412 protein-coding genes, 5 tRNA genes and 1 riboswitch (2 of these 418 only partly in view) are annotated in these 461,373 nt (G+C 43.6%); of the genes, 217 read left to right on the top strand and 200 right to left on the bottom strand.

The features are described from left to right. Positions 1 to 1,152, top strand: partial view of an efflux transporter outer membrane subunit gene (locus FTD44_RS11470; RefSeq protein ID WP_222166565.1) — the 3' portion only. The gene continues 264 nt to the left of window position 1, outside the view; only the last 1,152 of its 1,416 coding nucleotides appear in the window; its start codon lies beyond the left edge, outside the window; it ends in the stop codon at positions 1,150 to 1,152. Between the two features lie 451 nt (positions 1,153 to 1,603). Here FTD44_RS11470 and FTD44_RS16235 read toward each other — a convergent pair whose 3' ends face one another. Then, positions 1,604 to 1,747 carry a hypothetical protein gene (locus tag FTD44_RS16235; protein WP_394369737.1) on the bottom strand — a complete coding sequence of 48 codons (144 nt, stop codon included), beginning with the start codon at positions 1,745 to 1,747 and terminating at the stop codon, positions 1,604 to 1,606. 29 nt (positions 1,748 to 1,776) lie between these two features. Between FTD44_RS16235 and FTD44_RS11460 the strand changes: the two genes are divergently transcribed. From FTD44_RS11460 to FTD44_RS11445, 4 genes are all read left to right on the top strand, one after another. After that, positions 1,777 to 6,132, top strand: coding sequence for a CusA/CzcA family heavy metal efflux RND transporter (locus tag FTD44_RS11460; RefSeq protein WP_222166563.1), 4,356 nt, complete (start codon positions 1,777 to 1,779; stop codon positions 6,130 to 6,132). Positions 6,133 to 6,142: 10 nt separating this feature from the next. Beyond that, on the top strand, positions 6,143 to 7,279 hold the full coding sequence (locus FTD44_RS11455) for an efflux RND transporter periplasmic adaptor subunit (RefSeq protein WP_222166562.1): 1,137 nt from the start codon (positions 6,143 to 6,145) through the stop codon (positions 7,277 to 7,279). A 203-nt stretch (positions 7,280 to 7,482) separates the two neighbouring features. After that, a complete protein-coding gene (locus tag FTD44_RS11450; protein ID WP_222166561.1) occupies positions 7,483 to 9,015 on the top strand; it encodes a tyrosinase family protein in 1,533 nt (510 codons plus the stop codon). A 44-nt stretch (positions 9,016 to 9,059) separates the two neighbouring features. After that, positions 9,060 to 9,533, top strand: coding sequence for a hypothetical protein (locus FTD44_RS11445; RefSeq protein ID WP_222166560.1), 474 nt, complete (start codon positions 9,060 to 9,062; stop codon positions 9,531 to 9,533). Between the two features lie 390 nt (positions 9,534 to 9,923). On the opposite strand, the gene dinB is transcribed toward FTD44_RS11445, so the two are convergent. Beyond that, positions 9,924 to 11,006, bottom strand: coding sequence for a DNA polymerase IV (gene dinB / locus FTD44_RS11440; protein ID WP_222166559.1), 1,083 nt, complete (start codon positions 11,004 to 11,006; stop codon positions 9,924 to 9,926). A 171-nt stretch (positions 11,007 to 11,177) separates the two neighbouring features. Here dinB and FTD44_RS11435 point away from each other — a divergent pair, with 171 nt between their 5' ends. Genes FTD44_RS11435 through FTD44_RS11425 form a run of 3 tightly spaced genes read left to right on the top strand, consistent with a single transcriptional unit; the run spans position 11,178 to position 13,088 of the window. After that, a complete protein-coding gene (locus tag FTD44_RS11435; RefSeq protein WP_222166558.1) occupies positions 11,178 to 11,798 on the top strand; it encodes a dihydrofolate reductase family protein in 621 nt (206 codons plus the stop codon). A 28-nt stretch (positions 11,799 to 11,826) separates the two neighbouring features. Then, a complete protein-coding gene (locus FTD44_RS11430) occupies positions 11,827 to 12,372 on the top strand; it encodes a DUF6705 family protein (protein ID WP_222166557.1) in 546 nt (181 codons plus the stop codon). A gap of 11 nt (positions 12,373 to 12,383) precedes the next feature. Further along, a complete protein-coding gene (locus FTD44_RS11425) occupies positions 12,384 to 13,088 on the top strand; it encodes a hypothetical protein (protein ID WP_222166556.1) in 705 nt (234 codons plus the stop codon). An 82-nt stretch (positions 13,089 to 13,170) separates the two neighbouring features. Here the strand turns inward: FTD44_RS11425 and FTD44_RS11420 are convergent. Next, positions 13,171 to 13,244: transfer RNA gene (locus FTD44_RS11420), tRNA-Pro, on the bottom strand. Between the two features lie 101 nt (positions 13,245 to 13,345). Between FTD44_RS11420 and FTD44_RS11415 the strand changes: the two genes are divergently transcribed. Genes FTD44_RS11415 through FTD44_RS16085 form a run of 4 tightly spaced genes read left to right on the top strand, consistent with a single transcriptional unit; the run spans position 13,346 to position 16,164 of the window. Then, entirely contained in the window at positions 13,346 to 14,554 is a 1,209-nt protein-coding gene (locus FTD44_RS11415) for a DUF2062 domain-containing protein (RefSeq protein ID WP_246625415.1), read from the top strand. 56 nt (positions 14,555 to 14,610) lie between these two features. Beyond that, the gene (locus FTD44_RS11410) at positions 14,611 to 15,225 is read left to right on the top strand and encodes a GNAT family N-acetyltransferase (protein ID WP_222166555.1); all 615 of its coding nucleotides are present in this window, start codon (positions 14,611 to 14,613) and stop codon (positions 15,223 to 15,225) included. 11 nt (positions 15,226 to 15,236) lie between these two features. Further along, on the top strand, positions 15,237 to 15,626 hold the full coding sequence (locus tag FTD44_RS11405; RefSeq protein ID WP_222166554.1) for a hypothetical protein: 390 nt from the start codon (positions 15,237 to 15,239) through the stop codon (positions 15,624 to 15,626). 19 nt (positions 15,627 to 15,645) lie between these two features. Further along, positions 15,646 to 16,164 (top strand): VOC family protein, encoded by a 519-nt coding sequence (locus FTD44_RS16085; protein WP_246625414.1) that lies wholly within the window; start codon positions 15,646 to 15,648, stop codon positions 16,162 to 16,164. A gap of 118 nt (positions 16,165 to 16,282) precedes the next feature. Here FTD44_RS16085 and surE read toward each other — a convergent pair whose 3' ends face one another. Beyond that, the gene (gene surE, locus FTD44_RS11395) at positions 16,283 to 17,077 is read right to left on the bottom strand and encodes a 5'/3'-nucleotidase SurE (RefSeq protein WP_222166553.1); all 795 of its coding nucleotides are present in this window, start codon (positions 17,075 to 17,077) and stop codon (positions 16,283 to 16,285) included. Positions 17,078 to 17,212: 135 nt separating this feature from the next. Between surE and FTD44_RS11390 the strand changes: the two genes are divergently transcribed. The 5 genes from FTD44_RS11390 to FTD44_RS11370 are packed head-to-tail and all read left to right on the top strand — an operon-like array spanning position 17,213 to position 21,980. Continuing rightward, positions 17,213 to 18,736, top strand: a complete 1,524-nt coding sequence (locus FTD44_RS11390) for a lipopolysaccharide biosynthesis protein (RefSeq protein WP_246625413.1) — start codon at positions 17,213 to 17,215, stop codon at positions 18,734 to 18,736. A gap of 21 nt (positions 18,737 to 18,757) precedes the next feature. After that, a complete protein-coding gene (locus FTD44_RS11385) occupies positions 18,758 to 19,717 on the top strand; it encodes a M28 family peptidase (RefSeq protein WP_222166552.1) in 960 nt (319 codons plus the stop codon). A gap of 24 nt (positions 19,718 to 19,741) precedes the next feature. Then, complete coding sequence (locus tag FTD44_RS11380; RefSeq protein WP_222166551.1) at positions 19,742 to 20,350, top strand: GNAT family N-acetyltransferase; 609 nt, start codon at positions 19,742 to 19,744, stop codon at positions 20,348 to 20,350. A gap of 17 nt (positions 20,351 to 20,367) precedes the next feature. After that, positions 20,368 to 21,429 carry an ABC transporter permease gene (locus FTD44_RS11375; protein ID WP_222166550.1) on the top strand — a complete coding sequence of 354 codons (1,062 nt, stop codon included), beginning with the start codon at positions 20,368 to 20,370 and terminating at the stop codon, positions 21,427 to 21,429. Continuing rightward, a complete protein-coding gene (locus tag FTD44_RS11370; protein WP_222166549.1) occupies positions 21,429 to 21,980 on the top strand; it encodes a dual specificity protein phosphatase family protein in 552 nt (183 codons plus the stop codon). Before FTD44_RS11375 ends, FTD44_RS11370 begins: the two co-directional genes overlap by 1 nt. On the opposite strand, the gene polA is transcribed toward FTD44_RS11370, so the two are convergent. Further along, on the bottom strand, positions 21,977 to 24,784 hold the full coding sequence (gene polA / locus FTD44_RS11365) for a DNA polymerase I (protein WP_222166548.1): 2,808 nt from the start codon (positions 24,782 to 24,784) through the stop codon (positions 21,977 to 21,979). The genes FTD44_RS11370 and polA overlap by 4 nt on opposite strands. Positions 24,785 to 25,201: 417 nt before the next feature. Between polA and FTD44_RS11360 the strand changes: the two genes are divergently transcribed. Next, entirely contained in the window at positions 25,202 to 26,548 is a 1,347-nt protein-coding gene (locus tag FTD44_RS11360; protein WP_246625412.1) for a porin, read from the top strand. Positions 26,549 to 26,602: 54 nt separating this feature from the next. On the opposite strand, the gene FTD44_RS11355 is transcribed toward FTD44_RS11360, so the two are convergent. Then, entirely contained in the window at positions 26,603 to 27,964 is a 1,362-nt protein-coding gene (locus FTD44_RS11355) for a DUF58 domain-containing protein (RefSeq protein ID WP_222166547.1), read from the bottom strand. A 10-nt stretch (positions 27,965 to 27,974) separates the two neighbouring features. Continuing rightward, a complete protein-coding gene (locus tag FTD44_RS11350) occupies positions 27,975 to 28,520 on the bottom strand; it encodes an RNA methyltransferase (RefSeq protein WP_246625411.1) in 546 nt (181 codons plus the stop codon). 87 nt (positions 28,521 to 28,607) lie between these two features. On the opposite strand from FTD44_RS11350, the gene FTD44_RS11345 reads away from it, so the two are divergent. Then, the gene (locus tag FTD44_RS11345) at positions 28,608 to 28,925 is read left to right on the top strand and encodes an ATP-dependent Clp protease adaptor ClpS (protein WP_246625410.1); all 318 of its coding nucleotides are present in this window, start codon (positions 28,608 to 28,610) and stop codon (positions 28,923 to 28,925) included. Here the strand turns inward: FTD44_RS11345 and FTD44_RS11340 are convergent. Then, the gene (locus tag FTD44_RS11340; RefSeq protein ID WP_129021349.1) at positions 28,922 to 29,365 is read right to left on the bottom strand and encodes a PaaI family thioesterase; all 444 of its coding nucleotides are present in this window, start codon (positions 29,363 to 29,365) and stop codon (positions 28,922 to 28,924) included. The two genes, FTD44_RS11345 and FTD44_RS11340, sit on opposite strands and share 4 nt — an antisense overlap. A 93-nt stretch (positions 29,366 to 29,458) precedes the next feature. Between FTD44_RS11340 and FTD44_RS11335 the strand changes: the two genes are divergently transcribed. After that, positions 29,459 to 30,415 (top strand): hydrogen peroxide-inducible genes activator, encoded by a 957-nt coding sequence (locus FTD44_RS11335; protein ID WP_222166546.1) that lies wholly within the window; start codon positions 29,459 to 29,461, stop codon positions 30,413 to 30,415. 72 nt (positions 30,416 to 30,487) lie between these two features. On the opposite strand, the gene FTD44_RS11330 is transcribed toward FTD44_RS11335, so the two are convergent. The 5 genes from FTD44_RS11330 to FTD44_RS11310 form a co-directional block, all read right to left on the bottom strand. Further along, on the bottom strand, positions 30,488 to 30,973 hold the full coding sequence (locus FTD44_RS11330) for a DUF6799 domain-containing protein (protein WP_222166545.1): 486 nt from the start codon (positions 30,971 to 30,973) through the stop codon (positions 30,488 to 30,490). Positions 30,974 to 31,086: 113 nt separating this feature from the next. After that, positions 31,087 to 31,476, bottom strand: a complete 390-nt coding sequence (locus tag FTD44_RS11325; protein WP_129021352.1) for an SRPBCC domain-containing protein — start codon at positions 31,474 to 31,476, stop codon at positions 31,087 to 31,089. 114 nt (positions 31,477 to 31,590) lie between these two features. After that, positions 31,591 to 32,451: a twin-arginine translocase subunit TatC gene (gene tatC, locus FTD44_RS11320; RefSeq protein WP_246625409.1), complete on the bottom strand. Its 861-nt coding sequence runs from the start codon at positions 32,449 to 32,451 to the stop codon at positions 31,591 to 31,593. A gap of 19 nt (positions 32,452 to 32,470) precedes the next feature. Continuing rightward, on the bottom strand, positions 32,471 to 32,923 hold the full coding sequence (rpiB, locus tag FTD44_RS11315) for a ribose 5-phosphate isomerase B (RefSeq protein WP_129021353.1): 453 nt from the start codon (positions 32,921 to 32,923) through the stop codon (positions 32,471 to 32,473). Positions 32,924 to 33,012: 89 nt separating this feature from the next. Then, a complete protein-coding gene (locus FTD44_RS11310; RefSeq protein ID WP_222166544.1) occupies positions 33,013 to 33,996 on the bottom strand; it encodes a pyruvate dehydrogenase complex E1 component subunit beta in 984 nt (327 codons plus the stop codon). A gap of 194 nt (positions 33,997 to 34,190) precedes the next feature. Between FTD44_RS11310 and rpsP the strand changes: the two genes are divergently transcribed. From rpsP to FTD44_RS11275, 7 genes are all read left to right on the top strand, one after another. Then, the gene (gene rpsP, locus FTD44_RS16210; protein ID WP_222166543.1) at positions 34,191 to 34,730 is read left to right on the top strand and encodes a 30S ribosomal protein S16; all 540 of its coding nucleotides are present in this window, start codon (positions 34,191 to 34,193) and stop codon (positions 34,728 to 34,730) included. Between the two features lie 83 nt (positions 34,731 to 34,813). Further along, positions 34,814 to 35,341 (top strand): ribosome maturation factor RimM, encoded by a 528-nt coding sequence (gene rimM, locus FTD44_RS11300; RefSeq protein ID WP_129021356.1) that lies wholly within the window; start codon positions 34,814 to 34,816, stop codon positions 35,339 to 35,341. A gap of 47 nt (positions 35,342 to 35,388) precedes the next feature. Continuing rightward, positions 35,389 to 38,115, top strand: coding sequence for an FtsK/SpoIIIE family DNA translocase (locus FTD44_RS11295; RefSeq protein WP_222166542.1), 2,727 nt, complete (start codon positions 35,389 to 35,391; stop codon positions 38,113 to 38,115). 184 nt (positions 38,116 to 38,299) lie between these two features. Then, positions 38,300 to 39,934 carry a T9SS type A sorting domain-containing protein gene (locus FTD44_RS11290; RefSeq protein ID WP_222166541.1) on the top strand — a complete coding sequence of 545 codons (1,635 nt, stop codon included), beginning with the start codon at positions 38,300 to 38,302 and terminating at the stop codon, positions 39,932 to 39,934. A gap of 79 nt (positions 39,935 to 40,013) precedes the next feature. Then, positions 40,014 to 41,609, top strand: coding sequence for a T9SS type A sorting domain-containing protein (locus FTD44_RS11285; protein ID WP_222166540.1), 1,596 nt, complete (start codon positions 40,014 to 40,016; stop codon positions 41,607 to 41,609). A gap of 66 nt (positions 41,610 to 41,675) precedes the next feature. Beyond that, complete coding sequence (locus tag FTD44_RS11280; protein ID WP_222166539.1) at positions 41,676 to 43,307, top strand: T9SS type A sorting domain-containing protein; 1,632 nt, start codon at positions 41,676 to 41,678, stop codon at positions 43,305 to 43,307. A gap of 84 nt (positions 43,308 to 43,391) precedes the next feature. Then, positions 43,392 to 44,981, top strand: coding sequence for a T9SS type A sorting domain-containing protein (locus FTD44_RS11275; RefSeq protein WP_222166538.1), 1,590 nt, complete (start codon positions 43,392 to 43,394; stop codon positions 44,979 to 44,981). A gap of 60 nt (positions 44,982 to 45,041) precedes the next feature. On the opposite strand, the gene lptC is transcribed toward FTD44_RS11275, so the two are convergent. Genes lptC through FTD44_RS11260 form a run of 3 tightly spaced genes read right to left on the bottom strand, consistent with a single transcriptional unit; the run spans position 45,042 to position 47,691 of the window. Next, positions 45,042 to 45,584 (bottom strand): LPS export ABC transporter periplasmic protein LptC, encoded by a 543-nt coding sequence (gene lptC, locus FTD44_RS11270; protein WP_222166537.1) that lies wholly within the window; start codon positions 45,582 to 45,584, stop codon positions 45,042 to 45,044. Positions 45,585 to 45,635: 51 nt separating this feature from the next. Beyond that, positions 45,636 to 46,973, bottom strand: coding sequence for a hypothetical protein (locus FTD44_RS11265; RefSeq protein ID WP_222166536.1), 1,338 nt, complete (start codon positions 46,971 to 46,973; stop codon positions 45,636 to 45,638). After that, complete coding sequence (locus FTD44_RS11260; RefSeq protein WP_222166535.1) at positions 46,966 to 47,691, bottom strand: type III pantothenate kinase; 726 nt, start codon at positions 47,689 to 47,691, stop codon at positions 46,966 to 46,968. The genes FTD44_RS11265 and FTD44_RS11260 overlap by 8 nt, the downstream gene beginning before the upstream one ends. A 95-nt stretch (positions 47,692 to 47,786) precedes the next feature. Between FTD44_RS11260 and priA the strand changes: the two genes are divergently transcribed. After that, complete coding sequence (gene priA, locus FTD44_RS11255) at positions 47,787 to 50,231, top strand: replication restart helicase PriA (RefSeq protein ID WP_222166534.1); 2,445 nt, start codon at positions 47,787 to 47,789, stop codon at positions 50,229 to 50,231. Between the two features lie 479 nt (positions 50,232 to 50,710). On the opposite strand, the gene pfkA is transcribed toward priA, so the two are convergent. Genes pfkA through FTD44_RS11240 form a run of 3 tightly spaced genes read right to left on the bottom strand, consistent with a single transcriptional unit; the run spans position 50,711 to position 52,920 of the window. Then, positions 50,711 to 51,682: a 6-phosphofructokinase gene (gene pfkA / locus FTD44_RS11250; protein WP_222166533.1), complete on the bottom strand. Its 972-nt coding sequence runs from the start codon at positions 51,680 to 51,682 to the stop codon at positions 50,711 to 50,713. Between the two features lie 16 nt (positions 51,683 to 51,698). Continuing rightward, positions 51,699 to 52,133: a dUTP diphosphatase gene (gene dut, locus FTD44_RS11245; RefSeq protein WP_222166532.1), complete on the bottom strand. Its 435-nt coding sequence runs from the start codon at positions 52,131 to 52,133 to the stop codon at positions 51,699 to 51,701. Positions 52,134 to 52,155: 22 nt separating this feature from the next. Further along, positions 52,156 to 52,920, bottom strand: coding sequence for an inositol monophosphatase family protein (locus FTD44_RS11240; RefSeq protein ID WP_222166531.1), 765 nt, complete (start codon positions 52,918 to 52,920; stop codon positions 52,156 to 52,158). Positions 52,921 to 53,068: 148 nt separating this feature from the next. On the opposite strand from FTD44_RS11240, the gene FTD44_RS11235 reads away from it, so the two are divergent. Next, a complete protein-coding gene (locus tag FTD44_RS11235) occupies positions 53,069 to 54,925 on the top strand; it encodes a tail fiber domain-containing protein (RefSeq protein ID WP_222166530.1) in 1,857 nt (618 codons plus the stop codon). A 75-nt stretch (positions 54,926 to 55,000) separates the two neighbouring features. On the opposite strand, the gene accC is transcribed toward FTD44_RS11235, so the two are convergent. Together accC and FTD44_RS11225 are read right to left on the bottom strand one after the other, a co-directional pair. Further along, positions 55,001 to 56,476, bottom strand: a complete 1,476-nt coding sequence (accC, locus tag FTD44_RS11230; protein WP_222166529.1) for an acetyl-CoA carboxylase biotin carboxylase subunit — start codon at positions 56,474 to 56,476, stop codon at positions 55,001 to 55,003. A 118-nt stretch (positions 56,477 to 56,594) separates the two neighbouring features. Then, a complete protein-coding gene (locus tag FTD44_RS11225) occupies positions 56,595 to 57,008 on the bottom strand; it encodes a BrxA/BrxB family bacilliredoxin (protein WP_129021368.1) in 414 nt (137 codons plus the stop codon). Positions 57,009 to 57,139: 131 nt separating this feature from the next. On the opposite strand from FTD44_RS11225, the gene FTD44_RS11220 reads away from it, so the two are divergent. From FTD44_RS11220 to FTD44_RS11175, 10 genes are all read left to right on the top strand, one after another. Continuing rightward, positions 57,140 to 58,177: a formimidoylglutamase gene (locus FTD44_RS11220; protein ID WP_222166528.1), complete on the top strand. Its 1,038-nt coding sequence runs from the start codon at positions 57,140 to 57,142 to the stop codon at positions 58,175 to 58,177. A 63-nt stretch (positions 58,178 to 58,240) separates the two neighbouring features. Continuing rightward, the gene (locus FTD44_RS11215; RefSeq protein WP_222166527.1) at positions 58,241 to 59,038 is read left to right on the top strand and encodes a DUF3822 family protein; all 798 of its coding nucleotides are present in this window, start codon (positions 58,241 to 58,243) and stop codon (positions 59,036 to 59,038) included. Next, on the top strand, positions 59,029 to 59,577 hold the full coding sequence (locus FTD44_RS11210) for an RsmD family RNA methyltransferase (RefSeq protein ID WP_129021371.1): 549 nt from the start codon (positions 59,029 to 59,031) through the stop codon (positions 59,575 to 59,577). Before FTD44_RS11215 ends, FTD44_RS11210 begins: the two co-directional genes overlap by 10 nt. 19 nt (positions 59,578 to 59,596) lie before the next feature. Continuing rightward, positions 59,597 to 60,184, top strand: a complete 588-nt coding sequence (locus tag FTD44_RS11205; protein ID WP_222166526.1) for a hypothetical protein — start codon at positions 59,597 to 59,599, stop codon at positions 60,182 to 60,184. Positions 60,185 to 60,205: 21 nt separating this feature from the next. Then, entirely contained in the window at positions 60,206 to 61,021 is an 816-nt protein-coding gene (locus FTD44_RS11200; protein WP_222166525.1) for a purine-nucleoside phosphorylase, read from the top strand. Positions 61,022 to 61,024: 3 nt separating this feature from the next. Next, complete coding sequence (locus tag FTD44_RS11195) at positions 61,025 to 61,309, top strand: YHS domain-containing protein (RefSeq protein WP_222166524.1); 285 nt, start codon at positions 61,025 to 61,027, stop codon at positions 61,307 to 61,309. A 92-nt stretch (positions 61,310 to 61,401) separates the two neighbouring features. Beyond that, on the top strand, positions 61,402 to 62,454 hold the full coding sequence (gene ribD / locus FTD44_RS11190; protein ID WP_222166523.1) for a bifunctional diaminohydroxyphosphoribosylaminopyrimidine deaminase/5-amino-6-(5-phosphoribosylamino)uracil reductase RibD: 1,053 nt from the start codon (positions 61,402 to 61,404) through the stop codon (positions 62,452 to 62,454). Beyond that, on the top strand, positions 62,441 to 63,037 hold the full coding sequence (locus tag FTD44_RS11185; RefSeq protein WP_222166522.1) for an IMPACT family protein: 597 nt from the start codon (positions 62,441 to 62,443) through the stop codon (positions 63,035 to 63,037). The genes ribD and FTD44_RS11185 overlap by 14 nt, the downstream gene beginning before the upstream one ends. Before the next feature lie 69 nt (positions 63,038 to 63,106). Further along, on the top strand, positions 63,107 to 63,952 hold the full coding sequence (locus tag FTD44_RS11180) for a hydroxymethylglutaryl-CoA lyase (RefSeq protein ID WP_222166521.1): 846 nt from the start codon (positions 63,107 to 63,109) through the stop codon (positions 63,950 to 63,952). An 88-nt stretch (positions 63,953 to 64,040) separates the two neighbouring features. Next, complete coding sequence (locus FTD44_RS11175; protein ID WP_222166520.1) at positions 64,041 to 64,793, top strand: hypothetical protein; 753 nt, start codon at positions 64,041 to 64,043, stop codon at positions 64,791 to 64,793. A 177-nt stretch (positions 64,794 to 64,970) separates the two neighbouring features. Here FTD44_RS11175 and FTD44_RS11170 read toward each other — a convergent pair whose 3' ends face one another. Next, complete coding sequence (locus FTD44_RS11170; protein ID WP_222166519.1) at positions 64,971 to 65,501, bottom strand: TlpA family protein disulfide reductase; 531 nt, start codon at positions 65,499 to 65,501, stop codon at positions 64,971 to 64,973. Between the two features lie 38 nt (positions 65,502 to 65,539). Here FTD44_RS11170 and FTD44_RS11165 point away from each other — a divergent pair, with 38 nt between their 5' ends. Beyond that, positions 65,540 to 66,814: a replication-associated recombination protein A gene (locus FTD44_RS11165; protein WP_222166518.1), complete on the top strand. Its 1,275-nt coding sequence runs from the start codon at positions 65,540 to 65,542 to the stop codon at positions 66,812 to 66,814. Between the two features lie 11 nt (positions 66,815 to 66,825). On the opposite strand, the gene FTD44_RS11160 is transcribed toward FTD44_RS11165, so the two are convergent. After that, positions 66,826 to 67,350 (bottom strand): DinB family protein, encoded by a 525-nt coding sequence (locus FTD44_RS11160; RefSeq protein WP_222166517.1) that lies wholly within the window; start codon positions 67,348 to 67,350, stop codon positions 66,826 to 66,828. A 79-nt stretch (positions 67,351 to 67,429) separates the two neighbouring features. Between FTD44_RS11160 and FTD44_RS11155 the strand changes: the two genes are divergently transcribed. The 3 genes from FTD44_RS11155 (at position 67,430) to FTD44_RS11145 (ending at position 71,587) form a co-directional block, all read left to right on the top strand. Then, on the top strand, positions 67,430 to 68,080 hold the full coding sequence (locus tag FTD44_RS11155; protein WP_222166516.1) for a SanA/YdcF family protein: 651 nt from the start codon (positions 67,430 to 67,432) through the stop codon (positions 68,078 to 68,080). 72 nt (positions 68,081 to 68,152) lie between these two features. Continuing rightward, positions 68,153 to 70,018, top strand: coding sequence for an Nramp family divalent metal transporter (locus FTD44_RS11150; protein WP_222166515.1), 1,866 nt, complete (start codon positions 68,153 to 68,155; stop codon positions 70,016 to 70,018). Between the two features lie 63 nt (positions 70,019 to 70,081). Next, positions 70,082 to 71,587: a phytoene desaturase family protein gene (locus FTD44_RS11145; RefSeq protein ID WP_222166514.1), complete on the top strand. Its 1,506-nt coding sequence runs from the start codon at positions 70,082 to 70,084 to the stop codon at positions 71,585 to 71,587. Here FTD44_RS11145 and FTD44_RS11140 read toward each other — a convergent pair. Next, entirely contained in the window at positions 71,584 to 72,378 is a 795-nt protein-coding gene (locus tag FTD44_RS11140; protein ID WP_222166513.1) for a hypothetical protein, read from the bottom strand. The two genes, FTD44_RS11145 and FTD44_RS11140, sit on opposite strands and share 4 nt — an antisense overlap. 434 nt (positions 72,379 to 72,812) lie before the next feature. Here FTD44_RS11140 and pnp point away from each other — a divergent pair, with 434 nt between their 5' ends. The 14 genes from pnp (at position 72,813) to argH (ending at position 90,578) form a co-directional block, all read left to right on the top strand. Then, positions 72,813 to 75,143, top strand: a complete 2,331-nt coding sequence (gene pnp / locus FTD44_RS11135) for a polyribonucleotide nucleotidyltransferase (RefSeq protein ID WP_222166512.1) — start codon at positions 72,813 to 72,815, stop codon at positions 75,141 to 75,143. Positions 75,144 to 75,254: 111 nt separating this feature from the next. After that, positions 75,255 to 77,294: a M13 family metallopeptidase gene (locus FTD44_RS11130; RefSeq protein ID WP_222166511.1), complete on the top strand. Its 2,040-nt coding sequence runs from the start codon at positions 75,255 to 75,257 to the stop codon at positions 77,292 to 77,294. A 161-nt stretch (positions 77,295 to 77,455) separates the two neighbouring features. Continuing rightward, a complete protein-coding gene (locus tag FTD44_RS11125; RefSeq protein WP_222166510.1) occupies positions 77,456 to 77,938 on the top strand; it encodes an RNA polymerase sigma factor in 483 nt (160 codons plus the stop codon). Next, the gene (locus FTD44_RS11120) at positions 77,938 to 78,750 is read left to right on the top strand and encodes a hypothetical protein (RefSeq protein WP_222166509.1); all 813 of its coding nucleotides are present in this window, start codon (positions 77,938 to 77,940) and stop codon (positions 78,748 to 78,750) included. Before FTD44_RS11125 ends, FTD44_RS11120 begins: the two co-directional genes overlap by 1 nt. A gap of 6 nt (positions 78,751 to 78,756) precedes the next feature. Continuing rightward, the gene (locus FTD44_RS11115) at positions 78,757 to 79,656 is read left to right on the top strand and encodes a porin family protein (RefSeq protein WP_129021389.1); all 900 of its coding nucleotides are present in this window, start codon (positions 78,757 to 78,759) and stop codon (positions 79,654 to 79,656) included. A gap of 207 nt (positions 79,657 to 79,863) precedes the next feature. Then, on the top strand, positions 79,864 to 81,816 hold the full coding sequence (locus FTD44_RS11110) for a tetratricopeptide repeat-containing sensor histidine kinase (protein WP_222166508.1): 1,953 nt from the start codon (positions 79,864 to 79,866) through the stop codon (positions 81,814 to 81,816). A 541-nt stretch (positions 81,817 to 82,357) separates the two neighbouring features. Beyond that, on the top strand, positions 82,358 to 83,083 hold the full coding sequence (locus FTD44_RS11105; RefSeq protein ID WP_222166507.1) for a GNAT family N-acetyltransferase: 726 nt from the start codon (positions 82,358 to 82,360) through the stop codon (positions 83,081 to 83,083). After that, positions 83,076 to 84,293 (top strand): argininosuccinate synthase, encoded by a 1,218-nt coding sequence (locus FTD44_RS11100; RefSeq protein ID WP_222166506.1) that lies wholly within the window; start codon positions 83,076 to 83,078, stop codon positions 84,291 to 84,293. The genes FTD44_RS11105 and FTD44_RS11100 overlap by 8 nt, the downstream gene beginning before the upstream one ends. Beyond that, entirely contained in the window at positions 84,280 to 85,263 is a 984-nt protein-coding gene (gene argC, locus FTD44_RS11095; protein ID WP_222166505.1) for an N-acetyl-gamma-glutamyl-phosphate reductase, read from the top strand. The genes FTD44_RS11100 and argC overlap by 14 nt, the downstream gene beginning before the upstream one ends. A gap of 15 nt (positions 85,264 to 85,278) precedes the next feature. Then, positions 85,279 to 86,424 carry an aspartate aminotransferase family protein gene (locus tag FTD44_RS11090; protein ID WP_222166504.1) on the top strand — a complete coding sequence of 382 codons (1,146 nt, stop codon included), beginning with the start codon at positions 85,279 to 85,281 and terminating at the stop codon, positions 86,422 to 86,424. Positions 86,425 to 86,437: 13 nt separating this feature from the next. Continuing rightward, the gene (locus FTD44_RS11085) at positions 86,438 to 87,415 is read left to right on the top strand and encodes a Rossmann-fold NAD(P)-binding domain-containing protein (protein WP_222166503.1); all 978 of its coding nucleotides are present in this window, start codon (positions 86,438 to 86,440) and stop codon (positions 87,413 to 87,415) included. Further along, positions 87,408 to 88,187: an acetylglutamate kinase gene (argB, locus tag FTD44_RS11080; RefSeq protein ID WP_222166502.1), complete on the top strand. Its 780-nt coding sequence runs from the start codon at positions 87,408 to 87,410 to the stop codon at positions 88,185 to 88,187. Before FTD44_RS11085 ends, argB begins: the two co-directional genes overlap by 8 nt. Next, positions 88,184 to 89,287, top strand: coding sequence for a M20/M25/M40 family metallo-hydrolase (locus tag FTD44_RS11075; RefSeq protein WP_222166501.1), 1,104 nt, complete (start codon positions 88,184 to 88,186; stop codon positions 89,285 to 89,287). The genes argB and FTD44_RS11075 overlap by 4 nt, the downstream gene beginning before the upstream one ends. Continuing rightward, positions 89,280 to 90,578: an argininosuccinate lyase gene (argH, locus tag FTD44_RS11070; RefSeq protein WP_222166500.1), complete on the top strand. Its 1,299-nt coding sequence runs from the start codon at positions 89,280 to 89,282 to the stop codon at positions 90,576 to 90,578. Before FTD44_RS11075 ends, argH begins: the two co-directional genes overlap by 8 nt. Before the next feature lie 48 nt (positions 90,579 to 90,626). Here argH and FTD44_RS11065 read toward each other — a convergent pair whose 3' ends face one another. From FTD44_RS11065 to FTD44_RS11035, 7 genes are all read right to left on the bottom strand, one after another. Beyond that, positions 90,627 to 91,874: a DEAD/DEAH box helicase gene (locus FTD44_RS11065; protein WP_246625408.1), complete on the bottom strand. Its 1,248-nt coding sequence runs from the start codon at positions 91,872 to 91,874 to the stop codon at positions 90,627 to 90,629. A 198-nt stretch (positions 91,875 to 92,072) separates the two neighbouring features. Next, positions 92,073 to 93,368, bottom strand: coding sequence for an MDR family MFS transporter (locus tag FTD44_RS11060; protein ID WP_222166498.1), 1,296 nt, complete (start codon positions 93,366 to 93,368; stop codon positions 92,073 to 92,075). Positions 93,369 to 93,445: 77 nt separating this feature from the next. Continuing rightward, positions 93,446 to 93,829, bottom strand: a complete 384-nt coding sequence (locus tag FTD44_RS11055; protein WP_246625407.1) for a DUF1573 domain-containing protein — start codon at positions 93,827 to 93,829, stop codon at positions 93,446 to 93,448. A 32-nt stretch (positions 93,830 to 93,861) separates the two neighbouring features. Beyond that, the gene (locus tag FTD44_RS11050) at positions 93,862 to 94,332 is read right to left on the bottom strand and encodes a DUF1573 domain-containing protein (RefSeq protein ID WP_129021402.1); all 471 of its coding nucleotides are present in this window, start codon (positions 94,330 to 94,332) and stop codon (positions 93,862 to 93,864) included. Between the two features lie 384 nt (positions 94,333 to 94,716). Continuing rightward, positions 94,717 to 95,373 carry a CoA transferase subunit B gene (locus tag FTD44_RS11045; protein ID WP_129021403.1) on the bottom strand — a complete coding sequence of 219 codons (657 nt, stop codon included), beginning with the start codon at positions 95,371 to 95,373 and terminating at the stop codon, positions 94,717 to 94,719. Positions 95,374 to 95,436: 63 nt separating this feature from the next. Further along, positions 95,437 to 96,372, bottom strand: a complete 936-nt coding sequence (locus FTD44_RS11040; RefSeq protein WP_222166496.1) for a hypothetical protein — start codon at positions 96,370 to 96,372, stop codon at positions 95,437 to 95,439. After that, complete coding sequence (locus FTD44_RS11035; RefSeq protein WP_222166495.1) at positions 96,359 to 97,054, bottom strand: 2-C-methyl-D-erythritol 4-phosphate cytidylyltransferase; 696 nt, start codon at positions 97,052 to 97,054, stop codon at positions 96,359 to 96,361. The genes FTD44_RS11040 and FTD44_RS11035 overlap by 14 nt, the downstream gene beginning before the upstream one ends. A 117-nt stretch (positions 97,055 to 97,171) precedes the next feature. Here FTD44_RS11035 and FTD44_RS11030 point away from each other — a divergent pair, with 117 nt between their 5' ends. The 7 genes from FTD44_RS11030 to FTD44_RS11000 all read left to right on the top strand — a co-directional run bounded on the left by FTD44_RS11030 (position 97,172) and on the right by FTD44_RS11000 (position 104,962). After that, positions 97,172 to 98,455, top strand: coding sequence for a hypothetical protein (locus tag FTD44_RS11030; protein WP_222166494.1), 1,284 nt, complete (start codon positions 97,172 to 97,174; stop codon positions 98,453 to 98,455). 53 nt (positions 98,456 to 98,508) lie between these two features. After that, a complete protein-coding gene (locus FTD44_RS11025) occupies positions 98,509 to 99,051 on the top strand; it encodes a glutathione peroxidase (protein ID WP_222166493.1) in 543 nt (180 codons plus the stop codon). A 14-nt stretch (positions 99,052 to 99,065) separates the two neighbouring features. Further along, positions 99,066 to 100,145 (top strand): YncE family protein, encoded by a 1,080-nt coding sequence (locus FTD44_RS11020; RefSeq protein WP_222166492.1) that lies wholly within the window; start codon positions 99,066 to 99,068, stop codon positions 100,143 to 100,145. Then, on the top strand, positions 100,142 to 101,917 hold the full coding sequence (locus FTD44_RS11015; RefSeq protein WP_222166491.1) for a BamA/TamA family outer membrane protein: 1,776 nt from the start codon (positions 100,142 to 100,144) through the stop codon (positions 101,915 to 101,917). Before FTD44_RS11020 ends, FTD44_RS11015 begins: the two co-directional genes overlap by 4 nt. A 65-nt stretch (positions 101,918 to 101,982) precedes the next feature. Beyond that, complete coding sequence (locus tag FTD44_RS11010; RefSeq protein ID WP_222166490.1) at positions 101,983 to 103,236, top strand: DUF1015 domain-containing protein; 1,254 nt, start codon at positions 101,983 to 101,985, stop codon at positions 103,234 to 103,236. Between the two features lie 2 nt (positions 103,237 to 103,238). After that, entirely contained in the window at positions 103,239 to 103,790 is a 552-nt protein-coding gene (locus FTD44_RS11005; protein WP_222166489.1) for a DUF1599 domain-containing protein, read from the top strand. A gap of 8 nt (positions 103,791 to 103,798) precedes the next feature. Then, positions 103,799 to 104,962: a BT_3928 family protein gene (locus FTD44_RS11000; protein WP_222166488.1), complete on the top strand. Its 1,164-nt coding sequence runs from the start codon at positions 103,799 to 103,801 to the stop codon at positions 104,960 to 104,962. Positions 104,963 to 105,048: 86 nt separating this feature from the next. On the opposite strand, the gene FTD44_RS10995 is transcribed toward FTD44_RS11000, so the two are convergent. Continuing rightward, positions 105,049 to 107,286: a Tex family protein gene (locus FTD44_RS10995; protein WP_222166487.1), complete on the bottom strand. Its 2,238-nt coding sequence runs from the start codon at positions 107,284 to 107,286 to the stop codon at positions 105,049 to 105,051. Positions 107,287 to 107,475: 189 nt separating this feature from the next. Here FTD44_RS10995 and FTD44_RS10990 point away from each other — a divergent pair, with 189 nt between their 5' ends. The 4 genes from FTD44_RS10990 to ruvX all read left to right on the top strand — a co-directional run bounded on the left by FTD44_RS10990 (position 107,476) and on the right by ruvX (position 111,429). Then, complete coding sequence (locus tag FTD44_RS10990) at positions 107,476 to 109,425, top strand: peptidylprolyl isomerase (protein ID WP_222166486.1); 1,950 nt, start codon at positions 107,476 to 107,478, stop codon at positions 109,423 to 109,425. Positions 109,426 to 109,557: 132 nt separating this feature from the next. After that, positions 109,558 to 110,334, top strand: coding sequence for a carboxypeptidase-like regulatory domain-containing protein (locus tag FTD44_RS10985; protein ID WP_222166485.1), 777 nt, complete (start codon positions 109,558 to 109,560; stop codon positions 110,332 to 110,334). Beyond that, positions 110,309 to 111,013 (top strand): DUF5683 domain-containing protein, encoded by a 705-nt coding sequence (locus FTD44_RS10980; RefSeq protein WP_222166484.1) that lies wholly within the window; start codon positions 110,309 to 110,311, stop codon positions 111,011 to 111,013. The genes FTD44_RS10985 and FTD44_RS10980 overlap by 26 nt, the downstream gene beginning before the upstream one ends. Positions 111,014 to 111,018: 5 nt before the next feature. Further along, on the top strand, positions 111,019 to 111,429 hold the full coding sequence (gene ruvX / locus FTD44_RS10975; RefSeq protein ID WP_222166483.1) for a Holliday junction resolvase RuvX: 411 nt from the start codon (positions 111,019 to 111,021) through the stop codon (positions 111,427 to 111,429). An 8-nt stretch (positions 111,430 to 111,437) separates the two neighbouring features. Here the strand turns inward: ruvX and FTD44_RS10970 are convergent, their stop codons facing one another. Beyond that, positions 111,438 to 112,052, bottom strand: coding sequence for a hypothetical protein (locus FTD44_RS10970; protein WP_222166482.1), 615 nt, complete (start codon positions 112,050 to 112,052; stop codon positions 111,438 to 111,440). 236 nt (positions 112,053 to 112,288) lie between these two features. Between FTD44_RS10970 and FTD44_RS10965 the strand changes: the two genes are divergently transcribed. Further along, entirely contained in the window at positions 112,289 to 114,298 is a 2,010-nt protein-coding gene (locus tag FTD44_RS10965) for a T9SS type A sorting domain-containing protein (RefSeq protein ID WP_222166481.1), read from the top strand. 862 nt (positions 114,299 to 115,160) lie between these two features. Here the strand turns inward: FTD44_RS10965 and ychF are convergent. Then, positions 115,161 to 116,258, bottom strand: a complete 1,098-nt coding sequence (ychF, locus tag FTD44_RS10960) for a redox-regulated ATPase YchF (protein WP_129021419.1) — start codon at positions 116,256 to 116,258, stop codon at positions 115,161 to 115,163. 142 nt (positions 116,259 to 116,400) lie between these two features. Between ychF and FTD44_RS10955 the strand changes: the two genes are divergently transcribed. The 7 genes from FTD44_RS10955 to FTD44_RS10925 all read left to right on the top strand — a co-directional run bounded on the left by FTD44_RS10955 (position 116,401) and on the right by FTD44_RS10925 (position 123,728). After that, positions 116,401 to 117,168: an alpha/beta fold hydrolase gene (locus FTD44_RS10955; RefSeq protein ID WP_222166480.1), complete on the top strand. Its 768-nt coding sequence runs from the start codon at positions 116,401 to 116,403 to the stop codon at positions 117,166 to 117,168. A gap of 10 nt (positions 117,169 to 117,178) precedes the next feature. Next, on the top strand, positions 117,179 to 118,333 hold the full coding sequence (locus tag FTD44_RS10950; protein WP_222166479.1) for a glycosyltransferase: 1,155 nt from the start codon (positions 117,179 to 117,181) through the stop codon (positions 118,331 to 118,333). A 28-nt stretch (positions 118,334 to 118,361) separates the two neighbouring features. Further along, positions 118,362 to 118,802: a hypothetical protein gene (locus FTD44_RS10945; RefSeq protein ID WP_222166478.1), complete on the top strand. Its 441-nt coding sequence runs from the start codon at positions 118,362 to 118,364 to the stop codon at positions 118,800 to 118,802. Between the two features lie 100 nt (positions 118,803 to 118,902). Then, positions 118,903 to 119,466 carry a phosphatase PAP2 family protein gene (locus FTD44_RS10940; protein ID WP_222166477.1) on the top strand — a complete coding sequence of 188 codons (564 nt, stop codon included), beginning with the start codon at positions 118,903 to 118,905 and terminating at the stop codon, positions 119,464 to 119,466. Positions 119,467 to 119,476: 10 nt separating this feature from the next. After that, entirely contained in the window at positions 119,477 to 122,374 is a 2,898-nt protein-coding gene (locus FTD44_RS10935) for a DUF5686 family protein (RefSeq protein ID WP_222166476.1), read from the top strand. An 88-nt stretch (positions 122,375 to 122,462) separates the two neighbouring features. Further along, complete coding sequence (locus tag FTD44_RS10930) at positions 122,463 to 122,933, top strand: hypothetical protein (protein WP_222166475.1); 471 nt, start codon at positions 122,463 to 122,465, stop codon at positions 122,931 to 122,933. Positions 122,934 to 123,008: 75 nt separating this feature from the next. Next, positions 123,009 to 123,728, top strand: coding sequence for a lysophospholipid acyltransferase family protein (locus FTD44_RS10925; RefSeq protein ID WP_222166474.1), 720 nt, complete (start codon positions 123,009 to 123,011; stop codon positions 123,726 to 123,728). A 209-nt stretch (positions 123,729 to 123,937) separates the two neighbouring features. Here the strand turns inward: FTD44_RS10925 and FTD44_RS10920 are convergent, their stop codons facing one another. Beyond that, entirely contained in the window at positions 123,938 to 124,549 is a 612-nt protein-coding gene (locus FTD44_RS10920) for a hypothetical protein (protein WP_222166473.1), read from the bottom strand. A 242-nt stretch (positions 124,550 to 124,791) separates the two neighbouring features. Between FTD44_RS10920 and FTD44_RS10915 the strand changes: the two genes are divergently transcribed. Next, complete coding sequence (locus tag FTD44_RS10915; protein WP_246625406.1) at positions 124,792 to 126,516, top strand: amidophosphoribosyltransferase; 1,725 nt, start codon at positions 124,792 to 124,794, stop codon at positions 126,514 to 126,516. 277 nt (positions 126,517 to 126,793) lie between these two features. Further along, entirely contained in the window at positions 126,794 to 127,861 is a 1,068-nt protein-coding gene (locus tag FTD44_RS10910; protein WP_222166471.1) for a 3-oxoacyl-ACP synthase III family protein, read from the top strand. 89 nt (positions 127,862 to 127,950) lie between these two features. Here FTD44_RS10910 and FTD44_RS10905 read toward each other — a convergent pair whose 3' ends face one another. The 6 genes from FTD44_RS10905 to FTD44_RS10880 form a co-directional block, all read right to left on the bottom strand. After that, a complete protein-coding gene (locus FTD44_RS10905) occupies positions 127,951 to 128,460 on the bottom strand; it encodes a hypothetical protein (protein ID WP_222166470.1) in 510 nt (169 codons plus the stop codon). 10 nt (positions 128,461 to 128,470) lie between these two features. Next, positions 128,471 to 128,830 (bottom strand): arsenate reductase family protein, encoded by a 360-nt coding sequence (locus FTD44_RS10900; protein WP_129021431.1) that lies wholly within the window; start codon positions 128,828 to 128,830, stop codon positions 128,471 to 128,473. Positions 128,831 to 128,834: 4 nt separating this feature from the next. Continuing rightward, positions 128,835 to 130,664, bottom strand: coding sequence for a UbiD family decarboxylase (locus tag FTD44_RS10895; RefSeq protein ID WP_222166469.1), 1,830 nt, complete (start codon positions 130,662 to 130,664; stop codon positions 128,835 to 128,837). 112 nt (positions 130,665 to 130,776) lie between these two features. Further along, positions 130,777 to 134,100 carry a TonB-dependent receptor gene (locus tag FTD44_RS10890; RefSeq protein ID WP_222166468.1) on the bottom strand — a complete coding sequence of 1,108 codons (3,324 nt, stop codon included), beginning with the start codon at positions 134,098 to 134,100 and terminating at the stop codon, positions 130,777 to 130,779. Positions 134,101 to 134,242: 142 nt separating this feature from the next. Further along, positions 134,243 to 135,772, bottom strand: coding sequence for a GH3 family domain-containing protein (locus FTD44_RS10885; RefSeq protein ID WP_222166467.1), 1,530 nt, complete (start codon positions 135,770 to 135,772; stop codon positions 134,243 to 134,245). A 147-nt stretch (positions 135,773 to 135,919) separates the two neighbouring features. Continuing rightward, positions 135,920 to 136,552: an HAD hydrolase-like protein gene (locus FTD44_RS10880; RefSeq protein WP_222166466.1), complete on the bottom strand. Its 633-nt coding sequence runs from the start codon at positions 136,550 to 136,552 to the stop codon at positions 135,920 to 135,922. Positions 136,553 to 136,708: 156 nt separating this feature from the next. Between FTD44_RS10880 and FTD44_RS10875 the strand changes: the two genes are divergently transcribed. The 3 genes from FTD44_RS10875 to FTD44_RS10865 all read left to right on the top strand — a co-directional run bounded on the left by FTD44_RS10875 (position 136,709) and on the right by FTD44_RS10865 (position 138,525). Next, entirely contained in the window at positions 136,709 to 136,975 is a 267-nt protein-coding gene (locus FTD44_RS10875) for a hypothetical protein (RefSeq protein WP_222166465.1), read from the top strand. Between the two features lie 66 nt (positions 136,976 to 137,041). After that, positions 137,042 to 138,166 carry a glycosyltransferase family 4 protein gene (locus FTD44_RS10870; RefSeq protein WP_222166464.1) on the top strand — a complete coding sequence of 375 codons (1,125 nt, stop codon included), beginning with the start codon at positions 137,042 to 137,044 and terminating at the stop codon, positions 138,164 to 138,166. 11 nt (positions 138,167 to 138,177) lie between these two features. Then, positions 138,178 to 138,525 carry a YraN family protein gene (locus FTD44_RS10865; RefSeq protein ID WP_222166463.1) on the top strand — a complete coding sequence of 116 codons (348 nt, stop codon included), beginning with the start codon at positions 138,178 to 138,180 and terminating at the stop codon, positions 138,523 to 138,525. Between the two features lie 6 nt (positions 138,526 to 138,531). Here FTD44_RS10865 and FTD44_RS10860 read toward each other — a convergent pair whose 3' ends face one another. After that, complete coding sequence (locus FTD44_RS10860; protein WP_222166462.1) at positions 138,532 to 139,185, bottom strand: murein L,D-transpeptidase catalytic domain-containing protein; 654 nt, start codon at positions 139,183 to 139,185, stop codon at positions 138,532 to 138,534. Positions 139,186 to 139,278: 93 nt separating this feature from the next. On the opposite strand from FTD44_RS10860, the gene abc-f reads away from it, so the two are divergent. Then, positions 139,279 to 141,228: a ribosomal protection-like ABC-F family protein gene (gene abc-f, locus FTD44_RS10855; RefSeq protein WP_222166461.1), complete on the top strand. Its 1,950-nt coding sequence runs from the start codon at positions 139,279 to 139,281 to the stop codon at positions 141,226 to 141,228. A gap of 39 nt (positions 141,229 to 141,267) precedes the next feature. Here abc-f and FTD44_RS10850 read toward each other — a convergent pair whose 3' ends face one another. Both FTD44_RS10850 and FTD44_RS10845 read right to left on the bottom strand, forming a co-directional pair. After that, entirely contained in the window at positions 141,268 to 142,035 is a 768-nt protein-coding gene (locus tag FTD44_RS10850) for a class I SAM-dependent methyltransferase (RefSeq protein WP_222166460.1), read from the bottom strand. A gap of 57 nt (positions 142,036 to 142,092) precedes the next feature. Beyond that, positions 142,093 to 142,584, bottom strand: coding sequence for a YajQ family cyclic di-GMP-binding protein (locus FTD44_RS10845; protein ID WP_222166459.1), 492 nt, complete (start codon positions 142,582 to 142,584; stop codon positions 142,093 to 142,095). A 178-nt stretch (positions 142,585 to 142,762) separates the two neighbouring features. Here FTD44_RS10845 and FTD44_RS10840 point away from each other — a divergent pair, with 178 nt between their 5' ends. Then, positions 142,763 to 143,215, top strand: coding sequence for an META domain-containing protein (locus FTD44_RS10840; protein WP_222166458.1), 453 nt, complete (start codon positions 142,763 to 142,765; stop codon positions 143,213 to 143,215). Here the strand turns inward: FTD44_RS10840 and FTD44_RS10835 are convergent, their stop codons facing one another. After that, complete coding sequence (locus FTD44_RS10835) at positions 143,216 to 144,397, bottom strand: class I SAM-dependent methyltransferase (RefSeq protein WP_222166457.1); 1,182 nt, start codon at positions 144,395 to 144,397, stop codon at positions 143,216 to 143,218. A gap of 84 nt (positions 144,398 to 144,481) precedes the next feature. Further along, complete coding sequence (purH, locus tag FTD44_RS10830) at positions 144,482 to 145,996, bottom strand: bifunctional phosphoribosylaminoimidazolecarboxamide formyltransferase/IMP cyclohydrolase (protein ID WP_222166456.1); 1,515 nt, start codon at positions 145,994 to 145,996, stop codon at positions 144,482 to 144,484. Between the two features lie 438 nt (positions 145,997 to 146,434). Here purH and FTD44_RS10825 point away from each other — a divergent pair, with 438 nt between their 5' ends. From FTD44_RS10825 to FTD44_RS10770, 12 genes are all read left to right on the top strand, one after another. Next, positions 146,435 to 147,820 (top strand): radical SAM/SPASM domain-containing protein, encoded by a 1,386-nt coding sequence (locus tag FTD44_RS10825; RefSeq protein WP_222166455.1) that lies wholly within the window; start codon positions 146,435 to 146,437, stop codon positions 147,818 to 147,820. Positions 147,821 to 147,877: 57 nt separating this feature from the next. Continuing rightward, positions 147,878 to 148,051 carry a hypothetical protein gene (locus FTD44_RS10820; protein WP_161971310.1) on the top strand — a complete coding sequence of 58 codons (174 nt, stop codon included), beginning with the start codon at positions 147,878 to 147,880 and terminating at the stop codon, positions 148,049 to 148,051. A gap of 32 nt (positions 148,052 to 148,083) precedes the next feature. Next, positions 148,084 to 148,260, top strand: coding sequence for a hypothetical protein (locus FTD44_RS10815; RefSeq protein ID WP_161971311.1), 177 nt, complete (start codon positions 148,084 to 148,086; stop codon positions 148,258 to 148,260). 30 nt (positions 148,261 to 148,290) lie between these two features. Further along, positions 148,291 to 148,476: a hypothetical protein gene (locus tag FTD44_RS10810; RefSeq protein ID WP_129021445.1), complete on the top strand. Its 186-nt coding sequence runs from the start codon at positions 148,291 to 148,293 to the stop codon at positions 148,474 to 148,476. 300 nt (positions 148,477 to 148,776) lie between these two features. Continuing rightward, the gene (locus FTD44_RS10805) at positions 148,777 to 149,760 is read left to right on the top strand and encodes a lysophospholipid acyltransferase family protein (RefSeq protein ID WP_222166454.1); all 984 of its coding nucleotides are present in this window, start codon (positions 148,777 to 148,779) and stop codon (positions 149,758 to 149,760) included. Beyond that, positions 149,754 to 150,824 carry a zinc metalloprotease gene (locus FTD44_RS10800; RefSeq protein WP_222166453.1) on the top strand — a complete coding sequence of 357 codons (1,071 nt, stop codon included), beginning with the start codon at positions 149,754 to 149,756 and terminating at the stop codon, positions 150,822 to 150,824. Before FTD44_RS10805 ends, FTD44_RS10800 begins: the two co-directional genes overlap by 7 nt. A gap of 1 nt (position 150,825) precedes the next feature. Further along, complete coding sequence (locus FTD44_RS10795) at positions 150,826 to 151,464, top strand: GIN domain-containing protein (RefSeq protein WP_222166452.1); 639 nt, start codon at positions 150,826 to 150,828, stop codon at positions 151,462 to 151,464. 8 nt (positions 151,465 to 151,472) lie between these two features. Further along, complete coding sequence (locus FTD44_RS10790; protein ID WP_222166451.1) at positions 151,473 to 153,611, top strand: TonB-dependent receptor domain-containing protein; 2,139 nt, start codon at positions 151,473 to 151,475, stop codon at positions 153,609 to 153,611. A 217-nt stretch (positions 153,612 to 153,828) separates the two neighbouring features. Beyond that, positions 153,829 to 155,151 (top strand): DUF5689 domain-containing protein, encoded by a 1,323-nt coding sequence (locus FTD44_RS10785; protein WP_222166450.1) that lies wholly within the window; start codon positions 153,829 to 153,831, stop codon positions 155,149 to 155,151. A gap of 99 nt (positions 155,152 to 155,250) precedes the next feature. Continuing rightward, the gene (gene bshA, locus FTD44_RS10780; protein WP_222166449.1) at positions 155,251 to 156,396 is read left to right on the top strand and encodes an N-acetyl-alpha-D-glucosaminyl L-malate synthase BshA; all 1,146 of its coding nucleotides are present in this window, start codon (positions 155,251 to 155,253) and stop codon (positions 156,394 to 156,396) included. Positions 156,397 to 156,404: 8 nt separating this feature from the next. After that, positions 156,405 to 157,520, top strand: a complete 1,116-nt coding sequence (locus tag FTD44_RS10775; protein WP_222166448.1) for an ABC transporter permease — start codon at positions 156,405 to 156,407, stop codon at positions 157,518 to 157,520. Between the two features lie 22 nt (positions 157,521 to 157,542). Further along, entirely contained in the window at positions 157,543 to 158,799 is a 1,257-nt protein-coding gene (locus tag FTD44_RS10770) for a M16 family metallopeptidase (protein ID WP_222166447.1), read from the top strand. A 205-nt stretch (positions 158,800 to 159,004) separates the two neighbouring features. On the opposite strand, the gene FTD44_RS10765 is transcribed toward FTD44_RS10770, so the two are convergent. The 4 genes from FTD44_RS10765 to FTD44_RS10750 form a co-directional block, all read right to left on the bottom strand. Beyond that, positions 159,005 to 161,179: a TonB-dependent receptor gene (locus tag FTD44_RS10765; protein WP_222166446.1), complete on the bottom strand. Its 2,175-nt coding sequence runs from the start codon at positions 161,177 to 161,179 to the stop codon at positions 159,005 to 159,007. Between the two features lie 294 nt (positions 161,180 to 161,473). Continuing rightward, the gene (locus FTD44_RS10760) at positions 161,474 to 161,839 is read right to left on the bottom strand and encodes a hypothetical protein (RefSeq protein ID WP_129021455.1); all 366 of its coding nucleotides are present in this window, start codon (positions 161,837 to 161,839) and stop codon (positions 161,474 to 161,476) included. A gap of 370 nt (positions 161,840 to 162,209) precedes the next feature. Then, positions 162,210 to 165,899 (bottom strand): S8 family peptidase, encoded by a 3,690-nt coding sequence (locus FTD44_RS10755; RefSeq protein WP_222166445.1) that lies wholly within the window; start codon positions 165,897 to 165,899, stop codon positions 162,210 to 162,212. 485 nt (positions 165,900 to 166,384) lie between these two features. Continuing rightward, positions 166,385 to 167,545, bottom strand: a complete 1,161-nt coding sequence (locus FTD44_RS10750) for a pepsin/retropepsin-like aspartic protease family protein (RefSeq protein WP_222166444.1) — start codon at positions 167,543 to 167,545, stop codon at positions 166,385 to 166,387. Between the two features lie 715 nt (positions 167,546 to 168,260). On the opposite strand from FTD44_RS10750, the gene FTD44_RS10745 reads away from it, so the two are divergent. Continuing rightward, entirely contained in the window at positions 168,261 to 168,824 is a 564-nt protein-coding gene (locus tag FTD44_RS10745; protein WP_222166443.1) for a hypothetical protein, read from the top strand. 174 nt (positions 168,825 to 168,998) lie between these two features. Here FTD44_RS10745 and FTD44_RS10740 read toward each other — a convergent pair whose 3' ends face one another. Continuing rightward, entirely contained in the window at positions 168,999 to 169,358 is a 360-nt protein-coding gene (locus tag FTD44_RS10740) for a DUF2200 domain-containing protein (RefSeq protein WP_222166442.1), read from the bottom strand. 538 nt (positions 169,359 to 169,896) lie between these two features. Between FTD44_RS10740 and FTD44_RS10735 the strand changes: the two genes are divergently transcribed. Both FTD44_RS10735 and FTD44_RS10730 read left to right on the top strand, forming a co-directional pair. Further along, positions 169,897 to 173,151: a LodA/GoxA family CTQ-dependent oxidase gene (locus FTD44_RS10735; protein WP_222166441.1), complete on the top strand. Its 3,255-nt coding sequence runs from the start codon at positions 169,897 to 169,899 to the stop codon at positions 173,149 to 173,151. Further along, positions 173,151 to 174,299 (top strand): NAD(P)/FAD-dependent oxidoreductase, encoded by a 1,149-nt coding sequence (locus FTD44_RS10730; RefSeq protein ID WP_222166440.1) that lies wholly within the window; start codon positions 173,151 to 173,153, stop codon positions 174,297 to 174,299. Before FTD44_RS10735 ends, FTD44_RS10730 begins: the two co-directional genes overlap by 1 nt. Before the next feature lie 158 nt (positions 174,300 to 174,457). Here FTD44_RS10730 and FTD44_RS10725 read toward each other — a convergent pair whose 3' ends face one another. The 4 genes from FTD44_RS10725 to FTD44_RS10710 are packed head-to-tail and all read right to left on the bottom strand — an operon-like array spanning position 174,458 to position 179,673. Continuing rightward, a complete protein-coding gene (locus FTD44_RS10725) occupies positions 174,458 to 175,837 on the bottom strand; it encodes a hypothetical protein (protein ID WP_222166439.1) in 1,380 nt (459 codons plus the stop codon). A gap of 11 nt (positions 175,838 to 175,848) precedes the next feature. Continuing rightward, positions 175,849 to 178,008 carry an ATP-binding protein gene (locus FTD44_RS10720; protein WP_222166438.1) on the bottom strand — a complete coding sequence of 720 codons (2,160 nt, stop codon included), beginning with the start codon at positions 178,006 to 178,008 and terminating at the stop codon, positions 175,849 to 175,851. Then, positions 178,005 to 179,255: a DNA cytosine methyltransferase gene (locus FTD44_RS10715; RefSeq protein ID WP_222166437.1), complete on the bottom strand. Its 1,251-nt coding sequence runs from the start codon at positions 179,253 to 179,255 to the stop codon at positions 178,005 to 178,007. The genes FTD44_RS10720 and FTD44_RS10715 overlap by 4 nt, the downstream gene beginning before the upstream one ends. Beyond that, a complete protein-coding gene (locus tag FTD44_RS10710; protein ID WP_222166436.1) occupies positions 179,245 to 179,673 on the bottom strand; it encodes a very short patch repair endonuclease in 429 nt (142 codons plus the stop codon). Before FTD44_RS10710 ends, FTD44_RS10715 begins: the two co-directional genes overlap by 11 nt. Positions 179,674 to 180,210: 537 nt before the next feature. Here FTD44_RS10710 and FTD44_RS10705 point away from each other — a divergent pair. Further along, positions 180,211 to 180,600 carry a hypothetical protein gene (locus FTD44_RS10705; RefSeq protein WP_222166435.1) on the top strand — a complete coding sequence of 130 codons (390 nt, stop codon included), beginning with the start codon at positions 180,211 to 180,213 and terminating at the stop codon, positions 180,598 to 180,600. A gap of 356 nt (positions 180,601 to 180,956) precedes the next feature. On the opposite strand, the gene FTD44_RS10700 is transcribed toward FTD44_RS10705, so the two are convergent. The 7 genes from FTD44_RS10700 to FTD44_RS10670 form a co-directional block, all read right to left on the bottom strand. Continuing rightward, a complete protein-coding gene (locus FTD44_RS10700) occupies positions 180,957 to 181,484 on the bottom strand; it encodes a 3-hydroxyanthranilate 3,4-dioxygenase (protein ID WP_202616051.1) in 528 nt (175 codons plus the stop codon). A 65-nt stretch (positions 181,485 to 181,549) separates the two neighbouring features. Continuing rightward, entirely contained in the window at positions 181,550 to 182,842 is a 1,293-nt protein-coding gene (locus FTD44_RS10695; protein WP_129021466.1) for an ABC transporter permease, read from the bottom strand. A gap of 24 nt (positions 182,843 to 182,866) precedes the next feature. Then, on the bottom strand, positions 182,867 to 183,802 hold the full coding sequence (locus FTD44_RS10690) for an ABC transporter ATP-binding protein (RefSeq protein WP_222166434.1): 936 nt from the start codon (positions 183,800 to 183,802) through the stop codon (positions 182,867 to 182,869). A gap of 597 nt (positions 183,803 to 184,399) precedes the next feature. Then, positions 184,400 to 188,446: a gliding motility-associated C-terminal domain-containing protein gene (locus FTD44_RS10685; RefSeq protein ID WP_222166433.1), complete on the bottom strand. Its 4,047-nt coding sequence runs from the start codon at positions 188,444 to 188,446 to the stop codon at positions 184,400 to 184,402. Positions 188,447 to 189,095: 649 nt separating this feature from the next. Next, entirely contained in the window at positions 189,096 to 195,506 is a 6,411-nt protein-coding gene (locus FTD44_RS10680; RefSeq protein ID WP_222166432.1) for a gliding motility-associated C-terminal domain-containing protein, read from the bottom strand. A gap of 172 nt (positions 195,507 to 195,678) precedes the next feature. Then, positions 195,679 to 196,821: a hypothetical protein gene (locus tag FTD44_RS10675; protein WP_222166431.1), complete on the bottom strand. Its 1,143-nt coding sequence runs from the start codon at positions 196,819 to 196,821 to the stop codon at positions 195,679 to 195,681. Between the two features lie 10 nt (positions 196,822 to 196,831). Continuing rightward, entirely contained in the window at positions 196,832 to 197,902 is a 1,071-nt protein-coding gene (locus FTD44_RS10670; protein ID WP_222166430.1) for an RluA family pseudouridine synthase, read from the bottom strand. Between the two features lie 108 nt (positions 197,903 to 198,010). On the opposite strand from FTD44_RS10670, the gene FTD44_RS10665 reads away from it, so the two are divergent. The 6 genes from FTD44_RS10665 (at position 198,011) to FTD44_RS10640 (ending at position 204,022) form a co-directional block, all read left to right on the top strand. Then, the gene (locus tag FTD44_RS10665; protein ID WP_222166429.1) at positions 198,011 to 198,445 is read left to right on the top strand and encodes an HYC_CC_PP family protein; all 435 of its coding nucleotides are present in this window, start codon (positions 198,011 to 198,013) and stop codon (positions 198,443 to 198,445) included. Between the two features lie 67 nt (positions 198,446 to 198,512). Then, the gene (locus FTD44_RS10660; RefSeq protein WP_222166428.1) at positions 198,513 to 198,875 is read left to right on the top strand and encodes a heavy-metal-associated domain-containing protein; all 363 of its coding nucleotides are present in this window, start codon (positions 198,513 to 198,515) and stop codon (positions 198,873 to 198,875) included. After that, positions 198,875 to 201,181: a TonB-dependent receptor gene (locus FTD44_RS10655; RefSeq protein WP_222166427.1), complete on the top strand. Its 2,307-nt coding sequence runs from the start codon at positions 198,875 to 198,877 to the stop codon at positions 201,179 to 201,181. Before FTD44_RS10660 ends, FTD44_RS10655 begins: the two co-directional genes overlap by 1 nt. Positions 201,182 to 201,594: 413 nt before the next feature. Continuing rightward, the gene (locus FTD44_RS10650) at positions 201,595 to 202,653 is read left to right on the top strand and encodes a tetratricopeptide repeat protein (protein WP_222166426.1); all 1,059 of its coding nucleotides are present in this window, start codon (positions 201,595 to 201,597) and stop codon (positions 202,651 to 202,653) included. A gap of 65 nt (positions 202,654 to 202,718) precedes the next feature. Next, complete coding sequence (locus FTD44_RS10645) at positions 202,719 to 203,255, top strand: inorganic diphosphatase (protein WP_222166425.1); 537 nt, start codon at positions 202,719 to 202,721, stop codon at positions 203,253 to 203,255. A 113-nt stretch (positions 203,256 to 203,368) separates the two neighbouring features. Further along, on the top strand, positions 203,369 to 204,022 hold the full coding sequence (locus tag FTD44_RS10640; protein ID WP_222166424.1) for a DUF4240 domain-containing protein: 654 nt from the start codon (positions 203,369 to 203,371) through the stop codon (positions 204,020 to 204,022). Positions 204,023 to 204,088: 66 nt separating this feature from the next. Here FTD44_RS10640 and FTD44_RS10635 read toward each other — a convergent pair whose 3' ends face one another. From FTD44_RS10635 to queG, 8 genes are all read right to left on the bottom strand, one after another. Beyond that, positions 204,089 to 204,685 (bottom strand): acyltransferase, encoded by a 597-nt coding sequence (locus tag FTD44_RS10635; protein ID WP_222166423.1) that lies wholly within the window; start codon positions 204,683 to 204,685, stop codon positions 204,089 to 204,091. 17 nt (positions 204,686 to 204,702) lie between these two features. Next, on the bottom strand, positions 204,703 to 205,188 hold the full coding sequence (gene paaD / locus FTD44_RS10630) for a 1,2-phenylacetyl-CoA epoxidase subunit PaaD (RefSeq protein ID WP_222166422.1): 486 nt from the start codon (positions 205,186 to 205,188) through the stop codon (positions 204,703 to 204,705). 1 nt (position 205,189) lies between these two features. Next, on the bottom strand, positions 205,190 to 206,359 hold the full coding sequence (locus FTD44_RS10625) for a class I SAM-dependent rRNA methyltransferase (RefSeq protein ID WP_129021482.1): 1,170 nt from the start codon (positions 206,357 to 206,359) through the stop codon (positions 205,190 to 205,192). A 70-nt stretch (positions 206,360 to 206,429) separates the two neighbouring features. Further along, positions 206,430 to 207,134 (bottom strand): hypothetical protein, encoded by a 705-nt coding sequence (locus FTD44_RS10620; RefSeq protein ID WP_222166421.1) that lies wholly within the window; start codon positions 207,132 to 207,134, stop codon positions 206,430 to 206,432. Positions 207,135 to 207,240: 106 nt separating this feature from the next. Then, on the bottom strand, positions 207,241 to 208,623 hold the full coding sequence (locus FTD44_RS10615) for a thioredoxin family protein (RefSeq protein WP_222166420.1): 1,383 nt from the start codon (positions 208,621 to 208,623) through the stop codon (positions 207,241 to 207,243). Between the two features lie 51 nt (positions 208,624 to 208,674). Further along, positions 208,675 to 210,075: a chloride channel protein gene (locus FTD44_RS10610; RefSeq protein ID WP_222166419.1), complete on the bottom strand. Its 1,401-nt coding sequence runs from the start codon at positions 210,073 to 210,075 to the stop codon at positions 208,675 to 208,677. Between the two features lie 78 nt (positions 210,076 to 210,153). After that, positions 210,154 to 211,281, bottom strand: a complete 1,128-nt coding sequence (locus FTD44_RS10605; RefSeq protein WP_222166418.1) for a cysteine desulfurase family protein — start codon at positions 211,279 to 211,281, stop codon at positions 210,154 to 210,156. A 73-nt stretch (positions 211,282 to 211,354) separates the two neighbouring features. Continuing rightward, positions 211,355 to 212,293, bottom strand: a complete 939-nt coding sequence (queG, locus tag FTD44_RS10600; RefSeq protein ID WP_222166417.1) for a tRNA epoxyqueuosine(34) reductase QueG — start codon at positions 212,291 to 212,293, stop codon at positions 211,355 to 211,357. Between the two features lie 109 nt (positions 212,294 to 212,402). Here queG and FTD44_RS10595 point away from each other — a divergent pair, with 109 nt between their 5' ends. Then, complete coding sequence (locus tag FTD44_RS10595) at positions 212,403 to 213,683, top strand: MFS transporter (protein ID WP_317196835.1); 1,281 nt, start codon at positions 212,403 to 212,405, stop codon at positions 213,681 to 213,683. A 47-nt stretch (positions 213,684 to 213,730) separates the two neighbouring features. Here FTD44_RS10595 and FTD44_RS10590 read toward each other — a convergent pair whose 3' ends face one another. Genes FTD44_RS10590 through FTD44_RS10580 form a run of 3 tightly spaced genes read right to left on the bottom strand, consistent with a single transcriptional unit; the run spans position 213,731 to position 216,358 of the window. Then, positions 213,731 to 214,849: a hypothetical protein gene (locus FTD44_RS10590; protein WP_222166416.1), complete on the bottom strand. Its 1,119-nt coding sequence runs from the start codon at positions 214,847 to 214,849 to the stop codon at positions 213,731 to 213,733. Positions 214,850 to 214,895: 46 nt separating this feature from the next. After that, the gene (locus FTD44_RS10585; RefSeq protein ID WP_222166415.1) at positions 214,896 to 215,816 is read right to left on the bottom strand and encodes a DUF4974 domain-containing protein; all 921 of its coding nucleotides are present in this window, start codon (positions 215,814 to 215,816) and stop codon (positions 214,896 to 214,898) included. After that, the gene (locus tag FTD44_RS10580) at positions 215,804 to 216,358 is read right to left on the bottom strand and encodes an RNA polymerase sigma-70 factor (RefSeq protein WP_222166414.1); all 555 of its coding nucleotides are present in this window, start codon (positions 216,356 to 216,358) and stop codon (positions 215,804 to 215,806) included. Before FTD44_RS10580 ends, FTD44_RS10585 begins: the two co-directional genes overlap by 13 nt. 162 nt (positions 216,359 to 216,520) lie before the next feature. Here FTD44_RS10580 and FTD44_RS10575 point away from each other — a divergent pair, with 162 nt between their 5' ends. Genes FTD44_RS10575 through FTD44_RS10565 form a run of 3 tightly spaced genes read left to right on the top strand, consistent with a single transcriptional unit; the run spans position 216,521 to position 217,776 of the window. Next, complete coding sequence (locus FTD44_RS10575; RefSeq protein WP_222166413.1) at positions 216,521 to 216,940, top strand: MarR family winged helix-turn-helix transcriptional regulator; 420 nt, start codon at positions 216,521 to 216,523, stop codon at positions 216,938 to 216,940. 30 nt (positions 216,941 to 216,970) lie between these two features. After that, on the top strand, positions 216,971 to 217,393 hold the full coding sequence (locus tag FTD44_RS10570) for an organic hydroperoxide resistance protein (protein ID WP_129021490.1): 423 nt from the start codon (positions 216,971 to 216,973) through the stop codon (positions 217,391 to 217,393). Positions 217,394 to 217,404: 11 nt separating this feature from the next. Continuing rightward, positions 217,405 to 217,776, top strand: a complete 372-nt coding sequence (locus FTD44_RS10565) for a DUF1304 domain-containing protein (protein WP_246625404.1) — start codon at positions 217,405 to 217,407, stop codon at positions 217,774 to 217,776. A 74-nt stretch (positions 217,777 to 217,850) separates the two neighbouring features. On the opposite strand, the gene FTD44_RS10560 is transcribed toward FTD44_RS10565, so the two are convergent. Next, positions 217,851 to 218,753: a metallophosphoesterase gene (locus FTD44_RS10560; protein WP_246625403.1), complete on the bottom strand. Its 903-nt coding sequence runs from the start codon at positions 218,751 to 218,753 to the stop codon at positions 217,851 to 217,853. 140 nt (positions 218,754 to 218,893) lie between these two features. Between FTD44_RS10560 and FTD44_RS10555 the strand changes: the two genes are divergently transcribed. The 7 genes from FTD44_RS10555 (at position 218,894) to FTD44_RS10525 (ending at position 229,813) form a co-directional block, all read left to right on the top strand. Continuing rightward, the gene (locus tag FTD44_RS10555; protein WP_222166412.1) at positions 218,894 to 219,655 is read left to right on the top strand and encodes a class I SAM-dependent methyltransferase; all 762 of its coding nucleotides are present in this window, start codon (positions 218,894 to 218,896) and stop codon (positions 219,653 to 219,655) included. A 1,388-nt stretch (positions 219,656 to 221,043) separates the two neighbouring features. Then, positions 221,044 to 221,388 (top strand): hypothetical protein, encoded by a 345-nt coding sequence (locus FTD44_RS10550; RefSeq protein ID WP_222166411.1) that lies wholly within the window; start codon positions 221,044 to 221,046, stop codon positions 221,386 to 221,388. 630 nt (positions 221,389 to 222,018) lie between these two features. After that, a complete protein-coding gene (locus tag FTD44_RS10545; protein WP_222166410.1) occupies positions 222,019 to 223,377 on the top strand; it encodes a sigma-54-dependent transcriptional regulator in 1,359 nt (452 codons plus the stop codon). 26 nt (positions 223,378 to 223,403) lie between these two features. Next, a complete protein-coding gene (locus tag FTD44_RS10540) occupies positions 223,404 to 224,543 on the top strand; it encodes an FIST signal transduction protein (RefSeq protein WP_222166409.1) in 1,140 nt (379 codons plus the stop codon). Continuing rightward, positions 224,530 to 227,568, top strand: coding sequence for a PAS domain-containing hybrid sensor histidine kinase/response regulator (locus FTD44_RS10535; RefSeq protein WP_222166408.1), 3,039 nt, complete (start codon positions 224,530 to 224,532; stop codon positions 227,566 to 227,568). The genes FTD44_RS10540 and FTD44_RS10535 overlap by 14 nt, the downstream gene beginning before the upstream one ends. Positions 227,569 to 227,710: 142 nt before the next feature. Continuing rightward, a complete protein-coding gene (amaB, locus tag FTD44_RS10530; protein WP_222166407.1) occupies positions 227,711 to 229,243 on the top strand; it encodes an L-piperidine-6-carboxylate dehydrogenase in 1,533 nt (510 codons plus the stop codon). A gap of 24 nt (positions 229,244 to 229,267) precedes the next feature. After that, on the top strand, positions 229,268 to 229,813 hold the full coding sequence (locus FTD44_RS10525) for a DUF7935 family protein (protein ID WP_129021496.1): 546 nt from the start codon (positions 229,268 to 229,270) through the stop codon (positions 229,811 to 229,813). 325 nt (positions 229,814 to 230,138) lie between these two features. Here FTD44_RS10525 and FTD44_RS10520 read toward each other — a convergent pair whose 3' ends face one another. The 4 genes from FTD44_RS10520 to FTD44_RS10505 all read right to left on the bottom strand — a co-directional run bounded on the left by FTD44_RS10520 (position 230,139) and on the right by FTD44_RS10505 (position 236,442). Beyond that, on the bottom strand, positions 230,139 to 231,002 hold the full coding sequence (locus FTD44_RS10520) for a type IX secretion system membrane protein PorP/SprF (RefSeq protein WP_222166406.1): 864 nt from the start codon (positions 231,000 to 231,002) through the stop codon (positions 230,139 to 230,141). 6 nt (positions 231,003 to 231,008) lie between these two features. Next, positions 231,009 to 232,208 carry an alpha/beta hydrolase family protein gene (locus FTD44_RS10515; protein ID WP_222166405.1) on the bottom strand — a complete coding sequence of 400 codons (1,200 nt, stop codon included), beginning with the start codon at positions 232,206 to 232,208 and terminating at the stop codon, positions 231,009 to 231,011. 303 nt (positions 232,209 to 232,511) lie between these two features. Continuing rightward, positions 232,512 to 234,059 (bottom strand): T9SS type A sorting domain-containing protein, encoded by a 1,548-nt coding sequence (locus FTD44_RS10510; protein ID WP_222166404.1) that lies wholly within the window; start codon positions 234,057 to 234,059, stop codon positions 232,512 to 232,514. 256 nt (positions 234,060 to 234,315) lie between these two features. Next, complete coding sequence (locus FTD44_RS10505; RefSeq protein ID WP_222166403.1) at positions 234,316 to 236,442, bottom strand: kelch repeat-containing protein; 2,127 nt, start codon at positions 236,440 to 236,442, stop codon at positions 234,316 to 234,318. 137 nt (positions 236,443 to 236,579) lie between these two features. On the opposite strand from FTD44_RS10505, the gene FTD44_RS10500 reads away from it, so the two are divergent. The 3 genes from FTD44_RS10500 to FTD44_RS10490 all read left to right on the top strand — a co-directional run bounded on the left by FTD44_RS10500 (position 236,580) and on the right by FTD44_RS10490 (position 239,883). Next, positions 236,580 to 237,248, top strand: coding sequence for a response regulator (locus tag FTD44_RS10500; protein ID WP_222166402.1), 669 nt, complete (start codon positions 236,580 to 236,582; stop codon positions 237,246 to 237,248). A gap of 62 nt (positions 237,249 to 237,310) precedes the next feature. Further along, the gene (locus tag FTD44_RS10495; RefSeq protein ID WP_222166401.1) at positions 237,311 to 239,242 is read left to right on the top strand and encodes a sensor histidine kinase; all 1,932 of its coding nucleotides are present in this window, start codon (positions 237,311 to 237,313) and stop codon (positions 239,240 to 239,242) included. A gap of 71 nt (positions 239,243 to 239,313) precedes the next feature. Next, complete coding sequence (locus FTD44_RS10490) at positions 239,314 to 239,883, top strand: YdeI/OmpD-associated family protein (protein WP_222166400.1); 570 nt, start codon at positions 239,314 to 239,316, stop codon at positions 239,881 to 239,883. 47 nt (positions 239,884 to 239,930) lie between these two features. On the opposite strand, the gene FTD44_RS10485 is transcribed toward FTD44_RS10490, so the two are convergent. From FTD44_RS10485 to FTD44_RS10465, 5 genes are all read right to left on the bottom strand, one after another. Next, positions 239,931 to 242,381, bottom strand: a complete 2,451-nt coding sequence (locus FTD44_RS10485) for an outer membrane beta-barrel protein (protein ID WP_222166399.1) — start codon at positions 242,379 to 242,381, stop codon at positions 239,931 to 239,933. 40 nt (positions 242,382 to 242,421) lie between these two features. After that, positions 242,422 to 243,870, bottom strand: a complete 1,449-nt coding sequence (locus FTD44_RS10480) for a M56 family metallopeptidase (protein WP_222166398.1) — start codon at positions 243,868 to 243,870, stop codon at positions 242,422 to 242,424. Positions 243,871 to 243,895: 25 nt separating this feature from the next. After that, entirely contained in the window at positions 243,896 to 244,294 is a 399-nt protein-coding gene (locus tag FTD44_RS10475; RefSeq protein WP_129021500.1) for a BlaI/MecI/CopY family transcriptional regulator, read from the bottom strand. Between the two features lie 116 nt (positions 244,295 to 244,410). Then, entirely contained in the window at positions 244,411 to 245,202 is a 792-nt protein-coding gene (locus FTD44_RS10470; protein WP_222166397.1) for a patatin-like phospholipase family protein, read from the bottom strand. Positions 245,203 to 245,499: 297 nt separating this feature from the next. Continuing rightward, the gene (locus tag FTD44_RS10465) at positions 245,500 to 245,886 is read right to left on the bottom strand and encodes a Fur family transcriptional regulator (protein WP_222166396.1); all 387 of its coding nucleotides are present in this window, start codon (positions 245,884 to 245,886) and stop codon (positions 245,500 to 245,502) included. 122 nt (positions 245,887 to 246,008) lie between these two features. Between FTD44_RS10465 and FTD44_RS10460 the strand changes: the two genes are divergently transcribed. Continuing rightward, the gene (locus FTD44_RS10460; RefSeq protein WP_222166395.1) at positions 246,009 to 246,959 is read left to right on the top strand and encodes an NAD(P)/FAD-dependent oxidoreductase; all 951 of its coding nucleotides are present in this window, start codon (positions 246,009 to 246,011) and stop codon (positions 246,957 to 246,959) included. 227 nt (positions 246,960 to 247,186) lie between these two features. Here FTD44_RS10460 and FTD44_RS10455 read toward each other — a convergent pair whose 3' ends face one another. The 5 genes from FTD44_RS10455 to FTD44_RS10435 all read right to left on the bottom strand — a co-directional run bounded on the left by FTD44_RS10455 (position 247,187) and on the right by FTD44_RS10435 (position 252,506). Further along, entirely contained in the window at positions 247,187 to 247,615 is a 429-nt protein-coding gene (locus tag FTD44_RS10455; protein ID WP_222166394.1) for a GNAT family N-acetyltransferase, read from the bottom strand. 230 nt (positions 247,616 to 247,845) lie between these two features. Beyond that, positions 247,846 to 248,532 (bottom strand): TetR/AcrR family transcriptional regulator, encoded by a 687-nt coding sequence (locus FTD44_RS10450; protein WP_129021505.1) that lies wholly within the window; start codon positions 248,530 to 248,532, stop codon positions 247,846 to 247,848. A gap of 38 nt (positions 248,533 to 248,570) precedes the next feature. Continuing rightward, positions 248,571 to 249,833: an aminotransferase class I/II-fold pyridoxal phosphate-dependent enzyme gene (locus FTD44_RS10445; protein WP_129021506.1), complete on the bottom strand. Its 1,263-nt coding sequence runs from the start codon at positions 249,831 to 249,833 to the stop codon at positions 248,571 to 248,573. 191 nt (positions 249,834 to 250,024) lie between these two features. Beyond that, positions 250,025 to 250,648: a Crp/Fnr family transcriptional regulator gene (locus FTD44_RS10440; RefSeq protein WP_129021507.1), complete on the bottom strand. Its 624-nt coding sequence runs from the start codon at positions 250,646 to 250,648 to the stop codon at positions 250,025 to 250,027. Positions 250,649 to 251,054: 406 nt separating this feature from the next. Beyond that, the gene (locus tag FTD44_RS10435; RefSeq protein WP_222166393.1) at positions 251,055 to 252,506 is read right to left on the bottom strand and encodes an acyl-CoA dehydrogenase family protein; all 1,452 of its coding nucleotides are present in this window, start codon (positions 252,504 to 252,506) and stop codon (positions 251,055 to 251,057) included. Positions 252,507 to 252,759: 253 nt separating this feature from the next. Between FTD44_RS10435 and FTD44_RS10430 the strand changes: the two genes are divergently transcribed. Next, the gene (locus FTD44_RS10430) at positions 252,760 to 254,766 is read left to right on the top strand and encodes a putative porin (protein WP_222166392.1); all 2,007 of its coding nucleotides are present in this window, start codon (positions 252,760 to 252,762) and stop codon (positions 254,764 to 254,766) included. Between the two features lie 76 nt (positions 254,767 to 254,842). On the opposite strand, the gene rnhA is transcribed toward FTD44_RS10430, so the two are convergent. Further along, positions 254,843 to 255,307: a ribonuclease HI gene (gene rnhA / locus FTD44_RS10425; RefSeq protein ID WP_222166391.1), complete on the bottom strand. Its 465-nt coding sequence runs from the start codon at positions 255,305 to 255,307 to the stop codon at positions 254,843 to 254,845. A gap of 55 nt (positions 255,308 to 255,362) precedes the next feature. Between rnhA and FTD44_RS10420 the strand changes: the two genes are divergently transcribed. After that, a complete protein-coding gene (locus FTD44_RS10420; RefSeq protein WP_222166390.1) occupies positions 255,363 to 256,109 on the top strand; it encodes a menaquinone biosynthetic enzyme MqnA/MqnD family protein in 747 nt (248 codons plus the stop codon). Here the strand turns inward: FTD44_RS10420 and FTD44_RS10415 are convergent. The 7 genes from FTD44_RS10415 to FTD44_RS10385 all read right to left on the bottom strand — a co-directional run bounded on the left by FTD44_RS10415 (position 256,106) and on the right by FTD44_RS10385 (position 265,354). Beyond that, positions 256,106 to 257,404: a hypothetical protein gene (locus FTD44_RS10415; protein ID WP_222166389.1), complete on the bottom strand. Its 1,299-nt coding sequence runs from the start codon at positions 257,402 to 257,404 to the stop codon at positions 256,106 to 256,108. The two genes, FTD44_RS10420 and FTD44_RS10415, sit on opposite strands and share 4 nt — an antisense overlap. Then, positions 257,398 to 259,527, bottom strand: coding sequence for a hypothetical protein (locus FTD44_RS10410; RefSeq protein WP_222166388.1), 2,130 nt, complete (start codon positions 259,525 to 259,527; stop codon positions 257,398 to 257,400). The genes FTD44_RS10415 and FTD44_RS10410 overlap by 7 nt, the downstream gene beginning before the upstream one ends. A gap of 9 nt (positions 259,528 to 259,536) precedes the next feature. Then, on the bottom strand, positions 259,537 to 260,208 hold the full coding sequence (locus FTD44_RS10405; protein WP_222166387.1) for a hypothetical protein: 672 nt from the start codon (positions 260,206 to 260,208) through the stop codon (positions 259,537 to 259,539). 85 nt (positions 260,209 to 260,293) lie between these two features. Continuing rightward, complete coding sequence (locus FTD44_RS10400) at positions 260,294 to 260,542, bottom strand: type B 50S ribosomal protein L31 (protein WP_222166386.1); 249 nt, start codon at positions 260,540 to 260,542, stop codon at positions 260,294 to 260,296. A 94-nt stretch (positions 260,543 to 260,636) separates the two neighbouring features. Continuing rightward, the gene (locus tag FTD44_RS10395; protein WP_222166385.1) at positions 260,637 to 262,688 is read right to left on the bottom strand and encodes an alpha-ketoacid dehydrogenase subunit alpha/beta; all 2,052 of its coding nucleotides are present in this window, start codon (positions 262,686 to 262,688) and stop codon (positions 260,637 to 260,639) included. Positions 262,689 to 262,769: 81 nt separating this feature from the next. Further along, positions 262,770 to 264,026, bottom strand: coding sequence for a CinA family nicotinamide mononucleotide deamidase-related protein (locus FTD44_RS10390; protein ID WP_222166384.1), 1,257 nt, complete (start codon positions 264,024 to 264,026; stop codon positions 262,770 to 262,772). 92 nt (positions 264,027 to 264,118) lie between these two features. After that, positions 264,119 to 265,354 (bottom strand): DUF4465 domain-containing protein, encoded by a 1,236-nt coding sequence (locus FTD44_RS10385; protein ID WP_222166383.1) that lies wholly within the window; start codon positions 265,352 to 265,354, stop codon positions 264,119 to 264,121. A 53-nt stretch (positions 265,355 to 265,407) separates the two neighbouring features. Then, positions 265,408 to 265,612: riboswitch (cobalamin riboswitch) on the bottom strand. A 145-nt stretch (positions 265,613 to 265,757) separates the two neighbouring features. Here FTD44_RS10385 and FTD44_RS10380 point away from each other — a divergent pair. Then, positions 265,758 to 266,831, top strand: a complete 1,074-nt coding sequence (locus FTD44_RS10380) for an anhydro-N-acetylmuramic acid kinase (RefSeq protein ID WP_222166382.1) — start codon at positions 265,758 to 265,760, stop codon at positions 266,829 to 266,831. Between the two features lie 198 nt (positions 266,832 to 267,029). Further along, positions 267,030 to 267,650, top strand: a complete 621-nt coding sequence (locus tag FTD44_RS10375) for a porin family protein (RefSeq protein ID WP_222166381.1) — start codon at positions 267,030 to 267,032, stop codon at positions 267,648 to 267,650. A gap of 69 nt (positions 267,651 to 267,719) precedes the next feature. On the opposite strand, the gene FTD44_RS10370 is transcribed toward FTD44_RS10375, so the two are convergent. From FTD44_RS10370 to FTD44_RS10355, 4 genes are all read right to left on the bottom strand, one after another. Beyond that, the gene (locus FTD44_RS10370; protein ID WP_222166380.1) at positions 267,720 to 268,283 is read right to left on the bottom strand and encodes a GNAT family N-acetyltransferase; all 564 of its coding nucleotides are present in this window, start codon (positions 268,281 to 268,283) and stop codon (positions 267,720 to 267,722) included. 12 nt (positions 268,284 to 268,295) lie between these two features. Continuing rightward, positions 268,296 to 268,586: an NIL domain-containing protein gene (locus FTD44_RS10365; protein WP_222166379.1), complete on the bottom strand. Its 291-nt coding sequence runs from the start codon at positions 268,584 to 268,586 to the stop codon at positions 268,296 to 268,298. 35 nt (positions 268,587 to 268,621) lie between these two features. Beyond that, positions 268,622 to 269,095: a DUF4395 domain-containing protein gene (locus FTD44_RS10360; protein WP_222166378.1), complete on the bottom strand. Its 474-nt coding sequence runs from the start codon at positions 269,093 to 269,095 to the stop codon at positions 268,622 to 268,624. 30 nt (positions 269,096 to 269,125) lie between these two features. Next, a tRNA-Cys gene (locus FTD44_RS10355) sits at positions 269,126 to 269,197 on the bottom strand. A 579-nt stretch (positions 269,198 to 269,776) separates the two neighbouring features. Between FTD44_RS10355 and FTD44_RS10350 the strand changes: the two genes are divergently transcribed. The 3 genes from FTD44_RS10350 (at position 269,777) to leuS (ending at position 273,995) form a co-directional block, all read left to right on the top strand. Continuing rightward, positions 269,777 to 270,220 carry a GNAT family N-acetyltransferase gene (locus FTD44_RS10350; RefSeq protein WP_222166377.1) on the top strand — a complete coding sequence of 148 codons (444 nt, stop codon included), beginning with the start codon at positions 269,777 to 269,779 and terminating at the stop codon, positions 270,218 to 270,220. Between the two features lie 115 nt (positions 270,221 to 270,335). Continuing rightward, a complete protein-coding gene (locus FTD44_RS10345) occupies positions 270,336 to 271,034 on the top strand; it encodes an outer membrane beta-barrel protein (protein WP_222166376.1) in 699 nt (232 codons plus the stop codon). A gap of 159 nt (positions 271,035 to 271,193) precedes the next feature. Next, positions 271,194 to 273,995, top strand: a complete 2,802-nt coding sequence (gene leuS, locus FTD44_RS10340; RefSeq protein ID WP_222166375.1) for a leucine--tRNA ligase — start codon at positions 271,194 to 271,196, stop codon at positions 273,993 to 273,995. 79 nt (positions 273,996 to 274,074) lie between these two features. Here leuS and FTD44_RS10335 read toward each other — a convergent pair whose 3' ends face one another. From FTD44_RS10335 to FTD44_RS10310, 6 genes are all read right to left on the bottom strand, one after another. After that, entirely contained in the window at positions 274,075 to 274,695 is a 621-nt protein-coding gene (locus FTD44_RS10335; protein WP_222166374.1) for a class I SAM-dependent methyltransferase, read from the bottom strand. Positions 274,696 to 274,858: 163 nt separating this feature from the next. Continuing rightward, positions 274,859 to 275,188, bottom strand: a complete 330-nt coding sequence (locus FTD44_RS10330) for an ArsR/SmtB family transcription factor (protein ID WP_222166373.1) — start codon at positions 275,186 to 275,188, stop codon at positions 274,859 to 274,861. 50 nt (positions 275,189 to 275,238) lie between these two features. Continuing rightward, the gene (locus FTD44_RS10325; protein WP_222166372.1) at positions 275,239 to 280,017 is read right to left on the bottom strand and encodes a translocation/assembly module TamB domain-containing protein; all 4,779 of its coding nucleotides are present in this window, start codon (positions 280,015 to 280,017) and stop codon (positions 275,239 to 275,241) included. An 89-nt stretch (positions 280,018 to 280,106) separates the two neighbouring features. After that, on the bottom strand, positions 280,107 to 280,604 hold the full coding sequence (locus FTD44_RS10320; protein ID WP_222166371.1) for a hypothetical protein: 498 nt from the start codon (positions 280,602 to 280,604) through the stop codon (positions 280,107 to 280,109). 87 nt (positions 280,605 to 280,691) lie between these two features. Beyond that, complete coding sequence (gene eno, locus FTD44_RS10315) at positions 280,692 to 281,981, bottom strand: phosphopyruvate hydratase (RefSeq protein WP_222166370.1); 1,290 nt, start codon at positions 281,979 to 281,981, stop codon at positions 280,692 to 280,694. Between the two features lie 94 nt (positions 281,982 to 282,075). Next, entirely contained in the window at positions 282,076 to 283,038 is a 963-nt protein-coding gene (locus FTD44_RS10310) for a beta-1,6-N-acetylglucosaminyltransferase (RefSeq protein ID WP_222166369.1), read from the bottom strand. A 162-nt stretch (positions 283,039 to 283,200) separates the two neighbouring features. Between FTD44_RS10310 and FTD44_RS10305 the strand changes: the two genes are divergently transcribed. From FTD44_RS10305 to FTD44_RS10285, 5 genes are all read left to right on the top strand, one after another. Then, positions 283,201 to 283,929 carry an NYN domain-containing protein gene (locus FTD44_RS10305; protein WP_246625402.1) on the top strand — a complete coding sequence of 243 codons (729 nt, stop codon included), beginning with the start codon at positions 283,201 to 283,203 and terminating at the stop codon, positions 283,927 to 283,929. Positions 283,930 to 284,088: 159 nt separating this feature from the next. Then, the gene (locus FTD44_RS10300; protein WP_222166367.1) at positions 284,089 to 284,667 is read left to right on the top strand and encodes a nitroreductase family protein; all 579 of its coding nucleotides are present in this window, start codon (positions 284,089 to 284,091) and stop codon (positions 284,665 to 284,667) included. A gap of 47 nt (positions 284,668 to 284,714) precedes the next feature. Next, positions 284,715 to 286,076 (top strand): dipeptidase, encoded by a 1,362-nt coding sequence (locus FTD44_RS10295; protein ID WP_222166366.1) that lies wholly within the window; start codon positions 284,715 to 284,717, stop codon positions 286,074 to 286,076. A gap of 191 nt (positions 286,077 to 286,267) precedes the next feature. Continuing rightward, positions 286,268 to 286,441: a lmo0937 family membrane protein gene (locus FTD44_RS10290; protein ID WP_129021536.1), complete on the top strand. Its 174-nt coding sequence runs from the start codon at positions 286,268 to 286,270 to the stop codon at positions 286,439 to 286,441. A 55-nt stretch (positions 286,442 to 286,496) separates the two neighbouring features. Further along, on the top strand, positions 286,497 to 286,697 hold the full coding sequence (locus tag FTD44_RS10285; RefSeq protein WP_222166365.1) for a CsbD family protein: 201 nt from the start codon (positions 286,497 to 286,499) through the stop codon (positions 286,695 to 286,697). A gap of 172 nt (positions 286,698 to 286,869) precedes the next feature. Here FTD44_RS10285 and FTD44_RS10280 read toward each other — a convergent pair whose 3' ends face one another. Then, a complete protein-coding gene (locus tag FTD44_RS10280) occupies positions 286,870 to 287,166 on the bottom strand; it encodes a YciI family protein (protein WP_222166364.1) in 297 nt (98 codons plus the stop codon). A 48-nt stretch (positions 287,167 to 287,214) separates the two neighbouring features. Continuing rightward, positions 287,215 to 287,868: a DsbA family protein gene (locus tag FTD44_RS10275; protein WP_222166363.1), complete on the bottom strand. Its 654-nt coding sequence runs from the start codon at positions 287,866 to 287,868 to the stop codon at positions 287,215 to 287,217. Between the two features lie 59 nt (positions 287,869 to 287,927). On the opposite strand from FTD44_RS10275, the gene FTD44_RS10270 reads away from it, so the two are divergent. From FTD44_RS10270 to FTD44_RS10250, 5 genes are all read left to right on the top strand, one after another. Further along, positions 287,928 to 288,164, top strand: a complete 237-nt coding sequence (locus FTD44_RS10270) for a DUF3820 family protein (protein ID WP_222166362.1) — start codon at positions 287,928 to 287,930, stop codon at positions 288,162 to 288,164. 41 nt (positions 288,165 to 288,205) lie between these two features. Continuing rightward, a complete protein-coding gene (locus FTD44_RS10265; RefSeq protein WP_222166361.1) occupies positions 288,206 to 288,913 on the top strand; it encodes a hypothetical protein in 708 nt (235 codons plus the stop codon). A gap of 6 nt (positions 288,914 to 288,919) precedes the next feature. Next, the gene (locus FTD44_RS10260) at positions 288,920 to 289,417 is read left to right on the top strand and encodes a hypothetical protein (RefSeq protein ID WP_222166360.1); all 498 of its coding nucleotides are present in this window, start codon (positions 288,920 to 288,922) and stop codon (positions 289,415 to 289,417) included. Positions 289,418 to 289,493: 76 nt separating this feature from the next. After that, positions 289,494 to 290,747, top strand: coding sequence for a methionine adenosyltransferase (gene metK / locus FTD44_RS10255; protein ID WP_222166359.1), 1,254 nt, complete (start codon positions 289,494 to 289,496; stop codon positions 290,745 to 290,747). 53 nt (positions 290,748 to 290,800) lie between these two features. Further along, positions 290,801 to 291,241 (top strand): hypothetical protein, encoded by a 441-nt coding sequence (locus tag FTD44_RS10250; RefSeq protein WP_222166358.1) that lies wholly within the window; start codon positions 290,801 to 290,803, stop codon positions 291,239 to 291,241. Positions 291,242 to 291,335: 94 nt separating this feature from the next. Here FTD44_RS10250 and FTD44_RS10245 read toward each other — a convergent pair whose 3' ends face one another. From FTD44_RS10245 to FTD44_RS10225, 5 genes are all read right to left on the bottom strand, one after another. Continuing rightward, a complete protein-coding gene (locus FTD44_RS10245) occupies positions 291,336 to 293,300 on the bottom strand; it encodes a transglutaminase domain-containing protein (RefSeq protein WP_222166357.1) in 1,965 nt (654 codons plus the stop codon). A gap of 134 nt (positions 293,301 to 293,434) precedes the next feature. Further along, entirely contained in the window at positions 293,435 to 294,244 is an 810-nt protein-coding gene (locus tag FTD44_RS10240; RefSeq protein ID WP_222166356.1) for a class I SAM-dependent methyltransferase, read from the bottom strand. Further along, positions 294,241 to 294,750, bottom strand: coding sequence for a GNAT family N-acetyltransferase (locus FTD44_RS10235; RefSeq protein ID WP_222166355.1), 510 nt, complete (start codon positions 294,748 to 294,750; stop codon positions 294,241 to 294,243). Before FTD44_RS10235 ends, FTD44_RS10240 begins: the two co-directional genes overlap by 4 nt. A gap of 548 nt (positions 294,751 to 295,298) precedes the next feature. After that, positions 295,299 to 296,960, bottom strand: a complete 1,662-nt coding sequence (locus tag FTD44_RS10230; RefSeq protein WP_222166354.1) for a helix-turn-helix transcriptional regulator — start codon at positions 296,958 to 296,960, stop codon at positions 295,299 to 295,301. 445 nt (positions 296,961 to 297,405) lie between these two features. Next, positions 297,406 to 297,828, bottom strand: a complete 423-nt coding sequence (locus FTD44_RS10225; RefSeq protein WP_222166353.1) for a type II 3-dehydroquinate dehydratase — start codon at positions 297,826 to 297,828, stop codon at positions 297,406 to 297,408. 115 nt (positions 297,829 to 297,943) lie between these two features. Between FTD44_RS10225 and FTD44_RS10220 the strand changes: the two genes are divergently transcribed. Then, positions 297,944 to 300,001: a M13 family metallopeptidase gene (locus tag FTD44_RS10220; protein ID WP_222166352.1), complete on the top strand. Its 2,058-nt coding sequence runs from the start codon at positions 297,944 to 297,946 to the stop codon at positions 299,999 to 300,001. Between the two features lie 86 nt (positions 300,002 to 300,087). Here the strand turns inward: FTD44_RS10220 and lipA are convergent, their stop codons facing one another. Genes lipA through FTD44_RS10205 form a run of 3 tightly spaced genes read right to left on the bottom strand, consistent with a single transcriptional unit; the run spans position 300,088 to position 302,451 of the window. Beyond that, positions 300,088 to 301,053, bottom strand: a complete 966-nt coding sequence (lipA, locus tag FTD44_RS10215) for a lipoyl synthase (protein WP_222166351.1) — start codon at positions 301,051 to 301,053, stop codon at positions 300,088 to 300,090. Between the two features lie 39 nt (positions 301,054 to 301,092). Further along, positions 301,093 to 301,563, bottom strand: a complete 471-nt coding sequence (locus FTD44_RS10210; protein ID WP_222166350.1) for a hypothetical protein — start codon at positions 301,561 to 301,563, stop codon at positions 301,093 to 301,095. 24 nt (positions 301,564 to 301,587) lie between these two features. Then, the gene (locus tag FTD44_RS10205) at positions 301,588 to 302,451 is read right to left on the bottom strand and encodes a hypothetical protein (RefSeq protein ID WP_222166349.1); all 864 of its coding nucleotides are present in this window, start codon (positions 302,449 to 302,451) and stop codon (positions 301,588 to 301,590) included. A gap of 41 nt (positions 302,452 to 302,492) precedes the next feature. Between FTD44_RS10205 and FTD44_RS10200 the strand changes: the two genes are divergently transcribed. After that, entirely contained in the window at positions 302,493 to 302,915 is a 423-nt protein-coding gene (locus tag FTD44_RS10200; protein WP_222166348.1) for an OsmC family protein, read from the top strand. A gap of 19 nt (positions 302,916 to 302,934) precedes the next feature. After that, positions 302,935 to 305,076, top strand: a complete 2,142-nt coding sequence (locus tag FTD44_RS10195; RefSeq protein WP_222166347.1) for an FUSC family protein — start codon at positions 302,935 to 302,937, stop codon at positions 305,074 to 305,076. 6 nt (positions 305,077 to 305,082) lie between these two features. On the opposite strand, the gene FTD44_RS10190 is transcribed toward FTD44_RS10195, so the two are convergent. Then, positions 305,083 to 305,355, bottom strand: a complete 273-nt coding sequence (locus FTD44_RS10190; protein WP_222166346.1) for a YtxH domain-containing protein — start codon at positions 305,353 to 305,355, stop codon at positions 305,083 to 305,085. 158 nt (positions 305,356 to 305,513) lie between these two features. Here FTD44_RS10190 and FTD44_RS10185 point away from each other — a divergent pair, with 158 nt between their 5' ends. The 4 genes from FTD44_RS10185 (at position 305,514) to FTD44_RS10170 (ending at position 307,692) form a co-directional block, all read left to right on the top strand. Beyond that, a complete protein-coding gene (locus tag FTD44_RS10185; protein WP_222166345.1) occupies positions 305,514 to 305,831 on the top strand; it encodes a rhodanese-like domain-containing protein in 318 nt (105 codons plus the stop codon). A 1-nt stretch (position 305,832) separates the two neighbouring features. Beyond that, complete coding sequence (locus FTD44_RS10180; protein WP_222166344.1) at positions 305,833 to 306,396, top strand: hypothetical protein; 564 nt, start codon at positions 305,833 to 305,835, stop codon at positions 306,394 to 306,396. Beyond that, positions 306,397 to 307,131, top strand: coding sequence for a (Fe-S)-binding protein (locus FTD44_RS10175; RefSeq protein ID WP_246625401.1), 735 nt, complete (start codon positions 306,397 to 306,399; stop codon positions 307,129 to 307,131). It abuts the gene before it with no gap. Positions 307,132 to 307,254: 123 nt separating this feature from the next. Beyond that, complete coding sequence (locus tag FTD44_RS10170; RefSeq protein ID WP_222166343.1) at positions 307,255 to 307,692, top strand: peroxiredoxin family protein; 438 nt, start codon at positions 307,255 to 307,257, stop codon at positions 307,690 to 307,692. 86 nt (positions 307,693 to 307,778) lie between these two features. Here the strand turns inward: FTD44_RS10170 and FTD44_RS10165 are convergent, their stop codons facing one another. From FTD44_RS10165 to FTD44_RS10155, 3 genes are all read right to left on the bottom strand, one after another. Beyond that, positions 307,779 to 308,813, bottom strand: a complete 1,035-nt coding sequence (locus tag FTD44_RS10165) for an LLM class flavin-dependent oxidoreductase (protein ID WP_222166342.1) — start codon at positions 308,811 to 308,813, stop codon at positions 307,779 to 307,781. A 196-nt stretch (positions 308,814 to 309,009) separates the two neighbouring features. Continuing rightward, positions 309,010 to 310,623: a bacillithiol biosynthesis cysteine-adding enzyme BshC gene (bshC, locus tag FTD44_RS10160; RefSeq protein ID WP_222166341.1), complete on the bottom strand. Its 1,614-nt coding sequence runs from the start codon at positions 310,621 to 310,623 to the stop codon at positions 309,010 to 309,012. Between the two features lie 123 nt (positions 310,624 to 310,746). Continuing rightward, positions 310,747 to 311,622: an NmrA family NAD(P)-binding protein gene (locus FTD44_RS10155; protein ID WP_222166340.1), complete on the bottom strand. Its 876-nt coding sequence runs from the start codon at positions 311,620 to 311,622 to the stop codon at positions 310,747 to 310,749. Between the two features lie 87 nt (positions 311,623 to 311,709). Here FTD44_RS10155 and FTD44_RS10150 point away from each other — a divergent pair, with 87 nt between their 5' ends. Next, on the top strand, positions 311,710 to 312,057 hold the full coding sequence (locus FTD44_RS10150; protein ID WP_222166339.1) for a winged helix-turn-helix transcriptional regulator: 348 nt from the start codon (positions 311,710 to 311,712) through the stop codon (positions 312,055 to 312,057). 4 nt (positions 312,058 to 312,061) lie between these two features. On the opposite strand, the gene FTD44_RS10145 is transcribed toward FTD44_RS10150, so the two are convergent. Then, complete coding sequence (locus FTD44_RS10145) at positions 312,062 to 312,937, bottom strand: AraC family transcriptional regulator (protein ID WP_246625424.1); 876 nt, start codon at positions 312,935 to 312,937, stop codon at positions 312,062 to 312,064. Positions 312,938 to 313,197: 260 nt separating this feature from the next. On the opposite strand from FTD44_RS10145, the gene FTD44_RS10140 reads away from it, so the two are divergent. Next, positions 313,198 to 314,244: an NAD(P)-dependent alcohol dehydrogenase gene (locus FTD44_RS10140; protein WP_222166337.1), complete on the top strand. Its 1,047-nt coding sequence runs from the start codon at positions 313,198 to 313,200 to the stop codon at positions 314,242 to 314,244. A 64-nt stretch (positions 314,245 to 314,308) separates the two neighbouring features. On the opposite strand, the gene FTD44_RS10135 is transcribed toward FTD44_RS10140, so the two are convergent. The 7 genes from FTD44_RS10135 to FTD44_RS10105 all read right to left on the bottom strand — a co-directional run bounded on the left by FTD44_RS10135 (position 314,309) and on the right by FTD44_RS10105 (position 324,689). Continuing rightward, positions 314,309 to 315,526 (bottom strand): MFS transporter, encoded by a 1,218-nt coding sequence (locus FTD44_RS10135; RefSeq protein WP_222166336.1) that lies wholly within the window; start codon positions 315,524 to 315,526, stop codon positions 314,309 to 314,311. Positions 315,527 to 315,576: 50 nt separating this feature from the next. Continuing rightward, the gene (locus FTD44_RS10130) at positions 315,577 to 316,230 is read right to left on the bottom strand and encodes a FadR/GntR family transcriptional regulator (RefSeq protein WP_222166335.1); all 654 of its coding nucleotides are present in this window, start codon (positions 316,228 to 316,230) and stop codon (positions 315,577 to 315,579) included. A gap of 116 nt (positions 316,231 to 316,346) precedes the next feature. Next, positions 316,347 to 317,669 carry a citrate (Si)-synthase, eukaryotic gene (locus FTD44_RS10125; RefSeq protein WP_222166334.1) on the bottom strand — a complete coding sequence of 441 codons (1,323 nt, stop codon included), beginning with the start codon at positions 317,667 to 317,669 and terminating at the stop codon, positions 316,347 to 316,349. Between the two features lie 257 nt (positions 317,670 to 317,926). Then, positions 317,927 to 319,714: an Ig-like domain-containing protein gene (locus FTD44_RS10120; RefSeq protein ID WP_222166333.1), complete on the bottom strand. Its 1,788-nt coding sequence runs from the start codon at positions 319,712 to 319,714 to the stop codon at positions 317,927 to 317,929. Further along, positions 319,711 to 321,234: an apolipoprotein N-acyltransferase gene (lnt, locus tag FTD44_RS10115; protein ID WP_222166332.1), complete on the bottom strand. Its 1,524-nt coding sequence runs from the start codon at positions 321,232 to 321,234 to the stop codon at positions 319,711 to 319,713. The genes FTD44_RS10120 and lnt overlap by 4 nt, the downstream gene beginning before the upstream one ends. 378 nt (positions 321,235 to 321,612) lie before the next feature. Then, positions 321,613 to 323,502: a tetratricopeptide repeat protein gene (locus FTD44_RS10110; protein ID WP_222166331.1), complete on the bottom strand. Its 1,890-nt coding sequence runs from the start codon at positions 323,500 to 323,502 to the stop codon at positions 321,613 to 321,615. 20 nt (positions 323,503 to 323,522) lie between these two features. Next, complete coding sequence (locus FTD44_RS10105; RefSeq protein ID WP_222166330.1) at positions 323,523 to 324,689, bottom strand: proline dehydrogenase family protein; 1,167 nt, start codon at positions 324,687 to 324,689, stop codon at positions 323,523 to 323,525. A 150-nt stretch (positions 324,690 to 324,839) separates the two neighbouring features. Between FTD44_RS10105 and FTD44_RS10100 the strand changes: the two genes are divergently transcribed. From FTD44_RS10100 to FTD44_RS10085, 4 genes are read left to right on the top strand one after another with little or no spacing between them, the layout of a single operon-like run. Beyond that, a complete protein-coding gene (locus tag FTD44_RS10100) occupies positions 324,840 to 325,583 on the top strand; it encodes a lysophospholipid acyltransferase family protein (protein WP_222166329.1) in 744 nt (247 codons plus the stop codon). A 2-nt stretch (positions 325,584 to 325,585) separates the two neighbouring features. Beyond that, positions 325,586 to 326,356, top strand: a complete 771-nt coding sequence (locus FTD44_RS10095) for a Rossmann-like and DUF2520 domain-containing protein (protein WP_222166328.1) — start codon at positions 325,586 to 325,588, stop codon at positions 326,354 to 326,356. Next, on the top strand, positions 326,356 to 327,120 hold the full coding sequence (locus FTD44_RS10090) for a HEAT repeat domain-containing protein (protein WP_222166327.1): 765 nt from the start codon (positions 326,356 to 326,358) through the stop codon (positions 327,118 to 327,120). The genes FTD44_RS10095 and FTD44_RS10090 overlap by 1 nt, the downstream gene beginning before the upstream one ends. Before the next feature lie 9 nt (positions 327,121 to 327,129). After that, on the top strand, positions 327,130 to 327,627 hold the full coding sequence (locus FTD44_RS10085) for a KdsC family phosphatase (RefSeq protein ID WP_222166326.1): 498 nt from the start codon (positions 327,130 to 327,132) through the stop codon (positions 327,625 to 327,627). A 29-nt stretch (positions 327,628 to 327,656) separates the two neighbouring features. Here FTD44_RS10085 and FTD44_RS10080 read toward each other — a convergent pair whose 3' ends face one another. After that, positions 327,657 to 328,118, bottom strand: coding sequence for a DUF4268 domain-containing protein (locus FTD44_RS10080; RefSeq protein ID WP_202616055.1), 462 nt, complete (start codon positions 328,116 to 328,118; stop codon positions 327,657 to 327,659). A 215-nt stretch (positions 328,119 to 328,333) separates the two neighbouring features. On the opposite strand from FTD44_RS10080, the gene FTD44_RS10075 reads away from it, so the two are divergent. Then, on the top strand, positions 328,334 to 328,762 hold the full coding sequence (locus FTD44_RS10075; RefSeq protein WP_222166325.1) for a hypothetical protein: 429 nt from the start codon (positions 328,334 to 328,336) through the stop codon (positions 328,760 to 328,762). A 401-nt stretch (positions 328,763 to 329,163) separates the two neighbouring features. Then, positions 329,164 to 331,299: a T9SS type B sorting domain-containing protein gene (locus FTD44_RS10070; protein ID WP_222166324.1), complete on the top strand. Its 2,136-nt coding sequence runs from the start codon at positions 329,164 to 329,166 to the stop codon at positions 331,297 to 331,299. Positions 331,300 to 331,856: 557 nt separating this feature from the next. Here FTD44_RS10070 and FTD44_RS10065 read toward each other — a convergent pair. Continuing rightward, entirely contained in the window at positions 331,857 to 332,225 is a 369-nt protein-coding gene (locus FTD44_RS10065; RefSeq protein WP_222166323.1) for a hypothetical protein, read from the bottom strand. Positions 332,226 to 332,376: 151 nt separating this feature from the next. Here FTD44_RS10065 and FTD44_RS10060 point away from each other — a divergent pair, with 151 nt between their 5' ends. After that, positions 332,377 to 333,231 (top strand): hypothetical protein, encoded by an 855-nt coding sequence (locus FTD44_RS10060; RefSeq protein WP_222166322.1) that lies wholly within the window; start codon positions 332,377 to 332,379, stop codon positions 333,229 to 333,231. A 74-nt stretch (positions 333,232 to 333,305) separates the two neighbouring features. On the opposite strand, the gene FTD44_RS10055 is transcribed toward FTD44_RS10060, so the two are convergent. Continuing rightward, positions 333,306 to 333,379, bottom strand: a tRNA-Ile gene (locus tag FTD44_RS10055). 39 nt (positions 333,380 to 333,418) lie between these two features. Between FTD44_RS10055 and FTD44_RS10050 the strand changes: the two genes are divergently transcribed. From FTD44_RS10050 to FTD44_RS10030, 5 genes are all read left to right on the top strand, one after another. Continuing rightward, positions 333,419 to 333,835: a DUF3467 domain-containing protein gene (locus FTD44_RS10050; protein WP_237559523.1), complete on the top strand. Its 417-nt coding sequence runs from the start codon at positions 333,419 to 333,421 to the stop codon at positions 333,833 to 333,835. 144 nt (positions 333,836 to 333,979) lie between these two features. After that, a complete protein-coding gene (gene guaA, locus FTD44_RS10045; protein WP_222166321.1) occupies positions 333,980 to 335,512 on the top strand; it encodes a glutamine-hydrolyzing GMP synthase in 1,533 nt (510 codons plus the stop codon). Between the two features lie 65 nt (positions 335,513 to 335,577). Continuing rightward, positions 335,578 to 336,762 (top strand): glycosyltransferase, encoded by a 1,185-nt coding sequence (locus FTD44_RS10040; RefSeq protein WP_222166320.1) that lies wholly within the window; start codon positions 335,578 to 335,580, stop codon positions 336,760 to 336,762. A gap of 44 nt (positions 336,763 to 336,806) precedes the next feature. Beyond that, a complete protein-coding gene (locus FTD44_RS10035; protein WP_222166319.1) occupies positions 336,807 to 337,313 on the top strand; it encodes a hypothetical protein in 507 nt (168 codons plus the stop codon). Between the two features lie 132 nt (positions 337,314 to 337,445). Next, the gene (locus tag FTD44_RS10030) at positions 337,446 to 337,949 is read left to right on the top strand and encodes a hypothetical protein (RefSeq protein ID WP_222166318.1); all 504 of its coding nucleotides are present in this window, start codon (positions 337,446 to 337,448) and stop codon (positions 337,947 to 337,949) included. 59 nt (positions 337,950 to 338,008) lie between these two features. On the opposite strand, the gene FTD44_RS10025 is transcribed toward FTD44_RS10030, so the two are convergent. Then, entirely contained in the window at positions 338,009 to 338,599 is a 591-nt protein-coding gene (locus tag FTD44_RS10025; protein ID WP_222166317.1) for a YceI family protein, read from the bottom strand. A gap of 128 nt (positions 338,600 to 338,727) precedes the next feature. Here FTD44_RS10025 and FTD44_RS10020 point away from each other — a divergent pair, with 128 nt between their 5' ends. Next, the gene (locus FTD44_RS10020; RefSeq protein ID WP_222166316.1) at positions 338,728 to 339,306 is read left to right on the top strand and encodes a Crp/Fnr family transcriptional regulator; all 579 of its coding nucleotides are present in this window, start codon (positions 338,728 to 338,730) and stop codon (positions 339,304 to 339,306) included. Positions 339,307 to 339,357: 51 nt separating this feature from the next. Here FTD44_RS10020 and FTD44_RS10015 read toward each other — a convergent pair whose 3' ends face one another. After that, positions 339,358 to 340,329 (bottom strand): sterol desaturase family protein, encoded by a 972-nt coding sequence (locus tag FTD44_RS10015; protein ID WP_246625400.1) that lies wholly within the window; start codon positions 340,327 to 340,329, stop codon positions 339,358 to 339,360. Positions 340,330 to 340,443: 114 nt separating this feature from the next. Between FTD44_RS10015 and FTD44_RS10010 the strand changes: the two genes are divergently transcribed. The 5 genes from FTD44_RS10010 (at position 340,444) to FTD44_RS09990 (ending at position 344,980) form a co-directional block, all read left to right on the top strand. Further along, entirely contained in the window at positions 340,444 to 341,211 is a 768-nt protein-coding gene (locus FTD44_RS10010; RefSeq protein WP_222166315.1) for an energy transducer TonB, read from the top strand. Between the two features lie 63 nt (positions 341,212 to 341,274). Continuing rightward, positions 341,275 to 341,679, top strand: a complete 405-nt coding sequence (locus FTD44_RS10005) for an energy transducer TonB (protein ID WP_222166314.1) — start codon at positions 341,275 to 341,277, stop codon at positions 341,677 to 341,679. Between the two features lies 1 nt (position 341,680). Then, complete coding sequence (locus FTD44_RS10000) at positions 341,681 to 342,085, top strand: energy transducer TonB (protein WP_222166313.1); 405 nt, start codon at positions 341,681 to 341,683, stop codon at positions 342,083 to 342,085. A 175-nt stretch (positions 342,086 to 342,260) separates the two neighbouring features. Next, a complete protein-coding gene (locus FTD44_RS09995) occupies positions 342,261 to 343,919 on the top strand; it encodes a T9SS type A sorting domain-containing protein (protein WP_222166312.1) in 1,659 nt (552 codons plus the stop codon). Between the two features lie 134 nt (positions 343,920 to 344,053). Beyond that, positions 344,054 to 344,980 carry a phosphoribosylaminoimidazolesuccinocarboxamide synthase gene (locus FTD44_RS09990; protein ID WP_222166311.1) on the top strand — a complete coding sequence of 309 codons (927 nt, stop codon included), beginning with the start codon at positions 344,054 to 344,056 and terminating at the stop codon, positions 344,978 to 344,980. A gap of 53 nt (positions 344,981 to 345,033) precedes the next feature. Here FTD44_RS09990 and FTD44_RS09985 read toward each other — a convergent pair whose 3' ends face one another. Next, the gene (locus FTD44_RS09985) at positions 345,034 to 346,125 is read right to left on the bottom strand and encodes a YihY/virulence factor BrkB family protein (RefSeq protein WP_222166310.1); all 1,092 of its coding nucleotides are present in this window, start codon (positions 346,123 to 346,125) and stop codon (positions 345,034 to 345,036) included. 141 nt (positions 346,126 to 346,266) lie between these two features. Between FTD44_RS09985 and thrS the strand changes: the two genes are divergently transcribed. Continuing rightward, a complete protein-coding gene (thrS, locus tag FTD44_RS09980; protein WP_222166309.1) occupies positions 346,267 to 348,201 on the top strand; it encodes a threonine--tRNA ligase in 1,935 nt (644 codons plus the stop codon). 123 nt (positions 348,202 to 348,324) lie between these two features. Further along, positions 348,325 to 349,770 (top strand): T9SS type A sorting domain-containing protein, encoded by a 1,446-nt coding sequence (locus FTD44_RS09975; protein ID WP_222166308.1) that lies wholly within the window; start codon positions 348,325 to 348,327, stop codon positions 349,768 to 349,770. A gap of 41 nt (positions 349,771 to 349,811) precedes the next feature. Here the strand turns inward: FTD44_RS09975 and FTD44_RS09970 are convergent, their stop codons facing one another. The 5 genes from FTD44_RS09970 to FTD44_RS09950 form a co-directional block, all read right to left on the bottom strand. Then, a complete protein-coding gene (locus FTD44_RS09970; protein WP_222166307.1) occupies positions 349,812 to 351,305 on the bottom strand; it encodes an ArnT family glycosyltransferase in 1,494 nt (497 codons plus the stop codon). Between the two features lie 76 nt (positions 351,306 to 351,381). Continuing rightward, positions 351,382 to 352,245: a UbiA-like polyprenyltransferase gene (locus tag FTD44_RS09965; RefSeq protein ID WP_222166673.1), complete on the bottom strand. Its 864-nt coding sequence runs from the start codon at positions 352,243 to 352,245 to the stop codon at positions 351,382 to 351,384. Between the two features lie 5 nt (positions 352,246 to 352,250). Next, a complete protein-coding gene (locus FTD44_RS09960) occupies positions 352,251 to 352,751 on the bottom strand; it encodes a DUF1573 domain-containing protein (protein WP_222166306.1) in 501 nt (166 codons plus the stop codon). An 85-nt stretch (positions 352,752 to 352,836) separates the two neighbouring features. Further along, on the bottom strand, positions 352,837 to 353,667 hold the full coding sequence (locus FTD44_RS09955) for a TPM domain-containing protein (RefSeq protein ID WP_129021611.1): 831 nt from the start codon (positions 353,665 to 353,667) through the stop codon (positions 352,837 to 352,839). 19 nt (positions 353,668 to 353,686) lie between these two features. Beyond that, the gene (locus FTD44_RS09950; RefSeq protein WP_129021613.1) at positions 353,687 to 354,148 is read right to left on the bottom strand and encodes a TPM domain-containing protein; all 462 of its coding nucleotides are present in this window, start codon (positions 354,146 to 354,148) and stop codon (positions 353,687 to 353,689) included. 160 nt (positions 354,149 to 354,308) lie between these two features. Between FTD44_RS09950 and FTD44_RS09945 the strand changes: the two genes are divergently transcribed. The 6 genes from FTD44_RS09945 (at position 354,309) to rpsB (ending at position 360,756) form a co-directional block, all read left to right on the top strand. Beyond that, positions 354,309 to 355,766, top strand: a complete 1,458-nt coding sequence (locus FTD44_RS09945) for an arginine deiminase family protein (protein ID WP_222166305.1) — start codon at positions 354,309 to 354,311, stop codon at positions 355,764 to 355,766. An 18-nt stretch (positions 355,767 to 355,784) separates the two neighbouring features. Further along, on the top strand, positions 355,785 to 356,690 hold the full coding sequence (gene ctlX, locus FTD44_RS09940) for a citrulline utilization hydrolase CtlX (RefSeq protein ID WP_246625398.1): 906 nt from the start codon (positions 355,785 to 355,787) through the stop codon (positions 356,688 to 356,690). A 14-nt stretch (positions 356,691 to 356,704) separates the two neighbouring features. Next, positions 356,705 to 358,366 (top strand): DNA repair protein RecN, encoded by a 1,662-nt coding sequence (recN, locus tag FTD44_RS09935; protein WP_222166304.1) that lies wholly within the window; start codon positions 356,705 to 356,707, stop codon positions 358,364 to 358,366. A 552-nt stretch (positions 358,367 to 358,918) separates the two neighbouring features. Beyond that, entirely contained in the window at positions 358,919 to 359,368 is a 450-nt protein-coding gene (rplM, locus tag FTD44_RS09930; RefSeq protein WP_222166303.1) for a 50S ribosomal protein L13, read from the top strand. Between the two features lie 38 nt (positions 359,369 to 359,406). Beyond that, entirely contained in the window at positions 359,407 to 359,796 is a 390-nt protein-coding gene (gene rpsI, locus FTD44_RS09925) for a 30S ribosomal protein S9 (protein ID WP_129021619.1), read from the top strand. Positions 359,797 to 359,874: 78 nt separating this feature from the next. Beyond that, positions 359,875 to 360,756 (top strand): 30S ribosomal protein S2, encoded by an 882-nt coding sequence (gene rpsB, locus FTD44_RS09920; RefSeq protein ID WP_129021621.1) that lies wholly within the window; start codon positions 359,875 to 359,877, stop codon positions 360,754 to 360,756. Between the two features lie 335 nt (positions 360,757 to 361,091). Here rpsB and dnaB read toward each other — a convergent pair whose 3' ends face one another. Then, positions 361,092 to 362,732 (bottom strand): replicative DNA helicase, encoded by a 1,641-nt coding sequence (dnaB, locus tag FTD44_RS09915; RefSeq protein ID WP_222166302.1) that lies wholly within the window; start codon positions 362,730 to 362,732, stop codon positions 361,092 to 361,094. Positions 362,733 to 363,076: 344 nt separating this feature from the next. On the opposite strand from dnaB, the gene rpe reads away from it, so the two are divergent. Continuing rightward, positions 363,077 to 363,724 carry a ribulose-phosphate 3-epimerase gene (gene rpe / locus FTD44_RS09910; protein ID WP_222166301.1) on the top strand — a complete coding sequence of 216 codons (648 nt, stop codon included), beginning with the start codon at positions 363,077 to 363,079 and terminating at the stop codon, positions 363,722 to 363,724. Positions 363,725 to 363,793: 69 nt separating this feature from the next. Here rpe and FTD44_RS09905 read toward each other — a convergent pair whose 3' ends face one another. Beyond that, entirely contained in the window at positions 363,794 to 365,125 is a 1,332-nt protein-coding gene (locus FTD44_RS09905; protein ID WP_222166300.1) for a saccharopine dehydrogenase C-terminal domain-containing protein, read from the bottom strand. A gap of 136 nt (positions 365,126 to 365,261) precedes the next feature. On the opposite strand from FTD44_RS09905, the gene FTD44_RS09900 reads away from it, so the two are divergent. Then, entirely contained in the window at positions 365,262 to 365,693 is a 432-nt protein-coding gene (locus FTD44_RS09900; RefSeq protein ID WP_222166299.1) for a hotdog fold thioesterase, read from the top strand. A 402-nt stretch (positions 365,694 to 366,095) separates the two neighbouring features. On the opposite strand, the gene FTD44_RS09895 is transcribed toward FTD44_RS09900, so the two are convergent. After that, positions 366,096 to 367,322 (bottom strand): 4-hydroxy-3-methylbut-2-enyl diphosphate reductase, encoded by a 1,227-nt coding sequence (locus FTD44_RS09895; RefSeq protein WP_222166298.1) that lies wholly within the window; start codon positions 367,320 to 367,322, stop codon positions 366,096 to 366,098. A gap of 201 nt (positions 367,323 to 367,523) precedes the next feature. On the opposite strand from FTD44_RS09895, the gene FTD44_RS09890 reads away from it, so the two are divergent. From FTD44_RS09890 to FTD44_RS09860, 7 genes are all read left to right on the top strand, one after another. Continuing rightward, positions 367,524 to 367,808: an HU family DNA-binding protein gene (locus tag FTD44_RS09890; RefSeq protein ID WP_129021627.1), complete on the top strand. Its 285-nt coding sequence runs from the start codon at positions 367,524 to 367,526 to the stop codon at positions 367,806 to 367,808. A gap of 170 nt (positions 367,809 to 367,978) precedes the next feature. Next, positions 367,979 to 368,086, top strand: coding sequence for a 30S ribosomal protein THX (locus tag FTD44_RS09885; protein ID WP_129021628.1), 108 nt, complete (start codon positions 367,979 to 367,981; stop codon positions 368,084 to 368,086). A 70-nt stretch (positions 368,087 to 368,156) separates the two neighbouring features. Then, positions 368,157 to 368,387 carry a PspC domain-containing protein gene (locus FTD44_RS09880; protein ID WP_246625397.1) on the top strand — a complete coding sequence of 77 codons (231 nt, stop codon included), beginning with the start codon at positions 368,157 to 368,159 and terminating at the stop codon, positions 368,385 to 368,387. Between the two features lie 82 nt (positions 368,388 to 368,469). Next, the gene (locus tag FTD44_RS09875) at positions 368,470 to 369,147 is read left to right on the top strand and encodes a DedA family protein (RefSeq protein WP_222166297.1); all 678 of its coding nucleotides are present in this window, start codon (positions 368,470 to 368,472) and stop codon (positions 369,145 to 369,147) included. Further along, complete coding sequence (locus FTD44_RS09870; RefSeq protein ID WP_222166296.1) at positions 369,131 to 371,089, top strand: TonB-dependent receptor plug domain-containing protein; 1,959 nt, start codon at positions 369,131 to 369,133, stop codon at positions 371,087 to 371,089. Before FTD44_RS09875 ends, FTD44_RS09870 begins: the two co-directional genes overlap by 17 nt. A gap of 10 nt (positions 371,090 to 371,099) precedes the next feature. Next, complete coding sequence (gene mnmE, locus FTD44_RS09865; protein ID WP_317196834.1) at positions 371,100 to 372,461, top strand: tRNA uridine-5-carboxymethylaminomethyl(34) synthesis GTPase MnmE; 1,362 nt, start codon at positions 371,100 to 371,102, stop codon at positions 372,459 to 372,461. A gap of 1,023 nt (positions 372,462 to 373,484) precedes the next feature. Beyond that, positions 373,485 to 374,444 carry an IS1595 family transposase gene (locus FTD44_RS09860; RefSeq protein WP_222166295.1) on the top strand — a complete coding sequence of 320 codons (960 nt, stop codon included), beginning with the start codon at positions 373,485 to 373,487 and terminating at the stop codon, positions 374,442 to 374,444. 78 nt (positions 374,445 to 374,522) lie between these two features. On the opposite strand, the gene FTD44_RS09855 is transcribed toward FTD44_RS09860, so the two are convergent. From FTD44_RS09855 to FTD44_RS09840, 4 genes are read right to left on the bottom strand one after another with little or no spacing between them, the layout of a single operon-like run. Next, on the bottom strand, positions 374,523 to 374,930 hold the full coding sequence (locus tag FTD44_RS09855) for a pepsin/retropepsin-like aspartic protease family protein (RefSeq protein ID WP_222166294.1): 408 nt from the start codon (positions 374,928 to 374,930) through the stop codon (positions 374,523 to 374,525). Between the two features lie 29 nt (positions 374,931 to 374,959). Then, complete coding sequence (locus FTD44_RS09850) at positions 374,960 to 375,133, bottom strand: hypothetical protein (protein ID WP_222166293.1); 174 nt, start codon at positions 375,131 to 375,133, stop codon at positions 374,960 to 374,962. 55 nt (positions 375,134 to 375,188) lie between these two features. Next, entirely contained in the window at positions 375,189 to 375,761 is a 573-nt protein-coding gene (locus FTD44_RS09845; RefSeq protein WP_222166292.1) for a hypothetical protein, read from the bottom strand. Between the two features lies 1 nt (position 375,762). Then, entirely contained in the window at positions 375,763 to 376,686 is a 924-nt protein-coding gene (locus FTD44_RS09840) for a toll/interleukin-1 receptor domain-containing protein (protein WP_222166291.1), read from the bottom strand. A gap of 140 nt (positions 376,687 to 376,826) precedes the next feature. Between FTD44_RS09840 and FTD44_RS09835 the strand changes: the two genes are divergently transcribed. Then, positions 376,827 to 377,042, top strand: a complete 216-nt coding sequence (locus FTD44_RS09835) for a hypothetical protein (RefSeq protein WP_222166290.1) — start codon at positions 376,827 to 376,829, stop codon at positions 377,040 to 377,042. A 30-nt stretch (positions 377,043 to 377,072) separates the two neighbouring features. Here the strand turns inward: FTD44_RS09835 and FTD44_RS09830 are convergent, their stop codons facing one another. Both FTD44_RS09830 and FTD44_RS09825 read right to left on the bottom strand, forming a co-directional pair. Beyond that, entirely contained in the window at positions 377,073 to 377,228 is a 156-nt protein-coding gene (locus tag FTD44_RS09830) for a hypothetical protein (RefSeq protein WP_222166289.1), read from the bottom strand. A gap of 131 nt (positions 377,229 to 377,359) precedes the next feature. Further along, complete coding sequence (locus tag FTD44_RS09825; RefSeq protein WP_222166288.1) at positions 377,360 to 378,004, bottom strand: hypothetical protein; 645 nt, start codon at positions 378,002 to 378,004, stop codon at positions 377,360 to 377,362. A 652-nt stretch (positions 378,005 to 378,656) separates the two neighbouring features. On the opposite strand from FTD44_RS09825, the gene FTD44_RS09820 reads away from it, so the two are divergent. Further along, positions 378,657 to 379,025, top strand: a complete 369-nt coding sequence (locus tag FTD44_RS09820; RefSeq protein WP_222166287.1) for a hypothetical protein — start codon at positions 378,657 to 378,659, stop codon at positions 379,023 to 379,025. Here FTD44_RS09820 and FTD44_RS09815 read toward each other — a convergent pair. Further along, the gene (locus FTD44_RS09815; RefSeq protein ID WP_222166286.1) at positions 379,022 to 379,258 is read right to left on the bottom strand and encodes a hypothetical protein; all 237 of its coding nucleotides are present in this window, start codon (positions 379,256 to 379,258) and stop codon (positions 379,022 to 379,024) included. The genes FTD44_RS09820 and FTD44_RS09815 overlap by 4 nt on opposite strands. Positions 379,259 to 379,791: 533 nt before the next feature. Next, positions 379,792 to 380,610, bottom strand: a complete 819-nt coding sequence (locus FTD44_RS09810) for a hypothetical protein (RefSeq protein ID WP_222166285.1) — start codon at positions 380,608 to 380,610, stop codon at positions 379,792 to 379,794. Between the two features lie 433 nt (positions 380,611 to 381,043). On the opposite strand from FTD44_RS09810, the gene FTD44_RS16205 reads away from it, so the two are divergent. Beyond that, entirely contained in the window at positions 381,044 to 381,583 is a 540-nt protein-coding gene (locus FTD44_RS16205; RefSeq protein WP_317196836.1) for a response regulator transcription factor, read from the top strand. Positions 381,584 to 381,810: 227 nt separating this feature from the next. Here the strand turns inward: FTD44_RS16205 and FTD44_RS09800 are convergent, their stop codons facing one another. Beyond that, positions 381,811 to 384,711 carry a T9SS type A sorting domain-containing protein gene (locus FTD44_RS09800; protein ID WP_222166283.1) on the bottom strand — a complete coding sequence of 967 codons (2,901 nt, stop codon included), beginning with the start codon at positions 384,709 to 384,711 and terminating at the stop codon, positions 381,811 to 381,813. A gap of 623 nt (positions 384,712 to 385,334) precedes the next feature. On the opposite strand from FTD44_RS09800, the gene FTD44_RS09795 reads away from it, so the two are divergent. After that, positions 385,335 to 385,556 (top strand): hypothetical protein, encoded by a 222-nt coding sequence (locus FTD44_RS09795; protein WP_222166282.1) that lies wholly within the window; start codon positions 385,335 to 385,337, stop codon positions 385,554 to 385,556. 54 nt (positions 385,557 to 385,610) lie between these two features. Here the strand turns inward: FTD44_RS09795 and FTD44_RS09790 are convergent, their stop codons facing one another. From FTD44_RS09790 to FTD44_RS09780, 3 genes are read right to left on the bottom strand one after another with little or no spacing between them, the layout of a single operon-like run. Next, entirely contained in the window at positions 385,611 to 385,790 is a 180-nt protein-coding gene (locus tag FTD44_RS09790; RefSeq protein WP_222166281.1) for a hypothetical protein, read from the bottom strand. Between the two features lie 32 nt (positions 385,791 to 385,822). Beyond that, a complete protein-coding gene (locus FTD44_RS09785; RefSeq protein WP_222166280.1) occupies positions 385,823 to 386,557 on the bottom strand; it encodes a hypothetical protein in 735 nt (244 codons plus the stop codon). Further along, the gene (locus FTD44_RS09780; protein WP_222166279.1) at positions 386,547 to 387,266 is read right to left on the bottom strand and encodes a YpbF family protein; all 720 of its coding nucleotides are present in this window, start codon (positions 387,264 to 387,266) and stop codon (positions 386,547 to 386,549) included. Before FTD44_RS09780 ends, FTD44_RS09785 begins: the two co-directional genes overlap by 11 nt. Before the next feature lie 140 nt (positions 387,267 to 387,406). On the opposite strand from FTD44_RS09780, the gene FTD44_RS09775 reads away from it, so the two are divergent. Further along, positions 387,407 to 387,643, top strand: a complete 237-nt coding sequence (locus FTD44_RS09775) for a hypothetical protein (protein ID WP_222166278.1) — start codon at positions 387,407 to 387,409, stop codon at positions 387,641 to 387,643. A gap of 58 nt (positions 387,644 to 387,701) precedes the next feature. Here the strand turns inward: FTD44_RS09775 and FTD44_RS09770 are convergent, their stop codons facing one another. Both FTD44_RS09770 and FTD44_RS09765 read right to left on the bottom strand, forming a co-directional pair. After that, positions 387,702 to 387,881 (bottom strand): hypothetical protein, encoded by a 180-nt coding sequence (locus FTD44_RS09770; RefSeq protein WP_222166277.1) that lies wholly within the window; start codon positions 387,879 to 387,881, stop codon positions 387,702 to 387,704. Positions 387,882 to 388,094: 213 nt separating this feature from the next. After that, positions 388,095 to 388,856: a methyltransferase domain-containing protein gene (locus tag FTD44_RS09765; RefSeq protein WP_222166276.1), complete on the bottom strand. Its 762-nt coding sequence runs from the start codon at positions 388,854 to 388,856 to the stop codon at positions 388,095 to 388,097. A 557-nt stretch (positions 388,857 to 389,413) separates the two neighbouring features. Between FTD44_RS09765 and FTD44_RS09760 the strand changes: the two genes are divergently transcribed. Then, the gene (locus FTD44_RS09760) at positions 389,414 to 391,960 is read left to right on the top strand and encodes a LamG-like jellyroll fold domain-containing protein (RefSeq protein ID WP_222166275.1); all 2,547 of its coding nucleotides are present in this window, start codon (positions 389,414 to 389,416) and stop codon (positions 391,958 to 391,960) included. Positions 391,961 to 392,020: 60 nt separating this feature from the next. Here FTD44_RS09760 and FTD44_RS09755 read toward each other — a convergent pair whose 3' ends face one another. Both FTD44_RS09755 and FTD44_RS09750 read right to left on the bottom strand, forming a co-directional pair. Then, positions 392,021 to 393,082 (bottom strand): saccharopine dehydrogenase family protein, encoded by a 1,062-nt coding sequence (locus FTD44_RS09755; RefSeq protein ID WP_222166274.1) that lies wholly within the window; start codon positions 393,080 to 393,082, stop codon positions 392,021 to 392,023. 404 nt (positions 393,083 to 393,486) lie between these two features. Further along, on the bottom strand, positions 393,487 to 393,699 hold the full coding sequence (locus FTD44_RS09750) for a hypothetical protein (RefSeq protein WP_222166273.1): 213 nt from the start codon (positions 393,697 to 393,699) through the stop codon (positions 393,487 to 393,489). Between the two features lie 115 nt (positions 393,700 to 393,814). On the opposite strand from FTD44_RS09750, the gene FTD44_RS09745 reads away from it, so the two are divergent. Next, on the top strand, positions 393,815 to 394,258 hold the full coding sequence (locus FTD44_RS09745) for a hypothetical protein (RefSeq protein WP_222166272.1): 444 nt from the start codon (positions 393,815 to 393,817) through the stop codon (positions 394,256 to 394,258). A 126-nt stretch (positions 394,259 to 394,384) separates the two neighbouring features. Here the strand turns inward: FTD44_RS09745 and FTD44_RS09740 are convergent, their stop codons facing one another. From FTD44_RS09740 to FTD44_RS09725, 4 genes are all read right to left on the bottom strand, one after another. Continuing rightward, complete coding sequence (locus tag FTD44_RS09740; RefSeq protein ID WP_222166271.1) at positions 394,385 to 394,741, bottom strand: type II toxin-antitoxin system PemK/MazF family toxin; 357 nt, start codon at positions 394,739 to 394,741, stop codon at positions 394,385 to 394,387. Next, positions 394,738 to 395,232, bottom strand: a complete 495-nt coding sequence (locus tag FTD44_RS09735) for a hypothetical protein (RefSeq protein WP_222166270.1) — start codon at positions 395,230 to 395,232, stop codon at positions 394,738 to 394,740. The genes FTD44_RS09740 and FTD44_RS09735 overlap by 4 nt, the downstream gene beginning before the upstream one ends. Positions 395,233 to 395,386: 154 nt before the next feature. Then, positions 395,387 to 395,800 (bottom strand): hypothetical protein, encoded by a 414-nt coding sequence (locus FTD44_RS09730; RefSeq protein WP_222166269.1) that lies wholly within the window; start codon positions 395,798 to 395,800, stop codon positions 395,387 to 395,389. A 303-nt stretch (positions 395,801 to 396,103) separates the two neighbouring features. Then, on the bottom strand, positions 396,104 to 396,880 hold the full coding sequence (locus tag FTD44_RS09725; RefSeq protein ID WP_222166268.1) for a hypothetical protein: 777 nt from the start codon (positions 396,878 to 396,880) through the stop codon (positions 396,104 to 396,106). A gap of 145 nt (positions 396,881 to 397,025) precedes the next feature. Here FTD44_RS09725 and FTD44_RS09720 point away from each other — a divergent pair, with 145 nt between their 5' ends. Further along, positions 397,026 to 397,442, top strand: coding sequence for a helix-turn-helix transcriptional regulator (locus FTD44_RS09720; protein WP_222166267.1), 417 nt, complete (start codon positions 397,026 to 397,028; stop codon positions 397,440 to 397,442). 60 nt (positions 397,443 to 397,502) lie between these two features. Here the strand turns inward: FTD44_RS09720 and FTD44_RS09715 are convergent, their stop codons facing one another. The 4 genes from FTD44_RS09715 to FTD44_RS09700 all read right to left on the bottom strand — a co-directional run bounded on the left by FTD44_RS09715 (position 397,503) and on the right by FTD44_RS09700 (position 401,559). Further along, complete coding sequence (locus FTD44_RS09715; RefSeq protein WP_222166266.1) at positions 397,503 to 398,462, bottom strand: hypothetical protein; 960 nt, start codon at positions 398,460 to 398,462, stop codon at positions 397,503 to 397,505. Then, a complete protein-coding gene (locus FTD44_RS09710; protein WP_222166265.1) occupies positions 398,431 to 398,616 on the bottom strand; it encodes a hypothetical protein in 186 nt (61 codons plus the stop codon). The genes FTD44_RS09715 and FTD44_RS09710 overlap by 32 nt, the downstream gene beginning before the upstream one ends. Further along, positions 398,613 to 399,443: a hypothetical protein gene (locus tag FTD44_RS09705; protein WP_222166264.1), complete on the bottom strand. Its 831-nt coding sequence runs from the start codon at positions 399,441 to 399,443 to the stop codon at positions 398,613 to 398,615. Before FTD44_RS09705 ends, FTD44_RS09710 begins: the two co-directional genes overlap by 4 nt. A 223-nt stretch (positions 399,444 to 399,666) precedes the next feature. Beyond that, complete coding sequence (locus FTD44_RS09700; RefSeq protein ID WP_222166263.1) at positions 399,667 to 401,559, bottom strand: PIN domain-containing protein; 1,893 nt, start codon at positions 401,557 to 401,559, stop codon at positions 399,667 to 399,669. 57 nt (positions 401,560 to 401,616) lie between these two features. Here FTD44_RS09700 and FTD44_RS09695 point away from each other — a divergent pair, with 57 nt between their 5' ends. Next, the gene (locus FTD44_RS09695) at positions 401,617 to 401,754 is read left to right on the top strand and encodes a hypothetical protein (protein ID WP_222166262.1); all 138 of its coding nucleotides are present in this window, start codon (positions 401,617 to 401,619) and stop codon (positions 401,752 to 401,754) included. Here the strand turns inward: FTD44_RS09695 and FTD44_RS09690 are convergent. Next, the gene (locus tag FTD44_RS09690) at positions 401,747 to 401,938 is read right to left on the bottom strand and encodes a hypothetical protein (protein ID WP_222166261.1); all 192 of its coding nucleotides are present in this window, start codon (positions 401,936 to 401,938) and stop codon (positions 401,747 to 401,749) included. The genes FTD44_RS09695 and FTD44_RS09690 overlap by 8 nt on opposite strands. Positions 401,939 to 402,033: 95 nt before the next feature. Next, positions 402,034 to 403,002, bottom strand: coding sequence for an IS1595 family transposase (locus FTD44_RS09685; RefSeq protein ID WP_222166260.1), 969 nt, complete (start codon positions 403,000 to 403,002; stop codon positions 402,034 to 402,036). 335 nt (positions 403,003 to 403,337) lie between these two features. On the opposite strand from FTD44_RS09685, the gene FTD44_RS09680 reads away from it, so the two are divergent. After that, the gene (locus tag FTD44_RS09680) at positions 403,338 to 403,712 is read left to right on the top strand and encodes a restriction endonuclease (protein ID WP_222166259.1); all 375 of its coding nucleotides are present in this window, start codon (positions 403,338 to 403,340) and stop codon (positions 403,710 to 403,712) included. Continuing rightward, positions 403,712 to 404,170: a restriction endonuclease gene (locus FTD44_RS09675; protein ID WP_222166669.1), complete on the top strand. Its 459-nt coding sequence runs from the start codon at positions 403,712 to 403,714 to the stop codon at positions 404,168 to 404,170. Before FTD44_RS09680 ends, FTD44_RS09675 begins: the two co-directional genes overlap by 1 nt. Positions 404,171 to 404,212: 42 nt before the next feature. Here FTD44_RS09675 and FTD44_RS09670 read toward each other — a convergent pair whose 3' ends face one another. From FTD44_RS09670 to FTD44_RS09655, 4 genes are all read right to left on the bottom strand, one after another. Beyond that, positions 404,213 to 404,512 (bottom strand): hypothetical protein, encoded by a 300-nt coding sequence (locus FTD44_RS09670; protein WP_222166258.1) that lies wholly within the window; start codon positions 404,510 to 404,512, stop codon positions 404,213 to 404,215. A 240-nt stretch (positions 404,513 to 404,752) separates the two neighbouring features. Next, positions 404,753 to 405,139, bottom strand: coding sequence for a hypothetical protein (locus tag FTD44_RS09665; protein ID WP_246625395.1), 387 nt, complete (start codon positions 405,137 to 405,139; stop codon positions 404,753 to 404,755). Positions 405,140 to 405,412: 273 nt separating this feature from the next. Further along, entirely contained in the window at positions 405,413 to 406,573 is a 1,161-nt protein-coding gene (dnaJ, locus tag FTD44_RS09660; protein WP_222166257.1) for a molecular chaperone DnaJ, read from the bottom strand. 53 nt (positions 406,574 to 406,626) lie between these two features. Then, a complete protein-coding gene (locus FTD44_RS09655) occupies positions 406,627 to 407,187 on the bottom strand; it encodes a nucleotide exchange factor GrpE (protein ID WP_222166256.1) in 561 nt (186 codons plus the stop codon). A 125-nt stretch (positions 407,188 to 407,312) separates the two neighbouring features. On the opposite strand from FTD44_RS09655, the gene FTD44_RS09650 reads away from it, so the two are divergent. From FTD44_RS09650 to FTD44_RS09640, 3 genes are all read left to right on the top strand, one after another. After that, positions 407,313 to 408,719, top strand: coding sequence for a BamA/TamA family outer membrane protein (locus FTD44_RS09650; protein ID WP_222166255.1), 1,407 nt, complete (start codon positions 407,313 to 407,315; stop codon positions 408,717 to 408,719). Between the two features lie 8 nt (positions 408,720 to 408,727). After that, positions 408,728 to 409,606, top strand: coding sequence for an NAD kinase (locus FTD44_RS09645; RefSeq protein WP_129021639.1), 879 nt, complete (start codon positions 408,728 to 408,730; stop codon positions 409,604 to 409,606). A 70-nt stretch (positions 409,607 to 409,676) separates the two neighbouring features. Next, positions 409,677 to 410,258 (top strand): LemA family protein, encoded by a 582-nt coding sequence (locus FTD44_RS09640; RefSeq protein ID WP_129021640.1) that lies wholly within the window; start codon positions 409,677 to 409,679, stop codon positions 410,256 to 410,258. A gap of 217 nt (positions 410,259 to 410,475) precedes the next feature. Here FTD44_RS09640 and FTD44_RS09635 read toward each other — a convergent pair whose 3' ends face one another. Then, positions 410,476 to 411,006, bottom strand: a complete 531-nt coding sequence (locus tag FTD44_RS09635; protein WP_222166254.1) for an SRPBCC family protein — start codon at positions 411,004 to 411,006, stop codon at positions 410,476 to 410,478. Between the two features lie 69 nt (positions 411,007 to 411,075). Here FTD44_RS09635 and dtd point away from each other — a divergent pair, with 69 nt between their 5' ends. Continuing rightward, a complete protein-coding gene (dtd, locus tag FTD44_RS09630) occupies positions 411,076 to 411,525 on the top strand; it encodes a D-aminoacyl-tRNA deacylase (RefSeq protein WP_222166253.1) in 450 nt (149 codons plus the stop codon). Here the strand turns inward: dtd and FTD44_RS09625 are convergent. Continuing rightward, positions 411,522 to 412,535 (bottom strand): XAC2610-related protein, encoded by a 1,014-nt coding sequence (locus tag FTD44_RS09625; RefSeq protein ID WP_222166252.1) that lies wholly within the window; start codon positions 412,533 to 412,535, stop codon positions 411,522 to 411,524. The genes dtd and FTD44_RS09625 overlap by 4 nt on opposite strands. An 85-nt stretch (positions 412,536 to 412,620) precedes the next feature. Between FTD44_RS09625 and FTD44_RS09620 the strand changes: the two genes are divergently transcribed. Further along, the gene (locus tag FTD44_RS09620) at positions 412,621 to 413,088 is read left to right on the top strand and encodes an OsmC family protein (RefSeq protein ID WP_222166251.1); all 468 of its coding nucleotides are present in this window, start codon (positions 412,621 to 412,623) and stop codon (positions 413,086 to 413,088) included. A 35-nt stretch (positions 413,089 to 413,123) separates the two neighbouring features. Beyond that, a complete protein-coding gene (locus tag FTD44_RS09615; RefSeq protein ID WP_222166250.1) occupies positions 413,124 to 413,921 on the top strand; it encodes a hypothetical protein in 798 nt (265 codons plus the stop codon). 51 nt (positions 413,922 to 413,972) lie between these two features. Here the strand turns inward: FTD44_RS09615 and FTD44_RS09610 are convergent, their stop codons facing one another. The 3 genes from FTD44_RS09610 to FTD44_RS09600 form a co-directional block, all read right to left on the bottom strand. Then, positions 413,973 to 414,326 (bottom strand): hypothetical protein, encoded by a 354-nt coding sequence (locus FTD44_RS09610; RefSeq protein ID WP_222166249.1) that lies wholly within the window; start codon positions 414,324 to 414,326, stop codon positions 413,973 to 413,975. 171 nt (positions 414,327 to 414,497) lie between these two features. Continuing rightward, complete coding sequence (locus FTD44_RS09605) at positions 414,498 to 414,956, bottom strand: hypothetical protein (RefSeq protein ID WP_222166248.1); 459 nt, start codon at positions 414,954 to 414,956, stop codon at positions 414,498 to 414,500. Between the two features lie 133 nt (positions 414,957 to 415,089). After that, entirely contained in the window at positions 415,090 to 415,548 is a 459-nt protein-coding gene (locus FTD44_RS09600; protein ID WP_222166247.1) for a hypothetical protein, read from the bottom strand. Between the two features lie 386 nt (positions 415,549 to 415,934). Between FTD44_RS09600 and FTD44_RS09595 the strand changes: the two genes are divergently transcribed. Both FTD44_RS09595 and FTD44_RS09590 read left to right on the top strand, forming a co-directional pair. Continuing rightward, positions 415,935 to 417,149 (top strand): MalY/PatB family protein, encoded by a 1,215-nt coding sequence (locus tag FTD44_RS09595; RefSeq protein ID WP_222166246.1) that lies wholly within the window; start codon positions 415,935 to 415,937, stop codon positions 417,147 to 417,149. A gap of 103 nt (positions 417,150 to 417,252) precedes the next feature. Continuing rightward, positions 417,253 to 417,324, top strand: a tRNA-Met gene (locus FTD44_RS09590). A gap of 143 nt (positions 417,325 to 417,467) precedes the next feature. On the opposite strand, the gene FTD44_RS09585 is transcribed toward FTD44_RS09590, so the two are convergent. The 3 genes from FTD44_RS09585 to FTD44_RS09575 form a co-directional block, all read right to left on the bottom strand. Continuing rightward, positions 417,468 to 418,778 carry an efflux RND transporter periplasmic adaptor subunit gene (locus FTD44_RS09585; protein ID WP_246625394.1) on the bottom strand — a complete coding sequence of 437 codons (1,311 nt, stop codon included), beginning with the start codon at positions 418,776 to 418,778 and terminating at the stop codon, positions 417,468 to 417,470. Between the two features lie 6 nt (positions 418,779 to 418,784). Continuing rightward, positions 418,785 to 423,092 (bottom strand): CusA/CzcA family heavy metal efflux RND transporter, encoded by a 4,308-nt coding sequence (locus FTD44_RS09580; RefSeq protein ID WP_222166245.1) that lies wholly within the window; start codon positions 423,090 to 423,092, stop codon positions 418,785 to 418,787. Between the two features lie 138 nt (positions 423,093 to 423,230). Beyond that, complete coding sequence (locus FTD44_RS09575) at positions 423,231 to 423,566, bottom strand: DUF6660 family protein (RefSeq protein WP_222166244.1); 336 nt, start codon at positions 423,564 to 423,566, stop codon at positions 423,231 to 423,233. A gap of 224 nt (positions 423,567 to 423,790) precedes the next feature. On the opposite strand from FTD44_RS09575, the gene FTD44_RS09570 reads away from it, so the two are divergent. After that, positions 423,791 to 425,284, top strand: a complete 1,494-nt coding sequence (locus FTD44_RS09570; protein ID WP_222166243.1) for a serine hydrolase — start codon at positions 423,791 to 423,793, stop codon at positions 425,282 to 425,284. Positions 425,285 to 425,889: 605 nt separating this feature from the next. Here the strand turns inward: FTD44_RS09570 and FTD44_RS09565 are convergent. The 6 genes from FTD44_RS09565 to FTD44_RS09540 form a co-directional block, all read right to left on the bottom strand. After that, a complete protein-coding gene (locus tag FTD44_RS09565; protein ID WP_222166242.1) occupies positions 425,890 to 427,497 on the bottom strand; it encodes a T9SS type A sorting domain-containing protein in 1,608 nt (535 codons plus the stop codon). Between the two features lie 461 nt (positions 427,498 to 427,958). Then, the gene (locus FTD44_RS09560; protein WP_222166241.1) at positions 427,959 to 429,032 is read right to left on the bottom strand and encodes a radical SAM protein; all 1,074 of its coding nucleotides are present in this window, start codon (positions 429,030 to 429,032) and stop codon (positions 427,959 to 427,961) included. Positions 429,033 to 429,587: 555 nt separating this feature from the next. Continuing rightward, the gene (locus tag FTD44_RS09555; RefSeq protein ID WP_222166240.1) at positions 429,588 to 430,385 is read right to left on the bottom strand and encodes an SDR family NAD(P)-dependent oxidoreductase; all 798 of its coding nucleotides are present in this window, start codon (positions 430,383 to 430,385) and stop codon (positions 429,588 to 429,590) included. A gap of 19 nt (positions 430,386 to 430,404) precedes the next feature. Further along, positions 430,405 to 431,235 (bottom strand): AraC family transcriptional regulator, encoded by an 831-nt coding sequence (locus FTD44_RS09550; RefSeq protein ID WP_222166239.1) that lies wholly within the window; start codon positions 431,233 to 431,235, stop codon positions 430,405 to 430,407. A 5-nt stretch (positions 431,236 to 431,240) separates the two neighbouring features. Beyond that, positions 431,241 to 432,656 carry an aldehyde dehydrogenase family protein gene (locus FTD44_RS09545; RefSeq protein ID WP_222166238.1) on the bottom strand — a complete coding sequence of 472 codons (1,416 nt, stop codon included), beginning with the start codon at positions 432,654 to 432,656 and terminating at the stop codon, positions 431,241 to 431,243. A gap of 229 nt (positions 432,657 to 432,885) precedes the next feature. Next, positions 432,886 to 433,497 (bottom strand): hypothetical protein, encoded by a 612-nt coding sequence (locus FTD44_RS09540; protein WP_222166237.1) that lies wholly within the window; start codon positions 433,495 to 433,497, stop codon positions 432,886 to 432,888. Positions 433,498 to 433,668: 171 nt separating this feature from the next. Between FTD44_RS09540 and FTD44_RS09535 the strand changes: the two genes are divergently transcribed. The 4 genes from FTD44_RS09535 to FTD44_RS09520 all read left to right on the top strand — a co-directional run bounded on the left by FTD44_RS09535 (position 433,669) and on the right by FTD44_RS09520 (position 436,728). Continuing rightward, positions 433,669 to 434,232 (top strand): TetR/AcrR family transcriptional regulator, encoded by a 564-nt coding sequence (locus FTD44_RS09535; protein WP_222166236.1) that lies wholly within the window; start codon positions 433,669 to 433,671, stop codon positions 434,230 to 434,232. Continuing rightward, complete coding sequence (locus tag FTD44_RS09530) at positions 434,232 to 435,668, top strand: MFS transporter (RefSeq protein ID WP_222166235.1); 1,437 nt, start codon at positions 434,232 to 434,234, stop codon at positions 435,666 to 435,668. The genes FTD44_RS09535 and FTD44_RS09530 overlap by 1 nt, the downstream gene beginning before the upstream one ends. Next, positions 435,640 to 436,152, top strand: coding sequence for a methylated-DNA--[protein]-cysteine S-methyltransferase (locus FTD44_RS09525; protein ID WP_222166234.1), 513 nt, complete (start codon positions 435,640 to 435,642; stop codon positions 436,150 to 436,152). The genes FTD44_RS09530 and FTD44_RS09525 overlap by 29 nt, the downstream gene beginning before the upstream one ends. A gap of 120 nt (positions 436,153 to 436,272) precedes the next feature. Then, complete coding sequence (locus FTD44_RS09520) at positions 436,273 to 436,728, top strand: DUF1801 domain-containing protein (protein ID WP_246625393.1); 456 nt, start codon at positions 436,273 to 436,275, stop codon at positions 436,726 to 436,728. Positions 436,729 to 437,380: 652 nt separating this feature from the next. Here the strand turns inward: FTD44_RS09520 and FTD44_RS09515 are convergent. Beyond that, positions 437,381 to 437,848 (bottom strand): DoxX family protein, encoded by a 468-nt coding sequence (locus tag FTD44_RS09515; protein WP_222166233.1) that lies wholly within the window; start codon positions 437,846 to 437,848, stop codon positions 437,381 to 437,383. A 135-nt stretch (positions 437,849 to 437,983) separates the two neighbouring features. Continuing rightward, positions 437,984 to 438,055 (bottom strand) — tRNA-Met (locus FTD44_RS09510). A gap of 97 nt (positions 438,056 to 438,152) precedes the next feature. Here FTD44_RS09510 and era point away from each other — a divergent pair. The 4 genes from era to FTD44_RS09490 all read left to right on the top strand — a co-directional run bounded on the left by era (position 438,153) and on the right by FTD44_RS09490 (position 441,133). Next, a complete protein-coding gene (gene era, locus FTD44_RS09505; protein WP_129021671.1) occupies positions 438,153 to 439,034 on the top strand; it encodes a GTPase Era in 882 nt (293 codons plus the stop codon). Further along, positions 439,024 to 439,914: a 1-aminocyclopropane-1-carboxylate deaminase/D-cysteine desulfhydrase gene (locus FTD44_RS09500; protein ID WP_222166232.1), complete on the top strand. Its 891-nt coding sequence runs from the start codon at positions 439,024 to 439,026 to the stop codon at positions 439,912 to 439,914. The genes era and FTD44_RS09500 overlap by 11 nt, the downstream gene beginning before the upstream one ends. Before the next feature lie 62 nt (positions 439,915 to 439,976). Next, positions 439,977 to 440,735: a hypothetical protein gene (locus tag FTD44_RS09495; protein WP_222166231.1), complete on the top strand. Its 759-nt coding sequence runs from the start codon at positions 439,977 to 439,979 to the stop codon at positions 440,733 to 440,735. A 65-nt stretch (positions 440,736 to 440,800) separates the two neighbouring features. Beyond that, entirely contained in the window at positions 440,801 to 441,133 is a 333-nt protein-coding gene (locus FTD44_RS09490; protein WP_129021674.1) for a dihydroneopterin aldolase, read from the top strand. Here FTD44_RS09490 and FTD44_RS09485 read toward each other — a convergent pair. From FTD44_RS09485 to FTD44_RS09450, 8 genes are all read right to left on the bottom strand, one after another. Next, positions 441,130 to 442,140: a vWA domain-containing protein gene (locus FTD44_RS09485; RefSeq protein WP_222166230.1), complete on the bottom strand. Its 1,011-nt coding sequence runs from the start codon at positions 442,138 to 442,140 to the stop codon at positions 441,130 to 441,132. The genes FTD44_RS09490 and FTD44_RS09485 overlap by 4 nt on opposite strands. Then, complete coding sequence (locus FTD44_RS09480) at positions 442,137 to 443,090, bottom strand: BatD family protein (RefSeq protein WP_222166229.1); 954 nt, start codon at positions 443,088 to 443,090, stop codon at positions 442,137 to 442,139. Before FTD44_RS09480 ends, FTD44_RS09485 begins: the two co-directional genes overlap by 4 nt. 9 nt (positions 443,091 to 443,099) lie before the next feature. After that, the gene (locus tag FTD44_RS09475; RefSeq protein WP_222166228.1) at positions 443,100 to 443,969 is read right to left on the bottom strand and encodes a DUF58 domain-containing protein; all 870 of its coding nucleotides are present in this window, start codon (positions 443,967 to 443,969) and stop codon (positions 443,100 to 443,102) included. Between the two features lie 70 nt (positions 443,970 to 444,039). Further along, on the bottom strand, positions 444,040 to 445,053 hold the full coding sequence (locus FTD44_RS09470; protein WP_222166227.1) for an AAA family ATPase: 1,014 nt from the start codon (positions 445,051 to 445,053) through the stop codon (positions 444,040 to 444,042). Between the two features lie 674 nt (positions 445,054 to 445,727). Continuing rightward, positions 445,728 to 447,044, bottom strand: coding sequence for a tetratricopeptide repeat protein (locus tag FTD44_RS09465; RefSeq protein WP_222166226.1), 1,317 nt, complete (start codon positions 447,042 to 447,044; stop codon positions 445,728 to 445,730). A gap of 46 nt (positions 447,045 to 447,090) precedes the next feature. Next, the gene (gene folE, locus FTD44_RS09460) at positions 447,091 to 447,687 is read right to left on the bottom strand and encodes a GTP cyclohydrolase I FolE (protein WP_222166225.1); all 597 of its coding nucleotides are present in this window, start codon (positions 447,685 to 447,687) and stop codon (positions 447,091 to 447,093) included. 13 nt (positions 447,688 to 447,700) lie between these two features. Beyond that, positions 447,701 to 448,111: a 6-pyruvoyl trahydropterin synthase family protein gene (locus FTD44_RS09455; protein WP_222166224.1), complete on the bottom strand. Its 411-nt coding sequence runs from the start codon at positions 448,109 to 448,111 to the stop codon at positions 447,701 to 447,703. 137 nt (positions 448,112 to 448,248) lie between these two features. Then, positions 448,249 to 449,226 (bottom strand): T9SS type A sorting domain-containing protein, encoded by a 978-nt coding sequence (locus tag FTD44_RS09450; RefSeq protein ID WP_222166223.1) that lies wholly within the window; start codon positions 449,224 to 449,226, stop codon positions 448,249 to 448,251. Between the two features lie 110 nt (positions 449,227 to 449,336). Here FTD44_RS09450 and mqnB point away from each other — a divergent pair, with 110 nt between their 5' ends. The 7 genes from mqnB to FTD44_RS09415 all read left to right on the top strand — a co-directional run bounded on the left by mqnB (position 449,337) and on the right by FTD44_RS09415 (position 456,509). Then, positions 449,337 to 450,017, top strand: coding sequence for a futalosine hydrolase (mqnB, locus tag FTD44_RS09445; protein ID WP_222166222.1), 681 nt, complete (start codon positions 449,337 to 449,339; stop codon positions 450,015 to 450,017). Positions 450,018 to 450,047: 30 nt separating this feature from the next. After that, positions 450,048 to 450,473, top strand: a complete 426-nt coding sequence (locus FTD44_RS09440; RefSeq protein ID WP_222166221.1) for a DUF2007 domain-containing protein — start codon at positions 450,048 to 450,050, stop codon at positions 450,471 to 450,473. Positions 450,474 to 450,482: 9 nt separating this feature from the next. Continuing rightward, positions 450,483 to 452,414 carry a DNA primase gene (dnaG, locus tag FTD44_RS09435; RefSeq protein WP_222166220.1) on the top strand — a complete coding sequence of 644 codons (1,932 nt, stop codon included), beginning with the start codon at positions 450,483 to 450,485 and terminating at the stop codon, positions 452,412 to 452,414. Positions 452,415 to 452,459: 45 nt separating this feature from the next. Then, positions 452,460 to 453,242 carry a sensor histidine kinase gene (locus tag FTD44_RS09430; protein ID WP_222166219.1) on the top strand — a complete coding sequence of 261 codons (783 nt, stop codon included), beginning with the start codon at positions 452,460 to 452,462 and terminating at the stop codon, positions 453,240 to 453,242. Continuing rightward, on the top strand, positions 453,211 to 453,924 hold the full coding sequence (locus FTD44_RS09425; RefSeq protein ID WP_222166218.1) for a LytR/AlgR family response regulator transcription factor: 714 nt from the start codon (positions 453,211 to 453,213) through the stop codon (positions 453,922 to 453,924). The genes FTD44_RS09430 and FTD44_RS09425 overlap by 32 nt, the downstream gene beginning before the upstream one ends. Before the next feature lie 84 nt (positions 453,925 to 454,008). Further along, a complete protein-coding gene (locus tag FTD44_RS09420; protein WP_222166217.1) occupies positions 454,009 to 456,276 on the top strand; it encodes a cation:proton antiporter in 2,268 nt (755 codons plus the stop codon). Between the two features lie 32 nt (positions 456,277 to 456,308). Continuing rightward, positions 456,309 to 456,509 carry a DUF3606 domain-containing protein gene (locus FTD44_RS09415; RefSeq protein WP_222166216.1) on the top strand — a complete coding sequence of 67 codons (201 nt, stop codon included), beginning with the start codon at positions 456,309 to 456,311 and terminating at the stop codon, positions 456,507 to 456,509. 276 nt (positions 456,510 to 456,785) lie between these two features. Here FTD44_RS09415 and FTD44_RS09410 read toward each other — a convergent pair whose 3' ends face one another. After that, entirely contained in the window at positions 456,786 to 457,976 is a 1,191-nt protein-coding gene (locus FTD44_RS09410; protein WP_246625392.1) for an MFS transporter, read from the bottom strand. Between the two features lie 184 nt (positions 457,977 to 458,160). Here FTD44_RS09410 and FTD44_RS09405 point away from each other — a divergent pair, with 184 nt between their 5' ends. Further along, on the top strand, positions 458,161 to 459,333 hold the full coding sequence (locus tag FTD44_RS09405; protein ID WP_222166215.1) for a T9SS type A sorting domain-containing protein: 1,173 nt from the start codon (positions 458,161 to 458,163) through the stop codon (positions 459,331 to 459,333). A 119-nt stretch (positions 459,334 to 459,452) separates the two neighbouring features. Here FTD44_RS09405 and FTD44_RS09400 read toward each other — a convergent pair whose 3' ends face one another. The 3 genes from FTD44_RS09400 to map form a co-directional block, all read right to left on the bottom strand. After that, positions 459,453 to 460,556 (bottom strand): lipase family protein, encoded by a 1,104-nt coding sequence (locus FTD44_RS09400; protein ID WP_222166214.1) that lies wholly within the window; start codon positions 460,554 to 460,556, stop codon positions 459,453 to 459,455. A 120-nt stretch (positions 460,557 to 460,676) separates the two neighbouring features. After that, positions 460,677 to 461,177, bottom strand: coding sequence for a YkgJ family cysteine cluster protein (locus tag FTD44_RS09395; RefSeq protein ID WP_222166213.1), 501 nt, complete (start codon positions 461,175 to 461,177; stop codon positions 460,677 to 460,679). Between the two features lie 10 nt (positions 461,178 to 461,187). After that, positions 461,188 to 461,373 carry the 3' portion of a type I methionyl aminopeptidase gene (gene map / locus FTD44_RS09390; RefSeq protein WP_222166212.1) on the bottom strand. The gene runs 618 nt beyond the window's last position, so only the last 186 of its 804 coding nucleotides appear in the window; the start codon falls outside the window, past its right edge; it ends in the stop codon at positions 461,188 to 461,190.

Raw genomic sequence — 461,373 nt, 5'->3', positions numbered from 1 at the left:
GCATATCGTCAGGCAAAGCAATCCTTATTACCTACACTGGACCTGAATGCCGGTGCCAACAGAACCTGGCCATCCAAGAACAGTCTGAACGGCTCACTGACTGAGCAGTTTATCGGTACACCCTATATGGACGATTACAGCGCTATGCTGCGCCTGTCCTGGGAGATCGACATCTGGGGTAAAGCCAAAATGCAGAAGACAGAAGCAAAGGCCAATTATTTTGCCCAGAAAGAAAACCTTAGTGCATTGAGAACACGCATCATCACACAGGTGGCACAGGCCTATTACAGCCTGATGAGCCTTGATGAACAATTGCGGATTGCGCAGCAGAACATTGCCCTGAGTGATAGTACACTCACCATGATGCGCCTGCAATTCAATGCTGGGCAGATCAATTCCCTGGCTGTGGAACAGGCCGCCGCACAGCAGAAGACTGCAGAGCTGTTGGTGCCCCTGGCAGTGCAGAATATCCGTATACAGGAGAATGCCTTAAGCATTTTATGCGGCAGCTATCCGGACAGTATCAGCAGGGCGGCCAATATGCTGGAAGCCATACCGGAAGATCATTTTGCCTATGGCGTTCCTGCTGCATTGTTAAGCCGCAGACCAGATGTAAAGGCAGCAGAACTGGCGGTTATCTCTGCCAATGCCCGCACCGGTCTGGCCAATGCGGCAAGGTATCCGAGCTTCAGCCTTAGTCCGCAGGTTGGGGTCAATTCTTATAAGTTCAACACCTGGTTTGACCTTCCCGGCTCTATAACCAAGACCCTGGCGGTAAACCTGACACAGCCTTTGTTTAATAAACGAGCCTTAAGGACAGCGTATGAGACCGCAGTACTCGAACAGGAGAAAGCAACAATCCAGTTTCGGCAATCCGTGATGACTGCGGTAGGAGAGGTGTCCGATGCACTGGCCCGTTCTAAAGGGGCAACAGACCGTAATGTACTGGTGCAGCAGAAAAGTGCCTCATTGAACAAAGCCATCTCTGATGCCATAAAATTATACCGTGCAGGTATGGCTACATACCTGGAGGTGATTACGGCACAGAATAATAAACTACAGAACGATCTTGAGGCCATCAGCATCAGACTCGAAAAGCTGCATGCAATGACCGAATTATACCGCGCACTGGGTGGCGGTAGTGAAGAGTAATATTGCCCAAAGTATTGTTGTAACAGGCTTCCGTTATGAACGGAAGCCTGTTTTATATTATCGTTATCAGGGTAAAGGATATTTTCAATTCTGGCACTTTAGCCCTACCTTTGCCTGCCTCAGGCATATTGCATTACCCCACAGGTTTGAAAAGATTACTCTTACATATCATTATTGTTTTGTTCATACTGGATACAACTTCATTGTACCAGGTGTTCAAGGTGCCTTCTCTCATCAGCCATTATACCGATCATAAAACCCGCAATCCCGCTATAGGATTCATGGATTTTTTATCAATGCATTACTGGGGAGAGGACATCAATGATAATGATGATGAAAAAGATATGCAGCTTCCGTTTAAGAAGATTGACATACAACAAACCTGCTTCCTGTTCATTCCGCAAAAAAACATTGCCACCATTGATGCTGTCACCTGGCCAGAAGGCCGGAATTACGGCTTAATGCGCTCCCAGACACACTTTAATACCGTACTCGGTACACTCTTCCGGCCTCCGCAGGCATAAATACATGTGTTTATACTACAGGACAATCCTCCTGTAATGGGTATACCATGCAGCAATATTTTGCTTCGCATGGATCATATATATGTATTTATTCCAGATCATGCTTAATAAAATCATTCAGTTTTCTGTTAAAAACAAACTGGCTGTCGGCATCTTCATACTGGTATGGATCGCTTTCGGCGCCTACCAGCTCAGCCGCCTGCCTATCGATGCTGTACCGGATATTACCAATAACCAGGTACAGGTCATTACTACCGCACCGGCATTGGGTGCAGAAGATGTAGAAAGGTTTATCACTTTTCCTATAGAACAAGCCCTCAGCAATATACCTGGCCTGAAAGAAAGCCGTAGTATGTCTCGCTTCGGTCTGTCCCTGATCACCGTTGTCTTTGAAGACGGATCAGATATATACTGGGCGCGCCAGCAAGTAACCGAAAGGCTTGCCCAGGCAGAGATCAGTGCCAATGCCAGTACACCACAGATGGCACCGGTTACTACCGGACTGGGGGAGATATACCAGTATGTATTAAAACCGGAAAACGGCTACGAGCATAAATATTCACTGGCCGACCTGCGTACGATCCAGGATTGGGTGGTGAAGCGACAACTGCTGGGTACGCCTGGTGTAGCCGATGTATCTACTTTCGGCGGCGAACTGAAACAATACGAAGTGGCTGTTCAGCCCGCACAGCTCAAGGCTTTTAACCTGAGCATCAGCGATGTCTTTACCGCATTGCATCAGAATAACCAGAATACGGGCGGGGCTTATATAGAAAAAGGACCATCTGTATTATATATCCGCAGTGTAGGCCTTGCCGGTAACCTCGACGATATCCGCAATATCGTGATCAAGACCAGTACTGATGGCACTCCCGTACTGGTGCGACATGTGGCTGATGTGCGCCTTGGCGCCGCTATACGCTATGGCGCCCTTACCATGGCGGGCAAAGGCGAACTAACCGGCGGTATTGTGATGATGCTGAAAGATGCCAACTCTTCCGAAGCCATAAAACAAGTGAAAAAGCGCGTTGCGGAGATCCAAAAAACCTTGCCGGAAGGCCTCACTATAGAGCCATTCCTGGACCGGACCAAAATGGTAAATAATGCTATCGGTACGGTAGAAAAGAATCTGCTGGAAGGCGCACTGATCGTGGTTTTGGTACTGGTTATCTTCCTGGGCAACTTAAGAGCAGGGCTTATCGTAGCCTCCGTAATTCCACTGTCCATGCTATTTGCCGTTTCGATGATGAACCTCTTCGGAGTGAGTGGTAACCTGATGAGTCTGGGTGCACTGGACTTCGGATTGATTGTAGATGGTGCCGTAATTATAGTTGAAGCCATCCTGCATCATATCCATTTTTCTAAAAAATATACAGGCATTAACCAGCTGTCCCATGAAGAAATGAATGCAGAAGTCAGCGGTTCGGCTTCACGCATGATGAATGCTGCAGTATTCGGACAGATCATTATCCTGATCGTATACCTCCCGATCCTGTCCCTGTCCGGTATTGAGGGCAAAATGTTCAAACCAATGGCCCAGACGGTAGCCTTTGCTATTATGGGTGCTTTTATATTATCCCTGACCTATGTGCCCATGATCAGTGCTCTGTTCATCAGCCGGAAGATCAGCCATAAACCCAACTGGTCGGATCGTGTAATGACCAGGCTGGAACAGTTGTACAGCAAGGCTTTACAAAAAGCATTGAACATCCGGAAAACGATGGTGATTACCGCCTTTGTCTTATTCGGACTGGCTTTGCTGGTATTCAGCCGTATGGGTGGTGAGTTTATTCCGCAACTGGAAGAAGGCGATTTTGCCACCGAAACCCGTCTGCTCGTCGGCACCAACCTATCCACTACTATTGATGCCTTCAATCGCATTTCGGACCGCTTGAAAAAAGATTATCCTGAGGTGGAAAAGATTGTATCCCGTATCGGTAGTGCAGAAATCCCTACCGATCCTATGCCGATAGAAGGTGGTGATATGATCATCGTATTAAAAGATAAATCAGAATGGACCAGCGCCCGTTCCTTCCCGGAACTGGCCGAGAAAATGGCAGCAACGGCGCAGGAAGTCGTTCCGGGTGTGACCACCGGATTTCAATACCCGGTGCAGATGCGCTTTAATGAACTGATGACGGGAGCCAAGCAGGATGTGGTCTGCAAGATTTATGGAGAGGACCTGGATAAGCTGACTGCATATGCAGAACAGCTGGGCGATATTTCCCGCAGCGTGAACGGTACTGCCGACTGGTATATTGAAAAAGTAACCGGTATGCCACAGGTAGTTATTGATTTTAATCGTAGTGAAATAGCCAAATACGGACTGAACATAGATGAGCTGAACCGCACGATCAACGCAGCTTTTGCCGGTGCAGCAGCCGGACAGGTCTATGAGGGCGAGAAGCGTTTTGACCTTGTAGTCAGGGTAGGAAGTGAAGGCAGAAAGAGTATTGAAGACATACGCAACCTTTCCGTGTCAACCCCAACCGGCATACAGTTGCCTTTATACCAGGTTGCCAAGATTGAAGAAGTAGAAGGTCCTAACCAGATACAAAGAGAGAATGCGCGTCGCAGGATTATCGTCGGCTTTAATGTAAGGGGCAGGGATGTGGAATCGATTGTAAAAGAACTCAAAGATAAAGTGGCCGCGAAAATGAAGCTGGAACCAGGTTATACTATGACTTACGGCGGAGCATTTGAAAACCTGCAACAGGCCAAGTCGAGACTGACCATCGCCGTGCCGGTCGCATTACTGCTCATTTTCATCATGCTCTACTTCGCGTTCTCTTCTGTCAAAGACGGATTACTGATCTATACTGCCATTCCATTATCCGCCATAGGCGGGGTCTTTGCCCTTGCACTCAGGGGCATGCCCTTCAGCATATCGGCTGGTGTAGGATTTATTGCCCTGTTTGGTGTAGCAGTATTGAACGGCATTGTATTGCTTTCAGAATTCAACCGGATTAAAAAAGAAGGCGTTATAACAGATCCACTGCAATTGGTCATGACCGGCACCCGAAATCGTTTGCGTCCGGTACTGATGACTGCTGCGGTAGCCTCTCTGGGTTTCCTTCCTATGGCCCTTAGTAACGGAGCCGGTGCAGAGGTACAGCGTCCGCTGGCTACAGTTGTGATCGGCGGTCTGATCACCGCTACATTCCTGACCCTTTTTGTATTACCGGCATTATACCTGTTGTTTCAGCGTAAAACGAAGATAAATGGCAAAGTCTCGGTAGTATTGCTTTTACTGCTCTTACCTGCCACAATGCAGGCACAGCAACAGCAGGACATAACATTGGATGAGGCTTTGATCCTGGTCAAGAAAACCAATCCACGCATGAAGCTGGCGCAACTGCAGGCACAGGCCAGAAGGCAGGAAATACCTGCAGCGTTCAATCTGCCCAAAACCAGTATAGATGCCGATTACGGACAGGTAAGCAGTATCAGTCATGATACACGCTTTGGCATTAATCAATCTTTCAGTTTACCGGCTGTATACCAGTCACAGCGTAAAGTACTGGAAGCAGCCTATACGGCAACCCTGATCAATGTAAAACTTACAGAACAGGAACTGGTGGCGGCATTGCGCCATAGCTTTTACCAGTATGTGCAACTCGGGGCCAGACAGCAATTACTGCAGTATGCTGACAGTATTTACAGCTTATTTGAAAGCCGCTCTGAGCTTCGCTTTGAGAAAGGTGCGGCCAATATACTGGAGCAGACAACCGCAAGGGCACACCGACAGGAGATCAGTAATCAATTACAATTGGTGCAGGAAGATATGGCCCTGGTTTGTAAGCAATTCAACTTCCTGTTACAAGACAATACTCAGTATGTACCTAAGGCTGCAGCCAAGATCAACTGGCAAGCGGAAAACCTTGATACAACAGCTGCTGTCGCACAGCTGCCCCTGGCAGCACTGGCAGCACAGAAGGCAGAACTAGCCCATTATCAATGGAAGGCAGAACAGGCGCAAAAGCTACCAGAACTCAGCATTGGGTACAATAACCAGAGCCTTATCGGAGTGCAGCTGGTAGCTGGTGTGGAACAATATTTCGGTGCCGGTAAGCGGTTCAGCTATATTACAGCTGGTGTAAGTATACCTATATTCTCCCGTTCTATTGCCGCCAAAGCTGCGGCGGCAAAAACAGACTGGCAGCGCAGCAGAGCCGAAGCAGACTATACCCTAAGCCAGTTGCAAACAGCCGTCAGCCAGGCTTTTGATCAGGTACGAAAATATACTACAGGATTGCAGTATTACGAGCACAAAGGATTGCAGTACGCTGAGCAAATCATCAACACGGCAGATGAAGAGTTTAAAGCCGGTGAGATTGATTACCTCCAATGGGTTATACTCGTCGACCAGGCCATCAGCATCCGTACGGCACATTTAACTATGCAGGAGCAGTATAATACAGCAGTCATTGAATTATTAAAATTAAACAATCAGTAAACGCATTCAGATGAATAAATATATTGTTTTAATAGGCATGATCCTGTTATCGGCCTGTGGACAGAGCCCGCAACAGGATAAAGAAAGGGAAGCACCAACAACCAACAGTAATACACCGGAGACGGTAAGTTTCAGTCCGGCACAACTGGCCTCTGCGGGTATTGAAGTGGGTAATCCGACTATGCAAAGCATTAATAATATGCTGGTGCTGCAAGGTAAAATTGATGTTCCGCCACAAAGTATCATCAGCCTGAGTTTCCCGCTGGGCGGATACCTGAAATCGACAAGGCTCCTGCCTGGCGCCCCTGTACGCAAAGGACAGGTACTGGCCGAGCTGGAAGACATGCAGTTTATACAACTGCAACAGGACTATCTTGTAGCCAAAGAACGACTTGTACTGGCACAGGCAGAATATAACCGGCAAAGGGATCTGAATGCCAGCAAAGCCAGCAGTGATAAAGTGATGCAGCAGGCTAAGGCTGAAATGGAAACACAACGCATTCTGGTAAAGTCACTGGCCCAGAAGTTGCAGGTCATCGGTATTAGTCCCTCAAATCTGAGCCCCGATCATATCAGCAGAACAGTGAGTATTACCTCACCGATCAATGGTTATGTATCTAAGGTAAATGTAACTATTGGTAAATATACCTCGCCGGCAGATGTGTTGTTTGAGCTCATCGACCCACGGGATATACACCTGATGCTGCATGTATTTGAGCAGGACCTGCAATCGATCTCGATAGGGCAGGAGGTTATGGCTTATACCAATAATAACCCGGATGAAAAGATACCTGCTGAGGTTATTCTAATAGGGAAAAGCCTGGATGATAACCGCATTGCAGAAGTGCATTGCCATTTCAAGCAATACAAACCAGAGTTGGTACCGGGCATGTTTATGAATGGAGCGGTTGCTATCACAGAACAAAATGCATTGACGGTGCCTGAAGCAGCGATCGTGCGCTGGGAAAATAAGTTTTATGTATTCAAAGAAATGGGGCAGGGCAGGTTTCAAATGCTTCCGGTCCTCCCGGGTATCAGCAAAGACGGCTTACAGCAGTTTACAGCAAGTGGTATTGATACCAGTACACGTCTGGTATTGAAAAATGCTTATTCTGTGCTGATGAAAATGAAGAATACGGAAGAGTAAAAAGCGCATTCCTATATTCAAAAAAATGCAATGCAAATGTCCGGGTACGATGGTACCCGGACATTTGCATTTAGGGCATATAACACTATTGTATTTGTTATTTCCCCACACTGAGAAAAGGGTATTTTACCCGCTGTTTGCGCTATTGGCTTTTAATACCTTCATTGAATCAAACATTTACACTCACCTTCAACAAAACTGCAATGACAACTTTACAACAATTAAACCAGGCCCCGACATGGCATGGTGCGATTAAAAACTACTTTACACCCGCCGATATCGCTTGCATGAGATCAGTGCGCGGCTTCGATCTGGGTAACTATTCTTTCGTTGTAAGTCACGCACCGGATATCTACCAGCGTGTATCGCTTCCTCCCGACGCTCCTGGCCGTATGCCGGAAGACAGCGATCCTTGGACCAGCGACATGATCAGCAGCTTTCTTGCGTGGATGGAAGCAGGGTACCCTGAGGGCCAGCCGGAACCGGTTATGATGCGCAAAATGGCAGGCGCACCTGTTGCCGGTCGTTTAAGAAAAAGCCTTACATCTCTTTCTACAGAAGAGGTTGCCTTATTAAAAACAGCCTTTGCCGGTATCATGGCGCTGGGCACGGAAGACCTGAACGGATATTTTCAGAATGCCGCTATACATGGTTTACCCCTGGCTTATTGCCAGCACCACGATCCGGGATTCCAACCCTGGCACCGGGTACAGATGTGGGCATTTGAAAACTGTCTGCGCACCATCAAAGGTTGCGAGGAAGTAACCTTACCGTACTGGGATTTTAATGAACTGCTGCCATCCTGGATGTATGAAGCCCCATTTGACTCCTATACCTTACCGGTTGATATTTCGGCAGGCAGTACCAGCCCATATTATAAAAAAGGCTATCAGACACAGCGTTACAGTCCGCAGCAGATCATGACTAATTTCAACAATGATGTGGTTAAATCATTTGCGAATGCACAGACAGAGCAGTGGTGGGATAACTTTAACGGCCTGCTGGACAATACGCCTAATCTCGATTTTATACAGGGACATGATTCCGGACATGATAGTACGGGTGATACGATGAGCAGACAAAATGTATCTGCTTTTGATCCGATATTCTGGTTCTATCACTGTAACCTTGACCGTATGTGGTGGATATGGCAGGCCAATCACGGCGCACAGGATTATGAGGGTTTCATGAAGACGATCAAAAATAAAAACAGCTCCAGCTATACAGTATTTACCAATAATGTAGTCGGCAAAATGAATCCCTGGGCACTGAACCTTAAGCGTGATGATCTTACGGCCGCCTATACCATCGACCTGAACAATTTCGATGTGGCCTATGAGTCTATGGTGCTATCCCTGCCTCAACCTCTTTCCAATAAACAGGTAAGTCTGGGTATGGCCCGTGTCTTCGAAACGGATACACAGGAGGTGAATGTGCGCGTAGATAACCTGAACAGAACCCGTATTCCGGGCACCTTTAAAGTGCATTTACTGAAAGATGGGGTTATCCTGGATAGCTCCGTATTTTTCCAACCGGATGAGGTACAGAAATGTGAGAACTGTATGAAAAATCCGGTGGTGCATTTTGACTTCAGACTACCACTGCAGGCCGTTGAAGGCGGACTGTTAAGTATACAGGTAGAGCCTAATGAAAAAGAAATGTATGGAGATACAGTACCATTAAAAGTACTGGGTAATCCTGAAATCAGTGTGGCCTTACTGATGAAAGCACCATAATACACATTTGTATAAGCCTGTATTAACCTTAAAACTTATGGTATATGGCCCAGGAATTATCGTCACCCTGTTGTGGTGGCCAGCATAGGCATCCTATACAGAAACCGGCAGGAATAAAGGTCAAAAAGACTCTGCGATCCGTACCCGGTGCATTGCTCAGTGCAGGTATTGTACTGTTTCCGAAATGCCCGATGTGCTGGGCAGCCTATATGAGTATGTTTGGCAGTGTAGGACTATCAAACATCCCCTATATGAAATGGTTATTGCCGGTACTGATTTGCTTTCTGCTGATCAACCTCTATTTCATTTTCCGGAAGGTGAGGAGCAGGGGATATGGTCCTTTTATTTGCAGCCTTATCGGAGCAGTCATCATTATTGCCTGTAAGGTATTATTCCCCGAGATGAAGTACCTGCTGATGCTGGGTATAGCACTTGTATTTTCTGGCTCGCTCTGGAACAGCTTTGCCCGCCAGAAAGACCCGTTGCAATGCAGCGCTGATAGCAATATTACAGTATAAACAATAAACCCTGTACAATCCATTTGTATGGGGTTTATTGTTTATGTAATTAAATGGAGCATCCGCTTAAAGGAAACAAAGTCTAACATTATGTTTTAGGTATGCTAATTATATCTGTTGCTACCTTTTGCCTTGATGCAAAAGGTACCGCCAAAAAATCAAGGCTGTATAAATCCCTGGCTAAAAATCAATGTGTCGGTCGGTCGTAAACCAGACTCGCTACGCTCAGACAGTGGTTTCCGACGCTATCGACCGAGCCAATGATTTTCTTGACGCCGGATTTATAAGGCCATCCTAAGCGATCTGTTCTGTACGGATCACTTGCTTGTTTTCATCATAGCAAAGCAATTTTTGTCATTTCGATGTCCTTTAGTGATTTTATCAGTACACTTAAAACAACCTTAGCTGTTTCTCATCTGTATGCTGCTGATCAAAGTTGGATAAGCCTACTCCTAAAAGGCGTACCCGTTTATCTTCAAGAGCGGCCTTTTCCAGGATTATTTTTACCGCATCCAGAATAGATTCATGATCGTTGATCCATTCTGATAAAGACAGGCTGCGGGTCATGAGGGTAAAGTCGTGAAATTTGAATTTAACCGTTACCGTTCTGCCTTTAAGTCCATAACGCTCCAGGCGCTTGGAGAGCCGTCCAGAAAGTGTTTCCAGTTCGGGCAGCATCGTTTCCTTTGTAATCAGATCATCCTGGTAGGTATCTTCTACACTAACCGATTTGGTTTCGCGGTGTGGTTGCACTGCACGGTTATCAATACCCCTTACAATCTGGTAATAGAATTTACCGGGTTTACCGAAATGCCGGATCATTTCTGCTTCTGACAATTGCTTGAGATCGGCACCCGTATGCAGTCCCATGGCTTTCATTTTAGCAGCCGTAACCTTACCCACACCAAAGAACTTCTCTACCACCAGTGCTTCCATAAAGGCTTCCAGTCTTGATGGGCCGATGAAGGTGAGCCCATCGGGTTTATTCATATCAGAGGCGATCTTGGCTACAAACTTATTGATGGAAACACCTGCTGAGGCGGTCAGCTGTAATTCTGTCCTGATCGCATCTTTGATCTGTGTAGCGATCTCTATGGCCGAACCGATGCCTTGTTTATCCATGGTTACATCAAGGTAGGCCTCATCGAGCGATAAGGGTTCTATGATATCAGTATATCGTCTGAAAATCTCCCTGATATGATTGGATACGGCTTTATAGGCATCAAAACGGGGGAATACAAATATAGCTTCGGGACATAGTCTCTGTGCGGTTTTGGAAGACATGGCCGAACGGATACCGAACTTTCTGGCCTCATAACTGGCCGTAGCTACCACACCACCGCGCCCCTCCGGAGAACCACCTACAACCAGTGGCTTGCCACGATACTCGGGAAAGTCCCGCTGCTCTACAGACGCATAGAATGCATCCATATCGATATGGATTATCTTCCGGTGCGCGCCCTCTGTAGTCATCTGGATTAGGTTATGATCAATATGTTAGCCTCAAAATTAAGAAAAGGCCTGAGAATAATGATCTATGAAGCAGAACGATAGTCCACAATGTCATATGATGATTTTGTGAATCAGATATTTGCAGCTAATTTTAGCGTACCAGTTTCATCTTTTATATAAAGAATCCAAAACATGAGTAAGATAATTTTTGACAGTGCCATATCACTCGACGGTTTTTTCGCAGGGAATAACAGAAGTCCTCAGAATCCGATGGGCGGTATTTCCGAACAAATTCATTCCTGGATGTTTAATCAGAAAGCATTCTGGGACTATTTAGGGTTTGATGGTGGTAAGGAAGATGGCCTCGATGGACAATTGATCAGCGCAACAATTGAACGAACTGGTGCATTTATCATGGGTAAACGTATGTTCGAGGAAGGAGAAGCGAGCTGGCCGAATGATTTATACAAAGCAGACGTTTATGTACTCACCCATGAAAAGCGGGAGCCCTGGGTGCAGCAAGGAACAACGACTTTTTATTTTATAAATGACGGTATACATACAGCGCTACAAATGGCAAAGGAGTCCGCAAAGGGAAAGGATATACGCATACAGGGTGGAGCGAATACTATTCAACAGTTTTTGAATGCAGGATTAGTAGACGAATTTTTCATTCATATTGCCCCTGTTTTCTTAGGAAGCGGTATCCGCTTATTTGAGGGCATCGACAAAGATAAGTACGACTTAACTATTGCTGAGGTCATACCATCTGATCTGACCACTCATCTGAGGTATACACTGACGAAAAAATAAACAATTAAATACACTCCAATTCTAAATTATGAAAGTCAACACACTTTTCAAAATGCTCTTTGTTGCCTTTGCATTTATCCTCCCGATTGCGATGCAAGCACAAATACCTGTAACAGAAACATATATAAAACAACCAGATTTAGCCGCACTGGAGGGCACGTGGAAAGCAACGAAAGGAAAGGAAACATTAACTATTGTATTAAAATTACAGCCCAAAATGAAATTTGGCAATCGTTATACTGATGTTATGATTGGCTGGCATGAGTATAAAGTAAACGGTGTGACAGAAAGTAGCACTTTAAATAATGGTTATAAAGAAAGTATAGGTTTTATATCATTTACTCCAATTGAACTAAAGAACGGTGCACTCTTCTCTTTTGTTGACCCTTACAGGAGATTAGGCAATAGCATGGTCGAAGTAAAAATAAAGAATAATAGTACAATTGATTTTAAAATTCAACCTGGAGAAGATGAACCAATGAAGGTTGAGATAGATGGTACAGTAGCCAAAGAGCCAACAATGGAAAGTAAATTAATGAAAAGTGGAAACTGGACTCTTCGTAAAGTCAAATAATTATACATAGCATGAGAAAATTATTGTTACTGGCCCTGTTGCCGTTTTTTACGGCTTGCGAAGCGCAAATCAAAACCTATTCTTCAAGATTAGAATATGGTCTTAAAGGTGCAGTAAAAGAAGTGAACACCTATTGCTGTATCGCGAACAATGACCAGATACCTAAAGATACTACCGGTTTTATTTCAAAATTCAAAATGACCTTTGATGAGCCGGGCAATGCCATAGAAACTTACAATGTGTATAGCCCAATGAGGTCCGGGGGCATAACACCGACAAGCCGGACTATATATTCAGGAAAGGGTAAGGACATCAGCTATAAATTGCATTCAGCCCTTGAAGAGGGTAAAGAAAAGGAGGCGCATTACCAATATGTCTGGCAGGATGATTATACTTACCAAATCATCAATACAGAGGATACAACATCCCGGCAAATCATTACGCTGGATAAAGATTTCAGGATTATAAAAATGGTCACCGAACAAGACTCGTTTTATGCTGTCGACCAAAGGGAAACCATTTATAAAAACGGCAGGATTGCAAAGGTGATTACCCGCTCAACCGCCAAAATGGATGGAAAGACCAATAACTCCATAAGCATTTGGGTTGTTAAGGAATATGATAAACACGATAATCCACGTGTGCTGTATATATACGACAATGCCCATGAGCAACAGTTGAAAACTGTGGTGTTTAAAACATATACGTATTACTGATGCTGGTATTAATAAAAAAACGAGAAATCCCTGTAAGCAGCAATGCTTACAGGGATTTCTCGTAGATGAATATCTATACTTGTCGAGACGACTAGATTCGAACTAGCGACCCCTTGCACCCCATGCAAGTGCGCTACCGGGCTGCGCTACGTCTCGAGCATGAATGCATTGCTGCATCAGGGTTAACAGGGTAGCAAATATATACCAATTTTTTTCTTTTTTCAATCAAATAAAAAAAGAAACTTTGCAGCGAATTCATGGAAAATCAGCTGTCTATACAAGAGCGTTTTAAGGCCTCCCGTACCTGTGTACTGGTGCCTACCTACAACAATGCAGGAACGCTGTCATCCGTTCTGGACGGCATTTTACAGCATACCGACCAGGTACTGGTAGTGAACGACGGATCTACCGATGAGACGTCCGCTATTCTTGCTAATTACCCACAGATTGAGGTCGTATCTTACAGCCCTAACAGGGGTAAAGGACATGCCTTAAAAACCGGTTTCCGCAAGGCCTTATCTATAGGCTATGCCTATGCAATTACTATAGATAGCGACGGACAGCATTACCCATCCGATCTGCCTTTGTTTATAGATGCGATAGAAACGCAACCCAACCGGCTGATCATTGGTGCACGTAACCTGAACCAGGAAAACGTGCCAACGAAAAGCAGCTTCGGTAATAAATTTTCCAATTTCTGGTTCTGGGTGGAGACAGGTATTACACTGCCCGATACACAATCCGGTTATCGTTTATATCCGTTGGAGCAGGCCGGCAAACTGAAATACTTTACCCGTAAATATGAACTGGAGATCGAAGCTCCGGTACGCATTGCCTGGAAAGGTATCCCGGTCAGTTATATTCCTATCCAGGTATATTATCCGCCTGCGGCCGAAAGAATATCGCATTTCAGACCGTTTAAAGATTTCACCAGGATCAGTATCCTTAATACTTTTCTTACATTTATTGCCCTGTTGTGGATACACCCGCGCAATTTCATCCTGAAACTAACAACCAAAGAGGGTTGGAAAGGCTTATACCAATCGGTATTGCTCAAACCGGAAGAGTCTAATGCCCGCAAAGCCTCCAGTATTGGCTTCGGGGTATTTATGGGTATTGTACCGGTATGGGGTTTCCAGCTGGCTATAGGTATTCCGTTGTCTATATTTTTTCGCCTGAATAAAGGATTATTCCTCCTGGCCGCCAATATCAGTATATTTCCCATAACGCCCATCTGGTGGGCACTGAGCCTGATGTGTGGCAAATGGATCTTAGGCTATACCGACTGGACCTTTAAGCCACAGGACATGAGCCTGGAGCAGTTCAGGGAAGCCGGTGCAGCATTCTTTCTCGGTGGCACAGTATTATCTGTTGCCTGCGGTGCCCTTGCATACCTTATTTCCCTGATGCTGTTACAGCGTTTCCGTAATATGAGTAGCGCGGAAAAAACAGACGCTGCCCGCTAAGTATATTATAGAAATTCATATTTTTTATTTAGTTTCAGATCAAATTTGAACCTGCTATGCGCATGAACCTGCCAGACATACCGGAAGAGGACTTTGCAAATGGCCTCAGGGTTGAAGCCCTCAGCACCACCAACTGGTCACAATTTACCCGGCTCTTCGGACCCAAGGGAGCATGTGCCAATTGCTGGTGTATGTATTTCCGGAGATCAAAAGCTGATTTTGATGAGGGTAAAACGGAGGATGGTAATAAGGAGGCCATGAAGGCCCTGGTCTGGGACGATCAACCCACCGGCATCATCTGCTTTTATGAGGACATTCCTATTGCCTGGTGTGCTTTTGCTCCCCGGACTGATTTTGATAAACTGAAACGATCCCGTGTACATAAGCCTATAGATGAGGAGCCTGTATGGTCTATACCCTGTATGTTTATCGATAAGGCCTACCGCAGACTGGGGGTATCCGTTGCACTTTTAAAAGGAGTGATTGAATATGCCAAAGCAAACGGAATCCGTATTATAGAAGCGTATCCTACCATTCCGACACAGGACAAGCTACCGGATGCATTTGCCTGGATCGGTTTGTACAAATCATTTGAACGGGCGGGATTTGAAATTGTAGACCGTAGTTCAAAACACAGACCTATGGTGCGTTTTTATACAGATAGATTATAAGTATTGATACAATGAAAGCAAAAACCCTGAATATATTGCTGGTCCTGACTTCCATCATTGGTTACCTGGAGTGGGGTAAGGATGCATCGGTATTTTTCTTCCAGGCAGAATTGCAGATACTGAATAAACTTTTTACCGATCCGCAATCGGTATTACACCCCCTGATTCTGTTGCCGCTGGCTGGCCAGCTCTTATTGTTGTTTACCTTATTTCAGAAAAAAGTTTCGCCCTACCTGACCTATTTCGGAATGGCGGCTATAGCCCTACTGATCCTGTTTATGGGCATTGTAGGTCTGATCAGTTCCAATATCAGTATTGTGATCTCTTCCATACCTTTTGTGGTAACCGGCATTGCCACGATCAGATATTACCGGTATAGCAGGGTGGTGGCTACTGCATAAATCAAAATATACATTTATTATGAAAAGAATTTTATTCCCGGCACTGGCCCTGATCACCTCATTCGGACTGGGTTTCAGCGCTAAAGAACTCGTGGGTAAAGACCAGGCTAAACCTAAAAGAGTAACCGGTATCGGTGGCATATTTTTTAAATGCAAGGATCCTAAAAAGATCAGGGAATGGTATGCTCAGCATTTAGACCTGAATGTAAATGATTACGGATCTGTATTTGAATGGTATCAGGGCGCAGACAGTACCCGTAAGGGTTTCACGCAATGGAGTCCGTTTAAGGAAACAACTAAATACTTTGCCCCTTCTGAGAAGGATTTTATGATCAATTACCGTGTGGCTGATCTTAGCCGGCTGGTAGAACAGTTAAAGACAGAAGGTGTTACGGTATTAGATACCATAGAAAGCTATTCTTATGGCAAGTTCGTTCATATTATGGATATCGAAGGCAACAAGATTGAGCTCTGGGAGGCCAATGATATTGAGTTTGAACGCCTGGGGCAGAGCATGGGCAGTACAACTACAAAATAATATTTACAGGTATTAGTGTTTCATAGTCTACTAAGACCGAAGAAATATGGCTGATTGTATCGGTGCAAAAAGCTTAAAAATACTGGCGCAAGTTGCAAACTTGCGCCAGAAATGTAGTTTATCCTTCTACTTCCCAGTTTCTGCGAATCCAGCTGCCTACTACTTCATCCGTAAGATCAAACTTCACCGGAACGACAGAGGCATAGCCCTGTTTCAGGTTTTCCAGGTCTGTATCAGCGCCCATATCATTGTTCACAAACTTACCGGTCATCCAGTAATAGTCATTTCCACGGGGATCTACGCGTTTTTCAAAATTCTCCTTCCACTGCGCACTGGCCTGACGGCATACTTTAATTCCTTTAAAATCGGCTTCTGAAACCTTGGGTATGTTAACATTCACCAGGAAATTTTCAGGAAGGTGGCTGCCCAGCATTTGCTGTGTTACCGTACGCACTACTTTTTTAGCAATACTGAAATCGGCATCCCACCTAAAATCCTGCAGGGAAAAACCGGCAGCAGGTATACCGTCTATCGCCGCTTCCATAGCTGCAGACATGGTTCCCGAATAGATGACATTAATAGAGGCATTAGAGCCGTGGTTGATCCCACTCAGGCAAATGGTCGGTTTGCGGTGCAACAGGATATCCTGTGCCATCTTTACGCAATCTACCGGTGTACCACTACACTGATATGCTTCAATACCCATTTCTTCAAACAGGTTCACTTTTACCAGCCGCAGGGTATTGCCTATGGTTACAGCATGTCCCATACCGGATTGAGGGCTGTCCGGTGCTACTACAATAATTTCGCCCAGGTCCGCCACAGCTTCAATCAGGTTGGCGAGTCCCGGTGCGGTAATACCATCATCATTAACGATTAATATCGTTGGTTTGTAAGTTGTTGTCCTTTCCATACAGGCTACAAGATTACTAATTTTTTGTCAGCCGGGCCGATTAAGTTTTGTGCATAGCTATTCTGTTAAAACTTTTATGGATCATTGCTTGCGATATAGTTTAAATCTTTAAGTTTGCGGGTTAAAACCCCCAACTTGGCAGCAGTAAAACAATTAGCCGGACAAACACTATGGTATGGCATGAGTAACGTGGCCGCACGTTTACTCAACAGTTTGATACTTCCCTTGCTTTCTTACCTGCTGGTATCGAAAGCACAGATGGTACAGCAGGGTAGTGTGACCCTTATTTATTCCTATTTTGCCTTACTGAATGTAATCTTTACTTATGGTATGGAAACGGCTTATTTCCGTTTTTGTTCCAGGCAGAAAGAGCGGCAGAAAGACTTTTTCAATACCGCGTTCGGTTCGCTGCTGTTCAGTACCATCATTCTCTGCCTGCTTTTATACGCATTACGGGTACCGGTAGAGCGCTTTGTAGAACTGGAGGGGCATACCGAGTATATCAGTCTTACAGCATTGATTCTTTTCTTTGATACTATACAGACCATTCCTTTTGCATTACTGCGCCAGGAACAGAAGCCAAGAAAGTATGCTTTCATAAAGGTCTTCGGTATTGTGGTCAATATCATCATGGTTACCTTCTTTGTCGTGATTTTACCCAAGTTGGCCAATCATTATCCGGATAGTATCTGGAGCTGGCTGGTCAATAGTTTTACGGTGGTCTCCTTCGTACTGATCGCAAACCTGATACAGAGTATTTTTGTATTCCTGATGCTGTTCAATGAGTGGAAGCAATTCACCTTTAAAATAGACAAGACATTATGGAAAAAAATGTTTGCCTACAGCTCTCCCATGATCATTATTGGTCTGGCGGGTATGGTGAATGAGGTGATAGATCGCCAGATGCTGGTGAAGCTGATTCCGAATACAAAGGAATACGCAATGAGGATACAGGCTATTTACTCTCAGAACTATAAGCTGTCTATTATTATTACCTTATTTGTAACGGCCTTCCGCATGGCTGCAGAACCCTTCTTTTTCAGCCGCTCGCAGGATAAAAATGCCCCGGAATTATATGCCAGGGTCATGAAGTGGTTTGTCATCACCGTATGTCTTGCCTTCCTGACGACAGCTCTGTTCCTGGATGATGTATGGAAATATTATATGGGTGCACCTTATCGTGTGGGCCTGTTTGTAGTGCCGATATTGCTGATTGCAAATGTATTCAGTGGTATATATTACAACCTGTCGATCTGGTATAAGATCACGGACCGTATGCGCGTAGGCATTTACATTACCTTATTCGGAGCGGCGATTACGTTTGCGGGCAACTACCTCTTCATCCCTAAATACGAAATGCTGGCATCGGCCTGGACAACCCTGATCTGTTATGCCAGTATGGTGGTGGTCTGTTATATCTCCGGGCAAAAATATTATCCGGTTCCATACCCGATCAAACGTATTCTGACCTATCTTACCGTTATTATATCATTATATCTGCTGCATAAAGGAATCATCACTTATGTATTCCCGGACAGCAATGCCGTAATCAGACTGGCTTCAGGGGTTATCCTATTTATTTCTTTCTTATTTTTAGTGCTGCGATTAGAGCGCAATGAACTGAAAGCAATGCCGGTAATCGGTAAATTTTTAAAATAAACATTAGCAAATACAAGACATATGAAACTCATTTTAACCTCACTGACGGCTGCATCTTTACTGTTCTCTTCCTGTGGTAACGGGAACCAGACAGAAACAGTTACGGAGCAGACAGAAGTGAAAGTACCTGCCTTCAACGCGGATAATGCCTATAGTCATATACAAAAACAGGTAGATTTCGGTCCACGCCTGCCCAACTCTCCAGCACAGGAACAATGCGCTGCCTGGATGGAAAGCGAACTCAAAAAATCATGCGATACTGTGTACCGCCAGGAGACCAGCTTTACCGCAAAAGATGGTAAGAGCCTGCGTTGCATCAACCTGATCGGTGCCATCAATCCTAAAGCAACACATCGCTTGCTGTTACTCGCACACTGGGACAGCAGACCATGGGCTGACCAGGAAGATAAGACTAAACCTGTACTGGGAGCCAATGACGGCGCCAGTGGTGTAGGTGTACTGATCGAATTGGCTAATGTACTGAAGCAAAATAAATTTGACGGCGACCTGGGTATCGATATCCTGTTGACGGATGTTGAGGATTATGGTAAAAGTGAGTGGGGTGAAGACTCTTATGCACTGGGTACACAGTACTGGGCTAAGAACCCGCATACGCCGGGCTATAAAGCCATTGGCGGTATTCTGCTGGATATGGTAGGCAGTAAAAATGCCCGCTTTGCGCTGGAAGGCAACTCTAAACAATATGCCGGTGCTATTCAGCAGGGGGTTTGGGAAGCTGCAGCCAAAGCCGGTTACTCTTCTTATTTTGTATTTGAGCAAGGCGCTACCATTACCGATGATCATATGCCGGTAAATGAAATAGCCCGCATCCCTACAATTGATATCATTGACCTCCCGGCCAATACCAATACCGGTTTTGCCCATTACTGGCATACCACTAAAGATGATATGAGCAATGTAGATAAAAATACCCTCAAAGCGGTAGGACAAACATTGCTGCAGTATATATACACGCTATAATATTTCAATCGAAAACCAACCTCTATGTTTACACCGAGCATTAGTTTAGATAAAGATGTTGTGCTGGAAGATGAAAGGGTATTATTACGCCCTTTGGAAGAAAGTGATATACAATACTTCATACCCTACGTACTGAACGAGCCGGATATCTGGCAATATTCCCTGGTACGTCCTTCTGATGAAGAAAGTATGACGGCATATGTACACAATGCGGTAACTGCCCGTGAAGAGGGCAGGGAATATCCCTTTATCGTGTTTGATAAACAAACCGGCACCTATGTAGGCAGCACCCGGTTTTATGATATTCAACCGCAACACCGAAGCCTGCAGCTGGGGTATACCTGGTACGCCAAAGCCCAACAGGGAACGGGACTGAACAAACACTGCAAGTATCTGCTCCTGTCTTTTGCTTTTGAGCAATGGGGAATCGAAAGGGTAGAACTGCGTGCCGATACCCGCAATGCCCGGAGTATAGCCGCTATGCAACGCATCGGGTGTACTATAGAGGGCACACTACGCAGTCATTGCCTTACAGCAGATGGCAGCCGCAGAGACAGTATTGTACTGAGTATATTGAAAGAAGAATGGCAGAACGGAAAGAAAGAACAATTACAGCAGCAGCTGCATCCATAAATTAATCATTATAGCATTTGACATTTGCGTATTTCATAAAGAAGATCGGTTATGCACTCTCTGTACTCTGGGGGGTGATTACACTTGTGTTTGTACTTTTCAATGCCCTGCCCGGTGATCCGGCAAGGCTTACTTTGGGGCAACGCAGTGACCTGGCTTCTATCGAACATGTACGCAAAGAACTGAACCTGGATAAGCCTTTGCTGACCCGTTACGGTTACTACCTGAATGATATGCTGCCCCTGACGGTGCATGAACGTGATTCTGTAAACCAGGCTAAGTATCAGTATGCATCTTTAGTAAACTTTGGTGCTGACCATGCACTGGTCTGGAAAAAACCATATTTCGGCCGTTCTTACCAGACCAAGCGGCTGGTATGGGATGTGCTGGCAGATGCGATGCCGGGCACTATGGTCCTGGCACTTTCAGCCATGATCTTTGCAACGGTGATCGGCATTCTGCTCGGTATGCTGGCCGCAGTGAAGAAAGACACCTTCTGGGACATCAGTGCTATCCTGGGTTCTGTAGTAGGTATCTCTGCTCCATCTTTTTTTGCAGGGCTCATCATTGCCTATATTTTCGGGTACCTGCTCAGCAGTATTACCGGTCTGCCTATGGTAGGGAGTCTATGGGAGTATGATGCCTTCGGAGGCAGGAGACTGGCCATACAGCACCTGATCTTACCGGCGCTGACACTCGGCATACGTCCACTGGCTATCATTGCACAACTAACCCGAAGCGCGCTGCTGGATGTATTGTCGCAGGACTATATCCGCACGGCTTATGCCAAGGGATTAAGTAAAACAAAAGTAGTATTCCGCCATGCTTTGCCCAATGCACTCAATCCCGTAGTGACGGCCATTTCTGGCTGGCTGGCTGAATTGCTCGCAGGTTCTTTCTTCGTAGAATTTATCTTCAGCTGGAAAGGCCTGGGTAAACTAACGGTTGATGCCCTGGATAAATTTGACTTCCCTGTCGTGATGGGTGCCGTATTGCTGTCCGCAGCTATCTTTGTAGTAGTGAGTGTACTGACCGATCTGCTGTACACCAAACTGGACCCGCGCGTAAAACTGAATTAATGCGTCATTCACTATATACCGGCCGCTACCCCTGGTTACTACCGGCATTACTGATGCTGGGCCTGTCGCAATCGCTCCGGGCACAGGATACTATTTTACCTATCAAAAATATACATCTGGTAAGTGCACACTTGTACCGTTCAGGACAGCCGCACCGTAAGGGTTTTAAGGCTTTGGAAACCGCAGGATTTACAGACGTGATCAACCTGCGTACAATCTGGTCTGATCGCTGTCGCAGCGGACAGGCAAAAATCAACCTGCATCATATTAAAGTAGTAACTGCAAGCATGACAGAAGAGGATCTTGTGGCTATTTTCAGGCAGATAGAACAATCTGAGGGCAAGGTACTGATTCATTGCTGGCACGGATCGGACCGTACAGGAACAGTAGTGGCCATGTACCGCATTCTGTACCAGGGTTGGGACAAAGAGAAAGCCATATCCGAAATGATGTATGGCGGATATGGCTTTCATAAAATATTTGGCAATCTGCCCCGGCTGATCCGGAACATAGATATCGAAAAGTTTCGATTGGCTATAAAGCAACACTAGTGTGCTTCCAGCCAGTTCAGGCCATGACCTGCTTCTGCTTCTACAGGCACATCATTCGGCAATGGTAAGGCTGCACGCATATGTTCCAGTACCAATGCTTTCACGGTATCCAGTTCTTCTTTATATACATCCAGGATCAACTCATCGTGTACCTGTAAGATCATTTTGGAACGTAATTGCGCGTCACGTAAAGCCGCATCAATACGTATCATCGCCAGTTTGATCATATCTGCAGCCGTACCCTGTATCGGTGCATTGATCGCAGCACGCTCCGCGTATCCTCTCACGACTGCATTACCAGACTGAATATCTCTTAACCAGGTCTTACGGCCCAGTAAGGTTTGTACAAAGCCGTTTTCTTTGGCGAAGTTCATCATATCATCCATATATTGGTTGATGCCTGCAAACTCACGTTTATAATTATCAATGATCTCCTTGGCCTCGGTACGACTGATGCCTAAGTTAGCTGCCAGACCAAATGCGCCTTGTCCGTATATAATACCGAAGTTTACACTCTTGGCTTTATAACGCTGTTCCTTGGTCACATCGGCAATATCAATACCATATACTTTAGCTGCTGTAGCTGCGTGAATATCGGCACCACTGCGGAAAGCTTCACACATATTAGGATCGCCGCTGATCGCCGCTACAATACGCAATTCGATCTGGGAATAATCGGCACTCAGCAGGATATGCTGCTCATCTCTTGGGATAAATGCTTTTCTGATCTCCCGCCCGCGATCGGTACGCACCGGTATATTCTGTAAGTTAGGATTGTTGCTGCTCAGACGGCCCGTTACAGCGGTCGTCTGGCTGTAAGAGGTATGTACTCTGCCTGTTTTCGGATTGATCATCAGTGGCAGGGCATCTACATAAGTATTGCGCAGTTTGGTCAGTTCCCGGAAACCGAGAATATCATCTACGATCTTATGTTCATTCGCAAGCTTCAGCAATACATCCTCACCGGTTGCATATTGTCCGGTCTTTGTTTTTTTCGCTTTGGGATCGAGCTTTAATTTATCAAACAGTACTTCACCCAATTGCTTAGGAGAGGCCAGATTAAAGCGCACACCGGCTGACTGGTATACATTCTCTTCAAAGATTCTTGCATCACGCTCCAGCTCTTTAGAATAGTCCTGCAGGAACTGCTCATCTATCCGTACACCTTCCACTTCCATATTCGCCAGTACTTTTACCAGCGGATTATCGGCTTCATTAAACACTCTTTCTACTGCTTTTTCGATAATCAGCGGAGCCAGAGCTTCTTTTAACTGCAAGGTGATATCTGCATCCTCTGCAGCATATTCGGCCACCTGCGGTACCGGTACATCGCGCATCGTAAGCTGTCCTTTCCCTTTTTTACCGATCAGTTCGGTGATGGAGATCGGATCGTACTGCAAGAATTGCTGTGCCAGCAAATCCATGCTGCGTCTGCCTTCCGGCTCTATTACATAATGCGCTACCATGGTATCGAATACTGGTCCGGCAATAAATTGCTGATACCATTTCAGTATAATAATATCATATTTAATATTCTGTCCGATCCAGGTAATAGCATCATCGTTGAAGAGTGGGGCGAAAGCGGCAACAGTCTTCATCGCCTCATCCTGGTCTGCACTTACGGGCACATAATAAGCTGTACCTTTTTCTACGGCAAAGCTCATGCCTACCATCTGTACATTATTAGGATCGGTACCGGTTGTTTCGGTATCGAAACAGATCTCTTTATATTGCTTCAGTTGCCCGATCAGTGAATCGATCGCCTCTGGTGTATCTACTGTATGATACTGGTGTGGTGTGTCTTTTGCGGTTTTGAAGGATACAAACAATTCCGGGGCAGCTGTTGTTGTATTGCTTTTGCTTTCTGCAACCGCAACTTCATTACCAAAAAGATCTAATTGTACTTTTTCATTGGTGGTCACTTTAAAGGCATCACCCAGGATACGTTTGCCCAGTGTACGGAATTCCAGTTCGGTAAATACTTCTACCAGATCCGCTTCATTCATCTCGCTCAGGCAGAAATCCTCTTCATGAAAATGCACTCCCGGTACATTGGTAATGATGGTAGCCAGTTTTTTAGAAAGAATCGCACTTTCTTTACCCGCACGCACCTTCTCACCTAATGCACCCTTAATGCTATCCGCATTGGCCAGTACATTCTCCAGCGTATCATATTCTTTAAGCAGTTTTGCGGCTGTTTTTTCACCCACACCGGCAATACCCGGAATATTATCTACTGCATCGCCCATCAGGCCCAGTATATCTATTACCTGCTCACAACGTTTAATATCCCATTTGGCACATATCTTCTCCCCATCCAGAATCTCTTCTTTATTGCCCATATAAGCAGGCTTGAAAATATATACATTGTCTTTGCAGACCAGTTGTCCATAGTCCTTGTCCGGTGTCACCATATACACCTCATATCCGGCATCGGCTGCCTGCCAGGCCAGTGTACCGATAATATCATCGGCCTCGTAACCATGGCTTTCAATAATCGGAATATTGAAGCCTTCTATAATGCGTTTAATATCCGGAATAGCGGCCAGCAAATCTTCCGGGGCTTCCTGTCTGTTGGCCTTATAATCTGCAAAATCAGCATGACGCTCTGTATCGCCGGGTGTATCGAAACAGATCGCGATATGTGAGGGCTGGTATTTTTTGATCAGGTCAATAAGGGTATTGGTAAAGCCGAACTGCGCATTTGTATTTTTTCCGGCAGAGGTAATCCTCGGGCTGCGGATAAGGGCATAATATGCTCTGAATATAAGTGCAAAGGCATCCAGAAGGAACAATTTTTTCATTGGACGAAGATACTGGATCGCCGGAAACTAAAAAAATTGCAATAGAGCGTTCAGGACCAGTGATCGGAGACCAGAAAGCAGTCAATTTATACTGCTTTCTTCGCACACAGATATGATATGCTCCGGTTACCCTTCACTAGTTTAAAACATAGGAATTTTATCGTTATAACCATCAGCCTCCAAAAAGTCACTCCGCCACCGACGTCATCCTGTATCGGCGGTTATTAAATAAAAAACATCATAATATATTTTTAATCAGTGCTTTAACACAATTTCATTAAAGAAAAAGTCTTCTGCTTCCCGAAGCCGGAGCCGAAACACTTAATAATAAGATAACATTGAACTATATGCGAGGTAAAAAGAGAAAATTACTTTTGCCGAAATTTTAAAATCAGATTACGAAATCATTATTTAATTATGAAGAAATTATTACTGATCGGCGGTACTACACTAATGACTGCATCAGCCATATGGGCTCAGGACACCAAACTGGATGTATATCCTAAGCGCAATATGGGTAATGATCTCCTGATCGACATGATTGATACGACCACTGCTATGGGTAAAAAAATGTTATCCATTGCAACTAAATTCGGAAATATCAGTTTCTCCGGTTACTTGCAACCGCAGTTTCAATATATACAGACACCGGGTGCTGCCAGCTACAATGGTGGTGACTTTGCACCCAATTCAGATAATCGTTTCCGTATACGCCGCGGCCGTTTACGTATGGACTATACCGGATACGACAGCAAAGGAAGACCTTCTGCTTATTTCGTTTTACAATTTGACGGTACAGAGCGTGGCGTAAATGTGCGTGACTTCTGGGGTCGTTATTACGAGAATGAGCTGGAACTGTTTCACTTTTCTGCCGGTATGATGGCACGTCCGTTCGGTTTTGAACTGCTGTACTCCTCTGTAAACCGTGAGGCACCGGAGCGTGGCCGTATGTCCCAAATACTGATGAATACGGAGCGTGACCTCGGTTTCATGTTCTCCTTTGCACCAAGAAAGAAAAATGCCAAAATGAAATGGCTGGGTGTTGATGTTGGTATCTACAACGGACAAGGCCTGACCGGTACCCAGGAATTTGACAGCCATAAAGATGTGGTATCTAAATTATCTTTTAAGAAAATACATATTCCGAACAGCAGGGTACAATTCTCTGCCGGTGTCAGCTATTTCAATGGTGGCCTGGCTAGCCAGAACAATACCTATTATCGTTACAGCAATGATATGATGATAGCGGACAGTGCTGCGAAGAATACAGGTAAGATATTGCCAAGACAATATTATGGTGCTGATGCACAGGTACAGATCTCTAATAAAAAAGGCTGGACCGAGTTCCGTGGTGAGTATATTGCCGGTAAGCAAACGGGTACATTAAGCACTACCATAACTCCGGGATCTTACCCTCTGACCAGTACGGGTAGTATTGCTCCACTGGCCGTAAGAGACTTTAACGGTGCTTATTTCTATTATTTACAACACCTGGGTTCTACCAAACATCAGCTGGTACTGAAGTATGACTGGTACGACCCGAATACCCGTGTATCGGGCAATGCAGTAAGCACTGCTAAAAACCTGACTGCGGCAGATGTAAAGTATAATACTTTTGGAGGTGGTTATGTATACTACGTGACACCAAACCTGAAAGTAACTTTATGGTATGAGCATCCGGTAAATGAAAAAACAAGCATCAAAGGCATGGAAAATGACCTAAAGGACGACAACTTTACCTGTCGTGCACAATTCAGTTTCTAATCATATATACAGATAAAAAAGGATCGGCCCGGAATATTCCGGGCCGATCCTTTTTTATCTGTATTGCTTTAATAACTGTTTTAATGCAGCTTCATTTTTGAGGATCGCTTTTCGCTGCGGAGAAATCATCCAGGCTGTATGCCTTTGTTCTGTTTCCGGTTGCGGATGTTTCATGAATACCCGTTTCAGCCAGGAAAAAGAAAAATGATCAAAGCCTTCTGATAAAGATACCATGTGTACATATTGATCATCGGAAAGCTTTTCCAGCAATTGTTTTACTTCATGATAATCGCTCAGGGAATGGATACAGAATATGCTTCCTTTCTGCGGATCGGCATAATGCAGCAAAGTTGTTTCCTGTTGCCAGACTGCCTGTGTAATGCGGTGTTGCACCTGTTCCGCCTCCGGACGATCTGTCCTGTCTGCCTTTACGTTCTGTTCGGATACATAATGGATCATCAGTCCGTCATTTTGCTGCAATTGCATATAGAGGCTCCAGACTGCCTGTTTGTAATAATTGAGCATTTCATCTGCAAGGCCGTCATCCAGCAATAAGCCACCGATATGGTTATAAAAACTGGCATAGAAATAACACTCAGAAGCATACGGGTTGCGGATCTCCGGGTTGCGTACAACCAACTCGCGGTTGCGTCCGTATATTTTCCAGACAATGCGGCGCACATCATCACCGTATTCAAATTGCTTATAGTTGAGGTATTCGCCTTCTACCTTACGCATCTGTTCTATACGTACATCCATTTCCTGTTGTGCCTGTGGTAATACCTCTGCAGCATTGATCCTGTTTGCCTGCGGTGGATGATAAAACTCGCCCTGTAAGGGTTGCGGCATATAAAGGCGTATCAGGCGGAACATATCTTCAAAGTATAGAGTAGCCCCTGTCACCTGGTATGCTTTGATATCTCTGAAATACAGATCGCTTGTACCGGAAAACTGCTGCGCTCTAAGGCTATGGCTGCGCCTTAGCACAGAAGCCAGTACAAAAGATTTGCTCAGTCCATAACGGTCTATACGAAGCCTGCCGGAAATAAAACCGAGGAAAGGTCGCCAGTCATACTGAAGGGTAGGGTGAATGTGCAAAGCCGCATCCTGCATATCGCCTGTCTGCAGATCCAGTTTAAACGATGCCCTGCCGCTACGGTTCAGTATGCGATAACGGATATAGGCCAGGATAGTGGTAAGCAATGATAATCCTATCAGTATAAGTGCGAGCAGCCCTGCAATCCTGACCAGCAAGACCAGTAAGGACTGATAGCTATTGTGATCACTATCATTTGAAGCATCGACCGGGTATACATAACGATAAGTCAGCCATGCCAGCAAACCGATCAGGAATAGATTAAACCGGACCGGGCTGTGGGTGAGTATAAACCTTATTTTAAGGAGCAGCTGCTTCAAAAGCGGATTTTTATTGATTAAAGGTACGAATCAGTTCCCAAACTATGATTCCGACTGAAACAGAGATATTCAGTGAGTGCTTGGCTCCGAATTGCGGAATCTCCACTACCTGATCACAAAGTGCCAGTGCATCATTGCTTACGCCCTCAACCTCATTACCAAATATAACGGCAATTTTCTCTGTGGGATTATATTGTATCGTTTCCAGGGAGATGCTGTTATGCACCTGTTCTGCTGCTATAATGCGGTACCCGTCTGCTTTAAGCTTTTCCAGTACCGGAACAATGTCTTTTTCATACTGCCAGTGTACCGTCTCTGTTGCGCCCAATGCAGTTTTATGAATTTCCCGATGCGGAGGGCTGGGGGTGTACCCGCAGAGTACAATCGATTCCAGGCCGAAACTATCTGCCGTGCGGAAGACCGAGCCCACATTATGCATGCTACGCACGCTATCCAGTACTATAGTGAGGGGAAAAGTATGTGCTGCTTTGGCATCGGCAACGCTGAGGCGCTGCAATTCATTCATTTCTTTTTTACGGAACATTGGAGATGTCATAAGATTGCAAAATAACAAAATGTTGGTGTCCGGCTAATGGTTTTTTGTATAATTTTGCCAGACATTTAATTCTATATTAATATAAGTATGTATCCTGATATGATGAATATGTCGCCGTACAGCACCAAGGCGCATACACAAATTGATATTGACAGTGATGTACTGCTTGCAGAGAAATCAGCACTGATCAACAGTCTTATCGTTTGGAATGATGAAGTAAATACCTTTGACTGGGTGATAGAGTCCCTGGTAGATATTTGCAATCATACACCTGAAAGTGCAGAACAATGTGCACTGATTGTACATTTCAGCGGTAAATATGCCGTAAAAAAAGGAGACTTCGACACCTTAAAACCAATGTGCGAAGCACTGCTGGACAGAGGAATTTCAGCCAGTATAGGCTAGACCATACTGTATTGCATAGAGGTCGAACTCAGGTTACTGGTCGCTTTGGCCAGCAGGGTATTGTTTTCAAAATGATGTACCCTTACCTCTACATGCATGATCTTCTTACCCATACGAATCACTTCTGCCGTGGCTTTCAAACGTTCACCGTTTTTAATGGCGTACAGGAAATCTACATTCAGATTGATGCTGGTATAGTGCGTTTCGGCCTCCATTGATAACACTGCAAAGCCGATCACTTCATCAATCACCAGGCTCATCATGCCACCGTGGATATTCCCGTAAGGATTACACATCTCCGGTCTCACCAGCATAGACACAACTGCTTTATTCTTTTCTATCGCTTCCATACGCACATTCAGCCAGCTGCCCGCAGGCGATGGGGTATTATTCAATTCCTGTCCGATGAGCGATTGTAATAAAGAAAGAGACAATTTCATATCCGTATTTTGAGGGCACAAAAGTAACAGAATTTTACAGATCTAATCTCACAAATTGTGTTAAGTTTGTAGATAGATGTAATTGAAGACCTTATGACATTAACTCAACTAGAATACGTAGTAGCCGTAGCCACTTATAAAAGTTTCGTTGCTGCTGCGGAAAAGTGTTTTGTAACACAGCCTACCTTAAGCATGCAAATCCATAAGCTGGAAGAAGAATTCGGCGTAAAGATATTTGACCGCAATAAACATCCGATCGCAGCGACTGAAATCGGTGCACAGATCGTGGCACAGGCCAAAAATATCCTGGCAGAATCTGCTAAGATCAGTCAACTGATCCAGCAAAGCCAGAGTGAGGTTAACGGTGTATTCAAACTGGCGGTTATCCCTACTATTTCTCCTTATATACTGCCTAAATTTTTATCTGCTTATGCAGAAAAATACCCGAAGATAAAACTGGTGGTTACCGAAATGCAGACCGAAGATATTATTGCCGGACTGGCCGCAGATGAACTGGATGCCGGTTTACTGAGTACTCCGCTGGAGAATAATAATATCAAAGAATACCCCCTGTTTTTTGAACCATTAGTTGCTTACTTTGCCGAGGGTACTGAGGCTTTACAGAAGAGAATGGTTAACCCTAAAGACATTGACCTGAACAACATCTGGTTGCTGAATGAAGGAAACTGTCTGCGCAACCAGGTATTGAATTTATGTTCAGAAAATATCATGAAACTACAGGATGAAAAGCCCTACAGCTTCGAATCAGGCAATGTAGATATGCTGCGTAAAATGGTGGATATGAATGGTGGTGTAACGGTTCTTCCAGAACTGGCAACCTTTGACTTTAATGAAGATGCCCAGGAACGCATTCGTTATTTTGAAAACCCGGAGCCGGTAAGAGAAATTTCACTGGTGACCAATAATCACTTTGTGAAACTTGCGGTACTGCAAACGATCATTGATGAGATACTGGAAATGGTACCGGAGAAAATGAAGGTGCAGAAATCGGACCGTAAAGTATTACGCATACAAACTGCAAAACTGTAGTATATAGTTTATATTATAAGAATAGGGCCTGCTGGATCAGCAGGCCCTATTCTTATAATCACTCAATAGTATTTAGCGTGTAGTATCACGCATCTTGTCTCTTACATCGCGAATGGCCTCTTTGGTATTATCAACGGCTTTTTGAGTACCCTCTTTAATATCCTTTGCCGCTTCTTTTGTAGCATCCTTAGTCGCATCCCAGGCATTTTCTACAGCAGCACCGGCCTTGTCGAAGAATGCTCCGGTACGGCTTAAGGTATACCCCTCATCAAGGACTACCATTCTGCCTTCTTTTTTCACTTCTCCGCGCTGTGTCACTACAGTACCATCAGCCAGAATGATCTCGCCGGTAACCGGTACCCATTGACCGTTTTCATATACCACAACGACACCACCTTTGCGCATAATATCACCTTCCGTTACTGTATAAGGTGTAGATACAGGAGGGGTAGTACTAGACATTGGATCATTCTTCATATCTGTAGTACTTGTTTCTGCAGTGTTTTTACAAGCAGTTAATGACGCTGCAACTGCGCAGATTAAGATTACTTTTTTCATGTTTGTCTGATTTTAATGATCAAATAGTCAACCAATGGTTAATCTGTTTCCACTTTAAAAGTAAGCTCAATTTCAACACCTCTCCGGAAATTTGTATTAATTTAACGACTATATCAGCCGCGTTCATCGAGATAAAACTCGATCAGAGAAGCAATGTACGGATCTTCCCATCCCTCCGAAATATCCTCATATGCTTCATCCGGGATGTTGGTATGTCGCAGTTCCAGTGAGGTACCTTTTTTATCTTCATGCAGTTTTATGGTCGCAATCGACGCTTCTTCCTGCTCTCCGAAATACCATTCCTGTACTATTTTCTTTCCCGGTTCCAGTTCCAGGAAACGGCCCACAATTGCCCCGTCCCACATAGAGAACTCGCCGTCGACCACAGCATTCATTTCCGTTTCTGCACCCGTCCAAAGGGCTACAGTTTCCTCGCGGGTCAGCGCCAGGTATACTTCTTCCGGGCTGGCCGGTATGATAAAATATTTCTTAAAATCCTGCATATGTCAATTTTGTTACAAAAGTAAAGGTTCTTCATGGAATAAGACCGGAAGCACCTATAAATAATAAAGCCGGAATATAGTTCCGGCTTTATTATTTATAATATTGATTAGCGCTTACCAGGGTAAGGTTTCTTTCGCTTTCTTTTCTCTTTCTTTAGTCAGACGGGCGCTGATATTGATACTCACTTCGTACAGCAATACCAGTGGTATGGCTACCAGGAAGATACTGAACCAGTCCGGAGGAGTAATAATAGCCGCCAGTACCATAATGATCACAATCGCATAGCGACGGTTATCACGCATCAGTTTTGGTGTTAAGATACCGATCTTAGCCAGGATATACACCAGGATTGGCAGTTCAAATACAATACCCATACCGAATACCAGGTCACTCATCGTGTCGTAGTAGTTGGAAATCGTAATGATGTTTTCAAACTGCGGGCTGAGCTTATATGTGGCAAAGAAATTAATCGTAAACGGTGCAATGATGAAGTAGGAGAACAGTACCCCCATAAGGAATAAGCTGCTGGCCCAGAATACAATACCACGGGTATGTTTCAGCTCATTTTCGGTCAGTGCCGGACGGGCAAATTTCCAGAACTCCCAGAACACATACGGGAATGCTGCAATAAAGCCGATCATAAAACTGGAAGAGAAGCTCATCATAAACTGACCGCTCAATTCTGTATTCTGAAACTGAACCGTAATCGGCTCCATACACAAGGCATCTACATGCAGCAGTTTGCCCAGGGAGCAAAACCACTGATAGGCGATAAAGTCCTTATTGGCCGGTCCGAGGATCACGTACTGGAATACCCACTCAATATTGAAAAATACAAATATTGAGGCAATAATAATGGCAATGAATGCACGCACGATATGCCATCTCAACGCTTCGATATGGTCCATAAAAACCATTTCGCCATTGGGATTGCCCGTGGCGCGTTTTGCGAGAAATTTATCTAAAATACTCAACGAATCTTAATTTATGCTATTACAGGCTGATCTTTTCGGCTCTTTTTTCATGACGTCCTCCTTCAAAATCTGTAGAAAGGAAGATCTGTGTCATCGCCTGTGCAGTTTCATAAGAAACAAAGCGTTCCGGCATACATAATACATTAGCATTATTATGTTGTCTCGCCAGGCCTGCCAGTTCTTCATTCCAGCACAGTGCTGCACGAATACCGTTGTGCTTATTTGCCGTCATACAAACGCCATTACCACTACCGCAGATCAGGATACCGGCTGTAGCCGCTCCGCTTTCTACCATTTCCGCTACAGGGTGTGCATAGTCAGGATAGTCAGTACTATCGGTAGAGTAGGTGCCTTTATCTTCTACGGTCCAGCCGTTTTCGATCAGGTAAGCCTTGATCTTTTCTTTGTATGCAAATCCGGCGTGGTCGCAGCCGATAGCCAATGGTAACGATTTATCGAATGTGTGTGTCATAAGGATTGCAAAATTAACGATTAATCAATTGTGAACAGCATAAAAAAGGTGCAAACTCTTGTTTACACCTTTAAAATTATGTTTAAAATTTATTTTTTAATGTACATGGCTTCTTTTACCATTTTCACCGTACGGGCTACATCCGGCAGATATGCAGCCACCAGGTTTGGTGCGTAGTGCATATTAGTATCTGCTGAACACAGGCGCAGTACCGGTGCATCCAGGTAATCGAATGCATCTTTCTGTACGCGGTATGCGATCTCGGAAGATACAGAAGCAAATGGCCATTGTTCTTCAACAATCACACAACGATTTGTTTTCTTTACAGAATTCAGGATTGTTTCGTGATCTAAAGGACGGATCGTACGCAGGTCAATTACCTCGGCACTGATACCTTCTTTAGCCAGTTCTTCAGCAGCACCCAGTGCTACTTTCATCATTTTATTATAAGAAATGATGGTAACATCAGTACCTTCTCTTGCGATACGGGCTTTACCGATCGGGATCAGGTATTCTTCTTCCGGTACTTCACCCAGGTCACCATACATTACTTCAGATTCCATGAAAACAACCGGATCATCGTCACGGATAGCTGATTTCAATAATCCTTTTGCATCGTAAGGGTTGGATACTGAAATTACTTTCAGGCCAGGAATATTAGCATACCAGCTTTCGAATGCCTGAGAGTGCTGTGCACCCAGCTGACCTGCAGATGCATTTGGTCCTCTGAACACGATCGGGTTACCGAAGTGGCCACCGCTCATAGATAACATTTTAGCAGAGTGGTTCAGGATCTGATCCAGTGCCAGTACAGCAAAGTTCCAGGTCATGAATTCTACTACAGGACGCAGACCATTGGTAGCAGCGCCTACTGCAATCGCAGCAAAACCTAATTCAGCAATCGGGGTATCGATAACTCGCTTAGCGCCAAATTCATCCAACATTCCCTGACTCACCTTATATGCTCCGTTGTACTGAGCTACTTCCTCTCCCATTAAAAAAACACGTTCATCTCTGCGCATTTCTTCCTGCAATGCCTCACGTAAGGCCTGACGAAAAGCTATTTCTGGCATAATTTTAAATTATTCTTAGTATTTGTAAAACGATTATTTTTGATAAAATTGCGGTAAAGATACAGCACATTTCTGAATGTTGTACAATAATTCAGAAAGACCTTTTTTTGTTCTAAATAGTTTTTGGCTTTTTTGGATTTTGATTGTACATTTGCAGTTCATTTTTTTGTTAAACGCAAATAATTTCAATTATTATGGCAGTAAAAATCCGCCTGCAACGCCATGGGTCTAAAAAACGCCCATTTTATTTCATCGTAGCTGCTAACAGCACGTCTCCTCGTGATGGTAAATTCATCGAGAAACTGGGTACTTATAACCCATTAACGGTACCTGCAACTATCCGTATCAATCGCGAAAGCGCTCTGGAATGGTTAAACAAAGGTGCTCAACCAACTAACACCGTACGTCGTATCCTTTCTTTCAAAGGTGTGTTATACATGAAGCACTTAATGCGCGGTGTAGCTTTAGGTCTGTTCGACGAAACAGCTGCTAAAGATAAATTTGAAAAATGGAACGCTGAGCATGAAGTTCTGGTTGCTAACCGTGAAGAAGCTCACCGTAAACACAAAAGCGACAAACGTCACGCTACAACTCAAGAGTCTGTACGTCGCGTAGAAGAGAAAGAAGCTGCAAAAGCACAAGCTAAAGTACAAGCGGAAGCTGAAGCTACTGCAACTGAAGAAGCACCAACTGAAGCTCCTGCTACTGAAGGTGAAACTCCAGCGGCTGAATAAGCTGAAAAGCACTTTCGATATTATTGTAAAAAAGGAAATAACTAGCGTTATTTCCTTTTTTAATGTTGTAATTTTACCACTTTATGAATGAGTACATCCAAATTGGAAAAATAACCCATACGCATGGCCTGGACGGTACGGTAATGCTGATGCATCACCTGGGAAAAAATAAGGAATTAAAACAACTGAAGCATATCTTCATTGAGCTGAAACGGGAAAGTTATATCCCATTTTTCATTAAAAAGATCACTGTTGGTAATGAAAAGGAACTATATGTAGACCTGGATGAAGTGGATACCATGGAAGCAGCAAAGGCCTTAAGTGGCAAAGCAGTCTACCTCAGTACCGAACAATATGAAAGAGTAAAACCTAAAGATCAGGAAGTGAATTTCGTGGGCTTTGAGGTTTGGGATGAAACCTTTGGCCAGATCGGAAAGGTAGATGAACTGCTGGAGACACCGGGACAACTACTGGCGACCATCCTTTATAAAGGTGAGCAGGAAGTGATTGTACCACTAAATGAACAAACAATAAAATCAGTAAATATAGCCACCAAAACCCTGCATCTGAACCTGCCGGAAGGATTACTGGATGTATACCTTGATGCATAGACGCATGCGGAATGTATATTGTTTTAAAGAATTGCGATTATTAAAGTATGCCTAAAGAAGCTATTAAAAAAGAACAGAAACCAAGCCCGAAAATTAATCCCAAACCGGTTCCCAAACCTACGGACCCGGCCATCATTGCGCAACGTAAAAAGAATATCCGACTGACCATTGGCTTCCTGGTAACCCTGATCGGTTGTATCTGGACGCTTTCTATCATCAGCTATTGTTTTAACTGGCGCCATGATCAGAACAAACTGATATCCGGTTTGTCTCTTGGGGAATTCTTATTTGATGATAAATCTCCGGTACGCAACTGGGGCGGCCGTCTGGGTGCTGCCATGTCGCACCTCCTGGTATTCAGAGGGGTAGGGGTTATGGCTATCGTATTTACGGCCTGGATCATTGCAAAGGGTATAAATATATTATACGGAACTCGTTATATCAATACCTCCAAATGGATCCGCTGGATGGCATTGGCCTTCCTGTTTGTGAGCCCGCTGCTGTCCTTCACTATGGGCGAACAGGCATTCCCTTATGGTGGTGCATTGGGTAATGGTATTGTATCCTGGACAGAAGGCTTTGCCGGTAAGCTGGGTACTGTATTTGTACTGATCACGGTATTCCTCATCTTCGCATTTATTGTATTTAATTTCGACATTAAACCATGGATGGCTAAAGCTAGACTATTGGCTAAACGCACGGTTACCGATCCGGAACGCGATACTGATACGGTAATGGATGAAGAAAATACAGAGGATGCTACCGAGAAGCCAGCTTATCCATTTTCTACCGTTTATCCTGATGATGAAGATATTCCGGCAAAAGAGGACATGAACGGGGAGAACCGTTTACTGGCCGACGATGCCTTACCTCATAAAATACATCTTGAAGAGGATGTCCAGGACCTGGGCATGAAACTGATTGATGTAAATGAACCTGCTCCAATGCAGTACCATAGCCCTGAACAGGAGCTGAATATACCGGATCATATGATTATTGCACCGGTATCGGCTGTGCCGGAAACCATTACGGTACCTACCGCACCTGCACTGGAAATGGAATTACCTGTTGAAGAAGAAGAGGAGGAAGATTTTGACCCGGAAATATATGTACAGCAGGGTGCGGAACAACATGATGACCTGGCCTTTGATACCTTTGAATCGGATGATGAGCAGGAAGATGATGACTTTATCGTGAACAAGCCCGTTATTGAAGAAAAAAGTATTCCGAGTAACGGTGGTCATATCAGTATTGAAAGCGGTGAACCATACGATCCATCACTGGATCTGCCCAATTACCGCTTCCCGACACTGGACCTGCTGGAGCAATTCGCACAAGGCGATATCGCTTATGACCGCGAAGAACTGGAGCGTAATAAGAACCAGATCATTGCTACCCTGAAGAGTTTTGGAATTGAGATACAGAAAATATCGGCTACGGTAGGACCAACGGTAACCCTGTATGAGATTATACCGGCAGAAGGGGTGCGTATTTCTAAAATCCGTAACCTGGAAGATGATATTGCCCTGAGCCTTGCAGCACTGGGTATACGTATGATTGCCCCGATTCCGGGTAAAGGTACGATTGGTATTGAGGTACCTAATGCCAATAAGCAAATTGTATCCATGCGGGCCTTATTATCCAGCGAAAAGTTTGTCAATAATAAGATGAGCTTGCCGATCGCATTGGGCAAGAAGATCGACAATGAAAACTATATTGTGGACCTGGCTACGATGCCACACTTACTGATGGCGGGTGCTACCGGCCAGGGTAAGTCTGTAGGGATCAATGCCATCCTGGTATCACTATTATATAAAAAGCATCCTTCTCAGTTGAAGTTTGTTATGGTGGATCCTAAAAAGGTAGAATTATCTATTTACCGCCTGATCGAAAAGCACTTCCTGGCCAAGTTGCCGAATGAAGAAGAAGCCATTCTCACCGATACGAAGAAAGTGATCAATACACTGAATGCACTGTGTATTGAGATGGATAACCGTTATGAGCTGCTGAAAGATGCCGGTGCCCGTAACATCAAAGAATACAATGAGAAGTTCATCAAGCGTCGCCTGAATCCTAATGATGGCCACAAATACCTTCCGTTTATTGTACTGGTGATTGATGAATTTGCCGACCTGATCATGACCGCAGGTAAGGAAGTAGAAATGCCGATTGCCCGACTGGCGCAGCTGGCCCGTGCGATTGGTATTCACATCATCGTGGCGACACAGAGACCTTCGGTAAACGTTATTACTGGTATTATCAAGGCCAACTTCCCTGCACGTATTGCCTTCCGTGTATCTTCTAAAATCGATAGCCGCACCATCCTGGATACGGGTGGGGCAGACCAGCTGATTGGTCGCGGGGATATGCTGATCTCTCATGGCAGTGAACTGATCCGTCTGCAATGTGCATTCGTAGATACACCTGAAGTAGAAAGAATCGTGGAATTCATCGGAGAACAAAGAGGCTATCCATCCGCATTTGAGCTGCCGGAATATGAGGGTGCTGAAAACGAAGGCATGGAAGAGAAGAACATCGACCTTTCTAAAAGAGATAAGATGTTTGAAGAATGTGCTTATATGGTAGTCAACTCTCAAAGTGGCTCTACCTCTATGCTGCAGCGCAAATTCAACCTGGGTTATAACCGTGCCGGCCGTATTATGGACCAGCTGGAAGCCGCAGGAATTGTGGGCTCTACACAAGGTTCCAAACCGAGAGATGTACTGGTTAAAACCGAGTATGAACTGCAGGAAATCCTGCAATCATTCCTCTAGATTCTATATATTTTCTGATAATAAAAAGGCACCTGTACGTTCTGTACAGGTGCCTTTTTATTATCCCGGGTTAATTTAAGTCAATAAATGGTGACTTAATATTTTTGTGACAGAATTTACTTCTCTTTTATGTGTATTACAAGTACATTAGTGTATTCATTTATCCTCTAAAAAGCACAACACTATGTTACCATCTTTAAAAACGCTTACTTTATGTTCCGGACTGTTGAGCCTGGGGCTGATCAATGCTTCAGCACAAACGTATACATCTCCTGTGGCTGCAGAATTTGTATTCGGAGACCCGGCTATCAGCAAACCGGAAAGTGCTTCCTGCTATGCATTCAGGGCAGGTATTATGCCCGGATACGGCCCTGTAGATGTCTACCTGGCTGCCTGGACTTGTCCGCAGTATGGTGCTAAAAGTGAATTTACCTGGCAGATTGCAAATGCCGGTACCACCACGATAGCCTTTTCAGGCTCCTTCCTGTATGGTGATGTTGCAGACCTGGAAGTAGGTACTATGTACAATACCAGCACCAGCACCGTGCAGATTTATGTTGCTTATTACAAATTAGGCCAGGGACACTTCCTGGATGTATATGATTATGTGCCGACCAATCCTTTTAATCCCGTACAGTTTATCGGTACCCATCAGCTGTCCAACTCACCGGTCTATGGCCGTATTCGTATGGACACGCATAGCATTGGCATCAGATCTCTGGCGATTGTATGGGAAGAACCGGGCGCGGGTATCAATACCCTGGTGGGCAATGACGGAAACTTTGCCAATATCCTGAACCTGAGCGGCACTAACGGTGAGTCTGGACCGGATGTGGCTTTCTGCCGCTCAAATGGTGGCATAAATGTGCACTATGTATACTATAACAATGCCACTAATGAGATCACAGAATCTTATGTTGACTTTGGCACCTTGCTGGGTTCTGCAGGATCTGTTACGCCAAATATAGAAGATGTCAATGCACTGACTTACTCTCTGCAATCCCGCATTGTACTGGATGCACCGGATGATTATACTGCAGATAACTGGGCCTATACCTATGTTGATGGTGGCATGATAGATCCTTATGTACGCTATATTGATTATAACAGCGGTACTCCTCCGACCACAAAAAGTATGACTGATGGCTCTCTGTTCAATTACCCGACCACCGGATATTATAAAATACAGAGCCCGGCACTGCACTATGGTATGGCTGCACTGGCACCAGGTAATCCGGGTGCAACTGACCAGATCCATGTAGGCTGGTACAGCACAGATGGCGCTTCGTCCAATCAATACCTGGGACTGGAAATGTATGCAGATGGAAGCGGTGTGGCCAGTGCAGGAGATTATTTACTGTTACCTAATGCGGCTACACCATCTATCTACCCGCAATTCCCGGCTACCGGCATTGCTTTCAGTAAGGCCGATTTAAAATATGCTCCTGACTTCCTGTATACCGTTTACTACGATTACAATGCCACAACCAGTCAGTATGAATTCCACCATGCCTTCCACCCGTGGGGCAGTACAGCATTCTCCAAAGAGCTTACCCTCAAACAAACTGCTGTAAATACCTATCCTAATCCATTCCATGACAGGATCAGTACATCGGTTACCCTGCAGGAAGCTGCTACCGTACAACTGCAACTGTTTGACATTGCCGGTCGCATGGTCGCTCAGAAAAGAGAATCGGTACAGGCCGGAACACATCAGGTACAGATGGGCCAACTGCAGCAAACCGTTGCCGGTACTTACTTCCTGACGACCAGTATCAATGGTAAAAAGCAGGGTACACAAACACTCATCAAGCAATAACAAACACATCAACCATACCACTACTGTTCGATCTTTCGGACAGTAGTGATTCCCATTTCAACTGTAAAAACAAATAAACATGTTACAACCATTGAAAGTAATGGTATTAGGCAGTCTCCTTGCCGGAACTGGTATTTTATCCCATGCACAAACATTTACCAGCCCGCTGGCCACAGAATATGTATATAACGATGTGTCTGTGACAGATGCTACAGGTACCTCAGCTTATTCTGCCACAATGATCCCAACAGGTTTCGGACTGGTAGATATGTACCTAGCTTCCTGGTATCCAAAGAACGGGAGCAAAAGTGAGGTTACCTGGCAATTTTTGCAGGGAGGCACAACCAGCATACTACAACAAGGCTCTATTCCGTATAACGATGTTGTAGGTCTGGACGTAAGCGCCGTATTTAACGGCACTGCGACACAGATACTGGTAGCGTATTACCGTATAGGTATCGGGCACTTTGTAGACATTTACGACGTTACCAATTCTACATTCACTCCTGTAGTGTTTAATAATACGGTACAGCTATCCAATTCAGCCGACTACGGCCGCATAAGGGTAGATGGCTTTTTCCAGCACCAGATGGTGTTTACCTGGGAATATCCGGGTATCGGCATTCAGAGTTGCGCACTGGACAACGCCGGTAGCTGGGGCATGGTACAAACCTTTGCAGGTACAGAATACCAGCATGAACCAGATGTGGCGGTGAAACATGGCGGAGGTGCGAATCCTGCGCGCATTCACTACGTTTATCACAATGGCAATGGTGTCGTTACAGAGTCTACCCTGGACTGGAATACCCTGAAGAATGCAACCAGTGGGGTGCTGAGCCCGGTTGTAGAAGATGTAAATGTACTCAACCATACCATCAGCAACCCGGTGATAGACTGTCCGGATCTGTGCAGTGAAGATAACTGGGCTTATACCTATTCCGACAACCGGTACGTTTATGTCCGCTATATCGACTATTTCTCTACAGCAACACCAACCTCGGTAACCGTAACCTCCGGAGTACTGGGTAATGCACCGCTGGATGTGCATGAAACTTATAGCCCGACAATACACTATGGCCTGACCGACGCTTATGGCATTCATCCGACTGATAATATTACCGTAGCCTGGTATGTTACAGACCTCTCCGGCACCAACGGATATGCAGGTATACAAATGACTGCAGACGGCACAACCTTACTGAGCGGCCCCGATTATATGGCGCTGCCCAATTCGTTCACGGCCGATCAATATCATGGCCTGCCGGGTATTGCGCTGAGTAAAAGTGATCAGCAACTGGCTCCGGAGTTCCTGTATGCAACTTATTATGATTACAATCCGGCTACAGATCAGTTCAGTCTGCATCACGCATATCATAGCTGGGGCAATACTGTATTTAAAGGCACTGCAGCGCCGAAAGCAGCTGCGATCAATACTTACCCGAATCCCTTTAATGACCGGATCAATACTGCAGTTACCGTCGAGGGAGCAGCTATGGTACAGGTACAATTATCTGACATCACCGGTCGCATCGTAAGCCAGAAAAGACAGGCAGTGCCGGCAGGTACACATCAGCTGCAGCTGGACCAGTTACAGGGAACGGTTCCGGGTACTTATTTCCTGTCCATCATTGTAAATGGTACGGCGCAACAGACGCAGACTTTGATCAAGCTGTAAATCATTGTCTGGAATATATCATCCGCATTTTTTTATTCAACTATAAAATACAACCCTCTAATGAACATGTTACGACCATTAAAAACACTGACCTTAAGTTCTTGCCTGATTGCAGGAACCATTTTCAATGCCGCTGCACAGTATTATGTGCCACCTATCGGGCCTGAATTTATCTACGGAGACCCATCTGTAAGCAAACCCCAAAGCATTTCCTGTTATGCATTCAGGGGGCTCAATACCCCGATGGCATTCGGACAGACTGACGTTTATCTGGCGGCCTGGACCAATCCCGATCCGGGAGCAGTAAGTGAGGTAACCTGGCAATTTTCCGTATCCGGTAGCCCTACGGCACTGTTATACCAGGGCAGCCAGCTGTACACAGATGTAGCCGATCTCGAAGTAGGGGCTATGCGCAACCTGGCCACCAATACGACACAGATCTATGTGGCTTATTACAAAATTGGTTCGGGGCATTTTGTAGATATTTATGATATCACCACATCGCCTATCAATCCTGTTGTGTACAACACAACGATGAACTTATCTTCCTCGCCGACATATGGCCGCATCCGTATGGATTCACATAGTACCGAGCTGCGCGACATGGTTATTGTGTGGGAAGAACCGGGTGTGGGCATCAGAACGATGGCCGGAAGAGATGGTACCTGGTACGCGCCAAAGACCCTGGATAACACCTTCGGCGAAGCAGGTCCCGATGTGGCTTTCTGTCGTACAAACAACGGCATTAATGTCCATTATGTACACCACAAAGTGGGCATGGTGATTACAGAATCTGTAGTTCCTTATTCGGCACTGCTGGGTGGCGGATCAATTGTTTATCCTTCAGTGGAAGATGTTAATGTATTGAGTAATCCGCTCAGATCCAGACTGATGCTGGATGCACCGGATGACTATAATGTAGACAACTGGGCTTATACCTATACCGACAATCATATAGATGTATCTGTCCAGTATATGGATCATAATACCAGTAGTACGGCTGGTAATGTAAGTGTCAGTTCAGGGGCATTGGGTAATGTCGGCACCGTAGGTTCGCTGAAAGTATTTACACCGACCGTACATTACGGTATGGGTGCGCTCGCTCCGGGAAATCCGGGTGCAACAGACCAGATCCATGTGGGCTGGTATAGCTCTGACGGTATAGGATTTAACCGGTATATCGCGCTAGAAATGAATGAAAGCGGCAGTGGATTAATCAGTCCGGCAGACTACCTGGACTTGCCTAATGGCAGCAACGCGACCACTTATCCGCTGCTTCCGTACTCAGGTATTGCCTTCAGCAAAGGCGATCTTAAATATGCACCGGATTACATGTACGCTGTGTTTTATGATTATGACGGACCTAGTGGTCAGTTCAACCTGCATCATGCCTTCCACGACTGGGGCACAGGAGCCTTTAAAGGCACCAAAGACCTGAAAGCGGTTACGGGCACTTATCCGAATCCGTTCAATGAAACCATCAATACATCTGTTACCCTTAAAGAAGCAAGCGTAGCAACCGTAGAGCTGTTTGATATTACCGGTAAAGTAATCGCACAAACAAAGGCATCGCTGACTGCAGGTACACATAGCCTCCAGTTAAACGGGCTGCAAAACATCACACCAGGTGTTTATTTCATGAATACAACCATTAACGGCCTGAAAACTGATAGCAAAGCCGTTGTTAAGCAACAGTAATATTTCCGACATCCGGAGCTTTAGCATAAAGCTCCGGATGTTTATAACCTCAGCAGACATTTACTTATCCTCTAATAAACAATCATGTTAAAACCATTTAAAACATTGGCCCTCGCCGCATGCCTGATCGCCGCTGCAGGAAGCTTATCTTATGCACAAACTTTTACTACTGGTGTAGCACCGGAACATGTATTTGGCAGTCCTCAGATTAAAGATCCGACTAACGTTTCTGCCTATTCATTGCTGAATGTTGAAAGTGCCTACGGTACGCACAACCTGGTATTGGCCGGCTGGGGTAATGCCAACAAGGGTAATTATAGCGAAGTAGTCTGGCATTACGTTGACCCGTATTCGGTTACTGTAATAGACAGAGGAGTACTGCCTTATGATGATGTAGCAGAACTGGATGTAGCAGCCATACAGAACGGTGTCAATACCCAGATTGTAGTAGCGTACTACCGCTATGGTGCAGGGCACTTCCTGGATTTCTACGATATTACACCAACCTCTACCACTCCGGTACTGACCAATACCATGCAGCTGTCTGCCTCACAGAAGTATGGCCGCATCCGCATAGACTGCTTCAATAAAAGTATGGCAGCAGTGGTATGGAATAACCCGGGTGTAGGCATACAGGTTATGGCTGGTAATTACTACGGGCAATGGAGTGCGCCGGTTACCATGATCACCAGTACAGACCAGAAAGACCCTGATGTAGCCGTTACCCGTGCCGCAGGTAACAGTACGATATATATGGTTACAGACAATAGCCTGGGTACTATAACCGTGGGTAACCTGGACTGGAATTTTGTGATGGCACAAACAACACCAGCAGTTGCGTTTCTGAATATAGAAGATGTAGACTATGGCACTAACCTGTATGGCAAAACAGTACTGGATTGTCCGGATCTGTGTATCTATCAGAACTGGGGCTATACCTATAGCGACGGACAGACTGTTTTTGTACGCAGCAGAGATCACTTCAGCACAGGCGTGCCCTTCACGGTAGGGGTAAACTCCGGTGCGCTGGGCAATAATCCTACCACAGGTTTCAAAGCATTCTCTCCGACCATACACTACGGTCTTACTGAATATGGCAACTCCTGGACAGATCATGTATCTACAGGATGGTATGCCACCAATGGCAATGACCGCAACCTGTATGCCGGTATACAGATGAAAGCTGATGGCTCTACTTATGTAAGCGCGCCGGATTATATGGGGCTGCCTAATTCTGAAATGCCTAACGTGATACAAAGTCCTCCGGGTATTGCCTACAGTAAATCGGACCTGGAAGGCACAACGAACTACCTGTATGCGGCATACTATGATTTTGATGAAAGCATTGGTGAGTATCGCCTGCACCATGCATTCAAGCCATGGGGCACGAGTACATTCAAAGGTACCAAAGACCTGAAAACAGGGCAGGGCACCTATCCGAATCCATTCAGCAATGTGATCAATACTTCTGTAAACCTGAACGCAGCGGGCACCGTGAAACTGGAACTGTTTGACGTGACCGGCAAACTGGTGGCACAGCAGAAATCTGCTCTGGCAGCGGGTACGCATACCCTGCAACTGGATGGCCTGGCAAACATCACATCGGGAGTATACTTCCTGAACAGTACCGTTAACGGAGCTAAAATCGCTTCCCAAACGGTGATTAAAAAATAACCCGATTGTATGAACACCATAAAAAAGGCCCGCTCAATTGAGCGGGCCTTTTACTTCTTTTTATTCTGTAGGGGGCATCTGGTCTTTCTCTACCGGTATTGTGCCGGTTTGGTTAAAGATGCGTATCCAGGAAAAATCGCGATTGGCTTCAAGACCTGTACCATAGGTAATGGAGGTACCCCGGATAATCTGTACCGGTTTCTGCGTATAGAATTTCTGCAGGTCGTTATTCCAGACCATCTGCTGGGTCTTTAACTGCTCGCCCTTATCATTGACCACCAGTACACTATCCTGTACCAGTATATTACTGCTTTGGGTATAAAAACGCGCTGTTTTGGCTGTCAGTACACTTTCCACCTTCATACTGTCATTATAGAATTCTACTTTAAGCCCTTTGTTCATATCCAGGTACGGAGGTTTCGCCTCTTCATTCTGTATGAATTCTTTAGTCCTCAGGCGGGCTTTGGTATGGCCTTCTTTACTGAGAATTACGGTCACACTATCCGCACGGTCTATCAGCATTTCCTCTTTAGTCACCATCTTATTAGATTGTGAAATAGAATCTTCTTTACAACCGGCAGGTATCAAAGCGAGACAGGTCATTATACAATATAATGACCTGCTTCGTAAATATGTTTTTCTAATTGGATTCATTTAGTCGTATTTCGGTCTGCGGAACCAAAGGTCATTGAAACGTAATCCCACTGTGAATTTCACATAAAACTCACGGGCCAGATCATTAGCAATAGTACCTCTGTTGCCCATATCCAGTGACATGTTTAAGGCACCGCTCTGCTCGTAATAAGGTCTGAATGGTAATTGTAAACCTACAGTCAGACCATAGTAATTGATATTGGTATTAGTCTGATCCCAATACACATAATCTTTACCATAGTATGCACCAAAACGGTATGTCATTGCAGAAAAATACTGTTTGGGAGTTGCCTTCACATTCGGAATCACCTCTCCACCGATAGAAATGCGGTAAGCATTCTGTCCGATATTCGCTTCAGAAGCACCGAAACGATTAAATACAGACCAGTCTGCATAAGTAATGTCCAGACCGAAATCGTAGTTATTTGCTTTTCCGTAGTGGATACCAAAACCAAACTCAGCCGGCATAGTCATCTTACCTTTCTTATCATACACAGCACTTACTGTATCTGTAATCGCACCACCCGGGTTGTTTAATACAGTATCGGTACCGGCGACAAAATACTCTGAACGGGAAGTATTGATCTTCTGCGATAAAGTACCGGTTGCACCTGCACTGATGTATTGATTATTTTTTAAGCTCGCTTTGTACATCGCACCACCTTTCCAGTACAAGCCGCCGTATATATCCTTACGGGAGATATCGGTATTACGGGTATAGCTGGAATTGGAATCGATCACATTAAAGTAAGAAGAATTACGGATGTTACCGAACAGGTAACCCGCATTTACCCCTACACTGAATCCTTTAGCACCACCAGATAAACCGATATAAGCAAAGTTTAAGTTCCCTTCACCATTGTGTGTCTGTAACGTTTTTCCCAGTCCCTGCACCATAACACTGTCAGCAGAGTTATAATACACCTTAGAAATAGGCGTATACCCCAGGTTCATAGCCAGGTGGCGTTGTTTCAATGGGAAAGCAAGGTTAAACTGACTGATCGTGAAGGTACCAGACTTAGTTACATTATCCCCGATGCGCACATTGTTGGACTGCATATCTATTGCAAATTCCAGTGTGGTTCTGTTCAGGTAAGTATAACTCGCAGGGTTATAAGCATTGATTGTATAATCTTTGGCATAACCATTGGCAATACCACCCATTCCTCTTAAGCCTGCACTCCTGGTGTCTACCATGTTTCCGATACCGTAGCGGGTATACGGAGAGTTGATTCTGCCGGACTTCGGATCGTTTGTATTAACAGTAGCCTGAGCCCAGGCGCCAATAGCAGAAAAAGTGAATAATAAGGAAAGAGTAAGGTGTTTGTTACTACGCATTATAGTCTAAAATTAAGTTTAATCCCTTAAACAGGAATTTCGGGTCTGCAAATATCTGTTTTTTTATTTTGTTTTCAAAAAAGGACAGGTTACCACCGGTAATGATCACGGCCAGGTTTTCGTAAGTCTGCTCATATTCATCAATAAAATAATTCAGCTCACCTGCAATTCCGTTGATTACACCGCTCTTGATACTACTTTCCGTATCATATCCTAACAGCTGTACGTAACCTATTTCTTCTATTAACGGCAATTTATCCGTTTGCGTATTTAAGGACTCAAATCTTAATCGTAAACCCGGAGAGATGGCTCCGCCGCGGAAAAATTTATTATGCGTAATGAAATTATAAGTAATAGCAGTACCAATGCTGATCACCAGGCAATTGCGTCCCGGATAATGATGTTGTGCCGCTACAGCCAATGCTACACGGTCCATACCTAAAGTGCCCGGACTGGCATAAGCATTCACAACCGGTAAAGCACTATGTTCGTTCAGCACATGAAAATAAGCACACTTATCAGCCAATAAAGTATTGATTGCCGTATCATGATTAATAACCGAAGACAGGATAGCCTTTGAGGGGGAATAGGTGTCAATAATATCTTCTACCGCCTGTAAAGCCTGCTCAGCAGGAAAACTAAAACGGTCTACTAACTGGTCTTTATCGAATAAAGCTGCTTTACAAAGGGTATTTCCGAAGTCTAAACAAAGGTTCATGTGCTCTTTTTCCTGCAAAATAGTTATTTTTATGTTTCGACAACAACTCTTTAACGAGACAAATCTTAAATTCGCAGGCTTACAGACGACCATCAGTGTTATTCGCAGAAATTATATTACCCTTACATTTATCCAGAACCCTTACCTACGGCGTACCGGTTGATCTGCAAGACCAGATCAGGGTAGGCATGCGGGTAGAGGTCAATATGGGCCGTAACAAGCTCTATGCCGGCATTGTAGCCGAGCTGCATGAGCGTGCCCCGGAACAATATCATGTAAAACCAATCCGCAGTATCATTGATGATCATCCTATCGTCAATCCTACACAGCTTCGTTTATGGCAATGGGTATCGTCTTACTATATTGCGACACTGGGAGATGTGATGCAGGCTGCATTGCCGGCACACCTCAAGCTCATGAGCGAGAGTCTGCTGGTATGGACAGATATGTATGAACAGGTACCCGATGGTCTGAGCGATGATGCCTTTATCATTGCAGAAGCATTACTGATCCGCAAACAACTGACCATTTCTGAAGTACATCAGTTATTGCAGAACAGTAAACACTCGGTAAAAGCCATTAATGAGGTGCTGGAAACCGGTGCAGCTGTGGTGTCGGAGATTCTCGAAGAAAGATATAAAGTCAAAAAAGAAAAATACATCTTCCTGCAGCAGCAGTATGAAGATGAGGAAGCACTGAGAGCACTGTTTGATGAACTGGAGAAAAAACCAAAGCAGCTGTCTATACTCATGACCTTCCTGCACCTGCGCAAGGCCCTGAAAGGCATAGCCCAGGCCGATCTCTGTAAACGCACCAATGCCACATCAGAACAGATTAAAGGTATGGTGAGCAAAGGCATTTTCTATGCAGAAGAGATTGCTACCGACCGTATACTGGATATTGCCAATACCCAAACCAGAGACCTGCACTTAAGTGATGCACAAGAACAGGCTTATAACAAAGTACTGGACTCCTGGGATAAACATACCACAACATTATTGCAAGGCGTAACCGGCAGTGGTAAGACCATGCTGTACATACGCCTGATCAAAGAACAGATAGAGCAGGGCAAGCAGGTACTGTTCCTGCTTCCGGAGATTGCACTGACCACCCAGATACTGGCCCGATTAAGAGCCTATTTCGGGGAAGAACTCGGTGTCTATCACTCTAAATACAGCAATAACGAACGTATAGAAATATGGAAAAAGGTAGCCGATCAGCGCTATAAAGTTGTGATCGGTCCGCGCTCTGCGCTCTGGTTACCGTTTAACGAACTGGGCCTGATCATTGTTGATGAAGAGCATGACGGTTCTTATAAACAACAGGAGCCCAGTCCCAAGTTTCATGCAAGAGATGTCGCCATCTACCTCGCACAACTGCATCAGTCCAAAGTATTGCTGGGCACAGCAACACCTTCTATTGAGTCTGCCTATAATGTGCAGAAAGGCAAGTACGGCTTTGTTGCGCTTACAGAGCGCTTCAGGGGTGTATCTATGCCGGTAATAGAGACCGTAAATGCCAGGAATACACAGACGGCTTTATCGCCCATACTCACGCTTGACCTACTTTCCGGCATACAGGATGCGATTAAGGAAGGTAAACAGGTAATCCTGTTTCAGAACAAAAGGGGCTATGCGCCTTTCCTGATGTGCGGATCCTGTGGTTTTGTACCGCAGTGTAAATACTGCGATGTATCCCTGACCTATCATAAAGCGACCGACAAATTACATTGCCATTACTGTGGCACCAAAACCGCGCCCATAAAGCATTGTCCGCAATGCGGCAATGCACAGATCAGTGCCCGTACTTTTGGTACAGAAAAGATTGAAGAAGACCTGCAACGCATCTTCCCGCATTTTAAAGTGGCCCGTATGGACTGGGACAGTATGCGTACCAAAAACAGGCAATTGCAGCTCATTGAAGATTTCTCTGCCGGTAAGATTGATATTCTGGTGGGTACCCAGATGGTGGTTAAAGGCCTGGACTTCGAAAACGTAGCCCTGGTGGGCATCCTGAGTGCTGACAGCTTGCTCAGTTATCCCGACTTCAGGGTATATGAACGTGCCTTCCAGCTTATGGAACAGGTAAGCGGCAGGGCAGGGCGTATGGACGGAAACGGGAAGGTGCTGATTCAGACACATAAACCCACACACCCGATCATACAGTATATCAAGCAGCATGATTTCAAACAGTTTTATCTTTTCGAAATCGGCAATCGCCAGCAGTTTACCTACCCGCCTTTTGTGCGCCTGATCAAGATGATCATCAAGCACAAAGATCCGCTGAAAGCAGCACAGGGAGCAGCAATGTTTGCTGTAGGATTGAAGGAAGCCCTTCCTGATATCTACATACAAGGCCCGGCAGAGGCTATTGTACCGCGTGTACGCAATATGTATATACAGGAGTTGCTGATCAAGCTGCCACTGGACATGGCTTATATACAACAGGTAAAGGCTCATATAAACAGCCTGATACAGACTGTACCGCAAAACCGCGGCTTCTCTGCATTACAGATCTTTGCTGATGTAGATCCGAATTAGATTTTAATGATTCCGCTTTAAGAAACAAAAGCATATAGCACTCTTTGGTTTTCTCTTTATAGTCTTTGCTACCTTTTGCCTTGATGCAAAAGGTAGCGCCAAAAAATCAAGGCTGTATAAATCCCTGGCTAAAAATCAAGGTGTCGGCCGGTCGCAAACCAGACTCGCTGCGCTCAGACAGTGGTTTTCGACTTTATCGACCGAGCCAATGATTTTCTTGACGCCGGATTTATAAGGCCTTTTTGAGCGATCTGTTCGATACGGATCACTTACTATTTTCATCATAACAATAGCTATTTTGGTTGATGCTTCGCGAGCCCTGGCAACCGAAAGTTTCGTCCCATGAGGTCCTTGAAGGGTAATGTCATGATCAAAGCATCTCTTTTTTGAAAAGCAATTTATTTGCCCAGGCATGCAAGCAAAACGGTATTAAGTGTTTGACTTAATACCGTTTTACATTTTTACTTTTATCTTTTAATTTAAGAAGACAATACCCGCACCATATCCAGCAGATCATCATCAATAGGCTGGTGCTTCTTTACCACACTATCCATATGCGCGAAGGCAATATGATTATTGACAATACCCACCATCTCTTGAGATTTACCTTCTTTCAAAGCCAGTACGGCATGGTATCCGAGGCGGCTGGCCTGTACGCGGTCGTAATAAGTAGGCGATCCTCCGCGCTGTATATGACCCAGCACCGTATGGCGTATCTCCATAGCCGGGAATTTATGTTGCAGTACATGCGTCAATGGTTCTGCACCGAAATCATCGCCCTCTGCAACCACGATAATATGTACATTTTTCCGGCGCTTCTGATCATAGTCAATCATTGCCGCCACACGCTCTACATTAGTAATGCGCTCCGGAACCAGTACTGATTCAGCACCGGTGGCGATGCCACTGTTCAGGGCAATATAACCTGCATCACGACCCATTACCTCAATAATGAATAGGCGATCATGTGCCGCCGCTGTATCCCTGATCTTATCAATCGCTTCAATCGCAGTATTTACTGCAGTATCAAAACCAATCGTATAGTCAGTACCGGATATGTCTTTATCTATAGTACCCGGAATACCGATAATCGGCATCTGGTGCTCGGCATGCAGGGCACAAGCCCCCCTGAAACTACCGTCTCCGCCAATCACAACCAGGCCTTCCACACCATGCTTCTTCAGGTTAGCTGCCGCTTTACTGCGACCTTCTTCCGTCATAAAATCCTTGCTGCGTGCTGTTTTCAGCATGGTGCCACCCATCTGTATGATGTTGGCCACATCCCTGGATTCCATTGGAAAGATATCATCGTCGATAAGCCCCTGGTACCCATAACGAACACCCATTACAGCAATGCCATGATATATAGCTGTACGCACCACAGCACGTATTGCCGCATTCATACCGGGTGCATCTCCTCCGGAGGTCAGCACCGCAATCTTTTGTATCATAAAGTTCTTTTTCTGATTATTTCGTTCCGGTATGGCCAAAACCACCCGCACCACGCTCGCTGTCTTCCAGTATATCCGTCAGTTCCCAGATAATGTGTTCATGCTTTGCGATCACCATTTGTGCCACACGCTCACCATGTTCGATAACCTGCGTATCTGCAGAAAGGTTTACAATCGGAATTTTAATTTCTCCGCGGTAATCGCTGTCGATTGTACCCGGTGTATTGATCACGGTAATCCCTTTCTTGATCGCCATACCGCTTCTCGGGCGTATCTGTGCTTCATAGCCCAGTGGAAGCTCCATAAACAGACCGGTAGGTACCAGTGCTCTTTCCAGCGGTTTCAGCTCAATAGGGTAATCCAGGTTGGCAGAGAGGTCCATACCGGCAGAGCCCAGGGTCTGATATTGCGGCAGCGGATTTTTAGAACGGTTGATGATTTTTACTTGCATATATAATTTAAGATAACAGAATTTAAGAGAATAATAATTGCAGCATGTCCTCGTGCAATACTTTGTTTGTTGCCAGGCTTTCCTTATCCCAGATGGTATAAGGCTGGTTAGAGAAATTGGTCACTTTGCCTCCGGCTTCTTCTACCAACAGGTAACCGGCAGCAATATCCCATGCCTGCAGGTTAAACTCCCAGAAGGCATCAAAGCGGCCACAGGCCACCCAGCACAGATCCAGCGCAGCAGAACCCAGACGGCGTACCGGGAATCCCTGCTTCACTATTTTAGCAAAAATATCTACAGGATGCACTTTCGTTTCAGGGAAATGATAAGGAAAACCAGTCACCAGAAACGCATTCTGAATCGTGCTTTTAGCAGATACCGATATCGGCTGGTCATTTAAAAATGCACCTTTACCTTTTTCGGCAAAGAACAGTTCATTCATCATAGGATTATATACAGCCCCCATGATCACCTCTTCATTACGCGCCAGGGCAATACTGACACAGCAAAGCGGCACACGATGCGCGAAGTTTACCGTACCATCGATCGGATCAATGATCCATTTATATTCCGCATCTTCATTTTCATTCCCGAATTCCTCACCCACAAAACCATGATCCGGAAAATGCGCTTTAATTGTATGCACGATAAGTTCTTCAGAAGCCTTATCAATCGTAGTGACAAGATTATTGATCCCGTCTTTATGGCTGATCTCAAATTCCTGGCTGAATCCTTCTTTCACCAGGGCTCCGGCCGCTTTAATCGTACTTAACAGTACTTCTTTCATGTTTCGATCTTTATGTAGTGTACAAAGATAACCCTGATCCCCAAATTCCGAAAAATTATTAAAGCCGTGCTCAGAAGCTTAACAATAGACAATACCGGTCAATATCATAAAAATTTTACACACTTAACCAATAATTAATTTCACCATTATGAGAATAATATATACTTTAGTATTCACATCTAAGAGAATTATCACTAAAAACAAAACACAGTTAAAACTATTACCTACACCAAACGAAAAGAAAAGGGTATTGGTACCATCCTTCAATACGCATAAAGAGGTAGCGGAAAATCTGACAGAGTACGCAAAACATTTCAAAACAGTTAATCTTATGAAAGCAAGTACACATGCATTGCCCAATGTCTCTATGAAGACGAAAAGATTTCCCTTTGTTGCCGGTTTTGTAACCTTAATGGCTTTATCAGCCCAGGTGCAGGCCCAGAATGTTTCATATAACCTCAACTCCGTACCTATCGGCGGCGGACAGAGTGTTGCTTTAGGTTCGGCGGCCCTGACGTCTAATACAGGAACGGCGAATACCGGTATTGGTTTTCGTGCGCTGAATGCGAATGCCGGTGGGGGATACAATGCTGCAGTGGGCGGCTACTCACTTGCCTTCAACGTTTCCGGTATGTATAACTCTGCACTGGGTTACCAGTCGTTGTACAGCAATACCGGCAGCAACAATACATCTGTTGGCTTCAGATCCATGTATATCAATTCCAGCGGAGCAGATAATACGGCCATTGGTTTCGCTGCCCTGTATACCAACTCTACCGGTAGTTATAATGTGGCTAACGGTTTTCAGTCACTTTACAATAACAATGGGGTGAACAATACCGCGATCGGGTATAACTCTATGTATGCCAATACAAGTGGCCGTGACAACTATGCCGGTGGCTACCAGTCCCTGATGAATAATACTACCGGTGGTTACAATGCTGCAGTGGGTTCTTACTCCATGCACTTCAATGTGGCCGGCCAGTACAACGCTGCACTGGGATACCAGGCCCTGTACGGTACTACCGCCAGTAACAATACTTCTGTAGGTTTCCGTTCCCTGTACCTGAGCACCAGCGGTCCGAACAATACTGCTGTAGGCTTTGCAGCATTATATAACAACAGTACCGGTGGCAGCAATACAGCCCTGGGCTATAGCGCAGATGTAGCGGCTAACAACCTGAACAATGCTACTGCAATCGGTAACAGCGCCGTGGTAAATGCTGATGATAAGATCCGCCTGGGTAGCACCACTGCGACAATCGTAGAAGGTCCGACTTATGTGACGGTTTCTGATGGTCGCTTCAAAACCAATATCACGGAAGAGGTAAAAGGTCTGGAGTTTATCAAAAAACTAAGACCAGTCGTTTATAATGTTGATACCCGTAAGTTAAGCGAATTCTGGACAAAAAACATGACAGAAGAAGCCCGCAAACACTATATGAACCAGGACTTCACGGCATCTACAAAGATCCGTCAGACAGGCTTTATTGCACAGGAAGTTGAACAGGCTGCGAAAGATGTCAGCTATGACTTCAATGGTGTGCATGTTCCGGCCAATGACCAGGACAACTACGGCATTGCTTATGCTGAATTCGTGGTGCCGCTGGTAAAAGGAATGCAGGAGCAGCAAAAAATGATCGAAGATCAGCAAAAAGTAATCGATCAGCTACAACAGCAACTCAGCGAACTGCAAAAAGTGCAGGGTGGTACGACCAGCCTGGAGCAGAACTTTATGAGTGATGCTAGCATTGAGCAGAACGTACCTAACCCGTTCTCTCATGAAACGGTAATCCGCTTTACCTTACCGGCACAGGTAAACAGTGCTTTCCTGACCGTGTATGACTTACAGGGCAAGCAGGTAAAAACCATGCCGATCAAAGATCGCGGTAACTCATCTGTTACCTTCACAGCTGGTCAACTGGCAGCAGGAATGTACATCTATTCTATCATTGCCGATGGTAAAATAGTAGGTTCGAAAAGAATGGTGATCGCTGATCGCTAATCCTGTATGCAGACATAAAAGTAAAAGTCACCCGAAAACGGGTGACTTTTACTTTTATCATCAGGATAAATCAATTTATCGTTTCATTTTCCATTTACTACCGGCAGCAGTCTGACTGGCTACAGGAGCGGTTTTCTTACCTTGCTCCCATAATACACCTGCAAGCGAAGCGGCAACATTCATTTCCGCATCATCCTGTACGACCAGGTATTCCGGTTTGTAATATTTATTGATGAAGTTGGTATCGAACTTACCTTCTGCAAATGCCGGCTGGCGTACAGCCCATTTACCGAACTGCAGAGTAGTTTTAATGCCTTTAATCTTATATTCATCCACAGCACGGCACAGGCGGTCAATAGCCTCTGCACGATCTTTACCCCAAACCACCAGTTTAGCGATCATCGGGTCATAGAAGATAGGAATATCCATTCCCTGCTCATAACCATCATCTACACGCACACCATTACCTTGCGGGCGCACATAGATTTCCAGTTTACCGGTATCCGGTACGAAATTATCTAAAGGATCTTCGGCACATACACGCAGTTCAATAGAGTGACCATTGATAGTGAGCTCTTCCTGGCTGAAAGACAATTTCTCGCCACGGGCTACACGGATCTGTTCTTTAACCAGGTCTACACCGGTAATGTATTCTGTTACACAGTGCTCTACCTGCAGACGGGTATTCATCTCCAGGAAATAGAAATTCAGGTCATCATCTACCAGGAACTCTACCGTACCTGCACCATAGTATTTACAGGCTTTGGCCACATTTACGGCACATTCACCCATAGCTTTACGTACATCGGTAGTCAGGCAGGAAGAAGGCGCTTCTTCGATCAGCTTCTGGTGTCTGCGCTGTATAGAACATTCTCTTTCGAACAGGTATACGTAATTGCCATGCTGGTCGCCCAGGATCTGGATTTCGATATGTTTAGGAGAACCTACATATTTTTCAATAAATACATCGTCATTGCTGAAGGCACTCAGGGCTTCACTTTTAGCCATGCGCATCTGCTCTTCCAGCTCCTCTGTATTGTTCACTACACGCATACCTTTACCACCACCACCGGCGCTGGCTTTGATCAGGATAGGGTAGCCTACACGATCTGCAATCTCATGAGCCTCTTCTACACTTACCAGTGGCTTATCCGTACCCGGAACCATTGGCACATCAAAGGTCTGAGCGGCTTGTTTAGCAGCAATCTTGCTCCCCATCATATTGATAGAGTGAGCACTAGGCCCGATAAAGGTGATACCGGCATCGGTCACTGCTTTGGAGAATTCTGCATTCTCACTCAGGAATCCGTAACCCGGATGGATACCATCAACACCCAGTTGCTTCGCCACTTCAATAATCTTATCTGCTCTCAGATAAGACTGGGCTGAAGGAGCCGGTCCGATACAAACTGCCTCGTCTGCATATTGTACAAAGGGCATAGTACGGTCAGCCTCGGAATAGACGGCAACGGTCTTGATGCCCATTTCTTTTGCAGAACGCATAACGCGCAGTGCAATTTCGCCACGATTGGCAACTAATATCTTCTGCATACTCAATGAAATAATTGCGTAATTTTTGGAGGTCAAATTTAGAACAAAAGTGCGTACAAATAAAATGTGCCGGAAAATTTACCGGCACACTTATCAACACAATTATAAAATTCCTGTTTTAGCAGTACATTTCGTACGCTTGCTGCAGGTTAGCGGCAATCATTGCGGCAGAACGGCCTTCAATCATATGACGTTCGATCATATGTACCAGCTGACCATCTTTTAATAAAGCGATAGCCGGAGAAGATGGTGGGTAAGGCAGTAAGAATTTTCTTGCTTCCTGTACACCTTCTGCGTCAAAACCGGCAAATGAAGTCACCAGGTGATCTGGTTTCTTTCCTTCACCATTCAAAGAAGCAACAACTCCCGGACGGGCAGTACCTGCAGAACAACCACATACTGAATTGATAACCAATAAAGTAGTGCCACTTTGCTTCATTGCGTCCTGAACCTGTGCTGTATTTACTATTTCCTGGAATCCGTGTTGAGTCAACTCTTGTTTCATCGGATTCACTAATTCTGCTGGATACATATTCTGATACTATTTATTTTAAGTAATGATGGCAAAGTTAATTCTATTATTGACACGATACAATAAATTCACTTTAACCCCGTATTGGAAAAGGTTATAAATACTATTTTTGTAGCAAACAAATAAGTTTTATGCCCTCACTTAAGCCATATTCCTTCGCAGATATCCAGCATTTTTTCAGCACCAGAGCCGGAGAAGAGAAGCTGGGACAGACCATTTCGTACCCCGGCAATCATGCCTGGGAAACAGCATTAAAGGAGACCGAAGCGCCATATGTATTGCTGGGTATACCCGAAGATATAGGCGTAAGGGCCAATAATGGTATAGGGGGCGCCCATACCGGCTGGACCGCTTTTCTGTCTGCCTTTTTAAATATTCAGGACAATAGTTACCTGTGCGGCAAAGACTTCTTCCTCTTAGGTCATATAGACTGTACTGCATTACTGGATCAGGTGGCTCATACAGAACATGCTGCGGAACCGGAGCAACTGAGAAAGGCTACTGCTGCTATTGACCTGGTCGTAACACCTGTTATCCGTCATATAGTGGCTGCAGGTAAGATACCGGTAGTAATCGGGGGCGGACATAATAATGCCTATCCTTTACTGAAAGGCTTGTCTGAAGCACGACAATCACCCATCAATGTTATCAATATGGATGCACATGCCGATTTCCGCGCACTGGAAGGAAGGCACAGCGGCAACGGATTCCATTATGCTTATAAAGAAGGTTACCTGAAGCATTATGCAGCATTCGGCCTGCACGAAGGCTATAATAATACCGACATCTGGAACCATTTTAACCAGAACGAAGACCTGTGCTTTGTAACCTTTGAGGACATATACCTGCGCCGGAAGCAGTCATTTGAGCAAGGCCTCAAGCAATGCCTGGAGCATGTATGTACCACTGCTTACGGTATTGAGCTGGACCTGGATTCCATCACGGATACCTTAAGCAGTGCCTTATCTCCGGTAGGCTTTTCCCGTACCGAAGCATTACAGTATATACACACTGCCGCCAGTCATGAAAAGGCTGCTTACCTGCATTTGCCGGAAGGCGTGGCACAGCGGGCAGATGGCATGACGTATCCTTCTATAGGCAAGTTACTGGCCTACCTGGTTCAGGCTTTTGTCAAAGGGAATAAAGAACTGGTAAAATCAGGCACTTAGCCTGTATCGGAGTAATTCAGATTCATTATCTTTGCCCTTTTAGATCGCTTGTTATATTTTAATATGTTAGATAATCTTACACCGTATTGGAGCTATAGCGTAGAAGGTTTTAAGGCAACTGATGTTACAGGAGAGGAACTGATTATCTGGAAGAACGGATGTTGTGTGTACCTGTATAACGATACAGATATACTTGAAGCTTACGTCTATACCAATACACAAAACTGGGACGAAGCATTTTTTGAAAAAATATTCCTGCACGAGGCCATGGGCCTGCATAACCAGAAAATTAAAAAAATCTGGGTGGCTGATGAGCGTGCACTCATTATCCCGGAAAAATTGTTCCTGGGCGAAGAATCACGTCTGTGGCTGAAAAGATTGCATCATATCGGTCCTGATGATGACATTTTCGACAATAAAATACCGGAAATCAATGCCCATGTGGTATACGCTTACGACAGCAAGATCGCGCAACTAATGAAGCGTTACTTCAATCATTTGCAGGTGGTATCCTTATCCCGTTTTTCGCTGGGCAATATTGCTACTGATCATGGTGGCAGTGTAGCCAACCTGATCCTGTTACAGAATGAGGCATTGCTCAGTGTAACCAATTCCGGTAAATTACTGGCGCATCAGACATTTGAATTTGAAACGGTAGAGAATGTGGTGTTTAAGATCGCCCTGATCGCAGAGAAAAATGATTTCGATCCATCCCTGGCACAATTCAACGTATCCGGGATTATTGAAAATGTGGAGGAGTTTGCACTGGATCTCAAAACGTATTTTGACGATGTGCAGATCATTACCGGCGACAAAGGACCTATTTTACAACTTATTAAACAGATTATTAAATGCGCATAATCGGGGGCAGATTCGGAGGCAGAAAATTTCATCCGCCGGCAAAATTACCCAATACCAGACCAACTACTGATATTGCTAAAGAAGGTTTATTCAATACGCTGCAGAACCTGGTTGACTTTGAAGGAGCCAAAACACTGGACATCTTCGGTGGTACCGGCAGCATCAGTTACGAACTGGCGTCTCGCGGGGCCACAAACCTGACCATTGTAGAAAGAGATAAAGTACCGGCAACATTCATTCGCAAAACCGCACAGGAACTGAATATCGAGAACTTCAACCTCATACAGGGCGATGTGTTTAAATTCCTGGCACAGTGTACAGATAAGTATGATTTCATCTTTGCAGGACCGCCTTATGCGCTGCAGGAAATAGACGATCTGCCAAGAATCGTTATCGAACGTGAACTGATTGCAGAGGATGGCATTTTTGTACTGGAACATACGCCACGTAACAATTATGAAAATCATCCAAACCTGCTGCGGGTTAAAAACTACGGTACTACTATATTTTCATTTTTTACCGCAAAGCCCCAGGCATAAATAATAAATCCATTACCATATGACCGAAATTTCACCTAAAGAATCTCTTTACCAGGACCTGATCGAAGACTGGCAGGAACAGAAAGTCATGATCAAGGAACAGATCGCACTGATCGATCCTATGGCGACTTCCCTGCGCAGATCTATGGCCACCCGTTTCCTGAATGCATCGCTGAATATACTGATGGAGATTATCATGTATCTCCTGAGTATGGGCAGTATTGTATACCTGTTTTTCATGAACAACCTTGGTCCATTCTTTGTGATGGGCAAGATGACAGGCTACCCTGAAATTGTACCGGGAAAGATCAGCTCAATGGAAATGCAGCAATTTGAATATTCTGTAAAAGGAATGTTTGTACTGCTGGCTCTTTTATTCCTGATCATTGGCCGTATGCTGGCCAACATCCGTAAGAAAAACAGTACGCTGAGTCTTGCTGGTAAAAATATGAAAACCATTACAGGTCAGCACCTGAACCGTAAGAGCCATATCGATGCACTGGAGCAGAAGCATGTCATGACCCTGCCCCGTACCGACATCAATATAGATTCTATCAGTCCTATTAATCAGACCGATACAGAAAACCCAGAGGATTCTTTACTATAAAAGCTAAAAACAGAAACAGAAATGACTTTTGAGCAAATCCAAGAGACAGCCGAATATATAAAAGCACAACTGGAATCCCTGCCGGAATACGGCGTTATCCTGGGCAGCGGTCTGGGCGGGCTTACCGAAGCGGTAACCGTTACCAAAGAACTGCCATACACAGTAATTCCGAACTTCCCGCAGTCAACAGTAGAAGGTCATGCCGGTAAGCTGATCTTCGGAACTATCGGAGACAAACAGGTAATCATGATGGCCGGTCGTTTTCACTATTACGAAGGCTATGACATGCAGGAAGTAACCTTCCCTGTAAGGGTAATGAAAGCACTGGGTGTACATACTCTTTTTGTCAGCAATGCTGCCGGAGGCATGAACAAAGACTTTAAGATCGGCGATATCATGTTCATTAAAGATCATATCAACCTGTTCCCGGAACATCCGCTGAGAGGTAAGAACGATACCCGCCTGGGCACCCGATTTCCGGATATGAGCGAACCATATAGTTATGACCTGCTGGATAAGGCTAAAGCTGTTGCAGCAACTGCCGGCATACCGGTACAGGAAGGCGTTTATATCGGTTTACAGGGTCCGACCTTTGAAACAAGAGCAGAGTATTACTGGCTGCATGTTATCGGTGGTGATGCTGTAGGTATGAGCACGGTACCAGAAGTGATTGTAGCCATTCACGGAGGTATGAAGGTGTTTGCTGCAAGCATTATTACCGACCTGGGTATCCGCGAAGAGCTGAATACGATCACCCATGAAGAGGTACTTGCTGCGGCTAATGAAGCGGCACCTAAACTGGCTAAAATTGTAAGTGAATTAATAAAATCATTATAAGTTATGAAACAGATCTTTTTATTTTCTGCACTGGCACTGACTTTCGCTGCCTGCGGCAACAGCAATAAAACAGAAGAAAAAGCGACAGCTGCTGAAACAAAAACTTCAGAGATGGCCGCAACAGCAGCAGCAGCACCTGCGAACGGACCTAAAGATCCGGTATGTGAGATGGACAAAAAAGCAGACTGGGATCAATACACCGTTTACGGTGGCGATACTACCTGGTTCTGCAGCCCGCACTGTAAAGAAACATTTGATAAAGATCCGGCGAAATTCGCTAAAAAATAAACCGTCAACGGTAAAAAATGTTCGTCACAGTTTGTCGGGTATCGATACCGGGCAGCCTGTAACGAACATTTTTGCTGATGCAAAATGGATTAATGGAGACACACGCAAAATATATGTACCGCTGCCTGGAACTGGCCATGAAAGGGCAGGGCCATGTAGCACCCAATCCTGTCGTGGGTTCAGTTCTGGTGTACCAGGACCGTATCATCGGGGAGGGCTGGCACCGGCAATATGGCCAGGCACATGCCGAGGTCAACTGCTTTAACAGTGTGGCCGCAGCAGATCAGCACCTGATCGGGGAGAGTACACTATATGTAAGTCTGGAACCCTGTGCCCATTATGGTAAAACACCACCCTGTGCGGAACTGGTGATTCTGAAACGTGTAAAAGAGGTGGTAGTGGCCTGCGAAGATCCGTTTGCAAAAGTGGCCGGCAAGGGCATAGCCATGATCCGTGACGCAGGCATACCGGTGATTACCGGTGTACTGGAACAGGAAGCCCGCGCATTAAACAAAAGATTCTTTACCTACCATCAGCATCAGAGACCCTATATCATCCTGAAATGGGCGCAAAGTGCCGATGGCTTTATTGCTCCAGAAGCAGGCCGCAAAGTAATGCTCAGTAATGCTTTGAGCCAACGATGGGTACATCGTATGCGCAGTGAAGAGCAGGCTATTTTAGTAGGTTACCGTACCGCAGCGCAAGACAACCCTTACCTGACTAATCGTTTCTTTGGCACACAGCAACCACTCCGTATCATTATCGACCCGAAAAATGAATTGCCGGAAACACTGCATGTAAAGACTGATGGCTTAGCTACCTGGATTTATACTGAAATGTACGAAGGCATTGAGGCGCAAACATCCTATATAAAATTACCTTCAGGACAGGATTTCATATCCTCACTCTTACAGGACCTGTATCAAAAAGGCATCAACAGCCTGATTGTAGAAGGGGGCACGCAAACCCTGCAATCCTTTATTCATGCAGGTTTATGGGATGAAGCCTTTTGTATAGAAACACCTGTTCAGCTCCACAGCGGCACACCTGCACCGGTGCTGCATCCTGCCGTAAAGCAAGAACGCATTATCCTGGACGACAACATCATCCAGCAATATACCAGACCCAATCATGAATACTTATAAGACGATCAAAAGCACGACCACAGCAGAGTTCAGGGACAGGGGCAGTAAATTCCTGGCCTATACCTATCCTTTGAATCATGCTGATGAACTGAAGACACATATACAGATCTTAAAGAAAGAGCATCCGAAAGCAGTACATCATTGCTATGCATACCGGATCGGTATTGACGGACAACAGTTCCGTGCCAATGATGACGGCGAGCCATCGGGCAGTGCAGGAAGGCCCATACTGGGTCAGATCGATAGTGCCGGACTGACCAATGTACTGGTCGTAGTAGTCCGCTATTTCGGCGGCACCTTATTAGGTGTACCAGGGCTGATCAATGCCTACAAGAACGTGACCACAGATGCGCTGGCACTTTGTGAAGTTGTAGAGAAGAATATTGAATACACACTTGGCCTGAGTTTTGATTATACGATCATGAACGAAGTGATGACTGTGCTGAAACAATATGAAGTAAGCATCCTGAAACAGGATATGCAGTTATTCTGCGAGTATACTATCGGTATTCCCCTCATCCATAAAGAAGCCTGCCTGCAACGACTGGCCGACATCTACGGGCTCACCATAGTGGATGGCTGATGACGATATAAGCAATAATCCGTATTTTTGACAAGCGTTTGAAACGCAATCACGACATAAGCATTAATCATGACTTTAATAGAATGTCCAAGAGACGCCATGCAAGGCTGGTCTCATTTCATACCCACCGCCACTAAAGTGGCTTACCTGAATCAGTTATTAAAAGTAGGTTTCGATATCCTGGATTTCGGTTCTTTTGTATCAGCCAAAGCTATTCCGCAACTGGTAGATACTAAAGAAGTGATCCATCAACTGGATATGAGTAATACCCGCAGCAAGCTGCTGGCGATCATTGCCAATGTACGCGGGGCGCAGGATGCAGTTGTCTATGATGAAATTACTTATCTAGGATTCCCGTTCTCTATCTCCGAAACTTTCCAGATGCGCAATACCAATAAAACGATTGCAGAGTCTCTGGAGCAGGTAGAAACGATTCAGAACTTATGTACCCAGAACAATAAAGAGGCCGTGTTATACCTGTCTATGGGTTTCGGTAATCCTTATGGAGATGAGTACAATGCCGATATCGTATACAAATGGTTCCAGACCCTGGTACAGTTAGGGGTGAAACATATTGCCCTGGCCGATACTGTTGGGGTTTCCAACCCGGAGAATATTACCAATATTTATAAAAAACTGATCCCTGAATTTCCGCAGATCCATATCGGGGCACACTTCCATTCCACCGCACAGTCTACAGAGGAAAAACTGCAGGCAGCCTGGGATGCAGGTTGTACCAGCTTCGACACCTCTATCAAAGGTATAGGGGGTTGTCCGATGGCTAATGATGATCTGGTTGGCAATATCGCTACAGAACGTTTACTGGACTTTGCAGATAAAAATAACATTCCTTTGTCCATCGACAGAGCAGCTTTTAACGAAGCAATGCTCATGGCCTCAAGCGTCTTTATCTGATCTAAAATATTAAATTATCAAAATATGTTGTAATTTTCAGATGGGGATACTGCATCCCTGTCTGAAATCACAACATATTTGCTTTTATATGAAAAAAAATCTACTGTACATTTCCCTCGCAACCCTTACCCTCAGCTCCTGTTACCGTCCGCTGTACCGTGCAGAATCGGTGTATGACCCCATGCTGAGCAAACAGGGAGAAGTCGCTGCCAATGCCTCTGTGCTGGTAGCAGGCGTATATAATTTTCCGTCTTTCGATCTGAATGTGGGCTATTCGCCGGTTCAGAGCCTGGGTCTTAAAGCATCCTGGCGCAACCGTGGCTTTAACAGCAATGGCTCTATAGATAATGATGACTACATCCGCAAGATGGGAGGCAGCTCATTCGAAGGCGGTATCGGGTATTATAACCGTTTCGGCACTAACGGGCTGGTATCTGTTTATGGTAACTTTGCGGCAGGTGTGAACCGCGACCATTCCTATTACACCTCCAATAACCAGGTAAGAGATCGCCTGAACTCCCGCTTCAGAGCCTTCTCTCTGCAACCGGCTGTGGGTATGGCTAAGAAGAATGTCAGCCTTGTGGGTGGCGTGAGACTTGGTTTCTATCAGTTCTACGATATTAGTGCTTACAATATGCATTATACACAGGAGCATTACAACAGTGTATCGAATACGCTGTATCCGATCTTCGAACCCTATTTCAACTTTGAAGCCGGTTCTTCCAATATCCGCTTCAACCTGCAGGCGGGTTTTGCCGTAGCCCCGGGAGGTCCGGACCTGGATGACAACTTTTTCACCCCAAAAGTATCCGTGGGGATTACCGCACGCTTCGGAAAATAAATATATACTGACTAGCTGCATGTAGGCAATTATTTTATTCGTCCTTACTATAAGCTACTTAAATCATAATGCAAGACTTTGTTTCCTTTAAGCGGACACTCAGTTAATATTTTAAGCATATAAAAACGGGTATTTTGTTACACACAAAATACCCGTTTTTATATTATTCCGTTCCGGCTACTTTCCCTTTCCGGAGATAATAGACAACAGCTCTTTAGCACTGATACTTCCATTATGCTTATACTTCAGTGTATGTTTTTCGGTATACACATTCGTTTGAGGCAGCGCCTTAAACTCATACAACTGGTAAATTACATCAGAACGATCAGCGCCTACAATTGCGTGTGGCAACTGTTTTAGCCCTGTGGCTTTAATAAAATCATCCAGATAAGGCTTCATGTCTTTGGCCCCGATAAACACCAGCGAAATGGCCTCAAACTTTTCTTTATGCTTCACAATATCCTTTGCCAGATCCTGGCAGTGATCGCAGGTCGGGTTGAACAATACAACAATAGCAGACTTTGCGGGAATATCCTTTTCTGAATGAAAATGTCCATCACTGGTTTCAATGCTGAAAGCCGGTATCGGCGCACTGATCTGTTTATACTGATCCAGGTCGTCGGTTACTGCTGTACTCACTTGTTGCGCCTGTACATATGTCATCGAAAGCATTGACAAACATAAGGAAAGCGCTATTTTCTGTATCATTTGACGTAATTTTGAGTCCATAAAAATAGTGCATTTTCATGAATAATAAATCCGGCACACCACCATTGGCAGAGCGCATGCGCCCGCAGCGCCTGGAAGATTATGTAGGACAGGAACACCTGGTAGGAGCGGGTAGTGTATTGCGGAATATGATAGATCAGAAGCAACCACATTCGCTCATTTTCTGGGGACCTCCGGGCATCGGTAAGACCACCCTGGCGCAGATCATAGCCCATGAGTCCGGTCTTCCGTTTTTCAGTCTCAGTGCTATTGAAAGCGGCGTTAAAGAAATACGCCAGATCATTGACCTTTCGAAAAAGGCCGGCAAAGCCTTATTGTTTATAGATGAGATACACCGCTTCAACAAAGCCCAGCAGGACAGCCTGCTCGGTGCTGTAGAGCGGGGTTATATCGTACTGATCGGTGCCACTACCGAAAATCCGTCTTTTGAAGTCATCAGCGCCTTACTGAGCCGTTGTCAGGTATATATCCTCAAACCTTTTACCGTAGAGGATCTGAAGCAATTGGTGCAACGCGCGATAGAGCAGGATGAGTTCATTACACAGATGGATATCCGTATTGAAGAATGGGAAGCATTACTGCAATTGAGTGGTGGTGATGGCCGCCGTATGCTGAACCTGTTTGAGATTGTGGTGACGGCTCTTCCTGAAGGCACTAAAGTCATCACGAATGAAAAGGTACAATCCATCATACAAAAGAAAATGGCCTTGTATGACAAGACCGGAGAGCAGCACTATGATATTATTTCGGCCTTCATCAAATCTATGCGGGGCAGCGATCCCAATGCAGCAGTATATTATCTGGCCCGGATGATAGAGGGTGGGGAAGACCCGAAGTTTATTGCCCGGCGCATGGTCATATTTGCCAGTGAAGATATCGGCAATGCTAATCCCAATGCGCTATTGCTGGCGACCTCCTGCTTTTCTGCAGTGGAAATGATTGGCTATCCCGAATGCCGTATTATTTTGTCACAGGCTGTTACCTACCTGGCCTCTTCTGTAAAAAGTAATGCTTCTTATGAAGCCATTAATATGGCACAGGCTATTGTACGGCAGACCGGAGACCTTTCGGTACCGCTGCACATTCGCAATGCACCGACCAAACTGATGAAAGATATCGGTTACGGCGATAACTATAAATATGCTCATAGTTTTGAAGGACATTTTGTAGAGCAGGAATTCCTGCCCGAAGCCCTTGCCGGAACGAAGATATATGATCCGGGACCCAATCCTTCAGAAGATAAGCTCAGGGCTTATTTGCGACAATGCTGGAAAGAAAAATACGGGTACTAGACCCGTATTTTTTATTTTAAGTATCGTTCTGTAATAATCTTACGGTGATGTAGTTCATGGCCCATAATAATCCAGGCACAGGCACGTACCGACATAGCCGCCTGACTGGCAATACCCGAGCGTTCTGTCTGTTTCGCTGTCAGGTTATTAAAGAAAGCTATCGTCAGGTTGCGACAGGCATTATACTCCTTCAGTAGCTTGGTCAGGGGAACCTTATCAGCCAGGGCTTGTTTGGCAAATTCATTTTCATCAAAAAATGGCAGCGGTGTACGATCCATACGTGCAAAACGCATCGCACGATAAACAAATACGCGCTCTACATCAATCAGGTGCATCAGCAGGTCTTTCAGAGACCATTTACCCTCTGCATAAGGCGTCGTCAAAGCTTCCGGACTCAGGGACTTGTATAATGCAGTAACTTCCCTGGCAGAGCCTTTCAGCTGATCCAGTACACTCGTTTCTGCCGGCACCATGGCTATATAGGTATCATAATACAAAGCATATTCTACATCTCTGGGCTTATTGATCTTCTTCATAAAACGCAATCGTTAGGGGGACGAAAATTAAGATTTTATTTCAAAAACAAAGGATTATTTTGCAGTAGATAATTGATCTATGAAAAAACTAAAAATCCCCCTGATTGCTGCCGGTGCACTAAGCATTTTCGCTGCCGGACTGGTATACGGCATTAAAAAGAAAGTGAACCCGCTTTGCTACAGCAATATAGAAAAGCTACCTCAAACCTATACTGCAATTATATTTGGTGCAGGCATTCGCAATAATAAGCCCAGCGCTTACCTGCAGGACCGTTTGGATGCAGGAATTGAACTCTATAAATCCGGGAAAGTAAAAAGACTCCTGCTCTCGGGAGATAATGGTCAGGATGAGTATGATGAACTGACGGTAATGAAAGAATACTGTACCGCACATGGAATACCGGCCGAAGATATATTTGTGGACTATGCAGGTTTTGATACGTACTCTACCGTATACCGGGCCAAAGACTTGTTTAAGGTAGATGAAGCAATCATGATCAGCCAGAACTATCACCTGGACCGCGCGGTATACCTGGGCGAGGCAATGGGCATCAAATCTTATGGCTATGCCGCAGACCGCGAGGGTGGCTATGCACTCATGCAGAAAAATAAGATGAGAGAATACCTCGCATTACTAAAATCATTTGCGGACGTACACATCGGGCGCAAACCCCGTTTTCACGGAGGGGATATTAACATACACGGCCCTTCGAACTACTATAAAAAATAATATATGCGATTTGCTCGCACAATTCCTATATTTGCTTAATAAAATTGTTTTACAAATCTAACATTTGAAACATTGAGCGGGCAGCATAAATCATTACATGATGTACACAGCAGTGTAGATATAGCTTCTAAGAAGTCGTCCTGGCGCAAGATCATGGCCTTTTTCGGTCCGGCATACCTTGTCAGTGTAGGTTATATGGACCCGGGCAACTGGGCTACAGACCTGGCCGGCGGATCACAGTTTGGCTACACCCTTATCTGGGTGCTTTTATGCAGCAATATTATCGCGCTCTTCCTGCAATCGCTCTGCACCCGACTGGGTATCGTAAGAGGACAAGATCTGGCACAATGTAACCGGGAGACCTATCCTAAAGGGATGAACTTCATCCTTTATCTGCTGGCAGAAATTGCGATCGCGGCCTGTGATCTTGCAGAAATACTCGGTATGGCGATCGGGTTGCAATTGTTATTCGGACTGGACCTGATCTGGGGTGTACTCATCAGTTTCGGAGATACTTTCTTGTTGTTGTATCTGCAAAGGCTGGGTATCCGCAAAATGGAGCTGTTCATCATCGGTACCATATTCATCATCGGTATGTGCTTCCTGATCGAAATGTTCCTGGCCAAACCGGATATGCACGCGCTGGTTCAGGGTTTCATTCCATCTATACCCAATACGCAAGCCTTATATATTGCTATTGGTATCATTGGGGCAACTGTAATGCCCCATAACCTGTACCTGCACTCGGCACTGGTACAGACCCGTAAGATTGAGAAAGATGATATATCTATAAAAAAAGCATTAAAATATAACTTCTGGGATAGTACGATTGCCCTTAACCTGGCATTCTTTGTGAATGCCGCCATCCTGATCCTTGCTGCATCTGTATTTCACCGTAACGGCATGACACAGGTGGCAGAGCTGGAGGATGCACACCAGTTATTGGCCCCGACACTGGGCACAGAATGGGCTTCCAGGCTATTTGCCATTGCACTGATTGCTGCCGGGCAAAGCTCTACTATTACCGGTACACTGGCCGGACAAATCGTTATGGAGGGCTACCTGCAATTAAGAATCAGCCCGGCATTACGCCGTATCATTACCCGTCTGTTAGCGGTAGTACCTGCAGTAATTGTGATCCTGGTCATGGGTAACAAGGGGGTAGGGAGGCTATTGATTTTTAGCCAGGTGCTGCTCAGTATGCAATTATCATTTGCCATTATTCCGCTGATCTATTTTGTGAGTGATAAGGAAAAAATGGGCCGCTTTGCAATCTCTATGTTCAGCAAAATCATTGGCTGGTCTATAGTAGTACTGGTCGGTGGATTGAACATGAAACTGGTCTATGAGTCGGTAACTGATGTGCTGGCCATGGATGTGAGTGAGGGGCTTAAAACCCTGGTCGTTGCAGGCGGTATAGGCCTAGTCGTGCTCCTGTTACTAACCATCCTTTATCCGCTGTATCGTCGCAGACACAGAGTTAATCTGGATATCCATCACCAGTTACATATCAGTACAACCGGCGTCAACGAATTCAATACCATTGCGGTGGCACTCGACTATTCCGAGGTAGATAACAAGACCCTGAGCTATGCACTGAAGCTGGCGAATACGCAGTCCAGGCTGGTACTGATCCATATTGTGGAAAGTGCTGCTGCCAAACGTTCGGGCCACGATACCCAGGATGCAGAAACACTGAAAGACCAGCAACACCTCGATAACTATGCCGCCTTTATTGCAGAGAAAGGATACAATGTATTGCCTATACTGGGTTATAATAACCGCGTGACGGAGATTGCCGGTATCTGTAAAGAATATAGTGCGGACCTGCTTGTAGTGGGCAGTCACGGGCACAGGGGGCTTAAAGATTTCATTTACGGGGAAACGGTAAACAACCTTCGCCACAAAGTAGATATTCCGGTATTCATCGCGCAATAGTAAAATGCAATTTTAAGGTTCCGTATATATCCAGTAAAATCTTTATTATATTTGACCGGATATATGAAACACCAGGTTGTTATTATCGGCTCCGGGCTGGGTGGATTGCTGACGGCTGTACTGTTAGCCAAAGAAGGCTTTGATGTAGCGGTGCTGGAGCAAAACAAACAGATCGGGGGCTGCCTTCAGTCTTTTTCATTCGACAAGAAAATATTTGATAGTGCTGTGCACTATATCGGCTCACTGAATGAGGGTGAGGTACTGCATCGCATATTTAATTATGCGGGCATACAACAGCACCTGCAATTGCAGCGCCTGGACATGGATTGCTTTGACCAGATCATATCCGGTGCAGACGATAAGTCCTATGCACTGGCGCAAAACCTGGATCATTTTACCGAGCAGCTGAACAGCTATTTCCCGAAAGAACAGGCGGCTATAAAAGAGTATGCCCGGCTGCTGCAATATACCTGCGATCATTTCCCCTTATACAACCTGCGCATGGGTGATGCCAGTGAGAAGCATAAAGTTTCGGACTGGAAGTTATCATCAGTACTACAGGAAATAAAAGCAAGTCCTGCATTACAGCAGGCACTGACCGGCAATGCTATTCTATATGCAGGCCATCACGATAAGACACCCTTCTACCAGCATGCACTGGTCAGCAAAAGTTACATTGACAGCTCCTGGCGTTGCACCGGAGGCAGCGGACAGATCTCAAAACAGCTTTGGAAGCAATTGATGGCTTACGGGGGCACCATATACCGGCATGAGCAGGTAAAAGAACTGATGGTACAAAACGGCAAAATTGAGAAGGCTGTATGTACATCGGGAGCGGAATACCTGGCGGATCATTTTATCTCCAATATAGCTCCGCAACAGACGATTGCTCTGTTATCTGATCAGGCTATACTCAAGCCTGTCTTCAGAAACCGTATACAGCAGGCACCACTTACGGTAGGGTCAGTTATGGTCAATATTGTATTGCAACCACAACAGGTTCTCTATAAAAACTACAATATCAACTGGAATAAAACGAACAGCCTTGAGGCTATTGATTTACTACCACAGGAGTTTCCCGTAAATTATTCCATTTACTATACCGAAGACCGGCAGCATCCGGGATATGCAGAATCTGTATCTATCCTCAGCTACATCAATACTGATGCGTTTGAAGCATGGCAGGATACGTATAACAATACCCTGGCACCATCGGGACGCGATAATGCATACCAGGAATTCAAAGCCTCCCTGGCAGATACATTGATGAATGTAGTAGCACAACGTCACCCGGAATTGAGGCAACATACGAAATCCTGCAAAGTGGCGACACCACTCAGTTACAGAGATTACCAGGGCTCTATGAAAGGAGAGCTATATGGTATAGAAAAGGATGTAAATATGCTGAATCAATCCAGCCTTACCACTAAAACAAGAATACCCAACCTTTACCTTACGGGGCAAAATGTAAACCTGCACGGTGTACTGGGCGTAAGCATGACGGCCATTTCTTCAACAGCAGATTTTGTAGGTATGGAATACTTACTAGATAAGATCAATAAAGCCTAAAGCAGATCATAAGTCAGGCGGATACCAAATGAAGCATAGGTCAGCTTTTGTACTGCAGCATTGCCCATCTCGTATTTATAGCTGACATTATAACTGCGGCTTACCGCCAGACCTGCATTACTGGTATAAAACGAGTAACTGAAAATCAATCCAAGTCCGAGTTTATTAGTCAGTGCATTATAATTGAGCCTTTTGTACCCCAAATACAGATTAGCATTACCTACTCCGAAATGTTTCCCGTCATTGTTGATGGATATAGTTTCCGTGGTTCCAAACCGTACGCGCTCTTTGGTGGACAGCACAGTGGTACTGTATGTCGTATCTGATATAGAGCTGATCCCTGGAAGATACATAGGCAGAGATACACCGGCACTAACCGTAATCTGATGTTTACCGCCATAGGTCATTACTTTACCCACTTCGATATGCGGCTCAAATACCAGGACTGAAAGACCACCACTACCCAGTTCCCCCTTCGCATAGGTTGTATCGGAGGTGGGGGCATAAGTCTTACGATAGCGATACGCAAAGTTTCCATTACCGATTGCTACACCACCAGCCAGGAAGAAGCCTGGCGTAAACTGATAGCGATACTGGAAGCCAAGGCGAACAAATGGCGCTACTCTGCTCTTATTCGTTCCCGGACCACCCATTGCAGTCATATTCTGATTAAGGTCAGCAAATACGCTGACATACTGACGATCAGGACGGGGAACATAACGCGTTACGCCCTGTGCCATAATCATATTGCCTGTACCAAGCAAGCATAAAAACAAAAAAACACCTTTCATATAAAATTAAAAAGTCAATACTCCTTTATTAATATATCAGTGGTAAGATTCGAGTAGAGTAGAGCCACAAGATAGTGAATTATATCATATGAAATTCAGTAATGAAAAAATAAACCCTTATCCTATTGGGAGTTAGGGTAAATTCAAGTGCATTTTTGAGCATCTTTACATCAACATAAAGCAATCCAAAATATATAACCGTTTAAGGGGTAAACAGATTGTCCTGCCCTTACTTCTCTTTGCATATTGCTCAAAAAACACTTATTATCAGAGTGTTATAAGATCATATTGTGTTTACAATAAATTGTAATTTTTTATCGCTTTTAATACTTACCTTCGCAACACCTTATAATATGGTTAATTATTTAGAAGCCTTAACCGTATTATTTTTTAGCTGAATATGGCTTCTAAGCTGAATCTTAAAAAAAAGATATATGACATTAAATCCAACTTCGGTTTCCTTTACTTTAGAAAATGGTAAAGAGGTAATAATCGAGACAGGAAAACTCGCCCGTCAGGCTGACGGTGCGGTTACCGTTCGCTGCGGCGATTGCGTAATATTAGCTACAGTAGTGGCGAGCAAAGAACCTAAACCAGGTCAATCTTTCTTCCCGCTGACTGTTGATTATCAAGAAAAATTCGCTTCTGCCGGCCGTATCCCGGGTTCATTCTTCAAACGTGAAGGCAGAATCAGCGATTATGAAATATTAATTTGCCGTCTGATCGACAGAGCATTACGTCCTCTGTTCCCTGAAAGCTACCTGTGTGAAGTACAGGTACTGGTTTCCCTGATCTCTAATGATGACGAGGTAATGCCTGATGCACTGGCTTGTCTGGCTGCATCTGCTGCACTGGCTGTATCTACTGTACCTATCCAGGAAATCATTTCTGAAGTACGTGTTGCCCGCATCGCTGGTGAAATGGTCGTAAACCCTTCCCCTGCACAGATTGTAGATGCTGATATGGACTTCATCATCGCTGCCACTGAGAAAAACATCATGATGGTAGAAGGTGAGGCGAAAGAATGTCAGGAAGAAGACATGATCAAAGCGATCGAAGTAGCACACAATGCTATTCGCCAGCAAGTAAAAGCTCAGGAAGAATTAAGAGCAAAAGTTGGTTCTCCTGCAAAAAGAGAAGTAGCTCCATTTGCAGAAAACGAAGAAGTAAAAGCTGCTGTTGAAGCATTTGCTACTGAGCGTATGCTGGAAATCGCAAGAGCTGGTAGCAGCAAACATGATCGTACAGACGCGATTAAAGCTTTGAAAGAAGAATTAATGGCGAGCTTCGGCGAAGAGCCTTCTGATGAAACTATTTCTTTTGCAAAACGTTATTTCGACGATATGCAATACTACAAAGTACGTGATATGATCCTGGATGAAAGCCGTCGCTTAGATGGTCGTAAACTGGATGAAGTACGTGGCTTGTATATTGAAACAAGTGCATTACCAACCCCACACGGTTCTGCATTATTTACACGCGGTGAGACACAATCTATGACCACCGTAACTTTAGGTACCAAAGACGATGAATTACTGATCGAAACTGCAGGTACATCTAATTATCAAAAATTCCTGTTACACTATAACTTCCCGCCATTCTCTACTGGTGAGACCAAGCCAATGCGTGGTCCGAGCCGCAGAGAGGTAGGACATGGTAACCTTGCAAAACGTTCCCTGTACCAAATGATGCCAAAAGATTATGCGTATACTGTACGTGTAGTTTCTGACATCCTGGAGTCTAACGGTTCTTCTTCTATGGCTACTGTATGTGCCGGTTCTCTGGCGCTGATGGATGCTGGTGTTCCTTTCCCTAAACACGTAAGTGGTGTAGCGATGGGTCTGATCAGCCGTGCCAGCGATGGTAAATGGGCTGTACTGACCGATATCTTAGGTGATGAAGATCACCTGGGTGATATGGACTTTAAAGTAACCGGTACCCGTGATGGTATCTGCGGTATCCAGATGGATATTAAAGTAGATGGCTTAAGCATGGATGTAATGCGTCAGGCATTGGCACAGGCTAATAAAGGTCGTTTACATATCCTGGATGCGATGTATGAGGCTATGCCGGAATACAGACCAGAACTGAAACCACAAACACCACGTATTGAACAACTGATCATTGATCGTGAGTTTATTGGTGCGGTAATCGGACCAGGTGGTAAAATCATCCAGGAAATCCAACGTACTACCGGTGCTGAAATCAACATCGAAGAAGTTGGTGAAACTGGTGTAGTAAAAGTATTCTCTAACAACGGTGAGAGCCTGAATGCAGCAATGAACTGGATCAAAGGTATCGTAGCGATTCCTGAGGTTGGTGAAGTATACGAATCTACCGTTAAATCTATCATGCCATATGGTGCATTCGTAGAATTCATGCCGGGCAAACAAGGTTTACTGCATATCTCTGAAGTAAGCTGGAAACGCCTGGAAACACTGGAAGGTGTACTGAATGAAAACGAGGTGATCAAAGTAAAACTGCTGGGTGTAGACCAGAAAACCGGTAAATTCCGACTGAGCAGAAAAGTACTGATGCCTAAACCAGAAGGTTATGTAGAGCAACCGGAAGGTGAAAGAAAACCACGCAGAGAAAACGGTGATCGTGATCGCAGAGATCGTAACGATCGCGGTGATCGCGGTGGCGACAGAAGAAATGATCGCGGTGACAGAAAACCACGTGAACAAGCTGAAGCACAAAACACACAGCCGGCAAACAATGAAAGCCCTGCAATCGATCCATCGGATGCGGACCTGGCACTGTAAGCCGATCTGAAAATGATATAAAAGGTGTACCGGAATTAATCCCGGTGCACCTTTTTCTTTTGCTCTTTTTTAGCACTGAATAGCTTATCTTTGAGACCCAAACATTAGGTTATGTATTCAAAATTGTATTCTAAAAAGTGGTTATTACTTTCAGCCACTGCATTATTTATGGCGCAAAATCCAATTCAAGCACAAGAAAAAGTACCGGCATATCCGATCAGCGATATGGATCGTACAGCACATGCCTGTGATGATTTCGACCAGTTTGCCAACGGCGGCTGGAAGAAGAATAATCCGATTCCAAGCACAGAAAGTCGCTGGGGTGCATTCGGTATCCTGGATAAAGAAAATAAAGATGTACGCATCAAAGGCATTATCACTGAAATACTGGCACAGCCTAACCTTAAAAAGGGAACTGAAGCACAGCAGATCGCAGATTTTTACCGTGCCTATTCAGATGTAGCTACTTTAAATAAACTGGGCATTAAACCGATCCAGAAATATGTAGACCAGATCACTGCTGTAAAGACGGTAAAAGAATGGACCAAACTGACAGGATCACTGGATCTTGCCGGTGTTGATGGTGTACTGGGTTTCGGTATATACGCCGATAAAAAGAACAGCAAATGGAATGCGATATACGCAGGACAAAGCGGTCTGAGCCTGGGTGAAAAAGGATTCTACTCCCGCGATGATTCCAGCGCAGTTGCTATCCGTAAAGAATTCACCGTTCATATCAACAAAATGTTTGCCCTGGCCGGTTGGAAAGATAAAAATCCGGGAGAAAACATCCTTAGATTTGAAACGGCACTGGCTGCATTACAGTTATCCAATGTTGAGTTGAGAGATCCTGTAAAAACCTATAACAAGATGCCTTATGCAGAAATGAAGGCGCTGGTTAAGGATTTTGACTTGGATGGTTACCTGAGCCATCAGGGTTTTAAAATTGAAGAAGTAATCGTTCAGAATAAAGAATACCTGAGCAGCCTGAATGCGTTGCTGAATAATACACCTGTAGAAACACTGAAACAATACAGCCGCTGGCAGTTACTGTCTTCTTTCGCAGGCTATTTATCAGAAGACCTTCAGAATGAAGATTTCCGTTTCGGTAGCACGGTAATGCGTGGTGTGAAACAACGTAAATCCCTGGAAGAAAGAGCGACCACTGCAACCAATGGCATCATGGGTATGCCTTTAGGTAAATTGTTTGCCGCTAAATATTTCCCGGAAAGCTCTAAACAAAAAGTTGCTGAGATGATCGAGAATGTACGCACCGTTTTTGGTGAGCGCATTGATCAGCTGAGCTGGATGAGTCCGGAAACAAAGGTAGAAGCACGTAAGAAGCTGGCTGCATTTACCTACAAGATCGGTTATCCTGATCAGTGGAAAGACTATTCTACTATCGATATCAAGCCTAATACACTGGTGGAGAATGTAATTTCTGCACGTAAATGGGGACATAAAGAATCGATCAATAAAATCGGCAAAGAAGTAGATAAGAAAGAGTGGGGTATGTCTCCGCAAACTGTTAATGCTTACTATAGCCCATTAAACAATGAAGTAGTATTCCCGGCTGGTATCCTGCAACCGCCATTCTTTAATCCTGATGCAGATGATGCGATCAACTACGGTGGTATTATTGCCGTAATCGGCCATGAGTTCAGCCACGGATTTGATGATAAAGGTTCTAAGTATGATGCTGAAGGCAACATGAAAAACTGGTGGACTGAAGAAGACCGTCAGAAATTTGATGAGCTGGCTAATAAATATATTGCTTACTTCGACCAGCGTGAAGTATTGCCTGGTTTGAATGTAAACGGTAAACTGACTATCGGTGAAAACATTGCCGATCTGGGTGGTTTAACGCTTGCTTATCATGCCCTGCAAAAATCAATGAAAGGTAAGCCAGAACCGGCACTGGTTGATGGTTTTACCTGGCAGCAGCGCTTCTTCCTGGGCTGGGCTCAGGTGTGGCACACTAATATTAATGATGCTGCTCTGCGCCAGCAGGTGCTGACAGATCCGCATAGTCCGGCTGCTGACCGTATCAATGGTCCTATGCCTCACCTGATCGAGTTCCATAATGCATGGGGCACTAAAGAAGGTAATAAATTATATTTACCGGAAGCAAACCGTATTGTAATCTGGTAAGATTATATTCGTTGCATATATCCGTAAATGCTTGTGTGGCGCGCCTTCGGCGCGCCACACTTTTATATATGTGGACTAAAAAAGCAGCAGAAATCGCATAACAATAAAAAATATTTAAAAACTTTTGTAACTTTTTTGCTCCACATCCGATTAACTATCAAATGACCGCACAAGAATACAATATTGCTGTTGAAGAGTGGGCAGACCGGCTTTACCGGTTTGCACTCAAAACCGTCCAGGAGCCGGAAGAAGCGAAAGATATTGTGCAGCAGAGCTACGAGACCTTATGGATAAACCGGGAAGACGTACCGCCGGAAAAAGTAAAAAGTTACCTGTTCACCATTGCACACCGACGATGTATGGACCATTTCCGAAAGCCGAGAAACAGTGAACTACACCAAGAACAGATTACCGCAACCGTTAACCCAAACCAACATAGTGAATGGAAAGGATATTTACAAGAAGCATTAAAAATTCTCGACAAACAGAGCAAAACACTCATCCTGCTTAAAGATTACGAAGGGTATAGTTATGAAGAAATAGGCAGGATAACCGAGCTCAGTCATGCACAGGTTAAAGTATACCTGCACAGAGCAAGGAAAACATTAAAAGAGTACCTCATCAGTAAAAAACAGATATTGTAATGAAACATACGGACAATCAATACATCGAAGAGCAGATCTTACTGCTGGTAGACGGAGAGCTTGATCCGGCTCAGGAGCAGAACGTACGCGATATTATCGCGGGCAGCCCTGAGTACCAGGAACTGTATGACACATATCTTTCCTTAAAGCTGGAAGATGAGCAGGATATAGTGTGTACGTTTAAGGATGAGCTGAAAAAACCGGAAACAATAGCCTTTGTACCTGCACCAAAACGCAGCAGCAGATGGCCATATTATGCAGCGGCAGCACTGGCACCTATAGCCATCATATCTGCCCTGTGGTTCGGCGCACAACAGGAACAAGTGTACAAAGACAACAGCCTTGTTAAATCGCAGCTGCCACAGAACCTGAATACGGCATTGCCTCCTGCACAGGAGCCCACCGGCAACAATAAATCAAAAAATAATACCAATACACCTGTAAAAAGAAAAACAGAAAAAATAGTACGCAAAGCCAATCCCGATCCCGGAACACTGGCATTGATCAGACCAGAGGAGACGGCTCCTGAAGTACAAAGGACCGTTCGCCTCCTTGCCAACCAATCGACAGATATTTCTCTTGCAACAGTACAGACCAGCCCTATACGCCCTATCGCTGAAAACAATACTACCGCAATGGAAGATATGACTCTTGCACTGGCTAAAATAGCCAAGGATGATCATGCTCCCAAAGGCCTGCTGGGCGATGTGATCAATGCCGGAAACTGGTTGCTGAATGAAGAAAAAAGCACCACCGTTGAGATATCATTAGGAAACTTTATCCACAAATCATATACCATAACCCTAAAATAATTAAACATGAAAAAGTCCATATTCATTGCATTAAGCGGCGCCTTGCTGAGCCCATTATTCGCACAGGCACAAACAAAAGAAACAACAGTTGTTACCAAAGAGAAAGACGGTGATGTAGAGATGTACGTCATTGAAAATAAGGATAACCAGGATACTTCTAAAAAGAGTACAACCTATATCTCTATCGGCTCTAACGGCATCCGTGTCAGTGACAAAAAGAAAGAAGCTGCATATAAAAAGAAAAGATTCCAGGTGCAATGGGGTATGCTTGATCTGGGCCTCAATCTGCTCAACGATCAGACCGTATACAATGTAGCGGACCCGGCTTTGATGAACAACTTTGCCAACATTCCTGCTGATAAAGTAAACGGAGATATTTTCAGCCTCAAAAACGGCCGTTCCTGGAATGTAAATATCTACCCGGTTATGTTCAACTACAAAGTTGTAAGTCAGAAAAACTTTAAGATGAACCTGTATACAGGTGTGGGTTTGCAGATCTATAATTTCCGTTTCAATAAAAATATTACGCTGCAAAGTGAACCGGATTACAAAATCAAAATGGATGATGTAGCCTTCACCAAAAATAAAATGTCTGTACAATACCTGACTGTGCCTTTGATGCTGAACTTCAATCACCGCATTGACAAAAGCAACTGGCTTACTTATGGCTTCGGGGCAAGCTTTGGCTACCGCCTGAGCAGCTGGACCAAACAGATCTCCGGAGAGCGCGGTAAAGTAAAAAATCACGACCAGTTCAACTTCAGCGATTACAATGTAAACCTGAATGCAGAGATCGGTCTGGGAGAAGTTCGTTTCTTTGGTTCTTACCAGCTGACTAACCTGTACAAAACAGAATCTATCACACACCAACCAATTGCATTCGGCATCCGTTTCGGAGGCATTTAATACTGATTACCCTTCTATAACATATGGCTCTTCCTTTCCAGGAAGAGCTTTTTTATTTTGAATAAGCCGATATGATTACAGGCCTCAATCCATATATTTCTGCGTGAATAATGTCAATAGTTTTTAAACTGTTTTAAAATTAGTATTTTACTTCCGGACACCAGCTGACTACTTGTTTTGTGGTGACCAGAAGCAGATTAAATAACAATGAAAAAAAAATATCATTACATAGGCCTGAAGCGGATCAATACCTTTCTTAAGTGGACACTGGCGGTCGCCATCATAGCGCTGATTACCTATATAATTGTCTCGAAGGCTACGAACAGGAATATCAAATGGCTGAATCACAAACAGGCAGGTATCAAACAAATCGACAGCTTAAATCAGCAGGCACAGATACTTTCAGATAAGCAGGATTTTACTACTGCTGAAACACTGATTGACAGTGCCATTTATTTGTCCGATTCGCTTTCCTATAAGAAAGGTCTGGCAGACGGCTTATTCGGTACGGGTAAGATACAGTATATAAAAGGGAATTATGAAACGGCACTGGAATGCGCCCTAAACAGCCTGCATATCAATACCGGTATAGCAGATGAAGTGACCATTGGAAGAGTGCGTAATTTATTAGGTCTGATACACCTGGCACAGGGCGAAACAAGTGAAGCACGTGAAGAACTTAATCTGGCCCTGAACATTAATCTGCGTCTGAATGATTCTACCAAATTAGCCGCTAATTACTTTAATATCGGTCTCTGCTTCAGCGAACAGGCTTTGTACCGAGAGGCAGAACAGGCTTACCGGACTGCTGCATTTATTGCACAAAGAACCGGGAAAAAGAACATCGAACTCATGGTGCGCAACAGGCTGGGGGAGATGTATTTAAAAATGGGCAAAACGCAGACTGCTATTAGCTATTATTTCATGGTGATTAAGGATACTGCTTACCAGAATGATTGGGAGAACAGCTTTGCCTACACCGGACTTGCGGAATGCTACGAGCAGTTGGGCAATAACACTACTGCAGTTGACTACGCAGAGAAAGGATGGTTGCTTGCACAGAAAAACGGCACTAAATGGGATGCGAACCGCGCCCTTGCTGTATTAAGAAAAATCTATGCCGGTCAGGGCAATTTCGAAAAAGCATACCAATATACACTTTTAAATATCCAGTACCAGGATAGCCTGTTCAATGAAAAAAAACAGTCCAGCATCAATGCACTTAATTTAAAACATCAGCGCTTACAGAATTATACTTTACAGCAAAAAAACCTGATATCAGCGCAGGAAAACAAATTTCAACGGGTTGTAATCATATGCTTCCTGGCCGTCACTACGCTTTTAATTATACTCATCACCATTATCTACCGATCCTCTGGGCAAAAAGATTTTTTAAACAAAGAGCTTACCGAAAAGAGCCGTTTACTGGCTTTGAGAAAAGAAGAAATCAAACGGCAGAAAGACCAGCTTTCTGAACTGAATGAGACAAAGGATATGATTCTTTCCGTGATCAGTCATGATTTACGATCACCACTTTCCTCCATCATCCTTACCCTTAATGTGATCAGGAATATGGATGTTTCCAGGGAAGATTTCCAGTCTATCCTGGAAAAAATGAATCATCATACACTGGCCACCCGCAATATGATTGATCAGCTGTTAAACTGGGCGAATAGTCAGAGCAGGGGATTAATAGCCTATAAAACGGAGATCAATGCTTATGAAGTAACGGAAGAGATACTGAGTGTTTTTGAACATGAAATAGTAGAAAAGCAACTTGCCGTAAAGCATACGGCAACTGTATTTGCAGCAATATTTGCAGACATTGACCAGTTCCAGGTCATCATCCGTAACATTATAGATAATGCCATAAAATTCACTCCTGATAAAGGCACCATCAGTATTGACTACCAATCTGATGTGGATTCAACAATTATCATTATTCAAGATACAGGCGTAGGGATGTCTGCCGAGAAATTGTCCAAATTGTTTCATTCATCAGGCAAGCAAATAAACTCTTTCGGCACCAAAAATGAGACAGGGTTCGGCATTGGCCTCACCCTCGTAAAATCGTTTGTAGATGCCAATGGCGGCAAAATTGAGGTCAGCAGTTCGCCGGGAAATGGTACCGAATTTCACATTTATTTCCCCAGGCCATAAATACTTCAAAAGCAAGAAATATCGGATACAACTTGTAGCCAATCGGAAGGAGTTTACGATAAATTAATCCTGTCGCAAACTTGTGTTCATCTGTACCTGTTATTTTTGATATTGACGGAGGAACAGCGCATTGAGTACAGCAAACGAACAAAGTCTGCAGATTTTTTTCAGGCTTCACGGCATTTTTTTGAAATAATACAAACACAGTACAGGAAAGGATTACAGCGATGCTCTAACAAACTTTTAATATAACAATCAGAAAATATTCATATTGTGCATCTTGTTTTTTTCGATTTATGTAATACATTTGCCGCACATTTTACAAAATTGATCAACTCACTTACATATCAATTTGCATGCGATACCGCTGTTATTCCAGCGGGCCCTCTTTCGCATTTTACCCCCAGATCATCGCGACGATAGACTGGTAGTAGTTGTTTACAAACTGCTATCAGTGCTTGGAAATAAACGCTGCACACCAAACCCGTGGTGTTGCATGCGTCGTTTTGTATCTATACGTACCATCTAAAAATTTATTTACGTGAAAAACACTAAGTTGATTTTTCGCACTGCGCAAGAGGCAGATATTCATTACGCAGAAACGATCACCATCGAAATGGAGCGGAGTGCTAAAGTCAGAGGAACAGGAATCGCCAAGCGGTCGCCTGACTACATTGCTCAGAAAATGATCGAAGGCAAATCTGTCATTGCACTGACGACCAATAATGATTGGGTAGGGTTCTGTTATATCGAGACCTGGAGTCACGGTGCTTTTGTGGCCAACAGCGGCCTTATCGTAAACCCCGATTACCGGGCGCTGGGTGTAGCCAAATCCATCAAGAAACAAATATTCGAACTCAGCAGGAAGCTCTATCCCAAAGCAAAGATCTTCGGACTCACTACCGGGCTCGCCGTGATGAAAATCAATAGTGACCTGGGTTATGAGCCTGTCACCTATAGCGAACTGACTCAGGATGAACAGTTCTGGTCCGGATGTAAAAGCTGTATCAATTATGATATCCTGACGATGAAGGAGCGCAAGAACTGCCTCTGCACGGCGATGATGTACGATCCTGAAGATCATTATTCACCCAAGATTACCCGCCAGTTTTTCAAAGAAAAGAATAAGGTTTTTGAACGCCTGGTACGCTTCAAACGCAATAACATGCTGGGCAAACTGATTAAAGCCACGACTCAGAAGAAACAGAAACGTAAGGCAGAACAACAAGCATCATTAAACACACAAAACAAAGAAACTCATGAGTAAGAAAGTTGTTTTAGGATTCAGCGGAGGCCTGGACACTACTTATTGTGCCCAGTATCTTTCACATGATTGCGGGTATGAAGTACACAGCATCATTGTGAATACAGGAGGTTTCGACCAGGAAGAACTGGATGCTATTGCGGCACATGCCCAAAAGCTGGGAGTGGTATCACATACGGCCATTAATGCAGTGGAGGATTATTATGATACTATTGTCAAATACCTGATCTACGGCAATTGCCTTAAAAACAATACCTATCCCCTCAGTGTAAGTGCAGAGCGTTTATGCCAGGCAGTACATATAGCCCGTCATGCACAGGCTCTGGAAGCAGATGCAGTAGCCCATGGCAGTACCGGAGCGGGCAATGACCAGGTACGGTTCGATATGATTTTTCATCAGCTCATACCAGGCATTGAGATCATTACACCCATCAGGGATATGCAGCTGAGCCGTGCAGAAGAGATCGCATACCTGCAATCTAAAGGGGTGCATATGAATTTTGAGAAAGCGGCCTACAGCATCAATAAAGGACTGTGGGGTACCAGCATAGGAGGCAAAGAAACATTGCAAAGTCATGGTGTATTGCCGGAAGAGGCATGGCCTACACAGTGCACCCAAACAGAGATGCAGGAATTAAGCCTGTATTTCGAACAGGGAGAACTGAAGGCGGTTAACGGAATTATCTATTCGCATCCCGCAGATGCCATCAAAGCAGTACAGCATATTGCCGGGGCATATGCCATAGGCAGAGATATACATATCGGAGATACCATTATCGGGATCAAAGGCCGGGTAGGATTTGAAGCCGCAGCACCAATGGTCATCCTGAAAGCGCACCATGCACTGGAAAAACATGTGCTCACCAAATGGCAATTGCAGTGGAAAGATACCCTGTCGCAATTTTATGCCAACTGGCTGCATGAAGGCCAGATCCTGGACCCGGTAATGAGGGATATAGAAGTCTTCTTTACCCACAGCCAGCAACAGGTAACAGGAACAGTATATCTGCACCTGTTACCGTATCGCTTTCAGGTAGCTGGTGTAGACAGTGCATACGACCTGATGCGCAACGATTTCGGACAATACGGAGAAATGAATTCTGGTTATACCGGGACTGATGTAAGAGGCTTCAGCACCATATTCGGTAACCAGGTAAAAATATGGAATGCTGTACAGGCAGCTCAAAAAACAAAAGCAGATGCAGAGTATTAAAACAGGAATTATAGGCGGAGCGGGTTATACAGGCGGAGAACTGATCCGTTTATTGCTGCAGCACCCTTATGCACAAATCAGTTTCATACACAGCAGAAGTAATGCGGGTAAGCCTGTACATACGGTACACAGTGATCTGCTGGGCGATACTGAGCTGGTCTTTACAGATACTATCAGCGAGGATATTGATGTACTTTTTCTGTGCCTGGGGCATGGAGAATCAGCAACCTTCCTGCAGTATAATACGATCCCGGAGCATGTCCGTATTATAGACCTGGCCAATGACTTCAGACTTAAAGCACAGGCTGTAACAGGTACTCGTCAGTTTGTATATGGTCTGCCGGAACTGAATAAAGGAGCAATCAGCACGGCACAGTCTGTAGCCAATCCTGGTTGTTTTGCTACTGCGATACAACTGGGTCTCTTGCCATTGGCGGCCAAAGGCATGCTGGGAGAAAGCTATATTACCGGCATTACCGGTAGTACCGGGGCCGGACAATCATTGAGCAGTACTGCTCATTTCAGCTGGAGGGCCAATAATATACAGGCTTACAAAACCCTTACCCATCAGCACCTGGCAGAGATTAGCGAATCTCTGGCACAGGTACAAAATGGATACACACAACAGCAATTGCATTTTGTACCCTGGCGCGGAGATTTCCAGAGAGGGATTTTTGTCAGTAGTCAGGTGAAGTGCAGCGTAGCTCTAGAAACGGTTGCTGCATGGTACGAAGACCTTTATAAAGACCATCCTTTTGTGCACCTGAGTACCACTCCGGTACATTTAAAGCAAGTGGTCAATACCAATAAATGTATCCTGCAACTGGAACAGGAGGGTGATCTCTTAGTCATTCACTCCACCATTGACAATCTGATCAAAGGTGCATCCGGACAGGCAATACAGAATATGAACCTTATGATGCAGGTCCCGGAAACCAGCGGACTGTATCTTAAACCATCAGCATTTTAAAAGCATTGATATAATATGAAATTATTTGACGTTTACCCGATCAATCCGATACATATTGCCAGGGCACAAGGCTCCTATGTATGGGACAATCACGGACAGCAGTACCTGGACATGTATGGCGGTCATGCTGTGATCAGCATAGGACATACACATCCTCACTGGACACAGTCTATTACCGAACAACTGAACCAGATTGCTTTTTACTCCAATTCTGTACAGATTCCTTTGCAGCAGCAACTGGCTGACAAACTAGGTCAGGTATCCGGCAAAACCGATTATCAGCTGTTTCTCTGCAACAGTGGTGCAGAAGCAAATGAAAATGCCCTGAAGCTGGCATCATTCCATACCAATCGTAAAAAAATCGTAGCCTTCAGCAAAGCATTTCACGGGCGCACCTCACTGGCGGTAAGTGCTACCGACAATAAGCAATATATAGCCCCGGTCAATGAAACGGATAATGTGATCTTTCTCCCGTTTAATGATGAGGCAGAGCTCAAAGCACTGTTTGAGTTTGAAGGAGAGCAGATTGCTGCGGTGATTATTGAAGGGATACAGGGCGTAGGCGGCATCAATATTGCCACACCTTCTTTTCTGCAACTGATCCGTAGTCTTTGCGATCAGTACGGTTCGGTATATATTGCCGATAGCGTACAATGCGGCTATGGCCGTTCCGGTAAGTTCTTCAGCCATGACCATGCCGGGGTAGATGCAGATATCTATACTATGGCCAAGGGCATGGGTAATGGCTTCCCTGTAGCCGGCATCATTATAGCACCGCATATAGCACCAAAGTATTTTATGCTGGGCACCACCTTCGGTGGCAACCACCTGGCCTGTGCTGCGGCTCTGGCTGTGCTGGATGTAATCGATCAGGAACAACTGATAGATAATGCCCGTGAAACAGGGGAGTACCTGATGAATGCCCTGCGTCAGATAGCGCCATTGCAGCATGTACGCGGCCATGGACTGATGATTGGTTTTGATGTACCCGAAAGTATCGCTTCCTTAAAGAAACACTTACTGGAGCAATACCACATTTTTACCGGCGAAGCAAAGCCTAATGTGATCCGTTTACTGCCCAGTCTGGCATTGAACCGTGCAGAGGCAGATGCGTTCCTGACCGCGATACAACAAGCGATCAAAGATTTACAACCTTCTTAAAATTACCGTACAAATGAAATACTTTACTTCCGTAAATGATATTAGCCGGAACCAGATTCCCCCTTCTGCAGCAATCGATCAGCTGATTAATGAAGCGTTACAATACAAACAAGATCCTTTCAGGCATCAGCACCTGGGCCGCAACCGACGCATCGGGATGATCTTCCTGAATCCCAGTCTGCGCACTCGTTTGAGCACACAGGTAGCTGCGGAACAATTAGGCATGCAGGCCATTGTATTTAATGCCGGCAGTGAAGGCTGGACCTGGGAATTTGAAGAAGGCACTATCATGAACGGCAGTACAGTGGAACATATTAAGGATGCTGCACCTGTACTGAGCCAGTATTTCGACATCCTGGCCATACGTACTTTCCCCGGATTAAAAGACCGGGAAAGTGATTATGCAGAAGCCTATCTGCAGCAATTTATCCGGTACACAACTGTTCCGGTCATCAGCCTGGAGAGCGCAACATTACACCCCCTGCAATCCCTGACTGATCTGATGACGATCCGCGAACAACAACTATCTTCAACACCCAAAGTAGTATTGTGCTGGGCACCGCATGTAAAACCATTACCACAATGTGTGGCCAATAGTTTTGCGCAGTGGATGAGCGCATGGGACCAGGCCAATTTCGTGATTGCCCATCCTGAAGGGATGGACCTTGATCCGAAATACACTACCGGTGCACACATCAGCCATGACCGTATAGAAGCCATCCGGGATGCAGACATCATCTATATCAAAAACTGGAGCAGTTATAAGGACTATGGTACCATGGCCGCGCCGCAAGACAACTGGATGCTACAGGATCAGGACCTGCAATATGCTCCGCATGCGAAGGTGATGCACTGCCTGCCGGTACGCCGGAATGTAGAATTAAGTGATGCTATACTGGACGGCCCTAACAGCCTGGTGACCCAGCAGGCGGGCAATAGAGTATGGGCTGCACAGGCCGTTATCGCACAAATATTACAGCAATATGCATAAGATAAATATTATTAAGATTGGCGGAAGTATCATTGACGATCATCAGAAACTGGAATTATTTCTGCAGCAATTTGCCCAGCTGCCCGGAAAAAAAATACTCGTACACGGCGGCGGTAAACTCGCCACCAGAATGGCTGAACAGATGGGCATACAGCAGGAAATGGTGGAGGGACGCAGGATTACAGATGAGGAGACCCTTAGAGTGGTGACCATGGTTTATGCGGGCTATATCAATAAAAATATTGTGGCCCAGCTGAAAGCTAAAGACTGTAAAGCAGTCGGGATCTGCGGTGCCGATGCCGACATCATCCGGGCACATAAACGCGATGCACTGATCGATTACGGATATGTGGGCGATATAGACACCGTGCGGATCAAGGCTATGAAACGATTACTCAAGACTGTAGATACTATTGTTATTGCGCCCATCACACATGATGGTGCAGGACAATTGCTGAATACAAATGCCGACACCATTGCACAGGAGGTGGCTAAGGCATTGAGTAATGATTATAAAACCCAGCTGATCTTTTCTTTTGAAAAGGCAGGTGTGTTGCTGGATATAGCAGATGACACTTCTGTCATTACCTTGCTGAAACCAAAAATGTACAAGCAACTCAAAAAAGAGGACCGCATATTTGCCGGCATGATACCAAAACTGGACAATGCCTTTGCAGCCCTCAAAGCTGGTGTACACCGCGTATATATAGGACAGGCAGAGCATTTACCGGATTTACTGGAAGGCCGTTGCGGCACAAAAATTGAGATATGACAGGCGCTCCTACACAGCTGATGAATGATGCGCTGCAACTGTTACAGTATCTGATTGTCATTCCTTCTTTCAGCAAGGAAGAGCAGCAAACCGCAGCCTGTATAATGCATTGGTTACAGGCCAAAGGCATTGAAACGAAACAAGCCGGAAACAATATTTATGCCCGGAATCTTCATTTCGATGAGCGTAAGCCGGTGATCCTGCTTAACTCGCATCATGATACAGTAAAACCTAATCCAGGCTATACACGCGATCCTTTTCAAGCGGTAATTAACGACGGATGCTTATACGGATTGGGAAGTAATGATGCAGGAGCAAGCCTGGTATGTCTCATCAGTATTTTTACCGCTTACTATGACAGAACGGATCTTCCTTTCAACCTGGTACTTGCTGCTACAGCAGAGGAGGAGATTAGCGGGAGCGGGGGTATTGAATTACTATTGCAGGATACAGCATTCCGGGAATACACGGCATATAGCCAGTCCTGGTCTGCTATTGTGGGCGAACCAACCTTGATGCAGTTAGCAGTTGCAGAACGCGGATTGCTGGTTATAGATGCTTATACCGAAGGTGTTGCAGGACATGCTGCAACACAGGAAGGTGTCAATGCGCTGTATCAGGCAATGGATGATATAAATACTCTGAGGGTATATCAGTTTGACAGAGTCAGTCCCTTTCTGGGCCCGGTACAGGTTAGTGTAACCAGTATTGAAACCAGCAATAAGCAACACAATGTTGTTCCGGCCGATTGCCGGTTTACAATTGATGTCCGGGTTAATGAACTGTATAGCCTGGAGGAAGTATTGCACATCCTCCAGAAGCAGGTCAGGAGCCGTTTACAGGTACGCAGCCTGAGGCTCAGGGCAACCTCCATTGCAGAACAACACCCGCTGGTGCAGGCTGGCATGCGCTCTGGTGCTATGCCCTATGGCTCTCCGACTACCAGCGACAAAGCATTGATGCCTTTTCCTGCACTAAAGATGGGACCGGGTGATAGTGCCAGAAGTCATATGGCGGATGAATTTATTTTTATTGATGATCTACAAAAAGGCATTGATGGATATCATGCACTTTTACAAAATATAATTGCTTATGAATAAGCTTTGGCAAAAAGAACAAACCGATGTATCGGAGGCCGTAGAACGGTTTACGGTGGGACGGGATAATGAATTCGACCTGTTACTCGCCGCTTATGATGTACAGGGTTCTATTGCGCATGTACACATGCTGGGTGAGGTCGGGCTGATGAGTCCCGAACAGGCCGCTGCTGCAATTGAGGGATTACAACGTATTGCCCAAACCATTGCTGCCGGTGATTTTTCTATAAGACCCGGTGTTGAGGATATTCACTCTCAGGTAGAATTATTGCTGACAGAAATGATCGGGGATATTGGTAAAATGATCCACAGCGGGCGTAGCCGTAACGACCAGGTGGCTGTAGACATCAAATTATACCTTAAAGATGCCTGCCTGGACCTTAAAAACAATGTAGCAGACCTGTTTACAAGCCTTATACAGCAAAGTGAGGAGTATAAAGATGTGCTGATCCCCGGTTATACGCATTTACAGGTAGCCATGCCTTCCTCTATAGGATTATGGCTGGGTGCATATGCAGAAAGCCTTACCGATGACCTGGCACTGCTGGCCACTGCATATGATTTGTGTAACAAAAACCCATTGGGTAGCGGGGCAGGGTACGGCTCATCTTTCCCCTTAGACCGAAAACGCACTACAGCGTTACTGGGCTTTGAAAACCTGCACTGGAACAGTATTTATGCGCAGATGAGCCGTGGCAAAACAGAGAAGACGCTGGCTTTTGCCTTATCAGGTATTGCGGCAACATTAAGCAGATTGGCTATGGATTGCTGCCTGTATATGGGACAGAATTTCGGGTTCATTTCCTTCCCGGATCAACTGACTACCGGGAGCAGCATTATGCCGCATAAAAAGAATCCTGATGTGCTGGAACTCATACGGGGTAAGTGTAATCGTATACAATCTATCCCTAATGAGCTGAGCCTGTTACTGGCAAATCTGCCCAGCGGCTACCACAGGGAGTTACAGCTGACCAAAGAGATTATTTTCCCAGCCATCAATGAACTGAATAACTGCATTCAGATGATGAAACTAATGCTGGATGCGATAACAGTACGACAAGATATACTGGAGGCTGAAATGTATACTTATATCTTCAGTGTAGAAGCGGTCAATGAACTGGTAGGGCAGGGTATACCATTCCGGGATGCGTACCGGCAAGTGGGCAATGATATTGCCGCTGGTACTTTTAAACCATTAAGAAGCATACAACACAGCCATGAAGGCAGTATTGGCAATCTCTGTAATGATGAGATCAAAAAGATAATGGAACAGACCTGTAAACGGTTTGTCTAGTATATGAAATAAAAAAGCGCCATAAGAAATAACTTATGGCGCTTTTTATTATGCTTCTTTAGATCTCAGATCTGGTTTTTTCTTTCTTTTTTTAGCCATTGCAGGAGCCTGGGATTTAGGCTTACGGTCTCCACCACCAGCTTCTGTCTGGTGTTTACGGCCATTCCTGACTGGCTTTTCAGGGGCTTTCTTTTCCATGTTCTTCATCGGATAGTTATGGTCCTCAACAACCGGAATTTTCATTCCGATTATTTTCTGGATATCCTTAACGTAATCCATCTCGTCAATATCACAGAAAGAGATTGCTACGCCATCAGCGCCGGCACGACCACCGCGTCCGATACGGTGTACATAAGACTCCGGTATGTTCGGGATCTCGTAGTTAATAACGTATTTCAACAGGTCGATATCAATACCACGGGCAGCGATATCGGTTGCTATCAGTACTTTGATGGATTTATCCTTAAAACGGGAGAGGGCCTGCTGTCTTGCATTCTGCGATTTATTACCATGTATGGCCATCGCCGTAATATTTCGTTTATGCAGGATTTTAACGAGCTTATCGGCTCCGTGTTTGGTACGGGTAAATACCAGCACGCTGTCATCAATTTCGTTCAGTAACAGATCGGCCAGCAATTGGTACTTACTGGAACGATCAACATAATACAAACTTTGTTTGATCGTTTCTGCAGTAGTCGATTCCGGTGTAACAGAAACCTTAACAGGATTGGTCAGGATTGTATCTGCCAGTTCCTGGATCACCTTAGGCATAGTCGCCGAGAAGAATAAGGTTTGTCTTTTAGCCGGAAGCAGTTTAATCACTTTGCGTACATCATGGATAAAACCCATGTCCAGCATACGATCGGCTTCATCCAGTACGAAAATTTCGATATCTGCAAGTGAAATGATCTTTTGCTGAATCAGGTCGAGTAAACGACCCGGAGTAGCAATAAGGATATCTATGCCTTTCTGCAACTGATGTACCTGCGGTACCTGGCTTACACCACCAAAAATAACAGTATGTTTTAAATGCAGGAATTCACCATATTCAGCAAAGCTCTCATCGATCTGTATAGCCAGTTCGCGGGTTGGAGTCAGAATAAGTGATTTGATGCGTGGTCTTTGTCTTGAAGGCCCTTTGGCATCCAGTACCTGTAAAATAGGAATAGCAAATGCTGCTGTCTTCCCGGTACCGGTCTGTGCACAGCCTAATAGATCTTTATGATTGAGTACATGAGGTATAGCCTGTTCTTGAATGGGGGTAGGTTGCTGATAGCCCAGCTTGTCTAATGCCAATAAGATGGGTTTTATCAGGTGTAAAGATTGAAATGTTTGATTCATAAAAAATAAACGGGGCATACTGCCCCGACTTGCAAAGGTCCGTTATTTATATCAAAGATTATGTTAGAATTATATTGTTAACCTAAAAACGATGATCGCTCCTGCCAGAATAGAAGCCCAGCCTCCATTCCCGCAGATCGCACCGTACTTTCATCAGGCTTTGGAATGAGGAAAAAGTTTCTTCACACTGAAGTAAAAACCAATACTGGCTATTAATAGGAGAATACCCGTCCCGATCCATAAACGTTCAAAACCGTATATACTGGCTATTTTAGAGCCCAGCAAAGGGGATATGATAAAAGCAATGGCTACAGAAATACCATTCATGCCCATATAGCTGCCTTTGTTGAACTTACCGGCACGTGCAGCGGTAATGGTAGACATAAAGGGCAGGATAAGTATCTCTCCCAGGCTGAGGAAGGTTATGGATACAAAAAGCCATAACATATGATGAGAGAAACCTAATATACTGTAGGAAATGGCACACAATATAGTACCGATTACCATTGTATGGGTAATGGTCCATCTGCGTTCGGCAATATGTACCAGCAGCATTTCAAACAATACAACCACAATACCACTGTAACCCAGTAATATACCGATCATTCCCTGGTCTAGTTTTACCGCATCTTTATAGAACAAGGGTAGGGTATTGAGCAACTGGAAAAAACAGATGGAGAAAACAGAACACAACAAACAAAACGCGACAAAACGCATATCCCTGTACGGAGAGCGCTCCTTTGCCGGTTTTACATCCTGCACAACAACCGTTTCTTTCTGTGCGATAAACCGTGCATGTCTCTTTCTGAAAAAGTATATATAGGCAAAGCCCGCAACCAATGCTGCGGCTGCATTAGAGAAGAACAGGAAATTGTAAGATATGGCAGATAATAATCCTCCAAGTGCAGGGCCTATAGAGAAGCCCAAATTCACGGCCATACGGTTCAGCGAAAATGCCCGGGTAATATTTTCCGGACGGGCATACTTTGCGATCGCAACAGAATTGGCAGGACGAAAGACCTCACTGGTGATGCTTTGAATCAATACCATTACGGCCAGGGATGCCGGTGTATGAAACAGTGGCAACAGGCAGAACATAGGAACGCTGGCAAACAGGCTGAATGACTGCACTTTAAACTCTCCGATGCGGTCAGTGATATAACCACCTAACCAGGAACCCACAACAGAACCGATACCAAAGAAACTCAATACCATACCAGAATCGGCAAGACTGAATTTCAGGTGATCTACCATATACACCCCCAGGAAAGGCAATACCATAGAGCCAGCCCTGTTGAGCAGCATTACAATGGATAGCATCCAGGATTCTGTAGAAAGTCCTTTAAATGAGTCGGTATAGATTCTGAAGAGTCGTTGCACAATGATTAGATAGTTTGCAAAAGTAAAGTATACAGGTTTGCCCGGGAAGCGTTTAGAAAAGTTTACCACAACATAACCTGATATAAAACAGCAGAGAGGCTTCTTATGGAAGCCTCTCTGTTTAAAGATCAATATATTATCCGGAATTATTTCACCACGTTACCCGTGATCTTTAATTCCACCGGCACTCTGCTGGCATTGGATTTGATATAGATAGATTTATTGATTGGTCCTACGCGATTTGCCGTATTGTATTTGACGGTAATTTTGCCGGTTTTACCAGGCAGGATCGGCGCTTTAGGCCAATCCGGGGTAGTGCAACCGCAAGAAGACTCCGCCGTTTGAATTAATATCGGCTGATCTCCGGTATTCGTAAATTCGAATACGTGCACGGCATCAGGTCCTTCTTTAACGGATCCAAAATCAAAAGTATTATTGGACTCCTTAAATTTGAATGCAGGACCACTTTGCGCGAAAGTCACAACGGAGAACGTAAGTACCAGTATTAATAAAGAGAGTGTCTTTTTCATTTTCATAAAATTAAAGCGTAAAAAAAGCAATATTAGTTAGCTTTCATTACTGATTTTGTCTCTGGAGCAGAAGTAGCTGGTTTTGGAGTTACGCTACCAGTGATCTGCAGTACTTTAGTACCTAAATTAGAGGTTACAGTAATGCTCTTATTGATCGGACCAGGACGACCCGGAGTAGAATATGCTACACGGATAGTACCTTTTTTACCTGGTTTTACAGGCTCTTTAGACCAAGAAGGGCTTGTACAGCCACAAGATGCAGTAACTGATTGTAAGATAATCGGTTCTTTGCTTTTGTTTACAAATTCGAAGTCAAATTCAGCCTTATCACCTTCTTTAACGGTACCGAAATCATGAACTTCTTGTTTGAACTTCATTCCATCAGCCGGATTTGCAGCAGTAGTTGCTTCTTTTGCTTTTAAAGACTTTCTGTTTTCCTGAGCAAAGGCAGCAGTAGTACCCATTAATAATAATACTGCTAAAGACATCAACGGTTTTTTCATTTTTTATTAAAATTTATCAGTTTGAAAGAAATGTTTGCTTGTCAAAGTTAATACTACAAGACATAGTATAAAAGACAATTCGGGTTAATTGCCAGTTAAAAACATATGTATAACTTAACTAATCCCGAATTGCAAGATGTGCATTTAATTAAATTCTATTGGGGCAGCTGTATTTGCTTTTCTTTCCTGCTGCACAACCCTGAACCAATGTTCCGGCAAATAACACAGCAAATACAACAACAATAATGCGAAGGTATTTTTTCATTGAAATAAATTATTTTATATGATTATTTTTTAGACTATATACAACAAAGTTAGTAAAATTTGAATATCTTCCAATAATTAATTTTTTGAATATTTTAACTAATCAGAATCAATGCTTTACTAAAATTCCATTTCCTTCACATCTGCAGCAATCTCTAATCTCCCTTCGGTCTTAGCCTTAATATCTTCTATAGTTACACCAGGGGCATATTCTTTCAGTAAGAAACCATTTTCTGTAATCTCGAAAAAGCCCAGGTCAGTAACTACACGCTTTACACATTTCAAACCAGTAATCGGTAAGCTACACTGTTTCAGCAATTTAGAATTGCCCTCTTTATCAGTGTGCATCATGGCTACAATAATGTTTTTGGCTGAAGCAACCAGATCCATAGCACCACCCATGCCTTTCACCATTTTACCCGGTACTTTCCAGTTTGCAATATCGCCCTGGTCAGAAACCTCCATAGCACCCAGAACAGTAAGATCTACTTTACCGGCACGGATCATTCCGAAACTTAATGCGCTGTCAAAATAGCTACCGCCCTGACGCAGGGTTACGGTTTGTTTACCGGCATTGATCAGGTCCGCATCCACTTCTTCTTCGGTAGGAAAAGGTCCGATACCCAGCATACCATTTTCACTCTGCAATACGATCTCGATATCGTCCGGCACGTTATTGGCCACCAGGGTAGGCACCCCGATACCCAGGTTTACGTACATGCCGTCTTTCAGTTCTCTGGCAATACGTTTTGCAATTTGATCTCTGTTTAAGCCCATGATTGATGGTTGTATTTTATGATACGCAAATGTATATATTTTTTTGAGGATGCCAAGAAGAAATTAGTATGAAAATGAAGCGGTAAAGTTCACTCTTTCTCTTGCTTTGGTCACCACTTTCCAGTTGCCTTTATAACTGATAAATGAAGGCAGTAATTCTTTACCGATCTGCCTCAAATCTACATGCATAACTACATCAAAATCATAACCCAAAGCATCATAAGAAAGGGAGTAGTCACGGGAGATGATAGAGTAATCTGAAGGACGGAACCAGGTTACGAACCGGTTGATCACAACTTTTTTTGCATATTCCGGCTTGGGTATGGCTTCAAAACAATAGGCTTCCTCGCCGTTCTTCTGCTGTGCCGTAAGCTTAAAATCATACATCTTAGCCACTTCAGGGTCAAAAATCCCTACTTTATTACCGATAAACGGTAACCCTGGGATGCTGCTGCCCGGGTTAAACATAAGCATTTTCAGTTGCACCTTACTCTTCTCTATACGGTTCTTGCCGGATAATTCACGGTCCAAAGAACCTCTTACAATGTTATTATCATTACAGACTGTGCCTTTGGTAAAGAACAAACCAGCAAACAGCTCTGCGGTAAAATAATTATACCCTCCTTTACGGTCGTAGAAGTCACCGGTAGCGGTTTCTTCAAGTACCCTCATTGTGCGGCAACCATCACGGAATATCTGTTTGGTTTCACTATTCAGTGTAGCCTGCACGCCTCCCTTCTTATTATATGCTGCAATATTATTCTCTGCATTATACGTGCGCAGGCGCATGGTTTTAAATGCCTTATAAAAAGTAGTATCTTCTTTAATGGCCTGTATAAATTCCGGCACATTAAATCCTCTCTGCCGGGCAGAAACGATTACTTCATCCAGGGATATAGGCATATAAAACAGAGAAGTATCCACTGTTTGTGCTGCAGCACGGCCGCTCCAGAGCATTAATACTGCCATTAAGAAAGCAAAAGTGTTATTTCTGTTCATGATGTAGCGTTAAAATAGCGGTAGCAAATATCATATCTTCCGGTGTGGTGATTTTTATATTTGTTTTTTCTCCTTCCACCAGGAAGACCTGTTGACCATATGCCTCAACAACAGAGGCTTCATCTGTAAAACTATCCTGGTAAGCTTGTTCGAATGCAGGAAGCAAAATGGAGCCTTTAAAGGTCTGTGGTGTCTGAATAGCCCGCAGTTGTTCCCTGTTCACCCCTTTAGAGCCGGTTTCTGTCACTTCACGGATGCTGTCACTGACAGCAACCGCAGGAATAGCAGAGCCATGCATTTCCGCAGCCATAAAGCATCGTTGAATCAAAGCAGAAGAGAGGAGCGGACGCACTCCGTCATGCACAAATATAATATCATCTGTACCAGCTTCCCGCAAGCCATTGCGTACACTCTCGTAACGGGTATTACCTCCGGTTATGATTGTTACATCTATACCTCCGGCAAACTGCTGCAGGATCATATTGGCATAACTGATATGGTCTTCAGGCAGCACCAGTACGATACGTATACCTGGAATGGCCTGCTGAAACGCAGCAACGGTATGGTATAGCACGGGCTTATCCTGTAATGGTAAAAACTGTTTAGGTATTGCAGTCTGCATCCTAAGGCCTTTGCCTCCGGCTACGATTACGGCAATGCAGTTTGTATTTTCGGAGTTCATGGAATCGTTAGTGGTCTTTGATATCAGCTGCAAAGGTAATCAGAACAGACATTTGCCCCTAATATTTACTATTTTCGCAGGAACCCTTAATCACAATCACCTAAAAAACAACATTATATGCTTGTAGAAAGCAAACGCTTTTCTTCCTATGATATAGTATTTTTCCTCTGCATCGCCCTTGAAGTACTGTTTAGCATATATGCTAAAAAATTCTTCGGCCAGACGGTCAATTCATTCGGCTATTTCTTTTCCAGCCTGGCATTTGGTTTATGCCTGCTGGCTAAATTTTACAAAAAAACAGTAATTATTGCAGCACCTGCATCGCGCCGCTGGCTGGCGGGCATCTTTGCAGTCCTGTGCCTGCTGGCAGTCATTATTATAACTATTGATGCCGGTAAGATCATGACCCGCATACCGATCGGCCTTTCCTCCTCCGACGTCATTCCAACAGTACAGGAACTATGTACCCGGTACCTGAATGGTTCTTTCGTTTACGAACCCATCGAAAAATTCGGATATCATTTACCGGTTACTTACCTGCCCATGCAGTGGATGCCCTATCTTATTGCCGAAAAAGGCCATTTCGACTATCGTTGGATTGCGCTCGGCATCTGGCTCCTGGCATCTGTAATTGTGTTGGTGCGCAGTTACCGTTCTTCCAGTATTATTGTACAGGTATCAGGCCCGCTGGCACTGGCACTGTCTTACTTTTATATTTGTTATTACAATGATACTATAATTGGTCATACCATTGAGATTATGGTAGCCGGTTATTATATGCTGCTTATCTGCAGCCTTAATAGCAGTAATGCCATTTTCCGCGGATTAATAATCGGAATATGCCTGATGTCACGTTACAGCCTGCTGTTATGGTTACCACTCGCAACAGCAGTGGTCTGGTGGGCCGAACCTCGTAAACAATTCTGGCAGACAGTTATTACCGTCGCATTGTTTGTTGGGGTCATATACATTATCCCGTTCCTTAGTAAGGATTGGGGATTGTTCTACAGAGGCTATAAATACTATGACACCTCCGCTTTGGGAGAATGGAAGCACATCAATACAGCTACAGGCAAGCCTTTTCACCTGTATGCAGGGCAGGGGATTGCATTTAAGTTTTTCGAGTTAGACACAATCCCGATTACACAAAGGCTAAAACTTTTGCAAAAAGCACATGTGATCTGCTCCCTGGGTACTACATTAATATTAGGCATCTGGTATTGGTTTAAAAGAAATAACATTAATCACCGCATCTTCCTGATGGGCTCTTTTAAGATATACCTGGCAGTATTCCTGTTCTTTATACAGGTTCCATATTTATACCTGATGATCGTTAGCCTCTTTGTAAGTATTGTTATTTTCTTTGAACAGAGCCAATACCGGTTGAAACCGATTTCGTAAGTACATTTTACCGTAACTTTGAACTGCTTAATTAATATTTAAAATTCACAATAATGAAATACTTCCTTATGGGCCTCCTCTCTTTCCTGTTTGCCTGCAAACCAAAAGCAAATGCACAGCTTCCGAAATCAATTTATGAGTTCAAGGTAGAAGCCCTGGACGGTTCCACTATAGACTTTGCTGATTTTAAAGGCAAAAAGATCCTGATTGTAAATACCGCTTCTAAGTGTGGTTTTACCAAGCAATACGAAGAACTGGAAGAATTATACAAACAGTATAAAGACAAACTGGTTATTATTGGTTTCCCGGCTAACAATTTCATGAGCCAAGAACCGGGCAGCAATAACGAGATTGCTGAGTTCTGTAAGAAAAACTATGGCGTGAGTTTCCCTATGGCGGCTAAGATTTCTGTAAAAGGAAAAGATATGGCTCCGATTTATCAATGGCTTACTACCCAGGATTATAATGGTGTGGAAAGCAGTTCTGTAAAATGGAATTTCCAGAAATACCTGATCAATGAACAAGGTAAGCTGGTACAGCATTTCAGCCCGGCTACCAAGCCAATGAGCGAAGAGATTGTATCTCTGATTAAATAATATTATCTGCCTGAATGAGTCAATATTTCAAAGGACTAATACTGTTCTGCTGCAGTATTGTGCTGTTTACAGCCTGTGTTAAAGACAAGCCGAATCCCGGCAATACCGGTAATCCTGCTACTGAAGACCGGAAGATACTGATTGCCAATGAAGGGGTATTCGGTAATGGCAATGCTTCGCTGAGCTATATCAATACAGTTACAGACAGCATTATCAATAATGTGTATACTATTGCAAATAATGCACCGCTTGGCGATGTACTTCAGAGCCTTACGGTATGGAATGGTAAACTGTACCTGGTAGTGAACAATTCCAATAAGATTGTTATTGTAGACAAAAAAACTTTTGTCAAACAGGGGGAGATCAGTGTAAATCAGCCGCGTTATATACAGATAGTAGATCAGCACAAAGCGTATATTACCAGTATGTATGGCCGTCGCATATTTGTCCTGAATCCAACTACCAACCAGATCACAGATACTATAGCCACCACTAACAAGAATAATGAGGGTATTACACTATTGAATAATAAAGTGTATGTATGCCCCTGGGATACCGGTTGCAATTTCATTTATGAAATTGATCCTTCTACAAATGTCATCAGCCGCCAGATCAATATTGGTGGCTATGCACCTACACAGGTACTGGTAGATAAGAATCAGAAATTATGGGTACTGGCCGGTAATCATACCTATAACAAACCTTCAACGCTGACACAGCTGGACCCGGTTTCGGGTAGTATTATCAAAACCATTTCCTTCGGAAGCGATGCAGATCTGATTAAACCGGCATTTAACCCGGCTAAGGATACGATTTATTTTATCGGGGTGAATTACCAGGGTACTGCCAATGCCTACAATGGTATTTACAGAATGCCGATTACCGCGACACAGGCGCCAACTCAGGCCTTTATCGCGGCACAACAATTGCAATATTTCTGGGCATTAGGCATAGACCCGGCTACGGGCCTGATCTATGTCGGAGACCCGAAAGGATTTATACAAAAGGGTAGTGTACTCGTTTATAGGCCGGATGGCACACCTGTAAAACAATTCCTGGCAGAATTGGGACCGGGTTATTTTTACTTTGAATGATTGTGATCAGATACCTGTTGTTATGCATCATACTGGGGCTTACGATAGCCCGTGTGCAGGCGCAGGACAGCCTGCGCAAAGTGTTGTATATAGACAGCAGGGATCCTCAATTATTTAAAGAGGCACAAAACAAGACGTTCAGCAATGAATACCTGGCCCGTGATTTTGTCCAGGGGCTTATCTCCAACCTGCACAAAAAAGGATATCTTGAAGCAGCTGCCGACAGCTGGCAGGTGCAGGCAGATACCATACATACTATTATCCATACCGGCCCGGTATATACCATCGGTAAGATAAGCCTGCACGATATTCCCAGAGTCATCCTGAATAATACAGGTATCATAGAACGGGATTATACCAACAAGGTATTGAGTGCCCAAAGGATAGGTAACCTGATGGAGCAGATACTTGTCTATGCAGAAAACAATGGGTATCCCTTTGCACAGACCTACCTGGACAGTATACAGCTTGATAGTGCGCGGGTGTTGCACGCGGTGTTGCGCTTAAACAAAGGACCGTATATCACAATAGACTCTATGCGTTTATCGGGCAATGCTCAGGTAGACCGCCTGTTCCTTCAATCTTATCTGGGTATCAAAGAAGGCAAACCATATAATGAAAAAGCAGTCCGGAATATTTCTAAAAAAATCCAGGAATTACCTTTCCTCCAGGAATCTCAGCCCTGGATCATGAATTTTACCATAGACCGCAACAACCTGGACCTCTACCTGAATGATAAAAAATCAAACCAGATCAATGCACTGGTAGGACTGCAGCCTAATAGTGAGTCCAGCAAGCGTTTTACCTGGACCGCTGACATACTGCTATTGCTCAATAATACCATGGGCTATGGCGAAACATTTAATATTACCTACAAGAATCTGCAGGTCCGGTCACCACAACTCAATGCGGGACTGATCGTTCCATACATCATGGGCTCGAATATAGCTGTTGATGCAAAGTTTGAATACTTTGGGAGAGATACCTTATTCCGCCGCACGTCTTACGAGGCAGGCCTTCGCTACCTCTTCACCTCCAAAGATTATATCCGTATTGCCTTTCAGTTATACAATAACAGGGTAGCTAATCCCGATATCGCGTTTGTACAGCAATACAAGACCCTGAATGACAATATTGATATCAATACCCGTGGATTGAATGTAGAGTATGTAATGAACCGGACCAATCATATACAAAACCCGGTCAGGGGCTGGGCGGCACAAATCAGTATGGCTGCCCTGCAACGGAAAGTATTGCCCAATGACAACATACTTTCAATCAATGATGGGTTTGATTACAACAGCCTGTACGAGGCTGCCAATAGGGACAAGGTGCAGTATCGTGCTTTGGCCTCCCTGCAATATTTTATACCCCTGGCTAAACTGCTGACGATCAAAACCGGTTATGAAGGTGGGTATATCAGCGGCCAAAACCTGTATCAGAATGAACTATACCAGATCGGGGGCTTTAAATTACTCCGTGGTTTTGATGAGCGTAGTATTTATGTGAATCAGTACCATGTATTTACGGCAGAGTTAAGGACCCTGCTTTCTCCACAATCCTATTTCTTTCTCTTTGCCGATGGTGGCAAGACCTATACCCGGTATAATCTTACCAATAAGACCAGTACACCGCTCAGTTTCGGAACCGGTATAAGCCTCGAAAGTAAGTCCGGCATCTTCAATGTGGTACTGGCCTTGGGCAAGCTGGACCAGGAGCCTTTCCAGTTCAGAAATACCAAAGTCCATTTTGGATATGTAACCTACTTTTAGCAAGAGAAATAAAATAAAAATAATACCTTAATTTTGGCCTTCTTCAAAAAAATAAATTAAACTGCATGGCAAAAATAGCACCGTTTAAAGGTTTGCGTCCAAGAGCTGATATAGTCGAGAAAGTGGCTGCCTTGCCCTATGATGTTTCCAATAAAGATGAGTTAAATGCATCTAAATGGAATCATTTCAATTTTAATCACATTACCCGTTCAGAAGTCGATCTGCCGGAGACAACACATCGAAACAGTCCGGAAGTATACCTGAAGGCGAAAGATAACCTGGAGCGTTTTATTAAAGAAGGTATCCTGATACAGGACAACCAGGAGTGTTACTATATATACCAACTGGTGATGAACGGCCGCAGTCAGACAGGACTGGTGTGCTGCTCTTCGCTGGAAGACTATGCAGAGGATCGCATCAAGAAGCATGAATTTACGCAACCGGACCGTGTACTGGACCGCGCTAACCATATTAAAGTAACCGGTGCACATACGGGACTGGTATTCCTGGCCTGTAAAGATGTATCCGATATGAACCGTACGCTGGAAGACTGGAAAACCAATCACCAGCCGGTATATAAGTTCGCTTCTGAAGATCAGATCAGCCATACTTTCTGGGTAGTGGACAATCCGGAAATCATAGCGCACCTGACCACTGTTTTCGAGGAGCAGGTACCGAATACGTATATTGCAGACGGTCACCATCGTACCGCATCTGCATCTCAGGTAGCAGAAGAATTTACCCAGAAAAAGGGGATCGCCACCGCTGACCAGTATTACCTTACCTGCATCTTCCCGGAAAGCCAGGTTGCCATTATGGATTACAACCGACTGGTACTGGATATGGGTACGATCAGCAAGGAAGCATTTCTGGAAGCATTGCAACAGGACTTTGACCTCACTGCTGTACCGGACAATACACCGTACCGCCCGGCCAAACCGCATGAATTCGGTATGTACCTGGGTAAGCAATGGTACCAGCTGCAAGTTAAGCCGGGTTCTTATAAAGACAATGCTGTAGACATACTGGATGTCAGTATCCTGCAGCAGAATATATTCAGCAAGATCCTGGGTATCCATGATCCGCGGACCGACAACCGCCTGGAGTTTGTAGGTGGTATCCGCGGCTTATCATACCTGCAGGAGCGGGTAGACAGCGGAGATATGGCGATGGCCTTTTCTTGCTATCCGGTTAGTGTGGGACAATTATTTGAAGTAGCCGACAGCGGCTCTGTAATGCCTCCTAAATCGACCTGGTTTGAACCCAAAACGAGAGACGGTCTGGTAGTACACTTACTTAATCATAGCACGAAACAATAATAATGAATAATACAACAGCACAATATAACGGAGTGATCAGTACATGTGAAGACGTGTTTCTGAAAAAAGCAGCAGACTATGGTACATCCTGGCGTATGCTGCGTCCGATTTCTATTGTAGACCAGATCTATATCAAAGCCTGGCGTATACGCCAGATACAGGAAAACAAAGGCGTACAGAAGATTGAAGACAGTATAGAAAGTGAATTTTCCGGTATTATTAATTATGGTTACATTGCTCTCATACAAGCAGGCCTGGATGATAAAGCACCGCTTGATCTGCCGGTAGATACCGTTAAGGAATTATATGATGTACAGGTGGATTCTGTACGGGAACTGATGCTGAAGAAAAACCATGATTATGGCGAAGCCTGGCGCAATATGAGCCAGGAGTCTTTTGCAGACCTGATCCTGACCAAACTGCTGCGTATTAAGCAAATACTGGCCAATGACGGGAAGACCGTGATCTCAGAAGGTATAGATGCCAATTTTTGCGATATCATCAATTATGCCATTTTTGCCTTAATTTTAATCGAAGAACAAAAAAATAAATAGCTTTTATCATGAACATGAATGCCCAGGCAATTGCTCCACAGAACAAAAAGGCAGGTTATTACATACTGAATACCGTACGCGTACTGGTAGGTCTGTTGTTTATCTTTTCCGGACTCATCAAGGCTAATGATCCTTCCGGACTGGCCTATAAGATGGACGAATTTTTTGAAGTATGGAAGATGCAGTCTTTTGTAGCATACAGCCTGTACATTTCTATAGCCATGATCACCTTTGAAATACTGGCAGGTGTAGCCATGATCATCGGGTACGCATACCGTTCGGTATCATTCCTCATTCTCCTGCTCACGATATTCTTTACCTTCCTTACAGGCTATGCAGTCATATCAGGCAAGATCAAGGAATGTGGATGTTTCGGAGATTGTATTCCTCTGAAAGCGCATCAGTCTTTTATCAAGGATCTGATATTACTGATCCTGGTATTCTTATTATTCCTGGGCCGTAACAGCATTCCGGAATTGTTCAAGAAAATGTGGGGTCATGTTGTCATCATTGCAACACTCATCATTACCCTGGCCATACAATTCTATACATTAAGACATTTACCATTCAGAGACTGTCTGCCATACAAACCAGGCGTTAATATCTGGAATGATATGCAAGTGCCTCCCGGTTCTAAACCGGATGTATATGCCACGATGCTGGTATATGAAAAAGATGGCAAAAGAGTAGAATTTACACAGGAACAGTTTATGCAGGACTCCACTTTATGGAACCTGAAATATATCGAAAGCAAGACTACGCTGATAGAAAAAGGCAATGCTACTCCCAAGATCCAGGACTTTGCGATCAGAGACTTTACAGGTCAGGATTATACAGAGTCACTGCTTAAAGATCCGGGCTATTCTTACCTGTTGTTTGTAAAAGATGCAGATAAAGTGAAAGGCAAAGACATGCAGGATCTGCAAAATCTGATTCGGGAGTGTTATGCAAAAGGCATAGGATTCTATATCCTATCTGCTAATGATGAAGCAGCCACCAATCGTTTCAAAGCCCGCTATAAACTGGATGCCGATGCTTATGCAATCGATGGTACAGTATGTAAAACGGCTATGCGCAGCAATGGCGGTCTGATACTGATCAAAAATGGTACAATTATGGGCAAATGGAGTCGTTACGATTATCCTAAAACAGCTGTAAATCCAAAACAGTGATAACAACCTGCCCGGAACATATAAAAAGAGAAAGGATGCTGATACAGCATCCTTTCTCTTTTTATATAACTTGTCTTGTTTATCTTTTATCTTTTGAATTTACTTTTCAGATGGCTCAGCGCATCAGAAAAGTTTTCGTGCTTGGGTTCGGCCGGAGCAGCCTTCTTTGGTCCGCCATGCTTCTTTGCCGGAGCAGCTCCCGGAGCCTGTGCCTGTTTGATAGAGAGGCCGATTCGCTTTCTCGGAAGGTCCACTTCCGTAACCAGTACCGTTACCTTATCATTCAGTTTTAAAGCCTCACCCGGATCGCTGATATATTGATGAGAGATCTCCGATACATGCACCAGTCCGTCTTGTTTCACTCCAATATCAATAAAGGCGCCAAAACGGGTAAGATTGGTTACAATACCCGGTACAATCATACCTATGGTCACATCTTCAATGCTGTAGATATTCGCATATTCAAACTGTTCCAGGCCGCTACGCGGATCCAGTCCCGGCTTCCTTAGTTCTTTAATGATATCCTGCAGGGTATGCAGACCGGTAGTGTCGGTTACATATTTAGAAACATTAATGCGCTTGATTGCTTCTTCATTGCCCACCAGGTCCTTCAGCCCGATTTCCAGATCAGCAGCCATCTGCTCTACGATGGTATATGTTTCAGGGTGTACACCTGATGCATCCAGCGGATGACCGGCATTAGGAATGCGCAGGAATCCGGCACATTGTTCAAAAGCCTTATTGCCCAGACGCGGCACCTTAAGCAATTCCTTACGGCTGGCAAACTGCCCATTTTCGCTGCGGTACTTCACAATATTCTCCGCAACACCGGAACCGATACCACTTACATACGATAATAAATGCTTACCTGCAGTATTCAGGTTTACACCTACCGCATTCACACAGCTCTCTACAGTCTGGTCCAGCTTCTCCTTCAGGCGGGTCTGGTTTACATCATGCTGGTACTGACCTACGCCAATGCTCTTCGGATCAATCTTCACCAGTTCAGCCAGAGGGTCCATCAGGCGGCGACCGATACTTACTGCGCCTCTTACGGTTACATCATGCGTCGGGAACTCTTCACGGGCTGTTGCCGATGCAGAATAAACAGAAGCACCATCTTCATTCACCAGGAAAACCGGCAAATCCAGTTTCAGGCCTTTTACAAACTGCTCTGTTTCGCGGCCTGCGGTACCATCGCCAATGGCAAATGCCTCAATATCATATTTCTGGGCCAGCGAACGGATGGTATGTTCCGCTGCATTCAATCTATGATTTTTTTCATGCACATAGATCAGGTCATTATGTAATAAGTCTCCTTTATCATCGATCACCACCACCTTACAACCGGTACGGTAACCAGGGTCAATGGCGATAATACGTTTAGAGCCGAGCGGGGAGGAGAGCAGTAACTGGCGCAGGTTCTCTGCAAATACACTGATCGCTTCCTCATCGGATTTCACTTTCAATTCCATGCGGAATTCGCTTTCCAGGCTGGGTTGCAGCAAACGACGATAAGCATCACGGATTGCTTTCTTTACATGGTCAGATGCAGCACTACCGCTTTTCAGATACTCCGCTTCAATTGCAGCCAATGCTGTTTCTTCTTCCGGAGCAATGGTCATCTTGAGAATGCCTTCCATAAACCCTCTCATTACCGCAAGCATACGGTGTGACGGTATTTTAGATACAGGTTCCGAAAATTCGAAATAGTCTTTGTACTTCGCACCTTCCGTTTCCTGTCCCATCAGCACTTTACTCTGCACAGTCGCAGTACGTTCAAATAACTGGCGCATACCGGCACGTATTGCCGCATCTTCATTTACCGTCTCTGCGATAATATCTCTTGCACCTTGTAAGGCAGCATTTGCATCTGCCACCTGTTCGTTGATATAAGCTTTGGCCTCTTCTTCAGGATCACCGGCTTTCTGCTCCAGCAACCATAAAGCCAGGGGCTCCAGTCCATTTTCTCTTGCAGCCTGTGCTTTTGTTTTACGTTTCGGTTTATATGGTAGGTATATATCTTCCAGTTCATTAATAGTGGCCGCCTTGTCCAGTCTGGACTGCAGCTCTTCGGTCATTTTACCCTGCTCCGTGATCGTTTTCTCTATAAATGCTTTACGATCCGAAAATTCCTGCTGAAATTTAGCCTCATCCTGTATCTGCTGTATCTGCACCTCGTCCAGCGCACCTGTTTTATCTTTCCGGTAACGGGCGATAAAAGGTATGGTAGCACCTTCTGCCAGTAATTCCAGCACGGCAATAACACCAGCCTCTGCAATTCCTGATTTTTGGGCAATAATCTTCGAATGTGTCGTATGCATAACTCTGTTTTAAGGGTAATAAAAGGAGGCAAATATAACCTCTTATACCATAAATTCAATTTCATTTTTAGCCCATAAATTCCTATAATATGCCTGTTTGAAACATTTTTCCCGATCAGGATAAAATGCTTCTCTGTTAGCAAAAGAATAATTAACTTAGCCCATCAAAATTTAATTTTTACTTCAAAGATGAACAAGAAATATTCTGTATTATTAGGTATCAGCCTGGGGGTAACAGTAATGTCCGCACAAGCCCAGACCGTATTTACAGTTGGCAAAGACGCCATTTCCAAAGAGGAATTCCTTGCCGGCTATAAAAAGAACAGCTCTAATAATACCCTGCGTTACGATTATAACTCTCTGAATGAATTTGCAAACCTGTACGCATTGTACAAAATGAAGGTAAAAGAAGCTGAGACTTTACGCATGGATACCCTTGCCGTCCTGAAGAACGATATCAATAATTATAAAACGCAGCTGGCCCGCAATTACCTGACGAGCAAAGATTATGTGAGCGTGCTGACTAAAGAGGCTTATGAGCGCAGCAAAACAGAACGTAAAGTAGCGCATATTCTGGTGCAGCATTATACTGCTGACCCGACCAACGATGCTTCCAAGAAATTTATTGACAGCCTGTACAATCAGATCAATACCGGAAAGGCATCTTTCGAGGATATCGCTAAAAGGTATTCTATGGATAAATCTACCGGTAACCTGGGCGGAAGTCTGGGCTATATCACGGCCTTACAGACCCCGTACGAATTTGAAAATGTGGCGTACAGCACTCCGGTGGGCAGTATGTCCAAACCTTTCAAAACACAATATGGTTACCATATTATAAAAGTGCTGGCAGAAAGACCAACAAATGGTACGGTAGAAGTAGCACAGATCCTGTTGCCTACAGACAATGGTACTCCGGACCTGGTTAATGAGCAATTGAAGCTGGCCAATGAGATCAGGGCTAAAGTGATCGCTAAACAGGCTACTTTCGAAAACATGGTACGTCAGTATTCTAAAGATGAATATTCGGTGAATAATGATGGTAAATTGCCTGCATTCAAAACGGGCAAAATGACCGAAAACTTTGAAAATGCTGCATTCGGGCTGAAAAATCCGGGCGATATATCTGAACCATTCGTAACCGATTACGGAATTCACCTGCTGAAACTCATCTCTAAAAAACCATTAGGCACCTATGCCGAAGAGGAAAGAGAACTGACGTCAAAAATTGAGCAAAACAGCCGTTTCGAAATTGCGAAACAAAAAGATATGGCAGAAGCGAAAAAACGCCTTGGCTTTAAAGAGTTCCCGGAAAATATGGCGGCGATGATTGCTACCATTAACCAGAGCGATCTTGAAAAAGGAGCAACCCTGCAGGAATATCCGCAACTGACCGCAAAATTGTTTGAAGTACAGAGCAAGTCTTATAGCCAAAAAGACTTCCTTCAATATGTAAAAGACCTGACCATGGGTCGCCTGAATGGCCGTAAAGAAGATGCTTTCCGGGAGTTATACCGCATCTATACCGATAAAGTGATCACTGATATCCTGGTTGATGAACTGGAAAAGAATAATAAAGAATACCAGGGGCTGGTATCTGAATACCGGAATGGCGTACTGATATTTGACCTGATGGATAAAAACATCTGGTCTAAGGCTACAAAAGACACTGTTGGCCTGAGGAATTTCTACAAGAGCAACAGCAGTCAATACCAATGGCAGCCTGGCTTTGACGGGGTAATCTTCCAAAGCAAAAATCATGAAGCCTTAACACAGATCCATGATGCACTGGCACAGGGACTTTCAGTTGAAGATGCACTGGCAAAAGTGAACACACCAACTACCAGTGAAAAGATATACCAGCAAACCGGCAGATTTGACTTCAGCAGTGTAAGCAATTTTGATAAAAACCAACTGAAGGAAGGAAAAGTAAGCGATATAAAATCTGATAATAACGGAGAGACGCTGATCTATCCAAGTAAAATCTATACTACAGCAATGCCTAAAACGTTGGACGAAGCAAAGGGTAGTGTGGTAGAAGATTACCAGAAGCAGCTGGAGAAAAACTGGGAAACTGAGCTGCGCAGTAAATACTCCTACAAATTAAATACTGATGTACTGAAAAAACTAGTACGTTAAAAAACACCGGACAGGGCTGTGGAGCATACCAAATTGCAAGGTTTTAGCGTTTGGTTTGCATATCACAGCCTTGTTGCTTGATAATAAAGCCATTGAATCCGTATCTTTACCGTGAATTTTAATAACCCTGCTTTGAGTAAACGTAATTCTACTGTCAAATGTTTATTTGGCACACTTGCTTTTCTGTTCTGCTGTTTATGGAGTATTGTCCCATCATTTGCCGGAAAAATGAACGGTATCGTGGTGGATCGTATGTCTAACCATCCTATAGATGGCGTCAGCATTGTAAATGTACATACCGGCAAAGAAGTGATTACCGATGCTGCAGGTAAGTTTAACATTGAAGTATTTAAAGGACAACTTGTAGAGTTTCGGGTAGCGGGTTATGATGTAGCTACTGTAAATGTAAAGTCGGATAACCTGGCTGCTTATTATAACATTCAGCTGAATGAAAGCAATACGATCATTGATGAGCAATTCCTGCGCAGAGATTATTTTGCAGAAGCAAAGATAGACAGCATTAAAAGACGGGAATTATACCAGCAGGCACTGGATCATTATAAACTAACCGGCCTGGATATTATACAACATCCGTTCGATGCACTGAGTAAACGTAACCGTATGATCTGGAAGTTTCAGCAGAATTATGAGTACTGGGAGCGCAGCAAATTTATCGATTATGTTTTCAATGACCGCCTGATCGTACAACTGACCCAGTTAAGCAGCGATAGCCTGGAGCTGTACAAACGCTTATACAGACCTCCTTATGTATTCATCCGCAATATGAATGAGTACGAATATTATACCTACATTAAAAACTCTGTACGTGAATTCCGTGAACGTAGTGCCAGACAAGAGTTTACCAAACCAGAAGAAAAACCATATGAACCATATAACAGCGAGCGATAAGCATACTATTCTTCGCAGGAACTCCCGCAACAGGGTAGTATCCTGGTGCTTTTTCCTGCTGATCATTATTACCTGTGCCTGCAGCAGTTCGCAGACATCAGCACAGGAGCCTTTAAGTACCGCCACACCAGATACGGTTTCCGGCCTAAAGGTAATGCCGCAAACCACGGATAGCAGTGCAATTGTTGTGCTGCCGGAAACAAAAAGACATGGTGTTTTTTCCTGGAAAGATTCGGTGATCATCCCTAAAAGATCAGCATTATATTCTATGCTGTTTCCCGGACTGGGACAACTGAATAATAAACAGTACTGGAAACTTCCTGTTGTATACGGTTTGCTGGGTGTGGGAGTATACTTCTTTCAGGACAACCTGAAGAACTATAACCAGTTCCGCCTGATCTACGCCAATCGGCTGAACAATGTCTATACCGATAAGTATGTAGGGTTATATGATGATGTACGGATCAAGAATGAACGGGATTATTATAAAAAATACCTGGACATGACCGTACTGATCGGTGCCGTTGGTTATGGCCTGCAGATTATGGATGCCAACGTATTTGCCCATTTGAAAAACTTTGATATATCGAACGATATTGCTTTTCGCATAAAGCCATCGTTTCAACCTACTCCCTGGGGCCTTAGCCCTGGCGTAGGAGTAGCCTTTCTCCTTAAATAAATTACATGCCAAGAACTATTGCTATAGATTACGGAAAGAAAAGAACCGGCTTAGCCATCAGCGACCCGTTAAATATGATTGCTAATGGTGTCGGTACTATAGATACAGAGAAACTGGTCTGGAACCTGAAGCAGTTATTCGCAGAACATGAAGTGGATACTATATTGCTGGGCTATCCTAAAAACCTGGATGGTACCGATACAGACATTACTGCTAAAGTAGACAGGTTCTACCAGCAGTTACAAAAGCTCTTCCCGGATAAGAAAACCATTTTGTGCGATGAGCGCTTTACCTCTAAAATGGCCTTCCAGGCTATGATTGACAGCGGCCTAAAGAAAAAAGACAGGCAAAACAAAGCGCTGATCGATGAGATCAGCGCCAAAATTATTCTTCAGGGATACCTGGACCATCAGTAAACCTTCCTTTATTCTTCTTCGGATTGTTTTGAAGATTTTCGGGCACCTGCTTCGTCTCTGATCTGGTAGTATTCAGATTTGATTTTTTTAGACGGCAGGTGTATCTGGAATCCCAGGTTTATATCCAGACCGGAGGTATTACCCGTACCATAAGTACCCTGGTATCTCACCATAGTTTCCAATGCTACATTCGGTGTAAGGAAATATGCATATCCAGCACCTATTCTGAGGTTGAAGCCAACCTCTACATCTGTCTGACCGGCAATGCCAACACCCACTTCACCAAAGAAGCGGCCTTTGTTCAGAACATTATCAATATTAAATTCCTTCGGCGCGAAGTAATAGCGACCGAATGCGCCGATACCATAATTAAAGATCGGATCTTTACCCTTAATAGCCGTAAATCCAATAGGTACTTCCGCACCAATAGCCAGGTTGTTCTGAATAAAGTAGCCCACTTTCGGAGATAAACTCAGGCTTACATTATTAGAGCTTCCCAAACCAAAATTCAGGTTACCTAACTGACCGCCAACTAAAAATGTTCCTTTTTGTAACTGTGCATTTGCCTGGTTCGCAAATGCAAGGCCCGCCAGGGCCGCTAAGGTAAATGTGATTTTTTTCATTTTGTCTTTGTTTAATGTTTTAGAAATAAGCAGCAGATACACAAAAGTGACACCACTCCCTTAAGACAAATATAGGATATACAATCTTAAAATTGCGTTATCAATTAGCAAAAAATTGAATTAACACGTTATGTAAATATTAATAGAACGTTATCTAATTTTTAAGAAAAGTCAATACAGGCCTAACGATCAGCTTATTAATTACTTTTGTATCAAATAAAATAAAACAGTAATTTATGAGCACATTTTTTCACAAATTCGTAAATAAACTGGCCTGTACGGTATTACTGGCTGGTGTGGGAATGACGGCAAATGCCCAGACTTATTCCGAGAATTTTGAAACACTGACGAAGAACAATTATGGTACAGATACCATTACCCTGAACGGTGTTGAGTGGATTTTCACGGGTTCCCTTGCAGGTAACTCGACAGCAGATTATAAGCTGGGTAATGTATCGGTTCGTATGGCGGGAACAACTAACAGCACCTCAAATACGGCAACTTCTAAAATACAAATGAAAAACAATAAGCCTGGCGGTATCGGACAGGTTTCGTTTGTATACAAAAGATATGGTACCAGTACCACTGAAGGCGAGATCCAATGGTTAGTACAATGGAGCCCGGATGGTAATACATGGAACACCCTGGATACCATCGTACCTTCTGCTACCGTACAAACGTATATGCATACACTGAACCAGCCTACAGCGAGAATACGCGTATGGGGACACGGTTTCACCGCAGGTACAGCCAATACAAAACGTATGAACCTGGACAGCCTGGTACTGACCAATTATGCTACAAACCCGGCAGCTTTATACCTGACCAACCAGACGCCAATCGGCGCTAATGTACCGCTGGCTACAGATTCTCTGACAGCAACCTTCTCGAATGCAATTACTGCAAGTACGGGTAGTGTTAAACTGTACAAAGTAGGGCAGAGTACACCAGTAGCAACCTTTACCGGTGCAAATGCAACTATTTCCGGTAACAAAGCTAAATTCAGCCCGGTTACTTTACAAAATAACACAGCTTATTATGTAACCGTAGACACCAATACATTTACTTATAATGGTGCGGGTAACAGCCCGGTGAGCGGTACTGCAGCATGGACATTCCATACCGTAGATACTACACCTTCTGTACCAACCGTAACTTACAGAATCCCTTATGGTGCCAATGTAGATCCTAATACTGATTCTATCAGTGTTACCTTCTCTGCTAATATTGCCGGCGGTGCGGGTAATGTAAAATTATACAAGAATGGTCAGACAGCTCCTGTAGCAACATTTGCAGGTAACAGTGCAACCATCAGCGGTAACAGAGCGAAGTTTACGCCAATTACTTTAGAGCCTGCAACTTCATATATCATCAAACTGGACGCTAACGTAGCGACAAACAGTGCGGGTGGTAATGATACCGTATCCTGGACATTCACTACAAGAGATACAGCACACTATACCAGCTTAAATGAGAATTTCGCTAACTGTATCAGCACAGCAATCGGCGTATTCGGTCGCTATAATGCAACCGGTACTAAAGTATGGAACTGCTCCAGCTTTGGTCATAACGATACCAACGCAGTATACATCAACGGTGGTTCTTCTGCTACCGCTTCTGAAGCAAACAGCGACTGGCTGATCTCTTCCCGTAAGTTTGATTTCTCTGCAATGACTAATCCTACGCTGAGCTTCTGGCAGAAAAGACGTTTCGGTGGTGCCGTAACCCGTACCATCAAAATCTCTACAAACTATACTGGTGGTGGCGATCCTGCTGCTGCAACCTGGACTACCTTAACCGTATCTGCACTGGCTTCTGCTCCGGATTCCAACGTATGGTCTCAGGTAAAAGACATCAACCTGACTGCGTATAAAAATGCGCCTTTCTACCTGGCATTTACTTATGAGTGTGGTACTACCGGTGCTTATGAGCTGACTTATGATGATATTAAAGTTGAGAATAAAACAACCGGTATCAATACTGTAAAAGGTGCATCTGTAGACCTGCAGGTTTTAGGTATGCCAACCTACAATACCATCGAACTGAATATCGATATGAAAAACAGCGATAAACTGGAGATCAGCGTATTCGATATGATGGGCCGCAGAGTAGCAGTGCGCAACCATAATGCACAGGCCGGCAGCAACAGAGTATCCCTGACAGATCTGAACTTATCTACTGGTATGTATGTAATCCAGGTAATGGGTCAGAAAGGTTTTGGTACTGTAAAAGCAGTAGTGCGTTAATAACAAGCATAACATACATCATCTTAATAGCATAAAAGCAGCTCTTCGGAGCTGCTTTTATGCTTGAATGAAATGATATGGCTATCCAACATCTTAGGCTTTTATTTTGTTTGCCTTTCGTCCGGTAATAAAAGGACTAAAATGGATTGTTCTCATCAAGGCGTCACCCTCGTCATTTCGAGCGAAACGAAGTGTAGTCGAGAAATCTCCTTTCACTATTCTCAATACAAAAATGAGACATCTCTGCTCCCATGCACTTCTCCATACAGAACAGATCATATATGAACAGTCTTATCAATCCGGCATTAAGTAAATGATTTAACTTAACTGACTAGCCGCTTGTAGTCAACTATTTTATTCGTCCTTTTGTCCGGCAACAAAAGGACCAAAAATGCCTTTGTTTTCATCAAGGCGATTACAAGCACCGCCATTTTGTACCGTTGCGTGCACTGATCGTTTGAGCTTAACGTGTGACGCGTTCGGTGCTCAACGATCGCAGCTCCGCTCCAAAATGGCTATCGCTGTGATGAAAACAATAAGCGATCCGTACCATACAGATCGCTCGAAAGGCCTTATAAATCCGGCGTTCATAAAATCATTGGCTCGGTCGATAAAGCCGGAAACCACTGTCTGAGCGCAGCGTTCTGGTTTGCGGCCGGCCGACACATTGATTTTTAGCCAGGGATTTATACAGCCTTGATTTTTTGGCGCTACCTTTTGCATCAAGGCAAAAGGTAGCAATAGAAAGTAACGCAAGGAAAAAGGCAAATCTTTGTTTCCTGTAAGCGGATAATCAAATTTAACTTAAATAACAAAGGCAGCCTTCCGGCTGCCTTTGTTATTTAAGGGTATACTTTTATAATTATACGTTGAAACGGAAGTGCATTACATCACCGTCCTGTACGATATATTCTTTACCTTCAATACGCAATTTACCTTTCTCTTTACATCCGGCTTCGCCACCCAGTTCGATATAGTCATTATAAGCGATTACCTCAGCTTTAATAAATCCTTTTTCGAAGTCTGTGTGAATCACACTGGCTGCCTGAGGGGCTTTCCATCCTTTGAGGATTGTCCAGGCACGTACCTCCTGCACACCTGCAGTAAAATAAGTGATCAGGTCAAGCAGGGTATAAGCTGCGCGGATCAGGCGGTTCAGACCTGGCTCTGTAAGGCTGTATTCCTCCAGGAACAATGCTTTATCATCCGGATCTTCCATTTCAGAAATCTGTGCTTCGATATTATTACACATAACAATGATCTGTGCACCTTCTTCTTCTGCAACTTTCTTCAGTGCTTCAGAATACTTGTTGCCTGTATGCATAGACGCTTCGTCAACGTTCGCAACATACAGTACCGGCTTGGCTGTCAGCAGGAAGATATCAGCGATAGCTTCTTTGTCTTCACCCTCCAGTTTCAGTCCGCGAATGTTCTTGCCTTGCTCCAGATGACCTTTACAAGCCATCAGTACATCCAGTACTAACTTTTGCTTAGGATCAGCCTTAACCATTTTCTCTACACGGGCTATTTTCTTTTCCACGCTGGCCAGATCGGCTAGTTGCAGCTCTGTATCAATAATTTCTTTATCGCTAACCGGGTTGATCATCCCTTCTTCACGCAGGATGTTTTCATCCTCGAAGCAACGGATCACGTGTGCGATCGCATCTACCTCACGTATGTTACCTAAGAATTTATTACCCAGTCCTTCCCCTTTGGAAGCACCTTTAACCAGACCTGCGATATCCACAAATTCGATTGCGGTAGGCAGTATACGCTGCGGTTGCACAATCTTAGCCAGTGCATCCAGGCGCTCATCGGGTACATCTACCAGGCCCACATTGGGTTCGATAGTACAGAATCTATAGTTAGAAGCTTGTGCTTTAGCACTGTTACTTACTGCGTTAAATAAGGTGGATTTACCTACGTTGGGCAATCCTACAATTCCTGCCTGTAAAGCCATTGTTGTTGAAAAAATTTTTGCAAATGTACTGATATTTTATCAATACCCGAATGACCAGGGCTTATCTTCCTGTGTTCCGGTCAAATATTTTCCCTGATACCTTATCTTTGCCCCGAATCAGCTTCAATACCGTATTTGAACCATGCAGTCCGGAAAGATATCCTATCAAGATAATATACTTCACTTTGCCCGATACGGCAATGGCCCAGCTTTATTACTGGCATTTCATGATAAAGGGCAGGACCAGTCCTTTGTCAAGCCACTGGCCGCGCAGTTGGGCGGGCGTTATACCATTATCTCCTTCGACCTGCCCGGACATGGACAGTCTCAATGGAAAAGCCCGATGGACAAAACAGCCCTGGTAACCATTACCGAGCGATTCAAACTGGAATTCAACGCTGACAGACTGGATATACTGGCCTGCGGCAGTGGCGGCAGGTTTGCCCTTACACTGGCAGAGCAACGTTGCGAATGGATCAATGCCATCTGGCTCTTCGATCCGGAAGGTTTATACCATTTACCCTGGTACAGTGCCCATACAAGATCGGTACCTGGCAAAGGGTTATATCGTTTTTTTGCGGCTAATCCCAAACGCGCCATCTCCATCCTGAATGCTTTATCTTCCATAAAACTGGTAAAGAAGGACAATGTGGCCTATATGCAGGAAGAGCTGCACCAGACTGAAAAAGATACGGCTACAGCACAATTATGGGCTTTTACCAAAGACATTATTCCGGAACCGGATAAGGTAAGGTGGCAACTCAAAAAGCATGGGGTACAGGTGCAATTGCATATCTCCGCTGTATCACAGAAACGGGCATTGACCTTTGCAAAGAAACTGGACGTGGTGCAGATACATCCTGACAGCAGCCAGCAGCAACTGTTTGAGGCATTTATACAAAAGGCATAACCTACAGAAGATGATCTACACTTTAGCCTTCTGTACCCTTTGCATATTGTATGTTGTACTGATGCTCTTATACCGCTATGGTTTCAGTCAGGAAAGACAAACAACTGCGGTATCAGAAGGGGACATTAATGAATACCCATTTTTTTCTATCATTATACCGGCACGGAACGAGGCCGATAATATTGCGGCCTGCCTGCAATCTATACTCAATAATAACTATCCCGGCGACCGGTACGAAATTATCCTGATCGATGATTTTTCTACTGACGATACTGCGCATATTGCAAAACAACTTTTGCCACCACCTCACAGGGTACTGCAACTAAAAGATCACCTCAGTGCAGAAGAACGGATCAATGCATACAAAAAGAAAGCCCTGGAGATCGCTATCCAGCAATCAACAGGTGACTATATCATCACTACAGATGCTGACTGTACGCTTCCTTCGCAATGGCTAAACTTATTTGCCTCGGCCGTAGAAGAACAGGGAATACACTTTGTCGCAGCGCCTGTTTCCTTCACACCGTATCAGCAAAACAAGTCCTGGCTGTATTATTTCCAGAGTCTGGATTTTATGACCATGCAGGGCATCACTGTGGCATCCAATAAACTGAACCTGGGCAATATGTGTAACGGAGCCAATATGCTCTTTTCCCGGGCAGCCTTTGAAGCGGTTGATGGCTACAGGGATATTGACCATAAGGCATCAGGTGATGATATGATGCTGATGCAGAAGATTCAGCGCCGGTTCCCCGACAGTATACGTTACCTTTTTGAACATCATGCGATAGTCGAAACGCCTGTTCAGCCTGATTTTGCTTCGTTTATCAATCAGCGCATCCGCTGGGCATCCAAGGCTGACAGCTACCCCCAGTTTAAGATGACCCTGATCCTGCTGGTAGTTTACCTGTTCAATTGCAGTCTGCTGTGTACCGCTATCATTTCATTTATCTGGCCTTCATATTTGCCGGTGCTGCTTTGGGCACTGGTTATCAAAGTATTGGCAGAACTCTTTTTTCTTTTCCCCGTGGCCCGGTTTTACCGTAAGAAAAGCGAATTAATATTTTTTATATTTTTACAACCATTGCACATTCTGTATATCATTATTGCGGGATTTTTAGGTAAATTTGGTTCATATTCCTGGAAAGGGAGAACCGTGCAATAAATGTACACTTTGAAAAACTATAAAAAATATGCGTAAGATCATCGGCATCCTGTCCCTGCTGCTCATAGTAGGTATAGGCGGATATATATACTGGTTCTACATTAACCGTTTCAGTGACGGACAACGGGAAGGTGTATTACAGAAGTTTTCCCGTAAAGGAAATGTCTTTAAAACCTATGAAGGAGAGATCCTCATGTCCGGATTCGGAAGGGTAGGAGGCAACTTTCAGGCACAATACTTCTACTTTAGTGTAGAAGATCCAAAGGTCGTTGCCACTATGGAACAGAACATCGGTAAAAATGTGATTATCCATTATAATCAATACCGAAAGAGTCTGCCCTGGCGTGGAGAGACCTATACCAATATGAATGAGAAGAGGGGACAATACATAGTAGATAAAGTGGAGGTCAGCAATACACCTGTGCAACCCCTGCAACAGCAGGCTGCAGAGGATATAATTGCTTATTAGCATACAAGCACCACCTCGGGGATAATATAGTAACACACCATTACGCAGCACACAATCGGGTATGATAGCAACACTATTGGAATTAGACAGGTCTTTATTTTTGAAAATAAATACAGAATGGGTCAGCCATTTTACGGATGTCATTATGCCGGTATGGCGTGATGCCAAGACCTGGGTTCCTCTTTATATAGTGATTGTTGTGCTGCTGTTCTACCGTTTCGGCATCAGGGTATGGCCCTGGTTGATTACTGTTGGCCTTATGATGTTATGCAGCGATCAGCTCAGCAGCCATCTGATCAAACCGCTGGTAGCAAGGGTACGCCCCTGTAATGAGCCTTTGCTGGAAGGCCAGGTGCGCAGATTGCTGGGATACTGCAGTGGCAGCTACAGCTTTACTTCTTCTCATGCGGTAAACCATTTCTGCATTGCAACATTTATATTCTTCACGCTTAAGGAGCATACCGGTAAATGGATCGGGGTTTTGTTCCTGTGGGCATTCTCCATTGCATACGGGCAGGTATATGTGGGCATTCATTATCCACTCGACATTACCTGCGGGGCAATAATAGGTACAGGCATTGGTTACCTTTTTGCGACACTGTTTAACCGAAAGGTAAAACTGCCCCCGGTTCGAAAGACTTTTCAAAAAGCAGTAGCTTCATAAATCATTTTCATTGACAAAATCCTTACACCATATCATATTTGCCATAATGGCCCTGTTCTGTGTATGCTCCACTACGGTGTTGTATGCGCAGAAAGTGATTATTGGTAAGGTCATTTCTGAAAAAGAAAAAACACCGGTTACCGGTGCTATGGTCATATACGAGCAGGATACTGCCCGTACAGATAGTCTCGGTGGCTTTATATTGTCTACCCAGTCAGCAGCCCGTCAACTATTGGTACTGGCTCCCGGTTATACACAGTCTATTGTTCCCTTACGGGAAGAGGCAGACCTGATGCTGACCATTATGCTATATGCAGAAAAAGAGGAAGGCATTTTTGTAGATGACCGCAAAGCGCCTAAAATGCTGCATGTCGATTCGCTGAAAGGCCAGGGTAATGATACGAGTACTTTTACCGGAACAGTGGGTAAGATAGCCGGCTACATATATGGTCGGGACAAAACAGAAGCCATGCCCGGTGTCGCTATATTTCTGAAAGAAGAAGAGGAGGGAGCATTAAGTGATGACAGCGGTCATTTCGAAATCCTCTTCAACGGCGACAAACAATCCCTGCATATATCTGCCCTGGGTTATGAAGAGCTGGACACCCTTATTGCAGCAGGTACTACAGATCTGAAAATATACCTGGAACCTATAGAAAAAGAACTGGGTGAAGTCATGGTACTGGCCAGGCGCAAGGGCCGCTACCGCAATAAAAACAACCCGGCTGTAATGCTCATCAGGCAGGTCATTGATCATAAAGAACAGAACCGTATGCTGAATGATGAGGATGCCAGGTTTGTCTCTTACGACAAGATGGTATTGTATGCCAGTAATCTGCCGCGGTCGATCAAACGCAACTTTTTCTTCCGTAAGTTTCGCTTCCTGTTCCAGAATGAAGATACTACAATGATGAAAGGGCGTAAACTGTTGCCCCTGTTCGTCACCGAAAATATTGCAGACAATTACTGGAGTAAATCCCGGCAGAAAAAAGCGACGGTCATGACCTCTGAAAAGCGCATGCGCTTTGGTTCCGGACTGATAGAAAGCAATAACATTTCCTCCTTCCTGGACCGCCTGTACGACCAGGTAGATATTTATGATAATAAGATCAGGGTGCTGAATAATTTCTTTCTCAGCCCGATTGCTCCTGCGGCACCGCAACTGTATAAATATTACATTGTAGATACCACTATTGTAGACGGCCGTAAGGTTGTGCAACTGGAATTTGAACCCCGCAATAAGAAAGACTTTTGTTTTATAGGCAGGATATTTGTGACCCTGGATCCGGACTATGCGGTAACCAAGATTCAGATGGGTATTCCTAAAGGGATAAACCTGAACTGGACCAATGACCTGCGCATAGATCTCGGATTTGAAAAACAGGCTTCTAATGGCAAATACTGGCAGACAGAAAGCAATTACTTTGTCAACTTCGGACTGTTCAATTCAAAGAGAGGTGCAGTAGGTGTGCGTAATATCCAGCGCAGCGATTACCAGGCCAATGTGTCCATTCCGGATACGGTATTTAAAGAAAAACAACAGTCTTTAGAATATTTCGGTGATACCACACTGAAGCGCGACAATATATTCTGGAACGATAACCGCCCGGAACCGCTTACGTATCATGAAGAAAAAGCTTACCGTAATGTGGATAGTCTTATTACCCTAAAGGCCTACAAGAACATGATGGAGTGGGGTTATGTGCTGGCCAGTGGCTATAAGAACCTGGGTGCTGTAGAAGTCGGCAGTCTATATGATCTCTATACCTACAACCAGCTAGAAGGTCATAAGTTCAGGGTAGGCGCCCGAACCAATATCAAAAAATGGCAACGCTTTCTCGTAGAAGGTTATGCAGCATATGGTACCCGCGATGAGCGATTTAAGTACTACATCGGCGGCAGCTATTCCCTGGCTAAAAAGTATATTTACGGCTTCCCGGCAAACTATATCAAGCTCAGCTACCAGAGTGATGTACGGGCACCAGGGCAGGCATTGGGCTTCGCTACCCAGGAGAAAGTTGCGGACATTGCCAAGCGCGGCGATGGCAACCGCTGGATCTATAACAAGCTCTTTACGGCTCAGTATACAAAGGAGTTGCACAACCATATGACTTTTACCATTGGTTATAATAACTGGCAGCAGGAGGCAGCAGGAAACCTGTACTTTGCCCGCGCCTCTGACCAAATGGATACCGTGCGCAATATCAATACCAATGAGTTCAGCCTCAACTGGCGCTGGTCACCCAATGAGAAGTTCTACCAGAACAAACGTTACCGCGGATATATGAGCAACGGGGCATTGGCCCTTTCGATGAAGGCTACAATGGGCTTTAATGAGGGATATGGTGCGCAAACCATACCTTACCAGAGACTGGATGCCAATCTGACTAAAACATACTTCCTGGCACCGCTTGGAGAAGCACGCATCACCCTGAATGCCGGTTATCTCTGGGGTACTGTACCTTATCCATTGCTGTTTATACCGCAGGCCAATCAGACTTACCGTTTCAGCGTAGGCGCCTATAACCTGATGAACTTTATGGAATTTGCCAGTGATAAATATGTAGGGCTTACGATCGACTATCATATGAAAGGCTTCGTCCTGAACCGTATACCACTGGTCAATAAACTCAAGCTCAGAGAGGTATTTTGTTTCAAAGCATTGTATGGTGGCATACGCAACGACAATCTGCCCCAGTACAACAAATCATTATTGCTATTCCCTGCAGATGCCAATGGCAGGCCTATTGTCAACAGCCTGGGCACTGTACCTTATATAGAAGCCAGTGTTGGGGTAGAGAATATACTGCAGGTACTGCGTATTGATTTCGTAAAGCGATTTACCTATACCGATCTGCCCAATGTATCGCCTACCGGCATTCGTTTCAGCTTTGGATTTGACTACTAGAAAATAGTCACAGTATTGTCACATAAAGTCTTATCAAAATCGGCTTTCTGAAGCTTTTTGTTTTATATTTGCCCAAAACAAAAAAATCATGAACACAGGACTATTACATGTACACAGCCTCTTACGCTATCTTATTGTGATCGTAGGTTTATGGGCTATTTTCAAAGCCGCTTCAGGTATGAGTGGCGGAAAAGCATATACCAAATCAGACCAGAGACCAGGTTTGTTTTACCTCATCTTTATGGATCTGCAACTGGTAGTAGGCCTTTTGTTATATGTAATGGGTGGTTTCGGCATCAAGCGTATCCAGGAAATGGGTATGGCTGAGGTGATGAAAGACCAGATCAGCCGTTTCTTTGTAATGGAACATACCTTAGGTATGCTGATCGCACTGATCCTGGTGCATATCGGTTATGCACAAACCAAAAAAGCAGCACTGAGTGATCAGAAAAAATACTCCAAATCATTCTGGTTCTTCCTGATCTCCTTTATTGTCATTCTGGCATCTGTACCTTGGCCATTCAGAGAGCTGGGCAGAGGATGGTTACCGGGTATGTAATCTTTTTAATTATATTGCAGGGTATGAAGCAACACACTTCATACCCTTTTTATATAGATAAACAGCCTTTGAACCATGCGCTATCTCTATGTTATTTATGCACTGCTCACGTTTGTGATCGGTTTCCTGATTCGCCTGCCATTTATACTTTTGTTCAGCCTGGACGGTGTCCGGGGCCGTAAGGCGATCTGGAAGCTGGTACAGCTCTGGAGCATTGAGTGGTTTTTCCTGATCGGCATCCGTAGCCGCAGGATATTTGAAGCCCCCCTGGATCCGAAAAAAGGACCTTATATAGTCGTGGCCAATCATATTTCCTATATGGATATACCGATCCTGTTCCGCACATTACCGTTTTATGCGCGGCCGCTGGCCAAATTTGAACTGGGAAAGATACCCTTGTTCGGTTTTTTATACAAACAACTGGCGGTAACTATAGATCGTTCGAGCGGAAAGAGTAAACTTGCCGGCGTGCATAAGTTAAAAGACACTATAAATGAGGGGGGGAGCATACTTATTTTCCCAGAAGGTACGTTTAATGAAACAGGAGCACCTCTTAAATCGTTTTATGATGGTGCCTTCCGGGTGGCGATCGAAACCCAGGCGCCTATACTGCCGGTTGTCTTTTTAGACGCATTGTCTTTATGGCATTATAAAAGCTTCTGGTCACTGAAGCCGGGGATAAACAGAACTGTATTCCTGCCGGTAATTGATACGGCCAAATATGGAAAAGATATGCATCAGCTAAAGGAAGATACCTTCAAAAGCATGGAACAGGCTATCTTGCAATATAAGTAAAATGAGTTTTATTTTTTGTCAAAAAAATGTGACAAATTAACATACACACATTTAAGAAAAATAAGTAATTTTGTAGTACAAATAGATGTTCAATTTTATGGAGTGCATTTAATGCCCCGTTTTAATTGTATTTATATTTTTTTGTTTTGTTTTTAGTTTAAGAAAAGGTAGTTGCCGTATATTTTTATACCAGTGACTACCTTTTTAATTTATTGAAAAACAGACGATTGCCAGGCCTGCAGCATTTCTTTATATGCCGTGCTGTCGTTATAGTTAATATTCACTCCGAAGCTATACCCATTAAGTAAGGCCCCAAAAATATCCTGCCTGAGGATAACCTGCTGATCCGGTCCGTAAATTGAGAAGGTATAATGCTGAAACTGCTTTCCGGATATGGTAACCGCTTCTGTCACCGAACTATCCACATGTATTCCCTGCTGAGTAAAGGTCTCATAGATAAAGCCTTTAAGCAATTGGTCATGCGCATACCAGTTACCATCTGCCGCAGTATCAAAAGGCTCTATATTGGACTGAAACTGGTTAAACTGGTTCTTTGTAAAATTGGCAAGATGCTTCACACCAGACATATCAATCTCTTCTCCAAGACTGTTTTCCATCAATTCCTTGCCTTTTTCCTGTATACGGTCCAGTTCCTCTGTTTTCGATAATGTATAGCCTTCCGGAACAGTAATTGTCCAGCCGATTTCTTTGCTATGGTATTTGGTCACTTCCTGTGCTCCGGCCGGTGCTTTAGGATTACCCGCGGTATTGCAGGCAATTAGCCCAAAACACAATCCTGCTGTCAGTATCAGGTATTTCATGCTTAAAATTTTGCAGCAATTTAGTTTAAAAATGTTAAAATCATTATATTATAAATACTGGTTATGCCAGCATTACATTTTTCATTGTATAAACATCGAAATAATTGTAACTTTGCAAACCTATGTCAGATGCAATTCACCACGAATGTGGTCTCGCTTATGTTAGGTTACTCAAACCTATTTCATACTACTTTAAAAAGTATGGTACTGCATTTTACGGCTTGAACAAGCTGTACCTTTTAATGGAAAAACAACACAACCGCGGTCAGGACGGAGCCGGCATCGCTACATTAAAACTGAATGTAGAGCCAGGTTACCAGTATATGCACCGTTTGCGTGTATCCGGACCAGGAGCCATTAAAGAGATCTTCAACCAGGTGAATAACGAGGTGGAGGAGCTGGAAAAAATGTATCCGGATCTGAAAACACACCCGGGTATGCTGAAAGGCTATCTGCGCTTCATGGGCGAAACGATGCTGGGTCACCTGAGATACGGTACACAAGGCCGTAACAATGTTGCCTTCTGTCACCCATTCGTAAAACCGGACATTAACCCGGCAAGAAACCTGACTATGGCAGGTAACTTCAACCTGGTGAATACCGATGAATTGTATAATGCACTGGACAGCCACCCGACACAGGAAGAGCGTACCAGTGACCTGGGAGCGATGATCGAAACCGTTCATCACTACCTGTGCCAGGAAGAAGCACTTTCTCCGGAAAACCCGAATATCGCAAGAGTACTGCAACAGGCAACCAGCAAATTTGATGGTGGTTTTGTTTGCGGCGGTCTGGTTGGTAACGGCAGCAGCTTCGTGATGAGAGATAAGAACGGTATCAGACCTGCATATTATTACCAGGATGATGAAGTGATCGTAGTAGCCTCTGAAAGACCGGCTATTCAGACCACCTTCAACCTGCAGATCGAAGATATTAAAGAATTAGAACCGGGTCATGCCGTGATTGTAGATGCCGATGGTACCTTCAATAATGTACGTATCCTGGAAGAGTCTCCTAAAACAGCTTGTAGCTTCGAACGTATTTATTTCAGCCGCGGTAGCGATGCTGATATCTACAAAGAGCGTATTGCTTTAGGTGAAGCATTATCTGCTGATGTACTGAAAGCGATCAACCATGATCTGAAAAACACGATTGTATCCTTCATCCCGAATACTGCCGAGATCGCCTTCTATGGTCTGATCAAAGGTCTGGAAACCTGGCTGAAAGATGTAGAGGTGGAGCGCATCATCAAAAATAAAGATACCATGAGCGATGATGAGATCAGAGAACTGATACACCGTCGTGTAAGGATTGAAAAAATAGCCATTAAAGACGTGAAGCTGCGCACCTTCATTACCGAAGACAGCAGCCGCGACGAAATGGTACAGCACGTATATGACATCACTTACGGAACTGTAAAACAAGGTGTTGATACCCTGGTGGTGATCGATGACAGTATTGTAAGAGGTACTACTTTACGCCAGAGCATCATTACCATGCTGGATCGCCTGAAGCCAAAACGCATTATTATCGTTTCTTCAGCACCGCAGATCCGTTACCCGGATTGTTATGGTATCGACATGAGCCGTATGGGCGATTTCATTGCCTTCCAGGCTGCTGTTGACCTGTTGAAAGATCAGGGCAGAGAATCGGTAATGCAGGAAGTATACGACCTGATCAAAAACGCTACCGATGAGCAACTGATGGAGGAAAACTATGTACAACGCATCTATGCAGACTTTACGGATCAGCAGGTAAGCGACAAAATCGCTGAATTACTGAAACCGGAGCATGTAACGGCACAGGTAAATATCATTTACCAAACTGTAGATGGCTTGCATAAATCTTGTCCGAACAACACCGGTGACTGGTACTTTACCGGTAACTATCCAACCAAAGGTGGTAACCGTGTAGCGAACAAAGCATTCATGAACTATATGGAACGCAAAACAGGAAGAGGATATTAATCCCGGACTGTTTATCAATACATAGAAATGGCTGAGCATATGCTCAGCCATTTCTATGTATTACAGTTATTTCCAGCAAAGCGTAACTACGTTAGATAATTTCAAAAAAAGAAACGTCTCCGCTATGGCCGGAATGATGGGCAGAAATAATGACAATTGGCTTACATCTTAACGATACGTTTTAACAGTATCCTTATGGTATCCACAATATAATTGGATACATTTGAGTGAGGCAAGAAGGGAATGTTCCTGATATGATCCGTTGCCTTTGTATGTTATGAATATAGAAATTACCGGTACCGGCTGTTTTATCCCGACAGAAACCGTTACCAATGCGCACTTTTCCGACCATTCCTTTTACATGGAGGACGGAAATCCTTTCCCGCATTCCAATACAATCATTACCCGAAAATTTGTTGACATAACCGGTATCCGGGAGCGAAAGTATGTTTCTGAAAACCAGGCCAATTCTGATATTGCCTTTATTGCTGCAGACCTGGCGGTTAAAGACTCCGGCATAGATCCGGAGACGCTGGACTACATTATTGTAGCCCATAATTTCGGAAATGTCATTAACCAAACCGTACAGACAGACCTGGTGCCAAGCATTGCCGCAAGGGTAAAGCATCAGTTACGCATTAAAAATCCGAAGTGCGTAGCCTATGATGTGATTTTTGGCTGTCCGGGCTGGATAGAAGGGGTAATACAGGCACAGGCTTTTATTAAGGCCGGTATGGCCCGTAAATGCCTGGTAATTGGTTCAGAAACACTATCGCGGGTGGTAGACCACAATGACCGGGATTCGATGATCTATTCCGATGGTGCGGGCGCGACCGTGATAGAACTCCTGCCGGAAACGGATGAGCCAAGGGGTATACTGGCTTTTGAGACGGCCAGCTTTACTTATGATGAAGTAGGGTACCTGAACCTGGGCCCTTCTTATGATAAAGAGCGCGATCCAAACATCCGCTATATCAAAATGCAGGGAAGAAAGATATACGAATTTGCTTTACAGCACGTGCCTGTGGCTATGGCCAGCTGTCTGGAAAAGAGTGGTATTCCCATAGAACAAGTCACCAAAGTACTGATACACCAGGCCAATGAAAAGATGGATGAAGCCATCCTGCAACGCTTTTACAAATTATATGATATGGAAATACCCGAGGGTATTATGCCCATGAGTATTCAAACCCTGGGCAATTCCAGTGTAGCTACGATACCTACATTACTGGACCTGATCCTGAAAGGCAAACTGGAGGACCAGTCACTGTCTAAGGGAGATATTATCCTTTTTGCCTCCGTAGGAGCGGGGATGAATATTAATGCGATTGTATACAGGTTGTAATCCTGATCTATAAATACTTCTGTAAACCATAAAGGATGAGCCTATGCTCATCCTTTATGGTTTACAGAAGGTACAAAACATTCGTAATACTATTCCGTATCCATAACTAATTTCAGTGAATTGGTGTAATCATTATCAAACTGTACAGACACGATCTCATTGATCAGAATATCCATAGTGTCTATTTTCCGGGCATAGCTATCCACTAATTGAACTGTAATATGCTCCGATTGAACATCCATTATGCTGCCGATATAACAAATCTTTTCAGACTTCAACTCAAACTGCAACAGACCATATGTATGCTGAATAGTGAAAAAAAGTGCTGTCTCATTTTCTGATAACATTAGACCAGAAGTGCCGGATAACACTCCTTTACGTTGCACTATATTTTGTTTGAATAGCTCCTCTTCATCTTGTCGAAAAGCGGACACCTTTTTATTGTTAATGAGAATATATCCGTCAATAACATAATCTACCGGATTAGATTTCATCAACGTCCAGTGATCGTTATATTCCAGAACCACACCGCATATAGGGGTACGTCTGTTTTTCACTTTTAAGGAAACAACTTCATTGATATAAGATTTCTTTACCATCCTAATCCGGTTATTTACCTTGTTTAGCCTTTACATATTCCTCCACTAACTCCGGCGGGCGGCCTACGATGGCCTTATCGCCATCGATCAGGATAGGACGTTCCAATAGGATAGGGTGCTCTACCAGCACTTCCAGCCATTGCTCGCTTGTCAGCTCTATATCGCCATACAGGGCTTTAAACAGGTCATCGCCGGTACGTACAATATCCTTTGCTTCCTTACCCAGCTTATGCAGCAGCTCAGTCAGTTCTGCTCTGCTCAAAGGATCGGCCACATAATCACGGATGGTATACTCAGCAGTACTGTGTTGCATATAATCCAAAGCACAACGGCTCTTGGAACATTCATTTCTATGTAATAAAGTCATCATTATCTTATTTGTTTAAGTGGGCTAAACTCCCGCCCGGTGCAAAGAAACGATCTACCATGACCTCTACTTCAGGATCAGGAATCAGTGCCGGTGCATGATGCGGTTTTACGCGTGCATCAATAATCAGGTGATCGCAGCCCCAGTGTTTATGTTCATAAAAGGCATTGATGCCATGAATATCATGCGAAGGATTGCTGCGCGTAAAGGTTACCCAAAGAAAGTTACTTAATGTTTTTGCAGTAAAGGCTGCATCATCGGCCAGTACAATCATCGGTATCCCCTCCGGCAATTGCCCGTTCAGTCTCGCTTCCAGTTCACGCATCTCTGCACTCACCTGACCGTAGGACTGAAACTGTGGTGCCTGCAATACAACCACACCCGGCAGCACCATATGGGCCGGACCAAAGCCCTGCAACTGCTGTAATACAGCAGGCACTTCTTTATCCAGCGTACGTACCGCATCGCCACAGGCGGCAATAACCACCTTAGAACCGGTATTCAATCCCGTACCCGAATAGTCCAGGGTATCGATGGTGGTATTGGTCTGGAAGTGTATATCCCGCTTCAGGTCTATACGGGAGAGGATATAAGTCAGGAAGTCTGCCTCTTTATGTGTACTCAGCTCCTGTTGCTCCTGTGCAGCAATAAACAGGTATTTGGCCAGGCTTAGTTGCCCGGTACCCAATATACGATTAGCCACGGTCAGGATCTCTGCCGGTCTTTTTACTTTCTGATAAGGCGTATAGCGTTCATATCCGATCGCAAATAAAAGCGGATGTACGCCAGCTACATCTACAGCATGTACCTCTTTCACACCCGGCACTTCTTTAGGCATAGCTTCGCCCGTAAGTTCGTGGATCAGGTCGCCAAAGGCAGTATCTTCCTGCGGAGGGCGGCCCACTACCGTAAATGGCCAGATGGCATTCTTGCGGGCATATACCTGTTTCACCTTCATGACCGGGAAAGGATGGGTGAGGCTGTAATAGCCCAGATGATCTCCGAAAGGCCCTTCGGGCTTGGTCTCATCGGGATAAATATCGCCGGTAATCACAAAGTCAGCATCATGACTGATGCAATACCCGTCTTCATAACTGTACCGGAATCGTCTGCCGGATAGTAAACCCGCAAAGGTCAGTTCGCTCAAACCCTCCGGCAGCGGCATTACTGCAGCAAGGGTATGGGCCGGCGGACCACCCACAAATATGCTCACTTTCAGCGGTTGTCCCTTACGGGCCGCTTTCTGCTGGTGTACGCCTATGCCACGGTGTATCTGGTAATGCAGGCCGATCTCTTCGTCCTTGATATACTTATTGCCCGAAAGCTGTATGCGGTACATACCCAGGTTAGCGTTCATCACACCCGGCTTTTCGGGATCTTCACTGTATACCTGCGGCAGGGTGATGAAGGCACCACCATCCATAGGCCAGTGGTGGATTTGTGGCAGATCACTGATCCTGATGCGCTCAAAATCATTGGGCAGATTACTATATTGTTTCGGCAGGGCATTCCAGGCTGCAAGGCCGGTACGTATATGTTTAAAAGGAGCTTTCAGCGCCTTCATGGGATCATTCTTCAGCCGTATGATCTCTTCGGTCTTTGCTATGGTCTCGCGAAACAGGAATTTACTGCGGTCCAGGTTGCCGAACAGATTTGATGCGGCACGGTATTTAGAGCCTTTTACTTTTTCAAACAAAAGGGCTGGCCCATGCTGCGCAAACACCCGCAGGTGCAGGGCCGCCATCTCCAGGTAAGGATCAACTTCTTCTTTAATTCTGACTAATTGCCCTTCCTGTTCCAGGTCCAGGACACTCTCTTCTATGCTTTTATGAATCATTATTTCGACGGAGTAAAACAGCTACAAATATACTCCGAAATGATGAGTCAGGGGCATAAAAAAAGGTTCCGGATGGCTTCCGGAACCTTAAGGCAAAAGTAAACAATATAGACTAGAAAGTATAGCGAAGGCCGATCTGCATACCCCAGGTGCTGGAAGAGTTTACGCTCTTCATAAAGGCTTTTTTAGGGAATACGGTCTGGCCGTTTTCTTTAACAGTAAGCATATTGAAGCTTGGTTTACCATCGGAGGATACACTGTTTACCACCAATGGCGTGTAGGCATACTGGTTACCATTGTTCAGCTGGCTGTAATAACCCCAGTCTTTGTTCAGGAGGTTACCCACATTCAGGATATCCAGGCTGATCTGTAAAGTATTGCGGCGGTTGTTTTTACCGAAACGGGTATACACATCCTGCAGGATACGCGCATCGAAGCGGTTCAGCCATGGCAGCAGACCAGCATTACGTTCTACATACTCGCCTTTATACTTAGACAGTACTTTATCATTATCCAGGAATGCATCAAATGCAGCTCTCTGCTCCTCTGCACTATAGGTCTTACCCCCAACAGTCAGCGGTACAAAGTTGATCTCTGAAGAGTTGGCCGGTAAGTACATCAGGTCCAGAGATACCCCGTCCTTATTGATATCTCCGGAATAAGTATAGGCATAACGGCCCTGGCTTGAACCCTGGTAGAACAGTGATACCGTAGTCGCCAGGTGATCGGCATAATTAATACGATAAGAAACCGAACCCACTACACGGTGCGGAATGGCATACTGAGAGATACCCAGCAACTGCTCATTCGGATCGTTGACAGAATAGTTGTTAGACCAGGCAGAGTTGGCTGCCGATCCCGGATTACCGGTGATGTCTTTGGCAGCAGAATAGTTATAGAATAAGGAACCGCTGAAGCCATGATAGTTGCTCACACTCACACCCGCAGAAGCCGCTACAGACTGTCCCAGGCTGCTGTTGGCCAGTACCGGGATAATGGTACCAGTACTATTGGTATACTTCACATCATTATTAAAGTAATCACGGGTATCACCACCATTATTCAGCTTGGCCGTAGCCGCTTTCCTGTTGGCATTATACTGATACACGCCCACGATATCTTTGGTATAAATCACATCTGCAGTGAATACCAGAGGCGTATTGCCCAGTCTGTAATCGATACCCACATTGGATCTCCATACCTGCGGCATTTTAAAATCCGGATCGATCAGGGAGAAAGAACCTGGTACGGCTGCTTTAGGAGAAGCTGGGAAATCTGAGATCAGCTTGCTCGGCCAGTACATCGGATCTGCCTCCAGGTGATCAATTTTATTCAGGGTAGCTGCACTTACGGGCTCAAAGGTATTCTGGATCACACCGGCATTAGTCGGCATATTGGTAAACCATACAAACGGAATATTACCGGTAAAGATACCTGTACCACCTCTTAATTGCAGGGAACGATCACCTACTACATCGTAGTTGAATCCTACACGCGGGGACAACATGATTTTTGATTTAGGCCACATTGCGGTGGTAAAGGTTGTCGGTACACCTTTGTTATTCAGTAACTGTACCGTATCTATAGATGCATTGCCCACCGGTTTGTTGAAGAACAGTGGCATATCTGCACGCAGACCGTAGGTCAGTTTAAACTGAGGGTTTACATTAACCTGGTCCTGCAGGTAAAGGCCTGCCAGGCCAAAGTTTACACGGGCATAATTATCTGCACCATCATAGGCATAGGTCACACCATACGCCGTAGGTTTAGCACCCGCCAGGAATTCCGATACGGAGTTATAACGGTAGTAAGAGGTGCCCATACGCATATAGCTGTTCGCATAGCTCATGGTCTGGAAGTTAAGCCCTCCCGTAAAGTTATGTTTACCTACCTGGTACGTAATATTGTCTACGATGTTGATGTTGTTATTGATCACATCATTATTGTAGGAGAACAGTTCTGTACCAAAGCTCATGTAGTTATTCTTACCGGTACGCTTTCCGGTAGAATCTGCCGGCTGCAGGTCACCATCCCAGATATCTACAAAAGGGAACAGGTTGCCCGGTGTACTGCGGGTATCCTGTATGCGGCTGTAGGTAGCCAGTAACTGGTTAGATACCTTCGGAGAGATCTTGCTGTTGAGCTCTGCTGAAACAGACATTACCTTGTTCAGGAAAGAATAATTGGCATTCTCGAATGAAATAGATTCGGAACCGATACGGGATGCGGTAGAGCGGGGATTAGGACCGGATGTGGCATTGGTACCCTGATCGGATGTGCCCCGCATCTGGTTGTATTTTACCGTAAGGGTATTTTTATCATTGATGTTCCAGTCCAGGCGCAGTAAGCCTTTGATGTTATTGTTTACATAGTTATCGGCATAGCCTTCATAACGTCCGGGATCATAACCATATTGATTTTTCAGGTAATTGCTTACCGACATCAGGTCGCTTTCTTTTACGCGGGTTACATTGGCCTCACTGCCATTGCTGCCATTATTCGCTTTCCAGAGATTACCCTGGCTCAGCTGGTTTTCATATTCGAAGTTGGCAAAAAAGAACAGTTTATTCTTAATGATCGGTCCGCCGAAACGCACACCGTATGTCTCGCCCGAAGTACGGCTTGATTTGGCTAAAGTATCACTACCCACCTTAACACCATTGAATGATTTAGGGCGCAGGAATGCATAGGCCGATCCGGTAAAATCATTGGTACCACTGCGGGTCACCGCATTGATGCCGGCACCGGTAAAGCCCGTCTGGCGTACATCATAGGGAGCAACATTCACCTGTACTTCTTCAATCGCATCGATAGAGATCGGCTGGTTACCGCCACCAGGCAGCGGATCGGAGCTGAGCCCGAAACCGTTATTAAAGCTGGCACCATCGATCTGTACATTGTTATATCGTCCGTCACGACCGGCAAAGCCATTACCATTGGCCTGCGGCGTAAGACGGGTAAAGTCTGTAAGGCTTCTCTTGATCGTAGGCATACGACTGATTGTCGTTACATTGATATTGGTAGAAGCACCGGTGCGATCGCTGTTCAGCAAAGGATTTTTAAAAGCGAGTACCTCTACGGCACTCAACTCCTTGTTCTGATCTGCACCTATTTTAGCCTGTAATACATAATCATCTCCCAGGGCCAGTGTAAGGTCTTTATATACCTGCTCGCCACTGCCCATAGAGCTTACCGTAACAGTATACGGGCCACCAGGGCGCATACCCTGCATGCTGAAATAACCATTCTCTGTACTAACGGTACTGTACTTCGTTCCGGACGGCATATGTATTGCGGTCACAATTGCTCCGGGAACAATAGCATTCTGCTCATCTTTAACGGTTCCTCTGATACCCGATGTGGTTACCTGTGCACTGGCAACTATACCGGAAGCGATAAATGCTCCGGTCAACATTAACGCGTACTTGTTCTTCATAATTTACATTATTTAAAATATGAAACAAAAGTAGACAGCTAATATTATGGAATAATTACGGAATCGTTAATTGCAGACTAAGCCGAAAAAGCCCTGAAGTAAACTACTTCAGGGCCTTAATACTATGTACTATTATTAACCTCTACTTTTTCAGGAACTCTTCCCAGTCTCTCAGTTGAGATCCTTTCAATACACGTGGGAATTTGTTCATCGCGCCATATTTACCCATATGTTTCAGGTAATCAATAAAGCGCTCTTTCGGCAGGATCTCTACAAAGACTTCTTTCAATGCAGATTCTCTCTCTACCGCGTAATCATCATTGATTTTACACAGGGTTTCATCAATAATCCTTTTGATCTGTTCTTTGTCCGCATCAACATTATCACAACCGATATACCATCTGTGTGCAAAGCGGTTTTCGTAAGCGAAGCCGGTTACGGTAAATTCACCGATATGAAGGCCCGTCTCACTTGCCAGTGCATCAATGGCTTTATTCATATTGTCTACGGACATATGCTCGCCACACAGGCTCAGGAACTGCTTGGTACGGCCTACAATAATGATCTCGTTATGTCTTACAGAGGTAAAACGCACCACATCACCAATGATATAACGCCATGCGCCGGAACAGGTCGATAGCATTACGGCATAATCGATACCTTTTTCTACCTCATGGATAAACTTGGTCTGTGCATTTGGTTTGATCTCACCGTCTTCTGTAAAGTTCTCTTCTGTAAACGGAACGAACTCGAAGAAGATACCGGAATTCAGTTCCAGTTGTATACCGGAAACCCCAGGTCTGGACTGGAAGCCAAAGGAACCCTCAGAAGCCATATAGGTTTCGATATACGTAACCGGCTTGCCCATCAGGCGTTTCAGCGGCTCGCGGTATGGTTCAAAAGCCACACCACCGTGAATATATACAGCTAGGTTAGGCCACATTTCATGAATATTGTTCAGCTTGTATTTCTTCACAATCTCCTCCAGCACAATCAGTGCCCAGGCAGGAACACCACAAAGCGTACCTACATTCCATTTAGGAGCACTCTCCACGATCAGTTTGATGCGCTCTTCCCAGTTAGGGCTTTTAGAGATTTTCTTTCCTGGTTTGTAGAGTAAGTTGGAGAATAATTTAGGCATATTCTTAGCACTGATGCCACTCATATCACCTTCATAATAATCTTCGCGCTCCAGCAGGGAAGTGGTACCGCCCAGCATCAGGATGCCTTTGGTAAACGTTGCCGGCGGAATATCGAAGTTGGTCATGGAATAGAATTGTTTCAATCCCACTTTTTTGATAGACCGGATCATATCAGAAGTCACCGGAATGTGCTTGCTTGCTGATTCCGAAGTACCGGAACTCAGGGCGAAATATTTTACTTTACCCGGCCAGGCCACATCGCTTTCGCTTTTCAGACAGCGATGCCACCATTGCTCGTGCATGGAGTTATAGTTATGTGCAGGGATACCGTTTTTGAATACCGTAGGGAAGTCAACCGCTTCTGACAGTATTTTTTCAAATTCGTAATGTTTTCCGAAGGAAGTATATTGGGCTTTTTCCAACAACTTTTTCAAAGTCTTGCGTTGCAGATTCCAGTCGTTGTCCTTTTTCTTGCTGAAACGTTTACGAATCTTAAGGGAACGGGAAATAATTTCTCCTATTAAAGGCATAATAAAATGAGACGGTAATGTTTTCAGCTGCGAAGTTAACTATATTCATTGCGCATTAACAAATAAAGTATTTAAAAGATAACACAACAAATCGCCATATTACGGTTAAATACAGTAAATAAAGTAGGGTATATGCCCTCAGGCATCTCAACAGCGCTGCTGTATCACCGCCAATAACTCATCCGGTGTATGCGCCATTGAAAGTGCTGCATCACCCTGTATTACCCCGGCGCCCTCAAATCCCCAGCTGACCCATACCGGCTGAATACCTGCCTTATCACAGGCTGTAATATCCCGCTGCTCATCGCAAATGTAGAGCACTTCATCACTATGCAGTTTTTGTTCCCGCAGGAATTTGCGGAATACCCTGTCTTTACCAAAGAGCTTTCCCGAACAGTAAATATCATCCGGAGGTGCGATGCCGTTCAGCTCCATTATACCCTTTATAATAACCGGATCATTGGAGGAAAGGATACCGACCTTCAGCCCTGAAGTACGTAGAGTATCCAACAAAGCAGCCATACCGGGAATAAGCGGCACATCCATTATCAGCTCCTGGTATATGGCAAGCATCTCCTTTCTGAGGAATGGGAGCCTGTACAAGGGAACCTTCAGGTACAGGAAGCGGTCCAGCATGGACAGACTATTGATATAGTCCAGCTCTTCGGGCTTTATCGTCTTGAAATGATACTTGTCGGCAATGCGGTTAAAGGCAATTACCACAGCATCTTTAGAATCGACCAGGGTGCCGTCGAAGTCAAAAAGGACATATCGGATCATAATAAAATAGCTTCCCGGTATTATTGCGGGTCGGTCAAATGTACAATAAGTCCTACATATGTCATAAATTCGCCATTAGACACATAAAATTTATATTACTTTGTTAAAATGAAATGATTTAACTACTTTTGCACACGTTTTAAATCGCCAGTACAGATGACATCAAAAATGATCCAAAAGGAAGAGATTGAAAATTATTTAATCGTTCCTGCGGCACAAGACAAATCAACTTCTTTAATCAAAGAATTAGAATATGCGGTAAGATTGGGTAATGAGTATAAAGGTAAAACCATTATTACCTTCCAATCCTCAGAAGGCCCGCTGACTGTTGAAACGACAGTATGGTCCGTTACCGAAAAGAATATTCAGCTGAAAGGCGGAATTATTATTCCTTTGTCCAGCATCATTATGGTATCTTTCTAAAAAAATTCTTTTAATTTAACATATTCAGGGATAGTTTCGCGTAGAAATTATCCTTTATTTTTATTTATGAGAATCGGCGTCAATACAAGATTATTACTAAAAGGAAAACTGGAAGGCATAGGATGGTTTGCACATGAAACCCTGAAACGCATTGTGCAGGATCATCCCGAACATGAATTTTTCTTTTTCTTCGATCGTCCTTACGATCCGGAATTTGTCTTTGCCTCCAATATAACCCCGGTAGTGATCGGCCCGCAAGCCCGCCATCCCATTTTATTTTATATCTGGTGCGAATGGAGCATTCCTCATGCACTGAAAAAATACAAGATAGACCTTTACCTATCCCCGGACAACTACGGTAGTCTGCGCACTAAAGTACCTACCTGTCTCGTTATTCATGACCTGGCTTTCGAGCACTATCCCAAATTTGTCAAGCGGTCTCACCTGATGCATTATAAACATTATATGCCCAAGTTTGCCGCAAAAGCGACCCGCATTGCCACTGTTTCGACGTTTACCAAAGAAGACCTGGTTGAAAAATACAAGGTACCTGCAGACAAGATCGATGTGGTGTATAATGGCGCCCATGACGAATACAAACCCTTACCTTACGAAGAGCGTAAAGCAATAAAAGAACAATATACCGAGGGTAAAGAATTTTTCCTGTTTATCGGTGCCCTGCATCCCCGCAAGAACATTATCAATATGCTGAAGGCATTTGTAAAGTTCAAAAGGAGACAGAAAAGCCCGATGAAGCTGGTTATTGTCGGCCGCCTGGCCTGGCTTTCCAAAGAGATACAGGAAGCCAAAGACCGCATGCCTTATAAAGAAGATGTGATCTGGCTGGGATATAAGCCTGTAGAGGAACTGGCACGTATTACCGCTGCTGCCTATGCAATGCTGTATCCGTCATTGTTTGAAGGCTTTGGTATTCCTATCCTGGAGGCACTGACCTGTAATGTACCAGTTATTGCATCCAATACTTCTTCTATGCCGGAGGTAACCGGAGATGCCGGTATACTGGTAGACCCATCTGATGTAGATGATATTGCCAGCGCTATGGAGAAGATGTACAAAGATGAGCAGTTGCGTGACCGCATGGTACGCCTGGCGCCTGTACAAAGCAGCAAATTCAGCTGGGATAAAAGTGCGGAAAATCTATGGGCATCTATGATGCGTTGTGTAGAATAAACAAACCCGCTATGGCTACAAAGGGGAGTTACGGAGAACAGCTGGCTGTTGCCTACCTGCAGGAAAAACAGCATACCATACTGCATACCAACCTGCGCATTGGCCGCAGAGAGGTGGACATCGTTTCCCAGGAGGACTCACTGCTGATATTTACAGAGGTCAAAACCCGTACAAGCTTTGATTTTGGCTATCCCGAAGCCGCCGTTACCCCACAGAAACAAGAACATATCAAAAGCGTTGCAGCAGCTTATTTACAGGAACATCCGGAGTATAAGCAGATCCGATTTGATGTAATCAGCATCCTATTACAGAACGGAAAGGCTGTAGAATATCATCATATCGAAGGGGCTTTTTACTGAACCCGATCATTCATCAAAGATCTCGAGCAGCACCGGGCGTGTTGCTTTGTCAATAACCACGGCCAGTTTCTTTAAGAAGGAAGGAGCCAGCGTAGGGCAGCCATCGCTCTGGCAGATAGGATAGGGAGCAACCTCTCCACTGGGCACGCACTCATGTGCATGTAAAACGACAAACCGTTCAAAGGCATTATTATTGGTACTGTCCAGGCCGTACAGCTTATAAGCCAGTCCGAATTTACCCTGGTAAGGTGCACCGATCATATAGCGGCCCAGCGAGGTACAGCCACAACCCACTTCATTGCCATAGCGCCTGCTGATCTGTACCGTTTCGTTACACCGGCCATGTGCCACAAGGCTTTGCTGTATAACCCTTTTCTTTTGCAGATCATATACAAAAAAGCGATTGCTTCCGGAGGGCAGCCGCATATCAGCCATCAGTACCACTGCAGTATCATAACCATGCCTGCGGGCATAACCCAGCAGCTTAGTCGCACGGCGGTCCAGTACGGAGCGAAGGGAGACATCAACCACAGGGGGCCGTTTCGCCTCGGGATTACGGTTACGGAATAAATAATTGGCAGTCTGTTGGTAATGCAAGACACAAAAAAGAAGTACACTGGCCAGAATAATGCCACCAGCGAGTAACAATGCTTTTTTCATAATAATGATTACTGCAATTTATCCATTCCTTTGTTGCAAAAGGGTTAAATTTGCAATCTTTTTACTTGTACGAATATATAATCACCACGTAATATGCTTTTAGCACTTAATAATATAACCTTTTCTTTCGGAGCCCGCACTATGCTTGATGAGGCTAGCTGGCAGATCGGAGAAAATGAACGTATCGGACTAATCGGACCTAATGGTGCCGGGAAATCTACATTATTAAGACTGATCACCGGAGAATACCGGGCTGAATCAGGCAATATGCAGAAAGCCAATGATACCACATTGGGCTTTTTCAACCAGGACCTGCTTAGCTTCTCGACTGATGACAGCATTGTTTCTGTATGTATGCAGGCTTATGAGAAGGCTGCAGAATTGGAAAAACAGATTGAGCAGCTGACCAAAGAACTGGAAACTAATTATGAAGATGAGGCGCTGCTGTTGCAATACAGCGAAGCCCTGCATGAGTTTGAAATGGCCGGCGGTTATGAAATGGAGCACAAAGCATCGGCGGTGCTGGAAGGTTTAGGTTTCCAGACCAAGGATTTGCACCGTCCATACAACCAGTTTTCCGGCGGATGGAGAATGCGTGTACTGCTGGCAAAAATCATGCTGCAGCAACCCGACATTCTACTGCTCGATGAACCTACGAACCACCTGGATTTACCCTCTATCGAATGGCTGGAAAAATACCTGCAATCATATCCTGGCACGGTGATCATCGTATCGCATGACCGTTACTTCCTTGACAGAATGGTCACCAAGATTGTAGAACTCTTCCAGCAGAAGCTGCATATCTATTCCGGCAACTACTCTTTCTACGAAGAGGAGAAAGCTACCAGAATGGAGTTTATGGAGCGCGAATACGAGAACCAGCAGAAATATATCAAACAGCAGGAACGCTTTATCGAGCGCTTCCGCGCACAGGCTACTAAAGCGGCACAGGCACAGAGTGCGATCAAGCGCCTGGAAAAACTGGACCGTATAGCGTTGAATGAAGATAGCGGACCACGCATGAACATCAACTTTGCAGTGTCTGTGACACCGGGCAAGATTATCTGTGACCTGAAGAATGTATCTAAAGCGTATGGAGATCTGCAACTGCTAAAAAATACAGATGCAGAAATTATACGTGGCGATAAAATTGCGCTGGTAGGTGCCAATGGTAAAGGTAAATCTACATTAATGCGCATCATTACCGGTACAGAATCATTTGAAGGGGTGCGTACCGGATGGCATAATGTAATTGCCAGCTTCTATGCGCAGCACCAGCTGGAAAGTCTGAATGTTGAAAATACAATTCTGGAGGAGCTTAAATCCTGTGGCAGTAATAAGACAGAGGTGCAGCTGAGACAGCTCCTGGGCTGTTTCCTCTTCTCAGGCGATGATGTGTTTAAAAAGATCAAGGTATTGTCGGGAGGAGAAAAAGCGAGGGTAGCACTGGCGAAGGTAATCACCAGCAATGCCAACTTCCTGCTGCTCGATGAGCCTACGAACCACCTGGATATGCAGTCTGTAGAACTGCTGATCGAGGCCCTCCAACAGTATGAAGGTACCCTTATCCTGATTTCGCATGACCGTTACTTTGTGAGTAAAACGGCGAATAAGTACTGGGAGATTGAAGAAGGCAAGATCAAATCCTTCGAAGGCCCGTACGATGAGTGGATATACTGGAAAGAGAAAACAGCCGCTAAAGCAAAAGAAGCCCTGGCCGCAGAAAAGAATGCTCCGAAAGCGCCTGTGGTAAAGGAAACACCTGTGGTTACCAATAATAATAACCAGGTAAACCGCGCGCAGCAGAAAGAAGTACAAAAGCAACAGAAAACGGTAGAACGCCTGGAGCAGCAATTGAGTGAAGCAGTGAAACTGAAAGCGCAATATGAAAGTGACCTGGGCAACCCAGATATCTATGCAGATAAGATACTGTTCAAGCAGGCTGAAGATCGCTACAGTGCTCAATCCGCACAATGTGATACCCTGCAGGCACAGTATGATACTGCTTTTGAAAAGCTGATGGAACTGGAAGAAGGATTGTAAGAGATATAAAATCTCATTTAAGCATAGGCCGGCAGGATATTATCTTAGCCGGCCTATATATATTTTAGTAGTATAACTGATTTGAATGGTATTACCTTCCTGATATTGTTCAAACAATTGCTCTAGCTCTGCGATCATGGCTGCATAAGCCTGATGGCCTGCCTTGGGCATATAAGATGAAGACAATAATCTTCCCTTCAGTCCTTCAAAATCGAAAATCTGCTGATTGGTAAACTCATGTTGTACACAGAATCCGGGCGCAAAGAACATTTTAATATCGGCATATTCAATATTACGATGCTGCACCTGTACATAGTCTATTGCATACCGGAGAATCAACTCATCGTATGCCTGCTCGAACCGGCTTTGGATTAAGCGTTCGTTCCATATTAAAATAACCAGTCCTTCGGGTTTTAGAATGCGTGCAAACTCTTTACGTACCGCGGCCTTATCAAACCAGTGAAAGGCCTGGGCAGCCATAAGCACGTCAATACTATCATCGTCCAATCCGGTATGCTCTGCAGTACCATCCTGTATACTGAAGGTTTCAAACTGCTGCAGATCTGCAATCGCTGCCTGCCGCATCTCTTTATTGGGCTCTACTCCAATAACCGTATACCCATGGTCGAGGAATAAACGACTGGAAATACCGGTACCCGCACCAATATCTGCAATTTTATACTCCGCAGCAGATAAGCCATAATGCTGCTCCAGAAACGGTACGATCGCAGCAGGATAACCAGGCCGGTACCGCTTATAGTCTTCTACGCGATCACTGAACCGTGTAGTACTGTTTTGCTTGTCCATATAAGTTTATGCTTAAGGTTATGAGATCGGGTAGGTACCAAAAAAATATGAAAAGCGTTAGCTTTTCATATTGATAAATTGAAGGGGCAGTTCCAGTGCGGAGCTTCTGCACAACGCAATTACTTCCTGCAGGTCATCTATTTTTTTGCCCGTTACACGGATAATGTCATCCATAATCGCTGCCTGTACTTTCGCGCCGCTGTCTTTGATCATTTTCACAATCTTTTTTGCATCGGTCTGATCTATACCATTACGGATTTTGATTTCTTTTCTAACATATTTACCCGATGCAGTATGCTCTTTACTGAGGTCAAAACATTTTGCATCCAGGCCCTGGCGCATCGCTTTGGTCACGATAATATCTTCTGCCTGTGTTAACTGCATTTCACTCTCGATTTCCAGTTTCAGTACGAAGTTTTTCTTGTCCAGATCTATTTCGCAATGACAACCTTTGAAATCATAACGGGTGCTGATTTCCTTTTTAGCGGTGTTAATAGCATTATCTAAAGTTTGTAAATCTACTTTACTACTGATATCAAAAGAAGGCATAATAATAAGTTTACACAAAGATAGTATTTTATGTCTAAATCCGCTGACAGCAACAGCCTTACGCTTATGAAAAGGGCAAAAAATCCTAAGCGTTGGTTAATCCTTGTAGTATTATATGTAACTTTAGCTCCTGCTGCATCTTAATTAAAACATCCTTAAAACATAAAATTATTACAACATGAGATACTCGTTCCTGATCGCCGGTGCCCTGATGGCTACCATTTCGCTGGGTAGCTGCGCTGCCGGTAAGAAAAACAAAACCAACAGTAGTGTTACTACTAATGCTGAAGCACTGAAACAAAAATGGATGGTGAAAGAAATCAGAGGCGGAGATAATGAGATGCTGCTGAAAAAAGCAGCCTATATTACCTTCAACAAAGAAGATTCAAGAGGCGCGGCCAACTTCGGCTGCAATGGCATGGGCTTTGATTACAGTATTCCCTCTGCAGGTAAGATCAAATTCGGCAATGTGATCAGTACTATGATGTTCTGCGAAGGCATTACACAGATGGAGAGTGCCTTCTCTCACGGGGTAAAAGAGGAAATGAGCTATGAGATCAAAGGTCATTTCCTGTATCTGAAAGACAACAAAGGAGTATTCCTGACAGCGGTAAGACCGGACTGGGATTAATTATATACCCGTTACTTTTTCAAGATAATGTTGTTGAATGCCAAAGTACGCTTTGGCATTTTTTATTTTATCCAGCAGCAATTGTTTCTGTGCCGGGTCCTGGTGGCCTTTTTTAGCGCCTACGATCAGTACATTTTTAGGCGTATGTGCATCAGATATAAATTCAAACACTTTGGTACGGTAGCCGAAATATTCCAGGATCAGCGCGCGTATCCCATCGGTCACCATTTCTGACTGGCGTTCGGTGAAGATGCCATGCTTCAGCAGGAAGTCCAGGTCATTATCTGCCTTATGCTGCTCCATCTCGCGGCGGATCTGCTTATGACAACAAGGCGCAACTACGATCAGGTCTGCATCACCATGAATTCCTTTCGCAATAGCATCGTCCGTGGCCGTATCGCAGGCATGCAGGGCAATCAATACATCGATCTCTTCGGGCTGGTATGCTTCGATTGTACCTTCTTCAAAATGCAGTTTATCAAAACCTACATTACCGGCAATGTTATTACACAGTGCTACCAGGTCCTGTCGATACTCCACACCCGTAACGGTTGCAGGTTTCTGCAGGGTATTGGTCAGGTAATCATATAAGGCAAAGGTCAGGTATCCCTTACCGGCACCCATATCTGCTACATGCAGCATATCCTTTGCCGGCAGCTCTTTCAGCAGGGTGCTTAAGATTTCTATATAGTGATTGATCTGGCGGAATTTATCCTGCGCACTTTTATATACCTTTCCTTCTGCGTCTGTGATCTGTAATTCATGCAGGTACTGCTTACCATTGGCTTCCAGCTTACGCTGCTTGGTACGGTCATGAGACTTCTCAGGCACTACGTTCAGACTGGCTTTGCCTTTGCGGAATGTCAGTGTATTGCTTTTATTAAACTCCAGAACGGCATCAAATGCAGTGGTAAAAAGGGTGGCAATACGAAACTGATCTGTAGCAATATGAGTACTCAGCTCTGTACGGGCCTCCTCCGGCGTATAGTTCTTTACAATATCCCTGGTCTTGTAGCGATACGTAAAACTCAGCATCGCTTTCTGCTTGATCAGCACTGCTTTTACATAGATATTCTTCAGCGGCTCTGTGCCACGATAGTTACCCAAGCTGATCTTCACCAGGCTATCGTCAGCAATGCTCTGGTCCAGGGCAGCAAAAAAGTCATTTAAAGCAGGTTGCATAAAACAGGTGTTTTGTTAACACAACAACACCAGGTAAACTGGTGTTGCTGAATCAGAATTATCAAAAATATTAATCAGTAAAGACTAGTGTCTGAAGTGTCTCTGACCGGTCATTACCATAGCCAGGTTATGCTCCTTACAGTATTCAATGCTGTCTTTATCGCGGATAGAACCACCCGGTTGGATAAAGGCAACAACACCTTCTTTATCGGCCATCTCCACACAGTCATTGAACGGGAAGAAGGCATCAGATGCCAGTACAGCACCATTCAGGTCAAACTTGAATTGTTTGGCTTTCTCAATCGCATGACGCAGAGCATCTACACGGCTGGTCTGACCACAGCCTTTACCAATCAGTTGTTTATCTTTTACTAATGCGATTGCATTACTTTTCAGGTGTTTACAAACGATGTTAGCAAACGTCAGTTCTGCTTTTTCGGCTTCGGTAACCGTTCTGCCACCAACATCTTCCCATTTCTCGAAGTTACCCTGATCTGCGTCCTGTACCAGTGTACCGTTCAGGATAGACTTAAAGTTGGTTACATAAGAAGCCGTTTGCTCGTTCATCGCCAGTAGGATACGGTTTTTCTTAGATTTCAGGATCGTCAGTGCTTCTTCATCGAAAGAAGGTGCCATTAATACTTCAAAGAAGATCTCATTAATCGCATTAGCCGTAGCTACATCAACAGTTTTATTGGTAATCAGTACACCACCAAAAGCACTTTCCGGATCACCGGCCAGCGCAGCATCCCAGGCTTCTTTTACAGTAGCTCTTGCAGCCACACCACATACATTGGTATGCTTAATGATCGCAAATACAGCATCATCAGCCGCTTTGAAATCGCTGATCAGTTGTACAGCAGCATCAACATCAACCAGGTTATTATAAGACAGTTCTTTACCGTTTACCTGGTTGAAGATTTCGTTCAGGTCACCGTAGAAGCTTGCAGACTGATGAGGGTTCTCACCGTAACGCAGGCTCTGCTTATGTTTCAGCGGTTGTAAAATAGTACCGTTAAAGTAGTTGTTGATCGCAATATCGTAGTTCATTACTACTTCAAATGCTTTGGCAGCAAATGCTTTACGTTGTTCCAGACTGGTTTCACCATTTTGCTCACGCAGCATGTTTTCCAGTACAGTATAATCATTCTTATCGGCCAGTACCACTAAATCTTTAAAGTTTTTAGCCGCCGCACGAATCATAGAAGGTCCGCCGATATCGATTTTCTCGATGATCAGTTGCTCTTCGTTAGTATTTTTTAAAGTCTCTTCAAATGGATACAGATCTACAATCACCAGGTCGATCTCCGGGATATTGTATTCTTTCATTTCTTCCAGATCCTGCTCATTGCTTCTTCTGCCCAGGATACCACCGAATACTGCAGGGTGCAGGGTTTTCACGCGGCCGCCCAGGATAGCAGGGTAGGTAGTCAGGCTTTCTACCGGAACACATGGGATGCTCAGGTCTTCAATAAACTGCTGTGTACCACCAGTAGAGTAAATGGTTACTCCCTGACGGTGCAGTTCCTGCACCAGCGGTGCCAGACCATCTTTGTAGAATACGGAAATTAAAGCCGATTTGATCGATTTTGTAGACATATAATTGATATTGAAATATTAGCCAATTGCTTTGGGCTGCAAATTTCGGTATTTTTTGCAAGTATTCAAAAAGTACCTTAAACAGGCTACTAATCACATCCGGCCATAAGCCGCCGCAGACTACAGCACTCCATTAATCAGCACATTGATGTATAAATAATGCTCCAGAAACAGGACAAAAGAGCTGTTTTCAGGTGTATTTGACAGGATAGCAGCATTTTTTTTATTAAAATAGATTTTTTCTCAAATAAATGAATTAATAAAAACCATCTTATTATAAATTATCAAAAATAAATTATTTTATTTTTTCTCTGTTTCATGAATTATTTGTCACAGTACTGTTTTATTTCACATTTATATGATATACCTTAGCTTTAGTTAACGGATTTATAAAGAGAAAGGCGTAAAACTGATCACTGAGGCCTGAAAAAAATCAATATGATGCAGTATAAAAAGAGTTATTACTTTATTAAAGGAAATGTGCTTGTCGGCGGAAAATATGAAATCATTTATTCCACTTTATCCAATAAACTATATGCCCTGGATCAACAGATCGGCGGATTGATAGAAGAAGGACAGTTTGAACAGATACCGGAAAATATCCTGAATAAGCTGGTGGAAGATAAGTTCATACGTTTATCGGAAACAAACGAACTGCAGGAGCACATTACGGTAAACAAGCAGGCTATCGATAATGACAGCTATACCTTATACCAGTCTATACAGCCCTCTGCGAACTGCCAGTTAGGATGCAGTTACTGCGGCCAGTCTCACAACAAAAAGACGATGGGATTCTTCCAGGAAGAGGCGATCCTGAGCAGGGTAGTACATAACCTTACTAAGAAGGAGTATAAAGCACTGGGCATTTGCTGGTTTGGAGGTGAGCCGCTGATGGGGATCAAATCTATCCGCAGCCTGAGCAACCGGTTTCAGGAATTATGCCGTGAGCAGCAACTGGACTACAGTGCAAAGATCGTTACCAACGGGCTTAGTCTAAAACGTGAAATCTTTTTTGACCTGCTACTAAACCATAAGGTAGATGAGTTTGAAATCACGCTGGATGGTACGGCAACCTATCACGACCAGCGCCGGCATACCAAGGAAGGCAACCAGACCTTCGATATTATCCTCAACAACCTCAAATCTATTGTAAATGATGAACGGTTTGCACAGCATAAGCCAACTATGATCATTCGTTCCAATATAGATAAGAATAACTACGAGAGCATTACTGAACTGGTAGAACTGCTGGAACAGGAAAATATATTCAAGTACGCGAAGTTCTACCTGGCTCCGATCCACTCCTGGGGTAATGATGCACACTTTACCTCGCTCTCTGATACTGAATTTGCAGATATAGAGCTGGAGATGAAGCTGCAATTACTGGCCAAAGGCTATCCGATACAATTTGTACCCGGCCAGCAAAAAAATATTGTGTGCATGAGCCTGAAAGATAATGCGGAATTGTTTGATGCCGAAGGCAACCTCTTTAACTGTTCCGAAGTATCTCAGGTACCGGTATATGAGACGAATAATCATCAGCACCGCATTGCACAATACACTCATTCTTCCAACGAACTGATCGATGAAACCTTCCGTCCGTTCAGCAACTGGAACGACACTATCCTGAACGGAGAGGTGCCTTGCTCTAAATGCAAGATACTACCTATATGCGGCGGACAATGCCCTAAGCTATGGCATGAGGGTATACAAGCCTGCCCGTCTGTGAAGTTCAATTTCCCGGACCGCATTGTAGCACAGTTCTATGCCAATAATATGCTGGATGCGGATAAGAATGAAGTGAGCTACCTGAGCATAGGCTAAACCGGCACTGCCGGCAACCAACCTGATATTTTCTAACCCCCTAAATACATATCAATTATGAACAGTTTCGAACAACTGAAGAAAAAGCTGGAAGTAGTAAAGCTGGAAGAGCGCCTGGAAATGGTACAAATGGTGCCTTCTGCAACCTTAGAAGCAGGCGATAACGGCTGTTGCTCCTTCACCGACTCCAGCTGTAACCCTAAAGAAGTTGTAAAACCAACTCCGAAATAGTATTTATTCCTAACCCCTAAACAATAACAATTATGAACAACAGTTTCGAACAACTGAAGAAAAAACTGGAAGTAGTAAAGCTGGAAGAGCGCCTGGAAATGGTACAATTAGTAGCATCAACTGCCACCCTGGAAGGTGACAATGGCTGTTGCTCTTTTACCGATTCTAACTGCAATCCTAAAGAAGTTGTAAAACCAACCACTAAGTAATTTTTTTCCTAATCCTTAATCAACAAAACTATGAACAACAGTTTCGATCAATTAAAGAAAAAACTCGAAGTAGTAAAACTGGAAGAGCGCCTGGAAATGGTGCAACTGGTACCATCACAATCTTTAGAAGAAGGCAGCAACGGCTGTTGCTCATGGACTGACTCCAGCTGTAACCCTAAAGAGGTAGTTAAGCCGACACCTACGACTAAAGGCTAGTCCGGAATAACCACTTATTATCATGAATAATTTCGAACAGTTGAAAAGCTGCCTGAAGTAGTAAATAATGAAGGAGTGCCTGTATAATGGCGCAATAAATCCCTTCATAAACTGTACCCAATAGCAGCAATACTGCATCCGTACAGGTGCGGGTCATAACCTGAGCGTGAAAACCTGCCACAACTAAACAGCGCAAACGATTTTATCCAAGATACTAAACCGGCCAGGGTTCGCCACTGTATAAAGTGGCCCCTGGCTTGTTTTAACCATACTATACCGACCATCTTAATATCAGCACGTATGAATTTATATAACGAAGCACTGACAAAGGCCACGCTGAAGCGATTCTTCCGCGAGGATCATGAATCTATTTATGAACGGTATCAGGACTACCTGTTATTCAATAACGAACATTGCCTGAAAGAGCATGATTTTGAGAATGTATTTACACTCAACAGCCAGTTGGGTAACCGGTTATATTTCTCTTTTCACTTTGGGCCGTTCTTGTATATTCTGTACCACCTGATCAAAAGAATGGAGATAGATGTTATTTTTATTGCCTCGCAGCATTCGCGCGACAGGGTTGAGCATTTTATTGAGTTCTCTAAAACGGTAGATCTTAAGTTTAATGAAAATACGGTTATATACGCCGATTCGTATACAGGCTTCCGCCAGATTGTAGAAGCCATGAAATCCGGTAAAGCTTTATTCTCGCTGATTGATATCGGATCGGGATCGAATGCTATTGACAAAAGTAATAATGTAAAAGAAATTGAGTTGCTGCACGAGACAATGCTGGTGCGCAACAGCTTATTTGAGATCGCCGCCAAACTGAAATACCCGATTACTCAGGGGCTTGGCTACTGGAAAGACGGGAAGCGGCATATCGAATTAAAGGACATTGAGCCGGAACAGTTTTCTATGGCTGCTGTCTGGAAAGACTTTGAAAAAATGCTGGTACAATATCCAGAACAATGGGAATCGTACCATACTATATATAAATTTATGAAACCTTCCCTGCCCGGCGATACAGACCATATTGCCCGGGAGCAGGACTATACCTTCTGCAAAGACCGGTATGACATCCTTAAAGACAAAGACAATAAGTACCTTTTTACACAGGAGTATTTCTCCTTCTTTAAGATCAGTGACCGCACTACAGAAATTATTGAGTACTGCGAGACCAATAACCTTACTTTTAAACTGGACGAAATAGAGGAGCTGTTTGAGCACAACGGATTTGTAACAGACCTGATCAAATATAAAATTATAGGCACATGTTAGAGCGATTTACAGAAAATGTTGCAGCAGTACAACTTCACCATAACCAGTCTGAGGAGCGTTATTTTATCGAGTTCAATAATAATTTTTTCCTCATCAGTGAGTTCACTTTCGGCTTTATAGAATACGTCAAAAAGAATCCGGGTCTTAATTACGGCAGTATCGGAAATCAATTTCAGTTAAGTCCCGAAGAGACTACTTTTATTGTAGAGAACCTGAACAATGAGGTGCATGACATCATCAGCACAGAACACAAAAGTTCGGTTAAGTTAAAGATCACTTTACTGAATGCCCGGTATGTCAATATTATATCCGACAAGCTCAAATTCCTGATCAGACCCAGCCTGCTGCAGTTTATCATAGGCTTGCTGGCTGTAGTGGCTATGTATATCGGGATGTATTATTACCTGAAAGGGCATATCACAAAGGTGACAGGGGTAAACTATTATATCCTTTATCCCATCTTTCTGTGTACCCTCATCATTCATGAACTGGGCCATTCGGTGGCCACCAAGAGATTCAATCTGGCACCACGCGAAATCGGTTTCGGACTCTTCTTTATCCTGCCGGTATTATATTCCAATATCAGTTGTATATGGGTGCTGAATAAGGAAAAGAGAATCATCGTCAACCTTTCGGGAATCTTCTTCCAGCTGTTTTTCACACTGGTCATGAGTATTATTTTCTTTGCTCATAAAGAATTCCTGTTTGTATTGTATAATATCAATATTGCGGTAATCTTCTTTTCCCTGTTTCCTTTTATTAAAACAGACGGGTACTGGGTATTATCAGATTTCTTTGGCAAGCCCAATCTCTTTGAAAATTCTAATCAGTACCTCTATAAATTATTCAAGAAAGAAGTGAAGTTTGATCTGTTCTACTTTTTCTACAGCATTGCACATTTCATTTTTATCTTTTATGTATTGAGTATATTTATACGCAATATGTCCGGTGTATTGGACATAGACTTCCATAATATCACTTATGTATCCCTGTTCAAAGGCATATACTCTTTGATATTCGTATACTTTCTTATTAATAGTATCATCAGTAAATTCAAATCATAAAATGAGCAAACGTTATATTGTATACCTGATGCTGGCCTGCGCTGCCGGATCGCTGAGTGCCTGCCGCTTTTTCAGTAATGGCAATGACAAGACCAATGTAAACGAAATTAAATACAGCAATAACCAGCTATCGCTTAAAGGCAATGCAACAATTACTGTATTGCGCACAGACGATGATACCGCGAGCATCCGCATTTTAAATGAGGATAAATACAAGGTATCCAGAACCGGTTCTGAGGTATACCTGTACCAGGAACCGGGAAAGGGACAATCAAAAGCCACAACAGAGAAAGATCAATACCCGCGTATAGAGTTTCGTGTGCCCAAAAAAACGACCAGCTTAAACCTGGAGTTATTAAGAAATGGTGACATTATCCTGGCCGACAGCTTTGACCTCAGTGAGCTTACCTTAAGTCTGAATGGCAATGGGGACATTTCAAGTCCTTACAAAACAAAAGTCGGTACCTGTACCATGACCCTGAGCGGAAACGGAGATATAGCCTTCAACCAGATCGAAGCGCAGACCATCAATACAACCTTGAATGGTAACGGCGATATCCTGCTGGAGGGAACGACCAGAGTACACAATTCAGACAATAATGCCGACATCAATACCGAACGCTTAGTGATCTTAAAATAAAACCTTACATGAATTATAAAGTAATACTGACTACCGGTGCCGCCAGCTTATTCCTTGTGACCGGATATGCCCAGAATAATGATACGATTGCATCTACCGCAGATACCAGCCAGATGATCAAAGGCCAGAAAATGAAAGAAGTGGTCGTTGAAGGCCGTCGCAGCCTTGCCATCGTAAAAGCTGACCGGACAATCTTCAATTTTGCCGGTCATGATTTTCTGACCAACGGATCTACCCTAGAAGGATTAAAAAAATTACCCGGATTACTGGTTTCTGATGTGACGGGTGTGGTATACCAGGGCAAACAACTCACGGTGTATGTAGATGGCAGACCGGTGAATCTCTCCTCCGGCGACCTGAACAATTACCTGGAAGGAATGCCCGGCAACTCGGTAGACAGGGTAGAGGTAATTACCCAACCCGGGGCTGAATTTCCGGCTACAGGTGGGGGAGCCATCGTTAATATTATTACGTCCAATAATTCTATGGACTATTTCTCGGCTACCTATGGCAATGGCATCAGTTATGCACCCGATAGTAAAAACCTGAGATTTAATAATAATCTTTCCCTCAATTCAAGGATAAACAATGTAGGACTGCAATTGCAGATCGGGCAGAACCATATTGAGCAAACGCAAAACAGCCGTTTCTTTAAAGAGCAAAACACTTATTCAACGAATGATGTTGACCGTACACTCAATTACACTTTCCTGAATGCCGGCCTGAAATATTATTTCAAAAGAGACCGTCTTATCCTGAACTACAGGCTGAGTCATAACCGGGACAAGTCATCTATATACTCCTTCAGTACCGGTTTCCAGTCCGACGACAATGGCCTGGCCAACCGGAATAACCATGACCTTGCGGCGACCTATCAGAAAAGATTTAAACATCCTGGTCAGACCCTGGATGTTAACCTGAGCTACAACACCAACCGTAACCTCAATAACCTGGAGTCTAAACAGCAGAACACTCCAGCATTGCTCGACAATGAAAACATAAGCGAAATCCTGCTCGCCAAAATCGATTACAGCCAGAGTCTTACAATCGGCGGCCTGCGCGAGTCCAGCATTAACGGAGGATTGCTGATGGAAGGTGTCGATTTCAGAGCCAGCAGTTTCGAGATCAGGAATTTTAAATACCAGAGAAATACACTGGCTGCATACCTGGAACTTAAAGGTTCTTACCATAAATGGGATTTCATCCTGGGCAACCGCCTGGAAAAATATGATATAACCGGTACGTTCATCACAGACAAGGTACCTTCCTACAATAAGCTGCGGTATTATCCTAATGCTACCCTCCAGTATAATATCATGAAGGGGATACACCTCAACATGAATTATAACAGTAAGATTACCTTACCTAACCTGGCAGCGCTGAACCCGAATAATGTCAATTATGTAAACCCTAATTTATCCTTCGGTGGTAATCCGGGATTGGCGCCTACACTTTCTGACAACTATGAAGTGAAGCTGAGTGCATTCAATTACTTTTTCGTGTCCTATAATATAAGACATGCCCGTAACTTCATCACCGACAGGTTGGTTGATGTCAATAGCACGGTAAATAATGTTATGGTGAATGTTCCGGAGCTGATGCATTATAATTTCAATATCGGTATTCCTGTTCCGTTCATGATCTTCACTAAAGGACTCAAGCAGACGTTGCGATTCAACTTTAACCCTGATGAAATGAATTTTCTGTATGCCCAGGCCGGAAACAATCGTTTTAATATTGAAGGCATTACCTCTAAATCCATCTGGAACCTGCACCTCACGACACAGCTGGTACTGCCATTGAAAGTAAAACTGATGGCACAGTATTATTCCTCATCGAAAGGCGGTAATCATTATTACTTCATGATACAGCAGCCATTGAATAACCAGTTTGACCTGAATCTGTCGCGCCGTTTCTGGAATAATAACCTCTCGGCATCTGTATTTGTGTATGACCTGTTCAATACCAACCGGAATGCGCTACAGGATATGGGTTCTGGTGTAAGCTATTACAGCAAGTATGACACCAGGAGAGTCGGACTATCCCTCAGCTATAAATTCCGCTCCAGTCACTCCAAAAAAACCAAGGAAGATCAGTTTATAGAAGAGCAGCCAAGAACGGAAACACCAACCAATATTGTTCAGTAAAAAATAAAAATATCCGGTATGCTACCGGATATTTTTATTTTCAGAAGGCTGCAAAATCACATTAACATATTACATCATATATACATCAGCAACAGTAAGCATATTATCTTATCGTTAAGGATATAAGTGCCTGTATATTAATAAATTGTTGTTTCCCTGCTCAAGTGAATCATAATTTAAATATTGGTCTAATTTTGCGATTCAGTTCAATTATAATATGAAAAAATTATCTCTACTGTTGCTCTGTGGTACGCTTGCTGCATCCACATTAACCTTTAACGCCTGCGTTAAAAAAGGACATGACGAACCTATTGACAATACAGGAAATGATCCTAAGATTCCTGTTACCCATACAATTGCACAAGTATTAGCCATGCCGATTGGTACAGCTATTACGGCAGATGTTGTGGTATCCGGTATTGTAGTAATGGATGACCGCAGTGGTAACTATTATAAAAAGTTCGTTATCCAGGATGAAACCGGCGGACTGGAAATCAACCTGGATCAGAATAATATATATAATGATTATCCTGTAGGTCGTAAAGTATATATTAAATGTAAGGGCCTGACAATGGGTACTTATGGTGGTATGATTCAACTGGGCTATGGTCTCGATGAAAGACAGTCTATCGTAGCTATTCCATTTGCAATGGCCGATAACTTTATCGTAAAGGCTAATTATCCGAACCCGATCAAGGTGGATACATTCTCTTATGATGAGCTGGCTAATGCTGAAGCAAACGGAGCCCGCCTGAATACGCTTGTAGCCATCAGAAATACGCAGTTTACCAATCCTGGTCAGCCTTATGCTGCACCAAGCGGAACAACCAACAGAGACCTGGAAGGTTGTGGGGCCTCTGGTACCGGTATTGTATTAAGAACAAGTAACTACTCCCGCTTTCAGCCAATGACTACTCCGACAGGTAGTGGTGTTATTGTGGGTCTGTATACCAAATTCGTTTCCGGCAGCCGCAGCACACCGCAGTTATTCATCAGAGATACAACTGACGTACGCTTCTCTGGTGCGAGATGCGGATCGGCTAATGGGGTAACCTTATTCAGTGAAGATTTTACCGGTGGTGCAGCCAATGCGATTGTAAGCTTAACCGGCTGGGCTAATGTAGCCGAAGCAGGAAGTATGCAATATGTATATGGTGGTTCTAATCCGTATGCTAAGATCACCGCTTACCAATCGGGACAGTCTGATGTAAAATCATGGCTGATCACACCAGCTGTAAACTTAAGCGGGTACAGCACGTATGCTTTATCCCTGAGGTCTACTTATGGCTTCCCTGATGCGGCAACACTTAAAGCTTATGTAACAACAAGCTATAATGGTGACCCGGCGGCTTCTTCATGGACAGAGCTGGATGCGATTACTGTATCCGGACAGGCTAACTGGGCATGGAAAGATATTAATGTGAGTATTCCGGCATCTTTCGCAGGTCAGCAGGTATATATCGGTTTTAAATATACCGGTAGTTCCAGTGGTGCAACAGGTACTTTTGAGGTTGATGATATCAAAGTATTAGGAAACTAATATTCCTATAAATTATTGTGATAAAGGTTGCTTTATATGAGCAACCTTTTTTTATATCTTTGCGGGGCAAAACAATATTGTTATCTTTTATCTTTCTTTATGAAAATAGGTATTGTGTGCTATCCTACGTTTGGAGGGAGCGGTGTGTTGGCGACAGAATTGGGTATAGCATTGGCCGACAAAGGCCACGATGTACACTTTATTACTTATCAGCAGCCGGTTAGGCTGATCAATAGTTTCAGACCGAATATCTTTTTCCACGAAGTCAGCGTGCCGGTTTACCCGCTGTTTGACTTTCCGCCGTATGAGACAGCACTGGTCAGCACCCTGGTAAGTGTAGTAAATAACTATGACCTGGATGTACTGCATGTACACTACGCCATTCCACATGCCTCTGCAGCATACTTTGCCCAGCAGATCCTGGAGAAAGGCGGCAAAGGTTTACCTTACATTACCACACTGCATGGTACAGATATTACCCTCGTAGGCCGCGACAAGACCTATGCGCCAGTAGTAACGTTCTCCATGAACCAGTCTTCGGCGATTACGGCAGTATCGAACAACCTTAAAGACGAAACGCTGGCTTACTTCAAGATTGAGAAGGAGATCGATGTAATCTACAACTTCGTTGATGTGGATCGCTTCCAGCGTAAAGACAAATCTCATTTCAAAAAAATGATTGCTCCGAACGGAGAGAAGATCATTGCCCATGTCTCTAACTTCCGTAAGGTAAAAAGGGTAGATGATGTGATCAAGATCTTTGAAAAGATCCGTAAAGAGGTGCCCAGTAAATTACTGATGATCGGTGACGGACCGGAGCGTATCGAGGCAGAAGAGCTGGTAAAACAGTTCTGTAACCTGCAGACGGACGTTCGCTTCCTGGGTAAACAGGAACAGGTTGAAGAGATATTCAGTGTAACGGACCTCTTCCTGCTGCCATCAGCATACGAGAGTTTCGGGCTTGCCGCACTGGAAGCTATGGCCTGTGGTATACCGGTTATTTCCAGCAATGCAGGCGGTTTGCCAGAGATCAATACTCATGGTGAAACAGGGTACCTGAGCGATGTTGGTGATGTAGATGATATGGCAGACTGGGGCATTAAATTGCTGGGCAATGAAGATTTACTGAGCAAAATGAAAGAAAATGCGTATAATCGCGCTCACAGCTTCACAATTGATAAAGTAGTTCCTCAATATGAAGCCTTATACAACCGTGTGATCGACGAATACAAAAAAAGCAAGTAATTTTTTTCATGAGTGTACCTCCAGCACCAAAACCATACAGCCAGTTCCGGGCATTCCTGGCTTTAACCAAAGCCTCTATTAAGTCAATGCTGAAGAGCCCCTCATCGGTGGTATTCAGCCTGGCATTCCCACTGGTCTTTATCCTGGTATTCGGATTTATGGGGGGTAGCAGGAACAGCATCAGCGTGGCGCTCAACCCTAACAGTGATACTTTAAATCCTATATACAGGGAGCTGAGTCATAACCCGATTGTAAAATTCAACCGGGATATCAAAGACACCGCTGAGCTGAATGCACAATTACAAAAAGGTGCCCTGGCTACGGTATTAAATATCCGTAAAGACACAAAGCAAAACGGCAGGTATATCGTAGATATCCATTCCAATGTAGCGAAGATGGCCAATGCAGAACAACTGCAGGCTATTATCAATCAATCGATGCTGGATGAAGACTCCTTACTGCACCATCGTTCTGCGGAAATTGTAGCGGTAAACAAAACCGTTATCCAGTCCCGCCAGTTCAAAACCATAGACTTTATATTACCCGGACAATTGGGGTTCTCCTTATTGGCAGCCAGCGTATTTGGCACAGCATTCGTATTTTTCCATTTACGCCAGATGCTGGTACTGAAGCGCTTCTTCGCCACACCTATCCGACGCAGCAATATGCTCCTGAGCGAGGGGGTAGCCCGGCTGATCTTCCAGTTATTGGGCGCATTACTCATCATCCTGATCGGTAAATATTTCTTTGATTACACCCTGGTCAACGGGGCGAGTACCGTATTTTCGATGCTGGTGGTTTCGGCTATTGCCCTGCTGGTATTCATGAGCTTTGGCTTTGTGATCAGCGGTATTGCCAAAAGCGATGCAACTATTCCACCATTAGCCAATATCTTTACACTGCCGCAGTTCTTACTGGCCGGCACTTTCTTCTCTATAGATGCTTTACCGAAATGGTTGCAGTTCTTTGCTAAACTGATGCCATTGACCTATTACAACAATGCACTGCGGGCGATTGCCTTTGACGGAGCCAGCCTCTGGCAGGTGAAATGGGAGATCCTGGTGCTGCTGATCTGGGGCGTGATCGGGTATGGTCTTGCAGCCAAGCTCTTTAAGTGGGAGTAACACAAATTTTAAAAAGACAATTATGATTCAATTCGATAAATTTACTTTAGCCAACGGTCTCCGCGTGATCGTACATAAAGACGAAACCACCCCTATGGTGGCCGTAAATGTACTGTATGATGTGGGCGCACGTGATGAAGAGGAGCACAGAACAGGATTTGCACACTTATTTGAACACCTGATGTTTGGCGGTTCTGTCAACATTCCTGAATATGATGAGCCATTACAGATGGCCGGTGGTGAGAATAATGCCTATACGACTAACGATTTCACCAACTACTACATTCAATTACCAAAAGAGAATATCGAAACGGCTTTGTGGCTGGAGAGTGATCGTATGCTTTCCCTGGCATTTAGTGAAAAGAGCCTGGAAGTGCAGCGTAAGGTGGTGTGCGAAGAGTTTAAAGAACACTATATCAACAAGCCTTATGGTGATGCCTGGAAGCATGTACGCGAGCTGACCTATACTACCCATCCTTATAAATGGATGACCATCGGTAAAGAGCTCAGTCATATAGAAGAGGCGCAGCTTGGAGATGTAAAAGCATTCTTCCAAAAGCACTACAATCCGTTAAATGCGATCTTGTGTGTAGCGGGCGATGTAGAGACCGAAGCGATAAAAGTACTGGTAGAGAAGTGGTTTGGAAATATCCCTTCCGGAGAGAAATATACCCGTCAACTGCCTGCAGAACCGGTGCAAACCGAAGATCGCAGAGAAACCATTACGGCAGATGTACCCCTGAATGCACTATATAAAACCTGGCATATCGGTAACCGTTTAGATAATCAATACCATGCGGCTGATATTATTACAGAAGTAATGGGCAGCGGACAATCGTCCCGTATGTACCAGGAGCTGGTTAAGGAACAACGCCTGTTCAGCAACATCAGCTGTTATCATACCGGCAGTATAGATCCGGGCATTATCGTGGTAGAAGGTAAGCTGGTAGAGGGTGTGGCTATTGAAGATGCAGAAGCGGCTGTGGATGCAGCCCTGAAAACACTACAGGACAAAGGTATTACGGAAGAAGAACTGCATAAATCCATCAACAGACTGGAATCTATGGTTGCTTTCGAAGATATGAACCTGCTGGCCCGTGCCAATAACCTGGCGTTTTATGAACTGCTGGGTGATGCCGATATGATGAATACCGAAATGACGAAATATGCACTGGTAACTGCTGCTGAGGTAAAAGAAGTAGCCAGGGAAATTTTCAGACCGGGCAATAGTAATACATTGCACTACCTGAAGCAAACCAATGAACCGATTGCAGAATAGTATCATAATTAATATATAAACAGACAAGGCTCCGGAAATTCCGGAGCCTTGTCTGTTTATATATTAGGGCCATCGCATGTAGGCAACTCTTTTATTCGCCCTTTTGTCCGGCGTTAAGAAAATCATTGGCTCGGTCGATAAAGCCGTAAACCACTGTCTGAGCGCAGCGTTCTGGTTTGAGACCGACCGACATTCAATGCCTCAACTAAAACCCTAAAGTCAGGGTCAGCAAATAATTGCGGCCTGCCTGAGGGAAGTAGTAATTAAATGTTTGCATACCACCATACAGGTAACTGAAGGTATAACCCTTAGATTCATATTTCTTGTCCAGGATATTATTTACAGAAAGGCTGATGCCCGCTTCTTTGACCCAGCGGTTACGGATCGAGTAGTTCAGGCGTACATTAGCCAGTGCGTAAGGGTCAATGCTGCGTGCAGTATTAGACGTATTGTCCAGGTACTGACGGCCCACATACTTACCGATCAGGTCTATGGTGAAGTCCTGGTCTATATCCATCTCAAACGGACAGAAGGATAGGGTAGCACCCGCGATGGTATTAGGCGACAGGGCAATGTCTGTATTGCTGTGCTGCACTTCCAGTTGCCCGCCGTTATCATAGTCATCAATATATTCGGTAAATGATTTGATCTTGTTCTGAGACAAAGTCAGGTTAGCCTGTACGCTCAGCCACGGAGATACTTGCGAAGAACCGAACAGCTCCAGACCACGACGATAGCTCTGACCTACATTGCTGCGGGTATACGCACCTACATCATTGATCTTACCGGTAGCCACCAGTTGGTCTTTATACAGCATATAATACAGCTGTGCCCCCAGACTGGTACGGCCGTTGTTGTACTGGTAGCCCAGTTCAATATCATTCAGCTGCTCCGGCTTAGGAATCTGGTTTACACCAGCTTCAAAATCATCACGATTAGGCTCTTTATTAGCCATCGCATAAGAACCAAATACTTTATGTGCACCCTGGATATAGCTCAGACCAAACTTCGGGTTAAAGAACAGGTATTGCTCGTCGGTAGATACACCCGGATTTTTGCGGAAGCCGTTGATCTTGTATTGCACCGATCTCAGCTGCAGGTCAGCATATCCGTATAGATGAGTAGCCAGCTGCTGTTCCAGCTTGGCATAGATATTAGCATCTGTTTTATGCGCGGTAAGGTTGTACCAGCGGTAATCGGCCGGCACACCACCTTCCTGTGCCCAGGTTACATAACCATAGTGCTTGGCATCATATTGCGATAAGGCACCACCCAGTACCAGCTGCGTTCTGCCCCTGGTATACATCAGGGAAGCCACCGCACCATAGTTGTAGTTGTCCAGCCATAACTGGCGGGTCAGGGATGTTTCAGTCATGGTATCGGAGCCCACAATCCTGTCTGGTAAGCCATAAGTACTATAGCTTTCTCCCATGCGGTATTCATTATAATACCCTCTGCCGCGGGTCAGGTACAGACCTGCATTCAGTTTCAGGGAATTATTGAACTTATGATTAAAGAACAATTGATAGAAATCCTGCTGGTAATTATCGGTCTGGTTGTTATAATACGTACCGTCATCTTTCAGGCCCAGCTCATTGTATGTACGATTGGTTGCTAAAGAATCCTGTGGTACACCATTCCAGGACTGACCGGTCTTTTCCTTACCGGTAAAGAGGTTGAACTTAATATTGGTACGCTCATTACGACTGGTCCATCCGGCCAGTAACTGTGCCGATTTCAGATCAGATGCACTGCGGTCAACATAACCATCGCTGGAGAGTTTGGACAGGCGCACATCTATATTAAAGCCGCCTTTCAGACGGCCGCTTCCGGCCATCAGTGTATGTCTTAAGGTATTGAACGAGCCTACCGTATTGATCGCGCGGGCCGATGCCTGGTTCTGCTGATCCATATTACTGATATTGACCGTACCACCGAAGGCACCGCTACCATTAGTACTGGAGCCCACACCACGCTGTATCTGTATACTTCCGGCAGAAGAGATAAGATCAGGTATATTGACCATAAACGAGCCCTGCGATTCCGCATCGTTCACCGGTATACCATTAATGGTAAAATTGATTCTTTGCCCATCCGTACCACGCACCCGTATATCGGTATAACCAAGCCCGTTACCGGCATCGGAATTGATCAGTACCGAAGGCGTCTGATCCAGGAGATTGATTACATCACGGCCATCATTACCTTTGGCAATGTCCTGGCGGTTGAGGGTAGTGGCGGCAAATGGTGCTTTGGTACTGGCCCTCAGGGCAATTACCTCTACAGGAGTCAGCTCCCGGTTACGGGTAGTGTCCTGCTGTGCCTGTACAGCAGTAGTGCAGGCCAGGCCTGCCACAAGAATTGAGGCTTGTTTCTTCATATCTATTACACAATTACAATTATTGACGTATGCATACGGGGGCACGGTACAGTCTCCTGTCCTGTGTAATGAGTAAGTATGTCAGCTAAAACTTTAGTACTTCCCATTCCTAACCAGCATTACCTGGTCCAGGTTCTACGAGTATGATCTCAGCCTGATAGTAAGGCACCCCGTGGTCGATCCCGAAGGATCTTGCGCTGCAAAGCTACTCACAAATATCCTGTTCTGCAAGAAAACAGGGCAATAAAAAAAGGATAGCCAGGCTATCCTTTTCTACAAAACCATTATCTGATATTAAGACTGCATAGCACCCTTAATATCATTTCCGGCATTTTTAGCAGTATTTTTCATGTCCTTAACGGCATCAGCAGCGATATCAGCGGCTTTCTCTTTTTTATTGATCAGATCCTTGATATAGGTCTCTGCCTCGGCCCAGTATTCCTTCAGCGCATCGGTACCTTTGGTACTCAGCTCTGCAAAATACTCCTTGGCCTTATCAAAAGAAGTCTCGGCATCATCTTTAATCTTGTTTGCCTTATTCTTCAGATTATCGGTCAGCTTTTCTTTATCTTCTTCACTCATGGTCGCATACTTCAATGCCGCAGCACCTGCCGCTACACCTAAGAGGAAGGTAGCAATGTGTTTTGGTTTTACGTTCATAGTACTCATTTTTGAAAGGTGGATAATGAATTTTTACTAAAATTATTGCTTTTTGTTTGCTAATCAGCAAAATGGAGCAGGATTAACGTTTGCTTACAAAAGAAATAAAATTACCTTAACAGGGAATAAGTGAAAAGAATACGCCAGTAGGGGAACTATACCAGTTTCTTAAAGCCGGATACTCCCTTATTTTCACATAGACCGGAGCATTACACGATCATTTTCCAAAGCGAAAAGCCAGATTGTCCAAAACGGAACACATAAAGGAGTAAATACTCTATAAAATAGCCAGCTTTCTATCAGAGGTTAAATGAAAAAAGGAGTCAAAGTAGAAACTTTGACTCCTCATCTTTTATACCATACTTTTATGTTAAGGTTGATAAACAACTTTGTATACGAGCTGGCGTTCATGATCTTTGAAGGTGAGCAAATAGGTTCCCGGTGGTAAAGATTTCAAAGAAATTTCTTTATGCTCTTTCGCTCCGGTAATTACCGCCGCTACCTGCTGTCCTAATATATTCAGCACCTTACATTCTGCCTCTTCCCAACCTTCATGCAGTTGAATAGTAACCTGGCCGTCTTTCGTTATTGTAGGAAAAACGCTGATTCCTTCTGCACCTTCTTTAATCTTCACATTCAGTACAGGGCTGTATTTAATATACCCATCATTATTCTTCCAGTACAAACGATAATAATTCATCCCTTTTGAAGGATAATCATCTATGATCTGATATGTATTTGTACCCTCAGATAATTTTACAGAAGCTACTGTTCGGTCAAAATGCCGTGCATCCGTTCCCTGGCTGGCATACAATGTAATATCCGGAGAAGTGGCATTCATGATAAAATCAAGCTGAACGCGATTATTAGCAATGGCTTTTGCCTCGAAATGATTCAGACTGGCGGGCAATGGAATGGGCAAAAGTACAATCTGAATATTATTATGTTCGGCATAGGCCTCTACTCTGATCGTGCTATTAGTATCCAGTATACCAGTCCAGATATTATTTATGGTAAATGCATTATTAGGACTTATATACTGTGTAGTTGTGCCATTATTAATGGTCATTTTCAATTTGCCGGCTGCCCTCAAGAGGTTGATCTGGTAGATGCCTCTCGTAAATCCTTTTCGCTTATATACTGTTGTAACAGCAGATGCGGTTGAAAAAGCACAGCCATGGTAACCGGGAGCATTATGTGGCCCAGTGCCGTACCATGTATAATAGTCATTACTGTTAAAGCCCAGGCTGTCGGTACTGAACTGTCCATAATATTTGGGATTGGCCCCATAGAATGGATTACTACTGGTATTACCTACGCTATAGGCAGAAACAAGCCATTTAAAGTTACCCCAAAGTGCCATGTCAGCAATATTGGCCTCTCCGCGCTTTATGGTATAGGTAGGACTGGTATAGATACATCCGTTCAGGAAAGTGCGGAAATAAAAGTTGCCGGTATCCGCAAACGTCCGCGACAACTGCACTGCCGTTGATACCTGGGCGTTGTTAGCGGCATTATACCAACGTACACTATCGTATTGTAAATTACCAATGCCCCATTTCACTGTATCTTCATAACAGAGGGTTGATAATGCCGGGGTGCTGCCGCTGTTGATCGGATCTGTAAGTATAGTACTGATCGGTAAGGTACGTACACTAAGTGCGCCGCTGCTATGCCTTGCTGCTACAGCAAAATACTGTGTTCCATTCCATTGCTGCCCTGCTCCCAAAACAGTAGCGGCAGACAGTAATGCTTTATTTGCCGGATGCAGTACACTATCTACCGGCTCCATGTATTTATTTCCAAGCCTGTAGATAATATATTTACCTCCTGCATTAGCAGCCACCGTATCCCAGCGCAGGCCTATGGTATCGGTACACATGCGGGTCAGAGAAAGATTAGTTGGTGTAACCATTACATGAAAATAATCACTGGTATCTACCAGACCGGTATTGCGCTGTTTGACAACGATACGCGCTGTGGCACTATTCGGAAAAGAGGTAGGTACGGTATACTCATAATATCGTTTATTATAATCCAGAGTGGCAAGTTGTGTAAATGACTCGGCACTGCTGCGCTGCAGGTATACCTCCAGGCTATCTGCTGTACCCGCCTGCTGGTTACTGATATTCCAGGTCATCATGAGTCCATTACCCTTAGGCATACGGTACGCTGCAACCGGACTGGTAATCTCAATCTGGTACGGAACCATATCGTAGGTCAGTGCATAAGGCTGAGGTCCCTGAGGTACTGCTATACCCTTAACATAAACCGTATAATTACCCGCAAGCGGATTATCTATGGTTACCTGTTCTACATTATTCAGGGTATCTGTTTTTCGCAAAGGAAGATCATAAACGGTAGCCCCTGTCGGGTTCAGTACCCAGGGCCGCAGGGTATCGCCCACAGGACTGATCACAAAAACATCCAGGTTATTGACCAATGCTTTTACCGCACCTACAGCCCCCTGGTAATCGTGCCAGTACAGCATAAACTTGGCTTCGCTGGTGCCCGCCGGTACGGCGATCGTATATTGGGCAGCACCACCAGATCCTTGTGGCATTGAGCCCGTCATCAGGTGCTGTTGCTCTATAGCTCTTTTTGCCCGTAAAGGATTCATGGTACCAAAGCCGGTTTTAAAGTCTATCCCTTTCTTATCTATATCGTAGGCGGTATTCAGCATTACGGCTTTTACCACATCGCTACGCGGCACCGTTGTGCCATAAGTTGTATTATACACCTCAAACAGTAAGGCTGCAAACCCCGATATGGCGGGAGCTGCATACGAGCTGCCATTTATGCCTTCTGCGCATATATCAGGCTTCAGACGGCCATCTCTTGTCGGGCCTTTACTGGTCCAATCGCAATGCTCACCCGGCTTTGCGGAAGAGTGTACAGTAAAATTGTTTTTGCTGACTTTAATATCCCCCGTCAGATTGGCCCATCCGGCAGGATATCCCAGGAAAGGTCCTGAACCTCCGCTGTTACCTGCCGAGTAGCTGTGCAGGTATCCGCCCAGGGTTCGGGCTATGCGGTCCAGTTCCCGGGCATCATTATTATAGGTTACCTGACCATCACCCCAACCCACGGAGTGGTTACTCAGCATTGGTTTGACATTATTGTTCAGGTAATAATTTTCTGCAGTATTGTACCAGCCTACATACAGAGAGGTAACGCCCGGTGCCGTACCGCGGTCATCAAACTCATTGTAATTATTGGCAGCACCTACAATTGCTGCAATGGTTGTACCATGTGCACCTACACCCGTTCCGAAATATTGCGGATGCTGCCGTCCCCTCATGTTTAAATCGTATAAAGTGTCTTCTCCGAACGTTTCATAATTACCAAAATAAACACCATTACCGGCTGCACCAAGATTATATTGATAATTGGCCGCAAATACCTGATTGGCAAACATCCCACCTGCCAATGTATTCTGAGGTTCGCCTGCATATATTTCAACAGACGCGACAAAGGAAAGCCGGGCTATGGATTGTATTTGTTCCTGACTGAGGCCGCTCAACACCAAGGCATTATCGCCACAATAGTCTTCGCGGGTATATTTCAGGCCTGTTGTCTCGAGGTATTGCTGCAGGGAAGAGATATCTGCCTTGTCATATACAGAGACCATAAGCTGTGCTGTGCTTGCATCCTGTAGCTCCTGTAGTGTTGTACTGATCTTTACGGCAGTGGGCAGATCATTAACTCCTGTCAGGGGAATAAGTCGCTTACCTGCCAGCGACTGCAGCTGATCGAGGTTTTGAGACAGGTTACTGATCTGGGCGATATAACTATTGCCGGGATACCAGTCTTTCAACTGTACACCTGTGGCCTCTATACGGCTGCGCTCTTCGGCAGATAGTATATGATTGAAGGACAAGAGTACATAGTGCTTTTCTTTGGTACCGAAATCTACGGTACGCATAGTTAAAAATTGTGTAGCGGATCGGGATTGGAGCGGGAGGGTTCCTTTGTCCGTAAATAGCTGCTGCCCGGAGGCCTGCAGCACAGAACCTGCAACCGCTGCTCCAAGGAGCAGGGTGTGTAAAGCGTGTTTCATATTGAGGTGTTTTATTGATTTTAGAAAATAAATTTCAATGCATAAACAAATTGTTTTATACATCAATTAAATCTCAAACATGAAACGGCTTAATAAAGACATTACATTTAAATGCAAAATCCTTTATTGTGGGGCGAAATAAAGACAAAATATCTTAAGGTCCAAATTAATTATCCAACGGAAATCACATTACTCTTTTGGCTTTCAGGTGTAGTTGTGGCACGCTTTTGCGCTCCTATAAGCCTCTGCTTATATAACACTCTGATTAGGCACGAAATACATTTCTTCGCACACCAGAAAAGCACTTCAACTATTCCCAAAAATTGCCCGCAGGCGACAAAACCGGTATACCATCACCATTTGGGTTGGTATACCGGTTTAAGCGGTGCATGTTCCGGCAGGCAGCTTTAAGTAAAAAGTAAGCACATCCATCATATCAAAAGAAATGGAGCTTTAATATTTACCCATATTGCTTCTTGAGCAACTTAAGACTTACCCGGCTTCTGTACAATATACGGGTCGTTGAAATACTTACCAGGCTTCATGTACACTACATTGTGCTGAAAGTCCAGAACGGTATTAAAACGCTTGAGGACCTCATTACCCAGGATGTGAATATTCAGCCCTACTACAGGCTTATTCGCCGTCTGTACCTGTACCGGCACTTGTTTCAGTGTATATTTACCCAGGCGCAACTGATCAAGGTTTGCCGTAATAACCGGGATCTCATTGTTCCGTCCATCTCTCATTATTACCCTGTTCAGTTCCTTCATCTGAGCCGCAGGAAATTGCGTCTCTTTCAGCAGATCATTATCCAGCATAGCCGTACGCTGGTATCCGCTGTCGTAGAGGAACCAGAAAGGCAGCTTTGCCTTGCCCTGTTGCAGACTGCTTCGGACCAGAAATATATTATCTACATAATGCATCGGAAGCTGGCTATACTTTTTGTCGGAGGATATTCCTTGTGGCAACTGTCCGTGCACCACCATAATACCCTTATCGTAGTTCAGTTCCACGACATAACCGTCAAAGAGGTTCCAGCCGAAACGTCCTTCTGTACCATGTCCTGACAGCTTAGTGTCAGAGACCGTACTGGTATAATGCCGCGTACCAATCTGCAGATCATATGGCTTGCGGTACAGGTCCAAAGGCGTTTTTAGCTTTGCGATTGTTTCTTCCTTGAGTGTTATATCACTGGAACCGGTATCGAAATTGAGCCAGAGCGTATCTGTTCCGTTCAATACCGCCGCTATATACATGGTATTGTATTCGTTGATATACATCGGAATGGTATCATGCAGGGCAGGGTACTGCTGGCTGAAATCCAGTGATGCCGGACATTGTATGCGGGTCAGGCAGGAATCTTTATCATTCAGTAGCACGATGAAGTCCTTATGGGTACCGGGTTTCAGGGTAAAGGCAATAGAATCGCTGTCTGTTTTAAAACGGATCTGTTCTGGTCTTGCCATCTTGGGTGTTTCAAACACATCCAGTTTTTGAGCCGGTTCAATATTCCAGCGCCTGCCGGGACGATCCTGCATATAGATCGCCGCTTTGGCAGATGTCGCCCTGATCACTGGTAGTGATTCCTGTGCAAATGCAGGAGTGGATAAACTAATGAGGGTAGCAAGCATGGATGTTTTCATGTATAATCAGCTTATGGGAATGAATAATAGGATCAGGTAAAGTTAGTAAATGTTTGTATCACCATGTGGTGATAATTTGCTAATTTTTCCATTACGCCTTATGAACTCATACCCTGAGGCTATCAAGGGGTACATTCCCAGCCGTTCATATAAAAAAAACTGACTACCCGCATGTAGGCAACTCTTTTATTCGTCCTTTTGTCCGGCAACAAAAGGACCAAAAGTGCCTTTGTTTTCATCAAGGCGATTGCATAGCACCGTCATTTTGTACCGTTGCGTGCATTGATCGTTTGAGCTTAACATGTGATCCGTTCGGTGCTCAACGATCGCAGCTCCACTCCAAAATGGCTATCGCTGTGATGAAAACAATAAGCGATCCGTACAGAACAGATCGCTCGAACGGCCTTATAAATCCGGCGTTAAGAAAATCATTGGCTCGGTCGATAAAGTCGGAAACCACTGTCTGAGCGTAGCGAGTCTGGTTTGCGACCGGCCGACACATTGATTTTTAGCCAGGGATTTATACAGCCTTGATTTTTTGGCGCTACCTTTTGCATCAAGGCAAAAGGTAGCAAAAGATATAAATAGACTATTTAAATCATAATGCTAAACTTTGTTTCCTTTAAGCGGAATACTCAGTTAAAAAAAAATGCCTTTTTCTTTGATTACTTTGAAATACAAAGTACTTTTGAATTAGAAATTAAAACAAAGAATCATGAAAAAGTCAATAAATGTATCTCGTTCTGCCGGCATTGTAGGGCTGGTAACCTTATTACTCCTTGCTATTCCTTTTATCGCTATGCAGTTTACGGCTGAAGTAAACTGGGGTGTTGGAGACTTCCTGATTATGGGTGCACTCATTTTCAGTACCGGTATGGCCTATGTACTGCTGAGTAGCAGTATGCATATTATATTTAAGCTGGCCGCTGCTATGGCCGTGGGCACTACCTTCCTGATGATCTGGGCCAACCTGGCTGCAGGCTTAATCGGTGCCGGGCCCAATGCCGCTAACCTGATGTTTATCGCCGTAGTATTTATCCTTATTTTCGGTTCGGTCCGTTCCGGCTTTACAGCATCCGGAATGGAAAAGAGCATGTATGCCACAGCCCTGAGCCTGGCGGTACTGGCCGTGATCGCTTTACTGGGCAATATGGATCAGTATCCCGGCACCTCAGCCAAAGAGATTATTGGCATATGTGGTTTCTTTGCCGGGCTCTATGCCATAGCCGGAGCTTTGTTTCATTATGCGGGAAAGGGTAGGACGGTGCAGGGAATATAATTTTGTTATCGTCATGTCGGCCGTAATGGAGCCATCTCTATTGCTGTAGTATTTTCAGACTGCTCGACGCCGATCTACAATATTCGAAATGACGGGAAGGATACTTACGCTGAGGTATTTAAGTAATGAATAGGGCCGGAGATTCATCCGGCCCTATTCATTAGTAGAAATTATTTATGATCTTAAAATCTTCTCCATGGTCTTACCCTTGGCCAGTTCATCGACCAGCTTATCCAGGTAGCGTATCTGGCGTATGAGCGGATCCTCAATCTCCTCTACACGATAACCACAGATCATACCAGTGATCTTAACCGCATTCGGATTAATCTGCGGCGCCTGGGTAAAGAAAGTTTCTATATTGATTTTATGATCCAGCACTTCCTGCAATCCTTTAGCATCATAGCCCGTCAGCCAGAAAATGATCTCATCCAGTTCTTCTTTAGTACGGCCTTTCTTTTCCGCCTTAGCAATATAATGCGGGTATACCCCGGCAAAGGACATTTTATAGACGCGTTCAACGTTTTTTTCGTGCATGGTAGAATGTTTGAGTAAAGATACGAGACATATGCGATGCAATAAAAATTCCCTGAAATACTAGCATAAAAATAGGGAGATAAATCTCCCTATTTTTATGCTAGCTGGATTAAAATCCATGTAACTGCTTTTCCTCCATATGGGGGCATCGTGTTACCTTTAGCAATTGGAGCTGTCGTACTAGGACTACCTTGTACTTTCCAAACTCCACTTTCTGGACAGGTTTGACCTGTGCTGGCTGTTCTTCCTACTGCCATTTCTTAAATATTAATTTGTCCTCGAAAAATGAGAGCGAGAACTTTCTCTCTTTTAATTTGCGTTTGTAAAATATAATAGGTATAAATAATTTGAAACAGGAAAAACACCCATATATTCTCAGTAAAAAACACGTAAGATAGATTTTGCTTTAATTCCCTTTTGTTTCCCCTAATCTCTTTACCGCCCATTCCCCCTTCCAAAACAGGTGTTTTTACCCTTTTATGACAAAGGGCAGGATCGTACTTTGCTGAATAATTCACAAACTAAATAATTATTCTTCATGAACGCATTCAACAAACGATCCTCAAAAGAGGCTGCTTCCGGTGCTGTACCCGGATCTCAAAATAATCTGGACCCTTTATCACAGCCTACGGCCAATGATGTGCCTTGCTGGGATAGCGAAGGCAGCCTGGACATCGTAACCCAACGCCTCAAAGAAATGTTTGTGGAGATGGGGCAGAAGACCCGTATTGAAACGGGACAGAAGCCTGCTGAGCGCGCTGTGTTCCGTAAGCAACACGGAATAGCTTATGGTACCTTCACGGTAAACAAGGATATTAATCCGGCTTTTCGCAAGGGTATCTTTGCCGGTGATCACTATGAATGCGTAGTGCGCTTTTCGAGTGATACCGCACCTACGGCTCCGGACTTACATACCACGCTGGGACTGGGCTTGAAGCTGTTCGGTGTTGAAGGACCTAAACTGGAGGGAGAGGGCGATACTGCTGATTTCATCTTTCAGAATATAGACCGCTTTTTTGCCCGTGATGCACAGCAGATGTGCAGCTTTACCACTGCGGGGGTGATCGACCATAATTACGACGCCTATATTGACAAGCACCCTGAACTGGCGGAGATCCTCAATGCTATGAACAAGGTGGAGGCGAGCTGCCTCAGTGCCGGCTACTGGGCTATCCTGCCATTCAAACTGGGCGAAACGCAGATTGTAAAATACCGCCTGGTACCGGTAGATACGGACCGTGGCGCACCTGTAGATAATAATAATTACCTGGCCCTGGACCTGCAGCAACGCCTGCGCAATAAGCCGGCTACCTTCCGTTTCGAAATCCAGCTGCGTACCAATGACAACATGCTGATTAACGATGCGCAACAGGTATGGAGCGTGGAGGAGAGTCCTTATATCGCGATTGCAGAACTGCACCTGCCACAGCAGGATATCTGCGCGATCGGTCAGCCCGAATTCGGCAGCAATCTTGCCTTTAATATCTGGCGCACTTTGGCGGAGCATGAGCCCTTAGGTTCGATTGCCCATGTACGTAAAACGGTATATGCAGCCAGTGCGGAGGCACGTCATCAGGCGAATGGTCAGCAATTGCAGGAACCCAACATCGTCAACCCTAAATTTGAGGGCAATACCGATGAGGATAGCGAGTGTATTGTTACCGCAGGCATTTATCCGCCGATTGGCGTAATGCGCGTGGGTAATAGTGAAAGAGAATATTTTATCGGACCATTGGTTGATGAGCCGGAGGTAAAAACCGATGATTATGCCTATCGTGACCATACCGGTGCGCTGAAGCGCCAGGCGGCACAATTCCGAATCTATGGCTTCAATGCTGCAGGTAAGGCTGTGAAAGAGCTGACAGCCGATAATGCCGAGATTATCTGGCACAGTCATCTGGCCAATCAGAAATCATCCTGGTACCAGTTCCAGATGGCGCTGGACATCCCGGACGCAGCTACTGCACCGGCTTCTATGCTACGCAATATCAATGTGGCCGATCGTAAATCGTTGCTGATTGATGGCGGGGCGCGTTCGGTAAAAGGCAAGAATATTAACAGTGGTCATGAATTTAATGGAGAATTCCAGGGCATACCGGTTTACCTGGGCGAGATGCACACGGATGATAAAGGCCGTCTGGTGATGCTGGGCGGACGTGGGGTAGCGGCCAATGTGGACGGCGATATTGCCATCACTTTTGCCAATAATGAAGGCTGGTACGATGATATTTCTGATGGTCCGGTTACCGCCGAAGTAACCTATGGCGGTGTGGCCCTGAAAGTAGATCCAGCCTGGGTAATCTGTGCTCCGCCGGATTATGCACCCATGCAAAAATCGGTACGCACCATGTGGGATTTGATGCGCGATGTAGCCATTACTGCAGGTATGATGCCGCGTCCGGCTCGTCCTTCTTTCACTAAAGATATCCTGCCGATATTTCAGCGTATGACCGATCTGCAATGGGTGAATGCCGGTTTTGCCGCAGCCTTTGGCTGGGGTGGTCAGTTTGACTATACTACGACCCAATGGATCAAAAAACTGAACGATCCTTCTGCGGCCAATATGGAAATGCGCCGTACGATTTCTAACAATTTCCGCCGTTACGATGTATCCGGTGCCGAAGCTCCACAGCTCTGGCCTTGGTTGTATGGCGATGCCATCAGCATCCCAACACAGGGTTCGGTACGCCAGCATGCAGCCTTATCTCCCTTACAATTATCCTTCCTGGATCAATGGGTTAAAGGTGACTTCGATGCCGACTTTATCGACCGCACCGGTTGTCCGCATGTACCGGAACCTATGACTATAGATAAACTTCCGGTGGCCGATCAGCCCGATATGCTCACCAAAGCCGCTATGGACTTCTGTCTGGCCGATGCCTTCCACCCGGGTTGTGAAATGACCTGGCCGGTGCGCAGTGCGGGTATGTATATGGCACCGTTCCGATTCAAGCATGCGCCCAAAACACCTCCGGTGAACTCCTGGTATTATGGCCCGGTAATGAACAGCGATGTATTTACCCTGGCCAAAGGCCCTTTAATAGGCGGACAGGTTGCTGGTGGCATTACCCGCTGGATGGCCATTCCATGGCAGACCGATACCGCTAGTTGCCGCGATGGATATACTTCTTCATACGATCCTTATGTGCCTACCTTCTGGCCGGCAAGGGTACCGAATAATATCCTGGACGAGACACGTTATCACGAGACCATGGACCCTAATATGTCTGAAGAGACCCGCCGCCTGGCCTTTGCCTACCGTGCTGCCTGGCTCAATGATCTGCCACTGGACGGACAAGCGCCGAATTATACCAACCAGATCAATTCCATGATCAAGTACTTTGACAAACTGGCCATCGTACAGCCACGTCCGGGTGTGCCTGGTAATCCTTACTTCCCGGCACAGATGCAGGTGGGTATTGTACCGAATGCTGCACAGGATCAGGCACTGCTGGAAGAGTCTATGGCCGAACTGCAAGGTATTATTGCCCGTAAAGGTGCAAGCCCTGCTACAAGAACACTGCTGGGTACTGTGGTGGATCATCTGTCTACCGAAAACCTGCTCAATGAGCAAGACCTGGTGAGTACAGCCAAAGATCAGCTGGAAGCCCTGGCTGAGCATATGCTGGAGACCGATTATAAATCTACTCCTGCGGTACAGAAACTGCTCAAACTGCTGGCTACGAAAGAACCGAAACCGGTAACCGTGAAACCGGAGCTACCGAAGAAAGTCGGTGCCGGCGTACGCGAGCTCGATCGTTTCACCAATTTCGTACCCGATACCCGCAATTAATGAATGTTATAAACAACAAAAACAAAGCAGAAATAGTGATCATCGGAGGGGGCGTGGCCGGCTGTACAGCCGCTATCGCCCTCTCCGGGCACTATAATGTCGTGCTGATCGATAAGCTGGCGGCGCCTGTAGCGCGCGTTGGTGAATGTCTGCCACCTGCTGCCCGGCGCATCTTCAGGCGACTGGGTCTGCCCGAAAACTGGGCACAGGATGGGGCAGGGCAGGTCTCCTCGATTAATAGTATGGGCATACAATCCTACTGGGGCAGCGATCGTGTGCAGATTGCAGATCACCTGCGCAATCCCGATGGATTTGGCTGGCACCTGGACAGACAGGCCTTTGAAGTATATCTGCGCAAAACCGCCCTGGAGCGGGGCGTACAGGCCATCTGGCCTGCAAAACTGCATAGTGCACACTATGAGCAGCAGCGCTGGCATATTACGACTGTAGATGATATGGCCTTAAACGGCAGGGAAATGCATCATATAGAAGCCAGACTGGTGATCGATGCCAGTGGCCGGTCATCACACTTTGCCCGTAAAGCCGGTGTGGCGCGACAAATACAAGACAAACTGATTTCCTGCTGGGCTGTATTGCCCGATAAGGAAGACCATAAACTAAGCACCATTTCTGCAGCTGCCAATGGCTGGTGGTATAGTTCCGCCTTACCCGGAAATAAGCGGGTGCTGGCTTTCCAGACCGATGCTGACCTGGTCGACCGTGCGGCACTCCGCAACACCAGCGGTTACCTGGATCTGACACAGGACAATCCACAGATCAGCGCCTTACTGGAGCGTGTTGATGGCGCTATTGATTATAGAGGCACTGTAGCCGCCAATTCCAGTTGCCTGGAACAGTTCGCCGGGCCGCAATGGGTAGCCCTGGGCGATGCCGCCATGAGCTTCGATCCCTTATCCTCACAAGGTATGTACAATGCCATGGCCGGAGCCATGCAGCTGACCGAACTGATACAGCAGACCCAGGTACTGACAGAACATAATTTAAAAAACCTTGACTTATTCCATACTACATACACCAACCAAATGAATGCCATTTGGCAGCAATATCTGCGGCATAAGGATCTCTTTTACCGTCAGGAGCGGAGATGGAGTGGGGAAGCGTTTTGGAGGAGGAGGGGTATGTTTTAGTGACGGAGCTAAATAATAATAACAGATCAATCTTTACATATCATGTTTATAAAAAATGGTGAAAGCCTGCGCAGGTTTTGCGGGGTAGGGGCTTTACTTATTTTGAGTGCGTGAGGGATAGCAGCGGATATCCCGCTGAAGATAGATTATTACGATGTTTAAAAGCTTGTTATGCCAATTCTGGAGATGTGACTCGCATATTTATTACCAAGCATATCCATTATTTCCTTCTTTAAAATAAACAATGGCTGCCCCAAACGAGGATCATCTGGTTTTGCTCCAAAAACATAATTAAGATTAAGCCAAATATGATAATTAGAGCCATTGTGATTGAAACTGCATCCTCCTAGGTGATAACAAGCTTCTGGCCTGCTTTTTAAATTTAAATCAAGTTCAATGTTTGAATTCAAATTTGAAGTTAATACACCCAAAATATACTTATTGATTCTCTCTTTTTTATTTGAATAGTCACATGCAGCACTAATTTCAACTGCAATTAATTTTGAATTTTGTAAAATAGAAGTTTTTCTGGCTTGATGTGTTGCATTACCTTCCTTAATTGCCAATAATTTGGTTATCCAAACGTCAATATCAGCAATATTGAACGAATCCAATGTAGCATGAACAGCTTTGTCAATCTCTAATAAGCAACCACGAACATCCTTTGAATGACCGTTGAAGTCTTCTATATGATAAAAAGTATTTACTTTATTCTGAATTTCATTATCTGGGCTTACCAGGTCACCAACTTTAGTGGCCCCATTTAATTGTTTAACTATTTGATTCCAGTCCAATGAACTTTCACTATTTAAAAATTCATAATTCACCACAGGCATTAAACCCTCATACACTGCTTTTTTAGGGTTTTCTTTTGCGTGCTGAAAACCTAAAGCTGAAGCTGCAATTTTTGATAAAACTTTATCCAAATTTTCAAACACTTGTATGCTTTCTCCCCATTTATCACTTTTAGGCAAAATACTATATAGTCTATTGAGTGTATTTTCGCCTGCAATACGTGCGTTATCTTCCAGATCAAATAAAAACTTTATCCTATTGTCTGCATTAAGCATTTCAAGTACAGTTTCGGCTAAATTTTTACCGCTACCATCAATGTTATATTCAGCTTTGTCAATACTCTCTATAAGAATGGGCGATGCTGTATCTTTGAAGCCTCTTTCGTCGTCTTGCATGAAAAGCTTAAATGCATTAACCACTTTTTTATTTGCGGTCCAGAAAATTAAAACATAAGGACCATTATCTTTTGCTATATAAAGATTTATTGCATCTGCTAATGCATTAAAGACACTAGAATTATGTTTTAAAATATCTTCATCAGAATCATATGCTGTGTCTACCGCTATTTCAGTTAGGTTGATATCAAAAAAGGCAATTCTCACATTTTTTAATGGCTCATCGTAGGTGGGATCATATAAAAAAGTACGACAGCCTAAACCATTTTCAAAAAATGATTTTCCAAGTATTTCTAATTGTTCCTTTATATTATCAACGATGATTATTTTATTTTGCTTTTCTAACATTTTTTTCTGGTTTATTTGGGGAATACTAAAACAATACAAGCTCCATTATATGCTGCAGGAATTTCGAGGTCGGATGCATCAGGAAAGATAAGTTTGCCGCCAATCATATTCATTACAAGATCAGCAAAATACAAACCTAATCCCATGCCTCCTTCTTTTTTGGTTTTAAAAGGTTGAGTAAGGTATTCCGGCTCTACTGAAAAACCAGGGCCGTTATCACATACAATAATAGCGGGGCCTTCAAATGTATAGAGATCAGTTCCTATATAAATCGCAGGCTTATAGGATTTGTCGTTTCGTTGCTGATCCCGCTTTGATCTTGCCCAATATATGGCATTATCTATTAGATTGGAAACAGCAGATATCAGAAGATTCGTAGGTACTTTAACATTGAAGTCTTCGTTTTCTCCGGTCAATACAGGACAAGAAAAAATTATTTTGTGATAAGCAAATCTGTTCTCATTACGTCTTTTGGCTATTTCCAGAATTTTCTTAGCAGAAGATAACGCAGGTTTATTTTGCCTTAGGATAGGCGATAAACTTTCGAGAATCTGAATCAAATTTCTAACTTTATCTTTTACTCCGTTTATGTCTATATGATCGGCATTTAGGTCTGCATTAATAAATCTTATTTCTCTGTCAACTTCATGAAAGGCTATACCTAAGTTCAATCCGGTCATACCAGAGTTCACCATTATATCGCGCATTTCTGTATAGTCTTTATCAACACGGGTTAGCAGAGGCTTTAGTTCTTTTTCAAGATTCTTATCTTTAATTTTCTCTTCAAGCTCTTTTATAGTTTCGCTAAAACCTACTTTTTTTATTGGCCTTGTTCCCTGAATATACTCTTCAACTAAATCTTTATCCCTCTCTGCCTCTCTTTCAAAAAAATTATAGACTTCTTTGGTTAAAAGATGGAAGCGATTATAGGTTTCATTATCAGTAAAGCCTTCCCGGTTTGTTTTTTCAACTAAACCTTCGTTACTGCTTTTCAAATCCAATTCAATAGCTCCTACGGTTACTTTTTTTCCAAAGTGATCTCCAGTTCTTTGTATTTTATCTAAATCAAGTCCAAGCCAGTCATCATAAGGTTCTCCGTAATTATATACTCTTATATTATCACGAAATATTTTAACGCCTGAATTTTCTTTGATAAACTGTTTTACTGCATTAACCTGTCCTCCGAAATTCTGTTTTAATATAACAGAGCTTTGATTAAACACAAAAAAATTTCCTTTGAAAGTACCTATTCCTTTTAGGTCTTTATTTCTCAGAAACATACAATAATCCTCTTCACCATCAATTTCCTTAAATAACTCCCCAATGTGAAAATCAGTAGTTTCTCTGTTTCTTGATATTCTCTTATCAACCTTTATTTGCACAGGTGGATTAAAATAATAAAGCCATATGAATTTTGCAAAATCATCAGGGTTTTCGCTGCTAACTTTAACCTTAAAAGAGAATTTATAAAGGCTGTCGTTTAATATATTCGTAGTACCAGCTACCTCGTTTATCCATTCCTGATGAAAATCGTTTGCTTTAATTTTAATATTAAAATCCGGATTAGGTGTAAAAGGATTTTTAATATTTTCTATTTTTCTTACTAAGTCTTTCAGTGCCTTCTTTGTCCACCTTTTTGTTGTCAGATTATCTAAAATAATTCTTGTGCCTTTACCCTTGGGGAAAGATATTCCTGAAACCGTTTGTATATTTACTTCTAGCTCTTGGATAAATTCTTTTGATGCTATTAATTCAGCCCAATCAATTATCAGACGACTAGCGAGAGCCTCACCTTCTGCCTGTGTTTCAAGAGTAATTTTTTTGGCCAATTTATGAACAGCTAGCCGTCCAACACCTTTGTTACCAAATGAAACTCTTTTATACTTTTCACTTTCCTTTCTGTTTTTGCCTCTTTTAAAGTCTGTGCCAATAGTCAACCATACATCTTGAATAACGGAATTATTCATACCATGTCCGTCGTCCTCAATGATTATTTGCTGATTTTCCTGATTTAAGTCTATAAATTCGACAGTAACATTTTCAGCATCGGCATCATAAGCATTTTTCACTAACTCAAAAATAGCGAGGCTATCACTACCTATAAGTTCATCACCCAATAGGCTTAGGATATGACTCTTGGCTTTTATGTTATGTTTTTTAGAATCTGTCATAATAATATTTCTCTCACTTTATTTGCAATCTCATATGCCATTAATGGAGGTACAGCATTGCCTATTTGTTTAAATGCAGGAGTACGGTTAATGCCATCTTTTACACCTTCAAAAAAGTAATCATCCGGGAAAGATTGTAACCTTGCGGCTTCACGAATCGTAATTGAACGATTTTGTTCTATATCGGGATGTATATAATAATGACCATCCTTGGCAATATGTGCAACCACAGTCTGCGAAAAAGGTTCATTTGGTGCCACTACTTTAAACCTGTCAAAAAATGAACTCCTGTTTTGGTGTGTCTTTAATTTTTCCGGCAGATCGTTATAATTTAACCGGGCTTTTTCGGTATTCCATTTTTGTACTGCAATACGATATATCTCTTTATCCTGATCTGTATGAGGACGAGCAATATGCTGTGTAAGAATGTCTATACCATTGCGTATTGCTTTCCCTGAAAGGTACTCGTTGGTTTTTGAACTATAATTAAGATATCTACTACCTTCTCCTGCCTGTATTTTAGGCAGATCGTTGAACAGAGATTGTACTGTATGAGCTGTAGCCATCTTAACCATTTCAAGATCTGGCACTTCTATATCCAGCTCACTTTTCCAGCCAATTATAATAATACGTTTTCTGTTTTGTAAAACCCCAAAATCATTGGCCTCTAACCGGAACACCTTCATATCATAGCCTTTTTTAAGAAAAAGCTTTCTCATATTTTCGAGATAAACACCTTTTCCGGCAGATAACAGGCCCAGGACATTTTCAAATACAAACATTTTGGGTTTATATCTTTCCAGGTATTTCCCATATTGTACATACAGGTAATTTCTCTTGTCTCCTTTCATCCCGTTCTTTGAACGCGCACGTCCAGCTAACGAGTAAGCCTGGCAGGGTGGGCCACCAATAATTAAATCAACTTCTTCGTCTTTTAACTGTTTTTCTATAGCTTTATGAATAGCAGGATTATTTTCAGCACCAACAGGAAGATTAATAACAGAGCCCAGGAACTCTGCAGGTATTCTACTATAAAGTTCTTTTCTTGATATCTCTCCTTTAAGGTAAGAAACATATTCTGAAAAGCGGTTTTCTGATTTCAGATAATGATATGCTACACGGGTTTGCAGTGTATAGCACGCTGCTTTATCCATTTCCACATGGGCCACAGGTTTAAAGCCCGCACGGATAAATCCCTCGGACAAACCACCGGCACCGGCAAACAGATCAATATATTTAAGACTCATTGTTTTGTTTAAACGTTTTCATTAGATTTTGTAATGTGTCATCCAGCTTACCGGGCTTAAGCTCACATTCCCACACTACTATTACTTTCCAGCCCAGTTGCTGTAGCCTCGCAATACTATCTGCATCCTTTCGGATATTGCCATTTATTTTGGTAAGCCACCATTCTGTTTTTGTTTTAGGTACCACATAATATTTGCAACCTTCGTGCCCATGCCAGAAACAACCATGTATAAACAGCACTGTTTTGTACTTAGGAAAAACTATGTCTGGTTTACCCGGTAGCGTTTTATCATGCAGTTTATAGCGTAATCCTTTCGAAAACAAAAATTTACGCACCAGCATTTCAGGTTTGGTATCCTTGCCCTTTATGCGGCTCATATTAAAACTTCTTATCTCTTTAGAGTGTACATCGGCCATATGTAAGTCTCCAGTAATAAAATTAAAATATATTTCAGGTACAAAAACGTGAAATATACTGTTTTTTTATCCGTTTTTTTTACTTGTTATTTTTACTCCCAGATTCTCATTTAATAACAGTTTCATATATACAAATACAATTCAACTATTCATGATTAAGATGTAAGAGCATTTTCCATTGCATTGTTAACTAGGCTACATTTGTTGTACTTTGTAAGCAACATTTTCGTAATTATTTCGAAAATTCAAAAAATTAATAAGGGCAAATTTAATTATTTTTACAGCTGTAAAATACACATTATAGGGAAGCTGGCAAACTCTTATATTTCTCTGTATGGGTGTTTAATTATACAGCATTAATATTATTTCCACTCCTTGTCCTATAATTTACATTATGTTAAGTAATGAATTATAAAACACCACTCCTATACCTTTCCATACGCTAATCTTCTGTATTGCCCTACAGCCACCTCTAACTACATCTCAGTGCTGTTTCTAAAAGCTCCTGCTTACTATTTCCAATTTTACTTTTTCATTATGAGATTAAACTCACCTTTTGTTGTATTATTGTGTGGTATGAAGTCTGTATTCTTTTCATTTTTGTTCCTGTGCGGCACTACAGTGTTGTATGCGCAGAAGCCTGCACTGAAATCTGCTGTGGTGACTATTGGTGTATCTGCCCTGATTGAATCTAATGAGCTTTGGGTGTATATACACGAAGAGCCTGAAGATGCTTTTGTGGTGGTGGATTCTTTCAAAGCTGATGCGGAGCTGGTAAAACTACTGCGACAAGGTCGCGTACCTAAGAAACCGATTGATACAGTTACACTGCAGGTCAAGCAGAAATATCCTAAAGCGGAAGGGATTATTATCCGGGAGCGCAAATTGGAAGGTGATGAACAGGTGATGGTATTTATGTTCAAGTAAGCTACTTAACATAATATAGAAGGCTCCCCTTTAGAAACATTTTAAATTCATTTCCCGGTGTCTGATTGCTACCTTTTGCTCTTATGGTAATTAAATGAGGAGATTTCCCGACGTCGCTACGCTGTGCTCGAAATGACGAGGAGGATAAAGTCTGTTATGCGTGAAAAAGACTGTTTCGTAACGCCGGATTTATAAGGCCATCCTAAGCGATCTGTACGGTACGGATCGCTTTCTTGTTTTCATCACAGCGATAGCACCCTTCGATGTCCTCAGGGTACGATATCGGACGCAAAAAAATATGCCACAGGAACGTTTTACGGCTCTGCAGCATATTTTTTTCGAGGCAATATTTTTGATTATGCCAGTTTCTGTGGCGGCTCCATAATGGTGCCACACTCTGTGCAGGTACGTTTTGCTTCGTCTGCATAAAAGGCATTCATTACCGGCGGTAACTGCGTTACGATATCGGCTACCGGCAGGAATTCTTCGTATAACTTATGAGAACAGTTCTCGCAATACCAGGCAAAAGAATCGAGCATGGTATCGGGACGAACGCGTTCAATTACCAGGCCTACTGTATTGGGTCCGCGCTGCGGTGAGTGTGGTACACGTGCCGGCAGCAGGAACATATCCCCTTCCTTAATTTCAATAGGTACGATCTTTCCGTCTTCAATGATGCGTACCACTACATCGCCTTCCAGCTGATAAAACAGCTCTTCTGTTTCGTTGTAGTGAAAGTCTTTACGGCTGTTGGGGCCTCCTACGACCATTACGATAAAATCATCTACCTGCTTGTACACTTGCTGATTACCTACCGGTGGTTTCAGCAGGTGACGGTGTTCATCGATCCATTTGTTCAGGTTAAAGGGACGCTGTATAGCCATAATATCTTTAGGTATGCTTTATGAATATTGAATGCTTAAAGGTAATGCTTTTTTTATATTTCCGTTTATCCTTTACGGAAAATCCATTTGCCCACTTCCTTAAAGGTTACTTTCTTACCATACATCAGGATACCGGTACGGTAGATCTTTCCGGCCATTGCGGTGGTACCGATGAAACCCAGTACCAGACAGGCTGCGGAGGTGAGCAACTGCCAGGTCGGTACGCCAAACGGTATACGCGCCATCATCACAATCGGTGAGGTCAGCGGGAAGATACTGCCAAATACGGCCATACCACTGTTGGGGTCTTTGATCACTGCAGTCATCAGGATAAAGCTGAAGATAATCGGTAACGTAATGATGGTGGTAAACTGCTGTGCATCCTGCTGATCTTCGTTTACCAGGCTACCCACTGCTGCAAACAATGCTGCGTACAGGAAGTATCCGCCCAGGAAATAAAAGATAAACCAGCCTGCAATACTGAACCAGTTGATGCCACCCAGTGTGGTACTGATCATCTGCATCATTTCGGCCTTACCGCTACCCTGTGCAGCTTGTGCGATCTGTGTAGCCTGCTGTGCATCGATCTTTCCGGTCATCATAGATCCGAATCCGATAAAGATTACGCCCAGGAATACAACCCAGATCAATACCTGTGTGAGTCCTACCAGGGCTACGCCTACAATCTTACCCATCATGAGCTGGAATGGTTTTACAGAGCTGATGATGATCTCTGCAATGCGATTGGTTTTTTCTTCCATCACACTGCGCATCACACTCATGCCATAAAGGAGCATAAAGAAGTATAAAAGGAAGCCGGATACGGTAGAGATCCCACTGGCAATAGCAGAGTTAGATTTTTTCTCCTCCTGCCCTACTTTGTTTTCAAATGTAAGTGTGGAGCGGCTTGCGGCTTCATACTGCTGCTGATTGATACCCGCGCTTTGCAGGCGTTCGTTACGCAACTGATCATTCATCTGATCAGACAGTTCGTTTTCTACTTCGATACCGAGTTGCTCGTTACTGAAAATATTTACCGTCTGTTTCTGTTGGATGTCGAATGCCGGCACATATACCAGAGCATCGAACTCCCCTGCTTTTAACTGGTTCTTCAGGGAATCGAGCGGACTAAGACTGAATTCGAAAGCAATATTCTTGGTTGATTTTATTTTATTGACGAAGTGATGGCTGTCATCAACAATCTTAACGGTTTTTGCGCTGGAGCTCTTTACGGTCAGGTAAGTGGTCAGTGCACTGAAACCGATGAATAATAAGGGTAATAATAAGGTGGTAATGATAAAAGAGCGTTTCTTGACACGGGTCAGGTATTCGCGTTTTATAATGATTCCTGTTTTCATTGGAAGTATTGTTTAAAGGGAAACTTAATTGCTGTCAAAAGGACGGGCTGTCGGTGTAGTACCAACCAGGCGTATAAAGATCTCGTTCAGTGAAGGCAGGTGCTCCTGAAATGCCAGGATATTGTTCTGCTGCTGGATGTAATGCAGTAACACATCATTGGCCGAACGCTCTGCCGGTAACTGGAAACGTAAGGTATTTTCCTTGCGATCCAGCACGGTAATATCTGCTGGTACCGTCTGCGCGGGTTGAGACAGGTGCAGGTTGAAGATATGTTCTTTATAATCCTGTTTTATCTGGTATACGCTACCGTCGAGCAGTTTGTGTCCGAGGTTGATGAGTACGATCTTGTCGCAGATCTCTTCTACCTGCTCCATACGGTGGGTACTGAAGATAATGGTGGTCCCTTCTTTGGCCAGGCGGAAGATCTCATTTTTGATCACCTCTGCATTAACCGGGTCCAGTCCGCTAAACGGTTCGTCCAGGATCAGGAGTTTCGGCTCATGAATTACCGTAGCAACGAACTGCAGTTTCTGGCTCATCCCTTTACTCAGGTCTTCCACCTTTTTGTTCCACCAGCTGCCCATCTCCAGGCGCTCGATCCAGTATTTGGCCCGCTTAATAGCCTCTTCTTTGCTCAGGCCTTTCAGCTGTGCCAGGTAGAGAATGTGCTCCCCTACTTTCATTTTTTTATATAAGCCACGCTCCTCGGGCATATAGCCGATCATGGCTGTATTTTTCAATCCTTCAAACGGCTCTCCGTCCAGGGTAATGGAGCCGGAATCCGGGTAAAAGATACCGGTGATCATGCGCAGGAGGGTGCTCTTCCCTGCCCCGTTCGGTCCCAGCAATCCGAAGATGCTGCCACGTTCAATATCAAAACTAATGTCGTCTACAGCCTTATGTGCAGCGTACGATTTGCTCAGGTTACGAACAGAAAGTAAAATGTTGTTGTCTTGCATTATGCGTAAATCCTTAGTGTACAGAATAAATCTTATTGCGCGATGGCAATCACTCAAAGATAGCGGAGAATTTTTAAACGGAGATGGCAATGAAAATATATCCCCTCATATTTCACCCTTTTTGGATTTACATTGATTGGCAGTATCCCTTGTATAACAAGGCCCTGCCTATAAGACAGGGCCTTGAATATTGTTACGTATACACTTTTAGTAAATAAGGACTTCCCTTATTCTTTAGCTTCCATTTGATTATTGCAACCATTTAAGGTAGCACCAAAAAATCAAGGCTGCACAAATCACTGGCTGAAAATCAATGTGTCGACGCCGAGCCAACGATTTTATGAACGCCGGATTTATAAGGCTGTTTTGAGCGATCTGTATGGTACGGATCGCTTCGTCATATCGACTGAAGCGGAGCGGAATGGAGATATCTCATTTGTACAGGGAAAGGGAAATTTCTCGACGCCGCTGCGCTGTACTCGAAATGACGGAGTGTCAATAGAAAAACAGCAATATTTTAATCCTTTTGTTGCCCGACAAAAGGACGAATAAAATAGCTGACTACATGCGGATAGGCAGTTAAATATATTTTCAGCTTTATCGCAACAGCGTTACATCTCCCTTGAATGTTTTGGTAGAGCCATCCAGGAATACAATCGTGACGAGGTAGCAATACACATCCTGGCTCTGAAGCTGTCCTTTGAAGGTACCATCCCAGCCAATATTGACATGTGCAGTAGAAAAGAGTAATTGTCCCCAGCGGTTCACAATTCTGAAATCGGTCAGCTGGTAACCATCGTCTATAGCCAGGACCGGCATGAAAACATCATTAATCCCATCTCCGTTAGGCGTAAAGGCATTAGGCATCATAACCTCAGGACGGTATGGCCTTACGGCAAAGCTTACTTTAGCGGTATCGGTACAGCCCTCTTCACTGGTGCCGGAAATGATCACCGTCATGCCAGTTGTTGCTTTAAAACTCTGGGAGAGACTTTGCTGATCGGAAAAGGCGCTGGCCGGTGTCCAGGAATATATCGAGTACGGTTGTCCGTCTGCACTGTGGGTGCTGATCGTCACCTCCTGCCCTTCATAAGGATTGTCCAGATTGATGCTGGCCTGCAGATCAAAATGTACGATACGGATATTGATATCCCGGATCGTACTGTCGCAGCCATGCGATGTTTTGAAGGTATCTTTCACCAGTGCATCCTGGGTATAGGTCACTCCATTGTACACAAAATTAGCACAACTGGTGGTATCAATAATCTGGGTGATATGGTATTCGGGATATACCGTAAGCTGAGTAGTACGATATATGCTATCGCAGCCATATATGGTATGTAGGGTATCCTGTACGGTTGCATTGCCGGTATAGGTAACACCGTTAAAGATAATGCTGCCGCAGCTGGTCAGTGACTGACTAGCAGTTACCGGGTTTACCGGTACGACATTCAGGTTAAGGGTAACAATACTGTCACAGCCATTGGCATTGATCAAGGTGTCCTTTGCGGTATTATTCGGAGTGGTATACACAATGCCGTTAAACGTATAGCTGTTACCGGCACAGATTGTGGCTTGCTGTATGCCATAAGTTTTGGAATGGACTGCCAGGTTCAGGGTGATGATACTGTCGCAGGCATTGGCATTCGGTATGGTGTCTTTGACCCCGCTTACAGATGCAGTATAGGTAATGCCATTAAACGTGTAGCTATTCCCTTCACAAATATGCACATTCCGGTTACCCGTAAGGTATGGCTTGATGACAATAGTCATGGTTGTGGTGGTAGCACATTGTCCTGCAGTCGGAGTGAAAGTATATGTTGTGGTTGCTGTATTATTGATAGCCGGGCTCCAGGTGCCACTAATGCTGTTATTTGACGTAGTTGGCAATGTAGCCAATGGCGTATTGATACATACCGGTGGTATCTGGGTAAATGCCGGAACGGTTGGCGGATTCACCACAATAGTCATCGTCGCAGTGGTGGCGCATACACCGGCTACGGGGGTAAACGTATAGGTAGTGGTTACGGTATTATTAATAGCAGGTGTCCATGTACCGCTGATCCCATTATTAGAAATCGTGGGCAATGCATTCAGAGCAGCTCCGGCACAGATGGGTGCCACGGGTGTGAATGTAGGTGTCGTATTCGGATTCACCGTAATGGTCATAGTTGTGCTATTGGCACACTGACCGGCATTGGGCGTAAAGGTATAGGTAGTGGTAGCAGTATTGTTCAATACAGGTGTCCAGGTGCCGCTGATCCCATTGGTGGAGCTGAGAGGCAATGCTGCAAGTGCCGCTCCGGAACAGATCGGTCCCACTTGCGTAAACACGGGTATCAGAATAGGATTCACTACTATTGTCATAGTCGCCGGTATTGCACACTGTCCGGCCGATGGCGTGAATGTATAGGTTGTAGTTGCGGTATTATTCAATGCAGGAGCCCATGTGCCGTTGATTCCGTTTGTTGAGGTTACCGGCAATGCATTCAATGTAGCTCCGGAACAGATCGGTGCCACCTGTGTAAATGCAGGTAGTATATTATTGTTGATCTGTATCGTCATCGTCGCTGTAGTAGTGCATTGTCCCGCTGTTGGGGTAAAGGTATACGTTGTGGTTACCGTATTGTTCAATGCCGGGCTCCAGGTGCCGGTATATCCGTTCAGCGAGGTAGTCGGCAAGGGTGCTAAAGTCGTACCCACACATACCGGTGGTACCTGGGTAAAGGTTGGGTTAATATTCGGATTGACGGTCACCGTCATTGTGGTGCTGGTCGCACATAAACCGGCATTCGGCGTAAAGGTATAGGTAGTGGTGGTGGCGTTATTCCAGGCTGGTGCCCAGGTACCACTGATTCCGTTGGTGGAGGTATTGACTAATGGTGATGCTGCCGTTCCGGCACATACCTGTGCTACTTGTGTGAACGTGGGCGTGACATTCGGGTTGACGATAATGGTCATACTTGCGGTTGTAGCGCATAGTCCCGCCGTCGGCGTAAAGGTATACGTCGTGGTCGCATTATTGTTCAATGCCGGACTCCAGGTACCGGTATATCCGTTCAATGAAGTAGTGGGTAATGCACTTAATGTGCCTCCGGCACAGATGGGTGCTACCTGTGTAAAGGTTGGCGTTATATTCGGGTTTACCGTAACAGTCATGCTCGCTGTTGTCGCACAGGAGCCTGCGCTCGGGGTAAAGGTATAGGTTGTGGTTGCCGTATTGTTTAATGCCGGACTCCAGGTACCGGTAATGTTATTAGTGGACGTAGTCGGCAGAGCCGCCAATGTACCTCCCGCACAGATGGGTGCGACTTGTGTAAATGTTGGTGTTACATTCGGGTTCACCGTAACAGTCATGCTTGCTGTTGTCGCACAGGAGCCTGCGCTCGGGGTAAAAGTATAGGTGGTGGTTGCCGTATTATTCAAAGCCGGACTCCAGGTACCGCTAATACCGTTAGTAGCAGTTGTGGGCAATGCCGCCAGAGCACCTCCGCTACAGATCGGTGCCACCGGTGTAAATGCCGGTGTAACGGCCTGCTGGATATTCAGGTTGATGACAAAATTGGTATCACATATATTGGCTCCGGTTACATTGATCGTATCATAATTAGACTGTGTTGTAGTTCCGGCAGGAATTGTAAGCCCATTCCATGTTACAGGTAGCTGATTGCTGCAATAGGAAAGCGTAATGGGTACATACGGATTCAGGTAATTTATATTCAGTGTATCATACAAGGTAGTGACTGTTGTAGAGTTACAGCCTATAGTACCCGTGTATTTGGCTATATAATAATCCGTTGCCGTATCAGTGGTAATGGACACACAGTTTGTGTTAGCATATGGTGTAGTACTATTGCCTTTATACCAGGTATAGCTACCGCCTGCATTGAAGAATAGTACCGGTGCATAGCTAATACTGCTGGTGGTATAGGTACTACCCGATGGAGTGAATCGTTGTGCTTCTGGTACGGTTACGGTCCAGGCGGCACTGGTTGGCCCCCTGCCGGCAATAAATACCCCCGATGCACTAGTCATTCCCCTTACTCCCTGCACTCCTTTACCTAAGGCGGTAGTACTGGGCCAGCTGGTACAATTTTGTTTTTTATTGATGTGCATTTCAATCACATTGCTGGTCTCATATAAGATCAATTGATTGATCGTCTCCATACTGGTGCACTGGTAATACCCTACCCTGCAGAACTCAACCACAAATCGCCTGTTCGGGGCTTTGCCCGTAGTCATATACCGGATCGTACTGGCCGGGTAAGTAGCTACATTCAGGTCCTGGAATGGGAACATGATCACATTATTCAGTTCTCCCGCTGTCTCTGCGCTGGCATATACATAGTCACTGTGCTGACCGGCAAGTGCTGTATTGAAAGAAATGAAGTTATTGTCTGAAATAACACACTGACTATAGTTTTGCCCGTAAAAATTGAAAGGAAAACCTATATTGATCACCGTAGAGAACTCATCATCAAAACTGATATTGGATAAGGTACTGGAAGGGGTTGCCGCACAAACATTAAATGTGGTGGCCTTACATACAGTCGTATCACTGATCGTAATATCCATCTGGGCATGGACGGTAAAGCTGCATATCAATAGCAGTATCCAGAATATACCATAGCAGCGTTTTGTCATATATGGAAGGGTATTTTTACACTTTTATATTCTATAAAGATATTATAATATGTTAAAAAAGAAAGCATTTTTGAGGTGTATCAATGCGTTATGCAGGTTAAAAAATGTTAACTGCATATCCGCATGTAGTCAATTATTTCATTCGTCCTTGTGTCCGGCAACAAAAGGACCAAAAATGCCTTTGTTTTCATCAAGGCGATTGCAAAGCACCGCCATTTTGTACCGTTGCGTGCACTGATCGTTTGAGCTTAACGTGTAACGCGTTCGCTGCTCAACGATCGCAGCTCCACTCCAAAATGGCTATCGCTGTAATGAAAACAATAAGTGATCCGTACCATACAGATCGCTCAAAATGGCATTATAAATCCGGCGTTAATAAAATCATTGACTCGGTCGATAAAGTCGCAAACCACTGTCTGAGCGCAGCGAGTTTGCGTTTGCGACCGACCGACACATTGATTTTTAGCCAGGGATTTATACAGCCTTGATTTTTTGGCGGTACCTTTTGCATCAAGGCAAAAGGTAGCAATAAATATATAAGCTACTTAAATCATAATGCTAGTCTTTGTTTCCTTTAGGCGGACACTCCGTAAATGTTAAATAAAAGGGCCCCGTTCTCACAGGGCCCTTTTATTTTTTAAAGATTAATTTATCTGAGCAGCGTTACATCTCCTTTATAGAATTTCTTCGTACCATCCATCAGCACAATAGTTACTGCGTAGAAGTATACATCCTGGCTTTGCAGCGCTCCTTTAAAGGTACCGTCCCAGCCTATATTGACATGTGATGTAGAGAACAGTAACTGGCCCCAGCGGTTGAATATTCTGAAGTCTGTTAACTGGTATCCTCTATCAATGCTCAGCACCGGCATGAACACATCGTTTTGTCCATCACCGTTTGGTGTAAAGGCATTCGGGATCATAATCTCCGGTTGGTAAGGTCTTACTTTAAAGTCCACCACAGCGGTATCGCGACAACCTCCCGGACCTACCCCGGTAATGATTACATGCTGTCCGGTTGTGGCTGTAAAGGTTTGCGACAATGCCGTCTGATCGCTAAAGAAGGAGAACGGTGTCCAGGAAATTACAGCATATGGCATGTTGCCTGAAGTCTGAATATGTACTTCTTCGCCTTCATAAGGATCTTCTGGTGTTACGGTCGCCTGTAATTCAAAATTGACGATCTGTATATTAATGTTATTGATCACACTGTCACAACCATGTATGGTATATAAGGTATCTTTTATGGTAACACTTTCCGTGTAAGTAACCCCATCATATACCAGTTTACCACAGGCTATAGTATCGATCGTTTGTCCGTAGTGGTATTCCGGATACACCGTAATGTTTGTGGTGCGGTACAGACTGTCACAACCCAATTGAGTATGCAAAGTATCGTGTACCACTGCATTGTTGTTATAAGGTTGTCCGTTGAAGTATACAGTACCACATCCTGTCAGATTATAAGTAGCGCTGATCGGGTTAACCGGCACTACCGTTAAGTTCAGCGTAACAATACTGTCACAGCCATGACTGTTGACCAGTGTATCTTTCGCCGTGCTGTTGGATGTAGTATAGCTCACTCCGTTGAATACATAAGTATTGCCCTGGCAGATGGTTGCCGTTTGGGTACCATATGTTTTCGGATATACATTCAGGTTCAGGGTGATGATACTGTCACAGGTATTCTGATTAGGAATAGTATCCTTAACGCCGTTTACAGAAGCGGTGTAGACAAGACCGTTAAAGGTATAACTACCGCCTTCGCACATAGATACATTACGTGTGCCCGTCAGGTATGGATTAATGACAATGGTCATGGTGGTACTGCCAGAACATTGTCCGTTGCTAACAGGAGTAAAGGTGTAGGTTGTAGTAGCCATATTGTTTATGGCCGGAGACCATGTTCCGGTTACTCCGTTAGTAGATGTGGTAGCTAAGGGACTGATTGGCGTTCCTGCACAAACCGGTCCAACTGGCGTAAATACCGGTATTACATTCGGATTTACAGTAATCGTCATGGTTGTCGGTAAGGCACACTGGCCGGCAGCAGGAGTAAACGTATAAGTAGTTGTAGTTGTATTATTGATAGCAGGGCTCCAGCTACCACTGATACCGTTGGTCGAAACCGTAGGTAAAGCAGCAAGCGGTGCACCACTACAGATCGGATTTACCTGTACAAAAGCAGGTGTCGTACTTGGAGTGATCACAATCGTCATTGTGGTACTGATGGCACATTGTCCCGCAGCCGGTGTGAATGTATAGGTTGTGGTCGCCATATTATTGATGGCCGGACTCCAGCTACCGTTAATACCATTCAGGGAAGTGGCTGGTAAGGCACTTAAAGAAGTACCGGCACATACCGGCCCAACTGCTGTAAATGTTGGTGTAACGATTGGGTTTACCGTGATGGTCATGGTTGTGGTATTCGCACATTGACCTGCTGTTGGTGTGAACGTATAGGTAGTTGTAGCCGTATTATTCAGTGCAGGTGCCCATGTACCGCTGATACCATTAGTCGATGTTATAGGCAAGGCATTTAACGTACCTCCGCTACAGATCGGTGCCACCTGAGTGAATGCCGGTGCCAGGTTAGGGTTCACCGTAATGGTCATCGTTGCAGTAGCAGCGCACTGTCCTGCAGTTGGCGTGAAGGTATACGTAGTAGTCGTTGTATTGTTCAGTGCCGGTGCCCAGGTACCGCTGATACCATTGGTAGATGTGGTAGGTAAGGCACTCAAGACGCCTCCCGAACAGATTGGAGCTACTTGTGTAAACGCAGGAGCAACATTCGGATTTACCGTAATGGTCATCGTTGTAGTTGTCGCACACTGTCCAGCAGCTGGTGTAAATGTATAGGTTGTGGTCGCTGTATTGTTCAGTGCTGGTGCCCAGGTACCGCTAACACCGTTGGTAGATGTTGTAGGTAAGGCGCTCAGTGCAGCTCCCGAACATACCGGCCCAACCGCAGTAAACGTCGGTGTAACGACCGGATTTACCGTAATGGTCATCGTTGTGGTCGTCGCACATTGACCTGCTGTTGGTGTAAAGGTATAGGTAGTGGTCGCTGTATTATTCAGCGCTGGTGCCCAGGTACCGGTAATGCTATTAGTAGATGTCGTTGGTAAAGGACTTAAAGTCGCTCCCGCACATACAGGTGCTACTTGCGTAAAGGTAGGTGCTGTATTATTATTTACAGCAATCGTCATGGTTGCAGTGCTGGCACATTGACCTGCAGTTGGCGTAAAAGTATAGGTAGTGGTCGCCGTATTATTCAGTGCTGGTGCCCATGTGCCGCTGACACCATTCGTAGACGTTGTCGGCAAAGGACTCAAAGTTGCGCCGGCACAGATTGAATTGACCTGGGTAAAGGCCGGTGCCACCAGAGGATTTGCCGTAATAGTCATCGTAGTAGTAGCAGCGCACTGTCCTGCTGTTGGCGTGAACGTATACGTAGTAGTCGTGGTATTGTTCAGTGCCGGTGACCATGTACCGCTGATGCCATTATTAGACGTAGTAGGTAAGGCTCCCAATGAAGTACCCGCACATACCGGTCCGACTGCTGTAAACGTTGGGGTAACGATCGGGTTTACCGTAATGGTCATCGTTGTGGTATTCGCACATTGACCGGCTGTTGGTGTAAAGGTATAGGTAGTGGTCGCTGTATTATTCAGCGCTGGTGACCAGGTACCGGTAATGCTATTAGTAGACGTCGTTGGTAAAGGACTTAAAGTCGCTCCCGCACATACAGGTGCTACTTGCGTAAAGGTAGGTGCTGTATTATTATTTACGGCAATGGTCATGGTTGTTGTGGTAGCACACTGTCCGGCTGTTGGTGTAAACGTATACGTAGTGGTCGCTGCATTGTTCAGTGCAGGCGCCCAGGTACCATTGATACCATTCGTAGACGTTGTAGGCAAAGGACTCAGTGTTGCGCCGGCACAGATTGAATTGACCTGGGTAAAAGCCGGTGTAATCAGAGGATTTACCGTAATGGTCATCTGGGCAGGATTGGCACATTGTGTAGTATCCGGGATAAAGGTATAGGTTGTTGTCGCCGTATTGTTTATAGCCGGACTCCAGCTACCGGTAATACCGTTGTTGGCTGTAGTCGGTAATGGATTTAAAGTGCTGCCTGCACAGATCGGAGCCACTTGTGTAAATACAGGGTTCACAATCGGGTTCACTACGATGGTCATAGTGGTCGTAGTAGCACACTGTCCGGCATTAGGGGTAAACGTATAGGTAGTAGTTACATTACTGTTGGCTACCGGGCTCCAGGTACCATGTACACCATTCAGAGAGGTAGTGGGTATCGGATTGATCTTGGTACCCAGACACACTGAAGGTTCCTGTGCAAACTGTGGCACCACAACCGGATTTACCGTAATGGTCATGGTTGTAGCAGCAGCACACTGTCCGGCAGTTGGGGTAAAGGTATAGGTCGTTGTAGTGTTGTTGTTTATAGCCGGGCTCCAGGTACCGGTGATACCATTGTTGGACGTTGTAGGCAATGCCGCCAGCGGTGCGCCCGCACAGATAGCAGGCACCTGCGTAAATAATGGTGTTGCACTGTTTACGACAATCGTCATCGTAGCAGTGGCAGCACATTGTCCCGCTGTTGGAGTAAAGGTGTATGTAGTAGTCGTGTTGTTGTTGATCGCCGCAGGACTCCAGGTACCGGTGATACCATTGTTGGAGGTTGTAGGCAACGGAGCTACAGTAGCCCCCTGGCATATAGGTCCTACCTGTGTAAATGACGGAGTAGTACTGTTTACAACTACCGTAAGGCTTACATTTCCTATGGCACATTGTCCCGGATTAGCGGTAAAGGTATAAGTAGTGGTTGCTGCATTATTCCAGGCAGGACTCCAGGTACCACTGATACCATTGGTAGAAGTCGACTGCAGTGGATTAGGCGCACCGTAACATACCGCAGGTATCGGTGCAAAGGTTGGCGTTACACTGTTTACCGTCACAGTCATTGTGGTATTGATGGCACATTGTCCGGGCTCAGGTATAAAGGTATAAGTTGTGGTTGCTGTATTATTCCAGGCCGGACTCCAGCCTCCGTTAATGCCGTTTGTAGAGGTTGGAGGTAGCGGATTAGTTGTGCTGCCATAACAAACCGGTGGAATGGCATTGAAGGTAGGTGTGATTGTATTGGGTAATACCACAATAGTCATCGTTGCAGTATCGGCACACTGTCCCGGATTCGGCGTAAAGGTATAGGTAGTTGTAGCACCACTGTTAGGGGCCGGGCTCCAGGTACCGCCAAATCCATTATTGGAAGTTGTCGGCAAAGGTCCCAGCACACCACCGAGACATACAGGAGGTACCTGTGTAAATGTAGGCTCCAGGATGGGCAATACCTGTACGGTCATAGTAGTAGGTACTGCACATTGTCCCGCGTCCGGTGTAAATGTATAGGTAGTAGTCGCCTGGTTATTCATAGCCGGACTCCAGCTACCATGTATATTATTGGTAGAGGTGGTTGGCAATGCTCCTAATGGTCCGCCGATACAAATAGGATCTACCTGGTTAAAGGTAGGTACCGTATTATTATTGATCTGTATGAACATCGGGAAGGTAAGCGCACATTGCTGAGAAGTCGGATGAAATGTATATAGATCAGAAACAGTATTGCTTACAGGAGACGGTGTCCAGTAGCCGCTGATCGTTCCGCTCAGGTCTGTGGTCGGCAAAGGTGGAATAGTCGCTCCGATACAGAATGGCCCCAGCTGTGTAAAAAATGGTTGCACATTTGGTTTCACTGCTATGGTCATCGTCACAGGTACCGCACAGGTGCCGGCATTTGGAGTAAAAGTATAAGTAGTGGTCGCAGTATTATTGATTGCCGGACTCCAGGTACCGCTGACTCCGTTATTGGAAGTGGTTGGGAGTGGCGCTAAAGCGGCAAGATAACAAATCGTATCTACCTGCGTAAAAGCAGGAGTAACTGCCGGGATAATATTCAGGTTTACTGTAAATGTAGTATCGCAGGTGCCTCCGGTGACCAGTACGGTACCAAAGTTATTCTGACTGGTAGTACCTGCAGGAATGGTCAAGCCATTCCATGTTACGGGTAATGCTGCCTGGCAGTAGGTCAGCGTTTTGGTTGCAGTGATATTATTATGATGTACAAATACGGTATCCTGCGCCGTCATGGTAACACTGGAATTACAGCCGATCGTACCGGTATACACCGCCACATAATAATTTACAGCCGGATTCGTCGTAATACTGACACAGTTGGTCGTTGCAAATGGCGTACTGCTGCCCTGGGCATACCAGGCAAATGTTCCGCCAGGGTTAAAGAAAGGTTCCTGATTATAGCCGATATTGCTTACAGTGTAGCTTGAACTGCCGGATGGCGTAAAACGCATACCTTCTCCGGATGCAGTCCAGGTTGTACTTGCAGGGCCCCTGCCCGCTGCAAATACCGCAGTTGCATTTGAGGTAGCCCGTACTCCCTGTACTCCCTTTCCAACCGAAGTACCGATTGGCCAGGTTGCACATTCCTGTTTCTGTGCAATATGCATCTCAATAGTATTCGTACCCTCGCTCAGTATCAGCTGATCGGTAGCCGTAATACTGTTACAACTATAGTATCCAACATTACAAAACTCAATGATAAACTTCCTGTTTGGTGCACTGCCAATGGTTTTATAACGAATTATACCATTGCTGTTAGAAGGGTTCAGATCCTGGAAAGGAAACATAATCACATTATCCAGTTGACCGGCACCTAAGGCATCCTGGTACTTAAACAGGCTTACCTGTCCTGCCAGACTGGTATTAAAGGAGATAAAATTGTTGTCTGAAATTACCAGTTGCGTAAACGTTTGGCCGTAAAATGTAAATGGAAAGCCAATGCTGATCGCTGATGAGAATTTATCATCCATGTCGATGTTTGGCAATGTGCTGGCCGGTGGTGTCGCGCAAACTGAAAATGTTGTTGTCTTACAAACTGTTGTGTCCGTAACCGTCATGCCTAGTTGTGCCTTAGAAGAAAAACATACCAGGCAAAACAATACTAGTAAATGTAGATGCTTTGCCATACCCCTGTAAAATGTAGTTGAAAAAAAATGTTAAAACCTTAATATGTTAAAGTTCTATAAATTTACAACACATATATAGCAATGTCAATTATGTTTGCGTTAAGCGGGGCATTTTTGCAAAGAAAATGAGCGGAGTTAACCTATGTTAATCAGTTTTGTTAACCATTGTTAATTAATTAGATAGCTTACCCTTCTTCAACAAGAAATGAGGCTGATAAGTCAGGAAAAGACTATAGTTGTAGTTAAGCTTCTGATAGTTAAGATCATAGAAAGGTTCAAGGCGTACATCGAGGTCAATCTCTTTCATCACCTTGCGCTGGTATGCCAGACCCAGGGTGATCAACTTTCGCTCTCGTGCCGGCAGCTCCTGCTTGTTGGGATTAAAGCTCTGGGACTGGAACAGGACTCCTCCTGTTGGTGAAATGAATTGTCTCCCCTGCCAGTAGCTCAACGTAGCGTAAAATCCGTCTTTGAAGCGCACATTGGCATTGGCATAAATACCAGAACCGTTACGGTAAGGCATATCGCTGTTACCTGCAAGATCTTTATAGTAGAGATAATAGGCATTTGCGCCTATTCCTTTGACAATATTTCCTGATTTAAGTTTATGTGCCCAGTCCAGACCAACCGCTGCATTAAACAGGGTTACAGTCGGCGCACTGGTCGTATCCCACTGGCCCCCGTTATGGCTGGCCAATAATTGTACCGGTATACTGAAGCGATGTGCTTTATCTCTGGAGGATAGTTTAATACGGGTATGGTTACCCACTGTAAACCGTTCATTATAGTTTACCCCGTAGTACTGCTGCTTTTGCCAGTCTACCCAAAGGTCGGTGTAGATGTGTTTTTTATCGGCTTTCAACTGGATGCCATGCTCCTGGTAATTAGTCATCAGTCGTTCATACCCATACATTGGATCTATCATGCCATGGCCGATATTCCCGGCGAGGTTGCCGAAAGTGAGGCTGTAGCCATTACGATGCAAGTCCAGCTGGTACCATGGGGCTACCTTAACCAGACCATCGGTGCCGAAATCTTTTTTGAGATATATCCCGCCCTGCAGGCTTACATGCTTATTGGGCTTATAAGTGAGGGCAAAAGTATTCTGGGTACCGAATAATGTATACCCGCTCAGTGAAGGCAGGAAGTACTCATTATTCTTGAAAAAATTATTAGAGTACACGCTGAAGTACAATCCATCGTCCAGTTTTCGCAGTGCGCGCATATCCAGCTGCTCTGGCTTGTTACTGATCTGGGCATGTGCCAGTGATGAGCTGGATAACAACAGCAATATTGCATAAAAGCGTGTACTCATGTAATATTAGTTAAGCTTGGTTTTCTTTAACGATATATTTTCTCCATTTGTCGATCACTGCAACCATATCGTCCGGTAGTTCGGAGCTGAAGAGCATTTGCTCCCCGGTAGCCGGATGCACAAATCCCAGCTCTTTGGCATGCAGCGCCTGACGCGGCATTAATTTGAAGCAGTTATCTACAAACTGTTTGTATTTGGAATAAACCGTTCCTCTTACAATACGATCTCCACCATAAGTTTCATCATTAAACAGCGGATGGCCTATCAGGCGGCTGTGTACACGGATCTGGTGCGTACGGCCGGTCTCCAGTCTGAACTCCAGCAGAGAAACATAATGGAATTGTTCCAGTACTTTATAGTGTGTTACAGCATGCTTACCATAATCTCCGTCAGGGAAAGCATCCATCTTTTTGCGAAAGCGCATGTTGCGACCGATGTTGGCAGTAATTGTACCCTCCGGCTGTTCGAAGTGGCCCCATGCCAGCGCAATATAACGACGGTGGATGGTATGTGCCTGAAACTGTAAAGACAGGTGTTTGGCTGCCGCTTCGTTTTTAGCCACAAGGATCAGGCCACTCGTATCTTTATCAATACGGTGTACCAGCCCTACTCTTGGCAGTTCTATAATACGGCCTTTATCCTCAGGAGGATTCAGGTACCAGGCTACACCATTGACCAGCGTACCGGAATAGTTACCGCTGCCAGGGTGCACCACAATACCAGCCTGCTTATTGATCACCAATACATCATCATCTTCATAGAAAATTTCCAGATCCATTGGTTCTGGTATAATATCAGTACGGTCCGGACGGCGGTTGTCAAAAACAACAACTTCCATACCCGGCTTTACCTTAAAGTTAGACTTCACCGTTTTGCCATCAACCAGTACGTGGCCTTCGTCAATAGCAATCTGTACCTTATTCCGCGTAGCACCTTCCACACGATTCATGACGAATTTATCTACACGCAGGGGTTCCTGCCCTTTGTCTACTATGATGCGGAGGCGTTCTTCCAGCTCCTGCTCCTGTTCACCGTCTTCACTTTCCGTCAATTCCTCGTCTTCCCATTCTTCTGTATGCATACATTCAAAAATTTAAACCGCGAAAATACAACATCTATATTAGTTAAAAATTTATAAAATCACAATATTAGTTTCATCGGGCTGTTTTATTTCCTATTTTCGCTGTGAATGAAAAAAATGTTCGCCATATTAATGCTGTTTATGTACAGCCTGTCCGTTTCCGGATCGGTAGTACAAATGCATTTCTGCGGGCAGGAAATAGAGTCAATCAGTTTCCTGGAGTCGAACAAATCATGTTGTTGTGCAGCTGCTGCAAAAGATAAATCTGCGGATCAGCATATCAGCAAACAGGATAAGGACTGCTGCGACAATGTAGCCATTTCTTTAAAAATCAGTGCCGACCAGCATGTAGAGGCTGCCAAACAGTTACAATTACTGCAGACAGTAGCCGCCGTGCCACCATTACTGCATTATGCCGTATATGAGGCTCCCTATGTGACCGGAGTAGAGCAGGCATCATATGATGCCAATGCCCCTCCACCCGGGCTCTGGCAGGACATTCCTTTATATAAATTGTTTCAGCGCATTGTGTATTACGGTTAAAGCTTCACTTGAATGTTTATTATTCATTTGAATCTTTTTACTAACCCGATACATAATTCATTAAACAATGAGACAGTCTATTATAGCCTTAACGGCCCTATTTACAATATATTCTACCCCAATCTCCTCATTTGCACAGGAGTCTTCAAAGATCAAATCTGAAACCATTAAGGTAAAAGGTGTATGCAGTATGTGTAAAAAACGTATTGAAGATGCCGCGTACATTAAAGGAGTTAAACGTGCCGATTGGGATCAGAAAACCCAGGAACTGAAACTGGTATATAATTCAGACAAAACCGATCTGAAAACAATCGAACAAAGTATAGCCCGCAAAGGACACGATGCCGGAGATATACTGGCCGATAAGGATCAGTACAAAAAACTTCCTTCCTGCTGCGCATATAATGATGGTGCTGAATGCGCCCATTAATGCATAAAGCAATCCCATTAAGCTTTGTCTTTGCCCTGGGTTTATCGGGTACAGTCAGCCAGGCATCTGCGCAGGATGCAGTGGCAGACACGATCGTAGCTATGCAAACAGTTACGGGTCATGTATTTGATGCTCAGCAGAAAGATGGTATGATCGGTGTGACCATACATACCCCGGACAATCGTCACCACCAGATTACGGACGAGAACGGAGCCTTCACCATACAGGTACCTGCCGGTACCAGCCAACTGATATTCAGTTTTATGGGCTACCGCACAGAAACGGTTTCCCTTGCTGCGGGTACTGCTGCCATAGAGGTGAAGATGCAGGAGGCCAGCCTTAAAGAAGGTAAGGAGCTGGGTACTGTAGAGGTAACCAGCCGCCGTAAGACAACAGAGATCGGCCTGAGTGGCGCTATGAAAGTAGAGAAGATCGGCAGCGGCGAACTGATGAAGGCAGCCTGCTGTAACCTGAGCGAAAGTTTTGAAACTACTCCTTCTGTTGATGTCGGCTTTACCGATGCAGTAAGTGGCTATAAGCAAATCCAGATGCTGGGTCTGGCGGGAGCATACACAACATTTACCAGAGAAAATATACCTGATATCCGCGGACTGGCTTCCATTACCGGCCTTAGCTTTACTCCGGGTACATTTGTCGAAAGCATGCAGCTGAGCAAAGGTACCGGTAGTGTGGTAAATGGTTATGAGGGTACTGCCGGACAGATCAATGTGGAATGGATCAAACCATTTGAAGATAAGGCCCCTAAATGGCTCATCAATGGCTACCAGAGCACACAGGGCCGTTCCGAAGGCAACCTGGTGTATAATCATAATTTCAACAAGCATTTAAGTACAAGTGTATTGCTCCATGGCCGTTCCGACTGGATGAAGGTGGATATGAATAATGATGGCTTCCTGGACAACCCGAGAGGGAATAACTTTGTCGGCAGTAACCGCTGGTTTTATTTCGGAGACCGTGGCCTCGAAATCCAGGGCGGCATTAAAGTCGTTAACCTGAATACTATTGGCGGACAGACTAATTACGCCGAAGGTACACCACAGGTAGCCGGTAATCCATGGGGTTATGAAAATAAGGTGAATCGTCTGGAAGGCTGGGCCAAGATCGGCAAAGTATTTCCGGCAAAGCCTTATAAAAGTATGGGGTTGCAGCTTGCCGCAACCATTCACGAACAGGATAATCAATATGGTGCCCGTAGTTATAATGGCCGTCAGCAGAGCTTTTATGCCAACTATATCTACCAGACTATAATCAATAATACCAATCATACGGTCAAAGGTGGGGCAAGCGCTCAATATGATGCCTACCAGGAAACATTTACCGGTACGCCACTGAAACGTACCGAAGTGGTACCGGGAGTATTTGCAGAATATGCGTATAAGTACCTGAACAAATTCAATATGGTAGCCGGACTGAGGGCCGATTATCATAATCTATTCGGGGCTTTCCTTACGCCTCGGCTGCACCTGCGTTATGCACCAGCTGAAAATACCGCCATTCGGGCCTCTGTAGGAAGAGCACAGCGTACGGCCAATTTCCTGACAGAGAATATGGGACTAATGGCTTCTTCGCGTGCATTTATGATCAATGGCAATGATATCAGTACGTTAAATAGTAATACTTACCCCTTCAAGCCCGAAGTGGCCTGGAATATGGGTTTGAACCTGACGCAGAAGTTCAGACTGAACTATCGTGACGGTAGCTTTGGTGTAGATTATTACTTTACCGATTTCACCAACCAGATTGTGGTAGATATGGAGGAGTACAACAAGGTAAACTTCTATAACCTGAACGGAAAGTCTTATTCGCACAGCATACAGGCACAGCTGGATTATGAACTGATCCGCAACCTGGATGTTCGCCTGGCCTACCGCTTCTATGATATCAAAACACAGTACAACAGCGGACTGAAAGAGAAACCACTGGTAGCGGCCAAAAGAGCCTTTGCCAATATCGGTTACCGCACCCGCAATGACTGGAAGTTTGACTATACCGTGCAATGGATCGGGGCCAAACGTGTGCCACAACGCTATAACGATCATGAGCAGCATGTACACGGTTCTGATCATTCGCCCAGCTACTGGATGATGAATGTACAGATCAACAAATCATTCAAAGAGGGTAAATATGAAGTGTACCTGGGCATGGAGAACATCGGAAATATCATGCAGCATCCGCTGATAACCGACGCATCCAATCCTTTTGGTAATAACTTTGATGCTTCACTGGTATGGGGTTCGGGAATGGGCAGAAATATCTATGCCGGTTTCCGCCTTAATTTGAAATAGGCTACGTGTTGCATGCCCGCTATATCCTGTGTCTTACGCCAACTGCAGTAGATAATCTTTGATACCTTCGCTATCCTTTGATCGCTTAGGGCCGGCCTTATAAATCCGGCGTCAAGAAAATCATTGGCTCGGTCGATAAAGTTGCAAACCATTGTCTGAACGAAGTGAGTCTGGTTTACGACCGACCGACACATTGATTTTTAGCCAGGGATTTATACAGCCTTGATTTTTTGGCGCTACCTTTTGCATCAAGGCAAAAGGTAGCAATCAATATATAACAATAAGATTTTATAGCACAAACCAGGCTCATTTCTGAGCCTGGTTTGTGCTATATGCTCATGTATTATCAATATATTATCATACCAGGATGCCTGCTTTATAAAAAATAAGATAAATTTGCTCAAATGTTGAACATGAGAAAAGTTGTAATGACCCTTATCCTGGGGGCATTTTTATATCCTTTTACCCTTTCTGCACAAACTGAAAATTCTCCGGAACTGCAGCAAATCATTACCAGTGCCGGAAAGTTCCTGTCGCAGAATGATTTTGATAATGCCGCAGCCATGTATACACAGGCCATCCGCATGGCGCCGGAAAATGTTGCGCTGCGCCGGGATCTGGCCTATACTTACTTTCTGAAGAAAGATCTTGACCGTGCAAAACAGACGATTGAACCGGTATTGAATTCTCCTTCTGCCGATGAGCAGACCTTCCAGCTGGCTGCTGCTATTGAGCAGGCCAACGGAAATTTCGCCAAAGCAAAGAAAATTGTGTCCTCAGGACTGGATAAATTTCCCAATTCCGGCTTATTGTATAATATGAAAGGCAATCTGCTGATTGTAGATGCCAAGAATAACAGCAGTGCCTTAAAGGAGTGGAACACGGGCATTCAGAAAGAACCTGCCTACCCTACCAATTATTATAATGCGGCCAAGGCATATTTCCAGAACGGGGAATATATGTGGGCACTGATCTATGCCGAAACCTTCATTAACCTGGAGCCGTATACGGCCAAGACGGTAGATATGAAGCGTATGCTGCTGGATGGATACAAGAAAGTATTCAGCCAGATGAGCGATAATACCCTGCCGGAATTCAATAACAGCAAATCAACTCAGAAACAGAAGAACGATTTTGCCGGTGCCTTTAAACAATCCATTAATACCAATATTTCCACCATCAGCGATGGGTTTGATGTAGATAACCTTACCATGTTGCGCACCCGTTTCCTGGTATACTGGAACAGCCATTTTGCACAGCAATATCCGCAATCATTATATACATACCAGACCCGCATTGTAAAGAACGGCCATTTCAATGCTTATAACCAATGGTTGTTTGGGGCGGTAGATAACTCTCAGAATTTTACCGCCTGGGCTACACAGTTCAAGGATGCTATCAGAAACTTCGAGATGTGGAAACAGAGCAATCCTTACCTGCCTAATGTGGCAGATGAGCACCCGGCCAAATAATTTTAAGCTTATGGCATATTATTGAATATGCTTTATTACTTTTGCAAAAATTTTTTCAGATAACTATGGAATTTAATCCTTGGCACACCGTAAGCTATGGCGATAAAGCGCCTGAAATAGTAGATGCGATCATCGAGATCCCAAGAGGATCCAGAGCAAAATATGAATTAGATAAAGATTCTGGCATGTTGCGCCTGGACAGAGTATTATATCACTCTGTATACTATCCGCATAACTATGGTTTTATCCCTAAGACTTACTGTGATGATAACGATCCGTTGGATATCCTGGTATTGTCTCAGGTAGACATTCACCCGATGTGTATCGTTTCTGCGAAAATCATTGGTGTAATGCGCATGGTTGACCAGGGTGAGGCTGATGATAAACTGATCGCAGTTTGCGAAAAAGACATGAGCGTTGCACACATCAACGATATCAGCGAATTACCGGCTCACTTACTGAAAGAAGTAAAACAATTCTTCGAAGAGTATAAGCGCCTGGAGAATAAAGAAGTAGTGATTCAAGACTTCCACGGTGCAGAAAAAGCACGTGAAATCCTGCAACAAGCGATCACTGACTACAATGTAAAGTTTGGTAAATAATTCTTTTACATAAATAAAAAGTCCCGGAACAAATGTTCCGGGACTTTTTATTTATCCTATTCTCTTTTGTTTTACGATCAGGGGTATTATCTTGTTGCTCAAAAAACAAACCTATGATCCGTTCTGTATTTTTAGGAATCTTATTAAGCCTGTGCAGCATATCTGCAGAGACCGCTCACGCAACTACCTATACAGTTATTGCGAATAATCAGCCGGGCTTTACAGAACCTATGCCGGAAGCGGCTTACTGGAAACTGATCGAATCATCCCTGCAAAATACCGAAACGCTGGAGGACCAGGAAGAATACCTGTCAGAAGCCCTTGAAAAAATGACACCGGAGCAACTGGCCGGCTTCAAACTGCGTACCGATCAGCTGTTGATGGATAGCTACAGTTCTTCTTTATGGTGTGCGGCTTACCTTATGAAAGGCGGCTGCGGAGAAGAAGATTTCACATTCTTTCGCTGCTGGCTGATCTCGCGCGGACAAAAGATTTATACTATAGGCATACAACATCCGGATGATATAGCCTTTGCGGTGCAGACCAATGTCAATAGCGCATTTGATTTTGAGGCCCTGCAGACCTTACCGGAAACAATCTTTAAGAAGAAAACAGAACAGGAACTTAATACTGCAATTGATTATACGCAGGTACATACCCGTCCGGAAGATTATCCGGGCCTGGAAATTAACTGGAGAGAGCAGGTGCCCGGTACTATGCAGGCAATATGCCCTAAGCTGTACCAGCTGTTCTGGGAGCAGCAGTAATGCTCCTTATTCATAATAAAAAAGCGCAGTACTATTGAGTACTGCGCTTTTTTTATTATGAATGTTTTATTTACCCTTAATCGTATTCCAGGTTTCAAACAGGATATCCTGAGAAGGGCGATCAGCCGGCATTTCGCTCAGTGGTTCACAGGCACGCCAGTGTTGTTGCATATCCAACGGCAGGCTCTGGTATAATTGAGTTCCTTTTGTTTTCCAGGCAATCATATCATCGCTCACTTCTTTAATGATCTTGGCCGGATTACCGACAACCAGGCTTCTGCGGGGAATAATGGTATTGGCATTGATAAAGGATAATGCCCCTACAATGCTCTCCTCGCCTACCTCTACATCATCCATAATCACCGCATTCATCCCGATCAGGCAGTTGCGGCCGATATGGGCACCATGAATGATGGCACCGTGACCGATATGGGCACTTTCATCCAGCTTAACGGTAACACCGGGAAACATATGTATCGTACAGTTTTCCTGTACATTACAACCATCTGCAATCTCAATACCGCCCCAGTCGCCGCGCAATGCCGCTCCCGGTCCGATATATACGTCCTTCCCAATAATAACATTACCCGTTACAATTGCCTGCGGGTGTACAAAAGCAGTCGGATGCACTACCGGTATAAAACCTTTGAATTCGTATATCATATGCTATAAATCTTTTTTTAATGGCACTTAAAATGTTCGAAGGGCTCTTTGCAGTCCAGGCAACGATACATTGATTTACAACTCGTAGCCCCGAAGCGGCTTATCAATTCGGTATGTACACTACCGCAGTGCGGACAAGGTACTTCATCCTCCTCGAACAGGCCCAGGTCATCTTTTGAGCCACGCACCGGCGGCACAATATTCAGGGCCAGCATTTTGGCACGACCACTTTCCGTGATCCAGTCTGTAGTCCAGGCCGGACTTAACTGCTGCTCAATATGCACCTGCTTTACGCCTCTACCCAGTAAAGTCATCCGTATCTGCATGGCAATAATATCCATAGCCGGACAGCCGCTGTAGGTAGGGGTAATGGTGACCCGAACGGTATCTTCGTTTACTACAGTCACCTCCCTGAGTATACCCATTTCAGCAATGCTTACTGTTGGTATCTCCGGGTCAGTCACCGTTTCCAGCCAGGATTCTATCTGCTCCTTAGACCACATATTAGTTTACTTCTACAATTAAGAATTTCAGGTACTGCGTATTCGGTACGTTCCACACAATCGGGTGATCGGCAGCCTGGGTTTGCCAGGTTACCTGTCTGATCTGCTTTTTGGCATCTTTAGCCGCAGCTTCGATTGTTTTCAGGAACATATCCGGAGGTACCAGGTTGGTACAGGATGCCGTTACCAGGAATCCACCAGGCTTCAGCAGTTTCATACCGCGCAGGTTGATTTCTTTATAACCGGTAACCGCTTTCTGAATATTAGCGCGGCTTTTGGTAAAGGCCGGAGGGTCCAGCATAACCGTATCAAAACGTCTGCCCTCTTTTACCCATTTCTTCAGTACATCAAATGCATTTACACATTCAAATGAACAGATATCACTAAAGCCGTTCAGTTCTGCATTACGTCTTGCCGTATCAATGGCCTTGTCCGAAATGTCCAGTCCCAGTACACTTTTAGCACCATAACGAGCTGCATGGTTGGCAAAAGTACCAGTATAACAGAACGCCTCTAAAACATCTGCATCTTTCACCACAGGAGCAATCGCACGGCGGTTATCCTGCTGATCGAGGAAGTAGCCGGTTTTTTGTCCGTTTACGATATCAACGTGAAACTTAAGTCCGTTTTCATTGATGATGATATTGGTATCAAACGGATCGCTCAGGAAGCCTTTAACCTGCTCCATGCCCTCCAGTTCGCGTACCGGTACATCATTTCTTTCATAAATACCCTTCGGCTTGAAAATAGTATTCAAAGCCTTTACAATAGCACCTTTCCAGCGTTCGATACCCAGAGACATAGTCTGGATCACGAAATAGTCATTGAACTTATCAATGATCAGCGCCGGTAAATCATCTGCCTCTCCGAAGATCAGGCGGCAGTTTTCAATATATCCCAGTCGCTGGCGGTAAGCCCAGGCCTTCTGTATTTTATGTAAAAAGAATTCGTCATTGATCTCTTCCTGCTTGCGGGTAAGCAGGCGTACTTTGATCTGCGACAAAGGATTGATATACCCTTTACCTACAAAAGAACCATTAGAAGAAAATACATCTACAATATCTCCCGATTCATAAGCACCTACTTCGTCTCCGATCTCATTGTTAAAAATCCAGGGGTGTCCGTCTGCAATTCTGCTGCTGATCTTTTTGTTTAGAAAAATTTTGGCCATAGCGCAAAATTACGTGAAATAAGCGAGTTATCTAGGGTTATAGCCCATATGCAGATTGTTAATTAGCAGATTAGTTAAGATTCAGTCCAAAGGCCAGACCATACCATATTCTGTTCTGGTACATCCAGTCTTTACGGTTGCGGTCCAGCAGGTAATCATAACCGGAAGAAATGCCGACTGTAAAACGGTTGACGGCTATAATACCGGCAATACCCCTGGACCATACAATGCCATCATAATCGGGCATGGCCGGATTGGTAGTTGTATAGGTATTGATGGCTGTATTGCCCGCCCCGGTAAATAACCCGACGGAAAAACCGAAGTGATTGATGTTGCGCTGAGCCTTTCCCAGGGGGCTTTTCTCGTAATTGACCCGGTACAGATCGGTACGATAACCCAGGTACAATGCACCGTTCAAATTGGTATTCAGTTGTGGCGCCATTCCCTTGCGTGCCGGACGGTATTTTAAAGGAATCGTCAGCACATCAGCATCAAAAGTATGCCTGCTGAAGGTGGTAAGCATCTGTGTATTATCCTGCAATACCATTGGGAATATAAGCGGGGCAAGGCTGGTATCTGCGAGGTGTGTATTTGCTACCGTTTTATGAACCCGCAGATCATCATCCGCTATATCCACATAGACCTTGCTATGGGAGGAATCGGTATGCTGTATGTAAAATGCATCTGTAAATTCTGTTTTGGAAGACTTCTTTAATAACGCGCAGCTTCCTGAACAGAAAGTGATGATCAGTATTAAAAATAGGTTCGCTTTCATATGTATATACTCTTTTATCTATATTGATGGTTTAGCACGCCGGCAAAGATAAGGGCTCTGCCGGCGATGCCGGCAGAGCCCTTAATAAAGAATGATTACTATTTTTTTATAATTTACCGGCCTTCATATTATTCAGTACTTCTTCCATCTCTTCCAAACCGTCTGTTACTTCAGCAGCTTTCAGTAATTCGATGGCAGCAGTTTCCTGTTTAATCGCCTCTTCTTTCTCTCCGTTGGCAAATAAAAGGTGTGCATAGGTATCCATACACGCTGCACGCATAGAAGGATTAGCGCTACCAATCAATTCAACTGATCTTTTGCTCCATTGCAATGCTGTTTTATATTGTGCCTGATCTTTACCTTCGTAAATGCCCCATGCCAGTTCATTCAGATCATTGGCTGCATTAAAAGAAATCATATTATTAATCATCGGGTTTTGCTCCAGTACGCGTGCAATCTGCGCCTGTTGCTGTTCTGCTGGCACATTGGCCGCGATCATCTGGTTCTTCATAGAAGCAATAGTCTCTCCTTTCTTCACCTCATCATCATTGGCATATGCTTCAGCAGTTCTGCTGCTCAGGAATTGTCCTTTCTCCATGCGGAACTTCTGCATCGCTGCTTTATCTCCTTTCGCTCTGTAGAAATATTCGCGATAGAACATCATATCAGCATCCGGAGTTTTACTGCTGCGCTCTACAATAGGACGCACAGTAGCATCGAAGCGGGCAATGGCACCTTCCTTACCTAACTTTTCAGCTGTAGGTACCAGCAAGGTGCTGGTAAAGTTGTTGAAGAAATCAGGCACTTCTTTTGATTTTAGTGCATTGATCTTATCTGTATGGTCAGACAGTAATGCATAAGCCTTATTGTCTATCGTTTGAATGTTGTCTGCCAGGTAAACCAGGTCTTTATCGGCCGGGTTTTTAGCATTGACATATTTGGTTACATATTTATCCAGGGCAGCATCATTTTCTTTACCCAAGCGTTTCGCTTTCTGCAGGTACTGCGTCAGGAAGTCTTTTGTCTCGTTGCCTTTTTTAAAGCTTACAGCATACCAGTCCCAGTTGTGCGGATCTTTATTTTCCTCAATAGCCACATCAGCATTATGCAGGAATCCGTCCAGATCGCTGATGCCCATGCTGGTATAGACTACAGAACCATCAGGTTTCAGGTACAAACTGGTTGGGTAGCCACTCACATTATACTTCTGTGCAACCTGTATACCCTCTCCTTTTTCAGCATCTATCTTATAATTGACAAAAGCAGTATTGTATTTATCTCCTGCTTCCTGGGTAGGAAAAAACTCCTTGGCCATTTTTTTACATGGTCCACACCAGGTAGTATAGATGTCTACAAAAACAATCTTATTTTCTTTCTTAGCTTTAGCCAAAGCTTCTGTAAAAGTACCTTCTTCAAATTTGATACCCTGTGCCCAAAGCATAAACGGGCTGACTGCTGCCAGAAGCAGGCTGAATACGGTTTTTTTCATGCGATTCAATGTTGTATATGTGATTGTGGTATACACACAATATTACGGAATTTAAACCATTTCAGCAGGCTTAACTTCTTTCAGGTACATGGCTTTTAAACGGTCGTAGAATGGATGTTTGTCGGCAAAGCTGGCGATCACATTGGCAATGATTGCGCCCAGCAAAAGGAAAAAGATCACACTGTGCCGGTCCGTCATTTCAAAAATGATAATGGCCGAGGTAAACGGAGCCCTTGTCACCCCGGTCAGGAATGCGGTCATACCAATCAGGATCAGCAGATTGGCCTCTGGTCCCGTAAAGTGCATCCATTCTGCGAGAAAAGCTCCTATCGAGGCTCCTGAGCTGAGTGATGGTGCAAATACACCTCCTGCACCGCCAAAACTGAATGATGCAATAAGACCATTCATCCGCACAAAGGGAGTATACCATTCTACGGATTTGTTGCTCGTAAATAAGGTACGTTCCATTAATTCCTTACCGGACCCCATAGCCTCTGTGCCCAGAAAGAATATAAAGGTGGCTACAAAAAGACCACAAAAAATAACTATTGCGACCTGTTGCCAGGTACGGGTAAACCGTCGGAACAACTGCATCACTTTGAGCAGGAGTACACACATCTTGCTGCCGAAAAATCCAGCAACAATAGCAGTAACGATTACTCCGGCTGTCAGCAACCATTCACTGCTATCCAGCTTAGGATAACCAAGGTAAAGATAAGATCCGCCCAGTCCCTGCGCCGTTAATCCCGCTACAATAACGGCAATAAACAGGGGTGATTTATAATGTTTGACATGAAACTTTGAAAGCTCTTCTATTGCAAAAATAATACCGCCTAATGGTGTATTAAAGGCCGCTGCGAGGCCAGATGCCGCACCGGCAATAAGGATATTGCTTTGAGATATGGGAGGCCACCATTTGGGAAGCCATTTGTGTACCTGGTAAAAAATAGAACTGGCAATCTGTATCGTAGGGCCTTCGCGACCGGCTATTCCTCCGCCGACTACCTTAACAGCACTGGATAAGATCTTTACAATGATGATACGCAGGCTCAGGAAACGGCGAATAAGTTTGCGCTCCTGTGGTTTACGTAGTTCGACTGCAGCCATTACCTGCGGTATCCCACTACCCTTGGCATAGGGTGCAAATCGGCGCACCAGCCACCAGGAGAGTAAAAAGCAAATGGGTGTAACTGCAAAAATCAGGTATTTATTCAGCCGGAACAGGTAGCCCGATAATTCTTCGGAATAACTGAACACTTTACTGTACAGCACAGCAACAATACCGGTAGCCAGAGAAGCTACCAGGAATGGAATAAACTGGAGCAGCTGCGTTTTAAGGCGTGTATTGGTTTCTGTTGTGCGATCGTATAAATCTTTAAGATAGCTCCTTGTGTACGCCACTGCAGCATTATTCTTTAGTCGGATGATTGTTCCTAAATGTTTTATGTTCAAAACAAGCAGCGTTTCTTTAAAGATTAGGAAGTATATGAAATAATAAATGCCCGAAACCGGGCACTTATTTATTTATGATTAAAGTATTTCTTTTAATTTTTCAATAACCGTATCAATCTCTGCTGTGGTATTGTGTTTGCAGAAAGAGAATCTCACCGGTACCCTGTCGCTGCCCGGATCAATGCAGTTGATCACATGGCTGCCTACACTGGCCCCACTGGAGCAGGCGCTGCCGCCGGATACACAGATGCCGGCCATATCCAGGCTCATCAGTAACATTTCCGATTTTTCCGTTTTAGGGAAAGATGCATTCAGTACTGTGTACAGAGATTGTCCGTCCCAATCACCATTGAAAGATACATCGCCAAGCTGCTGCGGCAATTGCTCTGCCATATATTTCTTCAGGCTGCGGATATAAGTAGAATCCTGCTCATAGGTTTCTGTAGCCATTTGTAATGCTTTGGCAAAACCTACAATACCATAAAGGTTCTCGGTACCGGCACGCATATTACGCTCCTGACCACCACCGTTGATCATTGGTTTGATGCTTACTTCATCACTGATATACAGGATACCTACACCTTTAGGTCCGTGGAATTTATGTCCTGCACCGGTAGCAAAGTGTACATTGATCTGTGACAGATCTATCGGGTAGTGACCTACTGTTTGCACTGTATCGCAGTGGAATACGGCATCATGCTCTTTACAGATCTCCCCTACTTCCTGTATAGGCAGTAAGTTTCCGATCTCATTATTGGCATGCATCAGGGTTACTAATGTTCTGCCTTCGGTATGTGACGCTAATAAATTACGTAAAGAATCCAGGTCCACATGTCCGGTCGGAAGAATGGTTACATAAGACACTTTAATGCCCTGATGTTCCCAGTATTCTGCACAGTGCAGTGTAGCATGGTGCTCGATCGGTGATGTGATGATGTGGTTACAGCCCAGATCACGGATGGCTGCACGGATGGCCGTGTTGCTGCTTTCTGTACCTCCTGAAGTGAAAAATATATTACCTGGTTTGGTATGTAGTATTTTAGCAACGGTTTTTCTGGCCGATTCAATGCCCATTTTACTCTCTCGCCCGTATGAATAGATAGAACTAGGGTTACCGAACTTCTCCGTAAGAAAAGGGAGCATTTCTTCTAATACTTTGGGATCCAGCGCAGTAGTAGCTGCGTTGTCGAAATAAATACGTTGCATAATTAAAAAATAATGGCCAAAGTTACAAAAAAGCACTTATTTCCCATAGTCTTTTCTACGCTTTGATATTTTTTTAAGAAGTCTTGATGAACTGCAGGTTTCGTTGTACCCCTTTCCATTTGGAACGCTTGATCGGGGAATGCCTGAGCAGCACCTTAAAGAAGTCCTCATCCAGCTGCTCCCAGTCGCCTGTGGTAAAATTGAGAATTTCTGGTATAGGAGTAAAACGTTCTTCTGTATTGGGACTGGAAAAACGGTTCCAGGGACATACATCCTGGCATACATCACAACCGAACATCCAGTTCTGGAAGGTGCCAGCCAGTTCGTTCGGGATCAGTTCATCCTTCAGCTCAATAGTGAGGTATGATATACATTTATTGGCATCAATCACAGATGGCGATACAATAGCCTGCGTAGGGCATGCATCCAGGCAGCGGGTACAAGTACCGCAGAAGTCCTTTGCATACGGATCGTCATAATCCAGCTCCAGGTCTACAATCAGCGTAGCCAGGAAGTAAAAAGAACCCGAAGATTTGGTAATGAGGTTTGCATTTTTGCCGATCCAGCCAAGCCCGCTCTTTTGGGCCCAGCGACGCTCCAGTACCGGGGCGCTGTCTACAAATCCTCTCCCCTCTACCTCACCCACCTGTTCCCGTAATCCGGCCAGGAAGGCATGTAATTTAGCCCTGATCACCTCATGATAATCCTCTCCGAAAGCATACTTGGCTATTTTGGGCGCATCTGCAGACTGTTGCGCTTCAGGATAGTAATTCATCATCAGCGTAATGACCGAACGGGCACCGGGAACCAGTAGTTTGGGATTGGTCCGCAGATCGAAATTGCGCTCCATATAACTCATCCCTGCATGGTAGCCCTTGTTCAGCCAGGCTTCCAGCCTGCGGGCATCCTCATCCAGATGCTGTGCCTGCGCAATGCCACAGTAATCAAATCCCAGCTGTTTGCTGAGTTGTTTTACCGTTCGGGTATATTCACTGATAGTTGTCGCCTGCATATCTGCTGCAAAAATAACCAGAGATTGTCAATATACCCTAATTAGCAAAAATGATTGATGCTCAATCTGCCAAATCTGTACCTTTGTGTCTTTTTCTAAATTATTTCCTGTGAGCTTTGCACGAACCTTCCTGGCGAAGAATGAGTCGCTGAAGAACAAAGAGTTCCTCTACTATCTGGTCATCCGTTTCGGACTGATCTTTGCCCTGAGTCTGCAGTTTACTGTTATTACCTATTGGATTTACCAGATTACCGGGCATAGTAAAGTAGCCCTGGCTATGGTGGGCCTTGCAGAGGTAATCCCGGTAATAGGCAGCTCTTTTTTTGCTGGTTATCTGGTCGATCTGCGGGAGAAGCGAAAGCTGATGATCCAGATCATTACAGCCTATATCTTCCTTGGTGCGGGGCTTTTATACCTTTCCACACCTATTGCCGCGGAGCACCTGACGCATGATCTTCGCATAGTCCTTATATACCTGGTTATCTTCCTTGGTGGTATTATCCGTGCATTTCTGGGACCTACTTCTTTTTCGCTGGTCAGTCTGCTGATTCCCAAAAACCAGTACCCTAACGGGGTGAGCTGGGCCAGTATGGCCTGGCAATTGGGTGCCGTGCTGGGACCGCTCATATCTGGTGCAATCATTGCTTTATCAGGACCCATCACCGGTATGACTACCGTGGTAGTCATAGAAATACTACTGCTCTTACCGGCCATAGGCATCAAACCCAAACCTATCCTGCAGAAAGAGCGGGAGCCGGTACTGAAAAGTATTGGCGAAGGTTTACGTTTCGTATTCAAAACACCAACCTTATTAGGCGCACAATTGCTGGATATGTTCTCTGTATTGTTCGGAGGGGCTATTGCCCTGCTACCGGCTATTCAGCAGGAACTATTTCCGGCTGACGGCAGCTTTTTCAGCGGACCGACGGCCTTTGGTGTATTGCGCTCTGCGACCGGTATAGGCTCGCTGTTGACGCTGGGTATACTCGCATTTCTTCCCTTAAAAACCAATCCCGGCAAAAAGCTTTTTGCCTGTGTGGCGGGCTTCGGGCTCTGTATTATCGGCTTTGGATTGTCTACCAATTTCTTTCTCTCCTTCTTCTGCATCCTGCTTTCGGGTATGTTTGACGGGGTAAGTGTTGTGATCAGAAGCACCATCCTGCAGCTGGTTACACCAGACGAGATGCGTGGACGGGTGGCCTCTGTAAACAGTATGTTTATCAGTTCTTCCAATGAGCTGGGCGATTTTGAAAGCGGGATGATGGCCAGCTGGCTGGGCACGGTACCCGCTATTGTAACAGGCGGCTGTATTACCTTACTGATTGTAGCGATAACCTATTTCCGCACACCACAGTTACGTAACTTCAAATTCGAGGAGCATCACGAATAGTACAGCTTTAGATACTTAAACGATATTAAACAAAACGGGAGCGATATTTATCGCTCCCGTTTTGCAAATGGCATGAATACAATTCCGGCATGAAACCCAAGCCAGGACTTATCATAAGAAGGTTTATCCATACTGATTGTTGTACTCAGCTGATAAGGTGTTTTAAATATTTCAAAACCGGAAGGATCACTGATGCCCAGCTGAGGCGGTAAACTGTTCAGTGCAACCGTCTGATCGCTGGCTCCGAAATAAAACCATGTACGCATATGGTTAAACACAATACCAACCTGTAGCCCGACTGTTTTGCTGAGTGCATATTCATAAACCAGGCCGGCTTTAAAGAGATTAGCCTCGCTACGGACCGTATTCTCTATGCGTATCGTCAGCGAATCCGGTGGAATTATGGAGTCATAAAAAACGCTTGTACTGGCTTTAGGCTGACCCCAGCTCGCATACACGCGTACCGTGCTTTTAGCATCAAGCTCCTGCCGGTAACCAATTCCATAACGCAGATGCGCACCGGTATTGCGGTATGCATAAGACAGGGAAACATACAGACCATTTGTGCCGACAGACAATTGCGGATTCAGGTAGAATAACTCATCGGCATACAGCATCGCTTCTGCAAAAGGGCGCAATGCCAGTGCCGGTCGAAATGGCGCTGCTCTTAAGCCTTTGGAGCGGAACAGCTCACGGGTATTCACACTACTTTCAGCAAGCGCTGTTGCACCAGCCGGAACAATCTGCGAACTGCTGTCTGAAAGTGTATGCACACTGGGTTCCCAGACCAGCGGGCCAATGAATGCTTCCGGACTGATGGCTACTTTTGACAATATGGTATCCTTCCGCGTACCCGTTTTGACTACTGTGGAAATGTTTTTTCGTTGTGCCTTTTTCCGGCCTTTTGTTTTATATAGTACAATATGTTTGCCTACTATGTGGTGCCCGATATGGTATTGCTTCCGGAGATGGGCAAAGAGCTGATCCATGTCTGTATATTGTCCTTTCAGTACGATAACCATATCGCCATTCAAGGCCTTCGCATTGTAAGAAAAGGAAAGTTGCTTTTGGTGCTTCACCTCCTGCATCAGCTCATAAAGTGTATACCTGCCTTTGGGCAGATTGACCACTTTATTGGCCAGGTATACCTGAGCATGCATGTTCATTGTAAACAGACAGCAAAAAATGAGGCTAATGATATAACGCATAGGATCAGTACAGGGAATAAACAGTGTCGTTTTCTTTTTTAACCTTGCAGGAAATAGTGGCACTCAGCATCTGCAGCACCTCATCTATACCGGCATGATCGGCTACCAGATCTATCCGCTCTTCTTTGAGCGCTGCGCTACTGATACGGATAGTATAGCCCAGTCGCTGCTGTATAATCTGTACGGCTTCCTGTAAGGAGATATTCCTGAGGTTAAAGTCGGCATAAGGTGCAAACCTTGCCGGTGGCATCAGTCGTATAGATTGCCCTGCAGCCAGCAGAATGGTATCTGATGGCATATACAAAGCTACGGTTCCTTCCTGTACCCGTACTACAACACTATCATTAGTATTGCTCAGCAGGAAACGCGTGCCGACATCTTCCAGGCTCAGCGTATCATTCAGGTGTAAGAACAGTCTTTGCCCTTCCTTATGACTGATGCTGAACTGCCCTGTACCGGTAAACCCTGCATTTAGGATATTGTCTTTGATGTTGAATGCGATAGCGCTGCCCGTTTGGCAATCGATACGGTGATCGCTGTTCAGCAATATGCTGGTATCAATAGCAAAAAAGTGCGTCTCACCTTGTGTAAGGTATGGCCTGTTACCCTTTTGGCTGATGAAATACCAGGTTACCAGTAATGCCGGTACCAGTATAGCAGCCGCAATTTTCGCCATAGCAAAACGGCGCTTTTTCGGAGCAGTTGCATCATTATTTACGGGCAGCTTCGCCTTTAACTGCTGTAGGCTATGATCCGGATCGGCCTGCAGGTATTGGTCCTGCTGGTTCCAGGTCAGGAATAATTGGTCAAAATATTCTTTATGGCGCAAGTCTGCAGCACACCAGTCATCGATGAGCATCGCTTCCTCCGGACTGGCTTTGCCATCCATGTACTTAAGCAGGAGTTCGAAACTTACTTGCGGCATATGAATAATATAAATAGCATGGTGGTAATAGTAGATTGCGGTTGTCCCTGCAGGAAAGAACGAATGAGCTTAAGGGCTTTGGAGATATGCCCTTCTACAGTTTTGGTAGAGATGTGCAGCTCTTCTGCAATCTCCTCATATTTTTTATGCTCCATACGGCTCTTCTCAAATACAATGCGGCATTGCGGTGGCAGACTATCCAGGATCTCATTGGCCATACGGTAAAATTCTGTGCGGGTATGCTGGTCGATCAGTTCTTCTTCTTTGTTAGGAGTAGATTGCTGCTGGGCAGAGAAGTTCCGGCCAAGGGTTTCCTGCCGGCTGCTGTTCCGGATCTGTTTCAGTGCATGGTTGTGAATACTTCTGTATAGATAGGCTCTTGCATTCTGCACTTCCGTTTCCTGTTGTATCCATACATGATAAAAATTCAGGAACACATCTTGGGTGATATCCTGTGCCAGCGCTGAATCTTTAACAATCGTAAAGGCATAACGATATAAAGATTCAAAATGCTGTTTGTATATATGTTCAAAATCAGGCAAGCGTATGGATAAGGGGTTGATAACAAAACTAACAAAATATTCTCATGTTCCTATATGTGCTCCCCATCCCCTTTCTTTGTTAATATTTTTTAAAATTAAGTTGTGTACAATTTAATTTTAAAAAATATACTACTTTTGCATTGAAGATTAAGAGAAACGATTATGCAGGAAGCCCTTCTTTTAGAAAACCAGGTATGTTTTCCCATTTATGCCCTATCCCGGCAGATTATACAATATTACCGCCCCATGCTGGATGAGCTGGATATTACCTATCCACAATATCTGGTGATGATGGTATTGTGGGAACATGATACCCAAACGGTGAATCAGCTGGGGGCGCTGCTGAAACTGGATAGTGGCACCCTTACCCCACTGCTGAAAAGACTGGAACTGAAAGGATTGATCATTCGTAAGAGAAGTAAAGCAGATGAACGTGTAGTAAATATCAGCCTTACCCCATCCGGCAGGGCAATGAAAGAAATGGCCTGTTCGATTCCGCACCAGATGCTGGAAAGTATGGGACTAAGCCTGGAGGAAATGCAGCAATTGAAACAACTGGCAGAAAAAATGTTAAACAGATAAATAAGTTCACAAATATAAAAACACTAATAAATGAAAACATTGTATACAGCAGTAGCTACTGCAAAAGGAGGCCGTAACGGCGAGGTACGTACCGATAATGGTGTACTGGATCTGACTGTCAGAATGCCTAAAGAACTGGGTGGTGCCAATAACGATCATACCAACCCTGAACAATTATTTGCAGCTGGCTATGCCGCTTGTTTTGACAGTGCATTAAACAGAGTGATCCAGATGAGTGGTACAACAACCGGCGAGACAAGTGTAATGGCCAAAGTGAGCATTGGTCAGATTGGTAATGGTGCATTCGGACTGGCGGCAAACCTGGAGATCAATATTCCCGGTGTAAGCACAGAAGAGGCGCAAATGCTGGCAGACAAAGCGCACCAGATTTGTCCTTACTCTAATGCTACCCGTAATAATATGGAAGTATTAATAACTGTAACCAATAACTAAAAACATATCCTATGCTGTCTGTAATCGCCAATATATTAGTTGCCGTAGTAGCCCTGGAACATCTGTACATCCTGTGGATGGAAATGTTTGCCTGGGAAACAGCCGGCAAAAAGACCTTCAAAAGTGCCTTACCGGAAGCCCTGTTTAAGCCTACCAAAGGCCTGGCCGCTAACCAGGGATTATACAACGGATTTCTGGCCGCCGGACTGATCTGGTCATTGCTGATCTCCGACCCTGTATGGTCGGTTAATGTAGGTATCTTCTTCCTTTCCTGTGTAATTGTAGCAGGGCTCTACGGTGCGTTTTCCGCAACAAAAAAGATATTTTTCGTACAGGCATTACCCGCCATACTGGCTTTATTGTTTGTATTACTGGCCAGATAATCAGCATGTTGATATAGAATAATTACATTAGGGGTTAGTATACCGGTCGTCCTTGTGGTGGCCGGTATTGTTTTTTATACAATAGCAGGCTCCAGGCTAAACAGCGTTACCTCCGGCCTTACATTAAACCTCAGGGGCCACAGGTGCCCTAAGGCACGGTTAATGTACAGAGTACGCTCCTCCTCCAGTTCAATCTTACCGGAAGTGTATCTTTTGTTCTTTACCGGAAGGATCAAGGGATCCAGAAATGGTGGCTTGGCCTGTCCGCCATGTGTATGTCCGGCCAGTATCCATCCCTTATAACCATTCCAGACATCCAGGTCGCAAACATCCGGGTTGTGGCACAAAACAATACCGGCCTGTTCCGGATTATATGCATTCATTACTTTCCCCGGATCAAAATATGGCCCCCAGTAATCATCAAAGCCTATAAAGTTAAGTCCTGCATATTCCTGCTGCTCATTGCGCAGCATATGAATGCCCAGTTGCTGCAACAATGCAGCGACCTCATTGCCTACTTCTTTCTCTGCAAATTTTTTGCCGTAATCATGATTACCCATGATGCCTAAAGTACCGAGACGCCCTTTGGGTGCATGCTGCATTACCTCTTCCAGGGAATGGAACAATACCTTATCCTTATATGTACTGACATAATCTCCGGTAAAGACCACAAAATCGGGCTGCAGCGCCTGCGCTTCTTTGAAGGTTTTAATGATATAGTCGTAGTTAAACCGTTTGCCGATATGAATATCACTGATCTGCATCAGTGTCTTCCCGACCAGTGCAGCGGGCAGATGACGCACCGGCATTGGCAGCTTTACCCAATCTACCCAATACGGTTCAACCTGCCATGAATATAAGCCCAGTCCTAATCCGCCGGCACCAAGAGCCAGGCAATAACGCATAAATTTTCTGCGGTTCATCATAAAGTATATCAGCAAATCTGTATAAAGATAACGGGTACACAGTTGTTTCATTATATACAGAGCAGAAAAATAGACAATGTATCGATGTAAGCCGAGAGTTCGCTTTTACCATAAATAAAAACTAAAAAAAATATCCCGTCAGAGCAAGGGTATTTTTAATCATCGGGGTCATAGGGGCAAATCATCGACCCATGTATCACTATTTATTAAGAGTTCTACCCCGCCCTGTATTAATCGAACTCAGCGTACGCCTGCGCAGTATTTTAGAATTACTGTACCAGGGCAATCGCTTTACCGACCCGATCAATGGTAAATCATACCGCAGCTTCCTGCCTTACGGACAGGTCGCGCAAACCAAACGTCACAATGTGCTGGCACCAGGCACGCTTTCACTGGAGCGGCACCGGCTCATGTGGTTATACCTGCAGCAGGAAACCGATTTTTTTACGTCCAACGCTAAGGTACTGCATATTGCACCGGAGCAGTGTTTTTATAAACGGTTCCGCAAGCTGAAACAAGAGCAATATATTACCGCAGATTATAATTCGCCTATAGCAGATATACATTTCGACCTGCATCATGCACCTTTTGAGGACAATAGCTTTGAGGTGATTTTCTGTAATCATGTGCTGGAGCATGTAGAGGATGATAAGCAGTGTATGAAGGAATTATACCGTATACTAAAACCGGGAGGCTGGGCAATATTACAGGTGCCTGTCGATTACCATAGCGCATTCACCTTGGAAGATGAACGTTATAATACCGATGAGTTAAGAGAAATACATTATTGGCAGAAAGATCATGTACGCCTGTATGGCCGGGATTATCCCGATAAGCTACGGGCTGCGGGCTTCTCCGTTGAGGAGAATGACCTGGTCAGCAGGCTTGATCCTGTGCTGGTAGAACAGTACCGTCTGGATCGTAAAGAGATCCTGTATATAGTCAGGAAGTAATCATTATTGTATAAAAAAATGAGGAGTCAAAGTAGATACTTTGACTCCTTTTTCATTTACTCCTCTAATAAATTATGGTTAGCCGCCATAAAAGTTATTTTATTACAATCACACAGCTCTCGTTTTGATCTGTAAAGAAGAATAATCACTTCATACTTCAAATAGCATTATACTTAAATCTGTAAAGTTTAACCGCCTACATAATACTATATGCCAAAGCCGTGCCACAATTTATTTAAGCTGATAATCAATAATTTACAAAGTACACAATAGCCAATTTGTTCCATTTCTGGGAATTATATTCTGTACTTTGGAAAATGCACTTTGTATCTTTTAAGATGTAGTACCAAAACGTAAAACGTCGGAGTAGACACCCCGACGCTTTTTGCATTTACCTCCTCTATGATTATGGCCTGAGCCATAAAAGCTTTTTACACATCACACAGCCTTCATTGTGATCTGTACAAAATAATTAGTTACACTTCAAATAAACACTCTCCTATTTAAATCTGTAAAGTTTAACCGCTTACATAATAGTATATACCAAAGCTGTGCCACAATTTATTTAATTTGATAATCAATAACTTACAAATAAAACAACCATTTATATATTCCATTTTCAGGAATTATATTCTGCACCTTGGAAAATGAACTGTGATAACCGTATTATGTACCCCGGAGCATAAGCCGTTGAGGTGACGCTACGAAAAATAAATGCCCAATAAAAGTAAAGCGTCGGAGTAGAAACCCCGACGCTTATGCATTTACCTCCTCTATGATTATGGCCTGAGCCATAAAAGCATTTAACAAATCATACAGCTCTGTTTTGATCTGTAAAGAAGAAATAGGTTAACTAAACTTCAAATAAACACTCTCCTATTTAAATCTGTAAAGTTTATAACTGATAACATAATAGTATATGCCAAAGCCGTGCCACAATTTATGGAAGCTGATAATCAACTATTTATAAAATAAACTTCGGTCATGTGTTCCATTTTCGGGAACCAGGTTCTGTTCTTTGGAAATTGCATTCACTGAGTACCCGCTTAAAGGAAACAAGAACTAATATTATGATTTAAATAGTCTATTTATATCTTTTGCTACCTTTTGCCTTGATGCAAAAGGTAGCGCCAAAAAATCAAGGCTGTATAAATTCCTGGCTAAAAATCAATGTGTCGGCCGGCCGCAAACCAGACTCACTACGTTCAGACAGTGGTTTCCGACTTGATCGACCGAGCCAATGATTTTCTTAACGCCGGATTTATAAGGCCTTTCGAGCGATCTGTACAGTACGGATCGCTTATTGTTTTCATCGCAGCGATAGCCATTTTGGTTGGAGCTGCGATCGTTGAGCAGTGAACGCCTCACACGTTAAGCTCAGACGATCAATGCACGCAACGATACAAAATGGCGGTGCCCGCAATCGCCTTGATGAAAACAAAGGCACTTTTGGTCCTTTTGTTGCCGGACAAAAGGACGAAGAAAATAGTTACCTACATGCGGATAGTCAGTTTGAATTTTACATGCGTCCTTACTGTCTAAAAAAAAAGATCGCCAGAGTGAACACTCCGGCGATTACTACTCCTCTATATGTTATGGTTTACATATGCTCTTTTAAGGTCTTACCTTACTGTAAAGAAAGCGGGGTTGAACCCTCTTTTAAAAATATGCGTCGAAGTAGAAACTTCGACGCCCTTGCATTTACTCCTCTATGTATTATGGATTACCCATAAAAGCTTTTGCTACAAATCATACAGCTCCGCGCGATCTGTAAAGAAGAATTGTTTTACTTCATACTTCAATTAACTTATATACTTAAACCTGTAAAGTTTCTTAACTGCTTACATAATACTATATACCAAAGCCGTGCCAAACCTGAAATTAATTGACAATCAATAATTTAATTTCTTATTATTTAATAATATGTTCCATATTCCGGAATATATTTCTCTGTAAAGGAAAAAGGATAAAATGTTGTGTTTCAACATAACGCATAAAAAAAGCGTCCAAGTGGAAACTTTGACGCTTGCATTTACTCCTCTATGTGTTATGGTTTGCCATAAAATTTCTTTAGATACAGATCACACAGCTCCGTTTTGATCCGCAAAGAAGAATAATAAAAATTGCTTCATACTTCAAATAAAATCATACAACCCACATTCAAAATCTGTAATTTGATGTCTTTGCTCAATTAAGTATATGCCAATTCCGTGCCAAACTTTAAAATAACTGATAATCAATTATTTAAAAATTAATTATCATACAATGTATTCCATTTTTTGGAAAATTTTTCTATATTCTGGAAAAAAATCGTTAATATAAAGTATATGCACTACTTTTATATATAGATAGATGAATCAAAAATGAGTAAAGGAAAATTTAAGATTTTTATAGTGGATGATGACCCTTGGTACGGGGAGATGCTGGAGTATTATTTATCCATGAATCCGGAGTATGAATTGTGTCGTTATACCACTGCCAAAGAGTGCCTTGCCAACCTGCATCAGAAGCCGGGATTAATTACCCTGGACTATGGCTTGCCGGATGGTAACGGAACTACAGTACTGAAAAAAATATTGCAGACTGATGATACTATTCCCGTTGTCATCATCAGTGCACAGGAAGACATCAGTACTGCCATCGGCCTGCTCAGGGCCGGTGCCAGAGACTATATACCTAAAGACGAGCATACCAAAGACCTGCTCTGGAATGCGGTGCTCCGTATACGTGAGCACCAGGAATTAAAAGAAGAGGTTGATCACCTGAAACAGGAGCTGGGACAGCGTTTCAGCCCGGACAAAATGATCAAGGGAAATAGTACAGCCATGCAGAAAGTATTCCAGATGATGGAAAAAGCAAGGCATACCAATATCAATGTATCTATCTCCGGAGAGACCGGTACCGGTAAGGAAGTAGTGGCCAAAGCGATACACTACAACTCTAACCGGAACGCTAAATCTTTTGTGGCAGTGAATATGGCTGCGATACCTAAAGAGCTGATCGAAAGTGAACTCTTCGGACATGAAAAAGGATCCTTTACCGGTGCTGTTGCCCGTAAGATCGGCCGCTTTGAACAAGCGCACCAGGGCACCCTTTTCCTGGACGAAATTGCGGAACTGGACCTCAGCCTGCAAGCGAAACTGCTGCGGGTGATACAGGAACGCGAACTGGTACGTGTTGGCGGCAATGAGCGCATCAAACTGGATGTAAGGATCATTACCGCAACGCACAGAGACCTGGCACAGGCAGTACAGGAAGATACTTTCAGAGAAGATCTGTACTACCGGCTCATCGGTCTGCCGCTTACCCTGCCTCCATTGAGAGACCGGGAGAGCGATATCATTCTCTTAGCGAAGTCTTTCCTGGAAGAGTTTTGTAAAGCCAACAAACTACCTGCATTAACGATTAATACTGCTGCCAAGAACAAACTCATGAGTTATCCTTATCCCGGCAATGTACGTGAGCTGAAAGCTATAATAGAGCTTGCTGCAGTCATGTCATCCGATGGGGAAATACGGGAAGAAGATATTACCTTTACGCCTGTTGGCACCTCTAAGAGAGGCCTGATCTATGAGGAGAAGACTTTGCAGGAATATACGATTGATATTATTTCGGCCTATCTGCGCAAGTATGATAATAATGTGGTACGGGTTGCGGATAAACTGGATATTGGCAAATCTACTATCTACAAATTGATCAAGGACAAAGCCATCGTTATTTAATAAACGTTGTTAATACTTATACCTCAATGATCGTAGAACGCTACTTATATCATTCCGGAAAGTGGGCCGGCAAAGATAACCAGGCTTTGGACCCCGATTCTGTGCAACTTGTCCTGGCATTCAGTGCCAAAGAATACTTACTGGAGGATGACTGTTACCGGGATCTTCGGAAAATGTTTCCGCATGCAGAAATTGTACTCTGCTCTACTGCCGGCGAAATATTCGATACTGAGGTGTATGAAAACAGCATTGCTGTAGTAGCCATACGATTCTCGACCACATTGATTAAGACAAGGTCGATTACCATTACCGAGGGAGAAAGTAGTTATGATGCTGGTCTGCGTCTGCTGGAATCCTTTCCCAAAGAGGATCTTACAGCCTTTTTAGTATTATCTGACGGAAGCAAAGTAAACGGCAGCGAACTGACCAAAGCCCTGAATCATATTGCCATTAAGAATGTATCCGTTACCGGCGGACTGGCCGGCGACGGTAATCGCTTCAAGGATACCTTAGTTGGATTGAATGAACAACCGAAAGAAGGTGTAATCGCCGGTATAGGCTTTTACGGCCCTGACCTGAAGGTGTCTCACGGCTCTGGAGGCGGGTTTGAAACTTTTGGTCTGGAGAAGAAAGTAACCGGATCGAAAGCGAATATCCTGTATGAAATCGACGGAAAAAATGCATTGGAATTATATAAAAAATATTTAGGCCCCGAGGCGGAACTCTTACCGGGTGCAGCTTTACTCTTCCCGCTTTCGGTAACCTTACCGGAGACCGGAGAGCAGGTGGTGCGTACCATTTTATCTATAGATCAGGAAGAAGGATCGATGACCTTTGCCGGAGATATACCCCTGGGTGCCAATGTCCGTTTTATGCGGGCCAATTTTGATAAGATCATTTTCTCCGCTGCATCGGCCGCCAGACAAGCCCTGGCAATGCATAAAGAAGTACCGCAACTGGCTTTACTGATCAGTTGCGTAGGAAGGAAACTGATCCTGAAAGACCGTATTGAAGAAGGACCGGAAGCCATCAATGATGTTTTCGGTGGTAAAACACCCATCATTGGTTTTTACTCCTACGGAGAGATCGCTCCCCTGCTCCAGCATGGCCCCTGCAGCCTGCACAATCAAACCATGACAATAACTACCTTTTATGAAGCTGAATAGATTACTGCAAAGGCAATTGAATAAATACCTGCCGGAGTCCTGCAAGGACAACGAGGAATTGCAGGCGTTTATTCAGGCAGTACATAATTCTTACGAGTCTTTTGAACGGGATCTGCAACTTTCCGAAAGGGCATTCCGTATTACAGAAGAAGAATACCTGAGTGTCAATGATCAGCTTAAGCATGAACTTGAAGTAAAGAACGACTCTATACAGCAGCTGCGCTCAGCACTGGTTTCTCTTAAAGGAGATCAGCCTATGACTGAAGAGGGCACCTCAGAAGTATCAGATCTGGCCAACTTCCTGACCGAAGAGATCAAGCGCCGTGTAGAGACGGAGAAACAACTGGAGATACAGCGCGCATTTTATGAGCGCATCCTGAACCAGATACCGGCAGATATTGCCATCATTGATGCCGATCACCGTTACCTGTTTATCAATCCCAGTGCGATCAAGAATGAAGAAATCCGCAAATGGATCATCGGTAAGACCGAGATAGAATATGCCGAATACCGCGGAAGACCTGTAGAGCATGTTGCAGAACGCATGCAACGCTTTAATGAAACCATAAAAGGTGGCGTGCGCAGAGAATGGGAAGAGGTGATCACCCGCCCTGACGGTGAGGTAGAATACCACCTGCGTATACTGCACCCTATTTATAAGGCCGACGGAACACTGGATATTATGGTGGTATACGGCTTCAACCTGACCGAACGCAAGAAAATTGAAGAAAAGGTAAAACAGAGTGAAGCCAAGTATAAAAGTATATTCAATAACAGCCAGGCACTGATCTGTACACATGACCTGGAGGGTAAGCTGATCGATGTTAACCCTACGGCTATTTCCGTATTCGGATACAGCAAGGCGGAGCTGATCGGCCGAAATATAAATGTGTTGCTGCCGCATGGCAAAAGAGCAGCATTCAATAACCTCTACTTATCCAAAATATTAGCCGAAGGTCGTGCCGAGGGCATTATGACGGCTTATAAAAAAGGCCATAAACTCATACACCTGCTGTACCAGAACTATATGGTTAATGAGGATGGGGCGCAACCTTACATCATTGGTTTTGCGCAGGACATTACACAGAGGATACAGGCTGAGAAGGGATTAAGGGAGAGTGAAGAGAAGTATCGTAATATTATTGCCAATATGAATCTTGGCCTGGTTGAAGTAGACCGCGACGAGAAAGTGAAGTTTGTAAATAACTCCTTCTCCGAAATGAGTGGCTATCCGCCGGAAGAACTGATTGGTGAAAATGTGGGTACGCTGCTGATGAGAGGTGTAGATAATGTACAGGCACAGGAAATCATGGAACGCAGAAGCAAAGGTATATCCGATGCTTATGAACTGCGTGTAGTGAACAAAAACGGCCAGCGCAAATGGTGGCTGATCAGCGGTGCACCGGTCATTAATAGTGAGGGTGAGTTTAAAGGATCGATAGGTATACACCTCGACATTACCCCGCAAAAACAACTGGAAGCAGAGCTGCGCAAAGCCAAAGCTGCGGCAGAGCAATCCTCTTATGCCAAAGAGGTATTCCTTGCCAATATCAGTCACGAGATCAGGACGCCGATGAATGCGATCCTGGGTATCAGCCGACTGTTACAGAAAACTCATTTAGATAAACAGCAGAAGCTGTTCCTGGATACGATCAGTTCTGCATCCAATAACCTCCTCGTGATCATTAACGACCTGCTGGATCTGTCTAAGATCGAGTCCGGTAAGATCATCCTGGAGCATATCACCTTTGACCTGCACCAGGTCGTACAGAACGTTGCCCATATACTGGAATATAAAGCCAGTGAGAAAGGGATACAACTGCATATCGACTGGGAGCCGGGTATCCACAGGGCCGTTTGGGGCGATCCGTTCCGGATCAACCAGGTGCTGATCAATCTTGTAGGTAATGCGATCAAGTTTACCGAAAAAGGAACAGTACACATCATCTGTGCACTGGAACCAGTGACGGAGCACGATCAGCAATGTGTATCATTCCGGATTAAGGATACCGGTATTGGTATGAATGAAGAGTTTAAGGAACATCTTTTCGAAAAATTCACGCAGGAAGATGAAAGTGTTACCCGCAGGTTCGGGGGTACCGGACTGGGTATGAATATAACGAAACAGCTGGTCGAATTAATGGGCGGAACGATTGAAGTAGACTCTGCCAAAGGCGTGGGTACAACCATCTCCTTCTCCCTGTTGTTTGATTATGGCACACTGGACCCTGTACTGGCTGCCCGTAACTCTACGGTTGACGAAAGTGCGCTGCAGGGCTGCAGAGTGCTGCTGGTAGAGGATAATGAGATGAATCGCCTGCTGGCTAAAACCATAATGAACCAGCGCGGCGCTATAGTTGAAGAGGCAGAAAACGGACGTATAGCGGTGGAGATGCTGCAAAAAGATGCAGCATATGATGTTATACTGATGGATGTGCAGATGCCTCTGATGGATGGTGTACAGGCGACAAGATATATACGCCACCAGTTACAGCTGGAGATTCCGATTATTGCACTCACCGCCAGTGCTTATAACAGTGAGCGCAGTAAATGTCTGGAAGCAGGGATGAACGATTACCTGGCTAAGCCTTTTGATGAGGAGGACCTGGTAAGGATCATATTTGCCTGGGTAAATCACGGAGAGCGCAAAAACTTTGTACAGAAAACAAGTGCCGAGCCGGAAGCAGATGCCCTTTATGACCTGGGTAAGCTGCGGGATATGGCCGATGGTGATGAAGTATTCCTGGAGCGTATGGTGAACCTCTTTATCAAGATCGTACCGGAATCACTGGTACAATTACAAGAGGCCTACACACAACAGAACTTCACACAACTGGGGGCTGTGGCACATAAATTAAAACCTTCTATACTGAATATGGGTATCAGTACCCTCAGGAGAGATATCCTGCTGCTGGAAAATCGTGCAGAGACCGAAATGGCCGATGCCGTGGTTGAAGATGCTTTGCAGCATATTACCGAAGTACTGACCACCGTTGTGGAGGCACTGAAAGTAACCCGTCAGTAAAGCTTACCTTTTTCGCAATATGCACCACAAATATCTTTATGATTTTGGTGGTGCATATTCGTTTATTGACGAATATTTAAACAAGGTATTTGAATAATTACTGTTATATTTGCCCACTGTAAATCATTGCATTTTATATCTTATGAATACTAAAAAAATACTGGCTGCTTTAGGCATTGACAAAGTTAATGAAGGTACTTCAACCGGAAGTAAATGGCTGAAAAGCACAGGCGCCAACCTGGACTCTTTTTCACCTGTAGATGGCAAACTGATTGCCTCTGTAAAGCAGACATCTGCTAAAGATTATGAGAAAGTAGTAGCCAAAGCGCAAGATGCATTCCAGGAATGGAGAATGATCCCTGCTCCGAAACGCGGCGAGATCGTTCGTCAGTTTGGTGATGCACTGCGTAAACAAAAAGACAATTTAGGAGCCCTGGTTTCTTACGAAATGGGTAAAAGCCTGCAGGAAGGCCTGGGTGAAGTACAGGAAATGATTGATATCTGTGACTTCGCCGTAGGATTATCCCGTCAGTTATATGGTATGACTACACACAGTGAGCGTCCGGGCCACAGAATGTATGAGCAATGGCATCCGCTGGGTATCTGCGGTATCATCTCTGCATTCAACTTCCCGGTTGCGGTATGGAGCTGGAATACAGCCCTGGCATGGGTTTGTGGTGACGTGTGTATCTGGAAACCTTCAGAAAAAACACCTTTAACTGCTGTAGCCTGTCAGAAAATCATTGCACAGGTATTCAAAGCAAACGGTGTGCCAGAAGGTGTAAGCGGACTGGTAATCGGTGGCCGTGAGATCGGTGAACTGATGAGCCATGATGAGCGCGTACCTATCGTTTCTGCTACCGGTTCTACCCGCATGGGTAAGGAAGTGGCTAAAGCAGTAGCAGGTCGCCTGGGTCGTTCTTTACTGGAGCTGGGTGGTAACAATGCCATCATCGTTACAGAAAATGCAGATCTGGAAATGACCCTGATCGGTGCCATCTTCGGTGCTGTAGGTACTGCAGGACAGAGATGTACCACTACCAGAAGACTGATCATCCACGAAAGCAAATACGAAGAACTGAAAAAGAAAATTGTAAATGCATACAAGCAACTGAAAATCGGTGATCCGCTGGATACTAAAAACCACGTAGGACCACTGATCGATAAAGATGCAGTAGCCCTGTACGAAGCAGCGATCAAAGCGGCTGAACTGGAAGGCGGTAAGATCGTTGTGAAAGGCGGTGTACTGTCCGGTAAAGGTTACGAAAGCGGTTGTTATGTAAAACCTTGTGTGATCGAGGCAGAGCATAACTTCGAAGTAGTACATACCGAGACCTTTGCACCTATCCTGTATTTAATCAAATACAGCACACTGGACGAGGCTATTGCTATCCAGAATGAAGTGCCCCAGGGCTTATCTTCTGCCATCATGACTACAAACCTGCGCGAAGCAGAATTGTTCCTGAGTGCAGCGGGTAGCGACTGCGGTATTGCCAACGTAAATATCGGTACCAGCGGTGCTGAGATCGGTGGTGCATTCGGTGGTGAGAAAGAAACAGGTGGTGGTCGCGAGAGCGGTTCTGATGCCTGGAGAGCGTATATGCGTCGTCAGACCAATACGATCAACTACAGCACCAGCCTGCCATTAGCACAGGGTATTAAATTTGATCTGTAATATTAAAATTATATATTGCATCCCATGAGCATAGGAGCACAAATTTTTGAAATACTGAAATACATCATTCCAGCCATTATTGTACTGATCGCTTCTGTAGTGATCGTCAATAAATTCCTGGTGGGTGAGTTTAAACGCAAACAACTGGCTGTATTCCGCGAAGGACAAGGTACTACCCTGCGTCTGCGCCTGCAGGCATACGAGCGCCTGATCCTGTTTATCGAAAGAGCACATCCGCGCAACCTGGTACCGAGACTGTATGTCAAAGGTATGACAGTTAGCGAGTTGCAGGCTTTAACCGTAGAGCAGATCAAAACAGAGTTTGAACACAATATGTCACAGCAGATATATGTGTCTCCACAGGTTTGGAATACCGTTATCTCCGTTAAGGAGCAAGAGATCGCAATGATCAACCAGATTGCACAAAGCCTTAAACCGGAAGATGATGCCAAGGAGCTGAATGCCCGTATCATTAACTTCATTATGACCCGTGAAGATGCGACTCCTACAGAGATCGCACTGGAGATGATCAATAACGAAGCTAAAATGGTGATGTACCAGCAGGCATAATATCCTGAAAAATATATTTACAACAAAAGAGGCTGCCCGTGGGTAGCCTCTTTTGTTGTGTTAAGCGTTCCAGTCTGGCGCAGGTTTGCAACTTGCGCCTTCAAAATGGAGTGCATTTGCCATGCGCTAAAGAATTCCTGCTAGAAAAGGAGATCTCTCCATTCCGCCAGGGCTCCGGTCGGGATGACGAGGTGATTGTTCCCGTCATTTCGAGCACAGCAAAGCGACGTCGAGAAATCTCCTAAAACAAGATACAAAGGGAGATACTTCCGATCCACTAACGTTTCGGTCGATAAAACGAACAGGCAAAGGGTAAAAGAGTTATCTAAAACCGGTATCCCAGCAATACATCCATATTTACATCAGTGTACAACGATGAATGATCCAACGCAAGCCCTACCTGGAAGCGTTTATCGATCCGGGCACGTACAGTATAAATACTGCGCAGCTCCAGTATCCTGAGGGCATAGGAGACCTGTATCCTGTCCTTAAAGCTCAGGTTCAAACCTGCATCAAGGTTCATATTTCTTTCTGAGTAGAAGAGTAGGAATGGTGCCAGTCCTACTTTACGTTTAAACAACCTGAAATCATAAGAGAGATTGACATACAGTTCGCGCTGGTCTTTGATCAGGTCCAGCCCATCTTCCTTAACCGAGCTGGCAAACAGGTTCTTGTATCCCACTCCGGCAGTAAGCCCTTTCCACTGGTATTGGGCACCAAGATCAAGATCTGCATTAAACCGAAAACGGGTATCCAATACGGGTCCCAGGCCGAGCTGATCAGGGTTGATGCTATTGAAATTGAGTACCGGCCTTATGCCCAGGCTCAGGCGGTTATCCCGCCCCCAGCAAAGGGTACGGCTATAGCCAAGATATATGATATTCCGTTTATAGAAGGAGTATCCGTCATAGAGATAAGATACATTAAACGAGTTCTTCTGATCCAGATTATAGATATGATTCAGGTACAGGTTCAATGGCTTCTCCCAGGTATCTTTGTTTTCATCCTGCACAAATTTATTCCGCGCATAGATGTCTACAGAAGCCTTTGCTGCCGTATCATCCAGGCCCGCAGCCGCATTATAGTAATGCATGTTGTGGTAATAAATACCGGGGCGCAAAGTATTCTGAGCATACATAGCTGTAACGGCAGCACAGAGTGTAGCGGCAAACAGGTATATTTTCTTCATCGGTATTTATTTTAAAGCATTAAAATCAGTCAGGGTATTGCGTACATAATTTTCCAATTCAGAATCGTGGGTACCACCCGGATAGCTGTGCAGGGTTACATCACCACCAGCTGCGGTGAGCCCGTCCCGTGCATCAGTAGAATTAAAATAGTATACAACATTATCTGCCTCTCCATGATGCAGGAAGACTTTGCCTACCGGCTTCCAGCCATGATCATAAGTATTCTCTTCCATCACCTGTACAAATTTAGTATCTGTACCATCCATAATGCGTTTGAGAAAATACTCATTCAGCACTTTTGAAGGTGTTTTGGATGGAGGAAAAATCGCGGCGTACTGATCGTATACCGGATAGGAAAAAATCTGATCTGTAGGGCGTTGCAGCTTATCGGAGAATTTGTTCAGACTGTATACACCCCAGGAAAAGATATTGATGATGTTCAGTTCATCATTACGTTTAGACAGAATGGTATCGATAAAGCCCTTAAAATTATATGGTCCTGCCAGGCCTGAGCTTGCCGTAACGGTAAAGTCGGAAGCATATTGCTCCTGTATGTACTTATGTGCCGAAAGACAGGCGCCCCCACCCTGCGACCAGCCGCTGAGGAAGATACGGTTGTCGTAGACTGTTCCCTGGTTCTGGATAAATTTCTTCGCGGCCAGCAGTCCGTCTATATTGCATTTGAACATTTCGGGATACATCAGGTAAGGATGCTCTTTATCGCTGGTAGCTCCAAACCCGATATAGTCGGGCAGGAATACCGTATAACCGGCCGAAGCCCAGATCAGGGCTATATTACGAGTCTCCAGGAATCCCGTACTGCGCCCGTCGTAATTAGAGGGCGATTCAAATTTGGATTGATAAAATTCGCCAAGGTTGATAGGCAGATGGGTACCATGAAAATAAGCCAAAAGATAGGTCGTATCAGCATTGTCAGGGATCAGCAGCAGCCCCCGCGAATCTATAGGCTGTCCTTTATATACCGTCCGGTAGGTAATGGAATGATAGGTTACTCCATGGCTCACCATAGGTTGCGCATTGAATTTATCTGCATGAGCAGCAATTTCTGCAGCAGTAAGATGTCCTATCTTGGTGGAGGAAATAAGGCTACCCCGGGCCTGGGTATCGTTGGGGGTATGATTTTTGGTACAGGCTCCGAAGAGCAATGTACAGCAGAGCATGAGTAGTGGTAATGCTGCTTTCATACGAGAGATTATTTGAATAAAAATAAGTCAAATAGAACAGTAAACATAGTAAAAGAACAATATGTTTCATAAAATTGATCTTTGTTGCACTATGTTAACCGGAAAATAAAAGCAGCATTAGCCTGACCTGTATACACTGTGAAGGAGATGCAGCACATCTGCTAACTAAACCCTAAAAAGAACATTGCTCAAAATATGCATCCCTTTCGAGCCGAAGGAAAGCTATAGTTTCATCAAGACCATATAACAAATAAAAAAGCTGCCTCAGGGTATGGAGACAGCTTTTAGTACATATAATGCAGGTTAGTTTTTAATAAATTTAGTCCGCAGCATGGTTCCGGATGTATTTGTAATTGTTATGAAATATATGCCGGGAGATAGGTGCTCTACTTCAATTGTAGCCTTGCTGTTGCCGGTTTTAAGTGTATATAAGCTCTGACCTGTCGCATTGCTGAGGCCGATCGTTACATCTCCTTTCAGGCCCTCAATGTTCAGTTGGTCCTGCACCGGATTGGGATAAATATTAATAGCTTCCCTGTTGAGACATCCGTCTGTCTTGATAATGTTACTATAATCTGTATGCCCATCCAGATCGACCATCAATAAGCGGTAATAATGCGCCACATCACTTCCTGCATCATCTGTAAACTGATAATGACTACCTGTTGCCAGATTCTGCGCATTTACTTTTCCGATATGCTTAAATGCCATCCCGTCTTTGCTTTCCTGGACCTCAAAATAGGCGGCATTAATTTCACGGCCCGTTTCCCAGGTCAGCTGCGTGGTACAATTATTGGTTTTTGCACTTTCAAAAGACTTTAGGATCACCGGCAACACCACAGCTTCTTTTTCTAAAGATATGCCCAGGATATAATTATCCGTACTTACGGTAGATCCGGCATATGAGGTACTTAAAGGACTGGCTGCCCATATGGGACCGAGTCCGGCATTGGCCGTAGTTACCGCGCCTGTGGCATCATTAGTCACCAGTCCTCCATCTCCTCGGGTATAGACCTTGAAGGTAACTGATGTGATATTTGTACCCAGTATAGCCACACTTCCGCTTGCAGCGTAGCGTAGAGGGCCATTAGGCACAGAGCCAGTACTCCCCTGCGCACTTCCTGCGATCAGTGTAGCTGAATTACCGATAGAGGTTGATCCTACACTAAGCACCGCATTGCCTGATAATCTGGAAAGGCTTAGTCCCGGTGTTACTAAATCGAATTCCGTGGCAAAGCCCTGTGTGTAGGTCTTACCTCCGGAGAAATAATAATGGTTTCCGCCCAGACCCGAAAGCTGCAATACGGGGTTATTTACCGGGCGACTAAAACTGATCGTAAGATCTGCCATATACACCCGGGAATTTAAGGCTTGTATATTTGCACCCGTATCATTGATAAAAGCATCAGTTGTGCTGCACAGGTACACCCCGTAACTGGTTGTCGCCATTGCTCCGCTTCCTGCTGCACAGCTATAACAGGGCGTAAACATGGTATCGGCAGGAGACCCGATGTAATCCATCCTCCTGTAATATGATACGGGTGTAAACTGTGTATCAATAACAGTATTACTTGCATTACCAAAGGATGCAGCACTGGCAGCAGGTATGCCCTGTACCGAACCGGGCCCAAACTGCTGATTACTGAGACTGAATGTAACGGTGGTTGGAGGTACTGCCAGGGCATTTGTGCTGCCATCTGTAAAGATGATGGTTTTAGCCGTAATGTCTGCCCCCGCCCCTTTTCTTGTACCTGCTCCGGCGGGGCCGCCGGTTGCACCAAATTTCAGGATAGTCTGTGCATGGCATATACCTGCAGCAAGCATGGACACAAAAAGACAAAATGTTTTCATTTCAATTTAGTATTTAATCATTACTCTTTATACAACTCAACTCCACGATACGGTACCCATACCAGAGCGGTTTGGGGGCAATCGTTTCATATTAAGAAATGCAAAATTCTTATAATTAAAAGGCCTGAACAATCCTGCAAACAGGGGAATCTTTATCAGAATAAAATGAGAAAACTACTCTGTTTATAGTAGACTTAAAAGATATGGCGCTCTGTATCCAGAGCGCCATATAGAGAAATGAGCTGTGATTCTGTGTTTACTTTTTCACAACTTTAAGGGTCTGGATAAACGCACCATCTTTTGTACTGAAGGTTACATAATACAAGCCCGAAGACAAGGCGGAGCAATCCACCGCATGATCACCTGCTTTAAAAGATTGCCTGATCAATACTTTCCCCTGTACATCTGCCACAGCAAGCTGTACATCTACCAGGGAGGATATCATCAGCTCAGTCACGACCGGATTAGGATAAATACTGATTCCGGCTTTAGCCTGCAGATCGTTAAGACTCAGGGTATTCACATTAACACCGGCAGACATACTCCGGCAACCAAATGCTGTTCGCACCTCAACAGTGTATATACCATTGGCCGCAGGTATGTACGTAGCCGCTGTGGCTCCGGGAATAATTGTCCCGTTAAGATACCACTGATAGGCAGCATAGGTACTGCTGACAGACAGACTTATAGCGCCACCAGAACCGGATTGGCTGATCACCGGAGTAGCAATGGTGCTCACCACAATATTCTTGACCTGTATATTCGAGGTATCCATACAGACACTGACTACTTTTACACTTAATGACCCGCCAGTATTGTTCGGTACAACGGAAATAGTATTCGCATTCAAGGTACTGCTCCAGCCCGCAGGCACATTCCAGAGGTACGTCAGGGCATTGGATATACCAGGCATGGTATAGGTAACGGTATCTCCCGCACAAACGGTATCCTGTCCTGTGATTAAAGGCAGGGATGCAATAGGTGTACATGCTTCTATCTTCCACAGATCATTACGGGTAGCATAAGGTGGGAAATGCCCTCCGAACACCCACACGTTATTGCTTTTGATGCTTCTCCAGGCCACTTCTGTACCCCGGCCGCCAACCTCATTTGACGGACTGGCCACACCCAGGGTATTATAAACCGGGGCAATATTATTGGTACTATCCCCTTTCACCCATGTCCATTGATTGACCGCAACATCATATTTCCATATATCATTCACCGCATTGGTCATAAAAGTACTTGTTGTGCCTCCGAAGAGCCAGAGATTACCGGACATATCGGTCCAGGTAGTGGTTGTTCTCCTGGTTTTAGGTCTTCTTTCGGGCGAACTAATTCCCCTGCTGATATACAGCCCCGGATCATTAATCACATTAGTACCCTGCATCCATACCCATTGGTTCAGCGCAGGGTTAAACTTCCAGAGGTCATTTAGCATACCGGATGTGGTGGTTACATAGCCCACACCGCCCATCATCCAGAAATTACCGGCGGTATCTTTCCAGCTTACCGCGAGGTATCTGCCGCCCGGAATATTGGAAGGACTCATTACGCCCTGGGTACCATAATTAGCTGCGGGACTGGACACATTGGGTCCTCCCATCCATGTCCACTGGTTAGCGCTGATATTATACTTCCACCAGTCCGATAGTCCCGTTGCAGCAGCACCTGTGCTGGCCTTGCCCTGGCCGCCAAAGAGCCATAAATTTCCGCTGGCATCTGCCCAGCAGGTTGCTGCCGATCTGCCGCCCGGTGTATTACCAGCTGCTGCTGTGCCCAGGGTTCCGTAAACGCCTAAAGTGTCCTGTGTAGCAGGATTGCCCCTGACCAGCGTCCATTGCCGGGCATAAGGGTTAAACTTCCATAAATCATTGCCACGTGTAGCTGCAGTAGGCGTAATCACCCCACCAAATACCCAGAACATTCCGTCCTTGTCGGTCCAGTAGTTGATCAGACTGCGGGCTGAGGGGGTATTCGTTGCTGCAGGTATGCCCGGCGTACCGGTCACGGCTGCACCATTTACGGTAGAATCTCCGGAGACCCAGGTCCATTGTTTGGAAAATGGACTATAGCACCACAGATCATTTCGCAATGCCTCGGTTACCGTCGTACTGTACACCCTGCCTCCGAATAGCCAGAAATTGCCCAGGGAATCTGTCCAGGATGCCGCCTGACTGCGGGCACCGGGTTTATTGTTCGGACCGGGTATACCTTTTGTACCATATAATCCGGGCTGTCCTACGGTTGTATCACCACCCATCCACACCCAGGGTGTATTTGCAGTAATTTCCTGGGCGCTCACCCGGGTCATGGGCAGACCTATGGATAAGCAGAGAAGCCAGGTTTTTGCATTTTTAAAAGATTTGTACATCGATTTCATTTACGTTGTTTAAAATGGTTTTTAAGGAAATACAAATTTCAAAATCAGCAGACTGGCATCCAATCAGCCATAAGAGGTAATTTGATCATCATAACCATGATATAAATACTCCATTTATAGTAGATAAAAAGTGATATATGTATTGTAGTTTTGTAGTTCAAGTGTATCAAAAAATAGACATACCCGCCGTTAATATCTTACTGATAGATGACCACTCTTTAGTCGCTGAAGGGTTTTGTTCTCTATTAGATAAAATGCTACCGGAAGGCAGTATTATTCATGCCGCAGATACACTGGAGAAAGCCGCAAATTACCTGCAGCAACAGCATTATGATTTTGTATTGACAGATCTGCTGATGCCCGGAGAACAGGTCAATGATTTCATCCGGCACATCCATAAACAGTACCCAGACCTGATTATACTGATTGTGAGTAGTGTTAAGGATACCCATACTGTAAAAGAGTGTTTTGCACTGGGCGCAAACGGGTATATCAGTAAGGGAGTGAGCAGAGATGAGATTAAAATGGCTTTAGAAAATACATATAAAGGCCGGAAATATATCAGCAGCGACCTGAGCGGCAGACTGGCGGCCAGCGTATTATTTATAGAAAACAGCACCCTTACAAAGAAAGAGCTGGAAGTATTGCGCCTTATCGCCGCAGGGCACCAGACCAGAGTCATTGCAGAAATGCTGCACATCAGCCCTGTAACTATTATGACACACAAGAGAAACCTGATGCAGAAACTCAATATTCATTCTGCCGTCGGACTGGTGAAGTATGCCTATGACCATCACCTGATATAAGCGGCCTGTAGTTTGTATTCAAATGAATTAAACATTCCCGGCAATACCACAAATCATTTTTTATGTTTCCTTCCGCCGCCACATATCGTCCTTGCCTTCGGATAGTCTGCCTCCTTTTCCTGTTCATATGCCTGCAATATCCGCTTTCCGCACAAACAAATCAGAAAGACTGGACTACTTTAGAACAACAATATAAGCAGGGCAAACTAAGCGATACCGCTTATCTGAATAAGGCAGAGGCCTTATCAGAAAGCTATTTAAAAGAACCCGATTTCCCCAAATATATGACTCTTTATCAAAAGATAGCCTGGGGTAAAAAGCAGTACCAGCCTTACCGGGTAAAGTACTATAGCATACTGGCCAACCATACATCATTTACCCACCAGGAAGGGGCATCACTTTATTATTTGCAAAAATCAGAACAGGAATTACAAAAAACAAAACCCTATTTCCCCTCACTCAATGAGCCCAGATTCCTGCTGGTTGTCTATGGTAGTAATGAACGACTAAATATAGACAAGCGCAAAGCGGTCTTTATAAATATACTTCCCTTTCTGAAACAGCTGCCACAACTGATCAGGAACCAGGATGTCCCGGTCAATACGAGCCTGAATGCCATGACCATCCTGAATAATGTATCGAGACTATATGCACGGGAACAGGACGCTTCAATGGTCAGGACTATAGTGGATATATCCGGGAAAATATATCAGCAACTCAGTTTTAAAAATATAGCGGACCAGGGCAAGCTCAAACAATGTTTGTATTTGAATTACCAGGTACGGTATACCGCAGCATTGATGCTGAAAGACATAAACCATGCCAAGAGCATATTAGACAGCAGCCGTACGCTTGTCCGGACCAGTGATGAGATCAGGCAGATATGGGCACGATCGGCAGAACGGGCGCTCATCCGCAAATACATCGATTTCTTTATCGCCCAAAAACAGCCAGACAGCAGCAGGTATTATATGCAGCTTTTGGCCCAAAAGATCAACAAAAACGATCCGGGCGACGGAACGGCACAATTGCGCTACAGTGCTACTGTCAATGCATTGGATCATCATTATGCTCAGGCATATACCGATCTCCTAGGGGCCTATGAAATAAATGATTCGGTAATCGGCCTTAAAATGGCGGATATCAATAATAATATGTACGCCCGGCTGATTGCTGAGGAGAAACAGGGTGAGATATTACAATTGAAAGCCCAGAAGCAAAAACGGAATATCATCGTTGCGATTGCCGCCCTGCTCGCAGTAAGTGCGATAATCCTCTTGTACCTGTACATGAAGCGGAAGGACAGAAATGCACGAAAAAAAATTGAAACACTGCGGCAGCTGACCCAGATAGAAATAGCGGAACTGGAAATCAGGGCAAATGCCATACAGAAAAGACTGGGCATGGAATTACATGATGATCTTGCAGGCCAGCTGGCCTCTCTGGGTTACTTTATAGAACTACAGCTCCTGGATGAACAGGATCATAAACAGCAGGAGCGCTTAGAAACCATTAATCTAAAGGTAAAAAATGCTTACCAGAATACCCGGCAGAAAAGCCATGAATGGTATACCGAAGGGGCTAAAGAAGAACAGGATTCTTTTGCGGAGAGTGTACAGAAACTGGCAAGTTATGCCTTGCCCGAACAGCAGTTCGAGAAAACAATTGACATAGATAATCCCTCTCTTCAAAAGGTATCGCATCGCATAAAAATTGAGCTGCTGCGTATTATACAGGAAGCATTTATCAATATACTGAAGCATTCCGGAGCATACAAAGTACAGCTGTTTATGTATGCAGATGAAGGTATGCTTTCTTTACAGATCAACGATAATGGTAAGGGTTTTGATGTATATGCGCTACCCCAAACCAAAAGCCTGGGACTGCAATCCTTACAGAACAGGATACAGGATATGAATGGTACAATGGCTATAGAATCTACTAAAAACGGGACTGCATTAAGTGTGGAGGTACCCTTGAGTCAGGGAAAATAATATAACACCTCCTTTACTGCTGACATACCCTTGTCTCCGGCAATAGTATCTTTGTATCAAAATACATTCATATGGACTACAGCAATATACCGGAGCATGCTACCTATTACGCCCCTAATCGTGCAGACTGGCGCCGCTGGCTGGAAACCCATCACCAGCAGGCCACATCGATCTGGCTGGTTTGCTATAAACAAAAATCAGGAACGCCCAGCCTCAGCTGGAGTGATGCTGTAGATGAGGCCCTCTGTTTCGGATGGATTGACGGCACCCGTGTATCTGCCGGAGAAGATCGTTTCATGCAGTATTTCACCCGCCGCAAACCAAGCAGCGTCTGGTCTAATATCAATAAAGATAAAGTGAGCCGGTTGATCGAAACCGGGTTAATGATGCCCGCCGGACAGACCAGTATAGACCTGGCGAAACAAAACGGCTCCTGGACCATACTGGATTCTGTAGAGGCCATGATTATTCCCGAAGATCTGCAATGCGCCCTGGACGCTACTCCCGGTGCTATCGATGCCTTCCATAAACTCAGTAAAACCGTGAAGAAAGGTATCCTATACCAGCTTATTGCCGCCAAGCGCCCTGAAACAAGACAGAAAAGGATTGCGGGGATTTTGGAGCAGGTAATGGGGAATTAATAAAAGAGAAAGAGCGTTGTACATAGATACAACGCTCTTTCTACTTCTTACTTCTTCACCCTATCCTGCTCGGTCTCCGCACCGGTAGCAGTATGTTTGCGGTCATTGTTCATTGCTTTACCAAAACGATAGCTGAAGCTAAGTATGGCCTGACGGGTATCCAGTTTATTGGTCCAGTGCGCATCGGTCAGGTAGAGGTTATTGATAATACCGTTATTGGCATTGGTATAGAAGATATCATTCACACCTAATTTCAAGGTGGCTTGTTTGCCTATAGCCTTTTGCAGGCCTGCATTTACACCACCATTACTCAGGATCACAAACTGTGCTGTGGTCACATCAGTGATATAGCGGCCACTCAGCTCTGCCGTCCAGCCTTTGCCCAGACGGGCCTGTGCCATAGGTTGGACAAACCAGTAAGTACCTTTATTGTCCAGTATGCCCGTATAGAAATTACTGCGGGAATGGATGTTACATAATTCTGTATACGCACTCAGGGTAAGCCAGGAAAGTGGCTCCAGGTTGGCATCTACAGAAATACTCTTCACTACATTGCGACCGATATTACCCGGACGGCTAAAATAGGTATTGCCAATCATCTCAATGGTTTCCTGTACTTCATTGCGCGTACGACCATAAGACATGGTTACCGTAATGCGGTTATTATAGATATAAGACAGGGCTATGCTATTGGTGAAAGAGGGCTTCAGGAAAGGGTTTCCGACATAATAGGTAAACTTATCCAATGGCGAAATAAACGGATTCATATCCTGGTAATACGGACGATTGATGCGGCGGCCGTAATTCAGATTCACCTGGTGTTTAGATGCACTATCCAGTTTATAATTCATATACAGTGTAGGAAACAGGCTCAGGTACTCTCTGCGGAAGGTGGAGTCCGGCTTCATCGCATTACCCAACTGATGTCCGTCCGATAAAGTATGCTCCATGCGCAAACCCGCCTGCACGGAGAAACGGTTGAATTCCTTATTGGTATTGATATACGCGGCATTGATATTCTCCTTGTAAATAAAGTTATTGCTCTTATCGTAATCCGGTGTAGTTACATTGTCTTTGGTATACAAGTACTCTGCCAGGTTATCGGTCTTGATGTAGCTTGATTTCAAACCTGCGCTGATCACAAATCCGCTTTTGGTCGGACGGGTATAGTCGGTCTTTACGGAATAGATATAAATATCCGAAGGCAGATTACCATTCAGCTGATCACGCTGCGATACTGCACCATCGGGCATATAAGTGGTATTGAGGAAGAGCTGATCGTTATGGGTGCGGTAGCGGATATAATCCAGGTCTGCTGTCCATTCATGACCTGCATTATCGAAGCGATGGCGGTAATTGGCATTGACGCCCACATTACGAAACTGGTCTTTTTCCGTATTCAATGCTTTGATCACAGAATCGGTCTGACGGCCGGAATTTAATAGATTACTGGTATTATCATTGACCTGTTTACCCTGGTTTAGTTGTCCGTTGAATTGTACGCCCCAGGTATTATGCTCATCCTGGTAGAAGTCTGCTCCTACTCTACCGGTATACCCATCTCCTTTACGGCGGATATAGGTATTCTGTTCAAAGAAGGAACGGGTACTTTCATCGGTATCTTTATACCGGCGGTATATATCCAGGTCATTAAAACTGTTCTGATGGCTATAACCCAGGCTGGCAAAGACATTTACCTTGTTCTTTCTCCAGTTCAGGTTCAGGCTATTATTGCTGCGGGTATACTGTCCCTGGTTCAGCCCCAGGCTTACGTTCCCGTTAAAGCCATTGGCCTTGTTCTTTTTGGTACGGATATTAATCACCCCGCCACTACCTGCCGCATCATACCGGGCTGGCGGATTGGGCATCAGCTCAATTTTTTCCAGGCTGGAAGCCGGCATAGAACGCAGGTAATCCTGTAATTGTGTGCCGGACATATACGTGGGTTTATCATCAATAAAGACCATAACACCGGGCTTACCTTTCAGACTAATGCCTCCGTTCTGATCTACCCGTACACCGGGAGACTTCTCCAGTGCATCCAGTGCGGAACTGCCTGCATTACCAATCAAAGCATCTACATTCACCACCGTACGATCTACTTTCTGTTCTACAAAGGGAGGCCTGGCCACCACACTCACTTCTTTCAGCAAACCATTGCCCTGCTTTAATTGCACAGCTGGTAATTGTATTGTAGCACCACTGACACGGAAGGTATCACTTTTATATTCTTCATAACCGACTGCACTGAGCCAGATACGGTACAGTCCGTCGGGTACGGCATCCAGCACATACTGACCGTTTTCATCGCTCATGGTCGATTTGATAACAGTTGATTCGTCCGGGCTGATCAGTGCTGCAGTAACCGCCATTAAGGCTTGTGCGGTATGGTCGGAAACCTTGCCGTTAACAGCAGATGATTGCTGCTGGGCAGCGCCATTCAGGCTTGCGGCCAGGGCAGAAGATACCAGGACCGTTTGGGTAAACAGTTTATTCATGTGATGATTTGAATTAAATTATTCGGGTAAAATGGGTTGTTTAATTTGTAGTCTCTCGTTCGTAATTGACCTGCCAGTCTCCCTCTGTACCGCTTAAGGCCACATAGTGATCCTGGTATTTTCGCGACAGATCCGCTCCTATGGTAATGCCATTCACGACCACAACATTATTACTGATCCGCACTTGTACATTCGGTGCGTTGACCGCTACTAATCCATCCTTTTCCATCTCTACCACAACAGTCTCTACAGGATTAGTATCTTTTGCTGCAGTACCGGATACGGCAGCTGTGGAAAGGGTCATATTATTGGCCACAGCTGTTTCAGCATGCGCCTCCTTGCTTGTTGTTTTTGCCGGCGGCGGCGGACAGACATCTGCTTCGGTCGCTAAACCCGGTAATGCAGGTGGGATAATATTGCTGGCTGTTGCAGCCGGTGTACCAGACGCCGGTAAAGGTTTATAAGTGTAACTATATAATGCTGTAGCAGCCAGTATGAGGGTACAAAGACACATGCTCAGGATTGCTTTTTCGGCACGATTACCCTTTCGGTTGTATCCGGAAACCAGGCGCAGCACACGATCCTTCAGCTGATGCCCTCTACCTGCAAAGGATAAGGCATAGGCTGGTGTAGCTATTGCATATTCCTCACAGGCAACCAGTGCCTGCAGGTATTGTTTCTTATTTTGCGTCAGCGCAATAGCGACATCATCACAGCAATGCTCCCTCTCTGCCCGCAGTAGCGAGGATATCCACCACACTGCAGGATTAAAGAAATATACAGTTTCAACAATATGCTGTAAAAGGTTGACCAGGTAATCTCTGCGGCGGATATGCGCGAGTTCGTGCGCCAGTATAGCCTCCAGGTCTGCAGGAGAAACCCTTGCCAGTAAACCGGCAGGCACCAGTATTAATGGTTTGAAATAACCCAGTGTCAGCGGCACTTTGGTAAGACCGGAAATGGCCAGCTGTACACCACGATGAATGCCTAATGTTTGTGCTGTTTGTTGTACATAATGTTTCCATTCGGCAGGAACAGCATCTGCTGCACTGCGGCGTAAGGATCGCATACGATTCAGGCCCAGTGCCAGTTGCAGCATACGCAGACAAATAACAGAAAGCCAGACCAGCACAATCAGACCGGCATGTGTGTTCAACCAATAAGTGAATTGGCCCACATAAGGCCAGGCCATCATACGATCAGTGAGCTGCTGCATCCATGCCGCAAAAGAAAGATCAGATCCGTGTGTAACACTTATCGATACCCGGTAATGGCTGATATCTTGTAACTGGTATATAAAGGTAAAAGTGCTGCCCAGTATAAATAAGAGCAGTGTTCCTAATAAAAGATTGTATCGCTTTGCTGGTGCGGCTTTTCGGGTAGTGCCGATGATGATTGCCGTCAGCAAAGCCAGCAACATGCCCTGCCACAGAGAATGTGCCAGGCTGTGATATACCGCTTTGATCAGGCCGGAAGGGATTGAATTCATGGTGATCTGTTTACCGGTTAAAAAATTATTGCTTAGGGTCCATTTTATCGAGCATTTTACGGATCTCTTCCAGGTCTTTAGAAGAGGTGCGTTTATTGCCCAGTAATTGCATAACGAGTTTACTGGCCGAACCTTTATACAAAGTCTCTACAAATTTGTCCAGCAAATGTGCTTTGGTATCCTGCTCGGCCTCCGCCACACTGTAAGTATGTTTCATACTACTTTCATCGCGCGTCAGGATACCTTTCTCCACCATGATCTGCATGAGCTTTAAGGTGGTGGTATAATTTACTTCCCGGCTTTCATTCAACCGGTCGTTCACAAAACGCACGGAAGCACTGCCGTGTTCCCACAGTACATTCAGTATTTCCAGCTCTGCCTTGGTTGGTTCGGAGGTGGATTTATGTTGTTGTTTTGTACGCATGAAACCAAAGGTACGAAACTTTTCGTACGAACAATATACTACTTCACAAAAAAATGTAAAAATTGTAAACTCCCCATAACATTCAGGGCGCCCGGCTATGCCGGGCGCCCTGAATGTTATGGCTTTTGCAGTGAGGCCTTCAGCTCCAGGAAGGCTTCTTCAAATTCCTGTGCATAGCGATAGCCCAGGTCATAGATCTCTTGTATTTTCTTGGAGTCAAATGTGCCGTAATGGTTAATCTCATCCGGCTGTATGTAGATATCACATTGCTTCTCCCCGATATTATACAGCCTTGAGGTTGCGATACGGATAATACGGCCGATCACTTCTTTATAACTGATATTGCCTTCCATGCGGCTAATCGGGTTCACATTTATCCCGATCACTTTATTACAGGAAGCCCGCATCTGTTCTACGGGGAAATTATTCATAATACCTCCGTCACAGAGATACACATCTTCTTTATATTTTACGGGTTGAAAGATCAGCGGAAAGGAACAGGAACATTTAATGGCAAAGGATAATGATCCCTGGTTGAACATAAGTGATGCTGCATTGGTCAGATCGGTAACGGATACATAAAGGGGTATTTTTAATCCTTCGAAACTATCGTGGGGAATATACTTCTTGACGATACGCTCAAATACAATGGTATTAAACAAACCACTGCGCCTGGCAGACAGGAGATCGGAATAGCTGAAGAATTTTTCATCCTTACAGAACTGTAATATCTCCAGTGGTTTGTACCCTTCAGCAATCAATGCACCTATAAGCGCACCGGCACTGGTTCCGGACAGTTCATTCGCTGAAATACCCAGCTCTGAAAGGAATTGCAGTACTCCCAGATGGGCTACCCCTCTGAATCCGCCACCGGATAAAGTAATACCTAATCTATGGTTCACGATCATATTGCTAACATACGCATTTTGCCGTAAAAATCCCACATCTGTCCATTAAAGTGCTGTTATCAAAACCAGTCTGCAGGGCATAAAAAACCCGGCCAAAGGGATGACCGGGTTGGTGTGTGTTTTCTGTTTTTGGGTATGTTGAAAATGCTTTTACAGAGTATTGCCGGAAGTTTTATGCAATGAGTATTAAGACCTGCTGCACATCCGGACTACAAAAGAATAAGCCGATCCCTGCATTTCCAAGCCTTTACATTCATTTGAGGCTGAAGTAACACATTATTGAGCCTGAACCTGCTTTCATCGCTTACCGGAACATTTGGGACACAGACCGGATACGGTAAAGTTCATGCTATGTACTACATACTGTCTCGGTAACTTAAACTCGGGCTCTACCTGGTTCAGGCAGGTTACAGATTGACACTCTTCACAACGGAAGTGAATATGGTTATGCAAATGACGACCACTACAATCGTGACAGGCCGCATAGGTAATATTACCATCTACATCTGCGATCTTATGGATCAGGTGCTCCTCCAGCAAACGGTCCAGCACCCTGTAGATCGTAACACGGTTACACAAATCGCCTAGAGATGCCTGCAAATCTGCATGGGACAAGGCTTCTCCCGCTTCCCTAATCAGGTTCAGTATCTCTGTACGCGCTATAGTATTTCTTGAGTTGCTCATTTTAACACAAATTTTATTAATGCAACTTAGTTGCAATTAATAATGAAGCTTTATTTTTGCAACTAAGTTGCATTAGCAAAGATACTGCAGCAATCGTTAATCCTCCATTAAAAATCTGAATTATGATACAAGAAATAAATACACAGCAACCCTCTACCGAAATCCTCTATGATGCAGTCGTTATCGGCGGCAGCTATGCAGGTTTATCGGCTGCAATGGCCCTTGGCAGGGCATTGCGTAAGGTACTGATCATTGACAGCGGCATGCCCTGTAATCGTCAGACACCGCACTCGCATAACTTCCTGACCCGTGACGGAAGTACACCTGCAGAACTGTCTGCCATAGCACTGGAGCAGGTGCTCGCCTACCCGACCATTAGTCTTTGCAAAGACATCGCCATTAATAGTGTAAATGATGCAAGCCTCTTTACCACAACAACAGCTTCAGGAGACCTGTACAAAAGCCACAGACTGGTGCTGGCAACGGGTATTAAGGATATGATGCCGGAGATACCAGGTATCGCCGAATGCTGGGGCATCTCTGTTATTCACTGCCCGTACTGTCACGGATATGAATACCATAGCCAGCCTACAGCTATACTGGCAAACGGGAAAATGGCTTTTGAATTTGCCATGCTGCTGTACAACTGGAGCAAAGAATTATACCTGCTGACCAATGGTCCGGTTACCATGACTGAAGAGCAGATCAGCCAGCTGCGAAAGTTGTCTATACATATTATAGAGCAGCCACTGGCCTCGATCAGGCATAAGGAAGGCAAACTGGAGGAGATTATTTTTGATGATGACACCAAACTTGCATTACCGGCTATGTATGCACGCCTGCCTTTTGTCCAGCATAGTACCATTGCCGCAAACCTGGGCTGTGCTCTTACAGAACAAGGTCATATTGTTATTGATATGGTGCAGCAGACTTCTATAGCAGGAGTCTATGCCTGCGGGGATAACAGTTCTGGCATGCGCTCTGTTGCACAAGCAGTATACAGCGGATCTATGGCGGGTGCAGCACTTAACAGGGAACTGAATGAAGCATTACTAAAACAGCGACTGGTATAGGTTTTGTGCGCATAGGGGTGAAACCCCGGTAAAAATACGGGTAAAACACCCTCTGGTATCCGGATATGCGATCCTACCTTTGCATGGGACAAAAAAGAATAATAGCACACGGACTAAACCCTATCACACACCGTTTTCATTTACTTCAAAATAATTAAAACCTAAACCTCAGACTGTCCCTATATCGTAACCGTTATTGCGGTATGCGGACAGCAACAGGCTTATACCTATTTGGTATAAGCCTGTTCTTTTCTACGTTCCATGATTCGCTCAGGAGTCTCTGTGACTTTAAAGCCAAATTGCTGATAAAGGCCATGGGCATCAAGTGTAGCCAGCATGATTCTTCTCAAACCAGCCATCCAGTCCAGGTCCATGATGTATTGCATCATTTCTTTAGAAAGCCCTTTACCTCTGTGTGCAGGCAGAATATAGACATCTGCCAGGTAGCCAAATGTGCTGTAATCCGTTACCAGCCGGGCAAACCCGATCTGCCTCCCCCCGGTAAAGACACCGATACAAAATGAATGCTGCAAAGATCGCTGTACCGTTTCAAAAGGTATACCTTTTGCCCAATAGCTCTCTTGTGATAAGTAGTGGTGTATGGCCGCAATATCCATAGCCTCATAGCCGGTATGTATACTGTATTCTTTATCCATATAGTCTTTTTTTATAGAAACGACGGAGTTAATCTATTCAGTATCTATTTCTAATCTTAAAACAATCTAAAATAAAATATACTATTTTTGTTATGTATTTTTTAATTATAATCAATACTTTATATCAAAATAAATTATCAAACCAACTAAATTAAAGGCAAAAAACCCCTTATACAGGTTGAGAATAACCTGTATAAGGGGTGCTATATCTTTGATTAAGAAAAGAGGAATTACTTTTGACTCTCCGCTTCTTTGTAAATCAGCTCCATCATTTTGGACAGTGCTGTTTTAATCGCCTTTCTGCCTTTAGGAGCATTCAGGTCAATCTCACAGAACGTACTCCCGTTTGATAAAGCATGAAGAATAAGATAGTATATACCTGCGATCTGTACAGCCATCATGGCTCTCAGGTTAATATCTGTCTTAGCAAAGTTTGCATCGGTAAGTTTAAATAAATGCTTGCCTAACTCTTCACGGTTATCTGCCAGCTCTCTTAATCTTGGTTGAAATTCACTGATTTCCCAATTGAGGATTTTTTGCAAATCAGCAGACTGAAATACCTCATCAAACATGGTATGTAAGATGGCAGTAATTTCATTCTGACCGAAGTTGTCGGCGGCTTCCATAATCGCCTGCGTCTTCGGACTGATCTGGCTCATCCAGTAATCCTTTTCATTCAGATAAGTCTCAATTAACTGATCTACTCCTCCGAAATACAGATAGATTAACCTTCTGTCTACTCCAGCAGTCTCAATGATGTTGCGAATAGTTAAACCGGTGTAGCCCTTCGTACGCAAGACCTCTCCTACTGCATCAAGCAGTTTTCTCTTAGTACGAGCTTTGTTACGAATAGCGCCATCCGTTACTTTACGCGCTTTTGTAACTTTCTCCTGGGATTCCTTATTCATTGTTTTCATTACTTCTAAATTATCGTATTATTACTATTAATACCCTTTCAATTTGCAAGTTCCAACTTTTTATTTATAAATTCAAATGCTTCAAGGGCTTTACCTAATTGTTCACAATTATGTGTAGCCATTAAACTCATTCGTATACGGGCATCCTTCTTAGACACGGCAGGATAAAGTATAGGATTGGCATATATTCCAAACTCCAGAAGCATCTTTCCCACCTGCCCTGTTTTATGCGGATCGCCTATTTTTACCGGGATAATGGCTGAGCAGGTATTACCCACATCCAATCCCATATCAGTCAGTCCTTTTTTAAAATATTCAATGTTCTCTCTCAGTCGATGACGCCATATAGGCTCCTCATCAAATAGTTCCAGTGCCTTTACTACACCACTTATAGCCGGTGTCGCTGCCGCAGAGAATGCATATTGCCGCGACTGATACTGCAGGAAGGCGATCATTTCCGGAGAAGAGATCACAAATCCACCAATATTACCAAAAGACTTACTCAGTGTTCCGGTAATGATATCTATCTCCTGCAGGAGGTCCAGATGTTCCAGCACTCCTCTTCCGTTTGCTCCGATTACACCGATACCATGTGCATCATCCAGCATCAGCAAAGCACCATATTGTCTGCATAGCTGCAGGATCTCCCGCACATGTGCCATATCCCCGTCCTGCGAATATATACCGTCAATGATTACCAGTTTATTCCGATATTTGAACTGTGCATCTTTCAATGCCATCTCCAGCATCTCCAGGTTATTATGCAGAAAGCGCTTGGTATTGGTCAGCAAACACCCCTCATACACACTGGCATGCACTGCCATATCCATAATCGCAATATCCTCTTTCTGCAAGAGCGCCTGTAAAGTGGCACTATTAGCAGTATAGCCAGTGGTAAATACAAGAGAGCAGCCTTCCGGACGACCAAAGAAATGACATAGCTTTCGCTCCAGTTCTTCATGATAATCATAATGACCACCGATAAGCGGAGAAGATCCGGCGCCCGTTCCATATTGCTGAATACTATCGATAGCAGCCTTCTTTACGGCCGGGTGTTGCGAAAAGCCAAGGTAATCGTTGCTCACAAGATTGAGCAATTCCTTTTCTTTTCCATCAGGTCCAATATGCCTTACCATTGGCCCCGACATATCATAATTGATCTTCCTGTAATGATGCCTGTTGTTTTCTTTCAAGTATAAAAGAAAGGCATTAAGCTCTTTAGCCCGCTCAAATATTCCCATACCCGGAATATTCTCAAAGTCCTTAAAGGACGCGTTTTCGAATGTACTTTTCACGTTCATACCCCAAAATTTATTAGTGTATGATAAAAGTAATCCTTTTATTGTGATATAATTAACCTAATTGCAAGATAAGTTTCACATTTATACGCATAATTGTTAACCCAAGTATATAAATATTTGAATCTAAATCATTAATGCTCCCGGCCTGGGAGCATTAATGACAATTAATAATTTCAATACTTATTTATGAATTAATTTTCCTCCTGGTCTCCATTGGCAACTTTAGTACCTACGGTCTTAAGCCTGTTTTTGATACGGCTGAGTGAAGGATTCTCAATACCAAGGAAGGAAGCAATATGATATTGCGGAATCAGGTCCGGCAAATCAGGGAAATTCTCCAGGAATTGCTTGTACCGATCTTCTGCATTCAGGAAAACCAGGTTTTCCATGCGGTTCAGTAATTTATAAAACGCATCCTCCGCAATCGCACGTCCTACTCTTTCCCATCCTTTTGATTTACTGTAGAGTGACTCCAGGTCATTGATGTGGATGCTCACAATATAAGAAGGCACCAGCGCCTGTACATAATAGATACAGGGTATGCGTTGCACCATACTGCGGAAAGCGGTTACGAATTCGTTTGGAGTATAGATAAATACAGTATTTTCTTTAAGGTTGTCATCAATATAGTATGTACGGAAAATTCCGGATACTATAAAGCCCAAGTGTTGACAAACATTTCCGTACTGGTTAAAATATTCTCCTTTTTTATAAGAGAACTTCTTCCAGTAGGGTAAAGAAAGTGCTACATCTTCTTTGCTCAGTTTTAAATGATTTTCTAAGTAGTTGGCTAAGGCCACAAACTCTAGTTCCATACACAAGTTGATATTATTTGCAAAATTACAATCACACCTCCAAACCAAAAAAACAATCTTTAGCCAGTAAATTTTACCCTTTTATTTACCTGAAAGGGTGTGAAAATTTGACTAAGATAACAAAAACTTTTAAGTTAACGGCATCGTTTATAATGATATAGAAATAATAGCCCTTGTATAAAATCATAAAGCCCCTAAAAAGGGGCTTTCTTTACAGATTTAAATATGAGCTGTATGAAGAGTACAAATTTATGGGAATTAAGTTTCATCATTCAAAGTCAGGCTACACTTGCTTTTCAGCTACCTCTTTAACTTAATTCTACAACAAAGATAAATAACTGTTTCAACAATTTATTTAACTTAGGTTAACAGATTGAAAAAAAATTATTTTTTTCTTTCTTTTCTGCTAAATGCGGCTGAAACATTCCGATTCCATGATAATCTTCTTTATGTCAGCGATCAGGAAAGATACTGCATTGATATATTCATCATATTCGAACGGACGTTGAACCTCGTCTAATTGCATGACATCGTTCAGGCAATTAAGACCAAATATACGGGCAATTATCTGTCCGTTAAATACTTTTTGCGCCTGATTTTCGTTTTTATCTAAAATGGAAAGATCAAAATTGGCATGTTTCAATCCGAAACGGGTCTTATCATAAGTAGCCAGGAAACGGGATACCGGAATACCTTCACTTAGCTTCAGGCAATACTCCGTAATCTGCTGGTACAGTAAATCGTTGGTTCCGTCGAAGACAGTATACACCCTGCTGTCCAGGAGCGCATATGCTGCACTGTTATTCGGAGCATTATAACGATAACCATCTCCACCGCATATCTGCTGATAGTTCAAGGCTCCTTCCAGCATCTTATCTGTAGATAGTGCTTTGATCGCCTGCGCCTCGAAAAAATTCTCCGTAAGTACATTACGGAAATCATTATAACGGCTTACAAATGAAAGTAAAGCCTGTGATATTGTTTTACCGGATCCGATCAGCTTCAAACGATATTGTACATAAGCGATATCCTGCAGCGCACCGTTACCGATTTTACGCTGTGCCGCTCTTTCTGTGGCTTCCTCATATATACGGCCAATAAAGCCGCTGGACATAGCGCACATACTAAGGCGTGAAGCACAGAGCATATCTATTGCTCCGTCAAGGCGTTCTGCAGATACATTCAGACGGCGATAAGCCGGTACATATGCATCGATCTCATTACGACCATAATCAATCGCTTTAAGTCCTAATGCATTATATTCTTCAACATTTCTGAATCCCTCGCTGCGCTTGACGATAAAATAACCGAATTCGTTATTATTCTCTGCATTTTTAGCGGCAATCAGCCACCAGTCTGCACTGAGACTGAATGCCTGCCAGTGTTTCTGACCGGTAATATGATACCTGCCGTCTGCCTCCTGGCGATATACCGTACACATACGGGACAGGTTAGAGCCGCAGTGTGGCTCTGTAAGTGCAAAGCCGCCAACTAATGCCTCGGTACTGAATAAAGGTAATACTTCGTCTTTAAGCTCCTGAGATCCGTATTTAGCAACATTCCTGATGAACAGTAATGTTATAATCATTGTATACATGCTTAATGGCAGATTATATTTTGCCATTATTTCAATCAATGCGCAGATCTCTTCGTGACTGTCTCTTCCTCCATATTCAACCGGGATCATAGAAAGCAGCAAACCATTGTCCGTCAGCCTTTTCCAGTCTTCACGTGGAAATGCTTCATTCGGAAATGTATTAGACCTATAATGCGTTTGCATTATAGATTCTATCGTGTGAAGAAAGGTAACCGTTTCTTGAGTATGATGCTTATCTATAGTAACCGATGAAGAGCCCATATAATTTTCAAATTATACTACTTAATTATTATCGTAAAAATATACCGTGTTTCGTTGAATTCCGTTAACCTAGGTTAACAAAATACTAATTTCATTCTTTATTTTATTTATTATACCCTCAAACCTCGTGCCAGCCGGGACATATAATCGCTAATATTATATTTGTTCCCATACAATATTTACTTAATAAATACCGTAATTAACTTAGCTTTGCCCTTCAAACCAATTGGTTTAACAGAATTTGTGCCCAACCATGACTTTAAGACTGTACGTTTCTCTATTACTGTTTTTCGCCTGTTCTCTTTCCTATACTCCACTCCGGGCCCAAATCAGCCCCACGACCAGCACCGCTGAGGCAAACCCGTTTGCACAGGCGGCCAAAGATACGGCACTACAGAAGAAAAAGAACACGGACTGGGACGAAGCGCCTGCCCGTATACAATATACATATTATAATAGTGAAGTGCCGCATTATTTCGACAGTTCCTTATTATTTTTTCATCGCAATCAGTATACGCAACCGGTGTGGTACAAAGACCTTGGCAACTGGGGTACAACAGCCAGAAATCTGATGTTTACCACAAATACCCGTCCGGGAATGTACCTTGGTTATAATGGATGGGATGTGTATAAATACACAATCGACAGCCTCCCTTTCATTCACACTACCCGACCATACACTTCATTCTCTTTTATGCTGGGCAGCAAACAACTGCAATGGGTTGAGCTGATGCACACACAAAACATTAATCCCCGCTGGAACTTTACCTTTAAACTGGCGAATAACGTGTCTGATGGTTTTTTCAACCTGCAACGCACTTCGGGATTTAATGGTTTCTTCAGCACCAACTATAAAAGTCAGAATGAACGGCTGCGCACAAAATTCGGTATAATATTTAACAATTTCAAACAAGATGAGAACGGCGGCATCCGAAATGACAGTTTTTTAACTGAGCCATTATACAGGAATCGCATTAGCATTCCAGTAAGGTTTGATAATCAAGGCATTGCAGCAACAAGATCCGATGTCTACAATCGTCAGCGGAACAATCTTTTTTTTCTGGAGAACAGCTATGCCTGGGGAAAAAAGGACTCAATCTACAATAATGACTCCACAAAGGTGACCTACAGCTTCACCCCGCGATTCTCTATTAAACATGTCATCAGCCTGGATCATACCCGTCACCAATTTATTGATGGTAGTCCTGATTCTGTAAATTACCTGTATGCCGGCAATTTTAGTTTTAAGGTATCTGATACCCTGAAGTCAATTCAGAACTGGACTAGCCTTGACAATAAATTTTCGCTCAACACCTTTCTGGGCAAGGACAGCCAGCAAGTGAAGATAGAAGCTGGTATTGGCTATCGTAAAGATTTTTTCCGTACGATTGCATACATTCCGAACATCAAAGACTCTCTGTTCAATTTCGACAACGTCTATTTATTCGGACAGATCGGAAAAGAGGCCTTAAAACCTGAGCAATGGACCTACCTGGCCAATGCAAGTTTTTTCTTCCTGGGGCAATCAGCGGGCAATTTGAATGTTTCGGGGACTTTATCCAAGCGATTCCTCAATTTGGGGCAAATCACTCTGGGCGCTATGCAATCAATCAACGATCCTGCATACTATACCCAAAAATTCAGGACCAATTTTTTTGAATTAAATAACTCCTTCGATAAACAAACGACAACAAAGGTATACGGCAGATTGCTGATCGACCGCTGGAAGCTGGATGTAAATCTGAGTAATCAACTGATCTCGAACTATATTTTCCTGAACAGTGATCAGCATTTTGAGCAATACAGTCCTGCATTTTCTATCCTGCAGTTATCGGCCCGTAAGCGATTTACCTTCGGAGCGTTTGACCTGGACAATGAAGCAGTATGGCAGCAGGCTACCAACAATGCACCGGTACATGTACCTGTTTTGATGCTGCGCCATCAGCTGGCGTATAAACTACCCATCTTTAAAGGAAGACTGGATGCTTACCTGGGGCTTGAAGGCAGATACCATACCGCATATTATGCCGATGGCTACAGCCCTTTCTACAACCAGTTCTACTATCAGGATAATATACTGATCAACAACAGACCGGAGTTATCGGCTTTCTTTAATTTCAAAGTAAAACGACTGAGGGCTTTTGTTACCGGAGACCAGCTGCAGCAACTGTTCTGGACTAAGAATGTAATGCAGGCACCGGGCTATCCGGCTCCGAATGTATACCTGCGCCTGGGATTCAACTGGGTTATGATGAACTAACGTGAATAAGAAATATTATTATAATAGAAGAGCCGGGCATATGCCCGGCTCTTCTATTATAATAATAAATTGATGTTTATTTTGCATAAAACTCCTGTTCATATACTGCATCTACCAGCAGGTTTCCGCCATCGGCAGCGGTTGTAGCCAATACATCACAGCGGTTGTTGTATGGATTATCGGCATGGCCTTTTACCCAATGGAACCTTACCTCATGTTTACGGTACAGCTTCAAAAAACGCTGCCACAGATCCGGGTTTTTCTTTCCTTCAAAGCCTTTTTTCTCCCAGCCGAATACCCAGCCTTTTTCAACGGAGTCAATCACATATTTAGAATCGGAATAGACCATGATCTGCAGGCCGGGACGGGTAAGCACCTCCATGGCTACAATCACCGCGAGTAATTCCATGCGATTATTGGTGGTCAGGCGATAGCCTTGTGACAGTTCTTTTTTGACTGAACCCCATTGGAGAATAATACCGTATCCTCCCCTGCCCGGGTTGCCTCTGGATGCGCCGTCTGTGTAGATGATTAATGACAAATTAAAGCGTTGCGTTTAGTAAATTAAAGGTAATTTTGGCGGCAAAAGTACAATTTTGAATCGGAACATAAAAGTTACTGCGGTAAGCTATCTGAATACAAAACCGCTATTATATGGCATTGAACGCCACCCTGTCTTATCCCGCATAGACCTGAATGTTGCCTACCCTTCGCAAATTGCTGCCCAATTACAGAACGACACTACAGATATAGGCCTTGTGTCTACTGCCGCTATCCTGACTATCCCTGATGCACAGATCGTTACCGACTATTGTATTGCTGCAGACGGCCCGGTTGCCTCGGTATGTATTTACAGTCATTGCCCGCTGGAAGAGGTAGAACAGATCTATATGGATTACCAATCCCGTACTTCTGTAAAACTGGCAGAGATTTTATTAAAACATCACTGGAAAAAAGATGTGGTCATACTACCTGCACCTGAAGATTTTATCGATCATGTACAAGGTACTACAGCAGCAGTTATTATCGGTGATCGTGCCTTAAAAGCCAATCACCACTTCCCTTATATCTATGACCTTGCAGAACATTGGAAAGCCTTTACCGGCTATGACTTCGTATTTGCGGCATGGATTGCCAACAAGGCGCTTCCTGAAGATTTCATCCGTGAGTTCAGTGAAGCAAATGCTTTGGGACTGCAGCATATTGATGAGGTGATCGCGGCAAATCCATTCCCGGAATATAGCCTGGATACCTATTATAGACAAAATATCCGCTATCAGCTGGATGATAATAAACGTAAAGGATTGGAGTTATTTCTTCAATACTTAAAGGAAATGCCTTAAAACAAGTCCAGTACTTGTTTTAAGGCATATTTTTGCTGATCGGTAAAGATCAGTTCTACATCATAATTATTTTTACTTCCGTTTTTACGGCCTTGTAGTTGCAGCGTTTTAAAAGGCTTCAGGTAAACTGCTGCATCGGAAAAGACAGGCAAACTGCGCAACTGGTCTACATTACACCATAAGGACAAATACAATCCCCCATCGGTAACGGTTTCCGGTTTAAGATCTGCAGCGGAAATGTTACTGCTCACCAGAAATTGTTCTCCATTATGTACGGCATATTGCAAGCCAAATAAAGGGAATATGTTTTTAGAAATGCTATCCGGCGGAGTAATTACCGATTCCTGTTGCAGTATGGTAAGGCTTTCCGGGCTGGCCAATGTGGTGTGCAGGTATACGCCGGGCACTTGCTTTTGATGTACACTTACCTTCGCAACCTTTTCAAAATTATCATCAAAATCGTAGGTCACTACAGATTCCTGCTGGCTTTCTGTCCCCTTGATATACAGGGTATAACCTTTACTAAATACCGTTTGTAACCGGTCCCAATGCACACTATCGGTACGTTCTTTGAGCAGACCGGACAGGTCGGCTACCAAATTAGCACCAGAATGCAGGGCCAGTGCCTTATCCTGTGGCGCAGCGATGACAGTATTGCGTTTTGTGGTATCTGTATCCGTCCAGTGTGTACGGATACGTCCTTTTTCAAAATTAAGGTATCCACTGCCCATATCCCCGGCAATTGATATATCATCAGTTGCACTACGCAAGTTGTTCCATTTGCTATTATCTGCTAAAGCAACTGTATTTAATCCAGACAAATATGCTTTTGCTGCGGCCATCATTTTCTCATCCGGCCGGGTGCTCGTCATCAGGATAACAGTCTTTTCATTATAGATGCAACAGAATAGTTTGCTTTTATGTACAAAAACGCCATTACTGTAATCAAAGCTGGTTTTCAGAAAAGCCTGAAAATCGCCATTATTACTGATTTCCCAGCGGCTCAGCATAAAACCTGAAGGCATATCCTTAAGTCCGAACAGGAATACATTAAACGGTAATTCCAATCCGTATTTTTCCTTTTCCCCACTTTTCTTTTGTCCGGATGTTTCAGCACCTCCGGAAAGCAAGAGATCTATTCCGATCTGTTCTACATTAATACGCACGGCATTTACCGCAGTTGTGGGGACGGCAATATTAAAGGACTGTGTCCGTTTATAATACATAAATCCCCATACACTTACCGCAATCAATACCGCAATAACCAGAATGGAAATGACAATCTTTTTTACCATGCCTTTCTCATATCATCCAGTAAATAGATCAGGTATTCCAGAGAGTTTGTACGCTGATTCGGAATGTTCAGGATATAATTGGCCTCTACACGTCCTTTCTTGTTTTTCTCTGTGGCAAACTGCATCTGTCCTACATTATTCAGTAGTTTATTCATGCGCAGTTTACGCATAGAACCATCTTCTTCCTCCATGATCTTATCTACCAGTTTATTGGCATAGAACCATCCCGATCCATTGTGCTTCATCAGTAAACGCTTGTCTGCTTTGGTCAGTCCGCCACGTTGTGCGCCGTCTTTGATGGCCTGCATTTCTGCGGCATCGGTACCGATGAATACAATACCGTCTTTGATCAGGCAGTAGTAATCAAATGGATCGTAGCTTTTCTTATCACTGATTTTATAAATCCCGTTTTCCAGGACCATCAGGTTCTTTTCAGTAGCATAGTCCAGCAGTTTATGGAATATATTATCATCTTTTGTGGTAAACATCAGCAGGAAGTTCGGTAAGTTCTCCTGGCGCTCCACTTCTTTTTCTGTAGAGGCATAAGTTTCCTCATCCCAGATATATTCTATCGTCTTGTATGACTTCTTCTTGATGTTGGTAAACACAAAAGCAGCATCACCGCTGATGGCTTTGCCAATAGCTTTTTCATCGACCACCAGGCTGAATACATCGGCCAGCAGGGTTGCTTCCTGGCTTCCGTAAGTGTTTAGCTGGTTGAAGGCATCCTTTACAATACCCGGCATTTCTTCCAGGTAATTCTGTGTATTGAAGGCCATAGCCAGTACACCAATATCATTGCTGCTGTTAATGTAGCGGGCAAATTTCGGATTCAGTTTGCGTTTATAAATACGGCTGATGCGTTTTCCGTTGCGTTCATCGGTATGGGTTACCGCGTTTACTTTAACGGCATTGCTTTCAAAATTAAGCTGCAACATTACCCAGTTATCCTCACTGGTTTTCTGTTCCTGATGCTGCTCTCTGAACCAGCTGTTTACTCCGTAAAAGTATCCCATCCAGGAGGTAACCGGAGAGGCAGAAGCATTCATATAAACAGTAAAAGCACTATTCGCTTTAGGACGCTCCAGGTCTTTGAAATAGTTCAGCTGCTGGTATGTACCTGTATTGGCCATAACCATATTTTCCAGGAACTGTTCCTGCCAGATATTCATTACAGAATCTACTTTGCGCTCATATACTTCGCGGTCTGCATTATAGCGCTCCTGGTCAAAGTTACTGCTGTACGCTACCGGGCTTTCGATAACCATAGGCGCTTCCATAGGATATGGTGCAGCTGAATCTACTGCTACAGCTACGGCTGCAGCATCCTCATATGCGGCCACTGCAGCGGCTTCAACAGCTTCTGCTGCCTCTTCTTCCTTACTTCCTTCATAAGTTACTATTGCTACTTTTGACGGTGGTGGTGGCGGAGGTGGGGCAATTTCCACAACCTTTGTCATTTCAGTCTTGGCACCTTGTTTCTTTTTGTTTTTCGGTACTACAGGTGGCGGCGGTGGTGGTGGAGCGATCTCTACTGCTGTGGCTTCTGTCACCTCTTCGTCTTCATTCAGATAGTAATCACTGTACTCAACCGGCGTAATACCATAACGGGCTGCACGTACACTATCCTCAAATGCTCTGTAGCGCTCACTTCCATCAATTAAGATACCGTATGCACCAGAGTTGGCTATAAACAATCTTTTATCGCTGTCTTTAATAAAGAAGATACGGCCACCGTTTATTTCTTTAGACTGCTTGCGCTCGTTTACATCCATTACTTTTTTGAACAGATCTACATTGGCAATCGGTAACAGGCGCACTTCATAGTTTACACTGTCCGTCATCACAAAGTGCATATAAGCTTTGCGCTGATGGTCGATACCGGACTGAGTGATATCCTTGTCTGATTCATAATTATGATTCAGATCGAACAGGGCTTCGTATAGAGAACGGGCACTCTCCGACTGATCAATATGATGTATATCTGTCTGTGAAAATATATAGGGAAGGTTGATCTCTACAACATAATCAGCTCTTTTCGGGGCAGGTATTTCGTTTTGTTGTGCGTTGGCTGCGATGGGCAGTAAGGCACCCATTGCAATCAGGTAGGTAATCTTTTTCATGATGGGATATTATTGTAAAATGATAGTATTATTAACGGAGGTTCCGTAGTTGACAATATTGGTAATGGCGGTACGAAACATAACTGCTTTTTTAGACCCGGATAGCTTGGCTTCTTTATTGGTCTGAGCTTTTACCGGTGCATCAAATCTGTATACAGAGGTATACAGTGCATTCTTAAACACTTCTTTATCTTCCTGTTTCAGGTCCATATATTGCTTCTTCGTTTCCGGGTTCAGCTGGTATGTTTTGATAAATGTTTTGGCCGCTTTGTTATACTGGTAACGGGCTATGTTGTATGCCGGTATTTTATACTGCTGCAGGATCTTTGTTGAAGCGGTATTGATATTAGATACCTCTTTGAAGTCGAAGGAGACAGTAAAAATGTAATTAGAGAAATCATTAGTGGTTTTCACATTGCTGATGCCCGGCATATTTCTTAAGGCTGCAGCGGTTTTATTCAGTTCGGCCACAATTTCCTGCTGGCTGGGCACTTTGTATCCGTTTACTGTTTTCAGTTTCATCAGCGAGGCTACCTTAGCCTTGCTCTGCGATACATTCAGGGTAAGGATCATGCGGCCGCTACCATCACTATTCAGGTTAATCTCTTCAACGGTTTCAAAACAGGAACTGAACATGATGCTGCATAAAACAATGAGCGCCAGTTGTATAATTTTTCTCATGAAGTAAAGTTATTTGCGATGGCAAATATAGCCCATAAAAAAACTGCGGCCGTTTTTCGGCCGCAGTTTTGCAAAAAATATTGAATTATTTCTTCTCGTAACGTTTTTTGAATTTTTCGATACGACCCGCTGTATCTACGAATACTGATTTACCAGTGTAGAAAGGGTGAGAAGTATTAGAGATCTCAACTTTGATCAACGGATATTCTTTACCATCTTCCCAAGTAATTGTCTCAGTAGTATGAGTAGTTGATTTAGTTAAGAAAGTAGACTCGTTAGACATATCTTTGAAGACTACGAAACGATAATTTTCCGGATGTGTACCTTTTTTCATTTTATTTTTTATTTAGCGTATGGTTTCTAGCCATACAATTGTACAATTAAGATTGCAAAATTATATAAATATTCCTATTTACACAAATATTTTTCTAATAAGACAGCAAATACGCAATCTTATCCGCTACTTTCTGCGCGTTAGGCAGCATTTCAGCTTCCAGACCCACATTCAATGGTACAGCCGGCAGGTTAAGGGCGCCGATGGTTTGTACAGGGGCATCCAGGTTACGGAAACACTCCTGGGCAATGCGTCCGGCCAGGGCTTCCGCAAATGAGTTATTCAGCTGCTCTTCAGTCAGGACGATACATTTACCATGTTTTTTCACAGTTTCATATACCAGTGCCTCATCCAGCGGGAAGATTGTTCTCAGATCCACCACCTCTACTTTACCAACATGTTGTTTAGCTGCTGCAGTAGCCCAGTGTACACCCATACCATAAGTAATGATACATACACTCTCTCCGTTATCAACCTGCTCCTCATCTGCTTTCAACACTACATTACCAATACCAAACGGCAGGATGTAATCCTCGGCAGGTTCGATCGTTTTGGCAGCTTCTGTACCCGGAACCTTGCTCCAGTACAGGCCTTTATGTTCCAGCATTACGACAGGGTTATTGTCGTAGAATGCAGCTTTCATCAATCCTTTAAGGTCAGCAGCATTGGATGGGTAGGCAATCTTGATTCCTTTAATCGTAGCCAGTGTACTTTCCACACTACCACTGTGATAAGGACCACCACCACCGTAAGCACCAATCGGCACACGGATGATGTTGCTTACCGGGAATTTACCGCAGCTCAGGTAGCAGGATTTAGAAATCTCTGTTACCAGCTGGTTCAGACCCGGATAAATATAATCGGCGAACTGTACTTCTACAATCGGTTTCAGGCCCACAGCACTCATACCTACGGTAGAACCGATGATATAAGCCTCCTGGATAGCGGTATTAAATACACGCTCATCTCCGAATTTCTGTGCCAGTGTTGCGGCCTCTCTGAATACACCGCCGATACGGCCACCCACATCCTGTCCGTAAAACAGGGCTTCGGGGTGCTTACGCATTACCTCTTCAATGGCATGCAGTGCGGCATCTACCATCACTACTTTTTCACCACCTTCAGGTACACGTGTACCGCGCTCTTCAGTGATCTCCAGCGGAGCAAATACGTGATCAGAAACAGTTGACAGTTCCGGATCAGGTGCATTCACAGCACGGTCAAATTCTGCTGCAATAAATTCAGTTTCTTCTGCTTCGATCTTATCCAGTTCCGCTACCGTTACACCCAGTTCTATCAGGCGTTGCTTCAGTTTTGGTCCCGGATCATCCAGGCGGTGTTTCTCCAGGTCATCTTCGGTACGATACCATTCTCTGCGCACACCGGAAGTATGGTGACCAATCAATGGCACGGTAGCATGCACCAGTATTGGTTTACGCTGCTCCCGTACATAATCGAAGGCCTCCTTCATGGTATTATATGAAGGTTCGAACTGGCTGCCGTCTACGGTCAGGCGTTCAATACCTTTAAATCCTTCAATAAATTCATAAGCCGTCATTGTTCTGGCCTCATCGCTGGACACAGATATACCCCAGTCATTGTCCTGTACCAGGAATATAACCGGCAGCTGATGTAATGCCGCAAACTGGAAGGCCTCACTTACCTCACCTTCGGTAACGCTGCCGTCGCCGAAAGAACACACCACAACAGGAGGTGTATCGAAGGTTCTCAGTTGCTGAGATTCAATATAGGCAATACCCTGAGCGACGCCGGTTGTAGGAATAGCCTGCATGCCGGTAGCGCTGCTCTGGTGAATGATCTTTGGAAAATTATCTCTTTTTATATTTGGATGGCTGTAATAAGCACGACCACCGGTAAACGGATCGTCACCCTTGGCCAGTAATTGCAGCATCAGTTCATAAGGACGGTAACCCATGCCCAGCATCATGCTCTCATCACGATAGTAAGGGCTTACATAATCGTCCGGCTTCAGGTGAAATGCCGTAGCCAGTTGTATTGCTTCATGTCCACGGGAAGTACTGTGTACATATTTACAAATGGGTCTGTTGGCTTCATAAATATCGGCCATAGCTTTAGCCGACATCATGAGTCGGTATGCTTTTAAAAGCAAATCTTTATCTGTCATGTAACAATTTTGTGCTATGAGGGAGCAAATTTAAGGTTTTAAATTGATTAGGAAGCCTAAAGCTTATGAGACAACATCTTACTAATAATGATCCAGTATAAATGAGCGTAAAAATGCCCAGCCTTCATTCACTACCGCCTCTTTATTGACCAGGCGTGTATAGCGCAGCTGCATTTTGCGGGTCTCCACAATTCCGGCACTGTTGGCTACGGCCAGCCACACCAGTCCCACAGGCTTTTCCGGGGTCCCGCCTTCGGGTCCTAAAATACCGGAGAAAGATATAGCAATATCGGCCTTCAGTTCCTGCACCGCACCAAGGGCCATTTCTCTTACGGTTTCTTCACTCACCGCTCCGTAGGCCACCAGGGTACTCTGTTGCACGCCAATCAGGCTTTCCTTAATGTCATTGGCATAAGAGATCACGCCTCCTTTATAATATTTAGAACTACCGGCTACATTAGTTACCTGGTGTCCGAAATAGCCACCGGTACAGCTTTCTGCCGTAGCCAGCAATAGATTTTTCTCCAGTAATAAACGGGTTGCATAAATATCCAGCCCTACATCCTCAGTACCGATTACATATGCAGGAATGCGCGCTGCAATCTGTTGCATTACCGCATCCATTTCGGCAGATAAGGCCGTAGGATCAGTAGCCTCTGCAGTCAGGCGCAGTTTTACCATTCTCAGCGAAGGCAGGTATGCGAGGTGCATATATTCAGGTAATGCTGTCTCTATATCTTCGATACGCTCTGCCAGTACACTTTCCGCGATACCGGAGGTTACTAGGTGGCGGTGCAGTAACTGTACGGAAGATTGCAGGCGGGCCTGTACCACAGGTACCAGTTCCCGGTCCAGGATATGCTGCATCTCAAAAGGTACTCCCGGAAGCGAAGCCACCAGCTTGCCCTCCTGCTCAAACAACATACCCGGTGCTGTACCCAACTGGTTAAACAATACAGTACAGACATCCGGCACATCGGCCTGGCGGGCATTACGGTCCAGCATAGGCATATTCCGTTTACTGAAAATCGCCTCTACATGAGACAATACCTGCTGGTTGCGTACCATAGTACCACCAAAATAATCGCAAAGTACCGGTTTGGTAATATCATCTGCCGTCGGTCCAAGCCCCCCGGTAAATATTACCAGGTCGGCTCTGTTGAGTGCATCATCCAGGGCTTCAATAATGTCTTCTTTTTTATCTCTGATCGCAACCTTACGGATGACTTCAATATTAATTCCACCAAGGGTTTGGGCAATGTATACTGAGTTCGTATCGAGGGTCTGACCGATCAGCAGTTCGTCGCCGATAGTAATGATAATAGCTTGACGTGGCATATAGCAGTGTTTAGGGATACCAAAGATAAGTGTCGGACAACAAAAAACGGTTCCTTAAAAAAGAAACCGTTAATGTGTAACCATAAATCACCTTATTTTTTCGCAAAAGGTATTATAGCATTTTTACCATTTTCGGCATTCAGTCTGATGAAGTACTGACCAGCAGCCAGATTTCTGGTATCGATTGCATTAACTGCAGTCTGACGCAGAACGATCTGTCCGTTTACATCCATTACCCAAACATTCAGCGGGCTGCTGTACTCGAAATACAACATACCGGAAGTAGGGTTAGGATACAGCTGTACCGACAATGTATTGATATTTTTGATACTGTTAGGTTGTGTAGTGAATGGAACAGACTTCCATGCACTAAAGCTCTCTTCATAAGGGCAGTAAGCTCTTACGTGTGCATAGTAAGCAGTATTCGCAGTTAAACTTGCTGCAGCATAGGTCAACTGGTTAGCAACAGTATGTACAACATCTGAAGTACCTACTGTAGCAGACTGATTGATTACTACTTCAAAAGAATCGTTACCGGCATAGGTTGTATCGCCGGAATAGATCCAGTTTACAGTTGCCGCATTTGCACTGATGTTAGAAACAGTTACCGGGAAGGTATCGGCACATACTGCACCTGTTTCCATTGTAACGAAATTGTCCATTACAAAATAAGAAGGGAAGAAATCGTCAGAAGAAGTCACGCGGAAAGTGAGGCTATCGACATTACCCAAAGACTGGAGATTTAACCATTTCCAGCTATCCAATGTTCCTCTCTGCGCGGCAGGAGTAACACTGCGGTAATCGGCCAGGTAGAACTCTACAGAGTCTGTACTTTGCACATTATTATTAAATCCTTTTACCGTCAGCTTAGCCCATCCGTTTGCTGCTGCATAAGTAGCATTGGCATAAGCGTAACCCCAGCTGGTATTGGACAGCATGAAACCTGCTACAGGATGACCCGCTGCGGCACCGCTTAAAGTAGCGATAGCAGGACTGTATGCGTAGGCTACAGCATATTTATCAGATCCGTTATATCCTCTACCCTCACGGCCGGCATACATATAATGCAGGTCGTAACAATTATTACATTGTGTGGTATCGAAGATATTAGAATAGCTGAAGCCATCTGTAAGTGTATAACCCTGGTAGTCCATCATGCTTCCCTTCAGGCCAACCAGACCGGAAGACACCGTGTACCCGTTTGTTGCAAAATCAACATAAAGGGTATCACTGTTGGGCAATGATAAATTCTCAAATGTAGCTACAGTCTGTGCCTGTGCCTGCGCCGACAGCATAATAGCTGAGGCTAATAGTAAACGTTTTACCATAAATATATATTATTATATCAAATACTTATTCCGTTTTCCTTTTTCCCGAGGAATTGGGTATGATACACCAGGCAGGTCTTCTGACTCGTTCTCTTATCTGTCACCTTCCCGCTATTAAAAAGCAGTGGTAAGCAGTAATACAGATAAGTAATAAACAGAACTTACAGCAACGGGTATTGTTTTGGATTTGCACCAAATTCCCTTTTAATTCATCCGGATCATGACGATCCGATCGAAACCAAATGCACGGCGAAGGTATAAAAAGTATTTTTAAAATGAATATTTTTTATATAAGGATGCTGCAATACTTCCTTTCCGGAACATGATTATACAGCCAAATATATTGAGTAACTTTGCACTGCCGGGTGTTTCCGGCATATAAGTATTATAATAATAGTAAGAAATGATATATAATGTAATCGGATTGATGTCCGGCAGTTCTCTGGACGGGCTGGATATTGCTTTTGTTGAAATTACTGACGTGCGCAATGACTGGAGTTATCAGATCAAGGAAGCGACCTGCATTCCCTTTGAAGACGGACTGAGAGCACAGTTAAAACAAGCTGCGGCACTGCCAGTACCTGAATTTCTGCGCCTGCATACCCGCCTGGGCAAATGGATGGGTGAACAGGTAAATCTGTTTATCGAAAACAACCAGTTACACCACAAAGTACATTTTATTGCATCTCACGGACATACTGTATTTCATGAACCGCAAAACGGCACCAGTACTCAGATCGGAGACGGAGCGGGTATTGCCGCCACAACCGGTTTAACAACGATTACCGACCTGCGTAATATGGATGTGGCGCTCGGCGGACAAGGTGCACCTATTGTGCCCCTGGCCGATCGCATGCTGTTTAAAGAGTATCATTTTTGCCTCAACATCGGGGGCATTGCTAATATTACCGTCAATACGGAACATCCTGTTGCATTTGACATCAGCCCGGCCAACCAGCTGCTGGATCATTATGCTCAGAAGATGGGCCGCAGCTATGACGAAGGCGGAGACCTGGCCCGTGGCGGTACCGTAAACCAGGAACTATTACAGCAGTTGAATGACCAACCTTATTATACCCTGCCGGCTCCTAAATCGCTGAGCAATGATTTTGCCGGCACGCTTCATCAACTGGCCGATGCAAGCGGACTGTCTTCTGTAGATATACTGGCGACCTATACCGCGCATATTGCAGCGCAAGCCGCGAAAGCGATTGCTGCTTATCCGAAAGATGCCGGTCAGAAAATGCTGATCACCGGTGGTGGTGCATTTAATAGTTACCTGGTAGAGCAATTGCAGCTCGCATTACCAGAGCTTGAATTAGTCGTACCGGAACAGGCGCTGATCAAGCATAAAGAGGCACTGGCTATGGGCCTGATCGGAGTACTGCGCTGGAGAGAAGAGCACAATGTGCTGTCCAGTGTTACCGGTGCCAGCCGCAACAGCATTGGTGGTGCGGTATGGTTAGGTAATAACTAGGCTGAGCATTTTAATACAAATAATACCCTTATAAAAAGATTCCCGCCTTACCGGCGGGAATCTTTTTATAAGGCATATTCAAAAAATACCACATTACTCCCTAAGCATCAATCGGTTAACGATTTACTAATTAAGATTTCCTGTTAAAATATTCGTTCTATTTTTGCCCTGTAAAAACAAACAGAAATACTAAGTTTTATGAAAAAAGCAATCTTAAGTATTGCAGCGATTGCCGGCTTTACGGCTGCTGCGCAGGCTCAAATCAAATTTGCACCGGAAGTAGGTCTGAACATTTCTACAATGAAATACAGCACAAACTCTACTTCAAGTGAGAGTAAATCTCTGACCGGCTTAAAAGCAGGTGCTTTTGTAGAATTACCTTTCAATAAAGTGGTATCACTGGAACCAGGTGTATTCTACAGCAGAAAAGGCGGCGAGTATTCTAATATCCTTGGCACGACCACTACTACCCTTGATTATGTTGAAGTTCCGGTAAACCTGAAATTCAGCCTGCCCCTAGGTATCGGCGGCAGACCATTCGTCTACGCAGGTCCTTACTTCGCATACGGCGTTGGTGGTAAGAACACACTTTCCAACAGTTTAGGCACCGTTAGTTCTGACGTAAACTTCGGCTCCGGTTCTGCACAAATGAATCCGCTGGATATTGGTGCACAGGTAGGTCTTGGTTATCAGTTGCCGGTGATCGGCTTATACGCCAGAGCACAATACGGTATGGGCTTTACTAACCTGAGCAATGCCAATAACGTTACTTCTACCAATAACAGCAACTTCTCTGTAAGTGTAGGTTGGCAGTTCTAATTCAGAAGAGAATATATCATCATAACAAAGCCTGCAGCATGCTGCAGGCTTTGTTATGATGATATATTATTACTTACGTGGTGTATACTGCAGATGCTCCAGCGTCTTACCGGCAAACTGTTTTTCACCGACAGGTTCGAAGCCCAGCCTGAGATACAGGCGTTTCGCAGCAGGATTATCTTTATCGACCAGTAGGCCCAGGGTATGCCCCTGCTGGTGTGCATACTCCTCTATCAGATGCTGCAACATCGCCGCACCTACGCCCTTGCCCTGCAATACAGGATCCACACCCAGTGAATCGATATAATACTCCCCTGCCGCAGTTTCGGCTCCGGGATCGAAATCTTTCTCCAATACTTCACGGATATACTCCGCGACCGGCTCTCTTAATATATCGAGCATAGCGCCGTCATATACACTGACTGCAGCCTGTACCTTACCCTCTATTTCTGCAACCCTGCAATGCTGGTACGAATACTGGTTGCCCTTTCTTGCCGTAAAATAATGCAGAAAGTTCAGGGCCTTATTCCGGTCTGCCGTTCCGATAAAGTCATACACAATATCTTCCATGGCCAGCAGCAGGTATGCCGCAATATGCGGAGCATCCGATTGTTTAGCGTTCCTGATCATCATATATACTGCAATTTACGCATATCCTTTAAGTGTGTTCTTTAATTTATTCTGATCAAAGTAGCGCAGTGCAATCCCGTTGTCCTTTTTAGAACCTTTCAGGTGCAGCAACAATGTTCCGTAATTGGCTTTACCCATGTATTCGATATCTGCTTTCAGTAATTTATACGGAATATGATATTTGCGGTCAAGGGCATTGATCAATTGTTCAAAAAGTACCTGTCCTTTCAGTTCTACTTCGATCAGTGGAAATAGCCCCGGTTCATCCTGCTCAGCCTGTGGCTGCAGCGCTTGTATTGTGCTCATAAAAATATTTTTATTTAATAATGTAAAACCTTGTTTTATTCTGAGATGCGGCTACCCGCGGCCCATCTTCTCTGGTAAATTTTATTGCGTACCGGGGCAACGATCCAGCTATGAATATAGCAGCCGGCGCATACGTTAAAACAGGACTCCAGAATGGCCAGTGTAATGAGGGCTACGCCCGCAATGGTAGCTGCTTCAACCGGTACGGTATACCAGAGCACCAGTATTAATGCGGTAAACCCGAATCCCAGTGTAGCGGCAAATTTTTTAGGCGGTGCAAATATGGGCAGTGCGGGTAAGCCTACCCAGTTCACAATAATCCTGGAGACCAGTACCAGTGGCGATGGCCAGTAGGTGAAGGCTCTTAAGGCAAAGTCGGCAAGCAATATCCATAACAATATGCTCCAGTGACTAAGCAGGAATGCAATAACTAATGTGGCAGTCTGTGCTGCTGTAACCCTTATTACGCGGGCATCGGCGTATAACTGTGTTTGCAGGGGCGTGTTCATAAACGTTTATTTAATTTGTTTGTTTTTAAGAGGTGCCGATCGGACTCGAACCGATGTAGCAGCTTTTGCAGAGCTGCACCTAAGCCTCTCGGTCACGGCACCATGATTTTAAAATTGATGATAAAAAAGAAGGGCTTCACGATGTGTCGTAAAGCCCTTCCTGTTATAGAAAAATTCTTTAATTCAGACACAAATAGTTACCGCACATCCACACATGACAACAACACATCACCTTCGCCACATTATTAAAATAATGTGCCGGCTTAGTGGACATAATATGTGTATATGTTGTATTCATTCTTATTTGATTTACTGATGATATGCTGCTAAAAAAAACTCCCCCGAAACAGTATCGGGGGAGTTGGTTGTATAAAGATTATTTTATTATCTACATATTATCCAATGGAACCGATACAATGATATGCCACAGGCACACAACACCAGATCATCTTCGATGACTGATTGGCGTTAAAGTATGTATGGATATTTGTATTCATGTTCTGTTGAATCTGCGTTTCGTTTTTGAACCGCATGACTGCAAATGTAGGAGGAAATTTCAATTGACCAAATATTTATAAAAATATTTTTTTGTTAAAAATGAATAAATTCGACTACACTGGCCGGAAAAGCATGGTACAAAATTGTTTATCTTTATATCACTGACCATCAATGATTATATCTATGAACAAAGAATCTATAAACATCCGAAAAGCAATACCAACGGACCTTGAAGCCATTTACGGGTTTATATGTACGCTTGAAAACGAGGCACTGGATAAAGAGCGCTTTGCACAGATATTTGAGTCCAATTTACTGCATAATGACATCCTGTATCTCGTCGCAGAATTTGATCAGAAACCCGCAGGATTTATTAGTTTTCACGCACAGCAATTGTTACATCATTGCGATTTTGTGGGTGAGATCCAGGAATTTTTCATAGCGCAGGAATACCGGAACAAGGGTATCGGTCACCTGCTGATGGATGAGGTAAAGGTATACGCAGCAGCAAATAATATCCGTTATATAGAGGTGACCACGAATAAGCGCAGAACAGAAAATGTGCAGGTATATGAAGCACTGGGATTTCAGCTGACACACCATAAATTCACCCTGCCCCAGCCTTAACAAAGGTTCTTTTGCAGACAATTGAAAATTGATTTCTTTTTTTCACATAAGTTTATACCTTTGTAATGATCCCGAAAACCGGGAAGGCATATCGTATTTATTACAACATACGTACATGAAGAAACGTTTATTATTACTGACTGCAGCAGCAGGTATTACATTACAGACACAGGCACAGGTAACCGTAACTCCGGAATTCGGTTTTTTACTGACCAAGCCTACAGGCTATACTACTGAAAACGGTATGAGAAATACAACCAATTATGATTGGAGTATGGGCGTACGCGGAGGATTTTCATTCGACATTCCTATCGGTAGCAAAGGGTTTTCTTTTGAACCAGGCCTGTTTTATAATTCTAAGAACAGACACCAGGTTGAGAACAATGATAACTCCGCAGTAGATATGCGCTTCTCTGTAAATAATGCAGAGCTGCCGATCAATCTGAAATACAGCTGGGAAGTGGGACAATACAAAGGCAAATTATTTGTGCATGTAAGCCCATATGTATCTTATTCTTTCTCCGGAAGAAAAAGCGGCGACATTACCATTAAGAAGCCAATTGCGATGACCACAACAATTGATGAACCGATCAATTTTAAAAGTGGCACCTCACAGGAAATGAAACCTCTGGACTATGGTATGTATGCAGCATTCGGATACCAGTTCCAGATGGGACTGCAACTTAAAATGTTCTACGGCACTGGCTTTGCCAATACTTCTGTAATCGACGGAATGGGCTATAGAAACGGGGCGATGTTCGGTATCAGTGCAGGATTTGTACTGGGTCGCAAAATGCCGGGCAGATTCTATTAATCAGGTAATCAACTCATAACCATATTATCAGCGTGTATCCTTCATTCATAAGGTACACGCTGATTTATTTTACGCAGGATTACCGGATGGATAAATGCCCGCGAATGCTTACTTTTGCGATTATTTTTCAGCAAACAGAATACGATATATACTTTAAAGATGAAATATAATTTTTCAGAAATAGAACAAAAATGGAAACAGTACTGGAAAGATCAGAACACCTATGCTGTATCCAATGATATTGATAAGCCGAAGCATTATGTACTCGACATGTTTCCCTACCCAAGCGGTGCGGGCCTGCATGTGGGTCACCCATTAGGGTATATTGCTTCTGATATATATTCCCGTTTTAAAAGAATGCAGGGCTATAATGTACTGCACCCTATGGGCTTTGATGCCTTTGGTTTACCGGCAGAGCAATATGCACTGGATACGGGTCAGCACCCTGCGGTAACTACAGAAAAAAACATTGCCCGTTACAAGGAGCAACTGGACAATATCGGATTCAGCTATGACTGGAGTCGTGAGGTACAGACCTGCGATCCTAAATATTACAAATGGACACAATGGATCTTTACCCAATTATTCCATAGCTGGTATAATACCGCAACGGGAAAAGCGGCACCTATTGCAGCACTGATCGCGATCTTCGAAGCAGAGGGTAATGCACAGTATCCTGCACCTAAAGGTACCGTACAGTTCACGGCTGCAGAGTGGGCATCTTATGATGAAACGACCCAGCGCAATGTGCTGATGCAGTACCGCCTGGCTTATCTCGACCATGCTGAAGTATGGTGGTGTGAAGCCCTGGCAACGGTGCTGGCCAATGACGAAGTAGTCAATGGTGTATCAGAGCGCGGTGGCCATCCGGTTGAAAAACGTAAAATGCGTCAGTGGTTCCTGCGCATCACTTCTTATGCAGACAACCTGCTGCACAGCCTGGATAAACTGGAATGGAGCGAAGCGATGAAGGAAATGCAACGCAACTGGATCGGTAAGAATGAGGGTGCACAGATTACGTTTGGCATAGATAATAGTGATGCACAGATCGAGGTATTTACAACCAGACCGGATACTATTTTTGGTGTGGACTTCATGGTACTGGCGCCAGAACATGAGCTGGTATTGTCCATTACTACTGAAGAGCAAAAAGCGGCTGTGGAGACCTATATTGCATACGTTAAGAGCCGTTCTGAACGTGAGCGTATAGCAGAGAAAAAAATCAGTGGTTGCTTTACCGGTGCTTATGCTATCCATCCGCTGAGCAAAAAGCTGATCCCTGTATGGATTTCTGAATATGTGCTGGCCGGTTACGGTACCGGTGCAATCATGGCAGTACCATCTGGTGATGAGCGTGACTTTGCCTTTGCACAGCATTTCAATATTGAGATTACCAATATCTTCGGCACACACTTTACCGGTGAGAAAGCCTATACAGATAAGAATGTAACGATTGAGAACAGTGAATTTGTAAGTGGTATGAGCATTGCTGATGCTACACAAGCAGTATTGAAATCAGTAGAAGAAAGCAATATCGGCCGTCGCACAACCAATTTCCGTTTGCGTGATGCCGGTTTCAGCCGCCAGCGCTACTGGGGTGAGCCCTTCCCTATCGTATACAAAAACAATATTCCGTATACCATCGATGAGCCTGCACTGGATCTGAAAGAAGCCGACCGCAGCCTGCCGGTATTATTGCCGCATGTGGATACGTACAAACCGGGTCCTAACGGTGAGGGTCCTCTGGCTAATATCGACAGTTTCGTAAATGTTACGAATAATAAAGGAGAAGTATTGCGCCGCGAAACCAATACCATGCCTGGTTATGCCGGTTCTTCATGGTACTTCCTGCGCTATATGGATCCGAATAACGAACACCTGTTCGTACAACCGGAACTGGCACAGTACTGGAACCAGGTTGACCTGTACGTGGGTGGTACAGAACATGCTGTAGGACATCTGCTGTACAGCCGTTTCTGGACTAAAGCATTACACGATCTGGGCTTCATCACTTTCGATGAGCCATTCAGAAAATTGCTCAACCAGGGTATGATCCAGGGTAGCTCCAGGTTTGTATACCGCGTTGCCGGTACAAATCAGTTTGTATCCAGTGGATTGAAAAATGAATATACTACCAATGCACTGCATGTGGATGTAAGTATGGTAGATGGTACAGAACTGGATATGGAAGCCTTCAAAAACTGGAGAGCTGAGTATGCTGATGCGACCTTTATCCTGGAAGATGGTAAATATATCTGCGGCAGCGAGGTGGAAAAAATGTCCAAATCGAAATACAATGTCGTGAATCCGGATGAGATCGTGTCACAATATGGTGCAGATACCTTCCGTCTTTACGAAATGTTCCTGGGACCTATTGAAATGAGTAAACCCTGGGATACTAAAGGTATTGAAGGTGTACATCGCTTCCTGAAAAAACTGTGGAGATTATTCTTCGACGAACAGACGGAGCAATGGCTGGTAACCGATGAGGACGCTACAAAAGAGGAGCTTAAAGCACTGCATAAAACGATCAAAAAGGTATCTGATGATATTGAAAAATTCTCTTTCAATACTACGGTAAGCCAGTTTATGATCGTGACAAACGAACTGCATGATCTGAAATGCCATAAGAAAGCCGTGCTGGAGCCGCTGGTATGCCTGCTGGCCCCATTTGCACCGCATCTGGCAGAAGAGCTGTGGCATAAACTGGGTAATGAATACAGCATTGCACATGCTGCCTTCCCGGTATATGATGAACAATACCTGATAGAAAGCAGTAAGTTATACCCTGTTGCCATCAACGGAAAACACCGTACAAATATGGAGTTTGCCATGGAAGCGGCACAGGACGATATCGAAAAAGAAGTACTGGCTAACGAGGTTGTACAAAAATGGATGGAGGGTAAGCCTCATAAAAAGATCATTTTTGTAAAGGGCCGTATGATCAATGTGATTGTATAGTCTGTGTAGCAAATCAAGATAAAAAGAATAGGGATCGGCTTAAGCCGATCCCTATTCTTTTATAAAACCATTCATTAAATTATCTTTTTCTGAAGCAGCTGAATACAAAATGCTGCAATGTATCGAATGGCGTAGGATGATGTACCGAACGGCTTTTGACCTGTTCGAAATCAGCTTTCAGGCAATTGTTCAATGTCTCTTCTGAGTATTGTCTTATGTCTATACCACTGCACTTGGCCGGGCCATCCAGGGCAAATGTTCCGATCAGCACATTACCGGTTACAGCCAGTCCATCATTGACAATCTGTACATATCGTTTTACATCTTCATCATCGATCAGGAAGTGAAAAGCGGCACGATCATGCCAAAGGTCATATTGCCTGCCGGGTACAAAATCCAGTATGTCACTGACAATCCATTTCACCTGGTCTGCTCTATGTTCCAGCCGCTCCTTTGCCCGTTGAATCGCCTGTTCGGAAATATCCAATACGGTAATATCTTCATAACCTAAATCCAGTAAATGCTCTGCCAGGAAACTATCACCGCCTCCTATATCAATAATACGGGCATCCAGCGGCACTTCCAGCTCATTAATGAACTCCAGGGAGGTTACCGGTATCGGCTGATACCAGCTCACCTGTTCTAAGGGCTTGGTGTGGTATATTTTTTCCCAATGGGCTTTCCGATCGAATGATTCCATAAAATAATGTTAAAAACTTGTTACAAATGTATAACACTAATTGCTAATTAGTTCATTTATCAGTCAGAAATAAACGGAATTGTGTAGTAAATTTAAATTTTTGGATCAGAAATGATCAATTGCAACATTGCATTATTGCGATAAATAATAAAACAAAAAAATGCTAGCAGCATTGTTCTGTACCACTCCATTCTATGAAGAAGCCTGCAAGCTCTTTTCGTATATCATTCCAGACAAGGCTGTTTACACAGTAGCAAATACTTGTTCCTTCAAGTGTTCCTTTAATAATACCGATGGCTTTTAATTCTTTAAGGTGTTGTGAAATGGTTGCCTGAGCTAAACCCAACTCCTCAACAAGATCGTTGCAGATACACGCTTCCTGGCGTATAATATGCTGCAGGATTGCAATACGTGCAGGGTGCGCTAATGCTTTCAACAATGTAGCCAGCCTGTTCTGTTCCGGTGTAAATATCTCTGTTTTAGTAATACCCATAACCCTCAGTTTCTATCGCAATATTATGATTGATTGTTTATATGAACAAATTATTGTTTGACCGGGGTATCTACAAGCACCTCCTTAACCGGTTCTGCTATAGAATCTGCTATGGTCATTTGCGCCCGGGTGAACAGGTCTTTAAGATTGCTGAATGATTTACGGTACGAGATTCCTACGCCCTGCCGCGCTATATTCTGCTGGAATAAGGCATCGTAATTGCTGGTACGGAAAATATTGAAGCGAATATGTCCATCGGGCGTAATCAGGTATTGCACCCTGAAGTCTCCGGCCAGATTGGAGGAGTAAGCTTTGGCACCAGCTGTAGCCGGTCTGCCCCAGTCATAGACACCACCTACATCTACAAAAAGGCGGTTATTGAGGAAGTTCTTACGCACATTCAGTTTGGCCTCATTACGATTCAGATAAGATAATGAAGTGGGGTCGCTGCTGTTGCTCAGGTTATAGTTTTTATACCCTACACCCACATGCAGATCCTGTACCTTAAACAGTTTATTGGCCATATTGGTCAACTGCGAAGAGGCTACTGAAGAGAAGATATCGGTCATGTTATTGATCGTACCCGAAGAAACCGCAGCGGTATTGTTCATAAATCCTTCCGGCGGTGCAAACTGGTCGAGCAACAGCAATGAAGCTACCTGGTTCAGTAACTGCTTTTCATCATTATTAATCCGCTCCAGCTTCTGGTAGGCATAGGTACCGATAGAGCGGTTTTCTGAAAGTTCTATTTTAAAATTCACCTCCGGGTTCTGCAGGGTACCTGATGCATTCAGGCGCACATTCACCATCTGGGCAAGTTGTGCATCCCTGATTTCCTGGTTGGAAAGATTGATGCGGTTGATCTCATTACTGATCAGGTCATACAGCCTGGCTTTAACAGTGGTCACCCCGGTTACATCGAGGTGGGCATCATAAAGATCTCCGTTCCAGACGATGGTACTACCCTGTGCGATAGAGAAAAGCCTGTTGTAATTCAGAATCTGCATCTTACGGAACGCGAAATTATATGTCCCCTCATCTATTTTGTAAATACCATTCAGGCGTATATCACCATCAGACGGTATTTCCAGCACGATGTTACCGGTGCCTTTAGAGATCAGCTGATCTCCTGTTTTAGGATCGAGAATAATGGTGCTGACAAGGTTATTGTTTATGGTCGCATCAATGCGCACATTATATTTATTGGACAGTTTCAGCTTTTTCTTTTGCTGCGCTACATCTGTTTCCGGTTTTTTGAAGCGGATAAAGTTATACTCACCCAGATCGCTGGAAAAATCGATCGGAATAATGAGGTTGGACTGCTCAAGCGGTATAGCAGAGATCACGACATTCAGGTTCTGAGCCGGTCCGAATATACGGGCTCGCGTCTTTGCAAATACAGTACCATAAAAGCGCTCCCCTTCCATACGATTCAGGTTCAGTACCCGCAGCTTATCACTGTTCATCTCTATATTCAGCAGGAAAGACTTCAGCTTATTATGCGTGATATTACCGGTAATGCGCCCCATGTTCTTATCCTGGTCTTTGATAAACATGGTACCAATCTCAATGGTATTTTCATTGACAGCAATAACAGCATCATCTACCGTATATGTTTCCCCGTTTATTTCCGGGCGCACCACAACCTCTTTCAGTGATAATTGTCCCAGGGTGAGCGGGTGTGCTGCATTGCCACTGATTGTAACCGCGCCATTTACTTTACCATTGAGGTTATTGACAAAACCCCTCAGAAAAGGACTAAGCCAGGAAAGCTGTGCATTATTAAAATTCAATACTCCGTCAATAGATTGTACGGAATTGGTATCAAGCGAGAAGCGCCCGCTGAGTGTTGCACTCCCACCTGCGGCAGATACACCTGTATTCGATAAGAGCTCTACTACCCCATCGGCCACATCATAGTTACCCTGCAGGGATATTTTCTGAAGTGTATCATCATTGAAACGGGTGTCGTTGGAATAGAGATTGAAATCAATTTTCTGATTGCTCCATAAAGAACGGATCTGGATACCGCCATTAATTGTACCTCCTCTGATCATGTCCTCAACATCCAGAAGGCGCGCCAGTGGCGCATGAGAGAGGTTTTTAAGGTCAATATATGCGGTATTATGCTCTACATCATTTTTGCTGATATAAATCTGCTGGTTACCGGAGCTGATGGATAGGTTCTCTATATCCAGTGCTCCGTTTTCATACACGATACGGTTACCGGAAGCAATATTCCATTTATTATTGTTCAGGAAAAACTGCGAAGGCAGGATATTCAGTGTAAAGCGATCATCTTGTAAAAATCCCTTTCCTCTCAATTTGGCGGTACCCAATTCTTCAAACGTAGAGGTCGTCATATTGAACTCCAGGGAGTCGCGGTACCATTTGGAGTCCAGGCTCAGGTTACGTAAAAACACATTGCTCCCTGCTCCGATCTGTGTTACATCGGCATTTACAGACAGGTCTTTATAATCTCCCTGACCATTAACCAGAATGGTATCCAGCACAATTCCGTCAAAAACGACTTTGGGCAATGAGGCCTGAAGCACCAGCTGGTCATTCTGTGTATTTAGTGTACCCTGTACCGTTCCGCCCTGAGGCAAAGACAGATCACGGTTAAAAATCGACAGCAGATCGGAAATATCTTCGGTCTGCATATCAAAATGGATCAGCTGATTCCGGTTATATACAGCGGGTGCATCAAAATAAGTAGGCAGGTAGTTGGACAGTACATGTTGCACTGCGCCGGGAAGATCAAATAATTTATAATTACCCCAGATGCGGGCGTTCACATTATTGGTTCCGGCATAAAGATACTTTTGACCATCCTCTATAGCAGAACGCAGGTAGATGGAATCAATATCGAGAACGGTAGAATCGCGGAAGATCTTCATCTGCTGCAATACTGCTGCACCGGTAAAGTTTTCAATACCCGTACCCGTAAAATGTCCCTCCAGTAAGCCTTGTGCCCGTACCGATTCGGTAAGGATATGCAGCTTCTGCAGGTCTATATATCCGATATTGGCCTTAAAGTCGGTCTGCGTAATATTCTTCGTAAACTGCACCTTACCATCAAAGTCCAGTTTTGCATTCGGATCGTTGAGCTGTGCTACTCCCTGGAAATAAGTAGGTGTTACCTCACCCATTACTTTCATGCCGGTGTATACATACTCTTCAAACCCAAAACGGCTGAACTGCCCTTCTGTATAGATACTCATTTTATCCAGATCGAAATGCTTACCCTTGAATGTAAAGGCACCATCAGCTTCATGAATACTGGATTGTGTCAGGAAAGTACCCAGGTTAAAACGGGTAAGGTTTAAGGTTCCTGCATATACCGGTTCAGGGCTCATGATTTGCTGAATGCCCATATTGGTCTGGATTTTACCCAGGCCGGTAAGTGCATCGGCATTGAATCGAAAATCATGAATCGTTCCTTTAAAGTCGAATGGTACCCTGATCTGGCCCAGTGCCATAAAGTTCAGCTCTTTGGTATCTGTCAGAAACGGGAAATAGTGATACAGATTAGCCCCGGAAGTCTGCAGCAGAGATTGCTCCAGGACAATAGTAGAAATATCTACATCCGGCAGGTTATTCATGGTAAACTTACCTACATTCAACTGGCTCTTGCCATCGTTCAGTACAGCATTGTTTGCATAAAGGTTGTCTACCGTGCCACCGCATTGCCCATTCACCTTTACTTCCATATGCTCAAACAATTTCATTTCGGGAGCAAAGAAAATGATGTCATCAACAGCGACATGTGCCTCCTTTAAATGGCCCTGCATGCGCACTTTAGCAATATAGTCGAGAAAGTCGGGGAAGCGATTGTAATGCATGGCATAGTAATCGCGAATGATACTGTTATTCGTCTCCAGGTAAAGATCGGCACATTCAGAGATGCGCGGGGAAACCCTTACGCGGGCTTTCATCTTTTTAATTTTCAGGCCGCAACGCTCATCAGCAGAAAGATTCTCCAGGTTAGCACGCAGGGTATCTCCTTTAATCCGAAGATCTGTGATGTTTACCTGCACATTGCGCACATCCATTTTCCATTCGTCAAACAATCCGGCTGGTGCTGTTTTCACATCCGGATTATCCATGAAATAACGGGCATCTTTCAGCTCAATCTTCTTAACGCTTACGGTCCATTTATCAGGATTAAATGCAGTAGTGTCTATGTAGTCCGTTTTACGACGGCGCAGGCTATCGGGGCGGCCACCCTTATAATCCCTTAACCCGAAAGTGGTACGGGTACCGGTAATGCTCTGCACTCCGATATGTTTGCGGTCGAAATCAACACCGTCCATGTTAATGTTCAGCTCCTGCAAATCCATGACCATATCATTCCCGATCCATTTATCGATGGAAGAGAAACGGATGTCTTTTAACCGGACTTTTTTCAGGTCGAACTGTATGGGTTGGGGATCTTTTTTCTTTGCAGCCGGCTGCTCTGATGCAAAAGCATCTTCGAGGAAGCGGTAGTTCCATACAGAATCATTTACCGGTCTTTGCAGGTTGATAAATGCGCCGTCCAGTCCTACGTAATGCAGTACCGGCTTCTGTTTGAAGATAAACCAATCGGTAATATTCAGTTCTAGATGGCGTGTATACAACAGGGTATCTCCCTTTTGATCTGCCATGAACACCCCGTCCAGCGTCACTTTATCCAGTAAGCGCAGGCTAAATCCGTCAATAGATACTTTGGTATGCAGGCGATCGGAGAGGTAAGATGCAGCAGTTCTTGCCACATATCTCTGTACTCCGGGAATATTAATGAGCACTACTATGATCAATAGCAGCGACAAAAATATACCCAGCACATATTTTGATATTTTGAGAAATCTTTTCAGCCTGTGAAATTAGAATGCAAATATACTGCTATTCGGACAATTGAATGATAATAGAAACCTTAGAAATAACCGAGATAGGTCATAGAGTGTTTGGCAAATTCTACACTCACAATTTCTCCGGCCTGAAAGGCCATAAAGTCATCCTGGCTGACCTCTATACTGAGCAGTCCCGGGAAGTTGAGGTGAAAGTGAAAAGTATTGTTTTGCGAGACAAATTGTTTCTGCTGTATCGGGATGCCGATGATCAGCTTGCGCCCGTCTTTAAGATCGTCTTTATACTTGCGGGAGAATCGCTTTTTGCCATAGATGGCCAGACTGTAGATCAGTATAAAAAAACATGCTGATGCAAAAATGTATTGCGGCAGCGAAAACTTTTTCTCCAGCTCATTTTCAGGCTTTGCCAGGCTTGCCAGCAGACCCACCACCACAACCAGCACAGCACCGATGATACCGATCAGTCTTAAAGTCTTGAAGTAACCGATCGATTCAGCATCCAGTAAAGCACTGATATATTGTTTTTCTCTTTCGGTCATGGGTTCTTCATAAGAAGCAAGCATGGGCAATTCTATTTTTTCAAACAAGGTACAAAAAAAGCGTTATACCGAAGTATAACGCTCATTTGATATTTGTAAAATACAATTGGATTAGAATCCGAATTTCAGGTCTTTACCCGGATAGTAAGCCAGTGCACCCAGTTGCTCCTCGATACGGATCAGTTGGTTGTACTTAGCCATACGATCACTACGTGATGCAGAACCCGTTTTGATTTGTCCGCAATTCAGTGCTACAGCCAGATCTGCAATAGTTGCATCTTCTGTCTCACCGCTTCTGTGGCTCATGATGGTATTGTATTTAGCACGCTGTGCCATAGTTACCGCATCGATCGTTTCGGTCAGAGAACCGATCTGGTTTACTTTAACCAGCAGACCATTTGCCGTATTTTCTTTAATACCTTTTTCCAGACGCAGAACGTTGGTAACAAACAGGTCATCACCTACCAGCTGTACGTTTTTACCGATAGCATCAGTCAGGGCTTTCCATCCTTTCCAGTCGTCTTCATCCATACCATCTTCGATACTTACGATAGGGTATTTTTTAACCCATTTCTGCCAGTATTCAACCATTTCTTCGCTGGACAATTTTTTGCCATCGGATTTATGGAAGTGGTATTTTTTAGATTTAGCATCATATAATTCGCTGATAGCAGCATCCATAGCAATCATTACATCTACACCTGGTTTGTAACCGGCTTTCTCGATTGCTTTTAATACTGTTTCAATTGCTTCTTCATTGCTTTGGATATCCGGTGCAAAACCACCTTCATCACCTACGTTGGTGCTATATCCTTTATCGTGTAATACTTTTTTCAGAGAGTGGAAGATCTCTACACCCCAGCGTAAACCTTCGCTGAACGTATCGGCACCTACCGGCATTACCATGAACTCCTGGAAGTCGATTTTGTTATCGGCATGCGCACCACCGTTCAGGATGTTCATCATCGGTACAGGCAGCGTTTTAGCATTAGTACCACCTACATAACGGTATAAAGGCAGACCTGCTTCTTCAGCACCCGCTTTGGCTACCGCCATACTTACCGCCAGGATTGCATTAGCACCCAGTTTAGCTTTGTTGCTGGTACCATCCAGATCAATCATGTACTGATCAATACCAGCCTGATCAGCTACGTCAAAGCCATACAACTCGTCGGCCAGCATTTCGTTAATGTTCTTCACGGCTTTTAATACCCCTTTACCAAGGTATTTTTTCTTGTCACCATCACGTAATTCTACCGCTTCATGCTTACCGGTAGATGCTCCCGATGGAACAGCAGCACGACCCATAGCGCCTGAATTGGTATAAACATCAACTTCAACCGTAGGATTGCCACGAGAATCCAGGATTTGACGAGCGTGGACTTGAGTAATTATGCTCATAAGATTGTTTGGAATTTGGATGCAAAGATAATTTTTTTGTTATATAAATATTGTAAGGATACAAAAAAACTCCTTGTTCTTCTTTCCTTCCGTGTTAATTACACTGGCTGCTGCTTAAATAATGTGGTTTAGTGTAATAGCTTCTTTCATAAAAGGGCAAGTGATAGTATTCTTTCAGGCCCTTGATAACATGGTCATCGATGTTATCGTCAAACTTACGGGCAAACAGGTTTTGCCCCTGCTTCAGGAAACTGATATCTGCAGTGGTATATGTTTTAGGTCTTAACTTGATGGTGCCATCCGGTATCCAGATGATAGCCCGTTTATCATCATTAATCAGCTGCCCGCTGAAGGAACTGTTCATTAATACGGTTTGAAAAAAGGATTCATCGGGAATCAGCGTATTCTTATAATAATCCCTGAATTTATCCACTTCCTTATTATGACACAAGAAGGTACAACACTCCCGTGTCAATATCATCCATTGCCCTCCGATATAGGGTGTTATCCCTTCCATATAATCTCTTTTGTGGGTCTCGTCAGATATAGCGCCGTCTTCTTCACTAAAGTAGTTTTCGATCCGGTTTAAGGTCTCCGGACGGGTCTGTGCCTGGTTGGCAAATTTCAGGAAGCTCTTGCCTTTGTTTGCAGCCAGGAAATCACTGATGATCCGCTGAGATTTAAGGGGATAATCCTGTCCGCTCAGGTTAATGAAGTAATCCCATTTTTGCTCCAGCTTAAGCAAGTACTGCATTCCGCTCAGTTCGGCCTGCACCATACTGTAGCCACCCCATACCACCGTTTGATTTTCGAGTATGTGAATGCCAGGAAACTTATTTATAAAAGACCATATTTGCTGCTTGGTCAGGCGATCGGCTTTTTTGTCAATATTGATAAGGTAAATATTATCGGGATGGTATATCGCACTAAACAAACGCCTGAATTGTTTAGATAAGCGGTGTACCATAATAAGGTAGGCAATTTTAACGGTTGGTGTCTTTGGTGTTTTAAGCGCTGAAAGATTTGATTCGGTAAGTAACTGAAGTGATTTCATCATCTGAAATGTATTAGGAATATTTAATAATTGTATCCCTTCCTTGTAAGGTACGACTATTAATCGGCTAGAGGGTTGCCTCATTTTGTAAAGTCTGTATTAAAACCATCGAAATGCCTGAATACTCTGCTTTTATAGTTTATCTTCATGGAACAATTTCTTAAAATGAAAGATCTACGACTTGCGGTGCTTATTGATGCAGATAATGTGCCCTATGCCAATATTAAAGAAATGCTTGAAGAGGTCTCTAAAAACGGGACTCCGACTATAAAGAGGATATATGCAGACTGGACGAAACCTTCCCTCTCCGGATGGAAAAATGTGTTGCTGGAACATGCCATTACACCGATCCAGCAGTATAGTTATACCACGGGCAAGAATTCCAGCGACAGTGCGCTCATTATTGATGCTATGGATATCCTGTATTCAAACAAAGTAGACGGATTTTGCATTGTATCTTCTGACAGTGACTTTACCCGCCTGGCCACAAGGCTAAGAGAGGCGGGCATGAAAGTAATTGGTATCGGAGAGCAAAAGACTCCCTACCCTTTTATTACAGCCTGCGATAAATTTATCTACATCGAAATCCTGAAGTCCTCTGTACCGGAAATCCCGGAAACAACCCCGGATAAGAAGAAGGTGAGTTTATCTAAAATCGACAAAAAACTGATCAGGTTATTGTCAGACAGTGTGAGTGACCTGGCTGATGAAAGTGGCTGGACTTACCTGGGCGATCTGGGCAACTTTATCCTGAAAAAGAAACCAGACTTTGACCCGAGAAACTATGGTTTCTCCAAGCTGTTATTATTGATCAAAAGTACCGATACCTTCCTGATCGAAGAACGGGAAACGAGTACCAAAACGGTGAAGCATATTTATGTGAAAATAAAGTAGCGCTTTCCTTCAAAACTACCCGGGAGGAGCCTACGTATACCCTGTTTTAATAAAGAAATAATAAATCCGGTTAAGAATCAATATTTCTGTATAATTTTGGCAGGCATATCCTGCACCGGTATTTTACCTAACCATATATACATATTTACAGCAATAGTAATGAACGCATTTGACACGTTAAAACAAGTTATTGAAGGCCGCAGAACAACCAAACCGGCACAGATGAATGGTCAGAAAATATCTGATGAAGATGTAAAAGAAATACTGGCACTGGCAGACTGGGCACCTACGCATGCCCGCACTGAGCCCTGGCGCTTTTTTGTACTGACCGGCGATAATCTGCAGAAATTCTGCGAACATCATGCCGATCTGTACTGGGCCAACACCTCTCCGGAAACCCGCACAGAGACGAAAAGAGATGCCTTACTGAATATGGGTAGCAAAGCTTCTCACCTGGTCATCTCCCTGATGCGCCGCACACCGGAAGCTAAAATCATTACTGAAGAAGAGTATGCTGCTGTAGCAGCGGCTACGCAAAATATCCTCCTGGGTGCAACAGCTAAAGGCATTGCTTCCTTCTGGAGTACCGGTGGTATGACCCACCACCCTGCCATGAAACTGTACCTGGAACTGAAAGACGAGGACCTGCTGATGGGCCTGCTTTACCTGGGCTACAGCGATGAGCAGAAAGAAGGTATGCGCAAAATTCCGCTGGATGATAAAATCATCTGGGTATAAAAAAACATTTCATTTAATTACATAATACTCTATAAAAAATACAAATTATGGAAGCCTGGAAAGCATATTTGGAAGAACATAAAGATCGTTTCCTGGAAGAATTACTGGACCTGCTGCGTATCCCGTCTGTAAGTGCAGACAGTACTTACAAAGAAGATGTGGCCCGCTGTGCGGAAGCTGTAAAAAAAGCTATGCTGGATGCCGGCTGTGATACTGCCGAGGTATGCCCTACCGACGGACATCCGATCGTATACGGCGAGAAAATGGTAGACCCTGCATTACCTACTGTACTGGTATACGGACACTATGACGTGCAACCTGCCGATCCTCTGGATCTTTGGACCAGCGGACCTTTCGAGCCGGTGATCAAAGATGGTAAGATCTATGCACGCGGTGCATGTGATGATAAAGGACAGTTCTATATGCACATTAAAGCATTCGAGGTAATGGCCAAAACCAATACCCTGCAATGTAATGTGAAGATGATGATCGAAGGTGAGGAAGAAGTAGGTTCTTCAAACCTGGGTAAATTCCTGGAAACACATGTTGATAAACTGAAAGCAGATATCGTATTGGTTTCTGATACTTCTATGATCAGTATGGAGCACCCGTCTATCGAGACTGGTCTGCGCGGACTGGCTTACCTGGAAGTGGAAGTAACCGGACCTAACCGTGACCTGCACAGCGGTGTGTATGGTGGTGGTGTGGCTAATCCTATCAACGAGCTGTGTAAGATGATCGCCTCTCTGCACGACGAAAACAAACATATTACGATTCCGGGCTTTTACGATAAAGTACAGGAGCTGACTGATGCAGAGCGTAAAGCCCTGAACGATGCTCCGTTTGACCTGGATGAATATAAGCAAGACCTTAAGGTAAATGATGTAGCTGGTGAAAAAGGTTACAGTACGATCGAACGTACCGGTATTCGTCCTACTCTGGATGTGAATGGTATCTGGGGCGGTTATATTGGTGAGGGTGCCAAAACAGTATTGCCTTCTAAAGCATACGCTAAAATCTCTATGCGCCTGGTACCTAACCAGGTTTCTGATGAGATCACGGCCATGTTCCAGAAGCATTTTGAAAACCTGGCTACTCCCGGCACTACTGTAAAGGTAACTCCACATCATGGTGGTGAGCCGGTGGTTACACCAACCGATGGTAAAGCATACCAGGCTGCTGCAAAAGCGATCCAGACAACATTTGGTAAAGATCCGATCCCTACCCGTGGTGGTGGAAGTATTCCGATCATTGCCTTGTTTGAACGCATTCTGGGCCTTAAAACAGTATTACTGGGCTTTGGCCTGGATAATGACAACATCCACTCTCCTAATGAGAAGTATGATGTAGCCAACTACTATAAAGGAATTGAAACCATCCCTTACTTCCACAAGTATTTTGCGGAGTAATAATATAGTTATAAGATAAAAAAAGCTGCCCGAGGGCAGCTTTTTTTATGCCAGGCCCTTCAAATGTAAATGATTTGCTAACGGGATTGTATAGCGGCGTTAAAAAGCACTCATTTCAATGTAAATACTGTTCTTTAACTTTTTATACATAGCTAATATGCCTAATTTTAATTCAAACAAAACCAAATATTATGAGAAGCATTCTATGGTTAGTGGCCGTAATCTGTATTATCATCTGGATCCTGGGATTGATTGGTGTTGGAGGCGGAATGGGCTTAGGAAATTTGATTCACATATTACTGGTTATTGCGATTATTGTTATTCTGTATAACATCATTTCGGGCAGAAAACCATTAGATTCTTAATCTGCCGTTTTTTTATTGTATCCACCCTTTTTTATAACCTTAAAATTTACTCCACATGAGCACATTACAAGACAAGCTGAAAGGCAACTGGAACATCGTAAAAGGAAACCTGAAACAACAATGGGCAAATCTGACAGATGATGATTTGCTTTATGAAGAAGGAAAAGAAGATGAACTGGTTGGCCGCCTGCAGCAGAAAACCGGTGAAACAAAAGAGAAGATCAATGAATTCATCGATCGCATGAAATTTGAATAATCCGCGAAAGGTGATCAAACGAGACCACATTTCTAAGTATGCCAAGGTCTCATTTATACGGGCAACTCCTCCCGAATAAGGCAGATTATCTATCCGGATTAATAAAAAAGCACCCGAAACCGGGTGCTTTTTATATGTAAGGTTGCAATAGTATCAGGCAATCTGGATCCAATTATTGCGCAGGCACTACAGCCATCATCGGAAAATATTCATAGCGGTTAATTGTAGCAGCGGGGTCACCGGCAATAAATGCCTTAACTTCCTCCTCATCTTCTGCGGCAATAATACCCAGGCCATATACTGCAGCAGGATCCAGCACCGGCCCGAATGCCAGCACTTTTCCCTGGTTCATTAATGCGGTCCAGTAAGCAACATGCTCCATCATTACAGCTCGTTCCTCGGCACTCATTGTTTGTGCAAAATCCGGTCTTGACGGAAGCAGGTGCAGTACAAAATACTTTTTGTCCATGTATAAATCAGTTCGTTGTTATCAGCAATATATACCGCATCATCATTTTTAGTTCTGTGCAGACTGTATCTGTATCAGCACTGACGAAATGGTCTGATGAAAGGTCTCATAATCGGTATAGCCCTTAGCCAACAGGTAAAACTTGGAATCTGATACCTGCAACAGTACCTGCGGATAGCTTTCTACCTTAAGTTGCTTTACCAGCTGGAACTCATAATAGGCTTTTTCCTTGTATGTTTCGCTGCGCAATCTGGTATAAAACTCGTCCGCATCGATATTATATTCGTGTAATAAGTGTCTGTATGCCTCATCATCAGTCAGGTCGCGGCCTTCGTAATAAAGAGCATATTGCAGATCGGCAGCGATCTGTACGGCCTTATCCGGCATGTATTCTTTCAGGACACATAAGGCGATAGCGGGTTTTTCTGAATTGGGAAACCAATCGCTGTCCTCTGCCCTATTGAGATGAAACATAAAATCGGGACCAAACTGTGCTCCTGTAAGCTCTCCTACTCTTTTACAATTATCCTTCATGAAATCGGCAATCACCGTAATCGGCTGCGGTTGCTCCGGCAGGATCATTCCTCCGCTCAGCACCTCAAACCGAAACTCTTTCTGAAACTCTTCTGCAATCTTCTTGATTACCGGGCTAAAACCATAACACCATCCACAATACGCATCGTAACAATATATAATAGTCATATTGCAAAATAAACTGTTTTTGCAATATTTAAATATAGATCTTTGTAAAAAAAACTTAAATGGGACCACAGGCAGAGCTACTTACAGAACTCTTTGAACTAAAAATGCCTTTTGGTAAATACAAGGGTACCTATATCGGCGACCTTCCGGAACATTACATTTTATGGTTCAGCCAGCAGGGTTTCCCTAAGGGTAAACTGGGTTTACTGCTGCAAACTATGTACGAAATCAAGCTTAATGGCCTGAGCTATCTGCTGGAGCCGATCCGCAAACAAAAACTGGGCGCAGCAAGATAAGCTGTTAATTTCCTAAATTTGCCCCTGTTACACAACAATTCATGGCAGGACATTCTCATACACATCCTCAAAAACGCACTCTGCAGACAACATTGCTCTTTACAATGTTGCTGCTGTTTGTTATTGTGTATAACCGTAACCTGATCGCGAAAGAAATCTACCCGGATTATGTAACACAGAAGGTCAGTAATGAAAAGCTGAATCGACCGGTAAATGTGCAATACATCAATGCGGCTATGGATACGCTGAAAAATGGTTACCTGGTGACCATATCCGGTAAGGATACTAAAAGCGAACTGTTCAGTAGTGTGAATCAGAAGGACAAAACCTATGCATATGCAGGGCTGGTATTTATCGAAAACAATTATCCGTTCATTTACCATATTGCACTGCCTTCAGGCAATCATCCCGGCGGGCTGGTCAGGGATTCATTTGAAACGTACATCGGATCTCGGAATGTAACCGGATTCGGTATATACAAATTACCTTTAACCCAGTCACAGGTCGCCTCTATGCAGCAGATCATCAAAGACTTTTACCAACAGGGGGTATTGTATGACAGTCAGTACAGACTGGATACCGATAAGGAGATGTACCCGGCCGAATTTGTATATAAGGTACTGACCCGTGCCACCAAAAACGATAAATTTATTGCCTATACCAAAGCAGGACCCTACACATTTATTTCGGTAGACAACCTGTTCCTGAGGCCCAAAAATCAAGAAATCTATACAGCCGTTTTTCAATAATCTATCATGCGTTCAAAAATCAACACCTCCCTCAGTCTGCTCCTATTTTGTGTATTGCTGTTTTCCTGCAAAAGCACAAACTCTCCCAAAGCCGTAACCGAAACCTTTCTGGTAAGTGTTGCACGCCTGGACATGAATATGGCCAGAAACTACTCCACAAAAACCACATGGGATTTTCTTAAGGTACTGGAACGATCAACAAAAGATCTGTCGCCGGAGCAGAAAGAAAGTTATCTTGAAGGATTTAAGGTGACTATTCTGAACGAGAAAAAACTGAATGACAGTACCTATATGGTTAGCTTCAATACCACACCGGAACTATTCCCCTTCCATGAGCTGGAACTCAAAGCAGAAAAGAACCTGGAAGGAAATATCAAATGGAAAGTGAACTATTCTGCCCTTGCATTTGCACAGGCAGATACCACGATACAGGAGGTAATGGCGCCCGGTATAGATTCGCTGGAAGATCAGCTGCTGCAGCTCGATTCTGTTAAGTCTAAATAAAATTATTGATTTAAATATTGTTTAGTACTTTTGATCCTCCTATTTATTTACTTCGTAAAACACATATAATAAAGTAATGCCTTATTTATTCACTTCTGAGTCCGTTTCTGAAGGACACCCGGACAAAATTGCCGATCAGATTTCTGATGCATTAATCGACAACTTCCTTGCATTTGATAAAAACAGTAAAGTAGCTTGTGAAACCCTGGTTACAACAGGACAGGTAGTACTGGCTGGTGAAGTAAAGTCTAATGCTTATCTTGATGTACAGGAAATCGCTAGAAATGTTATTCGTAAAATCGGATACACGAAGAGCGAATATATGTTCGAAGCTAATAGTTGTGGTATCTTATCTGCTATTCACGAACAGTCTCCTGATATTAACCAGGGTGTAGACAGAAAAAATAAAGAAGAACAGGGTGCTGGTGACCAGGGTATGATGTTTGGTTATGCAACCAACGAAACGCAGAACTATATGCCGCTGGCATTAGACCTGGCCAATACTTTACTGATTGAGCTGGCTGCACTGCGCAGAGAAAATAAAGATATCAAATACCTGAGACCGGATGCTAAAAGTCAGGTAACACTGGAATACAGCGACGACCATAAACCGCAACGCATTGATGCTATCGTAATCTCTACACAGCATGATGATTTCGATTCAGAAAAAAGCATGCTGAAGAAGATCGAAAAGGATATGAAAGAAATCCTGATCCCGCGTGTAATCAAGAAATATCCTGAATACAAGCACTTCTTCAATAATAAAATCAAATACCACATTAACCCGACCGGTAAGTTTGTAATCGGTGGTCCGCATGGTGATACCGGTCTTACCGGAAGAAAAATCATCGTAGATACTTACGGCGGTAAAGGTGCACATGGTGGTGGTGCCTTCAGTGGTAAAGATCCTAGTAAAGTAGACCGCAGTGCGGCTTACGCAACCCGTCACATCGCTAAAAACATGGTTGCTGCCGGTTTATGTGATGAGGTACTGGTACAGGTTTCTTACGCTATCGGTGTAGCTCAGCCAATGGGTATCTTTGTGGATACAAAAGGTACTGCAAAAGTGGATATGAATGATGGTGAGATCGCCAAAATCATCTCTTCTGTATTTGACATGAGACCATATGCAATCGAGACCCGTCTGAAATTAAGAAATCCGATCTACAGTGCTACTGCTGCTTACGGGCACATGGGACGTGTTAACGAGGTGAAAGAAGTTGTGTTCTACGATCATAACAAAAAACCTAAAACGATCAAGGTAGAATTATTTACCTGGGAGAAGCTGGATTACGTTGCTAAAGTGAAGAAAGCTTTCGGTCTGAAATAGTAATTTTCGAAATCTTTTGTATATCTTTATAGAAATTATAACAAATTTCGGATATGAGAAAAACCCTGTTTCTCCTGATGCTTGGCGTAAGCACACTTACGGCTTGTAATAAAAATGAAGGTAAAGCCACTTCTGATAATGTAGGCAAAGTTCTGCAACAGAAAACATGGCGCATGACCATTTATTTCGATAATGGTGATGATAAACTGTCTAACTATACAGGTTATGCTTTCAAATTTTACCAAGACGGAAAAGTGGAAGCAGTAAGGAATGACGTATATAAATATGGCACCTGGAAAGATACAGTGCTCACTGATAGTACAACCAAAACCGATATGGCTTCATTCAAAATGGACTTCGGTAATGATAAACCATTCCGTGACCTGAATAAAAACTGGGAGATCGTTAGTAAAACGACCAAAACAGTGCATCTGCGCCTGAAAGACAGACCTGTTGATGCATATGATGAAATTTATTTCAACCTGAATTATTAATTCAAGAATTATATTATATAAAAAAGCTGCTCTTAATAAGAGCAGCTTTTTTATGTCTTCCGAAACAGGATCACAATCGGGAATCGGCCGTACTCTACTTCATCGCAACCTTCATCTTTTCCACTTTCTGGCCGATCTGTTTCAATTGTCCTTTTTGATGTGTGTTTTCCTTTTTATCAAAGGCTTCTTTTTCTTTCAGATTCTTATCCTCCAGTTCCTTCCTTTTCTTTTCCGACTGTTCCATATAAGTCACCAGTTTATCCTGGCGGTTGTATAATTTAATCAATTGCCTGTAGAGTTCTTTATGCCGGCTTACATAATCCAGATGATCTGCCAGCGTCTGCGCACAGGCTTTACGATAAGATTCGTATTGGGCCATCTGGCTGCCGTATTGCGACAGGAAAGCGGCATTATCTCCCTTACGCTTATATCGCTCTATATCTTTCAGGTTCTGATGACATTTAGTCGCCAGCTCTGACTGCATTCTGCGCATGCGTTCGTAGTAGGTACCAATAGAGTCATTAGTGGAAAGGTATCTTTTCTGTATGCTATCGACATCCTGCAACCTAACTGTTTTTACCAGGCGGGTCCATTGGAGGACCTCTTCATCATAGTTATCATACATACGAATACGGCTACGCGTCTCTTCGACCAGGGCAGAATCAGCCAGTGTAAATATCCCCGCCAGTGTATCCAGCCTGAGGTCATTCATTTCCTGCACGGCAGACAGCATTGCCTGGTGCGCAGTTAAAGATTCCTGCAGCACTTCCATACGCTCCATACGCCGGTCTACAGAATCTTGAAGCATCTGCATCATAGCAGGATCTGTCTTTACTGCTGTAGTAATAGTATTGAGTTTGCCGGCATCTACATCCTTCCCCATCTCCCTCAGTTTAATCCTGTTCTTTTTTATGGTAGTAATGCGGGTATCTGCTTTTTTAAGATAGCCTTCGCACTTGTTCACCATGCGCTTATTATTGCTGTGCAGGCTACGCATATATTGTGTGGCCTGGGTATTTTTGGTTTTATTTTTGGATTTGAGGCTTATGTATTCCGCATTGATGGCTTTAGTCTGTTTATTCACTTCAGCCTCTGCACTTTTAATTTTCTCATTAGCAGTAACAAGTGTACCGGAAACGGTTGCCGGTGTACTGTTTTCAATAGCTTCTTTTGCATCAGCAATATACTTGGCAGCCATTACTACGTGAAAACGGGGATTATATTTCGAGATACGTTCTGCAGAAACCTGTATCTGTTCATCTTCACTCAGTGCACTTAATTTACGCTGCAGGGCACTATTCTGTTCCAGTGACGGGTTCTCTCTGTTAAAATCAATAATCGCTTGATCTCCGGCTTCGAATACGGCTACCGGCATAAAGGAATCAGTAAGTTGCCATACGGGATCGGATGGCAGGTGTTTCAGGCGAAAGTCCAGCGGATTGCTGAGAAAATATGCCGGATCATATTTAAAGCGGAACTTCAGTTTTCCGGAAGTCGCTGTTACTGCTTTTTTCGATGTTTTATTCAGCTGTCGTTTCAGCCATCCGGGTTCCTGTGCAAGATAGCCTGCACCCCAGGTAGCATCTACGAGCTGCCATTTCTGATCTACATACACAATATTCCAGGCATGTCTCGGGATGTATAGCTTATCACCATCATCAAACATCCAGTCCTTCGAATAACCGCCTACAGTTACGGCAGAGATCCCTACTTCTTTACACATTGCTGCAAACAATACAGAATATCCACCGCATAGTCCTTTACGTTGCTGAAATACTTTTTTAGGATCATCTTCTTTAAGCTTGCCTTGCTGCAGGGCTTTTACATCATACTTGATATTATGGGTGATCCAGTTGTAAATAGCATTGGCCTTGGCGGTTTCTGTAGGCAGATGATCGCAGAGAGCATGCGCCAGGCGTTCGTATGACTTATCGGCGCCGGAAGGAGTGCTGACACCGATGATGGTGTTTACCTGCACCTGGGCATTTGAAGAAGTGGTAAACAAGCTACCAGAAACCAGTAGTATGCTTAAAAAATTTCGTGTACAGAATATTCCCATAGATTTGTTAAAATAAAGCGTAAATATATCAATTTATCTCTATTTTACGTTGTGTGGACATAATATCTCCATTACACAAATAAACAGGTCCGGAACAATGTTCCGGACCTGTTTATTTGTAGCAATATCTTGTATTATTTCGCGCCGTTTTTTGTTGCACGCAGGGCATATACCATAGGTATTGCCTTCTCGAGGTGTGCAATACGATACCTGCCGGGAGCAATTTCCTTTACATTGCGGAAGCAGGGATAAGGGGAATAATCATACTCTCTGAAGGCATCCAGTACCAATCCGCTGTGCAGCAAGCTGGTGAAGACCTCTGCGAGGCCGTGATTCCAGTTTACATTTGCGAGCTCCAGTTCAGCATCTGGCTGTGCGTAAGTACCCTCTGTAGTCTCTACAATGGTCTCATAATTGAAATAATCATAAGCCACTTTGGTAAAATCATCATCAAACATCCATACAACGGGATGAAATTCTGCAAATATGAAAGTACCACCAGGTTTAAGGTAGCGATGAATCAATGCCGCCCAACGATCTGTATCGGGTAACCAGCCTATGGTACCGTAACTGGTAAATACTATATCAAACTGTTCGTCTAGGTGCTGAGGCAGATCATAAAGATCACAACACACGAAAGTTGCATCCTGCCCTGTCTGTTCAGCCAGTTCGCGGGCAAGGGCAATTGCTTTGTCAGAAAGGTCTACACCGGTCACACTGGCGCCCATGCGCGCAAGAGATATACTATCCTGCCCAAAATGGCACTGTAAATGCAGCACTTTCTTGCCGCGGATATCGCCCAGCAAGTCCAGCTCTATTTCCTTTAAGGTTTGCTTCCCATCCAGAAAGCCCTGCTGATCGTAAAAGTCAGATGCCAGGTGTGCTGCTACCCTATCATTCCAGGAAGCTCTGTTGATGTCTATATATTTCTTATCTGTATTCATAGGTTATCTCTTCTTATTCCGTAAATCAGTTCATCTTCAAATATCCCGTCCTTATAGATCACTTTAGGGATATTAGACTCCAATACGAAACCATTTTTAAGTAACACGTGTTGCGAAGCGGCATTACTGCCGAAAACACGTCCATATAAGCGTTCAATATCGAAAGTTTTAAACGCATAAGGCAATATTGCAGCAATAACGCTGCCCATAACGCCTTTACCCCAGTACCGTTCTCCCAGCCAGTACCCCAGCTCAGCATTCTTGCACATAATGTCGGTCTGCGGGTGAATACCTACACCTCCTACTGCTTTGCCCTTTATTTCAATAGCAAAGATCCGGAATGGTTCAGCAAGATTGGCAAATTCGATAAAAGCAAGCCCGTTTTCGCGGGAGTAAGGGTGAGGAAACATATTGGTCATGTACCGGGCGATGTGCTGATTATTAGCCTGTTCTACCAGGCTGTCCAGGTCGTCGGCATGCCAGGGCCTAAGTTTGAAATCGGTCATGGAATAATGTGATTAGCGACTGATTCAAATATACTGCAAAATGTCCTAAAAAGTGAAAGAGCGGGTAAAAACCCGCTCACACTCAATCCTTCATGCACCACTAGCAATGAAGCAAAAAATGAAACACTCTTTTACACCAGTTATAGTCCACTATCCTCTAACGGTGCCTAATACTTAAATTAGAATATATACATTATTTTAGCATAAATATTAAAACCGGCAATTACTTATACTTAAAGAAGTTTAATAATTTGAGATAAGGAACGTACTCCCAATGTCTATGATGCAAAGTAGCCGAAACATTTACGGAATACCAATAAATCGGGGGTTACAAATGGATTACAGTACCGGAAATAATGGTATACAAATGGACTACAGCAATATAACTACATAATAATCAAATAATTATAAATAACCTATTTACACAAAAGAGTGAAGTATATAATCAAAAAACAGTATACAAGTTGCGTTTTTATGCTGTAATCACTATGATTTTCACAAGCATGTAACCCGGAAAATATACCGCAACTTATTAATACACAAGCTTTTTAAGCTGCAGGATATATGTTATGAATAAATTCTACCAGATCAGTCTCTGGCTCAAGATTCAACTTTTTCTTAATACGATAGCGGGACATCTTCACACTATTATAATCAATGTTAAGGAGGTTGGCCGTTTCTTTAATGCTCATATTCATTTTAATATAGGCACAATGTTTTAGTTCATTAGGCGTAAGCTGCGGACAAATCTCGGTCAGACGGGCAAAAAAATCGGGATGCACTTTTTCGAAATGTAGCTTCACTTTATCCCAGTCATTATCAAAGTTGATCGAGTGCCTGATGTTTTGCTGTAGTTTCTGTAATCCGGCTTTCTGAGTGCCATCTGAATGTATAATGGCCTGCTCCAGCTGCGACTTCAGTTCTTCCAGCATTTTGTTCTTTTCCTGCAGGAATAAAGTTATGGTGGTGAGCTCTCTTTGTGTAGAAGCCATCTCCCGCTCCAGGGCCAGCCGCTCTTCTTTATGCAATTGCTGTTCCAGCAACGCACGCTCTTTATGATCCTTCTCCAGCTCCCTTTCGTAAATAGCATTTGCTTTTTCCTGCTCCAGCAGGCGCTCTTTACTTTTAAAATATAACTGACGCAGGCGCAGCGTTTTACGGGCACTGCAAAACAGGTATAATCCGAGTACCGCCAATAACAGCATCATCACAATAAGGCCGTTTTTCAACCGCGATTTTGACTGGTATCCTTTCAGCAGTGTTTCTTTTTCCAGGTCTTTAAACTTATATTCAATTTCCTTTAGTGCAATGGCATTGCGGGTATTAGCGATAGAATCCTTAATATCATTGACCATAACGATCTGCTCTGCAGCCTTTCCAAACATACTTACCTGTTTGTAATAGTTGGCCAGCAGGTTACGGATGCTATATTCCATATATTTATTCTGGCTGCGGGTCACTTCAGCCAATGCGGTCATAAACAACTGCTCCACTTCAGGATTGAATGTCTTATTTCCGTCGCTGAGCAATTTAGCTTTACTACCCAGGTACTGGGCATAATCAAAGCCTTTCTGTTTAGCCAGCTCGATTGCAGAATCGACATACTGCATAGCCAGCCGGTCATTGCCCATAGCATACTGAACACTGGCCATATTGAAATAGAAATCGCATAACTCCTGCAACAAACCGTTCTTACGAGCCAGCTCTATACCCAGCTGGTTGAACCGGTATGCTTCCTTTACATGACCCTCTACCTGCAGCAATACGGCATAGCGATTGTAATAGTCAGATATCAGCAGCGGAATCTTCTTATCCCTGATCTTTTCGTAACCCTGGTTATAATAACGCTTTGCTGTTTTGAAATCGTTGGCAATAAAGTACAGGCGTCCGATATTTCCTTCCAGCTGACCGACAAAACGTTCATCATTAAGCGACCTATAAATCTTTATCGCCTCAAAATATTGTTTCATCGCCTTATCCGGCAGATTCATGCGATCATACGCTAGGCCCATCTGGTGCATCAGCATAGCCTTAGCACGGGGCTCCTTCACATGCTCTATTCGTTTCAGGCCTTTTTCAGCAAATTCGACAGCGAGGGAAAAATTATAATCATCGATCAATATCCAACCCATTGTGGCATTGGCATGTGCAATAGCCAGATCATCATGGGCACGCACAGCTATACTCGTGGCGCTATCGGCAAGTGCCATAGCCCGCAGGAAGTTTTTTCCTTTACTGAGATTTAAAGCACTGTCACACAAATCATTGACAGTACCATTCTTCGAAGTGAAGATGGGAGAAAGCTGCGCTGATGAAGAGCAAAAGACACAGCAAAGCAGCAGACAATAGACATATCTGGTAAAACACATAATTTGTACAACTCGTCACCTGCATGATACAGGCGCTCTTTTTAATTATGATTATTCACTAATTACAAGTCTGCAGTTAGCAGTTTAGCGGAGTCGCAAAAACATACCATACGAGTACTGGCGTTATAGAAATAACAGAATGTAGACTCTATAGATATGTAATAGTGATTATATACTAACAAAGAAATAGTCTTTTATGGTAAACAAATGTAGATATTTTGCAAAATGGATGTTATTTTTTCAACCCAACACAAGATATCAACACTTTATCTATTCATAAATTATATCATTTGTTCAATAACAGGTTGATGGCTTCTTTATAACCGTCTAAGCCCATGCCTGTGACCATGTGTAGTGCATGGGCAGCTGTGTAGGTATGGTGGCGAAAGGACTCCCGTTTATAGATGTCAGAAATATGCACTTCCACTATCGGGATAGTAAGGCAGGCTAAGGCATCGGCAATGGCAATGCTCGTGTGACCATAAGCAGCAGGATTAAGGATGAGCGCGTCATACCCGCCCTCTGTCAGCGACTGGATCTCATCAATCAGTGCGCCCTCATGATTACTCTGAAAGTAAGACAATACGACTGGCTTAAAGTCTGCCTCCAGTTGCAATAGATAATCTTCAAACCGCACATTTCCATAGATATGCGGTTGCCGGGTACCCAGCATATTAAGGTTGGGACCGTTAATGATTTTTATTTTCATATACAAAACAAGAATAATGCACAACCGTGGAAAATCCCCCGATTTTTACCCCCGTCAGGGTATGCACTTATCTTACAAATAAACTACTTTTACACTTAAAATAAAAACGTTAAAGATGAAGTTTTCAAAATTAGTTATTGCAACTTACATCATGTGTGGCAGCGCAGCACTGAACAATTTGCACGCTCAGGCCCAACTGAATACAGCTGCAAAGGACTTTAAATTTATTGATCCGACCAATATGGATAAGTCTGTAAAGCCCGGAGATAACTTTTTTGAATATGCCAACGGAACCTGGCTTCAAAAAACAGAGATCCCTGGAGACAAAACCCGTTGGGGATCTTTTGATGAGTTGAGAGACCGTACCAATAAAGCAGTGCAAAACCTGCTGGAAAGTGTAAAAAACAATACCACAGCAGCAAAAGGCTCTAAGGAATATAACGTATCTGCTTTTTATAACAGCGGTATGAATGTTCAGGCCATCAATAAATTAGGGATTAAAGCAATCGATCCTGAATTAAAAGCTATCCAGGCGGTTAAAACACCGGCACAATTACTGGACCTGGTGACCAGCCTGAACCGTAAAGGTATTCCTACCATCATCAATGGCTATATCGGACCTGATGATAAGGATGTAACCAAAATCATTACTCAATTCGGACAAGGCGGACTGGGCTTACCTTCTAAAGACTACTATACTGATAAAGATGCAAATGCTGCTAAAAACAGAACTGCTTATATCAAGTATATCACTGATATCCTGATCGCTTCAGGGCAAAATAAAGTTGATGCGGCTAAAAATGCTGCGGCTGTATTTGCACTGGAAAACAAGCTTGCAGACGCATCTTTCTTCCCTACTGAAATGCGTGACCCTCAGAAAATGTATAACAAATTCAACATTAATGCATTTTCGAAAGAGACACCAAACATTAACTGGGCTGATGTATTTACTAAATTAGGCATCCACGGCGAAACAGAAATGCTGGTAAGTAATCCTGGTTATTACAAAGCATTATCTAAAGAGCTGACGGCAACACCAATCGCTACCTGGAAACAATATATGCTGTTCCATACGATCAGTCATATGTCTCCTTACCTGAGCGAGCAGTTTGAAAACCTGAGCTTTGAGTTTTATGGTAAAACAATGAGCGGCCAGAAAGAACAAACTCCACGCTGGGAGCGCGTTATGGGCGTAATCAATGGCAATATCGGCGATCAGCTGGGCCAACTGTATGTTGACAAAAACTTCAAACCGGAAGCTAAAGAAAAAATGCTGGAGCTGGTGAATAACCTGCAGGTTGCATTTGGCGAGCGCATTCAGCAACTGGACTGGATGAGCCCGGTGACTAAAGAAAAAGCCATGACCAAGCTGAACTCTTTCATGAAGAAAATCGGCTATCCGGACAAATGGAAAGACTACAGCAGCCTGACCATCACTAAAGGTAACTATGCACAAAACGTACTGAACGCCGCTGCATTCAATTATAGCGAAGAGTTGAAAAAACTGGGTAAAGCTGTAGATCGTATGGAGTGGTTTATGACTCCGAATACGGTAAATGCGTACTACAACCCAGCGTTCAACGAGATCGTTTTCCCTGCTGCTATCCTGCAGTACCCGTTCTTTGACTTCAATGCTGATGATGCGATCAACTATGGTGGTATCGGAGCAGTAATCGGTCACGAAATGACCCATGGCTTCGATGACCAGGGTGCACAATATGCTGCGGATGGTAACCTGAAGAACTGGTGGACACCGGAAGATGAAGAGAAATTCAAAGCGAAAACACAGGTCGTTGTAAACCAATTCAACAGCTACAGAGTGCTGGATAGCGTACCTGTAAACGGTGAGCTGACTTTAGGTGAAAACATTGCGGATCTGGGCGGTCTGGCGATTGCTTACCAGGCATTCAAAAAAACCGAACAAGGCCAGAGCAATGAAATGATCGACGGCTTCACACCGGATCAACGTTTCTTCCTCAGCTGGGCACAGATCTGGAGAGGTAAAGCTACCGATAAGAGAACGCTGCAACTGATCAAAATTGATCCGCACTCTCCTGGTGTATGGAGAGCGATCGGACCTCTGAGCAATTTTGAACCATTCTATAAAGCATTCAACATTCAACCCGGCGATAAAATGTACCGTCCTGAGAATGAGCGTGCAAAAATCTGGTAATACAAGCTCCATATAAAAAGTAATGCCCCGGTCAATGACCGGGGCATTACTTTTTATATGATTTAAAATCTGTTTATGCTTAATGCTTAGGCAGTGTGCATTTTTTGCTCCTGCTCCCATTGTGCTTTACCATATCCTGGTATCACATGCTTTTCGCTATGGTAAGAAGAACGTACCAGCGGACCGCTTTCTACATAATCAATACCCATTTTATATCCCTCTTCGCGATAGAAAGCAAACTCATCTGGGTGCACAAAACGCACTACCGGTAAGTGTTTCGGAGTTGGTTGCAGGTACTGGCCTATGGTTATAACATCCACTCCATTCTCTTTCAGATCATGCATGGTCTGCAATACTTCATCCTTTTCTTCACCGATACCCAGCATGATACCGCTCTTCGTACGCACGCCACCTTCGTGCAGGCGACGAATCACTTCAAGGCTGCGGTGATATTTGGCCTGTATACGCACTTTACGGGTCATGCGTTCTACGGTTTCTACATTATGAGAGATTACCTCAGGGGCAACATCAATTACATTTTGCAGATTATCCCATATCCCTCTGAAATCAGGAATCAGGGTTTCCAGTGTAGTATCGGGATTTAATGCTTTTACCGCTTTAATTGTATTGGCCCAGATAATAGAACCACCATCTTTCAGCTCATCACGGTCTACAGAAGTAATTACGGCATGTTTCACTTTCATCAGGTGAATCGCTTCCGCTACACGTTGCGGCTCATCCCAGTCTACCGCTTCCGGACGGCCGGTAGCTACAGCACAGAAGCCACAGCTGCGGGTACAGATATTACCAAGGATCATAAAGGTAGCCGTACCTTCGCCCCAGCACTCTCCCATATTAGGACAGTTACCACTCTCACAGATCGTGTGCAGCTTATGGTTATCCACCAGTCCGCGCACATGTTTATATCCCTCCCCGGTGGGCAACTTCACCCGTAACCAGTTCGGTTTTTTAGGCTTTCCGTTTACATAGGTCACTTCCTCTTCTTTGTTTCTTGCTGCCGTAACAGTAGAAATCACCGGTAATTCTATCATGTACTATATGTTAATTCAATAAAATGCCTGGCAAAGTTCCTAAAATTTTAGTCGCAAACCAAGTCCGTTTTCACACAGGCCTAACTCCAGCTGTTTACTACGCGCTGTAGTTGACCCTTGATTATAACTGCTGACTGCTCTACGCAAATGCTTTTTGTGCGCAATCTCCAATGGAATGGTGATGGCTACAGCAGCCAGACCCGCACCCAGCAGGTACTTATTAACAGGCTGTCCCGTTATTACATTACCAATCTGCAAGCCAATGAGTCCGCCGCCAATGGCTCCAAACACTACTGATGCTACATTATTGGTGCCTGCCCTTGCCACAGCATTATAGGCGACAGGATTGTTTTTAGTGATCTTCAGCAGATCCTTATGCTTCTGCGGCCAGTTATTATAATATACTTTACCTCTGTAAAGCCTCAGTGTGTTATATTCCGGTGTCTGTGCAAACAGACCTATTGCCGTAAGGCAAAAAAGCAACAGATAAATACCTGCTTTCTGAATCATGTAATCGGTTATATAAATTATTGTTTACTTCTTCCAGCCCAGCTCAAATGAAGCATAAGCGTTAAAGAAGAATGATTTCGGATCCTGGAAAGCCATCTGGTGTATTTTTTGAAAATACACTTCTGCATTCACCCCTACTTCCAATCCTGCCAGTCTTTGTCTCCTGTCAGCATAGTCAAACTTCAGGCCAGAGCGCAGATGCAAACCCGGCACTACCTTAATCTCATCCCAACCTCTGCGAAATCCATATCCACCCAGAAACTGTCTTGAGCCCAACTGTTGCGCCACACTATCCGGATTCAATTTTATAGAGCCCCCGGCATCCGTCTGGAAGTAATAAGGCTTTAGCAGCCCTAAACTTACCCCACCCACTGTAGACCAGTGTATGGATACAGTATGTGGTTCCGGCTTACCCGCAATCAGCTTCTTATAGCCCACTCCGATCTTGGCCTGGTAAAAAGTATTGATCTTACCATATCGGAACATTTCGGTGCTGAATAAAGATAACAGCGGGTTTTGAAAAGAAGATCCTCCATCGTAGCGAAAGTCACGCACCTCTTTAGGGTGGCGCTTCTCGCCTATCTCCAGTTGCAGAAACAACACGTCAAAATAACGATCTATTTCGTACTTGGGGCCATCATTTTTCTTGATAATACCATAATTATAATACGCATTCCAGCCATCCGTATTGGCACGGAACCCGATAGCATGTTCGCGGCGCAGGGGCTTAGGTCCCTTTACCTTGGCTTCCGCTTCCTGGGTATTGACCAGTACAACAGTATCTGCTACCCGGTTACGGTACTGCATTTTCTTCAATTGCGCCTGAGCAGCAATATTTCCGGAGACAACAGCTGTAAATATTATGGAGAATTTTACAAACAAGTTCATTGATAGAGATTTATCTTTGTAAATTTATACAAAATTCTGCAATGACCTCGAAAATTATTTACACCGGAAACTTAAGAACAGAGGCGTCCCATCTGCAATCTGGACACACGATTGAAACAGATGCGCCAGTTGACAATAAAGGTAAAGGAGAGCGTTTTTCCCCTACCGATCTCGTAGCTACCGCACTGGGTTCCTGCATGCTCACCATCATGGGTATCGCTGCAGAAAACCACCAGATCAATATCGTGGGTACGACCTGTGATATTACAAAGCGCATGGCTGAAAGTCCGAGACGCATCGGAGGCATTACCGTAGCCCTGAATGTAACCGGACAGGACAACTATTCCAGTAAGGAAAAAATGATCCTGGAGCGTGCCGCATTAACCTGCCCGGTAATGGAAAGTATACATCCGGAAATCGAAAAAATCGTAACCTTCTCCTGGAATGGTGTAGCAGAAAACTAATATAGAATTGCCGAACACATTGACTATAAATAAACAATTACAATCACTTAAAGACAGGTTGGCTAATGAAATCGTAGAACCCGCATGGGGCTGGGGTTTTCGTGTAGCCATATCCGTTATTGTGCCTGTTATAGCCAGTATTGTATCGGCCAATCCGAATTACTTCTGGATGGTGATCGCTGCAGAAACAGTATCCATTGTAGAGCTGAAGGGATCGGCTGGTTTCCGTTCCCGGCTGCTGGTTGCGGCTATCATATTTTCTGTACTGTTTACATTTATTGGTAGTATTGCCGCTGCAAATATCTGGCTGGCGGTACTGCTTATGTTCCCCATAGCACTGGGTTGCGGCCTCATGAAAAACCTGGGAGACTGGGGGCTGGGTCTGGCGATTAATATCTATCTATTTTACCTGATTGCTTCTGCCCACGAAGTACCCTTCCCTGTCGTAAAGGAAAGAATGTATTTCGTAGCCCTGGGTGGCCTCTGGGCCATGTGCATAGGGGTTTTCAGCTTTTCCTTCCTGCCACAGGGCAAACCTTACCGGAGAACCATTGGTAACATATGGAAGGCCGTCGAAAACCTGATGCTGCTGGTAGCCAATGACTGGGACCCCAATAGTAAAAAGAGCTCTATACGTGCCCTGTATCTTAAAGAAAAAGAGATCAGAACGGCAATTGATGCTTCTCTGGCATTGTACGGTCAGCTGTATGATGAAAAAAGACAGCAGCCAGATCAGGAGAAGAAACTGAGCTATGCCCGCAGATGCGCTTCTATGGCTAGTCTGCAGATCATCAGCATTGCCAATAATGCCGTACTGTTATTTAAAAAACCACTGAGCGAAGCATTTATATTGCAGATGCATACCATACTTAAAGTGGTAGAGCAGGTATCTAACCGTATGGCATTTTACTTCTATACCCGCAAGGAGGAAGAATTATTACTCATACAATCCCGCCTGGAGCGGCTGAGCAAGTTCCGGGAGCATCTGTATACGTTTGAAGAAAGCCAGCTGCCAGAATGTGAACGTATCGTACGGCACATCAACCGGTTTACCAACCTGGTAGAATTATCCATTAAAACAGTATCTACGGAAAAAGAGAAATTAATGTTCAGCCAGTATTCGCTGATGCAGACACTGAATATCCTGCATCCGAAGCACCTGCAAAACAATATCAGACAATTTCTCAATTTCGATAACCTTACCTTACGCTATGCCCTGCGCATGGCCATCACCGCGACTTTAGGACTCGGTATTGCACAAATCTGGTTTCCGCATCACGGGTACTGGCTGCCCCTTACTGTCATCATTGTAAGTCAGCCGTTCTTTGGTGCAACGTTAAAAAAGGGAATAGAACGAAGTATTGGTACTATTGCTGGGGTTATACTGGGTTCATTGATCATGTTGTTGCCCTATGCCCACATTACCCGGCATTTCATGGTGCTCTTCGGTGCCACCCTCATGATCTATAACCTGCGTAAAAACTATTCCTGGGCCGCATTTTTCATTACCATATTCCTGATCGGTCTGCTCTCTGCAGAGAACCAGGTAAGCACAAATATATTGCTGGAGCGGGTTATTGTAACGGCTCTGGGAGCAGTTATGGCCGTTATCTCTGGGTTCCTGTTATTCCCTTCATGGGACAAAAAATTATTGCCCAATTACCTGGGCAAGGCAGTTATTGCAAATTATAAGTACTACCAGTTCCTGATGGGTGTCCGCGAAGCAGAACAGCAGCAAAAGCCCTGGGTTATCTATAAGATAGCCGCAGAATCCAGCAACAGCAATGCTTTTGACTCCCTTAACCGCTACCTGACGGAACCTAAATATCGTGCTAATAAAAATATTGGCGCAGCCTACTTTACGGCTATCACTTACAATATCCGTATTACGCGTGAGCTGAATGCTTATGTAGACGAGAAAGAGGCCGGAGAAGCCAGCCCTACCATAAACCTGCCTGCCGATAAACTGATACGGCAGATAGATGACTTATTTCAGAAAACAATAACCCTGCTTAAGGGTATGCCCGATATCACCATCGATGAAACGGGCATATACCCGGAGATGAGCTATGCAGCCATAATGGTTTCTGCACAGCAAAAGATCAACCTGGAGCGGCTGCATATTGAATTGAGCGCGCTGTATTCCAGCCTGATACATTAGTGAATTTTACACGTCCATTTCGCGCAGTACTTTCTGGTTATTTTCAATCAGTTGTACCAGCTTTTTCCGATCAGCATCGGTGAGGCTTACAGAATCATCGGCCAGCAGGCGGCGCAGCTCTTCCAGTTCATCTTCTTTTGAGCGGAAGATGCTGTCGAATTTAGATTTTATACCGCAAGCCACATTCGCTACTGTCTTACGCGTTTTAGAACCATTAGTAGGGGCAAATAAAAATCCAAGCACTACTCCGCTGATCACGCCCCATGAAAATTTTGACATCGCCATAGTATTCGATTTTATTCGTAAAAATAGGGATTAAAGTGTTGGAGACCATGCCAATTTTTTGCTAAAGAGCGCACGTTTTTTTAACCTAATTTTCTCGAAACTTAGCTGTATTTTAATTAGGTTTGCAGCATTACTCAAAACTAATTGATATCATGACCAATACTACTGTACAAGCCGTTAAAGAAAGACTGGACAACGGAGAGCAATTAAACATTATCGATGTAAGAGAGTCTGCAGAATATTACAATGACAATATCGGTGCTATTTTGCTGCCATTAAGCAAACTGCGCAATTTCGATTCTGAAAACCTGGAAGAAATTCAGGAGCAGGAAATCATTGTACATTGTCAGGCCGGTAAAAGAAGTCTGGAAGCATGCATGTTGCTGGAGCAAATGGGATTCACCCATGTTGTAAATATGGAAGGAGGTATCCTGGCCTGGCGCGCAGCTTTCGGGGACGCAAATATTTAATATGCAGCATATAGAACCCTATTATCAATGGCGACACCTGTATATGTCGGAAGAAGATCCTCTGTCCCCTTTTTACGGAAGGGAGTACAGCGAATTTGAGTTCAGCCAGACGATATACAATTATTATATTCACCCGCAATGGGACGATTTCGGGTCCAATACATTATACCTGAAAATCCTGTTTGCAGACTATGAAGAAGGTTATGCTATCATAGAGCTGCTGGGCGAGTGGAATGATGCGATTAACAATGACATCATGACCCTGAAACGGGAAATCATAGATCTGTTGATCAATGAAGGAATCTATAAGTACATCCTGATTGCAGAAAATGTGCTGAACTTTCATAGCAGCGATGACAGCTATTATGAAGAATGGAATGAAGACATCAGCGATGAGGGCGGCTGGATCGTTATGCTGGGCCTGCCGGGACACCTGTATCAGGAAATGAAACAGGCTGGTATACCCCGTTACATATTCTTCCAGGAATATGATGAATGGCGTACCCATCAGCCGCAGATGGTTTTTCAGAAAGTAGAAGAACAACTCTTAAAAAGGATCGGATAAATGAAGCAGCAAGTGCAAGTAGATATTTTTATACCTTGTTTTATCGACCAGCTTTTTCCCGAAACGGGATTGAATATGGTAAAGGTATTGGAGCAGTTAGGTTGTTCGGTAAATTATCCCAAAGGCCAGACCTGTTGCGGACAGCCGGCCTGTAACAGCGGCTTCCAGGATGAAGCCCGTTCTATTGCCAAAAAGTTTTGTAAAGACTTTGGTGGCACGGATCGTTATATTGTAGCTCCATCGGGCTCCTGCGTAGGCTATGTTGTCAACCAATATGATCACCTGCTCAAGAATGCAGCCGAATACAATACGTATAAGAAAATCAAACCCAGGATATTTGAATTTGCAGACTTCCTGGTATCCGTTTTGAAAGTGAATGACCTGAATGTATCCTTCCCGGCTAAAGCCACTTACCATGACGGCTGCGGTGCACTCAGAGAATGCCATATCAAAGATCAGCCAAGACAGTTATTAGCACAGGTACAGGGACTGGAACTGACCGAGATGAAGGAATGCGAGACCTGTTGCGGTTTCGGCGGAACCTTTGCCGTTAAGTTTGAACCTATATCAATCGGTATGGCGCAGAATAAGGTGGAGAGCGCATTGGCTGCCGGAGTAGAGTACATCATCTCCAGCGATATGTCCTGCCTCATGCACCTTGATGCCTACATTCAGAAACAACATATTCCTTTAAAAACAATGCACATTGCCGACGTACTTGCGGCTGGCATATGATGCAACAATTAATATACATTCATGTCTCGTTTTTTTGTTCTTGCAGCAACCCTATTTTGCCTGCTTTTTACTAATAATACTGCTTCGGCGCAGCAGAATTCCGATTCTGTTATCCTCTCCCAGATGCGTAAACTTTTTTATGGAATAAAGTTTAACGACATCCGTAACGATGCGCTGGTGACCATTAAGGATATGCCCAAAGACAGCCCGGTGCTGATCATTTATTTCAAGACAGATTGTGGCCACTGCCGCCTGGATGCAGAGCGCATGAACCAGCTGGCACCGGCCTATAAGATACCGATATGGATGGCTTCTTATATGGACAAAGCAGAGCTGCAGACCTTCTCTAACGAATTTAAACTCGACAAGATTAAGAACCTGCGTGTCTTACACGACTTCAGTAAAGGCATGCATAACTGGTTCGATTTTAAATATGTCCCCTTCATTGTACTGGTCGATGGCAAAGGGAATTTCATTAAAGAATTCAATGTATTGCCCAGCCCCGAAGAACTGGAGGAAGTAATCCGTACCAATGACTTCCTGGAAATGTATCAGAAATAAAAGATAACATACTTTATAACAAAAGGCAGCTATACAGCTGCCTTTTGTTATAAAACAAGAAACCAAAACCAACCAGTGCAGGTTTATTATTTCCCCAGTGCTTTGCGCACTTCCGGAGCCACTTTGGTACCGAATAATTCAATTGATTTCATCATTAAAGCATGATCCGGTGCGCCCACATCCATATGCCCGATAAAACGGGTGATGCCGAACATCTCATGCATAGCCAGTATCTTGTCGGTAACCTGTGCCGGCTCACCGATAAACAGTGCTCCTTTAGGAGAACGTCCGGCATCATACTGTGCTTTAGAGTATGGAGGCCATCCTCTTGATGCTCCGATACGGTTCATCTGTCCGGAATAGTTTTTAAAGTACTGATCCGCTACCGCTTCTGTTTCACTCACGAAGGTGTGAGAATGAATACCCACCTGCATTTTAGCAGGATCATGACCACTTTTCAGATACTCTGCTTTGTAGAACATCACCAGGTGTTCAAACTGCTCCGGCATACCGCCGATGATCGCCAGGATCAAAGGCAGACCCAATCTTGCAGCGCGCAGGATCGACTCCGGCGTACCACCTACCGCAATCCATATCGGCAACTGACCATTTCGGGTCGCACGTGGATACACAGATTGGTTTTCCAGCGGTGCCCTCAGTTTGCCCGACCAGTTCACCACTTCATTGTTATTAATGTTCAACAACAAGTCCAGTTTCTCTTCAAACAGACGGTCATAGTCTTTAAGGTCATAACCAAACAGCGGGAAGGACTCAATAAAACTACCGCGCCCTACTCCAATCTCGGCACGGCCACCAGAGATCAGATCTATGGTAGAGAAGTCCTGGTATACCTTTACAGGCTCTGCAGAACTCAGTACCGTAACGGTACTCATCAGTTTAATATTTTTAGTAATGCTGGCCGCAGCAGCCAGTACAATTTCCGGTGAGGATACTGCATAATCAGGACGATGATGCTCTCCCATACCAAACACATCCAGTCCTACTTCATCGGCCAGTTTAATTTCTTCCAGTATCTCTTTCAGTTTCACCTGTGGGTCCTGTGGTTTGCCCGTATTGGGATCAAAAGCCAGGTCTCCGAACATGCCTACACCTAATTCCATATGATTTTCCTTTTTGTGATTTTGTTACTGCAAAAATACGAAGCTTAACGGGCCTCCGGCATTGATGTATGATAAGTATTCCTTAAAGGGAATCCTTATGTTTAAATGAATAGATCCAATACAAACTCGCGCGAGATAAGTATTACATAAAAAAAGCTACCCTTCCGGATAGCTTTCAAATATATTTTAATACTATTTAGCGGTTATAAGCCAGTACCAGGAACTCTTTTCCATAAGGATCGGTATACTGGTGCAGGGCTTCGAAGAAAGACTGTCCGTATTGCAGGTAGAATGGCATAAAGGTATCGTAACGTTCCTGCAGACTGTCTTTAGGGAAAGTATGTTCCTTCAGTTGCTGTATCTGCTGTACCCTATCGGCCATCTTGCGCTTGGCCGCTTTGCGCACTTTTTTCTCCAGCACCTCAGCCTGCTTTTTTATTTTGGTAAATACGGCTTCTGCGCTCAGGTGCAATTGTCCGTCCAGGTCAGCCAGCTGATCTATGGTTTCCTGCTCCAGTGTCTCCAGTTGCTGCTGCAAAGCCGTTACATTCCAGGAGTCATCACCGTACTGTGCTACATAGTTATTGATCAACGGTTCTGTCTTTATAAATAATTCTTCCAGCGAAAGATTCAGCTTCTGTTGCATCGCCACAGATTTAGGACCTACAATCATTGCAGACTGACGCAGCACGATAGCCGGGAAGAATGCTTTGTAATGGGTAAAGAGGTCTTTTAACTGCATCCAGTAGGCTACTTCACTACCCCCGCCTATAAAAGCCACATCGGGCAGTATGGTCTCCTGGTACATTCCTCTGAGAATCACATTCGGGCTGAAACGCTCAGGATGTTCCTCAACTTCCTGCATCAGCTGTGCTTCATTAAAAACAATATCCGTATTCAATACGAACCATTGGTCTCCATTCCGCTCAATACGCTCTCTAAGTCCCTCTTTCATATAAAAAAGGTTGATCGGACGCACAAATGCCTGAGCAGTGTATTGTGCATTCAGCGCTTCTGATGTCTGCGTCACCACCTGCTGTGCGGTATGTTGCAGCAGCTCTTCTTTCATCACCGGAATAAAAGACTTTTTCAAACGGGCATCATTGGCATCCAGCACTACGACACCGAGAAAACCCAGCAGCTCATTAACCAGGATACGGGTAGCCTGTGCAATAGTATGGCCGCCGCCATAAGCCGTACGGATAATACGTTTGAGCGCTTGCTCCTCCACGCCTACCGGCCCCAGTACACGGAACAAATCTGAAATCAGTTCCTGCAGATCATCGGTATGCATACTGCCTACAGCACCGGTCTGTGTTGTATTCCAGCGGTAGCTTTTACCTTCATAGCGGAATACACTCAGCTCATCCAGGTCATTATCTTCTGAACCGATATAAAACACTGGTACAAACTGCGCCTCAGGATGCTGTGCAGACAGGTGTTGTGCCAGTTTAGCGGCATGAATGATCTTGTAGACGAAATATAAATAGCCGCTCATCAGGTTAGGCTGATGGGCGGTACAGATGGTATATGTATTATCTTTTGCCAGCAGTTCAATATTCTGCTGTACGGCATCGCTCACCTCAAGGTGTGCATACTGCTCCCGCAACACCGACACCAGGGTATTCCGGTCTACCGGATGCGCCGCTCTGCTGTGTATAGCCTCCTTCATACCCGCATCATCCGGCGTAAACGCATAAAAAGGTCTCAGGCCAGGCGCTGCTTCAAGATAGTCCTTAATCAGGCTTGAAAAGTAACCGGTATTTTGTATAGGAAGGTATTGAGCAGTACAGTCGGCGATATTGTCCATTAGAACGAGATGTTTGCGCAAAAATAAAAGAATATAGCAAATGTGATTGGCAATTTTTTCCTAAAAAAGGAAGCAATACCTTCTGGTATTGCTTCCTGATAACTAAATAGTTACGTGCAGGCATTAAAAACGGCTGGCATATTCCTTTGCAAAATCACCGATTTTGATCTGACCATCTTGTGGAGCACCCTTGCTTTCAAAATCAGATTGCAGTTTACCTTGGCGGATCGCTACGCCCATTTCCGTATACAGACCAGCCATCTCTTCCGGTAATCCTGCTCCGGTCATACCTTCCATAGCCTGCTCATCGGTAAAGGCAACCCAGGGCAGTGTTTTGCCCAGGGCTTCGCCAAATACAGAAGCCACATCGGCTGCCGTCACATAATCACTGACGATATAACGAACGTCATGTCCGGTAGTTTTTTGCTGTAAGGCATCTGCCGCAGCCTGTGCAATATCAGCCGGGTGTACCAGCGGCAGTTTTACATCGGCGGCAAAATTAGAACCCAGTATGCCGGCATGCTGAATCATTGGAATATCGTTGTAATAATTGGTGTAGAAATAGCCTGCACGTAAATAAGTTACCGCGACATCTTCTAATTCACTATACAGCTTTTCGATATGATGCAGTCCTGTAATAGGGCCTGTACCGTCTTCAAAATCAGCGCCCACACTGCTGAGCATCACGACACGTTTCACTCCGGAATTTTTGATTGCAGTCGCATAAGATCTGCCGGCATTAACGGTGTGCTCAATAATGTTCTGTCCACCCATATTCGGAGGGGTCATGACAAATACCGCGTCGGCATCCGAAAAGGCCTGTTCCAGGAAAGCTGTATCGGTAATGGAACCAATAGCTGCTGTAGCACCCAGTTGCTCAATGGCGGCTTTTCTATCAGCACTGCTACTGATCAGGGTTACCTTATGTCCTGCTGCTACCAGGTTTCTCACTAAATGTTGTCCTATGTTCCCCAGGGAACCGGTAAGGGTAATATTCATCAGATAAAATATTTTGGTTAATTGATAATGCAAAAGTACTTTTGTACTTACTTTTATACAAGTACTTACCCTAAAGTATGTATCATTATGACTGCTATTAAATCATCCTCGACCATTCAGCAGAACAAGAAAACGGCACTGGAAATGTGTCCGGTAACCTTTACGATGGAGAAAATAGGAAGCTATTGGAAGCCCATTATTATTTACCATCTATCAGAAGGCAGTAAACGCTATAGTGAGTTAAAAAAGGCAATACCTGCCGTTACGGAGAAGATGCTGATACAGCATTTGAAGCAGTTAGAGACAGATGGATTGGTGATACGGGAAGCCAGGCCGGTAGTACCACCCTATGTTACCTACCAGCTCAGCGAATCGGGCAGACAGCTGCTCCCGGTGATTCATGCCATGGCCACCTGGGCCACGGCACATATGTAATCATTTACGATACCGGCATTACCTCGCGGTAGCTGCTTGGGGTCTGGCCATGATGTGCTTTGAAAATCCTGGAGAAATGTGACACATTTTCAAAGCCCAGGGAGAAACAGATATCCGTTACACTCATCTGCGTATGCTCCAGCATTTCTTTGGCTTTGACCAGGCGTTTCTCGCGGATCCAGCTGGCTGGTGACATGTTGTATATGCGCTGAAAGTCGCGCTTAAAGCTGGAGAGGCTGCGCCCGGAGAGATAAGCCAGCTCTTCAAGATTGACCGGTGAGGCATAATGCTGTTCTACCACCTGGCTCACATCGGTACGTACCGGTTGGTGTAATTGTAAGATCTGGAAAAATACATTTTTATTATACTCGGCTACATCATACAGCAACTCCATCATCTTTAACCGCAACTGGCCGGGATTCACACCAGACTGGTTATTGAAGTATGGTTTCAGGGAATGCACAAAGGCAACCAGGTATTCGTTTATAGGATATACTTCACTCTTAATCTCCCCTTCTGCCTTTAATTTCGGAATCTCAATCTGGGCTGTAGACAGGAATGATTTCAACAGATCATCTTTCAAAGAGAACATCATGCTCTCGTATATATTATCATTTTCCGGATCACCGGCTTTCTCATACTGTACAGCAGTAGCCTTTTTGAGCAGGATCATTTCATTCTTACCTACCACATAGGTCTGCTTTCCGTAAGTCATCTTATTTGTTCCACCCAATACGAACAATAACAGGTGCTCTTCGAGGTACATTGTACCACTCGCACCTGTACTGTGTACACACTGCTGCACCACAGAACAACCTTCCAGCTCCAGTGTAGCCTGTGCGGCATCGCAACTAACGAGTGCTGTAGGCACCTTAACCATTTTTGTAACCATAAAGTATTTGCTATCAGCAACAAAAGTACGAAATACAGGACCATACACTTTTCTTTCCGGTTCATATAATTATGCTAAAAAGTTCAGATCCGGATACAATGATTTAATACTGGAGTATTAGCTTTGTGGAGCACAACAAACACCCGGACCTAAAAAGAACAAAATATTGAACTGCTGAGTACAAGCGGTTTCCCCGGGACCGCATACTTTTGTATCATCAAAAACAATTAAAAAAACAACAAAAAGATATGATCGCAACAAAAGGCTATGCCGCTATGAATGCCGGCGAGCAATTAACCGAATGGAATTTTGAGAGAAGAGCTGTTGGCCCTAACGATGTACAGTTCGACATACAGTACTGCGGGGTTTGCCACTCTGATCTGCATCAGATCCGCAATGACTGGTTTCAGGGTATCTTCCCGATGGTACCGGGACATGAGATTGTAGGAAGAGTGATCGCTGTAGGCGAAAATGTAAGCAAATTCAAACTGGGCGACCTGGTGGGTACCGGTTGTATGGTAGACTCCTGCGGACACTGCAGCTCCTGTAATCATGGTGAAGAACAGTATTGCGAAAATGGCAGTGTATCTACCTACAACGGCCTGAATAAATACACTGATGGTATGCCGACTTATGGTGGTTATTCTAAAACCATTGTGGTAAAAGAAGATTTCGTACTGAATGTACCGGAAAACCTGCCGCTGTCAGGTGTAGCACCTTTATTATGTGCCGGTATTACTACCTACTCTCCTTTAAGACACTGGAAAGTTGGCAAAGGCCATAAACTGGCAGTACTAGGCCTGGGTGGCTTAGGTCATATGGCCGTAAAATTCGGCGTGGCATTCGGTGCTGAAGTAACGGTATTAAGTACTTCTGAAAATAAGCGCGAAGATGCGACGAAGCTGGGTGCACACCAGTTTGTAGTAACCAAAGACGAGGCACAGTTCAATGCGGTTAAAGATTCATTTGACTTTATCCTGGATACCGTAAGTGCTCCACATGATATTGCTGCATACATGGGTCTGCTGAAAACTAATGGGGTACACATCTGTGTGGGCGTACCTTCTGAGCCATCTGTAATTCCTGCATTTGCGCTGATCGGTAACCGTAAAAGCCTGGCAGGCTCTATGATCGGTGGTATCGAAGAGACACAGGAAATGCTGGACTTCTGCGGCGAAAACAATATCGTATCAGAAGTAGAAGTAATCGATATGGCTTACATCGATAAGGCATACGAACGCATGGAGAAAAACGATGTAAAATATCGCTTTGTAATAGACATGGCTACTTTATAAATATAGCTGTAATCACAAAAAGCCCGGGTACATACCCGGGCTTTTGTTTTATAACATGTCAGCGTTATTTCTTTCTTTTCTTTCCTTCAATATTCGGCAGGAAACCCGTAACCATGCCTATCAGCGGCAGGAAGGCGCATACGGAGAATACATATTGAATACCCTTCTGATCGGCCAGCCATCCTAATACAGCAGAACCGATACCACCCATACCAAACGCAAAACCGAAGAACAGGCCCGCAACCATACCTACCTTTCCGGGAATAAGTTCTGTAGCATATACCAGGATAGCAGAAAATGCAGAGGAAATGATGAGCCCTATAATAACGGCCAGTACAATGGTTCCGAACAGGTTTACATGAGGCAGCAGCAGCGTGAACGGAGCCGCACCTAATATAGAGATCCAGATAATCCATTTACGTCCGTAACGGTCGCCCAGCGGGCCTCCCAGAATAGTACCCGCAGCAACGGCAGCCAGGAAGGCAAATAAATAGACCTGAGATTGCTGTACACTTACCCCGAACTTCTCTATCAGGTAGAAGGTAAAGTAACTGGTCATAGAGGCCATATAAAAATACTTGGAGAAAATCAGTACCAGCAGAATTATGATAGAGATGATCACTTTATAGCGGGGTAATACAACCCTTTCTGTAACTACTTTTTGTGGTTGTGCTGCTTTCAAAGCCATATGCTGCTGATACCATTTACCAATAATGGTCAGGATGATGATAGCCACAATAGCCAGTACACCAAACCAGCCGATATAACGTTGCCCGAATGGAATGATGACTAGTGCTGCGAGCAATGGACCGATCGCACCACCGGCATTACCACCTACCTGGAATATAGACTGTGCAAGCCCTTTCTTGCCACCGGATGCCAGGTGAGCCACACGCGATGCTTCCGGATGAAACACCGAAGAGCCAATACCGATCAGACTTACAGAAGCCAGTATGGCAGAAAGATTGCCCGCAAAAGCCATACAGATCAGTCCCATCAGGGAGAAGAACATGCCTATAGCAAGGGATTTTGGATTGGGTCTTTTATCAGTGTACAATCCTACGAAAGGCTGCAGAATAGAGGCCGTAAGCTGAAACACTAAGGTGATAATACCTACCTGGGTAAAGGTGAGTGCATAATTATCTTTCAGCAATGGATAAATTGCCGGAATCAATGACTGCAACAGGTCATTGAGTAAATGGGATAAACTGATGGCAAACAAGATCGGATATACGGTCTGGTTGGCTTGTAATGTGCCGGAAGCGGCAATAGGTTCTTTCATAAAAAACAAGTCTTAAACATCAGGTCATCTGATGTTTGTTATTAAAAAAATTAAATGATGCCGATAATAGATTGTGCAACGGTTAATGCTTTGTCAGCATTGCGCTCTTTAATATGCAGTAGCAATGCCTCATGCAGCTCCTGAGACTCGATAAAGGAGGTGGTATCCTTGTATACGGTCAGGAAAAACTTGCTTACATGTGTCGAAAGGGTTTTGTACAATTCACACAGGATCATATTGCCGCAACTCTCCGCAACAGTTGTATGAAAGTCAATATCGGCCTGTATACAGGCTGCCATCTCCCCCTTAAGGGCATAACGCTTCCGTTCTTTCAGTGCTTTACTCATCTGGCTGAGCTGTGCTGTAGTCCGGTGCGTAGCGGCCTTCTCTACTACCTTTATCTCCAGCAATTGTCTTACTTCAAATATCTCTGCGAACTTGGCATGCTCAATTTTTGCATCCAATGCACCATTACCGGTATGGCTGATCACAAAGGTGCCCAGCCCCTGCTGTACAGATACAAAGCCGGACTGCGCCAGGTACTTGATCGCTTCGCGAACAGTGGAGCGCCCTACCCCAAACTTTTTCATCAGTTCGGGCTCTGTAGGCAAGCGGGAGTCGACAGGAAATACACCCCGTTCTATACTATGCTGCAGCGTATCGGCCAGTTCCTGCGCCAGAGATTTTTTTTGTAATTGCATCATACATCATATCATCAGATGTTTGCAAAAGTAATTAAATTATAGAATATAATATCATCGTTTTGTAAAAACAAAAGCGCCCATGCAATGCATGGGCGCTTTTTATAAAATAAAGAATCTTAGTCTTCTTTTACCGCTTCACCTTTGATGAAAGCTTTGATCCAGTGTGTATCTACAGACTTAGGACGCTCGATAGGGAATCCTAAAGCTCTGTCCCAACATAATCCTGCTAATACACCCAGTGCACGGCTTACACCGAAGATTACTGTGTAGAACTCTTCTTCAATCAGTCCGAAGTGTTTCAGTAATGCACCACTGTGCGCATCAACATTCGGGAATGGGTTTTTGATTTTACCGGTAGCTCCCAGGATCTCCGGAGCCACAGCATATACATTCCATACGGTTTGTACCATAGGATCATCAGGACAGTGTGTTTTTGCAAACTCCATCTGTGCTGTGAAACGTGGATCTGTTTTACGCAATACTGCGTGACCGTAACCCGGAACTACTTTACCTTCAGTTAATGTTTTCTTGATATAATCGCTGATCTGGTCTTTGTTCGGAGCATTTGTATTCAGCTCCTGACACATATCTTCGATCCATTTTACCACTTCCTGGTTAGCCAGGCCATGCAGCGGACCTGCCAGACCGTTCATACCGGATGCAAAACACAGGTAAGGATCAGACAGCGCAGAACCTACCAGGTGCGTTGCATGTGCAGATACATTACCACCTTCGTGATCGGCATGGATCGTTAAATACAGGCGCATTAATGCATAGAAACCTTTGTTATCGTAACCCAGCATGTGTGCGAAGTTACCCGCCCAGTCCAGCATTCCGTTAGGTTGGATATGATCGCCGTTTTTATATTTTCTGCGATAGATATATGCTGCAATGCGCGGCAGGCGTGCAATCAGGTTCATACAGTCTTCAAAAATATAAGACCAGTATTCTTTTTTGTTGATGCCGTTTGCGTATTCTTTAGCGAAGATAGACTCTTTCTGTAATGCAGTGATTGCAATAGAGAACTGCGTCATCGGGTGTGTAGAAATCGGTAATTTTTCAATTACATCAAACACATAATTCGGTACATGAGATTTTCTGGCAAATGTTGCAGATAAATGCTCTACATCTTCTTCAGAAGGTAACTCACCGATCAGCATTAAATAAAATAAGCCCTCCGGTAATGGTTCTGTACCACCTGGGGCCTTAGGTAATTTTTCTCTTAATTCCGGGATCGAATAGCCTCTAAAGCGGATACCATCTTCTGCATCAAGTAAAGATGTCTCGGTGATCAGACCGATAATACCTCTCATACCCTGGTAGGCTTGTGCGATAGTGGTTTCTCCTAAAACTTTATTTCCGTGCTCTGCAATAATTTGTTTGATTTCTGCTGCTACTGAATCAGCTTTGACTTTAAACCTGTCTTTTACGAATCCCATATTTAAAATTTATTTTAATATAAAAAGGGCCCATTTTATTATGAGCGGTACAAAGTTAACTAATTAAAACATAAATAAAAACAGCACTTCCCATTTCTTAACAATATCACCAAATTAAAGATCGGATAGCCTGTAACCCTATCTACACATATATATAAACACTATCTATACACTTAAAGGTGTGTAGTTGCATAAAAGAAAACAGTTGGTTTACCGGATCGGTAAACCAACTGTTTTGTGTACAAAATTGTATACAATTATTTAGAAATACTAAAGCGTCTGTACGCCGTACCTTTATTCGTTTCGATACGCATAAAGTAGTTGCCCGCAGGCTGGTTCGTCACATCAATTTCTTGTCGGGAACCACCAGTATACTGTAGCTCTTTCTGTACCTGACCCAGTGTATTGCATATAGTAATGTTCATGATTTTAATATCGCCGGTTTCTGACAGGACGGTCAGTTTATTTGCCGCCGGTACCGGGAATACGTTCAGATCATTTTTACCAATCTTGCTTTCACGCACACCCAGTGCCATGTCTACATTGATCATCAGTGCAGTATCCATAAACCCGCAATCATTCTTCACTTTCAGGCTTACAATATAATCGCCTTCTGCTGCAAATACATGAGACGGTTCTTGAAGTTGAGAGGTATTGCCATCACCGAAATCCCAGTAAAAGCTATCTACGGCCTGCGCATTGATCGGGGCAAAATCTACCCTGCCCTGCTGTATTTCAAACTTCGGAATGAAGTTGAACCCGTCAGTAGAGGCTTCCAGTCGCGCACCGATAACGATCTCATCTGTAGTAGTACAGTCATAATCATTGGTTACCGCTACGGTATAAGTACCACCGGTCAGTGTCGTGATAGACTGAGTCTGCGCACCGGTACTCCAGAGATATGTAGCACCCGGATTACCCGCATCCAGTGTCAGTGGCGTATTGGAGCAGACAATGGTATCGTTTCCGATATTCACCTGTAGTTTAGGATTTACCGTTACATGTACCGTATCACGCTTAACACAACCATTGGGACTGGTCACCTTAACCCAGAACTGGTGCTGCACACCGTTTGTAGGAGCCACATCCAATGCTGCTGCAGTACTGTTATCATTCCACTGATAGATATAAGTTGCCGGATAAGAAGGGCTGGTGGTTAAGGATAAAACATCATCCACACAATAGGTACCATCGGCCACATCAATACTCAGCGAAACGTTGTCTACAATTATCTGTACCGGAATGCGGGTTGTCGCACAACCATTTCTTCTGCCTTCGACGTACACAGTTGTATTGGCAGTATATACGGGAGACGTAACATTATTACCTATTCCGATGATCGTACCGCCTGTGGGTGCAGACCACCAGACAAGCGAACCTCCTGTACCGTCTATACTGGCGACTAACTGCAGGCTGCCGGTACCGCAACGGGAGATACTGGGTGCTACGGTTACCACAGGTGTTACACATCCGAAATTGGTTGTCAGCTGTCCTCTTGCAGAGGTTACCGTCACCGATTGCGATTCAAAAAGGTAGGTCTTTGCATTCTCACAAAAAATAGTAGGTTGCAAGATCCATTCCATCTCGGTACGTTCATCGACGTTCAGGTTTAATCCCAAAGCGGGCGTATTCTGAGATACGATCTTTCCGGCTACATATGTGCCACCGGTAGCAGTGCCCAGCTGATTGGTTGTGTTGGTACCATGTGGTGCTGCGGCACTGGGCACCAACACAAAGTCATTCGTAGTTGTTTCTGTTATAGGCGTCCAGGTAATGCCGCCGTCTTTAGAATAAGCAAGGCTCTGGCCCAGTGGTAAGGAGCCGCTGAGACCAAAGGTGTAATACTCTGTGCGCAGGCGCAGCGATTCATTAAAGTTGGTTTGCGTAACAGGTGTATTCGCTGCGGCTTTCCAGGTGGCAGCTGCTTCGCTGCCATTGTTATTGCGCCAGCGGTACTGCGTCTGCTCCAGGCTATTGACCGTAGGAAGGGCAAAAGCACCGGTACAAACCATAAGTAGTAATGAAAGTAAGTAGTATCTTTTCATACTTTTTTAGGGGTGTTTAGAGGGTAAATCAATAATAGAAGAGAGAGTAAATAAAAACAAATGAAAAACAAGGGATACCGGGCATAGAATGTCATGGTATCATTTTTAGAAAGGGTTACCTGCTCCACAAATCCGGCCTCCTCCTTTCTTTTAAGCAGCTCAGTACCCATGCTGCTAAAGGCTCCTGAATAACCGAGGTTACTGTTTACTACAATATCCTTCCGATTAGCCACAGCGTGCATGCGGGCGCTGTAGAAGTGCTGGCGCAGCAGGTAATCGCTGTTTCCGATCCAGCCATCATTAGAGATCACCACCAGGAAATCGGCATGCTGCTCTGCTAAACCGTAATAAGCCTTATCGACAAGAGATTCGTTACAGACAGTAATACCCGCACGACCGGCCAGGGTATTAAAAACAACGCTGTGCTGCCCTGGCCTGATGATCACATCTGCCCCTTTAAGCAAGGGCATAGCACCTATACTTAAGGGTACCTCAGCATAGGCAAGCGGAAACCTTTTATCGTAGCGCTGCACCACACCATGCATATCTTCCAGGTAATAGGCCGAATTATAAAATTCTGTACCGGCACCATCAGTCAGCAGGCCAATGATATGTCCGCTGTGGTGACTGCTATCTGCACCCACAATAGCGTTCAGGAAATCATCATCTTTACGGTAGGTCCAGGGAACAACGGCTTCTGTCCATATTTTCAGACCAGCATTTAATTTCGTGGCTTCTGCATTCAGCCGAAGCATTTCCTGCACAGCCTGGTTACCTGTTTGCTCATCCCATTTCTGGTGTACAGGCTGATTGGTATTAATGACCGCTATCCTGGTCTTTTCCGCATCAGCAGGTTCCGGATACATTAGTAGTGCTGCACAGGATAAGCCCAGAAAAGCCGCAAAGATCAGCACCGTGTATCCGAAATATTTCCGATGCGGATCAAGGAGCGCCAGCGCCAATGCAGCATTGACCCAGGCACAAAAAAAAGAGATCAGTATGCCCCCACCAAAAACGGCCGGTTGAATCAAAAAATTAGTGGAAACAAGTCCCTTATATAATGCAGGATGAAACCAGAAAGAGCCGGTCAGAAAGTAGCTGAACAGGAATTCAAAAACAGCCCAGGCACTGGCTATACCCAGACTACGCAGCAGGAAACTGTGCCGGTTATTGACAAATTTATAGAGCACTGCTGCTGCCAGCAACAGCACCAAACCCAGGAGTACGCTGCTCAAAATATAGACACCGGCAGCTACAAGCCATTTTCCATTACTGAATTCTGTAACCGAATACAACATCCAGTAACTGGTAAAGAGACTCAGCACACTACCACTTACAAAACCTAATGCCAGTGCTTGTCTGAAGCGTACTTTATGAATTGCGATAATAAGGGGAACCAGGGCTATGAAGGAGCACAAAGGATTATTCAGGATCACCAGCACCGCCATCAGGATGCCGGATAGTACAGACAATAAAAAGCGTTGATTAAGGGTACAGGTATGGAGCACTGTTATGTTCATAATGTGTTTGAGCCAATTGATGCTATACAGCACAGGTAATATGTATTATCTGACGGGCATACCAATATCACTCAAAATCATCCGGAGCGCTTTTATACAAAAGCAGTAGCATTCTACTCCATAATCAGTTCTCTAATATATCTCATAATTTTTAATTATTTTAATAAAGAGCCGATTTTTTATATTTTAAAAACAGTGTATATACAAGTATAATATTGTGTGTCTTATATGATGAAATAACAAGACTACACAAACCTTGATCTACCATAAAAGCACAAAATGACTTAGCCCTGATTGCCGGCAAAAGGTAATCAAGGTGCACATGAAGGGCTATAAATATGAAGAAAAATGCCGGTCGGGAGCCATACCGGTAAAAAATTACTCGAGGTATTCCAACGTAATCAGTACCATGCCGGGCGGCTGTACGTCTGTTCCCGCTTCAGAAGGAGCATCTTTGGCCACCTCCCAGATATTATTCGTGATATACTCCTCTGTAACGCCTATTTTAAACAGACATTCTTTCAGCTGGGCACTGTAATCATATAACCAGCCATTATCTGTACGCAAAACAAAACTATTCAGTTCCAGACCGGTGATCTTGCCGGAATAAGCTGCCAGTGCACGGTTCAGCACCAGGCAGAAACTATCCTGCTGTAAGAGCGCGCTGTCTGCCATATTCAGCTGCAGTAAAGTAATTGTCTTTTTATTGGGCACATAACCTTTGGGCAACATGCGCAACTGAAGCGTATCCATGGCGCCTATACCATATAGCCTGAAGGTATCGGAAAGGTCATTATAATATCGCTGTGCTGCACTTACCTGGTAGGTTTTACCGGCAGGTAAGGGAAGGTAAAAACTACCATCACCTTTATTACTTTTTAGATTGTACACCACCTGCGTTTCCTGTGTCTGAACAGTAATATCGGCAAGGGTGACCGGTGTACCGCTTTCAAAATCTTTTACAGATCCGCAAAGCATAGCCATTTCTACCGGACGAAAATCTTTAGGCAGGTCTGTGGTATAAATATCAAGTCCGCCATAGCCTCCGGGACGATTGGATGCAAAATACATTGTGTCCCCTCTCAGGATCACGGTACCGCAAAGCTCATCATAATTTGAGTTTGCCGGTGTACCCAGGTTCATGGCCTTAGCCCATTTACCATCGGGTTGCTGGCGGGATACAAACATATCAAAACCGCCGAAACCACTGTGGCCTTTAGATGCGAAATATAGTGTCTTGCCATCGGCAGCGATTACCGGAGTGAGCTCATCTTTATCTGTATTGATACCGGGGCCAAGATTCTCAGGCACCTGCCAGTATCCTTTTTTGAAATAGCTTACCCAGATATCTTTGCCGCCATACCCGCCTTCTCTGTCGCTGACAAAATACAATGCCGTCTCATCAGAAGCAAGTGCCGGCATGCCTTCATATGCTGTGGTATTTATGGTATATCCAAAAGGACGTGGTACAGACCAGCCAAAGGCTGTAGCATAGGACAGGTAAAGATCACAACCACCCATCTCCCAGCCATTGGGACTACGGTTATCGCACTTTTGATAGATCATGTACTTATCATTAAAGGAGCGTACCTGTGCACATTCAGGAAAAGGAGAATTGAGCGGGAAACCCATATCCCGGGCCAGCGTCCAGTCTCCGCAACTATCCAGCGTGCTGATGAAAAAATCTTCATTCAGGCCATTGCTGCGGCGGGTAAAAATAAGGTCTTTACGCACCCCGGAAAATGAGGGAAAATAATCGTCATCGACACTATTCACACTATCACCCAACAAAGTAACTTTTACATTGTATTTATGATACCCGATCAGGCGGCCAAAATCTATAGAGCGTTGCAGGGCTGCTACCTCTTCTTTCAGTTGTGGTTTGGCCTGAGGAGATACATGATAGCTACGCAGCACAATACCTGCTTTCTCCGCATTACCGGACCGCATCAGTGCATTGGCAAGAGGAATAGCAAATATCTGTGTACCACCGGAACAGGATTTGGTGCCGGATTCGAATACATAAGAGGCATCCTGGTACCGGCCCTGGTCGAAATAAAACTTACCCAATATACTGTACACCTCCGGCGAATGCGGTGCTGCATTGAGTGCTTTTTTATAGAACTGTTCTGCTTTACGCAGGTTCTTTTCCCCCATAAACAGGTTTGCCCTGGTAAGGTAACGATCAGCTGCCGATACACCTGTCTGTGCTATTCCGTAGCGGAAAGGCAACAACAGTAACAGCAATATGAGGGTATACCGCAGCAATATCTGGAGGGTTAAAAGGGTTACAATTTTCTTCTTTGAATTTCTTTTTTGATCAGTGACAACTCCCGGCCGGTTTGTCCTTTTACTGAAGTATTTTCCTGTGCACGGCGCATCAGGTAAGGGATTACATCTTTTACCGGACCGTAAGGAAGGTATTTAGAGGCATGGTATCCTTCATTGGCCAGGTTGAAGGTCATATTATCACTCATACCGAACAATTGCGCAAAATACACTTTAGGCGTATCGTTTGGCAATCCTTTTTGTTTCATGATATCAGCCGCAATCAGGCAGCTGTCTTCATTATGTGTTCCTATAAATGTAGCGATTGCTTCATGATGATTCAGACAATACGATACTGCTGCATTGTAATCTTTATCAGTAGATGCTTTATCTGGCTGAATGGGGCTCTGGTAGCCCATTTCAATAGCACGGCTTCTTTCTTTTTCCATATAAGCACCGCGTACCAGCTTGGCACCCAGTATATACCCTTTGTCTTTTGCACGCTCATGCGAAACTTTCAGGAAAGCCAGGCGATCGTGGCAATATAACTGGAAGGTATTGAATACAACAACTTTCCCTTTGTTATAGCGCTCCATCATGGCGTCAGTCAGTTCGTCTACCGGTCTTTGTATCCAGGATTCTTCTGCATCTACCAGGATCATGAGATTATGATCATTGGCAACGCTGCAGATCGCATCGATACGATCCTGCACTCTCGCATATTCTTTTTCTTCGTCAGCATTCAGAGGTACCTGCGCATGCACTTTTTCAAGCAGGCTGAAACGGGCAAAACCGGTAACTTTTATGGGAATAAAAGGGATATTCTTTTGAGAGGCCGCATATTGTATGGCCTTAATAAATTCCGGAACAGCTTTATCAAATTCAGCCTCTCCCGATTTTCCTTCCACACCATAATCCAGTGCTACGCCTACATTGTACTTCGCCAGCATTTCGGCAGTGTTGGCCACTTCCTGCAGGGTCTCGCCACCACAGAATTGTTCAAAAATGGTACGCTTAATCAACCCGGTAATAGGCAGGTTCATCTTTAATGCCGCGCTGGTAAAGGCGATTCCTATACGGGTAAGCGTAGAAGAAGACATTGAGTTGAACAAGAAATTAGCCTGTTTCAGTTGTTTGTCATTTTTGTAGCGGAATGCGATCTCGGTGTTATCGAAAGAAAGAGACATTGAAAATAATAGTTATGTAATCAAAATTTATCCGCAAATATAATCATATAATGGAAAAATGCACCCTACCCTGCTTATTTTACATGAACGGCAGATACTTTATATGGCAGGCTGCCGTACCTTTGCTTACAAAAATTCCGATCCGTATTCATGAATCCGATCAAACGTATACTGGGACATCTCTATTTCTTTTACGGCATGCTCCTGTTCCTGATCACTATGGTGATCATACTGATCCCTGTCGGCATTGCATTGTTATTTTCCGAACCGAAACGCGCACGGATCATACATCCTACATATAAAATATGGATGAGCATATTCCTGCCGCTGGTTGGCTGCCGGGTAAAAAGAAAAGGAAAAGAATATTTTGAACCCGGCCAGAATTATGTGGTAGTGGTTAACCATAATTCGCTTGTAGACATCCCTGTATCTATGCCCTGGGTACCCGGACCAAATAAAACTCTGGCCAAAATTGAAATGGCCCGCATTCCGCTGTTCGGGATCATCTATCGTGCAGGTTCTATACTGGTAGACCGTAAAAAGGAGCGCAGCCGCAGTGAGAGCCTTACACAGATGCAGGATACCCTGAAAATGGGGCTGCACCTGACTTTATACCCTGAAGGTACCCGTAACAAAACCGACAAACCACTGCAACCTTTTTATGAAGGGGCATTTATGAATGCCATTGCAGCACAGAAGCCGGTCATGCCGGGCCTCATCTTCGGCACCGGCGAAATATTGCCGCATAATATAAAATTCTGGGCCTGGCCCCACACCATAAGATTCGACTTTTTACCCCCGATTAAAACAGAGGGTATGGAACTGAAAGATAAAAAACAGCTGAAAGAGCAGGTGTTCCGTTTAATGGAACAGTATTACATCAATAACCGTTAAGTATGATGAAGATTGTTATCCTGGGTACGGGAAATGTAGCCCGTTTTTTTCTGCAGCAACTTGCAGATCAAAAGGTTGATGTTGTGCAACTGTATAATCACCGGGCAGAAAGCGCCCAGGATCTGAGCACTCAATATGGCATTCCACTCGTTACCGAAACAAATGCGATAAATCCTGATGCAGACCTGTATCTGTTCTGTATAAAAGACCAGGCTATTACAGGCCTCGCTGCAGGTATCAAACTCAAACCAACACAAACGGCTGTACACTGCGCCGGATCTCAATCGCTGGATCTGCTGGCGGCTACCGGCATTAATACCGCTGTGGTATGGCCATTGTACTCGATCAATAAAAATAAGCTGCCACAGGAGCGAACTGTGCCCCTGGTTGTGGAAGCATCAAATAGTTTTGCTGCGCAGCAGGCCGAAGCATTTGCCGCACTGATTTCTAACCATATCACCCCTGTAAGCTATGCACAAAGACAATACCTGCATCTATCAGCGGTGATGGTCAATAATTTCACCAATCATTTACTGGCTATAGGAGCGCAAATCTGCGCAGAACAATCGCTGCCATATGACCTGTTAAAACCGATTATTGCGCAAACCTTTACCAGTGCTATGATACAGGACCCGTCCAGCTTACAGACCGGTCCGGCAGTGCGTAATGATGTGCGTACTATGGATGTACATGTTCAGCTGCTACAGACCCATCCGGAATGGGAAAGCCTGTACCGGGCGATCAGTAATTCTATTGAAAAAATGCACACCTGATGGCTTATTATGATTTAAGCAAGGAGGAACGTGCAGGAGTATTCAGTCAGATGACAGAAGTCGTCTGTACGGAAACAAATGCCGGGCAATGGAAGCTGGGTTACGCATACTTCGCCGACCCGGATACGTACATACGCAAAAATGCCTATCTTGCTACAGGCCGGCTGGTGCAGGCCGGGACGATATCCAAAAGCCGCGTCATACAGATACTGGAAGAACTGTTTAAGGATGAAAACCAGTTGGTACGCCAGACAGTAATTAATGCTGCAGGCGAGATCGGCTGTTTCGACTTTGAAGCGGTAATGCCTTTTTTTGAAAAAGGACTATTTGATCCGCACCACCAAGTGCGTAATGCCGTAATCGGTTCGATCAAAAAGATGGGACAGAAGAACCCGGTGCCGGTACTGGCTTACGCGGAACGATTCCTGGAGCATGAGCAATTTGAGATCAGGCGTGAGATCGTGCATGGTATTGAATTGCGGGGCCGTACACATCCGCAGGATATCCTGCCCTTGCTACGCAGACTGGAGCATGATCAGAAACCCCGTGTACGCAATACGCTGGTACATGTACTGGGACAGATTGCTTATAAAAAGGGATGCCTGGAGACGGTTTGTGCAGACCTGAAAACGCACTGGCAAAATAAGGAACTGGTAAACGATGCCCTGGAAGAGATTATTGATGTACATTATCGATACCGTAATTTCACCTGCTATACACAGGACGAGGCCAGGGCATACATTGAACAATATTTTAGTAATTAAAAAGAAGACATGAATATTTTATCACTATTCGAACATATCAAGGTTTTTGTTTTTGACATTGATGGTGTACTGACGGACGGTATGCTGCATGTACAGGAGGATGGCGAATTGCTTCGCCGCATGAATATCAAGGACGGTTACGCATTGCAGCTTGCGGTTAAAAAAGGATATCATGTATGGGTTATTTCCGGCGGGCTCTCTACGGCTTCTATGCGCAGATTGAACAACCTGGGTATCGAAGAGGTACATATAGGTGTGAAGGATAAACTAGCCCTGCTAAAAGCAAAGCTGGCTGCAGTTAAGATCGGCCCGGAACAGGTATTGTTTATGGGTGATGACATGCCGGACATTGCGGCACTTGAGTATTGCGGACTCGCGACCTGCCCTAACGATGCGGCCGTTGAGGTAGCTAATATTGCCGATTACATTTCTCCGATTAAAGGGGGCGCAGGCTGTGTACGGGATGTCATTGAAAAGGTTTTAAAAATAAATAAACACTGGGAATAAAAAAGAGCACCTTTCGGTGCTCTTTTTTATTATTTGAATAATTCAAAACCATATTGAGCATCGGCCCAGAAGGCATCTAATGCAATAAGCCTTGGTTTAAAAAAAGAGATCAATTTACTCCAGTCTTCCTTTTTAAAAATGTTTACATCATTGATGGTATAACTAATGCGGCTTACCATGCGTCCGTAATCATTCTCAACATCTTCTTCCCACTCCCACTCCTCTTCCAGGTTCATCATTAATAAAGCCCGCAGCTGTTTCCATTGCTCAAACATCAATGCACGCATACCTGCATCAGGGTGAGACATTTCAATACTGACGGTCGCTTTCTTACTCGTCGCGTCGGTTTTGAAATGCAATTGCTTGATGCCAGTCTTGTAATTGATCCAGTTTACCCTTAAGCCTTCTGCCGATGGCACTACTGCCATATACTGACCAAAAGTGCGCCAGAACTGCTCTTTTATCGCCGCTGCTTCTTCTCTTGTATACACTCAGTATTTTTTCTGCAAATTAAAAACATTCTCTCCGCAAATATGTCTTCTCTGCGAAAAATACGTAGCCGTAACGACTGATACTTAACGTAGGTTCATTGTAAATGCAAATAAAAAGTTATTACACAGTTCAAATGAACTAACAGATGATAAATATCTTATATTACACTTCCGACCTATACGGTTCGAGTTGTATAAAACCAAATATGAAGAGTATGAGTAAATTAATCATACTGGCTATGTGTATGCCTTTCCTCGCCGCATGTACCAATGAAAGTGAAAAAAACCATGATCTGATGATCAAAAAGTATTTTAAGGCCGCTACCAGCAATGGTATGGATTTTCAGATACGAAGAATCAATACCCAGTCTCAAAAGCATACTGCTTACACATCCTTTATTGAATATCAGTATATCAATAAAGAAGGGAAAACTGTGAAATCTTCTGTTACGATCGAAACGGTAGGCACCAATCAGAATTACATTGTGGTAAACGGGGATTGCATCAGCACAGATCAGCTGGCATATGAGATAAAGAATAATATTGAGCCTGCTCCTGCAAGCCAACCTTCTTCCGGAAACAGTCGCCGGGAAATGGATGGTAAGTATATGAAAAATACACCGGAGTATGTCCCTTTCCGGTAACACTTTCTTTGATCAGACTTCCCTAAAAGAAAAAACCTCCTTAGACAAGGAGGAGGTGAGTTGTATAAAAGAGTGTTTACCTACTGCAAATATAAGCTAAGAAGAGTTATTTTGTCAAGTCTCTGAACATATAATTGTTTTTTAATATTGTAAATCACCTAAGACCACGCAATTTAAACAAAAACGAAAATTATAATAATGTGTTTTTTTCACTAAAAAGTGTAAAATTAGATCGTTTTTGATCTGATAATTGATTTTTATTCCCTTCCTCAAAGCAATTTCCGGCACTGCATCATCGTACACTTTATATTACATATAAATTACATAAAAAGTAATATTCTATACGGACAAGTTAAAAATATGCAAAAAAACAATTACCTTTATTGTCCTATATATCATGTATGAAGCGGTTAATTTTTACCACTCTTGCTATTGTAGCAAGTTTTCTATCTTATTGTCAGCCCGTATGTAACGGTTACTGGGGGCAATATCTTGTTAATCAAACATTTGGTGCAGGCAATGCAACCAATAACTGGTACGGCCCTCTGGCCACTTTCGCTCCTGGTGCCAGTACTTCCACAATCTTTGTAGGCGCAGCGGGTCCTCCAACCGGGACTTTGACTGACGGCTATTCCGGTTTGGCTAAAAATCCGAACATAGCAGGTCAGGGTGCTAACTGGGTCAGCAAAACAGACCACACAGGAGACCCTAATGGTCTGATGCTTCTGGTTAATGCTCCTTCGACTGCAGCTACCGTATTCTTTGAATATACTATGGACAACCTGTGTCCGAATACGACATTGAAGCTTGGCGTGTGGGTATTAAACGTCAATTCCGGCCTGGTACTAACCAGTACCTGTGGTGCCAGTACCCAATACCCCAATATTACACTTAGGGTTGTAGATCCTGTAACCAATGCAGTTATTGCTACATCCAATACAGGAAACGTACCACTTGATACGGCCTGGCATCAATACTCTATCGTGTTCAACAATGCTGCAAATACTTCTGTAAAACTGCAGCTGATCAATAACTCTGTAGGTTCTGGCTGTGGTAATGACCTGGCACTGGATGATATTACAGTACAGCCTTGCGTACCCATATCGCAGGTATTACCTAAACGGGATACCCTGACCTGTTCCAACACTACTGTAGATATGCATGCCAATGTGATCAACAGTCCTTATAATCCGGCGGAGTACCAATGGCAGTACAGTTCTGACGGAGGAGCCACCTGGATTAATGCAGGTGCCGCATCCGGCAGTCCTGATTACACCTTTAATACCACCGGTCTTGCACTGGGTCAATACCTGATCCGCTACCTGACCGGAGCAACCGGTACTACCGGCAATACGAACTGTATCGCAATCAGTGATACCTCAAAAATCTATGTAGACTCCATCCCGAAAGTAAACCTCGTGGAGACGATCTGTTCGGGCCAGATTATGGATTTCTATGGCAGAATTCTGACGACAAGTGGTATTTATGATACGATAATTCCGGCTGGCGGTATGACCTGCGATACACTGGTTACGCTTGACCTTACTGTTGCCCAAAGCCCTGACCAGATTATGATGTCCGATACGATTATTGCCTGCCAGTATGATACTGTGGCCATCGAATCGAACACACTGCCTTACAGTGGTAATTACACATACAACTGGGTTCCGGCTACGAACCTGAGCAATACTACAGATCCTAATATATGGTTCAATGCTGATGCCAGCCGCAGATATGTACTGACCGTTACCAATACTGTCAATAATGTATCCTGCAGCATTTCCGATACGATAGATCTGATTGTCAATCCTGGAGATTTCCTTCAATTGCCTATTATAGATTCGGGAATATGTCCGGGTGATACTGTACAATTAAGCGCCAGCGGTGCCAGCACATATCATTGGTCGCCGGGTACTTATTTAAGTAATGCAAATATTGCCAATCCGGTAGCCAGAACAGAAACCTCTACTTTATATACCCTCATAGGTACAAGCGACAAGGGCTGCCGGGATACCCAAACGGTTTATATCACCGTACATCCTGCTGCGGTACTTGAATTACCGGATTTTGTCAATATTTATGCAGGTGAGGTATATAATATGCAACCAGGCACCAATGCTATATATTTCCAGTGGTTCCCTAACTCAGGATTGAACAGCAACAGCATCAGCAACCCGCAAATGAGTCCGGAAGTTGATACGCGTTACTTTGTAACTGCACGCACGGAGTATGGCTGTTCAATTACCGATTCGGTTGACTTCCGGGTAAAAGAAACAGTGCTGGATATGCCTAATGCCTTTAACCCGAACAACAGCCGATTCAAAGCGAGCATCCGCGGTATAGCTACCTTAGAATCTTTTGAGATATATAACAGATGGGGACAGAAAATTTTTGAAACCAATGATATCAATAAAGGATGGGACGGCTTCTTCAATGGTTCTGCACAACCGAATGGTGTGTACATCTACCAGATCAATGCCACAACCAGGGAAGGTAAGCGTTTCCAGAAAACGGGCAATGTAACCCTACTTCGATAATACTTTTATAAAATGCAAAAAAGGCTGAGATGATCTCAGCCTTTTTGCATTTATGGAGTATCCGCTTACAGGAAACAAAGATTTACCTTTTTCCTCAAGTTCCTTTTTATGGCTACCTTTTGCCTTGATGAAAACAAAGGCATTTTTGGTCCTTTTATTGCCCGGACAAAAGGACGAATAAAATAGTTGACTACGGATAGTTAGTTTTCTTATTTAAGTCCGTAAAATTGCATCCGGTTATTCCCTACGCAGACAGATTAAATGTAAAAAACATGTAAAAGGCCTATACTTTATTTCATTTTCCAACATTTTTTCGTTATAATTGTAAAAATCGAAACATCACGAAAACACTATTATGGAAAACAATCGTTATTTGTCTTACAATCGCATTGTGAGAACCAGGAGTAAAGAGAAGACATTAACTCTTTTAATCGCATCAGCAGTTATTATCGCCATAGCCGGAGCATTGCTCCTCAGCTCAGGATTGAAGTAACGCTTATTTATAGCATCAATAAAGCCCCTCATTGAGGGGCTTTATTCGTAAAATAGTCTTTAGTTTAGAAGATAATGGCTGTAGCATTTGCCGTGGACGTAGCCTGGGCCCAGGCGGCTGAGAAGTAAGCACCTGGTGGCAGGCAAGGCGGTGTGGGTTGCCCCATTGTGTTGGAACTCATGTAACCCAATCCGACACTACAGGAAGCGAGCCCGGTACCGCCAGACATATATATAATTTTGATTGAATTAATATCAAAACCGGCCAGGGAAGTAAAAGTTGAAATACCCGGCGGTATGGTAGCGATAGCACCGTAGCCCGTCATAGTGGCTTCGTAGGTACAAGCTGTAAGGTTGTTTACCGTCACGATATTAGCCTGTGCTATTCCCGTCGTTCCGAGCAATATGCATGCTCCCAGTAATAGTTTTTTCATCATTTAATATTTGAGGAGTTAATAATACTCAAATATAGGAATAAATAAAACGAAAACAGGGGATTAAAATTGAGTAATTTTGATCTTTAAATACTGATAATCAATATAATAAACCTTAATCTATATGCTGATCAAGTCCATAAAATATATCTTGTTAGTATGCTTTCTTCCTTTCTGTATCCATGCCCAGCAAGCTGGTTTGGATACAGAAGCTCCTGATCCGGGATACTGGCAATTGTCTGCCGGTGATACCGCAGTCATTTTTACAGATATGGCCTATATCCGCAATAGTCCGGGATTAGAAGGCTCTATGGTAAGCGATTCTCTGCAGGCCGGCACAAAGGTGGTAATTGTAGGTGAGGCTTTGAGCAGTAGTACCATAAAGGGTTTTCGGGCACCCTGGCAGGAGATCCGCTACCGTAAAGACGGACAGGAAAGGCATGGCTATATCTGGCTGGGACTTCTGGCTATAGGTCAAACTACGATAGATAATGGACAGATCTGCCTATATGGTTTTGACCGGTATGTTCCGCTACGGGGAGATCGGTATGCGGCCTTTAGCTGCGCGATAAAACTGATCGATCCACAGCAGCAGATCCTCGCCAGGCATCCCTTCTCCTTTGGCTACACCGAACAAAGCGCTACTGAAATAAAGGGCTTGAATGGCATGGGATTAAAAGGCCTGCGCAATATTATACGGATCGGTTTCCTGGGCGAGGCATGTGCCATATCTTCTGATTACTTTTACTTCGGCTGGAACGGAAGTACTTTTATTCCTCTGCCGGGAGCCTATAGGGTGAGCGATGCAGGTGTGTTCTACCATAGCGAGCAGATACTTTTTCCTTCAGAGCATAAAAAGGCGGCCAATACCATCTATAAAATGATAGAAGAAGGCGTATCCATTGAAGAAGGTGAAGGCAAGGAGATTCTGTACAAAATCAAGAAAAAGAAAGAGACTTATCTGTGGAATGGGAAAGGATATGTAAAAGTAAAAGGGCCAAAATAACAGGTTACGTTTGTGTAACGAGCATAAAAAAAGCGCTTCCGCATTAACTGCTGAAACGCTTGCCTCTATTAGCGTGGTCCCACTCGGGCTTGAACCAAGGACCCTCTGATTATGAGTCAGATGCTCTAACCAACTGAGCTATAGGACCAGACAGCTACAAGAGCTGTACTAAAGGATTGCAAAGATAATGAAAATTATTTCTCTGCAAAATTTAAAGACAAAATTTCAAAAATTCAACCAAAAACCTATATTTGCTTCTATATTACTTAATCATCAAAATATAATTACAATGTCTGAACAACAAAATCAAGACCAGGGAATCAATATTGAACTGACAGACGAGCAAGCGAACGGTACTTACTCTAACTTAGCTATCATCACTCACTCTTACTCTGAGTTCGTAATGGACTTTATCAGCGTAATGCCGGGTATGCCTAAAGCTAAAGTTAACTCTCGTATTGTTATGACTCCGCACAACGCGAAACGTCTGATGAGAGCGCTGATCGATAACATTAAACGTTACGAAACCCAAAATGGTCTGATCAAAGACGAACAAGATGGTGGTGTGCCAATGAACCTGGGTGGAACAACTGGTGAAGCTTAATTTCAACATTAACATGTATATCAAAGAGCTGCTGTTTTACAGTGGCTCTTTTTTATTCCCGGCCGCGTTTCGCGAAACGTAAAATAAATCGTAATTTTGCACAACATTTAATCATTCCATTTAGGCCAAGCCTTTTCTTCGACAATGACGGAAAAAATTTTAATTCTTGATTTCGGCTCTCAGTACACTCAACTGATTGCCCGTGCCATTCGTGAACTGAATGTGTATTGTGAGATCGTTCCATGCTTAAAACCAATAGAGATCACTCCGGATATTAAAGGAATTATCCTTTCCGGCAGCCCTTTCTCTGTTAATGACCCGAATGCTCCTAAACCGGATATCAGCCAGTGGAGTAATCAGGTACCGGTATTGGGTGTATGTTACGGCGCACAGCTTATTGCACAGCAAAACGGTGGCCTGGTTGCGAAATCAAACAGTCGTGAGTACGGAAGAGCGCATCTGGTGATGGAAAACCAGGAATGTTTCCTGAGTAATATCAGTGAAGGTTCTCAGGTTTGGATGAGCCATAGCGACAGTATCAAAGAACTGCCGGAAGGTTTTACCCTCTTGGCAAAAACAAACAGTATTCCTGTAGCGGCTTACCGCGTAGATAAATATGCACAACCGGTGTATGGTATCCAGTTCCACCCGGAAGTGACACACAGTACTGAAGGCCGCAAAATGATCAAAAACTTTGTGGTTGATGTATGTAAATGCAGCCAGTCCTGGACTTCTGCAGCTTATGTTGAAGAAACAATTGCTAACCTGAAAGCCCAACTGGGCGACAGCAAAGTGGTTATGGCACTGAGCGGTGGTGTAGATTCTACCGTTGCAGCTACCCTGATCCACAGAGCGATTGGCGATAAACTGTATTGTATTTTCGTAGACAATGGTCTGCTGAGAAAGAATGAATATGAAGATGTACTGGAAAGCTACAAGGTATTAGGCCTGAATGTTAAAGGTATTGACGCTAAAGACCGCTTTTACAGCAAACTGGATGGCGTAAGCGATCCGGAAGGCAAGCGTAAGATCATCGGTGGTTTATTCATCGACATCTTCCAGGAAGAAGCACATCATTTAGAAGATGTATCCTTCCTTGGTCAGGGTACGATCTACCCTGATGTTATTGAATCAGTATCTGTTAACGGTCCTTCTGTAACCATCAAATCACATCATAATGTGGGTGGCTTACCGGAAAAAATGAACCTGAAACTGGTTGAACCACTGCGTTTCCTGTTTAAAGATGAAGTACGCCGCGTAGGTAAAGAACTGGGTATCCAGGCTTCTTTCCTGGAGCGTCATCCTTTCCCTGGTCCGGGTCTGGGTATCCGTATCCTGGGTGCTGTAACTCCTGAAAAAGTACAGATGCTGCAGGATGCTGATGACATCTATGTAAAACTGCTGAAATCGACCGGCGAATATAATAATGTATGGCAGGCAGGTACCATCCTGTTACCAGTACAGAGTGTAGGTGTTATGGGCGATGAGCGTACTTACGAATTTACAGTTGCCCTGCGTGCAGTGACTTCTGTAGATGGTATGACTGCTGACTGGGCACACCTTCCTTACGATTTCCTGGCTAAGGTATCGAACGATATCATCAACAATGTAAGAGGTATCAACCGTGTGGTATACGACATCAGCTCCAAGCCACCGGCTACCATTGAATGGGAATAATCCGATTATTAAATCATATTTTTGAAAGCCATTATTGTATAATGGCTTTTTTATTGTAATTGAACATGAAATTATTATTTGCTGCGAACCGTTTTCCCTACCCTCCTTACCGGGGTGATAAGCTGAAAATATATAACCTGGCCAAAAGAATCGGCCGGCAGCATGAGATACACCTGCTTACGTTCCTGGAAGATGAAAGCGATCTGCAATACCTTCCGGAACTGGAAAAGATATTTAAAACAGTACACCTGGTACGCCTTCCCAAAGCGAAAAGTTATGGTAATGTGCTGAAGGCGATTGCAGGCAGTACGCCTTTTCAGGTAGCCTATTTCGAATCGGCAGCCATGCACGGCAAAATAGCCGAACTGTTGCAACAGCACCAGTTTGATGCCATACATGTGCAGCACCTGAGAATGGCACAGTACTTTGCAGCGTATCCGAATGTACCCCGTATACTGGACCTTCCGGATGCCTACTCTCTGTACTGGAAACGCAGGATAGAAGCCACTTCCGGTATTAAGAAAATTTTTAACCGCATAGAATATAACCGTGTGCGCCGCTACGAACCGGTACTGAACCGCTTTGAACTTACGCTGGTTTGTTCCCGTGAAGACCAGTCCTGGCTGATCAATGAGCAGCATATCGGAAATGTACACATCCTGCCTAATGGCGTAGATACCTCTACATTCTACAATGAGGCGCATGATTATGCTCAGGATAAGATCGTGCTTTTTACCGGCAATATGGATTATGCTCCGAATGTAGATGCGGTACAGTATTTTGCGAAAGACATCTTCCCTACCCTGCAGGAACGCCATCCGGGACTGCGTTTCATCATCGCCGGACAAAGACCGGTCGATGCCGTAAAAGCACTGGAAAGCGAATATATCAGCGTGACCGGTTTTGTGAAAGATCTGAAAGAGGTATACAAAACTGCAGCTATCGTAACTGCCCCGCTGCGCTTCGGTGCCGGTACGCAGAATAAGGTGCTGGAGGCTATGGCTATGGCCGTACCCGTAGTGAGCATGAATGTGGGATTCCAGGGATTAAATATTGACTCTGGAGAAGGGGTCATCCTGGCGACCGATACGACTGCATTTATTGAAGCTTGTGATCAGTTGCTGAAAGACCGTTCGTATCGTGAAAAAGTAGGTACAGCGGGCAAAAGAGTTATTGACACACAGTTTGACTGGGATGTAGTCAGTAAAAAACTTGAAGATTATTTCACACAGATTATTGAAAAAAAATAATCAAAAAAGAATAGTTTAGCGGTTTATTATAAACCCCGAAACAAATGAACAAATACATGAGCATTATGGCTACTGGTATGCTCTGCCTGGGCCTGTCTCTAACCGGTTATGCACAGCAAAAATCAGTACTGACGCAGATATCAAATCCGGGAAGAGTATTTCCCAGTGCAGATCTGGAGTCATATAAGCCACAGCTGGAGCAGCAATTTGGTGTTGAGAAAGCCACAAAAATCCTCCATACAGTAACCCAGGAAGGATGGCCGGAAGCGATCAATACCATGGACGAGCGCCTGGGAGATCCTGCACAGAATACTATAAAGAAATTCAAGGTAAGAACCGTTGCCATGATCAATAGCAATTATTGCCTTGTATCGGTGAGTCCTGCAGATAATCCTGGTCTGGATGATACATATTATTTATCCTCCGGCGAGCCATTTTATATGTTAGTAGGTAAGGACGGTATAAAAAATCCGGTTGCCCCGCCGCTGGCAAAAGCAAAACCTGCCGGCGCCACTCCGGCGAAAAGTGCCAAAACACAAAAATCAAAATAGCAGAAAGAGCAACCCTGGGTTGCTCTTTCTGCTATTTATACGCGGACGCTACCGGCATATTATTTTATGATGATCGCTAGGAAAAGCTGATTTTAATATATACTTTAGTACTAATATCAATCCTGAAAACATATGAAACAATGTATTACTTTTTTAAGCACATTATTGCTGCTACTCTGCCTGCACGTTCCGGGCAATGCGCAACAATCAGTAGTAACACAGATTTCAGATCCGGGAAAGCTGTATTCTACCTTTAACCTGAAAGATTATAAGGCACAGCTGGAACAGCAGTTCGGCGTTTCCAAAGCCGCTGAAATGGTCAAGTACGGGCGCGAAGAGACCTGGCCAGAGGGTTTAAACACTTTCGACAAACGTATGGAAGACCCTTCTCAGGAAGCCCTTAAAAAGTACAAGGTCAGAACGGTAGTTGCACTGAACAGTAACCAGATTATGATCTCTGTAAGCCCATCGGACAATAGTTTCATGGCAAGCAGATACCTCTTATCCGGACAAACCTTTTACATCGTAATCGGTAAAGAAGGCCTGAAGAACACCACTGCACCACAACTGAAAGAGGCTGAATCCACAGAATCGGATGCAACAAACAGGGTAAAACAATTATTAAAATCCAAGTAAAATACAAAAGGGGTAACATTACGTTACCCCTTTTCATTTCCATCATCAATCAGATAGTATTAACCCTTCACCAGCTCTGTATTGATTACGATTTCAACGGTATTACCTACAGCAGAGATACCGCTTGGTAATTTATCGTTGTAAGACAAGTTAAAGTCCATACGATTTATCTTTGCTTTTGCTGTAAATCCAGCTCTGGTTTTACCCCATGGATCGGCGATGATACCACCGTTTTGCACCACATCAAAAGTTACTCTCTTCGTTACATCTTTGATAGTCAGATCAGCTACCAGCTTATACTGGTTGCCTTTTACTTTTGTAAAAGAAACCGATTTCAGAGACATGGTACCGTATTTGGCAGCATCAAAGAAATCAGGGGATTTCAGGTGACCATCACGGGCTTCGATACGGGTATCAATGCTGTTTACATCAATAGAAAAGTTGATCGCTGCACCATTAAAATCTTTATCTGTTTTTGCATCTACTGCACCGTTTACTTTAGTGAACTCACCATCAACGAAGCTTATGCCTAAATGCTCCACAGAAAAGCGTGCATTGGTATGTGCCGGATCAGCAGACCATTTAACCTGTGCGAAAGTAGTACCTGCCATCATCAGGGCAGCGGCCAGTAATTGAAATCCTTTTTTCATATTATTTTTCTTTTTTGTTTTTTTAATAGTGCAAAGTACGGACGTCTGAACGGGTAAAAACTTGATGTATGATAAGTTTTTAGACCTTTTTTATTTCTATTCCAAATGATTAAGCTGTAATTTGCTGCATGTCCCGGTTACTCTATCAAAGTTTTCTGCAACATATTTCCTTATCGGAAGAGGATTTCCAGCATATCCTCCGGCACTTTCATCCCAGGACGATTAAAAAGAAAACGTTGTTCCTGCGGGAAGGTATGACCACAACCACCATTGCGTTTATCCTGAAAGGAACGGTACGCGCCTATTATCTGAGCGATGACGGTATCGAACAGGTAAACCAGCTGGCCCTGGAGCAACACTGGATCGGCGACCTGTATGCCTTTCTGAAATCTGAACCGGCGCGACAGTATATTGAAGCACTGGAAGACACCGAAATACTGGCAGTCAACGGCCATGATTTAGAGCAGCTATATACTGAATATCCGCAGCTGGAGCGCTATTTCCGCATCCTGTTTCAGAATGCCTACATCCATACGCAACAGAGATTAAATGCCTCACTGCATGTACCCGCAATAGAGCGCTACCGGCAACTGATCGAACGCAATCCGGCCATTGGCCTGCGCGTACCATTAATTCATATAGCATCTTACCTGGGCATAACCCCGGAGAGCCTGAGCCGCATTCGAAAACAACTGGCACAAGTATAAAACAAAAGCGACCGGATAATTCCGGTCGCTTTTGTTTTATGTTTATTGGTATCAGGATACAGCAACTTCTTCATTGATATGCGCTTCACTAACGATCTCCTGCTCCTGCATCGCTTTCAGCTTCAGCTGCTCTTCTTCGTATATACGATATTTATCACTGTTCATTCTGCTACCGTCATGACTATAGCCCGGTTTGTCGAAGAGATAACCCCAGCGCTCTTTCCAGCTCAGACCCGGTTGGGTAACATCTTTATACATCTGTATAAATTCATGAAACACTATTGTTACCGCATTTGGCTTCACAAGGTTCTCGGTAAGTCCGTAACGGATCGGTTCATACTCTTCTTTGGTCAGCTCTTTCTGGAAAGTACCGAACATGCGATCCCAGATAATCAGGAACATACCCATATTTCGATCCAGGTACTTGGCATTAGAGGCATGGTGCACACGGTGGTGTGAAGGTGTTACAAAAATATATTCCAGCGGGCCCAGTTTACCAATTGCTTTGGTATGTACCAAGGTACCCCAGATCTGTGTGGCCGAAAAGATAAATAAGATATCTAAAGGCTCATAACCCAGGAAAGCGATTGGCAGGAAATACACAAAGCGATACAAAGGTTCGAATACAGAAGAACGGAAACCTACAGAAATATTATAATGCTCGGCACTGTGATGGGTCACATGTGTCGCCCAGAAGAATCGTATAAAATGGTCATTGCGGTGCAACCAGTAGAACATAAAGTCCTGCAGGAGTATAAGACTAACCCAATACATCCAGCCCTTATGCTCAAACCCGAAAAAGGCATGCTGGAAACACCAGTTATAAGCCCAGAGGGCAACCAGCCGGAAAGCAGCATCGATCAGGAAACAAAGGAAAGAAAGGTAAGCGCTCTGAATGGTCTCCTTTACTGTATAGAACTTCTGCTTACGAACATTGGACAGAATTAATTCTGCCCCGATCACGATCGCATATAGCGGTATTTGTGATAATAGTAATACCTGTTCTCTTAAATTAGTTATCATAATCTCACAAGGATTAGCAGGCACTGCTGCGCTCAAAAAACGCTGCAAATTAGCTAACTTTGCGCAATTCTGCGATTTTTTGGCAGAGTTTAACGATACGCATACAAAAACACCATGTCTTTACTGAACATCAATTTCAAGCAGATGTGCATAGCTGCATTGACCTTTTTCCCTTTCACTGACACTCTTGCACAAACAGCTCCGGCACAAAATAATAAAGAAGTCTACAAAGTAGTTGACAGTATGCCCAAAGCACCCTACAATATGGGGGCATACCTGAGTAACCACGTGCAATACCCGCAGGCCGCAATCGACAGCGGTATACAAGGCAAGGTATATGTTCAGTTTATTGTAGAAACAGACAGCAGTATCTCCAATGTAAAAGCTACCCGAGGAGCAGAGCTGGGCGGAGGCTTACCTGCAGAAGCAGAAAGGTTGGTACGTGAAATGCCGAAATGGGCGCCGGGTACACAAAAGGGCGTGCCGGTAAGGGTTTACTTTACCATGCCGGTTAATTTTAAACTGGAAGCTCCTGTTGAAGATACGATCTATCGTTCCGTAACTTTTCAGCCACGAGCTCCATATGACTGGAACTCCTATCTCGCTAATAATTTGAAATACCCGGTTGAAGCAAGACAAAATGATATACAAGCCAAAATATATATCAAATTTGTAGTAGAAAAAGATGGCAGTATTACTAATGTAGCAGCCACAAAAAAAATAGCCATAAAGCCGGTTATGCCTGAAGCGCAGATACAATATGGATTGCCAGAGGAAGCGGAAAGGGTAATACGGCAAATGCCTAACTGGACTCCAGGCATGATGGAAGACAAACCGGTACGTACGTATTTCACTGTTCCTATTGTCTTCAGACTCCAATAGTAAATATTCAATTGTAATAACGAAACGTAAAATTTAATATATTTACCTTTCAAAAATATGATCATGAAAAAATTAATCCCTGCTTTACTGTGTTCTGTGCTGGCTACTGGTGCATTTGCACAGGAGGCTGCTCCTCAACAGGCAGAACCTAAAAGAGAAATATTCCGTACCGTAGAGCAAAACCCGGAACCAGCTTATGATCTCATGGCCTACATTAACGAGAAAATGCAGTACCCTGCTGAAGCGAAGAAAGCAGGTATTGAGGGTCGTATATATGTCAGCTTTGTTGTAAATAATGACGGATCGATCAGTGATGCAGAAGTGGTTAAGGGCAAAGAACTGGGCCATGGTCTGCCGGAAGAAGCGAAAAGAGTGATTATGAGTTTACCTAAATGGAAACCAGGTAAACAAAACGGCCAGGCTGTAAATGTATATTTCACAATGCCCTTAACGTTCAAACTTAAATAATATGCCTGCCCGGAAATATATACTGACCGCGGTGTTGGGCCTGTTGTCCATAACAGCAGGGCCATTTGATGTGGCAGCCCGGCAGCAAAAAACGGTGTTTAATTGTGGTGATGATATAGCCATACCTCCGGTTGACCTTAAACAATATATCAAAGAACATCTTCGATATCCGGAACAGGCTGTAAAAGAAGACATACAGGGCAAAGTATATATCTCGTTCATCGTAGACACCGCCGGTATGATGCATAGCTTCACTATTGCTAAAGGAAAGGAGCTCGGACACGGACTTCCGGAAGAAGCATTGCGCGTGGTACAGTCCATCCCAGGTAAATGGAAGGCCGCCAAGAAAGGCGACCAGCCTGCTCCCTGCTATTATACGGTGCCGGTAATCTTTATGCTGGAATAAATATTTCATTTCAAAAGTACAGAAAGAGGATGGCTGCAATACTGCAACCATCCTCTTTCTGTACACACATAAGCGCAAGCTAAATTATAGTAAACTCAATATCAGATGTGTATAAAAAAATTCCAACCTTAAGGAAAAATTAAAGGTCTTTCATAATAACATCAACCTTATTATCATGAAACGACTTTTATGCATTCTCCTCGCTGCGGGCAGTTACCTGCAGACCAATGCCCAATCCTGGCAATGGTTACAGTCTCCAACTGTAAACGGCAACAGTACTTTTAAGAAAATGGATATGGATAACAACGGTAATATATACACCGTAGGTAATCTGTACCAGGACGCTACTTTCGGTAGTACTACTATTAACAGTCCGGGCAACTATTTCAGCCTTTACTTAACGAAACAGAGTGCCAGCGGTGTATACCAGTTTGCCCAGAGAATATGGTCCGATGAAGGCATTTACACAGCAGTGGTCAAAACTGACGATCAGGCCAATGTGTATGTATTCGGTACCTGCTCCGGCTCGCAGCTGCACCTGAGCAGCACCTACAGTGTTACCTTTACACAACCTAGCAGTGGCTCTACGAACAAAATGTTCCTGGCTAAATACAGCAGTAACGGTACTTTGATCTGGGCTAAAACTGCCGAGTCTCCTCAGCTGTATGCCAACGCACGCAGTATTACCAACATCGGTGGTGATATACTTATTGGCGGTGACTATTACGGTTCATGTGCTTTCCTGGGTGAAAACTTTGCCTCAACCCAAGCCAATAAAGCATTCCTCATGCGGGTAAACCCAAGCGGTGCATCGCAATGGTTACAAATCAGCGAGAATAACGCTATGGTATTCATCACCCGCATTGTAACAGACGGCTCTTATGTTTATGCTACCGGAAAGTTCCAGAACGTGATTAAATTCGGAGTACATAATGTGACTAATCCTGGTTTTACTCCAGGTGGAGAACGTATTTTCCTGTTTAAATTTGATGCGTCAAACGGTACGCCTCAATGGGGTAAAGAAGAAGGTGGCCCGGCAAACTATGTCACTACAGGCGAAGAAGGCAATAATGCCAATGCACTGGCTTGTGATGCCAATGGTAACGTATTTGTCGGCGGCTCTTATCAGGATGCTGCAGGCAGTGCGCAGAATATGCTGCAGAAACCTTTTGTATCTAAATACAATGCCTCTAACGGCACTAAACTATGGACTGTTAATTTCTCCAGCGCGGTAGAAAATGCAATCAACAGCATGGCTATAGATTCAAATAATAACCTGATCTGTGCGGGAGAATACCTGGGCAGTTTCAATGCGGGTTCCATCAGCTTACCATCAGACATCGCCCGTAAGGGAATGATTCTGCGTATGAATAGCAGCGACGGTTCTGTAACTTCTGCTACCTCATTGGGCAATACAGGCTTTAGCGCAAACGCGCAAGACCTTCTGCTGGCGCCGAACAAAAGCTTCTACCTGATCGGTGGTGTGTACAAAACCAACCTGAATATCGGTACTCTTGCAGTTACCTCACCAGGTATGGCTACTCCGTTCAGTGCAAAATATAACCTGGGTAATTCAGTATCAACACGCGACCTGAATAATGCTATTCAATACAGCTTATACCCTAATCCATGCAGCAACCTGTTACAGGTTTCCCGTTCGGATAATGATGCAGCAACAATTACCATTACTGACCTGAGCGGCAAAGTGGTATATACACAACCAAGCTATACCAACCAGACCGGTATTGAGGTAAGTAACCTTGCTGCCGGACAGTACTTCCTGAAAATCGTTACTGCAAAAGGTACCGGTATAAAGGCATTCTCTAAACAATAAAGACGCTTCATACTTCAAATTAAGGGGGTTCCGGCTTTGGTGTCCGGGCCCCTTTTTCATGAGCGGCTATATCCTAAAAATACGCTATACAAATTGTATGATTAATAGTACCTTTGCCCTCTCAAAACACATTTATGTTTGCATTAAATAATCAGACGCATTTTTATAAAGGAAAAGTAAGAGACGTATATACTATAGCAGATCAATACCTGGCTATGGTAGTGAGTGATCGTATTTCTGCATTTGACGTAGTACTGCCCCGCCCTATCCCATTCAAAGGACAGGTGCTGAACCAGATTGCTGCAGCCAATCTTGACGCAACAAAAGATATCGTACCAAACTGGGTTATTGACAGCCGTTCTTTACCAAATGTAACCATCGGTAAAAAATGTACCCCGTTTGCCGTAGAAATGGTTATCCGTGGCAACCTGGCTGGTCATGCCTGGAGAACGTATAAAAGCGGTGACCGCACTTTATGTGGTGTTACCCTTCCTGAAGGATTAAAAGAAAATGATTTCTTTCCTGCGCCAATCATTACCCCATCTACAAAGGCACATGAAGGTCATGATGAAGATATTTCAAGAGCAGAAATCATCAGCAGAGGTATCGTTTCTGAAGCAGATTATGCAGAACTGGAACGCATTACCAAAGCTCTTTTTGAAAGAGGCCGTGAACTGGCAAAAGAACAGGGCCTGATCCTGGTAGATACCAAATATGAGTTCGGTAAGATCGGTGATACCATTTACCTGATTGATGAGATCCATACACCGGATTCTTCCCGTTATTTCTATGCCGACACTTACGATGCTTTACAAAATGAGGGACAACCACAACGCCAGCTGTCCAAAGAATTTGTAAGAGAATGGCTGATGGAAAACGGATTCCAGGGTAAAGACGGACAACAGGTACCGGAAATGACTGATGATAAAGTGCAGGAAATCTCTGACCGCTATATCGAGTTATATGAAAAGCTGACGGGCAATGCATTCGAGAAGCAAATACTGACTGAAGCAGAAACCGTTGCGAAAATCAATGAAATTATCAGTACTTTACCTGCATAGGTAAATCCTAACATACTAAAAAAGGCTGCCTTATGGCAGCCTTTTTTAGTATGTTAGGATTTTGGTATTATGTCATCAGGATCACAGTCGGCCCTCTTTTTACACTCCTCTATTTCGGCCTTTAACTCCTCCGTATTCTTACTGGCTAATGCGCTGAGATCCGCATTGGTATTCTTCAGATGCTCTTCAGGCATCTCTGTTTTATTCAGCGCTTCTATAGGTGCATTTTCCATCTGTACCTCAATGATCTTGGTCGTTACGGCATACTGGTTAGGGTAAATATTATTACCATAATACACTGCCCAGGCTTTGGTAAATTCTGCTCCGAAATAAAGAATCAGAGAAGAATAGTATACCCAGGCCATCAGGATAATGATCGCTGCTGCAGGTCCGTAAGTACTACTGTAGTTACTTTTGCTGATATAGAAAGAAATCAGGAAGCGACCAATCAGGAACAGCACGGCTGTTGCAACTGCACCGGACATTACATCTCTCAGCTTAATACGCGCATCGGGCAATACTTTAAAAATGACCGCAAATAATACGGTAATAATTATGAAGGTCAATAGCACATTCAGGATATAGAAGAATACGACGCCCACATCAGGATAAATGTTCATCAGCCGGTCGCTTAAAGCATCAACCAGTGTATTCACACCCAAGGATACGATCATCAGGAAACCGATACTAATGATTAAGGAGAAAGAAAGCAGCCGGTTCAGGATAACTTTGATCCAGCCCTTTTTAGGCTTGGGTTTAATGCCCCAGATGATGTTAATAGAATCCTGGATTTCGGCAAATACAGTCGTTGCACCAAACAATAAAGTTGCACCGCCGATTACCGCAGCCAGCGTAGACTTTCCGGAAAGCGATGCACTGCTCACAACACTCTGTACCTGGCTGGCCGCATCGTTGCCCATATAGTTTTGCAGGTAGCCAAAGAGATGCCCTTCTACTGCATCATTGCCCAATACAAAAGTTAAAATGGCCAGAAGTACTACAAAAAAGGGAGCCAGGGAAAACATGGTGGCATAGGCCAGAGAACCACTCAGCTTGGTCACTTTATCATCACCAAAACCGGAAAAGGCATTTTTCAATACGGTCCATATCCCTTTAAACGTTATTATCTTTCGGTTATATTCCATAAAATCTGGTGTTTGTTCTATAGCTAAAATAATGATTTTGAATCTTTTACAGTCAACACAAACGTTAAATTCAACAAGCCAATACATTTTTTTATTCTTACGCAGAATCAATTAACTTTGCTACCCATAAAAAACAGAACGATGATTAACCTGACTTTTCCCGATGGTGTAGTGCGCAGTTATGAAAGCGGCATATCGGGCCTGGACGTAGCCAAGACAATTAGTGAAGGGCTGATGCGTAAAGTATTAGCCGTAGAACTTGATGGTAAAACAATAGATGCTTTTGGACCGATTACGACGGATGGTGCAATCAAATTCCTGACCTGGGACGATGCAGGTGGTAAATCTACATTCTGGCACTCTTCTGCTCACTTGCTGGCAGAGGCATTACAATCTTTCTACCCGGATACAAAATTCGCTATCGGCCCGCCGATCGAAAGAGGTTTCTATTACGATATCGATCTGGGCGATCAGAAAATCTCTGATGAAGACCTGCAAAAGATCGAAAAGAAAATGAAAGAGCTGGCTGGTGAGAAAAACCGTTACAGCCGTAAAGAAGTTTCAAAAGCAGATGCGATTACTTACTTCACCGAGAAGCAGGATCCATATAAACTGGAACTGATCGACGGTCTGGAAGATGGCAGCATCACTTTCTATACACAAGGTAGCTTTACCGATCTGTGTCGCGGACCACACATCCCTAACACCGGATTCATTAAAGCGGTAAAACTGACTAATATCGCAGGTGCATACTGGCGCGGCGATGAGAAAAATAAAATGCTGACCCGTATTTACGGTGTTACCTTCCCTTCCAATAAAGAACTGGAAGAATATACTATCCTTATGGAAGAAGCGCGTAAGCGTGACCACCGTAAGCTGGGTAAAGAACTGGAATTATTTGCCTTCAGTGAAAAAGTAGGTGCCGGTTTACCATTATGGTTACCTAAAGGTGCTATGCTACGTGAGCGCTTACAGCAGTTCCTGCAGAAAGCACAGATCGAAAGCGGTTACCTGCCGGTTATCACCCCGCATATCGGGAACATTAACCTGTACAAGACTTCCGGTCACTATGAAAAATACGGAGCAGATAGTTTTCAGTCTATTAAAACCCCACACGAAGGTGAGGAGTTTTTACTGAAACCAATGAACTGTCCGCACCACTGTGAAATCTACAAAACATCACCTAAGTCTTACAAAGACCTTCCGGTACGTTTTGCAGAATTCGGTACGGTATACCGTTACGAGCAGGCTGGTGAGTTACATGGCCTGACCCGTGTACGTGGCTTTACTCAGGATGATGCGCATTTATTCTGCCGTCCGGACCAGGTAAAGGATGAGTTCAAAAAAGTAATTGATCTTGTATTATATGTATTCAATTCACTGGGCTTCTCTGACTATACCGCACAGGTATCTCTGAGAGATAAGGTGAACAGAGCTAAATATATTGGTGAAGAAGCGAACTGGGATATTGCTGAAAACGCTATCCGTGAAGCTGCAGCAGAAAAAGGTCTGAACACTATTGAAGAGTACGGTGAAGCCGCATTCTATGGTCCTAAACTGGACTTTATGGTGAAAGATGCAATCGGCCGCAGCTGGCAGTTAGGTACCATCCAGGTAGACTACAACCTGCCTGAGCGTTTTGAACTGGAATATGTAGACAGTGACAACAGCCGTAAGCGTCCGGTTATGATCCACCGTGCACCATTTGGTAGTATGGAGCGTTTCGTAGCAGTATTGCTGGAGCACTGTGGCGGTAAACTGCCATTATGGTTAGTACCGACTCAAGTAAAAATCCTGCCGATCTCTGATAAATTCATGGAGTATGCAGAGCAGATCAAAAAGGACCTGCAGAAGAAAGACATCCGTGTGGAGATCGACGACCGCCAGGAGAAAATCGGCCGTAAGATCCGCGATACGGAACTGGATAAAATCCCGTACATGCTGATCGTTGGTGAGAAAGAAATGGAAAGCCAGACCATTGGCGTACGTAAGCAATCTGTAGGCGATCTGGGTAGCCAGTCCGTTGAAGAGTTTGCTACACTGATCCAGAAAGAAGTAGAAGAAAAGATCGGATAAACAAAGAATAATCAAAAATAAAGCGTCTTCCTTATGGAAGGCGCTTTATTTTTTTAAAATATATAGTCCGTCAATATTATATCACCAACAAGTGCGTTATAAATATACATCAAACCCATAAATATGAATCGCATCTCTAAATGCTTAACCCTCTTAGGTGCTACACTGGTTGCTGCACCTGCACTTTTTGCTCAAACCGCCACCTGGAACGGCTCACAGAACAACAACTGGAATAATGCCGCTAACTGGACCTGGTCTAACGGAGCCAATGCGGTTCCTGATGCTACGACTGATGTTATTATTGATTCAGGTGTAGTTAATATCCCGAGTATTGCCGGACAAGATTCCGTTCATTGTAAAAACATGTTACTGATCGGCGAGCTTAACCTGGAAGGCAATGGTATATTGAACATCCACGGAACCTCCTTAAACAGGCCTGCAGGCAGTGAATATGGCTATATCAGCTCGGTGGAATCAGCCAGCGGACAGTATGCCCTGTCTACAAAAGTTAATTTCACCAGCGCTCAGGCCGTTACAATAAATAACATATACTTAGAAGCCGGCAAAATTAATATTGATTGTGACAACCTGGATCTGAAACAATCGAATCTTAGTATCTATACAGAAATCCTGTTTTCAAAGCCCCCGGTGCCTTTTGGCAGTCCGGCTAAAGGTAATCTTATCATCGATACCAACAGCCTCCTGATCGTGTGTCCTCAGGTAACATACACGATGCTCAACTCGTCGAACGGTCCGTTTACACAACCACATATTATTACCTCCCGAAATATCGAGGCAGGAATTGACCCGTACGGCACCATTCTCATTTACGATGTTGTTAATGACAATGGCCTGCAAGGTACAGTACAAATACCGCTAAGTCCAAGTGACAAATCGTTCAATTCCATAGCGCTGCAGTACTTTGAGGGAGATTATCCCTGGATCATTTCCAGTAGCAGAGGCCTGCCCGAAACCTGTACCAATAATACCTTTGATAATAACGAGGCAGTACAGAATGTATATGATGTCTTTGCACTGGCCGATACCCTGGCTACCACTCTTACCGCACCGGCGCAGATCATGCTGGCCTTCAACAGAAGACCTATAGCGGAAGATGTATTATCAGGGTTTAATCCCAATCAAAGTGGTATAAAAATGTATTCCGTGAACAATCAGGGTTGCTATGATCAGCTTTCGGCAAGCTCATCTGACACAATTCTGTTTCCTGAGTACACACAGGTCTTTTCAGGCCAGATAACCAAGGTGGGTAAATTTATCTTAGCACCTGCAGACCCATCCTCTCTACGGAATCTCAGCGAAATAGAAGGGTTGAATACTTACCCTAACCCGGTACAGCAGTCTCTGTCTTTATCTCTTTCTGCAAGCCATGATCCACTGAAAGCCAAGTTGCTTAATGTATTGGGACAAATAGTATGGAGTGCTGATTTCAAAGCTAATGCCCTACAGCAAGGATATACCATCAATACTGAATCATTACCGGCAGGAACCTATATCCTGCAATTACAATCCGACACACAGTACACCAGGAGAAAAGTGATCAAGAAATAAATATAAAAGGCCTCTGGAATCCCCGGAGGCCTTTTATATTATCATTCAGCCGGCTTAAGCACAGCCGTACACAACCATACCCTCGCGCCCAGCTCTTCCTTTATTTTCTGTAGTGCATATTGCTGATGCAATTCCTTTTCCATTTCCGGATCTTCTGTAAGTACATAATCTCCGGGTGCAATCTTTTTATCACGGCTATCCCAGACCTTATATCCCTTTCTTTCTGCCATACGCATATAAAGAATCATCTGCGGATAGCACTTCTCATCATGCAGTACGATCTGCTTTAGCGTATCCTGTTGCAGGAACCGATCCCGGACATAATTACTGGTGTTATAAATATTCAGAAAAGTGGCATCTTCTTTTCTCCAGCCATTATCGACCAGTATCGTCACATAAGTAATCAGGAAAAGTAATGCAACAAGCACAAAACCCGCTTTACGGAAGACAGGCTTTATGACCGGATGATATAACGCCTGTATTAATTTCAGAATACCATAAGCACATAATACTGCAAGAAAAGGATATGCCGGTGCTATGTACCAGAACAGTTTGGTCTTGGCTACAGAGGCTACTATAAAAAATCCTAATCCCATTAAAGCACTGTATTGCAGTACCCTGGATTCGGCAGTGGCAGGCATCTTACGCGTAAACCACAAGCCTATGGGTACAAATACAAACCAGGGCACAAACATGCGCTCCACAACATGTTTTAGGTAATAGTACCAGGGCTGTCCATTATCCTCATTCGCTACCAGGTATCGTCCGCCCCACTCGTTCTCATTAACCGCTTTGATGTATCCGGGATTATAATGCTCCCGTATGAGGTAAAATGGTACAGCAATCAACAGAAACAGGATAATACCAATATAAAAATGCTTGCTCTTCAACAGTGCCGGCAATTGTTTCCTGAATACAATATATAAGAGCATACAGGGACCAAACATAAGTCCCGCTGCACTCTTGGTCAGTACCGCCAGACCCATACTGATAAAGGTAATATACAGATTCCGGGCTGAATTATGCTCACAGTACTTCCATAAACTGATTCCGGCAATGGTGGTCCAGAGCACCAGTAAGGCATCATAATCTGCTGTACGGGCCACATGCATACCAGCATAACCTCTTGTGGTCACCAGTATCAGCACCGTAAGCGCAGCCCATAAAAACGATTTACCCTGCCGTTCCACAAATCGGAATATCAATATGCAGGTGAGCATCGACGCAACTGCTGAAGGAAGCCTTAGGGCCCATTCTGTCAGACCAAAAGTCTGCAGGCTCAATACCTGTATCCATATAAGTAATGGTGGTTTGGTATTCCACATATCCGGTACTCCGAAACAGTACGTGACCCAGAAGTTGCGGTTCGCGTACATCTCCAGGGCATTGGCCACCAGCCTGCCTTCGTCCCACTTACGGATTGTCACAGCATCCAGGCAGGCAAATAAGGGAATACCTACAACAATAGCCAGTAATAATACAAGCCAGCGATATAATTTACCTTGTGGCTGAAAGTGTCCAAATCCGGGATTCATAGACTAAGGATTTCGATAGGTGATCATAAAAAAGACACTGTATCAATGATACAGTGTCTTTTGATGTAAAGGATAATTAGTTTAATAAAAGATCTGCAATAGTAAATATGGCAAAAACCATGCTGATAATACCATTTGTAGTACCAAATGCAAGGTTAACTTTACTCAGATCATTGGGCTTAACCAGGGTATGCTGGTATACCAGCAGAGACAGTACAATTGCTGCTCCGATCCAGTAGATCCAGTGAAATGCTGCATAGAAACCTACACCGATAATCAGTGCTGCGGAGATCACATGCAATACATTAGATACCATCAGGGCATTCTTTTTACCCAGCGCTGCCGGAATAGAGTTCAGCTGATGATCACGGTCAAACTCTTCGTCCTGCAGGGCATAGATAATATCAAACCCGGATACCCAGGTGAGTACAATAAAGGAGAAAAATAAAGGTACGGGGTCAAACTTGCCGGTAATTGTCAGATAAGCGCCGATAGGTGCCAAAGCCAGTCCTACCCCCAGCACAATATGGCACAATGCCGTAAAACGCTTGGTATAGCTATAGAATAATACTACAAAGATGGCAATCGGAGACAAGTAAAAACACAGCGGATTGATGAAATAGGTAGCCGTTACAAACAGCAGTGCATTAATGATGGTAAAAGTAAGTGCACTCTTCGGGCTAATCACACCTGCTGGCACTTCACGCATAGCCGTTCTCGGATTTTTTGCATCAAACCTGCGGTCAAGGTAACGGTTAAAAGCCATTGCGGCATTACGTGCTGTAACCATACAGGCCAGCATCAGCAGCAATGTTCTCCAGTCAAATGTATACTGCCCGCTATATAAAACTGCCAGTGCGAATCCGATAAGTGCAAACGGTAAAGCAAAGATGGTATGACTGAACTTTACCAGGGAAAGGTACTTCTTCAAAATGGGTATTTCTATTATTTTACAGTAGCTTTAAAGTGCAGCGGAATACGGTCCTGGTCTGCATTAGAGATCACCGTAATGCTTTTGCTTACATTACCGGCTTTCCCTTTGGAGTTAAAGGAGATTTTGATCTCTCCGTTCTGCCCCGGGGGAATTGGTGTTTTGGTATAAGAAGGAATAGTACAGCCGCATGTTGCAATGACATCGTCAATCATCAGCGGGTTTGCTCCTGTATTTCTGAATTTATAGGTATGTTCTACCAGATCGCCGTCTTTTATGACGCCGAAATCAAAAGTATCTTTATCAAATTTTACGGATGTCTTCGGACGATCTTTGATGATCGTTTTAGACGATTCCGGCACCGTGGTTACCGTAGCCGCATTGGCACTGTTTTCCCGTAAATTAAGCTTATTGAATAAAGCCGTTCTGCTCACACCGGAAAGTTCGATAAGTGCTATAGTGAATGCAGATAAGGTCAGTATTGTCAGCAGCGCAGTTTTCAGGTTAGCATTCATAAGAATTGTAATTTCGTATTTTCCTGTGCAAATATACCACTTTTAAGGTACAATACCAGTGAATTATAAGGGTTTAGCATCACTATTACCAGCTTCCGCTGGCCCCTCCGCCACCGAAGCTTCCACCACCGAATCCGCCGAATCCTCCACCTCCGCTACTTCCTCCGCCCCAGCCGGATCCGCCACCCCAGCCTGAGCCACGGCTACTACCGCCACGCATCATTTCACTCAGGATAGAACCCATAAAGATATCGGTGCCTCTGCGGCTGATGTATCTTCCGCCGCCACCGCCACCACCGCCGCGAGAAGCGATAATGATAAACAGCACAATGAAGATTATAATGGCCACTATTGCGATTGAAGGCAATCCTTCTTTTGAGGCTTCAGGTTCTGCTTTATATTCTCCCTGAGAGACTTTAATGATCGCCTCTGCCCCATTCAGTAATCCCTGGTAGTAATTCCCGGATTTAAAGAAGGGGGTAATCTCATTCCGGATAATGCGTCCGGCAAGCCCGTCCGGCAATACGCCTTCCAGCCCGTAGCCCGTAGAGATATTAAGTTTACGGTCACTGATTGCTGCCAGTATCAATGCTCCATTATCTTTTCCCTTACGGCCAATGCCCCAGCGATTGCCCAGTTCTATAGCGTATTGAGAAATATCATACTGACCGGTACTCCGGATCAGCACGATCGCGATTTGTGTAGAGGTTGCCTTATCAAAGCTGTCCAGCTTGGCTTCCAGCTTATTGAGGTCTTCAGTACTCAGAACACCTGCCAGATCATTCACCAATCTCGGGGGATTAGGTTTGGCCGGAAAATCCTTGTCTGACTGTGCCTGAGCGAAAAGCGGCAGCCAGCAGAGTAAAACAATACAGATCCTGAGGAGGCTGCGTTTCAGTATAGGTAAATAATTCATTATGCTTCTTGCTTCAGTTTTAATGTCCGAATACGATATCGTCCGGAATTTCATTTTTATCATCTCCCGGAACAGCAGGAAAATGCTGCACCAACGCTGATCCGATTTCTTTGACTACGGTGACCAGTCCCTCTGCCACTCTACCCTCTGCACAAAACCTGCGCAGTGTATCCAGTTCAGCTTTCCAGTATTCCTCTTTACCTACTTTCTGGTGTATACCTTCATCACCTACAATAGCCGCCTGCCGGTCTTTCAAGGCCAGGTATACCAGTACGGCATTGCGCTCCTGGGTCTGGTGCATCTGCAATTCAGAAAAGACTTCCCAGGCACGGTCTGCAGCATCTACAAAGCTGCAAAACGACTCAATATATACACGTAACTCTCCTGAGGTACGCTTTTCAGTATCCCTTATGGCCTGCACCACACTTTCGGCCTCTTCGGCCGCCAGCAATGGCTTATTCGGTTTGGAAAATATAGACAAGGTGTTATTTTTTTTAATCTGATCTCAAATGTAACATTTAAAATCAAATCTGAGGCACAAAAACCGGGATTATACAAGGGAATTTCAGCATAAATCCGAAGCCTTTCGGGCATTCACAAAAATTGATTAACTTGCGGGGATTCAGCAATCTAAACATTTTATGTCGAAAATTAAACAGAAAGAAATCAATGTATCTTCAGAAACCGGAACTTTAAAACGCCTGCTGGTACACAGCCCTGACAGTGGTCTCGGAAAAGTTGTTCCATCAAAAGCACAGGATTGGTTGTTCGAAGACATTGTGCACTTAGACACTATTCGCAGAAAAGAATACGATTACTATACCAAGTTACTTTTATACTTCCTGGATCCTGAGAAAATCAAAGGCAGACTGAGCAAAATTGACGATCCTAAAAATAAACGCAATTTCTACAAGCCAGGTCATAAAGACTTCCACGCATCGGACAAAGTAATAGAATTACAATTATTACTGAGCCAGATCCTGGAGCAGGAACATATCCGTATCAAACTGATCGCATCGGTTTGTGCAATCGAAAACTGCAGTTACGAAACGCAGCAGAGATTATTGGGCTATGAGCCGGATCAACTGGCTAAGATCTTCATCAGCGGTACACACAACGAAAATGAAATGATCTTCCCGCCGATTCCAAACTTCATCTTTACCCGTGATATCGGTATCACGATAAATGAATTTATCCTGCTGAATAAGCCGGCAAAGAAAGCGCGTACCAGAGAAGCATTATTGTCTAAATACATCTTCTTCAACCACCCGTTTTTTGCAGCATACAAAAATAACATCATTGAACTGCCCGATCTGCAGCATCACTTCCTGTTACCTAAAGAGGCAGAAGACCATAAAGTAACCCTGGAAGGTGGTGACGTTATGGTGGTGAGCAAAGATCACCTCCTGGTTGGCGTAAGTGAGCGTACCAGCTGGGATGCGGCATATCAGACAATCAAAGTATTGTTTGACCGTAAAGTGGTTAAGAAAATCACGATTGTAAAAATCCCGCGCAAGCGCGATTATATGCATATCGATACTGTATTTACACAGGTTAAAAAGAATGTATGGGTAATGCTGGGTATCTTCTCCGACAAATCGGTGAAACACCTGGACGGAGACAGCATTCAGAAGACTTTGGGTATTGTTCAGAAATCCAAAGATGATAAACTTAAAATCATCCAGTTCAACAGTAAAAACGTTGATAAACCGGTTTATTTTGAAAGCCTGGAAGAGTTACTGATCGACATCAGTACCAAAGATCTGGGTTGTAAAGAAAAAGAAGTAAAAATCATCTTATCCGGTAATGATGAGTTCCCGTACGATGTGCGTGAGCAATGGACAGACAGCTGTAACCTGTTAGCCATCAAAGAAGGGGTGGTACTGGGTTACGACCGCAATGACAAAACAGTAGAGGCATTTGAAGCTGCAGGATTTAAAACTGTAAAAGTAGAGGACCTGATCCATGAACTGGAAGCGGGTAAAATCGAGACTAAAGATATTACAGATACACTGGTACTGATGCCATCTGCCGAGCTGTCCAGAGCCCGCGGTGGATTCCACTGTATGAGCATGCCTTTATTAAGAGATAACGACTAAACATAAACCACATAGATCATGAGTAATTATGCTTTATTGATGGTACGCCCTTCCCGCTTTGGTTTTAATGCCGAGACGGCGGTGAATAATGCCTTCCAGGTAGCGGGCGACCAAAGCAATGTACAGGAAAAAGCATTGCAGGAATTTGACCATTTCGTGCAGACCCTGCGCGATAATCATATTGATGTATTGGTGATTCAGGACACAGAAGAGCCTCATACACCAGACAGTATATTCCCGAATAACTGGATCAGTTTTCATAAAAACAGTACCATTGTACTCTACCCTATGTTTGCCGAAAACCGCAGACTGGAGCGCAAAGAAACGGTAATGGATGCGATCCGTTCCCGTTATAATATCGACAATACTATAGACCTGACCAAAAACGAAGCACAGGACATCTTCCTGGAAGGTACAGGCAGTATTATACTGGATCGCAAACAGAAGATTGCCTATGCCAATATCTCTCCGCGTACAGATAAAAACCTGTTTAAGGAATTCTGCGAAGAGATGGGCTATGAACCGGTGATCTTTGAAGCGAAGGACGAGCATGGAAAAGACATTTATCATACCAATGTAATGATGTGCGTGGGTGATCGCTATGCGGTTATCTGCCTCGACTGTATCCCTGAAGCGCAGCGTGAAGGTGTGCGTGAAGCCCTGGAAAACAGTGGCAAAACGATTATCACCATCAGCTACGACCAGATGAATCACTTTGCGGGTAATATGCTGCAGGTAGAGAATACTGCCGGTGAGAAATTCCTGGTAATGTCTACCCAGGCATATGAATCGCTGAGCCCGGAGCAGGTTAGTGCAATCGAAAACTTTAACCCTATTATACATGTACCCCTGTATACCATCGAGCAAAACGGCGGTGGCAGCGCAAGATGTATGATGGCAGAAATCTTATTACCTAAAAAATAATTCAGCAGCAAGCCGTGTTACAGAAATTACTGATCAGGAATTATGCGATTATAGATGAACTCACGATTACGTTTGATGAACACCTGAACGTGATCACGGGAGAGACCGGCGCCGGTAAGTCTATCATACTGGGTGCCCTCTCGCTCATACTGGGTGAGCGTGCTGACACTTCTGTGCTGATCAACGCATCGGAGAAGTGTGTAGTAGAAGCCCATTTCGATACGGCAAAGCTGAAAACCTTCAACCAGTTATTACAGGAACATGAACTGGATGCAGAAGCACAGACCATCATTCGCCGTGAAATCAGTACCTCCGGCAAATCGCGTGCTTTTGTAAACGACACGCCGGTTACGCTTTCCGTGCTGAATGAACTGACTTCTACCCTGGTAGACCTGCATCGCCAGTTCGACAACCGTTCTCTGGATGACAGCCAGTTTATGTACGAGGCGCTGGATGCAGTAGCCGAAACACAGGAATTAGCCGATGCTTACCGCAATGCCTATAATACATTTAAAGCATTACAGCGCAGGGTACAGCAAATAGAACTGGAACAGGTATCCTGGCAGAAAGAAGCCGATTACAACCAATTTCTCTTTGAGGAACTGGAAGCGGCAAACTTTCAGGAAAATGAACTGGAAGACCTGGAAGTACAACTGAAACAACTGAGTAATGCGGAACTGATCCGCAATACGCTGACCGAAGGCTGCATCATCCTTTCTGAAGGGGAGCAACCGGTCAATACAGAATTGCGTCGTGTTGCACAACAGATACAGCAGTTAAGTGCGGTATTTCCTGCTGCAGAATCGCTTGCAGGAAGGCTGAACAGCGCTTACGAAGAATTAAAGGATATTGCACAGGAACTGTCGCACCTGCAAGAGAGTGTAGACCTGGATCCGGAACAACTGACGGAAATGCAGACCCGTTCGGACCTGGGTAACCGCCTGCTGAAAAAGCATGGTGTTAGTGAGACCAATGCCTTACGCGATATACACCAGCAACTGGCCATGACCATTGCACAGCAACAGAATGCCGATAGTACCCTGTCGCAATTGAAAGTTGAACTGGAACAGGCAGAAACAACCTTAAATGAGCAGGCTTCACAATTGCTGGAACAAAGAATGGCTAAAGCGGGCAGTTTTGCTGCAGACATTAACCAGTTATTGCAACTCATTGGCATGCCTAATGCAGTATTGCAGATTGTACTGGAGCCGGCAGATCATTTTACCCCACACGGTAAGGATCGTATCCAGTATTTACTGGATGCCAATAAGAGCGGCAAATTTGCCCCGGTGCAGAAAGCTGCATCCGGCGGGGAGCTGAGCCGTATTATGCTCAGCATCAAAACCCTTACGGCAAAAGCACTTCAGCTCCCTACCCTGATCTTTGATGAGGTGGATACCGGTATTTCCGGCGAGGCGGCCAAACAGGTGGGCGTACTATTACGTTCTCTGGGGGCTTATCACCAGGTAATGTGTATTACCCATCAGCCACAGGTAGCGGGCAAAGGACACCTGCACTTCTATGTTTACAAACAAATGGAAGAAGGCAAGATCAAAACCCGTGTACGTGCACTGAACACCGAAGAACGCATACGCCTGATCGCGCAAATGATCGGAGGAGAAGAGCCTTCGGAAGCAGCACTGAGTAATGCCAGGGAATTGGTTACGGTTTCTTAAATAAGCATTTATAAACTTATATATAATAATAGCGGTGATCTTTTGGTCACCGCTATTATTATATATATAACGTTCCGGATGCAGGTAAAACATCTTCCTTATCCCTGGTAGCCAAAAGGGATATCACCAGAACCGAACAGATCTATGCTCATTTTCTGAAAGCAGGTATCCATTAGATCAGTATTCCCTTACCGGTAATTTATATTCCTTTATGGAATATTGCCCATTTGGCATCTATAGTAGCTTTGCGCAACGCTCTATGTTTATGTATTGTAGTTTTGCACGGGACAGCCACATGGCTGTCCCTTTATGGATACTGCATATGCCGGATTGTGTGCCCGCAAAGCCTTGCAAACACTGAAAATCATCGTGGTTCTAAAAAATAAATTCATTTTTATAATTGACAATCAATAAGTTACAACAGTATCTTAAAAATAAGTAATAAAAATATTGGTAAAATAATATAGTCGATGTACCTTTGCGCTCCGTTTGCAAGTAAATGCTCCGGCATAGCTTGCTTAAGTATCAATTATAATTTTAAAACAGAAACAAATGTCTCTAAATCAATTGAGCTACAGAACACAGTCTGCAAATGAGAAAATCGTAAAACGCGATTGGTTCGTTGCTGATGCAACTAATCAAACATTAGGCCGTTTTTGCTCTAAAGTAGCTGCTGTATTACGCGGTAAAAACAAAGCGTATTTTACTCCACACTTCGACTGTGGCGATTATGTAATCGTTACAAACTCTTCTAAAATCGTTATGACCGGTAAAAAACTGGATCAGAAAGATTATCAAACTTATTCTGGTTACCCTAATGGTCAGAAACACGAATTAGCTAAAAACTTATTATCCCGTCGTCCTAACGCTGTTATCGAGCGCGGTGTAAAAGGTATGTTACCTAAAAACAAATTAGGTCGTGCTATGATCAAGAAATTGTTTGTTTACGAAGGTGCACAACATCCGCACACGGCACAACAACCAAAAGAATTCAAATACTAATATATTTCTCTCTGAGAATTCAAAATATTATAATATAAATGGAAAAGCAAACAAATGCAATTGGTCGTCGTAAAGAAGCTGTAGCCCGCGTATATATCAGCAAGGGTTCAGGTGCTATCAAAGTAAACGACAAGGAATATACTAACTATTTCCCATTAATCTACTTACAAAATCAAGTAGAACTGCCATTCAAAACTATTGAAGGTGCTGACAAATTTGACGTTGTAGTAAACGTTAAAGGCGGTGGTCCAAAAGGTCAGGCTGAAGCGATTAAATTAGCTATTGCCCGCGCTCTGTGCGAAATCAATGCTGAATATCGTCCTTCCCTGAAGAAAGAAGGTTTATTACACCGCGATCCACGTGCTGTTGAGCGTAAGAAATTCGGTAAACGTAAAGCACGCCGTAGCTTCCAGTTCTCTAAACGTTAATTCGCATATTACACTTCATTACTTATGGAGTGTGCATAGTAAAATTTTTTTCAAAACAATACTTAATATATTCCAACAATGGAAGAAAATAAATCATTACATCAGCAGTTATTGGAAGCGGGCGTTCACTTTGGTCACCAAAGAAAGAAATGGAACCCGAAAATGTTACCATACATCTTCAACGAGAAGAATGGTATCCATATCATTGACCTGAACAGAACAATTGAAGGTTTACAAGAGTCAGCTGCAGCACTGAAACAAATCGCGAAAAGCGGTAAGAAAATCATGTTCGTAGCTACTAAAAAGCAAGCTAAAGAAATCGTTTCTGAAGCAGCTGCTAAAGTAAACATGCCTTTCGTTACAGAAAGATGGTTAGGTGGTATGCTGACCAACTTCCAAACTATTCGTAAGAGCGTTAAGAAAATGCAATCTATCGAGAAAATGTTAAACGACGGTACGCTGGATAGCGTAACTAAAAAAGAGCGTCTGACTTTAACTCGTAGCAAAGATAAAATGGAAAAAGTACTGGGTGGTATCTCTCAAATGGGTCGTACTCCTGCTGCTCTGTTTATCGTTGACATCAGTCACGAGCACATCGCTTTATCTGAAGCTAAGCGTTTAGGTATCACTACCTTCGCTATGGTTGATACTAACAGTGATCCTACTAAAGTAGATTTCGCAGTTCCATCTAACGATGATGCTACTAAATCTATCGCGATCATCACTAACTACCTGACTGCTGCTATCATGGAAGGTCTGGAAGAAAGAGCACAAAACAAAGAAGTAGACGATCAAGAGCAAGAAGTTGAAGTTGCTGAGCGTCTGCGTGGTCTGGATCTGGATGAAGAAGAAGCAAACAAAGATGGTAAAAAAGCTACAGCGGGTAACCGTCGTGGTGGCAACACTGGTGGTGGTGCTAACAACAACCGTCGTGGTCCTGGTGGTCCAAACAAAAGATAATAAAATTGTCAACAATTTTATCGATACATTAATAAAGGCGTTCATATATGAGCGCCTTTATTTGTTATCTTTGTATCATATTATTAACGCATTATTTTATCATTATTATGCTGCCCGAACGATCTGCTGTGCAAGGAAAAGAAGCATTCTTATTAGCCCAGGAAGCGCAAAAGCCGGAAAGGTTTTTCTGCTCCTGTATCCGACAATGCGAACTGAAAAAATGTTGCAAGAAATACAAAAGGGGTAAACGGTGCAAAAGTTGCCCGAAGAGATAGTATACCCCATTAATAAATAAAGCAGGACTTATAGTCCTGCTTTATTTATTAAAAGTATATTTAGAAAGGAACGTCACCGTCGTCCGGAGGTGGTTTGAAACCTTTAAACTGGTTTCCTCCCATTTGATCCTCATCGTCAAAGTCTACAAAGTTATTGGCTTTGGACTGTAAGGTCTTAAATCCGCCGGTATCTGCACCGCCCTGTGTATATACACCACTGTTGCCGAAATCGTCCGCATTTTGTATGCCAGTGAACGAAGAGCCACTATTGCCTCCCCATTCCTGCTCACCCTGTAATTCCACGAATTTCTGGTATTCCAGCTGGGCAACCAGTTTTACACTATCCAGGCGACCATTACGATGCTTGGCTATATTGATATGTGTTTCTCCTTTTACGGTTTCGCCATGCTCATCATTGCTGATACCGTGGTATTCCGGACGATAGATGAACATTACCATATCGGCATCCTGCTCAATCGCACCGGATTCCCTAAGGTCACTCAGCTGCGGGATCTTACCTTTATCACCGGAACGCGTTTCTACCGCACGACTCAACTGTGACAGGGCAATGATCGGGATACTCAGCTCTTTGGCCAGCCCTTTCAGCTCTCGCGATATTTTGGAGATCTCCTGCTCACGGTTACCACCATCACCGGTACCATGCATCAATTGTAAATAGTCAATGATAACTAACTGAATGTCATGCTTCACTTTAAGACGACGGCATTTTGCCCTCAACTCAAAGATATTCAGACCTGCCTGGTCATCAAGGAATAAAGGTGCTTTTACCAGGCGATCCATACGCTCGGTCAGCTGCACCATTTCATAGTCTTCCATTTTACCCCGACTGATGCTCTCCAGCTTTACTTCCGTTACCATACTCAGCAAACGTTTTACGAGCTGCGTATTACCCATCTCCAGCGAGAATACAGCAACACCCTTGGGCTCGGCACTTAGGGCCGCATTTACCGCCAGATTGAGGGCAAATGCCGTTTTACCCACAGCGGGACGGGCGGCAAGAATGATAAGATCCGTTTTCTGCCAGCCACCGGTAATTTCATCCAGTGAAGGGAAGCCGGTTGGCACACCGGTAAGGTCATCTTTCTTTTTACGGGCTTCTTCGATCTCATCCAGGGTACGCACCAGGATATCTTTGATCGATTCTGAATCTTTTTTCAGGTAGCTGTTCCCAATATCGAACAGGTCCTGCTCTGCTTTATCCAGCAGTTCAAACACATCCGTCTTATCTTCGTATGAATCCGCAACAATATCGCCTGCAATGCGGATCAGCTCACGCTGAATGTATTTCTGCATTACAATACGGGCATGCGATATCACGTGAGAGCTGGTTACAACCGACTGTGTGATTTTCGTCAGCTGGTATGCACCACCAATCAGTTCCAGTTCGCCGGTACGGCGCAATTCTTCCATTACCGTCAGCAGGTCGATCTCGGATTTTTTATCCTGTAATCGCTGTATAGAGGCATAGATAATCTGGTGGGCATTTACATAGAAGCAATCCGGTTTAGGCAGGATCTCCATCACATCCGAAAGCTTGTCTTTCTCCAGCAGAATGGCTCCTAGTACGGCTTCTTCGATCTCGCGCGCCTGTGGCGGGACCTTACCGTAAATAGCAGACGGATCTGTTGTGGTTTTTGACTTTCTTCCGGGATTCAGATTCTTTTTAACGTTCACATCCATATGGCCTAAGTGTTTTTTTCAGGTATACTAAGAGGAGTACCTTTCATTTTTGGGATAGCGAAGGTAAGTTCAAAATCGCTAATAAAACCGCTTTAAAGGAAGTTTAATTTTCCAATCGTAGGTGTTCATCTTATGCACATAAAAGTAAGGTTATCAACCGCACTACCGCTCTTTTTAACATATTTATACCATTATACACATGAAATAAACATTATATCAACATAGTTATCCACCATATTAAAATCGCTCAGGGTATAGAAAGTACTTATTGAATTTTGATTTCATTCCCCGAAATAAGCTGTACCTTTACAGGCTATTACAAACCATCAAATCCAACATACACAATGGCTTTAATAGCACCTTCGATCTTATCGGCAGATTTCCTTCAGTTAGGCAAAGACGTAGATATGGTGAACAGCTCTGCAGCAGACTGGTTCCACCTGGACGTTATGGACGGCCGTTTTGTACCTAATATCAGCTTTGGACTGCCCGTAATCAGCGCGATCAGCAGACAGGCTAAAAAGACCCTGGACGTACACCTGATGATCGTGGAACCGGAAAAATATGTACAAGCATTTGCTGCTGCCGGTGCACACAACCTGACGGTACATATCGAAGCCAGTACACATTTACACAGAACCATTCAAACCATTAAAGCAGAAGGTATGAAAGCCGGTGTTGCTGTAAATCCGCACACCCCTATTCACCTGCTGAATGATGTTATTGAAGAACTGGACCTGGTATGCCTGATGAGCGTAAATCCGGGATTCGGCGGTCAGCAGTTTATTCCTCAGACCCTGAAAAAAATCCAGCAATTACGCCAGCTGATCAATGAAAGCAACAGCAATGCCCTGATCGAAATCGACGGTGGAGTAACGCTGAACAATGCTAAGACAATTATTGATGCCGGTGCAGATGTACTGGTTGCAGGCAACACTGTATTTAATGCCGCAGACCCGATTGCGACTATTGCAGCGCTGAAGCAATTATAATATTACTCGTTCTTATGGACATGAAAAAGGCCTGTACAGTGTACAGGCCTTTTCTATAATCGGTATTTCTTAATCAACAATTTCCATAAACTCTACACCACACTTCTTCAGTTCCTTCAGTATAGGCACATATACTTCCGGCATAACCGGTATATGCACACCAGTAAGGTATTTTGAAGGTAATCCATCCTGGATAATGCGTTTAGCCAGTATAGCCATCGGCAGACCAACGGTCTTCGCCATCGCACTGAACAAACGGTTTTCGCCCTTAACCACAAGGTTAGACGTCAGCAATACCGGAACACCTTTACGCTCATATGCAACCTGGTGCTGCATTACAACCATGTCCTTATCCAGCACATGCAGGTTCCATTTATCTTCCAGTACATCCTGTATGATATCGGCAGAGCTGAACAGGCCCTGGCGTTTAATCTGCTTTTTGGTATCAAACATATCCAGCCATTCCAGCGCTTTCAATACCTTATCATCGATACCGTATTTTTCAGCAACAGCTATTCTGAAATTGTCTGTAATCGGGAGATCTGTTTTGAAGGAGATCCAGTCTGCATAAGACTTTCCTGACGTATCGAAAGCATCTTCTTCTGTAGTCAGTCCCATCTTGATCACAAAGCTCCAGGCTTTAGAGAATGCAGGGTGACGTAAAGTTGCTCTCATAAAAGTACTGACCTCACTCAGGTCATACAAATCTACATATTTGAGAGAATCGCGGTTTGGATAGTAACTTAAGGTACCCAACCCTTCTACTTTAATCTTTTTATTATTGACATACAACTGATCATAGTCCATCTTCTGCACCTTGCCATTTTCCATCCATTCGGCACCGGCTTTACCTGCCAGTACTACATTACGCGGGTTCCAGCTGATCTTGTAATGCCAAGGATTATCATCGCTTTCCGGAGCAACTAATCCACCGCAGAAACTTTTAAAACTTTTGATATCTCCTGCAATTTTCTGAATGCTGTGAATGATCTGCATGGCAGACATATGGTCAATACCCGGGTCCAGTCCCATCTCACACATAAACAGCAGACCGGCTTCTTTTACGGCCTCATTCATGGCTTTAATTTCCGGAGAAACGTATGAAGAGGTAATGAGGTGTTTTTTATATTTAAGGCAATCCTGTGCGAGAAGAAAATGCAGACTCGGGGGCAGCATGGATATCACCAGGTCGGAACCGGCTACCAATGCCTCTCTCTGCTCATTATTGTGTACATCTATTGCCGCTGCAACACCTTTTGGGTGATTGTTGAGTTTTTCCGCGATAGCCTCAGCAGAAGCGTCCATTACCACTACTCTCCATTCCTGCCGTGCATTCTTCAACAAATAATCTATCAGATAGGATGATGATTTTCCTGCACCGGCTACTAGAATCGTTTTCATTATTTTTATGGTCTGTTTTAAAGAATCTTTATTGATAGGAAATGAAACTCATTTGTAAATTTGCTGCAATTTCCCAAAAAGTATCCAAAAAAGGGCACTTTATTTCAAAAAAGTCTAAAATTCAAATAATCGCAATATGATCTGGCATGATGGCATCCCTACTCTCGAGGCTGTAAACGAGATGTCCCGAAACACTTTGGGCGCTCACCTCAACATGATTTTTACCGATATCGGAGCTGATTACATAACGGCCAGTATGCCGGTTAATCATACGACGCACCAACCTATGGGATTACTGCATGGCGGCGCTTCTGCGGCCCTGGCAGAGACTGTAGGCAGTGTAGCCGGCTGGCTCTGTATCAATAAAGAAAAGCAAAACTGTGTAGGCCTGGAACTGAACTGCAACCACGTAAAAGGCAAAAGAGAAGGTACCGTGTATGCAACAGCAAGGCCGCTGCACATCGGGGGCAGTACGCAGGTATGGGATATCAGGATACTGGACGAACAGGATAAACTGATCTGTGTTAGCAGGCTTACGATTGCGGTGATCCGTAAAATTGCTCCATAAAAGATCGGGACTAATAGTCCCGATCTTTTATAAAATCATCTATGTTTATCTACTGATCTTGGTAACCATATGTCCGTCCTTTTGTCCGGCAACAAAAGGACCAAAAGTGCCTGTTTTCATCAAGGCGATTGCTAGGCACCGGCATTTTGTACCGTTGCGTGCTTTGATCGTCTGAGCTTAACGTATGGTCCGTTCGCTGCTCAGCGATCGCATCTCCAACCAAAATGACTATCGCTGTGATGAAAACAACAAGCGATCCGTACAGAACAGATCGCTTAGAATGGCCTTATAAATCCGGCGTCAAGAAAATCATTGGCTCGGTCGACAAAGTCGGAAACCAAAAGAGTAATATTGGGTATTACTTGCTAAATGCAGGTAATCAATTCCATTAATTCTGTACAATTAAGCATATTCCTGCATGGCTGCTTCCAGTGCACTTTCCTGGTCAAATAAAGAGACCAGCCTGCGGATTACATTTTCTACCTGTGCATCCGGGCAACTCGCTCCTGAGGTAATCATTACCCGCAACGGATTTTTGCCCATCGTATAATCTGCAGTTGTATGCTCCTGCTTATCTGACAATACGAAGTGACGGATATGCTCCTCGTCGATCAGACAGGTTTCATTATTGATAAAATAGGTCGGTAGTACCTCCTGGCAAAGCTCTACCAGATGAGAGGTATTGCTGGAGTTATATCCACCGATTACCAGTGCAATATCAGCCTCATGCTGCAGCATTTCCGTAACCGCATTCTGATTGTCATTGGTAGCATAGCACAGGGTATCCCGTGTATCGGCAAAATGATTTTTCAGCTGATCGTCATCCAGCTGATAATGCGTTTTAATGGTTTGCTTCAGGTATTCTGCAATACCTTGTGTATCGCTGGCCAGCATGGTAGTCTGGTTCACCACTCCGATGCGGCTCAGATCTTTTGCCACTTCAAAGCCGTTTGAATATTGTCCTTTAAATTCTTCATAAAACTGCTCCTCCGGTAATGCTCCGGTTATATATTGCGCCAGTCGCTTTGTCTGGTTCATATCCTTCACCACTATGGTTGGTGTATTGGCTTTACTATGCGAGAAGGTTGCCCTGGTCTCTTCATGATTCGGCTTACCATGCACCACAATAGTGTAGCCCTCATTACCAATTTTTTCGGAGCGATTCCATACCTTTTCTACAAAAGGGCAGGTCGTATTATAAAGGGTTGGTTCGATTCCTTTTTCTTTCAGAATCGCCTCTATTTCAAGCGTGGTGCCGAATGCCGGTACAATCACGATATCATCTTTATGCAATTCATCCCAGGAAATCAGCTGGTTGCCCTTGGTATCCATGATAAACTGCAGTCCTTCTGCAAGCAGATCAGCATTCACCTGCGGGTTATGAATCATTTCGCTGAGCAGGAAGATACGCTTACCCACGTTATCGTGAATCGCCTTAAACGCAATCTCAATCGCATTCTCCACCCCATAACAAAAGCCAAAGTGTCGGGCCAGGATGATCTCCAGTTTATTCAGCTTGAGTATACTGGGTGCAAAATCTTTCTTTAATTTATCCAGGCCTTTGCGATGTGCTTTAATGGAAGTGATGATCGGACTTCTGTAATGCAGGGGTACTTCAAATGATTTCATTGCTGCAAAGATAGGTTTTTCCGTGATGACAAAAAGAGGCCAATTTTACATATCTAAAAATAAACTATGCCAGCATAATCAATCCTAGCAAGGGTTTTAATTAACAAAAAAATATAAAATAAATTTGGTTATGAAGAAATATAGTCTATATTTGCTATTAACAACAACAAAATTTTCATCATTTAAAAAACATAAAAGATTATGAACAAAGCAGAATTAATCGACAAAATCTCCAAAGACGCTGGAATCACTAAAGTGCAAGCCAACGAAGCTTTAGATTCTTTTACAAGCAGCGTAATCAGTGCGTTAAAAGGTGGCGATAAAGTTACTTTAGTAGGTTTCGGTACTTTCTCTGTATCAGAACGTTCTGCTCGTAACGGCCGTAACCCACAAACCGGTGCAGTTATCAAAATCAAAGCTCGCAAAGTTCCTAAGTTCAAGGCGGGTAAAGAATTCGCAACAAAAATCGGTGGTAAGAAGAAATAATTTTACCCATTTACATACGTAACATGCGAAAAGCTTTTCAGGAGTTTTTCGCATGTTGCATTTCATAGCAAGTATATCGTAGGCTGAAGAAGAATGCCAACATACTTTTTCTGTATCACCTTTTTTTTATACATTTGCACAAATTTCATTAACGATTAAAATTTATTACCATGGGCAGAGGTGACAACCGTTCTAAAAGAGGTAAAATTTCAAATGGTACATTTGGAGTTAACCGTCCGAAAAAAGCTAGAAATGCTAAAGCAAAAGCTAAAGCTTAATTTCCATAAAAATCTTTCCTGAATAAATATTAATTTTAGGGAAGATTTTTTAGTTTTAATCAGTACCGTCATGAACAATCCGATTCTCAGGTTAAGAAGTTTTGTAGAGTATCAGGCTTTCGGTGTATGCACCAAGCTGGGTGAAAAAATGGGTATCGCCTCCGGGAAGATCCGTTTATGGTTTATTTACATCTCTTTTTTAACACTGGGTTCTCCGCTGATTATCTACATGATAATGGCCTTCATCATCAATATGCGTCAATACATCTGGCTTCGCCGACGCAATCCACTCCGTGCCTGATTTATGATTTAAGGTTTCCTTAAGCAATTAGGCCATTATATTTCGTTACTTTTGCGCCGGATAAACCCTACTCATAAGGCTCATGGACGCAATTCTCGATTTTCTGCATAATCTTACCGACCCCAACTGGATTATTGACCACGGTGGATACTATATTGTTTTAGCAATTGTATTTGCCGAGACGGGACTGTTACTGGGTTTTATTCTTCCCGGCGATTTTCTCCTGTTTATTACCGGTACGATTATTGCAAAACCGGAAGCCCTGACGCCATTCGACAACCATATGCAGAATATGGTTTTCTGGGAACTGATGATCATACTTGCAGCCGTACTGGGCAATATGGTCGGATACTGGTTCGGCCGCAAATCGGGTAAATATCTCTTCGAAAGAAAGGACACCTGGTACTTCAAAAAGAAACATATTATACAGGCAAAAGACTTTTATGAGCGTAAGGGCGGCGGTGCAATTATCCTTGCCCGTTTCCTCCCTATTGTTCGTACCTTTGCGCCAATTGTAGCCGGTGTTGTAGGTATGAATTACAAAAAATTCATGCTGTACAATGTGATCGGTGCCGTGATCTGGGTGGGCCTGCTGGTAACTGTAGGTTACTTTCTGGGTCGTAATCCATGGGTAGAACGCAATCTCGAGTACATTGTATTGGGTATGGTTCTGGTCACTACGGTACCGGTGCTCGTCAAAATGATCTTCGGCAAATCGAAAGCCGGCGATCAGCTCCCGGCCAATGGCAAAACTGCTTAGTCTGAGAAAAATATATACATACCTTTTGGCACTCTGTTGCCTGCTGCCCATCGCCCCGCAAGCGATGGGTCAAGTATTTAAAGACACCCTGAAAGACGTGTCTGTTACCGAACAACGTAAGGTATACCAGCAGGATGTGAAAAGTACTTTCCAAACCGGACAGACCCGCATCAGCATAGACAGCATAACCCTGCTGCAATACCAGCAGCTCTCCCTGGCCACACTGCTGGCACAGCAAAGCACTGTATTTGTCAAGTCTTATGGCATCAACAGCATGGCTACCCTATCCTTCCGCGGCGCCTCTTCGGCCCAGTCGGCGGTACTCTGGAAAGGTATACCCATCCTGAATCCGGCACTGGGTGTATCGGATGTATCGATGCTCCAAACCGGATTGTTTGATAAAGTAAGCCTGCAATATGGCAGTAATGCCGCTATGCTGGGCAGCGGAAACGTAGGCGGGGCATTGCTCCTGGAGCAGCAATCGGAATATGCAAAAGGCAATCACTACCGTATCGGCCTGGGTGCCGGTAGCTATGGCCGTAAAGAAGTCAATACTCAGGTCATTCTGCAGCCTAAAAAATGGCTGATCAAATGGAATGCATTCGGTCAGCTGGCCAATAACAATTTCCCCTATACTGATCTTGACGGAGCGGTGGTACACACCAGCAATGCCGGGTTAAAAGCCTTTGGCAGTATCCTCTCTGCAACATATAAGATAGATCCGACACAGCACATCAGTGCTGATGTATGGTACCAGCGTTATTACCGCGAGATACCCAAAGCAATGTTCGAAGACTTTTCGGCTAAAGTGCAAAGGGATGCTTCTTTGCGCACTTTACTGCACTGGGAAAAACTGCATCGCCAGAACACCTTTTACGCTAAATTCTCCCTGAATAAAGAGGACCTTCACTACACGGACTCCTCTTTCCTGATGGATAACCGTAATACAGTATATCAGTATTACCAGGAACTGGGCTGGAAAAATAATTTTCATATCGGCGGCACAAAGGCCATGCATACGATCCTCGTTATGTCACCCTTTCAATATGCGACCATACAACTGCCGGGCAATGAACGGCAACAGCAACAAAGACCGGCACTGGCAGCTGCGTACAAGTACCTGAGTGGCAATGAGCGTCTTGGTTTACAGGCCAATCTGCGCCAGGAATGGAATATGGGTACAGCCTTCCCCATACTACCGGGTATAGGAGTACATTATGCACTGGTGCGAAATGCACGCTGGCAATGGTCATGGGATGCTACCCTGCAAAAGACATACCGCTTGCCTACCCTGAACGAACTCTATAACTTCCCGGGAGGCAATGAACAATTGAAACCGGAACAGGGCTGGAACCGCGAGCTGGCCTATACTTTACACTGGAACAATACCAAAGGGACGATTCAGTTCGATCAGCAGGTCAACTATTTCAACCGCCATATCAAGGACTGGATATACTGGCTGGGTGGCGCCATCTGGACTCCGCATAATATTGCTGAGGTGCATAACCGCGGTATCGAAACGCATAATACCCTGCGCCTGCAACTGAGTAAACCGCTGCAGCTGCAACTGGGTTTACGTACGGCTTATGTACTCTCTACTACCGAAAAGAGTGATATGCCTAATGATAACAGTATTGGCAAACAGATCCCTTATACCCCACGATATAACGGACAGATCAATATAGGCTTGCACTGGAAGCAATTGTTTGTAAATTACAACCACACGTATACCGGTTACCGCTTTATTACTACGGATGAATCACTGTATACCCTGCCCTATAACCTGGGCAATGTACAGGCTTTATATACCTTTACGGCAGGTTCTGTAAAAATGCAGGCCAGCCTGCAGGTACAGAACCTGTGGAATACGGCTTATGTAGTCATCGCACAAAGACCTATGCCACAGCGCTATTGGGTTGCCGGACTGCAGTTTGAACTTTAAAGATAAACACATGATGTATCAGGATACCATAGTAGCCCTGGCTACTGCCCCAGCCGCCGGGGCCATCGGCGTCATCCGTCTTTCCGGAGACCAGGCTGTGCCTGTGGCCAATGCCTTATTTAAAGGCAAGGACCTCAGCAAACAGGCTACGCATACCCTGCATTTCGGTACGATTATACGTCCGGATGGTGAGATCGTGGATGAAGTCGTGATCGGCCTGTTCCTGGGTGGTAAGAGCTATACCGGGGAAGATACGGTAGAGATCAGCGGACATGGATCTTTATTCGTCCTCAACCAGATCATCGAATTATGCGTAGCGAAAGGCGCTCGTCTGGCCGCACCGGGAGAGTTTACCCAAAGGGCTTTCCTGAATGGCAAACTGGACCTGGCGCAGGCAGAAGCTGTTGCCGACCTGATTGCAGCAGAAAATAAGGCCTCTCATCAGGTTGCCCTCAGCCAGATGCGCGGGGGTATCAGTACCGAATTACAGGGCCTGAGAGATAAACTCATACAATTTACCGCATTGATCGAACTCGAACTGGACTTCTCTGATGAAGACGTGGAGTTTGCAGATCGCACAGCATTCAAGCAATTGATTGCTGATATACAGCGCCATACCGGACAGCTCATCGATTCATTTGCCTATGGTAATGCGATCAAAAATGGTGTACCGGTAGCCATCATCGGTAAGCCCAATGCCGGTAAATCCAGCCTGCTGAACGCTTTGCTGAAAGAAGAAAGAGCGATTGTAAGCAATATTGCCGGAACTACCCGTGATACCATCGAAGAGGTAATGAATATTGAAGGCATTCCTTTCCGTTTTATCGACACCGCTGGCCTGCGTGAAACAGAAGACGTGGTAGAGGCGATCGGTGTGAGTAAGGCTAAAGAGAAAATTGCACAGGCACAGATTATCCTGCATTTGTATGAAGATAATGATACCGGATTATTACAGGAACTGGCCGATAGCCTGCAGGGCAAGATCGTGTTCAGCCTGCGCAATAAGGTAGATACTCCGGTTACCGAAGAGACGAATGCCATGCAAGAGGAAGGTAATATGTATCTCATGGATATTTCCGCCAAAACCGGCTACCATCTTGAGTTGCTGAAGCAACAATTATTAGAATCGGTACGCGGCGGATTTGCGGACTCTTCGGTGATCATTACCAATACCCGTCACAAAGAGGCCCTAATGCGGGCGCAGGAAGCCTTAGAAGCGGTGACCCATGGCCTGGAGATAGGGCTGAGCGGTGATCTGCTGGCTTTTCATCTGAAAGATGCGTTACTGCACTTAGGCTCTATTACGGGTAAAATTGATATTGACCGTGACATCCTGGGTACGATCTTTGGAAAGTTTTGTATTGGAAAGTAGTGAAAAAACTGGCTTGGGAGCATTAACAGATCAGGGATTTTGCTCCGTTCTAACTCAGCATAGGCCTCTGTTGTCAAATTATTATAGGGTGCAGGCCTTCATGATACTGGCTGACTCTTTGATCAGCTGCTGCATGGCCTGGTTAGCAGGTCCCATGCCCATCCGATACGAAAGCACAATAGGCCTTTTAAGCCGCCTACCCAATTCTGCTTTTAGGCTTGTGCAGGTGTGCCGAGGCTATGTAAATGTCATAGGAGGGTAAATGTCATAGGAGGGCAAAAGCTGAATGTGTTTGAGGGATTGTACTGTTGAACTTTCGCTCCAATATTCTTTTAAAAGCAATGATGTATTTAAATAGCCGCTAAGACTACTGCTATTTAAAATAAAACTGACTATCCACATTTAGTCAACTATTTTACTTGTCCTTTTGTCCGGCAACAAAAGGACCAAAAGTGCCTTTGTTTTCATCAAGGCGATTGCAATGCACCGTCATTTTGTATCGTTGCGTGCATTGATCGTCTGAGCTTAACGTGTGATTCGTTCGGTGCTCAACGATCGCAGCTCCACTCCAAAATGGCTATCGCTGTGATGAAAACAATAAGCGATCCGTACAGAACAGATCGCTCGAAAGGCCTTATAAATCCGGCGTCAAGAAAATCATTGGCTCGGTCGCTAAAGTCGGAAACCACTGTCTGAACGCAGTGAGTCTGGTTTGCGACCGATCGACACATTGATTTTTAGCCAGGGATTTATACAGCCTTGATTTTTTGGCACTACCTTTTGCATCAAGGCAAAAGGTAGCCATAGAAATTAACGCGAGGAAAAAGGCAAATCTTTGTTTCCTGTAAGCGGATAATCAATTAACTGAGTCTCCGCTTTTAGGAAACAAAGAAAAAGAGGTACACCTTGTGCCTCTTTTTTCTATTTAGGAGCTAATAAAAGTAAAGTATTTTATTGTCAGTCAATCAGTACGACATAAATTGGCGTATGACCTACCTACTTTTGTATCCATAAGAAAAGGATATGAAAATATTAGAATTTATTAGACGATTTAAAGATGAGTTTGCATGTAGAGATCACTTTAGAGACGAAAGATTAAAACAAGGAATTACATGTGGAAGGTGCAGAGTAAAAACCAAACATTATTGGTTAGCCTCAGTAGAAAAATTCCAGTGCTCAAGATGTCGTTCCCGTACGAATCTTAAGTCTGGTACAATGTTACAAAACACACATATGCCTTTTCATACATGGTATACCGTTATTCATTTGATGACTACATCTAAAAAGCCATTTTCTACTTTGGAAATGCAACGTCAAATAGGATGTAATCGTTATGAAACTGTATGGAATATGATGATGAAGATTAGAAACTCTATGGGTAAACGTGATGGAAAATATATGTTAGAGGGTGAAATTGAAATGGATGAGGGATTCTTTGAGGCTGTTACTTTAAGTGATTCTGTTCAAACTGAAATGATAAATAACAATGACTATACAGTTGAAAAGACGTTAAAGCGGGGCCGAGGTAGTCAAAGACAAGCAAAGGTATTAGTTCAGGTTGAAAGCCGTTCTACTATGCAGGAGAAGCCCCATGATAAGAATAGAGTTATGGGTTTTGCTAAGATGACAGTTATAAATGATGCGAGTAGTAATAGTATTAATTATGAGGTTGTAAAGGGAGTAGCGAAAGGAACTATTATTAATACTGATAAATGGGCTGGATATAATTCTTTGGGTGAATTAGGAATGATCCATAATGCACAAGAGGTAAAAGGTAAGGATGCGATGAAGAAACTGCCTTGGGTACATACTGTTATTGCTAATGCCAAGAGACAATTTTTGGGTACTCATCATTCAATTAGGCTTAAGTATCTACAGGGTTATTTGAATGAGTTTGTATATAAGTTGAATCGTAGGAATTTTACTTTCAGGGATAATTTTGATGGTTTGATTACTGCTGCGGTCGCTACTACTTGGTATTAACTGATTAAAGCAAAAGCAGTTAAATGAACTACTTTCGCTTTAATCAGGTTTTATACTTCTTTTATCTTCACGACTTCTTTACTCGTTATAATCAATAGTAACTTCATTACCACTAATCGTAAATGAATTTAATTGTGATATTATATCCATTCCAATTATAATATCGCATCCATTTCTCTCACTACCCATTGTTGTTAATCCCTCCATTGAGAATTGCCCGTTCTGAGTAATACCTATTACACAAGTACTATGTCGATTAGCTTGAACTTCATCACCGTGTGCATTAACTTGAATAACAGGTGGCAAATCAGCTGAAATCTCAAGTTCTAAACTATTAATTGCCCTTTGGCTTATTGTTGATTCAACAGCGCCCGTATCCCATAATGCAGATATTTCAAAAGAATTTTCTTCCTTATTTGGGTTAGTAATGTATACTTGACTAATTATTTTTCTATCTTCATTAATTGTATTAGTTTGTATTGGCATATTTTTTTAACAAAAATAAGAAATAATTATTAATACTTAAAATCAAGTCCTAATAAATCAATTATCATATTAGAATGCACTATATGAGTACAAATTTTATTAAAAATTAGTGGCTCTCTTCTAAACTTTTCAGGGAGTTTATCTCCAACTGGTATTTTCTCGATGACTTTTTCATCTTTTTTTGGCAAATTACTTTTACTCATAACTATACAATTTTTTATTTATATATTAATTTGATTGCATAGCTAAGAATGTGTATCATTTTCTTGATAAGAATCTAAATATATTATTGAAATTTATCCCCAAACCTGCAATGTTTGGTTCTAAAATTATTGTGTCATTTAGAATCTTGCCAACTCCTGCCTTAAGTTCTTTCTTCACTTTGAAATCTTTAATCTCTTTACGCTCTTTAATATCCTTAAAGATCTTTTCAATAATCTTTATAACATCCTGTGGTTCTTTACAAGTTTTCCTTAATTCAATAAATACAAGTTTATCTTCAGGAATATTCTCGTTCTCATCCGGTACATTATGTCTATCTAAAAAATATCTTGGATGAATTGTTGTAATCATTAGGGCTGGCAATAAATCTTCGGGATTTATTCCATTGACAGCTTTCCAAGACATCAACTCCGAATAAAAATGGCTTTCAGGAATACCCTGAATAGCAACTGAATCATTTTCGGCGGCAAATTCTGCTATCTTATCGAAGCTATTGCGTAATGTTTTACTTATTGGCTCATCCCAGTTGTAATAATCAAGAATATATAAGTAATAACTTCGCTCTACATTCTCTGGAATTGATGCTATAGTACTAACTTTTAAACCCATATTAATTTTCTATTAGTTTCGCTAATTCAGATGAAATTTCTTCAATGCCATATAGGGCGGTATTTAAAGCTACTTTATCAGCTAATGTAGGACTAAAGGAAAATACTTCATCTCTTGTCACATTATGCCATATTGGAAGTATTACCTTAATGCCGTACATTTCTTTTGCTACCATACCATTCAATTCATATTCAGTCCAATTTTTCTTAAAGAAGTCACGAGAAAGAACAACAATACCATACTTAGACAATTTTAAGCCTTCATCAATCTTCTTTCTTAAGCTGTCTCCTATTTTGAGTTCAAATTCATCGTACCATATACTTAATCCTTTTGCCTTCAATATATCAGCTAGTGGCCTAACAAAGCTATCTTTATCCTCTGAAGCATGGGATATAAAGAAGTCATATTGTTTAGATGTCATTACTTGGTCACTTGTTGTAGAATTAGCATTATGGATTTGATGGACAAGAGTATTAAGTGCTTCCTTTTGAATGGAAATATCAGACTGTAGCTTCCTTTGGAGATTTTCTTGCTCCCGTTGAAATCGTTGTTGATCTTGTTGAAAATTCATTTGTTCTCTTCTAAACTGCTCTTGCTCCTTTCTTAATTTATCACTTTCCTTTATTTCTTCTTTCTGTAAATCTTGCTTTGCTCTTGCTAATTGACTTGTTTTATCAGCTATTTGCTTATGAATGCTAGCTTTGTTAGTCTGAACCTTAATTATGTCATTCTGGTAACCTTGTATCTGCCTATTCTTACTTTGCAAACTAGATATGGACGTAGATTTATTAATTGAGCGATTTATACTTTCAATTTGTTTTTGTTTATCCACTTCCTTTTTTGTTTCTCCTGCAATTTTGTGTTGTAGATCGGAAATTTCCTTCTCAAGTCTGCTTACTCTGTCATAATAACTACTCAAATTCATATTTGCAAATATTTATATAAATACAATCAAATTTAACAATTAGAAGCGACTTGGCACAACATTGGGATAAATTATTTAAGCATATTATTTGGTCAGTAAAATTTATACCCTTATACTTTTCGCAAACAAATCAATAAGACATGAAACAAGTATTATCATATCTGTATCAAAACAAAAGAATGGTTACATTTAGTGAGATAAATGCTCAACTTGGCATCAGTGAATCAGAATTAAAGGATATTTTTCATCTTGCAAAAATCCAATTAGGAATGTTTGTGAGATTTCATTTTGCTGGAGAAAGTGCTGTCTTTATGGGTGGCAATCGAAGTAAAATAGCTGAATTTATAGGTTTATAATAAGAGGCAGGACTAAAATCCTGCCTCTTATTATAAACGCAATAGTTGCCTCTCCAGACTTGTAATCTTCTCTTTTGATGCGAGAATACGTTTTTCAAAATCCTGGTCTTTCTGTGCTTTGCTATTTCTCATTTCCTGAATAGCAGCTTTCTCTTTTTTAATTTGCTCTTTAATTTGGTTTTTCATTGGCAGCTGTACTTTACTTTTATATATTTCTATCCCAATGAAAAAAGCATCATTTTAAGCACATTTAACAAAATATTACAATATATAAATAGGTGAAACAATTCTTTCTAAAAGGCTATTCTCACTAAATTTTAATTGCGGTTAAACTCTCTTATATCATTAGTTAAGTTCTCCATGTCATTTAATGTTTGCTGTACTTGTCTATCTAAATTATCAAGATCAATTACATTAGTGACATTAGTTAAGGAAGTATCCGAAAAGAATCTCAAACGAGATACATTCATTGCCCCATATCTGTTAGGTGCTCTGAATTTATGATCTATTCTATAGCCCAATATGAGACCAGTTTTCATATGCTCATTGTTATACTTTATTTGTTTTTCCATATTCTCATGTATATCAAATAAAGAGTCACTATATTTTTCTAGTCGTTTTGATTCTTGTTCAGTTACGTCTCCAGCATATTGATATTTATGATAAGCATCAGACCATACCGATCTTAAACTATCTGCTTTTCCTTGTGCGATCTTAGATGCATCAGTGTCTTTATAGTCCTGATATATAGTGTCAACTTTTGACCATCCTATACTTTCATATCTGGCAAAGTCATTTAAGTTACTTCTTAAATACTCAGTGCTTATTTCATTCATTCTCTCATCTATTGTCTTCGGTGGTTTGGGTATTTCTTCATTCGTTGTTACTTGATCGTTAGGGGCGTTTTTGCAGCCTATTCCAAATGACATGAGGGATAAGGCCAATATGTATTTATGTTTCATTTTTGGTATATTAAAATTGATTAAATGATAGGTTAAGAGCAGGTATAAATACCTGCTCAATTTTTATAAACCAGTAATTAAGGATTTAATAAACCTTGATAGTTTATTCCAGATACATTTACCGCCGTCTTTACATGTACGGGTATATGCAGATGTTGAAATGTGACCACACTTGGTACATTGATACTTTGACATGATTTTGAATTTTTAATAGTTCGGAAATAATTAAAAGAATGATTGTTAGGATCAATCATTAAGGTGGGAATTTAAACGGTATGAGAACCATTTGTGATTGTGGTGATTTCACAGATTATACGTTGTATTAACTGTGTCAGGAGTTCCAATGACTGGATGAAAAAAAGAAAGGGGCAGGAACTCCATTTCTTCGATCTAATCTGAAAGGATCACCACAACCCTATACAACAAGATGAACAAAACGAAAATTCCACACCCCAGAAGGTGTGGTAATATTTCATCATTCCCGTTGTATTCGATATTGTGTGGTGATTTATCAGAATGGAATTAGAAATTACCTATCTCTATATGTTTGTACTATTTTACTTCTTCTATATTCAAATTTTTAGAACACAAAGTTATGAAAATATTTGCGTTCCAATTTTTTGAATTGTATTTTTACACAAAAAAGAGAAATATGGATGAAATAATAAGTGATGATTTAGCATTGCCTTCAACTTATATTGCAAAAGGTTCAGATATATATACCGCTACAAATACTTGCATGCTTACGATTTATAATATGACCTTAAGGCAAGGAAATGGGCAACAAGAAAAAAGAATAATTATCAGATATAGAAACGCAAATAATCGTCTTTGTGAACAAGTTTGGACCACAAGAAGATCGAATAATCGTACTACATTTAACCCTTTCAGAGGTAATAATGTAGTGTATACCCTTTCTGCTGGTGATACACTAAAAATATGTAGACATGTCAACCCAACTTTCGAAATTAATGGAAATGAAGACGTATATTTAGAGTATAAAGTAGAGATCATTAATTAAGCTGAATATTCTATGTCACAGTATTCACCATTTACTATTTTATAGCTTGTTATAAACTGAGGAAAATGAATAAGGCTTTCAAAAGCTTTTGTAATCTCTTCTTTACCATATCGGCCTGAGGCAATCTCAAATATGTCATCTACTGATACAAAAGTTTCACTCTTCTTGTTCTCATTACATATCTCATAAATGTAGTGTATTGACTCTAGTAATACTTCAATTTGTCTTTCCATAGCAAAATATTTTCTTTTATATAGTAAACATTTATTCCTTTCGTTATACTAATAGTTAGTACCTAATAATTCCCATTTAACCCCGGATTAACCATAATCCTAAATGTTAAATGGGAATTATTTTTAGCTTTGTTATACCAAATAGTGAGGTGGGTTTCTTTACAGGTTTATATGAAGAGTGTACAATTGCAATAACCAATTAAGAACCTAAACAGAAGTAAATGAAATAGAAAAGGAGCAGCTTATAACTGCTCCTTTTTAAATAAATTCCTATTCAATATTAGTTGATAAAACCAGTATGTAATAAAACAAAATATCGATTATTTTTTTGTCTTCAACAATAAATAATCCAAGCCATAGAATACAATACTTAGAATCAGAACTATAGCGATCCCAGCTAAAAGGTAGTTTATTGTAAATATATTCTTATGTTGAATAAATTTCTGATAGCCAAGAAATGCGAAGTATAGAAATAGTGAGTATCCTACCCACTTTGACATTGATATTTTATTCTTTTTCATAATCGTTTGTTTTTAACCAAAGAAGTCAGAAATCCAACCAAATTTATCTTTTAATGGCCCGATAAGGATTGCAGTAGCGAACGAATTACAAACTGCACCACCAGCAGCACCCAGTATTAACCCAACCGGGCCACCACCTGCACCAGTCCAACCACCTTTCACTGCTCCAACAACATCTGCATATCCAACAGCTTTTTGTGATGGAGACATTTTTTGTGCATTATTAATATCGAGAGTTCCATATGTACTAAGATTTTGCTCCCAATATAAAGTAGAGTGCTTACCAACTGTTACAGCAGCACCAATGATAAATTTCTCATCACCCATCAGATTATAACTTCTTTGTTGTAAAGCTGAAATCGCGTCAACAAATTGATCTTGACCGATTTCATCTTCTCCATATTTCTCCATTACTGATTTGAAATCAGACATAATTTCTGCTGCTTCGGGACTCAGTTGAGATTGATCATAATCATTCGCCAACTGGAAAGATGATAAGTTGTTTACATCATAACCATTAACCTGCATGAAATGCTGCATTGGTAATAACAACATTTGATCAAATTCGGCCTTTGTCGTTGGTGTCATGTTTAAGTTAACCAAGTGCTGTACTTGTTCTTTCATGTAGTCCATGCAGGCATTATGAACAATACCAAGATTTTCCATTGCAGCAATATATTCACTATTGGTCATATTAACAGACACATTACCATTCATTGTTGAAGCAGCCGGTTTAGATTGCGTAGTCTCAACTTTTGGCTTAGAGCATGATGTAAAGAAACTTGAAAATCCAATTAAGGATACACCTAATACTAAAAATACTTTTTTCATTTTTTAAATAGATAATTAATAATTAAAGAAATCTATAGTGCGCACTATAGATTTAATTGCTATTAATCGATTAAAGCGTCTGCAAGTAACAATTATATTTTGAATAAAAAGTCACAACTTAGAGATATTTTAAATCGTAACTTATAAAACATATATTGAGGAAAAAATGAAATTTTAAAAACGCCTAGACAGTGGCTTCATTACTATTAATTAGTGACACAAAATGCTTTCTCTTATTGAAAACAGTACAAAAGTATGGGCCAATTTAAAGATCAGGCACTAAAAACAGTACAAAAGTTAGTATTTGCCCCTTCTCTATCCAAATCAATAGCTAGACCTTTACTGTATGATAACAGTAATAATAGTAGAAGATCAGCCAGAGCATCAACATCACTTTAAAACCATTATAAATAGCAGCCAATAATTTAACTGTATTGGTATTTATGGGAATGGAACAGATGCAATGGAAGGTATTCTAAATTACAAACCTGATCTAGTTATAATGGACATTGGATTGCCCGACATATCTGGGGTGGAATGTATCAGAACCTTAAAACCATTAGTCGAAGATGTAAAATTTATGGTCTGTACTGTATTTGAAGATGATGACAATATATTCGAAGCACTAAAGGCTGGAGCTAGTTCTTATATGGTAAAGCGAAGTAAATCCTATCAAATAACGGATGCTTTACTAGAAATGCATAATGGAGATATGCCAATTAGTAGCTGTATTGCTACTAAATTACTGAACTATTTACCTCAAGAAGATGAAGAAAAACCAGAAGAAAAGGATTATACAATTACCAAACAGGAAGCTAATATATTGGGATTACTAGCAAAAGGTTATACAAATCAAGATATTGCAGATACAATAGTTATTAAGATAACAACTCTAAAATGGCATATTTACAATATATTCTTTAAAATGAAGGTCAAGAATAGAATAGAAGCTATCAATAAATACTTCGGGTAAGTATATCCTTTTGTTCTGTTTTGTCTATTTAACTAATGACATTTAGCATGATATAAATAGCTATAAATGATAAAAAGGGATGTCATTCAAACGAGTTAAATGGTATCCCTTTCTTACATTGGGGGGTAATGCAATACAAATATATTAAATATATTTAAGATGAGAAAATAAAAAGGCACTCTGAAAATTCAGCGTGCCTTAGTCCAAAAAATGAACTATTTACAACATTATTTTTTGACGATTTTTACATATGTCATTTTTCCATTATCTTCTATAATGACAATGTAATTCGCCGCTGGAAGATCACCAAGATTTACTTGCTCTAAGTTAGAACTAATTTTTGATTCCAAAACAACACTACCATTAATATTTATAATTCTTACACGGCTATTTAGCGTAGCATTTTGGATGTAAATTGAATTATTGGTTACTGTTGGTAATACCATAACATCCTTATCACAATTAACCATTGCATTAAGTACATTACTGAATGTATAGCTGTTATCATTATCGACCAGTTTAAGGCGATAGAACAATTTACCTTCTGCTGTTACATCCCGGAACATATATTTACTATTTGAGCCAGTAGGAAGAACTGTTGCGATAGATTGATATACCTTACCATCATTACTTCTTTCTACGATAAAATGACGGAATTGTATTTCCCTGCTTGAAGACCAGGCTAAAACTACATTACAATCTTCGACTACTAATCCAAAGTAAGTCAATTCAATGGGTAATGGTTGAGTATAGGTAACAGTATAAGTTGCCGGGGTTGGATCAGGCAGGTTAGCAGCATCATATGTTACATATGTAAATGATGTACTTAGTGTACCACCCGGAGTGGATAATGATGGTGCAATAGATAATAATGAAGGATCATAGCTTGTAATGATGCTTCCTGCAACCAGCACTGAACCGTTATATTTCAAGTTAAAGCCATTTGTTGGCAATGTAACTATTTTCAGTTTTTTGCTGTTCCAGTTTACCTGAACGCCCGCATTATCTTCCATATCTGAACCTTGCATAGCAACATCACTTAATGACACATAAATATTGTAAACAGGTGCGCCAGTAACGTTTTTACTCCGGTTATAACTTTCCGGTAAGCGATCATATCCGAAAGCGATCTGCGTAATATCAGTAGTCGTATTAACAGGAGAGACGATAATCATCGCATTTACTGCAATAATATTACTTCCTGAATTGTTATTAACCCCTGAATTACTTCCAGTAAGAACCCAGTTTGCAGGTAATGTACCGGAGAATATAGAACCATTTAACATACTCGTACTACTAATGGAAACTTTATAGGTTGAATATGCTGGAGCGAATAGGTTGAATGAACCATCAGCAGCCACAGTTGTACTTCCCAAAATATGATTGTCATCAGGATCAATGAGATATGCATATATTGGTGAACCGGAGAATGTTCCGATTGTGGCCCCATCAACAATAGCGTTTTCAAGACCATTGGCATCATTGTATACCCGTCCTGATATTTTATAGGATGATTTACGCAGGAAGAAATTGTCAAAATACGCATCATTACCGGCAACATCAGAAGAGGTCACCAAGAAATATACTCCATAAGCACCACTGTTATTGGCAATAAAGTCTGTGAATGCCTTATTCCATCCTATGTTCACACTATCAGTAGCATTACTGGTGGTTGGTACTACCGAAATAGAACCTAAAGCCGCAGTATCACCAGTAGATATCCTTTTTACAAAATATTTTACTACCGTAGGTTTGGCGACTGCTGCACCTTGCTGCCATTTATTGGCTGATTTACCGTAGAATCCCATAGAATAGGTATTTCCTGCATCAAGTGTAACTGTATCCGCGAATATGCGTGCATTTAAACTAGCATCAGTCAAAGAACTACCATTAATAGCTAGGAATCGGTCATTCCATGCACCACTTGTAGCACCTGTTGATATTCTCCATCCGAATGTAGCGTTATTAAGGATTCCTTTTAACTCCATATCTGTACCACCAGCTTCAAGAAACACGGTTCCTAAAAAGTCAGTAACTAAGTACTTACCTTCATCCCAAAGAAAACCATTACTACCATAGTTACTTCCACCTTGATAGCCATAGTTACTTCCTGTTGTATACCCGGTTACATTAGAATATAATTCCGGGTGTGTGGAAGTCAAAGAAAAATACTTCGCATTTGGATGGTTCAGTACAAAATTGTTTCCGGTTGAATCGGATGAACCAAATGTACCATTAAAGGCATTGGTTACAAGATTGGGATTTTCTAATACCGGGCCATCAGTGGTTACTTTTGGGTCTAAGAATCCGAAGTTGATTTCTCCTGATTGGCTATACTGATTAGCGTTGATGTTAGAAAATAAGAAGCTGCCATCAGCCGTCAATGAAGGAAAGTTTAGTCCTGACTGGGGCATTGGTTCAGTTCTTGGTTGCAAACTACCTGTAGGAGCAGCAGCTACAGCAAAGATTTCTAAGCCGTTCAGTACAGAAGCATCAAACAGATACGTGCCGTCTTCTCCTGATGTCGTCATGGCTACTGGTGCTACTGTAGATAGCTTTTTAATCCATACTTTAACACCGGGAATTGCTGGTTCATCGCCACTTTTTATATTGTTCAGATTATAATCTTTGAATACTTTACCACTAATATAGAAGTTGTCAAATAGTTCCATTTCACTCACACGCATACTAACTACGGATAAATTTACTATCCTGTAATAACGATATGCAGTGTTGTTGTTGATCGCAAAAAACTTACGGGATGCTGTTGTTTTTTCCCATGTGTTTCCCGCACGTGTATCAAGTGTTACATAACCAGTAGTTGCGCTGTTAGAACCTTCAATACGCCAATTGGTTGGGAGATTGGTGTTGTTGTCCTGGTTGGTCAGGCTATAGCCATTAATCACCTTCGCAGTACCCAAATCAATTCGAAATGTAGCACTAGCAGAGATGCTGCCATAGTTGTCAGAAGCATTGTCTAAAATGTTGGAAGCACCGCTTCCAGAACTTAAAGAAACAGGTGTTGACGCTGTGGTCACATCTGTTAAAGGGGTTTGGGCTGTCAGTGCATGACTTGACAGCAGGGCACTAAGTGCCACAACCCAGCGGAGGGTAGGATCTCTCTTCATATACAGTCAATTTAAAAACTGATCAATATGATTGAAATTCCCTTCGTTGGGCTTTAAAGTGAGGTCAAATTCTAATAATAGAGTTCGGATACTTTGAATTTCGGATTATCATAAAATACCTTAGCTCAAGGTGATTTTATGGAATCGTGATATAGCGACAAGATGGAATTACAACCATAATGTTACACTAAGATGAATGATATATGAGAGGAGGTGCATATAGTTAGACGTGATAGCGTAATTAACAATACCTGATATAGTCTTACCCAGCTCAAAGAATAAGGCTAAGTAGGTATTGGATACTTTTGTGAGTTATGCCATAGAACTTTTGTTTTTCTAGTACAAAATTAAACGTTTTTAAATGATAAAAAATAATATTTATTCTAAGGTAATTTAAGTATATTAAAGAAATTGTACATACAATTTGTCGCAGTTTTATGACCTATATTTTACTATAAAGATCTTATAAATATGAACATTGTAAATGATACATAATACTTTAATGTCTATTTACATACGGTTTCTGGATATACCTGTGATTTGTAATTAATGAAGCTACTCCTTTTTTGTATGTCTAAACCAAAACACTGTAAAGGTGCTTTTTTCTATTTAATATATAGATCATGAAATACATTAAGACATTCAATGAGCATTATTGGGACGAAATACCACTTGTAGGTACTACTTATAGGGTTGCTATGCCGGAAACTAGACATAAAGAAGTGAGAGAAGAGGAAAAGGAAGAAAATGAAAATTCATTAAAGCATATTGCTGTAATGAAGAACATAGGTCAGATCATGCAGAAACAAGATCAAAAGCAAATAAGGAAACATATGTTTGATTAAGCATGAAATTCGTTAAACTAGAATAGCAGACAATTGACTGCTATTTCTATATTCTCAATATCCCATTGATTTTCTATGTTCTTCCTCTTGCTTCAATTCTTTTTCCATTTCCTTTTCAGCCTCTTCTCTTTCTCGCTCAAATTCGGCCATAGCCTTTTTATCCCTAGCCTTTTTATTATAATCCACTGGCGGACATATATGGTTATAATCATTAAATGTCTCTAAATACTTCATATACTATATAGTAGATTTAATATCACTGTATATTATTGAATAAATTGATCAGCTAAAGGTTCATGATTATCAAATAGCCAATTAAAAATTGGACTTGGGCCTTTAATTTTTTCAATAAATGCACTAATAGTCTCAAGCACAGTGTCTTTGCCTGAAAATTTGCTTTCATATACCACAACAATACTATTCAACTGCCTATCTAAGTATAATTCGTAAAAATCAAATAATTTTTGCTCTGCCAACTTCTTTGTTTTATCGTTGTTTAAAGTATTAACGTAATCATATAAGTTTTCATAAGTTCTAATAATAGATAGAACATAATATGTTGATTTAAAGTTTTGTAACCTTAATCCATCATCTTGTGATATACTTGTTTCAAAATCCTTCAACTGTTTAATAAAGCAACTAAATGCTACGATTCCATATTCATTCTGTTTACTTTGGTCGGCGTACTGAAATAAAAAAGTGTTATAGGTGCTCTTCAAATCCTCAAATAGAACAAAAAATGTTTCAATTTCATTCTTCTCTGATGAGAGTAGGTTTGCTTCTCTTTGTCTATTCAAAGTTATATAGAGCAATATAGTTGATGCTATGCCAATAACGGGGGCAGTCAAATTATCAATTATACTCGCAATTTTTGTGTCATCATTTGCCAATGCCATACTACTGCAAAATGCCTTAAGACGAAAGACAACTACTGAGAGCCAGCATAAGAAGACAATCCCACCCCCAATTAGCCAATTTTTAAAACTATCATTAATTTTCATTTAATAAACTGTCGTTTTTGTATTTTTGAACAAAGTCTCTTAACCTATACGAATTTTCATCTTGATAATGTTCAAACTGTTGAATCTTATCACTTAACTGCTCTAATGGATATTGTAAATGGCTTTTGTAAAATGAGTTCAACTTTCTATACATTACTTTCTTTACTTTAATGCTAGAAATATCTATCCTTTCTTTAACTAACTCAAATGAATCAATAATAAGCATTATTTTATCTGCTTCATGTCTATTAGAAAATTTGGGCAAAGGAAAAGAAACTAATCTAAATTCGAGATTATCAATAAAGGTCCAATATTCAACCATGCCCGGATGTCCATAGTCAATTCTCGTTGCTTCTCTTTCCGTTCCCTTATTTATTAATGTTAATCGGTAGAACTTATTTAGATCAGCGTCTAATTGAGCCATTAAAGAAAAGATGAAATCTATTTCATTCTTTTCTGATTGCTCCCGGTTGCCCTGCATTTGATAGTATAGAGTACTTATCAATAGAACAATAGTTAATATGCCAATTATCGGAGCTGTTATTCCACCAATAGCACTTCCTAAACTTCCGGCTTCGGTAAATGTGCCTGCTTTCACATTATAGGAATATTGAATCAGGAAAAGGGAAACTACGATACTAGTTAATATACCAAGCGTACCTGTTATAAAAAGTCTTTTCTTACTACGATCCATTAATGTTTTTCTCAAAATTACATTAATACTACATATTTCCTATATGTGTGCATATTAAGTGGAAAAAGTGAATCTTAGTTTTGTTTAATAACCCAAGATTTTCTAAATTTAAAATATTCTCTTTTTTTACGGTTCAATAACTAAAACAATGAAATATGACTTACAAAGAACATTTGAAACAGTTAAGTGATAAATTTGACAAAGCGCTAGTAGAATTTGAAAAGCTTGATAGGGAGATTAGTAAAGCAAAGGGATTTATTGATAAAAATATCCAATCGAAATATTTTGAGGCTGATAAACTCCGTCGAACTTGTCATCAAGAGTATTTGAAGGCTATAGCATATATTAGAGATAATAAAATCGACCCTAATGATACTATGAAGTCCTCATAATATAAGAAAACTCATTGCTTACAAAAATAGCAGTCAAATGACTGCCATTTTTATATTCTCAATATCCCATTATTCTTTTACGTTCTTCCTCTTGCTCCAATTCTTTTTCCATTTCCTTTTCTGCCTCTTCCCTTTCTCTTTCTAATTCTGCCATAGCCTTTTTATCCCTAGCCTTTTTAATATGATCCACTGGAGGACAGATATGGCTAAAATCATTAAATGTCTCTAAATACTTCATAAACTATATAGTAAAAGAGAGGGCCTAAATGCCCTCTCTTATTTTTTATAACCTAATTTACTATATAATATACAGGGAATGTACTCTTTTTTCCTTTGTTTCCTAAAAGCGGAGACTCAGTATCAATTAAATAAAAAATACAATTTTGGCTACATTAAAACAAAAAAGAGACTATTGAACAAGTCAGCTGTGGCAATGGATACAGGCACAAATTTAACTGCGGTATTTCTTCTGAAATACTTTGGATATTTCCAACTTATACTCGCTGAGGCTTGCCTTTCCTTTAAGCATCCGAACCAGCCTGTTGATACGAGTGATCTTGGTTTCCAGCAGATCAGGGTGCACCAGGGGGAGTATTACATTCTTAGACTGCTTAGCCCCGGGAAAACGGTTAAGTAAGCGTTCGGTTTCTGTTGTATTCCGGGTATTTACGGCCACGAACATATTCTGTTTATACCAAAATTTCACTTCAGGAATATTCCAGATCAATGGACGGATCACATCATAGCAATCATAGCCTTTAGCATTAAACAGCTTAACCCAAAAGTCGGGCCATTGCTCGTTCAGGTGGTTTTGCCCGCCCTGGCCTGGGATAGCGGCAGAGAATACCACAACATCTGACATGCCGGTAAGATCGCCAACAATTTTTTCAGCGTATTTTTCATAAAGATGTTCTGCAAACTCAAAACTGATCGAGAGATCAAAACGTTCTTTCACCTGGAGATCTTCCATTAAGTTTTTAAGTAACAAGTCATCTCCTTTCAGCTTCTGCAACTTATTATTGCTCCACTCTCCGTCGATGCCTAAGACTTTTTTTACGCCGCACTCCTTGAATTTATACAGGAAATTACCAATACCGCAACCCAGGTCCGATACCGATTCGGGAGCAAAAAGTTCATACAAAATGGGAGCGATTACTTCGGGGTCCACGTCATTATGCTCGTCACTAAGGTGCAAATACACGTCTTTAAACATAAAAAATTGAGTATTTATATATTTCAAAAGTAGAATAAAAGGTAAATATAGCTATTCATTGTTTAATTCTTTGTGCTAAAAATAAGCTATAGCAAGTACAGGCTCCTTTGCGCCTATCTGTTCTGTTCTCTCCGACTCAAACCGTTTGTCTTCGCTACGCGCCACATCATATCACCCGCAGCGGAAACATTTCTTTGTCCCTATAGGACTACACGTCATCAGGAGATTGCTTGCGACACTCCGCTTGCTCGAAATGAGGTAGTACGGAACACTATTTTCTGAGCCTTCGGACATTACAGTACCACCACCCTTTCTCCATCAGCCGCCCACCGCCTGACATTTTTATGTTATTTTTTCAGTCATTTACGTAATAAAAATTATGAAATGTTTTTGTAGTAGTTTTACTACCAGAGCAATTAAATAATATATATTTATATACATTATTTAATTGATTATTAATTTGTTATGAAAAATTAAATGTGAAATAATTTGCATTTTACACTTTGAAGTGAGTATATTTGGACCGCAAAAAACAAATCCACTTTCAATCCCCCTGTATGAAGAGAATTTTTACGGCATCGCTCCTCCTCCTGCTATGCCCGCAACTGCATGCGCAGACCTTACCGGTAACCAATGGCCTGCAACTCTGGCTGGACGCCTCTGATGTAAATGCTACAGGTACCAACCTGTCCAACGGCAGTACGGTGACGACCTGGAAAGACAAGTCTTCCGTGGCCCGCCAGGCGATACAAATCGGAAACCAGAATGCCGCAGTCCTGAAAACGAACCAGATCAATGGCAAACCGGTACTGCATTTTACCCGTACGACCAATACCAAAGGTTCGGTTTTTAATGTGGCCAACCTGGACATCCGTGCAGGCAGTATGCCCGCAGTTACCATCTTTACCGTGTACAAACAAGGTACCAATGTTGAATCGCAGCAAGGTATCTGGGGTTGTGACAATGGTGGCTGGGATCGCTTCTTCATGACTATCTTCGCGAACAACAGTAGTGACGGTGTAGTCGCTATCGGTCCCGTTGCCCCTTACAATGTTTCTATTTCAGGAGCCGGTGTAACTGGTGTAACTAAATTGCTGACTGCAGTATATGACCGTGGTGTATCGAACGGTTCTACGATCTATTACAACGGCACTCCTGTACAATCAGTTACCGACAATACAGCCCTGACCGATGCCCAAAACTCTTTCTATATTGGCTGGGACGGCGATGACAATACCTTTGACGGTGATATCGCCGAGCTGCTGGTATTCAATCGCAAACTGACTTTATGTGAAATTCAGCAGGTGAATAAATACCTGGGTACGAAATATGGTTATACTTATTCTACCGTAAGCATTACCCCAGGAGGCAGCACTGCGCTGTTCCCGGGCAATAGTGTTAGCCTTAATGCCAGTACCGGTACATCATACCAGTGGCTGAAAGACGGCAGCCCTATTAACAATGCCACTGCACAAAGTTATACGGCTACCGTTGCCGGCAGCTACCAGGTTATCGTAACTAATGGTTGCGCAGATACTTCTGCGGCACAGGCTGTTACAGCAGCAGCTATGCCTGCTCCGGGCCATGCCCTGAACTTCGCAGGTGGTGCTAGCGGAAATGATTATGTTGATCTGGGAAATATCCCTGCTACCAGTGTAAAAACTATGGAATGCTGGGTGAAGTTCAACGACTTTACCGGCAGCCAGGAGATCATGAACCGCTCTATTACCGGTTATGGCATTGAGCTGTTGTTATACAACAACAACCTTGCTTTCTTCTGTATGGATGGTACGAATAACTCCAGCGTAACCTATGCCAATACCGGCGAACTGACCATTGGTCAATGGTACCATATTGCAGCAACCTGGAATGGTACAGATAAAAATACCATGAAACTGTACATCAATGGTAAAAGCGTGGGTACAAAAAATATCGTGGGCAGTGCAATAAGTGGGGTGAGTAATACCGCTGCGTCCTTCAAACTAGGCCGCTGGTCAGAATCTGCTACCCCACGTTCTTTCAATGGTGCGATGGATGAAGTACGCATCTGGAACACAGAACGTACCGCTACAGAGATTCAGAATAACATGTACACTCCGATGAGCCTGCCGCAAACCGGGCTACTGGCCTACTATATGTTCGACAACGGTGCGGCTACCGCAAATGGAAACAATGCTGCATATACCACAGTATATGACTATACCGGCAATGGCAATACCGGCACCATTACTAACTTTGCCCTGAATGGTACTACCTCTAACTGGACAGAAAGCTATGCGATGGTTCGTCCGATTCCAACCGGAACCAGTAGTTATAGCACTTCTGGCTTTACCGCTAACTGGTCAGCTCCGACAACCGGTACAGTACAATACTACAGACTGGATGTCGCTACAGACAGCATGTTCAATAACAAACTGACTAACTATAACAGCCTGAACGTAGGTAATGTAAACAGCTACAGTATAATCGGGCTGAATAATAACCAGACGTATTATTATCGTATTACGGCTGTTAAAACCGGTACGGACGGGGTTTCTGCACCTTCAGAAGTACGCGCGGTAACTACCGGCACTCCATTAGACTTTACGCTGACCACTTTCGAAGCGAAAGCACAGCAGCAGTCTGTATTGCTGAACTGGCAGACGGCAAAAGAAAAAGAAACACTAGCCTTCGAGATCGAGCGCAGCAGCAATGGCACTGACTTCAGCGCAATTGGTCGCGTGAAAGCTGCAGGTAATGCCGCAGCTGCAACAGATTACCAGTTTACCGATGCACATCCGGCAAAAGGCCTGAACCTGTATCGCCTGAAGATGATCAATGCAGATGCGACCTGGTCTTACTCTCCGATCCGAAATGTACGTTTCCAGTCAGCAGCGACGGCACACCAACTGTACCCGGCTCCGGCAAGCACTACCGTACACCTGCAATTAGCTAACGCACCGGCAGCGCCGGTACAGGCTTACCTGTACGATATGCATGGTCGTGTGGTGAAGCAACTGAGCATCAGCCAACAGGATACCCTCATCGATATCCGGAATATCGCTACCGGCCAATACCTGCTGGTACTGAGCGATGGCAGCAGCCTGAAAGTGGAGAAAATCTAAATATAGTAACCTAACAAAGTAAAGCCGGGACGAGTTCCCGGCTTCTTTATTTTATGTCGATTACAGCTTCACTTGTAGTTGAGGATTATATTTCCTTAGCTCCGAAAGAAATTCAGGTACATCCTCTACATAAGTATCAATATGCTGTACACCCAATAGTGGAGTTTGTTTATCCAACAGATCCTTAGCCAGCAAAGCCGCTACCAGCGCCGTCACTGCTCCTTCTCCATAACCGCTTATGGATGCTTCTTTCAGTACCCCATGTGAATGATACGATTGGGCCTTTACGGCAAATACATCCGTGCCCATTTTAACCTTCCGGAATAGTTTGATCATGATCCGCTGTACCCAAGCCAGGCGCATTAAGCGGGTAAACCCTAGCTTGCGCATGCCGGCAATCAGCGCCGTTATACCTTTATGATCGAAGGCCATTCGGGTAGATATACTATCCAGGTTTTGTGTACGCGCCAGTATATGCTGATCAGAGAAATTGAATAAATAAAACTTCCGTTTGCCTAACAGATCTGTTGTTAGGGGCTGTGTAAAACTCTTGACCTGTTGACCTTTTCCTTGATCCTGAATAGTATATTCCTGGTGCAGGTTATCGAAGGTCCATTGAAAAGCCTGCTCCCCATGATCCTCTCCCAACCCCAGCAGGACAAACAATTGCAGCATCTTCTGGTCTGGTATAGATTGCGTCACCCATTTCCCAAGCAGGTTCGTCAGTCCCGGAGCCAGACCTACACTCAGCAAGAGCGTAACCTTCTGAGCTAAAGCCTTATCCTGTAAGGATTCCAGCCGGTGCAGTACTGCCGGCGTTGCGGATATATCTATATAATGCACTCCTTTATCTATACACAACTCCGCCAGTGCACCTGAAGGCTGGTCTATGCACATGATCAGCAGTGCAGCATCTGCTAAAAATGAAACATTCTGTATATGGTCGATATCCAATTGCAGGATGTCCACTGTATGCTCCAGCTTTTCCTGTAAGTTCTTTGCTTTTTGCAGGCTCCTGCCCGCCACTACTACTCTTCCCGGATACCAGGCGCTCAGCCATTTGGCAACACTGCTGCCCACTGCTCCATATCCACCTACAATCACTATTTTATCTTTTGCCATATCTGTAAAATTTCCAGCAAAGTTGCGTCGGATGGGCCTTTCCACTGTTACAGGATTATGGGGGATGTTTGTAAGATTTGGGGAATGGATATTTCACTTTAAGCTATATAGTAGAAACTACCCTATTAATAAGGGTATAATTCCTTAACTCAGCAACAGGAATATTGTAAGGGAAAGTATAAATTCGCAACATAATTTTAGAATGCTATAAGCATAAAATTGGGAACTGCCCTTGTTCTAATAAACATAAACTTGTATCAATAAAATATGGTAACTACTTACGAAAGTATACCAAAAATGGGGTTGAATGTTCAACCCCATTTTTTTGCCTTGATATAAAATTACTTAATTTTTATCGAAGAATAAATTAATTAACTTAATTATGGTTTTGTATTTTACTTTATTTAGTTTTCTTCCACATCGTCATCTTTATGAAAAGGGTTAATATCACTGTTCGGTAAATCATCGATATTGTTGATATCATCTTCATCCTTTTGTTGATAGTATGTATCTCTATGCATTTTGATAAAGTCAGAGTCCTTGCTTTGATGGTTATTGATCGCCTTTCCTTTGACAAACTGGACGTGTTCAAGGTATGTCATTACGTACTTTCTCATAACAATATATAATAAATTTTAACGAGAAAAACTCAAATAAATATCAAACACATGTGCATATCTTTTTATAGCTTTAAAGTGTAATATGTGTTAATTTTAAAGAAAATATGATATTATGTTAGAGAGAATAGAGAATATGATAAATCAATTAAAAGAAATTCAGAATCATGGAATACCAGTCACATTTAAAACTGACGATGATGGTTTTCTTGATAGAGAGTGTCCAGATGAGACATGTTCAAATCAATTCAAAGTTTTGTTAGCGGACTGGACTAAATTGTCAGATGACGCAAGTGTATATTGTCCATTATGTCGTCATGAAGCAGGAGTGGAAAGTTGGTCTACGAAAGATCAATTAGCTCATGGGAGAAGTGAAGCGATAAAGTATGTTAAAAGTAAGATTGGAATATCATCAGAGAAAGACTATAATATTGCTGCGGCACCTGCGATAACTTTGGTGTATAAAAAAGAAGAGTGTGAGGTGTGTAAATCACATTACTCAGTTATTGGTAATGCTCCTTATTGTCCTTGTTGTGGCAATAAATCTGATAATACATAATCATTACAAATGCCTGAACAGATATTTAAAGAGTGTACTACTTAGTAAAAGCGAAGTAATGCACCAAATCCACCTAAAGATATCAAGCATTAAGTAAAAAAAGGCGAACTATAATGGTTCGCCTTTTTATTCAAGTGGGAAGTCAAATGTTATTACATTTATAAAAGCAATTAATTCATTAACAGCCGACTGTTTCATTTTATTCGAATGAGCATTTGGAACAATATGAGTGTCTTCAAAATTTGTAATCAAATGGCATCTTGCTTGTGAATATTTTCCATTATGATTAGTTACCATTTCTTTTGTTATCTCAAAACTAAAATCATCAATGTGAGTACTTTGTGTTAGCATAACCCCTATATAATAATAATCTTGGTGATATACATCTTCATGCGAAATAATTACAATTGGATGGGGTTTTGGATTTCCTTGATTTGGTAACTTAAAGTATATTTCTACGATATCCCCTTTCTGATATGTCATTTATTTAGTCGTTTATCTATTGTAGATTGAGATAGATGAATTATTCCTTTTTTTAACTCCGAATCGTCATTTTCACTTTTTATACCGGAGTATACAATTTTATGTAATGTGGCTTTCATCACATAAAGTTTTTTAGCGGTATTTAAGGCGTTTGATTCTATCTTCTCATTATCTAAATAATTGATTTCTATTAAAGCATCATGAAATTTATTAAAATGTAAAATTGATGTTGATACAATTTCCTTAAATCTTGATGCATCTCTTTTATCAATTCCTTTCTTTAGCAGTTTATAAGTTAGGTCAGTATTTTTTCGTACTTTAATTGTCAAGTTTAATATTTTCCTTCTTAAAAATTTACGTTTTAATTTACGGAATATGGACGAAAATATAGGAATATTAAAAGTATTACGAGTCTTTTCTAAAGCCTCATAATCTTTTTCTATCTCATCATTTAGAGACAGAAATTGACTCAAATCTAACTCAAAGTTCATAATGTAAAAATACTTAATTTATTTGGTATGAAAATACTATTGATCTTCATCACGATAAGTTTACTCAACAATAAGTCATATGCTCATGTTTGCCTTATTATATAGTAGTGTTATTCTTTACTTTTTATCTAACATATTTAATTGTCCCAAGTATTTAGTTGTGGGATATGAATGGTTTCTTTTCTATAACTACACTCTGTTTTTCAGAAGACTTTTCATAGCTTTTCGTCCAATATCCTAAAGTATAAACTCCCGGAATTATAGTAGAAATCAAAAAGATTAACCATCCCTCACTCATTCTACTTAAAAAATTGCCTTTTCGATAAACTCCCTTACCATCAACAGTAATGATGAACATTCGTAGAAGACTCGTCAAAGTTGCCTTATAATACTCACTTTCTATAGACGAGGTTTTAATGCCAAAAATACTCTGATATTCTTCAGAATCTTTACCAAATATTTCTCCTAGTAATGAAAGAGTAGCCAACCAATGATGTCCAATATTCTCACAATTAGACAATTGGTTTATTTGACCTCTTAATATACGTTTGGCTTTACGTTTTGTCATTGTAATATCGCTTTCTATAAATATACAAAAAGCAAATAATTTAGACACAAAAAAACGAACTACAATAGTTCGCTTTTTTTAATCTTTAATAGTTGAAAGGTCTTTTAAAGAATCTGCTAATCTGTCTCCAAACACATCTTAGTCCGTCTGACGGACACTTCCGAGATGTGGTACTAAACTGTGCTGTTCCACCGCACTTTTGACACTGATACTTCGCCATAATATTATCTGTTTTATGTAAATGAATGCCTACTCTTTTTGACAGTTTTCGGCTGCCCTGTAAACTTCGTTTTTAATAATCTATTAAGCTTTAAATACTGTTCTGATGATGTATTTGATGTTATCGTGTTTGATGTATATTCTTAAATAGAATCTTCTGTCTGTTGGTGTATTACTGAGTAATTGTAGCTTCATGCTGTATTCCTGATATAGATTAGGGCTATTATACATGCCTTGTAGGATGCAATGTCCTAATCCAAAATACCATGTATAATCCGGCATGTAGACAATAGTTCCACTTGTGTTTGTTTCTGATAATTTATAAAAGGGTGTTTGTATACTATTTACAATGTCATATGTACTACTAGGCAAGCTATCAATATCAAGAATCCCAAAATTTATTTTAAACGCTGCTGGACGATAGAGATTCATCGTCATATCCTTGGAATACTCAAAGTTTAAAAATAGATTCTGTGAAGCGGTTAAAGTCCCTCTTAATTGACCATCTATCTCAACTTCATATACTAATGGTATATAACTCCTATTCTCAAATACTGATCTAAAGTTTGAAAAGTCATTGGCTTCCCAATAGAAAATATCTTTCCCAGTTGCCCAGTTCACGGTCGTATCTACTGTTCCGTTACTACCATTACCAAACTTCGATTTTAAGGGCTGTACAGTGCCTGTATCGACCGGATTTGTAGTCGTATCATTGGGGTTAGGATTACACTCACAAGTGGCCGGGTTCATACCGTATTCACACTGTTTCACAGGACAGTCGGTGCCGTGCGACTTCTTACCACACGAGACCAGGTTAAACAAAGAGATGGTTGAAAGCAGGATAATGGATAGTTTCTTCATATCAATAAGATTTATTTTGACACAAAGGTTGCTTGTTTATGGCTATTTTATGTAACCGTTAGTTGGTTGAATTGTCCAATTATTTGGTTAAATTTCCCAAGAGAAGATTTTTTAATTAATTTGCGTTTAATATAACTGCATTTATATGAAACAGAGTACTGCAAAACGCTTAGGAAATAAGATAAGGATGCTGAGAGAGGTACATAACTATACACAGGATTATATAGCTGATGTTATTGAAGTATCACATAATACCTATTCTCAAATGGAAAAGGGAGTGGGGCAATTTACTATTGAACGTATCGAAAAAATTGCTGGATTCTATAAAATGGATGTTGCAGACTTACTGAATATGAATGATCAAAATATCATGCAACATTTTACAAATTCAAACGGTATTTGTTCAAGTGAAAACTTTACTATTAATAACGGACTACTGGCCGAAGAAAAGCAACTATATAAGGATACTATAAAGCGGCTTGAAGATCAAAACCAAAGGTTAGAGGAGCAGAATATCAAACTGATGAATCTTATTGATAAATTATCAGAGAAAATATCATAAATAGAAAGAGTTCACTTATTGTATCTTCTTTCCATTTCGCGTTGTAAAATAGATTAATTTTTACAATTGATGTGCATTGCCTATTAATTTTGTATCTATAAAACCTTTTGATATATCAATTTCAATATGCACAGTACCTGAATTATGATCACCTATTCCGGTAGAATAAAAATTTCCTATATTATTCTTATAGTCACTTATCAAGTCAAAATTTGGTAAATTATGTTGGGCATAAACAGTCGTTGCACCAAAAGGAATTGTCTGCAATTCATTTGCATTGATTTTAGTTAACAGTGAAGAAGAAGAATTTGATGTATGATGGGGTGTTTTAATAAAAGAAAGATTTCTAAAATAGCTTTCGTTTATGCGATTTATTGTTTGGTTTTCAATGTCGCCACCAAAAAATAAATTATACATTCCAATTCTAAATAGTGTTGCAATAGAGAAATCATTCTTTTTCCCAATTCTACCATTATTATTTCTTCTTCTCAACAACGCAGAATTTGGAGCAATTGCAAGTATTTGGAATTGCGAAATATCTTCACTATTGTTATCAATTAGTGAGTAATTTAATATATTACAAGAGCCTCCATCAGGAATCGTGATTGTATTAACAGAATAACTAGTCCCAACATTGAAACTATTTATTAATTGCATACTATTCATTACTTCAACATTATAATTTACTAAATCGTCTACATTACCATTTATAAATTCAGGTAAGTAAAAGTAAGTATTTTCATTACAATGATTATTTATTAAGTCACATATACCAATTGAATGGTCATCATCTGTATGTGTCCAAATAAAAATATCTAAATCTCCGATGCCAAGTTCACTTAAAATTTCAGTAGTTCGATTAAAATTATTGTGGCTGTAACAATCTATTACACATGAAAAATAAATATGCCCTTCTTGATTTCTAAGTATAAAAATTTGGCTTTCTCCCTTAGTCGGATAACCAATAATATATACATCAACAAACAAATCATTTAATTTTACTAAAATCGCTTTTTCCATTAGGTCTTGGTCTAGCAATCGCTGCTTTAATATTAGAAGATATTATCCGTTTTCTCACATTCTCTGGCTCATTCGGAATGAAAATATGTTCCCTCTTCGAAACTGCCTTCTTTTTCTCCTCTTCTTCAAAAGATATAAATATTATTTTAGTCATAAACTAGGTGTTTTTTTTGAAAGAAAGTTATTGGTAAAAGAAAGTTTAAATATATTAAAAAGCACTACGTCGTTAGTATATTTTAGTAAATCCACTAAATCACTTAATTTGGAGTATGATCGCATTTTCTCCCCACTTAAGCTTCCTGACAAATCAAGTATTGCTCTATATCCAGCCTTTTCTTGTTTACCTTCAGTATCAACAATTTTACCAAAATCAATTAGTCTTAAAAAAGATATTTTTAAATTTGTTTCTTGATCAATCAAAGTATCTTCATTTCGATATCTTGATAATTTTAAGCCCAATTCTGATTCATTGACAAAAGAAAAATATTTTGGCTCAAAATCATTATGTAGTTCACTTAAACTATCATAAATATTAATGTTTATTTTTCTTATTTCGAATTTTTTTAGAGAGAGAAAACTATTTTTCTCAAATAAATTTTTTAAATATTCAATAATAAAGTCCATATAATGATCAATTCCTTTATAATCAATACATTCTATTTCTAATAAAGTATTATAGTTACTTATCTTCAGAGTAAGATTGTCTGAACCGAATGAATTATCACTGAATATATGTAATATTTGTTTTCCAACCTCTGCAACAGGTATAGATATACTTTGACTAATAGATTCTATTTTTTCCAAATTAAAATCAACATGCATACTACTTTTATAGTAATCCTTAAATTTAGAATGTAGGTATTCTGTAATTTCTATAATAAAAGTATCAGAATCTATCATCCCTTGATAATCGAAGGAAAATATAATCTTTTTTAGAATATTATTGTTGATACATTTTCTACTTAGATCGCTCTTTTGCATATAATTTTAAAAATTTGCTTTACAAATTTACCAATAAAGCAATTATTTATAAAAATAATTGTGGCTTTATTTTTATATCTATATATAAAAATAATTCATTAATTTAACATTGATATTGTTTATTATATATAGCTATCAAAGAGGATATTTTAGAAGTAAATGAATGAAAAATCAGTTTAACACTTCTCCCTTTTATAACGTATTGTTCAATATTTCAATTAATTCAATCTTCAATCCCAATATGCTTTTTGAAAAACAGTTTATAAAGAAAAATCTTATATTCTTTATTAAAATTCTCGGGTTTGATATCAAGCTTTTGTTTCCAAACCCCATACTGATCAGATATAATTTTTTTCATTCCCTCTAATGAAAAATTATCATAAAAATAGGCTTGACCCTTTGTCGGACTATTGGTCAAAAGATTACCCTTAGAACAAGTTAACTCTAGCAGATTATTATAGAGGTCTTTACTTTCACCCCAATCTTTTATTTCGATTAGCTCTTTATCAAATTTCGCATTAACTTCCACTTTTGCTTCTTCAAATGGTACATATAGCAATTTGTCTTCATGTTCTTTTAGGCTTTCCTGAATAAATTTTTTCAGCGGTAAACGAGAATTAAATTTATCAAGGTCGAAAAGTGAATCTAAATATGTGGACTTTAACCTACTATTCCTAAATTCACCATTTGAATCAAAATAAACTTCATAAAACATACCCCCAATAACCAAATTAACGGTCTTCTCTTCGTGATTTTTAATAAAATTACCGAGACCTTCAGAAATTAAATCTATTGAAGTAAAGGCCCCGCCACATGCTGATTGATATATATTTCGCCCCACTACGAAAAGACGGGAATAAGCTTTTACATCATTTAGTTCATATGTTTTTAGCCTAGAAAGAAAATATTCTAATCCAGCATTCTGAGTATACCAATTATAAGATTTGAGCGAAATTATTGCGTCAACAAGTAGGTCTTGATCATCCGAAAGATCAATGTCCTTATCCTTAAATGCCCATTCATCTAACTGGAAATAGTCACCATGTATACTTGAAGGAACTTCCTCAACAGCCTTATGTTCAATAGCAACCTCCTTGTCAATAACTGTCTGAGAAGATATATCTAATTTAGGGATTTCCGATTCTAAGTCGCCTGTACCAATGACACCTTCACCTTCCTCGATATCCTCGATTATTTGAAGAGCTTTGCCTAGTTCCTTAAAATTTCCGGGAAATTTTTTTATAAGTATCTGTCCTAACTGCTCAAAGTTCAATATTTCGATTTCGTCCGAAGTTGTTACATTGTAAAACTCATGAACAAGTCTCGGATCAATTATTTTATATTTTGGATCACTATTACCTTTCGTTTGATTTCCCTGCTTCACTTTTAATGGTGAATAAACCCAGTCTTTTTTCTGATCATTGGTCAATATCAGTACTTTTTTGACCTCATGTCCTTTGCAGTGCGCAATTATTTCATTCCATATAATCAAATCGCCATAATCATTATTTCCTTTCCCAGAATCTTTAAATCCCGGAGGAAAATTATGTTGGTATCTTAGTAATGCACCAGGATCGATTCTGTCGAAAATAGAGTCTAAATGGCTGTTTATATGGCATTCATTCAACAATATCTCTATCTTACTATGTACATCATGGATAAAATCATCCTTCACGCTATTAGTAAGAAACTTCATTTTATTAAAGAGACTATATACTTGTGCTAAATCAGATTTGAAATCTAAAACATTAGTATACATTCCACCCGACTTTTTTACTGCATCATCATCTACATGAAGACTTAAAAAACTTTGTAGTTGTTTATATTCTGCAATAACTGCCTTAAGCTTATCTAATGGTGATAGAAACTCTTTTATCTTGTCCCTAATGAATCGACTTGTATACTCCGAAACTACCCAGTTAGGCACCTTTAGCCTCTCTTTTTCCGCAATGGTTTTCAACCAATTAAAAATCTCATCTCGTGATGTGCCATTAATTTTGTAGAATGTTGCAAGGATGTTAGTATCAATAAAAATAATCGTTTCATCATCATCCAGCATTTGTTTTAGCTTTTCTTGGTGGGCTGGTATGTCTATAATAGATAATGGAAATTTCATGCGATTTTGGGAGCTGTTTAATTACTATATACCAATAACAAATACAAATGATAAATTATGGAAAACAAAAATGCCAATATTGAATTATTACGAGTAGTTATAGAATTAATTGAGAAGAAAAAAGAAGAATTGACGATTGAGAATATTAAAAGCTACTATTTAAAATTAAGTGGTGCTCTTACATATTCTATTTAGTCAAAGTAGGTTCTAAAAAGCTACCACCTGCTTGCTGCTTATTAATGTCAAGCCATTGACAAAAGTAAGAATAACAGTCATACCAATTCCCGTCCCTTTGTGGTTCAGTTTTTGATGCAATAGCCATCGGTGTTTCTCTTTTTTCATCAGATTTTACGAAGACAACATCTCCCGGTTCAAACATAATTATGTGATTTAATAGTTAGTGATATATCAAATATATTACTAACTATTAAACGCCCAATATATCGTTATCAAAAACGGGATTAATACCCTTTTTTAACCGGGAAAATCTTCATGTTGCACTTTTTTAATCAAATCTTTATATCGCAACCTTGCTTTACTTGCCTGTTGCAAAGACATCATAAATCTTTCCATTGGACTTTTATTCCGAGTATTAAATCTATATGTAAATTCATCGGCATAACGCTGTAAATGTTTCTTACTCATGTAGTGATAAATCCCGATGTAACCTCTTTTAAATATACTCCAGAAACCCTCTATACTCTGTGTATGCACTAAGTAACCATCCTCTTTTCTTACATACTCTTTCTTCGTATGATTAACTGAATAGTGTCCCCTGTATTTTTCATCCAAATCATTATAAGCATCATATTTATCCGTCATCATTACGGCATCCATTCTGACATTTCGATCGATAAGACGTTGCAAAGTTTCTTTATAGGTATCACTGGTAACAAAGGTTCTTAACATTCCATGACGTTGTAATAACCCAAAAATAGATGACTTATATTTAGATCGTCCTTGTGATTTCTTAGGCTTTTTGGATTGATGCATGTTCTTTACTTTACCACCAACATAGGTTTCATCGGCTTCAATGATATTGGTCAGAAATGAGAAATCTACTCCTTGTTCCATTGACTTTCTGATACGATGATTCATGAACCATGCTGTCTTTTGACTTACCATCATTTGAGAACCTAATTGAACACTACTAATTCCTTTCTTTGATGTGCATAGTAGATAGATACTGGTGAACCATACACCTAAAGGTAACTTTGTACTGCCAAACATTGTTCCACTTGTAACACTGAATAGCTTCTTACAATTTCTACTAGCACATTGATAACCTCCTCCGCTACGAGAGGTACGATTTATCTTATTATGACCGCACTTTGGGCAGGTAATATTACCATTCCAACGTACCTTTTCGTAAAACTCCTTGCATCTTTTCTCGTCTTTAAAGAAAATATCTAATTCTCGGAGGCTTTTAAATTTTAATTCCATGTCGTATTATTTTAATCCGATACAAAATTAATACGCCTCTACGTCAAAATGTGACGTATTAAATTCATCCTGAAGGAATTATACACAATAAATTAATTAATTTAATTTTTGACTAAAAAGAATGGTCGCACGATGGCGACCATAACTTGAAAAAGAAATATTAATTTATTTAAAGAAAATACGGGAAATACTTTATAATATATTTAACTTTTCGAACATCTATTGACTAATCCCATATAAGCTAGTAGGGATGTACTATTTAACCGAATTAGGTATACTTTCGTAAGTAGTTACCTTTTTTAAATGAGGGCATTGTAGCCATTGGCTGGAACGAAATGGGTCCACTAAACCCACAAGAGGATATTCATAAGTTGAAAGATAAGTTCAAGACTACTTATCCTGAGGATAGTCGAGGCCGTGTAAACCAATGTGTTGGCCAGCTTTCAAAGTTCTTATACGATTTCAAAATTGGTGATACAGTGGTTACTTATGACTCGTCAACAAGAGAGTATTATACCGGAAAGATAATATCAGAATATCATTTTGACCCAACAAAAGAATATCATCACTATAGAAAGGTGGAATGGAATGATGGAGCTATACCTAGAGATCCCTTATCTACAGAAGCAAAAAACAGCTTGGGTTCTATTTCGACCGTATTTGAGATAGCCGCCCCTGTTGGAAAAGAACTTATAGAAAAGACGATGTAATATTTCGATCTCAGGAATTCATTAAAGATATTATTGCTGGCCTTTCCTGGCAGGATACAGAAACGCTGGTTGCCGGTCTATTAAAAACTATGGGTTACAAAACCCGAATGACGGCTAAATCCGGAGGGGATTTGGGTAGCGATATTATTGCTTCCCCAGATGAACTTTTCTTAGAACAGCCTTTGATAAAAGTTGAAGTAAAAAAACGTACAAAAGATAAAATCAGTGCACCTGATATCAGAAACTTTATTGGAGGTATGCGAGGACATCATAAAGGAATTTATGTAACGACAACCGGCTTTTCTAAAGAGGCCATTTATGAAGCCGAAAGAGCCAATTTTGCCATAACGCTAATTGATTCAGACTGGTTAGTTGAATTATTAATATCAAATTATGACAATCTGGAGCCAGAGATTAAGGCGCTTGTACCCTTAAAGAAAATTTATTGGCCTGTATAACAAAAGCTCTCCACATTATCTGTGGAGGGCTTTCAATTTATCCTACTTCATTCTCATACCCGGCATCGTATCCGGTTGTGGAACCGGTGCTTCCGGTGGCATAGGAATGCTGATCGTATCCCTCTTCTGATCTTTGAGGGTTCTTTCATTGATGTCTCTGCTTTTGTCTTTTTTGCGGGGCGTTTGTTTTTTCGGTGTGATGGTATCCTGAGGAATCACCCTGCTGCTCTGTACCGTATAAGCGATATGTTCGCTGCTGGTATAGCCCAGTCCGGAGGTGTAACCCAATGTGGCGCCCATAAACGCCATCAGCATCGTCGTAATAACCAAAGTGCTTTTCATAAGTTTCATTTTTAGTGGTGAACAAAAAAATCTAACGCTGTCTACACTCCGCAATGTCTTTATTTAATCCACGAAGGATAAGGATATAGGTTTCTAATAAGGGTAAAATAGGTTTAGGTTTAAGTTATATATAGGTTGGTGTATGTTACCGGTGCAGGTTTTACCTTTAAAATATCTTGAATATAGGTTTTATCGGTGTGGTTAAGTTCAGGTTTTAATAAGGGTACGCATCTGTAATGCTTACCATTCAGTATCTTTTTCTTTAACCGGTATCTGTTTCAGGAATTCATCAAATGCGGCGGTATGATCTGAATAGATACCATAAATGTCCAGGATATACCCTATCTCGCTGTCCTTATCCTGCGTGAGGTATAAAGCCGTATTATCTGCCGGATCGGAGATGCCCTCGAATCGGAAGGTTTTAATAATGGTGAGATCTTCCGGATTATAGATTTTATTAGAATTAGCCGATTGCATTTTTCCGTGATCTGAAAAGGTTAGTTCATTGTCGTAACCTTTATTTTTCAGTTTGTTCATGACCTCGCTCAATGTGCGCATTTGCGAAGGTGTCGTTTCATCTGGTAACTGATCATTCTGTTGGTTCTTTTTTTCTTGTTCCTGGTTCATAAAATCTGCTGTTTGGTTTCAATAATATAACAACAAGGATGATGCCATAAAAGTGCCTAATGCATTGATTAGTCCTCAATGCAATCAAATAAAACTAATAATCAATGACTTAAGCATATCCAAACAACAAATAACATTAAATACAATCTAAACAAGATCCGCTGAACGGGGCCTAAAAATCCACACTTCGGGGAAAATGGGGAATTTGGGGAGCAGGTACAAAAAATAAGCGCAGGAATGAACCCTGCGCTTATTTTTTGATTAAATTTCTATTTAGCTGAATACGTCTTTGATTTTCTCAAAGAAACTCTTCTCTTTTTTAGCATCTTCGCCCGGTTGAATATTCGGGGAATCTTTCAAAGATTCGATCACCGCACGCTCTTCATCAGTCAGGTGCTGCGGAGTCCATATTTTCACCAGGACCAGCTGATCGCCACGGCCATAACCGTTGATATCAGGGAATCCTTTACCTTTCAGACGGAAGATCTTACCACTCTGTGTTCCCGGTGGAATTTTGATCTTGGCCTTACCATCAATTGTCGGCACCTCGATCTGTGCACCAAACACAGCATCCGGGAAGGATAAAGACAGTACATATTGTACATCATTACCATCACGGCTCAGTTCTGCATGTCTTTCTTCCTCGATCAGGATAATCAGGTCGCCTGCAGGGCCGCCACGCTCGCCCATGTTACCACGGCCGCTCATGCTCAGCTGCATACCATCCTGTACACCTGCCGGCACATCGATAGAGATTGTCTCTTCGCCATATACCCTGCCCTCACCTTTACAGCTGGTACATTTGTGGGTAATGGTACTGCCCTGACCGTTACAGGTAGGACATGGAGATACGGTCTGCATCTGCCCCATAAAGGTATTGGTTACACGACGCACCTGTCCGCTACCGCCACAGGTCGCACATTTCTGTACAGAGTTACTGTCTTTGGCACCAGTATTATTACAGGTGGTACAACCAACATATTTCTTAACCTTAATCTTTTTATTTACACCATGCGCCATTTCCGCATAAGTGAGCTTCAGCTTTACCCGCAGGTTAGAACCGCGGTTTGACTGCGCACGACCACCGCCGCCGCCAAACATATCGCCGAATCCACCGCCACCGCCGCCAAAGATGTCGCCGAAGTGGCTGAAAATATCATCCATATTCATACCGCCGCCGCCAAAGCCGCCGCCGCCACCTGCGGCACCACTCATACCGGCATGTCCGAAACGATCGTAACGGGCTTTCTTATCCTCATTACTCAGTACATCGTATGCTTCTGCAGCTTCTTTAAATTTCTCCTCTGCGGCTGCATCGCCCGGGTTGCGATCCGGGTGGTACTGTAATGCCAGCTTACGGTAAGCTTTTTTAATCTCATCAGCAGCCGCCGATTTGCTTACCCCTAACACCTCATAATAATCTCTCTTACTCATGGTCTGTTATTGCCCTAAGGCGGTATAAATTGTAAAAAATTCGGGTTATTATATTATTTGCCTACCACCACTTTCGCGTGACGGATCAGTTTATCGTTCAGGTAATATCCTTTCTGCAGCTCATCGATCACTTTACCCTGCATATCAGGAGTCGGTGATGGAATTTCCGTAATAGCTTCATGGAATTCTACGTCAAACTCGGTGCCTTTGGTTTCCATAGCTTTCAGGCCTTTAGACTCCAGTACACGTTTCAGTTTGTTTAATACCAGGATAGTACCACTTTTAATCTGAGCCACATCATCAGACTGCTCCATTTGTTGCACTGCACGATCACTGTCATCCAGTACTTCCAGCAGGTCAATCATCAGGTCTTTGCTCGCGGTTTGCATCAGTTCAATGCGTTCTTTAGCATTACGCTTACGGAAGTTATCAAACTCTGCCACCTGGCGCAGGTATTTGTCTTTCATGTCTGCCAACTCGGCTTTTACTTTATCCAATTCCGACATTTCGTCACCTGATGTGGTGTTTGCAGCATTATCCTGTGCGGTATTTTCCGCCTGCTGTTCCTGGTTCATTTCCTGCTCCTGGTTCGTGTTTTGCTCCGATGTTGCCATATATAATACGTTTATATTGTTAGGTTGATGATTTACGCTACTACATATGTTCAATTTTGTTGCCAAAGCCTGTTTTTTGTCAAAATGTCGGTATACAGCTATGCTCATTAACGGATTAATTGTATTTGAATCCTTGCAGCTACCGGATAAATAGTACCTTTGCGCCCGTGCGTTTCCTGCTGTATTTTACGGTCTGTCTACTGTTACTGGTGTCTCCGGCTCCGGCACAGCAGCGCGTGTGCATTGATTCGATCATTTTCGAAGGCAATCACCGCACACAGGCCACTTTTATGGAGCGCGAACTCAATTTCAGCCAGGGACAATGCCTGCCTGCCGATTCACTGCCCCATATTTTAAAAGTAGCAGAGCAACGCTTATTCAATACCCAGTTATTCAACCAGGCGACCGCCGATACCTTCACAACAGAAGGCCGGTATGTAGTTCGTTTTACAGTTAAAGAGCGCTTTCCCATTTTCCCTAAACCTAATCTCGAATTTGCTGACCGCAATTTCAATGTATGGTGGACAGAGCAGCACCGCAAGCTGAACCGGCTGAATGTGGGACTAACCCTGCTGCATAACAATGTAAACGGCAGAAGAGATATACTGGGTGTCGGCGTACAGATCGGGTATACAAAGAAATTCCTGCTGAGCTATGAGCGTCCGTTCATCGATGCCCGTAAACAGCACGGACTGGGAGCATCGGTTCAATACCTCCAAAACCTGGAAGTCAGTTATATAACCGACAGCAATAAATTGCGCTTCGCACGATTCGAAACGCAACCGGCGCTGCGACTGGCCGAGGCTGCCGTATGGTATACTTACCGTCCGCAGTTTGCCACACGACACATCTTCAAAACAACCTTACAACAGTATTCTATACACGATAGTATTGCCAATCTGCTGAATCCGGATTACCTGGGTAATGGCCGTACATCGGCTACAGTGCTGAACCTGGAGTACCGGTTGGAACACAATAAAGTAGATAACTGGAACTACCCGCTCAAAGGCTCCCGTTTTATCGGCATTGCAGCTTATCAGCAGGTCATTAAAGGAGCAGGCATGCCTTCCCTGCACCTGCAATATGATTATTACCGTAACCCCTTTCCGAAATGGTATATCTCCAGCATCAGCAGGGGCCGTATCGCTTTTAACAAAGAGGTACCCTATATCTTCCAGCGCAATATGGGCTATGATTATGATGTGATGCGGGGTTATGAATACTTTGTTATGGACGGCAGTATATTTGCCCTGACCCGTGCCAGTATAAAACGTACACTGATTGACCGCAGCATTAAATTACCCATCAAATATTTCCAGGTGGTGCCTGTACGCGTGTATGCCAAAGTCTTTGCAGATGCAGGCTATACTTACCGTAAAGATATGGGCAACCAGTACCTGAACAATAAATTCCTGTACAGTTACGGAATTGGACTGGATATTGTAACTTTATATGATATTAAAATCCGGCTGGAGTATACATTCAATCGCGAAGGCCTTAAAGACCTGTATATACATAAGTCCGGAGAATAATTATACGCATGAGAATAGCACTATACAACAGGGTTTTCGAACCGTCTGATATTCCATTTTTCAAGCAGCTGATCTCGCTGCTGCATTCTTACCGTTTCGAGATCGTTCTCTACAAAGACTTTTACGAACGGCTACAAAGCAGTATAGAACTGGATTACACGCCTACCCTGTTTACTAATCATACCGACCTCAATCATGATATAGACCTGATGCTGAGCCTCGGGGGTGATGGTACGATGCTGGATACCGTATGTTTTGTACACGATTCCAATATTCCTACACTGGGTGTAAACCTGGGCAGGCTGGGCTTCCTTGCCGATGTAAACCAGGACGAAATTGCCATTGCCGTAAAAGCGCTGGCATTGGGCTCCTACTCTATTGAGAAACGTTCGCTTATACACCTCGACTCCAGCGAGCCATTGTTTGGAGATTATCCTTTTGCCTTGAATGAGTTTACCCTGCATCGGAAGGACTCGTCTTCAATGATCAAAATACATACTTTCCTGAACGGTGACTTCCTGAATACTTACTGGGCCGATGGCCTGATCGTCGCGACTCCAACGGGTTCTACGGGTTATTCTCTAAGCTGTAGCGGGCCGCTGGTCTTCCCTACTGCCGGAAACTTTATCCTGACACCGGTTGCTCCGCATAACCTGAATATCCGTCCGATCATTGTTCCGGACGATACCATTATTTCTTTTGAAGTAGAGGGCCGTACCGATCAGTTCCTGTGTACGCTGGACTCCCGCGTGGCTACGATTAACAGTAAAATACAGCTTGCAGTGAAGAAGGAACGCTTCGGCCTGAACCTGATCCGCCTGGATGAACATAACTTCCTCAATACAATTCGCAAGAAACTGTTCTGGGGCATCGATACGCGAAATTAATTCCGGTCCCGGACAGGATTTTATATTATGGATTATTGTACATTTGAGTAAATAATTAAACACAAGAAATATGAAAAAACGCTTATTACCTTTACTGAGCCTGCTGGCTGTAATGTTCTTCTTCAGCTCCTGCAGTTATAACTCCATGGTGAAAAAAGATGAAACGGTGAAGTCGAAATGGGGAGAAGTACAAACCCAATACCAGCGCAGAGCCGACCTAATCACTAACCTGGTGAATACAGTAAAAGGCGCTGCTGCCAATGAAAGAGGTACACTGGAAGCAGTGATCAATGCCCGCGCAAAAGCAACGCAGATCACCGTAAACGCTGATGACCTGTCTCCTGAAAAAATCAAGGAATACCAGGCTGCACAAGGCGAGCTGAGCCAGGCATTAGGCAAACTGATGATGCTGACAGAAGCTTATCCGGACCTCAAAACCAATCAGAACTTCCTTGCTTTGCAGGATGAGATTGCCGGAACGGAAAACAGAATTGGCGTAGCCCGTAAGAACTTTAATGAATCGGTACAGGAGTACAATAGCTCTATTCGCAGCTTCCCGGCCAATATCACCGCAAAAATGTTCGGCTTCAAAGAGAAAGGATATTTCGAAGCTGATGCTACGGCACAAAAAGCACCTGAAGTAAAATTCTAAAATATCAATACATAAAAAATCTGCGGCGCTGTTTACAACAGCGCCGCAGATTTTTTATGTAAGTACCATTGTTGCAAGCATGAAAATTTTGTCTGGTACAATTTGTAGATCAGGTTACCATCCAATAAACACCCTAAGGCTCGAAGGGTACAATATAGAAAGGTTCCCGCGGCTGCGCCGCGGGAACCTTTCTATATTGGTTAAATGAAATGATTATTTATTGTGCTTCGCTGATCGCTTTCAGATCCTGTAAGCCTTTTCCGAAATCTTTATCCAGGAACTTCCCCATAAAGGTTCCGAATATAAAGTTCATCGGGTACTGATAATCTGTATCGAATGTCCAGGTCACACTTGTATGCGTTTCGTCCCCGCTCAGCAGCAGGTCTGCTTTTGCCGGCGTTTTACTCGGTCCAAACTCCAGAGACAAGCCTGTTTTATCCATAGGCACCAGGCTGGTTATGGTCATCTTGCCATCGCCCATTTGCTCGCTTTTCCATACATAAGCGGCTCCTACATTACCATCATCTCCGGTAATCTGCGAGGTCATTTTCGGATCCATCTTCATCCATGGCATCCATTTAATAATAGCACTCAGGCTATTGACATTGTTCCAGACTTTACTCTTGGCAGCAGCAATCTCTACTTTCTTTTCGAAATGATAATGCTTCGGCGCAAAGAGTCCCCCGACCAGTACTACTGCTATGATCAGCAGGAGTATAATCCCGATAACTTTTAAAACTTTTTTCATAATCCTCCTATTGTTGTTACGGCAAAAATACTACTTTTAACAAAACCGCATAGTAAGCGACAGATAAACATGAAACTAGTAGTACAAAGGGTAAAAGAAGCGTCCGTTACCATTGATCATAAACAGCACAGCCACATCAATCAGGGACTACTGGTTCTACTCGGTATTGGTACAGATGATACGGAAGATGATATACGCTACCTGAGCCAGAAACTGGTACAGCTCCGCATCTTCAGCGATGAACAGGGTTTAATGAACCTTTCTGTAAAAGATATTAATGGTGAGATAATGGTTGTAAGCCAGTTTACCCTGATGGCCGCTACACGCAAAGGTAACCGACCATCTTTTATACAGGCTGCCCGCCCGGAAGCGGCGATTCCATTATATGAACAATTTTGTGCCGCCACTGCTGCCCTGCTGGATAAGCCTGTAGCCACCGGGATATTCGGTGCCGATATGCAGGTGGGCTTAATTAACGACGGTCCGGTAACGATTATTATAGACAGCAAGCAAGCCTAGCGAACCAGTTTTACATTGTCAGGCAGCTCCTCTGCAATACGCTTCAGCCGGCCTTTCCGGCTGTCTGCACGGCCGGTCCAGTCATAAGTTTTGCCGCCGGTCAGGATACGGACGCCACATTGATTACCCTGTTCATAAATTGTATAAGTAGCACCTTTATTTTTAAACTGCAGGGTATTGTCTTTGGCATTATAAGTAAAGTCTGCTGTGCCCGCCGATTCCGGATAAGACAACTCTACCCTTTCTTCCTTATCCTGCAAGGCATAATACAGCGTATTATCCTGCAAGAATAAAGTGAGCAGTTTATCATTCTTCTCTACTGTAAAAGCAAAGCGAATAGTCACCTCATCTATAGAAACAATCTCAGTTACAGTAGTCTGCATCTTCTTTCCATCCCAATGCCTGCGGGTAAGGGTTCCGAAAGGATAGCGTCCGCCGGAAAAATCCTCTTCTACCACTTCACGTTCTTCCGGCGTATTATTGACTACTTCAAACGAAGAGAGCTGATGCCAGCAGCAACCACTTTTAGTCATGGTGTACAACCTTTTTTCTGTTTCATTTACCTCAAACAGCCCGCAGTATTCCTGTGCCAGGCGGGTGAATGATGGACTATAGGTAAATCCTCCTTTATGCCCCAGGTATATCTGGAAGGAGGGGCCGTGATAGCAACTGTTCTGTCCATCTTCTATAGCCAGGTCCTTGATGCCGTCAAAGTTTACATCCAGGTACTGCACCACGCTTTGTTCTCCGTATGGCAGCTCGCGGATATTGGCTACAACTTTGCCGTCATGCAGTTCCAGTGCCAGTTCTTCCGATTCTACCTTCAGTAATTCCTTATCCTGCTGGTTGTATACGGCAACCCAGCCGGGGCTGAATACTTCTGCGGTATCCTTAATAAATACTTTGGCATAATACTGATCTGAAAAATGATCAATCTTATAGGTTGTCTGTGCGGTAACCTGCTGCAGGCCAGCCAGAATACAACATGAGACAATAAGGATACGGTGCATATATAGGAGTATTTATACCCTGCAAACTACAGTATTTTTTACTTATTTTTGAATACATACCTCACTCAAGATAATCATCATTACTATGGCTACTCATCATCAATACCAGACACATATTACCTGGACCGGCAATAACGGTACAGGCACCAGTGGTTACCGCGAATATGAGCGCAGCCACCTGATTGACCTTCCCGGTAAGGCGCCTATTGCGGCCTCTTCTGATCCGGCTTTCCGGGGCGATGCGGCCAGACACAATCCTGAAGAACTGCTGCTGGCCTCGCTTTCCTCCTGTCATATGCTGTGGTACCTGCACCTGTGTGCCGATGCCGGCATCATTGTACTGGCTTATGAAGATGAGGCGAAGGCAACTATGGATGAGGTGGAAGGCGGAGGGCAATTTACGGCTGCAACGCTATATCCATTGGTTACTGTTGCAGAAGAATCTATGATTCCGAAAGCGTATGCCCTGCATGAACAGGCACATGCTTCCTGCTTCATTGCCCGTTCGGTCAACTTCCCCGTTACGCAACAACCTAAAATACAAACTCCGTAATGCAGGCGGATACTGCATTACCGCAATCATAAAAGATGGTATATTTCCAAAGACTAGCCGCCCTTTTACCGGCTGTACTCCTGTCTGCCTCTGCTATTGCCCAGCAAAGTAAAGCCACAATACAGTCATACCTGCCTGCAAAAGCCGCCGCCTATACACAGGCCAGCGGACTGCCCTATGCTTATAAGGCTGACCAGTATGGTACTACAGAACTGATCCTGCGCTACACCAGCACATCTGGTAATTTCAGTTTTGTGTTTAACCGCATTACGGTATCATCAACCCGTTATATCGATTATAAAGACGGAGCGGTGGCGGAGCGGTATGATTTCGCCAACCGCAAATGGGTAGTGGAAGAAGGAAGCCATCAGCATAGCGAAATGACAGGTAAGGCGATAGATACCAGCATCATGCGGGAAGACAGGCTGTATGCCTTTGTACTACAAGAGCAACCGGGCGGACAAAGTATAGAACGTGTACAGTTCAAAGATTTCGGCAACGTGGTATACTGGCCCGATTATGTCCTGGATCTCTGTGCTATTGAGGATGCCGATAAAGATGGCAAGCCTGAATTTTACCTTACTTATTTCGGAGATAGCGATGGCCTGGATGCTAAAGAACTCAAACAGATTGTGTATACCATGCCCGTAAATACACAGGACAAACTGGTAAAGTCAAAAGCTACGGCATACTACCCCGTAGATATCGGTGATGAAACCGACCCGCAAACCTATCATGAAACATTTGACAACAACTGGAAAGCCTTGCACAGAGCCATACAACAGAAGAGCAAGTACCTGATGTTGCAGTATAAAAAGAAAAACAGAGGATAAAAATGGAGCGAAATCATTCGCTCCATTTTACATTCATAAGATTTATGGCAACTATTTTACGGCTCCACAAGTGTGTAAATCATAAGATACTTGTACTTCCTGTGCCTGGTCAAAGTAATAAGACCAGGTTAGTCCTTGCGGATCTTTCGTATCTACCACTTGATTCATAAAGCAGTTACGCTCATCCTCGGATACAAAATACAAGAAGCCTCCGATAAGGATCGGAGCCACATCGGAAATTCTTTTGTGCGCAAAAGCCGTAGTTGGTGCATTTGCATTGCGCAATGCGGGAAAGGCATTAAGCGTTCCGGAAGCGGTGATTACAGGCTGTTCCGGCTGGCCGGCAAAAGCCATACCTGTAACAGAACATAATGAAAATGCCATAATGGCCATACTTTTCAACATAGCAGAATAATTTAGTTGCTCAAATATATCAAAAATAAAAACACAATAAAGAGAAATAATATATTTTCCCATATTTAGAGATGGGAGAATATACAAGAAAAAACCGCGCACCCAGGTACGCGGTTCTTATGTACACTGCAGCAAAGCTGCAACAGATATTCTAATTAAGTATTAAGGTTGGAATATGAGCTGTGCAGTACTCTGACAGTTTGTAGCCGGTACCCAGATAGCTTTCGTAGGTCCGGCAGGAGTACAGCCAGGCAGTACGGTCACATAACCATAAGTAGTAGGCAGTCCGCAAGGAGGCTGTCCGACAGTACCACCACCAGGACTACACACAGCCGGGCCATTCAGAATTTTAGCACCCACAATTCCTTTCGGTACTGAAGGAGGATAGCTACCGCCAAGTGTTGTACTATTACCATAACTAAGAGTGGTCATAGGTGCAACCATAATGGTCACACTGGTATAGGTCGAAGCACAAGGTCCACACACTTCCCCACCGAATATCACACATTGCTGTGGCCATGGGGTCTGGTTTTGGATACGCAGGCTGTATGCAGATGGGGCTTGTGCCCAAAGCGCTACCGGCAGGATTAAAGCCAGTAAGAAGAAATATAACTTTTTCATAAAAATTTAGAGGAGTTAAATGTAAAAACAGAGTGTATTAAACCGGTACATTGCAAGGCAACCGGTGGTGCCCGTTTTGTTCACAGCATAAGGTTTCCATATACACTAATACCAAATTTGAAGTATCTGGTCATTACGGCTGGAAAATCAGCTGAGCCGGAAGCTCACAGTTCTGAGCAGGTATCCATGTTGCTTTGGTAGGTCCGGCAGGAGTACAGCCTGGCACTATGGTTACATAGCCATATGAAGGCGGTAAACCACAAGGAGGCTGACCTACTGTACCTCCACCAGGGCTACATACAATTGGTCCGTTCAGGATTTTGGCCCCTACGATTCCTTTATTCATTGTTGGAGGATAGCTACCGCCTAATGGTGTACTGTTAGGATAGGTAATCGTACTCATTGGTGCAATAGTCAATGTAACGCTGGCGTAAGTTGATCCGCAAGGTCCGCAAAGCTCATCACCAAATATAACATACTGCTGAGGCCATGGCGTTTGATTGAGTACTCTCAGGCTGTACGCCGATGGCATTTGTGCCCACATAGCAACAGGCAGGATCATTGCTACTAAAAAGAAGTATAACTTTTTCATAACTAAAAATTAAAGGAGTTAAAAATTTTTGTTTAGCTATACCGGCCAGCTGCAAGGCAACTGGTTTTTCGGGTGATGAATAATGCCTACTCGTTTCCACGGGTTTTCGGCTTTGCCCGTTCTGTTCACAGAAGAGATTTTTTATTTTTATTCACACAATTGAGAAGTTGAAGGTAAAATGATTTTTCAAAAAAAAGAACATTTTTGAAAAATAAATTACACAAATGTGAAAAATGTACAGTACAGGTAAACAATGCAGTACATATAATAATGACTCAACATTTACCCATTTTGAGATAAAGAATATCATAAATCAAATATGATATATACTATACCTACAGTTCATTTAAGCCTTATTTTTACTCCTTTATCTGAAAGCTCATATTATGCATTATAATTTCGACGAGATCATTGACCGTAAAGGGACAAACAGTGTCAGCTTTGAAGGCTGGAAAGGCTATATGTTTGGTAACAACGGAGATAAACCTTTCCCGTTTAAAGAAGAAGAATATATCAGAATGTGGGTAGCGGATATGGATTTTGCAACACCTCCGGAAATACTGGATGCGATCAGGGCCCGACTGGACAGACAGATTCTGGGCTACACCCTAATCTTTGATCCCGCCTATTTCGACACCCTGAAACAATGGTTCCTGAAAAGGTATCAATGGACAATCAATACCGATCATATCGTCACCGCTCCCGGCGTGGTGCCAGCCCTCAATCGCTTAGTCAATCTGCTGACCGGCGCAGGAGAAAGTATCCTGATCAATACGCCGTCCTATACCCCATTCAAAGTGGCAGGAGATATCAACAACCGTACAGTGTATTACAGTTCACTGATGCGGGTGGATAATGCTTACGAACTGAATTTTGAAGATATCAGACAGCAACTGGATGATCCTGAAAAAAACATTAAAGTATTCATCTTCTGCAATCCCCATAACCCTACTGGCAGGGTCTGGACAGAAACAGAACTGCGTAAAATCGGTGCAATATGCCAGGAGCGCAATATCTGGCTGATCTCTGATGAGATTCATTGTGACCTGCTCCGTAAAGGTATCCGTCATACGCCACTTGCAAAACTATTTCCCGATAATGAACGCATCATTACCTGTACCGCACCCAGTAAGACTTTTAACCTGGCCGGCAACCTGATGTCTCATATCTTTATCCCGGATGAGCAGGTCCGCAAACAGTGGCAGGTATTGTATTTCGACCTTTTATCTCCATTAAGTGTTGCCGCAGTCCAGGCTGCTTATGCGCATTGTGAAGACTGGCTGGAACAGCTGAAAGCCTACCTGGACGGCAATTTCGCGTATTTATCCGAGCAACTAAATACCTATCTGCCTGAATGTAACTTCAACATACCAGATGCTACATACCTTGCCTGGATTGACTTTTCGGCATATATACCACATATTCCCTACAGCAATATTTCGGAATTCTTTGCAACGGAAGCGGGCGTACTATTAGAGGGCGGTAATATGTTTGTAGATAACGGAGATGGTTATATACGGCTAAACCTGGCTTGCCCGAAATCCTTACTGACAGAAGGTTTCAAGCGTATCATACATGCTATACAGCAGCATATATCCTAACAACAATTTAGTCTATACTGATATGGTTAAAATAATTATCTCAAATCATTTTAATTAAATGTTACTTTTCTAAAAACAATGCCATACCTTTGCACCCACACAGCGCGAGGTAGAGCAGCGGTAGCTCGTCGGGCTCATAACCCGAAGGTCGTTGGTTCGATTCCAGCCCTCGCTACTAACAAAACGGTGATTGTAAATGTCTTTACAATCACCGTTTTTCTTTTGGATCAATTCTTACGGATTACCCCAATAAGTACAAAGCAGATAAGTATGTCTTATCTGCTTTGTACTTTAATCTAACATCTCCACAGGCAGGCGCTAATGCTCATGCCCGCCGGTATTGCTCATCGCAGCATTGATAAAGAATGCTCCCTTTACGACAACTTCTGTACCTGCAGGCAATTCCCTTACCGGTGTAATAGCGGTATAACCCATATCGGTAGTACCTTTCAGCACTTCTACTTTTTCAAAATTCATACGACCACCCTGACTTTCGGCATGTGCCGCAGCGGCCGGCTCATCTTTATGCCCATGCCCTTTCTCCCCTTCATCATGGGCATGACCATGATCATTATGTGCCTCAGCCTCTTTTACTGTCCGGATAAAAATATAGTATTTACCATCGGCCTCTGCAATCGCTTCTGCAGGCACTGCAGAGGTCAGCACATTATTGATGCTCACCATACCGGTAATGTTCATACCATCGATCAGACCTGACTTATTACCGGTTACCGTACAGTGTACGGCTACAGTCTTGCTCTCATTCTCAAAAGAAGAACCAATATTATAGACCTTAGCAGTATAGGTGGTCTGTGGATTATTGGTGAGGGTAAACAATACCGTCTGTCCTACTTTGATATAGGGCAGATCCCGCTCAAATACCTGCAGGTCCAGGTGCAGTAAACCATTGTCCACAATCTCCACGACAGGAGAAGACACATCGACATAACTGCCTATAGTAGCAAACTCCTTACTGATCGTACCATTTATAGGACTGGTCACGACCAGTGCAGACCTCAGATTGGATGCATGAACAGAAGACGGATTAATACCCATTAATTGTATCTGTTTTTGCAGGGAGGCTCTACGCGTACGCAAGGTATTCAACTCCATCGTTGCATTTTGCAGGTTTTTAAGCGCACCGGCATTCCCATCCGTCAGTTCTCTTTGCCTTTGTAACTCTTGCTCAGCAAGGGTTATACGACTTCCTGTCGTCAGGTATTCTTCCTGCAATTGTATGAACTGCGGATTTTCTATAGTGGCAATCACCTGCCCTTTGCGGACATAATCGCCCATTTGCACCTTAAGGCTTTTGATCACTCCCCCATACAGAGAAGTGGCATTGGCTTTATTATTATTCGGCACCCTTAGTGCACCGTTAGCCTTGATGGATGCCGTCAGGTTTTTCTGTTCAATGCTCCCCAGGGTTATTCCGGCGGCCTTTATCTGTTCAGCAGTAAGACTGGCTATAGTTTGCACTGCTTCTTCGTGTGCAGGTTCTTTCTCCGGTGCTGCTGCTTTTGCCGCTGTTCCATGTGTATGTCCATCACCTTCCTTATGCTGTTCACCGCAGCTGTTGAGCAGTATGATACTGCATGCTGCAAGCAATATTTTTATCTGAATTTTCATAGTATCTTATTTATTATCGTAGTAATTGATTTGTATTACAGCCTGATTGTAGAGATTCAGTGCGTCCAGGTAGTTCTGTCGTATACCAATGGCCTGACTGAGGAACTGGCTTAGTTCTGCGAAGCTGATGGCACCGGATCGGTAACTGAGTGTTGCTGCTCGAATAATCTCCTCCGACTGTTTTAATCCCGATTGCTCATAAAATTTCAAGAGGACATTATGCTTATCCAATTCAATAAGGGCCGCAGCTCTCTGCACCTCAAATTTCAACTCCTGGTAGGCCAGACTCTCCTCCTGCACTGCTTTCTCAGCGGTTGCAACTTTTACGCGATTGCGGTATGCATGAGCTCCGAACAAAGGAATTGCTGCGGTAACAGAAAAGCCTGTAAAAGGGTCAGGCGCCCCCCAGAGTCTCTGACTGAACACCCTGCCTGAAAACTCAGGCATATTAGTGTTTTTATACACCAGGATATTAGCCGCTGCAATGTCTACCGTTTGTCGTTGCAATGCAATGACCGGATGCTCCGTACGATCCGATGACTGCAGGGGTAACCTTTCTAAAGGTTTAAACAAAGGCATATAAGGCACTGTTTCATTCAGCAATATCATCAATTGCATCTGCTGCAGGCTTATCTCTCTTTTATTCTGTTCCAGAAGCGCCTGTAGCTCACGTTGTTTCGTTTCTGCCGAGATCTGATCAAGCGTTGCGGCATCTCCCGCATGAACCCTTACAGATGCTGCATCGGCAAGATTGGTATAGACGCTATCCAATTGAAAATAGAGCAATTCCTTATCCTGAAGGTAACAGAGCTGGTAATAAGCACTGCGCACATCTCTTCTGATCACGCTCTGCAATACATCTTTATTACGCTCGGCATACTTCAGTTGCTCCCGAAGGTACTCCCGTCTGGCTGCATACAAACCTGGCCAGGCAATACTTTGCGCAATACCGATCTTTAGGATACCGTTATGATCCGAAGGGCGCAGATCTTCGTTCTCTGCAAATACACCCGTTTTAGGTATATCTGCAGCAGTCCCGACATTAAGACCTGCACTACGGATTTCTTTCTCATTAATGCTCAATTGCTGATTATTGCTCAAAGCTTTATTCAGCAATTCTTCGATACTGACCCGCTTTTGCGCAGAGGCACCGGTGATGCCTATCAGCAGCAGTAAGGCGGTGGCAACAGACTTCATCATACCTGTTTTAAGATTGACTTTTGAATTAAAAATGATATACAGGAGGGGCAGGACAAATAAGGTGAGTAAAGTAGCCGTCACCAGACCACCGATCACTACAGTGGCCAGCGGCTTCTGCACCTCTGCTCCCGCACTGGTGCTAATCGCCATGGGCAGGAAGCCCAGAGAGGCGACCATTGCGGTCATTAATACCGGGCGCAAACGCGCGACGGTTCCTGCTTTCACACGTTCATGAACATCTTCCATGCCATCTTTTCTGAGCTGATTAAAGGTACCTATCAGCACAATTCCATTCAGTACTGCGACTCCGAATAAGGCGATAAAACCAATACCCGCACTGATACTAAAAGGCATTCCACGCAACATCAGCGCAAACACACCACCAATGGCGCTCATCGGAATAGCCGTAAAAATAAGGCTTGCCTGCTTCAGCGAATTAAAGGTAAAATACAGCAGCATAAAGATCAGCAGCAGCGATACGGGCACTGCGATCATGAGGCGACCACTGGCTTCGCGAAGATTTTCAAACTGACCGCCATAGGTAAAGTAGTAACCGGAGGGCAGTTTTACCTTTGCTCCCAATTGTTGCTGGATATCATTTACCACACTTTGTACATCTCTTCCCGAAACATTAAAACCGATCACAATACGGCGCTTACCCGCTTCGCGGCTGATCTGTGCCGGACCCAGTTTATACCTGATAGTAGCAACCTGTGCAAGCGGTACCTGTACCCCGGTGCTGGTCGGGATCATGAGGTTACTGACATCTTCTATACTGCTGCGATGGGCACTGTCCAGCCTTACGACCAGGTCAAAGCGGCGCTCATTTTCATAGATCTGTCCTGCACTTTTGCCCGCAAATGCAGTACTTACTACATCATTGACATCTTGTATGGTCAGCCCGTAATTCGCAATGCGTGTACGATCATATTCAATATTGATCTGCGGCAAGCCACTCACCCTTTCAATCTGAGGTGCGGTTGCCCCTTCTACGGTCTGAATGACGGCACTTACCTTTTTGGCATAAGCGGATAACGTATCTATATTTTCACCGAATATCTTAACTGCCACATCCTGCCGGATTCCGGTCATGAGTTCATTAAAACGCATCTGTATCGGCTGGTTCTGCTCAAAGAATACGCCGGGGATCACTTCCAGTTTTTCCATGATTTCATCGGACAATTCCTCGTAACTACGACCCGACTTCCATGCTGCCTGGGGCTTCAATACAATGATCAGGTCGGTGGCTTCGGGTGGCATAGGATCCGTAGGCACTTCCGCGGCACCTGTCTTACCTACTACCATTTTCACTTCATCAAATTGTTTGATGATCCGCGATGCCTGCATGGAAGTTTCTATACTCTGGCTCAGCGAACTTCCCTGCGGCAGAATACAGTGAAAGGCATAATCACCTTCCTGCAACTGCGGTATAAACTCTCCGCCCATGCGACTGAAAAAGAATACAGACAAGGCAAACAGTCCGACTGCAATACCGACAATGGTATATTTAATTTTTATGGCCTTTTGCAACAAAGGCTGATAGATGCGCTGCAACCAATCCATCATCCGGTCGCTGAAGTTGCGTTTATGGCTTATGTTTTTAGATAAGAACAAGGCACACATCATGGGGATGTAGGTCAGCGATAAGATCAATGCACCGAAGATGGCGAAGCCTACGGTCTGCGCCATAGGGCGAAACATCTTGCCTTCTACCCCAACCAATGTAAGAATGGGAATGTATACGATCAGGATAATGATCTCTCCGAATGCAGCGCTGGTGCGGATGCGTGAGGCAGATACAAACACTTCGTCATCCATTTCCTGCTGACTTAATCTGCGTACCGATTTGCGCAGCCCCAGGTGATGCATGGTGGCTTCTACGATGATAACGGCACCGTCTACAATCAAACCGAAATCAATCGCACCAAGGCTCATCAGGTTAGCACTGACACCGAAGACGTTCATCATGCCCAATGCAAAAAGCATAGCCAGTGGGATAGCAGATGCTACAATGAGTCCTGCACGGAAGTTGCCGAGGAATAGTACCAGGACAAAAATCACGATCAATGCTCCTTCTATCAGGTTTTTTTCTACTGTTCCGATTGCTCTGCCCACAAGGTCCGTACGATCGAGGTAGGCCTCTATCACTACATCATCGGGCAGAGAATGCTGAATAGTGGCTAGTTTCGCTTTAATACGCTTCACCACTTCATTGCTGTTCTCTCCTTTAAGCATCATCACAACGCCTCCTACTGCATCTACTTCACCATTATAGGTCAGTGCACCATAACGCACAGCATGGCCAAAGCGTACCTCTGCCACATCTTTGATAAACACGGGTACTGCTCCGGTCGTCTTCACGGCAATATTCCGGACATCGTCCAGAGAGGTGGCCAGACCTATGCCACGGATGAAATAGGCATTGGGCTTTTTATCTATATAAGCTCCGCCGGTATTCTGGTTATTTTTTTCCAGGGCGGTAAATACTTCAGGTACGCTTACCCCCATGGCCCGGAGCCGGTCCGGGTTTACGGCTACTTCATATTGTTTCAACTCTCCGCCGAAGCTGTTCACTTCTGCGATACCAGGTGTGCCGTACAACTGCCGGGCCACGATCCAGTCCTGCATCGTACGCAGGTCTTTGGGATCGTACTTCTGTTCGCTGCCTTTCTTTGGATGTATAATGTACTGGTATACCTCACCAAGGCCAGTGCTGACCGGGGCCAGTTCTGGGGTACCCGCTCCTTTCGGTATCTGGTCGACGGCTTCTTTAAGGCGCTCATTGATCAGTTGCCGGGCGAAATATATGTCTACGTTTTCTTTGAATACCACTGTGATCACCGAAAGTCCGAAACGGGAAATACTCCTGGTTTCTTCAATTCCGGGCACAGTTGCTATGCTTTGCTCTATGGGAAAGGTGACCAATTGTTCTACCTCCTGCCCTGCCAGCGTAGGACTGGTGGTGAGGATCTGTACCTGGTTATTGGTAATATCAGGTACCGCATCAATAGGTAGTTTTGTAGCGCTCCACAAGCCCCATATAATGAGCAGTAAAGTCATCACACCAATGATGATCTTGTTTTTGATACTGAATTTTATGACACGATCTAACACAATGTATTTGATTAATTGCTTAACAATAAATACCGGCTTACTGTGCGGGGCACAATAAGCAAAATGATAAGGATACACGAAGCCAGGTACTATTATCTCAATAGAGCCTGTACAAACGAAATGCCTTAAATAATAATGTTATGCAGTTAATCTTGGCGGTTGCCATATATTTCCGAAGTAACCGGAGGGCAGGAAGTGATCTTTGATAAAGACCTTTGGGGTAGCAAAATCAGGAAGTGTCCTTTCAAATAAGGAGACCAGCCTGTTATCGGTAAGGGTAATACTGATGCTGCAACAGGTGCAATGACAAAAAGGAGTACAGTTATCGTCACTGTCTTCCTGGTGGTCATGTTCAGTAGTTAAACTGATCTTATATGTATCAGCACTATCTGCACAGCGATTCACTGCATCGCTGCAGGGTACGAATGACAGTACCACGAGATAGATAGCCCATATGACCTTTAACCAATACATAAGGATACAAATATAGGAAAAAACGAATGCAATGCTATTGCAAAAATTCGGGTCTATCATCAACTTGATAAGGAGTCTCCGGCAGCAGCATTAGGAGCCGAAAAAGCACTACAGCAATATTTCTGGCGTGCAGCAATTGCGATCTGTCACTATCTCAAAATTTGATTACATTTATCCGGCAAACCGTTGCTTGCTTTATCTTAGCCCTGTTACAAAATATCAGCATGAAAAAAATTCTTATTACCTTTTGTTCGCTCCTGCTTACCTGCTCCGTATTTGCACAGGTAGACAAAAACACGGCACTGTATAAAACAATTTTATCGAGAGATAGCCTGCTCTTCGATGTCGGGTTCAACCATTGCGACATTACACAGTTTGAACAATTACTGAGTGATAAATTTGAATTCTATCATGACAAAAATGGCATTGCAGACCGGAAAAAATTCTTATTGGATCTCAGAACAGGTCTGTGCAAGGATACGGAACAGTACCAGGCCAGAAGGAAGCTCTTAGCAGGAAGTACAGAGATATTTGCATTATATAATCCCGGAAACCCTGGTGCTGTATATGGCGCTATCCAGAATGGTGTGCACCAATTTTATGAGCAGCAAAAAGGCCAACCGGAAAGCATTGGGGGTTCTGCACGATTTTCTCATCTCTGGCTTTTGGAAAATGGCGTATGGAAGCTGGCTAAATCATATAGCTTTGAGCATGTACGCGAAGCCGTAATTACAGATGATGCACTCCCGGATCAGGATTCAGAAATAGAAAAATGGCTACAGGACAATAAGGTTCCGGCACTTGGAATCGGCATTATTGAACATGGAAAACTACAGCAGATAAAAGTTTTCGGCGCGCGAGCGACAGGAAATGCAGCACCATATAACACTATATTTAATGTTGCCTCTCTGACCAAACCGGTTACGGCATTGGTTGCCTTAAAACTGGTGAGTTCGGGAAAATGGAGTCTGGATGAGCCGCTGACCAGGTACTGGACCGATCCTGATATTGCCACAGATCCCAGGGCGAAGTTGCTGACTACAAGATTTGTACTTAGCCACCAGACAGGCTTTTCAAACTGGCGCTGGAATAATGAGGATAAGAAACTGAAATTTGCATTTGATCCAGGAACCAGATACCAGTATTCCGGAGAGGGATTTGAATACCTGAGAAGAGCCCTGGAAAAGAAGTTTGGCAAATCGCTGCAGCAACTGGCCAGTGAGCAGATTTTTACTCCATTAAAACTGAAAGACACCCGTTATACCTGGAGCGAATCGATAGATACTGCCCGGCTGGCTATAGGATATGATGCAAATGGGAAGGCCTACAACATCACCAAAAACAATACACCTAATGCGGCAGATGACCTGACGACAAGCATTGAGGATTATGGTACCTTCCTGGTCAGTGTACTGAACGGATCAGGACTGAGCAGTACTGTGTTTAAGGAAATGAGCACCCCGCAGGTGGCCAGTGAAAAAGGAAAGCACTTTGGCCTTGGATTTGAAATCTATGATCTCGGCAACGGAAATTATGCCTTATCACATGGCGGATCGGATGATGGTGTGCGTACAATTGTATTTCTTTTACCCAAAATACAAAAGGGATTACTGATTTTTACCAACGGTGATAATGGTGCACAACTATATGCACCACTGATCAGGAAATACCTTGGAGCAGATGGCCAGCGTATTATTGATATAGAAATGAAGCAATAAGTTGTACCGGATTCTGTCTTTCATATGGCGACAGTAAAATAAACGGAGTATACTCTTTAGGAAATAAGGATTTACATTATTCTTTAGCCTCCATTTGTCATTATTACTACCTTTTGCCTTGATGCAAAAGGTACCGCCAAAAAATCAAGGCTGTATAAATCCCTGGCTAAAAATCAATGTGTCGGTCGGTCGCAAACCAGACTCGCTACGCTCAGACAGTGGTTTCCGACTTGATCGACCGAGCCAATGATTTTATGAACGCCGGATTTATAAGGCCTTTCGAGCGATCTGTTCTGTACGGATCGCTTATTGTTTTCATCAAAGCGATAGCCATTTTGGCTTGCACCATGGGAACCACAGCAGCAGAAGGCATCGTACCCTTATGTACTCAAAGGGTAACCATCCACAAGCACGCAATAACAGAAAATGGCGGTGCTTTGCAATCACCTTAATAAAAACAGGTGCATTTGGTTTTCTTGTGTGGCAAAAAAGGACGAATAAAATAGTTGCCTACATGCGAATAGGCATATAAAATAAAAAGGGGCCATGTATTACATGTCCCCTTTTATAATTAAGGCACTACTTAAATAGTGTATCCTTCGGTTTTATTTCTTGATAACCGTTCTTGTATTCACACGCTGACCATCTACAATGGTATTGAGGAAATAAGTTCCGGCAATTACATTCTGCAATCCGCTGAGTTGCATAGGCCAGGTTCCTTTATCAGCCTTGGTTTCCTGTTGTGCTACTGTGCGACCAGTAATATCTACCAGCTCCAGGCGTACTGTTCCAGGCGCTTTCAGCGTTGCTGTAGTGCTCAGCACATCAGAGAATGGGTTAGGATATACGGTACTTGTTCCTAAATCTAAAGTAACATTGTTTTTAAACACTACATTACCCCATTTATGGAAGGCATGGTGCAACTCGTCCAGGTAAGTGCTGCTCGCATCACGATTATAATAAACTGCATACATGAAATCCGGAGTCAGGTCTATATCAGATTTGCTGAACGCAATACCCGTATTAGGCAGATTGGAGTATGGAGCAGAAGTAGATCCGTTCGGCAGTTCCCAATAATCCGGGTAGCCAACTATGCCAGTTCCATCTGGTTTCATTTCCAGGGCCAGATAGCCATTATAGCCGCTATTGGTAGCATACCAACCCACAGTTATATCATCATTACCAGAGCGTCCGCCACCATAGTGTAAAGTCGGAGAGTAAACATTGTATCCCGAAAGAGGTGCATTGCCCAGGACACCGGAGTTAACACTCACATCACCGGTAGTTCCGTAGTAATCATAACGAACAATTACATTGTCATGCGTCTGATCTGCAAAAGTATAGGCCCAGTTCTTAGAATCATCGGCATCTTTACAATCCAGTACAATCTTAGAACCTATACCATTAATCGGATAATGAACATCAGCAAAGGAAGGCGTAACAAAACCTGTAGAACCGTACAGAGTGGTAAAATCAATAATGCTGGAATTGATTTGCGTACCTGCAGCATTCTGGTGTACAAAACGAACATAAGTATCTCCGCCGATCTCTGTCAGAGCCAGATCCGGTCCGATTTCTCCGTTAGTACCACTCAGGAAAACAGGACTACTCCAGTTACCATCCAGACAAGCTTTAGCAAAGATACCACCACCACCAGGGCTAAACGGATCTTCATAAACAACTGCTGCTTTGCGCAAGTCAGTACTTTGCGCATCCAGGCGAATGCGGTGTCCGAAATAACCAAGTGTAGAGGTAATAGGGATGGTAGTATTATATACTACCGGATTTGTAGGAGATGATGTAATATCATACACGTCAATTTTATAACCTGCCCACTCATAAGCCACCAGGATCTGTGTGTTGCCTGTAGCTGCATTATACACGGCCCCTACCTGGAAAGAAGAAGCATCATCGTAACGGAATGTTTCATGATACACAACATTGGAAGGATCGCTTGGTTTGGTAAACTGTACTGTAACCTCACTCAGCCCGATACCCCATCCGGCAAGATATACATCTACCTCTCCCCATGCGGTAGTACCATATACATTTCTGAAGGAATAGCAGGATGCCTCATCTGACTGACTAACAATGTTGCCGTTGAATACATGTTCATAAGCATTTGGCGGTACAAATGTCTGTGCCTGTGCAGCAGTAGCACCAATGCATAAAGGAAGTGCAAGCAAAGAGGCCGCTTTTAAAAATTTGTTCATAATGGGTTGTTTTTTGGTCGTTTTAAATTTATATAGAGTGAAGAAAAATGCGTCAAAAAAAACAAAATCTCACCGGATAGTGATTTTATTGAACGATGCACAAAATAATCAAACCAACATTAATTCCAAATAAAATGATTTAAAAAATGACATGACTTAACTGCCGTTAATATGGGCTTTTGAAACATTTGTGAATAGATATATGTAAATAAATTCAACCTGAGGCATCACCAGAATATTTTTAATTGAGTATCCGCTTAAAGGAAACAAAAACTAATATTATGATTTAAATAGTTTATTTATATCTATTGCTACCTTTTGCCTTGATGAAAACAAAGGCATTTTTGGTCCTTTTGTTGCTAGACAAAAGGACGGAGAAAATAGTAGACTACATGAGGATAGTCAGTTATTTTTTAAAAATGAAAGCACACCAAAAGATGTGCTCTCATTGTATACAGCGGTTATTTACTACGATTCTTCTTCTGTTCATGAGTTGCATGCAGCTGTCCGCAGGCGGCTTCTATGCCGGACCCAAACTGTGTTCTTCTGGTAGCATGTATGCCGCGGGATTGTAATTGCGCGACAAACATGGAAACCTTTTCTGCAGTTGGTTGCTGATAAGCGGCATTGGCACCAAATGCCTGGTTATACCGGATCACACTGATGTGGTACAACTCAGGCCGGTACTGTGCCTTCACCATAGCCACCAGCGCATCCAAGTGCTCCTCTGTATCATTGAGATCTTTGATCAGCAGGTAAGCGAGGTATACCTTGCGGTTGTATGTGCGCACATATTGATCCAGGACTGCAAGATTATCTGCCAGGGGAAATTTAGTTTCCAATGGAATGAGTTCTGCCCGCTGTTCAGGGAATGGTGAATGTACCGATAAGGTAATGGTTACATTAGGAAACTCATGGACCAGCCGCTCCAGATGAGGTGCAAAACCAACCGTAGACACGGTAATCCTTCTTTGAGAAAGGCCTCCGTAACCTTTTGTGGTAAAGGCTTTGATGGCAGTAAATATATTAGGATTGGCCAGGGCCTCTCCCATTCCCATAAAAGCGATACTGTCGGGCAATTTCCTTTGCCAGTGCGAATGAAATACCTGTGCGCAGATTTCGTCAGCCGTAAGATTTCTCATCAGCCCCATTGCGGCAGTAGCACAGAAACTACAGCCCAGGCCGCATCCGGACTGGGAAGAGATACACATGGAGGTCCATCCGCTGCGGTAGTGAGACAGGACGGTTTCTATTTTTGCTTTCGACCTGGTTTCAAACAGTATTTTCTCTACCTGCTTTGACGCATGGCTTTCCACTATAGTCAGTGGCAGCGGTGTAATGCCGAATCGGGATACCAACTGCTCCCGCAAGGGCTTAGGTAGCTCTTTTACATCTTCAAAGTTTACGCTACCCTGCTGTAAAGCGTGTACCAGCTGCCTGAAACGGTACGAGGGTATATCCTTACTGGTCAGAAATGACTGTATATGTTCTAATATGCCGCCACTTGGCGGACTGGGTAAGCTGGTGATATTCATTTTGCATATTGTATTTAAGCTCCTGTTTTCAGAAAACCTGATCAGATATTGCTGCTCCATGATTTTAAAGCAGTGTTTCGTTTGGATTTGCGGCAATAAAGAATCGTCAGGGATAGTGCCCATGTGGCCTAAACATAAATACGCTTACATAAAAATGTACGCACGCATGAAAGCAGGAAAACCGTCGCAGAATAATATTCAGCCAAAAGAAGTGTCCGGTACTTGTTACAACAAGACTATACCCTGGTTGTGTGTCACACCAGGTATATGTATTGAAACCGTAAATCTTTGTTGGGCTGTATATTGGAAAGGACTTGTACAATAAGCATAACTTCTATCCATAAACGTTCATAAAGTTCGTGCCGGAATGTAGCACTGTCTTTATTCGCCAGAAAGAAATTATATTTTACATGCTTATTATATTTTGTTTGAAGAATGCAAATGTACAAAAAATACTAAAGTAACAGGCAGTTGCCTTAACAGCATTCACTGCTACCATACATAAATAAGGGAACAGCGATTTGTCAAATCGCTGTTTATGGTATTCATTTTGTCTTACAGACAACGAATCGTACCTCCATCGACCCTTAATACCGCACCGCTGATATAATCAGCATAACGGCTGCAGAGATAAGCTACGGCGCCTGCAATTTCTTCAGATGTTCCGAATCTGCCGGTATCATTGGGAATGAGCTCCTGTACTGCTTTATACCTGATTTCCTCCGGATCACTACCCCATCCGAATTTCGGTGCAGCCTGCTCCAGCCATTGCTCCACCATAGGGTTGATGATGGCGCCCGGAGATACCACATTGGACGTGATGCCGGTTTCTTTAAGCTGCCTGGCCAGTGATACAGACATATTATGACGCGCCGCCAGCGTTGCATTATAATGCGGTTGTTCTTTAATCGGTTGTATGCCCAGTCCGCCACCGATGTGTATGACCCTGCCCCATCCGAGCAGTTTCATCTGCGGAACAATCCGCTGTACCATGCGCACATAAGAAACCACATTGGTATTATACAGATCCAGCCAGTCTTCGGCACTTGCTTCACCCCATGACTGATGCGATGTTGCTCCGGCATTATTAATCAGAATATCCACCGGCCCTGACCTCAACGCTGCGGCGGCTACTGCATCCGCTCCTTCATTTGTAGAAAGGTCTCCTATGGCAACCTCTGCCGATCCGCCGGAGGCTATAATTTCGGCGGCAACTTCTTCGGCCCTTTTACGATTACGTCCATGTATAATAACCATGGCCCCTTCGCCGGCGAGCATTTTAGCAATGGCTTCGCCTAAACCGGAACTTGATCCGGTGACCAGGGCACGCTTGCCCTTTACTTGTATGTCCATCTTTTAATTGATTTTTATGCTATGAATATTTTTTATTTGGTGCATAACCAAAAGCCTTTTTATAGGCAAAAGAGAAATGTGAGAGATCCTCGAAACCCAGGTCCAGGTACACATCAGAAGGTTTTTCTTTTCGCTCTTCGATCAGGAAACGGGCGGCTTCCAACCGCTTTTGTACCAACCATCTGCTCGGGCTGATATGAAATATTTTTTCAAAATCGCGCTTGAATCCCGAAAGACTACGCCCTGTAAGGAAGGCAAACCGATCCATAGGTACATTATACCTGTAATGGCTGTTCATAAAGGCTTCCAGGTCTATCTTGCCCGGCTCACTAAAGTCGAAAAGTGCATTTTTAAACCCGGGATTATGTTGTATAAGCAGCAAAACAAGCTCTCTTGTTTTCAAAGCAACAATGCGTTCATCTGGCTGTTGCTGCTGGAGATAAGGAACTAATGAGTCAACATAACCCTTCAACAGGATATCGGACTGTATCAGCATTGGTACTTCAGGAGGAAAACTTCCGTCGGCCTTCAGCCCGTATTGCTCGCTCATCTCCCTTAATGTGGACTGATCGATATGTACGGCTATAGACCTGAAACTGCCGTCAGTTGTACTTTTGACGTATTTAGTAAGCTGGTTCCTTCTGAAGAAGCGAAAGTCTCCTTCACGATAGGCGTATTGCTGATCGGCAAGCCAGACATCCTGTTTACCCTGCAGGATATAACTGAAGATATGGTCGACCACAAAAGCTTCACCTTCGATATTGGCACCGGAATAGCTATTCAATACTATTCTGGGCCCCATACCGGGATCCTTTACACTATTTCCTGAGTGGTCATTTTTGCATTCCATAATGATCAGCTGATGATTACTTTTGGTTCTAATTGTTCTTCCAGTCCATAAACGCCTCCTTCTCTGCCTACACCGGACTGTTTAAATCCACCGAATGGTGCCCGTGCATCATGATAGATGGTATTGATGGCCACCCGTCCTGCATTAATCTGAGCGGCAACTTTGCGGGCCCGTTCCATATCTGATGAACTTACATATGCATGCAGGCCATAAATGGTATCATTGGCAATGGCGATAGCCTCTTCTTCTGTTGTATAAGCAATAACCGATAATACAGGACCGAAGATCTCTTCCTGAGCAATTGTCATATTGTTATTTACTCCTGTAAATATAGTGGGTTTGACATAAAACCCGTCCTGCAATCCCGCTGGTTTACCCGGACCACCTGCTAAAAGTTCTGCCCCTTCTTCTATACCCAGGTTGATATAATGCTGTATGCGATCAAACTGTTTCTGACTGGCCATCGGACCTATGACTGTATGTTCATCGCGCGGATCGCCTACTGTTTGTTTGGCAACGGTCTCCAGCAGGATGCGCTTAACCCCGGGCAGCAGTGCTTCCGGCACCAATAGCCGGGTACCTGCAATACAGGCCTGACCGCTATTCATAAAGGCGGCATTTACCGCCATCGGTATAGCGGTCTCCAAATGGGCATCATCAAGAATGATATTGGGTGATTTGCCACTGAGTTCAAGCGTTACGCGTTTCATGGTATCTACTGCATTCCGCGCAATGATCTTGCCGACAAAGGTAGACCCTGTGAACAGGATCTTAGCTACAGCAGAATGTGTAGATAATACGGTACCCAGTACATCGCCTCTACCATGCACCATATTGATCACTCCCGGAGGAAGGCCTGCACGATCAAAACATTCGGCCAATACCTGCGACTGTATAGCGCTCATTTCACTGGGCTTGATCACCACAGTACACCCTGCAGCAATAGCCGCAGCCAGCTTCACGCTGATAGACCCCGAATTGGCATTCCATGCAGTCATGATTGCAGTAACTCCTACCGGTACCATGGATATGGTAGACTGACCAATGTTGCGCTCAAACTCAAAATCCTTAAGGATGTCTTTAAAATACAGGAACGTTTCTGCTGCATACTGGTTTGACCAGCGGGACCGCTGTACTGTAGCACCATACTCGGTCGTAGTTGCCTCCTGCAGATCGTCGATCCGCTCCATTAGAGCATCATGCAGGCGCTGCAGATAATCCATACGTTGTGCGCTGCTTGTTTGCGCAAAAGTGGGCAAAGCAGCCGAAGCAGCAGCTATTGCAGTTGCTATATCCTGCTCATTGCCCAATACTACTTTACCAATTAGGCCACCATCAGAAGGATTGATGATGTCCATCTCCTCTGTACCAGTCGAAGGAATGAATCTTCCATTGACATAATGCTGATTGATTATTTTCATTTTGTTGCTTTTAAAACGAGCCACAAAGAGCATCGTTATTTCAAACACAAAATTACTTCGATAAGCATTCTGCAGGTTTGCCGAAAAGCCCAGATTTCTTTGCTTAAAAGCCCGCTATTTTTTATCTATAAAGCCTCCAAAACTTATCTTAATCCAGTTTAGCCACAAAACAAATACCGCCCGAAACCCGGACGGTATTTGTTTTCACTGATTTAAAGGAATACCTGCATTACTGCTTTTCCCATTCCTTTTCAAAATCTTTCTGCGTCTTCTCCGGTGCGAAGTAATGATTATGGTGCTGGTTTATATCGTATGCAATAGCTTTATTGATAAGCATATTTATTTCGGGTATTACCCATTCCGGTGAACCTTTCTTTTCCTGTCCGTTCGTGTAGACTTTTACAGCCCGGCCATTGTCCATATCTACTTTCATTAATATGGATGGTCCCATAAGGCCTGATACACTGTAGCCCGTATAGACCTCTTTCTTAATGCTTCCGTCTGTGAATATTAGTTTCAACTCAATATAGTTATGTGGTTTTGTAGACTGCACACCATAACGGGCATAGCCCTCAATAGAGCGTAATGTTTTCAGGTAAAGGACTACATTCTGCCTGCTTTCCGGAATATAACCCGGGTAGCTTGCACTTTGCGTATGGTTATCTATCTCTTTATCTATTTCCGTATTGAACATAGCAATCATTTTATCATTGGGCTTGTCTACAACATCAAATTCCGAGCGGGAAGAGAAGATGGTATCGGAAAAAAGAATGAGTAAGGTAACTGCCACCAATACCACGATCATTATGGGACTGAATATCCTTGTTTTGTTTTTGTTCATATCGCAAAGGTTTAACTCATGAGATTGATGCATTATTATACTATAAATATAAGCATAACCAATCATAGCGCAGCTATTCTAAGACATCCCGGAATGCGAAACATCATGCGCTATGTTAAAATATTTTTATTAAATAGACAATTCTGTCTATTTAATATCTATCTTTGCATAATGAAACAAAGAGGACAAGTCGTTATTGACAAGATTCTTGATACTGCAGAGCGTTTATTCTATACTCAGGGCTATAGTAATACCGGCATAAACCAGGTTATAGAGGAAGCTGATATTGCCAAAGCATCTTTGTACAAACACTTCGAGACAAAGACGGATCTGCTGGTTGCTTATATCCAACGCACACATGAACGCTGGCATAGCCGCCTGCAAGCGGCCATAGATAAGGTGACCGATCCTAAAGATAAGCTGCTGGCTATTTTTGATTACCACATCGAACGCCAGGAGATCAGACAGTTTGGAGGATGCCCGTTTATAAAAGCAAATGATGAGGCCGGAACCAGCGACCCGCGTGTATTGGCTGAAATACAGGCTACGAAAGTCCATAGCAAGTCTATTATCAAAAAACTGGTTGCAGCCTCCGGCCACCAGAAAAACCTGACTGATCAGGAACTGAGCGAATTAATATTCTTCACCCTGGAAGGGGCGCTTACCAGCGTATCGGTATTTAAACAGACTGCGGAACTGAAGGCAGCAAAAAAAATCATTAAAAAATTAATCTGATGAAAGATGTAAAAAACAAATGGCTGGAACTGGCCATTGTATTATCAGCCCCTTTACTTTCCGTTATAGACGTATTCATTATAAACATTGCCGTACCCTCTATTAAGAAAGGGGTACATGCGACAGATGCTGAAATCCAGCTGGTCATTGCCGGCTACCTCCTTGGTTATGCAGCATTCCTGATTACTGGTGGTAGAGCGGGCGATCATTTCGGACGTAAGAAGGTTTTCTTCTGGGGTATGTTTGCCTTTACGATAACCTCCTCCCTCTGTGGCTTGTCTGAGTCTGCCCTGCAATTAAATATTACACGATTCCTGCAAGGGCTTAGTGCTTCATTTATGGTACCGCAGACCATCGCTTTTATACAGGTACTATTTACCGAAACTAAAGAACGAGCCAAAGCATTCGGCCTGTACGGTATCACCCTAGGTACAGCCGCGGTAATAGGACAGGTGCTGGGCGGTTACCTTTCCGAAACCCATTGGGCCATTGAAGGCTGGAGGCTGATCTTCTTTATCAATCTTCCGATAGGCATTGTTACCCTATGGGCCACTCATAAATATGTAACCGAAACGGAAAAACATCAGCGTACTAAATTTGATTATACCGGTATCTTCATTCTGACAACAGCCCTGTTCAGCCTGATCTATCCATTGATCGAGGGACGTGAAGCGGGCTGGCCCTTATGGAGCATTGCGTTATTTGTCTTATCTGCAGTACTCTTTGCATTCTTTATCTATAATCAGCGCATGAAGCTGAAGACTAACCGTAATCCCCTAATTGATGTACGTTTATTTAAAATTAAGGACTTCAATATCGGCCTGATAGCAGTGCTGTTCCACTTTATGCTGCATACGGCCTACCTGTTGCTGAGTGCGGTATACATCCAGAACGGTCTTGGTGTTTCGGCTGTAGATTGTGGTCTGTATTTTATCGCTCCGGGCATTTTGTTTATCATATCATCTGTACTGGCGTCAGGGATGATCGTAACTTATGGCAAACGGGTATTACAGGTGGGTGTTCTGGTACTGGCCGCTGCATTTTATTTGCAGATGACTGTATGGAAACCGGGCATCAATACCTGGGCTATTATAGGCCTGATGGGCCTTTGGGGTTTTGGTAACGGATTGGTACTCCCCTCTCTGCTGAACCTGGCCCTTAAAAATGTACCTTCACAATATGCAGGTGCAGCAGCGGGAATCTATTCCACATTTCAGCAAACAGCCTCTGCATTGGGGGTAAGCATCATTGGCGGCATATTCTTCTACTTCTCTCAACAGAGCTGGCAGATGGCATATAAGGCCGGTGTAATTGCAATCCTGGTCTGTGTGGCGATGGTAGGCATCATGTTGCAGTTATTGCCTTCTGCCCGCACCACACGTCGTAAAAACAGCAAAGAACTTATTCATGAAAGCGTCGAACCTTTTGAACTATAAAGACATGCCCTCGCCGGTTGGTACCATACGGCTGGTGGCCTCTGATAAAGGCCTGGTGGCTGTTTTATGGGAGGGCGAGGATTATTGCCGAACCAAACTACCCGGTGCAGTGCATAGTGAACATGCGCCTATACTACTGGCCGCAGAAAGGCAACTAGGAGAGTACTTTGCGCGGATAAGAACCGGTTTTGATTTGCCGCTCGACCTTCAGGGAACGGAATTTCAGATCAGGGCATGGGAAGCGCTGTTACAGATTCCTTATGGTAAAACAAGAACCTACGGAGAACTGGCCAGGATACTGGGTGATATAAAAGCGGTACGTGCAGTCGGTGGTGCGCTGAATAAAAATCCGGTGGCGATTATCGTTCCCTGTCATCGGGTGATTGGCGCCTCGGGCAAACTGGTCGGTTTTGCCGGTGGCCTGGACCGTAAGTCCCTGCTGCTTTCCCTGGAACAGGAGCTCAGGATGCCAAGCTTATTCTAAGCCTTTATTCCTAAAATATATTTGAACAAAACTGCAAAATTGATTCTATTTGTATTTCAGCACTGAAGCCGGACTGATCGGGAACAGTGCTCCAGTGTACAACAATATTTCTAACAGCATATGAAAATAGAAGCCAGCTCACCAGAGCAATATATAGATCAACTGCCGGAAGACAGAAAACAGGCCGTATATGAACTGAAACGGGTTATATCCAAAAATCTGCCTGAGGGCTTTTCTGAAACGGTAGGTTATGGAATGATCGCTTTTGTGGTACCACACAGTATTTATCCAAAAGGCTATCACTGTGATCCGAAACTAGCCCTTCCTTTTATCAATATTGCCTCACAGAAAAATTTTATTGCCTTGTATCATATGGGACTATATGCCGATAAGGAATTACATGACTGGTTTGTAAACGAATACCCTAAACACAGCAAAACCAAGCTGGATATGGGAAAGAGCTGTATCCGATTCAAAAAACCGGATCAGATACCCTTTGATCTGATTGCTGAACTAGCTACAAAAATGAGTATTGCGGATTGGGTAAGCATATACGAGCATAACCTGCAACGATAGGCATCAATGCACTACATAAAGCGGTATACCGGTAAGCCTATAGCTCGACGGTATACCGCTTCATCATTTTTATTGAGTATTTGCTTTCAGGAAATAAAGACTTACATTACTTATTTAGCTTCCATAGATAAGAAGAAAAATAATTGCCCACATTACTGGTAGCCATTCTAATTTTCACTGACTATCCGCATGTAGTAACCTATCTTGTCCGTCCTTTTGTCCGGCAACAAAAGGACCAAAAATGCCTTTGTTTTCATCAATGCGATTGCAAAGCACCGCCATTTTGTACCGTTGCGTGCATTGATCGTCTGAGCTTAACGTGTGATGCGTTCGCTGCTCAACGATCGCAGAGCTCCAACCAAAATGGCTATCGCTGTGATGAAAACAATAAGCGATCCGTACCGTGCAGATCGCTCCAAATGGCCTTATAAATCCGGCGTTAATAAAATCATTGACTCGGTCGATTAAGTCGGAAACCACTGTCTGAGCGCAGCGTTCTGGTTTGCAACCGACCGACACATTGGTTTTTAGCCAGGGATTTATACAGCCTTGATTTTTTGGCGCTACCTTTTGCATCAAGGCAAAAGGTACCAATAAGTATAGGTGGAAACCAAAAGAGTAATATTTAGTATTGTTTCCTAAAAGCGGATACTCAGTTACTTTTTATGGCCTGCTTATACTTCCTTTCCTTCTCTATAAGGCTATCCATGCTGTAGGTAAATACTTTCTGGCTGCTTAATAAAAAGGCTGCTGCACTACCGACCCAGACAGAATAGTCGAATGTTGATTTTATACCTAATGTTATGGTCATGGAAATGGCAAAGATCATGAGCAGGATACCTGTAAGCATGGCTACCCATCTGGTTTTAAAGCCTGCGATGAGCAATAGGCCAAGGATTGTCTCTGCAAAGGTCGCCAGGTTAGCATTGATGTTCTGCATTCCCGCAGGCAGAAAGGAGGTGATCTGCCCTGTGTATTCGATAAATTTATCCATATTACCCCAGACCGCATATTCTACCGGCCACATGCCCAGCCGGTCTGCAACCGCCGATAATAGTGCTAAGGAAAGCGCGATCCTTAAAAATAGTTGCGCCCAATCGCTGCTGTGTACATGCTTCATATCGACTCCGTTAAAGTGCAAATGTAGACCTGCCTTGTTTTTAAAAACTTAAGCTGGTTTAAGAAAAACGATTGAGCGTAGGGAAAGATTAACACAAAAAAAGAGACATGCGTTATACATGTCTCTTTTGCGGAGTAGCGAGGGCTGGAATCGAACCAACGACCTTCGGGTTATGAGCCCGACGAGCTACCGCTGCTCTACCTCGCGCTGTTGTGGGTGCAAAAGTAGAACTCTTTTTTTACTCTGCCAAATCTTTTTGATAATTAATCCAAAAATAATTTGCATCCGCTATCTTTGCATATACATGGATACACAACACAAAGCCGGATTTGTCAATATCTTCGGACCGCCCAATGCTGGTAAGTCTACTTTACTGAACGCAATGATCGGTGAGTCTCTCGCGATCATCTCGCCTAAGGTACAGACCACGCGCCATCGCATACTGGGCTTTATCACAGAAGAAAATTACCAGATCATCTTTTCAGATACGCCGGGCATCATTAACCCGAAGTATAAACTGCACAATAAAATGATGCAGCAGGTAAAGAGTGCGATGGAGGATTCGGACGTGGCCCTGTTGATGGCCGATGCGACAGAAAGCATTGATGGCTTTGCGGAAATCATTTCCATCCTGAAATTAAAATCGCCAACCATTCTGCTGATCAACAAAATAGACCTGATCAAAGATAAAGCAGAACAGGAGCGCCTTATAGCGGCATTTACGGAGAAAATAAAACCTAATAAAACACTGGCGATATCAGTTACGAAAAAGATCAATACCGATAAAATTCTGCCTGCAGTACTGGAATTCTTACCGGAGAATCCGCCTTTCTTCCCTGAAGATGATATCTCTGACCGGCCTACCCGTTTCTTTGTTTCGGAGCTGATCCGCGAAAAGATATATATGCTGTATGACAAAGAGATTCCATATCACACAGCTGTACTGGTACAGTCTTTCAAAGACCTGCCCCATATTGTGCGCATCAGTGCCGATATCGTGGTGACCCGCGAAACCCAAAAAATAATTATGCTGGGTGACAAAGGCAGCATGATCAAAAAACTGGGTACGAAATCGAGGGAGAGCATTGAGCAGTTTCTGGGCAAAAAAGTATTCCTGGAACTGTTCATCAAAGTGCGCCCGAAATGGAGGGAGAATGATACTTACCTGAAAGAGTATGGCTATTGATCTGCGGCCTGAAATCCGCATACAGCCTATTAATCACCCTATAAATCGTGCTGCAGGTATCTCTTTGAGCATCCTGCGGCTGGATGAAATTCATCCGCAGGTATCAGGCAATAAGTGGTTTAAACTACAGGAATATATACGGCTGTTCCGTGAAGGTGATTATGCTTTTATACTAACCTTTGGCGGAGCACATTCTAATCACCTTATTGCTACCGCTGCAGCCTGTGCGGCTTTGGGGATTCCCTGTCGCGCATGGGTAAGGGGTTTTCACGGGCAGTCCGCTGAAACAGAAACCCTGAAGGAATGCCGCAAACTGGGCATGGAACTGCATTTCGTTGGCCGGGATGTCTATATTCGTCATGATGAAACATTCCTGCATGAGGTACAACTGCAATACCCAGGTGCATTAATCATACCGGAAGGCGGCTATGGTGCCATGGGTATAGCGGGTGCAGCGGCAATTACAAGTTATATACCGGCAGAAACAGAACTGATATGCTGTGCCATCGGCTCCGGCACTACCTTCTGTGGCATTGCCAATGGCTTACTACCCCATCAGTCCGCACTGGGCTTTACTGTTTTTAAGCAGGGAGCAACTATTGCAGAGGAGCTGCAGGCACAGATACCCCATCAGCGCTGGGCGCTGGCTACAGACTATCATTTCGGAAAATTTGCCCGGTACACACCTGAATTGATTGACTTTATCCGTTATATGCAGCAAGAGCATGATCTTCCACTGGATTTTGTATATAATGCTAAAATGCTCTGGGGTCTGCTGGAGATGATAAAGCAGGACAAGATCGCTGCGCAGCATATATTATGCATACATACCGGTGGCCTGCAGGGAAACCGCAGCATTGCTCATCTGCTGGAAGCGTAAAGGTTTTACTAAAAATAGCGCTACGCTGAAAAATCTATTGTGAATTACTTATTTTTGAACTCATGAAGCAAATACAATCTGTCTCTATTAAAGGTTTTATATACGCGTTATTACTTTTATTCAGTTTCCAGGCACAAGCACAGGAAGAAGGCCCTACTCCGACACTACCCGACTTTAATGCTGTGACCAAAGACGGAATCAATATTTTATCATTTATCAATCCGTACGAAAATGGCGTAAAACTGATCACCGTTCAGCGCTCTGCAGACAGTAACTATAATTTTACCACTATTGGTACTGTGCCAAAAACGGGCAAGGGTGCTGCTGCATTCGTAGATCCGCATCCGATGGTGGGTAAAAACTGGTATCGTATTGTACTGGAATTCGGTTCCGGTATTGACTTTAAAAGTAACCTGAAATCACTCTACCTGGACAGTGCGACTATTGCCAAGCAAAAGCTGATCCCGACATCTTCTGAGGAGCTACAGAAAGTGATCAACCAGAATACATCAACGGAATCTCCAAAGCAAATTGTGAATGCGGTAGAAAAGCAAGCGCAGGCGGTAACCTATCCGAAATCGAAGTATGTATATACAAATCCTTTTTCAGGTAATATCAATATCGAATTGCCTGATGCACTGAATACAAATTATTCTATCGAGTTCTACGATGCCTCTAAGAAAAAGGTGCTGACGATACCAAGGGTAAATGAGAAAGTGATCATCCTGGACAAACGCAATTTTAACCAATTAGGTTTATACCAGTTTACCATTTTCAAAGAGCACAAAGAATTTGAAAAAGGATATGTCACTATATTTTAAATAAACGAAAATGGGAGCCCGCTCCCATTTTTTCTTTCCATAACTATTCAATATACCAGATTATCATGCTGACCGTATCTGTAATGAATGCCCTGTTCAATGTGCCTGTAGGCCTGTATCCGCAGGAAGCACATACTATGAATAAAATACAGGTAGACCTGAGGGTAAGTGTACCTGCAGATATTCAACAGCTACCGCTTATAGACTATACAGTCTTATACAGCCTGCTGAAGGAAGTGATGCAACAGCCGCATAAAACACTGGAAACGATCGTTCGTGATGTTTATGCAAAAATCAAAGGGTTGCAGGATGAAAGTAAGGTAAGCATCAGTGTACGCAAACTGAATCCTCCTATTTCCGGTATCGTGGATTATATGGAGGTTAGCTTTTCTGATTAGGTAATACTCCTGAATACGGTATAGGAAAGGAGTAACTCCAGTGCCAGTAAACATACGCCCAGCAAGGCAAATGGCCAGTACCATTCTTTATACTGCATATTACCACTGCCATCGATCTTGCTCTTTTCGAGCTGATCAATCTCATTATAGATTTTCTTCAGGGAAGCATTATCTGTTGCACGGAAGTACTTACCGCCGGTCTGCTGTGCAATCTCTGTCAGCAGGGCCTCATCGATCTGTACCGGCATAGCCTGGGTATGCATTCTGCCGGAGGCATCCTGCACCGGGTACATGGCTGTCCCCTTGGATCCGACACCAACTGTATATACCCTCACCTTATAGGTTTGCGCAATACGCAATGCCGTTTGCGGATCGATATAACCCGAGTTATTGACCCCATCTGTAAGCAGGATCACTACCTTGCTCTTAGCCGAACTGCTTCGCAGGCGATCTACTGCTGTAGCCAGTCCCATACCAATGGCGGTACCATCGGCCAGCATACCACTTTGCAGGTTTTCCAGCTGTTCGATGATGACATTATGATCGGTAGTGATGGGTGCCTGGGTAAAACTCTCCCCTGCAAACACAACAAGACCAATACGATCTGCCGGCCGATCCATCACAAAATGTTCTGCCACTTCTTTTGCAGCTTCAATGCGGTTTGGCTTAAAGTCTTCTGCCAGCATACTTGTAGACAAGTCCATGCTCAACACAATATCTATACCTTCATTATATTTATTGTCCGGGGCATTGGTCTGCTGCGGACGACTCAGTGCAATGCAGCATAAGACTAATGCGGCTATGCGCAAATAGTGCAGCCATTTGCGGTAGCGTACTTTTGGTGCATCGGGCAGACCAGCTAAGGTCTTCGTTGTGGACAGGTGAAAAGTCATCTCCCGTGACAACTGCTTTCTGCGTCTGATCCAGAGCCAGAGCGGGATACAGAGCAATAATAAAATATATGCCGGGCTATGTAAGGCTATATGGGTACCGGGTATCTGCATCATACTACAGCGCCCTCCTTCGGCTCACGGCTTTTTGTTTTATAAATGATCTTGGTTGCAGCATCCATACACGCAACCTGCTCCAGGTGTTCAGGGGCAGCTTTGGCAAATTTGGCCAGATCGGCCATTACAAATATTTGTTTCAACTCCTGTCGTATCTTCTTCAGTTCTCTGTTCTGTTTGGCCAGTTTCAGCAGATCGTCCGTAGTCAGTTCTGCTGCGGCAATGCCATAACGCTCTTCCAGATAGGTTCTCAGGATATTGGTCAGGTCGGTATAATATTCTTTAAGTAATCCTTCTGCCTCATAAGGTTTATGCGACATTTCTTCCAGCATACGCAGGGCTTTCTCATGTGGCTGCTCTACAGGTCTACGGAGCTTGCGCGGGGTCCTGCTGCGTTTACGCAGCCATCTCCACAAGAAGAACAGTACTGCGGCTGCAAGCAATGCCCCTACAGCCCATGGCCAGTATTCCCACCAGGCCTTAGGCACCTGTATAATATCTTTGAGCGGACGTATAGGCTTTTGCAAGTCTACCAGGACCGTCTGTATCGTAACAGATGTACTGTCCGTATTCAATACCTTTTCCTGTCCGTCCGGGCTTTGCACCGTAAAGGCTACCGGCGGTATAATATAGGTACCGGAGTCGAAGCCGGTCAGGGTCAATTTTTGTTTATAGAGCACTTGTCCGTTAGCTCCGGACAGGGAATCTACCTTACCGGTGTCTACGATTTCGAGGCCGCTGAGTTGTGGTACAGCAGGCCATACGAGCTTTCCATCCTGCTCTTTATGACTTACCTCCAGGAACAGGTGCAGCTGTTCGCCTATGGCAATACGGCGACTGTCCACGCTTGCTTTAACCGTAGTCTGTGCCATTGTCACAAAGGGTTGCAGCAGTATGCTCAGGAGCAGCAGGCATCCAAGTGTTAGGGGGAAATAATTCTTTCTGTTCATCTGCAAATGCTATATTCTCGCTCTGAAAAAGCCTTGTAGTGTTTTGATATAATCCTGGTCGGTGCGTACAGAGAGCAATTGCGCTCCGGCCCTAAGGAATGTTTCTGTATTGTATTGTTGTTGCTTTTTGAATCCGGCGGTATAACTGATGCGGGTTGCAGGATGCGTGCTGTCTATCCAGCGGCTGGCACCGGTTTCGGAATCCTGTACCTGCAGCAGCCCGGCATCAGGCAATTCCATATCCATACGATCATACACCTGCATGCCCACCAGGTCATGCCTTCTCGCAGCCATTTTGAGCGGATACTCATACTCCTCCGAGATAAAATCGCTGATCAGAAATGTAATGGCGCGTTTGCGCATCACATTATTCAGGAACTCCAGGCAGCAACGAATGTCGGTACCGCGGTTCTGCACCGGTTGCATAGTGATGAGTTCACGGATAATGCGCAGTATATGCGACTTCCCTTTTTTAGGTGGAATATATTGTTCAACTTTATCACTGAAGAAGATAACACCTACCTTATCATTATTGGTAGTTGCCGAAAAGGCAAGCACCGCGCAGATCTCGGTGATCATTTCTCTTTTATTGAGCTGTGCTGTACCGAATAAGGAACTGCCACTGACATCTACCAGCAGCATTACAGTCAGTTCGCGCTCTTCTTCAAAAACCTTTACAAAAGGGGTAGAGAAACGGGCAGTCACATTCCAGTCAATAGTGCGCACATCATCGCCTGGCGAATATTCGCGCACTTCACTGAAGGACATACCCCTTCCTTTAAATGCGGAATGATACTCGCCGGAAAAGATATGACTGCTCAGCCCTTTGGTCTTGATCTCTATCTTTCTTACCTTCTTTAAAATTTCTGCAGTAGTCATTAAAGCTTAGCCTGTTGAATCCTGGTCAAATAAAAGATGTATTCGTAATGATTACGAAGCCATGTACCTGCTAAGGTACTTCTACGGCATTCAGTATTTCATCGATAATGTTTACAGAGGTGATATTCTCTGCTTCTGCCTCGTAGGTAATGCCGATACGGTGGCGCAGTACATCATAACATACTGCACGGATATCTTCCGGAATTACATACCCGCGGCGCCTGATAAAGGCATATGCCTTGGCAGCAATGGCCAGGCTGATACTCGCTCTCGGCGAACAGCCAAAGGCAATATAAGGCTGCAGTTTCTGTAAATTATAGTCTTTGGGATAACGGGTGGCAAATACGATGTCGATGATGTATTGTTCGATCTTCTCATCCATATAGACTTCCCGAACCAGTTCACGTGCCTCTACAATCTCTTGTGCAGTAACTACTGCATTGATTTGATTCTTGCTCTGTGGTTCTATATTCTGACGAATGATCAGTCGCTCATCTTCTTTTTCGGGATAACCGATCACGACTTTCAGCAGGAAACGGTCTACCTGTGCCTCCGGCAAGGCATAAGTACCTTCCTGTTCTATAGGGTTTTGTGTAGCCAGTACGAGGAATGGCTCTGCCAACTTATGTGTGGTATCACCGATGGTTACCTGCTTTTCCTGCATGGCTTCCAGCAGGGCCGACTGTACCTTTGCCGGGGCGCGATTGATCTCATCGGCCAGTACGAAGTTGGCAAATATTGGTCCGCGGCGCACTTCAAACGTATGCTCCTTGGGATTATAGATCATCGTACCGATTACATCGGCCGGTAATAAATCGGGGGTAAACTGGATGCGGCTGAAACGCGCATCGATAGCGGAAGCCAGGGATTTGATAGCCAGTGTCTTGGCCAGTCCCGGTACACCTTCCAGCAGTATGTGTCCATTGGCCAGGAGTCCGATCAGTAATCGCTCTCCCATATGCTTCTGTCCCACAATAGCTTTACTTAATTCTAACAGCAACATATCTACAAATGCGCTCTTGGCATTGATCCGTTCATTCAGCGCTTTGATATTCACTGAATAGCTGCTCGCAGATAACTCCATAAAATAATTCGATTGTATTTTCTGTATCTAAAACTTTTCTTCTTGGAACTGCAATTTATGCGTTTCCTGTAAAATAAACGATTTATTGGCAAAATTATGAGCAAGGGAAAGTTAAATCCTGCAACGGTTTTGCCGGTACTTCAAATGGTAGCAGAACATACTCAAAATTATCTGTTTCCGACCTACAATATAGTCTTAATCGGGTAACTTTCCACGCTATTGTAGTATTTTCACTACAAACTAAGTGTAAACCTGAAAACATTCGATACTACATTCTTTAATACACTTAACATTCTATACATTTGCGCCGCACCAGGATTCAATTCACTTTCCGGTGGCTATTAGCACTGCTGTACTCAGGCAACTATTACTATATAATGCCGGTAAAATGGCAGCAAAAGTTTGTTGTAAGAGGAATATTCCTTACCCCAAGAACGGAATCTCCTTACACAACATTCCATATACACAAGAAAAGGTTCGTATTGTCTAATACGAACCTATATTTTACACCACTCATTTGCTTCTCTAAAAAGACATACCTCCGCTATCGGCTGGCAGGATGAATAGTTGTAGCAAATAACATAGAAAGTATACCGCTGCCCTGCAAACCGCTCTTAATTGCATAAAAAAGCAGCGTAACGGGTACGCTGCTTTTTTATGCAATTCATTATTACTTATTCGTAAGATTTTAATTTAGCCTTGTATTCTGCAGATTTAGCAGGATCATTTAATGCTGCGTGGATCTTACCCATTGCCTGTAATGCTTCCAGCAGGTATCCTTTTTCATCAGAAGAGATGCTGTTTGATTTTTGTTTTGGCTCCAGAATTCTTTCTACGGCTGCAAACGGAGTTAATGACTCTTTCAGGTAGCTGTTTCTCAGGTTGAATAAACCATCGTATTTGGCATTATCTGCTTTGGTGCTACCTAATTTGTTCATCTGGTTTGCGATATAATCAGATTTCTGCACAAACATATTACCTAACTGATACTGGTAAATCGGGTTGTTGGATTCCAGTTCAATAGCTTTCTTCATTTGCGCTTCCGCTTTTTTGAACATATCTTCTGCATTGGCTGGTGTATTACCATCCTTGCCGGTAGCCATGTTTAAATACAGGATACCCAGGTTGCTGATATATTGCGGATTTGAAGGATCCTGCGCTACTGCTTCTTCGAATTTTTTCACCAGCAGATCCTGCTGTCCCTGCGCTACATAATAGTTCAGCTCATCGGCAGCGATATCTTTATTGCCCGGGAATTTTTTCTTAGCGGCTTCAATAGTAGCCATTTGTTTTGCATTATTTTTCTGCTCACCATAGCTCATTGCTGCAACACGGTACAGATCTACTGTTCCTGTAGTAACAGGGTTAGCCATTGCGGCTTCCAGTTTTGGAACTGCTTCATCATATTTTTTCTGGTAGTATGATGAATAAGCGCTGTACATATTGGCCTGTGCCAATACGGTATCATAAACGGCTTTGTTATCTTTGATATAGGCACCGTTTTTGTACCCAAATGCTTTTTTGGTTACATCAAATGCTGCGATAGCCGCATCATAATTACTTTTATTGAATTCAGAGATACCATCGTTGAATGAGAAAATACCTGCATTCTTAACTACAGCATCAATACCATCTGTTTTATTTTCAATTTTAGCATCCAGGGATACTGCTTTTTCAAACGCATCAAAACCAGCTTTGTATGCTTTCTGATCCTGGAAAGCAGGCAGTTGTGACATGCTGATATACGTAACCGCTTTTGCCATCCATGCAGAAGCATTACCAGATGTTTCTGCATTAGCCACAGCTTCATCAGCAGCAGCTTTCGCCTTGTTTAACTGCGCTTCAGCTTCGGCTTTATTGTCCGCAATCAGCGCCAAGGTTGCTTTATCATAAGCATTGTTTGCTTCTTTGATCTTTGCTTTCTGGGCATAAGTGGTACCTGTAGCAGTAGCCAGTACTAAGCCCAATGTTACAAATTGTTTTTTATTCATGATCTTTTTCTTTTTTCCCCTTTTAATGGTTTTTTGTCCACGCAATTTAAGATAATTCTGATGAAATCAAGCGTAAAAATTCAGAACGGGTTTCATTTTTAAGGAACTGCCCGCTGAATGCTGAAGTGGTTGTGGTACTGTTTTGCTTTTGTACCCCGCGCATCATCATGCACATGTGTTTTGCTTCAATTACGACGGCCACGCCCAATGGTTGCAGGGTGTCCTGCAGTGCTGCCAGTATCTGGTCGGTCAGTCTTTCCTGTACCTGCAGGCGGCGGGCATATACATCCACTACCCTGGCCAGCTTGCTGAGCCCGGTGATATAGCCATTCGGAATATAGGCAATATGTGCCTTACCGATGAATGGCAGTAAGTGATGCTCGCACATAGAATACAGTTCTATGTCCTTCACAATAACCATTTCATTATAATCTTCCTTGAACTTTGCCGAATTCAGGATTTCCCTTGCATCCAGCTGGTAACCATGAGTCAGGTATTGCATCGCCTTCGCCATGCGCTCTGGTGTTTTCTGTAATCCATCTCTCTCCGCATCCTCTCCCAGCGCAACAATTACCGATTTGTATAAAGAAGACAATTCTTCGGTAGTGTGTTCGTCGTACGTTTCAATTTTTTTATAAGCCATTCTTTCTTATTGATTAACCGTAGTACTCTACGTAAATATTTCTTGTTTCCAGTAATTTAATGCAGTGCAGCAGTACGCCATCTTTTTCGATGTGCGGCTTCAGCTGATCCCAGATACCAATAGCCAGGTTTTCAGCGCTGGTAAATTTGCCTTCCATAAAGTCCACATCAAGGTTCAGGTTACGGTGGTCTATTTTCTCCAATACTACGTCTTTAATGATCTGGCTCAATTCTTTCGCATTATACACAAAGCCGGTCTGAGGATTAGGCTCCCCTTTTACGGTTACATGCAATTCATAATTGTGGCCATGCCAGTTAGGATTGGAACATTTACTGAAGACTTCAAAATTTTTCTCCGCCGACCATTCAGGATTATACAGTTTATGGGCGGCATTGAAATGCTCTACTCGGGTAAGATATATCATGTATATATAAATATAATCACGGCAAAGGTAAAATGTTTTTCTTGTTTCCGTTTCTTAAATCTTCACAAAATAAGCAGCCGCAGGTATCCTGTACGGACGGCCTGCGGCTGAGCAATTGATTGTTTAACTATAAAAACTTACTTCAATACGATTTTACGGTGTACCGACCCTTTATCTTTAGTGTTGATACGCAATATATAAGTACCCTTGCTTACATTGTTCAGGTCTACCGTTGTTTTGTTGGTGCCCGCTTTATACTCCTGTACAAAGACCCTGCGACCCAGCATATCCAGTATTTCTACTGATTGCATCGCAATGCCATCAAGCGCAATAGTTACCTGATCAGTAGCCGGATTAGGATAAACGGACAGTTTGCGGGACAGGAAATCTACATCAGCAATAGAGGTAGGTCCAGGCGGTACGGAATCACAGGCCATTGATGCATTCGCAAAGTGTACATCAAAGCTATCATCCTGGTAGCAACGGAGATCGTATCTGGTATAATAATCTTCCGGTAAGGCTGGTTGCTGATAATATATACCCCATTCTCCTTGCAACTGTCCGAAGTACTGGTAATACGGCGGGCTTTTCCAGCCTGCAATCGGAGACACTTCATGATGATACACTGCTTTTACCTGTTTGCCATTAAATACCGGGTATCGTATACTATCCACAACCGTTTGCCAGGTATTTACAAACAAAGGATACACCGGTGCTCCAATAGAATGATGGGTAAGCGTATCTCCTACTGCTACATTAAATATATACAATGGCATGAACCGGTTAGAGTCAACATTATAACTAAAGATGGTATCTGCTGTAGCGTATATGTATATGCTGCTGATCGGTCCACTGACAATTGTATTCTGTGTATTGCGGGCAGAATAAGTGCGTTGCAGCTTCCGGGCTGTAATACCATTAATTACCGTATCGGATACAGACTCCTGAAATACGTACCCTTGAAAATGCAGGGCAGAAGGGCCTACATTATACGTACCCGAACTGTAGTGCCATTGTGCCCCTATCGGAGCGAAATCGGTCTGGGCAGTAGCACGGGTGAATTGGCTCAGTAAAGCTGAGAAAGTGAGCACAAGGAATAAAACATATTTGTTCATGATAGATTGGTTTAGTACAACACCAATTTATCACTATTTGTTGACAAAAGCAAGAAACGATTAACATTTTCTACATTAACCAGCCGTTCAGATTTTATTACCTTTGGTGAATGAAGCAACTCCTGATCATATCTGCCACTCCTTTTGAAGTAGCCGGTGTACAGGCCTACCTGGATACCTGCGGCACAGCCGACCCAATGGGCTGGTTCTGCCTCGGTCATTGGAAGATACGCATGGTATGTACCGGTATAGGACTGGTAGCGACTACTTATAACCTGACGCGAATGGTGATGCAGGAGCGTCCCGATTTTGTTCTGCAACTAGGTATTGCAGGCGTACTGGAACCAGACATTCCCCTGGGCACAACCGTATGGGTAAAGGATGATCTTATCGCTGATCTGGGCGCGCGCGACCAGGAGGGCAACCTGCTGAACCTGCTGGCCATGGGTCTTTCGGATAGCAGCGCAGCCTTGCTAAAAAGTAATCCCATACAGGAGTTTATGCTCAATATAGATCCGCTGCCCAAAGCACTGGGCATGTCTGTAAACCAGATCAGCGGCAATCCGGCGGATGCCACTGCGCATATACAGCAAATGACCTATGACTGCCATATCGAAAGTATGGAAGGTGCCGCTATGCACTATGTCTGTAATGAACTGGACATTCCTAATCTGCAGATACGCAGCATCTCTAATTATATAGAACCCCGTGACAAAAGCCGCTGGCAGATGAAAGATGCCATTGATAATCTAAATGGCTTTATCATCTCCCTGCTGGAGAATATATCTTAATTTTGCACATCACCCTATCAATAGCCTATTATGAGTAAACTGGTCACCATCCGTTCATTCGGCGACTATTTTTCTGCCCATGTAACCCAGCAGAGCCTGGATGCCTATGGCATACCTTCTACTCTGCTGAATGACAATATGGGCACGGTATTTATGCCCCTTGCTGTAGGTGGTATTAAATTACAAGTCAGAGAAGAGGACGAAACACGCGCCCTCTCCCTGCTGGATCAGCTGGAAAATAAAGCGGATGCGGAGCAGGATACTCCGGCTTACTGGGAAGAACAGGCCGAAGGTCTGGACCCGGACAACCGTGTATGTATTTATTGCGGCAGCAAGAATACGACTATAGTGGATGCGAGCCGCAAAACCTTTCTGGGACAGCAGGTTTTCCGCATAGCACCGGCATTGTTTGATAAGGAAAAGTGGCATTGTTTCCACTGCGGTAAAGATTTTTAGCAACAACACATGATCTCGAACGAAAGCATACAGAAAGTACTCAACCACACGGATATTGTAGACGTAATCGGCCATTTCATCAGCATAAAGAAGAGAGGTGCCAATTATATTGCCAACTGCCCGTTCCATAATGAGAAGACCCCCTCCTTTAATATTAACCCGGCCAAGGGCATTTTTAAATGTTTTGGTTGCGGAAAGGGAGGTGATGCTGTAGCTTTTATCGAAGAACATGAGAAATTTTCTTTTGTAGAAGCCATCCGCTGGCTGGCCGAGTTCTACCATATAGAACTGGACGAGACGGCACCCAGTGAGTCTTACGTAGCCCAGCAACAGGTAGAAGAAAGCCTGCGCATCATCAATGATTTTGCGGCTACCTATTTCCATGACATTCTTTTAGAAAACGAAGAAGGTCAGAATATCGGGGGCAGCTACTTTGCCGAGCGCGGATTTACAAAAGATACTATAGAAAAATTCAAGCTGGGGTATAGCCTGGATCAGTGGGATGCTTTTATAAAAGCGGCTACTGCCAAAGGATTCAGCCAGGAATTAATGGAGAAGGCCGGTCTCATTAAAGTAAAACCGGAACGGACCTTTGATAATTATCGTGGTCGTGTGATCTTCCCCATCTTCGCCAATACCGGTAAGGTACTGGGCTTTGGAGCCCGTATTCTAAAGAAAAATGATAAGGCCCCTAAATATGTCAATAGTCCGGAGAATGAACTGTATGTCAAGAACCGGGTCTTATATGGTTTATACCAGTCGCGCAAAGCGATCAGTGACAAACAGGAATGTTACCTGGTAGAGGGTTATACCGATGTGATCTCCCTGCACCAGGCCGGTATCGAAAATGTGGTGGCCTCCAGTGGTACCTCACTGACTACCGGACAGCTGAAGCTGATCGGTCACCTGACCCGCAACCTGACGATATTATATGACGGTGATGCGGCCGGTATCAAAGCAGCCCTGCGCGGACTGGATATGGCACTGGAAGAGAACTTTATCGTAAAACTGGTACTGCTACCGGAAGGTGAAGACCCGGACAGCTATGTACAGCAAAACGGCAGCAGTGCTTTTGAACGTTATGTACAGGAGCACAAAAAAGATGTGATCGACTTCATGATGGAGCTGGGCCTGAAAGAAGCCCAGAATGATCCGTTTAAAAAGTCGGCACTGGTTAATGAAATAGCAGAATCGATCAGTAAAATAGACCGGACCAAAAACCCGGCATTGCAACTGCATTATATAAAAGAAGCCTCGCAGCGATTAAAACTGGAGGAGGATGCCTTCGTTGGTATTGTCAATAACTTTATCCGCGAAAAGGTAAAGCAGCAGCAGAAAGGAGAGGCTACACGACAACCTACTCCGCGTGAATATGAGGAACAACCGGACGAACTCAGCAGCAGTGAAAGCGAATCGCTTAACCTGTTTCAGAAGGACTATAAAGAAGAATGGCAGCTGATCAAAATGCTGATCGAGTACGGATTCCGTCCTTATGAAGAATCGCCTTCTGTGGCCGATTACTTCTTTGAGAATGTAGATATTACCAGTTTTGAAAATGCACTTGCACATGATATTGCCATGGCTTATTACCAGTACTGGTCTGATAAGCAGGAGCACCCTCCCCTGCAGTTCTTTGTCAATCATCCGATGAAGTCGATCAAGGAAAAAGTGGTAGACCTGGTACATGTAGAACACCTGCCTAGTGAAAACTGGGAGAAAAAATACAATATTGAACTGCCCAGGATGGAGGATCTGTATGAGAATGATGTACGCAGTTCATTCGCCTACTTCAAACTGAAACTGCTGAAGCGTTACCTACAGGAGAACCTAGATCAGCTGAAAAGCTGCGCCGATCCTGCCGAAGCAGAGAAACTGGTGCGCACCAATATACTCCTGAAACAACAGGAAAAGGAGCTGATGAATATTGTAATTGTTCGCTAACAACAGTTTATAATCAGCAATTTATAATATTAAGTAGCTTTGCCTATGTTCAAAAGTGGCTCATCGGACTTTACCTTTTACTCTCCGGCATTTGTATACCAGCTTTTAGTGATCATCCTAGGGCTCTCCTTCTGGATCTACTGGCTGAGCCGGAAAATACGTATCCTGAAACAGGAGAAGCAATCGGTAGCTGCTAAATTTGAAGAACTGAATAACCAGAAGCATGTGCTTGAGCTGGAAACGATCAAGCATAAACTGAATCCGCACCTGTTCAAAAACATCCTCAACTCTATACAATCCCATGCCTACAGCACTTATAAGTCTCTGGACCGGCTGTCGGGTGTACTGGACTATATCCTCTACGAAAGCGATCAGCCCTTTGTATCTATAAGCCAGGAGTTTTCTTTTGCGCGCAACCTGGTAGATATCAACCGGCTCAAGATGAGTCCCCTGTTTGACCTTCGTGCCGATATTATTCTTGATGAGCAGGACGAGATGGTAAATGAAGCCCTCATTGCCCCGCTGATCTGTGCTCCTATTATTGAAAATGCCTTTAAACACGCCGATCTTCAAAGCGAAGATGCTTTTATCAATATCCGGCTGGAATACCGCTCGGGTGTACTCAGCCTCAAAGTAGCCAATAAGGTGAGTGATAAACCACTATTGAAAAAAGAAAAATCGGGTGTGGGCAACAAAAGCCTGGAGAAACGACTGGAACTGATATACGGCGATTTTCATACCCTGACCGTGGACCGCAAAGACCAGGTATACCAGGTCTTGCTGAAAATAGACTTACATGGATACAAAAATAAAATGCATCATAGTTGATGATGAATTACCGGGACTGCATTACCTGCAGATGCTGTGTATGGAAACACCTATGCTGGAGATTGCCGGTATCTATAACGATCCGCTGAAGGCACTAGAAGATAAGGACCAGAAAGACTTTCAGATCTGCTTTGTAGACATCGAGATGCCGGGCATGAACGGTATAGACCTGGCAAAAGCTATGGGTAAGCCCGTTATTTTTACTACGGCGTATAAAGAATATGCCGCAGATGCTTTTGATATTGATGCTATAGACTACCTCGTCAAGCCGATCAACAGTGAACGCTTCCGGCAATCGATAGATAAGGCTGTGCTGTACCTGAAGCATATGCAGGCGGAACCAAACAGCAGCAGCATCCTTAATACCGATCGTGGTAAAGCCGTTATTGATTTCGCACAGGTCGCTATGATCAATACTTCTGCGGTTGATGCACGGGACAAACAGCTGGTATACCACAATGGAAAAGAACAGCTGCTGAAAAATTACACCTTTAATACACTCCGCGAACGAGTGCCTTCAACAAGCATTCTGCAGGTCAACAAAAAACAAATGGTAGCCATACGGGCTGTACAGGCCTTTACCAATAATGAAGTGGTGGTGGAAATAAATAAGGAAATGATACATATTCCATTGAGTGCCACATTCAAAGAGGAATTTATGATGGCTATGAAGGCCCTCTGATTACAAAATTCCCCTTATTCATTACAAGAGTGTGCACATATCGGATTGTGAATAGTAAGTTTGTATTCTAAAAAAGCTATTTACATGCCTAAATTGCGCAACCTACTTTTCTATACTCTTACGATTGTACTATTTTCTGTATTAATATATTTCATCATTAATCAGGGGCATGCACTGGAGCAGAAAGAGCTGACCAAAATCTCGGGCAGTCCCGATACCCTGGGTCAGATATGGGATACCTATAAGCATAATCTTACCCATCCTTTAGCGACACTGCTCTTACAGATTATTACCATTATCCTGGCGGCCCGTTTCTTCGGAATGCTGTTCAAAAAGATGAACCAGCCATCTGTGATTGGTGAGATTATCGCCGGTGTTATGCTGGGTCCATCCTTCCTGGGGCATTACTTTCCCGGCATGTTTGAAGTGATCTTCCCGACCAGTTCATTGGGTAACCTGCAGTTTCTGAGCCAGATAGGACTTATCCTGTTTATGTTCGTAATCGGTATGGAACTGGACCTGAATGTAATTAAATCCAAGGCCAAAGATGCTATTGTGATCAGTCATGCCAGCATTATATTTCCCTTTTTCCTCGGCATGCTGCTGGCCTTATTTCTCTATAACGAATTTGCCCCGCAGGGTATCGGCTTCGTATCCTTTGCTTTATTTGCCGGTATCTCCATGAGTATTACGGCCTTTCCCGTACTGGCACGGATTGTACAGGAACGGGGATTGTCCAAAACACGGTTAGGTAACATTGCTATTACCTGTGCAGCGGCAGATGATATTACAGCCTGGTGTATACTTGCTGCCGTAATTGCTATTGTAAAAGCCGGATCGGCCATGAGTGCCCTGGCCACGATTTTTGCGGCATTATTGTATGTTATACTGATGCTGAAAGTGGTACAGCCTTTGCTGGCCCGTATCGGCAAGAAATATGCACATAAAGAAGCCCTGAGCAGACCGGTAGTCGCTATATTCTTCATTACCCTGCTGATCTCTTCTTACACTACAGAGGTGATTGGTATCCATGCATTGTTCGGTGCTTTTATGGCGGGGGTGATTATGCCTTCCAACATCAGCTTCCGCAATGTATTTATTGAAAAGGTAGAGGATGTATCGGTGGTGATCCTGTTACCCTTATTCTTTGTCTTTACCGGCCTCAGAACAGAGATCGGATTGCTCAACGATGCCCGTTTATGGGGTATCTGCGGCCTCATCATCCTGGTGGCTGTAGTGGGCAAATTTGTGGGCAGTGCGCTGGCGGCTAAGTTTGTGGGCCAGTCCTGGAAAGACAGTCTGTCCATAGGGGCGCTCATGAATACCCGTGGTCTCATGGAGCTGATCGTACTCAATATCGGCTATGACCTGGGTGTATTGTCTAAAGAGATTTTTGCCATGCTGGTCCTCATGGCACTGGCTACGACCTTTATGACCGGACCGGCACTGGACCTGATCAATAAAATATGGCGCCGCAGTCCGGGCGAACAAACGGAGCATTCCAACAACGGCAGATATAAAGTACTGGTTTCCTTTAACCACAGTGATACAGGAAGAGCTTTACTGCGACTGGCCAATGCCTTTACCCGCAAATCTTCGGGCAATAGTGTCGTGACCTGTATGCACCTCTCCCCCAGCAATGACATTAATGCCTACAACCAGGCAGAGTATGAAAATGAGGTGTTTATGCCTATATATGATGCTTCGGATTCACTGGCCATGAAGGTCAAAACGGTGTTTAAACCGGTACAGAATATTGAAGAAGAAATTATTAAAACAGCCAATTCGGGTACCCATGACCTGCTGTTGCTGGGCACGGGTACCTCTATTTTTGACGGCACCTTATTGGGGCGCATCCTGGGGCTTACCTCTCAGATCATTAATCCTGAGCGCCTGTACAATACCCTGACCGGCAAAGAAAAGCTGTTCGGACAGGCGGTACTGGGTGAGCGTATGAAGACCCTGGTACGCAGTTGCAATATACCGGTGGGTATCCTCATAAACCGGGAGGAGACGGTGAGTACAGAAAGAATACTGATTCCGTTCTTTTCGATCAGCGATAGCTTCCTGCTCATCTATGCGCAGAAACTGATCCAGAATAATAAATCTGTTGTGGTGATTGTGGATGTTTTGGGTACTATAGCCCAGAATCCGGAGCTGAAAGAATCGATCCGGATGATAGAGCAGGTGGCTCCGAATCATATTGCCCTCTACGGGGGCCATACGGTTACCGAAGCACAGCGCAACAATAATGATATGATGATGATCTCTATCGAGAGCCTTAAACGTGCAGTGACGACGCATAGTACGTGGCTATCTTCCCTGCCGTCTATTTTAGTAATGAAGCCGTAATAATATTTGTTAACGCTTAAAAATTAAAAACGATGATGAATGAGCGCAATAAACATGAAAACAACGTTACTGTTAATCATATGCAACAGGACTATTCCCTGAAATCCGGATTTCTGGTGGAATTACTGGGTGTAGAACAGATTGAAATACAGGCTGCTATCACTGCAGTCGGTGACCATCCGGAAAAGGTAGAACGCTACCTGAGAGATCGTTTAGGATTGAATGATGAGTAATTATACGAGCAGACATTAAAAGATCTTCTTTTCATATTTCTATTTTGTTTGCCAAAGGGCACCGGACATCCGGTGCCCTTTTTTATAATGCACGCTATGAATATCTATTGGAAGATCTACACGAATACCGATCTGTTCGCTTCGAGGCCCTCAACGAACGGGTTTTGGCACCCAGGTCTTAGTGTTCCGAAGGGATCACTAAGACCTGGAAAATTGGTCCGATTGCATCGGACCGTTCGGCCAGGGTTAGCGTGCGCGCGTGCCAGCAATGTCTTTTTATTTTTGTATCAATGATTCCTCTGTCACCGGCGCTACCTGCACCCCTGTATATTTTCGGGCATAAGCCATAGCAATCATCAATCCGATGAAGGTCATCCCGAAACCTACCAGCGCCGGATAGTTATAAGGCAGACCAAACTCCAGCGGAATGCCCCCCAGGAAAGCACCCAGGGCATTGGCTACATTAAAGGCAGCCTGCATAAAGGCCGCGGCCATCATTTCAGCATTGGGTGCTGCACGTATCATCATAATATTGACCGGAGAGGCAATAGACATCGACAATCCACCACAGATAAAGGTCAATGCTAATGATACGGGCTGACTGGCAGAAAAGAAGAATACCCCAACCAGTGCAATCATCATGGAGCAAAGTAAAACGATACTCACCTTTGCGGCACCCATGCGGTCGGTCAGGTAACCACCGGCCAGGTTGCCGACTACCATGCCGCCGCCAGCCAGGGTCATGATATAGGCCATATTATTTTTGGACACTCCGGCTATATCGGTCATGAGCGGGGTAATATAACTCAGCCAGCTGAACAGTCCTCCGAAACCGATTGCGGTAATCAGCAGTACATACCAGCTCTGTTTGTTTTTCAGGAATTTAAGCTCGTCACGGAAGTGGGCACCTTCTTTGTTCTCCATCACCGGCAACCAGAGGTACAGAGACAATAGAGCCAGCAAACCGATCAGGGCTACAATGGCAAAGTACCAGCGCCAGTGATACGTATGCCCTATATAGGTAACCAGGGGTACCATGGCGAGATTCGCAACGGTAAGCCCGGTGAACATGAGGGCAATGTACCGAGCCTCCTTTCCTGCCCCTCCCAGCCTGGAGGCCACAACTGTACCTACTCCGAAGAAGGCACCATGCGGCAGACCGGATAGGAAACGCACAAAAAGCATGGACCAGTAGCCTGGCATCAGTGCAGATAATGCATTAAATATAGTAAAGAGGATCATGAGGGCAATGAGTACCTTCTTGGGCGGGAACTTTACGGCATAGCCGATGAGTAAGGGTGCCCCGATCACTACGCCTAAAGCATAGGCCGAAATGAGGTGTCCTGTTTCGGGAATGCTCACCTGTAATGATTTTGCCATATCCGGCAGTAAACCCATAATGGTAAATTCTGTAGTGCCGATGCCTAAACCACCGATGGCCAGTGGCAATATTCGCTTATCTATCATTGATCTGTTGTTTCTTGAGGGAGTGGTGAGGGAAGCGCAAATTTCCATAAAACAACCGGCTTCTGCTATTGAATTTATTTATACAGGATTCGTTGATTATATTTTCACAAAACATTAAGACATAGATAGTTATAACAAATAAATTCTATTACATTTGTCCGCACTTAAAAACACTCTTTTATTTATGCGTAAAACTGTACTTCGTTCATTTATGTCACACTCCTCCCGTTACTTCAAGACCTTAGCTTTTGCAGCCTTAACTCTGGGTAGCCTCCATACTTATGCAGGTACCCCGGTATCGGGTATCACTAACTTCAACAGTTTATACACCAATACCTTTGTAGACCTTACGGGTATTCATCCGGCAGGCAGCACAGGTTTATCGGCATTAAATGTTGCCGGTTATGACTTTACGGTGTTTTCTAATAACACAGCATCCGATGCTGGTATAGGTATTGAGCCATTTACCGGTCAGTCCGCCATGGTATATGGCTATACACAAAGTGGCGGTACTGTCATTACGGCATTAGAAATCAAATCGAACGGATTACCTCTTTTCGATCTGAACACTATTGATATATCTATAGATGGAATCCCTTTTGCGGGTATAGCCAGCGTTACCCTTACCGGCTATCGTAATAATGTTGCCGTTAGCGGTGCAACCATGACCTATTCGTTATCCACTGCCAGCGATGGGGAACTTTTGACAACCTATAATGTATCAAGTAATAATGCGTTCAAGGGAATTGACAAAATCAGAGTCGCAGCAACGGGTATAACCATTGGTGCCATAGGTGTAGACAATATTAATGCGACCAACTTCGCAGCGCCCCTTCCACTGGTTATGACCTCTTTCTCTGGCCGTCAGGTAGGTACTCAGGTACAGTTAGACTGGCTTACGAGCGACGAGTCTGGTATGAAAATATTCAATGTACAACGTTCTGTAGACGGCAAACGCTTCAGCACAATCGGCAGCTTGCCGGCTGGCAAAGCGGGCGCACACCAGTTTATAGATGAAGCCATTAATGGTAAGATCTACTATCGTCTTGAGACTATTGGTGATGACAACAGTACGGTATATTCTAAGGTGATCTCTCTACAGGTTGCTACCGGTGCACAGATCAGCATTGCGCCTAACCCGGTACTGAACCAGGCTACGGTATACAGCCTGCCTCAGGGTACGGTACACTACCAGCTGGTAGATGCTGCAGGTCGTTGTGTGCTGCAGGGCAATAAAATAGTGAACGCTGCGGGACAGCTGTCTCTTGATCTGAGCGGACAAAGTAGTGGTATCTATCATCTGCTGATCAGTGGTGATGCTGTAGCCCCACAATCGCTGAACCTGGTGAAACCATAATTATTTACATATATACAATAGTTCACAATCAATAAGGCCGGATACATAGTATCCGGCCTTATTGATTTATATTAACTTTTTAAGCAATCTGTACAGTATGGATTGCTTGCTTGTTTTCATTACAACTTCAGCTTATCCAGCAGGTAAAGATAAGGTTTGTGGAGATGGTGTATAAACATCTGGCTCTGATCGGTATTGGGGAACTTTTCGAAATACGCCGCATCGGGATACAACACGATAAAATTGCCCGTACGTACATAGTCATTACTATGGTAATATGCCGGTTGCTTGTACTCTTTCATGATTTTGGTAACCATACCTCCTGCTTTTTTCCCCAGGAAGCGCTCATAGATTCTTTGTGCCCTGCGGGTCGGGCGGTTAAGCTTGCCGAACATATACCCCATCACCGTACGCTGTACAAATGGTTGCTTGCGTATGATCTTGCGCGCATTCTTAAAAGGATTAATGGTATTAAAGTCATTCAGCGCCTGTATAGACATTGGAGTTTCGGGTACCCAGTCCGCTGCATTGACCACATTATAAGCCCAACCCGTTTGTGTATGTGCTTCATAATCATAAGCAAAATACAGGTTGCCTGGCTTAGGCCCTGCACTGCAATAGGTTTTGATACGGATATCTTTAGGTAATTTACCATTGTCCTGCAGACGGTACAGGTATGCATTCATCAGATAGGCGATGCCACCACCCTGACTATGCCCCATGATCACCACATTTTTGATACCGGCTTTATATACAGAATCGAGTTTCGGCATAATATCCCGGCTCAGGTAGCCTGTACTCAACAGCCAGCCGACATGTACAGCAGCTCTGGGATCGGCAGAAAGATCATAATCGAATGTAAAGGAATTATCGAGTTGCAGACTGCCCTTAGCCGGAACCATAGCAGCATAAAAGTTATTCAACCAGCTTTCGGATTTCTCGGTGGTACCACGCAGACTGATCACAGCCTGGTCTCCGGTATTACTCACCCAAAAATCCCAGAGGTTATCCAGCCCCATGGTGGCCGAGCGATATACCATTTTATAATCCGGATCGGGAAAATCTTTGTAGTAGTCGGGGTTTGAAGCACCTGTACGCGCAGAGATGTACATCATCTGCCGGTACTCCTCACGGTCAAAACCGGGTTTCAGGGCTTGGGCGCTGAGGGTTTGTGTACACCATGTACACAGGATCAGCATCAGGAAGGTAAGAGATCTGTTCATAGACCGGGTAATTTAGAGGGTAAAACAATCATATCAGCCTTACCCTTACATCACCAGATCGATCTACACTAAAAAACTGACGTACAGCAACTTATTTAGTTCTATTTAAAGTCATTCTATTTAAAAATCATATTCCGATTCGATACGTTCCTTAAGGCGGGAAACCAGGTCGTATGTAGCGGGGCAACGGTGTACATTCTGTATAAATGTCTCGTTATAATCATCAAACGGGCGCTTGTCATGATGCGGAAACTCTGCACAGTCAATCGGGCGCACTGCATATATACTGCACTTGTTATCTACCAGGAAGACGCAGGGAAATACTTTATTGATGGTACTGCCGGTTTCTTCTTCTACCTCCAGGTATTGCTCGAAAAAGGCCTCGGGTGTCATACCCAGATGTGCAGCAATGCGGGCAGTGTCCTCTTCTGTAAAGATCGGGGTCATGGTCTTGCAGCAATTGGCACAGGCCATACAGTCTGTATGTGCCCACATCTTACGATCTTCTTCCTCCACGATCTCGCTGAGATCGGGAGGAACAATTTCGTCAAACTTCTGCAGGAAGGCTGTAAGCTTCTTACGGTCTTTCTCCGCAGCTTTAAGTATTTTCGCTACATCCATTGAGGATCAATTAATAGTAAGAAGAATTCAGGTTTACATTTTGCTTCTCAGCCGCTTCGATACGAGCATAATCAGACAGGATAATCGGCTTACCTGGCTTCACACATACATTGTGTTCAAAGTGTACGGAAGGCTTGTTATCACGGGTTACGATCGTCCAGCCATCTTCCAGCGTTTCTACGTGGCGGGTACCCAA

It is taken from the genome of Edaphocola aurantiacus (assembly GCF_019797745.1).
In the GTDB taxonomy this organism is placed as follows: Bacteria; Bacteroidota; Bacteroidia; order Chitinophagales; family Chitinophagaceae; genus Edaphocola; species Edaphocola aurantiacus.
The sequence above is the reverse complement of the archived record's forward strand: the minus strand, read 5'-3'. Positions and strand labels throughout refer to the sequence as shown.

Bases quoted from the DNA above. Each gene is read 5' to 3' on its own strand.
- FTD44_RS16235 (WP_394369737.1), bottom strand. From the start codon at position 1,747: ATGCGAAGCAAAATATTGCTGCATGGTATACCCATTACAGGAGGATTG.
- FTD44_RS11460 (WP_222166563.1), top strand. From the start codon at position 1,777: ATGCTTAATAAAATCATTCAGTTTTCTGTTAAAAACAAACTGGCTGTC.
- FTD44_RS11455 (WP_222166562.1), top strand. From the start codon at position 6,143: ATGAATAAATATATTGTTTTAATAGGCATGATCCTGTTATCGGCCTGT.
- FTD44_RS11450 (WP_222166561.1), top strand. From the start codon at position 7,483: ATGACAACTTTACAACAATTAAACCAGGCCCCGACATGGCATGGTGCG.
- FTD44_RS11445 (WP_222166560.1), top strand. From the start codon at position 9,060: ATGGCCCAGGAATTATCGTCACCCTGTTGTGGTGGCCAGCATAGGCAT.
- dinB (WP_222166559.1), bottom strand. From the start codon at position 11,006: ATGACTACAGAGGGCGCGCACCGGAAGATAATCCATATCGATATGGAT.
- FTD44_RS11435 (WP_222166558.1), top strand. From the start codon at position 11,178: ATGAGTAAGATAATTTTTGACAGTGCCATATCACTCGACGGTTTTTTC.
- FTD44_RS11430 (WP_222166557.1), top strand. From the start codon at position 11,827: ATGAAAGTCAACACACTTTTCAAAATGCTCTTTGTTGCCTTTGCATTT.
- FTD44_RS11425 (WP_222166556.1), top strand. From the start codon at position 12,384: ATGAGAAAATTATTGTTACTGGCCCTGTTGCCGTTTTTTACGGCTTGC.
- FTD44_RS11415 (WP_246625415.1), top strand. From the start codon at position 13,346: ATGGAAAATCAGCTGTCTATACAAGAGCGTTTTAAGGCCTCCCGTACC.
- FTD44_RS11410 (WP_222166555.1), top strand. From the start codon at position 14,611: ATGCGCATGAACCTGCCAGACATACCGGAAGAGGACTTTGCAAATGGC.
- FTD44_RS11405 (WP_222166554.1), top strand. From the start codon at position 15,237: ATGAAAGCAAAAACCCTGAATATATTGCTGGTCCTGACTTCCATCATT.
- FTD44_RS16085 (WP_246625414.1), top strand. From the start codon at position 15,646: ATGAAAAGAATTTTATTCCCGGCACTGGCCCTGATCACCTCATTCGGA.
- surE (WP_222166553.1), bottom strand. From the start codon at position 17,077: ATGGAAAGGACAACAACTTACAAACCAACGATATTAATCGTTAATGAT.
- FTD44_RS11385 (WP_222166552.1), top strand. From the start codon at position 18,758: ATGAAACTCATTTTAACCTCACTGACGGCTGCATCTTTACTGTTCTCT.
- FTD44_RS11380 (WP_222166551.1), top strand. From the start codon at position 19,742: ATGTTTACACCGAGCATTAGTTTAGATAAAGATGTTGTGCTGGAAGAT.
- FTD44_RS11370 (WP_222166549.1), top strand. From the start codon at position 21,429: ATGCGTCATTCACTATATACCGGCCGCTACCCCTGGTTACTACCGGCA.
- polA (WP_222166548.1), bottom strand. From the start codon at position 24,784: ATGAAAAAATTGTTCCTTCTGGATGCCTTTGCACTTATATTCAGAGCA.
- FTD44_RS11360 (WP_246625412.1), top strand. From the start codon at position 25,202: ATGAAGAAATTATTACTGATCGGCGGTACTACACTAATGACTGCATCA.
- FTD44_RS11350 (WP_246625411.1), bottom strand. From the start codon at position 28,520: ATGACATCTCCAATGTTCCGTAAAAAAGAAATGAATGAATTGCAGCGC.
- FTD44_RS11345 (WP_246625410.1), top strand. From the start codon at position 28,608: ATGTATCCTGATATGATGAATATGTCGCCGTACAGCACCAAGGCGCAT.
- FTD44_RS11340 (WP_129021349.1), bottom strand. From the start codon at position 29,365: ATGAAATTGTCTCTTTCTTTATTACAATCGCTCATCGGACAGGAATTG.
- FTD44_RS11335 (WP_222166546.1), top strand. From the start codon at position 29,459: ATGACATTAACTCAACTAGAATACGTAGTAGCCGTAGCCACTTATAAA.
- FTD44_RS11330 (WP_222166545.1), bottom strand. From the start codon at position 30,973: ATGAAAAAAGTAATCTTAATCTGCGCAGTTGCAGCGTCATTAACTGCT.
- FTD44_RS11325 (WP_129021352.1), bottom strand. From the start codon at position 31,476: ATGCAGGATTTTAAGAAATATTTTATCATACCGGCCAGCCCGGAAGAA.
- rpiB (WP_129021353.1), bottom strand. From the start codon at position 32,923: ATGACACACACATTCGATAAATCGTTACCATTGGCTATCGGCTGCGAC.
- FTD44_RS11310 (WP_222166544.1), bottom strand. From the start codon at position 33,996: ATGCCAGAAATAGCTTTTCGTCAGGCCTTACGTGAGGCATTGCAGGAA.
- rpsP (WP_222166543.1), top strand. From the start codon at position 34,191: ATGGCAGTAAAAATCCGCCTGCAACGCCATGGGTCTAAAAAACGCCCA.
- rimM (WP_129021356.1), top strand. From the start codon at position 34,814: ATGAATGAGTACATCCAAATTGGAAAAATAACCCATACGCATGGCCTG.
- FTD44_RS11295 (WP_222166542.1), top strand. From the start codon at position 35,389: ATGCCTAAAGAAGCTATTAAAAAAGAACAGAAACCAAGCCCGAAAATT.
- FTD44_RS11290 (WP_222166541.1), top strand. From the start codon at position 38,300: ATGTTACCATCTTTAAAAACGCTTACTTTATGTTCCGGACTGTTGAGC.
- FTD44_RS11285 (WP_222166540.1), top strand. From the start codon at position 40,014: ATGTTACAACCATTGAAAGTAATGGTATTAGGCAGTCTCCTTGCCGGA.
- FTD44_RS11280 (WP_222166539.1), top strand. From the start codon at position 41,676: ATGTTACGACCATTAAAAACACTGACCTTAAGTTCTTGCCTGATTGCA.
- FTD44_RS11275 (WP_222166538.1), top strand. From the start codon at position 43,392: ATGTTAAAACCATTTAAAACATTGGCCCTCGCCGCATGCCTGATCGCC.
- lptC (WP_222166537.1), bottom strand. From the start codon at position 45,584: ATGACCTGTCTCGCTTTGATACCTGCCGGTTGTAAAGAAGATTCTATT.
- FTD44_RS11265 (WP_222166536.1), bottom strand. From the start codon at position 46,973: ATGCGTAGTAACAAACACCTTACTCTTTCCTTATTATTCACTTTTTCT.
- FTD44_RS11260 (WP_222166535.1), bottom strand. From the start codon at position 47,691: ATGAACCTTTGTTTAGACTTCGGAAATACCCTTTGTAAAGCAGCTTTA.
- pfkA (WP_222166533.1), bottom strand. From the start codon at position 51,682: ATGATACAAAAGATTGCGGTGCTGACCTCCGGAGGAGATGCACCCGGT.
- dut (WP_222166532.1), bottom strand. From the start codon at position 52,133: ATGCAAGTAAAAATCATCAACCGTTCTAAAAATCCGCTGCCGCAATAT.
- FTD44_RS11240 (WP_222166531.1), bottom strand. From the start codon at position 52,920: ATGAAAGAAGTACTGTTAAGTACGATTAAAGCGGCCGGAGCCCTGGTG.
- FTD44_RS11235 (WP_222166530.1), top strand. From the start codon at position 53,069: ATGAGAATAATATATACTTTAGTATTCACATCTAAGAGAATTATCACT.
- accC (WP_222166529.1), bottom strand. From the start codon at position 56,476: ATGCAGAAGATATTAGTTGCCAATCGTGGCGAAATTGCACTGCGCGTT.
- FTD44_RS11225 (WP_129021368.1), bottom strand. From the start codon at position 57,008: ATGTATCCAGCAGAATTAGTGAATCCGATGAAACAAGAGTTGACTCAA.
- FTD44_RS11220 (WP_222166528.1), top strand. From the start codon at position 57,140: ATGCCCTCACTTAAGCCATATTCCTTCGCAGATATCCAGCATTTTTTC.
- FTD44_RS11215 (WP_222166527.1), top strand. From the start codon at position 58,241: ATGTTAGATAATCTTACACCGTATTGGAGCTATAGCGTAGAAGGTTTT.
- FTD44_RS11210 (WP_129021371.1), top strand. From the start codon at position 59,029: ATGCGCATAATCGGGGGCAGATTCGGAGGCAGAAAATTTCATCCGCCG.
- FTD44_RS11205 (WP_222166526.1), top strand. From the start codon at position 59,597: ATGACCGAAATTTCACCTAAAGAATCTCTTTACCAGGACCTGATCGAA.
- FTD44_RS11200 (WP_222166525.1), top strand. From the start codon at position 60,206: ATGACTTTTGAGCAAATCCAAGAGACAGCCGAATATATAAAAGCACAA.
- FTD44_RS11195 (WP_222166524.1), top strand. From the start codon at position 61,025: ATGAAACAGATCTTTTTATTTTCTGCACTGGCACTGACTTTCGCTGCC.
- ribD (WP_222166523.1), top strand. From the start codon at position 61,402: ATGGAGACACACGCAAAATATATGTACCGCTGCCTGGAACTGGCCATG.
- FTD44_RS11185 (WP_222166522.1), top strand. From the start codon at position 62,441: ATGAATACTTATAAGACGATCAAAAGCACGACCACAGCAGAGTTCAGG.
- FTD44_RS11180 (WP_222166521.1), top strand. From the start codon at position 63,107: ATGACTTTAATAGAATGTCCAAGAGACGCCATGCAAGGCTGGTCTCAT.
- FTD44_RS11175 (WP_222166520.1), top strand. From the start codon at position 64,041: ATGAAAAAAAATCTACTGTACATTTCCCTCGCAACCCTTACCCTCAGC.
- FTD44_RS11170 (WP_222166519.1), bottom strand. From the start codon at position 65,501: ATGATACAGAAAATAGCGCTTTCCTTATGTTTGTCAATGCTTTCGATG.
- FTD44_RS11165 (WP_222166518.1), top strand. From the start codon at position 65,540: ATGAATAATAAATCCGGCACACCACCATTGGCAGAGCGCATGCGCCCG.
- FTD44_RS11160 (WP_222166517.1), bottom strand. From the start codon at position 67,350: ATGAAGAAGATCAATAAGCCCAGAGATGTAGAATATGCTTTGTATTAT.
- FTD44_RS11155 (WP_222166516.1), top strand. From the start codon at position 67,430: ATGAAAAAACTAAAAATCCCCCTGATTGCTGCCGGTGCACTAAGCATT.
- FTD44_RS11145 (WP_222166514.1), top strand. From the start codon at position 70,082: ATGAAACACCAGGTTGTTATTATCGGCTCCGGGCTGGGTGGATTGCTG.
- FTD44_RS11140 (WP_222166513.1), bottom strand. From the start codon at position 72,378: ATGAAAGGTGTTTTTTTGTTTTTATGCTTGCTTGGTACAGGCAATATG.
- pnp (WP_222166512.1), top strand. From the start codon at position 72,813: ATGACATTAAATCCAACTTCGGTTTCCTTTACTTTAGAAAATGGTAAA.
- FTD44_RS11130 (WP_222166511.1), top strand. From the start codon at position 75,255: ATGTATTCAAAATTGTATTCTAAAAAGTGGTTATTACTTTCAGCCACT.
- FTD44_RS11125 (WP_222166510.1), top strand. From the start codon at position 77,456: ATGACCGCACAAGAATACAATATTGCTGTTGAAGAGTGGGCAGACCGG.
- FTD44_RS11120 (WP_222166509.1), top strand. From the start codon at position 77,938: ATGAAACATACGGACAATCAATACATCGAAGAGCAGATCTTACTGCTG.
- FTD44_RS11115 (WP_129021389.1), top strand. From the start codon at position 78,757: ATGAAAAAGTCCATATTCATTGCATTAAGCGGCGCCTTGCTGAGCCCA.
- FTD44_RS11110 (WP_222166508.1), top strand. From the start codon at position 79,864: ATGAAAAAAAAATATCATTACATAGGCCTGAAGCGGATCAATACCTTT.
- FTD44_RS11100 (WP_222166506.1), top strand. From the start codon at position 83,076: ATGAGTAAGAAAGTTGTTTTAGGATTCAGCGGAGGCCTGGACACTACT.
- argC (WP_222166505.1), top strand. From the start codon at position 84,280: ATGCAGAGTATTAAAACAGGAATTATAGGCGGAGCGGGTTATACAGGC.
- FTD44_RS11090 (WP_222166504.1), top strand. From the start codon at position 85,279: ATGAAATTATTTGACGTTTACCCGATCAATCCGATACATATTGCCAGG.
- FTD44_RS11085 (WP_222166503.1), top strand. From the start codon at position 86,438: ATGAAATACTTTACTTCCGTAAATGATATTAGCCGGAACCAGATTCCC.
- argB (WP_222166502.1), top strand. From the start codon at position 87,408: ATGCATAAGATAAATATTATTAAGATTGGCGGAAGTATCATTGACGAT.
- FTD44_RS11075 (WP_222166501.1), top strand. From the start codon at position 88,184: ATGACAGGCGCTCCTACACAGCTGATGAATGATGCGCTGCAACTGTTA.
- argH (WP_222166500.1), top strand. From the start codon at position 89,280: ATGAATAAGCTTTGGCAAAAAGAACAAACCGATGTATCGGAGGCCGTA.
- FTD44_RS11055 (WP_246625407.1), bottom strand. From the start codon at position 93,829: ATGAAAAAGACACTCTCTTTATTAATACTGGTACTTACGTTCTCCGTT.
- FTD44_RS11050 (WP_129021402.1), bottom strand. From the start codon at position 94,332: ATGAAAAAACCGTTGATGTCTTTAGCAGTATTATTATTAATGGGTACT.
- FTD44_RS11045 (WP_129021403.1), bottom strand. From the start codon at position 95,373: ATGGGCTTAAACAGAGATCAAATTGCAAAACGTATTGCCAGAGAACTG.
- FTD44_RS11040 (WP_222166496.1), bottom strand. From the start codon at position 96,372: ATGAACAGAAATAACACTTTTGCTTTCTTAATGGCAGTATTAATGCTC.
- FTD44_RS11035 (WP_222166495.1), bottom strand. From the start codon at position 97,054: ATGAACTCCGAAAATACAAACTGCATTGCCGTAATCGTAGCCGGAGGC.
- FTD44_RS11030 (WP_222166494.1), top strand. From the start codon at position 97,172: ATGCTTGTAGAAAGCAAACGCTTTTCTTCCTATGATATAGTATTTTTC.
- FTD44_RS11025 (WP_222166493.1), top strand. From the start codon at position 98,509: ATGAAATACTTCCTTATGGGCCTCCTCTCTTTCCTGTTTGCCTGCAAA.
- FTD44_RS11020 (WP_222166492.1), top strand. From the start codon at position 99,066: ATGAGTCAATATTTCAAAGGACTAATACTGTTCTGCTGCAGTATTGTG.
- FTD44_RS11015 (WP_222166491.1), top strand. From the start codon at position 100,142: ATGATTGTGATCAGATACCTGTTGTTATGCATCATACTGGGGCTTACG.
- FTD44_RS11010 (WP_222166490.1), top strand. From the start codon at position 101,983: ATGGCAAAAATAGCACCGTTTAAAGGTTTGCGTCCAAGAGCTGATATA.
- FTD44_RS11005 (WP_222166489.1), top strand. From the start codon at position 103,239: ATGAATAATACAACAGCACAATATAACGGAGTGATCAGTACATGTGAA.
- FTD44_RS11000 (WP_222166488.1), top strand. From the start codon at position 103,799: ATGAACATGAATGCCCAGGCAATTGCTCCACAGAACAAAAAGGCAGGT.
- FTD44_RS10995 (WP_222166487.1), bottom strand. From the start codon at position 107,286: ATGCATACGACACATTCGAAGATTATTGCCCAAAAATCAGGAATTGCA.
- FTD44_RS10990 (WP_222166486.1), top strand. From the start codon at position 107,476: ATGAACAAGAAATATTCTGTATTATTAGGTATCAGCCTGGGGGTAACA.
- FTD44_RS10980 (WP_222166484.1), top strand. From the start codon at position 110,309: ATGAACCATATAACAGCGAGCGATAAGCATACTATTCTTCGCAGGAAC.
- ruvX (WP_222166483.1), top strand. From the start codon at position 111,019: ATGCCAAGAACTATTGCTATAGATTACGGAAAGAAAAGAACCGGCTTA.
- FTD44_RS10970 (WP_222166482.1), bottom strand. From the start codon at position 112,052: ATGAAAAAAATCACATTTACCTTAGCGGCCCTGGCGGGCCTTGCATTT.
- FTD44_RS10965 (WP_222166481.1), top strand. From the start codon at position 112,289: ATGAGCACATTTTTTCACAAATTCGTAAATAAACTGGCCTGTACGGTA.
- ychF (WP_129021419.1), bottom strand. From the start codon at position 116,258: ATGGCTTTACAGGCAGGAATTGTAGGATTGCCCAACGTAGGTAAATCC.
- FTD44_RS10955 (WP_222166480.1), top strand. From the start codon at position 116,401: ATGCAGTCCGGAAAGATATCCTATCAAGATAATATACTTCACTTTGCC.
- FTD44_RS10950 (WP_222166479.1), top strand. From the start codon at position 117,179: ATGATCTACACTTTAGCCTTCTGTACCCTTTGCATATTGTATGTTGTA.
- FTD44_RS10945 (WP_222166478.1), top strand. From the start codon at position 118,362: ATGCGTAAGATCATCGGCATCCTGTCCCTGCTGCTCATAGTAGGTATA.
- FTD44_RS10930 (WP_222166475.1), top strand. From the start codon at position 122,463: ATGAACACAGGACTATTACATGTACACAGCCTCTTACGCTATCTTATT.
- FTD44_RS10925 (WP_222166474.1), top strand. From the start codon at position 123,009: ATGCGCTATCTCTATGTTATTTATGCACTGCTCACGTTTGTGATCGGT.
- FTD44_RS10920 (WP_222166473.1), bottom strand. From the start codon at position 124,549: ATGAAATACCTGATACTGACAGCAGGATTGTGTTTTGGGCTAATTGCC.
- FTD44_RS10915 (WP_246625406.1), top strand. From the start codon at position 124,792: ATGGAAAAACAACACAACCGCGGTCAGGACGGAGCCGGCATCGCTACA.
- FTD44_RS10910 (WP_222166471.1), top strand. From the start codon at position 126,794: ATGAATATAGAAATTACCGGTACCGGCTGTTTTATCCCGACAGAAACC.
- FTD44_RS10905 (WP_222166470.1), bottom strand. From the start codon at position 128,460: ATGGTAAAGAAATCTTATATCAATGAAGTTGTTTCCTTAAAAGTGAAA.
- FTD44_RS10900 (WP_129021431.1), bottom strand. From the start codon at position 128,830: ATGATGACTTTATTACATAGAAATGAATGTTCCAAGAGCCGTTGTGCT.
- FTD44_RS10895 (WP_222166469.1), bottom strand. From the start codon at position 130,664: ATGATTCATAAAAGCATAGAAGAGAGTGTCCTGGACCTGGAACAGGAA.
- FTD44_RS10890 (WP_222166468.1), bottom strand. From the start codon at position 134,100: ATGAAGAACAAGTACGCGTTAATGTTGACCGGAGCATTTATCGCTTCC.
- FTD44_RS10885 (WP_222166467.1), bottom strand. From the start codon at position 135,772: ATGCCTTTAATAGGAGAAATTATTTCCCGTTCCCTTAAGATTCGTAAA.
- FTD44_RS10880 (WP_222166466.1), bottom strand. From the start codon at position 136,552: ATGATCCGATATGTCCTTTTTGACTTCGACGGCACCCTGGTCGATTCT.
- FTD44_RS10875 (WP_222166465.1), top strand. From the start codon at position 136,709: ATGACATCAAAAATGATCCAAAAGGAAGAGATTGAAAATTATTTAATC.
- FTD44_RS10870 (WP_222166464.1), top strand. From the start codon at position 137,042: ATGAGAATCGGCGTCAATACAAGATTATTACTAAAAGGAAAACTGGAA.
- FTD44_RS10865 (WP_222166463.1), top strand. From the start codon at position 138,178: ATGGCTACAAAGGGGAGTTACGGAGAACAGCTGGCTGTTGCCTACCTG.
- FTD44_RS10860 (WP_222166462.1), bottom strand. From the start codon at position 139,185: ATGAAAAAAGCATTGTTACTCGCTGGTGGCATTATTCTGGCCAGTGTA.
- abc-f (WP_222166461.1), top strand. From the start codon at position 139,279: ATGCTTTTAGCACTTAATAATATAACCTTTTCTTTCGGAGCCCGCACT.
- FTD44_RS10850 (WP_222166460.1), bottom strand. From the start codon at position 142,035: ATGGACAAGCAAAACAGTACTACACGGTTCAGTGATCGCGTAGAAGAC.
- FTD44_RS10845 (WP_222166459.1), bottom strand. From the start codon at position 142,584: ATGCCTTCTTTTGATATCAGTAGTAAAGTAGATTTACAAACTTTAGAT.
- FTD44_RS10840 (WP_222166458.1), top strand. From the start codon at position 142,763: ATGAGATACTCGTTCCTGATCGCCGGTGCCCTGATGGCTACCATTTCG.
- FTD44_RS10835 (WP_222166457.1), bottom strand. From the start codon at position 144,397: ATGCAACCTGCTTTAAATGACTTTTTTGCTGCCCTGGACCAGAGCATT.
- purH (WP_222166456.1), bottom strand. From the start codon at position 145,996: ATGTCTACAAAATCGATCAAATCGGCTTTAATTTCCGTATTCTACAAA.
- FTD44_RS10825 (WP_222166455.1), top strand. From the start codon at position 146,435: ATGATGCAGTATAAAAAGAGTTATTACTTTATTAAAGGAAATGTGCTT.
- FTD44_RS10820 (WP_161971310.1), top strand. From the start codon at position 147,878: ATGAACAGTTTCGAACAACTGAAGAAAAAGCTGGAAGTAGTAAAGCTG.
- FTD44_RS10815 (WP_161971311.1), top strand. From the start codon at position 148,084: ATGAACAACAGTTTCGAACAACTGAAGAAAAAACTGGAAGTAGTAAAG.
- FTD44_RS10810 (WP_129021445.1), top strand. From the start codon at position 148,291: ATGAACAACAGTTTCGATCAATTAAAGAAAAAACTCGAAGTAGTAAAA.
- FTD44_RS10805 (WP_222166454.1), top strand. From the start codon at position 148,777: ATGAATTTATATAACGAAGCACTGACAAAGGCCACGCTGAAGCGATTC.
- FTD44_RS10800 (WP_222166453.1), top strand. From the start codon at position 149,754: ATGTTAGAGCGATTTACAGAAAATGTTGCAGCAGTACAACTTCACCAT.
- FTD44_RS10795 (WP_222166452.1), top strand. From the start codon at position 150,826: ATGAGCAAACGTTATATTGTATACCTGATGCTGGCCTGCGCTGCCGGA.
- FTD44_RS10790 (WP_222166451.1), top strand. From the start codon at position 151,473: ATGAATTATAAAGTAATACTGACTACCGGTGCCGCCAGCTTATTCCTT.
- FTD44_RS10785 (WP_222166450.1), top strand. From the start codon at position 153,829: ATGAAAAAATTATCTCTACTGTTGCTCTGTGGTACGCTTGCTGCATCC.
- bshA (WP_222166449.1), top strand. From the start codon at position 155,251: ATGAAAATAGGTATTGTGTGCTATCCTACGTTTGGAGGGAGCGGTGTG.
- FTD44_RS10775 (WP_222166448.1), top strand. From the start codon at position 156,405: ATGAGTGTACCTCCAGCACCAAAACCATACAGCCAGTTCCGGGCATTC.
- FTD44_RS10770 (WP_222166447.1), top strand. From the start codon at position 157,543: ATGATTCAATTCGATAAATTTACTTTAGCCAACGGTCTCCGCGTGATC.
- FTD44_RS10765 (WP_222166446.1), bottom strand. From the start codon at position 161,179: ATGAAGAAACAAGCCTCAATTCTTGTGGCAGGCCTGGCCTGCACTACT.
- FTD44_RS10760 (WP_129021455.1), bottom strand. From the start codon at position 161,839: ATGAACGTAAAACCAAAACACATTGCTACCTTCCTCTTAGGTGTAGCG.
- FTD44_RS10755 (WP_222166445.1), bottom strand. From the start codon at position 165,899: ATGAAACACGCTTTACACACCCTGCTCCTTGGAGCAGCGGTTGCAGGT.
- FTD44_RS10750 (WP_222166444.1), bottom strand. From the start codon at position 167,545: ATGAAAACATCCATGCTTGCTACCCTCATTAGTTTATCCACTCCTGCA.
- FTD44_RS10745 (WP_222166443.1), top strand. From the start codon at position 168,261: ATGAAAAAGTCAATAAATGTATCTCGTTCTGCCGGCATTGTAGGGCTG.
- FTD44_RS10740 (WP_222166442.1), bottom strand. From the start codon at position 169,358: ATGCACGAAAAAAACGTTGAACGCGTCTATAAAATGTCCTTTGCCGGG.
- FTD44_RS10735 (WP_222166441.1), top strand. From the start codon at position 169,897: ATGAACGCATTCAACAAACGATCCTCAAAAGAGGCTGCTTCCGGTGCT.
- FTD44_RS10730 (WP_222166440.1), top strand. From the start codon at position 173,151: ATGAATGTTATAAACAACAAAAACAAAGCAGAAATAGTGATCATCGGA.
- FTD44_RS10725 (WP_222166439.1), bottom strand. From the start codon at position 175,837: ATGTTAGAAAAGCAAAATAAAATAATCATCGTTGATAATATAAAGGAA.
- FTD44_RS10720 (WP_222166438.1), bottom strand. From the start codon at position 178,008: ATGACAGATTCTAAAAAACATAACATAAAAGCCAAGAGTCATATCCTA.
- FTD44_RS10715 (WP_222166437.1), bottom strand. From the start codon at position 179,255: ATGAGTCTTAAATATATTGATCTGTTTGCCGGTGCCGGTGGTTTGTCC.
- FTD44_RS10710 (WP_222166436.1), bottom strand. From the start codon at position 179,673: ATGGCCGATGTACACTCTAAAGAGATAAGAAGTTTTAATATGAGCCGC.
- FTD44_RS10705 (WP_222166435.1), top strand. From the start codon at position 180,211: ATGAGATTAAACTCACCTTTTGTTGTATTATTGTGTGGTATGAAGTCT.
- FTD44_RS10700 (WP_202616051.1), bottom strand. From the start codon at position 181,484: ATGGCTATACAGCGTCCCTTTAACCTGAACAAATGGATCGATGAACAC.
- FTD44_RS10695 (WP_129021466.1), bottom strand. From the start codon at position 182,842: ATGAAAACAGGAATCATTATAAAACGCGAATACCTGACCCGTGTCAAG.
- FTD44_RS10690 (WP_222166434.1), bottom strand. From the start codon at position 183,802: ATGCAAGACAACAACATTTTACTTTCTGTTCGTAACCTGAGCAAATCG.
- FTD44_RS10685 (WP_222166433.1), bottom strand. From the start codon at position 188,446: ATGACAAAACGCTGCTATGGTATATTCTGGATACTGCTATTGATATGC.
- FTD44_RS10680 (WP_222166432.1), bottom strand. From the start codon at position 195,506: ATGGCAAAGCATCTACATTTACTAGTATTGTTTTGCCTGGTATGTTTT.
- FTD44_RS10675 (WP_222166431.1), bottom strand. From the start codon at position 196,821: ATGAGTACACGCTTTTATGCAATATTGCTGTTGTTATCCAGCTCATCA.
- FTD44_RS10670 (WP_222166430.1), bottom strand. From the start codon at position 197,902: ATGCATACAGAAGAATGGGAAGACGAGGAATTGACGGAAAGTGAAGAC.
- FTD44_RS10665 (WP_222166429.1), top strand. From the start codon at position 198,011: ATGAAAAAAATGTTCGCCATATTAATGCTGTTTATGTACAGCCTGTCC.
- FTD44_RS10660 (WP_222166428.1), top strand. From the start codon at position 198,513: ATGAGACAGTCTATTATAGCCTTAACGGCCCTATTTACAATATATTCT.
- FTD44_RS10655 (WP_222166427.1), top strand. From the start codon at position 198,875: ATGCATAAAGCAATCCCATTAAGCTTTGTCTTTGCCCTGGGTTTATCG.
- FTD44_RS10650 (WP_222166426.1), top strand. From the start codon at position 201,595: ATGAGAAAAGTTGTAATGACCCTTATCCTGGGGGCATTTTTATATCCT.
- FTD44_RS10645 (WP_222166425.1), top strand. From the start codon at position 202,719: ATGGAATTTAATCCTTGGCACACCGTAAGCTATGGCGATAAAGCGCCT.
- FTD44_RS10640 (WP_222166424.1), top strand. From the start codon at position 203,369: ATGATCCGTTCTGTATTTTTAGGAATCTTATTAAGCCTGTGCAGCATA.
- FTD44_RS10635 (WP_222166423.1), bottom strand. From the start codon at position 204,685: ATGATATACGAATTCAAAGGTTTTATACCGGTAGTGCATCCGACTGCT.
- paaD (WP_222166422.1), bottom strand. From the start codon at position 205,188: ATGTGGTCTAAGGAGCAGATAGAATCCTGGCTGGAAACGGTGACTGAC.
- FTD44_RS10625 (WP_129021482.1), bottom strand. From the start codon at position 206,359: ATGGCCAAAATTTTTCTAAACAAAAAGATCAGCAGCAGAATTGCAGAC.
- FTD44_RS10620 (WP_222166421.1), bottom strand. From the start codon at position 207,134: ATGAAAGCGAACCTATTTTTAATACTGATCATCACTTTCTGTTCAGGA.
- FTD44_RS10615 (WP_222166420.1), bottom strand. From the start codon at position 208,623: ATGAAAAAAACCGTATTCAGCCTGCTTCTGGCAGCAGTCAGCCCGTTT.
- FTD44_RS10605 (WP_222166418.1), bottom strand. From the start codon at position 211,281: ATGCAACGTATTTATTTCGACAACGCAGCTACTACTGCGCTGGATCCC.
- queG (WP_222166417.1), bottom strand. From the start codon at position 212,293: ATGCAGGCGACAACTATCAGTGAATATACCCGAACGGTAAAACAACTC.
- FTD44_RS10590 (WP_222166416.1), bottom strand. From the start codon at position 214,849: ATGAACATGCATGCTCAGGTATACCTGGCCAATAAAGTGGTCAATCTG.
- FTD44_RS10585 (WP_222166415.1), bottom strand. From the start codon at position 215,816: ATGCCGCAAGTAAGTTTCGAACTCCTGCTTAAGTACATGGATGGCAAA.
- FTD44_RS10575 (WP_222166413.1), top strand. From the start codon at position 216,521: ATGCAGGAAGCCCTTCTTTTAGAAAACCAGGTATGTTTTCCCATTTAT.
- FTD44_RS10570 (WP_129021490.1), top strand. From the start codon at position 216,971: ATGAAAACATTGTATACAGCAGTAGCTACTGCAAAAGGAGGCCGTAAC.
- FTD44_RS10565 (WP_246625404.1), top strand. From the start codon at position 217,405: ATGCTGTCTGTAATCGCCAATATATTAGTTGCCGTAGTAGCCCTGGAA.
- FTD44_RS10560 (WP_246625403.1), bottom strand. From the start codon at position 218,753: ATGAAACAACTGTGTACCCGTTATCTTTATACAGATTTGCTGATATAC.
- FTD44_RS10555 (WP_222166412.1), top strand. From the start codon at position 218,894: ATGTATCACTATTTATTAAGAGTTCTACCCCGCCCTGTATTAATCGAA.
- FTD44_RS10550 (WP_222166411.1), top strand. From the start codon at position 221,044: ATGCACGCAACGATACAAAATGGCGGTGCCCGCAATCGCCTTGATGAA.
- FTD44_RS10545 (WP_222166410.1), top strand. From the start codon at position 222,019: ATGAGTAAAGGAAAATTTAAGATTTTTATAGTGGATGATGACCCTTGG.
- FTD44_RS10540 (WP_222166409.1), top strand. From the start codon at position 223,404: ATGATCGTAGAACGCTACTTATATCATTCCGGAAAGTGGGCCGGCAAA.
- FTD44_RS10535 (WP_222166408.1), top strand. From the start codon at position 224,530: ATGAAGCTGAATAGATTACTGCAAAGGCAATTGAATAAATACCTGCCG.
- amaB (WP_222166407.1), top strand. From the start codon at position 227,711: ATGAATACTAAAAAAATACTGGCTGCTTTAGGCATTGACAAAGTTAAT.
- FTD44_RS10525 (WP_129021496.1), top strand. From the start codon at position 229,268: ATGAGCATAGGAGCACAAATTTTTGAAATACTGAAATACATCATTCCA.
- FTD44_RS10520 (WP_222166406.1), bottom strand. From the start codon at position 231,002: ATGAAGAAAATATACCTGTTTGCCGCTACACTCTGTGCTGCCGTTACA.
- FTD44_RS10515 (WP_222166405.1), bottom strand. From the start codon at position 232,208: ATGAAAGCAGCATTACCACTACTCATGCTCTGCTGTACATTGCTCTTC.
- FTD44_RS10510 (WP_222166404.1), bottom strand. From the start codon at position 234,059: ATGAAAACATTTTGTCTTTTTGTGTCCATGCTTGCTGCAGGTATATGC.
- FTD44_RS10505 (WP_222166403.1), bottom strand. From the start codon at position 236,442: ATGAAATCGATGTACAAATCTTTTAAAAATGCAAAAACCTGGCTTCTC.
- FTD44_RS10500 (WP_222166402.1), top strand. From the start codon at position 236,580: ATGTATTGTAGTTTTGTAGTTCAAGTGTATCAAAAAATAGACATACCC.
- FTD44_RS10495 (WP_222166401.1), top strand. From the start codon at position 237,311: ATGTTTCCTTCCGCCGCCACATATCGTCCTTGCCTTCGGATAGTCTGC.
- FTD44_RS10490 (WP_222166400.1), top strand. From the start codon at position 239,314: ATGGACTACAGCAATATACCGGAGCATGCTACCTATTACGCCCCTAAT.
- FTD44_RS10485 (WP_222166399.1), bottom strand. From the start codon at position 242,381: ATGAATAAACTGTTTACCCAAACGGTCCTGGTATCTTCTGCCCTGGCC.
- FTD44_RS10480 (WP_222166398.1), bottom strand. From the start codon at position 243,870: ATGAATTCAATCCCTTCCGGCCTGATCAAAGCGGTATATCACAGCCTG.
- FTD44_RS10475 (WP_129021500.1), bottom strand. From the start codon at position 244,294: ATGCGTACAAAACAACAACATAAATCCACCTCCGAACCAACCAAGGCA.
- FTD44_RS10470 (WP_222166397.1), bottom strand. From the start codon at position 245,202: ATGATCGTGAACCATAGATTAGGTATTACTTTATCCGGTGGCGGATTC.
- FTD44_RS10465 (WP_222166396.1), bottom strand. From the start codon at position 245,886: ATGAGCAACTCAAGAAATACTATAGCGCGTACAGAGATACTGAACCTG.
- FTD44_RS10460 (WP_222166395.1), top strand. From the start codon at position 246,009: ATGATACAAGAAATAAATACACAGCAACCCTCTACCGAAATCCTCTAT.
- FTD44_RS10455 (WP_222166394.1), bottom strand. From the start codon at position 247,615: ATGGATAAAGAATACAGTATACATACCGGCTATGAGGCTATGGATATT.
- FTD44_RS10450 (WP_129021505.1), bottom strand. From the start codon at position 248,532: ATGAAAACAATGAATAAGGAATCCCAGGAGAAAGTTACAAAAGCGCGT.
- FTD44_RS10445 (WP_129021506.1), bottom strand. From the start codon at position 249,833: ATGAACGTGAAAAGTACATTCGAAAACGCGTCCTTTAAGGACTTTGAG.
- FTD44_RS10440 (WP_129021507.1), bottom strand. From the start codon at position 250,648: ATGGAACTAGAGTTTGTGGCCTTAGCCAACTACTTAGAAAATCATTTA.
- FTD44_RS10435 (WP_222166393.1), bottom strand. From the start codon at position 252,506: ATGGGCTCTTCATCGGTTACTATAGATAAGCATCATACTCAAGAAACG.
- FTD44_RS10430 (WP_222166392.1), top strand. From the start codon at position 252,760: ATGACTTTAAGACTGTACGTTTCTCTATTACTGTTTTTCGCCTGTTCT.
- FTD44_RS10415 (WP_222166389.1), bottom strand. From the start codon at position 257,404: ATGGTAAAAAAGATTGTCATTTCCATTCTGGTTATTGCGGTATTGATT.
- FTD44_RS10410 (WP_222166388.1), bottom strand. From the start codon at position 259,527: ATGAAAAAGATTACCTACCTGATTGCAATGGGTGCCTTACTGCCCATC.
- FTD44_RS10405 (WP_222166387.1), bottom strand. From the start codon at position 260,208: ATGAGAAAAATTATACAACTGGCGCTCATTGTTTTATGCAGCATCATG.
- FTD44_RS10400 (WP_222166386.1), bottom strand. From the start codon at position 260,542: ATGAAAAAAGGTACACATCCGGAAAATTATCGTTTCGTAGTCTTCAAA.
- FTD44_RS10395 (WP_222166385.1), bottom strand. From the start codon at position 262,688: ATGACAGATAAAGATTTGCTTTTAAAAGCATACCGACTCATGATGTCG.
- FTD44_RS10390 (WP_222166384.1), bottom strand. From the start codon at position 264,026: ATGCCACGTCAAGCTATTATCATTACTATCGGCGACGAACTGCTGATC.
- FTD44_RS10385 (WP_222166383.1), bottom strand. From the start codon at position 265,354: ATGGTAAAACGTTTACTATTAGCCTCAGCTATTATGCTGTCGGCGCAG.
- FTD44_RS10380 (WP_222166382.1), top strand. From the start codon at position 265,758: ATGATATATAATGTAATCGGATTGATGTCCGGCAGTTCTCTGGACGGG.
- FTD44_RS10375 (WP_222166381.1), top strand. From the start codon at position 267,030: ATGAAAAAAGCAATCTTAAGTATTGCAGCGATTGCCGGCTTTACGGCT.
- FTD44_RS10370 (WP_222166380.1), bottom strand. From the start codon at position 268,283: ATGATGATCAGGAACGCTAAACAATCGGATGCTCCGCATATTGCGGCA.
- FTD44_RS10365 (WP_222166379.1), bottom strand. From the start codon at position 268,586: ATGAGCACAATACAAGCGCTGCAGCCACAGGCTGAGCAGGATGAACCG.
- FTD44_RS10360 (WP_222166378.1), bottom strand. From the start codon at position 269,095: ATGAACACGCCCCTGCAAACACAGTTATACGCCGATGCCCGCGTAATA.
- FTD44_RS10350 (WP_222166377.1), top strand. From the start codon at position 269,777: ATGAACAAAGAATCTATAAACATCCGAAAAGCAATACCAACGGACCTT.
- FTD44_RS10345 (WP_222166376.1), top strand. From the start codon at position 270,336: ATGAAGAAACGTTTATTATTACTGACTGCAGCAGCAGGTATTACATTA.
- leuS (WP_222166375.1), top strand. From the start codon at position 271,194: ATGAAATATAATTTTTCAGAAATAGAACAAAAATGGAAACAGTACTGG.
- FTD44_RS10335 (WP_222166374.1), bottom strand. From the start codon at position 274,695: ATGGAATCATTCGATCGGAAAGCCCATTGGGAAAAAATATACCACACC.
- FTD44_RS10330 (WP_222166373.1), bottom strand. From the start codon at position 275,188: ATGGGTATTACTAAAACAGAGATATTTACACCGGAACAGAACAGGCTG.
- FTD44_RS10320 (WP_222166371.1), bottom strand. From the start codon at position 280,604: ATGCTTGCTTCTTATGAAGAACCCATGACCGAAAGAGAAAAACAATAT.
- eno (WP_222166370.1), bottom strand. From the start codon at position 281,981: ATGAGCATAATTACTCAAGTCCACGCTCGTCAAATCCTGGATTCTCGT.
- FTD44_RS10310 (WP_222166369.1), bottom strand. From the start codon at position 283,038: ATGATGAAATCACTTCAGTTACTTACCGAATCAAATCTTTCAGCGCTT.
- FTD44_RS10305 (WP_246625402.1), top strand. From the start codon at position 283,201: ATGAAAGATCTACGACTTGCGGTGCTTATTGATGCAGATAATGTGCCC.
- FTD44_RS10300 (WP_222166367.1), top strand. From the start codon at position 284,089: ATGAACGCATTTGACACGTTAAAACAAGTTATTGAAGGCCGCAGAACA.
- FTD44_RS10295 (WP_222166366.1), top strand. From the start codon at position 284,715: ATGGAAGCCTGGAAAGCATATTTGGAAGAACATAAAGATCGTTTCCTG.
- FTD44_RS10290 (WP_129021536.1), top strand. From the start codon at position 286,268: ATGAGAAGCATTCTATGGTTAGTGGCCGTAATCTGTATTATCATCTGG.
- FTD44_RS10285 (WP_222166365.1), top strand. From the start codon at position 286,497: ATGAGCACATTACAAGACAAGCTGAAAGGCAACTGGAACATCGTAAAA.
- FTD44_RS10280 (WP_222166364.1), bottom strand. From the start codon at position 287,166: ATGGACAAAAAGTATTTTGTACTGCACCTGCTTCCGTCAAGACCGGAT.
- FTD44_RS10275 (WP_222166363.1), bottom strand. From the start codon at position 287,868: ATGACTATTATATATTGTTACGATGCGTATTGTGGATGGTGTTATGGT.
- FTD44_RS10270 (WP_222166362.1), top strand. From the start codon at position 287,928: ATGGGACCACAGGCAGAGCTACTTACAGAACTCTTTGAACTAAAAATG.
- FTD44_RS10265 (WP_222166361.1), top strand. From the start codon at position 288,206: ATGGCAGGACATTCTCATACACATCCTCAAAAACGCACTCTGCAGACA.
- FTD44_RS10260 (WP_222166360.1), top strand. From the start codon at position 288,920: ATGCGTTCAAAAATCAACACCTCCCTCAGTCTGCTCCTATTTTGTGTA.
- metK (WP_222166359.1), top strand. From the start codon at position 289,494: ATGCCTTATTTATTCACTTCTGAGTCCGTTTCTGAAGGACACCCGGAC.
- FTD44_RS10250 (WP_222166358.1), top strand. From the start codon at position 290,801: ATGAGAAAAACCCTGTTTCTCCTGATGCTTGGCGTAAGCACACTTACG.
- FTD44_RS10245 (WP_222166357.1), bottom strand. From the start codon at position 293,300: ATGGGAATATTCTGTACACGAAATTTTTTAAGCATACTACTGGTTTCT.
- FTD44_RS10240 (WP_222166356.1), bottom strand. From the start codon at position 294,244: ATGAATACAGATAAGAAATATATAGACATCAACAGAGCTTCCTGGAAT.
- FTD44_RS10235 (WP_222166355.1), bottom strand. From the start codon at position 294,750: ATGACCGATTTCAAACTTAGGCCCTGGCATGCCGACGACCTGGACAGC.
- FTD44_RS10230 (WP_222166354.1), bottom strand. From the start codon at position 296,960: ATGGCACTTGCCGATAGCGCCACGAGTATAGCTGTGCGTGCCCATGAT.
- FTD44_RS10225 (WP_222166353.1), bottom strand. From the start codon at position 297,828: ATGAAAATAAAAATCATTAACGGTCCCAACCTTAATATGCTGGGTACC.
- FTD44_RS10220 (WP_222166352.1), top strand. From the start codon at position 297,944: ATGAAGTTTTCAAAATTAGTTATTGCAACTTACATCATGTGTGGCAGC.
- lipA (WP_222166351.1), bottom strand. From the start codon at position 301,053: ATGATAGAATTACCGGTGATTTCTACTGTTACGGCAGCAAGAAACAAA.
- FTD44_RS10210 (WP_222166350.1), bottom strand. From the start codon at position 301,563: ATGATTCAGAAAGCAGGTATTTATCTGTTGCTTTTTTGCCTTACGGCA.
- FTD44_RS10205 (WP_222166349.1), bottom strand. From the start codon at position 302,451: ATGAACTTGTTTGTAAAATTCTCCATAATATTTACAGCTGTTGTCTCC.
- FTD44_RS10200 (WP_222166348.1), top strand. From the start codon at position 302,493: ATGACCTCGAAAATTATTTACACCGGAAACTTAAGAACAGAGGCGTCC.
- FTD44_RS10190 (WP_222166346.1), bottom strand. From the start codon at position 305,355: ATGTCAAAATTTTCATGGGGCGTGATCAGCGGAGTAGTGCTTGGATTT.
- FTD44_RS10185 (WP_222166345.1), top strand. From the start codon at position 305,514: ATGACCAATACTACTGTACAAGCCGTTAAAGAAAGACTGGACAACGGA.
- FTD44_RS10180 (WP_222166344.1), top strand. From the start codon at position 305,833: ATGCAGCATATAGAACCCTATTATCAATGGCGACACCTGTATATGTCG.
- FTD44_RS10175 (WP_246625401.1), top strand. From the start codon at position 306,397: ATGAAGCAGCAAGTGCAAGTAGATATTTTTATACCTTGTTTTATCGAC.
- FTD44_RS10170 (WP_222166343.1), top strand. From the start codon at position 307,255: ATGCGTAAACTTTTTTATGGAATAAAGTTTAACGACATCCGTAACGAT.
- FTD44_RS10165 (WP_222166342.1), bottom strand. From the start codon at position 308,813: ATGGAATTAGGTGTAGGCATGTTCGGAGACCTGGCTTTTGATCCCAAT.
- bshC (WP_222166341.1), bottom strand. From the start codon at position 310,623: ATGGACAATATCGCCGACTGTACTGCTCAATACCTTCCTATACAAAAT.
- FTD44_RS10155 (WP_222166340.1), bottom strand. From the start codon at position 311,622: ATGAATATTACCCTTACCGGTTCCCTGGGGAACATAGGACAACATTTA.
- FTD44_RS10150 (WP_222166339.1), top strand. From the start codon at position 311,710: ATGACTGCTATTAAATCATCCTCGACCATTCAGCAGAACAAGAAAACG.
- FTD44_RS10145 (WP_246625424.1), bottom strand. From the start codon at position 312,937: ATGGTTAAGGTGCCTACAGCACTCGTTAGTTGCGATGCCGCACAGGCT.
- FTD44_RS10140 (WP_222166337.1), top strand. From the start codon at position 313,198: ATGATCGCAACAAAAGGCTATGCCGCTATGAATGCCGGCGAGCAATTA.
- FTD44_RS10135 (WP_222166336.1), bottom strand. From the start codon at position 315,526: ATGAAAGAACCTATTGCCGCTTCCGGCACATTACAAGCCAACCAGACC.
- FTD44_RS10130 (WP_222166335.1), bottom strand. From the start codon at position 316,230: ATGATGCAATTACAAAAAAAATCTCTGGCGCAGGAACTGGCCGATACG.
- FTD44_RS10125 (WP_222166334.1), bottom strand. From the start codon at position 317,669: ATGGGATTCGTAAAAGACAGGTTTAAAGTCAAAGCTGATTCAGTAGCA.
- FTD44_RS10120 (WP_222166333.1), bottom strand. From the start codon at position 319,714: ATGAAAAGATACTACTTACTTTCATTACTACTTATGGTTTGTACCGGT.
- lnt (WP_222166332.1), bottom strand. From the start codon at position 321,234: ATGAACATAACAGTGCTCCATACCTGTACCCTTAATCAACGCTTTTTA.
- FTD44_RS10105 (WP_222166330.1), bottom strand. From the start codon at position 324,689: ATGTCTCTTTCTTTCGATAACACCGAGATCGCATTCCGCTACAAAAAT.
- FTD44_RS10100 (WP_222166329.1), top strand. From the start codon at position 324,840: ATGAATCCGATCAAACGTATACTGGGACATCTCTATTTCTTTTACGGC.
- FTD44_RS10095 (WP_222166328.1), top strand. From the start codon at position 325,586: ATGATGAAGATTGTTATCCTGGGTACGGGAAATGTAGCCCGTTTTTTT.
- FTD44_RS10090 (WP_222166327.1), top strand. From the start codon at position 326,356: ATGGCTTATTATGATTTAAGCAAGGAGGAACGTGCAGGAGTATTCAGT.
- FTD44_RS10085 (WP_222166326.1), top strand. From the start codon at position 327,130: ATGAATATTTTATCACTATTCGAACATATCAAGGTTTTTGTTTTTGAC.
- FTD44_RS10075 (WP_222166325.1), top strand. From the start codon at position 328,334: ATGAGTAAATTAATCATACTGGCTATGTGTATGCCTTTCCTCGCCGCA.
- FTD44_RS10070 (WP_222166324.1), top strand. From the start codon at position 329,164: ATGAAGCGGTTAATTTTTACCACTCTTGCTATTGTAGCAAGTTTTCTA.
- FTD44_RS10065 (WP_222166323.1), bottom strand. From the start codon at position 332,225: ATGAAAAAACTATTACTGGGAGCATGCATATTGCTCGGAACGACGGGA.
- FTD44_RS10050 (WP_237559523.1), top strand. From the start codon at position 333,419: ATGAAAATTATTTCTCTGCAAAATTTAAAGACAAAATTTCAAAAATTC.
- guaA (WP_222166321.1), top strand. From the start codon at position 333,980: ATGACGGAAAAAATTTTAATTCTTGATTTCGGCTCTCAGTACACTCAA.
- FTD44_RS10040 (WP_222166320.1), top strand. From the start codon at position 335,578: ATGAAATTATTATTTGCTGCGAACCGTTTTCCCTACCCTCCTTACCGG.
- FTD44_RS10035 (WP_222166319.1), top strand. From the start codon at position 336,807: ATGAACAAATACATGAGCATTATGGCTACTGGTATGCTCTGCCTGGGC.
- FTD44_RS10030 (WP_222166318.1), top strand. From the start codon at position 337,446: ATGAAACAATGTATTACTTTTTTAAGCACATTATTGCTGCTACTCTGC.
- FTD44_RS10025 (WP_222166317.1), bottom strand. From the start codon at position 338,599: ATGAAAAAAGGATTTCAATTACTGGCCGCTGCCCTGATGATGGCAGGT.
- FTD44_RS10020 (WP_222166316.1), top strand. From the start codon at position 338,728: ATGTCCCGGTTACTCTATCAAAGTTTTCTGCAACATATTTCCTTATCG.
- FTD44_RS10015 (WP_246625400.1), bottom strand. From the start codon at position 340,329: ATGATAACTAATTTAAGAGAACAGGTATTACTATTATCACAAATACCG.
- FTD44_RS10010 (WP_222166315.1), top strand. From the start codon at position 340,444: ATGTCTTTACTGAACATCAATTTCAAGCAGATGTGCATAGCTGCATTG.
- FTD44_RS10005 (WP_222166314.1), top strand. From the start codon at position 341,275: ATGAAAAAATTAATCCCTGCTTTACTGTGTTCTGTGCTGGCTACTGGT.
- FTD44_RS10000 (WP_222166313.1), top strand. From the start codon at position 341,681: ATGCCTGCCCGGAAATATATACTGACCGCGGTGTTGGGCCTGTTGTCC.
- FTD44_RS09995 (WP_222166312.1), top strand. From the start codon at position 342,261: ATGAAACGACTTTTATGCATTCTCCTCGCTGCGGGCAGTTACCTGCAG.
- FTD44_RS09990 (WP_222166311.1), top strand. From the start codon at position 344,054: ATGTTTGCATTAAATAATCAGACGCATTTTTATAAAGGAAAAGTAAGA.
- FTD44_RS09985 (WP_222166310.1), bottom strand. From the start codon at position 346,125: ATGGAATATAACCGAAAGATAATAACGTTTAAAGGGATATGGACCGTA.
- thrS (WP_222166309.1), top strand. From the start codon at position 346,267: ATGATTAACCTGACTTTTCCCGATGGTGTAGTGCGCAGTTATGAAAGC.
- FTD44_RS09975 (WP_222166308.1), top strand. From the start codon at position 348,325: ATGAATCGCATCTCTAAATGCTTAACCCTCTTAGGTGCTACACTGGTT.
- FTD44_RS09970 (WP_222166307.1), bottom strand. From the start codon at position 351,305: ATGAATCCCGGATTTGGACACTTTCAGCCACAAGGTAAATTATATCGC.
- FTD44_RS09960 (WP_222166306.1), bottom strand. From the start codon at position 352,751: ATGAATGCTAACCTGAAAACTGCGCTGCTGACAATACTGACCTTATCT.
- FTD44_RS09955 (WP_129021611.1), bottom strand. From the start codon at position 353,667: ATGAATTATTTACCTATACTGAAACGCAGCCTCCTCAGGATCTGTATT.
- FTD44_RS09945 (WP_222166305.1), top strand. From the start codon at position 354,309: ATGTCGAAAATTAAACAGAAAGAAATCAATGTATCTTCAGAAACCGGA.
- ctlX (WP_246625398.1), top strand. From the start codon at position 355,785: ATGAGTAATTATGCTTTATTGATGGTACGCCCTTCCCGCTTTGGTTTT.
- rplM (WP_222166303.1), top strand. From the start codon at position 358,919: ATGTCTCTAAATCAATTGAGCTACAGAACACAGTCTGCAAATGAGAAA.
- rpsI (WP_129021619.1), top strand. From the start codon at position 359,407: ATGGAAAAGCAAACAAATGCAATTGGTCGTCGTAAAGAAGCTGTAGCC.
- rpsB (WP_129021621.1), top strand. From the start codon at position 359,875: ATGGAAGAAAATAAATCATTACATCAGCAGTTATTGGAAGCGGGCGTT.
- dnaB (WP_222166302.1), bottom strand. From the start codon at position 362,732: ATGGATGTGAACGTTAAAAAGAATCTGAATCCCGGAAGAAAGTCAAAA.
- rpe (WP_222166301.1), top strand. From the start codon at position 363,077: ATGGCTTTAATAGCACCTTCGATCTTATCGGCAGATTTCCTTCAGTTA.
- FTD44_RS09905 (WP_222166300.1), bottom strand. From the start codon at position 365,125: ATGAAAACGATTCTAGTAGCCGGTGCAGGAAAATCATCATCCTATCTG.
- FTD44_RS09900 (WP_222166299.1), top strand. From the start codon at position 365,262: ATGATCTGGCATGATGGCATCCCTACTCTCGAGGCTGTAAACGAGATG.
- FTD44_RS09895 (WP_222166298.1), bottom strand. From the start codon at position 367,322: ATGAAATCATTTGAAGTACCCCTGCATTACAGAAGTCCGATCATCACT.
- FTD44_RS09890 (WP_129021627.1), top strand. From the start codon at position 367,524: ATGAACAAAGCAGAATTAATCGACAAAATCTCCAAAGACGCTGGAATC.
- FTD44_RS09885 (WP_129021628.1), top strand. From the start codon at position 367,979: ATGGGCAGAGGTGACAACCGTTCTAAAAGAGGTAAAATTTCAAATGGT.
- FTD44_RS09880 (WP_246625397.1), top strand. From the start codon at position 368,157: ATGAACAATCCGATTCTCAGGTTAAGAAGTTTTGTAGAGTATCAGGCT.
- FTD44_RS09875 (WP_222166297.1), top strand. From the start codon at position 368,470: ATGGACGCAATTCTCGATTTTCTGCATAATCTTACCGACCCCAACTGG.
- FTD44_RS09870 (WP_222166296.1), top strand. From the start codon at position 369,131: ATGGCAAAACTGCTTAGTCTGAGAAAAATATATACATACCTTTTGGCA.
- mnmE (WP_317196834.1), top strand. From the start codon at position 371,100: ATGATGTATCAGGATACCATAGTAGCCCTGGCTACTGCCCCAGCCGCC.
- FTD44_RS09860 (WP_222166295.1), top strand. From the start codon at position 373,485: ATGAAAATATTAGAATTTATTAGACGATTTAAAGATGAGTTTGCATGT.
- FTD44_RS09855 (WP_222166294.1), bottom strand. From the start codon at position 374,930: ATGCCAATACAAACTAATACAATTAATGAAGATAGAAAAATAATTAGT.
- FTD44_RS09850 (WP_222166293.1), bottom strand. From the start codon at position 375,133: ATGAGTAAAAGTAATTTGCCAAAAAAAGATGAAAAAGTCATCGAGAAA.
- FTD44_RS09845 (WP_222166292.1), bottom strand. From the start codon at position 375,761: ATGGGTTTAAAAGTTAGTACTATAGCATCAATTCCAGAGAATGTAGAG.
- FTD44_RS09840 (WP_222166291.1), bottom strand. From the start codon at position 376,686: ATGAATTTGAGTAGTTATTATGACAGAGTAAGCAGACTTGAGAAGGAA.
- FTD44_RS09835 (WP_222166290.1), top strand. From the start codon at position 376,827: ATGAAACAAGTATTATCATATCTGTATCAAAACAAAAGAATGGTTACA.
- FTD44_RS09830 (WP_222166289.1), bottom strand. From the start codon at position 377,228: ATGAAAAACCAAATTAAAGAGCAAATTAAAAAAGAGAAAGCTGCTATT.
- FTD44_RS09825 (WP_222166288.1), bottom strand. From the start codon at position 378,004: ATGAAACATAAATACATATTGGCCTTATCCCTCATGTCATTTGGAATA.
- FTD44_RS09820 (WP_222166287.1), top strand. From the start codon at position 378,657: ATGGATGAAATAATAAGTGATGATTTAGCATTGCCTTCAACTTATATT.
- FTD44_RS09815 (WP_222166286.1), bottom strand. From the start codon at position 379,258: ATGGAAAGACAAATTGAAGTATTACTAGAGTCAATACACTACATTTAT.
- FTD44_RS09810 (WP_222166285.1), bottom strand. From the start codon at position 380,610: ATGAAAAAAGTATTTTTAGTATTAGGTGTATCCTTAATTGGATTTTCA.
- FTD44_RS09800 (WP_222166283.1), bottom strand. From the start codon at position 384,711: ATGAAGAGAGATCCTACCCTCCGCTGGGTTGTGGCACTTAGTGCCCTG.
- FTD44_RS09795 (WP_222166282.1), top strand. From the start codon at position 385,335: ATGAAATACATTAAGACATTCAATGAGCATTATTGGGACGAAATACCA.
- FTD44_RS09790 (WP_222166281.1), bottom strand. From the start codon at position 385,790: ATGAAGTATTTAGAGACATTTAATGATTATAACCATATATGTCCGCCA.
- FTD44_RS09785 (WP_222166280.1), bottom strand. From the start codon at position 386,557: ATGAAAATTAATGATAGTTTTAAAAATTGGCTAATTGGGGGTGGGATT.
- FTD44_RS09775 (WP_222166278.1), top strand. From the start codon at position 387,407: ATGACTTACAAAGAACATTTGAAACAGTTAAGTGATAAATTTGACAAA.
- FTD44_RS09770 (WP_222166277.1), bottom strand. From the start codon at position 387,881: ATGAAGTATTTAGAGACATTTAATGATTTTAGCCATATCTGTCCTCCA.
- FTD44_RS09765 (WP_222166276.1), bottom strand. From the start codon at position 388,856: ATGTTTAAAGACGTGTATTTGCACCTTAGTGACGAGCATAATGACGTG.
- FTD44_RS09760 (WP_222166275.1), top strand. From the start codon at position 389,414: ATGAAGAGAATTTTTACGGCATCGCTCCTCCTCCTGCTATGCCCGCAA.
- FTD44_RS09755 (WP_222166274.1), bottom strand. From the start codon at position 393,082: ATGGCAAAAGATAAAATAGTGATTGTAGGTGGATATGGAGCAGTGGGC.
- FTD44_RS09750 (WP_222166273.1), bottom strand. From the start codon at position 393,699: ATGAGAAAGTACGTAATGACATACCTTGAACACGTCCAGTTTGTCAAA.
- FTD44_RS09745 (WP_222166272.1), top strand. From the start codon at position 393,815: ATGTTAGAGAGAATAGAGAATATGATAAATCAATTAAAAGAAATTCAG.
- FTD44_RS09740 (WP_222166271.1), bottom strand. From the start codon at position 394,741: ATGACATATCAGAAAGGGGATATCGTAGAAATATACTTTAAGTTACCA.
- FTD44_RS09735 (WP_222166270.1), bottom strand. From the start codon at position 395,232: ATGAACTTTGAGTTAGATTTGAGTCAATTTCTGTCTCTAAATGATGAG.
- FTD44_RS09730 (WP_222166269.1), bottom strand. From the start codon at position 395,800: ATGACAAAACGTAAAGCCAAACGTATATTAAGAGGTCAAATAAACCAA.
- FTD44_RS09725 (WP_222166268.1), bottom strand. From the start codon at position 396,880: ATGAAGAAACTATCCATTATCCTGCTTTCAACCATCTCTTTGTTTAAC.
- FTD44_RS09720 (WP_222166267.1), top strand. From the start codon at position 397,026: ATGAAACAGAGTACTGCAAAACGCTTAGGAAATAAGATAAGGATGCTG.
- FTD44_RS09715 (WP_222166266.1), bottom strand. From the start codon at position 398,462: ATGGAAAAAGCGATTTTAGTAAAATTAAATGATTTGTTTGTTGATGTA.
- FTD44_RS09710 (WP_222166265.1), bottom strand. From the start codon at position 398,616: ATGACTAAAATAATATTTATATCTTTTGAAGAAGAGGAGAAAAAGAAG.
- FTD44_RS09705 (WP_222166264.1), bottom strand. From the start codon at position 399,443: ATGCAAAAGAGCGATCTAAGTAGAAAATGTATCAACAATAATATTCTA.
- FTD44_RS09700 (WP_222166263.1), bottom strand. From the start codon at position 401,559: ATGAAATTTCCATTATCTATTATAGACATACCAGCCCACCAAGAAAAG.
- FTD44_RS09695 (WP_222166262.1), top strand. From the start codon at position 401,617: ATGGAAAACAAAAATGCCAATATTGAATTATTACGAGTAGTTATAGAA.
- FTD44_RS09690 (WP_222166261.1), bottom strand. From the start codon at position 401,938: ATGTTTGAACCGGGAGATGTTGTCTTCGTAAAATCTGATGAAAAAAGA.
- FTD44_RS09685 (WP_222166260.1), bottom strand. From the start codon at position 403,002: ATGGAATTAAAATTTAAAAGCCTCCGAGAATTAGATATTTTCTTTAAA.
- FTD44_RS09680 (WP_222166259.1), top strand. From the start codon at position 403,338: ATGGGTCCACTAAACCCACAAGAGGATATTCATAAGTTGAAAGATAAG.
- FTD44_RS09670 (WP_222166258.1), bottom strand. From the start codon at position 404,512: ATGAAAAGCACTTTGGTTATTACGACGATGCTGATGGCGTTTATGGGC.
- FTD44_RS09665 (WP_246625395.1), bottom strand. From the start codon at position 405,139: ATGAACCAGGAACAAGAAAAAAAGAACCAACAGAATGATCAGTTACCA.
- dnaJ (WP_222166257.1), bottom strand. From the start codon at position 406,573: ATGAGTAAGAGAGATTATTATGAGGTGTTAGGGGTAAGCAAATCGGCG.
- FTD44_RS09655 (WP_222166256.1), bottom strand. From the start codon at position 407,187: ATGGCAACATCGGAGCAAAACACGAACCAGGAGCAGGAAATGAACCAG.
- FTD44_RS09645 (WP_129021639.1), top strand. From the start codon at position 408,728: ATGAGAATAGCACTATACAACAGGGTTTTCGAACCGTCTGATATTCCA.
- FTD44_RS09640 (WP_129021640.1), top strand. From the start codon at position 409,677: ATGAAAAAACGCTTATTACCTTTACTGAGCCTGCTGGCTGTAATGTTC.
- FTD44_RS09635 (WP_222166254.1), bottom strand. From the start codon at position 411,006: ATGAAAAAAGTTTTAAAAGTTATCGGGATTATACTCCTGCTGATCATA.
- dtd (WP_222166253.1), top strand. From the start codon at position 411,076: ATGAAACTAGTAGTACAAAGGGTAAAAGAAGCGTCCGTTACCATTGAT.
- FTD44_RS09625 (WP_222166252.1), bottom strand. From the start codon at position 412,535: ATGCACCGTATCCTTATTGTCTCATGTTGTATTCTGGCTGGCCTGCAG.
- FTD44_RS09620 (WP_222166251.1), top strand. From the start codon at position 412,621: ATGGCTACTCATCATCAATACCAGACACATATTACCTGGACCGGCAAT.
- FTD44_RS09615 (WP_222166250.1), top strand. From the start codon at position 413,124: ATGGTATATTTCCAAAGACTAGCCGCCCTTTTACCGGCTGTACTCCTG.
- FTD44_RS09610 (WP_222166249.1), bottom strand. From the start codon at position 414,326: ATGTTGAAAAGTATGGCCATTATGGCATTTTCATTATGTTCTGTTACA.
- FTD44_RS09605 (WP_222166248.1), bottom strand. From the start codon at position 414,956: ATGAAAAAGTTATATTTCTTCTTACTGGCTTTAATCCTGCCGGTAGCG.
- FTD44_RS09600 (WP_222166247.1), bottom strand. From the start codon at position 415,548: ATGAAAAAGTTATACTTCTTTTTAGTAGCAATGATCCTGCCTGTTGCT.
- FTD44_RS09595 (WP_222166246.1), top strand. From the start codon at position 415,935: ATGCATTATAATTTCGACGAGATCATTGACCGTAAAGGGACAAACAGT.
- FTD44_RS09585 (WP_246625394.1), bottom strand. From the start codon at position 418,778: ATGAAAATTCAGATAAAAATATTGCTTGCAGCATGCAGTATCATACTG.
- FTD44_RS09575 (WP_222166244.1), bottom strand. From the start codon at position 423,566: ATGTATTGGTTAAAGGTCATATGGGCTATCTATCTCGTGGTACTGTCA.
- FTD44_RS09570 (WP_222166243.1), top strand. From the start codon at position 423,791: ATGAAAAAAATTCTTATTACCTTTTGTTCGCTCCTGCTTACCTGCTCC.
- FTD44_RS09565 (WP_222166242.1), bottom strand. From the start codon at position 427,497: ATGAACAAATTTTTAAAAGCGGCCTCTTTGCTTGCACTTCCTTTATGC.
- FTD44_RS09560 (WP_222166241.1), bottom strand. From the start codon at position 429,032: ATGAATATCACCAGCTTACCCAGTCCGCCAAGTGGCGGCATATTAGAA.
- FTD44_RS09555 (WP_222166240.1), bottom strand. From the start codon at position 430,385: ATGGACATACAAGTAAAGGGCAAGCGTGCCCTGGTCACCGGATCAAGT.
- FTD44_RS09550 (WP_222166239.1), bottom strand. From the start codon at position 431,235: ATGGAATGCAAAAATGACCACTCAGGAAATAGTGTAAAGGATCCCGGT.
- FTD44_RS09545 (WP_222166238.1), bottom strand. From the start codon at position 432,656: ATGAAAATAATCAATCAGCATTATGTCAATGGAAGATTCATTCCTTCG.
- FTD44_RS09540 (WP_222166237.1), bottom strand. From the start codon at position 433,497: ATGAACAAAAACAAAACAAGGATATTCAGTCCCATAATGATCGTGGTA.
- FTD44_RS09535 (WP_222166236.1), top strand. From the start codon at position 433,669: ATGAAACAAAGAGGACAAGTCGTTATTGACAAGATTCTTGATACTGCA.
- FTD44_RS09530 (WP_222166235.1), top strand. From the start codon at position 434,232: ATGAAAGATGTAAAAAACAAATGGCTGGAACTGGCCATTGTATTATCA.
- FTD44_RS09525 (WP_222166234.1), top strand. From the start codon at position 435,640: ATGAAAGCGTCGAACCTTTTGAACTATAAAGACATGCCCTCGCCGGTT.
- FTD44_RS09520 (WP_246625393.1), top strand. From the start codon at position 436,273: ATGAAAATAGAAGCCAGCTCACCAGAGCAATATATAGATCAACTGCCG.
- FTD44_RS09515 (WP_222166233.1), bottom strand. From the start codon at position 437,848: ATGAAGCATGTACACAGCAGCGATTGGGCGCAACTATTTTTAAGGATC.
- era (WP_129021671.1), top strand. From the start codon at position 438,153: ATGGATACACAACACAAAGCCGGATTTGTCAATATCTTCGGACCGCCC.
- FTD44_RS09500 (WP_222166232.1), top strand. From the start codon at position 439,024: ATGGCTATTGATCTGCGGCCTGAAATCCGCATACAGCCTATTAATCAC.
- FTD44_RS09495 (WP_222166231.1), top strand. From the start codon at position 439,977: ATGAAGCAAATACAATCTGTCTCTATTAAAGGTTTTATATACGCGTTA.
- FTD44_RS09490 (WP_129021674.1), top strand. From the start codon at position 440,801: ATGCTGACCGTATCTGTAATGAATGCCCTGTTCAATGTGCCTGTAGGC.
- FTD44_RS09485 (WP_222166230.1), bottom strand. From the start codon at position 442,140: ATGATGCAGATACCCGGTACCCATATAGCCTTACATAGCCCGGCATAT.
- FTD44_RS09480 (WP_222166229.1), bottom strand. From the start codon at position 443,090: ATGAACAGAAAGAATTATTTCCCCCTAACACTTGGATGCCTGCTGCTC.
- FTD44_RS09475 (WP_222166228.1), bottom strand. From the start codon at position 443,969: ATGACTACTGCAGAAATTTTAAAGAAGGTAAGAAAGATAGAGATCAAG.
- FTD44_RS09470 (WP_222166227.1), bottom strand. From the start codon at position 445,053: ATGGAGTTATCTGCGAGCAGCTATTCAGTGAATATCAAAGCGCTGAAT.
- FTD44_RS09465 (WP_222166226.1), bottom strand. From the start codon at position 447,044: ATGAATAAAAAACAATTTGTAACATTGGGCTTAGTACTGGCTACTGCT.
- folE (WP_222166225.1), bottom strand. From the start codon at position 447,687: ATGGCTTATAAAAAAATTGAAACGTACGACGAACACACTACCGAAGAA.
- FTD44_RS09455 (WP_222166224.1), bottom strand. From the start codon at position 448,111: ATGATATATCTTACCCGAGTAGAGCATTTCAATGCCGCCCATAAACTG.
- FTD44_RS09450 (WP_222166223.1), bottom strand. From the start codon at position 449,226: ATGAACAAATATGTTTTATTCCTTGTGCTCACTTTCTCAGCTTTACTG.
- mqnB (WP_222166222.1), top strand. From the start codon at position 449,337: ATGAAGCAACTCCTGATCATATCTGCCACTCCTTTTGAAGTAGCCGGT.
- FTD44_RS09440 (WP_222166221.1), top strand. From the start codon at position 450,048: ATGAGTAAACTGGTCACCATCCGTTCATTCGGCGACTATTTTTCTGCC.
- dnaG (WP_222166220.1), top strand. From the start codon at position 450,483: ATGATCTCGAACGAAAGCATACAGAAAGTACTCAACCACACGGATATT.
- FTD44_RS09430 (WP_222166219.1), top strand. From the start codon at position 452,460: ATGTTCAAAAGTGGCTCATCGGACTTTACCTTTTACTCTCCGGCATTT.
- FTD44_RS09425 (WP_222166218.1), top strand. From the start codon at position 453,211: ATGGATACAAAAATAAAATGCATCATAGTTGATGATGAATTACCGGGA.
- FTD44_RS09420 (WP_222166217.1), top strand. From the start codon at position 454,009: ATGCCTAAATTGCGCAACCTACTTTTCTATACTCTTACGATTGTACTA.
- FTD44_RS09415 (WP_222166216.1), top strand. From the start codon at position 456,309: ATGATGAATGAGCGCAATAAACATGAAAACAACGTTACTGTTAATCAT.
- FTD44_RS09410 (WP_246625392.1), bottom strand. From the start codon at position 457,976: ATGATAGATAAGCGAATATTGCCACTGGCCATCGGTGGTTTAGGCATC.
- FTD44_RS09405 (WP_222166215.1), top strand. From the start codon at position 458,161: ATGCGTAAAACTGTACTTCGTTCATTTATGTCACACTCCTCCCGTTAC.
- FTD44_RS09400 (WP_222166214.1), bottom strand. From the start codon at position 460,556: ATGAACAGATCTCTTACCTTCCTGATGCTGATCCTGTGTACATGGTGT.
- FTD44_RS09395 (WP_222166213.1), bottom strand. From the start codon at position 461,177: ATGGATGTAGCGAAAATACTTAAAGCTGCGGAGAAAGACCGTAAGAAG.